The organism is Micromonospora sp. IBHARD003 (assembly GCF_056106285.1).
On record NZ_JBWBBX010000001.1, the window covers coordinates 6884593 to 7343801 of the forward strand.

The window sequence follows — 459209 nt, forward strand, 5'->3', positions numbered from 1 at the left end:
TCGAACGCGCCTGCGCACAGGCCGGGTTCCGGCCCCGTGTCACCTTCGAGGCGGCAGTACCCCAAGTGCTCGCGCAACTCGCCGCCCGGGGCCTGGGCGTCGCGGTGCTACCGGCGGGCGAGGACGGCTCGGCTCTCGACGGGCACCTGCGGTCACTGACCATCGTCCGTCCCGGTATCCGTGCCCGTATCGCCCTCGCCTGGCGGGCCACCGGCCCCGCGAGCCCCGCAGCCCGCGTGCTGCTCGACCGCCTGCGCGAGGCCCTGCCCACGATGCCCGCGAGCTAGGGCCCGATCCTCCGGACAGGCACCGCAGCGTACTCAGGTACCGGACGCGCCCGCCGCGTAGGCGACGAAGCCGGTCCAGGTGGTGGGGGAGAGGGCGAGCTGGGGGCCCTCGGCGCGCTTGGAGTCGCGGACGTGGACGGCGGAGGGGCAGGCGGCGACCTCGACGCAGTCGCCGGAGCCACTGCTGCTGTAGCTGGACTTGTGCCAGGAGAGGGCGACTTCGACGCAGTCGTCGCCCGAGCCGCTGCTGTAGCTGCTCTTGAACCAGGCCAGTTCTGTGGTGGTCATGCTGCTCCTCGCATCCGCTGCAGCAGGCTCAAGGAGTCGTCCAGCGAGAGAGCCTGCGAACGCATCCTGGCATACCGCATCTGGAGCGTGCTGACCACTTTCGAGTCGGTGATGAACTGCCCGTGCTCCTGGCCCTCGCAGTAGCCGTACCAACGGTTGTCGGGGGTCTCCAGCAACTGCATAGGGCCGTGCAGACCGGCGTGGCACTCCTGCGCGAGCGGGATGATCTGCACCTCCACATTGCGGAGTCCGGCGATGTCCAGGATGCTGTCGATCAGTTCGCCGGTCACCTCACGCCCACCCGTTCGCCTCAGGAAGAGATGCTCTTCGAGGATGAAGCTGTATGACGTGTTGGGGCGCTCATACAGAAGCCGCTGGCGCTTCATTCGCGCTGCGAACTGCGTCTCGATCTGCTGATCACTCAGCGGTGGCAGCTGGTTGACGAACAGCGTCCTGGCGTACGCCTCCGTCTGCAACAAGCCCGGAATCAGGCGGCATTCGTATGTGTAGAGCGTCAGCGCCTTCGCCTCCAGCTGCGCCCACTTGCGGAACCAACTCGCCAGGCCCGCCTGCCGCGACAGATGCTGAGCCGCGTTCCGCAGTGCCCCCGTGTTGCCGAGTACCTCCTCCGCGCGCTCCACGAACGCCTGGTCAGGCATCCGGCGGCCCTGTTCGATGGAGGCGACGGTGTGTTTGGAGAACCGTACGTGCGGCGCGAACTCCGCGCGGCTCAGCCCTGCGTGTTCGCGCAGGGCCTGGACGACCGCGCCGAACGTCCGCAAACTGTCCGACGCCTCCGGCTCCCGGCCGTCGCACGAATCCGAGTGCGATTCCGCTTCAGCTTCCGCGTCCGGTTCGGTGTCCGCGACTGCTTCCGCGTCCGCCCCGTACCGCTCGCCCGCCACATCCTCGATCATCCCCGGCCACCTCCAGCGTGCCCGCCCCGCTCCCGCACCTCCGAACCCGACCATGGTCACGGTCCGTGTGCGTACCGTCCACCGTTGGTGCGCGTACGCTGACGCAGCGTACGCGGCGTCGAGCTGGCCGTAAGGCGAAATCGCAGGCCAGATTTGGGTCATGACAGCAACCCCCACCCGCCGGGACGACGTGACCGTACGTGTGTTCACCCAGCGGTTCAGCTCCACACCGCTCGGTGCCCGCCTCTCCCGCCATCTCACGGTGCGTCAACTCCATGCCTGGGGTTACCCGTACGGCTGCGGATTCTCGGATACCGCCGCCGTGCTGGTCGCCGAGCTCACCACCAACGCCGTGACGCACGGCCGGGTGCCGGGGCGGGACTTCGAACTACGGCTCGCGCTCACCGGTCTGACGCTCCGGATGGACGTGTCCGATGCGCGAGGGGAACGCCGCCCGCCATGGCCCGGGGACCTGCCCGCACCCGGTGTGCTTGCCGACACGGGGCGGGGGCTGCTGCTCGTGGAGGCACTCGCCGACCGTTGGGAGGTGCTGGAGCGCCTACCGATCGGGAAAACGGTCAGGGTTGAACTCGACCTGCCGCGCAAAGTGTTGCCCTGACGTTGGCGGGTCCTGGGCCGAATCGAGGTCAGGGAGTCATGCCTGCGGCCGCCACCAGCTCGCGTACGCCCACGACATGGGCATGGTTGGAGCGCAAGTCTGTGACGATCCTTCGGATCGCGGGCCGGTCGCGTACCTCGCTCGGGGATACGCGCACGGCGGACAACAGTTCTGCGGCCGTCTGCTCTGGCTTGCCCCACTGCCACCATGCCCGGCCGAGGTCGGTATGCATGCGGCCCTTCCGCTCGGCCGTCTTGAACTGACCTGCCTGCAAACCACGGCCGGCCTCCAGGGCCGCGCCCGCGTCACCCAGCGCCCAGTGGACTCCGACGGCATACAGGTCGACGGCGGCCGGGGTGATGGGGAACAAGCGCCCCTCGCGTGCCTCATGCGGGAGATCGCGGGCTGCTCTCTTCGCCTCACGGATCATGGCGAGGGCTTGGTCCCGGTCGCCGCCGCGCGCCGCAGTGTAGGAGGTGGTGCACAGCATCTGTGCGTACGTGGACGCCTGGGCATGGTTCTTCAGGCCGGTGGCTTCGACCCGTGAGACCGCGTCAAGGATGTGGCGCTGGGCTGCGGCGGGCTGGTCCTGGTGGCGGAGCACGATGCTCAGCTCCCTGGCGGCCGCAGCTGCAACGAGCGGGGAGCCGGACAGGTCCGAATACACCGCTGCCCGGTCCGCGGTCAGTCGGGCCTGGTCGTAGCGTCCGACTTTGATCAGGACCTGGGTGGCGAGGCTGTAGGTCGCCGACAGTCGGCGAACGCGATCTCCTCCTGCCCTTGGGCGGCATGGTGGGCGTCGGCGAGCAGGCCGGGCAGCACCTTGTTCTGGCGCAACTCTAATGGCTTGCTGACTGGTTAACCCGAGCGACGCAGCCAAGACACTCGCTGGCACGCCCACCTCTTTGGCGGCGTTCCGGATCAAGTCCAGGTCGGCGCGTCTGCCGTGCTGCTCCAGTCGGGAGACAGTGGATGCGGAACAGCCGATGCGCGCGCCGAGGTCTGCCTGCCGCCACCCACGGCCCCGTCGCCCGACCCTGATCAGGCCGCCTGGATCGAGACTGGCGACGAGGGAACGGACCATGCCTGAGTTCCAGAGCTGATCGGCACTCATCTGGCCTCCCACTCGCCAGCGACCGGCAGGGCTGCCTACCCACGGTATGCGGTGATGAGCGGTGCGTATACGGCGTGTGCAGGATGTGCAAACGGCTTGCACGGTGCGACAACCGATCACCGGGGGAGTCCGCCGAGTTGTTCTCTGAAGGGGCGAGCTCCGCTGTGGGGCGGGGCCGAGAGATCCCGGAGGAGAGCATGGCGACAGCAGTCGAGACCAAGGTCCGTGACCCGCGCGACTTCGTGAAGCCCGAGGTCTGGGACCGCGAGATCCAGCTCCTCATGCGCGACTACCCGTTCGACGAGGTGATGGCGACCCGACTGTTCGGTGCGGCCATCTCCTACCTGATCACCGCCATGGAAAAGTGGGGCCAGGGCCTGGAGATGTGCTGCGGCCGTACCGTCGAGATCGCGGTTCACGTCATCCTGGACACCAAGAACTACCGGGAGTTCTGCCACCAGCACTTCGACGGGAAGTTCCTGGAGCACATCCCCGAGATCGAGTTCAAGTACGACGGCTCGGTGGAGCGCACCGCGCAGATCATCGCCGACAACGGCTTCGAGGTCGACTGGAAGCTGTGGGAGGCCGACTACGCCAAGTGCGGCCCGTGCCGGCCGGGCGAGAACTGCCACTGACGGATTCCAAAACGATCGGGTCTGGGGACGTCGCGGACGTCCCCAGGCCCTCGCTCGTGCAGGGCATGCCGACAATGTGGCATTCACCCGTACGCCTCGGGCAGCGCCGGTACGTTAGCCAGCTCCACTGGCCTCACCGTGCACCGGAGGATCTTCATGCCCCGCGAGCCCCAAACCCCCGCCGAGTACTGGGATACCTACATGCCCCACCGCGGCGAAGGTGAGCAGCCCGCTCCAGTGGTCGACCGGTTCGAATGGACGCAGTACCCCGGGCACGGACCCGGTGCCGAGCTACTGGGGCGCCCTGGTCGGGCCCTCGACCTCGGGCCGGCCGAGGGCAAGGAAGCCGTGTTCCTGGCCCGCCAGGGCACCGAGGTGACCGGGGTAGATCTCTCCCCAGTACAGGTGGCCCGCGCCCGCACCTGGTGGCACCACGAGTTGCGGCTCACGTTCATCCATGCGAACGTCTGCGACTACCTCGCCGAGGACCCCGAACCCTTTGACGCGATCTACTCCGTTTGGGGGGCAGTGTGGTTCACCGACCCCGAGCAGCTGCTGCCTCTCGTTGCCAAGCGCCTTTCGCGCGGCGGCATCTTCGCCTTCAGCCAGGCCGAGCCGACCCCCGGCGCGTACGGCCCGCAACCCATGCGCGGCAAGTGGCTCGAAGGGCGAGAACGCGAACTAACCGTACTCCGCTGGCAGTACACGCCCCATGCCTGGGCTGACCTGCTCAAGCGTCACGGCTTCAGCGAGGTCGACGCCACGGTTCTGGCCGCGCCGGAACCAGGAAAGCTGGGCACACTCATCGTGCAGGCCCGCACTGCCTAAGGGCTGGTGGATGCTCGCTCGCCACTCGCCGCACGCTGGGGTGATGGGATCGGCCGTGATGTCCGCGCCGCCCGGTCAGTCGCCGGACGACAACAGTGCGTCCGCCGGCCCGTTCACCGGTTGCGGTGTGCCCGTGAGGTCCATGACGAACAGCGGGATGCCCAGGTCGTCGGCGCGGGCGCGGGCGTCCGCCGCGTAGCCCGCGAGGGAGAAGAAGACGCTCAGCGACGACTCGCTCATCCCGTTCAGCCAGAGGCATTCGACGGCGCGCAGGGTGGCGGGGCGGGTCGTGGGGTCGACCTGGGCGACCAGACCGGGGCCGCGCAGATCGACGCCGGACCCGTCCTGGGAGGCGGCCCCGGACCCGGACCCCGAACGGTGTTCCGGCTGGACGACCTCCTGGAAGCCGAGCCAGCGCAGATACACCGCGGCCGCGGTCACCGCGTCGCGTGCCGTACGGATCGTGACGGGGCGGAAGGTGGGGCGCGGGGCCGGCACGGTGCGCGGCAGTGGGACGGGCGCCGGGCGTGCCGCGGCGGCGCCGCGTGCCTCCGCCGCGGTCGAGCCTGCGGCGGCCGACGAACCGACGGCGGGAGGCGGACCGGCGTGACGACCGCCCGGGCCGTCCGGCGGTCCGTCGCCGGCCGGTGTCAGGCCGGCCTTCGGCCCGCCCGCGGCCGAAGCCGGACGAAACGCCGGGGACGCGGAGGGCGCGGAGGACGTGGACGACGTCGACGGGGCGGAGGGGGCAGAAGAGGTCGAAGAGGCGGAGGAAGCCGAGGAAGCCGAGGAAGCCGAGGAAGCGGAAGAGGCGGATGAAGCGGAGGGTGTGGAGGACGCGGAGGGCAACGGCCATGACGTCGACGTCACCGGGCGGACCGCTATCCGCAGCACCGTTCCGCAGGGACAGCCGAGCTCCGGCTGCGGCCACTGGTCCTGCCGTCCGCACGCCTGGCAGCGGGCGGTGACCCAGTCCTCGGTCCAGGTGCGGTGGCGGATCGGTTCGGCGGGTGCCCCCCGCAGCAGGGGAGGGGCGACGGGGGCGCCGCATGCACACGGGTACACGGGCGCGGCGAAGGTGTGCGTACGGCGGCAGACCGGGCAGCGTACCGGTACCTGATCTCCCATCTCCGTCCCCCCCTCGGGCGCCTCGGATGCCTCCGGCGATGTCGGTCACGCGCCTCGGGGTCCATCGTCCACCACGCGTGAGCCCATGGGGAGGGACTTCGGCCATCCCCCGGACCCGCCCTGGCTGCCTTCCCTTGACGTTCCCGGCCATGCGTCCTAGATTGATTCCGGATAGCAGAAGATAACTTCCACATTATGGAAGTGCTCGGAATCGATGCTCTCAGGTGGCGCGACGGAGCCCGATCCGCCAGGCCGAAGCAGGAGTCCCCATGCCTCGTATGACCGCCGCCCGAGCGGCAGTTGAGATCCTCAAGCGCGAAGGCGTCACCCATGCGTTCGGTGTGCCGGGCGCCGCGATCAACCCCTTCTACAAGGCCCTCAAGGAGGGCGGCGGTATCGATCACACCCTCGCCCGCCATGTGGAGGGCGCCTCCCACATGGCCGAGGGGTACACGCGCACCGGCCCGGGCAACATCGGTGTCTGCATCGGCACTTCGGGCCCCGCGGGCACGGACATGATCACCGGGCTCTATTCGGCGATCGGTGACTCGATTCCGATCCTGTGCATCACCGGGCAGGCCCCCACCCACGTGATCCACAAGGAGGACTTCCAGGCCGTCGACATCGCGGCGATCGCGGGGCCGGTCACCAAGGCCGCGACGACCGTCCTGGAAGCGGCACAGGTCCCCGGCGTCTTCCAGCAGGCCTTCCATCTGATGCGCTCGGGCCGGCCCGGCCCGGTCCTCATCGACCTGCCCGTCGACGTGCAGCAGACCGAGATCGAGTTCGACCCGGAGACCTACGCACCACTGCCGGTCTACAAGCCCCGTGCGACGCGTGCCCAGATCGAGAAGGCGATCTCCCTCCTGCTGGAGTCCGAGCGCCCGCTGATCGTCGCCGGCGGCGGTGTCATCGGCGCCGACGCCAGTGATCTGCTGGTCGAGTTCGCCGAGCTCACCGGTACGCCCGTGATCCCGACCCTGATGGGCTGGGGCGCCATCCCCGACGATCACGAGCTCAACGCCGGGATGGTCGGACTGCAGACCGCGCACCGCTACGGCAACGCGAACTTCCTGGAGTCCGACTTCGTCCTCGGCATCGGCAACCGCTGGGCCAACCGGCACACCGGTTACAAACTCGACGTCTACACCCGGGGCCGCACCTTCGTCCATGTGGACATCGAGCCCACCCAGATCGGCAAGATCTTCGCGCCCGACTACGGCATCACCTCGGATGCCGGGGCGGCTCTCGAGCTCTTCGTCGATGTCGCCCGGGAGTTGAAGGAGGCGGGAAGGCTGCCCGACCGCTCTGCCTGGATCGCCTCCACCCAGGAACGCAAGTCCACACTGCAGCGCCGCACGCATTTCGACGACGTGCCGATGAAGCCGCAGCGCGTGTACGAGGAGATGAACAAGGCCTTCGGGCCCGAGACGCGCTACGTCACCACCATCGGCCTCTCCCAGATCGCCGGTGCGCAGATGCTGCACGTCTACAAGCCGCGTCACTGGATCAACTGCGGTCAGGCCGGGCCGCTCGGCTGGACCATCCCCGCGGCGCTCGGTGTCGCCAAGGCCGACCCCGGGGCGCAGGTCGTCGCGCTGTCGGGGGACTACGACTTCCAGTTCATGATCGAGGAGCTGGCGGTCGGCGCCCAGCACCGGATCCCGTACGTCCACGTCCTCGTCAACAACGCGTATCTGGGCCTGATCAGGCAGGCACAGCTCGGCCTGGACATCGACTTCCAGGTCAACCTCGAGTTCGAGAACATCAACGCGCCGGAAATCGGTGTGTACGGCGTCGACCATGTGAAGGTCGCCGAGGGGCTCGGCTGCAAGGCCATTCGCGTCACCGAGCCCGGGGATCTGCTGCCGGCGCTGGAAGAGGCGAAGAAGCTGGCCGCGGAGCACCGGGTGCCGGTCGTGGTGGAGGCGATCCTGGAGCGGGTCACCAACATCTCGATGAGCCGCACGGCGGACATCAGCGATGTGTCCGAGTTCGAGGAACTGGCAACCGAGGCCTGGCACACGCCCACCGCGATCAGGACGCTGAAGGTCTGAACCCGGCTGCCCCGCCCGCCCCTTGGCTCCTGACCGGAATCCCGGGCAGGAGCCGTCGGCGTCGGGGGACCCTCAGCGACGCGAAGAGGTCCGGGAGGGCGTCGCAGGCAAGGCGCCCACTGCACGGTGACCCCCGGCACATCGTCCTGGTCGTGCCGGGGCGGGTCCGCCGACCCGCCCCCCGCGTCATACAGAACCGGGAGCCGACAAGCCGAACAGCGCCTGCGCGTACAGTTCCCGGTTCCGTTCCGGCGCAAGCATCACATGGCGGCCGGCGACCTCCACATCGCGCCAGATCCGTTGCAGCGGGTGACCCGACAGGAAACTCCTGGTCCCGTTGGCGCTCAGCAGGCGCCCCACTGCCGAGCGCGCGGATCGTGCGGCAGTTCCGGCGTCCATACGGATGCGAGCACGCGCGAGCACGTCGAGTTGGTGGCCCGCGACGATACCTCGCGCCACGTCCTCAATCGCACGGTCGCTGTGCAGCCTGGCGGTGTCGATGAGCGATGCCGCCTCGGCCACCGCCGTCTGAGCGCTCGACGGCGTGGCGCCGGTCTGCCGTTCCCGGGTGTCGTCGAGCTGACCGCCGAGGGCGTCCATCGTGTGCTGCAGTGCGGCCTCCGCCATACCCAGCACGGGAGCGAGGGTGGTCAACCCGAGCATCGACAGCGCAGTGGAACGACACAGCGGTTCGTCGGGGTGGCTCTCGGCGTAATCTCCGGCTGCGATCTTCGGCATGGACAGGAAGCGGCGCTCCGGTACGAGGACGTCGTCCAGGACGACGGTGTCGCTGCCGGTTCCCTGCAGACCCGCGCTGTCCCAGGTGACCTCGACAGAGGCGTCGGCCATCGGTAGCAGAGCCATCCGCTTTCCACCGTCCGGCATCATCACGGCGACCATGGTCCACTGTGCCCAGTGGACCCCTGACACCGGCTGCCACCTCCCCGACACCAGCCAGCCGCCACGTGCCGGCCGAGCGCGGCCGGTTGCCAGCACATTGCTGCACACAACAGCGTCCTTCCCCGCACTCCAGACTTCGGCTCGGACGGAATCGTCGAAAAGCGAGGCGATGAAGGCGCTGCCGGAAAGGATCACCGAGACCCACGAACTGGCCCCACAGCCACGCGCCAACTGCCGGTACACGTCGAACGCGTCCCGGACTCCGGCCTCATGGCCGCCCCAGGCACTCGGGCACTGGAGGGTGAGGAAGCCGGCGGACCTCAGGGCTTGGGCACTGTCGTCCGCGAGCCGCCCCAGTTGCTCGCTCTCCGCGGCCTTCTCCCGAAGCAGGGGGGTCATGTCCCGGGCGGCCGTGAGAAGGTCTTCTCTGCCGGCGCGACCGGCCGGTGTCCGGATTGCCGATGGCCCGTCCAACGGTGCTCCGTGTTTCATGGAGTTTCTTTCCCGTCTTCGGAATCATGCGTCAGCGACGCGAGCAGTACGGGGTCGTAGATGTTCTCCCAGTGCTCGGTGATCTTTCCGTCCGCGAACCTCCACACACCGCAGAACGGCTGGGCGAACTCACGCCCGCTGAACGTGCTGCGAAGGACTCCGAGTACGGTGCCGAAGTGGTCGTTGGCGACAATGTGCTGGACGTCCATGTCCAGTTGACCGCCCGAGGACGCGATCAGTCCGCGCTCCCAGTCGACGACGGCTCGCTTCCCGATGACCCGGTCGATGCCGCCTGCGATGCCGCGGGTTGCCGGGTGCAGGACGACCGAGTCGGTCACGTAGTCACCTATGCAGGCGAGGTCGGCATAGATGGTGCGCAGCATATCGCTGTTGCTGTGCGAGTGTTCAGACATATCGGGGGACCTATTCCTCAGAAGGGGCGCCGGGGCGGAAGCTGGAGATTCTCGCCCGATCTACGGCCGCGCTGATCTCCTCGATCTCGTTCTCGCTGAGCAAGATGTCCGCGGCTTTCACGTTTTCCGCAAGGTGGGACAGATTCGTCGTGCCCGGTATGAGCAGGGCCGCCGGCGAGTGGTGCAGGACCCACGCCAGCGCCAGCTGTGCCACCGAGATCCCGAAGCCCTTGGCGACCGACGCCAGCGGACTTCCGGGTCGGACCAGATCGCCATGCCCCAGCGGAAACCAGGAGACAAACGCCAGCCCGTTGCGCTCTGCGTGCCGCAGCATGGCCTCCTCACGCCGGTCGGCGATGTTGTAGAGGCTTTCGACGGCCGCAATGTCGGCGTGCCCACTGGCCTGTTCGAGGTCCTCGAACGTCACCCCCGGCTGGCCGGACAGGCCGATGTGACGGATCTTTCCCTCACGCTGCATGTCGGTGAGCGCCCCGAGTTGGTCGGCCAACGGGACAGCCGGGTCGATCGCGTGGAGCTGGTAGAGGTCTATGCGTTCCACGCCGAGGTTGCGCAAGCTCAGTTCTACCTGCTGCCGAAGGTATTCCGGGCGGCCGAGCGGGACGATGTAGAGCGGGGTCTCGTGGTTCCAGTCGTCCGGGCCACTCCGCAGCAATCCCCCTTTGGTACTGATGACCAGGTCTTCCGGGTAGGGATGCAGCGCCCGTCGGATGATGCGTTCGTTCGTGGCGGGGCCGTAGGAGTCTGCCGTGTCGATGAAGTTCACGCCCATCTCGACGGCCGTACGCAGAACGGCGACCGCGTGATCGGGGTCGTCTGGCTCATCCCACATTCCCGGACCGGTCAGATGCATGGCCCCGTAGCCGATCCGGTTGACGGTCATGTCACCGCCGATCGTCAGCGTTTTCTGAGGTGGCGCGGTGGAATCTCGCATGGAGGCGGCCTTTCGTTTGCCGGATTCCAAGACCCCGGCGTTAGGGTACGTAGGTGCCGAGTGTCACTTCTGCGGTGATACCGGGGCCGAATCCGGCAAGGATGCCGCTTGCTCCAGCGGGGACGGTGTCGGAGTCAATGGTTCTCCGCAAAGCGTCCAGGACTACGGCGGACGCAATGTTGCCGTATTCGGCCAGCGTCGTCCGGCTGTGGTCGAACTTTGTGGGCTCGACGCCAAGGAAACGAGACAGATCGTCGAGGATACGGGGGCCGCCGGCGTGGATGACGTAGAAGTCCAGATCGGCGGCGTCCCACGAATGCTCGACGGCTATTTCACGGAGGGCGGGGGCGAGTTGCTCCATGGTGCCGGGTACTCGGCGGTCGAGTTGGAAGTGGAATCCGGTCGATTTGACCGCGTATGAGATCCATTCCTCGGTTCCGGGGACCAGACGGGCCGCGCTGCGTTCCAGCTGTATGCCCCGGCCGCCTTCGGAACGCACCACGGCAGCCGCCACCGCGTCCCCGAACAGGCCGTTCGACAGCAGATTTCCCACCGTCAGATCGTCTGGCTGATAGCACAGCGAACAGAACTCGCATGCCACGATGAGCACGTTCGAGCCCGGATGTGCGAGCGAGTAGTCGTGGGCCCGGTTGATGGCGGCCCCTCCTGCGGCACAGCCGAGTTGGGCGATGGGCAGCTGCACGGTGTCGGTGCGGAAATCCAGATTGTTGATCATCCAGGCGGTCATCGACGGCATGGTGAAGCCGGTACACGACACGTAGACGATGGCGTCGATCTGGTCCGCGGTCACTCCCGCATTCCGCAGGGCGTCGGCCACGACCGCTGGGACACGGGCCCGGGCTTCCCGCACATACATCTGGTTGCGGGCTTCGAGCCCAGGATGTCGAAGCGTCTGCTCGATAGGCTGGACGATGTGCCTCTTTTTCACCCCGGTGTTCGCTATGAGTCTGAGTGCGAGAGGCAGTTGGTCGTGATGCCGATGGATTCTCCTTGCCAGCTCCAGAGTTTCATCCATGGTGATGACATGCTCCGGCACGGAGACGGCGGGACGACACAACAGCGGCACAAGAACTCCCAGGGTCGGTGCCATCATTGGCGGGACGTGTTCCGGAAACGGGCCGCGTCGCCTCCGCGTCCCCCGACGCCTGTTCTGACTGTGTGGTGAACTCCTCGGCGTCCAGCATTGCTTATCGAGGCATGCGGCATTGGTGCCGCCCGGTCCGCCGGCATGGCCAACTCCCGCAACGAACCGTTCTGGCCCGACGTGCGCTCATCTCTTCGCCGCCGTCCACTCACACGCCCCGAGTGAACCACGGACAACGCGAATTGGCCAACGATTGCCGCGGGTGAGCATCCCTCCAAACGCACCCAGTGGACACTCATTGGGCGAAGGCGAACAGGGCAGCGGCTCCTCCCCTTCTTCGTCGAACGAGCAGGTCAGCTCGACGATGTCGGTGTCTCTGCTCAATCTGCATCCACCAGTCGGTCCGTACGGTGCACAGGGTGCTCAGGTGCCAGGGGAATTGGGTGTCTCGCGTGTCGTTGGACCGCCCGCGTGCCAGTCGACGCGGCGCAGTGCGCAGGCTTGCCGCGGCCGCGAAGCACAACGGCCACCCAGGCTTCCCGCGATCAGCCCGCCACCTCCCTTCAGTCCCGGTTCCGACGAGGTTTTCGGCGGAAATCGCCCTGTCAGACGGGCTCATGACGATCCGTCTGGAGCAGTGTTTGGCTGCGACGTTCGTCACAGCACACAATCAGGGCGCCCTTACTGCAGGTCCCTGGCGTTGCGTATCCGTGACGGGGGTCGGCATCGTGCAGGGCAGATCGTTCCGAGTCGGGTGTGAACCGTTTCCACGTTCTGACCGTTCCAGGGTGTGAGCACCACTTCCCGGCGTCGATATTGCCTCTGAGGCGACACGAGGCCACTCGAGCGAAAAGGGATCATTGTGGATACTCGCCGTATGGCTCGGATGGCGACGCGTAAGCGATCCGCTCCACCCGCCTCGAAGTGTGGAATCGTGCTGTGTACCACCGACGCCCCCTGGGCGCGTCCCGTACGTGCCGAAGTGGGCTGGAGCTGCGATTAGTTGCGTACTTCACAGGCATCCGCTCTGCCCCGCCGCGGAGCGTCGCGTCCGGGGCGGGGCCGAGCGGGAGCCGTGCACGGGGGAGTCGTCGACTCAGCCCTGGCAGACCCCGCGGGCGTAGTCGTACGTGGCCGTGGCCTGCGCGTACTTCCACTGCGGAGCGAGCAGCGCCGTATCGAGCTGGGCCGCGGCCTTCGGGCTCTCCACGATGTAGCCGAAGTCCTGGAGCCAGGCCGGGTACAGGTTCTTCGACCCGATGTAGAAGGCGGATCCGTCCACCGACACCAGCTTGTGGTGCTGCGCGTACGGCTTGCCGTCGGCCCAGGTGGCGCTGTCGGCGTTACGGGCGGTGGCGAGCTGGAGGTTGCCGCACATCGCCGCCGTCGCGCTCGTGCCGTCGCCGGTGATCCGGGTGAGGCGGCCTCGCAGCACATCGCTGATTTCGCCGAGCGACTTGATCTGCGAGTAGCCGCCGCTGCCGATGACGCCACGGTTGGCCGGATCGCTGACGACGATACGGACCTTCACCCCGGCTGCCAGCTTCGCGGCCAGTGCGTCGTAGAGCCGGATGTCGTAGCGGGGCAGCGGCGGGCAGGTGGCGTTCATGTCCTGCTGGGAGATCTCGACATGGCTGGTCGCGCTGCTGACGAGGGCCCGCAGGGCGCTCTCCTCCGGATTGACCGTGTCGTAGTCCCGGTCGGCGTTGGTGCGGTCGGACAGGCCGACGCCGCACTTGGTGTCCGACGCGGTCGGCAGCTCCGGACGGAACGCCGACGAGGGGTCGCGGTCCTTGATGCCGACGCCCAGGCCGCCGACGGCGATCACCGCGGTGTCACCGGTGGTCCGGCCGGAGCCGGTGGCCTGCTGCGTTGTGGACAGGGCGGACATACAGCCACCTCCGGACGAGGAGAACCACACCTTCGCGATGTTGTTCTTGTTGTCGCACGTCCAGGTCCACAGCTGGTCCAGATAGCGGCCGGCCGAGCCGGCGGCCGGGCCGGTGAGAGCGAGGTCGACATCGGACACCGGGTGAGCGGTGTCGATGTAGTCGCCCTTCCAGTTGTTGACGCCACCGGTGATCGCCGACCGGCCGTCGACCACGAGCAGCTTGGAGTGGTTCCAGGACAGACCGGTCTTGGACGTCGTCATCGACGCGACGTTCAGTGTGATGTCGTCCGCGGCGTCGCCGAGCTTGGAGAGCAGCTGGTCACGGTACTTCGACGGCAGCACGTTCAGGTGGTAGAGCGGCGCGGCGCCGACCAGGACCCGCACCTTGATCTTGTCACCCGAACCACGCTTCTGCGCGGCGCGCTTGAGACCGGAGACGATCGCGTCCTGGAAGTCCCCGTCGGGGAACGGCGCCAGGGTGGATAAGTCCACCGTGCGGGTGGCCTGCGCGATGTTCGCGGTCATCTTCGCCAGCAGCTGCCGGGTGCCGGAGCGCTCCGCACAAGCGGCGTCACCCCAGCAGCCCGGGGTCTGCAGCAGCCAGCCGGAGGGGTCATCGGACGGTGCGTCCAGGCGGTTGCCCGCCGTGCGCTCCCACACCTGGCCTTCGAGACCCGGAGACACCTCGCGGAGCGTCTGTTCAATGGCGTCGAGGTGCGGGGTGGACGATCCGGCCGCGAGTGCCGGAGCCGCGGGGAGCGGTGAAACGGCGGCGGCGAGGACCGCCGTGGTAGCTGCGAGACGGGTCGAGCGGCGGAGCCGGGCAGGAGCCAATGTCGCATCCTTGTCGAGTGGTTGGGGGTGTCGCTCGGGCCCTGACGGGCTCGGAGCTTGATCGACTCGACAGAAGTTACCAGCGGGGAACTATCGGTTACGAGTCCCGGAGCGCACAGGGCTAACGCGCACAACGATCGCGGGACGTCTCGTCATGGGGGAGCGGGTGCATGGCCGCTTATGCGGCGAATGCCCTGACGATTTCCTGACGTCCGCTCGTTATGGTCGGCGCCATGCAACGCACTTGCAGCGTTCCGACCCTCGTCCGTGGCATGTCCCGATTAGTGCCGGGACGATCTTCTCGGGACCCACCCCCAGGTCCGAGGATCTGGACCGGGCCTGCGCCGCACCGACCCAGTGGCCCCGTGCCGCGGCGTCCAGGCCCTGCCCAGGGACCCGCAACCCCACCCCCACCCCCACCCCCACCTTCGTGACCCGGGCCGCAGCCGCGCGCCTGACCCGCATTTGCGACGCCTCCACGGAAGGCAGTGCAGCGCGCCCGACTTCACGCACGCCGGCGGCAAGGACACCTGCGGCCGCTACGACTTCCAGGCGTACGGCGCGGATCACAACGACTGCAACACCCAGGGCTCAGACCCGATCCTGACCCGTGCGCGCCACTCGCCGGGGGCATGACCGCGATCGACGCGCGGGCACGGCCGGTGCCGTAGGCGCCTCACCCGGCTACGAGCCGACCAACTCACCTACCAAGAACATCCGTTGAGCAGACCACACTGCCATCGATCCAACCCGGAGAGACCACCCTTGAACCCGACCAGCATGCCCCACCACCATACCGCCGCCCCCCGCACGTTCCTGCGCCGCACGTCGTCACGCCTCCACAGCGCGACCGCGGTCTTCGGTCTGTGCGCCGCCCTCGTGGTCGCACCCGCCGCGTCGGCGGAATCCCGTGCGGACGGCACCCCGCCCGTCGTCACCGCGGGCCAGGTCATGCCGCACCTTGACGCCCTGCAGCAGATCGCGGACCGCAACGGAGGCAACCGCGCCCACGGCACCCCCGGATACCGCGGCTCCGTCGCCTATGTGAAAGCCGCACTGGACAAGGCCGGTTTCCAGACCAGCCTGCACACGTTCACGTACAACGGCGCCGAGGGGTACAACCTCATCGCGGACTGGCCCGGCGGCGACGCCGAGCACATCCTGTTCGCCGGGGCGCACCTCGACAGCGTGGAGGAGGGCCCCGGCATGAACGACAACGGCTCCGGCTCCGCCGCGCTGCTCGCCACCGCCCTCGAGGTGTCCAAGGCAGGCCTCAAGCCCGACCGCCATCTCCGCTTCGCCTGGTGGGGTGCCGAAGAGCAGGGATTGAAGGGATCCGAAGCCTATCTGCGGGACCTGCCCGCCGCCGATCGCAAGCGGATCGACCTCTACCTGAACGTGGACATGGCCGGCACGAAGGGCAACGAGGAGTGGTACGTCGTCGACGACAATCCCGAGGCGGCCAAGGCGTTCAAGGATTACTTCGCGGCCCGCAAACTGCCCACACAGGAGATCGGCGTCGGTGGCAGCGACCATGAGTCGTTCGGCAATGTGGGCATTTCCACGGGTGGTTTCGCCACGCAGATCGAAGACTGCCAGCACACGGCGTGCGACCGCATCGACACCATAGACCCCGAGGTCGAGACCACCAGCACCAACGCGTTCATCAGCACGGTCTGGCAGCTCGCTGCGCGCAGCTGAATCCCGGCGCGCCCTCTCCACACCTCCCGCCGGAACACCCGTGAAGGAGCACACGTATGTCCCCCCACTGGAAACTTCGCCATCGCACCACCACCCTGGCCGCTGCTGTGGCCGCCGGCATGCTGTTCACCGCCGTGCCTGCCTCTGCCGCCCCCGCCGCTCCCGGCGGCTCGGGCGTCGGCGACCCGTACTTCCCCGAGGACGGGAACTCCGGCTACGACGTCTCGGAGTACGACGTCCACGTGAACTACGACCCGGCCCGTCCCCGGTACCTGGAGGGCGACACCACGGTCAAGGCCGTCGCGACAGAGGACCTCGACCGGTTCAACCTCGACCTGGAGGGCTTCGAGGTCACTGCCGTCACCGTGGACGGCACACCAGCCCGCGCCGTCTCCAGGGAGGGCGCGCACGAACTCGTCATCACGCCCGCAACGCCCATCAAGAAGAACGCGAAGTTCGCGGTACGCGTCCAATACAAGGGCGAGACGGTCGGCAAGGGCTGGCACACCCTCGAGAACGGCGGAGTGACCGCGTCGGGTGAGCCGCACTCCGCCACGGCCTGGTACCCGGCCAACGACCACCCCTCGGACAAGGCGACCTTCCGGCTCACGGCCACGGTGCCCGACGGTTGGACGGTCATTGGCAACGGCCGGCCGGGCGACACCACCACCGCCAAGCAGGGCACCAAAACGTTCCGCTGGCACGAGGACCGGCCGATGGTCACGTACGCCAGCACCATGGCCATCGACAAGTTCACGGTGCGCAACTCGAAGCTCAACGACGGCACCCCGGTCATCAACGCCTACGGCCCCGGGGCCGACATAGACCCCAAGAACGAGGCGCTGCTGCCGGAGGTCATCGACTTCCTGGCGTCGAAGTTCGGCCCGTATCCGTTCTCCTCGGCCGGAGCGATCGTCATCACGGGCTCCCCCGATGAGGTCAACCCCGCTCTGGAGACGCAGAGCCGGCCGACGTACGCGGACGGGTTCTTCGACGCCTCCATGGTCCACGAGAACACCCACATGTGGTTCGGTAACAGCGTCTCGTTCTCCGACTGGCGCGACGGCTGCGCTGCCGAGTGCTTCGCCCAGTACGCCGTACAGCTGTGGTACGAGAAGAAGGACGGATCCGACCTGGACAAGGGCTTCTACGTCAGCATGCTGGAGAGCAGCAGGTCCGACCCCGGTTTCTGGAAGACCAAGCTGTACGACCCCGGCCAGGGCCGTGAGCTGGACGGCGCTCTGTACGACAAGGGTTCCATGATGCTGCATGCCCTGCGCCGTACGGTCGGCGACGATGCGTTCTTCGGCACCCTCAAGCGCTGGCAGAGTGACCACCGCGACGGCAATGCCTCCTGGCGGAAGTTCGAGGCGCTTGCCGCGGAAGTCTCCGGCAAGGATCTCACCGGCTTCTTCAAGGCCTGGGTGGACGGCACCACCGTCCCGGAGAAGCAGTACCTTCTGCCGGGCTCGCTGGGGTCGATCGACCCGGGCGTCGCCCCGGCACGCTCAACGCAGTCCCGGTGACAACCCGTGTGGCCGCACCCTCCCCTTCCTGAGGTGCGGCCACACGGCCGGGGCATGTCTCCCCAACGGCCCGATGCGGTTGAGGTAAGCGAGAGGGATGGCGCGCTGGGGACCGCGGCGGGGCGATGGGCTTTTCCGGTTCGCCTTCCTTCGGGTCAGGAAGGGGACGGGGCTGCCCGTACCACCGCACTGGCTCGCGCCCGCCGCGGTCCGTTCGCGCGGCGTCCGCCACAGGGGCCGACGCCGTGTCCTCGCCGTCGGCCACCCCTCACGGGGCCGGCGGTCCGGACGGCGTACGGGAGGTGGACCTCCCAGTCGACTCCCGTACGCGGTCTGGGTGTTGAAAGGGTGCTGAAGGCGACGCGACCGGGATCAGTCCTCGCGCAGGGCGCGGACCGCCTCCTCGACGCGCTTGCCGTAGTCCGGGTCTGCGGCGTGGAAGTGCGCCAGGTTCTTCTCGATCACATCGTCGCGGGACACCTGGGACAGCCCGCCCGCGATATTCGCGACGAGGCGCTTCTTCTCCTCCTCCGACATCAGCCGGTACAGCTCACCGGCCTGGAAGAAGTCGTCGTCCTTGGAGTGTGCCGGGGCGGCGTGGGTGCCGGTCCAGCCCTGGACGGCCAGCGGGGCCGACAGCGCGGTGTCCGTCTGCACCGGGCCGGAGTACGAGTTGGGCTCGTAGTTCTTGTCGTGGCGCGAGCCGTTGCGGGTGGCCATGGAGCCGTCCCGGCCGTAGTTGTCGGCCACTCCTCCGGGAAGACCCTGGGGAGCGTTCACCGCGAGCTGGGTGTGATTGACGCCGAGGCGGTAGCGGTGGGCGTCGGCGTAGGCGAAGAGGCGCCCCTGGAGCATCTTGTCCGGCGAAGGACCTATCCCCGGAACGAAGTTGTTCGGAGAGAACGCCGCCTGCTCGACCTCGGCGAAGATGTTCTCGGGGTTGCGGTCCAGCACCAGACGGCCCACACGCTGCAGCGGGTAGTCCGCATGAGGCCAGACCTTGGTGAGGTCGAACGGGTTGAAGCGGTAGTCCGCGGCCTCGGCCGCGGGCATGATCTGCACATACAGCGTCCAGGACGGGTTCACGCCCCGCTCGATGGCCTGGAGCAGATCCGTCTGGTGGCTCGCGGGGTCCTGCCCGGCGAGCTCGGCGGCCTGCTCGGAGGTCAGACTGCGGATGCCCTGGTTGGTCTTGAAGTGGTACTTGACGAAGAAGGCCTCGCCCTCGGCGTTGGTCCACTGGTAGGTGTGCGAGCCGTAGCCGTTCATATGGCGGTACGAGGCCGGGATTCCCCGGTCGCCCATCAGCCAGGTGATCTGGTGTGTGGCCTCGGGTGCGTGTGCCCAGAAGTCCCATACATTGTCGGGTTCCTGACGGCCCGTGAACGGGTCGCGCTTCTGGGAGTGGATGAAGTCGGGGAACTTGACGGGATCCTTGATGAAGAACACCGGGGTGTTGTTGCCGACGAGGTCGTAATTGCCCTCCTCGGTGTAGAACTTCAGGGCGAAGCCCCTCGGGTCGCGGACGGCGTCCGCGCCGCCGAGTGCGTCGGCGACGGTGGAGAAGCGGATGAACGTCTCGGTGCGCTTGCCCACCTCGGAGAGGAAGGCCGCCCGGGTGAAGCCGGTGATGTCGTCCGTCACTTCGAAGTAGCCGTAGGCGCCGGATCCGCGGGCGTGCACGACGCGCTCCGGGATGCGCTCGCGGTTGAAACGCGCGAGCTTTTCCAGCAGGTGCTGGTCCTGGAGGAGGAGCGGGCCCCCGGCACCTGCGGTGGCGGAGTTCTGGTTGTCGGCGACCGGAGCACCGGACTCGGTCGTCAGCACGCGCTTCGACATGGTGGCGGGGTGACCTTCCGTACGAGAGGTGCCGGGGCACCTCCCCGTGTCGTCTGGGGGAGTGGCAGGAGCGTAGGTTTGCCCCGGCCGCAGCGTCAACAGTTTGTTGAAATGATGGACAGGGTTCCGGGCCGGGGCCACACCTGGGCGCGACAGGACAGGTGTCGGTGCGGCCACGGCCCGGAAGCAGAGAGGGGCGCGACGCCTCGTGCCGCGGAAGCCTCGTGCCGCGGGCCCGAGACGGTCGCCCGGACACGACCTGGTGCTGTGGCCGGATAGGTTTGCCGGGAAGCTCGCGGCGTCCTGTGCGGTGTATCGCCAGGCGGAGAATCGGCCTTGTACTGGATGTACTCGGGTGATTCGACAACGCAGCGAGACGCCGTGCAGGACACCGCGAGCCGGTGAACCTATCCGGTCACAGCACTAGGCGACCGGCTGCCCCGAGAGCCGCTCGACGGCCCGCAGTAGGGCGGAGTGGTCCAGGCCCCCGTCGCCCTGGGCGCGCAGGGATGCGACGAGCTGGGCGACCACTGCACCGACCGGCAGCGCGGCGCCGACGGTGCGGGCGGCGTCGGTGACGATGCCCATGTCCTTGTGGTGGAGGTCGATCCGGAAGCCCGGCCTGAAGTCCCGGGCCAGGAAGTTGTCCTTCTTGCGGGTCAGCACCGTCGAGCCGGCCAGTCCGCCGTTCAGTACGTCCAGGGCCGCCCGCAGATCCACACCGGACTTCTCGAGGAAGACGACGGCCTCGGCGCAGGCCTGGATGTTGACCGCGACGATCAGTTGGTTCGCGGCCTTGACGGTCTGGCCCGAGCCGTGCGGACCGCACAGGACGATGGTCTTGCCCAGCGCCTCCAGGACGGGCAGGGCCTCGTCGAACACCTCCTGCTCGCCCCCGGCCATGATGGACAGCACGGCCTCGACGGCCCCGGCCTCACCGCCGGACACCGGGGCGTCAAGGACGCGAACGCCCTTGGTGGCGGCGGCTTTTGCCAGATTGATGGAGGTCTGCGGGGTGATCGAGGACATGTCGATCAGCAGCGTGCCCCGCCGGGCGTTCTCCAGGATGCCGTCGGGGCCGTAACAGACGGCTTCGACCTGCGGGGACGCCGGGACCATGGTGATGACGACATCGGCGTCCGCGACGGCCTCGGCGATCGAGGCCGCCGCCGTGCCGCCGGCCGCGGTCAGCCGGTCCAGTTTCTCCCGTTCCAGGGTGAAGCCGGTGACCGGGTAGCCGGCCTTCAGCAGGTTCTCGGACATGGGGGAGCCCATGATGCCGAGGCCTATCCAGGCCACCTTGGGCAGGGCCTGGCGGGTGGAGTCCGAGGGGGTGCTCATGAAGGTGCCTTCCTGACAGCTGGGACATGTCGGCGAGTGGGGTGACCGGCGGCGTCCGGGAGGGGCGGTGCGGGTCACAGCGCTAGGGGGTTTCTGATGGATCTCCGTGGAGGAAGGAGCGGCGTCCGGCGCGTGCTCTCGGCATTCCGGCTGGAAGCCCTCGTACTGGATGTACTTGGGCTTTCGGCCGGTGCGGCGAGAGTGAGTGCCGGGCGTCGCGACGCCGCGGAGATCCGTCAGAAGCCCCCTGGTGCTGTGACCGGATAGGTTCACCGGCTCGCGGTGTCCTGCACGGCGTCTCGCTGCGTTGTCGAATCACCCGAGTACATCCAGTACAAGGCCGATTCTCCGCCTTGCGATACACCGCACCGGACGCCGCGAGCTTCCCGGCAAACCTATCCGGCCACAGCACTAGCTCCGGTCGCGGCGCTGGATCAGTGGGCGGCGCGGGCCTCGGCCGGGAGCCAGTCGAAGGCCTCGGCGCTCGGGCGGTCGCCGGGCTTGTACTCGAGGCCGACCCAGCCGTCGTAACCGGCCTTCCTCAGCTCGTCGAGGAGCCGCCCCAGCGGGAGCGAGCCCGTGCCGGGCGCGCCGCGGCCCGGGTTGTCCGCGATCTGGACGTGGCCGGTCCTGTCGGCGTACGCCGCGATGACCTGGCTGACGTCCTCGCCGTTCATCGACAGGTGGTAGATGTCGAGCAGGAACTTCGCGTTGCCGAGGCCCGTCGCCGCGTTCACCGCGTCGACGACCTCGATCGCGGACGGGGCGCTGACCAGCGGGTAGCGCGGTGACTCCGGCTTGTTGAGGGTCTCGATCAGCAGCGCCGCCCCCACCCGGTCCGCCGCCCGGGCGGCCGTGACCAGGTTCTCGAGTGCCAACTCGTCCTGGACGGCGGGTTCGACGCCCTCGACGCGGTTGCCGTACAGGGCGTTGAGCGCCTTGCAGCCGACCGACGCGGCGAAGCCGGCCGCGACGTCGATGTTGGCGCGGAAGCGCTCCGACTCCTCACCCGGTACGGACAACGCGCCGCGGTCGGGCCCCGGCAGCCGCCCCGCGTAGAAGTTCAGGCCCACCAGCCGGGTGCCCGCCTCCGTCAGGGCCTTCCTCAGGGCGTCCAGCTCGCTCTGGGCCGGTGTGGGCGTCTCGGTCCAGGGCCACCACAGCTCGACCGCGGTGAAGCCGGCCGCGGCGGCTGCCGCGGGGCGCTCCAGGAGCGGGAGTTCCGTGAAGAGGATCGACAGATTCACATCGAAGCGCTGGTCCGTGACTGCGCCTTCTGGGAAGCGGGCCATGAGGGGCGATGCTCCTTCCGTATTGCGGAAGTTTGTTTCTGCTTAATGGAAAGCCTGCCTCTCGTGGGGAGGGCTGTCAAGACCGGCCCGCCGGGAGTGTGTGCGGAGGGCCGCTCGAGGAACCGGGCGTATGGACAGGAAAAGGGGCCTCCTGAGCGGGGACGGGAGCCGTGTCCTGCGTGCTCTCGTCCCGCCTCGGGAGGCCCCGGGGGGGGGCTTCCTGTCTTCTCGTCGCGCCGCTACAGCGCGTCGACGGCGCTCACCTTCCAGCCGTCGGGGGTCGACGTGAGTGTCATGCGCACCCGGTTCAGATCGACGCGGGGTGCCTCGACCCGGGTGCTCTGCGTCAGCTGGTTGACGAAGAGCAGCACCACGGCCCGGTCCGACGACGCCGACACCACCGAGGCGGCAGGGGTACCGCCCCCCGGCGGGCTCACCACGGTCGCCTTGACCACCCCCTGGTACTCCCTGGCGGTCGGTGCCACCACGGCCGTGGTCGTCCTGCGGTACTCCTCGCGGAAGGCCCCGGTGAGATGCCCGCGCGCCGCGGCGAAGTCACGGTCCAGATGCCTGTAGTCGTACGAGAACACCACGGGCGCGGCCCGCTGTGCGGCCACGACCGCGTCGTGACGCGCCCGGTCGGCCAGCCGGCCGTCCTCGTACGACCGGCCCAGGAATGTGGCCCCGAGCAGGCCCGCCACCGCCAGTGCGGCGAACAGACCGCTCAGCCGCCTGCGCCGGCGTATCCGCGACGACACGGCAGCGCCGCCGGGACCCCGGGGCTCCACCGAAGACGCCGCCCGCGAGGGTGCGCCGGCCTCCGCAACCGTCGCAACCGTCGCCGCCCCATGGCCCTCCGCCCCATCGTCCTGCGGGCCGCCGCCTTCCGGTCCGTCCCCCTCCGGTCCGTCCCCCTCCGGTTCGGGCCCCTCCCAGTCGGGTGCCTCCCAGTCCTGCTCGGCGGGGGCGTCCGCTTGCTCGTCGCTCTCGGCGCGCAGGGTGCGTCCGAAGACCGGTCCGCGGGACGGCAGCCGGCCGGAACCCCGCGCGACCGGCCCCGCAGCCCCTTGTGCCGCGGCTGCCTTCTGCGCCTCGGCCGGCTCGACCGCCTCCGGGGAGGGACCGCTCACACGTCCGGCGCGCTTGGCCGCCGCCCGGGCCGCCGCGGGCATCGAGCGGCGGGCGGGGGAGCCGGCGCCACGGCCTCGGATGATCGGGTTCGCCACGGGATTCTCCTCACTGGTGGTACGGGTGGGGGTCGGGGGCTCGGCCCGGATACCGGGCGCTCAGCCCACGAACTCGACGTCGGACGTCAGCCAGCGCCCGCCTTCGAGCAGGAGATCGAGCTGCAGCCGGTAGGTGCGCGTCTGGCCTTCCGGAGCCGCCGAGTTCGTCACCTTGCTGTCGGCGACCACGAGGACGCGCGCGGTGCGCTCGTCGGCCCGGACGATGCCCGCCTCGAGCACCTGCCCTTCGGAGACCGACTTGTTCGCGGCCACCAGCTTCGTCAGCTCCCGGGTCTGCGCCGCGAACTGCTTCTTGAAGTCGCCGGTGGCACCCTTCAGAACGTTCTCGCTGTCCCGCGCGTAGTGCCGGTGGTCCAGCGAGGTGAAGTTCAGCGCCGACTGACGGGCCGCGGCCAGGATGTCCTGCTGCCGCTGCTGCGCCGCACGCTGCTCGTACACCTCGGAGGCCAGCCACCCGGACAGTGCCGTCGTGACGACGGCCGCCACCGCCAGCGAAACGGACACCGCCCGGCGACGTCCGGCGGCCCCGACCAGCCGTGCCCACAGCCGGCGCGACGCCCGCAGGGCGCGGTTCCCTGTCATGTCATCGGTCATGCCATCGGTCCGACGAGCAGCCATCGCCACGAGTCCTTTCCGAACGCGCTCTGTTCGCCGCCCGTCGAGCCGATCTCGACGAGCGACCCGTCCGGCGCGGTGGCCGTGCCGGTCTCGGGGTCGTACGGGGTGAGCCGGGCGGCCGGGGACGCGTCCCCGGCGCCGGCACCGGCGCGCCCCGAGGGGCCCGGGGCGTTCTGAGCGCCGCGGACCGAGGTGGGCCCGCCGCGCGGGGCAGCGCAGTGGGCGCGGGTGTTGGCGGGCCGCTCGGACGTGTCCGACGGGTCGCGTCGCTGCGTCCCGTACCCCTGCCGGCACGGCGGCGGATCGCCGGCGTTCACGACCATCCCGAAGTGCGTGGTGCCGTCGCCCGGAATCACGGTGCTGCTGCCCGCCACCACCACCGGGAAGGTGACGAGGGCCTGCTCCACCCCGGGCAGCCGCGCCACGGTGATCTGGCCGCCGCTGATCAGATTGCCGAGCAGCACGGGCAGATGCGGGCGTGTCGACGTCAGCAGCGAGTTGACCTCCTGCGCGGCCGGAGCGCCCGCGCCGATCAGCCGCCGGATGTCGCCGTCACCCGCCTTCAACTCCCCTGTGAGCGCCGCCAGATCGCGCGAGAAGGACCTGATGGCCGAGCCCTGGTCGGCCTGGGTCTTCAGGACCTTTCTGGAGTCCTCGATCAGCGAGACCGTCTGCGGCAGCGAACGGGAGGCCGATTCGACCAGCGTGTTGCCCGAGTCCACCAGACGCCCCAGCGCGGGCCCCGTCCCGGCGAAGGCCTTGCCCAGCTCGTCGACCGTGACCCGCAGGTCCTTCCTGGGGACGGACGACACGAGCCGGTCCAGACCGAGGACGAGGTCCGCCGTCGGCAGGGGCACCCGGGTATCACGCCGGGCGATTGTGCCGCCGTCCCGCAGATACGGACCGGCCGCCGAGCGCGGCTGCAGATCGACGTACTGCTCGCCGATCGCCGAGCGATTGGCCACCACCGCCACCGTGTCCGCGGGGATCGGCGGTCCACTCTCGATGACCAGTCCCACCGAGACCCCGTCCGTGCCGGTCAGCCGCAGCTCCCCGACACGGCCCACCGGCACCCCGCGATAGGTGACTTCGGCACCGGGGAAGACGCCCCCGGAGTCGGCGAAATCGGCCCGCACGGTGTAGCCGCGGTCACCGACGAGGTCGCCGAGTCCCGTGTAGCGGGCGCCGACGTAGGACACGCCGACGGCGGTGACCGCGGCGAAGGCGAGCAGTTGGGCCCTGACCGTACGTGTGATCACGGCTGTATCCCCTTCAGCATCAGTTCCGCGAGGTCCTGGTCGACTCCGGCAGGGAAGCGGCTCCCGTCGCCGTCCGGACCGCTCTCGTACGCCACCCGGCTGCCGGAGCACACCGGCGGGCACAGCAGGCCGTCTCCGCCCGGTGGCGTCGCAGGCGTGCTCGGGGCCGCGGGACCGTCCGGTCCGCCCGGCGTGGGCAGCGCCGTCGGGCGCGGGATTCCGGGCAGTCCGGGAACCCGGGGCACGTCGGGCAGACCCGGCTTGTCCGGGACGCCGGGCTTCCCCGGCTCGCCGAGATTGCCGTAGACACCGGCCAGGTCGAGATCCGCGGTGATCGCCAGGTTCACGTAGTCGCCCTTGACGGCGTCCGCCGCGTTGCGCGGGAACGGATAAGTGGTCAGTAGCTCCAGTGAGTTGGGCAGATCACTGCCCGCCTTGTTCAGCTGCCCCAGGATCGGGCGCAGACTGCGCAGATTGGCGACGACGTCGTCGTGCGACGCGTTGACCACCTCGGTGCCGGTCCTGCCCAGCTTCGAGAGGGCGGTGAGCATGGAGGTCAGCTTCCGCCGCTGGTCGGCCAGGACCTTCAGGGCCGGCGGCAGGGTGTCGACGGCCTGGGCGATCGTCTTCTTCTCCCCACCGAGCCGCCTGGCCAGCCGGTCGATGCCGTCCAGCGCGCGGATGATCTCCTTGCGCTGCCCGTCCAGTCCGCCGACGAACGTGTCCAGTTCCGACAGCAGGGAGGCAACGCGGTTCTCCCGGCCCTCCAGCGCCTTGTTGAGTTCCGTGGTGATGGTCTTGAGCTGGGCCACACCGCCGCCGTTGAGCAGTGCCGACAGCGCGGACAGCACCTCCTCGATCTCCGGGTTGCGGCCGCTGCGGGACAGCGGGATCCTCGCGCCGTCGGTGAGCCGGCCGGAGGGCGCGGTGCCCACCGGCGCCGACAGGGCCACGTACTTCTCACCGAGCATGCTCGTCTGCCGCAGTTCGGCGACCGCGTTTCCGGGCAGTTTCACCGAGTCCTCGATGCGCAGCCGCACCCGGGCGTGCCAGCCGTTCAGCTCCACCGCCTCCACCGCGCCCACCGTGACGTCGTTGACCTTCACCGAGGACTGCGGCACCAGGTCCAGGACGTCCCTGAACTCGACGACGACCCGGTAGACATGCCCGTCGGTCGCCGCGCCACCGGGCAGCGGTACGTCGTACAGGCCCTCGAACTCGCATCCCGCCAGCAGCAGCGAACCCGCCGCCGCCCACACCGCCGTGGCCGTACGGACGAACCGCGTTGTGCTCGGCCGGTACGGCCTCGTGCTTCCGCGCTCCCCGCTCATGCGCCGGCCTCCAGGATCCCGCCCAGGGTGCGGTCGACCGGGCCGGACCCCGACACGGGAGCCGCGCCTGCCGGACCGAGCTCGGGCAGGGTGTCGAACAGCCGCCGCCACTCCCGGCAGTCGGCAGCGCTGCCCTCGCCGCTCGTCCTGAGCAGCGAACACAACAGCGCGGCAGGATCCTGGGCCTGCTCGGCGTTGTTGCGTGTGTCGAGGGTTCCGGAGCCCGGGTTGTAGGCGTTCTGCAGATTCGACAGACCCGTCGGTGCCACCTCCAGCAGCTCGGCCAGCGCGGCGCGCTGGGTGACCAGCACCTTGGTGACCTTGCTCAGCCCCTCCACGTCCGAGGCGAGCGACTTCCTGTTGTGCTTGACGAAGTCCGAGACGTCGGCGAGGGCAGCGCCCAGATGCCGCAGCGCCGCCGCGAGGTCCTTGCGCTCCCCGGCGAGCTGTCCCGCGACCGCGGCCAGACTGTCGTTGAAGGAGCGGACCTTCTTGTCGTCGGCGGCCAGGACCGCTGTGAACACCTGGAGGTTGCGGACGGTGCCGAACAGGTCCTCCCGGCCGTCGGACAGCGTGGTCACGGCCCGCGAGAGATCCTCCACGGTCCCGTGCAGATTCCCGCCCTGGCCCTCGAGGTTGTCCGCGCTCACCCCCAGCAGCCGCGACAGGGAACCGTCCTTGTTGGCACCGCGCGGGCCGAGCGCCTCGGCCGTCGTGTGGAGACTGTCGAAGACGCGGTCCAGTTCGACCGGCACCGCCGTACGGCGCTCCGGGATGACATCGCCGCTACGCATCACCGGGCCTTCGCGGTAGACCGGCAGCAGCTGGACGTAACGGTCACTGACCACCGAGGAGTTGATGATCGCCGCCTGAGCCCCGGCCGGCACCCTGCGCCCGGCCTCGTACTCCAGCACCACCTTCACCCGGCCGCCCTCGGGAGCGATCTCCCTCACCTCGCCGATCCGCACACCGAGGACCCGCACATCGGAGCCGGGATAGATGCCGACCGTCCGCGGGAAGTACGCGGTGACCCGTACCGGGTCGCGGTCCGGCCACAGCACGACGGCCCCAGCGGCGACGCACGCCAGCGCGGTGACCAGCGCCGCTCCGCGCAGCAGACGTCCGTTCCGGCCGCGCGGCACCCGCCACCGTGCCCTGAGGGACTTGCGGGCCTCGAGGATCCTCCCGGGCATCACGAACCTCCCTTGCGCGGGACCACCGGAGCGGCGACCACGTTCTGGATGTAGCTGTCGAACCAGCGGCCGTTGCCGAGGGTGTTGGTGAAGACCCGCACGTAGGGCGCGAGCAGCTTGACGCTCCGGTCGAGCGCGGACTGATTGCGCTCCAGCATCGTGACCACCCCGTTCAGGTTCTTCAGCGCAGGGCCGATCTCCGCTTCGTTGTCCCTGACGAGGCCGGACAGCTGGATCCCGAGCGCAGAGGAGCTCTTGAGCAGCGCGTGGATGGCCGCCCTCCGCCGGGAGATCTCCTGGAACAGCGCGTCGCCGTCCCTGACCAGTGCGGAGAACTCCCCGGAACGCTCCGCGAGCACACCGCTCACCCCGTGGGCGTGGTCGAGGAGTTCACGCAGGGCCTGATCGCGGGAGGCGACCGAATGGGAGATCCTGGAGAGGCCCCTGATGGAGGCGCGTACCTCTTCGGGAGAGTCCTCGAACGTGGTGGAGATGGTGTCCAGGGCCGTGGCGAGCCGCTGGGTGTCGACCTTCTCCGTGGTGGTCGTCAGATCGCTGAAGGCCGCCACGACGTCGTACGCGGGAGTCGTCCGGCTCAGCGGGATCTCACTGCCCGGACGCAGCCGGCCGGGCCCCTTCGGCTGCAGCGCCAGGTACTTCGCGCCCAGGATGGTCTTGACCCGGATGGCCGCGCCGGTGCTGGTTCCGAACTCCGGGTCGTCCTTCACCCGGAACACCACCCTGACGTGGTCCCCGTCCAGGTCCACCTCGTCCACCGCGCCGACCTTCACCCCGGCGATCCGCACCTCGTCACCTGGCCTGAGCCCGCCCGCCTCCGAGAACGCCGCGCTGTAGGTCTCCCCGTCGCCGATCAGCGGGAGGCTGTCCGCGTTGAACGCGGCGGCGGTCAGCAGCCCGAGCACGGTGAGGCCGACAGCGCCCGTCACCACGGGGTTCCTCTCCCGGCCACCGAGGGGACGCGCCCCCTTCCGGAACGGGAACCAGCGCGCCCTCATGCGCACCTCGCACGGGCGACATGGAGCTTGGGAGTGAGCACTTCCCTGGTCTTCGGGAGCACGACCCGACCGTCGAAGTCACAGAGGTAGAAGTTGAACCACGAGCCGTACGAGGCGGTCCCCGTCAGTCTGTCGAGCTTGTTCGGCAGCCGCTTCAGCACGCCCTCCACCGTCTTCTCGTTGTCGTTCAGCGTCCCGGTGAGATCCCTCAGACCGGCGATGTCGTCACGCAGCGGCGGGCGGGCGTCGGCGAGCAGGCCCGAGGTGGCCTCCGTGAGCTTCCCGATGTTCACCAGTGATTCACCGATCGGCCGCCGGTCCGCCGCGAGCCCGGAGACGACCCGCTGGAGCTGCTTGAGCAGCCCGGAGAACCGGGCACCGCGCGCGTCCAGCGTGCCCAGCACGGTGTTGAGGTTGTCGATCACCGAGCCGATGAGCTTGTCGCGGTCGGCGAGAGTGGTCGTGAGCGAAGCCGTGTGGGCCAGCAGGCTGTTCACGGTCCCGCCTTCGCCCTGCAGCGTTGTGATGATCTCGGTGGCGAGCCGGTTCACGTCCTGCGGGCTGAGCGCTGCGAACAGCGGCTTGAAACCGCCCAGCAGCGCGTTCAGATCCAGCGCCGGCTGTGTGCGGGAGAGCGGTATCCGGCCGCCCGGAGGCAGCCTGCGGCCGTCGCCCGCGCCCTCCGTCAGCGCGATGTAGCGCCGTCCGACGAGATTGCGGTAGCGGATGACGGCGCCGGTGCCGGTGAGCAACGGACGGTCGCTGCGGACGGTGAAGGTGACCTCGGCCAGCGTCCGGTCCTTGATCCGGATGTCCTCGACCTCACCGACTCTCACCCCGGCGACCCGGATGTCGTCGCCCTCCTCCAGGCTGGTGACATCGCTGAAGGTGGCCCGGTACGTCTCGTCGGGGGCGAAGGAGACATGGACGATCGTGGCGGCGAGCAGCGCGGTCGCCAGCACCGTCACCACCGCGAAGAGGACGAACTTCGCCAGGGGGGCTGTGGTCTTCATGCGACGCTCACCGCCGTTCCCCGGGCCATCGGACCGAACAGCAGCGTCGCCACGGCGGGCACCTCGTCGGCGGACACACCCATCACCGGTGCCACCAGCGAGTTCACGGCACGCTGTTCCGCACCGGTCGAGGAGACCCTCGACGTGCCGTCGTCGAGTCTGACGTCCGGTGCGGGGACCCGAGGACGGGGCAGCCCATGACAGCCGGGACCCGAACGCTCCCCGTAACGCGGTTCCTCGCCCGGCCGGTACCCGGGACGAGGGCGTACGGCTTCGAGGGTGATGCGCATCCGACCGCCTTTGAACGTCTGCTCGGCCGCCGCCTCCTGCCGCACCAGACCGTCCAGTAGACAGGGGTACTCGGGTGCGTAGCGTGCGAACAGTGCCAGAGTGGGACGGGAGACCCGCCCCAGAGTGATGAGCCGCCCACCGTTCTCGTCCAGGAACCCGTCGGCGGTGCCGGCCATGGTGGCCGTGGAGGTGAACAGCGCGGCCAGCTGCTCCCGCTTTTCCACGACCGTGCGACTGGTGGTGACGGTGTTGCGCAGCACCCTCAGCAGATCGGGCGCGGCGTCCCCGTACACCTCGGCCGTGTCGGCGAACCGGGCGATGTCCTCCTCGAGGGACGGCAGATGGGGGTTGAGCCGGCGCAGATAGTCCTCCGCGCGGACGAGGTTGGCGCCGATCCGGTCGCCGCGGCCTTCGAGCGCGGTCGCGAACGCCGTCAGCGTGGCGTTGAGCTGGGCGGGCCGTACCGCACGCAGCAGCGGCAGCAGATCGTTCATCAGCTGCTGCACTTCCATCCCGGCCCGGGTGCGGTCCTGGGTGATCACCTCGCCGGCCCGGATCGGCCGCCCGGACGGCTCGCGGGGGGCGACCAGGTCGACGTACTTCTCGCCGAACAGCGTCTTGGGCAGCAGCCGTGCCCGGACGTCCGACGGGATCCGGGAGACGTGCTCCGGTTTGAGCGCCAGCACGAGCGTCGCCTTCGCACCGTCGGAGCGCACCTCGCGCACCTCTCCGACGAGCAGCCCGCGCAGTTTGACGTCCGCCCGCGGCTCCAGCTGGTTGCCGAGCCGGTCGGCCTCCAGTGTGATCCGTACGGCGGGGACGAACACCTGCTGGTACACGGCGACGGCCAGCGACAGCAGCAGGCCGACGACGGCGACGAAGACGATGCCGTACAGCCTCAGTCGGACGATCCCTGTCTGTGCCACCGGCCCTACCCCGCAATCCGTACGGTCGTGTTGGCGCCCCAGATCGCCAGGCTGAGGAAGAAGTCCAGGACGTTGATCGCGACGATGGAGGTGCGCACCGCGCGGCCGACGGCGACACCGACACCGGCCGGGCCGCCGCTCGCGTGGTAGCCGTAGTAGCAGTGCACCAGGATGATCACGACGGCGAAGACGATCACCTTGCCGAAGGACCACAGCACGTCGACCGGCGGCAGATACTGCTGGAAGTAGTGGTCGTAGGTGCCCGTGGACTGCCCGTAGTAGCCGGTGGTGATGGTCCGGGCGGCGACGTACGAGGACAGCAGGCCGATCACGTACAGCGGGATCACGGCGACGAAACCGGCGATCATCCGCGTCGTCACCAGGAACGGCAGGGAGGGGACGCCCATCACCTCAAGCGCGTCGGTCTCCTCGCTGATCCGCATCGCGCCGAGCTGGGCGGTGAATCCGGCCCCGACCGTCGCGGACAGCGCCAGCCCCGCCACGAGCGGTGCGATCTCCCGGGTGTTGAAGTACGCGGACAGGAACGCCACGAAGTTGGAGGTGCCCAGCTGGTTGAGGGCCGAGTAGCCCTGCAGGCCCACCTCGGTGCCGGTGAAGAACGACAGGAAGGCGATCACCCCGACCGTGCCGCCGACGACGGCCAGTGCCCCCCGCCCGAAGCTCACCTCGGCCAGCAGCCGGAGCGTCTCCTTCTTGTAGCGGCGCAGTGCCCGGCCGGTCCAGGCCAGCGACCGTCCGTAGAAGACGAGTTGGGAGCCGAGATCCTCCAGCGAGCGGAGCGGGCGGCCCAGGAAGCGGTTGACGATCGCCATGGTCAGCCCCTCTGCGGAACGACTTGGAAGTACACGGCGGTCATCACGAAGTTCGTCACGAACAGCAACATGAAGGTGATCACAACCGACTGGTTCACCGCGTCACCGACGCCCTTCGGGCCCCCCTTGGCGGTCAGCCCCTTGTACGAGGCGACGATCGCCGCGATCGCCCCGAACACCAGGGCCTTGAACTCCGCGGCCCAGAGGTCGGACAGCTGGGCGAGAGTGGTGAAGGAGGCCAGATAGGCGCCGGGTGTGCCGTCCTGCAGGACGACGTTGAAGAAGTAGCCCCCGGCCACGCCCACCACCGACACCAGCCCGTTCAGCAGGACCGCCACCACCATCGACGCCAGTACCCGCGGGACGACCAGTCGGTGGACCGGATCGATGCCCAGCACCTGCATCGCGTCGATCTCGTCGCGGATCTTGCGCGCCCCGAGGTCCGCGCAGATCGCGGTGCCGCCCGCGCCGGCGATCAGCAGGGCGGTGACGATCGGCGAGGCCTCGCGCAGCACCGCGAGCACCGACGCCGCACCCGAGAAGGACTGTGCGCCCAGCTGGCGGGTCAGACTGCCGATCTGCAGCGCGATGACCGCGCCGAAGGGGATGGAGACCAGTGCGGTGGGCAGGATGGTGACACTGGCGACGAACCACGCCTGCTGAATGAACTCCTTTGCCTGGAAGGGGCGTTTGGGAACCGCCTTCAGCACGTCGAGGCCCATCGCGAACAGACTTCCCGTGTGCCGCAGCGCCGCGCTCGGTGACAGGCTCATGCGTCCGCCGACCTTTCCCGGAGCGCGGCACGCACCTGCCGCAGCGACTCCCGGCCGGCGATCGCCTCCCAGCGCGGCGGGCGGGTGATGCCCGGCGACGGCAGCAGACGGGGTGTCAGCTCGGTTATGCCCGGAGGTCCGTGATCCGGATCCGCCGTTCCCAGCTGTGCCAGCTCCTGTGCGACCTGGGCGGCGTCCTTCTCCTCCGCCATCCCGATCGGCCCCTGCATCCTGCCGCCCAGGAACTGGCGTACCACCGGCTCGTCGCTGGTCAGCAGCTTCTCCCGGGGGCCGAACATCACCAGTTCGCGCCGGAAGAGCAGCCCGATGTTGTCGGGGACCTGGCGGGCCGATGCAATGTCATGTGTGACGATCAGGAACGTGGCGTCGATCTGTGCGTTGAGATCGACGATCAGCTGGTTGAGATAGGCCACCCGGACCGGATCGAGCCCCGAGTCCGGCTCGTCGAAGAGGATGATCTCCGGATCGAGCACCAGGGCACGCGCGAGTCCGGCCCGCTTGCGCATCCCGCCGGAGATCTCGCCGGGCAGCTTCTCCTCGGCGCCGATCAGACCGACCATGTCCATCTTCTCGAGCACGATCCGCCGGATCTCGCCCTCCGGTTTGCGGGTGTGCTCACGCAGCGGGAAGGCGATGTTGTCGTAGAGGTTCATCGACCCGAACAGCGCGCCGTCCTGGAACAGCACACCGAACAGCTTCCGCACCTCGTAGAGATCGCGTTCGCGCAGGGTGGTGAGGTCCGTACCGGCGATCCGCACCGATCCGCGGTCCGGCCGCAGCAGCCCGACGAGCGTTTTGAGGAACACCGATTTGCCCGTTCCGGAGGGGCCGAGCAGCACCGAGATCTCCCCGGCGGGCAGGGTCAGGGACACGTCCTGCCAGATGACCTGGTGGCCGAAGGACTTGGTCAGCCCTTCCACACAGATCTCGACACCCATACCGGTTCACCCTTCGCCGTGGAGCGGTCCGACATCTGCTCTACGGGGAGGGCGGGCCCGTCCGTCGCTGCGGATCGGGAATTTTTTTCCGGACCGCAATCGGAGCGCCATCGGCGCGCAACGAGGGGGCGGTGGGGCCGTGCGCTGCCGGGGGAGCCGGGCTCAGCCGCCGGGGAACGCGGAGGGTGGGGCCTGTTCCGGGGCCGGGGGCGGTTGCGTACTCGGCAGCGGGCGTTCCCCTGTGGGCGAAGGGGGCAGGCTGACCCGTGCCGGGGGCGGCTCGGGCACTTCGGGGGCGGCGGTGTCCGGCGTGCCGGGCAGTTGCGGTGCCGGCGGGATGCGGGGCAGCGAGGGCAGAGCGGGGACCGGGACCTCGGGCACGGACGCCACTCGGGGGACGTCCGGTACGGCCGGTGTGGGCAGGGGCAGTCCGGGCAGGTCCGGCAGCCCTGGTACCGCGGGCTCCGGGCTTCCCGCGTGCCCGGCCGCCGAGCCGCCCGCGGTCCGGGCCTCGCTGCCGCGGCTGCCGGGGCCGAGGGACGCGCCGCCCGCCCCCGGTGCCGTATCCGCCGTCTCCGTGATCGCGGGCGACGATGGCTGTGTCGAGGAGGGCCCCTCCGCGTCGTGCGCGTACGGCAGCAGGATCAGCCCCGCCACGGCCAGCGTCGCCGCGGTCGAGGCCACCGCGGCGGCCTGGGTGTGACCGCCCTGAGGACGCCCCCGCCCGAGCACCCAGAGCGCCAGGCCGAGGGTCGCGGCCAGCGAGTTGCGCAGCGTCCGGCGAGCACGTGCCAGCAGCGACTCGACCGTCCGGTAGCTCAGCCCCATCTTCACGGCGACCTGGCCGACGTCCAGATCCTCGGACTTGAGCCACAGGGCCTCCGCCTGGCGTGCGGGAAGCTCCTCGCTCCGCACGGCCAGCCACCGCGCCTCCGCACGGTCGCAGACGGCTTCCTCCACCGGGACGGGAACGGGCGTGAGGAGGGTGGGGCTACTGCGTACCTCGGTCTCGCGGTGCACCTGCCGGTAGCGGTCGACGCACAGCCGCATCGTCACCGTCGTCAGCCAGGCGCCCAGCCGCTCGTCGTCCAGATGCGGGTTCTCGGCGGCGCGCAGCATCGCCTCGTGCACGGCGTCCTCGGCGTCCTCCAGGCTCATCGACCTGCGGCGAGCCACCTTGAGCAGCTGCTCCCGGTGGCTCCACGCACGTTGCCACCGCTCGTGGGCCGCATCCGCTTCCGTCGTCATTGGGCCCCTCGCTCTCACCCGGCCGGTCAGGTGCTTGGTCAGGCGCGGGGGAGATTACCGCCCGGTATCCGGGCTTGTGGAGAGGCGGGCGCGCATCGATTCCTTTCCGTTGCCCACTGCGGCACCGGCTGACGCCGGGCCGTCCACGGCCGGTCAACGCCACGGCGGCGCGCGGACAGCGGGCAGTTCGTGCCTGTGACGGGCACACCGCACGGCTCGGTGACGGGCATCTACGCGGGACGGGGTGCCGTCCGCCGCGGGACTCCGGAGCGGTTCCGGGCCGGGCGGAGGAGTCGGCACGGGCAGGAATAACGTGAGGGCATGCGATTGCGAGTGGAGTTCACGACCGAGCCCTTCGACCTGGACGAGGCGCCGGATCACGCCCTGGTGGCCCGCGAGGTCATCCAGGCGGCCGATCTGGACGCTGTGGACGTCGGGCCCTTCGGCAACACGGCGGAAGGCGGGACGGACGCGGTGCTCACCGCGGTCGACTCGCTCCTCCGGCAGACCCTGGGGGCGGGCGCCACCCGGGTGTCCCTCCAGGTCAGCGTTATCCCGGACGCCGTCGCCGGTGGCGCGGACGGCACAGGCGCGGGAGGGAGTGGGCGGTGACCGTGACCGAACCCGGAGACCACCCCCTCGTCGCCGCGGTGAAGCCACTCGTGGACGCGATGGGCGGGCGGATGCTCATGCCGGAGCAGGCGGAGCGGGACGACGTCGTGCTCACCTGGGAGGGCGTGGAGGTGCTGGCGGTGCGGCTGCCCCAGCTGTCGGACTCCCTGGACCACATCCTGGCCGCGATGGAACGCACCTACGGGATGCCGCTGTCGGCGCTCGACCGCAAGACGAAGCAGTCGGTGGTGCGAACCCTGGAGGCGCGCGGGGCCTTCTCCGTACGGCACGGCGTGGAGACCGTCGCCGGTGCGCTGGGCGTCAGCCGCTTCACCGTGTACAACTACCTCAACCGGGAGAACAGTGCCAAAAGTGAATAAGGCGTCACTCTCCGTGTAAGCCGTCCCTCCCGATCGTCCCGGATGCCGGGAAAGCAACGTTGTGCGTCAAGGGATTTCAACAAAGTGTTGACGGGGTGTCGGTGGAAGGCGTTAGCTGTCCACAGCCCTCCCCGGCCCTGGGCCGGGGGACCCCGGCGCACTGTGACCCCGACCGGCGCACCGCGCCCCGACCGACGCGCTGTGACACTGCGACGCACTGTGCCGAACAGCCGAAACAGCCACGGAGGCTCCCGTGTCCCCGACTCCCGCACCGGGCCTCGCCCGGTTCAACGCCTCGGCGGACAGTGCGGCCACGGCCGCACTGCACGAGGTGTGTGCCAGCTCGGCCTGGGGGAGGAGCGTGCTCACCCGGCGCCCCTACGCCACCACCGAGGAGCTGTTGGCGGCCGGCGACGACGCCACGGCGGCACTGACCACCGACGATCTGGCCGAAGCGATGGCGGGACACCCGCCGATCGGGCGCCCGAAGCCGGGGGATCCGACCTCCGCCCGCGAGCAGCGGGGGATGGCCGGGGCCTCCGAGGAGCTCAGGGCCGAGATGCTCGAACTGAACCTGGCCTACCAGGAGAAGTTCGGCCATGTCTTCCTGATCTGCGCCACCGGCCGTACCGGTGAGCAGATGCGCGATTCCGTCCGTGAGCGGATCGGCCACTCGCCCGAACAGGAGCGGGAGATCGTCCGCACCGAACTGGGCAAGATCAACCGCATCCGGCTGGCCCGTCTCGTGGCGGACGAGCAGGAGCGGCCGGGCGCCGTGACAGTGCGGTGAGGGCGCGGTAAAGCGCAGGTGAGCGACGGCAAGCGCAGGAAGGCGCGGAGGAAGAGAGACCGATGAGCACCGAGACCGCAGCAGCTCCTCATACGTCCGTGTCCACGCACATCCTGGACACCAGCGTCGGCCGCCCGGCGCAGGGCGTCGCCGTCTCCCTGTCGGCCCGTAACGGGTCCGGCGCCCCGTGGCTGGCGCTCGGCGCCTCCACGACCGACGCGGACGGGCGCTGCAAGGACCTCCCGGCGCTGCCGGAGGGCACCACCCATGTACGTCTCGACTTCGACACCGAGGCCTACTTCCTCGGATCCGCCGAAGCCGCCGAGAAGCAAGCCGATGCGCAGCAGGACGCCCCCGCGAATCGGGACAGCGGTGCGTTCTTCCCGGAGGTGGCGATCACCTTCGCCGTCCGGCCGGGCGAGCACTATCACGTACCGCTGCTGCTCAACCCGTTCGGCTACTCCGTTTACCGAGGGAGCTAGCAGACAATGACAGCCCAATCCCGACCCGCCCGCCCCGTGCTCCTGGGCCAGAACCAGTACGGCAAGGCCGAGAACCGCGTCGTGAAGATCACGCGCGACGGTGCCACCCACCACATCAAGGACCTGAACGTCTCGGTCTCCCTGTCGGGCGACATGGACGACGTGCACTACTCCGGTTCGAACGCCAGCGTGCTGCCGACGGACACCACCAAGAACACGGTGTACGCCTTCGCCAAGGAGCACGGCATCGAGTCGGCCGAGCAGTTCGGCATCCACCTCGCCCGCCACTTCGTGACCTCGCAGGAGCCGATCCACCGGGCGCGCATCCGTATCGAGGAGTACGCCTGGGAGCGCATCGCCTCCTCCGACGCCAACTCCAGGTTCATCGGCGCCGACGAGGTCAAGCACTCCTTCGCCCGCAAGGGCCAGGAGACCCGGCTCACCCAGATCACCTACGACGGTTCGCGGTGGGAGGTCGTCTCCGGCCTCAAGGACCTGGTCGTGCTGAACTCGACCAACTCGGAGTTCTGGGGCTATGTGAAGGACAAGTACACCACCCTCCCGGAGGCGTACGACCGCATCCTCGCCACCGAGGTCTCCAGTCGCTGGCGCTTCGGCTGGAGCGACGACGAGCAGCGCATGCCGAACTGGGAGAAGTCCTACGAGGCGACGAAGAAGCACATGCTCGAGGCGTTCGCCGAGACCTACTCCCTGTCGCTGCAGCAGACCCTGTACCAGATGGGAGCGCGGATCATCAATCATCGCTCCGAGATCGACGAGGTCCGCTTCTCGCTCCCGAACAAGCACCACTTCCTCGTCGACCTGGAACCCTTCGGGCTGAAGAACGACAATGAGGTCTACTTCGCCGCCGACCGGCCCTACGGGCTGATCGAGGCGACGATCCTGCGGGACGGCGCCGAGGCGCGTATCCCGGTGGACATGACCAATCTGTGAGCGCGCGGGAGCCTGCCCGAGAGCCCCTCGGCCCGAGAGCCCCTCGGCCCGACGGGCCCGGTGCACTCGGCCAGGTCAGGCCAGGCCCCGCCCGGTCCTGACCGGTGCCCCCGGCCAGGACCTCCGGAAACATCCTGAACTCGGCACCCGGAGCAGCACCCGGCCCCCGCAGTACCGTCAGCAGCAGGGGCCGGCTCCGGCACTCAAATCCCCTGGGCCCTGCCGTGCCCGCTCCGCCACCGAAACCACGAGGAAGAGTCCCATGGCAGCATCGGCAGCCCCTGACCCCACGGCCGCTCCCGACCCCACGGCCGAGCGGATCGTCATCGAGCACTGCGCGATCGCGACCGTCGACGCCGACGACACCGAGTACGCCTCAGGCCATGTGGTCGTCGCCGGCAACCGGATCGAGGCCGTCGGTGCGGGCACGGCCCCCGGGAACCTGGAGAACGTGGTCCGCCGCGTCGACGGGACCGGACACCTCGTCACCCCCGGCCTGGTCAACACCCACCACCACTTCTACCAGTGGATCACCCGCGGTCTCGCCACCGACCACAACCTGTTCAACTGGCTCGTCGCCCTCTACCCGACATGGGCGCGCATCGACGAGCAGATGGTCCACTCCGCCGCCCAGGGCTCGCTCGCGATGATGGCCCGCGGCGGTGTCACCACCGCCATGGATCACCACTACGTCTTCCCGAAGGACTCCGGCGACCTCTCCGGCGCCATCATCCGTGCCGCGTCCGACATGGGCGTACGCTTCACCCTCGCCCGCGGATCCATGGACCGCAGCGAGAAGGACGGCGGCCTCCCCCCGGACTTCGCCGTCGAGACCCTCGAGGGCGCGCTCGCCGCCACCGAGGAGACCATCGACAAGCACCACGACGCCTCCTTCGACGCGATGACGCAGATCGCCGTCGCCCCCTGCTCCCCCTTCTCGGTCTCCACCGAACTGCTCAGGCAGGGCGCCGAACTGGCCCGCCGCAAGGGCGTACGCCTCCACACCCACGGCAGCGAGACGGTGGAAGAGGAGAAGTTCTGCCACGAACTGTTCGGGATGGGCCCGACCGACTACTTCGAGTCGACCGGCTGGCTCGGTGACGACGTGTGGATGGCCCACTGCGTCCACATGAACGACTCCGACATCGAGGCTTTCGCCCGCACCCGTACCGGTGTCGCGCACTGCCCGTCGTCCAACGCCCGCCTCGCCGCCGGAATCGCCCGCGTACCGGACATGCTCGCCGCCGGAGTCCCGGTCGGTCTCGGTGTCGACGGCACCGCCTCCAACGAGTCGGGCGAACTGCACACCGAACTGCGCAACGCCCTGCTGATCAACCGCCTCAGCACGGTGCACCGCGAAGCCGCACTGAACGCCCGCCAGGCGCTGCGCCTCGGCACCTACGGCGGCGCCCAGGTCCTCGGCCGCGCCGCGCAGATCGGCTCGCTCGAGCCCGGCAAGCTGGCCGACCTCGTGCTGTGGCGGCTGGACACACTGGCCCACGCCTCCATCGCCGACCCGGTGACGGCCCTGGTCTTCGGCGCGGCGGCCCCGGTCACAGTGTCGCTCGTCGGCGGCAGGCCCGTCGTCGAGAACGGCCGGCTGCTGCACGCCGACGAGGACGCCATCGCGCGCTCCACACGGGAAGAGGCCCGAAGGCTCGCGCGGATCGCCGCGACGGCCTGACCCCCCTGGTCGTCCGGACGAGGGGGACGGCCCTCGTCCGGCGGTCGTGGACCCGAACGGGTTCACGGCAGCCGCCACCGGGCGGTGCGCACCCGGTGTGCGCACCCCCGGGGCGGTGACGCGCACCGCCCCGTCCGCACCGGGACGAGCCGCCGGCGTACCCGACCGAGGTGCGTTCACCCGCGCGGTCCGTGGCCGGGTGCCGGCCGTCGCGCCACACGGAACACTTGCGGCGATGGGCAACCTCGGCGAACTGACGCCACGCCAGCGAGCGGCCATGATCGCCACGGTGACCGCGAGCGCCTTGCTGTTCTCCAGCCTCACCAGCGTCGTCGTCGCGCTGCCGGTGATCCAGCGCGACCTCGGGATGGACAGCTCCGCACTGCACTGGGTGATCGTCGCGGCACTGCTGCCGCTGTGCGCCGTCGCCGTCGTGAGCGGCCGGTTGGGCGACATCACGGGCCGGCGCCGGATCTTCCTGCTGGGGATGCTCTGCTATGGGGCCGGCTCGCTGCTGTGCGCACTCGCCCCAGACGGGACGTTCCTGGTCGCGGCACGCGTCGTCCAGGGCCTGGGCATCGCCCTCGCCGTACCGCTCGCACTGGCGAACCTGACCGCCGCGCTGCCCGAACGCCGGCACGGATGGGCCATCGGTGTGCAGACCGCGGCGACCACTCTCCTCGGGATCGCCGTGCCGCTGCTCATCGCCCTCTTGGTCGATTACGTAAGCTGGCGGTGGGCCTTTGCCGCCGCCGTTCCCGTCACCGCCCTCATCGTGGTGCTCGCCGTCCGCTACCTGGAGGAGACCCGCGGTCCCGCAGGGAACTCGATGGACCTGGCGGGCTGCGCGCTCATCGCCTCCGGCCTCACCCTCGTCGTCTTCGCCTGCGAGCGGTCCTCGGACTGGGGCTTCGCCGACGTCCGTGTCCTGGCCCCGCTCGCCGTGGGCATCGGGCTCCTCGCCGTCTTCGCCCAGGTGGAACGGCGGGCCGCCGAGCCCCTCCTCGATCCACGCCCCCTGCGCAGCCCCGAGGTCTCCGTACCGATGACCGGGCTGGGGCTCGCCCAGTGCGCCTCACTCGCTCTGGTCGTCTATGTGACGTTGTACCTCCAGCACGTGCGCGATCTGAGAGCCCTGGAGGCGGGCATCCTGCTCGCCGCCTCCAGCGTGGGCACCGTCGTGCTCTCGCCACGGGTCGGACGGCTGACCGATCGCGGCTACGGCCGCCGGCTTGTCGTGGGCGGACTGGTCCTGCTGGGCGCGTGCCTGCTGTGGCTCACCTTCGGGGTCGGCCACCGCCACGACGCGTTGCTGGTCCCGGTGCTGCTGGTCGCCGGCCTGGCACCGCCACTGGTCTACCCGGCGGCCACCGCACTGATCATGAAGGCCGTGCCCCCGACCGCGCGCGGCGTGGGAGCGAGCCTGTCCGTTCAGAGCCGCCAGATCGGCGCGACCGTGGGGATCGCCCTGCTGAACCTGCTGTTTACGACGGTCGAATGGCGCGAGCGCAACAGACTGCTGCAGGGCGACGGCGCCGACTTCTCCGCACAGGAGCAGAACGCCCTCGACAACGTGCTGTCGCAGGAACAGGAAAAGAGCGAGCTGCTCGCCCGCCTGCCCGGGATCTCACAGGACCGGGTACGCGCGGCCGCGGACGGCGCCTTCACCGCGGCGATCGAGGTCAGCTTCCTGGTCCTCGGCGGGATCCTGCTGCTGGGCGCGCTGCTGGCCGCCGTGTCCCTCAGCCGGTCCGCCGACCGGGTGGGCGCAAGGACACCGGAGACCGACTCTTTCACGCGATGATGCCGGGGCTTCACGCGACGATGCCGGGGCGGGCCGACGGAGCCGGCAGTGACGCGCAGCCACAGACGGCACGTGACCGTGGGAGCACGCCCCTGCCCCGCCGCTCAGCCGGCCGCGAAAGCGGGCGTCCAGTCCGGACGGCGACCGCTCAGCCCGATGACCCGGTCCAGCAGCGGCGCGTCCGCGGAGACAGACACGACCGGGCCGAACAGTCCACCGCGGCTCGTGCCGTCCCCGGGAGTCAGGAGAGCGTACGAGACCCGCAGGCCTGCCTCGTCGGGCGCGTAGTCCTGGCCCGTGGCCCGGGCCAGGTCCCAGCCGTGGATCAGCAGTTCGTCGAGCGCCACCTCACCGGCGACCACGGCGGGCAGGGCCACTCCGCCTGCCCGGGTCTCGCCCTCCCAGGCCTCCGGCGCGCGCCACGCCTCCGCCAGCTCGTCCAGCAGCCCGAGGAGCACGGTGCGCCAGTCGTCGCCCAGCTCCAGCGCGACGGCATTCGGATCGGTGTCCGTCGTCGGCCCGAAGTCCTTGCGCGCGGCGTCCCGGAAGGCCAGGGAGAGCCCGACGAGATGGGCGAGCAGCTCCCGCACGGCATACGCGGGACAGGGCGTCGGATCCCCGAGCTGTGCCCCGTCGACCCCTCTCACCAGCCGCGCCACGCCGGCGGCGACCGGTCCGAGGTCGGGAGCGTTCGTACGGTGCGCATGGTTCGTGTTCATGTCCGGTAGACCTCCCGGGCAGCCGGAACTCATCGCCGTCCTGTCAGCTGTCCTGTCAGCCGTCCTGTCAGAGGGGTCTCCCGGGGCCGCTCCGGCGGATCCCGTGGGAGAAAGTGCGGCGCCGGGCCCCACCGCGGTGCCCCGGCGATCACCCGATCGGAGTATCCACCCGTGGCAGCGCGGGCGTGCCCGGGCGGGCGCCCCATACGCTCCCCGGGTGACGCGTACTCGTACCGCCCTGAACACCGGCCTCGACGACTTCCTCGACTGGGCGCAGTCCGCGAGCGGAGCCGCGCTGCCCGTACGCCCCGCGGACGCCGTGCTGACGCTGCTCGCCCTGCGCGGCGCCGACCGCAGAACGGGTGTGCCCGAGCCGACACCCGAGCTCCTGCGCCGTGTCCTGCTCGAGGACGTGCCGCTGCTCCTCCACGCCACCGCAGAGGAGATCGCGGCCGTGCCCGCCGTCCTCACCGCCCTCGTCGACCGCGTCCGCTCAGCCAACCGGCTGAACGCCAAACGCCACGAGCGTCTGCTCGCCGCCGCCGACGAGGTCATGCCGGAGTTCACACGGGCCATGAGCGACCCGTTCAACCTCACCTGGCCCCGCTGGTACGCCTCGCTGCTGCGCGAGGGCGGCACCGACCCCGACGACCCCGAGGCCGTACGCGCCTGGCTCGCCGCCCTGGAGGCGACCGCGCACGAGGGCCGCCCCGCACTGCCCGCCCCGCTGCAGCGCGCCGACGTCACGACCGCGACCTTCGCCGCACGCGTCCGGCTCACCGAGGCCCTGCTGGCCGCCTTCGCCCACGACATGGAAAAGCCCTCGCCGGCCGGCCCGCTGCTGCCCCCTTCGCCCGCTCTCTCCGCCGACCGCCCCGAGGAGGCCCTCGCGGACGAACTCGAAGCGCTCGCGGCGGACCTCAGCGACCGCTGGACCGCCACCGGTCTCACCGACGCCCTCACCGGCCCCCACGAGAGCCTCGCCCCCGGGCCGGAAGCGCTGCCCCACGCCGTACTCGCCGACCGTCTCCTCGACGAGCACCTCGACTACTACGGTGCCTCGGCCGTACCGCTCCCTCCGCCGGCGTCACTACCCGCCCCCGAGGAGATCAGGGGCCTGCTGCACGCAGCCCCGCTGCCCGCGTCGCTCGCCGCGGGGGACGACGACGTACACGAACTGGCCGAGCAGTGCGGCTTTCCCGACCCCGCCACCGCCGTGTGGACCGAGGGAAGTCCGACGGAACTCACCGAACTGGGCGCCGACGTCCTGGCGGCCGTCGTCGAACGCATCGCTGCCGAATCCGGCCCGGACGAGGAGTACGCCCTCGACGCCGCGCACGTCCTCTACGCGCTGTACGAGCGCGGCGCCACACCCGACTCGGTGGCGCGCAAAGCGGCCGACCACATCGGATGGTGGCTCGACCCGGAACTGGAGGACGCCCCCCTCCAGGTACCCGAAACCGCCCCCGCCGGCTACACCACGCCCCCGCCGGCGGAACTCTCCGAGCTGCTCGCACTGCCCGATCTGACCGAGAGCGACCGCGCCGAAATCGACGGGCACGGCAGGGCGCTCGCCGCGATCGTGGACCGTCTCGTCGCGACCGGCTGTGTCTTCCGCAACGGCGACGCCTACGGACTCACCCCGCTCGGCAGTGCTGTCGTACGCCATGTGCTGACGGTCGGTCATGTCGCGGCACCCGACCGCGAGAGCGTCTCCACATGGGACGCGGCCCAGACGGTGACAGCGGTCGAATACTGGCCGCCGCACATCGCCGCCCGCACCCTGGCCGACTGGGTGGACGAACGCGGCGGCACCGACGCGGCCTGGAGCGAGCTCATCGGCGCCGTGGCAGCGGAGTACCCCGCCGCCGGCTTCTCCGCACTGGTCACCCGCCTCGACCGTGCCGCCGTCCCCGCCGCACCACTGCGGGCGGCCCTCGGTGACCCGGTGATCGGCGCGCATGTACGCCGCGTCCTCCTCGCACGGGGCGAGCAGGCACCGGAGGACCAGGTCCCACTGACGGCACGGGCGGTGCTGGTGCTCGACGATCTCTCGGTCGGCGCCGCCGAGGACATGCGGGCCTCCGTGGACGCGGAGGCCGAGGAGCGTGGACCCGCATCGGCGTCGAGGGCCCTGATCGACGCCTTCGACCAGGCCGCCGCCGACTGGCCGGGCGGACCGCCCGCTCTGGTCGCGGCCCTCGCCGCCGCGGACCCGTCCCTTGCCTTCCGTATCCTCGAGGACCTGCGCGACCGGCACCCGGACAGCACGGTGGCGGACCGGGCGGCGCATGAGGCGAAGGCGGCGGGAGCGGCCTTGAAGCGCGCACGGCGGCACGGCTGAACTGTCATGAGGCGTGCGGGTGTTGCCTGCCAGCGGCCGGGAGGCCGTAGTCGCAGCCCGTGTCCTGTGCGCCTTGTGCCCTGAGTGCCTTGTGCCCTGCGTGCAAAGGAGTTCAGTCCCCAGGTCAAAGCCCCCCGGGGACTGAACTCGGCATCGCACTACCTCGCTATGCGTAAGCCACGACCTGACCGGTTGTGACCACAGGGGCGTTGGGGAGGAGCGAAGCGATGTTGTCCCGCACGAAGACCGCTGCCTTCTTGACCGATTCCTGGGCCGCCTCCTCGCTCTCGAAGACGCTGGTCGAGACCATCACTCCGTTCCCGGCGTCGATCCAGTAGTAGGCCCGGAGACCCGGGAGGTCACGCATGAGCGGCACGAAATCCTCGCTCACCCGACGTCCTGCCTCGGCAGAGTCGGTCACCCCTTCGTACCGTCGGACGGCTGCGTACACGGCTGATCTCCTTACCAATCCGGGCAATCTGCTGCGCAGACGCCGTACCCCTGCGACCGGTGCTCCGCTCGCGACGCGTCCGGCAATCACCGGAAGGGGCCTGCCGGTGGTCCGATTGGCGGACTCTGCCGGCACCACGCCACCGGAGCAGGAGCCACGACCACCGGCGGAGCAGTAGCGTCCATCGTTGTCCTTTCCACCTCAGGCCCAACGGACGCACCGATCCGCCAGGAACTTGGCGACCGGTCCGGTGAGCGCCAACGTTGCTCGTCGGCGGCCTGTGGACAGGGCGTCAAGGGGCCGGGAACACCGGTCAGCGTCTTCAGCACATCTTCACCCAGTGTGAACGGATGCCGTATGGATCCACCACGCCACACACCACTCTGCCCTGCGCAGCCCTGCCAACTCCATCCAAAGACGAACGGGCTTTGACGACACCTAAATTGATGTGCCATCAGGTCTATGTGTCGTGACTGGCCCGGGTCGGAGCGCTGTGAACACCCTGCTTGGACGACGACAGCCGGAGCGTTGTTGTGCGCCCTTCCTCTGGCTGTTCAATCGCTGTGTGACACATCGTCAATTAAGTGCGGGTATCTGACGTTCAGTCCGTTCTGCAAGGTGTCAACTTCTCGCCATCACTCGAACAAGTGCTTGTTTACTATTGCTTGATCCCTACGCGAACCCGTACATTCATCCGGCGATCTTCATAAATCGTTGTTTCTTGTGTGGGGTCTGGGGAGGCCCGGGGGAGTAGGGGAGCGAACCGTGCGTGTGTTTCCACCTGCCGTCAAACGTCGTGTTGCGACGCTGGCGGCATCTGTCCTGGCGGCCGGGCTGCTGACACCGACGGCATACGCCGTTGTGAACGCGGCTCCAGCGGAGGCGGGTGCACGCGCGGCGCAGGCCGAGCGTTCCGCCACGGCGCGTGCGACCGAGTCCGGAAAGCCGGTCGAGGTGGTGTCGGAGCGCACCCCCTACTCGCTGACGATGGCCAATCCGGACGGCACGCTCACCCTCACGCAGTCGACGACTCCGCAGCGCGCGAAGGCGGCGGACGGTTCGTGGCAGCCGATCGACACCACGCTCGAGCGGCGTGCGAACGGCACCATCGGGCCCAAGTCCGCCGTCGTCGACCTGTCGTTCTCCAACGGCGGAAGTGATGGCTCCCTGATCCGTCTCGCCAGCGGACGAGGAGCCGTCGAACTCGACTGGCTCAAGACGCTTCCCGCGCCGGTACTGAGCGGCTCGACCGCCACGTACCCCGAGGTCTACAAGGGTGTCGACCTCCAGCTGACGGCGACTGCCGAGGGCTACCGTGAGGTGCTGGTCGTCAAGTCTGCCGAAGCCGCAGCGAATCCCGAGCTCAATGAGATCAAGCTGTCGGTGAAGGGTGACGGCCTGACCGTCGGGCCGGGTGCCGGCGGTGGTCTGCGCGCCTTCGACGGTGACGGCAATGCCGTGTTCACCGGACCCGCCGGGCAGATGTGGGACTCGGCCGGTGACAACGATGGCACGAAGCCCCAGCTGATGCGCCGCACCGCTGCCGTCGTCGAGACCCAACCGGCCGGCAAGGACCCCGGCCGGCCGGACAAGGGGGATGCCAGCGCCGAGCTGCCCGTCAAGGTGGACGGTGGCGCCGTCACGATCAAGCCGGACGCCCAACTGCTCCGCGGAGACGCGACCGTCTACCCGGTCTACATCGATCCGCCGCTCGGGCTCGGAGCGTCGGAGCGCTCGGTGATCTCCTCCGACGGCGACCGGTTCTGGCAGTTCGACGGTGACTACGGCGTCGGCCGCTGCTACCGCGTCGGCCCGTACTACTGCGACGCCGACCACACCAACCGGATGCTCTTCGAGTTCGCGCCGACCAAGCTCGTCGGAAAGCACGTCGTCGGCGCCACGTTCCGGGCGCTCGAGACGTGGTCCTTCTCGTGCACCCCGCACTGGATCGATCTGTGGCGGACGGACAACATGTCCGAGGCGACGCGCTGGCCCGGCCCGTCGAAGCTCGACCTGATGGGAGACGTCAATGTCTCGGCCGGCCGCGGTGACAACTGCTCGCCGTCCCAGCCGGATAGATGGGTCGAGTTCGCCGACAACCCCTCGGAGAGCGACGAGAACCTGACCGCGACCGTGCGGAACTTCGCGGCAGGCAAGTTCTCCCGGCTGACCCTCATGCTCGCGGCCAAGGACGAGAGCGACGCCGACGCCTGGAAGCGCTTCGACGACAACGCCGAGCTCCAGGTCTCCTACGTGCCCCGGCCCGGTGTTCCGACCTACGTGGGGACCCTTCCGGGCGACGGTGTCACGTACTACTGCAAGTCGTCCGAGGCCGACCCGCTCACGGTGACGCGCCAGGACCCGATGATGCAGTCCGTGGTTCAGACGGAGGTGCAGCCGAAGTCCGGTGAGTTCACGGGGTCGCTGCGCACCTACATCACCGTCGACCGCTTCGTGAACGGAAAGTGGACGCAATCCTGGGCGGCCACGCTGCCGAACGTCGGCTACCACCCCGACGGCACCGCGGAGCGCATTCGGATGGCCAAGCAGGACGACAACACCCTGTACCGGATGCGAGCGCTCACCAACTCCTTCTGGACGACCGGTGGAGTGACCTCGAGCATCCCCTCAGCCTGGTCGCCCTACTGCTACTTCAAGATCGACGCGACCGCGCCCAAGGAACCGCAGATCAAGTCCACCGGTATCTACACCGAATGCACGTCCAAGGTGTGTGAGGGTGCGGGCGGCCCCGGCCAGGCCGGCGAGTTCACGCTCTCGCCGAACGTCTCGGACAAGGACATCACCGGCTATCGCTGGCGTCTGGGCGGCGAAACCTCGGCTCATGTGGAGTCCGGGGCCACGGCGACGATCAAACCGATTCCGCCCTTGTCCGGTGAGCAGAAGCTCACGGTGGAGGCCAGGGACGTGCTCAACCGCTGGGGGCCGCCGGCGGAATTCACCTTCAAGGTGTCCCCGGCCCAGGGCGCCGTCGGCCGCTGGCACTTCGCGGACGGCACCCCCGGCTCGTCGGTGACGACGGCGGCCGACAGCGCCACCGAGGGGATCCGGCATCCGGCCACGCTCCACCCCGTCGCGGGCAACAAGGCGACGACATGGTCGGCCATGGCCCGGCGGGGCCCCGGCGACTACTCACTCGCGCTGAACGACGATGTCACCGATCCCGCCCAGCAGATCGGATATGCCGCCACGCAGGCGCCGCCCCTCAACACCAAGGAGTCGTTCACGGTGTCCGCGTGGACGCTGCTGACGGACACATCCAAGAACCGTGTCGTTACCTCCGCCCCAGGCACTCATGGTTCGGCATTCCAGCTGTACTACTCGGCGTCACTGAAGAAGTGGGTCTTCGGCCGCGCGGCGGCGGACGTGACCAACCCCGTGTACGTCAATGCGCAAGCGATAACGGCGAATCCGCCCACCAAGGTGTGGACGCATCTGGCGGGTGTCTTCGACACCAAGGGCGACGAGGACAAGAAGAACGACACCATCCAGTTGTTCATCAACGGGCGCCCCCAAGGGAATCCCGTGGTGCTGCACGCGGCCAACGCCGCCTACGTCCCCGCGGCGTCGTCGGAGGGCATGATGTTCGGCCGGTCGAAGGCGGGCGAGTACTTCTCCGGACGTGTCGACGAGGTCGTTGTGTGGCAGCGGGCTCTCACCGCGGACGAGGTGCGTCAGGACAGTGCTCTGATTCAGGACAACGTGCCGATGACAGAGCTGGTTGGTCACTGGGACGCCGCCACTGTCGCGGGTGGCGTGGTGCACCAGAAGACCCCGTACGCAGCAGGTGACATGAAGGTCTCCGCCACGGGTGTGGTCGCCGATGCCGAACGGGGCGCCCTGGTCTTCGACGGCGAGTCCGGCGCCCTGACCACCCAGGGACCGGTGGTCGACGAGACAGGCTCGTTCACTGTGACGGTGGCCGTGCAGCTGGACAGCGCGAAACTCGCGTCCAAGCCGGTGGGCTACCAGGCCCAGGTCTTTGGTCAGCGTACGGCGGCCGGCGCCGAGTCGTCGTGGGCCATCTGGGTCAAAAAGGAGTCCGACGATGAGTACGAGTGGTACTTCGGCCGTGCTGCCACCGACGCCGACGGCACCGTGACCGGGTCGGCATATGTACGGGACCGCCAACCCGCTGAATTGGATACCCCGGTGCAGCTGACAGGCGTCTTCAATGCCACCAGGGCCAAAGGATCCGGATACGGAGACACACACCTCTTCGTGACCGAGTCGGAGCGTCCACAGTCGGACAACTCAGCGTTCAGTACACCAGTTCAGGGTAGTGGCGAGCTCGCGGTCGCTCGGGGTTCTGCGAATGGCATCACGGGCCACTACCTCCCCGGCGCTGTCAGCGAAGCGCGCATCTGGGTAGGCGCGATGACTTTGGATCAGGTCCGCGAGAAGGTCTTCGGCGGCAAACCGGGCGTGGATTAGCGCTCCGTCTCGGCTGGTGCGGCGGACTGCAGATACCGCTGCACCAGGACAGAACACCCCCATCACGTAAGCCGCTTTCGGAGCGGCGTCGATTCGAAAGCGGATGCCACGTGTACCGGAGATCGAGAGGCAGGACGGCTGCAGGCCGCGTCGCGGCGATCGTCGGCTTCAGCCTGCTGCCGGGTTTGCTGACCCCGGCGACGTTCGCGGCGGAACCGGACCCGCTGGGGAAGCCCGACCTGACAGCGCCTCGCGCGGACAAGGTTGTCCCGTTCAAGGGGAAGACCGACAAGAAGCAGGCCGCCGCCATACGGAAGGGCGCGGAGAACGGGCGTAAGGACACAGCTCGTGCACGCACCGACCAGAGTAGGGAGGTGACCTGGCCGAAGGCCGGAAGCACCACACTCACCTTGCCTTCCACCGGCAAGGCGAGCGCGACCCCTGGCACCCTCCCGGTCACGATCACCCGTCTCCCAGCGACCAAGGGCGCTGCCGCCCCCGAGGCTCCGGCCACCGTCAAGGTCGACGTCCTCGACCAGAAGCGAGCCGCGCAACTCGGTGTGAAGGGTGTGGTCCTCACCGCCACGGCTCCGGCGACCGGTGGTGCAGCACAACTCAGTGTCAACTATCGGTCCTTTGCGTCCGCCTACGGCGGCGACTGGGCGGGCCGGCTCCAGCTCGTGCAGCTGCCCGACTGCGCCCTGAGCACCCCGGCCGCGGCGAAGTGCCGTACACGGACGCCGCTGAAGTTCACCAACCGGCGCGACGCGGAAAGCCTCGATGCGCGCGTAGCGTTCAAGACGCCGTTGGCGTCCCGGGCCACCGCCTCTCCCAAGGCCACCGCCTCTCCCAGGGCTGCCGCCTCGGCAACCGGACAGAGGATGGTGCTGGCGCTCGCTGCCGGTGACAAGTCGGCCTCCGGTGACTACAAGGCGACCCCGCTCTCTCCCTCGTCGTCATGGGAGGCGGGAGGCTCCTCCGGCTCGTTCACCTGGTCGTATCCGCTGCGAGTGCCTCCGCCGGCAGCCGGCTCCACCCCCGATCTGGCGATCTCGTACGACTCCGGCTCGATCGACGGACGCACGTCGTCGACGAACAACCAGGGCAGCGTCATCGGCGAGGGGTTCGACATCACCTCGTCCTACATCGAGCGCAAGTACGGAACGTGCGACGACGACGGACAGGACGACAAGTTCGACCTGTGCTGGAAGTACGAGAACGCCTCGCTCGTGCTGAACGGCAAGGCCACCGAGCTCGTCAAGGACGACACCAGTGGCGTCTGGAGGCTGAAGAACGACGACGCCTCCACGGTCACCCGGTCCACCGGTGCCGAAAACGGCGACGACAACGGTGAGTACTGGACAGTGACCACCGGCGCCGGGACGAAGTACGTCTTCGGTCTGAACAAGCTCGACGGCGCGGGCGCCGACGACCGTACCCAGTCCGTGTGGACCGCTCCCGTCTTCGGCGACGACGAGGGCGAGCCCGGCTATGACGACGGCAGCAGCTTCGCCGGCCGCGCCAAGAAGCAGGCCTGGCGGTGGAACCTGGACTACGTCGTCGACACGCACGGCAACGCCATGTCGTACTGGTACCAGGCGGAGGGCAACAACTACGACCAACTCGGCGACGACACCACCGGAACCCCCTACACGCGTGGCGGCTATCTCAGGGAGATCCGCTACGGTCAGCGGGCGGGAGCCCTCTTCACCGGCTCGCCGGCAGCCTCGAACAAGGTCGTCTTCTCGCACGACGAGCGTTGCAAGGCCGCAGGCACCGGCTGTAAGGAACTGACCGAAGACACCCGGGACAACTGGCCGGACGTGCCGTTCGACGCGGTGTGCAAGAACGGCGACAAATGCACGGGCAACGTCGGCCCGACCTTCTTCACGCGCAAACGGATGACCGCCGTCACCACCTACGCGTGGAACGCGGCAGCAACCACTCCGGGTTTCGAGGCCGTGGACACCTGGGCCCTGGACCAGGACTACGTTGATCCCGGTGACACGGGCGACTCCTCGGACCAGTCGCTGTGGCTGAAGTCGATCCGTCACACCGGCAATCGCGGCACCGCCATCACGCTGGACCCGGTCACCTTCACCCATGAATTCCTGGCGAACAGGATCGACACCTCGACCGACGGCATCCTGCCGCTCTACAAACCCCGCCTCTACACGATCACGTCAGAGACCGGCGCGCAGACCATCGTCAACTATCTGTCGCCTGACTGCTCCGCAGGCGCGGCGATGCCGAAGGTCGACGAGAACACGAGGCGTTGCTACCCGGTGTACTGGCGTCCCAACGGGGCCACTGCAGCAACCCTGGACTGGTTCCTGAAGTACCCCGTCCACACGGTCAGCAGCACCGATCCCAAGGGCGGCTCCGAGGCCGTTCAGCACATCTACTCCTACTCCGGCGGCGGTGCCTGGCACTACAACGACGATCCGCTGGTCAAGGAGAAGGAACGGACCTGGTCCAGCTGGCGTGGATTCCAGCAGGTCACCCACCTGACCGGCGCCCCCGGCAACACCCAGTCCAAGTCGGTGACCGTCTATCTGCGCGGCATGCACGGCGACCGCGTACTCAAGGACGACGGTAAGACCCTGCACCCGACCGAGCGCAAGTCGGTCACCGTCACCGGCATCAAAGCCCCTGCCGTCACCGACGCCGACTACTACGCCGGCTTCACCCGCGAAACCGTCACCTACAACGGTGCGACGGGCCCGGAGATCGAGGGCACCGTCAACGACCCGTGGGCCAAGCGGACGGCGACCCAGCACAAGTCCTATGCGGACATCGAGGCCTACTTCGTCCGCACCAACGGCACCCACACCCGGACCAGCATCACCACCAGCCTTCCCGCACGCGACCGCGTCCGCTCCACCGTGACCACCTTCGACGGCTACGGCATGGCCGCCACGTTCGAAGACAAGGGCGACGACGGCATCGAAGGCGACGAGAAGTGCACTCGCACCTGGTACGCACGAAACGACGACCTGGGCATCAACAGCCTCGTCTCCCGCACGCGCACCGTCGCCAAGCTCTGCACCAAGGCGGACAGCCTGCTGGACCTGCCGCCGGACTACAGCCGACCCGGCGACGTCATCTCCGACACCGCCACCGCCTTTGACACCACCACATGGAGCGCGTCCCAGGTACCCACCAAGGGCGCGCCGCGCTGGACCGGCCGTGCCAAGGGCTACGGCATCGATGACCAGCCGCAGTGGCAGAAGGTCACCACCAGCGATTACGACACGCTCGGCCGGGTCACGGCCATCTACGACACCAACGGGTTGAAGACCGCGGCCACTGCCTACACTCCGGCTGGAACGGGCCCGCTCACAGCCACCACGGTGGAGAACGCCAAGGGGCACAAGACCACCACCACCGCCGACTTCGCCACCGGCGCAGTCCTGAAGATCAAGGACCCCAACAACAACATCACCGAGTCCGAGTACGACGCTCTCGGCCGCGTGAAAAAGGTGTGGCTCCCCGACCAGATGAGGGTGTTCGACGCGTGGCCCAGTCGCGTCTACGACTACAGCGTGACTGCATCCGGTCTGCCATGGGTGTCGACAGGCACGTTGAACTGGAACGCGGACGGCTACAACACCAGTTACCAGATCTACGACTCGCTGCTGCGCCCCCGTCAGGCCCAGTCCCCGAGCGCCGAGTCGGGCGGACGGATCATCGCGCAGACCCTGTACGACGGCCGGGGCCTGGCAGTCACGTCGCAGGCTGACATCTGGGACCACGAAAACGCGCCTTCCGGCAAACCCGCCGAGCCTGCCTCGGGTGCGGCGCCCACGCAGACCGACACCACCTATGATGGCGCCGGACGAGCTGTCAAGGCACAGACGAAGAACTACAACGTCGTCCGTTGGACCACCGAGACCAGCTATACCGGCGACACCGTCACCGCCAGTGCTCCCGCGGGTGGCCAGGCGACGGCCGTCGTCACGGACGCGCTCGGCCAGACCACCGAACGACGTGAGTACGCCGCGCCGCAGCCGACCGGCACCGACTTCACAACGACGAGTTTCACCTACGCCCCTGCCGGCCAGCAGGCCACCGTCACGGGCCCGGACAAGGCGAAGTGGACGTACGAGTACGACCTCTTCGGGCGCCCGACCAAGACCGGTGACCCGGACAAGGGCAGCAGCACGACCGAGTACAACGAGCTCGACCAGGTCGTCAGCACCACCGATGGTCGCGAGAAGAAGCTGATCTCCGAGTACGACGTCCTCGGCCGTAAGACCGGGCTGTGGGACGGAACCAAGACCGATGCCACGAAGCTCGCCGCCTGGACCTTCGACACCCTGAAGAAGGGCCAGCAGGACACCGCGGTCCGCTACGACGGCGGAGCAGCGGGTAAGGCCTACACCAGCAAGGTCACCAAGTACGACCCCCTGTACAGGGCGACTAACAGCTCGCTGACACTGCCCAGCACCGACCCGTTGGTTGTAGCAGGAGTCCCGCAGACGCTGGCATTCTCCGCCGGCTACAACCCGGACGGCACCGTCAGACACGCGGGGAGCCCTGCCGTGGGCGGACTGCCGGCCGAGATCGTCTCCTACGAGTACGGTTCCCTCGGCCAGCAGCGGTCTGCCTCGGGTGCTTCCGGCTACCTCCTGAACGCCATCTACTCGCCCGTCGGCGACCTGAGCCAGATGACCCTGGGCAAGGACTCCACCTCGTCGGCCAAGAAGGGCTACGTCAACTACGAGTACGAGGCCGGCACCCGGCGTCTCAAGCGCTCCTTCGTCACCGACGACGTGCACGCCTACATGCTCCAGGACCTGAAGTTCACTCAGGACGACGCCGGCAACGTCACGTCGATCTTCGACACCACCACCCAGGGTGGCACAACCAAGCCCGACCACCAGTGCTTCAGCTACGACGGCCACCGCCGCCTGACCGAAGCCTGGACACCGAAGACCGCGGACTGTGCCGCGTCCGGCCGCACGATGGCCGACATCGACGGCGCCGCCCCCTACTGGACCGGTTACAGCTACACGATCGCCGGCCAGCGCAAGACCGAGACCCAGCACACCACGTCGGGCGACAAGACCACGACGTACGAATACGGCACACCCCCACCCGACAACCAGCCGCATCCGCTCGTCCGCACCACCGGCGCCCGGGCTGCCACCTATACGTACGACAAGTCGGGCAACACCACCAGCCGCCCCGGCACCCAAGCAGCGATACAGACCCTCACCTGGAACTCCGAGGGCGAACTCGTCGGAACGTCCGAGCCCGCAGCGGACGGCAAGCCCGCCACCGGCACCAGCTACCTGTACGACGCGAGCGGCGAACTCCTGATCCGCCGCAACACCACGGGCGACGGCGACACCGTCCTCTACCTCGGCGGAAACGAGGTCCGACTCACCACCAAGGGAGCGGCCAAGACTCTCTCCGGCACCCGCTACTACACCGGAGCCGGCCAGACCATCGCGGTGCGCACCGCCACGGCGGGCGTCAGCGGTACACAGCTCAACTTCCTCGCCGCCGACCACCACGGCACATCGAGCCTCGCCCTCGACGCCGCCACCTGGGCCCCGTCCAAGCGCTACACCGCTCCCTTCGGCACCCCTCGCGGCAAGGAGCCGACCTCCTGGCCGGACGACAAGGGCTTCCTGGGCAAGCCAACTGACAAGGGAACGGGCCTCACCCACGTCGATGCCCGCGAATACGACCCGGCCATCGGCCAGTTCATCAGCGTCGATCCGATCATGGTCCTGGACCAGCATCAGTCGCTGAACGGCTACGCCTACGCCAGCAACACCCCGGTCACTTCCAGCGATTCCACGGGGCTCGCACCTGACGAGTGCGCCACAGGCGGCTTCAGTTGCGCGCCCAGTTCCAACGGTTGGAACGTGACCCCGAACAGTGATCACGGCAAGTATCACGGCGGTGGGACGAGCATCGGCCAGAACGATGCGGTGTCCATTATGAACCCCGTCAACGCGACGGAAAGATTCATCACAAATACCGCTAGGGAATTCCTCGGAACCGGTGAGGAATATGCAAACTGGCGAAAGGTCTACCAGAGAGACGCCGTCCCGGCGCCATGGCGGGAACTGGTACCCGAAGATCTCATGGCGGCAGCCGCCAACTCTTGCATAGGGCCGCGGTCAGCTAGCTGCCCAGAGGAAATGCGGACGACATTTTGGTACCTGGAAGTATTTCGCCTGACGACCTTCTCGGAAATGGGAAGCGACAGGGTTCCTGGCCTTCCTGTGGGGGGAGGAAGAGGGCGCGGGGCGTCGACGAAAATCGGCTGCATGAAGTGCTTCCTGGCTGGCACTGATGTCAAGATGGCTGACGGTTCAACGAAGGACATCGAGAAGATTGAGCTCGGCGACGAAGTTCTAGCCACGGATCCGGAGACAGGGGAGTCCGGGGCGCGAAAAGTAACCCGTCTTATCGTCACCGAGGACGACAAGCACTTCAACGAGCTCACCATCACGACCACCCAAGGCGCCGAGAAGCTCACCGCCACACACGAGCATCCTTTCTGGTCGCCCTCCGAAAAGCGGTGGGTCGAAGCACGTGACCTCGAGCCCGGGATGAACCTCCTCACGGACACGGGAACCACGGTCCTGGTGGCGGGAAACCGGGCGTACACTGCGCACGCACGTACGTACAACCTCACCGTGGACGACCTGCACACGTACTATGTGCTGGCGGGCGAGACTCCGGTACTGGTCCACAACAGCAACTGCCCAGATTTCAACTCGGACCTATCTGCGGCAGTTCATTATGCGAAGCACGTCAAGGGAGTGGACGTGCGACTCAAGAGGGGTAAGCAGCGTGAACCGCGTGCCGTCGATGCTGATATGCCGGAGTTCGATCACCCAAGCGGCAGAAAGGCATACAGGGCAGCCGCTCGTGACTTCATGAGTGGCGATGGGCCGGACTCGGCAATCAGTGTGAGTACGGCAAGTGGCGGCATGCATCGGTTCGATCCATCAACGGGTTACTACGGATACATGAACAGTAGCGGGAGCATCTCAACGTTCTTCCGGCCGGCGGAAGGTCTCTCCTATTTCCGTCGAACCGCGATGAGATATCGATAATGTTCATGTTCAGAGGAGAGGTGTGAATGCTGTTCCTCGATAGATTCAACGAATTGGTCGGAGATCTTGGGCGCCCCTCAGGGTTGACCCCTCATCGAGCCATCGAGGAGTGGTCAGACTTTGTAGACGACTGCATGGAGGGTTACGAGGGCACTCTCTTCGAATACTGGGACCAAATTTCAATTCGTAGCTTCCTTCAGCGGGTAATCGATGATCCAGAAGCTAGAGAAGCTCCTGAGTTGGTGTGGTTCAGGCTAGAGATCCACCGAGTGGATGAGAGGTTTGCCGACTTGCTAACGCAGGGGTTCGAGGTGACGGGTGGCCGTGGATGGTGGGAGCGAAAAATCCCCCGCATTGCTGGCCGTGAAATGGCCGAGAATGTCAAAGATCAGTACGGGCACGAAGTTGAGGTAGTTTGATCAACACTTCAGCCCTTTAGCTCGCTGATCGATGCGAGGAGCTCCACAGAAACACGCTTCGGTGGGGTTCCTCGGCAGTTTCCGTAGGCGGTGCGGCGTGGCAATGGCGACGGAAACCGGGGTGCACAGCAGGGAAATTGTGCGCACATGGATTGTCTGTTATTCGCTGACCAGCGGCGCTGCACCAACACGCGCTGAACGTCAGTCCGGATCAAGGCAGCTGGGCGGGGAGCCGTCTCCCAGTCGAGAGCGATGTCCCAGTTCTCCAGACCCTCACGGATCGGCTGGATCAACACGTCCATCCGGTCCCGGCGCAATTCTTCGGCGTACGGCTGTCCCAGCAGGTCGGCTGTGGAAACACCGAGCGCGCGGGCACAGGCAGCAACAAATGCTGGGGAGGCGGGCTTCTGCCCGCACTCGACCTTTGACAAAAGTGATTTCGACACATGCGCCCGCATCGCCAGTCCCTGCTGCGTCAGACCGCGCTGCTTCCGGATACGGGCGATCCGGGCGCCGGTGTGCTCCTCCATGCTCTGCGACATGGCGAACTCCGTTCTGCGGCAACACTTCAGACGGTACCCCCACCAGACCACCCTCGATCAGCCGAACTCGCCAGACCGAGGCTTGGGGCGCACCGCAGCCGTACGACCATCCGACAGGCACTGCGTACCGCCGAGTCGGGTTCCCGGATTCGCCACCGGCTTCTGAGGTGTTCACGCCCTGGGCAGTGAGCGGCCAGGCTGCTGTTGCGGCAGCCCAGCCGCCCCGCGTGCGGGCCCTTACAGCCCCGCCCCCTGCCGCTCACCCCTCCCCCTGCCCCGTCCCTCCTCCCCGCCCCCTCCGCCAACAAGCCAGCACCACCGGTTCCAGCCGGTACAGGCCCCGCGGCGTCAGGTCGAAGACCTGCATCGCGCGCAGGCTGCGCACCGCGGCGGACGCGGCCGTGGTGGTGCAGTCGCCCAGGGTGGTGACCGCGGTGGTGAGGTCGTCCGGTGTGAGGCCGGCCTCGGTCATGAACTCCGACACCGCGTGGAACGCCGTCCACACCAGGGTCCCGGTGCGCAGGCCCGCCTGGGCGAGGAACTCGGCCGCACCCGGCTCGGACGCAAGCCGGTCGCTCACGGCACGCAGGGCCGCTCGCTCGGTCAGGCCCTGTGCGAGGTCCTGCGCGAGCCGGTCGACCAGGCACGGCCAGCCGCCCGTGACCGCCCTGAGCCGTGCGTACCCCGACTCGGACGTGAACGCGCCGACGTCCAGCGCCCAGGCACGCAGACCGTTGGCGGTGAAGCGCCGTAGCGCCACGACCTCGGCCGTGACCTCCGGGTCGTCACCGAGCACCGCCGCCCAGAGCGCGTCCTGGTCCGGGCTCGCCACCAGCACGGCGGAGCGGGTGACACCGCGGCGTTCGGGCAACCGGGTCTGGGCGCTGTGCAGACTGTCGCGACAGGTCTCCTGGCTCGGGGACTTCGCCGTCAGATCCGACAGCACCAGTCGCTGGGTGCCGGGCTCCCCGCAGGCGAGTTCCCGTTCGAAGTCGGCGCGCTTCTTCACCACCGGCATGCTCCAGCCGGTCGCCTCGGCGACCTCGCGCAGGGCCGCGCTCACCCGGTCGACGCTCGTCGCAGCAGTGCCGATGACCACCCGGGCCTGGTTGCGCCGACCCGGCAGCACATCGGCGATCTGTGCCGCGGTCAGCGGGCACGGCGGCTGGTCCGGGCGGGAGCAGTGCCGGGCCTCCAGCGCGGTGAAGTGCTCGGTGACCTGCCGCCCCGAGGCGTTCTGCAGCTGCGCCTCGACCGCCTCGAGGCTGCCGATCATGCTCAGGGCGTTCGCGCTGCGCAGATGCCAGCTCCGGTGGTCCGTGTCCGGGGCCAGCACCCCGAGCCCCTCCATCTCGGTGAGATAGGTGCGGAACTGATCGGCGTCCAGGTCGTGGAAGCCCTCGCCCCACCAGTACGTGCACTCGTCCCACAGCTGCGCCTGGGTCATCCGGGCGTCGAGGCCGTGATGGTGGGCGTGGTGGGCCACGACGTTCGCGATCACGTTGTAGCGCGAGTCGAGCTTGAGGGTGTCGTGGAAGGCGGCGGTGATGCTCTGCTTCAACTCCTTGTCGGACTGCACGCGTTCCACGTCCGCTCGGGTGATCGTGTACGGCGGCGCGGAGACGTCGAGCCCGCGCCGCGCATGCATCGTCCGCACCAGCCGGTGGCCGAACATCTGCAGCAGGAACGGCTGGTAGGAGCAGTGCCCGAGGATCCGGTGCACCAGCGCCGGTTCGTCGAAGCGGTAACCGAGCGCGGTGAGCGGCTCGATGAGGAGGCCCGCCGCGTCCTGGGGCGCCAGCGGACGGATCACCGTCGGCTGCTGCGACAGATGGTTGAACGGATGGTTCTCGGCGATCGTCGCGTAGCGCTGCACCGAATGCAGCCCGGCGAAGACGACCTTGACCCGCTCCTCCGTCTCGGGGCCGAGGTCCCGCAGCCTGCGTGTCTCGGTGAACTGCGGGGCGTCGGCGTCGAAGAAGGCGTCCGCCTCGTCCAGCAGGACCAGCAGATGGCGCCGGCCGTCCTCCTTCAGCCACGCCTTGAGCCCGTCCAGTACCTGCTGATGGCCGAGCGGGGCGTCGGTCCTGACGCGGCGCTGGACCGGCAGGGCACCCAGCTCGATCAGCTTGCGCCCCACCACGTTCCACAGGGCCGATGCGCTCGCGTTCGTACCCTTGTACGTGGAGTCCAGACTCAGCGACAGGGCGAGCCGCGCCGTCGGGTCCGGCTTGCCGAACGCCCTGGCCGCCTCCTTGAGCAGGGCGGACTTGCCCAGCCCACGCCCGCCGAAGACCACCTGGCTGCCGTCCGGGTTCTGGACCGACGTCAGTTCCTCGCGGCGGCCGAAGAACATTTCCTCCGCCACCCGGCCGCGCTTCTCGCTCACATAGGGATTGACCGCGGAGAACGGCAGCAGCACGCGCATCGCCGAGGCCAGCAACTGCTCACCGCTCGCCGCCAGATGGGCGAGCGCGGCATCGTCCAGGACCACCAGCGGCCGCCTGCCCACGCACCGGCTCGCGAGTGTCGCCCGGTCCCGGACCTTCAGCGTGCCGAAGTACGCCACCAGCAAAGGCTCCTGCCCCGGGTCCTGCTGCACACGCGCCAGCAGGGCATCGGGGCTCGGCTGCCCCCAGACGAGCATGATGCGCAGCCTGCCGCGCAGGGCCGAGCCGAACGCGGGTACGAGCGCCTCCCCGGTGCAGGTCACCTCCGGCAGGTCGAGGAAGCGGTAGTCCCCGCCGCGATAGCGGTCGTCGCGCTGCGGCTTGCGCCGGCTGCGGTATCCGACGAGCCGCAGCGCGGGCATGAGCAGATCGCTCTCGCTCAGCCCGTCGGAGCGGCGGGCGCCCTGGCGGGACGACATCTCGCGCCACCCTTCCAGGCCCAGCGCCGCCAGCTCGGCGAACTCGGGTGACATGGCCGAGTAGTCGAGTGCGTCGAGTCCGAGGAAGCGCTCACGCCGGCGGACCGCCGCGATGAGCTCCCGGGTGATCCCCTCGGGCAGGGCATCGGGTACTGCGGGGAAGAAGTCGGACAGCGCACGGTCGGGACGCCCCGTGTCCGGGATGCTCTCTCCGTTCGCCAGGCCGGAGATCAGCACATCGGCGGCCAGCAGGTCCCCGTCCGCGAGCAGTGGTTCCACCCGGGCGAGATCGTCCTGCGTCACATCGGGGATCTCTTTCAGCCGTGCCCGGAGCCTGGCCCGGGACGTGGCGTGAGCACGGTCGAGCTCCTCCGACAGCTTCCCGAACCTCGCCCGCACCGGTCCGAGATCCGCGGTGGGGTCGATCACCGGTGCCTGGAGGCGCTGTTCGACACCGCGTTCCTCGTCCTCGCGGTAGACGCTGTTGATCCTGGCCCGGCGCAGTGTCTCCTCGAGTGTGCGGCGGGTGCGCTCCAGTTCGTCCGCGACCCGCTGCCCCGACTCGGACACCAACCGGTGCAGATCCTCGGACAGCGGAGCCATGTCATGGGCCGGCAGCGGCAGATGGCCCTGCAGAGCGAGCATGAGCACATGGGCGGCGGTCCTGAAGTGCTCGCGCCCGGCATGGATCCGTACCGCTTCGTCCCAGGTACGCCGCCCGGCGTCGACGAGCTCGCGTGCCGAGCTGTCGGGGCAGTGGATCCGGCCCGAGGCGTCGACGGTGGTTCCGCTGACCTTCAGCAGTTCGGCGGACAGGGCCAGTTCGGCCGGCAGTTCGCCGTCGCCGAGCCGTGCGTCGCCCGCCAGCAGCTCGAAGGTACGGTCCAGCGAACGCGCCGCCGCCCGAACCGCCGCAGTGGCGAACGGATCGTCGTGAGGCGCCTGTTCCAGCAGCTCGGCGAGTGCGTCGGCGCGCAGACGCAGCACCGTCGCCCGCATCTCCCGGACCTGGTCCGCGCTCCAGTCGGTGTCGCTCCCGCTGAGCGCACGCGCGCAGCCGACCCATCTGTCGACCATCCGCAGCCGCTCGGTCATCTGACGCATCACGTCCTGGCGGGTCGGCCCCTCGAGCCTGCTGCGGCTGGAGCCCATCAGCCGCTGGTCGATCTCGTCCAGCTCGGCCTGGAGCCGTGCCGGATCCGACAACTGCCGTACGCGTAAGGCAACGTCGTCGAGCGCGGCACGGTCGTCGTCCGCGGCGTGCTTCAGAAGAGCGCCGATCAGTCCCTCCGGTGCGAGCCAGCGGCGGGCGATCTCGCTCGCACGGCGGAAGCGCAGCCGGGGCACCTGCGCCAGACCCTGGCGGCACTCCTCCCGGGCGTCCTCCAGAGCCTTCTCCAAATCGCCCCGGTCCCGTGCCAGGGCCAGCGGAGGGGAGGACAGCAGTGTCGACTGAAGGGCCTGCTGGGCGACATCGCGGACGATCGCGGCCAGCTGCGGGGGAAGTCCGGGGGCGACCGCCCCGAGAGGCGCGCCGATCTCCGAGTCCCCGGTGACCAGCACACCGCGCAGCAGCGCCGATGCGGCGAGGCAGGCATCGGCACGATCGGTGGTGAGCGATTCCGTTCCGGTGCCGCTCAGTTCGGTACGCAGCCGGGCGGCACACGCGCCGTGCTCGCTGCGCATCGACTCGGCGAGAGCCGCAAGGCGCAGTGTGGCGACCCGGTGTGCGGGCTCACCCGCCGCTGCGGCGAGCGAGGCCGCGAGGCCGAAGCGGCCCTCGGACACCAGACCGGCGAGATACGCGGAGACCGTGGGGGCGCGGTCCTCGTCTGCCTCCGGAGACCGGTTGTGGTCCTGGCCATGGCAATGGTCCGGGTCGGGGCGATGACCGCTCTGCCGGTCGGGGTCGGGCTCGAGGTCGGGGCCGGAGCTGGGGAGGGACTCGGTGTCGGGGGAGGCGGGGGAGGCGGGAGGCGCGTCCGACGGGATCCCCGCGAAGAGGGCGGACCACTGGGTCTCGAGGGACGGGGACGAGGGCGGGGTCGGGGTCTCGGTGTCCGCAGCACGCCGCCGGACGGGCTCGGCGTCCGGATCTACGCCGGGATCGCCGGTGTCGTCGTCGGAGTCGCTCGAGGCGGTCCCGGGTGCTGCTTCCGCCGGTGTGTCCGCCTTTGTGTCCGCTTGTGTGTCCGCTTGTGATCCCGGGTTCGGCGCCGGCTCCGTGTCTGGCGCCGGCGCCGGCGCCGGCGCCGGTTCCTGTTCCGTGTCCGGCTTCAGTTCCGCTTCCTTCTCGGCGTCCGCCTCCGACGGGGCTTTCCGCTCCGGCAGCAGACCGGTGACCGGAACGGAACCCGCCCCGCCGTCGGTCCCGGACTCCGTGTCGGCGTCCTGCGCGCACGGTGGCTCCGGCGTGGCCCCGTTCCCGGTGCCGTCCGCCGCTGCCGCCCCGCCCGCGGCGTCCTGTTCCGCAGCAGGCCGCGGACCGTCCCAGGACTCGGACTCGGACTCGGACTCGGACTCGGATTCGGGTTTGGATTCGGGTTTGGGCGCGGAAGCCTGCGCCGGTACGACGGCGGTGTGCTCCTGCGGCTCCGGTGATACCGCCGTCACCGTGACCTGGTCTTCCGAGGCACCGCACGGCGTGTCCTCGGGGCCGTTTCCGGGCCTGTCGTCACCGACACGGTCCCCCAGGCCCTCCTTCACCAGGCTCGGGGGAGGGTAGGGCACCATGGCCGGAGGGGAGTTCGCCTCGGTAGCGGCGTCGGCGGGGAGCAGACGCAGCCGGCGGTACTGGATGGCCAGCGGAGCCAGCCACAGCGCCAGGGCGGCCACATCGGACAGGAGGTTCAGTACCTCGCCGGTCTGCTCGTTGTCGTGCGGAACCATGTCCACCAGCGCCAGCAGAATCCCCATGGCAGAGGCGTCGCGCTCGTCGGCCTCGGCCCACTTCTGCCTCGTCTGCAGGACTTCGGCCCGCCGCTGCGCCGCGGCGAGTGTCTCCTCGAGGCCCGGCGCATTCGCCTGGCCGGCCAGAGCCATGACCCGGCCCAGCTGTTCGCGTAACGGGGCGTGGGCCAGCCGGTCGAGGAGGGTGTCGGTCTCCCGGCGGACCGTGTCCAGGTCGAGTCGCTCGACGGTGACATCGTGCGCCCGCAGACCCCGGGTGGCTTCGTCGAACGATCGCGCGACGCGCCTGAGCACCGCGAGGTCCCCGTCCTCGGGACGTGCCTGTGCGTGTACCGCCTCCGCGATCCGGTGCACGGATTCCCGGGCCGTCGCCAGGACTTCCTCGATGCGGGCGACCGCCTCGATCAGGGAGGCGGAATCGGGGGGTTGGGGGGCGTCGGGCGCTGCCCCCGAGCGGGAACCGGACCCGTCGTCCGCGGTCTGTGCGGCCACGGGAGCCTCGTCCTGTTCGCCGCCCCGGGCCGCGGCGAGATCGGCGACGCGCCGGGCCGCGTCCCGCACGCCCCGTACCGCATCGCTCTGCGACGCATCCGTCATCCACGGCTGTCGCAGCGCCCACAACCAGAGTTGGGCGTCGTCCGCGCATGCACGCAGCAGGGACCAGGCGGCGAGCCGCAACAGGGCTGGGCTCCACTGGTGGGTGAGCGGCTTGGTGGGACGCTTGTCACCGCCGTCACGAACATGCTCACCGCCACCCTCGTCGGCCTCGTCACCCGTACGTCCGGCGTCGGTGCCGTCGTCCTGTGTGCGCCGCCCGGACAGCGCCGCACCGATGAGATCGGGCAGCAGCGGACTGGACAGATGACGTGCCGCGTGCCGGGTGCGCGCGGCATCCGGGTCCTTCTGCAGCCGGCCCAGTACGTCCCGGCACAGCGCCGGGCTCACACGGGTGCCGACCATGGGGATGCGCAGGGTGGCGAGGAGATGCCGGCGCCAGGGCACCGGGGTGGAGACGAGGGCGTGTTCGACGTCGTCCGCGGTGAGGTCGCGGACGGCGGGGGCCAGCGGGGAGGGCACCTTCGCGAGGGCGCCGGACAGCGCGCGGAGCGCCCGGCTCAGCTCGGAGTCGGGCTCTTGGCCGCGCGGACGGGGAACGACCGGATAGCTGGGTCCGGATTCCTCACACGGCTGCGGACTCGGGGACAACGATGCTCCTGTTCGACGGGACGAGAAAAGGGACGAGCGGCGGTCAGATGCGTCGCGTACGTGGACGCGCTCGGGCGGGAGTTCGGGGCTGCCGGTCACCACCGCGGGCGCGGACGCTCTCGTGGCGGCTCCGGCGCGCTGGGCCGTCGTTCGCGGTCGCCGATCGGTGTCCGAGACGACGGACCTGCGGAGGGACCACCCGGGTGCCTCGGCCGGCTCTGGGGGGATGCTCTCGTCATATGCCCCCATCTTCACTGGGTAGGTAACGCACGGAGAAGATGTGAATACAGTGTGAGAGGGGCGCTCGGGGGCGCGCGCCCAAATGCCGGGCGCTGTCGGCGTAGTGACGGTGCGCAGCCGGGGGTGAGTGGTCAGGGTCGGCCTGACGGCGTCGTGCGCACCACCAGGTCGCCACCCTTGCGGGGAGGGCCCAGCCGTGCCATAAAGGTCTGGACCATTGCCTCGGTGAACGGAGGCAGTACGGTGCAACGCTCATGGCAGGCAGTCGCGTTGGTGGGTGCGTTCGTGCTGCTGTCGGCGGGCGGCTGCGATGACGGCGCCGCTGACGGGGACGGCGTCGGTCCCACCGCGCCGAGCGGAGTCACCGCCCATGCGGGCAGCGCCCGCTCCGTGCACGTCATGTGGGATCCCGTCGGGGACGACCGGGGAATCGCTGTCTACGAGATCTACCGCGACCGTACGAGAGTGAAGTCCGTCCCCGCCGCGATCCGCATGTTCGATGTGAGCGGGCTGTCTCCGTCGACCGCGTATACCTTCACCGTCCGCGCTGTGGATGCTGCGGGTCGCGTCTCACGGCACAGCGCCCCTGTCACCGTCACCACCCCGGCGCCCGCCGCGGAGGACACTCGGCCGCCGAGCCGTCCCGGTGCTCCGAAGGGCCGGGCCGAGGGCCCGAGTTCGGTGACCTTGTCATGGGGCCCGTCGTACGACGGGACCGCCGTGACGGCCTACGACGTCTATCAGGCCGGCTCCCGTATCCATACCGTGCCGGGCATCGTGACCCGTGCGCGCATCCAAGGTCTGCGTCCCGGGACGGTCTACACCTTCACGGTCAGGGCCAGGGACGCGGCGGACAACTCGTCGCCCGGCAGCGTCCCGCTGGATCTCACCACCGGGTCCGCGCCGGGCCGGGGTCCGGGCACGGCGCCGACCGCGCTGAAAGTCACCGTCCGGGCCGTCGGTGCCGCGCACCACATCGATCTGAGCTGGATGCCGCCGATGACCGGCGCCCCGGTCAAGGAGCATCAGCTGTTCCTCAACGGCAGACTCGCCACCACCGTCGTGTGGGGCGCGCAGCCACCGCCGGGCCGGGTTGCCTACAGCCTCACCGTCGCCGACCGCCCCGGCACCCGCTACTCGGTGAAGCTGCGGGCGAAGCTCCCCGACGGCAACTGGGGCGACTTCTCGGCGCAACGCACGGTCGTGGTCGGCTGAGGCCCACTCCGGTGATACCGGGGAACACCTGGCGGACCACGCGTCGGTGCGTCGGGAAGCCGCGTGAACGGGCGTCTGTTCAGACGGCGAAGAGCAGCCCGGCGCTGATCAGGACGGCGACGGCGGTGGCGAAGTGGATGCCGAACGCGACCGCCTTGGTGCCGCCGTTGCGGAGCACTATCAGGGTGTCGCCGAGTGGTACCAGCGCGATGAACAGCATGAACCAGGCCTCGGCGCGGGCGCCCGCGAGGACGAGGAGGGCCAGGCCCAGAATGCCGCAGGCGGCATCCCGCAGTCCCTTGATCGCGAGGTAGGCGGGGTCGCCGTCCGGCTTGGCCGGTACGCCGTAACCGGCGGCGGCCGCGCGGGGCTGGAGCAGGAAGCGGGCCCCGACGAACAGCACGAGCAGGTCGAGGACGACGGCCAGGGTGTACGCGGTGACGGTCACGCCAATCTCCGTTCTAGCGCTGCTAGTTGTGAGAGCGAAGCTAGCATTGCACCGGTAGGAAATCTAGCGGTGCTAGAATCTCTCCATGTCGATCACGAAGCGCCGAGAGCGTGAACGGGCCGAGCGTGAGCAGTTGATCATCACGACCGCACGGGAACTGGCGGAGACCGAGGGCTGGGCCGCCGTGACGACCCGGCGGCTCGCTGCCGAGATCGAGTACAGCCAGCCTGTTCTCTACAGCCACTTCAAGGACAAGGGTGCGATCCAGGCCGCGGTCGCCGTGCAGGGGTTCGCCGAACTGGCCGCCGAGTTGCGTGCGGCGCGCACCGCGACCGGCGGGGCGCGCGAGACGCTCGCCATGGTGGGAGCGGCGTACTCGTCCTTCGCCCGGGAACACCCGGCGACGTACGGCGCGATGTTCACCCATCCCGTCGACCTGCCGTTCGCCACCCCCCAGGCCCCGGCCGCCTTGCGCGACGCCTTCGGTGAACTGCTGCAGGCCGTCGAGCCGCTCGCCGCCGCCGATGACGACCCGGGCATCCTCACGGAGACCTTCTGGGCCGGTCTCCACGGGCTGGTCACCCTCATGCGCAGCGGACGCCTTCCGGCCGACGCGCACGAGCGGCGACTGGCCCTGCTGATCGGGCACTTCGCCCCGCGGGAGAGCTGACCCGGGCGGTCCCGCGCCGCGCCGGGTTCCGTGCCGTATCGGGTCCCGCGCAGTATCGGGTTCCGTGTCGCCTTCCGCGCCGCACCGGGTTCCGGGTCCCGCGCCGCGCCGGGGCCGCGCGTCCGGACTTCGCGGCGTCAGCATTTCGTAAGACGCTCAAAGCCCCACGGCAGCGCTCGAGCGAGTGTCATGGTCACCATGAAACTGCGCCTGTCCCCACCGTCCTTCTCCGGGCGGCTGCACGATGCGCGGACGGCCACATCGGTCGGACGCTGGCTCGGAGCCGCCGTCCTGGTGTGCTTCGTCACCGGTCTGATCAGTCACGTGCTGCAGCATCCGCCCTCGTGGGCGGCCAACGCTCTGCCCAGTCGGCCCTCCTGGGGATACCGGCTGACCCAGGGGCTCCATGTGGCCGGCGGAATCGCCGCGATCCCGCTGCTGCTGGCGAAGCTCTGGACCGTCTACCCGAGGCTCTTCGCATGGCCGCCGCTGAGGTCGGTACGGCATGCGCTGGAGCGTCTGTCGGTGGCCGTCCTGGTGGCCGCGGGCGTCTTCGAGCTGTTCTCCGGGCTGCTCAACACCGTGCAGTGGTACCCGTGGCCGTTTTCGTTCGTCCCGGTTCACTATGCGCTGGCCTGGGTCTTCGTCGGCTCACTCGTCCTGCACGTGGCCGTCAAGGCGCCTGAGATCAAAGCGCATTGGCGTGCGGCGTCTTCCGGCACCCTCGCCCTGCCGGTCTCGGACGGGCCGGACCGGCGCTCGTTCCTGCGTGGCGTCACGGCGGCGGTCGGCGCGGTCACGCTCACCACCGTCGGCCAGTCCTTCACTTCGCTGGGCCGCTTCGATCTGTTCGCTCCCCGTCACCCGGACCACGGCGTCCAGGGGCTTCCGGTCAACCGCACGGCCGCTGCGGCGGGTGTGGAGAACGTGTCGGTGCGGGACTGGCGGCTGACGGTGACCGGGCCCCGGCCGTACCGGCTGACCCTCGACGAACTGCGCGCCATGGCGCAGCACGAGGCCGTCCTGCCCATCGCCTGTGTGGAGGGCTGGAGCAAGTCCGCGCACTGGCGCGGTGTACGGATCCGGGACCTGCTCGACCAGGCGGGCGCCCCGCCCCACGCGATGCTGCGCGTCGTGTCGATGCAGAAGAGCGGCGGATACCGGGTCACCGAGATGGCGCACACCTACGCCCGTGACGAGCTGACGCTGCTCGCCCTCGAGCTCAACGGCGAAGTCCTGTCGCCCGATCACGGGTTCCCCGTGCGCATCATCGCGCCCAACAGGCCCGGTGTGCTGCAGACCAAGTGGGTTCACCGGCTGGAGGTCCTGTGATGCGTGTGTTCTTCGGCGCCGTCGGTGTCGCGGCTCTGGGCTACGGCGGATGGCTGCTGTTCGACGACGGCCAGTACGTCGAGGTCGCGTTCTGGCTGGCCGGGGCCGTGGTGCTGCACGACGGGATCGTCGCACCGCTGGTGCTGGCCGCCGGGCTGCTGCTGGCGCGCGCGGCACTGCGCGGTCCTGCGTACGGGGCGTTGCGTGCCGCGGCGATCGTCGCCGGCTCGCTGACGGTGGTCGCCCTGCCTCTGTTGCTGCGGCCCGGCGCACCGGCCAATGAATCGGTGGTGCCCCTGGACTACGGCCGGAACCTGCTGATCGCCCTCGGGGTGGTGGCCGCGTACACCGCGGGACTGCTGCTCCTTCGGCGTTTGCGCGCTCTGATCGAGGAGCGGAGATCCGTCGAGGAGCGTTGACGTGGAACGGGGAGTCGGGCGGGCCGGGGCAGCATATGCCCTGGCCCGACTCGCTTTCCGGTAGTCAGCTCGGCCAACTCGCCCCCGGGTCACGGCTCGAAAACAAAGGCACCGACGTCTTGTCAGTGCAATTTCACATTACTATGTTACCCGTCACACATCGCGCGTGAAAGCTCTCACCGGAAGTGACCCACATGACCAGACGCACCCAACTCGCCGTCGCCACCGCCCTGCTGACCGCACTGGCGGCCGGGGCTTCGGGCTGTTCCCCAGCGGACTCCCCGCAGAAGGCGGGCGGCCATGGGAAGAACCCCGCCGCGGCGAACGCAGGCAAGATCCTCGGCGGCACTCCGGCCAAGGGCGGCACGCTGACGGTTCTGTCCAACCAGGACTTCGCCCATCTCGACCCGGCCCGCAACTGGGTCATGCCGACCATGGACTTCGGCACCCGGCTGCTCTACCGCACGCTCGTCACCTTCACGTCCCAGCCCGGCGCGGCCGGCAGCCGGATCGTCCCCGACCTCGCCACCGACCTCGGCACCCCCTCCAACGGCGGCAGGACATGGACCTTCAAGCTCAAGGACGGACTGAGATACGAGGACGGCTCACCCATCACCGCCCAGGACGTCAAGTACAACGTCGAGCGCTCCTTCTCCCCGGACCTCACCGGCGGCCCCGACTACGCGGCCCGCTACCTCGCCGGGACCAAGGGCTACACCGGTCCGCTCACCGGAAAGCACCTCGACTCGGTCAAGACCCCCGACGCGCGCACGATCGTCTTCGAACTGGCGCGCCCCGTCGCCGACTTCGCCTACACGGCCACCCTGCCCACCTTCGCCCCGGTGCCGAAGTCACAGGAGAGGGGCGCCCAGTACGACGCGCGACCGTTCTCCTCGGGCCCGTACAAGATCGAGTCGTACGACCGCGACAAGAAGCTCGTGCTGGTTCGCAACGAGCACTGGGACCCGAAGAGCGACCCGGTCCGCAAGGCCTACCCGGACCGGTTCGTGGTCCTCATGGGCCTCAAGGGCGGGCAGATCGACGACCGGATCATCGCGAGCAGCGGGGCCGACGCCTCCGCGGTGGCCTGGTCGGACATGCGGCCCGAGAGCGTCCCCAAGGTGCTCGGAAAGGCCGACATCGGACAGCGGTTGCTCGCGGAGTCGCAGGGCTGCACCGAGATGCTCCAACTCAACACCTCACGCCCACCGTTCAATGACGCCAGGGTCCGCGAGGCCATGCAGTACGCCGTCGACAAGGGGGCCGTGCTCACCGCGGGCGGCGGCCCCGCGCTGAACGACATCGCCACCGCCTATCTGCCGCCCGCACTGACCGGCGGAAAGCAGGCCGACCCCCTGGCCGTCAAACCCGAGGGCGACCCCGCCAAGGCGAAGGCCCTGCTGAAGGAAGCGGGCCTGGAGAAGGGCTTCAGCACCACCGTCACCGTCTCCACGGGAGACAAGACCAAGGCGGAGGCGCTCCAGCAGGGACTGTCCCGCGTCGGCGTGAAGGTCACGATCGACACCGTCGATCCGGGCGCCTACTACGACGTCATCGGTGACACCCGCAACGCACCCGACATGGTGCTGGCCGGCTGGTGCCCCGACTATCCCTCGGGCTCCACCTTCCTGCCCTTCGTCTTCGACGGCCGCACCATCAAGGAGAAGGGCAACTCCGGTAACTACGCGCAGTTCCGGGACGAGCCCACCATGCGGCGGATCGACGAGATCAACGCCATGACGGACGCGCAGGCGGCAGGCCGGGCCTGGACCGACCTCGACGCCCGCATCCTCGCCAAGTCCCCGGCCGTTCCCCTGCTTCTGGAGCGCAAGCCGCTGCTCGTCGGCACCAATGTCGCGGGCGCCTTCGGCCATCCCGTCTGGGCCGGCCAGGTCGACTACGCGACGATCGGCCTCAAGGACCCCTCGAAGAGCCAGGGCTGAGGCGCGACGGCCATGACCGCATCCGCGCCGCCATCCGCATCCGTCCCCGCCCCCGGGCCCGTCGCCGAGCAGGGCGCGGGAGACGCCCCTGTTCCTCCGGGCAGCAGTCCCTGGCGCCGCGCCCGCACGGAGCTGTGGCGCCGTCCTTCCGTCCGGATCAGCCTCGCCGTCGTCGCCCTCTTCGCCTTCATGGCCGTCACGGCCCCCTGGCTGAGCGCGCTCGGCGGCTGGGGCCCCGAGGCCTTCGACAAGAACGCCGTCGACCCCTACCTCGGCGGACTGCCGTTCGGCCCCTTCGGCGGGATCAGCGCCGACCACTGGCTCGGCGTCGAACCCGGCACCGGCCGCGACCTGTTCGCCCGGGTCGTGCACGGCGCCCGGGTCTCCCTCCTCATCGCGTTCACCGCCACCGCCGTCGTGGTGCTCGTGGGCACCGCGGCGGGCATCGTCGCCGGCTACTTCGGCGGACGCGTCGACGCCGTACTCAGCCGGCTGATGGACCTCACCATGTCCTTCCCCTCCCTCATCTTCATGATCGCTGTGATGTCGGTGGCGAAGGACGTCAACCGGATCGTGCTGATGACGGCGGTCATCGGGCTGTTCGGCTGGCCCGGCATCGCCCGTGTCGTACGCGGCCAGACGCTCTCCCTCAAGCACCGCGAATACGTCGACGCCGCACGCGTCGCAGGTGCCCGGCCCTGGCGGATCCTCACCCGCGACATCCTGCCGGGCGTCTCGGGCCCCGTCATCGCGTACACGACCCTGCTCGTCCCGGGCATGATCAGCACCGAGGCCGCTCTGAGCTATCTCGGCGTCGGCGTCCGGCCACCCACCCCGTCGTGGGGCCAGATGATCGCCGAGAGCGTCGCCTTCTACGAGACCGATCCGATGTACTTCCTCATCCCGAGCACCTTCCTCTTCCTCGCCGTCCTCGCCTTCACCCTGCTCGGGGACGCGCTGCGGGACGTCCTCGACCCGAGGGGCGGTCGCGTATGACCCTTTATCTGATACGCCGCCTCGCCGCGGTCGCGGGCGTCCTGCTCGCCATCACAGCCGCCACCTTCGTCATCTTCTACGTCCTCCCGGCCGATCCCGCGGCGGCCGCCTGCGGCAAGTCCTGCAGCCCGGAACGGCTGGCCGCGGTACGCCACCACCTCGGCCTCGACCAGCCGCTGTGGCGCCAGTTCACCGGTTTCCTCGGCGGACTGTTCACCGGCCGCACCCTGGGCACCGGCCAGTACGCGGTGCAATGTGACTTCCCGTGCCTCGGCTACTCGTACGAGAACTCCGTCCCCGTCTGGGACCTGCTCCTCGACCGTCTCCCGGTCTCCGTGTCCCTGGCCGTCGGCGCCGCGGCGCTGTGGCTGCTGCTCGGTCTCGGCACCGGTGTCGTCGCGGCCCTGCGCAAGGACACCCTGACCGACCGCACCCTGATGGTCGGCGCGGTCGCCGCCGCCTCCCTGCCCGTCTACTTCACCTCGGTCCTGCTGATCTACGGAGTGATCCGGGTGGCAGGACTGCTGCCCTACCCCACCTACCGGGATCTCACCGACGACCCGCTCGGCTGGGCGTCCAATCTGCTGCTGCCCTGGGTGGCCCTCGCGCTGCTCTACGCGGCCATGTACGCACGCCAGAGCCGTGGTTCGATGATCGAGGCGATGGCCGAGCCGTACATCCGCACCGCCCGCGCCAAAGGCCTCCCCGAACGGACGGTGGTCGTCAAACACGGACTGCGGTCCGGAATGACTCCCATCCTGACCCTCTTCGGCATGGACCTCGGAGGGCTGCTCGCCGGCGCGGTCATCACCGAGTCCATCTTCGGACTGCCAGGCGTCGGAAGGCTGTTCTACGGAGCACTCGTCAACGCCGACCAGCCCGTGGTCCTCGGCGTGACCCTGCTCGCCGCCTTCTTCATCGTCGTCGCCAATCTGGCCGTCGACCTCCTCTACGCCGTCGTCGACCCGAGGGTGAGGTACTGATGGCCGCCCTGCTCGAAGTGCGCGAACTGCAGGTCACGTTCACCACCGCCGCCGGTCCTGTACGCGCGGTCGACTCCCTCGGCTTCACCGTCGAGGCCGGCCGCACCCTCGGCATCGTCGGAGAGTCCGGTTCCGGGAAGTCGGTCACCTCGCTCGCCCTGATGGGACTGCACCGCGGCGCGGCACGGGTGTCCGGATCCATCGTCTTCGACGGCCGCGAACTGGCCGGACTGCCCGAGAAGGAACTGTCCGGGCTGCGCGGACGCCGAATGGCGATGATCTTCCAGGACCCGCTGTCCAGCCTCCACCCGTCCTATACGGTCGGCGAGCAGATTGCGGAGCACTTCCGCCTCCACTTCCGCTCCGGCCGTGCCGCCGCCCGCCGCCGCGCCGTCGACATGCTCGGCGAGGTCGGCATCCCCGAACCGGCCCGCAGGGCAGGCGAGTTCCCGCACCAGTTCTCCGGCGGCATGCGCCAGCGCGTCATGATCGCCATGGCGCTCGCCTGCGAACCGGACCTGCTGATCGCCGACGAACCGACGACCGCCCTCGACGTGACCGTCCAGGCGCAGATCCTCGAACTCATCGCCCGCGTCCAGGAGGAACGGGGCCTCGGCGTCATCATGATCACCCACGATCTGGGCGTGATCGCCCGCGTCGCCCACGACGTGCTGGTGATGTACGGCGGAAGGGCGGCCGAACAAGCCCCCGTCGAGGCGCTGTTCGCCCGGCCCGCCCACCCGTACACCCGCGGTCTGCTGGACTCGATGCCGCGCCTCGACGACGGGGACGAGGCGCCGCTGCGCTCGATCCCCGGCACCCCGCCCTCGCTCGTCGCCCCCGCCCCGGGCTGCGCCTTCGCCCCGCGCTGTGCGCTGTCGGCATCGGCCACGGGGGAGGAGCGGCAGCGCTGTGACGCCGAACGCCCCGCCTTCGTCCCACTCGACGACCGGCACCCAGGCCATCTGACGGCCTGCCATCTCACGGCCGCCGTGCCGGTGACGGAGGACGCCCGATGACAATGAAGGCGAACGCCCTCGCGCCAGAGCGCGCACCGACCACGCTGCTGTCCGTGCGCGACCTCGGCAAATCCTTCCCCGGCAGGCGCGGCCGTACGGGCAGGCGCGGCGCCCCGGTCAGGGCCGTGGACGGGGTGGGCTTCGACGTCGCGGCGGGGGAGAGCTTCGGGCTCGTCGGTGAGTCGGGCTGCGGGAAGTCCACGACGGGGCGCATGATCGTGCGCCTCCTCGAACCCACCTCCGGTTCCGTCGTCTTCGACGGCAGCGACATCAGCCATCTGTCCGCGGGCAGGATGCGCCCACTGCGGCGCCAACTGCAGATGGTCTTCCAGGATCCGCACTCCTCCCTCAATCCCCGTCAGACCGTGTCCCGGATCATCGCCGACCCCCTGCTGGTGCAAGGCTGGACGGCGGCCGACGCACGGCGGCGCGCGGTGGAACTGATGGATCTCGTCGGGCTGATCCCCGAGCATCTCGACCGATATCCGCACGAGTTCTCGGGCGGCCAGGCCCAGCGCATCGGCATCGCCCGTTCACTCGCCACCAGCCCCCGGCTGCTGGTCGCCGACGAGCCGGTCTCGGCCCTCGATGTGTCCGTCCAGGCCCAGATCGTCAATCTCATGGAACGACTGCGCCGCGACCTCGGCCTTGCCTACGTCTTCATCGCGCACGACCTCTCCGTGGTCAGACGGGTATGCGACCGCGTCGCGGTGATGTACCTCGGCCGGATCGTCGAGATCGGCGACAAGCACGAGGTGTACGGGCGCCCACTGCACCCGTACACCCGGGCGCTGCTGTCGGCCGTACCGCTTCCCGACCCGGTCGCCGAGCGGCGCCGGGAACGCATCACGCTCCATGGCGACCCGCCGAGCCCCGCGGCGCCGCCGCCCGGCTGCACCTTCCATCCCCGCTGTCCGAAGGCGCAGCCGGTCTGCCGCACGGAGCAGCCGCTGCTGCGGATCGGCGGCCCGGGCGACAAGAGGGAGGTCGCCTGTCACTTCCCCGGCGACTGATACATGGGTGCGCCCCCTGGTGCCGTGCGGTACCAGGGGGCGGCGGGTGGTCGCGGAGGGTCAGCCGACCAGCTGCTCGTACGCCGGGAGCGTCAGGAAATCCGCGTAGTCCGCGTCCAGGGACACATGCAGCAGCAGGTCGTGGGCCTGCTGCCACTTGCCCGCGGCGAAGGCATCCTCGCCGATCTCCTCGCGGATCGCGGTCAGTTCCTCCTCGGCGACCCGGCGGGCCAGTTCCGGAGTCGCCTTCACGAGCTTGCCGTCGTGCTCGAACTCCACACCGGCGTTGATCCACTGCCAGATCTGGGAGCGGGAGATCTCGGCGGTGGCGGCGTCCTCCATCAGATTGAAGATGGCGACGGCGCCGAGGCCGCGCAGCCAGGCCTCGATGTAGCGGATGCCGACCTGGACGGCGTTGCGGAGCCCTTCGTAGGTGGGCCTGGCGTCCAGGGAGTCGATGGCGATGAGGTCGCCCGGCGCCACCGAGACGTCCTCGCGCAGACGGTCCTTCTGGTTGGGCCGGTCGCCCAGCACCGCGTCGAAGGAGGCCATCGCGACCGGGACCAGGTCGGGGTGGGCGACCCAGGAGCCGTCGAAGCCGTCGGCGGCCTCACGGTCCTTGTCGGCCCTGACCTTCTCGAAGGCGACCTTGTTGACCTCGGGGTCCTTGCGGGAGGGGATGAAGGCGGCCATACCGCCGATGGCATGGGCGCCGCGCTTGTGACAGGTGCGGACGAGGAGTTCGGTGTACGCGCGCATGAACGGGGCCGTCATGGTCACGGCGTTGCGGTCCGGCAGGACGAACTTGGCGCCGCCGTCACGGAAGTTCTTGACGATGGAGAAGAGGTAGTCCCAGCGGCCGGCGTTGAGGCCCGCGGCGTGTTCGCGCAGCTCGTAGAGGATCTCGTCCATCTCGTACGCCGCCGTGATCGTCTCGATCAGGACGGTGGCGCGGACGGTGCCCTGAGGGATGCCGACGTAGTCCTGGGCGTAGACGAAGATGTCGTTCCAGAGACGGGCCTCGAGGTGCGACTCGGTCTTCGGCAGATAGAAGTACGGGCCCTTGCCGAGGCCGATGAGCCGCTTCGCGTTGTGGAAGAAGTACAGCCCGAAGTCCACGAGCGCACCGGGGACCGGGCGGCCGTCGACGCGCACATGGCGCTCCTCGAGATGCCAGCCGCGGGGGCGCATGACCACGGTGGCGAGCTCTTCGGCGGGCCGCAGGGCGTACGACTTGCCCGTGCGGGAGTCGGTGAAGTCGATCCTGCGTTCGTACGCGTCGATCAGATTGAGCTGGCCGAGGACCACGTTCTCCCAGGTCGGGGCCGAAGCGTCCTCGAAATCGGCGAGCCAGACCCGGGCGCCCGAGTTGAGGGCGTTGATGGTCATCTTCCGGTCGGTCGGACCGGTGATCTCGACCCGGCGGTCGTTCAGCGCGGGTGGTGCGGGCGCCACCCTCCAGCTCTCGTCCTCCCGGATCCGTGCCGTCTCCGGGAGGAAGTCCAGCGTGCTGGTGCGGGCGATCCCGTCGCGGCGCTCCGCACGGCGGGCGAGGAGCTCGTCACGCCGGGGCGTGAACCTGCGGTGCAGCTCGGCGACGAAGGCGAGTGCCGCGTCGGTCAGTACGTCCTCCTGCCGGGGCAGCGGCTCGGCGTCGACGATGGCCGGCGGGGAGGGCACTGATGCGGACATGAGCTGTCACTTCCTTCGGGAGCTTCACGGGCGGTGCCGGGCGGCCGTGGTCGTGGGTCGCAGGCCATGGCGTCGGATCGTGGCGTAGGGCGTGGCGTAGGGGCGTGGCATCGGCACTCCGTGCCAGGGCTACGGGCCGCGGTCTCCGGCCCCGTATGGGGTGGCAGATGCTTCTGATCAGTGGATAGTAGTTACCGCATGGTGGAAGTTCAATGGTTTGTTGATGTCGAGATTCTCCGGGTCGACACACCGTGGCGCTCGGTGCCACCCCGCTCACTCAAGGTGCGGCTGCGTCCGGGGGCTGTCGCGCCGAGCGGCCGCGGCAACGGCCGCGGTCGACCGCGCCGGGCGCGTCGCACGGCGCCCGACCGTGGCGCCGCCTCCTCCCGGTGTCGCGTCCGGCTGTGGTCCTCACTCGAGATGAGCCAGATCCTCCGGTGTGTCGATGTCGTACGCCTCAGCCACATCGCCGCACTCCACGAGCGTGATCCCGGCCTCGTGCTCGCGTAGATAGTCCCGGGCGCCGCGGTCCCCCGAGGCGCGCTCGGTCACTCCCTCCCAGTGGGCGGCGCCGAAGAGCACGGGATGACCCCGTCGCCCGTCGTATGCCGCCGAGACCAGCGCCGAAGGCGAGTCGTACGCGGCCACGACGCGGGCGATCGCGGCCGCGCCGATACCGGGCTGATCCACCAGCGAGACGAGGACCGCGTCCGGCCTGCTGTCCGCTGCGGCCACCGACGCGAGGCCGACGCGCAGCGAGGAGCCCATCCCCTCCTCCCAGTCCGCGTTGACGGACACGGCGCAGCCCGACAGATCGGCATCCCGCTGCACCTGGTCGGCTGCCGCGCCCAGGACCACATGGACGGAGCGGCAGCCGCCCGCGCGCAGTACGCGCACCGCGTTCTCGACCAGGGGGCGGCCCCGGTACTCCAGCAGGGCCTTGGGGTGTCCGCCGAGCCGCCGACCGCCACCGGCCGCCAGTACCAGGCCCGCGACCTGCGGTCTTTCTGACGTGTGAACCATGCTCCCTGCTTACCCCATCGGGCGGCGGTATGCCCCGACCCGCCCGGGCAGGGTGTCGCCGGGGCTGCCGGTGCTCCATGGTGGGAGCCCGGTCGCAGCCGCGGCCCGACGGGTCGCGGACGGGTGGCGCACTGGGGGTCGGAAGTAGCCACGTGGGGCTGAATCCCGGAAGGCGGAGTGGCGGACTCCGCTAACGATGGCGTTAACTTGCCCGCGACCCAAGACGTCTGACCATCGTTCGGCGGGTCGTACACCGGACGCCGGGACGTGCGAGGGGGAGTGCTGTGTTGCGAAGCATGGGGCATACGCGGGTGACAGGGAGCGGTGAGGATTCGAGGGTGGCGGAGCTGAGCTCCGCCGTTTCCCGTCTCCGCCGCGAACTGGCGGGCTATCCGGCCGAGTTCGCTGATCGCGCCGTCGCCGAGGACGAGCTTGCGGCGATGGCCGCGATGGCGGCCGGAGCGGTGCCGGAGATCCGGCGACTGCGGCGTTCGCTCCTTCTTGTCGTCGGCTCGATCGGTTCGGTGAGCGCGCTCGCTCCCGGGCTCGACGATGTGCGCAGGGCCGTGGAGTCATTCGGTGAAGCTGCCGACGAGCTCCAGGGCGGCCCGTACCGCGCCCCGGGCGGCGGGCTTCGCGGCGGCTCGGTCGGCGGTATGTGCGGTGGCATGGCGGGCGGGGCGTACGGCGGTGCGCTCGACGGCGGTACGAGCAGTGGTCCGCGCCGCGACCGGGGTGACGGTGTGCGCCGCGACCCGGACGGCGAGCCGAAGCGCTGATGCCGGGACAGGCCGGCGGACAGACCCGCGGACAGACCGGTGGAAAGGCATGCCGGCGAACTGGCGGGTAGCGGTGGTCCGCGGTCGTCGGCGCGCTCGCGCCGGATCCCGGACCCGGGTCTTCCTTCGCCGTTCACCACCCGGATGCGTTGGGTAGTGGAGCGAGCGCGAAGCGTAGTCAAAATGGCGTGAACCTTGCTTGAGTCGGCCGGTGAGCCGCAATTGACTTCTCCTGTGCCTGAGGTGGAGAGCATCCACACGGGGGTCGGGGCACACCCATCGCATTCGCAAGGCAAGGAGACTTCCGCATGCCCGACGGCATCGCTCGAGGCACCGGATACCCGATCACCCTGACCGACGGCACCACCACCCGCACCAGGGAACTGACCCCCGCCGACCTCGGACCGGTCCAGGCGCTCCACCGGCGCTGCTCGCCCGGTAGCCGGGCCCGGCGCTATCACACGGGCAAACCCGAACTGTCCCGCGCCGGCTGGCGCGTGCTGTGCGACCCGGAGCGGGGCACCACTTTGGTCACCACCCCCGCGCAGCGCTCGGACCACATCATCGCCATGACCAGCGTCATGCGCACCGACCGGCAAGGGGTGGGCGAACTGGCCGTGCTGATCGAGGACGCCTGGCAGTTCAAGGGACTCGGCACGGCACTGGCCGCGCACGCGGCCGATGTCGCCCGCGAGGCCGGCCACCACACCCTGACCGCGGCGGTCGCCGTGGACAACGCGCCGATGCTGCATGTGCTGGAGAGCCTGGACGCGCCGCCCGCCCGCGCCGTGAGCGGGCCCGTCGTCGACATCCGTATCCCGCTGTGGTCGGCGGCCGCCCCCTGATGGATGTGCGGGGCCCGGAAACCCCCTAACCCCTCGCCGCCGAGGGCGGGAGGGACTTCCCGGCCGAGCCGCGCAGAGCGATGAGGGACCACGCGGCCGCCACCGCCAGCGCGCCGACCGCGATCAGGCCGACCATCGGTGCCTCGGGCCGCCAGCCCAGCAACATCCTGGTGCCGAGCATGGTCGTGGCGATGGCGATCCCCTCCGGAGCGTAGACCGGCACCCGGGCGGCGGCGGCCCGCAGAACTGCCGCGGACAGCAGACCGATCACGGCCGAGGCGGCGACGTGGGGAAGGAGCGGTCCGGGGGCGATGCTGGGCAGGCCGTACTCCTCGGGCCCGATGCGGTACAGGCCCCCCACCCAGCCGAGCCCTACGCCGACCACCGTCACGGCCACCACCCACAGGGCATGGCGCCACAGTGGTCCGGGCCTGACCTCTTCTTCCTCCGAGTCGTCCGCGCCGTCGTATCCGGGAGAACCCAAGTCATCGATCACGCCCGAAAGGACGCCCCGGACCTGCACAGGGTTGTCTCCGGACGGCGGCGGTTCACGGGGCCGTTGCCGAAGGCACTGCCGCCCGTAGGCTGAGAAGCGATGTCCACCACTCACGAGCGCCCCACACTGCGCGAACTCGCCGTCCAGGCCCTGTCCTCCGTCGAGCGCGGCTATGACCTGCTCGCGCCGAAGTTCGACGCGACCCCCTTCCGCACCCCGGCGCGCATCCTCGACGAAGTCCTCCTCGAGCTGAAGCCGCTCGGACCGTTCCGGGCGGGGCTCGACGTCTGCTGCGGCACCGGAGCGGGAGCCGGAGTGCTCCAGGAGCTCTGCGGTGAGCGGGTCGTCGGAGTGGACTTCAGCGCGGGCATGCTGTCCGAGGCCCGCGCGGCGTTCCCCGGAGCGGACTGGGTGCGGGCCGATGTACGGGCCATGCCCTTCGCGCCGGCCTTCGATCTGGCCGTGAGCTTCGGGGCGTTCGGGCACTTCCTGCCCAGGGAGCGGCCTTCGCTGTTCGCGCAGGTGCACTCGGCGCTGCGGCCGGGCGGTGTGTTCGCCTTCCCCGTCGGCGCGCCGCCCCGGCCCGGCTCCTGGCCGTACTGGGCCATGTTCGGCTTCGACGTGGCCATGCGGGTGCGCAACACCGTGTGGTGGCCGCGCTTCGTGATGTACTACCGCACCTTCCCGCTCACCGAGGTGCGCCGTGAGCTGGAGCGGACCGGATTCGACGTGGAGCTGCGTCCGCTCGGCGGGCTCGGTCGGCGCGACGACGGCAGCCCGCGCGCCGTGCTGCTGGTGGCGCGCAAGGTCTGACGCGACTCCGCCGGCGCGGGTGCCCGGAAGTGCCCCCTAGCCCTGTGCCGGAGCCGAGGTGTTCGCGAGGGCTTCGGAGAGCTCCTTCGCGACCGTCTGGAGCACGGGAACGATCTTCTCGGTCGCCGCTTCGGTCACCCGGCCCGCCGGACCGGAGATCGAGATCGCGGCGGCCGTCGGTGAGTCGGGCACCGGCACGGCCAGACAGCGCACGCCGATCTCCTGCTCGTTGTCGTCCACCGCGTACCCGGCACTGCGTACGTGCTCCAAGGCGGCCAGGAAGGCGTCCGGCGTGGTGATCGTCTTCTCGGTGGCGGCCGGCATACCGGTGCGGGCGAGCAGCGCCCGCACCTCCTCCGGCGGCGTGTGGGCCAGCAGGGCCTTGCCGACACCCGTGGAGTGCGGCAGAACCCGCCGCCCGACCTCGGTGAACATCCGCATGGAGTGCTTCGAGGGGACCTGGGCCACGTAGACGATCTCGTCTCCGTCGAGCAGTGCCATGTTCGCCGTCTCGCCGGTCTCCTCGACCAGGCGGGCGAGATAGGGGCGGGCCCAGGTGCCCAGGAGCCGGGACGCCGACTCGCCGAGCCGGATCAGCCGGGGGCCCAGCGCGTAGCGCCGGTTCGGTTGCTGACGTACATAGCCGCAGACGACGAGGGTCCGCATGAGCCGGTGGATGGTGGGCAGCGGCAGTCCGCTGCTGGCGGAGAGTTCGCTCAGCCCGACCTCGCCCCCGGCGTCGGCCATCCGCTCGAGAAGGTCGAAGGCACGCTCGAGGGACTGGACGCCACCGCTGGTCGCGGCGGGCTTGGCTGCCTCGGCGGTCGCCGAAGTGCTGTTGGCGCTGGACGTCGGCACGTCAACGGTCCTTTCAGGCGGGTGGGCGAGTTGTCAGCCTACCGGGCGGCCCTGGTCGGTACGCCGGCCACGGCGGAGGGTCCTCGCCGGTCAGGGGCCCTCTCGCCGGCAACGGGGCCGGTGCCGCTGCCGGGGCTCGTCGGGTCCGGACCATCTCTCGTCTGAGTTTTGTCATGCGGAAGCATATTTCCATCTCGCGGAACCTTCAAGGGTGCACGATGCTGAAGGTGAGGTCTTGACGGGCCGTGGTCCTGGGTGAAGACTCCTTCAACAGTTCGTTGAATTTCGCTCCGTGGAGGGAGCTCTGTGGAGGGAAGGGAGGGCAGGGTGTCAGGCCTGGAAGGGAACGGCGGGAACGCCGCCGCGTACGCGTACGGCACGAACGGTGTGAGCGGCGGGGAGGCCGTCGGCGCGCCGCGCGTCGTGGACCTGGTGCTGCGATCGACACGCGTCATCACCCCCGAGGGAACACGGGCCGCTTCGGTCGCCGTCAGCGGCGAGACGATCGCCGCCGTGCTGCCGTACGAAGCCGAGGTGCCGGCCGGGGCCCGGCTCGAGGACTTCGGGGACGACGTCGTCCTCCCCGGCCTCGTCGACACCCATGTCCATGTGAACGACCCGGGTCGCACCGAGTGGGAGGGGTTCCGTACCGCCACTCGCGCCGCGGCCGCGGGCGGCATCACCACTCTGCTGGACATGCCGCTCAACTCCCTCCCGCCCACGACCACCGTCGCCCATCTGCGCACCAAACAGCGGACCGCCCGGCCGAAGGTCCATGTGGACACCGGCTTCTGGGGCGGTGCCGTCCCGGACAACGTCACCGATCTGCGGCCCCTGTACGACGCCGGGGTCTTCGGCTTCAAATGCTTCCTGTCGCCTTCCGGGGTCGAGGAGTTTCCCGAGCTCGACCAGGAGCAGCTCGCCCGCTCCCTGGCCGAGATCGCGGGCTTCGACGGGCTGCTGATCGTGCACGCCGAGGACCCGCACCGGCTCGCGGCGGCGCCCCAGCGCGGCGGCCCCGCCTACGCCGACTTCCTCGCCTCCCGCCCGCGCGAGGCCGAGAACACCGCGATCGGCAATCTGATCGCGCAGGCCGCACGGCTGGACGCACGCGTCCACGTGCTGCATCTGTCCTCCGCCGACGCGCTGCCGCTGATCGCCAAGGCCAGGGCGGAGGGCGTGCGGATCTCCGTCGAGTCCTGCCCCCACTTCCTCACCCTCACCGCCGAGGAAGTCCCCGACGGCGCCACCGAGTTCAAATGCTGCCCGCCGATCCGCGAGGCCGCGAACCAGGACGTCCTCTGGCAGGGCCTCGCCGACGGGACGATCGACTGCATCGTGTCCGACCACTCGCCCTGCACCACCGACCTCAAGACACCCGACTTCGCCTCCGCCTGGGGCGGAATCTCCTCGCTCCAGCTGGGCCTGCCGGCGATCTGGACCGAGGCCCGCAGACGCGGCCACACCCTGGAGGACGTCGTCCGCTGGATGTCGTCCGGCCCCGCACGACTGGCCGCACTGACCCGCAAGGGCGCCATCGAGCCCGGCCGCGACGCGGACTTCGCCGTCCTCGCGCCCGACGAGACCTTCACCGTCGACCCCGCCGGACTCCACCACCGCAACCAGGTCACCGCCTACGCGGGCAGGACCCTGCACGGCGTCGTGAAGTCGACATGGCTGCGCGGCACACGGATCGTGGAGAACGGAACCCTCGCCGAGCCCACCGGCCGGCTGATCGAAAGGACCTGCTGACACAGTGGCGATATCGTCCTACACCGGTGACGCGAACCCCTACGGCGGCGGCGACCCGTACGCCGACTACCGCACCCCCGGCCCCACGGGGTTCCCCTTCAGCCACCTCGCCGACCTCGCCGACCGCGGCCTCGGCGCGGGGGTCATCGCCGCCAACGACGAGTTCTTCGCCCACCGTGAGAACCTGCTGAAGCCCGGGGCCGCCGAGTTCGACCCCGAGCACTTCGGCCACAAGGGCAAGGTCATGGACGGCTGGGAGACCCGCCGCCGCCGTGGAGTCTCCGCCGGCCGGCCCCACCCTGCCGACGACGACCACGACTGGGCGCTGATACGTCTCGGCGCCCCCGGAGTCGTACGCGGCATCGTCGTCGACACCGCCCACTTCCGCGGCAACTACCCCCAGGCGGTGTCCGTCGAGGCCGCGTCGGTGCCCGGTTCCCCGTCCCCCGAGACGCTCCTCGGCGACGACGTCACCTGGACGACCCTCGTCCCGCGCACACCCATCGGCGGCCACGCGGCCAACGGCTTCGCCGTCGACGTCGAACAGCGCTTCACCCACCTCCGGCTCAACCAGCATCCCGACGGCGGCATCGCACGGCTCAGGGTGTACGGAGAGGTGGCCCCGGACCCCGAGTGGCTGCGCGTCCTCGGCACGTTCGACGTCGTCGCGCTGGAGAACGGCGGCAGGGTCGAGGACGCATCCGACCGCTTCTACTCACCGGCCACCAACACCATCCAGCCGGGGCGCTCCCGGAAGATGGACGACGGCTGGGAGACCCGGCGGCGCCGCGACCACGGCAACGACTGGATCCGCTACCAGCTGGTCGAGCAGTCCGAGATCCGTGCGGTCGAGATCGACACCGCGTACCTCAAGGGCAACAGTGCCGGCTGGGCGGAGCTCTCCGTCCGCGACGGCGAGGCGGGCGAGTGGACCCGGCTGCTCCCGCGCACACGGCTCCAGCCCGACACCAACCACCGTTTCGTGCTGGACACCCCGCTCGCCGGCACCCACGTCCGTATCGACATCTTTCCGGACGGCGGCATCTCGCGGCTGAGGCTCTTCGGCTCGCTCACGGAGGAAGGCGCGAAGCGCCTGGTCGCCCGCCATCAGGAGCTGGGGGGCTGACGGGCAGCCGCCAGGACACCGGGCCCGGCGTGGCGTTCACGGCCGCGCCGAGTCCGCCCCGCACGGTCCCCGGCTCGCCCGGGACGGCCGCCGCCGGAGATGCGGCCGGGCGCCGGGGGAGGTAAGGCTTGGAGGTAAGGGAAATTAGGTAAGGCTTACCAATCAAGCCGGCCGCCCCGCTGCCGTGCTCCGGAGGCACCCATGTCCGGTCCGCAGATCGCGCTGCTCGGCGCCATCGCAGGCTTCACGATCTTCCTGGGCCTGCCGATCGGCCGGCTGCGCCGCCCCGCGCCGCGATTGCGAACCGCGCTGAACGCCCTCGCGATCGGCATCCTGCTGTTCCTGTTCTGGGACATCCTGACCGCGGCCTGGGAGCCCATCGAACACGCACTGAGCGAGCATCACTGGGGCACGGTCGCGACGAACGGCGCGGTGCTCGCCGCGGGTCTGACCGTCGGACTCGTGGGGCTCGTGCACTACGACCGATGGGCGGCGCGCCGCAGCGCACCCTCTCCCATGCCACCCCGCGGCCCCGGGGCGGCAGCCACGACGGAACTGGCTCCCGGAACCCGGTCGAGGGCCGCGCGCCTCGCGCTGATGATCGCTGTGGGCATCGGCCTGCACAACTTCTCCGAAGGCCTGGCCATCGGCAACTCCGCGGCGAAGGGCGAAATCGCGCTCGCCGTCCTGCTGGTCATCGGCTTCGGCCTGCACAACGCGACCGAGGGCTTCGGCATCGTCGCCCCACTGGCGGCCGATGACGAACGGCCTTCCTGGGGCAGCCTGGCCGTACTCGGACTCATCGGTGGCGGCCCGACCTTCGTGGGCACACTCATCGGTCAGCAGGTGGTCAACGAAACCCTCGGCATCGCCTTCCTGGGCCTGGCCGCCGGGTCGATCCTCTACGTCGTCATCGAGTTGCTGGCCGTCACGCGGGCCGCGGCCATGAAGGAGCTGACCGCGTGGATGATCCTGGCCGGGCTGCTGCTCGGCTTCGCCACCGACGCCGTCATCGACGCGGCCGGTATCTGAGCGGCCGGTATCCGAGCGGCCGGTATCCGAGGGGTCTGCGCCCCCCTGTGGCGGCTGTCCGGACCGCTACGACTGTGGCTGTTCGATCAGCTGGGCGATGTAGAGAGGTTCACCGAGCTTCTCGACCAGCTCCAGCTGGGTGTCGAGATAGTCGATGTGGTGCTCCTCGTCCGCGAGGATCGACTCGAAGATGTTCGCCGACGTGATGTCGCCCTTGCTCCGCATGACGTCGACGCCGCGCGTGAGACGGTCGATGGCCTCGACCTCGATCTGCCGGTCGGCCTGGAACATCTCGGTGACCGTCTGCCCGACCCGGACATGGAAGAGCCGCTGGTAGTTCGGCAGGCCCTCCAGGAAGATGATCCGGTCCGTCAGGACCTCCGCGTGCCTCATCTCGTCGAACGACTCGGCACGGGTGTACGTGGCGAGCTTCGTCCAGCCATAGCTCTCCTGCATCTTCGCGTGCAGGAAGTACTGGTTGATCGCCGTCAGCTCCGCGGTCAGCTGCTCGTTCAGGAACTCGACGACCTCCGGATCGCCCTGCATGGCATCCTCGTTCCTTCCGCTCTTTCCGCGTGCGGCAGATTCCGACCGCGCCACCGGTCGTACCTTCACCGTACGCCGGGCCGCCCGGCCCCACCCTGTGAGCACGGGGACCCGCTCCACCGCCCGGGATGCGGCGGGCCGGCACGGAGCGGCCCACGCCAAAGCGACTCGCTGTGCCTCAGGGACGCTGTCCGCGGCGGCTCGCCATGCCCACCAGCGCGATGCCGAGCACCGAGAGCACGATGTGCGCGTACAGCTCCCTTCCCTCCAGGAAGCCGATCGGCTCGATGATCCACCGGGTGAAACCCATGAGCGCGAACCAGCCGCCGGTCAGCTCGCGCAGCACGCCGCAGACCCCGGCGACGAGCAGGGCCACACCGATGAACTCCAGAGGCTTCTTCATGCCGTGATCGTCGTCCGGCCCTGCCGCCGGGCGCGTCCGGCGTCGGGATACGTCCGTGCGTCGAAAGTCTGAGACGTGCCGACTTTGGTATCCGCCACAGGCCGGCGGGCGGTCCACGCCCGGGCACGTGCGTAGATTTGTCGATGTGATGCGTACGGAATACCCCTGGCTGCTGCCGTCGGCCCTGGCCGGCCCGCTGGATCAGGAGCTTCCCGGCGACCGGGGCCGGGAGCGGCCCCGGCGCACCGTCCGTGACTGGGCGGTCGACACCGTCGCCTTTCTGTTCGCCTCCCTGATCGGGCTGCTGGCGCTGGAGACGAGCACCCAGACGGGCAACGCCGAGATCATCGTCCTCGCCGACCAGATCGTGGGCGCCCTCGCCTGCTGCGCGGTGTGGCTGAGGCGGCGCCGGCCCGTCGGTCTCGCGGTGGCCCTCACCCTGATCTCGGTCGTGGTGCCGGCGGCGGCCGGGGCGATGCTGGTGAGCCTGTTCAGCCTGGCCCTGCACAGGCCGTTCCGCCCCGTCGCCCTGGTCGGCGCCCTGGCGCTGGCCGGCTCGGTGGTCTCGCCGTTCGTCCGGCCCGACCCGGAAGCCCCCACGCTGGTGTCGGTGGTCGCCGGAATCATCCTGGTGCTGCTGGTCATCGGGTGGGGCATGCTCGTACGCTCGCGCCGCCAACTGGTCATCGCCCTGAGGGAACGGGCCCGCCGTGCCGAGACCGAGGCCGAACTGCGAGCCCGGCAGGCACAGCAGCTCGCCCGGGAGGCCATCGCCCGGGAGATGCACGATGTGCTCGCCCACCGCCTCACCCTGCTCTCGGTCCACGCGGGCGCGCTGGAGTTCCGCCCCGACGCACCGACGGCGCAGATCGCCAGGGCCGCCGGGGTCATCCGGGACAGCGCACACGAGGCACTCCAGGACCTGCGCGAGATCATCGGAGTCCTGCGCGGACCGGGCAACGGGGAGGGCGACGACGGCCACCGGCCGCAGCCCACGCTCGCCGGACTCGGCACACTCGTCGCCGAGTCACGCGAGGCCGGGATGAACGTCGTCCTCCACGACCGGGTCGCCGACCCCGCCACGGCTCCCGCCTCCACCGGCCGGACCGTCTACCGCATCGCCCAGGAGGGCCTGACCAACGCCCGCAAGCACGCGCCCGGCACCGCGGTCACACTCAGCGTGGGCGGCGGGCCTGGGGAGGGGCTCACCGTGGAGGTGCGCAATCCGGCTCCGGCGGGACCGGTCAGCGAGGTGCCGGGATCGGGCCAGGGACTGATCGGGCTGACCGAACGCGCGACACTCGCGGGCGGCAGACTGGAACACGGAAGAACGGACGACGGAGGGTTCCTGGTCCGTTCCTGGCTACCGTGGCCCGCATGACCATCCGGCTTCTGATCGTCGACGACGATCCGCTCGTCCGCGCGGGACTCACCCTCATGCTCGGCGGGGCGGAGGACATCGAACTCGTCGGCGAAGCCGCCGACGGCTCCGAAGCGGCCGCCCAGGCCGAGCGTCTGCGGCCCGATGTCGTCCTGATGGACATCCGTATGCCGGTGATGGACGGACTGACCGCCACCGAGCGCCTGCGTGCCGGGGCCGACGCCCCCGAAGTCGTCGTCCTCACCACGTTCCACGCGGACGAGCAGGTGCTGCGGGCGCTGCGCGCCGGAGCGGCGGGCTTCGTCCTCAAGGACACCCCGCCCGCCGAGATCGTCACGGCCGTGCGCCGGGTGGCGGCCGGCGATCCCGTGCTGTCCCCGGCGGTCACCCGCAGGCTGATGGACAGGGTCGCGGACGCGGCGCCCGACGACCGGACCGGACGGGCCCGGGCCCGTATCGGCCCCCTCGCCGAACGCGAACGCGAGGTGGCCGTCGCCGTCGGCCGGGGCCAGTCCAACGCGGAGATCGCGGCAGGGCTGTACATGAGCGTGCCCACGGTGAAGACGCACGTCTCGCGGATCCTGGCCAAGCTGGACCTCAACAACCGTGTGCAGATAGCCCTGTTGGTCCATGACGCGGGACTGCTCGACGGGGACGCACCGTAGGCTGGCACGATGGCATTCATCGATCTGGGCGCGCTCGGAACGGAGTTCGTCGCCGACCCGTATCCCACCTACGCGGCTCTGCGTGCGGACGGTCCTGTACACGAGGTGCTCACGCCGAGCGGCGACCGGATGTGGCTGATCGTCGGCCACGAGGAGGCACGGGCCGCCCTCGCCGACCCACGCCTGTCCAAATCGCCCGCCACGCTGGGGCTGACGATGCTCGACGAGCAGATCATCGGCAGAAACATGCTGGTCGTCGATCCTCCGGACCACACCCGGCTGCGCAAGCTGGTCGCCCGTGAGTTCACGATGCGCCGGGTGGAGGCGCTTCGCCCGCGGATCCAGCGGATCACCGACGAGCTGATCGACGCGATGCTCCCGGCCGGACGGGCCGATCTCGTCGACGCGCTCGCCTTCCCGCTGCCCATCACCGTCATCTGTGAACTCCTGGGGATCCCGGTCGCCGACCGCGACCGGTTCCGCGCCTGGTCCACCGAGGTGGTCGCCCCGACCGGCGCCGAGGCCGAGCGGACCGCCGTCGAGGAACTCGCCGCGTATCTCGACGAGCTCATCGAGGACAAGCGGTGCGGCCGCCCCACCGACGATCTGCTCTCGGCCCTGCTGAGCAGCCTCCCGCGGGGCACGGGCGGCCCCGGCGACGGCGGCCGGGGCAATGAAGGCGACGACGGTGACCGGCTGTCCGTCGCGGAGCTGCGCGCCATGGCCTATCTGCTGCTCATCGCCGGCCATGAGACCACGGTGAACCTGATCTCCAACGGGGTACGGGCACTGCTGACCCACCCCGACCAGCTCAAGGAGCTGCGCGCGGACCTGGGGCTGATCGACGGCGCGGTCGAGGAGATGCTGCGCTACGACGGCCCGGTCGAGACCGGCACCATCCGCTTCACCCGCGAACCCGTCGCGTACGGCAGCACGGTCATCCCGGCGGGGGAGACAGTACTCGTCGGCCTTGCAGCCGCCGACCGCGACCCCGCCCGCTTTCCCGAGCCCGACCGCTTCGACATACGCCGCGCGGAGGGTTCCGGAAAGGGCCAGGGGCACCTCGCCTTCGGCCACGGGATCCACTACTGCCTGGGTGCGCCGCTGGCCCGGCTGGAGGCGAGGGTCGCGATCCGCACCCTACTGGAGCGCTGCCCCGGCCTCGCCCTCGATCCCGGGGGCGGGCCACTGGACTGGCTGCCCGGGATGCTGATGCGCGGGGTCCGCCGCCTGCCTGTCAGCTGGTGACCGCAGGCCGGTCGGCCGGGATGCACGTACGTTGTGGCCGACGTGCATCCCGGGCTGACGAACCTCCGGTCCGGCAAGGTCCCGGCGACAGTGCCTAGGGGGCTTCTGACGGATCTCCGCGGCGTCGCGACGCCCGGCCCTCACTCTCGCCGTTCCGGCCGAAAGCCCCAGTACGTCCAGTACGAGGGCTTCCAGCCGGAATGCCGAGAGCACGCACCGGACGCCGCTCCTTCCTCCACGGAGATCCGTCAGAAGCCCCCTAGTCGAGCCCCGGAATTTCCTCCATCCGTACCAGCCTGCGCTCGCTGCGCGACAGCTCACAGGCCTCGGCCACACGCAACGCCTCCAAGGCCTCGCGACCGTCGCAGGGGTTGTCGAGCTCACCGAAGGCGACCCGGATGAAGGCGTTCAGCTCGGCCTCGTAGGCAGGGGCGAAGCGCTCCAGGAAGCCCGGCCAGGGCTTGTCGGCGGGCGGCGGTCCCTGCGGTTCGGTGGAGGTGATCGGCGTACGGTCGTCCAGGCCGACCGCGACCGTGTCGGCGGTCCCGCACAGTTCCATGCGGACGTCGTAGCCGGCGCCGTTGCAGCGTGTCGCCGTGGTGGAGACGAGGGTGCCGTCGTCGAGGGTCAGCACCGCCGCCGCGGTGTCCACGTCGCCCGCCTGACGGAACATGGCGCCCTCGGCATCCGAGCCGGTGGCGTACACCTCCACCACCTCGTGTCCGGTGATCCAGCGCAGCACATCGAAGTCATGGACCAGACAGTCGCGGTACAGGCCCCCGGACAGCGGCAGATACTCGGCGGGCGGCGGCGCCGGGTCCGCGGTGATCGCACGGACGGTGTGCAGCCTGCCGAGGCGCCCCGAGCGCACCAGCTCACGGGCAGTGCCGTAGCCCGCGTCGAAGCGGCGCATGAAGCCCAGCTGGAGCACGGTGCCCGCGCTCTCCACCTCGCGCACGGCGCTCAGGGTCCCGGGCAGGTCCACCGCTATCGGTTTCTCGCAGAAGGCGGGCAGCCCGGCGCGGGCGGCCCTGCCGATCAGATCGGCGTGGGAAGCGGTGGCGGAGGCGATGACGACGGCGTCGACGCCCCAGGTGAAGATTTCGTCGACGGAGGGGGCCGCGGTGGCGTCGATGCGGGCGGCGACCTCACGCGCCCGCTGGGCGTCGGTGTCCGCGACCACCAGGGCGCCCACGTCACGATGACGGCTGAGCACGCCCGCATGGAACGTGCCGATACGTCCGGTTCCGATGAGTCCGATGCGCATGGCCCCAAGGTGGAGTCCGCCCCGGGGTCGTGTCAAGCATTTGTCCTGACAATCGAACTACACAACTTCCCGTCAACAGGCCCGGCGACTACGCTCGCAGCGTGCCCAATCAGCCCAGAGACACGACGGAAGCCACCGCTGCGCTCCAGCTCGGAGTGGACCGCACCAGTCCGGTCCCGCTGTACTTCCAGCTTTCCCAGCAGCTGGAGGCGGCCATCGAGCACGGCACGCTCACGCCGGGGAGCCTGCTCGGCAACGAGATCGAGCTGGCAGGACGGCTCGGGCTGTCCAGACCCACGGTCCGCCAGGCCATCCAGTCGCTCGTCGACAAGGGCCTGCTGGTGCGCCGCCGCGGTGTGGGCACCCAGGTCGTACACAGCCAGGTCAAGCGCCCGCTCGAGCTGAGCAGCCTCTACGACGACCTCGAGGCCGCGGGCCAGCGCCCGGCCACCCGGGTGCTCCACAACGCCATCGAGCCGGCGGCCGCGGAGGTCGCCGCCGCGCTCGGTGTGCCGGAGGGCAGCGAGGTCCACCTCGTGGAACGGCTGCGCTATGCGCACGGAGAGCCGATGGCGCATCTGCGCAACCATCTGCCCGCCGGGCTGCTGCCGCTCGACAACGAGCAGCTGGAGTCCACCGGGCTCTACCGGATGATGAGGGCCGCCGGAATCACCCTGCACAGTGCCCGCCAATCGGTCGGGGCGCGTGTCGCCACGGCCGACGAGGCCGACCAGCTCGGTGAGGAGCCGGGTGCGCCGCTGCTGACGATGCAGCGCACCACGTTCGACGACACCGGGCGCGCCGTCGAGTTCGGTTCGCATGTCTACCGGGCGTCGCGCTACGCCTTCGAGTTCCAGCTGCTCGTACGCCCCTGACGGGCCGGTCGGGGCGGGTGCCGCCGAGTTTCCTCGATCTCGTCTGCGTAAGAATGTTCGGACAAAGTATTGACGAGGTCCCGCCGTCCCCGTAAAAACTCACCCAGCCGCAATCGGGCGGCCGGGAGAGAGGCGGACCCACCATGCGCAGACCCCGCACGACAGCAGTCCTGCTCGCCGCGATCGCACTCGCCGCCGCCGGATGCAGCAGTTCCGGCGGCAAGGACTCCGGGAAGAAGGCCGAGAACGGGGGAGGCGGGGGCAAGCCGGCCGCGACCGAGCGGCTGAAGATCGCCATGGTGACCCACTCCGGCGAAGGCGACACCTTCTGGGACATCGTCCAGCACGGCGCCAAGGACGCAGCGGCCAAGGACAACGTCGAGTTCCTCTACGCGGCCAACAAGGAGGGGAAGGAGCAGGCGCAGCTCGTCGACTCCTACATCGACAAGAAGGTCGACGGCATCGTCGTCACCCTCGCCAAGCCCGAGGCGATGAAGGCCGTCGTCAAGAAGGCCGTGGCCGCCGGCATACCCGTCGTCACCATCAACTCCGGCGGTCAGTTCTCCACCGAGGTCGGCGCACTCAGCCACATCGGCCAGGACGAGTCGGTGGCCGGTGAGGCGGTCGGCGAGGAGCTCAACAAGCGCGGCAAGAAGAAGGCGGTCTGCGTCATCCACGAGCAAGGCAACGTCTCGCTCGAGGAGCGCTGCGCGGGCGTGAAGAAGACCTTCAAGGGCACCGTGGAGAACCTCAACGTCGACGGCACCAACATGCCCGCCTCCACCTCCTCCATCGAGGCCAAGCTGCAGAGCGGCAAGGACATCGACGCGGTCGTCACCCTCGGCGCACCGTTCGCCGCGGCATCGGTCCAGGCCAAGCAGGGCGCGGGCTCCCAGGCCGAGATCGACACCTTCGACCTCAACGCCGAGGTCGTCAAGCGGCTCAAGGCCAAGGAGGTCGGCTTCGCGGTCGACCAGCAGCCCTACCTCCAGGGCTATCTCGCCATCGACGAGCTGTGGCTCAACAAGACCAACGGCAATGTCATCGGCGGTGGCAAGCCGGTGCTCACGGGGCCCGCTCTCGTCACCGAGAAGGACGTGCCCGCCCTCGAGAAGCTGACCGCCGACGGCACCCGATGACCTGCACCATCACAGACCCGCCGCCGACCCGCGCCATGACGTACCCGCCGGTCCCCCTTGCCGTGGAGCTCAGGGATACTGACTCCGGAGTACCGCAAGCGGAGCAAGAGGGGCACGACGTCGTGGCAAGGGTTCGGACAGAGGTGCGCGCGCTCGGCGCGGTGCTGGCGGCGGTACTCGGAGCCTCCCTCGCGGGATGCAGCGCGACCGGTGGCAAGCGGGCCGAGGACGCCCGCAAGGCGGCGGCCGAGGGCCGCGCCACCGTCACCACCCCCCGCTGGACCTTCGCCATGGTCACCCACTCCGGCGCCGGTGACACCTTCTGGGACATCGTCCAGAACGGTGCGAAGGAGGCCGCCGCCAAGGACAACATCAACTTCCTGTACGCCAACAGCGACGAGGCGCAGCAGCAGGCGCAGCTCGTCGACTCCTACATCGACAAGAAGGTCGACGGCCTCATCGTCACCCTCGCCAAGCCCGAGGCGATGAAGGCCGTCGTCGCCAAGGCCACCAGGGCCGGCATCCCGGTGATCACCGTGAACTCCGGCTCGGAGCAGTCCAAGGCCTACGGCGCGCTCACCCACATCGGCCAGGACGAGACCATCGCCGGCGAGGCCGTCGGCGACGAGCTCGACAAGCGCGGGCGGAAGAAGGCCCTGTGCGTGCTGCACGAGCAGGGCAACGTCGGCCATGAGCAGCGCTGCGCCGGAGCGAAGAAGACCTTCGGCGGAACGATGGAGAACCTCTACGTCGACGGCACCAACATGCCCGACGTCCAGGCCTCCATCGTGGCCAAGCTCCAGACCGACAAGTCCATCGACGCGGTCGTCACCCTCGGCGCACCCTTCGCGGACGCCGCCGTCCAGGCCGGGCAGTCCGCGGGAAGCAAGGCCGAGGTCGACACCTTCGACCTGAACGCCAAGGTCGCCGCGGCGCTGAAGGCCGGGAAGCTCGGCTTCGCCGTCGACCAGCAGCCCTACCTCCAGGGCTACGAGGCCGTCGATCTGCTGTGGCTCAACCGCTACAACGCCAATGTGCTCGGCGGCGGACGGCCCGTCCTCACCGGGCCGCAGATCATCACCGAGAAGGACGCCGCCGAACTGCAGGACTACACGGAGCGGGGGACCCGATGACCGCGACCGCACCACCCGATCACGACCGGCCCGACAAGCCCGCGTCCTCCGACGAGCGTCTCCTGCGCACCTCGGCGCTGAAGAAGATCCTCGGCCGGCCGGAGCTCGGCGCCGTCGTCGGCGCCGCGGCCGTCTTCGTCTTCTTCGCGATCTTCGCCGACAGCTTCCTGCAGGCATCCAGCCTCGGCACGGTCCTCTACGCGGCCTCGACGATCGGCATCATGGCCGTCCCCGTCGCCCTGCTGATGATCGGCGGCGAGTTCGACCTCTCCGCCGGCGTGCTGGTGACCAGCTCCGCGTTGATCTCCTCGATGTTCAGCTACCAGATGACGGCGAACGTCTGGGTCGGCATCCTGGTCTCGCTGCTGGTCACCCTGGCCGTCGGGGTCTTCAACGGGGTCATGCTGACCCGCACCAAGCTGCCGAGCTTCATCATCACGCTCGGCACGTTCCTGATGCTCACCGGCCTCAATCTGGGCTTCACCAAGCTGATCAGCGGCACGGTGTCGACGAAGACGATCGCCGACATGGAGGGCTTCGAGTCCGCGAAGACGCTGTTCGCCTCCCAGCTCACCATCGGGGGAGTCGATCTCAAGGTCACCATCCTGTGGTGGATCGGCCTGGTGGCCGTGGCCACCTGGATCCTGCTGCGCACCCGGTTCGGCAACTGGATCTACGCCGTCGGCGGCGGCGCGGGCGCTGCCCGCGCGGTCGGTGTGCCGGTCGCCGGGACGAAGATCGGCCTGTACATGGGTGTGGCGTTCTGCGCCTGGATCTCCGGCCAGCACCTTCTCTTCTCGTTCGACGTGGTGCAGTCCGGCGAAGGCGTCGGCAACGAACTGATCTACATCATCGCGGCCGTGATCGGCGGCTGTCTGATCACGGGCGGCTACGGCTCCGCGATCGGTTCCGCGGTGGGTGCCTTCATCTTCGGTATGACGAGCAAGGGCATCGTGTACGCGGAGTGGAACCCGGACTGGTTCAAGTTCTTCCTCGGAGCGATGCTCCTCCTGGCGACCCTGCTCAACGCGTGGGTCCGCAAGCGCGCGGAGGCGACCACCTGATGACCGCTCTCGTCGAGCTCGACAACGTCAGCAAGCACTACGGAAACATCCGCGCCCTCGAAGGGGTCTCCCTCGAGGTCCACGCGGGTGAGATCTCCTGCGTCCTCGGGGACAACGGCGCGGGCAAGTCCACCCTGATCAAGATCATCGCGGGACTGCACCGGCACGACGCCGGCACCTTCGCCATCGAGGGGGAGCAGACCACTCTCGGCTCCCCGCGCGAGGCCCTCGACCGCGGTATCGCCACCGTCTACCAGGACCTCGCCGTCGTCCCCCTGATGCCGGTCTGGCGGAACTTCTTCCTGGGCTCCGAGCCGACCAGGGGCAGCGGCCCGTTCAAGCGGCTCGACGTCCGGCAGATGCGCGAGACCACCCGCTCCGAACTGCTGCGCATGGGCATCGACCTGCGCGATGTGGACCAGCCCATCGGGACGCTGTCGGGCGGTGAGCGGCAGTGCGTCGCGATCGCCCGGGCCGTCTACTTCGGTGCCAAGGTGCTGGTGCTGGACGAGCCCACGGCGGCGCTCGGCGTCAAGCAGTCCGGCGTCGTGCTCAAGTACGTGGCCGCGGCGCGGGACGCCGGTCTCGGGGTCGTGCTGATCACGCACAACCCGCATCATGCCTATCTCGTGGGCGACCGGTTCGTGCTGCTGAAGCGCGGCACGATGGTCGGCAGCCACACCAAGAAGGAGATCACGCTGGACGAGCTCACCCGCCAGATGGCGGGCGGGAGCGAACTCGAGGACCTGCGCCACGAGTTGGAACGTGCGCCCGCTCCCCGGCATCTGGGCGGTCACAGCCGCTGAGCCGCCTCGTCCGGACCGTGCGCGCGCCGGGCCTGGTCGCCAGGCGCGCGTGTCACGGCTCGGCTGCTCAGACCTGCGCCATGCCGCCGTCGGCGAAGAGCTCGATGCCGGTGATGAAGCTGGAGGCGTCGCCGGAGAGGAACGCCGCGGCCTTGCCCATCTCGCGCGGGTCGGCGATCCGCCCGGTCGGGTTGCCCTCGCCCATCCTGCGGACCGCGGCGGGGACGGCGTCGGCGCCCTGCGCCATGCCGAGGGCGCGCCGCAGGGACTCGGTGTCCACGGCGCCGGGGCTGAGGACGTTCATACGGATGCCGGAGCCCTTGATGTCCTGGATCCAGGACCGGATGAACGCGCGCACCGCGGCCTTGGCACCGCCGTACAGGCCCATGCCGGCCGGGGGCTGGATGGACGCCGTCGACCCGATGATGACGACCGTGCCGCCCGGCGGCAGCAGCGCGATCGCCGGCTGGACGGTGAACAGGACGCCCTTGGCGTTGACGTCGAAGGTCCGGTCGAACTGCTCCTCGGTGATCGCGCCGAGCGGGGCGTGTGCGCCGATGCCGGCGTTGGCCACGACCGCGTCGAGGTGCCCGTGCCGTGCGATGACCTCTCGGTACATCGCCTCCATGTCCGCGAGCTTGGTGACGTCGGCGACGATGCCCGAGGAGTTCGGGCCGATCGCGGCGACCGCCTCGTCCAACCGGTCCCGCCGCAGGTCGGTGATGACCACGCGGGCGCCCTGGTCCACGAATTCCTGGGCGATCCCCAGGCCGATGCCGGACGCGCCGCCGGTGACCACGGCGACCTTGCCTTCGAGCGGGAGGATCATCGATTTCTCCTTGGGGTTGGGCGTGCCCGCGCCATGCGGACGGCAGCGGACGTGCTCTACACTCGTAAGTGGAGGCGCCGCCGGTTATTCGACTGTAAGTGGAGACGTCTCCACTTAGCAACCTGGCAAGGAGGGGCCTCTCGTGACCACAGACACCGGCCGACCGCTGCGGGCCGACGCGCGGCGCAACCGGGAGAAGATCCTCGCCGCGGCCGTGCGCGTCTTCGCGGAAGACGGGCTGGAGGCGCATCTCGAGCGCATCGCCAAGGAAGCGGGCGTAGGCTCCGGCACCCTCTACCGGAACTTCCCCACTCGGGAGGCACTGATCGAGGCCGCCTACCGCAACGAACTGAGCCGACTGTGCGACGCCGCCCCCGACCTCCTGGCGGCCGTGCCACCCCGTGAGGCGCTTCGCGCCTGGATGGGGCGCTTCATCGACTACGCCACCGCGAAACTGGGGATGGCCGAGGCCCTGCGCGCCGTCGTCGACTCCGGCGTCAACCCCTACGCCCAGAGCCGCGAGCTGATCATGACCGCCCTCGCCTCGCTCCTGGACGCCGCGACCGCCGCCGGGACCATTCGGTCGGACATCAGCGCGACCGACATGTTCTCCGCCCTCACCGGCGTCGCCCTCGCCTCCGGAAAACCCCAGGAGCGAGAACAGGCGGAACGTCTCCTCGACCTCATCCTCGACGGACTCAGGTACGGCGCGGCCGACTGACGCCACCCCGGAAGCGCCGGCAAACGACTACGTCGGCGGGAGTACGCGAGGCCCTGTCTCCCGTAATCGACCTCCAGGACCCGGATCCTTCGCGATCGCGGTCAGTCCCTACGAGTGCGAAATCCGGTCGCGCAGCCAGGAATCGACGCCGCTGAGCGCCGTCCTGGCCAATGCCGTGGGGTGGCTCGTGAAGCCGTGCGGTGACTCGGGATAGACCCGGAGGTCGACGTCATTGCCGGCCGCTGACAACCGGCCTGCCATCGCGAGGTTGTCTTCCAGCAGCACGTCCGCGCTTCCGACGATCAGCAGTGTGGGGGGAAGCCCGCGAAGAACGCCGTAGAGGGGAGAGACGTCGGGAACGGTGCGGTCTTCCACATGGCCGGCGTACGCCTGGATGAAGTACTCGTCCGCGATGCGGCGACCGGCCGGGGTTCGTGCGCTCAAGTCGTAGGTCCCGAACTGGAGCGCTGCGCCGGTGAATCGGCCGACGGCACCTCGGTCTCTCAGCCGGAGCAGGGTAGCCATGGCGAGTGTGGCTCCCGCGGAGCTCCCGCCGATCGCAAGGCGGGACGTTCCGAAGCGGGCACCGGCTTCTTCGACGAGCCAGAGCGCCGCCGCTTCACAGTCGTCGGGTGCCGCCGGCCAGGGGTGCTCAGGGGCCAGCCGGTAGTCGACGCTGACAACGGCGAGGCGCAGGGCGTCCGCGAGCTCGCGGTTGCGTCTGTCTCCTCGTGCCGCGGAGTCCATGTAGAAACCGCCGCCGTGTATGTCCAGGTAGACGCCCCGCGGCGGACCGTCGACAGGAGTGAAGATCCTGACAGGGACGCGCACTCCCGCGGCTTCGATCGTCTCTTCGATGGCAGGCGGATCGGCGGCATGAGGAGCGGACCTCTTCGCTCGGGCCGCCGTAAGCTCCTCCAGTGTGCTGGGGCCACGGCCTGCCACCCTCGACTTGTAGAAGTCACGAGCTTCATCGACCTGCTCCGCGGGCACGTCGGCGAACAGTGCGTCCAGCGCGAATCGCACGCGCCCTCCTCATCACTCGGGCTCAACTCCACGCTATCGAAGGCGAGTGCGGCGTCTTCTACCGCTGGTGACACGGGTCTTACCGGCATGTCGGCCGTGAGTTCAGCGTGACTGAGGCGCTTTCACCGAGAACCCACGGTGCCTTCCGCAGGCAGGCTCGAAAGTGCGGTGGGTTCGTCGCCTCTGAATCGGCAGGATACTCATTCGCTATCGGCGGTCTGCCCGATCTGATGCCAGCTCCGTGTTGGGCTCAGTGAACGGAGAATCCGCCGTCCACGAAGAGCGCTTGGCCGGTGACGTAGCCGGAGGCGCGGCTGGCCAGGAACACCGCCGCTCCGGCGAAGTCCTCGGCCAGGCCGTTGCGCCCGACCATCGTGCGCGCGGCCAGCGCCGCCACCTTCTCCGGGTCGGAGGACAACCGCGCGTTGAGCGGGGTCATGACGAAGCCGGGCACCAGGGTGTTGCAGGTGACGCCGTGTGGCGACCACGCCTCGGCTTGAGAGCGGGCCAGCGACTCCAGCGCCCCCTTGGAGACTCCGTAGGCGCCGCTCTGGACGAACGCCCGGTGCGCCTGCTGGGAGGTGATGTGGATGATCCGTCCGAAGCCCCGCTCGGCCATGCCGGGCCCGAACCGCTGGCCCAGCAAGTAGGGCGCTTCCAGGTTCACCGCCATCGTGGCGTCCCACACCTCCTCGCCCAGCTCGTCCATCCGCGGCCGCAGGTTGATCCCGGCGCTGTTGACGAGAATGTCGGGCTCGCCGAACACCGCGGCTGCCTGCTCCGCAGCCGCGCGCACCCCGTCGCGGGTGCTCAGGTCCGCGCTCACCCAGGCCGCCCGGCAGCCCTCCGCTGCCAACTCGTTGACCGTGGCAGCCAGTTCCGGCTGCTTGCGCGCCACGGTCACCACGCTCGCCCCCGCTCGCGCGAGGGCCCCGGCGATGGCTCGGCCGATGCCGGAACTGCCGCCCGTCACCACGGCGACCCGGCCGTCCAGCGAGAACAGTTCGGAGAGGTATCCAGACGAGATCATGCCCGCACCCTAACTTGACTCTGTCGGGGATCTTGGTCTCGTCCGCTCAGTCTCTGGCGGACCGCCAAGACCTCGGCCGGGGGATCCCGTGCTGGTCCAGGAAGTTCTGGAAGGCGGTCGGCGGCCGGGACGAAGGTGCTTGTCCGGTCGGCGGCCGTCGGCTGAGGCGTTCGATGTTTGCGGCGATGGCTGTGAACACGTGCTGTAGGTGGGCTTTCTGCTGTCCCCGGTAGCGGCAGCGGCGCATGCCGTGTCCGTGAACGAGCTCGTTGATGGTGCCTTCCACTCCAGAGCGGACCGCGTAGCGGGCCTGCCATTCGGGTGTCTGTTGTTCGGCGCGGACTCGGAGTTGCAGGTCACGGAGTTCTCGCGGGGGAAAGCCCACGGTTCGGGCGCTGTCGGTGGTGGTCGTGCAGCGGGTGCGGACCGGGCAGGGGCGGCACTGGCTCTTGGTGAACCGTGCCACGATCAGAGGTGCCGCGGTGGGTGAGGAGGTCGGATAGGGGCCGTGCCATCCGGCGCTGGTCTCGCCCTGCGGGCAGGTGACCTGCTGGCGGTCGAAGTCAATGTGGAAGTCGTCGCGGCCGAAGCCGTCGTTCTTGCGGTGCTGGCGGGTGGAGTTGACCGGCAGTGGCCCGGTGACCGTGACCTCGTGTTCGCGGGCTGCCTGCTCCAGATGGACCAGGGAGGTGTAGCCGCCGTCGACCAGGTGCTCGGCGGGCAGCAGCCCGCGGCGCTTGAGCCGGGTATGGATGCCGGGCAGAGCCTTCGCGTCGTAGCCGGTGGCGTCGGTGGTGGCCACATCTGTGATCACGTTGACGCCGTCAGGATCACAGGTCTCGGTGAGATGTGCGACGAACCCCTTCCAACGGGTGACATGTCCGCGGCGCGCGTAGCGGGCCGTCGGGTCGTAGGGCGAGACGACGGTGACGGCCGAGGGCGGCAGCCCGCCGTCCTCGGCGGTGCGCCAGCGCAGGCGGCCGGTCCCGTCGCGGTAGTAGTTCTGCACCATGATCTGCCGCAGGGCCTGGACCTGGGGACCGGACAGACGATCCGCCCCATGCTCCCCGACGTGCTCCAGCAGCCGGACGGCGTCGCCGCCGGTGGCAAGGATCCTGGTCTTGGGGCGGGTGGGGTTCTTGCCGAGACGGACCGGACGGCCGTAGCGGCGCCCCCACTCCTCGTCGACCAGGCCTGCCAGCAGGTGCGGAGCTGTGCCGGCCAGCTCTTCCAGCGCGGCGCGGACGGACTCGGTGACCAGCTCCAGCCGGGTCAGGTCGCGCACCGCGGCCAGGACGTGGGTGGAGTCCGTGCGCTGGGTGGTGCGCTCGCGGACGAGACCGGCCTCCTTCAGGCGCGCGAGCGCGAGGTCGAGGAGACGGTCGGCTCGGCCGCCCTCGGTGAGACGCTCGCGGAAGTCGGCCAGCACGCTGTGGTGAAAGCCTGGATCGTCCAGTTCCATGGCCAGCGCGTACTTGAAATCGATGCGGCAGCGAACCGCCTCGGCCGCCTGCCGGTCGGACAGACGAGCAGGAACTGCAGCACACAGACGGTGGCCAGCTGGGCAGGCGAGAGCCCGGGGCGGCCGTCGCGCGGGTAGCCAGTCGGCGAAGTCTTCGTCACGCCACAGCCCGCCCAGGTGGTCTCTCACCCACATCGCCGTTGTACCGCCCGGGTTGCTCGCTCGCGCCATCTGTACGGTCAGAGAAGGGACTTGCTCACCAGAGCGGGCATGGAGCGACAACGGGCACCTCGACAACTGCATCGGTCCTTGAACAGAGCCGAGCATGCCCGTTGATCATGCTGCCCCGCCGGGGATCCTCAAGATCCCCGACAGAGTCAAGTTAGGCGGCGCGTCCACGGCGACAGCTCCCGGGGCCGAACGCAGGGAGCGTCATCAGACTGGTCGTCGAGCAGGTTCTGGGCGATGGCCGCCTGGGGGAGGAACGCGGAACTCGGGAACTATGGCTCACCCACTCCCTGTCGGCCGGTCAGCCTCCGCCCGGCTCCACGGTGCCGGGCTCCGGCGTGCCCAGGTGCCGCGCCAGCCAGTGCTCCCGTGCCAGAACCGCCCCCGCCGTGATGCCGAGCGCGATGGCGACGCAGAACACGATCAGCCAGGACAGGACCGTGAACACCGGTCCCAGGGATCCGTACTCCTCCAGACTGCGGTTGAGCGCCCGGGGCATGTAGTACGCGCTGCCGATCGACAGCGCGGTGGTGACGACGCCGGTGAGCACCGCGCCGGGCAGCAGCGGAAGCCAGCGGATGAGACCGCCGAGCAGCAGATGCTGGGACCACCACCACAGCAGTGTCTGGGTCAGCAGTGTGACGGGCACGGCCAGCCAGAGGCCGAGGCCGAAGCCTTCGCGCACCGGCCCCTGCACCACTAGCACACTCAGCCAGACCACGATCCACACCAGCCAGCGCCAAGCGGCGATCTTGGTCCCGGTCCTCGGGATCAGCCAGGCACGTTTGCACAGCCGCTGCATCGCCCGGCTGCAGGCCGTGGCGGACAGCAGCACGATGAGCACGCCGACGACGCCGGTGGCATGGCGCAGACCGTCGCCGCCTGTCGACCGGTACACATGCTCCAGCTGCTCCTGCACCGCCCCCGAGACCCCGAGGACCGACTGCAACGAGCTGGTCAGCTGTTTGCGTACGGCCTCGGGGGCGAAGGAGCCCACCACGAACAGCAGGGGGATCGCGGTGAGGAAACACTGAGCGGCGAGCCGTGTCGCGGAGTCGAAGATGTTCACCGCGATCATGCGCGCCGTCAGACGCGTCACCACGGGGAAGCGCTGCTGTGTCCGGGTGACCGTGCCACGCGCGGAGTCGCCGTAGGTACGGAACCGGGCCGTCCACCATGACGGGCGCAGGAAGCCCGCCCGGCCTCGAGGGGCTCCGCTGCCCGGGGGATCGGGTTCCGGGGGACCCGTTCCCGGCGGAGAGGGCGCCATCAGCGGACCGGTGCCGCACCCGGATCCCGTGCTGCACGGCCCACGGCCGACGGTGCCGGTCCACGATCGGTCATGGCGTCGGTCATGGCGTTGCTCCTTCCCTGGGTCCAGGGTGGGGGACGCGGTCCGCACCGGCATCTCGGAGAACGGCGGACGGCGGACGGAGAAAGGCGGACGGAGAACGGGGAGCGGGGAGCGGAGAACAGGAGCGGCGTGCCCTGCCGGGGGCCGTGCCGCTCTGATTGCGGGGTGACATCACGGGGGGTGACGATGAACGGGCGAGCGGGCCGGTCCCGCCGGCGCGCGTCATGACCCGGGGTCGCCCCTGTGTCGCGGCGCCCGGCCGGCCGTAGGCACGTACGTACGTGGGCAATGAACCCTGCGGGGGACCCTGAAGAGGGGAGCGCCATGGTCCTCGACCTGCTCCTCATCGCCGTCGCCATCACGCTCGACCCGCTGCCGATCATGGCGTTCGTGCTGGTGTTGTCGGCACGCAAAGGCGTCTGGAAGGGCCTGGCCTTCATCCTCGGCTGGCTGGCGAGCCTGGTGGCGGTGATCGCCATCGTGCTGGTGGTGACCGGGGGCAATCCGCCCCCGCCCCGGTCACCGCCCTCGACGGCGGGCCTCGCGGCCAAGCTGGCCATCGGTGTCGGCCTCGTCCTCTACGGCGCCCACCGGCAGCGCCGGCAAGGCACGCCGGTCCGCAGGGCAGGCACGGCAGGCAAGGCCGGAACGGCAGGCAAGGCAGGCAAGGCAGGTACGGCAGACAAGGCGCGCAAGGCCCGCAAGCCCTCGCTGTCGGCCCGGGTCGACCGCGCCTCCCCGTGGTCCGCGGCCGTACTCGCCGTGTTCCTGCAGCCCTGGGGCCTGGTCGCCGCGGCCGCCACGGTGGTCGTCGAGGCCGACCTGTCCCATGTCGGCTCGTATCTGGCCCTGTTCGGCTTCTGTCTGCTCGCCACCGCGAGCCTGCTGGCCGCGGAGCTCTACACGCTCTTCGCGCCGGAGGCCGCCGGGGCCCGGCTGAAACGGCTGCGGGCGTGGCTGCAGCGTCATCAGGAGCCGGCCATCGTCTTCGGCAGTCTGATGCTGGGACTGTGGCTGATGGGCAACAGCATCTACCAGCTGACGAGTTGACACCGCTCCGGCGGCGACCGTCCCCGGCCCGGCCGTCGCCCCGGCCACCGGGTACCTGCCCTGACCACGGTCGTCGCGTCCCCGGGAGGGATACGCCCCGCCGGAAATGCGAAGCACCCATCCGAGTGCTGCAATGGCAGACAGGGTGCCGTGCTCCCTGGACCGGCCGCGTCGTGGCCACCGAGCCGCCCCGGACCGCTGACGCGTTCGCAAGGAGTGGTCATGATCGATGACGTCGAAGAAATGGGACCCGTCGACTACCTGGTCGTGGAATTTCCCGGCAACCGTATGACGGGCGAAGGCTTCCCCCTGCTCGTCGATCTGGCCGACCGCCAGATCATCCGCATTCTCGATCTGCTCTTCGTCCGCAAGGACACCGACGGTTCCGTCATGGTCATGGAGCTCTCCGACATCGGCGGAGAGCTCGATCTGACCGTCTTCGAAGGCGCATCGTCGGGCCTGCTCGGCCAGGACGACATCGACGAGGCCGGCGCGGCCCTGGAGCCGGGCAACTCCGCCGCGGTCCTCGTGTACGAGAACACCTGGGCGGCTCCGCTCGCCCGTGCCCTGCGGCGCAGCGGCGCCCAGCTGGTGGCCGGAGGGCGCATTCCGGTGCAGGCGCTGCTCGCCTCGCTGGACGCGGTCGAGGGGCAGGGATCGTCGGTGGTCTGAACCCAGCCGCGCGGGGAGGACTCCTGCCCCTTCGCAGGACTCCCGCACTTCACAGGACTCCCGCATTTCGCATCCACTGGGAGAGGAACATGCCAGGACTCATCCGTGGTGTCGCCCGTACCGCCGTGATCGCGGGGACCGCCACAGCGGTGTCCAACAGAGTCTCGCGGCGCCAGGCGGGCCGCTGGGCGCAGCAGGGCGACCAGCAACAGGAGCAGGCGGCACCGGCCGCACCGCAGCAGGCCGCCCCACCGCCGCCCCCGCCCGCGCAGACCGCGCCGGACGACGAAATGAGCAGCAAGATCGACAAGCTCAAGGAGCTCGGAGAGCTGAAGGCCCAGGGCGTCCTCACCGAAGAGGAGTTCGCTGCCGAGAAGGCCAAGGTCCTCGCCTGATTCGGCCGTGGCGGCCAAGACCCTCGCCACCATCGCCTGGGTCAGGGCAGCGATTGGGCCGCGCGGCGCGGGGCCCGGGCCACATGCAACGGTCCGGAAGCCGCGGGCCTTCATGCAACGGTCCGGAAGCCCCAGGCCTCTGGCCACGGTGTGGACCGAATCAAGAGGTACGCGGGATCCCGGCTCGGTATGAGCCGGACCCCGGCGGTACGGGCACCGCGAGCGCCGCACCGCCGGACGGCAGGGCATCGCAAGGGGGGCCGGGGAAGGGACGACCCCCATGACACAGCCGGGGCCGAGGGCTGCCGCATCCGCCGGCGGAGCCCAGCCGGAGGAGGCGGACCGGCTGCGGGATCTGCTGCGCACGCCCAGCTATCTCAAGACACTCGCGTTCTGCGCCCTCATCGGCATCCCCGTGTCGCTCATCGCGTTCTGGTTCCTCGTCGTGCTCCACAAGCTGGAACACCTCATGTGGGCCGATCTGCCAGAGGCACTGGGATGGTCCGGGCCGCCGTGGTGGTGGCCACTGGTGCTGCTCCCGGTCGCCGGAGTCATCGTCGCCCTGGTCGTCACCCGGCTGCCCGGAGCAGGCGGCCATGTCCCCGCGTACGGGCTCCACGCCGGGGGAGGCACCTCGTCCAAGGCTCTCCCGGGCGTCGTCATCGCCGCCCTCGTGAGCCTGCCGCTCGGCGCGACCCTGGGTCCGGAAGCACCGCTGATCGCCCTCGGTGGCGGACTCGCCCTGCTCTTCCGCGATCTCGCGCGGGCCCCGGCGACGCCTCAGAGCATGGCGCTCCTCGGGGCCGCCGGCGCCGCGTCGGCCATCGCGGCGATCTTCGGCAACCCGCTGATCGGCGCGGTGCTGCTGATGGAGGTGGCCGGGGTCGGTGGCTCCCAGCTGTTCGCCGTCATGCTCCCCGCCCTGCTTTCGAGCGGGGTCGGTGCGCTGGTCTTCACGGGCTTCGGCCGCTGGACCGGGCTCGAGGTCAAGGGCCTGCGGCTCGAACTCTCGGGGCCCTTCCCCCACCTGGACATCGGCGATGTGGTCTGGACGCTGGTGATGGCCGTGGCGCTCGCCGTCGTGGTGCACCTGATCATGACGGTCGGCCGGCTCGCCGCAAGGGCCGTCCCCGCACGGCCCTTCCCGGTCACGGTCCTCTGCGCACTCGGCGCCGGGGTCTGCGCGGCCCTGTACACCGTGATCACCGACCGCACACCCGTCGACGTCGCCTCGTCCGGGCAGTCGACGATGGCCCAGCTGTCGGACAACCCGCAGGCCTGGGGTGTCGGGGCACTGGTGGCCGTCCTGGTCTTCAAGGGCCTCGCCTACGCCCTGTGTCTGGGCAGTCTGCGCGGCGGTCCCATCTTCCCCGCCTTGTTCCTCGGAGCCGCGACGGGCGTGCTGCTCGCTCCTCTGCCCGGCCTCGGGTACATCCCGGGCATGGCCGCGGGGATGGCCGCGGTCACCGCGGCGGCGTTGCGGCTGCCCGTCAGCAGTGTGATCCTCGTGGTCATGCTGCTCGGCTCCGACGCCATGATCCCCGTGATCATCCTCGGTGCCGTGGTCGCCTTCGTCACCACGGAGCTGCTGCCCGCCGGACCCGGTGTGCCCGAAGAGGCGACGCCGCCGAAACCCGACCCGGCCGGTGCGCGGGGGACGCCATGAGCACGCGGATGACCCGGGACGCCTTTCAGGCCCTGTACGAGCGGCTGCGCGAGGAGACCCGGCAGGACCCGGGCGACCGGCGGGGCGCACTGAACCACCTCACGCCGGACCGGGTGGTCGCCGCGGCCGGTGAGGTCACCTCGGGACGCACCGTGTCGCTGGCCGCGACCATCGAGACCAGGACCGGGCCCGACAGCCCGGAACCCGCCGTCCACCGGATGACGGGCCCTGATCCGGACGACATCGGCGCCCCGGGACTGCAGTTCGCACGGGACCACTTCGCCATGAACGTGCACGGGGACGCCGACAGCCATCTCGACGCACTGTGCCATGTCATGTATGACGGTGCGCTCTACAACGGCGTTCCCGCGGACAGCCTGACACCGGATGGTGCCACCGCCCTCTCCGTCGCCCTCGTCAGGAACGGCATCGTGGGCCGCGGGGTGCTCCTCGACATCCCGCGGACCAGAGGCGTGCCCTGGCTCGAGCCGGGCGACCAGGTGACGGCCGATGACCTGACCGCCGCCGAGACCGCCCAGGGCGTACGGGCCGAGGCGGGGGATCTGCTGCTCGTCCGGGTCGGCCACCGCCGCCGGCGCAGGGAGCTCGGAGCCTGGGACGCCGCCGCGGCCAGGGCCGGCCTCCACCCGCAAGCCATGGAGTTCCTCGCCCGGCGCCGCATCGCGGTCCTGGGCGGCGACGGCAACAACGACACCGCTCCGAGCGCGGTGGAAGGAGTCGACTTCCCCGTCCATGTGCTGGCCGTCCAGGCCATGGGAGTGCATCTGATGGACTATCTGCAGTTCGAGGAGCTCGCACCGGTCTGCGCACAGGAAGGCCGCTGGAGCTTCCTGTGTGTGGTGGCACCACTGCGGCTGCCCGCCGCCACCGGTTCCCCGGTGAACCCGATCGCCATTCTGTGAGGACGGTGACCGCCATGAACGACTTCCCCCACTACGACGTCATCATCATCGGCACCGGCGCCGGCGGGGGCACCCTCGCCCATCGCATCGCCCCCTCCGGAAAGCGGGTGCTGCTGCTCGAGCGCGGGGACTACCTGCCGCGGGAACGCGACAACTGGGACTCCACCGCCGTCTTCGTCAAGGGCAAGTACCGCGCCCCCGAGTTCTGGTACGACAAACACGGCAACACCTTTCCGCCGGAGGTCAACTACTACGTCGGCGGCAACACCAAGTTCTACGGAGCCGCCCTCTTCCGGCTTCGCCCCCAGGACTTCGGCGAACTGCGCCACCACGGCGGGATCTCCCCGGCCTGGCCGATCCGCTACGAGGACCTGGAGCCGTACTACACCCAGGCCGAGCACCTGTACCTCGTCCACGGCCGGCACGGAGAGGACCCCGGCGAGGGGCCGGTGAGCGCGCAGTACGCGTATCCGCCCGTCCAGCACGAGCCGCGCATCCAGCAGCTGAGCGACGACCTCGAAAAGCGCGGACTGCACCCCTTCCACCTGCCCATCGGGGTCAATCTGCAGCAGGATGACAACGGCAGGGCCGTCCACTCCAGCGTCTGCATCCGCTGCAACCGTGTCGACGGCTTCCCCTGTCTGGTGCGCGGCAAGTCGGACGCCCAGGTGATCTGCGTCGAACCCGCCCTGCAACACCCCAACGTGGAGATGATCACCAACGCCCATGTGGTGCGTCTGGAGACCGACCCCACCGGGCGCAGTGTGCGAACCGTGGTCGCCGAACTCGGCGACGGCTCGCAGGCCCGCTTCACCTCCGATGTCGTCGTCGTCTCCTGCGGCGCCGTCAACTCCGCTGTCCTGCTGCTGTCTTCGGCCGACGACCATCATCCGGACGGTCTCGCCAACAGATCGGGCGTGGTGGGCCGCCACTACATGCGGCACAACAACCTGGCGCTGATGGCCGTGTCGAAGGAACCCAACGACACCCAGTTCCAGAAGACCCTCGCCCTGCACGACTGGTATCTGGGGGCCGACGACTGGGACTACCCCCTCGGCGGCATCCAGATGCTCGGCAAGTCGGACGCCGAACAGATCCACGGCGAGGCCCCGCGCTGGGCCGGTGCCGTGTCACCCGACATGCCCTTCGAGGTGCTCGCCCACCACGCGGTCGACTTCTGGCTCTGCGGGGAGGACCTGCCCCAACCGGACAACCGCGTCACCCTGGACCGTGACGGTGGCGTCCACCTCGCACTCGACGAGAAGAACAACATCGAGGGACTGAACCGGCTGCGGCACAAACTGCAGGGCATGCTGGGCCATCTCGGTATGCACGAACACCATCTGCTGTCACACAGCATCTATCTGCACAAGGGCATGCCCATCGGCGCGACCGCGCACCAGGCCGGGACGGTGCGCTTCGGTGACGACCCGGCCGGCTCCGCCCTGGACGTCAACTGCAAGGCACACGACCTGGACAACCTCTACGTCGTCGACACGAGCTTCTTCCCGAGCATCGGCGCGGTCAACCCCTCGCTGACGGCCATCGCCAACGCCCTGCGGGTCGGCGACCATATCGTGGAGCGACTGAGCGGTTGAGCCGGCCGGGGGAAGATCGGCCATCCAACGGCGCAACGGGCCGTGTGCCCGAGCCCCCGGACGGGTGCCCCGGTGCTTCCGTGGTGCGACGCGTGCCCGTGATACAGCGGGCCGCGGCATCGGAGGGACGTACCAGGAGGCAGTGTGAGTTCCCATGCCAGTGCGGCACCGCGGGTGGTCCCACCGCTGCTGAAGGGGCAGAAAGCGCTGGTCACCGGCGCCAACTCGGGCATCGGCAAGGCCACGGCCATCGCACTCGGCCAGGCCGGCGCCGATGTGGTCGTGAACTATGTCGCGGGACGTGAGGCCGCCGAGGACGTCGTCCGGGAGATCACCGGCCATGGTGTGCGCGCCGCCGCTTACGAGGCGGACGTCTCCCAGGAGGACCAGGTCGTCGCCATGGTCGAGCGAATGGTCCAGGAGTTCGGCACGATCGACATCATGGTCGCCAACGCGGGCCTCCAACGGGACTCCCCGTTCCCGGAGATGACCCTCGCCCAGTGGCAGAAAGTGCTGGACGTCAATCTCACCGGCCAGTTCCTGTGCGCCAGGGAGGCGACCAAGGAGTTCCTCCGGCGCGGTGTGGTCCCCGAGGTGTCACGTTCCGCGGGGAAGATCATCTGCATGAGCTCCGTGCACCAGCTCATCCCCTGGGCGGGCCACGTCAACTACGCCTCCTCCAAGGGCGGTGTACAGATGATGATGGAGACCCTGGCCCAGGAGCTGGCGCCCAAGAAGATCAGGGTCAACGCCATCGGGCCCGGCGCCATCAAGACGCCGATCAACACCGACGCCTGGGACACCCCCGATGCCGAGAAGGCCCTGCTGCAGCTCATCCCGTACGCCCGGGTCGGTGAGCCGGAGGACATCGCCTTCGCCGCCGTCGCCCTCGCCTCCGACCTCATGGACTACGTGGTGGGCGTCACGCTCTTCGTCGACGGAGGAATGACCCTTTTCCCCGGATTCGCCACGGGCGGATGACGCGCGCCCTTGTCCAAGGGCCCGACCACCGAAGGCACCCATGCACACTGCGGTCCACCTGCTGGCGGCCCTGCCGTCGGCCGACGCACCCGCCCAACTGCTCCCGGCCAGAGAGCTGATGGCGTTCACGCTCGCCTCGCACATCATCCTGGTGCCGATGGGAGTGGCGTTTCCGCTGATCACCCTGATCATGCACTACCGGGGACTGCGGAAGAACGACGCCGTCGCGCTGCTGCTCGCCCGGCGCTGGTCGGCGGTCATGGCGATCCAGTTCGCCGTCGGCGTCGTCACCGGTACCGTGCTCTCCTTCGAGTTCGGTCTGCTCTGGCCGGGTCTGATGGGCCGCTGGGGAGATGTCTTCGGCATCGGATTCGGCGTCGAGGCCTGGGCGTTCTTCCTCGAGGCCGTCCTCATCGCGATCTACCTCTACGGCTGGCGCCGCCTCCCGCCGAGGACCCACTTCCTGCTCGGAGTGCCGCTGCCCTTGACCGCGCTGCTCGGTGCCTTCGGCATCATCGCGGCCAACTCGTGGATGAACACGCCCCAGGGATTCACGCTCGACGCCGAAGGTGACCCGGTCGACGTCAGCGTCTGGAAGGCGATCTTCACCCCGATGTTCGGGCCCCAGTACTGGCACTTCGTGGTGGCGATGCTCGTCACCGCCGGCTATGTCGTGGCGGGCGTCTACGCCGCCGGCTGGCTGCGCGGCCGCAGGGACCGCTACCACCGCCTCGGCTTCACCGTCCCGTTCACGGTCGCGGCGGTGTTCACCCCCGTGCAGTTCGTACTCGGCGACGCCATCGCCCGAGCGGTCTTCCACAAGCAGCCCGTGAAGTTCGCCGCGATGGAGATCGTCTGGGAGACCGACACCCATGTGCCGGAGTACCTGTTCGGCCGGCTGCATCCCGACGGCAGCATCTCCGGCGGCATCAAGATCCCCCAACTCGACTCCATCCTGGCCGGGTTCAGCCCCTCCACCAAGGTCACCGGACTCTCCTCCGTCCCGGCGTCCGACCGGCCCAACGCCACCCAGGCCACCATCGTCCACTGGGCGTTCGACATCATGGTCGGCATCGGCTCGCTGCTGGTGCTGCTCGCGCTCTGGTACGCCTGGATCTGGTACCGCAAACGCCGGCTGCCGGCCTCGCGCTGGTTCTTCCGCAGCGCTGCCTGCGCCGGGGTCGCCTCCGTCATCGCGGTCGAATGCGGCTGGATCACCACCGAGGTGGGCCGCCAGCCCTGGATCGTCTACCAGAACATGAGGGTCGCCGAAGCGGTCACCGCGACCAGGTCCACCACCCTCTGGACGATGTTCGCCCTGGTGATCGTCGTGTACGTGTTCATCTTCGGCTCGTTCCTGGCCCTGCTGCTCGCGATGCGCACCCGCTGGCGGCAGGCGGACGCCGCAGCCGGCGCCGCACTCGTCGCCGAGGGCCCGGAGACGCTCACCCCCTACGGCCCCCGGCCGAGGTCACCGCGGGACGACACCGCGGCGGCCGGCGCCGGCGGAACCGGTTCCGAACGGGACGGCACACCATGACCACCGCGAACCTCATCGCCGTCGTCCTGCTGCTCGCGGTGGCCGCCTATGCCTGTGCCGGCGGCACCGACTACGGCGCCGGGTTCTGGGATCTGTTCGCGGGCGGCGCGGAACGCGGCAAGCGGCCCCGCTGGCTGATCGACCATGCGATGGCGCCCGTCTGGGAGGTCAACAACGTCTGGCTGATCTTCGTCTTCGTCATCATGTGGACCGGGTTCCCGGTGCTGTTCCAGACGGTGTTCTCGGCGATGTGGCTGCCGCTCGCGCTCGCCGCCGTCGGACTGGTGCTGCGCGGCGCGGGGTTCGCCCTGCGCAAGCCCATGCGGCGACTGTCCCGGCGGCGGCTGTACGGCGCGGTGTTCGCGGTCTCCTCACTGCTCACCCCGTTCTTCCTGGGCGCCGCCGTCGGAGGGATCGCCTCGGGCCGGGTGGCGCCGGGAACCGAGCCGTCGGCTGAGGCCTGGTCCAATCCCACCTCCGTCTTCTTCGGGCTGCTCACCGTCGCGGCGACCGCCTTCCTCGGAGCGGTGTTCCTGATCTCGGACGCCAGGCGCTTCGACGCGCCCGATCTCGTCGGCTACTTCCGGCGCAGAGCGCTCGGCACCCTGGCGGTCGTGGTGCTGCTGGGCGCGGCCGCGTTCGCCGTGACCCGCAACGACGCCCCGCACGTCTGGCACGGCCTCACCCACGGTGCCGGGCTGGTCTTCGTCGTCGTGGCCGTGGTCTGCGTGGCCGCCACCGCCTGGCAGCTGGTGCGCGATCCCGCGCGATGGACCCGTACGACCTCCGTCGGTGTGGTCGCGGCGGGCGTCATCGCCTGGGGACTCGCCCAGCGCCCGTACCTCATCCCCACCTCCCTGACGGTGCAGGACGCCGCCGGCGATCCCACGACGCTGGTCTGGCTGGCCTTCGTCACCCTTGTCGCGGTGCTCCTCGTCTGCCCGGCAGTCGTCCTGCTGTACTGGCTCGACACCCACGGCGAACTCGAGTCCCTCAGCGATGCCGATCTCCGGCAGGGCGGCTCCGATACCCCGGCCGACGGCGGCTGACGGGGCCCAGGGTGCTGAGCGCCGACGAGTTCCTCCTGGGCATCGCGCTGACCGTCGTGCTGGCCGTGGGCTCCCAGATCCTGGCGAGCCGGCTGCGGGTGCCCGCGCTGATCCTGCTGCTGCCCGCCGGATTCACGGCGGGGGCCCTCACCGATGTCGTCCAGCCCGACCGGCTCGCACCGCAGAACTTCCCGTCCATCGTCTCGCTGTCCGTCGCGGTGATCCTCTACGACGCCGGGCTCGGCCTCGAGCTGCGGCATCTGAAGGGGCGCACCCGCTCGGTCGTGGTCCGGCTGCTGGTGCTCGGCGTGCTGATCACCTGGGCGGCGGTCCTGGGCGTGGGCCCGGCGCTGTTCGGGGTGCCGCTCGCCGTAGCCCTGATGCTCGGCGTCATCCTCGTCGTCTCGGGCCCGACCGTGGTCGGCCCGCTGCTGGAGTACGTCCGGCCGTCGGAGCGGGTGCGGCGCATCCTGGTCTGGGAGGGGTCGCTGATCGACCCCGTCGGCGGGATCCTCGGCGCGCTGGTGTTCCACTCGATCCTGGTGGGCGGCTTCCAGGTCGGGAAGGGCTTCCACGTCGGGGAGTTTCTGATCAGCGCGGTGGTGGGGCTCGCGGGCGGAGTGGTGGGGGCGGTGCTGCTGTGGCTGGCCCTGCACACCCTTCGGCTCGGTGAGACGCTCGGCACCCTGGCCCAACTGGCCGTCGTCGTCGCGGTGTCGGCGTGCTGCGATGTGCTGCGGGACGACACGGGCCTCATCGCCGCCATCGTCGCGGGACTCGCGGTCGCCAACCTCCGCGGCCTCGACATGCCGGCCCGGCGCCCGTTCTTCGAGACCCTCGTCCAGCTGATCATCGGGCTGCTGTTCGTCTCCATCTCGGCGTCCGTCACGCCCTCTTCCGTCCGGCCCGTGCTGCTGCCCTCGCTCGGTCTCCTCGCCCTGCTCGTCCTGGTGGTGCGCCCGCTCGTCGCCTTCCTGTCGACCTCGCGGTCCGGGCTCACGGGCGGGGAGCGGGCGTTCATCGGCTGGATGGCCCCGCGCGGGATCGTCGCCGCGTCCACCGCTTCGGCTTTCGCGGGCAGCCTGGACGAAGCGGGCCTGCCCGGCTCGGCCACCATCCTCCCGGTCACCTTCCTGGTGATCGTGGGCACGGTGCTGGTGTACGCGCTGACCGCGGTGCCGGTGGCGGGGTGGCTCGGGGTCTCCCGGCCGGCCCGTACCCGTCCGCTGCTGGTGGGAGGCGAACCGTGGACCGTCGGCCTCGGACGGTGCTTGAGGTCCGCCGGGCTCGACGTACTGATGTGGGCGGGGCCCGAGGAGCAGCGGAATCGGATCGAACAGGCCGGGCTGGCGCTGGCCCCCGGTGAACTGCTGGCGACGGCCACGGCGCCGAAGGCCCAACTCGAGGGCATCACCGCGGTCTTCCTGCTCACCGACGACGACGACTTCAACGACCTGCTCTCGATCGTGGTGCAGGACAGTGTCGAGGAGCCGGTCCACCGGGTCGGGCCACCGAACGACAGCGCAGGCGCCGTCGCCCGTTACAGCGACCGGGACATCCTCTTCGGACGGGGGCTGCTGCGGCGTGAGCTGACCGCCCGCTACGAGCGAGGGGCGCGTTTCGTCCTGGGCGCGCCCGGTGAGGACGTCCCCGCCGGGCACGACCTGCTGTTCGTGGTGCGGGCCGACGGCCGGCTGGAACCCGTCACCGCGTCGCGCGCCGTGCGTCCGGGGCCGGGGGACAGGGCCGTCCTGCTGGGCCCGGCGCCGCTGGAGGCGGCGGCGGCCGCGGGCGTCCGGCCGGGCGCCGAAAGGTGACGCGCGGCCGTCGGCGCACGCTCGTACGCCGACCGCCGCGGCCCACCTCCGTGAGGGGAGAGCGCCGAGCCGGATCAGAGGAAGGAACCGGTGCCCTTTCCCGACAGCGCGGTGCCGTCCGACTCGATCCGGTTGAGCTCCTTGTCCAGGGTCAGCGCCGTGTCGATGAACGCCAGATGGGTGAACGCCTGGGGGAAGTTTCCGAGTTGGCGGCCGGTCAGGTCGATCTCCTCGGAGTACAGGCCCAGATGGTTCGCGTACGTGAGCATCTTCTCCAGCACGAGCCGCGACTGGTTCAGTCTGCCGGCCCGCGCCAGCGCGTCGACATAGGTGAACGTGCAGAGCGAGAAGGTGCCTTCGGAGCCGCTCAGTCCGTCGGGCGAGGCCTCGGGGTTGTAGCGGTAGACCAGGCTGTCGTTGACGAGCTCGCGGTCCATGGCGTCGAGGGTGGAGATCCACATCGGGTCGTCGGGGGTGATGAAGCCGACGGTGGACATCCGCAGCAGTGAGGAGTCGAGCACTTCGCTGCCGTAGTGCTGGACGAACGCCTGCCGTTCGGGATCCCAGCCGCGGGTCATGATCTGCTCGTAGAGCTTGTCGCGCTCCGCGTTCCAGCGGGCCATCGAGGCCGGGCGGCCGCTCGCCGCGGCCAGCCGCAGCGCCCGGTCGAAGGCGACCCAGGACATGACCCTGCCGTAGGTGAAGTCCTGGCGCCCGCCCCGGGTCTCCCACAGCCCCTCCTCGGGCTGGTCCCAGTGGTCGGTCAGCCAGTCGACCAGCGTGCGCAGGGAGCCCCAGCCGCGGTGGTCCAGCTGGATGCCGCGCTCATGGGCGAAGAAGATGCTGTCCAGCGCCTCGCCGTAGATGTCGAGCTGCAGTTGGTTGGCCGCCCCGTTGCCGATGCGTACCGGGCTCGAGCCCGCGTAGCCCTCCCAGTGGTCGAGTGTCTCCTCGACCAGGTCGGAGGATCCGTCGACCCGGTACATGATGTTGAGCGGACCGGAGTCGCCGGGCCGGTCCGCCTGTTCGTGGACACGGTCGCGCAGCCAGCCGATGAACGCCGCCGCCTCCTCGGTGAATCCCAGCCCCAGCAGGGCGTAGACGGAGAAGGAGGCGTCACGGATCCAGGTGAAGCGGTAGTCCCAGTTGCGCTCGCCGCCCAGTTGTTCGGGCAGTCCCGCGGTCGGCGCCGCCACCAGTGCGCCGCTCGGCGCGTAGGTCATCAGCTTCAGCGTCACCGCCGAGCGCTCCACCGCTTCCCGCCAGCGGCCGGAGTAGCGCGACTGGCGGAGCCAGGAGCGCCAGAACTGGACGGTCTCCTCGAAGAGTTCCACGAACTCGTTGTGGCTGATGTGCCGCGGCGGCCCGTCGGCGAACGTCTCGATCACGACACCGCGCTCCTGGCCGGCCTGGAGCGTCAGTCTGAAGTGCAGATCCTGGTCGTCGCCCATGAAGAGGGGCACGAGCCGTACGTCCTCGGGTTCACGGACCGCGTGGACCGTCAGTTCCATGCCGTCCGCCTCGAACACGGCGCCCTTCTCGGTGAAGTGCAGCTTGTGCGGGATACGGCCGTAGTCGAACCGAGGGGCGATGTCCACGTCGAAGGTGAGGCTGCCGCGTACACAGCGCAGCAGCCGGACGAGCCGGTGCCGGTCGGTGGCGGCGGTCCCCGTCACCGGCATGAAGTCGATGACTTCGCCGGCTCCCCCCTCGGTCATGAAGCGGGTGACGAGAATCGCGGTGTCCGGCAGGTACAACTGCTTGGTGGCGTAGGTGGTGTCCGTGGGCGTGACCTTGAAGTGTCCGCCCTTCTCGCTGTCGAGGAGCGCCCCGAAGATGCTCGGTGAGTCGAACCGCGGGGTGCAGTACCAGTCGATGGTTCCGTTGGTGGTGACCAGTGCCGCTGTCTGCAGGTCACCGATCAGGCCATGGTCCTCGATCAGGGGGTAGTCGCCCATCCTGAGCCCCTTTCGCCCCGGCGGGAGGTACATGCCACCGCATGCATGCCACCATCAGCTTAGACACTCCGGGCATTTCAGGCTTTTCGTGGCAATTAGTGCTTCCTGGGTGGTGGCACTACCGTGGAACAACACATGCACACCAGGTGATCCCGGGGGCGCGATGCTCATGATGTCCTGGGCGCGGAGGTTCCAGCTGAGGCAGTACACCATGGCCAGCCTGTGGATCCTGCCGCTGTTCGGCGTCGTGATCGGCGCCGTTCTCGCCGACGCGGCGGTATGGCTCGACGACCAGGTCGATCTGCCCCCCGGCTGGGAGTACTCGGCGACGACCGCGAGCAGTGTGCTCAGCTCGATCGTCGGAGCGATGATCGCCCTCCTCGGGTTCGTCGTGACCATCGGCGTCCTCGTCGTCCAGCAGGCGACGGGCACGTTGTCGCCGCGCTATATGCGGCTCTGGTACCGCGACCGGCTGCAGAAGGCGGTGCTCGCGACCTTCACCGGCACCTTCGCCTTCTCCTTCTCCCTGCTGCGCAACGTCGAGGCGGACTTCGTGCCCGATATCGGAGTCACACTGGCGGGAGCCGCGGTCGCGGTGAGCCTGGTGCTGCTGCTCATCTATCTCAACCGTTTCATCCACAACCTCCGGCCCGTGGCCATCGCCTCCCTGGTGACGCGGTCGGGACAGGAGATGCTCGACCGCGGTGCGTCCCTCGCGGAGAGCGGGGTCCTGCGGGGCGCCGCGCCCACGGAAGAGCTCCGCACCGGACCGGTGACCAAGGTGACCACCGAACAGGGCGGGACGATCCAGGGCATCCAGCCCGTGCGGCTCAGGAGGGCCGCCGAGCGGTACGACTGCGTGCTCGTGCTGACCCACCCGGTCGGCGACTTCGTGCCGCCCGGTGCCACGCTGATCGAGATCCATGGGACGGCTCCGCCCGACCCCCAGGCCCTCTCCGGAGACATCGCCCTGGGAATCGAACGGACCATCGAGCAGGATCCCGGCTTCGCGCTGCGCATCCTGGTCGACGTCGCGATCAGAGCGCTCTCGCCGGCCGTCAACGACCCGACCACCGCCGTCCAGGTGCTGAACCACATCGAGGCCTATCTGCACGGCATCGGCAGCACGGACCTCCAGCCCCGCTATGTCCTTCACGACAGCCGCGGCGCGCCCCGCCTCGTGGTGCCCGGGCGGTCCTGGGAGGACTTCCTGCAAATGGCCGTGACCGAGATCCGCGAGTACGGCGCCACCTCCGTCCAGGTCTGCCGACGGCTGCGGGCACTGCTGGAAGGGCTGCTGGACGTCCTGCCGGAAAGCCGCGCCCGTGCGGTGCGTACCGAGCTCGCGCTGCTCGACGACTCGGTGGACCTGGTCTTCACCGACGCCGCCCGGCGGGCCATGGCCCTCACGCCCGACCGCCAGGGCATCGGGGGCAGATCCTCCGGCACTCCGGAGTGAGAAGCGACACGCGAGCGGCCCCCGCGGGCCCGGCATTGCGGGAAGGGCTCCCTCGGGCTCACCGGGCCCCGGGGGTGCCCGGATGGCACAATCGGGCACGGCGGTCGCCACCCGCCTCCGCCCGACCGGACCACATCCATCACTCACAGGGACGCCGTGAGCACGTACCGTGACTTCGCCCACAGGGGCTCCGCCCGGGCCGCCGTCCTGCGGACCGCCGGCACACGGGAGCGGCGCTCGCATCTGAGCGCACCCCGCGTCCCGACCGTGGGGATCGACATCGGCGGCACGAAGGTGATGGCCGGCGTCGTCGACGCCGACGGGGTCATCCTCGAGAAGATCCGCACCGAGACCCCCGACAAGTCCAAGAGCCCGAAGGTCGTCGAGGACGTCATCGTCGAACTCGTCCTCGACCTCTCCGACCGGCACGATGTGCACGCCGTCGGCATCGGGGCGGCGGGCTGGGTCGACGCCGACCGCTCCCGGGTCCTCTTCGCCCCACATCTGGCCTGGCGCAACGAGCCCCTGCGTGACGCGCTGGAGAAGCGGCTCGTCGTCCCCGTCATGGTGGACAACGACGCCAACACCGCCGCGTGGGCCGAGTGGCGCTTCGGTGCCGGCCGTGGCGAGGACCATCTGGTCATGATCACGCTCGGCACCGGCATCGGCGGCGCGATCCTGGAGGGCGGACAGGTCAAGCGGGGCAAGTACGGCGTCGCCGGAGAGTTCGGCCATATGCAGGTGGTCCCCGGCGGTCACCGCTGCCCCTGCGGCAACCGCGGCTGCTGGGAGCAGTACAGCTCGGGGAACGCCCTCGTCCGCGAGGCCCGGGAGCTGGCCGCAGCCGACTCCCCGGTGGCGTACAACATCATCGAGCGGGTCAAGGGGAACCTCTCCGACATCACCGGGCCGCTGATCACCGATCTGGCCCGGGAGGGCGACGCCATGTGCGTCGAGCTGTTCCAGGACATCGGCCAGTGGCTCGGCGTCGGCATCGCCAATCTCGCCGCGGCCCTCGACCCCTCCTGCTTCGTCATCGGCGGAGGCGTCAGCGCCGCTGACGATCTGCTGATCGGCCCTGCACGCGACGCCTTCCGCCGCCACCTCACCGGCCGCGGCTACCGGCCCGAGGCGCGGATCGCCAAAGCCCAGCTCGGCCCCGAAGCGGGTATGGTCGGCGCCGCCGACCTCGCGCGGCTGGTCGCCCGGCGCTTCCGCCGCGCCAACCGGCGCCGCGTAGAACGCCACGAGCGGTACGAGCGCTACGCCCAGGCACTGCGCAACGCCGGCGGGAACGGCGGCGGCAACGCCAAGACCGGCGGGACGGCCCGCACCACTCCCCAGGAACCCTCCTCATGACCGTGCCCCGACAGACCGCACATCCGGACGACACCCTGCGCCCCCCGGAGGACCGCAGGCACATGATCGTGCGCCGCGTCCTGACGCTGCTCGTCATCGTGCTGCTCATCGGCGTCCCGGCGGGCTATCTGGTCATCTCCGCGGAGCAGAGCCGGGAAAGCGGCCGCGACAAGGAGGCCGAGTCGTCGGCCACCGGCCTGCGGGAGCACTGGCCGTCCAAGATGAAGCGACGCGTCTTCGAGGTGCCCGTCCCGTCGAAGTCGACCGAGGTCGCCTACTACGAGACCTCCAACTGGAAGACCAGCCGGCTCTACGTCACCTTCCGGACCACCGCCACCGGCCTCGACCTCTTCCTCAACGAGATCGGCAGCACCCGTTCCGAGCTGAAGACCGGCGACATCACCATCGGCGAGCGCGACGCGGCCACCGCGGGCTGGACCTTCGGGCCCGAGGGCATGTGGTCGGGCACCACGCACCCGCAGTCCGACCCCCGGCCCAGCCAGGACATCACCGTCAATCTGACCGATCCGTCCTCACCCGAGGTCTTCGTCGTCTCGACCACGACCCCCTGATCCGGAACCGATGCCTCCGTTCACTACTGTGGAGCGGGTGAGTGAGACCCAGTTGCCGCTGCCATCGAAGACCCTGCAGTACCGGATCGACGGACCGGACGACGCACCCGTTCTGGTCCTGGGGCCGTCACTGGGTACCACCTGGCACATGTGGGACCGCCAGACGCCGGAGCTGTCCCAGCGGTGGCGGGTCCTGCGCTTCGATCTCCCCGGCCACGGCGGGGCGCCCGCCCACCCCGCGGCCTCGGTGACCGAGCTCGCCGAGCGGCTCGTCGCCACCCTCGACGAACTCGGCGTTCAGCGCTTCGGGTACGCGGGCTGCTCCATAGGCGGCGCCATCGGCATCGACCTCGCCCTGCGGCTGCCGCACCGGGTCGCGGCCCTGGCCCTGGTCGCCGCCTCGCCCCGGTTCGGCACAGCCGACGAGTTCCGCAGACGCGGAGTGATCGTCCGTACCAACGGCATGGACCCGGTCGCCCGTACCGCGCCCGAGAGCTGGTTCACCCCCGCCTTCGCCGCCGCGCAGCCCGCGATCGTCGAGTGGGCCGTCCAGATGGTGCGCACCACCCACCCCGACAGCTATGTCGCGGCCTGCGAGGCCCTCGCTGCCTTCGACGTGCGCGCAGGTCTCGGGAGCATCGGCGTCCCCACGCTCGTCGTGGTCGGCTCCGAGGACCAGCTGACCGGACCGGCCGAGGCCCGCACCCTCGTCGCCGGCATCCCCGACGCCCGTCTCGCCTTGGTCCCGGGAGCCTCTCACCTCGCGCCGGTGGAGCAGCCGGGGGCCGTCACCGACCTGCTGACCCGCCACTTCTCCGTGGCCTGGCAGGACACCCTGACCGCGATACCGGAACCGCCCATGGCGCCGGGATTCTCCGGCCCCACCCCCGCCGCGGAGCCCGTCCCGGCCGTAGGCCGGCACCATACGGGCGCGGCCGGCCGCCCCGATCCGTTCCAGGCAGGGATGAAGGTCCGCCGTGAGGTGCTCGGGGACGCCCACGTGGACGGGGTGCTGGCGGGAACCGACGTGTTCACCGCCGACTTCCAGGAGCTCGTCACCCGGTACGCCTGGGGCGAGGTCTGGACCCGCGACGGCCTGGACCGCCGCACCCGCAGTGCGGTCACGCTCACCGCCCTGGTCGCCGGCGGACACCAGGAGGAGCTGGCCGACCACATACGCGCCGCCCTCCGCAACGGCCTGACCCCGGCCGAGATACGCGAGGTCCTCATCCAGGCCGCGGTCTACTGCGGTATCCCCGCCGCGAACTCGGCCTTCCGGGTCGCCCAGGCGGTGATCTGGGAGGAGACGACCCCGCAGCCGTAGGCCACCGGCCGGCCACCGGGGGTAGGCTCATGATCACGCGCCGCGCCGGCCGCGGACCGGTCGGCCCGCCGGCGGCACGCGAGAGAGGAGTTCACCCCGGTGAGGCTCACGAAGAAGTCGCACGCCTGTATCCGTCTGGAGAAGGACGGATGCACGCTCGTCATCGACCCCGGCGCCTTCAGCGAGCAGGACGCGGCCGCGGGCGCGGACGCCGTCCTCGTCACCCATGAGCACCCCGACCACTTCGACGAGGCGAGGCTGCGGGTCGCCCTGGACGCCAACCCCGCCGCGGAGATCTGGACGCTGAGCAGCGTCGCCGAGCGGCTTGCCGCCGCGTTCCCCGGCCGGGTCCACACCGTCGGCGACGGCGACACCTTCAGCGCCGCCGGATTCGACGTCCAGGTGCACGGACAACTGCACGCGGTCATCCATCCCGACCTGCCGCGCATCACCAACGTCGGGTTCCTGGTGGACGGTTCGGTCTTCCATCCCGGAGACGCCCTCACCGTGCCCGGGCGGTCCGTGGACACGCTGATGCTCCCGGTGATGGCCCCGTGGAGCAAGGTCTCCGAGGTCATCGACTATGTGCGCGAGGTCCGTCCGCGCCGTGCGATCGACATCCACGACGCGCTGCTGACGGAACTGGCGCGCCCGATCTACGACACCCACATCGGCAATCTGGGCGGCGCGGAGCACACCAGGCTCGCGTCGGGAGCCTCGGCGGAGCTCTGACCACGGTCCGGAGCGAAGGCTCTGGGGCCGCGACCGGGATGGCCCGGTACTGCCGGATTCCGGTCGATCCCCCACCGTTCTTCGACGGACGCCCGGCTGTCACACCCCGCGGTTACGCTTGCGGCATGCGCATCGCCACGTTCAACGTCAATTCGATCACCGCCCGGCTGCCGCGGCTGCTCGCCTGGCTGGAGAGCAGCGGCACCGATGTGCTGTGCATCCAGGAGACCAAGTGCACGGCCGAGCAGTTCCCGTCCGACGCGCTGAAGGAGCTGGGCTACGAGTGCGCGGTCAACGCCGACGGCCGGTGGAACGGCGTGGCGGTGGTCTCCCGGGTGGGGCTCGACGACGTCGTCGCCGGGCTGCCCGGCGGCCCCGCGTACGGCGGAGTCCAGGAGCCGCGGGCGCTGAGCGCCACCTGCGGTCCGGTCCGGGTCTGGTCGGTGTACGTGCCCAACGGCCGGGAGGTCGCCCATGAGCACTATGTGTACAAGCTGGCCTGGCTGGAGGCGCTGAAGACGGCCGTCGCCGAGGACGCCGCGGGCGGCCGCCCCTTCGCGGTGCTGGGCGACTACAACATCGCCCCGACCGACGACGATGTGTGGGACCCCTCGTTCTTCGAGGGGATGACCCATGTGACACCGCCGGAGCGGGCCGCGCTCGCGGGGCTGCGCGAGGCCGGCCTCGCCGATGTGGTGCCGCGCCCGCTCAAGTACGACCACCCGTACACCTACTGGGACTACCGCCAGCTGTCCTTCCCCAAGAACAAGGGTATGCGCATCGACCTGGTGTACGGCAACGAGCCGTTCTCCAAGGCCGTCAAGGACAGCTATGTCGACCGTGAGGAGCGCAAGGGCAAGGGCGCGTCGGACCACGCCCCGGTCGTGGTCGATCTCGATCTCGACCGCTGAGGTTCCGCGTCCCCGGGGACCGCGGCCTCCGGGGACGCCCCGCGCGCCCTGTGGTGCGCCGTCCACGGGAATGCGAGGCTGATCCGTATGAACATCCCTTACTTGGACAACTGGCGTAAAAAGCATGGTGGTGAGCAAGGCGGGCGGTCACTGGCCTCCGTCGTCGGAGGCGATCCGGACGGCGTGGCCGAGCTGCTCGCCGAGTGCGAGCTGCTGCGTGTCCGGGCGGGGCGGCAGGGGCTCGAACTGGACGACACCCCCGGCTCGTTGGAGGCCCTCGACCAGCTGCCGCCGCGCTGGCGGGATGATCCCGAAGAGCTGCCCTGGGTGGGTAACGACGCGGGGCTGTATCTGGGCACGGTGATCGTCCGGACCGTCCCCGGTGCCTCCTGGCACATCTGGCCGGGTGGCCATCCGGTGGTCCGGCTGGCGTCGGGGCGCGAGATCAATGTGGTGGAGGCCGGCCTGGGCTGGGCCGTACACGGCTCACCCGAGCTGTCCCAGGTGTACGCCGAAGCGGCAGAGGCCTGAGATTCCTACCGCTTATGCCGTATTTATGCGTGTTGGGCGTGAAGCCCCCTGCCGCGGTGGATAGTTTGCGCTGACTTCGACCGACCACCTCGACCGCTGAGAATGGGGCAGGGCAGCGTATGGCCGTCGATCCTCTGATCGAGCTGTGTGACGTGAACAAGTGCTATGGGCAGGGCTCCCCCCACGCCCCAGGGGGCGTGGGGGGAGGGCGGTAGTCCGCACAGGCCGGGCCCGGTCCGGCGGTCAGCCGGAGATCACTTCTCACGCAGCGGCACCGACACAAAAGAGGGGTCGTCCGCGGGTGAGGAGAAGGTCAGCTGTGCGCCGGACGGGTTGTGCTCGATGTAGAGCGGATCGACGGTGTCGACGACCAGGGCGAGACGGTGCCCCGCCGGCACGTCATAGGCCGTGGAGTACAGCTCCAGGTCCACGGTGAACGGTCGGCCGGGCGTCCGCCCGTGGAAGGTGTAGGGGGCATTGCTGATCAGCTTGCCGAGGCCGAGCGGGCCCACGTCGTAGAGGTAGGCGACGAGGGTGCCGCTCTCCTTGGTGCCGGTCACCGTCGTGTGCAGCTTCACCGTCCCTCTGATGCGCTGCTCCGATGTGTATCGCTCGGTCTGCCAGACCGCGGCGAACCAGCGCGGCAGCAGCGGGATCGACGCCATCGGCGGCAGCTTCAGGAACTGGTCGAGCGCGCTGGAGAGCACGGTGATCCCGCCGTTCGCCCCCGAATCGATGTTCGCGCGGATGTTCTTGGTGCCGGCGAGGGAGAACTTCCGGGTGTCCGCGCCGACCGACTTCCAGTCCGGATAGGTCTCGTAGCCACCGCTCGAGCGGGACTTGATCCGGACGGGCGGCTCCCGGTCGACGCCGTTGTCCTCGCCCTTGAGGTAGTGGTCCAGCCACCGGCGGGCGCTCGTCCAGGTGTCGTTGGGCAGCCCCAGCAGGCCGGTGATCTCGGCCGTGGCGTGGTCGCCGGGGCGGAATTCCAGCCGCTTCGGCACGGTGAGGCGCTCGTAGAACTTCGCGTACTGGTTGGGCGGGAAGATCGTGTCGCCCCAGGCGTTGCCGAGCATGATGGCCGCGCCGTTCCGGTTGATCCGGTCGACGTAGGAGGCGGGGGAGCGCTTCTTCCCCCAGGCGATCATCTCCTCTTCCTTGTCCAGATTGGACCCGAGGAAGTCCTTCATGAACTGCTGGAGTTCGGGGCTGGGGCGACCGGTCGCGTAGCCGGCGCCACCGAGCAGCGCGGCGGCCTGGAGGTGTTCGGTGCGGCCGCTGTAGATGGAGTCGGGGATGTCGGCCCAGCCGCTGAGGGCGGCAACGGCCTTGACGCGGCTGTCGTGCGCGGCGGCGAGCAGGCTGATGCCGGCGCCGTAGGACATTCCGGCCATTCCGATGCGGGAGGGGTCGGCGGGGGTGTTCTCGAGCGTCCAGTCGATGACCCTGGAGGCGTCCGCGACATCGGGCGGTCCTGCCACCTCGATGTTCCCGCCGGACTGCCAGAAGCCGCGCACGTTGTAACTGACCACCACATAGCCCGAGTTCGCGAGCTTGGTGGCCTGGGCGAGATATTCGACCTGGGGGGTGGCCCAGCTGGTGGGAAGCACGACCACGGGAAATGTGCGGGAGCCGTCGGCGTCCGCCGGGGTGACGACGTTGGCCTTGAGCACGGTGCCGCCGTCGCCGTGGATGTCGACGAACCGCACACCTGGGTGGGCGGCGGCCGCGGCCGGTGTGGCAGGGGTTGCGGCGAAGACGGTTCCGGCGAGGAGAGCGGCCGAGGCGGCGCCGGTCGTGGCCGTCCGCAGGGCCTTGTGGGGGTGTCCCATCGGTCACTCCTGACTCGTGCAAGTACGAAAGTGACCCGACGGTAACCGGCAGCCCTTACCTGAGGTAACTGGTCGGTAAGTTACGCGACGGTAACGATTGTTCGACGTCATGTCAGCTGTATGTGAACTGAGGGACCGTCAAGCGGCGCTCCCCGCAGGCGATGTATGCGGCCCTGTCCGCACCGCCGGAAGCAGGGCGGAACTGAAGGGGAAGGCGCATCCGCCGGGGAGTGCCGCTGTTCCGGATGGGGGAAGTCCGACCGTGCGCCGGTTCTGCACCCTGGTGATTCCGCGCACCACGGTCCACCGTGGTGGCGTACACCCGCAGTGCCCACCCGGCTGCCCGCGAACGGAGAAGTCGTGACCTCTTTCGTGCTCCCGCACACGCTCATCGGCGAAGGAACGCACCATGTCATCGCCGTGCACGGCTGGTTGGCCGACCGCAACGCCTACGCGCCGCTGTTCGACGACCTCGACCGCGCGGCCTTCACCTACGCCTTCGTGGATCTGCGCGGCTACGGCGAGGCGATGGGCACCGCCGGCACCTACACCACCGGCGAAGGTGCGGCCGATGTGCTCGCGCTCGCCGCTTTGCTCGGCTGGGACCGCTTCTCGGTCATCGGCCACTCCATGGGCGCGTCCGTCGCGCAGCGGGTCGTGGCGCGCGCCCCGCAGCAGGTGCGGCGGCTCGTCGGGATCTCGCCGGTGCCCGCGGGCGGTCTGCCGATGCCTCCCGACCAGTGGAGGCTGTTCGCCGACGCCTCCGACTTCCCCGCGAACCGGCGCACCATCATGGACATCACCACCGGATCGGTACGTCCCCAGGCCTGGCTCGACCGGATGACGCAGCGTTCGCTGCGCTGCAGCGACCCCAAGGCGTTCAGGACCTGGCTCGACTCCTGGGCCGTCGAGGACTTCCACAGCGAGATCGAGGGCTCGACCATCCCCGCACTCGCCGTCGTCGGCGGCCTCGACCCGGCGCTCGGTGCCGGGCTGATGCGCGAGACCTGGCTCCACTGGTACGCGAGGGGCGAACTGGCCGAACTGCCCGCCGCCGGGCACTACGCCATGGACGAGACCCCGCTCCAGCTCATCCGCACCATGGAGGACTTCCTGCGGGCCGACGCATGAGTGCACCCCTCGGCGCTCCCCTCGGGCCGCACCGGGAGCCCGCCGCGGCCCGGGCGGGCGGCTCGCCCGTCGCGGCTCCGGCCGCGGTCCGGGCGGACGGCCCGTCACCCGTCCCCGATGTGTTCGACCCGAGGATCTACGCGACGGGCCTGCCGCACGACGCCTTCCGCACCCTGCGCACACACCATCCCGTGGCCTGGCAGGACGAGTACGAGGTGCTCGGGTGGCCGGCCGGGCCGGGCTTCTGGGCGGTCACCCGCCACGCCGATGTCGTCCGCGTGCTCAGGGACGCGGGCACCTTCTCGTCGTGGCTCGGCGCGACCCAGATCCGGGACCCCGATCCCGCCGATCTGCCGTTCATCCGCCGCATGATGCTCAACCAGGACCCGTCCCCACGCGCTGCCGGTCAGGGCTCCTCGGGCCACGGCCGGCTCCGGCGGCTGGTCAGCCGGGCCTTCACCCCCGGCCGGATCGACCGCTTCACCGCCGCGGCCCGCAGCCGCGCACGCGAACTGCTCGGCACCGCACGGGACTCCGGCCCGGTCGTCGATCTCGTGTCCACCGTCACCGACGACTACGCCCTGCTCAACCTCGCCGATCTGCTCGGCGTACCGGAGAGCGACCGCGAGCTGCTGCTCGGCTGGACCGAAAGGGTCATCGGCTACCAGGACCCGGACGAGCCGCCGGTGCTGGACGGCGACGGCCGCCCGGTCAACCCGCGTTCGCCCGCGATGCTGCGTGAGATGTTCGACTACGCCCAGGAACTCGCGGCATACAAACGCCGCTCGCCGGCCGACGACGTGATGACCTCGCTCGCCACATCGGATCTGACGGACGCGGAACTGGAGATGTTCTTCTTCCTGCTCACCGTCGCCGGCAACGACACCGTCCGCAGTGCCGCGCCGGGCGGACTGCTGGCACTCGCCGGACACCCGGACGAGCAACTGCGGCTGCGCGCCGGGGACGTGGATCCGGACACGGCAGTCGACGAGCTGCTGCGCTGGCACCCACCGGTGCTGTCCTTCCGCCGCACCGCCGTCCGTGACACGGTCCTCTGCGGCCGCCGGATCCGTGCGGGCGACAAAGTCGTCGTCTTCCACGCCTCGGCCAACTACGACGAACGCGTCTTCGCCGGCCCGTACCGACTGGACCTGTCCCGGCGCCCGAATCCCCATGTCGCGTTCGGCGACGGGCCGCATGTCTGCCTCGGGGCTCACTTCGCGCGGCTCCAGCTGCGCGTACTGCACGAAGAGGCGCGCGACATGCTTCCGTTCACGACGCTCGCGCAGCCGCCGAGGCGTCTCGTCTCCAACTTCGTCAACGGGATCAAGACCCTGTGGGTGAGCCTGGGCTGAGCGTGGCCCCGCGGCTTCCGCGGCGCCGGGAACCGCTCACGGCTTGTAGACCGTGCCCGGTTCGACCGCGGCGGGTGCGAGGAGCTGGGGCACGGTCACAAAGGTGTAGCCCTGCCCCTTCAGCTTCTTGATGATCCCGGGCACGGCAGGGACGGTCCCGTCGTAGATGTCGTGCAGCAGGATGATGCCGTCGCGGCCGGCGGCGTCCAGAATCCGGCGGGCGATGAGGTCCGAGTCCGTCGTGGAGTAGTCCTTCGCGGTGGCGCTCCACAGCACCTGCGCCAACCCCAGCTCCTTGCAGATCCGGGCCACTTCGCCGTTCGTACGCCCCTGCGGCGGACGCGTCAGGGTGGGCCGGCGTCCGGTGATCTTCTCGACCGCGTCCTGGGTCAGGGAGAGCTCGCGGCGTATGGCGTCGGGATCCTGGTCGGTGAGGACCTCATGGGACCAGGTGTGGTTGGCGACCTCATGGCCCTCGGCGGCGATGCGCCGCACCGTGTCCGGGTGCCGCAGCACGTGGTTCTTGCCGAGGAGGAAGAAGGTCGCCGGCACCTTCTCCTTCTTGAGGATGTCCAGCAGACGCGGGGTGTCCTTGCCGGGGCCGGCATCGAAGGTGAGGGCTATGCACTTGGCCTCGCGGCAATCGACGGCACCGGGGGGCAGTTCGTGGACCGAGGCATGGCCCCTCGCCTCCGCGGGCGAGATGCGGTCGGGCGAGAGGAGCATCGCGGTGAGGGCGATCACAGCGGCGAGGGCGCTCAGCAGGACACCCTTCCTGTTCCAGGGCATGACGAAGTTCCCGTTCCTTTCCGGGGGGTGCCGAACGCGGAGCGCCCGGGCGAAGGAGCGAGCGGACGGCGCGTACGGCGGGGGCCGGGCACTTCGGTGGTCCGGTCTGCTCACCGGCGGCGCCGGCCGCTCTCCAGGACCTCGACGCTAGGGACGCGAGCAGGCTCGAACATCGGCAAGAAGATCAGGAGCGGATCGCAGAAAGTAGGGCTGTCCGAAGGCCGGACCCCTACCAAAGTTCGAAACACAGCTCGAACGCGTTCGGTGGCTCGCAGGTCGCCTTACCTTGTGGGCATGCGCTTCCCCATTCCTGCGAGAGTCATCGACACGCTCACGGTCCTGCTGGCCGCAGTGGCCTCTGTCATCGCGGTTCAGGTGACCGTCCGCGGCTATGAGCTGATTCCGCAACTCACGTTCGGGCCGCTCGGTACCTCGCTCCACTGGCTGGGGCTCTCGCGGTTGCCCGTCCAGGAAGCCGTCGTGGTGCTCGCCTGTCTGTCCCTGCTGTGGCGGCACCGATGGCCGACCCCACTGGCCGTCGGGCTGATCGTGGCCGGTGCGTTCTTCCCGCTCGTCGCCCCGGCGATGGTGGCGCTGTTCTCGGTCGCCGTCCACCGGCCGCCGCAGACCACGGTCCGGGTGGCGTGTCTTGCTCTCGTCCCTGTGCCCCTCTTCTACGCCTGGGTCGTGTACTACGCATGGCCCTTCCTGAGCCCCGAGCCTCTGATCCCCGGGCTGGTGTCCGTGGCCCTGGTGGCGGTGGTGGTCGGGTGGGGGCTCTTCGTGCGGGCCCTGCACGAGCGAGCCGAGCGGGCGGAAGACGAGGCGGCTCTGCGTGGCGAACGGGCGCAGCGGGCTGCCCGCGAGGAGATCGCGCGCGAGATGCACGACGTACTGGCGCACCGGCTGTCGCTGCTGAGCGTGCACGCAGGGGCACTCGAATACCATCCGGGAGCTCCCGACCACGAGGTCGAGCACGCCGCCGGGGTGATTCGGGAGAGCGCGCACAAGGCACTGCAGGACCTGCGCACCGTCATCGGCGTACTACGGGCCCCCACGGCCGAGGAGACGGGCGCCCCCCGTCCGCAGCCCGCGCTGGCGGACCTTGCGAGACTGGCGCGGGAATCGGAGCAGGCGGGCATGTGCGTACGGCTCGAGCAGCGGATCGCACAGCCGGACGCGGTCCCGGAGCTCACCGGGAGAACCGTCTACCGCATCGTCCAGGAGGGACTGACGAACGCGCGGAAGCACGCCCCGGGTGTTCCGGTGGAGGTCGAGATCGGCGGTGGCCCGGGGGACGGTGTGACGGTGGGGGTCCGCAACCGTGCCCCGCTGACCGGGACACAGCCGTCCATCCCCGGCAGCGGTCAGGGCCTGATCGGTCTGGCCGAGCGCGCCGCTCTCGCCGGGGGCCGGCTGGAGCACGGCCGCAGCGGGGAGGACTTCCGGCTGCAGGCATGGCTACCGTGGGCGGCATGATCCGCATCCTGCTCGCCGACGACGATCCCCTGGTCCGCTCGGGCCTGCGCCTGCTCTTCGCCGGTGCCCCCGACATCGAGGTCGTCGCCGAAGCGGCCGACGGCCGTGAGGTGCTGCCGCTCGTCCGGCAGCACACTCCCGACCTGGTGCTCATGGACATCCGGATGCCCGAGATGGACGGGCTGGCCGCGACCGAGGCATTGCGTAGCGGCGGTTCGGCCTCGCCCGAGATCATGATGCTGACCACGTTCCACTCCGACGAATACGTCCTGCGGGCACTGCGGTCCGGTGCGGCCGGCTTCCTCCTCAAGGACACACCGCCACGGGAGATCGTCGAGGCGGTGCGCAGGGTCGTGGCGGGGGATCCGGTGCTCTCGCCCACGGTGATCCAGCAGTTGATCACCACGCTGACCTCGGACACCGGCGACAGACGCCGCGGGGCGCGGGCACGCCTCGGCATCCTCGGCGAACGGGAGCGGGAGGTGGCCATGGCCGTGGCGCGGGGCGGGACGAACGCCGAGATCGCGGCCGAGCTGTTCATCAGCGTCCCCACCGTGAAGACGCATGTCTCGAGCATCCTCACCAAGCTCGGCCTCGGCAATCGCGTCCAGATCGCCATACTCGTCCACGACGCGGAGCTCTGAGCCCGGTCCGTGTGGCCGTCGGTCCGGTTCGCGGGGCGGGACCACCGGGGCGACGGGCGGGAGTTCGGGTGGTGCCGTCCCGGATCCACCGCGAAGGCATGACGAGGCACGAGCGGGACAGCCCTCAGTCGGCCGCCCGGTGCGAGTTGCGGACCACCGGCAGTGCGGACTGTGCCGCGCGCGTCACATCGTCGACGAGTTCCACGACGTCGGGCCCGTACGCCTGGGTGTTGAGCACCTTGAGCAGCAGCACGAATGACTTTGCGCCGTACTTGCGGGACAGGCGCTCGTGATGGCGGGCGAGATAACGGGCGGCGGCCTGGTTGGTGATCGCGCGCTGCCCGCAGAACAGGAAGACCGGTCTGCCGCCCTCGCCCGCGGTGAGCCGCGCCAGCAGCACGTACTCGGTGGTGCCCGCCTCGAGGCGGTAGTGCTCCCCGCCGATCTGGAACGCGACGCGGTCCGGCCCCGGCTCCGCGTCGACGTTGATCTTCACTCCGGGCAGCAGCGAGGCCACGTGCGCGGCCATCCGCCGATTGCTTCCGGGGCCGCCCACACAGAACTCCGTACGCTCACCGAAGCCCTGCCGGGCGTTGTCGTGCTGGACGATCTGGGCGTTCGCCCCGCAGTCCTTGATCAGCGCGGACAGTTCGAGCAGCGCGAACACGTCGTAGCGGTGGACCGCGCCCTCGCTTCCGTGCTCACGGTTGACGACGAGCAGACATTCGGAGTTCCGGGGCAGGCCCAGGAAGGCCTGCTTGCGGCGGAGTTTGCGGCGCCAGAAGTAGGTGCGCGTCAGCCATCCGAGTGAGGCGCTGATGCCGGCGGCCACGACACCGAGCACAATGTTCCGCAGGTCTTCGCTCATGGCCGCGCATGGTAGCGGGCCCGTCGGAACGGTGTTCGATGCGGTCCTGACGAGACGCCCGAATGACGTTACGCTGCCGCCGACTCTCGTCGGCTGGAGGTACACATGCGTCGTACTACCACTCGTCTCGTCGCGATTCCCGCCCTCGTCACCGCCATCCTCTCGGCGGGGGCGGCGGCACCCCCGACGGCTCCCGCCGGGACGGAGAGCGCCGAGGCGATACGCCCGGCGAGTGCCAAGACACCGCTGGCCGTCGGCTCCGGGGGAGCGGTCGCGAGCGTCGACCGGGACGCATCGGCGGTCGGCATCGAGGTGCTCCGCAACGGCGGCAACGCGGTGGACGCCGCCGTGGCGACGGCCGCCGCGCTGGGGGTCACCGAGCCCTACTCCGCGGGGATCGGCGGAGGAGGCTTCTTCGTCTACTACGACGCCGGCACACGACGGGTGCACACCATCGACGGTCGCGAGACCGCACCCCGTTCGGCCGATACCTCCCTCTTCCTGGAGAACGGCAAGCCCGTCCCGTTCGAGGAAGGCGTGACCAGCGGACTCGGCGTCGGCACCCCCGGCACCCCGGCCACCTGGAAGACGGCGCTGGACACCTGGGGAAGCCGGTCACTGCGCACGCTGCTCAAGCCCGCCGAGAAGCTCGCCAGGGACGGCTTCACCGTCGACGCCACCTTCCGCGCGCAGACGCAGGCGAACGAGGCGCGTTTCCGGGACTTCCCGGCCACGTCCGGACTCTTCCTGCCGGGCGGACAACTGCCGGTGGTCGGATCCGTGTTCCGCAACCCGGATCTGGCGCGTACGTACGCGGAGCTCGGGCGCAGGGGCACGGGCGCGCTCTACCGCGGACCCATCGCCCGGGACATCGTGAACACCGTGCGGGATCCACAGGTCCGCGACGGAGCCACCCGCGTGGTGAGACCCGGGGACCTGACCCTGAACGACCTGGCCGCCTACCGGACCGAGTGGCGTCTGCCGACCCGAATGACCTACCGGGGCCTCAACGTGTACGGCATGGGGCCTGCGTCCTCCGGTGGTACGACCGTCGGCGAGGCACTCAACATCCTGGAGAGCACCGACCTCTCCGAGGCCTCGCAGGCCGGATATCTGCACCGGTTCATCGAGGCGAGCCGCATCGCCTTCGCCGACCGGGGCCGCTGGGTGGGCGATCCGGCGTTCGAGGACGTGCCGGTGCGTGAGCTGCTCTCCCAGCGCTACGCGAACACGCGCGAGTGCCTGATCCGCGACGACGCGGTGCTCAAGAGCCCTCTCGCGCCGGGGGATCCCCGAAAGCCCGTGGCCTGCGCGGCAGCCGGCAAGGCGGCGCCGACGACCTACGAAGGCGACAACACCACGCACCTCACCGTCGCCGACAAGTGGGGCAACGTCGTCGCCTACACGCTCACCATCGAGTCCACGGGCGGCAGCGCGATGACGGTGCCCGGTCGGGGCTTCCTGCTCAACAACGAGCTCACCGACTTCTCCTTCGCCCCCGCGAGCCCCGCGGTCCACGACCCCAACCTCCCCGGCCCGCGCAAGCGCCCCCGTTCCTCCATCTCTCCCACGGTCGTGCTCGACCACCAGAACCGCTTCATGCTGGCTCTCGGCTCGCCGGGCGGCGCCACGATCATCACCACGGTGCTGCAGACCCTGACGGGCCTCGTCGACCGTGGCCTCCCGCTGGTGGACGCCATCGCCGCGCCACGCGCCAGCCAGCGCAACCAGCCGACGACCGAACTGGAACCGGCGCTCTGGAACAGCCCGCTCCGGGCGGAGCTCGAGGCGATCGGCCACGCCTTCCGGCAGAACCCGGAGATCGGCGCCGCGACGGGAGTCCAGCGGCTGCCGGACGGGAGGTTGCTCGCCGCGGCGGAGAAGGTGCGGCGTGGCGGCGGCTCCGCCATGGTCGTACGGCCGAGCGGCAAGCCGTAGGCCGCCCTGAGCAGAGCGCACGCGTGCCCCGGGGTCACCCAGGAGGGTGACCCCGGTGGCGCGGGCCGCCGGGGGGACTGCTTGCTGGTAGAGGAGAGAAAGCGAGTGGTCCATGGAGCCGGACAGACAGCGGCTGCGGACCCCGCGGGCGGCGGGGCTGGCCGGGATCGTGTTTGCGGTGCTGCTGGCGGCGGCCATCGCGCTGATGCGGCTCGCCATTCCCGACGGCGCCGCAGCGACCGGCGCGATCAGCCCCGGCCACAAGCGTGCGGTGCGTGTGGCGCTCGAACTCGTGCCGTTCGCCGGGATCTTCTTCCTCTGGTTCATGGGCGCACTGCGGGCCCAGGTGGGGGAGGCGGAGGACAAGCTGGTCGCGACCGTCTTCATGGGGAGCGGACTGATCTTCGTGGCCACGCTGTTCGGTGCCGCGGCGGCCGCCGGCAGCATCCTGGACGACCAGCAGCCGTCGGAGTTCGGCCGCAGCTTCGCCTACACGCTGCTGACGACGTACTCGATGCGGATGGCCGCCGTCTTCATCTTCGCCACGTCGACCATCGGCCACCGGCTGGGGGTGTTCCCTCGCCCCTACGCGGTCATCGGGTATGCGGCCGGCCTGATGCTGCTCTTCGCCGGGCCGGGCTTCCCCTGGTCCGAAATGGTCTTCCCGGCATGGTCCGTGATCATCAGCATCCATCTGGTCAGGCTCCGACTGCGGCCCCGGCCGGCGCCCGCCGCCGGACCGGTGTGACAGCCCGGCCGGTGTGACGTCCCGGGGCGTCGTTCACTCCGTCGGCTCCCCCGACGAGCGGGCGCCCGCCTCCGAGCCCATGCTGGTAGCGGAGAGTGACTAGTCACGGGAAGGGCTGATCCGTGGTGAGAGTTGTCGTCGATCTCAACCGCTGCCAGGGCTACGCCCAGTGCGCGTTCCTCGCACCGGACGTCTTCCAAATGCACGGTGAGGAAGCGCTGCTGTACAACCCCCACGCCGACAAGGCGCAGCGGGACAGGGTTGCCCAAGCCGCGGCCGCCTGTCCGGTGCAGGCCATCATCGTGGACGGTCTGGACGAGGACGCCGCCGCGCAGGAGGCCTCCCATGACCGGTGACGGATACCTCGGCTGGCTCAAGCGCGAGGGGCGCATCGTCGTCGTCGGCGCTTCCCTGGCCGGTCTCCGGGCCGCGGAGACCCTGCGGGACGAAGGCTTCAACGGTTCGCTGACCATGATCGGTGACGAGCCCCACGAGCCGTACGACCGGCCCCCGCTGTCCAAGGGAGTGCTCCTCGGCAGGGCCACCGCGGACCACACCGCGCTGCCCCGGCGCCGGCACGTGGACGCCGAATGGCGGCTCGGCGTCCCGGCGAGCGGGCTGGACATGGCGGCCCGGCGGGTACGGCTGGCCGACGGTGACGAGGTGCCGTACGACCGGCTGCTGATCGCCACCGGCGTACGGGCACGTCCGTGGCCGCACGAGACCGAGGCCGAGCTCGACGGGGTCTTCGTGCTGCGCACCCGGGACGACGCCACCGCGCTGCAGAAGCACCTCGCGGCAGGCCCCCGCAGGGTCTTCGTCATCGGCGCGGGCTTCACCGGCTCGGAGATCGCCTCGGCCTGCCGTGAGCGGGAGATCGAGGTCACCGTCGCCGAGCGGGCCGATGCGCCCCTGGTCGGGGCGCTCGGCGGAGTGGTCGGCCGGGTGGCCGCCGAAATGCAGCGCGAGAACGGCGTCGACCTGCGCTGCGGTGTGATGGTCACCGGTCTCGAAGGCGACTCGGCGGGGCGCGTGCGCGCCGCCCATCTCTCCGACGGCTCCACCGTCGAGACGGACGTCGTGGTCGTCTGTCTCGGCGCGACGCGCAACACCGAATGGCTCGCCGGATCGGGCCTGGGGGCCGGCCCCCGGGGCATCGCCTGCGACGCCGGCTGCCGGGCCTTCGACTTCCGGGGCATCGTCACCGACGACATCTTCGTGGCGGGGGACGTGGCACGGTCCCCGCACGCGCTGTTCGGCTACCAGTTCCTGTCCCTGGAGCACTGGGGGAACGCGGTCACCCAGGCCGAGACCGCGGCACACAACATGGTCTGCGACGGCCCCGACCGCCGCCCCCACATGTGGGTCCCGGGCTTCTGGTCCTCCCAGTTCGGGGTGAACATCAAGTCGGTCGGCGTGCCGTCCATGGGTACGGAGATCCAGATCTCGCAAGGTTCGCTCGCCGAACGCAGATTCGTCGGCGTGTACGGATACCAGGGGCGCGTCATCGCCGCCGTCACCTTCGACCAGGCGCGCTGGCTGCAGTTCTACCAGCACCTGATCGAGACGACCGCGCCGTTCCCGCCGAAGTTCCCGACCGTGGACCGCCGTCCCGAGGGACTGCGGCCGATGCCGGCCGAATTCCCCGACCCGTCGGTGCCCTCGCACGGTCCGACCGTCACCCTCAGCGGGTACTCGCCGGCGGACCGGCGGATGACCTTCACCCCCGGCCGGCACTGACGCCGTGAGCGACCCCAAGGACTGGTCATGACCCAAGGCAGTCTGCTGCGGCAGATCCTCGACTACGACAACCGCCACAACCCGTATCCGCTCTACGCCGAACTCCGCAAGACCCCGGTCCACAGCGAGGGCGACGGCGCCTATGTCGTCAGCACCTACCACGAGATCCGGAACCTGCTGCACGATCCGCGGGTCAGCTCCGACCCGCGCAACATGACCGCGCCGGGCGGCCCCGATCTGGACGACCAGGAAGAGACCGCCCTGCCGCCCAGCTTCATCCGGCTCGACCCGCCGGAGCACGACCGGCTGCGCCGGATGACGAACACCTCGTTCGGGCCGCCCCACAAGCCGCGCCGGGTCGACGAGATGCGTGGCGAACTGGGGGAGATCGTCTCCGGCCTCATCGAGGGGATCGGGAACACGGAGCGGATCGACCTGGTCGAGCAGTTCTCGTACCCGTTCCCGGTGACGGTGATCTGCCGGCTGCTCGGCGTTCCGCGCGAGGACGAGTCGCGCTTCCACAGCTGGGCGGACACCCTGGCCGCCAGCCTGGACCCGATGCCCGGACAGGACCCGACCGAGCGGAACAAGATCGCACACCAGGCCCGGACCGAGCTCGGGATGTATCTGGCCGGACTCATCGAGGAGCGCCGCAAGAACCCCAAGGACGACATGCTCTCCGAACTGGCCACCCTCAAGGGGCCGGACGGATCCCTGACGACCATGGAGCTGCTGAGCACCTCGGCCCTGCTGCTGATCGCCGGCCATGAGACCACGGTCAACCTGATCACCAACGGGATGCTGACCCTGCTGCGCAACCCGGACCAGCTCCAGCGGCTGCGCGAGGACCCGCAGCTGGCGGTCCCCATCGTGGAGGAACTGCTGCGCTTCGAACCGCCGGTGCAACTGGTGCCGAACCGCACCACCCTCGCGGACATCGACGTCTGCGGAGTCACCATCCCCAAGGGCGCCTCGCTGTGGCTGGTCGTGGCCTCCGGCAATCGCGATCCCCAGCGGTTCGAGAACCCGGACCGGTTCGACCCGGACCGGGGGGACATCCAGCACCTGGGCTTCGGCAGCGGTATCCACGCGTGCTTCGGCGCCCCGCTCGCGAGGCTCGAGGCGCAGTGCGCGCTGAGCGAGCTCGCCCGCAGGCTGGTCAACCCCCGGCTGCTGGAGGACCCGCCCGAGTACCGGCAGAACGCCGTCCTGCGCGGTCCCCGTCATCTGCCCATCGCCTGCGACGACATCCGCCCCTGAGGGCCTCGGCATCCACCCTCCCCACCCTCTCCGAGCGGTCCACCCGGGGAGGGTGGCTGTTCAGGGCGGCCACGATCCGGTCTCGTCCCGGTTCCGGTCTTGCATACGATTCCGACACGGCGGTGAGAGGCGTAGTGTCGCGTCCGTGGATCTCCAGGACCTCGGTCGCGCCAGGTATCTCAGCCTCACCACCTTCCGCAAGGACGGCACGGGCGTCGCGACGCCCGTGTGGTTCGCCGTCGACGGCGGTGTGATCTACGTCTGGACACGCTCCGACTCCTGGAAGGTCAAGCGGCTGCGCAACGACGGCCGGGTCACCGTGGCCCCCTGTGACGTGCGCGGAAAAGTCGAGGAAGGTGCGCCCGTGGCCCAAGGGGCGGCGCGGCTGCTGGACGAGGCCGGTATGAAACAGATCCGGCGGCTGCTGGCGCGCAAGTACACCTGGCAGTTCTGGCTCGTCGACTGGCCGGCCGCCGTTGTGCGGCTCGGCAAGCGCCCGCACACCGGCATCGCGGTCACACTCCGGACGTGACGGCACCCGCGGGCACAGTGACGATCCCGACACGTTGAGCTATCCGCACGGTCGGCGAAAACTGGGCGTAGCCGTTCCGTAACACAAGTGGGGTCGAATGCCTGTCAACTGGTGACGGAGGGGCGAGCACGATGACGGTGCATCAACTGCCTGCGGACGTGGGGGCGTTCGCGCAGTACATGAGGGGATTGACCGAGCGGCTCGACCGGAGTGCGGGCTGGTACGGCGTCTTCTGGCAACGCGATCCGGACGGGCTGGTCGCCTGCCTCCGGGGCGCGGAGATCCCTCCCTGGGACGTGGTGGAGTCGCTGCTCCAGGACCTCGGAGCCGGGGACGCCGAGAGCGGGCGCGCCCGCGCGCTCCACTCCGCCGCGGCCGCCGCCCACGACCTCCGTCCCGGCGGCCGTGAGGCCCTGCGCGAACGGCTGGACACGATGCACCGCGAGCAGACCCACGCGGCGGGCCGCGGCCAGGAGCTGCTGAGCCGGCTCGCGGGACTGCCCGAAGGCTCCCCGGAGTACCAACGCCTCGCCCACGATCTGTCCTGGACCAACGACGACCACACCCGCGCGACGGCCCGTTGTGCCGAACTCTCGGCCAGGCTCGCCGCCTTGCCCCAGGAGGGTGCGGCGTGGACGGGCGCGGCGGACCCCGGTGCACGAGACAGGGGCGGCGAGGGGGCCGTGCCGGGGCGGGCCGGTACGACCCCACCGGATGGGACCGGCCGCGAGGCCGCGGGACCGGGCGCCGAACGCGCGGTCTCCTCGCCAGGGCCGGACGCGGCGTTCGACTCCTGGTTCCGGCGGGACGACGGCCCGAACGGGTCCGCCGCCCCGGCTCAGGAGCCCGGTGAAGGCCGGGGCGGATCCGGATCCGGCGCCCCGGTGTCCCACGAGGACGGGGGCGGACCCGCTTCAGTGGCCCCGGATTCCGGCGACGGCAGGAGCGAGCCCGCTTCCACGGAGCCGGCGCCCGGCGGTGAACGTCGCCGGCGCGGCTGGGCCCGTGACGGGTGGGGCAGACGCCGGCCGAAGGGGGCCCGCTATGCCGGGGCGGCCGATGAGTCGGACCCGGCCGACCCGGTGCCCGATACGGCGTCCCCGCCGTCCGCGACCGGAGCGCCGAGCGGGGCCCGGTTCGCCGGCATCCCCGGGGACCACGCGTCCACGGAGCCCGGCGAGGGTGCCTCATCGGCGGAGGCCCGGGCCGGTCGCGCCGCGGCCGAGACCGTGGCCACGCTCGGACGGCTGCGCGCGCAGGGACGCGGCGGCGAGGCGCATGCCGTGCTGTGCGAGGCGGCAGCGCGTCCCGCGTCCTGGCTGCCGGTGCTGGCCGCCGAACTGCACCGGGCCGAACTCGACGCCGACTGGGCCACCCTGCTCTGGGAGGTTGCCTCGCTGCCGCCCGCGCAACTGGCCGCGGCGGCAGAGGCGCTCGCAGCGGCGGGCCGGACCGAGGACTGCGGGCATCTGCTGCGCCAGGGCGTCGCGCGCCCGCCCTCCGAGATCGCCGACGCCGTGCTGGCGCTCGGCGACGCCGGTGGTCACGGGGAGGCGAACGCCCTGCTCATGGCGTTCCTGCGGACCCGTACCCCCGAGGAGGCCGCGCAGATCGCCGCACCGGATCCCCGGAGGCTGGTGCCGCAGCTGCGCTCCGCGGCGCGTGCCGTTTCCCCCGACCGGGAGCGCGATCTGGTGCACGCTCTGCGCGTCGCCGGACTCCTGAACGGTTGAAAAAGTACGGTATACGCTATTTGTCGACCGCTAAGGTGCGAAACGTGATCAACACTGCGGGTTGACGACGATGGTCTTGCCCCAGTGTGTGACGGGGCTTACGTTCTCCTCCTAAGTATCGCATCTACGTGCGTAGAGGCTCTCTGACGTCTTGTCGAAGGAGCAGCTCATGACCAATGTCGTACGCGCCGCACTCGTCCAGGCGACCTGGACGGGTGACACCGAGTCGATGATCGCCAAGCACGAGGAGCACGCCCGGGAGGCGGCCCGGCAAGGCGCGAAGGTCATCGGATTCCAGGAGGTCTTCAACGCGCCGTACTTCTGCCAGGTCCAGGAACCCGAGCACTACCGCTGGGCCGAGCCCGTCCCGGACGGCCCCACGGTCCTGCGGATGCGCGACCTCGCCCGCGAGACCGGCATGGTGATCGTCGTTCCCGTCTTCGAGGTGGAGGGCACGGGGTTCTACTACAACACCGCGGCGGTGATCGACGCCGACGGGACCTATCTCGGCAAGTACCGCAAGCACCACATCCCCCAGGTCAAGGGCTTCTGGGAGAAGTACTACTTCAAGCCCGGCAACCTCGGCTGGCCCGTCTTCGACACCGCCGTGGGCAAGGTCGGCGTCTACATCTGCTACGACCGCCACTTCCCCGAAGGCTGGCGCCAACTCGGACTCAACGGAGCCCAGTTGGTCTACAACCCGTCGGCGACCCACAGGGGCCTCTCGTCCTACCTCTGGCAGCTGGAACAGCCCGCCGCAGCCGTCGCCAACGAGTACTTCATCGCCGCCATCAACCGCGTCGGCCAAGAGGAGTACGGCGACAACGACTTCTACGGCACGAGCTACTTCGTCAACCCTCGCGGCCAGTTCGTCGGCGACGTCGCCAGTGACAAGACCGAGGAACTGGTGGTCAGGGACCTCGACTTCGACCTCATCGAAGAGGTCAGGCAGCAATGGGCGTTCTACCGGGACCGCAGGCCCGACGCCTACGACGGGCTGGTGCAGCCATGAAGGACCTGTACGAGCGTCACCGCGCCGTGATCCCCGACTGGGTCGCCCTCTACTACCAGAGCCCCCTCGAGATCACCCACGGCGAGGGACGACACGTCTGGGACACGGACGGCAACCGCTATCTGGACTTCTTCGGCGGCATCCTCACGACCATGACCGCCCATGCCCTCCCCGAGGTCACCAAGGCGGTGAGCGAGCAGGCCGGGCGGATCATCCACTCCTCCACGCTCTACCTCAACCGCCCGATGGTCGAGCTCGCCGAGCGCATCGCGGCCCTCTCCGGCATCCCCGACGCCCGTGTCTTCTTCACCACTTCCGGCACGGAGGCCAATGACACGGCGCTGCTGCTGGCCACCGCGTACCGCAGATCGGGCACCGTCCTCGCGATGCGCAACAGCTACCACGGGCGCTCCTTCTCGGCCGTCTCCATCACCGGTAACCGGTCCTGGTCACCCACCGGCCTCTCCCCGCTGCAGACGCTCTACGTCCACGGCGGCGTCCGCACCCGGGGACCGTACGCCCAGCTCTCCGACGGGCAGTTCATCGAGGCCTGCGTCGCCGACCTGGAGGACCTGCTCGGCCAGACCCGCGACGTCGCCGCGCTGATCGCCGAACCGATCCAGGGCGTCGGCGGCTTCACCTCCCCGCCCGACGGGCTGTACGCCGCGTTCCGCGAAGTCCTCGACCGGCACGGCATCCTCTGGATCGCCGATGAGGTGCAGACCGGCTGGGGCAGGACCGGCGACAACTTCTGGGGCTGGCAGGCCCACGGCGAGAACGGGCCGCCGGACATGCTCACGTTCGCCAAGGGCATCGGCAACGGCATGTCCGTCGGCGGTGTCGTCGCCCGTGCCGAGGTGATGAACTGCATCGACGCCAACTCCATCTCCACCTTCGGCGGTTCGCCCGTCACCATGGCGGCGGGCCTCGCGAACCTCTCGTACCTCCTGGAGCACGATCTGCAGGGCAACGCCCGGCGCGTCGGCGGGATGCTGCTCGAGCGGCTGCGGGCTGTTGGCGCCGCGGTGCCGGCGGTGCGCGAAGTACGCGGCCGGGGACTGATGGCCGGTGTGGAACTCGTCAAGCCCGGTACGGACGAGGCACATCCCGAGGCGGCCGCGGCCGTGCTCGAGGCTGCCCGTGAGAACGGTCTGCTCATCGGCAAGGGCGGTGCCCACAACACCAGTGTGCTGCGGATCGCACCACCACTGACCCTCACCGTCGCGGAAGCCGAGGAGGGTGCCGCAATCCTCGAACGGGCCCTGCGCAGCCTCTAGGGGGTGTCTGATGGATCTCCGTGGAGGAAGGAGCGGCGTCCGGTGCGTGCTCTCGGCATTCCGGATGGAAGCCCTCGTACTGGACGTACTTGGGCTTTCGGCCGGTGCGGTGAGAGTGAGGGCCGAGCGTCGCGACGCCGCGGAGATCCGTCAGAAGCCCCTTAGTCCATCCTTGCGAGCAGAGACCGGGTAACCCATGAGCAACCGCACCCTGATCCGTGGCGGACTCGTCATCACCGCCGCAGAAGAGACCCACGCCGACGTACTCGTCGAGGACGGCCGCGTCGCGGCCCTGGCCGCCCACGGCTCCGGCGCGGCCGACAGCTGGACCGCCGACCGCACCATCGACGCCACCGGGAAGTACGTCATCCCCGGCGGGGTGGACGCACACACGCACATGGAGCTGCCCTTCGGCGGCACCTTCGCCTCCGACACCTTCGAAACCGGCACCCGCGCGGCCGCCTGGGGCGGCACCACCACCATCGTGGACTTCGCCGTGCAGTCCGTCGGACAGGGGCTGCGTGAAGGACTCGACGCCTGGTACGCGAAAGCCGACGGCAACTGTGCCATCGACTACGCGTTCCATATGATTCTCGCCGACGTCAACGAGTCGTCACTGAAGGAGATGGACCTGCTCGTCGAGGAAGGAGTCACCTCCTTCAAGCTCTTCATGGCCTATCCGGGCGTCTTCTACAGCGACGACGGCCAGATCCTGCGGGCGATGCAGCGCGGTACCACCAACGGCGGGCTGATCATGATGCACGCCGAGAACGGCATCGCGATCGACGTCCTCGTTGAGCAGGCGCTCGCGCGCGGCGAGACCGACCCCCGCTACCACGGAGAGGTCCGCAAAGTGCTGCTGGAGGCCGAGGCCACGCACCGGGCCATCCAGCTCGCCCGGGTCGCCGGCGCGCCGCTCTACGTGGTTCACGTGTCCGCCCAGGAGGCCGTCGACGAGATCGCCGAAGCCCGGGGCAAGGGCCTCAATGTCTTCGGCGAGACCTGTCCGCAGTATCTGTTCCTGTCCACCGACAACCTGGCCGAGCCCGACTTCGAGGGCGCCAAGTACGTCTGCAGCACACCGCTTCGGCCCAAGGAGCACCAGGCGGCGCTCTGGCGGGGCCTGCGTACCAACGACCTCCAGGTCGTCTCCACCGACCACTGCCCCTTCTGCTTCTCCGGCCAGAAGGAGCTCGGACGGGGCGACTTCTCCAAGATTCCCAACGGCCTCCCGGGCGTCGAGAACCGGATGGACCTGCTCCATCAGGCAGTGGTCGACGGGCACATCAGCCGGCGGCGCTGGATCGAGATCGCCTGCGCGACCCCGGCCCGGATGTTCGGCCTCTACCCGAAGAAGGGCACCATCGCGCCCGGTGCCGACGCCGACATCGTCATCTACGATCCGGCCGCCACTCAGACCATGTCGGCCCAGACCCACCACATGAACGTCGACTACTCGGCCTACGAGGGGAAGAAGATCACCGGAAGGGTTGTGACAGTGCTGTCGCGCGGCGAAACTGTGATCAACCAGCGGGAGTTCACCGGCCGGGCAGGCCACGGTGTGTACGTCCCGCGGTCCACCTGTCAGTACCTGTACTAACCAGCACATGAACCTGGAGGTCCCCCTCGTGGACTTCGGACTCGTACTTCAGACCGACCCGCCGGCATCGGAGGTCGTCGGTCTGATGCGGCGCGCGGAACGCAACGGCTTCCGCTACGGCTGGACTTTCGACTCTGCCGTGCTTTGGCAGGAGCCGTTCGTCATCTACAGCCGCATCCTGGAACACACCGACACACTGCAGGTCGGCCCCATGGTGACCAACCCGGGCACCAGGACCTGGGAGGTCACCGCCTCCACCTTCGCCACTCTCAACGAGATGTACGGCAACCGCACGGTCTGCGGCATCGGTCGCGGTGACTCGGCCATGCGGGTCGCCGGCCGCAAACCCAACACACTGGCACGCCTGGGCGAAGCGATCGACGCCATCCGCGACCTCGCCGAGGGCCGTGAGGCCGTGGTCGACGGTCAGCCCCTGCAACTGCCCTGGGTACAGGGCGGAAAGCTCCCGGTGTGGATGGCGGCGTACGGCCCGAAGGCCCTGGAGCTCACCGGTCAGAAGGCCGACGGGTTCATCCTCCAGCTCGCCGATCCGTTCCTGACCGAGTGGATGGTGAAGGCGGTACGCGACGCCGCCGAGAAGGCCGGGCGTGACCCCGACTCGGTCACCATCTGCGTCGCCGCCCCCGCCTATGTCGGCGACGACCTGGACCACGCCCGCGACCAGTGCCGCTGGTTCGGCGGGATGGTCGGCAACCACGTCGCCGATCTCGTCGCCCGTTACGGCGAGCACTCGGGCATGGTGCCCGAGGAGCTGACGGCGTACATCAAGGAGCGGCACGGCTACGACTACAGCCACCACGGCCGCGCCGGGAACCCTTCGACGGACTTCGTCCCCGACGAGATCGTGGACCGCTTCTGTCTGCTCGGTCCCGCGTCCGCGCACATCGAGAAGCTCGAGGAACTGCGCGCGCTGGGCGTGCACCAGTTCGCGCTCTACAACATGCACGACGCCAAGGAAGTGACGATCGACGCCTACGGGGCGGAGATCATCCCCGCACTCAACCGCTGACCGGGTCCCACCCGGCCCCCGCTGAAGGGTCCAGGCCATGACCGCGACCGTCCCCCCGGCCCCGCAGTCCCGCGACTCAGACCAGCTGACCGACGCCCAGGGCCGGGTGGAACTCGCGCCCGGGGCAGTCCCCGACGAAGGCCGCTTCGTCAATGGGGACCTGCTCCCCGTCCCCGTGTCCAAACGGCACTGGACGACGTACAACTTCGCCGCGCTCTGGGTCGGGATGGCCCACAACATCCCGTCCTGGCTGCTCGCTTCCGGCCTTGTCGCCCTGGGCATGGACTGGAAGCAGGCCGTCTTCACCATCGCGCTCGCCAATGTGATCGTGCTGGCGCCGATGCTGCTCACGGGGCATGCCGGGCCCAAGTACGGCATCCCCTTCCCGGTGCTCGCGCGCGCCTCCTTCGGGCTGCGCGGCGCCAATCTCCCCGCCCTCATCAGGGCCGCCGTCGCCTGTGCCTGGTTCGGCATCCAGACCTGGATCGGCGGACAGGGCATCTTCCTCCTGCTCGGGAAGATCTTCGGCGGCTGGACCGAGGTGGCGGAGATCGCCGGCCAGCCCTGGACGCTCTGGCTCTGCTTCGTCGTCTTCTGGGTGATCGAACTGGCCATCATCTACCGGGGGATGGAGACCCTGCGCCGGTTCGAGAACTGGGCGGCGCCGTTCGTCATCATCGGCGCGCTGACGCTGCTGGTGTGGATCGCCATCAAGGCGGGCGGCTTCGGCCCCCTGCTCGACCAGCCCTCCGAGCTCGGCTGGGGACCGGAGTTCTGGACGGTCTTCTTCCCCTCCCTCATGGGGATGATCGCCTTCTGGTCCACACTGTCGCTGAACATCCCCGACTTCACCCGGTTCGGAGCGGGCCAGCGTGCCCAGATCTGGGGGCAGACCCTGGGACTGCCGACGACGATGACACTGTTCGCCCTGCTGTCGGTGTTCGTGACCTCCGGTTCCCAGGCGGTGTACGGGGCGCCGATCTGGGACCCCGTCGAGCTCGCCGCCAAGACCGACAACGTCTTCGGTCTGCTCTTCGCCCTGGTGACGGTCCTGATCGCGACGATCTCGGTGAACATCGCGGCGAACGTCGTCTCGCCCGCCTACGACCTGTCGAACCTCGCGCCCCGCTTCATCAACTTCCGCAGGGGCGCGCTGATCACCGGTGTCGTCGGCGTCCTGATCATGCCGTGGAAACTCACCGCGACCCCCGAGCTCTACATCTTCACCTGGCTGGGCCTGGTCGGCGGACTCCTCGGCACGGTCGCGGGCATCCTCATCGCCGACTACTGGATCATCCGCCGGACCCGTCTCCATCTGGCAGGCCTCTACCGGCCGGACGGAGAGTACTGGTACACCGGCGGCTGGAACTGGCGGGGTGTGCTCGCCTTCGTCGTGGGCGGCGTCCTCGCCGTGGGCGGCTCCCATTCGCAGCCGGGGAAGGGCCCCTTCCCCGAGGACGGTCTGATCCCCTTGCTACAACCGCTCGCCGACTACGGCTGGGCGGTGGGCCTCGGCGCGTCGATGCTGCTGTACACCCTGCTGATGCTGCCGTCACGGCCGCATGCCGCTCGCTCCGGCGGCGTGTCCCACTCCTGAGAAGCGCACCCGCACCCGGTGCAGGACCGGCAGCGGCCGGTCCTGCACCGTACGGCGGCGTGTTTCAGCGGCTGTCCCGCTGCGCCTCGACGACGCGGCGCAGTGTGCGGTCGGCGGACCCGCCGGCACGGCGCTGCACCCGCTCGGAGAAGCCCGGGAACTGCCCGCCGACCGCGGTGAGCACCTTCATCATCGCCGGGGCGACATTGACCTCCGCGCGGTTCTGCTCGACGGCGCGCACCACCCCGGCGACGACCTGACGCGGCGAGACCGTGCCCAGACCGGCCGGCGCCTCGGCCCCCGTGTCGGCGAACATGCCCGCGTCCCTGACGAATCCGGGCTGGACGACGGAGACCCCCACCCCGTGCTCGTACAGGTCCTGGCGCAGCCCGAGCGCGAAACCACGCAACCCGAACTTGGTCGCGTTGTACAGGGCGGAGTGCTTGGTCGCCGTCTTGCCGGACATCGAACCGACGAAGGCGAGATGGCCCCGGCCGGCCTCGACCATCGCGGGGGCGAGCAGCCGGGCGAGCATGGCGGGTGCGCGGAGATTGACGGCGAGGGCGCGGTCGAGCTGCTCCGGGCTGTAGTCGAGGAGCTCACCGCTCGACGGCAGGGCGGCGTTGGCGATCAGGATCTCGGTCCCGGCCGCCTCGCGCGCGAGGCGTTCGACGTCGTCCGGGTCGGCCAGATCGGCGACGATGCCATGTGCCCCGTACCGCTCCACCAGAGGCTCGAGTGCTTCGCGACGGCGCCCTGTCAGGATCAACTTGGTGCCGCGTGCGGCGAGTTCGGTGGCGAGAGCGGCGCCGATACCGCCGGTGACACCTGTGAGCAGAACGGTTGATCCGGTGATGCGCATCTGGTTACCCTCCAGTTCTGTTCGTTCGAACGAACGATAAGGAGCACAGGGTGGCCATGTCCACAGCAGATTTCACGGGACTCGTCGAGCAGGCGAGGAGGCTGAGAGAGGGAGAGGTCACCTCCGGCGAACTCGTCGCGGCGGCACTGGAGCGCATCGAGGCGTCCCAGCCCGCGCTCAACGCCTTCCGGCACGTACGGTCCGAGGCCGCGCTGTACGAGGCCGATGCCGCGGACCGCCGGCTCGCGGCGGGGGAGCGGCTGCCCCTGCTCGGTGTGCCCATGGCCGTCAAGGACGACACCGATGTGGCGGGACTGCCCACACTGTTCGGCTGCCAGGGCGAGCTCGCCCCGGTAACCGCCGACGGCGAGGCGGTGCGCCGGCTGCGCGCGGCCGGTGCCGTCATCGTGGGCAAGACCAACTCCTGCGAACTCGGACAGTGGGCGTTCACCGAGGGCCCCGCCTTCGGCGCCACCCGCAACCCCTGGTCGACCGGACACACCCCCGGTGGTTCGTCGGGCGGCTCGGCGGCCGCGGTCGCCGCCGGACTCGTCCCCGCGGCACTCGGATCCGACGGCGCGGGGTCCATCCGTATCCCCGCGGCCTGGACCCATCTCGTGGGCATCAAGCCGCAGCGCGGCAGGGTGTCGCTGCACCCCCACACCGACGCCTTCCACGGCCTCACCGTCAACGGCCCCCTCGCCCGCACCGTCGCCGACGCGGCCCTGCTGCTCGATGCCGTCCAGGGCCCGCACCCGGAGGATCTCCACCGGCCCGACGCCGTCGACGCGTCCGCCGCGGCCCGCCGCGACCCCGGCCGGCTGCGCATCGCCCTGGCCTGGCGCCCTCCGCTCACCCTCACCGGCGCCAAGCCCCACCCCGACGTCCGCCGCGCCGTGGCCGGGATCGCCGAGACCCTGAGCCGGCTGGGGCACGAGGTGGAGGAGGCCAGGCCGCGCTACGGGCTCATCGGCCTCGGCTTCGTGCCGCGCGGCACCGCCGGTGTCTCCGAGATCGCGGCGCTGCACCCCGAGCCCGCCCTGCTCGATCCGCGCACCCGTACCGCCATGCGCAACGGGAAGCTGCTCGGCGGCCGGATCGTGCGCGCCGCACGCGCCCGCGAGGCACGTCAGCACCAGCGCATCGGCGCCATCTTCGACACGTACGACGTCGTCCTCACCCCGACCACGGCCGCGCCCCCGCCCGAGATCGGCACCTTCGACGGGCTCGGCGCCTGGCGCACCAACGCGACGATGGCGGCCGCCTGCCCCTATGCCTGGCCCTGGAACGTCCTCGGCTGGCCCGGGGTCAACGTCCCCGCCGGATTCACCACCGAAGGCCTGCCCGTCGGGGCACAGCTGCTGGGCGCCGCGGGCAGCGAGGAGCGGCTCATCTCCCTCGCCGCCCAGCTGGAGGACGACCTCCGGTGGCACGAGCGGCACCCCGCCCCCCTGATCAGCGGGGGCGCACCGGTGGAACAATGACGCGTATGCCCAGCGAGCCCGCCCCACCCGTCCCACCGCCCATACGCGCGACGAAGCAGCGCATCATCGGTGCCGTTCTCCACGTCATCGGCCAGGACGGCATCGCCGCGGTCACCAACCGGCGGATCGCGAAGGAGGCGGGCGTCTCGCTCGGTTCCGTCACCTACCACTTCACCAGCCAGCACGAGATGCTGCGTGAGTCGATGCTGCATTTCGTCCACGAGGAGACCCGACGGCTCACCGAGCTCGCAGATGCGGGCGAGGCCGAAGGCCTCGGCATGGATGCCGCCGCCGCGCTGGCCGGACAGGTCGCGGACGGCACCGTCTTCGACAGCGAGCACATCGCCCCGTTCGAGCTGTACATCCAGGCGGGGCGCGACGAGCGGCTGCGCGAGGCGGCGGCCGAGTGTTTCGCCGCCTACGACCGTCTCGCGACGCAGATTCTCACCGCGCTCGGTGTCCCCGACGCGGAGCGTCTCGCCGCGACCACGGTCGCCCTGGTCGCCGGACTGCAGCTGCGCCGTCTCGCCACCGGGTCCCCGGCCGAAGACCTCGCGGACGCACTGCTGCTGCTGGTGCGCGGCGCGGTCTGAGCGCTGCGGGCGCCCGGCGGCGTCCGTCCAGGGCCGGAACCAGAGCTGGAGCCAGAGCCGGTGCCGGGTCCCGGCAGCGCGCTCCCGGACCTGCCGTCCGTATGGCAGGGCTCCCTGCCTGTCGTCCGTATGGCCGACGCGCCCCCCGCGGGCCCTGCCGCGTCCCCCTGCCGAACGGGTCAGTGCCGGGCCCGGTCTCACCGGTGTCCACGCGTCCGCGGCTTACGTTGTGCTCGGCACGCGTCCGCCCCCGCACCTCACCCCGGGGCCGAGTGCCGCCGCACCCACCGCACGGCCGAAAGGGGCGCCCGGGATGTCGCGCACGCAGAAGCGGACCCTGTCCACGGCCACGAGGTACGGCAGAGTCGCGGCGGCCGTACTCGCCGTCGCGGGACTGCTGTCGGCCGCGGCCTGCACCGGCCCCTCGGTCTCAGGACCGCCCGCCGCGGCCCGTACCCCTTCGCCCACGGCCTCTGCGCGCGAGCTGACTCCCGCCGTGTCGCAGCAGCTCGACAAGGCCGTCACCCAGGTGATGCGCCAGGCGGGGGTACCCGGTGTGATCGTGGGGCTGTGGATTCCCGGCCGGGGCGAGTACGTCCGTGCCTTCGGCGACGCCGACAAGAGCGACGGCACGGCCATGTCGGACGATCTGAGGATGCGGATCGGCAGCGAGACCAAGACCTTCACCGTGACCGCGCTGCTGCGGCTGGTGGACGAGGGCAAGGTCGGTCTCGACGACCCGGTGTCGGACTATGTGGACGGCGTGCCCGGCGGCGGCCGCATCCCACTGCGCCAACTCGCCGAGATGCGCAGCGGATTGTTCTCGTACACGGACGACCCCGACTTCGAGAAGGCTTTCCTCTCCGACCCCGACCGGGTCTTCACCCCACAACAGCTGCTCGACTACGCCTTCAAGCACCCCCCGGGCTTCCCGCCGGGACAGAAGTTCCAGTACTCCAACACCAATACGATCCTGCTCGGCCTGGTGGTGGAGAAGGCGAGCGGCCTGAGCCTGCGCGACTATCTGCAGCGCAGTGTGTTCGGCCCGGCCGGTCTGGACAACACGCTCTTCCCCGTCGGATCCGAGTTCCCGGAGCCGCACGCGCAGGGCTACACCAACCAGACGCTGGACGGCGAGGAGGCGAACGCCACCGACTGGAACCCGTCCTGGGCCTGGGCGGCCGGAGCGATCATCTCGGACCTGCAGGACCTGCGCGCCTGGGCGCGCATCGTGGCCACGGGCACCCTGCTCAAGCCCGCCACCCAGGCCCAGCGCCTGCGCACCCTGCCCACCGGCTATCCCGGGACGGGCTACGGCCTCGGCATCTTCGAGAACCACGGCTGGGTCGGACACAACGGCTCCCTGCCCGGCTACCAGAGCGTGGTGGTCTTCCTGCCATCGGTCAGAGCCACCCTGGTGGTGCTCAGCAACACCGACAACAACTACCAGGGCAACGAGAACAGCACGCTCTTCGCCAAGGCCATCACCGGCATTGTGACCCCCGGCAATGTCTACAGCCTGCCGGCCGGGCCCACGGAATCACCGTCTCCCAGGGGCTGACGGTCCGGCGGCCATGGCCGCTCGGAAGGGCGTCCTGGCCGACCACACCGTCACGACCTGGGGCCGCGACACGTTCGGGCAGTTGGGCGACCGCACCGACACCGACCCCGACACGTATGGGCTCGTCGTTGTGTCCCATCCGACCGGGGCCAAGGCGCTCGCCGCCAGAGGTTTCCACAGCGGCGGGCGGTTCCGCGCAGGCCGCCGGCCAGACACTTCCCGTTCATCCCGGTGTAGCCGGAATCACCCCGGGCTTCCATCCTCCCTTTGCCGTGAGTCGGCTGGGATGTCAGTACGGCGTGCTTTGCTGGACGCATGACCGAAGAGTTTCTGTCCGGGACGACTGGGAATCCCTGGGAGTCCGGCACCCTTGCCCTGGTCGAGGAGGCGGTCCGCAAGGCGGCCGCCGCCGAGATCATGCCGCGCTTCCGGCAGCTCGCCGTGCACGAGATCATCGAGAAGAACGGCCCCCATGACCTGGTGACCGTGGCCGACCGCAGTGCGGAGGAGCACCTCACGGCCTCCCTCACCGCGCTGCTTCCGGGTTCGGTCGTGGTGGGCGAGGAAGCGGTCCATGCGGACCCGGCGGTGTACGACGCACTGAAGCGCGACGCCCCCGTGTGGATCGTCGATCCGGTCGACGGCACCCGGCAGTTCGTCCACGGCGACCCAGGGTTCTGCACGCTGGTCGCGCTGGCGCTGCACGGCGACGTGCTGGCCTCCTGGACGTATGCGCCGGCGCTGGACGAGATGGCGGTCGCGGTGCGCGGGCACGGCGCCCGTGTGGACGGCGTGCCGATCCGTTCCGGCTCGCCCGAGCCCGGCGCGGACCTCGAAGTGGCCACGTCCCACCCGGACTTCACCACCGACGACCAGAAGCGGGCACTGCTCGCCCTGCGGACCGAAGGAGTCCACAGCCGCCCGTGCGGTTCCGCGGGACTGGAGTACCTCGCGGTGGCCCGCGGGGAGCTCGACGCGGTGGCGTTCTCGTGGGAGAACGCCTGGGACCACGCGGCGGGGCTGCTCCTGGTCGCCGAATCGGGCGGCACGGACCTCACCCTTACGGGCGAGCGCTTCCGGATCACCGGAGGGAACGCGCTGCCGTTCACCGCCGCCAGGGACGAGGCGACGGCCCGCCACCTCCACGGACTGCTGTCGGCGCCGACCCGCGCATAGGGCCGCGCCGGTACGGCGGCCGGGGGACGGGACCGTCGCCCCGCCGGGCCTGCGGGAGGGGCTCCGACGCGACCCCCGGCAGCGCTGTCCGTGCCGCCGAATATGCTGGGTTTCTTGGTCACCGGCTGACGAAGGAGTCCGAAGGTGCCGTCGATGCTCGATGCCGTCGTCGTGGGTGCGGGGCCCAACGGACTGACCGCTGCCGCCGAGTTGGCCCGCCGCGGCTTCTCCGTCGCCGTTTTCGAGGCCCTGGACACCGTGGGCGGCGGGGCCAGGACCGAGGAGCTCACGCTCCCCGGTTTCCGCCACGACCCATGCTCTGCCGTGCATCCGCTCGGCGCCGGTTCGCCGGCCTTCAAGGCCATGCCCCTGGCCCGCTACGGGCTCGAGTGGCTGCAGCCGCCCCTTCCCATGGCCCACCCCTTCGACGACGGCACGGCCGCGGTGCTGTCCCGCTCGGTCGCCGAGACCGCCGCCTCCTTCGGGCCCCGGGACGCCGGTGCGTACCGCCGTCTCGTCGCCCCGTACCTCGGGAAGTGGGACACCCTCGCGCGGGACTTCATGTCGCTGCCGCTCACCGCGCTGCCGCGGGACCCCGTCACCCTCGCGCGCTTCGGGATCGACGGGCTGCCACCGTCCACCTGGCTGATGCGCCGGTTCCGCGACGACCGCGCCCGTGCGCTGTTCGCCGGGCTTGTCGCGCATGTGATCGCCCCGCTCCACGGCATCGGCACGGGCGCCGTCGGTCTCGTCTTCGCGCTCGCCGCCCACGCCGGCGGCTGGCCGCTGCCGCGCGGCGGGTCGCAGTCCATCGCGGACGCCCTCGCCGCGTACGTACGGGACCTCGGAGGCTCCGTGCACACCGGTGCCGAGATCAAGCGGCTCGACGACCTGCCGCCCGCGCGCGCCTATGTCTTCGACACCTCCCCGACCGCGCTCGCCCGGATCGCGGGCCTCGGCCGCTTCTACGACGGCTACCGGTACGGCGCGGGCGTCTTCAAGATCGACTACGCCCTGGACGGTCCGGTGCCCTGGACCGCCGAGGCGCCCAGGCGGGCCGGCACCGTCCAGATCGGCGCCGGCAGCCGGGAGATCAGCACGGCACTCGACGAGGCATCGGGCGGCCGCGCGCCCCGCACCCCCTTCCTGATCACCGCCCAGCCGAGCCTCGTCGACGCATCCCGTGCCCCCGCCGGCAAGCACGTCTTCTGGGCGTACGGGCATGTCCCGCACCGTTGGGAGGGCGATCTCACCGACGCGATCGAGCGCCAGATCGAGCGCTTCGCTCCCGGTTTCCGTGACCGTGTGCTCGCCCGGGCCACCGCCGGCCCGCCGGAGCTGGCCGTGCGCAACGCCAACTACGTGGGCGGGGACATCGCCTGCGGCGCCGCGAGCGGGCTCCAGCTGCTGCTCCGCCCCAAGCTCTCGCTGTTCCCGTACTCGACGCCGCACCCGGCGGTCTTCCTGTGCTCCTCGGCGACCCCGCCGGGGCCGGGTGTCCACGGGATGTCGGGACACAACGCCGCCAAGGCCGTGTGGCGGCATCTGCGGCGATCCTGAGACGGGCCACCGGCGGCCGCGGAAAGATCCGCGCGCAGCGGGATCCGCGCGCGATGATGGGCGTATGAGCGCAGCACCTGCCATCAACCTCGTCCAGGGCGACATCACCGAGCAGGAGACGGATGTCATCGTCAACGCCGCCAACTCCTCACTCCTCGGCGGTGGCGGGGTCGACGGCGCGATCCACCGTCGCGGCGGTCCCGAGATCCTGGAGGAGTGCAGAAGGCTCCGGGCCTCGCACTACGGCAAGGGACTGCCCACCGGGCAGGCCGTCGCCACCACCGCCGGGAGGCTGCACGCCCGCTGGGTCGTCCACACCGTGGGCCCGGTGTACGCACGTGCCGCAGGTGACCCGTCCCTGCTGGCGTCCTGCTACCGGGAGTCCTTGCGTGTCGCCGACGAGCTCGGCGCACGGACGATCGCCTTTCCGGCCATTTCCACCGGTGCGTACGGGTGGCCCCTGGACGACGCCGCGCGGGTCGCCGTGGAAGCGGTGCGAGGGGCCGACACGGCCGTGGAGGAAGTGAGGTTCGTCCTCTTCGGCGGGGAGGCCTACGAGGCGTTCGCGGCGCAGGTCGGCTGATCCCCCGCACGCTGCGCCGGCCCGGAGAGGGCCCGGATTCCGTCCCGGACGCGCGGCGCCGTGGGCCGAATCACATGAACCGTGGGCCCGGCAGCCCCGTGGTGACCGTCGAACCGTGGCCGGGTGTTGCCCCTGCCGGCCGCGGGAGCGCCACCCTGAAAGGATGAACATGTCTTCCCAGCAAGCCCACCACACCCCCGCTGCGAGCCCGAGCGAGGATTTCGGGACCGTGCACATCGCCCCGCTGGCCCCCGCACGCGACGCGGTGCTGGTCCACCGGTGGGTGACCGAGGAGCGCGCGCGTTTCTGGGGCATGCAGGACCTGAGCGTCGACACGGTCCGCGAGATCTACGCCCATATGGACACCCTCAGCACCCACCACGCCTTTCTCGTCCACCGCGACGGCGAGCCGGTCGCACTGCTGCAGACGTACGAACCGTCGGAGGACCGGGTCAGCCTGTGCTACGAAGTGCGGCCCGGTGACATCGGCATGCACCTCCTGGTCGGCCCGGCCGACGGGCAGCCGGAACCCGGCTTCACCGGACGGCTCATGGCGGCACTCGTCGACCATCTCTTCGGCGACGCCTCCCACGAGCGCATCGTGGTCGAGCCCGACGCCCGCAACGAGAAGGCCATCGCACGTTTCGTCCGGTCCGGCTTCGAGCTCGGGCCGGAGATCACCCTGCCCGAGATCGACGAACCCGACGTGTACCTTCCGGAGAAGCCCGCACGTCTCGCCTTCCTGAACCGCTCGCGCGCCTGCGCGTGAGGTCCGGCGTCTGACGTCGTCCACCGGCCCCCGACCGGCACAGCCGGCCGGGGGCCGCTCGTCGTCCGGCGCACCCCGCCCGCACCGGGGAACAGCAGTCCGAGGACGTCCTGGCAGCAGAAGGCTGATGTCGATTTCCTGCCAGTCATGATCCGGCTCCGTAGCCGATGCTTGAGCCATGCACCCCGCCATGCACGCCGACACCGAGAGCTGCGTGCGGGCCGTCCAGTCGAAGGACGCCCGCTTCGACGGCTGGTTCTTCACCGCGGTACTGACCACCGGGATCTACTGCCGGCCCAGTTGCCCGGGCGTTCCGCCCAAGCCGGAGAACATGGTGTTCTACCCGAGCGCCGCCGCCTGCCAGCACGCCGGCTTCCGGGCGTGCAAACGCTGCCGGCCCGACACCAGCCCCGGCTCACCCGAGTGGAACGCCCGCGCCGACACCGTCGCCCGCGCCATGCGCCTCATCCAGGACGGCATCGTCGACCGCGAAGGCGTCCCCGGACTGGCGGCCCGGCTCGGCTACTCCACCCGGCAGATCGAGCGCCAGCTCCTCGCCGAGGTGGGCGCCGGCCCGCTCGCCCTGGCCCGGGCGCAGCGCGCCCAGACCGCGCGCCTGCTCATCGAGACGACGGCGCTCCCCATGTCCGATGTCGCCTTCTCCGCCGGCTTCTCCTCGATCCGCAGCTTCAACGACACCGTCCGTGACGTGTTCGCGCTGTCCCCGAGCGAGCTGCGCGCCCGTGCCGCCCGGCAGCAGACCAAGGCTCCGGCGACCGGCGTCATCGCCCTGCGGCTGCCGTTCCGCGCGCCCCTCAACCCCGACAACCTGTTCGGCCATCTCGCCGCGACCGCGGTGCCCGGAGTGGAGGAGTGGCGGGACGGCGCGTACCGCCGCACCCTCACCCTGCCGCACGGCCACGGCATCGTCTCGCTCTCGCCACGTCCCGACCACATCGCCTGCCGGCTGTCCCTGACCGACCCCCGCGACCTCACGCCCGCCATCAGCCGCTGCCGGCGGATGCTCGACCTCGACGCCGATCCCGTCGCCGTGGACGACCAGCTGCGCCGGGACGCGCAGCTCGCGCCGCTCGTCGACAAGGCTCCGGGCCGACGGGTGCCGCGTACCGTCGACGCGGCCGAATTCACCGTACGCGCCGTGCTCGGCCAGCAGATCTCCACGGCTGCCGCCCGTACCCATGCCGCACGGCTCGTCACGGCCCACGGCACGCCGGTCGAGGACCCCGAGGGAGGGCTCACTCACCTCTTCCCGAGCCCGGAAGCACTCGTCGGCCTCGACCCCGCCACCCTCGCCTTCCCGCGCAGCCGGCGCAGCAGCCTCACCACGCTGATCGGCGCGCTCGCCGACGGCAGCCTCGGCCTCGAACCCGACAGCGACTGGAACGAGGCCCGCGCCCGCCTCTGTGCGCTGCCCGGTTTCGGCCCCTGGACCGTAGAGGTCATCGCGATGCGCGCGCTCGGCGACCCCGACGCCTTCCTTCCCACCGACCTCGGTATCCGCCGTGCGGCCGCAGGTCTCGGCCTGCCCTCGTCCCCGGCGGCGCTCACGGCGCGCGCCGCGTCCTGGCGGCCCTGGCGTGCCTACGCCGTCCAGTACCTGTGGGCCACCGGCGACCACCCCATCAACCGACTGCCCGCCTCCTGACCCCGGAGCCCCGCATCATGACACGGAACACCACGACCCGAACCGGTATCCGTACCCACACCGTCGTCGACAGCCCGTACGGCCCGCTCACGCTCGTCGCCACGGACTCCGTGCTGAGCGGCCTCTATATGACCGGACAGCGCCACCGTCCCGCGGAGGAGACCTTCGGCGCCCCGGACGCCCGCCCCTTCGGCGAGGCGCTCCGCCAGCTCGAGGCCTACTTCGCGGGCGAGTTGAAGGAGTTCGACCTGCCGATGCGTCTGGACGGGACCCCGTTCCAGCAGAGCGTGTGGGCGCAGCTGCGGGCGATCCCGTACGGCGAGACGCGCACATACGGCGAGCTCGCCGACGCACTCGGCAACCCCGGTGCGTCCCGCGCGGTCGGCCTCGCCAACGGCAAGAACCCCATCGGGATCATCGTGCCCTGCCACCGGGTGATCGGTTCCGCGGGCACCCTCGTCGGCTACGGCGGCGGGCTCGACCGCAAGCAGCGACTGCTCGCGTTCGAAGGCGAGGTGCCGGACGGCGCGCTGTTCTGAGGCGGGCCACCGGGGTGTGGCCCCGGCAGCGGGAGCTCAGCCCAGGCGCCCCAGCAGTGCAGGCAGTGCCGTGCCGATGGGCTCGTGGACGACCTCGTCCGCGAGTTCGTCGTACGGGGTCGGCTCGGCGTTCACGACGATCAGCCGGGCGCCGTGCTCGGCCGCGATCCCGGCGAGTGAGGCGGCGGGCTGGACCTGCAGACTCGTCCCGACCGCCACGAAGACCTCGCAGGCCTTGGCGATCCCCATCGCCTCGCCCAGCACCACCGGATCGAGGCGCTGGCCGAACATCACCGTCGCCGACTTGAGGATGCCGCCGCAGGACGTGCACGGCGGATCGGCCTCGCCCGCCCGCACCCGTGCCAGCGCGTCCGTCATCGAGGAACGGGCATGGCAGCCCGTGCACACCACCGACCGCGCGGTGCCGTGCAGTTCGAGCACCTTGCGCGGCGAGACCCCGGCCACCTGGTGCAGTCCGTCGACGTTCTGGGTGATGACCCGGACCGGATTGCCACCGCGCTCGAACTCGGCGATGGCCAGATGCGCCGCGTTCGGCTCGGCGTGCAGCACCGGGCCGTCGAGACGCATACGCCAGGAGCGGCGCCGGATCTCCGGATCGGCCATGTAGTGGTCGTACGTGACCAGCTTCTCGGCTTCCGGGTCTCGCCGCCACAGCCCGTTCGGCCCGCGATAATCAGGGATTCCGGAGTCGGTGGAGATACCTGCGCCGGTGAGGAGGGCGACGAGGGGCCTGTTCATGCGCCGAGGGTAGGACGCCTGTCCGTCCAGGGCGAGTGGATATCGGCGCGCGTCCATCTCCGGGCGCCGCGCCGCCGTCCATGTGCATGCGGTCGTGCGCCTCGCGGTCCGTCTGTACCTGACGACGAACCGCGAACAACAGCGACGTCTTTGTCGACGCCGTGACGGGGCAGCAGGTCCAGCCCGGCAAGTAGAGGAGCGCTTCGTCGTAGACGTCATCTTTGGTCGCTGATGCCGTCGACTTACGGAGACTGATCCGGATCGGGTCGCGCGGTGAGGATGGATCCGCCGGACCAGGGCACCGGCGGCAAGATCACCGGCACGAGGAGCGGAACATCAGTGGACAGTGCGCGACGGCAGACGAACGAGCGCTTCACCATCCGGCAGAAGACCACTCTCATGATCAACCGGTACGTCGTGACCGAGATGCTGCCGGATGGCTCCGACGGCAGGATCGTCGCCTTCGCCGAGCAGAAGCGGATGGCGTTCAAGGAGCAGATGACGTTCTACACCGACGAGTCCAAGGACCGTGTTCTCTTCACCGCCAAGGCCCGTCAGGTCCTGGATGTCGGTGCCGCCTACGACGTGCGGGACGCGATGGGCAATCCCGTCGGCACGTTCGGCAAGAAGTTCGCCGCCTCCCTGCTGCGCTCGACGTGGGAACTGGACCAGCCGGACTCGGTCGCGGCCGTTGGGCGTGAGCGCAGCCGGCTCGTGGCCGTGCTGCGCCGGGTCTGGGAGCTGCTGCCGCTGGACTTCGTGCCGTTCGTGTGGCCGTACCACTTCGACTTCACCTCGGGCGACAAGCCGGTGATGAGCGTCGACAAGAAGTTGGGGCTGCGCGACCGCTATCTGCTCGATGTGGCCTCGCCCGATCTCGACCTTCGCCTGGCCATCGCCCAGACCGTGGCCCTGGACGCGTTCCAGTCCCGCTGACGAAACCGGCCCTGCGGGGCCCGGCGCCAGGCAGCGCGGGCCCGGTCGGTCGTGGATCCCGCATCCCGGACGCGCGGCGAGCAGCTTTCCGCTCGCCGCGAGGGCCGTCATTGACACATCGTGTGTTCGGCGCGGTGGCGCTCGATCTCCAGCGCGAGCTCACTGCGCTCCCTGCGGGCCGCGTCCGCCTCCTCGCGCACCATGTCGAGACGGTCCTCGAGCTGCCCGACCCGTTCGCGGTAGCGCTCGCGCTCGGCACGCATGAACTCGGCGCCGGCCGCCTGCCGCGCGGCTTCCTTGCGGATCTCCTCCGTCTCCTTTTCGAACCTCTGCCTGGCCGCATCCAGCTCGGCGATGGCGACCTCCGCGGCCTCTTCCGCCAGCGCGGTGCGCTGCTCGGCCGCCAGAGTCCGCCGGGCCGACGACCTGGTCACGGTCTCGATGCGGGCCTCGGCGGCCTCCGAGTCCGTGATGATGGCCAGCTCCTCGATGTAGACGGGCAGGTCCACGGCCAGCTGGTACATGACTGCTATGAGGTCGTCGCGGTCCGCGGATCCCTCCCGTGCACCCTGCGCCGCTGCCTCCCCAACGTGAGGAAGGCCCGAGTCGGGCGCCCCGGCCCTGGACGGTGGCGGCGTCGAAGGCCGAGCGGGGGACTGGCGCCTTTCCTCCCTGCGCTGCTGCCTCTTGGCGCGGAATCTACGGAAGGCTCCCAGCGCGTTGTGTTCGGGATGGGCGCAGTATCGAGGCGCCGGTTCCCCCGGCGTCGGCGCCGCGGGGGGATGGGTGCAGTCCGGATAAGCGCAGTGCGGAAACGTCTCGACGGTCATCTTCTCAGCCTCTACGTCGGTGTTCGGGACTCCCGAAGCCGGACCGCATCCGGCGCGGTTCGCGCCGGATGCCGTCCTACACGGGGGATTCACCGATCACGCTAGACGCGGAACGGACCGTGTGGGCGTCCCACTTGTCGCCCGTCAGCAATCGGTAAGATCCGCGCCGGCGTCCCGACGGGCGGTCACAGGGACGCCAACCGGGCCGTGCGGTTGGCCAGTTCGCCGATCCTCGCCCCGTCGAAGCCGAACACCGCACTGCGCACCCGGTCCTCCAGCGGGCGCGTCCACTGCGGAGGAATACCGGAGGCCCCGCACAACACCCCGGCCACGGAGCCCGCCGTCGCACCGTTGGAGTCGGTGTCGAGTCCGCCCCGTACGGTGAGGGCCAGGGTGCCGGTGAAGTCCCCGCCCCCGTACAGCAGTCCGGTGGTGATGACCGCGGCGTTGGGCACGGTGTGGATCCAGCCGAGCCCGGCCGTCTCCCCGTCCAGTGTGGCCAGCGCGTCGGACCACGGCAGGCCGCTCTCGTACAGCGCGATGGCGCGGCGGACCGTGCGCGCGAGACGACTGCTCGCGGGAATGCGGTCGAGTCCGGTCTCGATGGCCTCGCGCGCGTCAGACGCCGTGAACGCCGAGGCGATCGTGGCGGCGGCCCACATCGCCCCGTACACACCGTTGCCGGTGTGGGACAGCACTGCGTCGCGACGGGCCAGCGAGGCCGCGCGGACCGGATCGCCCGGGCTGGTCCAGCCGAAGATGTCGGCCCGGATGAGTGCGCCGATCCATTCCTGGTGGGGGTTGTCGCGCGTGGCGGTCAGCGGCGGCTTCAGACCGGCCGTGAGATTGCGGTACGCGGCCCGTTCGGCGGTGAACGTCTGCAGATACGGCAGCCGGAGCAGCCACAGCTCGCCCACCTGCTCGGTGGTGAACATGAAGCCGTGGGTCTCCAGGAGGTGGAGGCCGAGGATCGAGTAGTCCACGTCGTCGTCGCGGCAGCTGCCGTGGATCCGGCCGCGGACGCAATTGCGCCACTCCGGGCGCAGCTCGAAGCCGCCGTCGGCGTGATCGGTGCCGGCCGTGCCCGTCCCTGCCGCCGGAACGGCGGGCGGTTCGGGGAGATAGTCGGTGAGCGGCAGGGCGTCGGTGAGCCGGAGGTAGCGGTCGATGCGGTCCCGCGTCCAGTAGTCACCGCGCTCGATCGGCTTGCCGAGCATGTTCCCGGCGATCCGGCCGAGCCAGCCGCCGAGGATCCGGTCGGCCGTCCCGGTGGCGTGGCTCCGCGCGTGGCGGGTCCGCGTGCCTGAAGACGTCATGTCCGGGGTGTACCCCGTTCCGGCAGGGAACGGACCGGAACGTACCGGGAGGGGCGCCCATCGAGGTGTCCGTGCCGTGGATCGGCCGCGTTCTCCGGGGGTGGCCTCCGTCAGGGGGTGCGGATAGGGTCGGGGCGGCGCGACTGCCTGTTCGAAAGCAAGGGATGGCAAGTGACGAACGGAGCAGTTACCGCCGCGCGCGTTCTCGTCGCGGCGGACAAGTTCAAGGGCTCGCTGACAGCCGTGCAGGTCGCGGATCGGGTGACGGCGGGGCTGCGGAGGGTGTTTCCCGGGCTCGCGGTGGAGACCCTTCCCGTCGCCGACGGCGGTGACGGCACGGTCGCGGCAGCGGTGGCGGCGGGCTTCGAACGCCGCGAGGTGGCGGTGACCGGGCCCCTCGGTGAGCCGCTGACGGCGGCGTACGCCCTGCGGGGCACGACCGCGGTGGTCGAGATGGCGGAGGCGTCCGGGCTGCAGCACCTGCCCGACGGGGTTTTCGCGCCCCTCACCGCGACGACCTACGGATCCGGCGAGCTGCTGCGGGCGGCGCTCGACGCCGGGGCGAGGACGATCGTCTTCGGTGTCGGAGGGAGTGCGACGACCGACGGCGGGGCCGGGATGCTCACCGCGCTGGGTGCCCGTTTCCTGGACGCGGACGGCGAGCCGGTCGGGCCGGGCGGCGGTGCGCTGCGGGAGCTGGTGACCGCGGATCTGTCGGACCTGGACGCCCGGTTCGAGGATGTCGAGCTGGTCCTCGCGAGCGACGTGGACAATCCGCTGACCGGGCCCAAGGGGGCACCGGCCGTCTTCGGCCCGCAGAAGGGCGCCTCGCCCCGTGACGTCGCCGAACTGGACGAGGCGCTCGCCCACTACGCGTCCGTGCTCGGCCCCGAAGCGGCCACGGCCCCGGGAGCGGGCGCGGCGGGAGGCATCGGATACGGCGCGCTCGTCGCACTCGGGGCGGGCTTCCGGCCCGGAATCGAGGTGATGCTCGACATCCTGGGCTTCGGGCCTGCTCTGGAGCGGGCCACCCTGGTGATCACCGGTGAGGGTTCCCTGGACGAGCAGACCCTCCACGGCAAGGCCCCGGCGGGCGTCGCCGCGGCCGCTCGGGCCGCCGGGAAGGACGTCGTCGCGGTCTGCGGCCGGCTCGCGCTCACCTCTGAGGCACTCGCGGCCGCGGGCATCCGCCGCGCGTACCCCCTGCTGGACCTCGAACCGGACCCGGTGGTGTGCATGGCACAGGCGGGCCCGCTGCTCGAACGGGCCGCCGAGGACATCGCACGGGACTGCCTGCCGGGGGTGGCTCCGGCCGCACGGGAGCCCGGGGCGCCGCTCAGGCCCTGACACCGGACGGCCGGCGGCCGGAGCGCCGTTGCCCAGCCGGGCGGCACAACCCCGGGCCGGGGGTGTGGCCGGCGCGGGACCCGGCGGCGGCCCGTCCCCGGCCTCCCGGACGAGGCCCGCAATCCCGGGCCACCGGGGTCTCGTGTCACCGTGTGTCCCGGATGCGTGGCGGTACGTGCCCGAGTGGCCGAAAGTCATCCCTCGTTGCGCCGGGCCTTGTGAACGCGCTGTACCGCCTACCCGGCCCTCTCTAGCATGTGCGTCTCGCAGGTTCCGTTTCCCACCGACGTGAATGAGGACTGGATGCAGCGCGAGTCGTGGCGCCCGGACGCCATCGACACCAAAGTGCCCAGCGTGGCGCGGATGTACGACTACCTCCTGGGGGGCGACGACAACTACCAGTCCGATCGCGAGGCGTGTGCCCAGCTCCTCGAGCAGGTGCCCAGCACCAAGGTCCTGGCCGTCAACAACCGGCGCTTCCTGCAGCGTGTGGTGCGGACGCTGGCAACCGATTACGGCATACGGCAGTTCATCGACCACGGCTCCGGGCTGCCGACCCAGGACAACGTCCACCAGGTCGCCCAGGCCGTGGATCCCGGGTCGCGCGTCGTCTACGTGGACAACGATCCGATCGTGCTGGCGCACGGCCGTGCGCTGCTCGAGGAGAACGACCGCACCGCGGTCATCCAGGCCGACATGCGGGATACCGACGGCATCTTCGGTCACGAGGAGACGCGACGGCTCATAGACTTCAGCCAGCCGGTCGCGGCGCTGTTCGTCTCCGTGCTGCACTGCATCCCCGACGAGTCCGACCCGGCAGGGCTGGTGCGCGGTGTCGCCGAGCGGCTCGTGCCCGGGAGCTTCCTGGTCGTGTGCCAGCTCGTCAGCGAGCGCCCCGAGATCCGTAAGTTCGTCACCGACTTCATGGCGGAGGCGACGGGCGGGCACTGGGGCCGCGTCCGTGAGGAACACGAGGTGACCGAGTACTTCTCGGGCATGGAGATCCTCGAGCCGGGACTGAGGGAGGTCTCCACCTGGCGGCCGGACAACGATCTCGCCCCGGTGCAGCAGACCGACGAATGGATCGAATGGGGCGGCGTCGGCCGCCTCGTATGACGCCCGGCAAAGCCGGCGCCCGCGGCCCCATGTAGTCCGGCACCCGTGGTCCCCTGGCGGAATGCCCCACCGGCATCCGGCCAGGAGTTCACACGGTGGCGAGGCGCTCCTCGATCAGCGCACGTGACTCCTTGGGCGTCAGCGCGCATGCCCCGAGCCGGTCCATCATGTCCCGGTACTGCTCCACGACCTGGGGCTTCTGGCTGAACGTACTGTCCGTCAGATGCTCGATGTAGACGGCGTCCCTCAAGTCGCCCAGCGCGAAGCGTAGATACGTCACCCCGGTGCCCACGCCGACGGAGGCCGTCACGGTCAGCGGCGCGATCTGCAGCGTGATGCGCGAACGCTGTGTCAACTCGACGAGATATGCGAGCTGTTCACGCATCACCTGCGGGCCGCCGACCGTACGCATCAGCACGGACTCGTCGATCACCGCCCACAGGCGGGGACCGTCCGGCTGGGTGAGCTGCCGCTGGCGTTCCCGCCGGAGGTCGACCCGGCGCTGCACATCGTGTGCGTACAGCCGGGCCGGTCCGGACTGGAACACCGCCTGTGCATAGGCCGGGGTCTGCAGCAGTCCGGGTACGTAGAAGGGCTCGTACGTACGGATGGTCGAGGCGGCGCCCTCGAGGGCGACCAGCGGAGTGAAGAAGTCGGACAGCACATCGCTGAAGGAGCGCCACCAGTCCGTCCGCCGGGACTGCTCCACCAGCCGCATGAACTCGGCGACACGCTCCTCGTCGCTCACCCCGTACAGATTCAGCAGGGCGCGAGCGTCGGTCGGCTTGCATCCATGGCGGCCGAGCTCTATGCGGCTGGTCTTGGAGCGTGAGAAGCCGAGCCGGGTGTCGACCACGGACGGGTCGAGTCCGGCTGCCGTGCGCAGCTCGCGCAGCTTGCCGCCCAGAATCACCTTCAGGGCGGTCGGGTTGCCCTCGACCGCACCCAGCGGGCTCATGAACAACGGCGTGCTCGGTTCGGCTGCGGCCATCGCAAGCTCCTGCGGATGAGGGGAAGACGAAGACACTATCCCGCACAGCCGGATGCAAGCCATGGAGGAGTCGAGCGCTTCCCGTTGGGATTCAGACAATCATGGCGTCGAAGTCGCCATCCCGGGCTCCCGCGACGAAGGCCGCGACCTCGTCGCGCGTATAGACCAGCGCCGGCCCGTGAGGATCACGGGAGTTGCGCAGGGCAATGCGGCCACCTGGCAGCTCGGCCAACTCCACGCAGTTGCCGGTGGCGTTGCTGTGACTGCTCTTGATCCAGGTGGCCGGGCCCAGTGCGTCCGCCCGCATGCCGTTGGAGTAGTCCATGTCCGTACGCCCCTCTTCGTCGGTGTACCGGGTCGCCCCGGATCCAGCCAGTGCAATCCCAGATGCAATTGCATTTTCGCCGCGCACTCGACAATACTCGTTCCGCATCGGCTGCCGCAGCGTCGAACTCCCAAGCCTGCAGGGGGACATGACCAGTGACGATTTATATGTCAACCAGTTCGAACACCACCTCCGCGTACGCAGGTCGGCGCTCGTCCGTGGAATTCGGCCCGAATCCGACGCGCGTGGGAGCGCCGACGGAGCCGGACCCCGGTCTGGGCGGCGCCTTCGGCGGAGGCAGCTTCGCCGCCTGTGGGCTCGACGGACGGCCCCAGAACGCCCGACAGGCACGGCGGTTCGTCGATGTCACCCTGAACGGCTGGGCACTTCAGGCGCTTGCCCCCGATATGGCACTGGTGGCCGGCGAGCTGGTCACCAACGCTGTTCGGCACGCACTCACGTCCCAGGAACGCCAGCAGGACGGCTATCCCCTGTGGTTGGGCCTGTACCGGCAGCCCGGAAGCGTGGTCTGCACGGTGACCGACCCGAGCACGGATCCGCCGCGCCCGCAGTCCCCGCACCCCGCTGCGCCCGGCGGCCGGGGTCTCGCCCTGGTCGACGCGGTCAGCGAGAGCTGGTCCTGGTCCCTCACACCACCGCTGGGGAAGGCGGTGTGGGCGAGCCTGGCACTCCCCGCGCGTACCGCCTGAGGACAGCCGCTTCGGTCCCGCGTTCCCGTCCGCCCGGGCCACCGCACCGCACAGCGTCGGCATGCGCCGAGATGGGGTCGCAGGGCGTCGGCCGCGGGCGCTCCGGAGCCACGGAGACCTCCACCCTCGCCGCAGCCGTCACCGGCTTCGGCTGACGCCGGGACCACATAGGCGACCAGCTCCCCGCCGCTCCGCACCACCACCGCCGGATGACCGGCCGGAGCGGCCTCCACCCGGTAGGTGTCCACGGCCACCCACCTCGGCCCATTCGGCCGTACGTCCCCGGAACTCCAGCGGCCCCTCGCCGTCGCGCCGGGCGAGGTCTCCGGTCGCCACCGGCGCCGGCCCTCAGGCGGTATCAGCCGGATGTGGCTCCAGCCGGATGGGGCTCCTGCGCAGCTCCACCGCACACCCGGGAACGGGCCTGCCCGGATACGCCGCCCGCTCGGGATGCTCCACCGGCCCGGGGAGCCCCGGCCCGTCTCGAACCACGTCCCGTGCCGTGTACGCCGCCGTCAGCCGGTCGTGCGAGGCGGGCACGGGACGGCCCTCTCCCGTCGTGGTCGCCGCCATGCACGGCACGGCCGCCAGGTCCCCCGTCCCCGGAACCCCTGGGTGACGGCGATGGAACACGACGAAGGCCTGGGTGCGAGCACTCGCACCCAGGCCTTTCGGTCGATCGTCGGTGAGGCTACGGCAGCTGAGCCGAGGCCCGTGCCTCACGCCGGTTGTCCCGGAACGTGTTCACCCGCCGCGCCGTCGCGAACAGCGGAATCGTCGCCGCCAGCACGATCTGCAGCGCACAGCCGGTCTGCAGCAGCAGCTGCCCGCCCGGCGCGTCGAACGCCCACGCCGCGAGCAGGCCCATGGCTCCCACGATCCAGCTGAGCATCGCGACCGCCAGCTTGCCGCGCGGCTTCGGGTACTCGACCCGGCTCACCATCAGCCACGCCGCGCCGATGATCGCGAGCAGCGTCGGAATGAAGGGCAGCTCCAGCAGCACGATCGAGACGACCGTCAGCGCGCCGAAGGGGCTCGGCATGCCCTGGAACATGCCGTCCTTCATCGTCACGCAGGAGAATCTGGCCAGCCGCAGCACAACCGCCAGCAGCACCACGATCGCGGCGACCGCCGACACCTTCTGATGGGCGTCGTCGGCGACCATGCCGTAGACCAGCACGAAGTACGCCGGCGCCAGCCCGAAGCTGATCAGGTCGGACAGGTTGTCCAGCTCGGCGCCCATCGGCGAGCTGCGCAGCTTGCGTGCCACGATCCCGTCGAAGAGGTCGAAGACCGCGGCACACAGCATGAGGATCACGGCCGTCGCGGCGGAGTGCCTCGCCATGCCGCTCTCGCCGCTGCCGACGAGGTGCGGGATGAGGATTCCGGTGGTGGTGAAGTACACCGCCATGAATCCGCACGTCGCGTTACCGAGCGTGAGGGTGTCCGCTATCGAGAGCCGCAGCGAGAGAGGCATCTCCTCCGCTTCGTCCGCGGCCCCGGGGTCGGACTCGGTATCGAAGGCGTCCGCCTCGGGGACCCAGCCCGCTTGTGTGTCGGGATCAATCACGGTCAATGCGAGTCACCCCCGCGGTCGTGGCCTGGCCGACCTCGACGGCGACCTCGACACCTGCCGGGAGGTAGATGTCGACGCGCGAGCCGAAGCGGATCAGGCCGATGCGCTCGCCCTGCTCGACCTTGGTGCCCTGGGGGATGTAGGGAACGATGCGGCGCGCCACGGCGCCCGCGATCTGGACCATCTCGATGTCACCGAGCTCGGTGTCGAAGTGCCAGACCACGCGCTCGTTGTTCTCGCTCTCCTTGTTGAAGGCGGGAACGAATCCGCCGGGCACATGCTCGACGGACGTGACGGTGCCGGCGAGCGGGGCGCGGTTGACGTGGACGTTCAGCGGACTCATGAAGATGGCGACGCGAGTCCGTCCGTCCTTCCACGGCATGATGCTCTGCACCACGCCGTCGGCGGGGGAGATGACCCGGCCCTGGGCGATCTCGCGCTCGGGGTCGCGGAAGAACCACAGCATGCCCGCCGCGAGCGCGGTGGTGGGCACGGCGATGGCCGCGGCACGCTTCGACCGGCGCGCACGCACCAGGCTCAGGGCCGCGGTCGCGACGGTCGGGAGAAGCCACGGCGATGCTCCGCGCGCAATGCGTACGCCGAGGCGGCTGTCGCGAGGTGCAGAGGTTTGGCTGTGGGGCATGGATGACCTTCGTAGCGGATGATGCCGCGCTGGCAACAGGGGGACGGCGGCTTTACCGGTGATGGTAACGGTTGCGCACCGCAACTGGGCAAGCCGAAAGCCGAGTCGGCGGCCGGAAGAAGATGACTCGGTGTGATCTTCTTCGCGGCCGAACCGACTCAAAAGCAACATTCAGCCCTGGAGCCGGTACTCCTCGAGGAGTCGACGACCGATGATCATTTTCTGGATCTCGGCGGTACCTTCGCCGATCAGCAGCATCGGAGCCTCGCGGTAGAGGCGCTCGATCTCGTACTCCTTGGAGAAGCCGTAACCGCCGTGGATCCGGAAGGCGTCTTCGACGACTTCCTTGCAGTACTCGGACGCGAGGTACTTCGCCATCCCTGCCTCCAGGTCGTTTCGCTCCCCGGAGTCCTTTTTGCGTGCTGCGTTGACCATCATGGCATGGGCCGCCTCGACCTTGGTAGCCATCTCGGCCAGCTTGAACTGAATGGCCTGGTGCTGGGCGATCGCCTTGCCGAAAGTGTGACGCTGCTGCGCGTACGAGACGCCCAGCTCGAAAGCACGCTGGGCGACACCGCAGCCACGGGCCGCCACGTTCACCCGGCCGACCTCCACGCCGTCCATCATTTGGTAAAACCCTCGGCCCGTGGTGCCACCGAGCACCCGATTGGCCGGAATGCGCAGTCCGTCCATGATGAGCTCGGTCGTGTCGACGCCCTTGTAGCCCATCTTGTCGATCTTCCCGGGGATGGTGAGGCCCGGGCGGACCTCCCCGAAGCCGGGCTCCTTCTCGACCAGGAAGGTCGTCATCGACTTGTGCGGGGCGGTTCCCTCGGGGTGTCCTTCGTCACTCCGGACGAGAACGGCCACCAGCGTCGACGTCCCACCGTTGGTCAGCCACATCTTCTGGCCGTTCAGGACGTACTCGTCGCCGTCCTTCACCGCCTTCGACGTGATCGCCGACACGTCCGAGCCGAGGCCCGGCTCGGACATCGAGAACGCGCCGCGCACCTCGCCCGCCGCCATCCGGGGCAGGAAGTACTCCTTCTGCTCCTGGGTGCCGTGCTGCTTGAGCATGTACGCCACGATGAAGTGGGTGTTGATGATGCCCGAGACGGACATCCAGCCGCGGGCGATCTCCTCGACGCAGAGCGCGTACGTGAGCAGGGACTCGCCCAGGCCCCCGTACTCCTCCGGGATCATCAGGCCGAACAGCCCGAGCTCCTTGAGCCCGTCGACGATCTGCTGCGGGTACTCGTCCCGGTGCTCCAGCTCGGTCGCGACCGGAATGATCTCCTTGTCGACAAATTCCCTGACGGTGCTCAGGATCTCCTGCTGGACATCGGTCAGACCGGCGGTCTGGGCGAGTCGGGCCATGGCTACTTCTCCTGCTGCTTCGGTTCGGGACGGCCCGGCTGCTCGCCGCCGCGCTCCTTGATGTACGTCTCGGTGGGGACCATCACCTTGCGGCGGAACACGCACACGAGGGTGCCGTCCTGCTTGTAGCCCTTGGTCTCGACGTAGACGATGCCCCGGTCGTCCTTGGACTTCGAGGGCCACTTGTCCAGGACCGTGGTCTCGCCGTAGATCGTGTCACCGTGGAAGGTCGGCGCCACGTGCTTCAGCGACTCGATCTCCAGGTTGGCGATCGCCTTGCCGGAGACGTCCGGCACGGACATACCGAGCAGCAGCGAGTAGATGTAGTTGCCCACGACGACGTTCTTGCCGAAATCCGTCGTCTTCTCCGCATAGTTGACGTCCATGTGGAGCGGGTGGTGGTTCATGGTCAGCAGGCAGAAGAGGTGGTCGTCGTACTCCGTGACCGTCTTCCCGGGCCAGTGCTTGTAGACCGCACCGACCTCGAACTCCTCGTATGTGCGTCCGAACTGCATGCTGCTCAGGCCTCCGGGATCTCGAACTTGCTGGTGCGCTGCATGCCGGCGGCCCGGCCCTTGCCGGAGATCACCAGGGCCATCTTGCGGCTGGCCTCGTCGATCATCTCGTCACCGAGCATCGCGGAGCCCTTCTTACCGCCGGCCTCGGACGTGTAGTAGTCGTACGCGTCCAGGATCAGCTCGGCGTGGTCGTAGTCCTCCTGGGAGGGCGAGAAGATCTCGTTCGATGCCTCGACCTGGCCGGGGTGCAGCACCCACTTGCCGTCGAAGCCGAGCGCCGCGGCGCGCTGGGCGACCGCGCGGTAGCCGTCGATGTTGCGGATCTGGAGGTAGGGGCCGTCGATCGCCTGGAGGTTGTTGGCGCGGGCGGCCATCAGGATCTTCATCAGGATGTAGTGGTACGCGTCCGCCGGGTAGCCGGGCGGCTGCTCGCCGACGACCAGGGACTTCATGTTGATGGAGGCCATGAAGTCGGCCGGGCCGAAGATGATCGTCTCCACGCGCGGCGACGCCTGGGCGATCGCGTTGACGTTGTTGAGGCCCTGGGCGTTCTCGATCTGCGCCTCGATGCCGATCTTGCCGAGTTCAAAACCCATTGTTTTCTCGATCTGCGTCAGCAGCAGGTCGAGGGCGACGATCTGCTCGGCGCTCTGGACCTTCGGCAGCATGATGCAGTCGAGGTTCTGGCCCGCGCCCTCGACGACCGTGACGACGTCCCGGTACGTCCAGTGGGTGGTCCAGTCGTTGACCCGCACGACACGTGTCTTACCCGTCCAGTCACCCTCGTTCAGGAACTTCACGATGGTGTGCCGGGCCTCGGGCTTGGCCAGCGGCGCGCACGCGTCCTCCAGGTCCAGGAAGACCTGGTCGGCCGGCAGCCCCTGGGCCTTCTCCAGGAAGCGCGGGTTCGAACCGGGGACCGCGAGGCAGGAGCGGCGCGGCCGCAGGCGGTTCACGGGGCTGGTCATGCGGGGACCTCCAGGGGGTCGAGCTTGTTCGCTTTCCGGATCTCGTCGACGATACGTCCGATGATCTCGGTGATACCGAAGTCCTTCGGGGTGAAGACGGCGGCCACACCCGCACGCCTCAGATCCTCGGCGTCGCTGTTCGGGATGATCCCGCCCACGATCACCGGGATGTCGGACGCGCCGGCCTCTCGCAGTCGTGTCAGCACGTCCGGCACCAGCTCGGCGTGCGAGCCGGACAGGATCGACAGACCGACGCAGTGCACGTCCTCGGCGAGGGCGGCGCTGACGATCTGCTCCGGTGTGAGCCGGATGCCCTGGTAGACCACCTCGAAGCCCGCGTCACGCGCCCGCACGGCGATCTGCTCGGCCCCGTTGGAGTGGCCGTCCAGGCCCGGCTTGCCGACCAGCAGCCGCAGCCGTCCCGCGCCGAGCTCGTCGGCGGTACGGGACACCTTCTCGCGCACGACGGCCAGCGGGGTGCCGGCCTCGGCGGTCACCGCGACCGGCGCGGACGAGACGCCGGTCGGCGCGCGGAACTCCCCGAAGACGTCCCGCAGGGCCCAGGCCCACTCACCGGTGGTGACGCCCGCGCGGGCGCACTCCACGGTGGCGGCCATCAGATTGGTGTCACCGGCCGCCGCGGCCTTGAGCGCCGCCAGGGCTTCCTGGGCACGGCTCTCGTCGCGGTTGTCGCGCCACTCGTGGAGCTTCGCGACGACCCGTGCCTCGTTCGCCGGGTCGACCGTCATGATCGCGGTGTCGAGGTCCGAGGTCAGCGGGTTGGGCTCGGTGGTCTCGAAGATGTTGACGCCGACGATCTTCTCCTCGCCGCCCTCGATCCTGGCCCGCCGCTCGGCGTGCGAGGACACCAGCTGCGACTTGAGGTAGCCGGACTCGACGGCCGCCATCGCGCCGCCCATCTCCTGGATCCGGTCGATCTCGGCGAGCGACTCGGTGACGAGGGCGTCGACCTTGGCCTCGATGACATGCGAGCCCGCGAAGATGTCCTCGTACTCCAGCAGGTCGCTCTCGTGCGCGAGGACCTGCTGGATGCGCAGCGACCACTGCTGGTCCCAGGGCCTGGGCAGCCCCAGGGCCTCGTTCCACGCCGGGAGCTGCACGGCGCGGGCGCGTGCGTCCTTGGAGAGGGTCACGGCCAGCATCTCGAGCACGATGCGCTGGACGTTGTTCTCCGGCTGGGCCTCGGTCAGCCCGAGGGAGTTGACCTGGACGCCGTAGCGGAAGCGGCGCTGCTTGGGGTTCTCGATCCCGTAGCGCTCGCTGGTGACCTTCTCCCAGATGCGGCCGAAGGCGCGCATCTTGCACATCTCCTCGATGAAGCGGACACCCGCGTTCACGAAGAAGGAGATACGGGCGACGACATCGCCGAACTTCTCCTGCGGCACCTGTCCGGAGTCGCGCACCGCGTCCAGCACGGCTATCGCGGTGGACATCGCGTACGCGATCTCCTGGACGGGTGTGGCTCCCGCCTCCTGGAGGTGGTAGCTGCAGATGTTGATCGGGTTCCACTTGGGGATGTTCGCCACCGTGTAGGTGATCATGTCGGTGGTGAGACGCAGCGAGGGCCCGGGCGGGAAGACATGCGTCCCCCGCGACAGGTACTCCTTGACGATGTCGTTCTGCGTCGTCCCCTGGAGCCTGGTGATGTCCGCACCCTGCTCCTCCGCGACCACCTGGTAGAGCGCCAGCAGCCACATGGCGGTGGCGTTGATGGTCATCGAGGTGTTCATCTGCTCCAGGGGGATGTCCTGGAACAGCCGCCGCATGTCACCGAGGTGCGAGACCGGTACGCCGACCCGGCCGACCTCACCGCGGGCGAGGATGTGGTCCGGGTCGTAGCCGGTCTGCGTCGGCAGGTCGAACGCGACCGAGAGTCCGGTCTGGCCCTTGGCCAGGTTGCGCCGGTACAGCTCGTTGGACGCCTCGGCCGTGGAGTGGCCCGCGTACGTCCGCATGAGCCACGGCCGGTCCTTCTGCTGCCGCCCGTTGGTGATCTGACGCTCTGTCATCTGATGGACCTCTGGCTCGCTCAGATGTTCCGGAAGCGGTTGATGGCGTCGATGTGCTTGGCGCGCATCTCCTCGTCGCGCACGCCCAGGCCCTCCTCGGGGGCCAGGCACAGCACGCCGACCTTGCCCTGGTGCGCGTTGCGGTGCACGTCGTGGGCGGCCTGGCCGGTCTCCTCGAGGGAGTAGACCTTGGACAGGGTCGGGTGGATCTTGCCCTTGGCGATCAGGCGGTTGGCCTCCCACGCCTCGCGGTAGTTCGCGAAGTGCGAGCCGATGATGCGCTTCAGCGACATCCACAGGTAGCGGTTGTCGTACTCGTGCATGTAGCCCGAGGTCGAGGCACAGGTGGTGATGGTGCCGCCCTTGCGGGTGACGAAGACGCTCGCGCCGAAGGTCTCGCGGCCGGGGTGCTCGAAGACGATGTCGATGTCCTCGCCGCCGGTCAGCTCACGGATGCGCTTGCCGAAGCGCTTCCACTCCTTCGGGTCCTGGGTCTGCTCGTCCTTCCAGAACTTGTAGCCCTCGGCGTTGCGGTCGATGATCGCCTCGGCGCCCATGGACCGGCAGATGTCGGCCTTCTGGTCGCTGGAGACGACACAGATCGGGTTGGCGCCGCCGGCCAGTGCGAACTGGGTGGCGTACGAGCCGAGGCCGCCGCTGGCGCCCCAGATCAGCACGTTGTCGCCCTGCTTCATGCCCGCGCCGTTCCGCGAGACGAGCTGGCGGTACGCGGTGGAGTTCACCAGGCCGGGGGCCGCCGCCTCCTCCCAGCTGAGGTGCTTGGGCTTCGGCATCAGCTGGTTGGACTTCACCAGGGCGATCTCTGCCAGGCCGCCGAAGTTGGTCTCGAAGCCCCAGATGCGCTGCTCGGGGTCGAGCATCGTGTCGTTGTGGCCGTCGGAGGACTCCAGCTCGACGGAGAGGCAGTGTGCGACGACCTCGTCGCCGGGGGTCCAGGCGTTGACGCCGGGGCCTGTGCGCAGCACGACACCCGCGAGGTCGGAGCCGATGATGTGGTACGGCAGGTCATGGCGCTTGGTGAGCTCGGAGAGCCGTCCGTAGCGCTCGAGGAAGCCGAAGGTCGACAGCGGCTCGAAGATCGAGGTCCAGACGGAGTTGTAGTTGACGGAGCTCGCCATGACGGCCACCAGGGCCTCGCCGGGACCGAGCTCGGGGAGCGGGACCTCGTCGAGGTGGAGGGACTTGCGGGGGTCCTTCTCCCGGGTGGTGAGGCCCGCGAACATCTCGGTCTCGTCCTTGTGCACGGTCACCGCGCGGTACGACTCCGGCAGGGGGAGTGCGGCGAAGTCGGAGGACGTGGTGTCCGGCGACTGAATCGCGTCCAGGATTTCCTTCACGGTGATGCCTCCAGGGGGTCCCCCCGGGCGGAGTCCGGGGGAGAAGCGTCTATGGCAGACGCTGAGGGGAACGTCGGGATTGCTGCTGTGGAGGTGCCGTCGGTTCGGCGGGGGTGATGCTGTGGCGGCGCCTGGTGGGCGCGTGAGGTGCCTGTGACGCAGGCGTCCGGGCGCGCGAGCCGGGTGGCTTGCGGGGACAGCCGGCGTACGACAGTTGTCTGCACGCCGACCGCCCGGACAACATCAACGTATGGCACCCCGTGCCAGCCCGCAAGACACTCGGTGCCAACAATTTCACTCAGATGCAATCTGGGCGTTGCATATGAGCGATGATCGATCGAATCTGCCGCCTGAACAGCGAAAACGGCCGCCCGGAGGGGCGGCCGTCACGGTGTGCGATCGTAAAGATCAATGCGGTGACCGAGGATTTTCCCGGTCCTTCGAAGATCGTCCGGGCAAGGATCGGTCCTGTCCGGGCAAGGATCCAAACGCGACCTGAGCGGTCACCTCTTCTTGAGCGCCTGCTCGATGACGCGCATGACCTCGGGCAGCGGGGCGTCGGTACGTGCCACCGCCACCAGCACCTCGCCGCCCGTCTCCACGTGGGCCGCGGGGGCACGCTCGGTGCCGGTGCGCCCGGCGCCGATCCCCGAGCCGAAGGTGTCACGGACGATGTCGAAGGCGTGGTCCAGCTGGGCCTCCACATCGCCCTGGCCGCCCGCCCGCAGCCAGCGGCGCAGCACATGGTTGTGGGCCGTGACGACGGCGGACGCGGCCACCTCGGCCAGCAGCGGGTCGTCGTTGCCGGTGTGGTGGTCCCGCTCGTCGAAGTGGCCGAGCAGATACCGGGTGAACAGCCGCTCGTAGCGGGCCACGGAGGCGATCTCCCGCTCCCGCAGGGTGGGCACCTCACGGGTGAGGCGGTAGCGCTCGACGGACACGGCAGGCGACGACGCGTACATCTTCATGACTTCCTTGATGCCGCGGCACACGGTGTCGAGCGGGTGCTCGTGCGGCGGCGCGGCGTTCAGCACCGCCTCGGCGCGCACCAGGGTGTCGTCGTGGTCCGGGAAGATCGCCTCTTCCTTGGAGCGGAAGTGCCGGAAGAAGGTCCGCCGGGCCACCCCGGCCGCCGCGGCGATCTCGTCGACGGTCGTCGCCTCGTACCCCTTGGTCGCGAACAACTCCATGGCGGCCGCGGCCAGTTCTCGGCGCATCTTGAGCCGCTGGGCGGCGGCTCTGCTTCCTGCGGCACTTTCCGGGGTGTCGGGTGCGGCAGCGGACCTGGAGGGCCGTCGGGGAGCGTCAGCGGGCTGGGACATGACCCGAACGTACTGCATCTCCGCAGGGGGCCGCGCCTGCGGGGACGAGCTGCCCGTGCCGTCGAGCAGCCCGCCCCAGCCCGTCCCCTGGGTGCGGCCGGGATCAGCGCCGGGCATATTCGCGGAAGCCGCGGCCCGTCTTGCGGCCCAGGCAGCCGGCGGCCACCAGGTGCTCCAGCAGTGGAGCGGGCGCCAGACCGGGGTCGCGGAACTCGCGGTGGAGCACCTTCTCGATGGCGAGGGAGACATCGAGCCCGACCACGTCGAGCAGTTCGAACGGGCCCATCGGGTAGCCGCCGCCGAGCTTCATCGCGGCGTCGATGTCGTCCAGGGACGCGTAGTGCTCCTGCACCATCTTGATCGCGTTGTTGAGGTACGGGAACAGCAGCGCGTTGACGATGAAGCCGGCGCGGTCGCCGCAGTCCACCGGGTGCTTCTTGATCTTCGTGGTGACGTCCCGCACGGTGGCGTGGACATCGTCCGCGGTCAGTACGGTGCGGACCACCTCGACGAGCTTCATCGCCGGAGCCGGGTTGAAGAAGTGCATGCCGATCACGTCCTGGGGACGCGAAGTGGCCCGCGCACAGGCCACGACCGGCAGCGAGGACGTGGTGGTGGCGAGCACCGCTCCCGGCTTGCAGATCTTGTCGAGGGTCGCGAACAGCTGCTGCTTGATCTCCAGGTCCTCGGCGACGGCCTCCACCGCGAGGTCGACCTCGGAGAACGCGTCGAGCGAACCGGCCGGGGTGATCCGGGCCAGCGTCTCATCGCGCACCTCGGCCGTCATCCGGCCCTTGTCGACGGAGCGAGAAAGCGACTTGGCGATACGGGTCTTGGCGGTCTCGGCCTTCTCCAGGCTGCGGGCGGCGATGACGACGTCGTAGCCGGCCTTGGCGAAGACCTCCGCGATGCCGCTGGCCATCGTGCCGGAGCCGGCGACGCCGACGGAGTCGACCGGGCGGCCGGCGGAGCTCTGGGCGGCCTCGAGCGGGGTGAGGGCGTCCCGCACGACCGTGCCGCTGTCGGGCTCGTCGTACGTGTAGAAGCCGCGACCCGACTTGCGGCCGGTCAGACCCGCCTCGCTGAGCTGCTTCAGGATGGGCGCGGGGGCGTGCAGACGGTCGTGGGACTCGGCGTACATCGCGTCGAGGACGGTGCGCGCGGTGTCGATGCCGATGAGGTCGAGCAGCGCCAGCGGGCCCATCGGCAGGCCGCAGCCGAGCTTCATCGCCGCGTCGATGTCCTCACGGGAGGCGTACTTGGCCTCGTACATCGCGGCGGCCTGGTTGAGGTAGCCGAAGAGGAGTCCGTCCGCGACGAAACCGGGCCGGTCACCGACCCGGACCGGCTCCTTGCCCAGGTCACGGGCGAGGGCGGTGACCGCATCGACCGCCTGCGGGGCGGTCAGCACCGAGGAGACCACCTCGACGAGCTTCATCGCCGGGGCCGGGTTGAAGAAGTGCAGTCCGAGCACGCGCTCGGGACGGGCCGAGTCCGCGGCGAGCCGGGTGACGGACAGCGCGTTGGTGCCGGTGGCGAGGATCGTCCCGGGGCGGACGATGGCGTCGAGAGCACGGAAGACCTGCTGCTTGGTCTCGTAGTCCTCGTTGACGACCTCGATCACGAGGTCCGCGTCGGCCGCGGCCTGCAGGTCGGAGAAGGTGCGGAAACGCGCGAGGACGTTCCGGCGCTCCTCCTCGGTGATCCGCTCGCGCTCGACCGCGCGGGCCGTGGCGGCCTCGAGCGTGGTCACCGCGTGGCGGGCGGCCGTGTCGCTGATGTCGATACCGATGACTTCGCGGCCGGCGCGGGCCAGGATCTCGGCGATCCCGGTGCCCATGGTGCCGAGGCCGACGACGGCGATGGTCGTGAGAGGGGAGAGAGGGGTGTCCATCACGGGACTCCAGAAATGAGTGACGACTGAGGGAGAGCGCGCGTAGCGCAGATGCGAGGGGGCGCGCGGCGATGCGTGTCGTGGTGTCACCGCGGTGGACCGCGGTGAAGAAGCGACGGACCCTGTCCCGGAGTCACGTCGTACTGCCGAACCGACAACTCCCCCGTGCCATCAGGCACGGGAGGTACCTCACGGTGGCTGCGTCACCAGGCCACCGGGAGCCGAACGGGTGGTACCCGCTCACCTGAGCTTAACCGGCGGGTAACGAGCGCGCCAGCCCTCCGTGAAGGCCGGACGGTGTGATCTGTGCCGCTGGGGTGGCGGTGTGCGCAAGCCCCCCGAACCGGGCCTGTCCGTACGTATCCCCTCCCGGCGACCCGCCGCGGGCCTACGCTGCTCGGCATGGACGCCGATCTCGAGGACCTTGCGCTGCGCACCCGGGGCGAGCTCTCGGGCCCGGCCGACGAGGCACTGCACCGGCGGCTCACCTCCACCGGCGACCTGGACGCCCTGGCAGCGGTCCTCATCGAGGCCGAACGACCGTTATGGGCACGGGAGATCGCCGCCTTCCGGCTCGGCTGTGCCGGCGACCGCCGCGCCTTCGAGTCGCTCGTGCTGCTGCTCAACCATCGTGATCCGGAGCGCTGTGTCTGTGCCTCCCACGCCCTGACCCGGCTCGGCGATCCGCGCACGGCGCCGGCCGCCGCCGCGCTCGCGACCAATGAACTGCGCGTCGCCTACGCACTGGTGCCGGTGCGCCTCCTCACCGCGCTGCGGGCCCCCGAATCCGCTCCCGCCCTGATCACCACCCTGGGCCGGAGGCTGACCCCGGGTGATCCGCACTGGCGGGTGGCGCTCGCCTGTGTCGAGGGCCTCGGTGCGCTCGCGGACGATCGCGCCCGCCCGGTCCTGGAGTCGGCCCGCGCCCACCCGAGGCTGTCCGCCGCCGCCTCGGCCGCGCTCGGCCGTCTGTCCTGAGCCGACCCGTTCCCCGAGACTGTCGATGTCGCCGAGTATTTCGGGGGCCTGACGTAGCGAGCGCGGACCGGATTGTGCTGTCGCAGTTGAAGTACAGCACCCGGCACGCGGAGACTGCGTGGACGGCTGCCCGCCTGTGCCAGAAGCGGGTCAAGAAGGCGGAGGGGAAGGCGGACTCGGAACGGTCGGTGATCGCTGATCTCGCGGCCGCATACACGCGTCTTCGGGACGACCATGGTGACCAGGCACTGGGCAAGGCCCGGATTGCGCTGGTGAGCAACTGCCCCGGAGATCCCCTGCTGCTGGAGAGCGTTCGAGCAGCAGCGCAGTGGACGGCTGGGCAGACCGCCCCGACCAAGGTGGCTTTGAAGGCCGCCCATTCGTCCGACCAGGCCGCGGTGATCGGCACGCTGGCCGCCACCATCGGGCAGCGTCTGAAGAGCGCTGAGTTCTGCCGCTTCCTGCAGCTCCTGGACCTGTCGACGACCGGGACGATGGACCGGACCGCGCTCGCGCGGGCGGTGAAGTCGGGAGCGAGCGTGCTGACGCCCGGGCACGGCCTGGACTCGGCGACCGGCTCTTCGACCTGGTCCGTCAGCAGGCGTTGCCGGGTTCGAGCCGGCGCGGCGTCGGCGGATTCAACTGGTCGTCGCAACACTCTGTGAGCTGGAGGTTTGTGGATGGGTGTGGGGAATCGGCAGCGCGGCACCAACGAGAACACGAACGGCCTGCTACGGCAGTACTTTCCCAAAGGCACCGACCTGTCCCGCTGGGACGCCGAGGAACTCCAGGCCGTCGCCACCACCCTCAACAACAGACCCCGCATAACCCTCGGATGGAAGACACCCGCCGAAGCCCTCAACGAGCACCTACTATCTCTCCAGGTAGCTGGTGTTGCGACGACCGATTGAGTACAAGCAATACACCAGCCATGAACTCGCCGCTCTGGCAACGCAGTTCGAAATTCAGCTGTCCGTCGGCCGCACCGGCCAGTGCTGGGACAACGCCCTCGCGGAATCGTTCTTCTCCACCCTGAAGAACGAGCTGGGCGACACCCATCCCCGGCCCACACGGGCCCGCCACCCACACCGCCATATTCGAGTGGATCGAGAGCTGGTACAACTTGCACCGGCTCCACAGCAGCCTCGGCTACCGCAGTCCCGCCGAATACGAGACCGCCTTGGCGGCCTGACCACCACACCGAAGGTGTCCGCCAAAGCGGAACAAGCTCAATAGCGACTGTGCACCCGAGCAGAACCGTGACCGCACGCCGGACACGCCACCATCAACTCCCAGGTACGAGCCGCCACATGCACAGTGCCAGCCTCGGCCCACACCCGTTCCACCCGCACCGCATCCAGGTGCGGAGACACAACCCGTACGAGGTCATCACACTCACTGACAATGCCGCCACTAATGACGGAGCGTCACCGGCGCACGGTCGCACACCCCAGCGTCACGGAAATCCTGCCAGGGCCACGTTCACTTGTACGCCGACACCGCGACAATCGATGACGATCCGCCCCTCCTCATCACGCCCCGGTCGTGCCCGTAAAACCATCGTCCAGCACCCGCCCCCGAGCACCATCAACTACCCCGCCACCAGGACACATACCCAGTGAAAGAGGAACCCAGCAGTACTTGTTTCGTGGGTCGTTCGAGGAGAGACGGGTGCGAGCATCACGGTGGATCCGTGTCACGACGATGCGGTGACACCCGCTCAAGGGGAAGAGGCACGCTGCCCTTGCTGCCGGTATTGCGATGGCGCGCATCCAACGTGCTTACGGAACACGCGGGCGAAGTGCTCCGGGTTAGGGAAACCGCAGAGCCTACCGACTTGAGATACTGGGTCATTGTCTACTGCGAGCAGATAGCAGGCAGCTTCGATGCGCAACTCGGTGAGGTATTGCAGAGGTGTCTTTCCGGTGGCTGCGGAAAAACGACGCAGGAAGTGGTACCGGCTGAGTCCTGCTTCCTTGGCAAGCTGATCAAGCGTGATGCTCGAGAAGAAATTCGCGCTCATAAATGTTGTCACCGTTTGTAGCTGTTCCGGGCTAAGACCTCCGGTGCGCGGTGAGGCGTCGCGGCGTGGATGGAGTAGATATTCAGCCAGGTAGTGGGCTGCACTCAGGGCATAGCGCTCTCCTGCACCTGTCTTTCGGGCGTGAAGTAGAGTTTGCGCCATGGATGCGACATGTGGATCGAAGGCGCGCAGTGTCTGTAGTTCCGAAACATCACGGACAGGAGCGGTGGTGTGCGTGTCCAGTGCTCGCTGAAGGACTTCTACGGAAAGCTGGATATAAACGACTTCGAATGGGAGACGTCTGGGCGGTGTCCTGCCGAGCCGGATCAGGTTGTTGGGTGCGACCCGGCAGACCTCTCCAGGCCTGAGCGTGGTACGTAGCCAACCGTGATTCTCTCGACCTTCAATTTGACACACACCTCGTATTGGCGTGACGATGCCGAACCACTGATCCGGCAATTGGTATGTCCAGGTGCCGCTGTCGTGTCCAGCGGCTCGCTCTTCCACAACGAGTTTCCGACATGATTGGTCTCGCCACGTAATGATCACGTAGTTTTCCCTTGCATGGGGTCGGGGAAACGAGGAGTGACAGGAGCCAGGTCCGTCAGCCTCAGGGCTGCAAAAAAAGGGGGCCACTGACCGCACCGAATCCGACTGGCCGCTGCAAAGACGGATCGAAAATCCACCTCGTCACGGACCGGAACGGTCTACCTCTGTCGCTGGGCATCTCCGGCGCCAACTGCACGACAGCCTCGGCCTGAAGCCGCTCGTGCGCGGGATGCCACCGATCCGCTCACGCCGCGGCCCGCGCCGATGGCTCCGCAAGCGAGGCATCCGCCACCGCATCGCCCGCAAAGGCATCGAGTCCTTGCAGCGGCTGGACCGCCACCGTTGGGTCGTTGAGTGGACGGTGTCCTGGCTCTCCGGGCTGCCGACGCCTGCAGCGCCGCTACGAGCGCAAGGCCGAGCACTTTCTGGCCTTCGTCGGCATCGCCGCGGCCCTGGTCGTCGTCGGACGGCCTGCTGTCCGCGGTGAACATGTCGGCTCGCCGAGTCGTTGCCATGGCGGCATCATCGGTGGTCGCGCGCCGGCCGGCGACGCGATTACGGCATCTTGCGCGCCGAGCGGGTTCCTGTGAAGTACGCAACTAATCGCATCGAGCCCACTTCGGCACGTACGGGACGCGCCCAGGGGGCGTCGGTGGTACACAGCACGATTCCACGCTTCGAGGCGGGTGGGGCGGATCGCTTACGCGTCGCCATCCGAGCCATACGGCGAGTATCCACAATGATCCCTTCTCGCTCGAGTGGCCTCGTGTCGCCTCAGAGGCAGAAACGACGCCGGGAAGTGGTGCTCACACCCTGAAACGGTCAGAACGTGGAAACGGTTCACACCCGACTCGGAACGATCTGCTCTCCACTCGATGCCGACCCCCGTCACGGATACGCAACACCAGGGACCTGCAGTAGGGGCGCCCTGACTGTGTGCTGTGCCGAACCTCGCAGCCAAGCACTGCTCCAGACGGATCGTCATGAGCCCGTCTGACAGGGCGATTTCCGCCGAAGACCTCGTCGGAACCGGGGCTGAAGGGAGGTGGCGGGCTGATCGCGGGAACCTTGGATGGCCGTTGTGCTTCGCGGCTGCGGCAAGCCTGCGCACTGCGCCGCGTCGAGTGGCACGCGGGCGGTCCAACGACACGCGAGACACTCAATCTCCCTGGCAGCTGAGCACCTTGTGCACCGTGCGGACCGACTGGTCGATGCAGATTGAGCAGAGACACCGACATCGTCGAGCTGACCTGCTCGTTCGACGAAGAAGGGGAGGAGCCGCTGCCAGGGTCATTGCGTGATCGAGAAGTGTCCGGTTTCGTCAGGTGAGGCCGAGGGTTCGTAGAGGCCGGTGGTAGTCGCGGCCGGTGCGGCGGAGGGCGGCGGCGATGTTGGTCTCGCCGTCCTGGCGGAAGACGCTGATGGCGAGGTTGCGCAGGCTGGCCATGGTGCGGGGCAGGTGGCCGGTGCGGACCTTGGAGTCGTCCTCGCGGAAGGTTCTGTCACGGACGTGGTGCAGGAGGTTCTCGATGCCCCAGTGGCCTCGGACCCAGGCGGCGAGCTCGGCCGGGGTGGCGTCGAAGACGTCCAGGCTGGTGATCAGGTAGACGCGCTCGATGGTGAGTTTCCCGGTCGCAAGGTCGCGCCGCCAGCGTACGACCTCGATGGCCTGCCGGGCGCCGGGGTATTCGATGTGGGAGAACGCGGCGACCTTCAACCGGCGGATCTCGTCGCGGTGGTGGGCCTTGTCGCGCGTGCGGTGGTCGAGCAGGATGTCCCGCCAGGGCAAGTGCTTGACCTGGGCGTGCAGCCCGGGGTGGTTCCGCTTGACGACGGCCAGGTAGTGGGCACCGCGCCCGGTCAGGTAGGTCCCGTGGGTGTGCAGCGCGTCGGTGGTGATCACTACGTGCTCCAGGTCGAGGCCGTCCAGCAGGGGCCGGAAGGAGGGGATGATGTCGAACGACAGCGGGGTCAGCGCGAGGACCCGGTCGTCGGCCCGAGACCCGGACGTTCGGCCACACTCCGCAGGAACGAGTCCATCGCTGCGCGGGTTCTGTTCGGCAGACGGTCTTGACCGGTTCGTCCGGCGGTCACTCCCGGCCGGGCCGTAACACCGGGAGTGACCGCAGCGGATTCTCAGAAGGCGTTGCGTAGCCGTAGCCGCACGGGACGACCGTCCGGATCGACGATGACGCGGTACAGCGGTGTCGCGAGCAGTCGCTGCACCTCCGCCCGCACCTGACCTGCCCGGCCCGTGCACCGAAACCGTCCCGGCCGGGCCCCGGCCGCCCTCCCGGCTCCAAGAACCCTCACCCCGCCACCCACCACGACGTCGGCAAGACCGTCAAACGGCCCGAGAGCATCAAAGAACGCTCACGGGCCGGTGGATAAAGCACAAGCTCAGCCGCGTCCTCCGGTCTGCTCACCCTGACGGCACTGGGTGACAGGGCGTCCGACGGCTACAAGGCGACCTTGACAGTGGAGGTCAGCTCCGACTGAGCGTTCAGGGCGCGGAGTCGAGCAGGCGTTTCGCGCGGTAGGGGGAGGTGCCCAGCTTGGCGAGGACGCCGATGGTGGCGACGTTCGGCAGGATCAACTGGTAGAGCCGCGCTATCTCCTCGGACAGGCCCGGGCTCTCCGGCCGCGCCTCGGTCACCAGTTGCACTCCGGTCCAGGCACCCACGACCCGCTGTGCGATCTCCGCGGGGACCGCGTGCGGCAGCAGCTCGCCGCGCTCCTCGGCCTCCACGAGCAGGTCCTCGAACACGCTGATCCAGTCCGGCCAGCGCGTGCCGCACATGCTGCGTGCCTTGGGGTAGACGGACAGCTGGACGGCCGCACGCAGCATCGGTTCCTGGGGCATCCGGTGTGCGAGCAGGAGCCCGAGGTCGACCCATTCCTGGAGCTTGTGCGTCTGCGGAACGAGCCCCTCGCGGGTCACGGCCTGGTCGAGCACGCCGCGCGCCATCGCTTCCTTGGCCGGGAAGTGGAAGTACAGGGCGCCTCGGGTCAGCCCGGTCCGTTCGACGAGTGCGGCGATGGTGGCGGCTTCCTACCCGACCTCGATGAACAGGCGCGCCATGGCTTCCAGGATGGCCTCACGCGTACGGATCGCACGCTCCTGACGCGCCGCTCGGCCGCCCCCAGTCTCTCTCGCCCTGCCTGAACATCGAACCGTCGACCATGGGCCCATCGAAGTTTCGGTATGGTACCAAGCCCTTCCGGCCGTCCCGGGGGGTTGTACTGCGGGACGCGGAGCCGGGGACGGGGGATGATCCCGGCTCCGCGTCCCGGGCGGCACGTCAGTGGTTGACGTGGCGGCCGTCCATGGGGCGCCCCGCTGTCATCAGGTTCTTCAGGTCCCGGGCGTACTTGGCGACGAGGTCGCGCGTGAGGCTCGGGATGTCCCCGTGCCCGGCGATCGCGCCGGCCCGGACGGCGGCGCGGAACCGGTCGGAGGGGATGACGGATCCGGGTACCGGGTCCTCGGGCTCCTTGAAGCCGTGCCGGATGGGCAGCGCCGCGTACTGCCGCTGTGCCTCGGGCAGGGCGCGCATCGCCGCCTCGAACCGCAGGTACCACTCGGCGTAGTCGTCCACCCGCTCGATGGCGTGGCCGTCCTGGGCGAGCCAGTCGACGATGGCGTCGAGGGAGACGCCGTCGTCGTTGGGGTTCACGAGGCTGAACGTCCGGTATCCGCACGGGGCTTCAGAGGTGCCGCGGCCCCCCAGCGCCACCACGGCGGCGGCGGTGAAGTCGACCGGCAGGCCGTCGTAGTGGGCGTGTTCGCCGTCCGTACGGTAGAAGCTGCGCGGCGCGACCCCGGTGGCGAGCACGCTGAACAGGAGGCGGCTGAACACGTCGGAGACGTTGAGCTGTCCGCCGTACCGGTTGTGCGCGAGGATCATGCTGGACCGGAAGGTCGTGACCGGCAGTCCGCACAGGTCGTGCGCCTCCCGCAGCAGCACTTCGCCGGCCCATTTACTGGTCGCGTACCCGTCGGCGTAGCCACCGTCGACGTTCAGGGCCGGTATGGCGACGCGGACGTCGGTGTCCTCGTCGAGGGCCGGCCGGCGGGAGTCGGCGACCGCGACGCTGGAGATGTAGGTGATCGGCTTCGTCCGGCGGGTGAGGGCCAGCCGGACGAGTTCCGCGGTGCCGACGACGTTGGCCTCGAAGAGGTGCGGGTACGGCAGGAGGTGGTTCACCAGCGCACCGGCGTGGACGATCAGGTCGACCTCGTCGGCCAGCCGGTCCCAGGCCGCCTCGTCCAGGCCGAGCCGCGGTTCCGCCATGTCACCCGCCACGACCTCGAGATGGACCGCGGCCAGTTCCTCGTACATCCGCACCAGCTCCGGGTCGCCGCTGTCGAAGGCCGCGTCCAGCCGCTGCCGGGCCGCGGCGGCGTCCTCGCCGCGCACCAGGGCGATCAGCCGGCCGCCGGCCGGCGCCAGGGTGCGCAGCCATTCCAGGGCGAGGAAGCGGCCGAGGTAGCCGCTCGCGCCGGTCAGCAGCACGGTGCGCGGCTCCCGCTCGGCGCGGGGCAGCGCGGGGGCGTCGGCGAGGAGGTGTGCATCGAGGAACTTGTCGAGCGTGAGGTCCTTCGCGTGGACCTCGGTCACGCCCTCGCCGTGCACCGAGGCGAAGGTGGGCCGCCGCACGGCCGCAACTCGGCGAGCAGGGCGCCCGGCGCCCTCGCCGCCTTCCTTGATCTCCACGATGCGGATCGTCATCTCTTTGAGCGTGACCGGTTCCAGGAACAGCTGGATCGGTACGTCGATGTCCAGCTCGTCGCGGAGCCGTCCGGCCAGATGCACGGACGTCAGCGAGTCGCCGCCCGCCTCGCGGTACGTCTTCTCCAGACCGGCGGACCCGTCGAGATCCAGCGCCTCCATCACCAACTCGGCGACCCCGGCCTCCAGTTCGCTCCCCGGTGCGGGCGCCGCACTCTCGGCCGGCGCCTGAGCGGCCCGGCCGCGCAGTGTCAGGGCCCCGTAGCTCTCGCCCGCGAACGGGTATGACGGGAGCCGTACCCGGCGCACCTCGTCGTCGAGCGCCGGCCAGGTCACCTCCTCGCCGCGCAGCCACGCCTCCCCCGACGGGTCCCGTACCGGATCCGGGTGGCCCTCGGCCAGTACCATGAGCTTGTCCGACGCCTCCTGCACGCCGGCGGCGACCACGTAGGCACGCACGGGCATCCCGACCCGGCCGGTGCGCAAGGTGTGTGCGACATCGGCGAGGGCGGGGACGTCGGCCTCGCGCAGACGTGCCGCCAACCGCGACGCCACGAGAGCGAGTTGATGTTCGGTGCGGGCCGACAGCGGCAAGACCGTCGGGCGGGCGTCGGCCTTCGCGCGCGGCTCGCGTGCCGGTGCCTCCTGCACCACCACGTGCACGTTCGTGCCGCCCATGCCGACCGACGTCACGCCGGCCAGCCGGGGCAGGTCCGGCCTGCGCGGCCAGTGACGGGTCTCGGTCACCAGCCGCAGCGGCGAGTCCCGCAGGGCGGCCATCGGGCTCGTGACGTTCACCGTCGGGGCCAGGGTGGCGTGCTCCAGCATCAGGACCGTCTTGATCAGCGCCGCCACACCGGCCGCAGCGTCGGCGTGCCCGATGTTCGACTTCACCGAACCGAGCGCGATGCCGACGCCGCCGTCGAGGCCGGCTCGGGCGGTGAACGCCGCGCTCGCCGCCGCCAGTTCGATCCGGTCACCCAGCTCGGTCCCGGTCCCGTGCGCCTCCAGGTACTGCGCCGCCGACGGCTCCAGCCCCGCCGCCGTCCACGCCTCGGTGATCGCGGCCGTCTGCTGGTCCACGCCCGGAGCGGTGAAGCCGACCTTGCCGGCCCCGTCGTTGGTGACGGCCGTGCCCCGGATCACCGCGCGCACCGGATCGCCGTCGGCGAGCGCGTCCTCCAGCCGCCGCAGCACCAGCACGCCCACCCCGCTGCCCGACACTGTGCCGGCCGCCTTCTCGTCGAAGGGGCGGCAGCGGCCGTCGGGGGAGGAGGTCCCGCCCTGGTAGTAGACGTAGCCCTCCTTGCGCGGGGCGCCGATGGCGACGCCGCCCGCGAGCGCGGTGTCGCACTCGCCGAGCAGCAGGGCCTGGACGGCAACATGGACCGCCGTCAGCGAGGACGAGCAGGCCGTCTGGACCATCATGCTCGGCCCGTCCAGGCCCAGCCGGTAGGAGATCCAGGGCGCCAGGAACTCGCGGTCGGTGAGGAGACGCACCTGGAGCGCGCCGATCGACGCGGCGAGCGCCGGGTCCGTCTCGGCGGCCAGCGCGTGCTCCGTCGAGCTGCCGCCCATATAGACGCCGGTGCGGGACGGTGCGTTCAGCGGGGCGTACCCGGCGTCCTCCAGCGCCGACCAGGCGGTCTCCAGGAGCACCCGGTGTTGCGGGTCCAGGGCGGCCGCCTCGGTGCGGTTGAAGCCGAAGAGCTCGGCCTCGAAGCGGTCCGCGTCAGCGAGATGCCCCTGCACCGGGACGAACGCGGGATTGCGCAGCTCGGCCGGGTCCGCCCCATCGGCGAGCAGTTCCTTCTCGGTGAACGTGGACAGCGAGCAGACGCCGTCGCGCAGGTTGGCCCAGTAGGCGTCGAGGTCGGGGGCGCCGGGGAAGCGTCCGCTCATCCCCACGACGGCCACCGCTTGGTCAAGGTCGTGCTGTGCGGCTTCGTCGGTCGTCATCGTGTCGTGCCTTTCCTGGAACGGAGCTTGTGCAGGGCGGCCCGGCGGTCGCTGCCGCGCCGGGCCGCCTCCTGCTCGGCCGTCTGGTCGAGATGGGCAGCCACGGCGGCCGCCGTCGGGTGCCGGAACAGGTCGGTCAGGGTGATGAGGTCCTGGTACTCCGGGGGTTTCTGGAGCGCCGCGAGGACGGCCGGCAGCCGTATCGAATTGCCGCCCAAGCCGAAGAAGTTGTCGTGGACGCCGACCTGGTCCAGGGTCAGCACCTGCTGCCACACCCGGGCCACGCGCCGCTCGGCCGCGCTGCCCGGGGCGGTGTACGACTGGCTCAGCTCGGGGCGCGAGGAGGGGGGATCGGGCAGCGCGGTTTCGTCCACCTTCCCATTCGTCGTCATGGGCATGCGGTCGAGGACAACGATGGCCGACGGTATCAAGTGCGCGGGCACGGAATCAGAAATCGCCGATCGAACGCCTTCCTGCGTCACATCAGCCCCCGGCTCCCTCGCCGCGTACCCCACTACGGATTTTCCCGTGTCAGGGTTACATCCCTATTAGCCTGCATGAGACGAGTCCTTCCGGCTGGTTATCTTGACGTTGAGGGATTTCCTGATCAGAGCGTAAGGAGGTTCTGAATGAAGGTAGAAAATGACCTTCCCTCACCAGGTGCTCGAAGAACACCCCCGCGGTTAGCTCGTGCCAGGGTCGGCGGTCTGCATGCTGGTCTTCGTCGCCGACGATTGTGGAAACGGGGCAGTGCAACTGCGGCTCCATGCTGAAGTCATAGGTGTCCAGCATCAGGGCATCGCTGCGGACGTAGGGAAGAACCAGATCTCTGAAAGTCGGGTCGGCGGCCAACTCCGGGGCTGTGCCTCCCAACCCGGCCAGGGTGTCCATTAACAGGTCGTCGGCGTCGTTCTCGGCCTCGGCGGGCGGTGGGTAGCTGGCTGCGTTGCGGGTGCCCGAAGCGAATAGATGCGCCACACGGGTGCCGCGCGCCTGGAGGACTCGGGCAGTTCCAGGGCTACCAAGGCGCCCATACTGTGCCCGAATAATGCGATGGGACGCTCATCCGATGGATCGAGGGCGTCGGCGATCTCGAAGGCAAGATGATGCAGATCGGTTGGTGAGGGCTCATCGATCCGCTCAGCGTGTCCCGGATAGCGTACGGCCTGGGCTTCAATCCCGGGACTGCTGGCGCCGTGCTCGCAGCGCGCGAGCGCGCCTGGCCGGTGCCGCTCGCCCGACCACAGCCGAACCATCGTCCGAGGGCACGCCGTCACGGATCAGCGTTGCCTGCGCCGCCACCGTGGTATGCGAGAACAGATCAACAACCGAGAGCCGAACTCCCGTATGTCGCTCAAGGGCGTTCTGAAGCTCAAAGAGCTTGAACGAGTGGCCGCCCAGATCGAAGAAATTCACCTCGATCGGAACGTTTTTCCGCTTCAGTACCTCGGCCCACGCGGCGGACACCCGTCCAGTCGTGTCGTCCGTCGGGGCGGCGGCTACCTCCTCTGTCTGGGAGTCCGGATAGGTTTCTGCATGAGGAAGTGCCTCGCACCAGATCTCGCCCAGGACGTCCTGCGCCTGTGCCTCACCCGCCTCACCGGCCCGCGGTGCCGGCCGGTGGGCGTTCAACCGCTGCTCGGCGCGCTGCTGCAGCAGTTTGCGGTCCTGCTTGCCGCTGCTGGTGAGGGGCAGTTCCGTCGCAGCCAGGAAGTGGGTCGGCGCATATCCCGGCGGGACCAGGTCCGCCAGGTGCTCGCGCAGTCGTCGGACCGCCCCACCATGGGTCAGGGCCTGGGCGCTCCCTTCGGCGGGCTGGATCCAGGCCACCAACTCCCTGTCCTCGCCGACCCGGGCCGCGACCACGACCCCGGCGGCGACCTCGGGGTGGCTGGCCAGGTGGTGCTCGACCTCCTGCGGTTCGATGCGCTGGCCGCGGATCTTCACCTGGTCGTCGACGCGGCCCAGATACTCCAGGCCCGCGTCCAGCAGGCGCACGCGATCGCCGGTGCGGTACCACGTGCGCACGGACGCGTCGGCGTCGGCGGGGACGAAGGCCCGGTCGGTCAGGTCCTGGCGATTGAGGTAGCCGAGCGCCAGGGGCATGCCGCCGATGTACAGCTCACCCTCGTCTCCGTCGGGGACGGGACGGCCGTCCGGGTCGAAGACGCCGAGGACGCAGTTGTCGATAGGCTGTCCGATCAGGATCCGGTCGATGTCCTCGGCCCGCTCCGGGCAGGTCCAGTGGGTGACCTCGATGGCGGCCTCGGTGGGGCCGTAGAGGTTATGCAGCCGGGCCGGCAACAGCGCGGCGAAGCCGCGCGCCACGGCGACGGGAAGGGCCTCGCCGCTGCAGAAGACGTGCCGCAGCGAACCGCAGCGTCCGGCCTCGGGCCGACGCAGGAACTCACGGAGCATTGACGGGATGAAGTGGCACAACGTGATCCCGTGCTCCTGGATGGCACAGGCCACCAGGGCGGGATCCCGATGCTCCTCCGGGGGGAGGAACACGCACGTCGCGCCGGTGATCAGAGGAAGCCACAGCTCCCAGCCGGAGACGTCGAAGGTGACGGGGGTCTTCTGCAGGATCCTGTCCTCGGGCACCACGTCGTAGGCGTCGCGCATCCACAGCAGTCGGTTGCACAGGGCCATGCTGGGCAGGACGACGCCCTTGGGCGTGCCGGTGGAGCCGGAGGTGAACATCACGTACGCGGGCTGCTCGGCGGGTACGTCGGGCAGCGGGTCCAGCTCGACATCGGGGGCGTCCGGCGCGCCGCGCAGGGCCTCGACCTCGACGGGGCGCAGTCCCTGCCCGGCCAGGACCGGCAGAGTCCGGGCGTTGACCAGCGCTACGCGGCTGCCCGCGGTCTCCAGGACGCCGGCCAGCCGAGCGGGCGGGTCGTCGGGGTCGACCGGGAGGTACGGCAGTCCTGCCTTGAGGACACCCAGGAGGGCGGCGAGAAGGGCAGTGCTGCGGGGCACTGCGACCACCACAGGCAGGCCCTTCGGTGCGCAGTCGCGCAGGGTGCGCGCGACAGCGTCGGACCACACTTCCAACTGCCGGTAGCTGAGGCTGTCTGAACCGCAGCGAGCGGCCGTGCGGTTCGGTGTCCGACCTGAAACATCCCTGATCAGACCGGGTAGACCGGTTGGGCAGTGCCGGGCTGTCTGGCGGCCTGTCAGCCTGGCGGACTCGTTTCCGTGTGACCGTGGCATGCTGCTTTGACACCTCACAAAGTTCTGTTCTGGCAAGGTCATCAGGATTCCCACACTGGTTCTCGGCTGACGCTGCTCGGTTCATGGCGTGCCAATATCGCCCAAGCGGGGACCCGAACGCCGAGACGCTGGTCGAGCTGGCGGGTAAGGAATGTGATCAGCAGTGAATCTCCCCCCAACTAGAAGAAGTCGGAGTCGTCACGGAGATCGGTGTGTCCAAGCAGTTCAGTCCACAACCCGGCTAGCGTTGCCAACGGATCAGGTACTACCGGTATCAACTCCCGAAATCAGACTGCATTCCTACGGACAGGAGTGGCGGGCGAACATGAGCAGTACACGCTCATCGGACGGTCACTTAACTCCGCTCAGACCGGAGAGGATTCACTCTGGCACCCGTTCACCCCAGCGTCAATGCCGAAAGAAGGGCCGGCGAGGCGGCGCGCAATATGCGTCCAGAAGAGCGCAATAACTGTCAACCGTGCTTTGCTGGCGACACTTGACGTCAGCTCGCGGACATCGCTAGCCTGCTCGATATTCCATCACGGGCGCAGTGCTTAACTCCCGTATACTATTCATAATTCGGCGGACCGTAAAGGGAGGATCCGGTGCACGAGCAAGAAGGTCAAAAATATCTGGCCGCTTGATCAAGCCGTTCCGGCGGGCTGGAACAGAATCGGAGTCTCGGGGGAGAAGCAATGCTGTCTCAACCATATCGCGAAGATATGGACGGATATGCGGCCGCTGAGTTTGCGTAGATACCTGACGACGAAAACCGTGTCTGCGGTACCCCGATCCCCACCCGGAACTTGCATCCCTGGTCACCCGGCTTTGTTCGAGTGAGCGTGCAGTCGAAGTACGACTCAGCGCTGGTGAAGACGTACGGACGACGATCGCCCGCGACTTCATCCGACTCTTCCATCCTGAAACCCTGGGCGGAACGGAGTTGACCGTACCAATCGACCACGGCGCCAGTAGCATGCTGCCTTCGCTTTCCGGGCGGGCCAGGCTATGGCGGGTGGCCAGTCGGCCCCTGGCTCAACCACCGGTGTCCAGGCCGATGCTGGGATTCCGTTACAGCAATATTCGACGCGGAGTCAACAATGAAGGTCGGCTCCTATCGATCTATCCCCCGAAGCCTCGAGTTTCGACTTCTTCGATGCGGTGGACTGGAGGATCCTCCATGCGCACTCCCGAAACGACGAATCTATCTCACCTGCTCGATCCCGAACATGCGGCGGAGCCATACTCATTCTATGCCGAGTCACGTAAAAAATCACCGGTGCAGTGGGATGAATGGATGCAGACCTGGGCGGTGTTCGGCCATCCGGAAATCATCGATATCTCGAAGGACGGGAGTCTTTCAGCAGCCAGAATATCGGATTTCTATGAGAGCTTGCCCGAACAGGCCCGTGGCGATGTTGCACTGCTGGCTCGCACGCTGTCAGACATGATGCTGTTCAATGATCCGCCGCATCACACCCGGCTACGCCGACTGATCAGGCCGAGCCTTTCTCCCCGCCTCGTCCGGGAACTACGCTTTCATGTCCAGGAGTTGGCCGACGAGCTACTCGACAAGGTCTTGCCGAGCGGGCGCATGGACATCATTCACGACTTCTCGGAACCGCTCAGCCGTGGCGTGATCGCGAAACTGGCAGGCGTATCCGACGATGCCGCCCACCTCCTGGAGAGCTGGCAGGGGCTGTTGCATGAGTTCTTTACCCAGTCCGACTCCCAGAACGCACGGATACAGGCACTGAGGGAGTCCTTCGACCGCACTGCAACCGCTCGTCGAAACAGCAAGGCCGACGACTTCTTCAGCCGGATGATCAGTCCCCAACTCCGGGCAGCCGACTACACCGAGGACGAAGTCTTCGCCAACTTCCTGCTGCTCATCGACGCGGGGCAGGCGACTACCACACATATGATCGGGAACGCCGTCCTCGCCCTGTTGAACAACGACGAGCAAACTCAGCGGCTGCGCAGAGATCCTGAGCTGATTACACCCGCCACGCACGAACTGATGAGATACGACAGTTCGGTCCAGTTCACCACTCGGAAGGCGCTCGCCGACATCGACCTTGGTGAGCACCTGATCCGAGCCGGCGAGTCGGTGACCCTGGTTCTTGGTTCAGGGAATCGTGACCCCCGCCGCTACACCGACCCGGACACATTGGATGTCTCCCGACCGGCCGCTGATCACCTGTCGTTCGGGCACGGCATCCACTACTGCCTGGGCGCCTCACTAGCTCTCGCCGAGATCGATGTCGCACTGCGGGCGCTGCTGCGTCGGACCACCAACTGGAAGTGCGAGGTGGCGCAGCCTGAGTGGCTCGAAAGCATCAACTTCCGCTTCCTTGCATCCCTTCCGATCACTTTTGAGGCAATCGCCTGAATGGGGCATTCGCCTCTGCCGAAGGGGAGTTCCTTGGGGCATGATGTCGGCGCATTACCGCTGACGGAGCAGCAGCTCGCGTTGGTGCGGAGTCGTGAGCTGGGCGACGGCGGGCCGACCCGTAACGCCGTCGGACGGTTGACCTGCGGGCTGCCTCTGAGAAGAGAGCATCGTCTCCCCGCCCTCCTCCCGTCGTTCTTGCCGCGCATCCGGTGTTGCGCAGTTCGTTCGAGTTGTCGGCCGAGCTGGCCCCTAAGCAGGTGTTCCACCGTGAGGCGGTGTGCGAGCCCGGCATCGTCGACCTTCGCATGATCGCGGACGCCGACACCCGGAGACGCGTAAATGAGGACGCCGTGCAGCAACTGGCGCACCGTCCGTTCGAACTCGGCCGGGCACCGTTGCTGCACACAGCGGCTTTCCAACTGGACGACGACCGCTTCGAGATGGTGGTGGCGAGCCACCCTGCTCTCCTCGACCGCCGTGGCCGGCGCACGCTTTTCGCCGAAATCGTCCGTGAATACGTCGCCCTGCACGCGGACGCCGTTCGTGGCGGCGGACCGCGGTGGTGTAGGCGTGCGCGGTGCCGGCCGAGATGCCGAAACCGGCGGCGATCTGCACGAGGGGCTCGTGTTCGCGCAGGTACACCAGAGAGACCAGGGCACGTTGGTGCGGCGGGAGTTTGCAGCCGCGCTCACCTTCACGGGTGACGATGAGCATCGTCCCCCACTCGATGAGCGCATGGGGCAGGTCGAGTGCGGCAGGATGAGGGACCAACGAGGCTCCTGCGCCGATGAGTTGAGACTTCGAACATCTACCTCAACGGCACGGGAGCCTTGTGCGTTGTGGCCACAGCGTCTGTCACTCGATCGGTGGCCGCCCTGAAACACCTCACTCACCGACCTCACCGCCCGCCAAGCATCTTCCCAGCGGCTCGGGCAACTGGCCCGCTCGCAGTGGGTGATCGAGAACCGGCTGCACTCCGTCCGCGACGCCACGCTCACCGAGGATGCCTCCAAGATCCGCACCGGCCATGGCCCCGACAACATGGCCACCCTCCGCAGCTTCGCGATCAACCAGCTACGAGCGGCAGGCCACCCGAATATCGCTGCCGAGCTCCGCGAGATGTCCTACCAGCCCTTCCACTGCCCGCGGGAACTCCTCGGCCTGGCCTGGCCGGCAATGGTCCAAGACCGTCAGACTTTGCAACAGCCCTGCGGTGATGAGCAAGCCGAAACCGATCCAGTACTGGCCCTACATCGTCGAGGGGTGCCGCGCCGGAACCTGCCTCACACTCGAACCGCCCTGACCTGGCACCCGACTCATCGACGCATGGGCAGCAATGCAGATCCCACAGCGGGCAATATCTGTCAACTACCCATATCGGAGAGGACATACATTGCTCCACAGAAGACCTCACACCCTCGATCTGGGAGTTTGAGGAATCGACAGTCATTGGACCAGAAACGCGAGTTCAGCATCTCTGTCGAACTGATTGAGCACGCGAGAGTCAGACATCCCCGCGAGCCTTCGTTGTTCTCAGGTCGCGAGGATAAGGTTCTGGAGAACGATGAATTTTGATGGGGCATTGCTCGAAGACTGGATGCGCGACCACTATCATGACGCTGCGATAGACATAGGGTCGAGTGGGGTTCTTGACTACTCGCTCGGACAGGTGCGTCAACTCGCCGGCATCGAGCCTGGTGATTTGGACGAGATCGTTTTCCGGGACAGTCCTTGCCTGGGTCGGGACGACCTGCGCGAGGCCATCGCCTCGCGCTGGGGGGACGGTGACGCGCGCAGGGTGATGCTTACGCACGGCGGCAGCGAGGCTATTTACGTCGCGCTCCAGACCCTCCTTGAGCCAGGTGACCAAGTCGTCGCCCTGCACCCGGCCTACCACTCGCACGTATCCGTCGCAGAGTCCATGGGGTGCGAAGTTCTGCGCTGGCGGCTGCGCGCGGAGGACAAATTTCGGCCTGACGTGGAGGAACTTGCGAGGCTCGTCACTGCGCGCACAAAGGTTATTGTGGTCAACTTTCCGCACAACCCGACCGGCGCGACACTCGACCTTGCTGGTTTCCGTCGCCTGCTTGAGATTGCTGACAATGTTGGCGCCTATCTCCTGTGGGACGGCGCTTTCACGGACCTGGTCTACGACGACGCACCGCTGCCGGACCCCGGACTGACCTATCCGCGCGCTGTGTCGATCGGAACCTTTTCAAAAGCTTTTGGTCTACCCGGCATGCGTTTCGGTTGGTGCATGGCGGACCCGGAGATGCTGCGGGCGATGACCAACCTACGCGACCGCATCACCCTCAGCCTCTCTCCGCTGGTCGAGTTCATTGCGCTGCGCGTCGTACACCGTGCAGACGCCTTCATCGCTCCCAGGCTGAAGAACGCCAAGGCCAACCGACGCCTGTTGGCCGACTGGGCCGCGCGGCACGAGGATCATGTAGACCTCCCGCTGCCCCTCGGCGGAGTGACAGCGTTCCCGCAACTGCGCCCGTGGCGGGACACGACCGAACTTTGCCGTCGGCTGGGAGAGACCAGCAACATACTGCTCGTCCCCGGCCGGGCATTCGACCACCCTGGCCGCGTCCGGCTCGGTTTCGGCGGCGATCGCAGCCAACTAAGCAAAGGCCTGGACATTTTGGGCGCTGAGATCGCCGCGAGTCTGCAACCGTGAGGCGGAAAGGAACCCTGACGAACATGCAGAAAATTGAACTCTCGGACATTGAGATACAGACAGTCAACGAAGTACTCGCTTCGCTCACGGCGAAGTTCCACTCGATCAGTGACCCAGAATTCGTCAGGCAGTGCGCGGTGTACGCACACGAGCTGCCGCAGCGGCTGCGGGCCGAGTTGAACGCGTTCCGCCTGGAGGCTTCCGGCGGCGCGCTGTCCATCCGCGGCTTCCGGATCGACGACGTTGCCATCGGGCCCACTCCCGAGCACTGGCGTACCCACGTTGGCCGGGCGTCCACGCTCCCCGCGGAGGTGTACTTCATGCTCTGCGCATCCCTGCTGGGCGACCCCATCGCCTGGGCGACGCAGCAGGACGGCCGGATCATGCACGACATTTTTCCGATCAAGGGTCACGAACACGAGCAGCTTGGCTCGGGCAGCGAGGAACTGCTGACCTGGCACACCGAGGAGGCCTTCCACCCGCTGCGGGCCGACTACCTCGGCCTGGCCTGTCTACGCAACCACGACCGGGTGGCAACGACATTCGCCTCGGTCGACGACCTCGAGCTCACCGATGAGATCAGGGACCTGCTCGGTCAGGAGCGGTACCCGATCAAGCCCGACCGCTCGCATCTGCCGCACCACGACGAAGACGACCAGGAGATGTCGACGCGCGAACGCGAGCTGCTCTCGCGCAGCTATGAATGGATCATGGCCAAGGACAGCGAGCCCGACCGAGTCGCCATCCTCTCCGGCGACCGCGAAGCACCCTATCTACGCATCGATCCATTCTTCATGGAGGACGCGTACGCCGTCCCGGACAGCGCCCGCGCAATGAAGGCTGTCGCCGCGGAGGTCGATCGCAACATACGAGATTACGTGCTCGAACCGGGTGAACTGCTCTTCCTGGACAACTACAAGATCGTGCACGGCAGGGTGCCGTTCACTGCCCACTTCGACGGCACGGACCGCTGGCTCAAGAGGCTGAACGTCGCGCGCGACCTGCGGAAGTCGCGCGAACGCAGAATCAGCCACGACGCCCGAGTGATCTATTGACGACCTACAGCACCTCGGCCCTCGCGGCCGGACGGACCCTACCCGGAAACGACTGGGAGACGTCAGTGTCGACTACCCAAGACTCTGTGATGCAACCGAAAGACAGCCAGGACCGCCGCGCTGACAGGGGTTTCCCCCTTTCCCTGGCACAGGAGCGGATCTGGGTCTCCGAACAGCTCGCCGATGCAAGCTCGCACTACGGGACCCCGGTTGTGTTCGCCCTGCGCGGCGAGCTGGACCTCGGACTGCTTGAGGAGGCTCTGACCCATGTCGTTGAACGACACGAGGTGCTGCACTCCGTGGTGTCCATCGCGTCTGGCTCGCCCCGGTTCGTCGTCGTCCCCGCACGCCCCGTAAGACTCGATCCACAGGATGCGGCCTCCGAGCAGGAGATGACCGAGCGGGTGAGCGCCGCGACGGCAATTCCGTTCGACCTCTTGCATGGGCCGCTCGTGCGGTTCGGCTTGTACCGCCTTGGTCCCGCGGATCACCGCCTGCTGGTGGACATACATCACCTGATCTTCGACGGAGTCTCGGCCGGCGTGCTGGTCCAGGAGCTTGCCACACTTCTCGCCGCGGGGGCCGAGGGCCGCACACCCGAGCTCCCCGTGCTGCCTCTCGCCTACGGGCAGTACGCCGTCGCGCAACGTCGCTCGCTCGACGAGGGCCTGTTGGACAGTCAGGTCGAGCACTGGTGCACCCAGCTCGGGGACGCGTCCTTCGCACTTGAACTGCCCACCGATTACCAGCGTCCCTCACGCATGAGCTTCCATGGCGCCAGCCACTCCTTCACCTTGCCGGCTTCGCTGCGCGTCGAACTCACGGCGGCGGCCCGCCGCTGGAGCGTCACCCCCTACGTGGTCATGCTCGCCGGCTGGGCTGCCGTTCTCGGCCGTTACGCAGGCCAAGAGGACCTGCTGGTGGGCACCCCCATGGCCGGTCGGACCGAGCCGGGCACCGAGGACATGATCGGCATGTTCGTCAATACCCTGGCCCTCCGGGTACGCCCAGAGCGAGATCAGACCTTCCACGGCCTGGTCAACGAGACACGCCGGGCTTCCATCGAGGGTCTCGTCCATCAGGAAGCGCCGATCGAGAAGGTCATCGAGCGACTTCGTCCGCCACGCGACCCGAGCCGCAATCCGCTGTTCCAGACGGCGTTCGTCTACGACGAGGCGCTGGAGGAGTCCGTACACGTCGCGGGACTGACGATCGAGGGCGCCGCACCGCCGCCGCGCACCGCCAGCAAACTTGACCTGAGTATCGAGGTCGTCGAGCGGGACGGCCGACTCGAAGCGGAAATCGAGTACGCGACCGACCTGTTCGCGCCGGAGACGATCCGCCGCATCGCCACGCACTACACCACCTTCCTCGCCAACGCGGTCCGCTCGCCGAACCGACCGCTGTGCGAGATTCCACTGGCCTCGAAGGAGGAGCACGCTCTGCTGGTAACGCAGCAGAGCGGAGACGGCGCGTCATACGATCCCGCCGTCCTCCCCTCGCTCTTCGAGGCCCAGGTCGCGCGGCGCCCCGACGCCTGCGCGGTCTCCTGCGGCGCATTGCGGTGGAGCTACCGACAACTCAACGAGCGGGCCAACCGGCTTGCCAGAGCTCTGATCGCCCGCGGAATGGGACCCGAGAAGCTGGTGGGGGTCGCGCTGCCCAGCGGCCCGCTCCTCGTCCTGGCCATCCTCGCGATCAGCAAGGCGGGTGCCGCGTTCCTCCCGCTCGACCCGGCCTATCCGACCAAGCGCATCGACTACATCGTCGGCGACGCGCGTCCCGCCCTGCTGCTGACCGATGCCGCCGGCGCCACGGCCCAGCCCTGGACGATGCCGATCCTGGTCCTCGACGAACAGCAGACCGGGCGTGACGCGGACGCGGACGCATCGAACCTCTCCGACGCACAGCGGTCGCACCCACTCACCCTCGCGCACCCGGCATACGTCATCTACACCTCCGGTTCGACCGGGACACCGAAGGGCGTGGCGGTCACGCACGAGGGCCTCGCCGGGCTCTCCGGCGCGCAGATCGAGGCATTCGGCGTACGGTCCGACAGCAGGGTCCTGCAATTCGCCAGTCCGAGTTTCGATGCCTCCGTCTCGGAGCTCTGTATGGCCCTGCTCAGCGGCGCCACGGCGGTGTTTGTCCCGGGTCTTCACGACTTCGTCGGCGGTTCGTTCGAAGCAGTGCTTGTCCGAGAGGCCGTGACGCACGTAACGCTGCCGCCCTCGGTACTCGCCTCGCTTTCCCCCGACGAGGATCTGCCCGCGGATCTGACCATCGTGGTCGCCGGGGAAAGCCTGACCGCCGACCTCGCCGCACGCTGGTCCGGGCGTTGCAGTGTGTTCAACGCTTACGGGCCTACCGAGGCCACGGTGTGCGCAACGCTGATCGGCCCGCTGACGGGGAACGAGGGGAACGAACCGCCACCCATCGGCCGGCCGATCGCCGGCACCCAGGTCTTCGTCCTGGACGAGGGCCTGCGGCCGCTGCCGGTGGGCGTGGCGGGCGAGCTGTACCTTGGCGGCGCTGGGCTGGCCCGCGGATATCTCAGCCGACCCGACCTCACTGCGGCCGGCTTCGTTGCCTGTCCCTTCGGTCCGGCCGGGGGGCGGATGTATCGCACCGGAGATCGGGCCCGCTGGCGTGACGACGGGAATCTTGAGTTCGTCGGGCGCCGGGACGACCAGGTCAAGATGAACGGCTTCCGGATCGAGCTCGGCGAGATCGAGAACGTGATCGCAGCGCACCCAGGTGTGGAACAGACCGCCGTCGTGGTGCGCGAAGACAGGCCGGGGCTGCGGCAAGTCGTCGCCTACGTAGTGGCCCAGGCGCCCAACGAGGAGATCCTCGCCCACGCCGCGTCACAGTTGCCCGGTTACATGCTCCCGTCTGCCGTGGTGCGCTTGCAGAACCTGCCGTTGACCACGAACGGCAAGGTGGACCGGCGTAACCTGCCTGCTCCGGATGATCGTGCATCTGTCACCGATCGCAGCCCGGGCACCGCGCGCGAGCAGCAACTGTGCAAGCTCATCGGCGAGGTGCTGGACCTCGCTGAGGTCGGCGTGGCCGAGAGCTTCTTCGAGCTCGGCGGCCAGTCTCTGCACGCGGTGCGTCTGCTGAGCCGGATCCGCAGTGTCATGGGTGTGGAGATCGGTATCAAGACCCTGTTCCAGGCGCCTACCGCGGCGTTGCTCGCGGCGCAGATCGACTCTGGTCAGATCGCCGTCATCACCCGGCCGGCACTCCTCCCGACGGTCCGCTGACCCACGGCGGACGCCGGATGACTTCCGCGTGGTCGGATGGGCCCGCACAGAGCAGTAGGGATCTCAATGATTGAGTCAAGCCGTTTGCGTGACCGATCGGACCGAGGTGAGCAGCCTCTTGTCGGGCGGCATCGCGCGCAGCATGTCGACTCTTCAGAGGGTGAACGCGAGCATGGTCCGGGTGTGCAAGAGCCCTTCGGATCGCTTTTTGCGGTGGTAATTCCGCGAGGGGGCGAGTCACCTCATCGTGGCCGGCGCAGTCTCGTACGGGTCGGCGATGACCCCGATATCACGGGCGTCGGTCCCTGGCCCGAGGAACACCCCGCCGAGGCTTCTCCGACCAGTGCCCCGGCAGCCAACGTTTGCCCGTCACGTACCGGATGCCGCGACGGGGCAAACGCTGCCTGTCGGGTCACCAGCGATGCCCGTAGCGCTCAATCAGCCATCAGCCACATCCGATCCCCGCGTACCGCCAACATCATTGGGGACCAGTCATGATCCCTCTGTCGTTCGGGCAGCTCGGACTGTGGTTCATCCATCAGATGAATCCGGGCAGCTCGATCTACACCATGCAGCTCGCTTCGCGGCTGACGGGGCAGCTGGACAGAAAAGCCCTGGAGGAGGCATTGCGAGACGTCGTGCAGCGACATGAATCGCTTCGCACGGTAATCCGGGACGGTGAGGGCGAGCCGCACCAGGTTGTCCTGGATATCTCGGAATGCGCGGTGAGACTGGAGTACGAGGAGCTTGCCGAGGAAGAGGTGCATGAGGCGATACACGAGGCCTCGGAACGCCCGTTCGACCTTGTGCGCGACCTGCCCCTTCGGGCGTGGCTCTTCGCACTGGGGCCGCAGGAGCACGTGCTGCTTCTGTCGATGCACCACATCGTCAGCGATGGCTGGTCGTTGGGGCCGCTCACCCGAGACCTCGCCCGGGCCTACGCGGCGCGGCGCGGTGGTGCCGAGCCGAATATGCCGCCGCTGCCCGTCCAGTACGCCGACTACACACTCTGGCAGAGGCGGTTGCTGGGCCGCGAGGAGGACCCGGACAGCCTGGCGTCGAAACAGCTCGCGCACTGGCGTTCGGTGCTCGACGGCATACCCCAGGAACTGCGGTTGCCGGTGGATCACCCGCGCCCACCGATGTCCGACTTCGCCGGGGACACGATCGAGTTCACCCTCGACGCCGATCTGCACAGGGCACTGACCGAGGTCGCCCGCACCGAAAATGCGACCATGTTCATGGTATTGCAGGCCGGGTTTGCGGCGCTGCTGAGCAAGCTCGGTGCGGGCACCGACATTCCGATCGGGTCCCCCGTGGCCGGCCGCATGGATGATGCGCTGACCGATCTCGTCGGGTACTTCGTCAACATGCTGGTATTCCGCGTCGACGTCTCCGGCGACCCGGGACTGCGAGACCTGGTCAAGCGGGTCCAGACCGTCGCCCTTGATGCCTACGACAACCAGGACATCCCTTTCGATCGCCTGGTCACGGCGCTCAATCCTGGCCGCTCGCGGACCCGTCACCCGCTTTTCCAGGTCATGTTCACCCTGCATAACGACACCGACGCCGGGTTCAATTTCGACGGATTGACCGACGTGCCATTGGACATCGACGCCGGCAGCTCCATGTTCGACTTGTCGTTGAGCCTGCAGGAGAACTTCGGCCCGGACAAGGAGCCGGCTGGAATGGATGCGTTCCTGGAGTACCAGCTCGACATGTTCGAACGGGAGACCGCGCAGCGCGTGGTCGACGGTTACCGGCGGATGCTGGCCGCTCTTGCCGCGGACCCGGATGCTCCGACCAGCACAGTCGACGTGCTGGGGGAAGAGCATCAAGCGCTGATGTCCGATCGAGTCCTATGACCACACCGAGGTTCCGGTGGTCGCGGCGAACCAGCCCGAGCTGTGAGCGGCGCGAGGCGCAGTCGAGGGCGGGCCTGGGCGCCAACGCGACGCCGTGCTGCGGCTGCTCCGTATAGCGATGGAGGCCGACGCTACGTCTGACATCGGGTTCGAAGAAATGTGGATCTCGGCCCCCGGAAGATATCAATGGCGGGGTAAGTACGTTCCCTATTTCCCATGAATTCGGCACGCATATCGAGTTGAGCGGCCGCTGACGAATGATGACAACTTACCTAGGGGAGTGAAAGCAGTGGCGAATCCATTCGAGGACCAAGACGGCGTGTACCTGGTGCTGGTCAATGCTGAAGGACAACACTCGTTGTGGCCCGCCGCCATCACTGTGCCCAAGGGCTGGACCGTAGTACACGGCGAAGCCGGGCGAGAAGAGTGCCTGGAGTACGTGAAACGGAACTGGACGGACATGCGGCCCAGGTCCCTGGTCGAGGCCACAACCTCTTGAGGGCCCCTTGGTGTGGCACCGCCGCCCGACGGGACCCAAAGAAACCAACAGCTAGCCCTCGTGCCGGGACCTGAAACCAGCACGCGCGGAAAGAGGCGCAATGAGCGATGTAGAGGTCTCCGGCGAACAAGGACGCCAAGGCAAACGCAAAAGGCTGCTGACTGACCGAAACTTCGCCTGCATATTGGCCGCCCGGCTGGGCTCCAGCATGGCCAACGGCTTCCTGCCAGTCGCGGAGAGCTTCGGTGTCCTCCACACCACTGGTTCTGCGAGTGACCTCGGCCTTGTCCTCGGAGTTCAGGCGGCGGTCTCGCTCGCCTTGTCGCTGTTTGCCGGCGTCGCGGCGGACCGCTTTCCGCGTGCCGCGTTGCTCATCGTTTCGTCGATCGTACGCCTGGCCGCGGCGGCGACCTTGGCGATAGGACTACTCACGCATACGGCGACCCTCAGTTGGTTCTTCGCTCTGGCAGTCGTATACGGCGGCGCTGACGCGCTATTCGGTCCGGCCAGCATGGCGATCTTGCCGGACGTCGTTGCGAGAGACGACCTGGACGAGGCCAATGCGCTGATCGGCACTTTTTCCTCGCTGGCCTGGACGGTGGCCCCTGCGGCGGCAGGAGTGATCGTGGCGGCGTACGGTTCGGGAGCCGCTTTCCTGGTGGAAAGCGTGCTGATGCTGTTCATCACTCTTTGTCTCATATTCGCCAGGATCCCCACCAAGAGCGAAGCCGAGCCGGATCACAATGGCGGGACGCTCACGCAGCTGATGCAAGGCTGGCGGGAGTTCCGAATGCGCCGCTGGCTTTGGCTGCTCACCTTGCAGTGGACGTTGTTCTCGCTGGTCCTGCTGGCTCCCCTCGCGGTCCTCGGCCCGTTGGTGGCCGACACCTATATGGGCGGTGCCGCAGCTTGGGGTGTCATCGGCACCTGCATGACCGTCGGCGTGGTCTGCGCGCAGTTCACCGCCGGGCGGATCAAGCCGAAGCGACCGGTGGTCTTCATAGCGTGGCTGCCACCGCTGATCGTCTTCGAAGCGTTGGCCCTCGGCTCTGGCGTGCCGACGGTGGTGGTGGCGGGTGCCGCACTGCTCTCCGGCTGTGCGATCGGCCTGCAAGGAGTGTTCTTCCAGACCCTCATGCAGCGAGCCGTACCGAGCGCGGTACTCGGCCGGGTGGCCGCCTTCGATCTGATGGCCTCGGAGATCGCCCAGCCGGTCGGCTTCGCCGTGGCCGGCCCACTGGGCATCCTGTTCGGCCTGCGCCCGGTGCTGGTGGGCTGTGCTGTGGTCGCGGTGGTGGGCACGGCACTGTTCGCCCTTGCCCTGGCCAGGGTTGAGCAACCAGAGCTACAGGTGCAGAACGAGCCGGAGCCGTCGGTCAGCTGAGCGGTGATCGACTGCAGACGAGCCTTTGACGAAGCCGGACGACCGCGGCACGAAGGAATCAGGAAGATGATCTATAAGGACAGATTGGCCATCCCCGGTCCGACCCCGCTGCCGCCCGCGGTCATCGCGGCGGCGACGCATCCCATGGTCGACGAGCGCACCGCGGACTTCGCACGCATATTCACAGGAATCATCGACGGGCTCAGGCATGTGCTGGGTACTGCGGGCGACGTGCTGATCTTCTCGTCAAGCACCACCGGTGCGTTCGAGAGCGCGGTGCAAAACCTCTTCAGTCCAGGGGAAAAGGTACTCGTGGTGGACAACGGTGCCTTCGGAAGGCGCTGGGTGGAGCTGTGCCGCGCTTATGGCCTGGAGACCGTCGTGCTCGACGTCGAGTGGGGTTGCGAGCCGGACCCTGCAGTCGTCGAAGCCTGCCTGGCGGCCGACTCGCACATCGTCGCGGCGATCATCGTGCACTGCGAGACCTCCACAGGCGTCGTCACCGACCTTGAGGCCCTCGGGCACGCGACCCGCAGTGTGCTGACGATAGTGGACTCGGCCTCCGGGGCCGGCGGCTGTGAAATGCAGGCCGACGCGTGGGGGTTGGACGTTGTGGTCGGCGGGTCTCAGAAGGCACTGATGGCGCCGCCAGGGGTCTCTTTCGTCTCGGTCAGTGAGCGCGCCTGGCGCCGGCACGCCAAGGCCAGGCATTCGCGGTACTACTTCGACTGGACGATCACGCGTGACAGCCTGAACCACTCTGTCCCGCGTACCCCCTGGACGCCGGCGGTCGGCGTGCTGCTCCAGTTGTCCGCGGCGCTCGAAGAGGTACTCGCTGAAGGCATGGAGCGGCGCCACCGGCGGCATGCGGAGCTCGGCCGGATGGCCAGAGCGGGCTTGCGCGGCCTCGGACTCCGGCTGCTGACCCCGGAAGCGGCGCGCAACGGCATCGTGACGGCCGCGTTCACACCGCCCGGAGTAGGAGCGGGAGCTCTCGTCGATGCGGTGGTCGAGCACACAGGCGTCCAGTTGACTACCGGCAATGGAGAACTGGCCGACCGAGTGGTGCGGATCGGTCACTGCGGCCACGCCGACCCGCTCGACCTGGTCACCGCGCTGGCCGCGCTCGAGACCGGGCTCGCAGCCCTCGGCGCCCCGGTGCTGCCGGGCAGTGGCGTCACACCCGTCGTGAAGCTGATGGCAGAGCAGGTTGACGCCGGCGCAGGCCCCTCGACGTCGATGTCGCCCAACCCCGAGGAGTCTGCCGCGTGAACGCCGCCGTTCAATCAGCGCGTAACGACGCGCCGAAGCTCATCCTGCGCCTGCTTGAGCAGCACTCAAGGGTGACGCCGCACGCTTGCGCCACCGAGGATGCACAGCGGGCGCTGACCTACGCCGAACTCACCGCCGAGGCCGAGCACATGGCGGCGCGCCTGGCGGAGGCGGGAGTGCTGCCCGGCGATCGCGTCGGCGTGATGATGCGTCACTCCGTCGACCTGCTTGTCGCGATTCTCGGCGTGCTGCGTGCGGGAGCGGCCTACGTGCCCATCGACCCGGACTACCCCGACCAGCGCAAGAGTTTCCTCGCGGCAGACTCCGGTATCAAGATTCTCATCGTGGACGGAGGGCAGGTCGGGCCAACCAGCTTGCCCGTCACGACACTTGCGCCGGACCGGGGGCGCTTGCCTCCCGGTCCGGGCACCCCCGCAGCCGCGCCGGACGATCTGGCCTGCGTCATCTACACCTCAGGGTCCACCGGAGCGCCCAAAGGCGTCATGATCACCCATCTCGGCCTGGCGAATCTCGCGGCCGCCGCGAGTGCCGAGTTCGGCATGGGGCCGCGTGATCGCTTCCTGATGCTGGCCGCCGCCGCGTTCTCCGCCGCACTCGAGGAGTTGTTCCCCCCACTCGTGCAGGGCGGGACAAGCGTGTTCCCGCCCGACCGGGTCGCGCTCTCCCCGGTGGAGGCCCTGCTCGACTTCCTCGACGCGCACGACGTCACGCTGCTGGAGATGCAGACCGCGCACTGGCACCTGCTGGTTCACCACCTCGTGGCCACCGGCGGGGCACTGCCCCCGTCGCTGCGCCTGGTCGTCATGGGCGGAGACCGCGCCATGCCCGAAGCCGTCCAGCATTGGAACCGCTTCCGCCTTCCGCTGGTGCACGTCTACGGGCCGACCGAGACCACTGCGACCGCGTCATACTGGAGCGTGCCGCCCGGACAAGCACCCAAGGACGGGGTGTTGTCCATAGGCGATGCCATCGCCGGAACCCGGATGTTCGTCGTCGACGAGCGGCTCGAACTCGTTCCCGCAGATGCCGAGGGCGAGCTGCTCATCGGTGGTGACTCGCTGGCACGCGGTTACCTGGGCAGACCCGACGTCACCGCGGAGAGGTTCGTCGCCGACCGCTACTCGGGGATTCCGGGGGCCAGGTTGTACCGCACCGGCGATCGGGTACGCCGTCTTCCCGACGGTCGGCTGCAATTCCTTGGACGCGGCGACCAGCAGGTCAAGGTGCGTGGATATCGCGTCGAACCAGGCGAGATCGAGGCTGCGCTCGACCGGCACCCAGCGGTGCGTGAGGCCCTGGTCACGACCGGTCGAGACGCGTCGGGTGAGCAGCGTCTGATCGGCTACGTGACCGCTGACCGGGACACGGTGAGCGGCGGTGAGCTGCGTTCCTTCCTCGCCGGCGAACTGCCGGCCTATCTGATCCCTTCAGCGCTGATCCGGCTGGACGAGTTTCCGCTGACGATGCATCGGAAAATCGACCACGCGAAGCTTCCGCAGCCGCCGAAGCGTCGGCCCGACCTGCCCACCGAGTTCGTGCCGCCGTCAGGTGAAGTCGAGCGGCGCATCGGCGTCGCCGCGGCGGAGCTACTGGGACTCGACGAGATCGGTGTGCTTGACAACCTGCTTGACCTGGGTGGGGATTCGCTGTTCATGTTGCGGCTGATCAGCTGGATCCGCACACACTTGGGCGTCAGCCTCGGTTTCCGCGAGGTCTTCGACGCGTATTCGGTACGCGGAGTGGCAGCGCTGGCCGACGCGACGGCGGACGTCACGGAGGCGGGCAAGCCGGGCAGTGGCTGGTGACCATGCTTCCCGACCTACCCGTGGCAGTGCTTCCGGAACCGGCGCCCACCGATCTCATGGCAGCGCTGCATGCTTCAGGCGTTCGACTGGCTCCGCCAGCCCGGGCTCAGGGCTTGATCTGGATCGGCGAGCACCCCTCGGCGCTGGCAGCCGCACTGGAGTGCGCGCCGTCGGTGCGCTGGGTTCAACTGGCGAGCGCCGGCGTCGAAAGCTACCTGCCGCTCATGGATCAGCGGATCCGCTGGAGCCGGGCCGTGGGCGTCCAGTCCGAGCTGGTGGCGGAACACGCCCTCATGCTCGCGCTGACCGTGCTGCGTCAGGGCACTGCCTCGGTGAGGGCCGGCGCGTGGCTGCCGCGCCCCGCCATCGGGCTGACGAACGCCGAGGTTCTTGTGGTGGGCGGCGGCGGGGTCGCCCGGGCACTGCTCGCACTGCTGCGTCCGTTCAGGGTCCGCCCCAAGGTGGTGTGCCGCGGCGGCGCCCCGATCGCGGGCGCCGAGGTCGGCACGCCCGATCGCCTCGACGCATGGCTGCCCGAGGCCCGTGTGGTCTTCCTCGCGGCGCCGCTGACCGCGGACACGGCCGGGCTGATCGACGCGGTCAGACTCAGGTCCATGCGTCGGGACGCGTGCCTGGTGAACGTGGCGCGCGGCGGGCTCGTCATCACGGACGACCTCGTTCGTGCGCTGAGGTCCGGGTGGATCGCCGGCGCCGGCCTGGACGTCACCGACCCTGAGCCGCTTCCTCCGGAGCACCCGCTGTGGTCCCTTCCCACCTGTGTGATCACCGCGCACTGCGCGGGCGATCTGGATCACTCACTCGGACCCTTCGTCGACCTGGTCCGGCGCAACATTCGTCGACTGGAGAACGGCCTTGAGCCGATCGGCCTGGTCGACCGGGAACTCGGTTACTAGCCGACTGTCAGGAAGAGCGGGTCATGATGACCGAGCCAACCACTACTCCGAAGGCCACGCACCCGACCGGAGCACCCATGGGCAACCGACAGATCGAGAGGATCTCCCTCCCGCAGGAGCAGATCTGGATCGCTGAACAACTCGCCCCGAGCCGCAGCGTTTACGGAATACCCATGGTGATCCGACTGCGTGGCACGTTGGACACGGAGCTCGCCGCGCGCTGCGTGACCGAGATCGTGCGTCGGCATGAGGTGCTGCGCTCCCGGGTGGGCGAGGAAAACGGTGAACTGTACCTGATCACAGATCCGCCGCAGCCCTTCACGCTTCCTGTGTTCGACTTTCGCTCCCGGCCCGACGAGTGGCGTGTGTTCGTCGAGACCGCCGCGCGCGAGCCCTTCGACCTTGTGCACGGCCCGCTGCTGCGGGCTGCCGCGCTCCGTCTTGAGGATGACGCCTACGCGTTCTTCCTCAACATGCACCACATCATTGCGGACGGTTGGTCGCTGCGTCTGTTCTGGACCGAGTTCGTCGCGCTCTACGCCGCATGGCACGCGGGCGGTGAGCCCGATCTGCCTGACCTCACCATGCAGTACCGCGACTTCGCCGCCGAACAGCGGCGCATCACCGAGGACGGCGGGTACGGCAACGCGCTCGACGCGTGGGCTCGGGAATTGGCCGGTGCGACGACGATCCTCGCACTGCCGGTCGATCACAGTTCAGGAGCGTCCCGGGAGTACCGGGGGGATGAGTTCACGACAGTGGTGCCGGAGCAGCTTCGGGCCGACACCTACGCCTGCGCCAAGCGGCTCGGGGTCACGCCCTTCGCGATGCTCGGCGGTGTTTGGGGCGTGCTGCTGGCCCGCTGCACCCGTCAGGACGACCTGCTGATCGGAACGCCTCTGGCCGGCCGGACCCGGCCCGAGTACCAGTCGCTCATCGGGCTGTTCGTCAACACCATGCCGTTGCGACTGCGGCTGGACGCGGACGTGTCCTTCGCCTCCCTGGTCCGCGAACTCCAGCTGAGTACGTTCGACGCGCTCTCCTCACAGGACGTGCCTTTCACCGAGCTTGTCAAACGGGTCGACTCCACACGCACCTCGCGTGAGAGCCCGCTCTTCCAGACGATGTACTCCTTCGAGCAGTCCACGGAGTTCGAGGCCACGCTGCCGGGCTGCTCGGTGACGAAGCTGTACGAAGTGTCCAATGGCGGGGCCCGGTTCCGTCTCAGTCTCAGCGCTGTTGACGCGCTGGGGGAACTGAGCCTTCAGTTCGAGTACGACAGTGAGCTGTTCGACCCGGGCACCATCGAGGCAATGGCCGAGAGCTACCTGGCGCTGCTCGGCGAGGCCGTGTCCCACCCCGAGTTCCCACTGGGAGCGCTTCGCACGTCGACCGACGCCGCGCCCGATCGGGAGCTCACCGGCCGGCCCGTGCCGGGGGACGAACCGACCACCCTGCACGCGCTGTTCGAGCGACGGGTCCGACAGAGCCCGGATGCGCCGGCGATCGAGCGTGAAGACGGTACTCCCGTCAGTTACGCACAGCTCAACAGCCAGGCCAACCGGCTCGCTCGGCATCTGCGTCAGCTAGGTCTTCGCCCGGGCGAGCGGGTGGCGATCGCCTTGCCCCATGGCTCCTCCTGGCCGTCCGCCGTACTCGCCGTGCTGAAAGCGGGCGGGGCCTACATCCCGGTGGCTCCGGACGCGCCCGGCAGCCGCAAGGCCCACGTCCTCGCCGAGACCGCGCCCCGCTTGGTGCTCACGGTCGTGGACCTTGCCGAGGACTTTGCCGGGGCCCACCATGTGCTCGCCCTCGACGATCCGGCGGTTGCTTCCTCGATCGAGGCCCAGACCGGTGAGGATCTCGAGGACATCGCTGTGACAGGCCGTCAGGTCGCGTATGTCCCGTTCACCTCCGGCTCGACGGGAGTGCCCAAGGGCACCCTCGTCACCCATGTCAACCTGACCGCGTTCACCCGTGCCGCGGTGGACACGTTCGATCTGGGCCCGGAAGACAGGATGCTGCAGCTCGCCGCGATGACCTTCGACGTACATGTCGAGGAGCTCTTCCCCACCTGGCTGGCCGGCGGCTGCGTCGTCTTCTTCGATGGCGTGCTCGGCCGGACCAGCCCGGAGGAACTGCTGCACCTCCTCGGAGAGCGCAAGATCACCATATGTGAGCTCCCCACCGCCTACTGGATCGAAATAGTGCGCCTGATCGACCCGGCTGTCGTCCCCATTCCGCAAACCGTGCGGCGCGTGCTGATCGGCGGCGAACGCGCGCCGATCGAGGTCTACCAGCGCTGGTCGGACTTCGGGATTCCGCTCACCAATGTCTACGGGCTCACCGAAACGGCGGTGACCAGCACGACCTACCAGCCTGGTGCTGACTTCGACCGCGAGGCGCTGCCGATCGGACGACCAATGCCGCACGCCGCCGTCTACGTGCTCGACGCTTTGCTCGCACCGGTTGGACGCGGCGTGCCAGGGGAGATCTACCTGGCCGGCCCCGGCGTCTCCGACGGCTTCCTCAACCGGCCCGAGCAGACCGCCGAGCGCTTCTTGGCGGACCCCTTCGCGGCCGAGCCGGGCGCACGTATGTATCGCACCGGCGACCAAGGCCGATGGACTACCGAAGGTGACCTCGAATTTCTCGGCCGCGTGGACCGTCAGCTCAAACTGCGCGGCCATCGGGTCGAGCTCGCCGAGATCGAATCGGTACTCGACGGCCATCCGGACGTGGAGCGCAGCCTGGTCGTGCCTCGGCGCACCGAGGCTGATCCAGCGGCCGAGCTCGAGCTGATCGCGTTCCTGATCGGTGCGTACGCCGACGAGGCAACAGTCGCGGCGTACGTTCGTACCCAGCTTCCCCCACACCTGGTTCCGGCTCAAATCTCCGTAGTCGAACGGTTCCCGCTCACCTCGCACGGCAAGGTCGACCAAGCAGCCTTGCTCGCGCTGCAGAGTCGCGAGCGCGTCGTCCCCGCGGAAGCGCAGGGCAGCGAGCTCGAAGTCAAGGTCGCGGAGGTCTACTGCGAGGTACTCAAAGTACCGACGATCGACCTGCGGACGGACATCTTCGCGCTGGGCTTCCACTCTCTGGCCGCGCTGCGGCTCGTTTCCCGCCTCAAGAGTGTGTTCACGGTGCAAGTCCCGATTGCCGACTTCTTCGTGGACTCCTCGGTCACCAACGCCGCCCGACTGATCGTGGCGGCGGGGGCCGACCAACCAGTCGGCTGACTGCGCCATCGGCGCATACGACCGACGTTCTGCGCGGGATCATGCTGGTCGCCCTCAAAGAGCTCTCCCGCAAGTCCTGGAGCCGACCAACAGGGCGACCTCGCTAGAGGGACTTGTCTGCATCCGTCCCGACTCTCGACCGTGAGCGAGACTGTATGAGAGGGTGGTATGCGAGTTTTTGCCTTGTATCTGACTCTGCTCTGGCATTGGCGTGCAGATCAGGACTGTTAACGAGTACCGGTTGCATGGCGAGGACTAACAAATCGACTGGGATTCGGCCTGGCGGGCGTGTTGCCGCGGCCCGGTGCCCTGGCGTGGGACCGAGCAAGAGGGCCATCCCGGCCCGAGCTCGGCGACATACTGCGGTCATGAGTGGAGAGGATTCGACACGGCTGGCGAGAGCCCTCATCGAGTTCCGTGAGGCCGAAGGCATCTCGGAGCGTGAACTCGCGCGCCGCACCTGGCTGAGTGAGGCGACCATCAGGACCTTCGAGCGCGGCCGTGGGGACACAGTCCTGGCTCGGTTTCGGCCAGGATTCCGCGGCCGGCCAGCCGCTTGAGCTTGAGGCGGGGCCTTTCCCTCTGAGCGTGGACACCTTGGACACTGGACCTTGGGGGTCCAGAGGAAGAGATGTCACGCATGGTGATGAAGGTGTATTCGGCGGAGTTCAAGGCGGACGCTGTCGCGCTGTACCTGTCGGACCCGAAGAACACGTTCGAGGGCGTCGGCAAGGGCCTGGGGATCAGCCGGGAGACGCTGCGGAACTGGGTGCGGGCCGAGCGGGCCCGTAAGGGCCACGCTGCGGGCACCAGCGGCCCGCCACGGGCGGCACAGACTGCCGAGGTAACCTCCGACGATGTGCTGAAAGAAGAGAACAAGCAGCTCAGGGCCCGGATCAGGGGGCTGGAGACGGAACAGGAGATCCTGCGGAGGGCCGCGAAGTATTTCGCCGGCAAGACCAACTGGTGACCCGTTTCCAGTTTGTTGATGATCATCGAGGCGCCTTCGGCGTCAAGCGGCTGTGCCGGGTCCTGGAGGTCTCCAGGTCCGGGTTCTACCGGTGGCTGAAGGCCGCCCCGGCCCGCATGGCGCGAGCCCGGGAGGACGCCCGCCTCGCGCGGCGGATCCGGGAGATCCACAAGGAGTCCGATGGCACCTACGGCATCCCGCGCATCACCGCCGAGCTGAAGGCCGCCGGGATCGACGTCAACCACAAGCGCGTCGAGCGGGTGATGCGCCGCATCGGCCTCCAGGGCGTGCACCTGCGCAAGTAGGTCCGCACCACGATCCCCGAGCCGGAAGCGGCTCCGGTGCCGGACCTGCTGCGGCGCGACTTCACCGCGAGTGAGCCGAACACCAAGTACGTCGGCGACATCACTTATCTGCCCGTCGGAGATGGCCAATTCCTCTATCTGGCAACGGTGTTGGACCTGCATTCCAGGCGGCTCGCGGGCTGGTCGATCGCCGACCACATGCGCACCGAGCTGGTCACCGACGCGCTCGAAGCCGCCGCCCGCACCCGGGGCGGCAGCCTCGACGGGGCGATCTTCCACAGTGACAACGGGGCGCAATACGCGTCGAAGGAGTTCGCGAAGGTGTGCAGCCGGCTCGGCGTGATCCGCTCGCGCGGAGCGGTCGGCACCAGCGCGGACAACGCCGCCGCGGAGAGTTTCAACGCAACCCTGAAAAGAGAGACCCTCCAAGGAAGGAAACTCTGGTCAGGGGCGCGTGAGGCCCGCCTCGCAGTGTTCCGGTGGGTCACCCGCTACAACACGCGACGCAGGCACTCGGGGCTTGGCTACATCAGTCCGATCGCCTTCGAACAGCGATCGGTTACGCTGGCCTCTGCCGCATAGCAAATGGTGTCCACGCTTCGGGGGAAGCCCCCGTTCCTCAACTTCCCCCAAGTCCACCGCACCACCATGCCCGAACCAACACCACACCACCAAATCGACCTAACGAAGTACTACTAGCTGCCGGAGATGCTTCCCGGTTCCTGGGCAATCGAGCTGCCGGAGATGCTTCCCGGCTCTTGGGCAATCGAGCTGCCGGAGATGCTTCCCGGCTCTTGGGGAACCGAACCGCCGCTGCCTCCGGACGTACCGCCGCCCGGGGGCGTGGGTGCGGGCGCGTCGCGGCGCTGGCTGATGAACTCGTAGACGGCGCCGTACTTGACCTCCTTGGTAGGGGTCCTTCTGGGGTTGCAGGCTCCGGCCGGGGCGACACCGCCCTTGGTGTTCACGCGGAGGATCTTCACCACCTTGGACAGCTTGCCGGTCGCCCGGCCGCTCTGGGTGGCCTTCAGTTCCAGCTCCGGGATGTTGCCCGGGGCGCGCGGCGTCTTGGTGACCACGCTGCCCGTCACGGCGCTTCCGTCGCGGGCGATCCACTGCGGCGGTCCGGAGTTCGGGTTGACGAAGGAATGCTTGATGCCACCCTGGAGCGTGGCACGGACCCCGCGCTGGGTGAAGGCGAAGGTGCCGTCGGCCTGCTTGGTGCAGGCATAGATCTGCACGCCGGAGACTACGGACGCCCGGAAGCTGCGCTCGCCGGTCTCCCGGGAGGCGCCCGCCGCCGCCCCCTCCTGGGCCGCGAAGCCTGCACTCGTCGCCGCCGCAAAGCCACCGGTGACCAGGCCGGCGCCGACAATGATCCAGACGAGCTTCTTCTTGGTTGTAGCGGTCTTCCTACGGGACATTCTGATCCTTATCTCGATCATCATGAATGAAGAGAGGCCGACCGTTTGCCTTCTCCACCGTTGACGTGGATCTCCGTGCCGAGCTTGCTGTGCGAACCGCGAGCACACCACCCGGTTCCAGAAGTGCTCGCCACCCCCCATGCCCGGCCCCGGAGATCCGCTGGTACCCCTCTGTACGTACCGCGCTTTCCAGCCACTCAGCCCCCGACAGGATTTTTGCGCCAAGATCCGGAAAAGTTGGGGGCGTTGGCGTCCGGCTTCGGTGTGCAATTAGGGGAAAATACAGGTCACTGCATGCATGTGATGGGTGGCGAAGCACTTCGCTCCCGCACTGAATTTGTCGACTTTGACGAGCGGTCAGCTTGGGGAGGCGGGACAGTGCGGTCAACGCACCTGCGGGATCACGACATTCAGCCACACCGCGCCGGCCTGCGAGACCACCCCACGACACACCGCACGTCCCGATGGATCTCGGTGTGGACCGTGCCCGCGAGGGGGTTCCGGGGTGTGCTGGTCATGCCCCGTTAGCCTCGCCGTTTCGGTTGGGATGAGTCCGGGCGTGGGGCGGAAGTACGAAAGTGCCTTCTGAGCTGGAACGATGAACCTTGTCGAGGGGTTATGTCGGTCCAAGCGGAAGGCACTTTCTGCGTGAAGGGTATCGGTTCTCGTCCCAAGCTCCATGTCTCCGCTGACGGTTCGGGTGTGGTCGGGCATGCCGGGGCACGGATGCTGGCTGATCTTGCCGATGCCACCGGGCTGACCAGTGCGTACTCCACCGCGCTCAGGCCGCTTCGGCCGCGCGGGACCGGGCATGATCCGGGCCGGATCGCCACCGATCTCGCGGTGATGCTCGCCGATGGCGGCGAGGCCATCACGGATCTGGCCGTGCTGCGGGACCAGGCCGAGATGTTCGGCCCGGTGGCCTCCACGCCCACGGCCTGGCGGCTGCTCGCCGACATGGACGAGGCCGTACTCGCTTCGATGCGAGCGGCCCGCACTTCGGCTCGGGAGGTCGCCTGGCTGCAAGCCGCCGAGACCCGTGAGGGCATACCCGCAGTGACCGCCGCAGCGCGCGAACTGCCCGGCCTGGTCCTGGACCTCGACGCCACACTGGTCGCCTGCCACTCCGAGAAAGAAGCGGCCGCACCCACCTACAAAGGCGGCTTCGGGTTCCACCCGCTGGTGTGCTTCCTGGCCAACACCGGCGAGGCCATGTCGGCGCGACTGCGGCCTGGCAACGCCGGAGCCAACACCGCCGCCGATCACATCGCGGTCCTCGACCAGGCCCTCGCGCAGATCCCCGACGCTCACCGGCACGGAACCCAGATCCTGGTCCGCGCCGACAGCGCAGGATCCGCGAAAGCCTTCCTCGCCCACATCCGTCACCTGCGCGAGCACGGGCTGGACCTGCGGTTCTCCGCCGGATACGCGGTCACTGAGCCGGTCCGCCGCGCGATCCGCTCGGTGCCCGACCGCCTCTGGCATCCCGCCCTGGACCAGAACGGAACACTGCGAGAGGGAGCCGAGGTCGCCGAGCTGACCGGCATGGTCGACCTGGCTGGCTTTCCGCCCGGCACCCGCATCATCGTGCGCCGTGAACGACCGCACCCCGGAGCCCAGCTGTCCCTGTTCGACCAGGACGAGGGCCTGCGCCATCAGGTGTTCCTCACCGACACCCCCTACTGCGGCGGTGGCTCCGCCCAGTTCCTGGAGGTCCGCCACCGCGGGCATGCCACCGTCGAAGACCACATCCGGTGCGGCAAGACCACCGGCTTCGGCCGCTTCCCCTCCCGCCACTTCGCCATCAATGCCGTCTGGCTCGAACTCAGCCTCGCCGCGATCGACCTACTGGCCTGGACCCGCATCCTGCTCCTGGACGGGGAGCTGGCCACCGCCGAGCCGAAGAAGCTCCGCTACCGGCTGCTGCACGTCGCCGCCCGCCTCACCCGCGGCGGCCGACGCCTGCGCTTGCGGATATCGGCGACCTGGCCCTGGAGACACGAACTGGCCACGGCCTTCCACCGCCTCGCCGCACTGCCCCGTCCCGCCAGCTGATCAACAACCACCCAGACCGCCCACGACCCGAAAGACCCCGGAGAACCCGACCACCGCGCCGGGACTCAGCCATCCCCAAAAGGCGGAATCGCCCTCCCCGCCCGACAGCTGACGATCAGCAACGTCTCATCACCCCAACCGAAACGGCGAGGTTAGGGACCGAGGGGTTCCCGCTGTGCTCCCTGGCCAGGGTCGACGCCACCAGGCCCGCACTCCCGAACCGCCAGAACCGCCAGAACCGCCAGAACGGAGTGTCGGAAGATCCGAGGGGAACGAGTTCTGCGTCCTCGCGGAACGCCGCCCCTGATTTTGGAGGGCCGCACGGGAGGTGGTTGGCTGGTGCCCCCGGAAAAACCGAGTGCTGGAGGAAAAGGCATGGCGCAGGTCGAGGCCACGACGGAGCGGATCATCGCGGCGGACGCGGAGACCGTGTTCGATGCGCTGGCCGACTACAAGGACACCCGCGCGAAGCTCCTGCCCGGGCAGTTCAGCGAGTACCAGGTCCGTGAGGGCGGCGACGGCGAGGGCACCCTGGTCCACTGGAAGCTCCAGGCCACCAGCAAGCGCGTCCGCGACTGCCTGCTCGAGGTCACCGAGCCCGGGGGTACCTCCCAGGCCGGAGGTCATGGGGGAGGGCAGCTCGTCGAGAAGGACCGCAACTCCTCCATGGTGACCACCTGGACGGTCACCCCGGCCGGCGAGGGGCGCTCGAAGGCCGTGGTCACCACTGTCTGGAACGGCGCAGGCGGCATCGGCGGCTTCTTCGAGCGGACCTTCGCCCCGAAGGGTCTCGCACGGATCTACGACGAGGTGCTCGCCAAGCTGGCCGCCGAGGTCGAGAAGTAGACACGCCCGGCAGGCCCTGGGCGGAGCCGGCCGGAATCCCCGCACCACCGGCCGGTGCACCGCACGGCAAAGGTCACCGTTTCGAGTGGTTTCCACCGCCGGTTTCCCTGACATCCGGCGCTCCGGATGTCAGGGAAAAGCTCCTGATGAGCGCCCGAAGTGCGCCCGCGTGCGCCCGGTTTGACCACCCATCGGACCGCATCACCCCGCTCCATTCCCGCTTGCCCCGCCTTGGCGCGCAATGTGAAGAATGACGCCGCGCAGCGCGACGAGGGGAGCAGTAGTGGGCGGGATCACGCTGGTGAAGGACGGTCAGGCCGACGGGGCCGCGGACGGAACCCCGGGCCACCGGTTCCCCGGCGTGGAGCACCCGCACGGCGAGGCGACTCCCGCTTCCCCGGACGGCGGCGACGCTGCGGACGCCGCGCCGGTTCTGAGCCCCCGCCGTGTCCGGCTCGTCTTCTGCGGTCTCATGCTCGCGCTGCTTCTCGCCGCGCTCGAGCAGATGATCGTCGCCACCGCCCTCCCGAAGATCGTCGGTGAACTCCAGGGCCTGGACCGTATGCCCTGGGCGATCACCGCGTACCTCCTCACCGCCACCGTCGGACTTCCCGTCTACGGCAAGTTCGGCGACCTCTACGGACGCAAGGGCGTCTTCCAGTTCGCCATCGTCGTCTTCGTCATCGGCTCCGCGCTCGCCGGCTGGTCGCGCACCATGGACCAGCTCATCGCCTTCCGCGCGGTCCAGGGCGTCGGGGCCGGAGGACTGATGATCGGTGTGCAGGCGATCATGGCGGACATCGTCCCGGCCAGGGAACGCGGACGCTTCATGGGGCTGATCGGCGCCGCCTTCGGGCTCGCGTCCGTCGCGGGCCCGCTGCTCGGTGGTTTCTTCACCGACCATGTCTCCTGGCGCTGGTGCTTCTACATCAACGTCCCCTTCGGCATCGTCACGCTCGCCGTGGTCACCGTGGTGCTGAAGCTGCCGAAGCCGGCGGCCCGGGCCCGCTTCGACGTCCTCGGCGCCCTGCTGCTCGCCGCCGCTTCCACCTGCCTGGTCCTGCTGACCAGTTGGGGTGGTACGGGGTACGCCTGGGACTCACGCGTCATCGCCGCACTCGCAGCCGGTGCCGCCGGGGCCACCCTGCTCTTCCTCGTCGTCGAGCACTTCGCACCCGAACCCGTCATCCCGCTACGGCTGTTCCGTGACCCCGTCTTCGTCGTCACCAGCCTGGTCGGCGCCGTCATCGGCGTGGCGCTCTTCGGCGCGGCCAGCTATCTGCCCACGTTCCTGCAGATGGTCGACGGCGCGAGCGCCACCGAGTCAGGACTGCTGATGCTCCCGATGATGGGCGGCGTCGTCGGGGCGTCCGTGCTGTCCGGCCAGCTCATCAGCAGGACCGGCCGCTACAAGATCTATCCGGTGCTCGGCAGCGCCGTTTCGGCCGCGGGCATGTGGCTGCTGTCGCGGCTGGACACGGACACGCCCCGGCTCGAGTACTCCGTGTGGCAGGCCGTCCTGGGCATCGGCATCGGACTGGTGCTGCCCGTCCTGGTCCTCGCCGTGCAGAACGTCGTACCGCCGGCGGACCTCGGCACCGCGACCAGCGCCCACAACTACTTCCGGCAGATCGGCGGAAGCGTCGGCGCCGCGGTGTTCGGCACGCTGTTCGCCGACCGGCTCTCCGACGCACTGGCAGTGCGGCTCCCCTCCGGAGCCGGACTGCCGGATCCCGAATCGATCACGCCGCAGCTCGTCCACGCCATGCCTCCCGCCGTGCGCGACGGCTATGTCCAGGCATACGCGGACGCGATGCCGCGGATCTTCCTCTATCTCGTGCCGGTGCTCGTCCTCGGCCTCGTCCTCGCCTTCTTCCTCAAGGAGAAACCGCTGGTGTCCCACAACGCCCCCACCGTCGAGCCGACGTCCGTCCCCCACGCCCGCACCGCTCCCCGCCCCCCGGCACCCGCGCCGTACTGCCCCGCCGGAGTGCCGGTGTGCGGCACCGTCCAGCACCACGACGGCACCACCGTCCCGCGCGCCGCCCTCACCCTCATCGATGTGCAGGGGCGGCAGATCGGGCGCGGGGCCAGCGGTGAGGACGGGCGGTACGCCCTCAGTGTCCCCGGCTCCGGCGCGTATGTGCTGATCGCGGCCGCCGGGGGGCATCAGCCGCAGGCCGTCTCGGTCACCGTCGGCGAACGGCCCGTGGAACTCGATGTCGTCCTCGGCGGCGCGGGACGGCTCGCGGGCTCGGTCGTCACGGCCGACGGCAGCCCCGTGCGCGACGCCGCCGTGACCCTCACCGACGTACGCGGCGAGGTCGTCGCGAGCACCCGCTCCGGACGCGAAGGCGGCTATGTGATCGGTGACTTGGTCGCGGGGGAGTACACCCTGGCCGCCAGCGCCCCCGCCTTCCGTCCCGCGGCGCTCCCCGTCAGCGTCCCGGCTTCCCGGGAGACCCGGCAGGACATCGAACTGGCCGGTGGCGCGGTGCTGCGCGGGACGGTGCGGGCAGGTGGCGGCCGGTCCGTCGAGGACGCGCGGGTGACACTGCTGGACGCCGCGGGCAATGTCGTCGACACCCTCACCACGGGCCCCGACGGCACCTTCCGCTTCGTCGACCTGTCATCGGGCGAGTACACCGTGATCGCCGCGGGCTATCCGCCCGTCGCGACGGTGCTGCAGGTCGCGGGCGGCGGGCGCACCGAGCGGGACTTGCAGCTGGGGCACGAGGACTGAAGCCGCCCGGAGTCCGAGCGGCGCCGGCCCGGGTGCCGGCGCCGAGCGAGATCACGCGGCACGGGCCGTTGCGGTCCGGTTCGCCGGCCGGGGCAGCCCGTGGTGATCGCGCAGCGATGGACGGAAACCGAGGCGAACATCGTTTGCATACGAGCCACCCCGGCCTTCTGCCAGTGGCCGCCACGCCGTCGCCCCTTGGCATCCAGGCCCGGCGACGGTGCTCGTTCAGCGGTCGGCTACCCAGCCGGTTCCGGGGCGGGTGACCCGGGCGGCAGGACGAAGCGGGCGAGTGCATCGGCGGCGCCACGGGGCATACCGGCGACCGCGGTCGCCGGCAGATCCATGATCACCGTGCACAGCTGCGCGCCGAGGTCCGGGAATACGGACCAGGCCTCGGTCGGGGCCTCGACGGCCGCGAGCAGTAGGTCCCCGTCGTGGAAGTACGCGTCCAGCAGCGGATCTTCGAGTAGTAGGCGCACCGCGGGGGGAAGGACGTACGGGAGGGCCACCCGCTGCGAGATGAGCGCGCGCAGATCCGCCGGCCGCAGTTCGCTCAGCGGCACGCGCCGCAACTCGTGCACCTTGTGGACCAAGCGGGTCGCGTCGGCAGGCGAGGCCCCCCAACTGGGCGGGTCCAGCTCGTCGAGCGTGCGGTCGAGGTGGAGCAGTTGGTTCATGGGCCCGCGCCTGCCACCAGTAGGAATTCCACCATGGCTGCACGGTAGTAGAGCGTCCTGACAACCGCGCCGGAATAACGTTGCGGCCGGCGGGCCAGGGAGGGCCGTGGCGTCCCGTCCCGGTTCAGCCCCGCGTCATCGGGTCCTTGACCGGTTCCGGCGCGACCCCGTCCTGCCGCGGCAGTTCGCGCCGCCGGCGGACCGGGGAGAGGACGACGGGCAGGAAGGACAGCACGGCACAGCAGCCACCGGCCCACAACGCGGTGTGCGCTCCGGCGTATGGCAGGCTCATGCCGCATGATCGATGAATTCGCGAAAGACAACCTGCACGGGAGACTGCGGCGGGACCGCAAGGCGCTGCTCTGGAAACTCGACGGCTTGTCCGAATACGACGCCCGCCGACCTTTGACAGCGACCGGGACCAACCTCCTCGGCCTGGTCAAACACGTGGCCACCGTCGAGGCCAGGTACTTCGGCGAGGTCTTCGACCGCCCTTCCCCGGAACCGCTGCCCCGGTGGCAGGACTACAACGGCAGCGATCTGTGGGCGACCGAGGACGAGACCCGCGATCAGATCATCGGGTTCTACCGGCGCACGTGGGAACACTCGGACGCGACGATCAACGAGCTTCCCCTCGACGCCCCCGGCCACGTGCCGTGGTGGCCGGAGCCTTATCCCAACACGAACCTGTTCGCCATCATGGTCCATGTCCTCGGCGAGTCCATCCGGCATGCCGGGCACGCCGACATCCTGCGCGAGGGCCTCGACGGCCGGACCGGGTTGCGCGCCGAACACGAGAAGCAGATCGACGAGGAAGCCCGTGCAGCCTACTGCGCGAAGATCGAGCAGGCCGCCAGGTCGGCCGCACCAATCAAGGCTTAGAGGTCGTCTCACGTGACCTGATCTTCGTGCGGGATGATGCCGGTCGTGGTGCTGATCCATCGAAGCGTCTGATTCCTGGTGAACTCTGAGAGCCGGCCGCCCCGTTGCTGCCGTCGTTCGCTGCTCGTCCGCAAGGTTTTGGGACCGCTCCGTGTGACGGGCGGGCCGCGTTCACGGCAGTGGTGTACGCGCTGACCAGGGGCTGTGCCTGGCGGCATCTGCCGCCGACGTTCGGCACGTCATCCCACCAGCCGTTCGCACTCGCGAAACTTGCCATGTGGGACACCCTCTAAGTTCTGGATTCTGCAGTCGTGCCGGCTCCGCCTCGGGGTGCGGACGGTTCAGGCGCCGGTGGGCGGAGCGGGGCGCGCGTTGATGTCAGCTATCAGCTGCGGTTTGCCGGGTCGCCCAGGAGGCTATCTGGGTGCGGGAGGTGAAGCCGAGTTTGGTGAGGACGTGTTCGGTGTGGCCTTCGGCCGTGCGTACGGAGATGACGAGTTTGGCGGCGATCTCCTTGTTGCTCAGACCTTGGGCGACCAGGGCCGCCACCTCGCGCTCGCGCGGGGTCAGTATCTCTCCGAAGTCTTCGCATGCAACTCCGGTCTTGGACGAGGCCGGGAAGAGTGGCTCCGTTTCCAGGGCGAGGGCGCAGGCGTCATGGAACGAGAGCTCTTCCTCGTGCGACTCGATGGCCTTCTCGAACGCTTCCTCGCCGAGGGACTCGCGGGCCCGCGCCTCACACTCCTCGTGTGCGGTGAAGCTGGGCGATGAGAGAAGGTGCGGGGATATCCCGTCAATGTGCCGGAGGAGTCGGGCGGCACCGAGTAGTCGGGCCGCACGTTCCTGGTCGCCTGCCTGGCTCGCGGTCCATGCCAGTGCTTCGATACAGAAAGCGCAGATGAGCCGGTCCCCGAACACGCGGCCCAATCGCAAGCTCTCCTTCAGGAGGGCGGTTGCGCGGGTGGTGCTGCGCTGACGGACCATTTCGCGGCCGAGGACGAACAGGGCGAAGTACTTTTCCCTGCCGTTGCCATCTTCCTCGGACATGGCGAGGGCCTCCTCACCGGCCTCGACCGCGCGAGCGTCCCCGGCAAGCGACAAGGCCGCGGAGAGCAGGATAAGGGAGATGATGGTGCCGAGGCGGTCAATGAGTGCGCGTTGCCGCTGGACTGCATCGCTGGCCATGGCGATGCTGGCGGACAGGTCGCCCTGGCTCATGAGAGGGGCCGCTGTCCATTGGATCGCCCACGCCAGGGCGGACCGGTCGCCCAGGCGTTCAGCCACCTGACGAGCCTCTGCCAATCGCGCCAACGACTCGTCCTGGTTGCCTTGATGGTTGTGGAAGAGGCCCTTCACCCACAGCGCCTTTGCCCGGGCCGCGCTGTCCTCCGTGTCCAGCGCCAGCGCCCGGTCCAGCCAGTCATGGGCCTCGGGATACGCTCCCTCAGCCACCCAGAACGGCCACATCGCAGCCGTCATCACCATCGCGCTCCGGGCTCGGTCTTCTGCGGTCAGGCAGTACTCCAGAGCTACACGCAGATTGGCCTGCTCCACCCTCAGTCGTGACAGCCAGCGCAGTTGACGCGGCTGATACCAGTCGTTCTCGCCTTGCTCCACCAGGTGCTGGTACCAATCGCGGTGCCGACGCCGTACGGCCTGTTCACTGCCGTCGGCTGCCAGCTTCTCCAGCCCGTACTGCCGCACTGTCTCCAGCAGCCAGAACCGCATCCGCTCCTGGTGTTCCTCACTTTCCATCACTGACTTGTCCACGAGTCCCGCGACCAGATCCATCACCTGCCCCCGCTCGATCCCCTCACCCGAACACACCGCTTCCGCCGCCTCCAGGTCCAGACCTCCTGCGAATACCGACAACCGTGCCCAGAGCAGGCGCTCGCCCAGTGAGCACATGCCGTAGCTCCAGTCGAGCGTCGCTCGCAGAGCGCGCTGGTGAGGCATCGCCGTGCATGGCCCGCCCGTCAGCAGACCGAGCTGGTCATTCAAACGGTTCAAGATCTCCTCGATCGACAGCGTCCGCGTCCGCGCCGCCGCCAGCTCGATCGCCAGGGGTATCCCCTCCAGTCGCCGGCAGATCGCACCGATCACCCGCACCGCGTTCCCACTCGGGCTGAACCCCGGCCGCGCAAGCGCTGCCCGCTCACAAAACAGGCGCACCGCTTCACTTTGCGCAAGCGCCCGCGGTCCAACCCGCTCGCCAGGCAGAGCCAACCCCGGCACCGGCAAAACACTCTCACCCATGACCCTCAGCGTCTGCCGGCTCGTCGCCACCACCGTCAGACCCGGAGCCGCCTCCAGCAGCACCGACACCAGCAACGCGCACGGCTCGACCAGATGCTCGCAGTTGTCCAGAACAATCAGGGCCTGCCGCTTTGCCAGGAAGTCCCGCAGAACGTCCGATGGCGGCCGCGATGATCGCTCACGCAGCCCCAGGACGTCCACCACTGTCTGCTCCAGCAGCCCACCGTCAGCCAGGGGGGCCAGTTCCACCAGCCACATCCCGCCGGGAAACGCTCGCCTGACCTGCGCGGCTATGCGCAACGCCAGACGCGTCTTACCGATCCCACCCGGCCCTGTCAATGTCACCAGGCGGCTTCTGGCCAGTAGCTCTCTCGCTCGCGCCACCTCACGCTGCCGGCCCACAAAGGTCGTCAGCTCAACCGGCAGCAACCCCGCGCCATGCGGTCCACCACCTGACATACGCAAAGCGTATTCCTGCCGGGTGCGCATCGCATGGGGCGGACGGTGCTGTACGCGCGCACCCGTGTGGGGGAGGCACTGGTCAGGGCCGTGATCTGTGAGGCTCACCAGAGGGCCTGGTCCGTGCGGCGAACGGCTTCGTGCCTCCGCCCCGGCACTGCGCCCTGTGTGCGAACCGTGGCCGAGAGGGGGCTGGTGCGCCCCCGCACCGGGTAGGGAGTTGCCGGTACCGGTGGACGCGCCCCGTCGGGCCCGGCGGCACCGGAGCGTCGGCGCCGGGCCTCGAAGGGAAGGACGGAGACGGCTGTGAAGATCCTGATCAGCGCCGACATGGAGGGCGCCACGGGGGTCACCTGGCCGGGCGACGTACTGCCCGGCACCCCCCAGTGGGAGCGCTGCCGCCCCCTGTTCACCTCGGACGTGAACGCGGCGGTCCTCGGCTTCCTCGACGGCGGCGCCGATCGCGTGCTCATCAACGAGGCACACTGGAGCATGCGCAACCTGCTGCTGGAACAACTGGACGACCGGGCCGAGATGCTGACGGGGCGCCACAAGGCCCTGTCCATGGTGGAAGGCGTACAGCACGGCGATGTGGACGGCGTCGCCTTCGTCGGATACCACACGGGTGCCGGCGCCGAAGGCGTGCTGGCCCACACCTACCTCGCCAATTCCATCACCGGCGTCTGGCTGAACGGGCGGCGGGCAAGCGAGGGCCTGCTCAACGCGCAGGTGGTCGCCGAGTACGGAGTGCCGGTCATCCTGGTCACCGGCGACGATCTGACCTGCGAGGACGCCCTCGGTTACGCGCCCCGGGCACATAGGGTCGCCGTCAAGGACCATGTCTCGCGGTACGCGGCAGTGTGCCGCACCCCGGCCCGTACGGCAGAGGAGATCCGTGCCGCCGCCAAGGAGGCGACGGCGCTCGCGGTCCGCGGCGAGCCGGTGCGGGGCGGGCCGTTCACCGTGGAGGTCGAGTTCGACGCCGAGCACCTCGCCGCGGCCGCGACGGTGGTGCCGGGGGCGGCAGGGAGCGGGGAGCGGCGTATCGCGTACACCAGCGAGACGATGTATGAGGCCATTCGTACCTTCAAAGCCGTCACGACGATCGTCTCCGCGGCGGTGGAGGAGCAGTATGGCTGATGTGATTCTCCCCGACCCTGGAACCGCGCCCATGGACATCGACGACATCGCGCTCGACGAGGTGGTCACCTTCACCTCCGAGCTGATCCGTATCGACACCACCAACCGCGGAGGTGGGGACTGCCGTGAGCGGCCCGCCGCCGAGTACGTCGCCGAAAGGCTCGCCGCGGCGGGCGTGGACCCGGTGCTCCTGGAGCGGACCGAGGGCCGTACCAATGTGGTGGCGCGGATCGAGGGCACCGATCCGTCGGCGGACGCCCTCCTGGTGCACGGCCATCTCGACGTCGTCCCCGCCGAGCCCGCCGACTGGACCGTCCACCCCTTCTCCGGCGAAGTGCGGGACGGTGTCGTCTGGGGCCGCGGCGCCGTCGACATGAAGAACATGGACGCGATGGTGCTCGCGGTCGTACGCGCCTGGCAGCGCACCGGTGTCCGGCCGCGCCGCGACATCGTCCTCGCGTACACGGCGGACGAGGAGGCCAGTGCCGAGGACGGCTCGGGCTTCCTCGCCGACCGTCACCCCGAGCTCTTCGAGGGCTGCACCGAAGGAATCAGCGAGTCCGGGGCCTTCACCTTCCACGCCGGGCCCGGCATGGCGCTCTACCCCGTCGGAGCCGGGGAGCGCGGGACCGCCTGGCTGAAGCTCACCGCCCACGGCACCGCGGGCCACGGCTCCAAGGTCAACCGGTCCAACGCGGTGACACGGCTCGCCGGGGCCATCGCCAGGATCGGCGCCCACGAGTGGCCGGTGCGGCTCACGCCCACCGTGCGGGCCGCCCTGGCCGAGCTCGCCGCGCTGCACGGAGTCGCCGTCGACCTCGACGCACCCGGCCTGGATGTGGACGCCCTGATGGCCAAGCTCGGCCGGGCAGCCCTGCTGGTCGAGCCGGTCGTGCGCAACAGCACCAACCCGACCATGCTGGACGCCGGTTACAAGATCAATGTGATTCCGGGCCATGCCACCGCCCATGTCGACGGGCGCCTGCTGCCCGGCACCGAGGACGAGTTCCGCGACACGCTGGACCTGCTCACCGGCCCCGGCGTCGACTGGGAGTTCGAACACCGTGAGGTGCCCCTCGAGGCTCCCGTCGACTCCCCGACCTTCGCCCGGCTCCGCGCCGCCATCGAGGCCTTCGACCCCGGCGCCCACGTCGTGCCGTTCTGCATGTCGGGCGGCACCGACGCCAAGCAGTTCTCACAGCTGGGCATCACCGGATACGGCTTCTCCCCGCTGAAGCTGCCCGAGGGCTTCGACTACGGTGCGATGTTCCACGGTGTCGACGAGCGTGTCCCCGTCGAGGCACTGCACTTCGGCGTCCGTGTCCTCGACCACTATCTGAAGTCCGCTTAGGGGGATGGGGAATGGTACCCACGGGGTCCTACGGGACCTGGGCGTCGCCGATCGACGCCTCGCTCGCCGCCTCGCACGACGGGCGGCCCGAGTACGTCGGCATGGTCGGCGACGAGGTGTGGTGGTCGGAGCCCCGCCCCACCGAGGACGGCCGCCGCACCCTGATGAGACGGCTGCCCGACGGCACCGAGGAAACGGTCCTTCCGGTTCCGTGGAACGTCCGCAGCCGGGTCATCGAGTACGGCGGACTGCCCTGGGCCGGGGTGCCGCGCGACGACGGCGGCCCGCTCGTGGTGTTCGTCCACCACGACGACCAGCGGATGTACGCCTGTGAACCGGATGACGACGACCCACCCAGACCGCTCACGCCGGTGTCCCCGACCGGCGGCGGTCTGCGGTGGGCCGACCCCGTCGTCCACCCGGACCGGGGCGAAGTCTGGTGCGTCCTCGAGGAGTTCACCGGCCCCGCGCCCACCGACGTACGCCGGGTGATCGCCGCCGTGCCGCTGGACGGTTCGGCGGCCGACGACCGCGCCGCCGTACGCGAACTGACCGACGACCGGCACCGCTTCGTCACCGGCCCGCGGTTGTCGCCCGACGGGCGGCGCGCCGCCTGGATCGCCTGGGACCATCCACGGATGCCCTGGGACGGCACGCTGGTGATGCTCGGTGACGTCGTCGACGGCGGCCCCTTCGGCGCGGTGCGCCGGATCGCCGGCGGCACCGGCGAATCGGTCGCCCAGGTCGACTGGGCGCGGGACGGCTCGCTGCTGTACGTGTCGGACATGGGCGGCTGGTGGGAACCGTACGCCCTCCGGCCGGGGGATCTCGACGGTGGTGAGGTGACCGCGACGGCGCTGTGCCCGGGCCGGGGCGAGGAGTTCGGCGGGCCGCTGTGGAAGATCGGCCTCACTTGGTTCCAGCCCCTGGACAACGGCCTGGTCGCCGTCATCCACGGCAGGGGCGCGACCGCGCTCGGGATACTCGACCCGGAGACCGGGGAACTCGTGGACACCGCCGGCCCCTGGACCGAGTGGGCCCCGACGCTCGGCGCGCACGGCACCCGGGTCGTCGGCGTCGCCGCGAGTCCGCGCAGCGGTTACGAGGTCGTGGAGCTCGACATCGGTACCGGCAGGGCCCGGGTCATCGGCTCCGCCCACGACGACCCGGTGGATCCCGCGTACTACCCCGAGCCACAGATCCGCACCTTCGCCGGGCCGGACAGCCGCGAGATCCACGCCCACGTCTATCCGCCGCACAACCCCGACCGCGCGGCCCCCGACGACGAACTGCCCCCCTATGTGGTGTGGGCGCACGGCGGGCCCACCGGCCGCGCCCCCCTCGTCCTCGATCTGGAGATCGCCTACTTCACGTCACGGGGCATCGGGGTCGCCGAGGTCAACTACGGCGGTTCCACCGGCTACGGCCGCGAGTACCGCGAGCGGCTGCGGGAGCAGTGGGGCGTGGTCGACGTGGAGGACTGCGCCGCGGTCGCCGAGGCGCTGGCCGCCGAGGGCACGGCCGACCCGGACCGGCTCGCCATCCGGGGCGGCAGCGCGGGCGGCTGGACCGCGGCGGTGTCCCTCACCACGACCGGTGTGTACGCGTGCGGAGCGATCCGCTACCCCGTGCTCGATCTGCTCGGCTGGGCCGCCGACGGCACCCATGACTTCGAGTCCCGCTACCTCGACTCGCTGATCGGTCCGCTCGACGAGGTGCCGGGCCGCTACCGCGAACGGTCCCCGATCGAGCATGTGGACCGGATCACCGCTCCGCTGCTGCTGCTGCAGGGACTGGACGACCCGATCTGCCTGCCGGCGCAGAGCCGGCGGTTCCTCGCACAGCTCGCCGCACACGGCACACCCCACGCCTACCTGGCATTCGAGGGCGAGAGCCACGGCTTCCGCCGGGCCGGGACCCTGATCCGCGCTCTGGAGGCCGAACTCTCCCTGTACGTACAGGCCTTCGGCACCGCACGCACCGACGTGCCGGTCCTCGGCCTGGTGAAGTGACCGGCCGGGAAGGGAGCGTGGTGGCCGGGCCCCTGACCCGGCCCGCTCGGCTGCGGCCGGGCGACCGCATCGCCGTCGTGGCACCCAGCGGCCCCGTCCCGGCCGACCGGCTGGAGCAGGGCCTGGACTTCCTGCGCGGCTGGGAGCTCGAACCGGTCGTCATGCCGCATGTCCAGGGCGGCCATCCGCGGCTTGGCCATCTCGCGGGCGAGGACGTGGCACGGGCACGGGATCTCCAGGACGCGTGGTGCGATCCTTCGGTCTCCGCCGTGATCTGTGCCCGGGGCGGTTACGGCGCCCAGCGCATGGCCGATCTCGTCGACTGGGCCGCACTGCGCGCGGCGGGGCCGAAGGTCTTCGTCGGCTACAGCGACGTCACCGCGCTCCACGAGGCGTTCGCCGTGCGCGCGGGGATGTCGACCCTGCACGGACCGATGGTGGCCACGGCGGCCTTCCTCGGGGATCCGCTCACCCGGGAGTCACTGCGGGCCACCCTCTTCGAGCCCGAATCGGTGCGGGTGCTCGGCCTCGCCACGGCCGGGCCGCTGGTGCCGGGTCGTGCGAGCGGGATCACCCTGGGCGGGTGCGTGAGCCTGCTCGCCGCCGAGCTCGGCACCCCGTACGCCCGCCCGTCCGCCGCCGGTGGCCTCCTGCTGCTCGAGGACACCGACGAGGAGCCGTACCGGCTCGACAGGATCCTCACCCAGCTGCTGCGTTCCGGATGGCTGGACGTGGTGGCCGGGATCGCCCTCGGATCGTGGGTCGGTTGCGGGCCCTACGAGGAGGTGCGGACGCTGTTCCTGGACCGGCTGGGCGGTCTCGGGGTCCCTGTCGTCGAGGAGCTGGGCTTCGGGCACGGCGCCGCGGCACCCACGGTGCCGCTCGGGGTGCGGGCGGTGCTGGACGCGGACGCCGGCTCACTGACGCTGGAGCGGACCGCGCTGCTGTGACACCGGTCCGGGGGACGGGGCGCCGGTCCGGGTGGCGTGGCGCCTTCCGCCGGGCCGCACTCTGCGGGGGTGTCAAGGGCGCCTCACCCGTTCGGCCCGGTCCACCAGCCTCATGGGGCCGGGATCCGTCCATCCTGGTCCCATGAGTCCCAAAGGCGGAACGAGGAGCGGCAGCGGAACGGATCATGCGGGAGGTACGGCCGCACGCGGCCGGTTCACAGCTCGCAGGATCGTGTTCCTGGTGCTCGCGGTCCTCACGCTGATCTTCATCTTCGAGAACACCCAGCAGGTCAGGGTCAGGCTGCTGATCCCCGAAGTGTTCATGCCGCTGTATCTGGCCCTGCTGGCCGCCGCGATCCTGGGAGCCCTCTGCGCTGCGCTCTTCCTCGGCCGCCGCGCCAAGTGACGGCGGTCCAGCGGCAGTTGACGGCGGCCGGGGGCAGGGTGGCAGCGCCGGAACGGCAGATGACGGGAACCGTTGCGCCCGGCGGGTGCCGCGCGGCAGCCCGTAGCCTGGCCGCATGGCCGCCGATCCAGCACACAGCGCCGATCCAGCCCCCACCACCGACCTGCTCGGCCAGGGCTTCCTGAGCCGGGGAAAGCGTGTCGCCATCCGGCACGCCCGACTCGACGATGCCGAGGAGTTCTCCTCGCTCGCGCGGGAGAGCCGGCCGCTGCACCGGCCCTGGCTGTTCCCGCCCCAGACCCCACAGGCGTGCGCCGCCTATGCCCGGGGGCTCATGGACGACCCCACGAAGGCGGGTTTCCTGGTCTGTGAGCGGACCACGGGCGGGATCGCGGGATTCATCAACATCAGCAACATCGTCGAGGGCGCCTTCCTCAGTGGATCCGTGGGCTACGGCGCCTTCCTGCACGCCTCCGGCCGCGGGCTGATGAGCGAAGGGCTGCGTCTGGTCGTCCGCCATGCCTTCGGTCCGCTCGGTCTGCACCGGCTCGAAGCCAACATCCAGCCCCACAACGCCGCGTCGCTCGCCCTGGTGCGGGCGCTGGGCTTCCGGCTGGAGGGGTTCTCACCGGACTTCCTGTACATCGACGGGGCATGGCGCGACCACGAACGCTGGGCGATCACCTCCGGGATGACACTCCGTGAGCCGGGCACGGGACGTTGAGAACACAATCCGGAGGTCCACACGACCGGTGGCCTACACGATCGCCTTGCGGTCGACGTACTCGAAGACGGACCCGTCGGGATGTACGGCGATGAGATTGCGGCCCACCGGGGTCGGCACCGGCCCCGCGATAATCCTGGCGCCGACCGCGGTGAGAGCCGTATGGGCCTCGTCGACGTCGTCGACGGCGATCGTCGCCCCGACCTTGCGGAGCACATCGAGCTCCTCTTCGGGCCCGCTCATGAGCAGGAAGCAGCTCACCGCCGCGACGGAGACGCCACCGCGTTCGAACCGCAGCGCGGTGGCGCCGGTGAGACGCTCGTAGAAGTCGGAGGCGGCCTCCAGGTCGTCGACGCAGATGCGCAGCGTGGTTCCGAGGATCTCCATGTGCGCAAGGGTAGTTGGCGGCGTGCCGCGGTGTGATCGGTTCGGGCCCCACCGCCCCACCGCCCCACCGCCCCACCGCCGCACCATCGCACTGCCTGTGCCCCGTAACGCCTGCGCCCCCGTACGGCCGCGCCGTCGCACCGTTAGTGCTGTGACCGGATAGGTTCACCGGCTCGCGGCGCCCTGCACGGCGTCTCGCTGCGTTGTCGAATCACCCGAGTACATCCAGTACAAGGCCGACCTCCCCCAGCCTCCGGCCGGGGGTACCCCCACCGCCTTGCGATACACCGCACCGGACGCCGCGAGCTTCCCGGCAAACCTATCCGGCCACAGCACTAGACGCGGCAGAGCAGTTCGCCGTGCGGCACCGTGAACCACGCGTCGTCCTGACCGCCCCACTCGTGCCAGGCCCGGGCGATGTCCGCCAGATCGCCGGGGCGTGCATGACCGCCGTCGACGGCCAGTCGGGCGTAGTCCGACTGCGTCGTACGGTCGGCCCAGAGCCCGCTCCACCACTCGCGTTCGCCGGGTGTGCCGAAGCACCAGGCCGACGCCGTGGCGGTGATGTCGGTGAAGCCCGCGGTGCGCGCCCACGAGTACAGCCATCGGCCCGCGTCGGGCTCACCTCCGGACGCCCGGGCCACCCGCTGGTACAGCCCCAGCCAGTCGTCCAGCCCCGGCACCTGCGGATACCAGCTGAACGCGCCGTAGTCGCTTTCCCTGACGGCGACGAGCCCTCCGGGACGGCAGACCCGCCGCATCTCGGCGAGGGCCGCCGCCGGGTCGCCGACGTGCTGCAGCACCTGGTGGGCGTGCACGACGTCGAAGGAGTCGTCCGGGAAGTCCAGAGCGTGGACATCGGCGCCCGCGAAGCGGACGTTGTCCCGTCCGTGCTCCGCGGCCACCTCACGGGCCGATTCCAGGATTCCCGCGTCGGCGTCGACAGCCGTGACCGTACCGGGCGCCACCAGTGCGGCCAGATCGGCGGTGATCGTGCCCGGCCCGCAGCCCACGTCCAGGACGTCCAGACCGGGCCGGAGTTCGGGCACCAGGTACGCGGCGGAGTTCGCGGCCGTGCGACTGCGGTGCGAGCGCAGCACCGACTCGTGATGTCCGTGGGTGTAGACAGCGGTGTTCGTGGCCATGAGCGCCCTCCCTGATCGTCAAGTCCCTTGGGTGCGGGCCGTGTTGGTGTGGCCGTCATGGTGTGCGGCCGTCACACCACGGTACGCCGGAACCTCGAATAATGAGATCTGTGTCTTGCCATGCGGACTCACCGAAAGGGTCGCCGCGCCCGCTGCGTCGCGATCGTCGAACGCCCGCTCCGTCGCCCAAGGCTCGCGCGGGCTGCCACGCCGGAGCAGAGTGGACCGCATGGACAACCCACTCCTGGACCGGCACGCCGAATCGCTCGCGCTGTTCACCGACCGGGTGCACGCCGTGCGGCCCGACCAGTGGGGCGCTGCGACGCCCTGCACCGAGTGGACCGTCCGTGACCTGGTGAACCATCTGACCGTCGAGCAGCTGTGGGTGCCGCCGATGGTCGTCGAGGGCCGCACCATCGCAGAGATCGGCGACGCCTTCGACGCCGACATGCTCGGCGCGCACCCGGCCGTCGCCTGGGACCGGGCCGCGTCCGCGGCGAAGGCCGCGTTCAACTCGTCCGGCGTACTGGACCGCACGGTGGTGCTCTCGTACGGCGAGAGCACCGTCGCCACCTACTGCGCACAGATGGTGGCCGACGCGACCGTGCACGCCTGGGACCTGTCCCGGGCGATCGGCGCGGACGAGACCCTTCCGGACGCGCTCGTCGACTTCACCGTGTGCGAGGTCGCCCCCTATGCGGCCGAGCTGGTGCAGAGCGGGCTCTTCGCCCCGGCCGTTCGGCCCCCGTCCGGAGCAGACGCCAGGACGAAACTCCTGTGCCTCCTGGGCCGCGAGCCGTGACGGTGGCCGCCCCGCCCCGCCGGACCGTACGACCGCGCCGCACACCCCCGGGTCACGGGAATGGGCCGACCGGAGCGGCGGCCCGGGCGGAACCTCCGTATAAAGGGCACATGACCTTCGTTCACACGTGACCCGCGTATCCGGGCACGTGAACCGGGCGGCGTTCCCGGGCGCGAGCACGGGAGGTGGGCCCATGCCCCGGACGGTTCCGGAAGACCACGGCCCGGTTCGTTACGGCCCGCCCGCACCGGAACCGGGCCTGCCCGTGCTGCCCGAGCTGGCCGATGTGCTCGCGGAGGCGGCCGATCGCACGTCGACCCTCGAGCCACCGGGCGGGGGAGCGGTCCTGCGGGAGGCGGCGGTGGGCTACTGGTGGCGGCGCGGGCTGCGCAGCCACCCGGAGGACGTCGCGGCCGCGCCCGGGGCACAGCCCCTGCTGCTCGCCCTGCTGGCCGCTCACGGCGGCGATGTGCTGATGCCCAGGCCGTGCCCGGCCTGGTGGACACCGCAGGCCCGGTTGCTCGGCCGTCCGGCCTACCATGTGCCCACTCCGGCGGAATGCGGAGGCGTACCCGACCCGTACGCCCTGCTCGAGACGGTGCGCAGAGTACGGGCCGAGGGCGGCAGACCGCATCTGCTGCTGCTGTCCGTCGCCGACGATCCGACCGCCACCGTCGCCCCGCCGGAGCTGGTGCGCGAGGCGTGCGAGGCCGCGGTCGACCAGGGGCTGCACATCATCAGCGACGAGACCTGGCGGGACACACTGCACCGGCCCCACGAGCGCGTACTGCTCAGCCCCGCCGAGATGTGCCCCGACGATGTGACCGTGGTCAGCGATCTGGCGGGTGCGCTCGCCCCCGCGGCCTGGCCCGTTGCGGTGGCCCGCTTCCCCTCCACGGAGCCTGCCGCGGGCCACCGGGCCAGGGTCCTGGACATCCTCACCGCGCTCGGCGCGTTCGTCGCGGGTCCCGTCGCGGCCGCCGCCGCACACGCCCTCGACGAACCCGGGCCCGTCGCCACCAGAGCCGGACTCGCGGCCGCCCTGCACGCCCAGGTGGCTGCGGCCGCCCACCATGCCGTGCTCGCCGCCGGAGCACTGGCCCGCCCCCCGCAGGCGGGCCGCCATCTGTACGCCGACCTCGGCCCCCTGCGCGCCCGGCTCGCGGCGCGCGGGGTCACCGACTCGATGGAGCTCGAGGACTACCTCAGCGCCCGGCTCGGCACCCTGTCACCCGGCGGCCACCGCTTCGGCGACGAGCTCGGTGCCCTGCGCGTCCGACTGGGTACGGGCGCGCTGCTCGGCACCACCCCCGCGGAACGCCTCGGCGCGCTGAGCGCCGAGCGACCACTCGAACTGCCCCATGTGGCGCATGCGCTGACCCAGTTCGGATCGGTCTTCGACGAACTGCGCTGACCCCCGCCGCGAACGGCGAGCCCCCGCGTCGAACGGAGCCGCAGATGACGGACCACCCGGAGCCCCCGCCCCCGCCCGACGACCCCCAGGGCCTGCCGGCCGGACCGCCCGGCGCGCGGACCACGGCCATGCCCCCCGGGGCCCCGGACCGCGCCGGGACGGAGCTCTCCCGGCGCACCCCGCCGCACGCATCCGAGGCGGCCCGCTCCGGTCCGCGCAGCCCCGCGGACGCGTCGGAGGGCGGCTCCGGTCCGCGTCCACCTGCGGACGCGCCGGGCCGCCGTGGAGAGGACCGGCCCGCGTCCCCTGCCGGAGCCCGGCCCAGGAGCCGGCTGCGTCCGCTCGGTTTCACCCGCCGTCCGACCCGCTCCTTCGCGGGCCGGCTGACCGCGCCGCTGCCCGGCGTAAGAGCCCTCGCGAGGCTGGCCAGAGAGGGCGCGCTGCGGCCCGCCGCGGCGGGCCTCGCCGACATCCCGCAACTGCCCTTCGCGCCGGGGCCGCTGCCCGTGGCCGAGCCCGGGACCGTCGCCGTCACCTGGGCCGGACACGCCAGTTGGGTGGTCGCCATCGGCGGGCTGACCGTGCTCACGGACCCCGTGTGGTCGCGCCGGATCCTCGGCACGCCCGCCCGGCTCACCCCGGTCGGGGTGCGCTGGGAGGACCTGCCGTCCATCGACGCCGTGGTCATCAGCCACAACCACTACGACCATCTCGACGCCCCCACCGTCGCCCGCCTCCCCAGGCGCACCCCGGTGTTCGTCCCGGCCGGACTCGGCCGGTGGTTCCGGCGGCGCCGGTTCAGCCGGGTCACCGAGCTCGACTGGTGGGAGGCCGCCGAGCTGCCCTCGCCCGACGGGGGAGCGGTGCGCTTCGACTTCGTACCGGCACACCACTGGTCCAGGCGGACCCTCACGGACACCTGCCGCTCGCTGTGGGGCGGCTGGGTCATCGGCGACCGGCGGGGCCGGCAGATCTACTTCGCCGGGGACACGGGGTACGGCCACTGGTTCAAGGAGATCGGCGACCGCCACCGGGACATCGACTTGGCCCTGCTGCCGATCGGGGCCTACGCGCCGCGCTGGTGGCTCAGCACCGTGCACATCGACCCCGAGGAGGCCGTACAGGCCTTCGCCGACCTCGGCGCCCGGAACATGGCACCGATGCACTGGGCGACGTTCGTCCTCTCGGCCGAGCCCGTGCTGGAGCCGCTGACCCGGCTGCTTGCCGCCTGGGAGCACACCGGTCTTCCGCGCGACAGGCTCTGGGATCTGCCCATCGGAGGGTCGTGCCGCCTGGCCGCCGGCTGACGAGGCACCGGTCGCCGTGCGGCACACCGCCGACCGCCGGCGCGGAGTCTCACAGCCGGCGGCCGCCGGACGGCCGGGGCCGGCGCAGCCTGTGCCACAACGTGGGCGCCGCGCCGATCAGCAACGCCAGGCCCACCGCCGCGACAACCCCCTGCCACGGCTCGGGGAAGAGCGAGCCGCCGAGGATCCCGATGAGCCCGTACGCCGCCGCCCAGACGAGGCACGCCGGAACATCACTGCGTGCGAAGCGCCGCAGCGGCATCCCGGCCAGCAGACAGGCCAGCATCACCGGAATGCGTCCGGCCGGCACCAGCCGGGACAGCACCAGCACCGTCGCCCCGCGTTCGTCGAGCCCCCGCTGCGCCTGCGCGAGCCGCTCCGGTGCCGCCCGCTGCCGCAGGGCCCCCAGCCACCGTGAGCCGTTCCTGGAGCCGACCCCGCGCCGCCCCAGCCAGTACAGCGCGACGTCCCCGGTGAACGCCGCGAGCGCCGACACCAGGAACACCAGCAGCAGCGCGAACGGCAGGGTCTGATGGAACGCCACCACCGCGGCGGAGCTCACGATCGCGCCCGTCGGAATCACCGGCACCAGCGCACCCAGCGCCACCAGCAGGAACAGCGACGGATAGCCGACCGCCTGCTGGGTCGACTCCGGCGGCAGCGGGCCGAGGGCCGCCTGGAACGTCACCGTGAGACCTCCGGCCGGACGCTCTCGCCGTGCCCCAGCCGGTGCACGGCCACCCCCGGCGCCAGCCGTGCCGCCTTCCGCGCGAACTCGTCCCCCGGCGCATGGAACTCGTGCGGCCGGATCGCGTCCATGCCGATCGGCCAGTACGTGCCGTAGTGCACCGGCACCGCCGCCCGCGGGTCCAGCGCGGCCAGCGCACGGGCCGCCCGGTCCGGATCGAGGTGCCCGTGCCCCAGGAAGGGACCCCAGCCACCAACCGGCAGCAGGGCCACGTCGATGGGACCGACCGCCTCCGCCATGCCGGAGAACAGCCCGGTGTCCCCGGCGAAGTACGTCCGTGCCTCGCCCCGGATCACATAGCCGAGCGCGGGGGAGCGGTGCGGGCCGAACGGCAGCCGCCGCCCGTCGTGCAGTGCCGGCACGGCACGTACGCGCAACGCGTCGACGGTCACCTCCTCACCCGGCGCCATCTCCGTGACGCAGAGCCCCCGCAGCCGCCTCAGCCCCGGCACCGACCGCGGCGCCCCGCGCGGCACGATCAGCCGGGTACCGGGCGCCAGCCGGGCCAGCGACGGCAGATGCAGGTGGTCGGAGTGCAGATGCGAGACGAGTACGGCCTCGGCGACCGCGGCCTCGGGCGGGGGCACGGCCCCGCGCCGGCGCCGCAGATGAGCGAGCCGGCTTACGAACAGCGGATCGGTCAGCACCCGCACCCCGGAGTCCTCGACCGTGCAGGTGGCATGACCCCACCAGGTGACTTCCACCGGCACGCGACCGCCTCCTCGCTGCCCTCGCCCGTCCCGGGCGATGTCTCCGCTACGAGCGTAGGACCATTCGTTTGGATCTTGCCGGGATCGCACGCCCTGGTGCCGTGAGCGAAGGGCGCGGGGAGAGCGGACCGCGCCGGTCGAGCGCCGATGTGCGCCTCCCTTGCGCCCTCGTCACCGGAGTAGGGTCGCCTTCAACAACCGGCGTACCGCACCACGCGAGGGCACAGGGAGAAGGGTCCATGGAGGACGCACCGGACGGCGCACCGGACCCCGGGCGGCACCCGCTGCGTGTGGCATCGATAGCCAGCCTGACCCCGCTCGAGGAGCTGGACAGCGAGCCCTTCCTCGTCGACACGCGCAGCCAGCACGCGATGTGTGCACGCTGGGCCGCGGGCCGGGGCCATGTCGTCACCCGTGAGCTGCTGTTCTACGGACTGCGCCCCGAAAACGGGGTGTTGTGGGCCGATGTCGAGGCGGGGCAGGTGGATCTCTTCGTCGCCCCCAGCGAACGGGTGCTGGCGCGGGCTCTGACCTCCGTGCCGGAGTTCACGGCCGAGTGCGCACGCCGCGGTGTGCCGCTGGAGACCGCCGGCCTCGACGAACCGGTCTACAACGCGGCGATGAAGGCGAGTGTGCACCGCCGGCTGTCGATGCCGACCGCGGGCTACGACGGCTGCTGAGTCCCGCCGCCGATTTCCGCCGCTGATTTCTGTCGCTGTGTTCGTCCGTCCCACGGCGCGGGCCCGGATCCACCTCCTGGGGTCCTGTCCGGCAGGGTGAACCAGGGGACCGTGCCCGGCCTTGTGCCACGCTGGATCGCAGGCGAGTCGGAAGGCAGTGACGGCGCGTGGGCGAACGGCGCGTAATCGAGCGGCCCTGGCGGACCGCGGGCAGCGCCCTGCTGCGGGTGATCGTGGTGTGGTCGGTGTCCACCCTCACCCTGCTCGCCCTCGCAGGCATCCTCCCGGACTTCGAGCTCCAGTCCCCCGGCGGGGACAGCATCACCCGTACGGCGGTCACCGCCGCCTGGGGCGCGGGCGTCTTCGGACTGCTGAGCGCCCTGGTGTGGCCGCTGGCCGTGAGGGCCCTGCTGCTGGTGCCCGCGCTGGTGCTCGGACTGCTGGTGTTCTTCCTCAACGGTTCCCTGCTGCTCCTCGCGCTCTGGCTGATCCCCGACGGCCGCGGCGCCGCCGACCCGCGCACCGCTGTGGTGGTCGCCGCCGTCATGTCCGCCGTCGCCTCCGCCACCTCCACCGCCCTCACCGTGGGGGACGACAACGCCTACCGGCGACGGCTCTCCCGCCTCGCCGACCGAAGACGGCGGCGCCGCGGCGACCGTATCGGGGGCAGCACGCCGGCCGGCACCGTGTTCCTCCAGCTCGACGGCGTCGGGCACACCGTCCTGTGCCGGGCCGTCGACGACGGGCTGATGCCGACCGTGGCCCGCTGGCTCGGCACCAGCCACCGCCTCACCCGCTGGCGCACCGACTGGTCCAGCCAGACCGGTGCCAGTCAGCTTGGCATCCTGCACGGCTCGAACCACGACGTCCCCGGATTCCGCTGGTACGAGAAGGACACCGGCCGGACCATGGTCAGCAACCGCCCCGCGGCCGCCGCCGAACTCCAGCGCCGCGCCGTCGCCCGCACCCGCGACGCGGGACTGCTCGGCGCGGACGGAGCGAGCCGCGGCAATCTGTTCGGCGGTGGCGCCGACCAACTGGCACTGGTGCTGTCCGTGGCCGCCCGCCGGGGCCGCGCCAACCGTTCCCGGGCCGGTTACTTCGCCTACTTCTCCGACCCCGCCAACGCCGTCCGCACCGCCGTCTCCTTCATCGCGGAAGTCCTGCGCGAGTGCGGTCAGTCGATCCGCTCCCGGCTGCGCGGCGACCGGCCGCGCGTCGGACGCGGCGGCCTCTACCCCTTCATCCGGGCCTTCGCGACCGTCGTCGAACGAGACGTCGTGGTCGCCGCGGTGATCGGGGACATGCTGGCCGGCCGCACCGCCGTCTACGCGGACCTCGTCGCCTACGACGAGGTCGCCCACCACTCGGGGCCGCACAGCCGTGACGCCGCGAAGGTGCTGCAGCGGATCGACCGGGCGGTCGCGCTGATGGCCAAGGTCGCCGCACACGCACCCCGCCCCTACCGGATCGTGCTGCTCTCCGACCATGGCCAGAGCCCCGGCGAGACGTTCGCACAGGCATACGGACTCACCCTGAAAGACCTCGTCAGGGCCGGCTGCGGCCTGCCCGTGTCACGCCGGGCAGGACGCACCCCGAGCGGTGCGGAGGCCCGCGACGCCGCCCGGGACGCACTGCGCAGCGCCCTGCACCGCCCGGTCGGGAGTGAGGAGGCGCAGGAGCAGCCGGCCGGCCGATCCGGTCCCGTGGTCCTCGCCTCGGGCAATCTCGGGCTGATTTCCTTCCCGGACGCCGCAGGGCGGCTCAGCCGCGAACAGATCGACCGCCGTCACCCGGCCCTGCTGCGCACCCTCGCGAGCCATCCGGGCATCGGCTTCCTGCTGGTGCGCAGCGAGCGGCACGGCTCGTTGGTGCTCGGACCGGGCGGAGCCGAAATACCGGTGCCCACGCTGGACGGCACCGGCCCGCTCGCCGTGTTCGGGCCGGGTGCGGCCGATGCCGTCCGGCGTACCGACTCGTTCCCCCATGTCGCCGACATCATGGTCAACTCGCGCTATGACCCCGGGAGCGGACGTGTGCACGCCTTCGAGGAACAGATCGGCTCCCACGGCGGTCTCGGGGGTGAGCAGGCGTACCCGTTCCTGCTGTCGCCGTACGAACTGTCCGAGCCCGTACCGGCGGGCGCGACGCGTACGTCCGGCGCGGACGACACGCAGCTGGTGGGCGCCGAACAGGTGCACCTCGTGCTCAGGCGCTGGCTCGGGGAGGCCCGGACGCAGGCGCACAGTCCGCGGGTGCCGCTCACCGAAGGAGCGGAAGATCACCGGTCACCGGACCGCACCGGCGAAGCATTTCCGGTGCCGGAGCGGTCCGCGCAGGACGAACCCGACTGAATTTTGAGGAGCGCCCACCGTCCCCGACCATGGTCGGGTTTGCACGGAGAAAGGCGCATCACCCTCATGACCACGACTGTTCCCTCGCAGCGAACCACCACGGCCCCCGCCGGGGAACAGAGCAAAGAGCAAAGCAAACACGACCGGCGCTTCGGTCTCCCCGTCGCCACCGCTCTGGTCATGGGCAACATCATCGGCGGCGGTATCTTCCTGCTCCCCGCCTCCGTGGCCCCGTTCGGGACCGTCAGCCTCGTCGCCTTCGCCGTCCTGACCGTCGGCGCGATCGCGCTCGCCCTCGTCTTCGGACGGCTCGCGCAGCGGAATCCGACGACCGGCGGTCCGTACGTCTACGCCCGCGAGGCCTTCGGTGACTTCGCGGGCTTCCTCGCTGCCTGGTCGTACTGGATCACCGCGTGGGTGTCGAACGCCGCGCTCGCCGTCGCGGCCGTCGGCTACCTCGACGTCCTCGTACCGCTGCACGACTCCAAGCCCGCGACGATCGGCGCCGCGCTGCTTCTGCAGTGGCTGCCCGCCGTCGCCAACCTGGCCGGCACGCGCTACGTCGGAGCGGTCCAGCTGGTCGCCACGGTCCTGAAGTTCGTCCCCCTGCTGCTGGTCGCCGTGGGCGGTCTGTTCTTCTTCGACGCGGACAACCTCGGGCCGTTCGAGGCGAGCGGTTCCGGCACGGCCGGGGCGATCTCGGCGTCCGCGGCGATCCTGCTCTTCAGCTATCTGGGCATCGAGTCCGCGGCGGTGAGCGCCGGCGAGGTACGGGACCCGCAGCGCAATGTCGGACGCGCCACGATCCTCGGCACGGCCGGGGCGGCGGTGATCTATCTACTCGGCACGCTCGCGGTCTTCGGCACCGTGGCACACGACCGCCTCGTCGAGTCGAAAGCGCCCTTCTCGGACGCCGTCAACGCGATGTTCGGCGGGGCGTGGGGCGGTACGGCAGTGGCCTGCATGGCGCTGGTGTCGATGGCCGGTGCGCTGAACGGCTGGACCCTGCTGAGCGCCCAGACTCCCTACGCGGCCGCCCGGGACGGCCTCTTCCCCGCGGTCTTCGCCCGCAAGCGGCGCGGCGTCCCGACGGCGGGCGTGCTCGTGACCGTCGTCCTCGCCTCGCTGCTGACGGTCTACAACTACACCGCCGGCTCGGACGGGGTCTTCGAGATCCTCGTGCTCGTCACCACCTTCACGGCGACGGTGCCGTATCTGCTGTCCACAGCCGCGCAGATCCACCACCTGGCCTCGGGACGTGGCCACCTCGTCAGCCGAGCCCGTTTGGTGCGCGACGGCGTGCTCGCGGTGGTCGCCGCCGCCTTCTCGATGTGGCTGGTCGCCGGTTCGGGCTATGCCGCGGTCTACCAGGGCGTGCTGTTCCTGTTCGCCGGCGTGCTCGTCCACGCCTGGATGTCGGCGCGCCGCCGGCGGCCCGGCCCGGGGACCGAGCGCAGGGCGGAAGAGGCAGACAAGACAGGCGAGCTAGTGCTGTGACCGGATAGGTTTGCCGGGAAGCTCGCGGCGTCCGGTGCGGTGTATCGCAAGGCGGAGGATCGGCCTTGTACTGGATGTACTCGGGTGATTCGACAACGCAGCGAGACGCCGTGCAGGACACCGCGAGCCGGTGAACCTATCCGGTCACAGCACTAGACGAGCTGGACGAGGCGCATTCGGCGTAATGCGTTAACCCGCGGGGGCGGATCCCGCGCCGGGGCGCACGTCCGGAGCCTGCCGGTGGGCACGTGTGGCAGGTGCAGGAGGTTGTGCCCGTGAACCGTGCCAGGCGCTGTGCCGCCGTTCGTGCCGCGATCGTCGTCCTGACGGCGGTCGTCGCGCTGCTCGGTGCACCGGCGGGCGCGTCCGTCACCGCGCCGCACGGCCCCGCCCCGGCCTCCTCCGCACCCGCCGACTTCCAGGGCGAGGGCGCTCAGGACACCGCCGAAGTGGATCAGCCGCCGGCGCCCCGGCGTACGGAACGACGGGGCGGACAGCCCGGTGACGCCCTGTCGACCGCGGTGCCCGCGTCTTCGGCACCGGCCGGCGCGGCGGCTCCCGTGGTGTCACCGCCCGCCCCCGATGCGTCGAGGTCCCCGGTCCTGCGCTGCTGAGGGAAGGCCCGTGCGGGACGGAGGGCACCGGTGTGCCGCCCTTGCTCCCGGACGGCTCACCGCCCTCACACCACCCCTCGTCACGCGCAGGGAGCAGAGCCATGCCCATCGACGCCTTCGCAGCACTGAACGCCATGATCCGCGCCGAAGTAGCCCGTACCGACCCGCCGGAGACCGCCCGTACGGAACCGCCCAATGCGGTCCGAACGGACCTCCCGGAAGCCGAGCCGAATCCGCCGTCCAGGGCCGCTGCGCCCGAACCGGAACAGACAGCGGCCGCCACCGGGGAAGGACGGCCATCCAGGAGCGGCTCGTCCCGCTGACCCGCCCTCCCCGACCCACCGCGTCCGCCCGGCTCGCCCCGGGCGGACCCGGTCGGGCGCCCCCGGCCCCTCGGGTCCTCCCGCGCCGATGCTCCGGCAACGGCCGCCGAGCGGGCCGGGGGCCGACGGGCAGGACGCGGGGCGTCCGAGCGTCCGGGTGTCAGGACCTCGCGGCGGGACCCCCGGCCGACCCTGTGGGGCCACCCGTGCCCTCCGGCCGTGGCTCCACGGGGACCGTTGGCGGATCTACGCGGTGACCTGCGGTGATGGCGTGGACGACCAGGTCCGAGAGGCTCCAAGCCGTTGCGCGACCGGATCGGCAAGGAACATCAGCAGGAACGCGGTGCTGTCGGCGCCGATGACGGTTTCCACGCCGCCGGTCAGCAGATCGCATTCCCGGTACCAGTCGCGTAGCGCCTCCTGACCGACGACTGATCGGCACCGCACTCATGGGTCGCGCTCGTCGCGTCGCGTGTCACAGAAGTGAGCCGCCTCACAGTTTCTGCATCAGAGTCAACTGACCACCTCGGCGCGCTCTATGAGGGGTATGACCAAGTTCGAAGCAGGGATCCTTGCCGGGCTCCGCACCACCGAGTACGCCTGTCTCGACGCCAAGCACCATCATCTCCGCCTCGGCCAGGACGAGGTGTTCACATCCTCATGACGACGTCAGCGGTGGTCCTGCGTGCCGGTGAGGTGACGGCCATCGCCGGTGGCGGCGGAGCGGGAGAGACCACGCTGCTGGAGGCCTTCGCGGGGCGATTCGCGGGCGAAGTGACGGGGCTCGTGCCCCAGGACGACATCATCCGCCGCGAACTGCCGGTTGCCCGCATCCTGCGGTACGCGGCGCGGCTGCGCACGCCGGCCCCTTCCCAGCCCGCTCCAGGCGCTCCTGCCTCACCGCGCATGCCAAGGCAAGTCGCGAGCGTCGCCTGTGCCATGGCGATCGCCGGTCTGCTGGCCACCGGGTGCTCCGCCGGCGGCGCGAACGGCGCTGCGGACACGGGGGCGACGCCGCCTGCCATCGAGGCGTCGCCGACACCGCCCGCCACCGGATACGACGGACTGCTGGCGCTCCCGCTGTCCGCCTACGGCACCTCGGAGAAGGACGACGACCGGCTGTTCACGGCACGAAAAGCGCTGGTCGTGAAGTGCATGAAGAGCCGTGGGCACCGGAGCTACTCGGGCCAGGCCATGATCCAGGTCACCGGGCAGGACAGCGAAGCGATCCGCCCGGCCGGCGCCTGGGGCTACATCGGCCCGGCGACAGCAAAGCGCCAGGGCTTCCATCCAGGACAGGCAATTCCGCACACGCCCGGCCTGAGCGGCGCGGAAGGCAAAGACTTCCAGGCGTGTTGGGACGCAGCCGACAAGCAACTGCCCAGCCTGGCAGGCACCGACGGCTGGACGCTGACCCAGCGCCTGTTCGACCAGTCACTGCAGCAGACGGGTGCGGATGGGCGGGTGACCGCCGCGCGCACACGCTGGAGCACCTGCATGACACAAGCGGACCACCCAGCCCAGGACCCCGAGAAACTGGCCGCCGGCCCCTGGAAGACGCCGAAGGCGACAATCGACGAGATCGCCGCGGCCACCGCCGCCGAGGCCTGCACGAGGTCATCGGGCCTGGCCGCCGTCTACTTCGCGGTACTGACGGGATATCAGCGGCAACTCGTGTCAGGCAACACCGCTGCGCTGACCACCTATCGACAGCAGGTTCAGGCACAGAACGACCACGTCGCGCACCTCCTGACAACGCTGTCAACAACCTGAGCCGAGCGCCCACCACGAGCCCCGGACGGCACCATGCCCGACCACCCGTTCCACGCCGTCCGGCACAAGAAAACAACAACAAGAAGGGATCCGTATGCCTCGCACGCTCAAGCGAGCGGCCGCGACCGTAGCGGTGGCCGCCGCCCTGACCCTCGGCCTGCCCGCAACCCAGGCATCCGCCATCAATCAAGTCCCATGCGGCAACCGCACAGATTTCGTAAAGATCCAATTTATAATGCTTCCCCGAATTGGTCCCGTAAGCGCCTGCTTTGCGAACCGGGGGTGGATGTGGTCCCGCATGGACGATCCCCTCGCTCTTTCTTCGGGAAACAACGCAGGGGCCGTCCGGGTCAAGAAGAGGAGTACCCACAATGAAACATTCATTCAATTCCGCAAGTGGCAGTCCGTGAGCCTCGACGCCTACATGGACGTAGATAAAGTATTCATCAATTAACTCCGAGAGATCCGGGGAAAATCCCCCGATGTCCCGGAACCAGGCCTGACACCTGCCACACCTCGGCATGTGCCGCCAGCGGCCCCTCCTTGTCGGAACGGGCCATGGGCGGTTGACCGGTGTCCGCTGCAGAGAGGGGCTGTAACACCCCCGATGGTGTTATAGCCCCCTTGCCGCCGCACATCTGTCGGTCCGCAACGATCACCCGTTCCGTACCCGGAGCGGGCATTTGGCCCGCTTCAGGCCGCCCTCGGCTGCGGGGGTGGGTGCGCCTTCACGGCGGTCTGGCCGTATGTCCCGGCCGGGGTGGACGGAATCCACGAAAGGTTCACACCATGCGAGCTACTGAAACTACCCATTCGCGAGACGCGAGGGGTCTGATCGCGGCAGTCACCGCGCTTGCCGGAACGCTTCTGCTCGGGGCGTGCGCAGGAGGGGCTGAGCAGGCCAGAGAAGACGAGAGCACGGGCGTCGCGAGCGTGACAGGTCCCAAGAAGGGGAGCGAAGACAAGAAGAAGCCGCCGCCGGCGACGCAAGCGGAGCGACCTCTCATCAGGCCCGACACCTCAGACGAGGAGGAGAGCAGGATCTGGAACGTCTACTACGACTGCATGGCGAAGCAGGGAGTCAAGATGGCAGCTAACCCGGACGGCGGCTACTTGGGCATGGAGGAACCTGCCAAGGACCCGAAGTTCCCAGCAGGCCAGAAGAAGTGCGGGCACCTGGAGCCCGAAATGCTGTCCGGGCGGTCTGCCAGGATGGATCCGGATTTCCGGGACAAGGCGGATAAGTGGCTGAAGTGCCTCAGCTCACACGGCATCAAGGCGACGGTCGATAACGAGGGCGTGCTGGCGTATGCTGACGGACTGCCACCCGAGGAAAAGCACCAGTGGGTCGTGAAATGCGAGACTGAAGCGTTTACCGAAAAATAGCCGCTGCCCCGCACCGTCGGACAACAACTGCTGCCGCGTGCCCGACTCTCCTTGGACGCGGACGACCCGGTCGAAGCCGCCCGCAAGAGCCACGCTTGACAGTGATCCGGCGAGCAGCGTTCCTCAACGAACGTCCTGCGTAACTTCCGATCCCTGCTGAAGACAGCCGGATTCGAGAGCCCGAAGGACTGGACGACACTGGACGACCCGGGAGCTGCGGACAAGCTTCGTCTCCCTGCTGTCGGACCATGGCATCCCGATTGAGGTCATCGCCCGCGTGGTCGGCCACAGCGGTAGCCAGACCATGGAACAGGTCTACCGCAAGCAGCTGCGCCCTGTACTCACCGAGGGGGCTGAGGCGATGGACGACATCTTCGGACAGGGCCGTGCCACGGGCAGCGAGCGCGAATTGCTTCCGCGGTAAGCCAGGGGCTCAGTGACACTGCGGAGCGGGGACGCGTGATCCAGCAAGTCGTCATGGAGCCGTCCGTGTTCGTCCATGGGGAGCCGCCTCGTGTCGCCCCCGGTGGCTCCCCACGTGGCTCCCCGCGGCTCCCTCTAGTGGTAGCCCTTCGAGGGTTGACTTCGGATCCTTCTCGGTGCGCAGGGGCCGCCGCTCGTCAGATCACCCGACCATGTCGGTCTCGTCGAGCTTGCAGATCGCAGCGGTGGTTTCGACGCCGTCGTCGTGCAGCAGATGGCGCATGCGGGAGATATCGATGTAGGCGGCGTCGAGGGGATGCATGAGCAGGCGCGTGAGCGCGGTGCCGTACTTGGCCATCGAGCTCTTGCCCGGGATGAATATCGACAGTTCGTCCCGGGCCTCGAAGAGCTGCACCTCGACGTTGCCGGGCAGAGCTGCGACCGCTTTCTTGTCCGCCGTGACGGGGATCTTCACCAGCCAGTGGGGCCCCTCGGCGGTGATGCTCTGCCTCTTCTGCTCCGGGGTCTCGCTGGCCCAGGCTCGCCAAGGGGTCCCCGACACAACGGCTCCGCACGACTCCACAGTCTTGACCACGTCCTGAACGGTGGCGGTGACGGCGGCATCGGCTTCGTCCCAGTCGTACTGGTCACCTCCAGTCCAGGGGCCGGACACCAGCTTCGACACCACGGTCATCTCGGGTACATGGCGCAGGCGCGCCTCCGGCCACGAGTTGAAGAACTCGCGCGCGTCGCTGATCGTCTCGTCCTGGGCCTGCCGCTGGCGCTGCACCTCCGCACTGTGATGCTGCAACAGGGCGGGTGCCGTATCCGGCTCGTCGAGAGCACGCCGGACGAGCTTGACGCTCATCCCCGTGCCGCGCAGGACCATGATCAGCATGGCCTGTTCGACCTGCTCAAATGTGTACGAGCGGTAGCCGGTCTGCTCGTTGACGTCGGCCGGGACGAGCAAACCCTCGGAGTGGTAGAACCGCAGCGTCTGCGGCGACAGATAGCACATTTCACTGAATTCGCTGATGGACAACATGGCGCCATGTTCGCCCTTACAGCAACTACAAGGTCAAGCGCCGAGGAACTGGCGCAGCGCACACATCCTGCGTCCGGTGGGCACCGGACGCAGACACGCGTGGTCGTGTGATCTCCGAGGACTCCACACGGCCGCGCGCCTGAATCCGTCACCAGCACCGTCACTAGGGGATAGAGCAGCCGCTCCGGGATGGATTACGCCGATCCCCCTCAGAGTTTGCTTGTCCTGCGGCGGAGCCGGGCAAGGGTGCGTGGCGACCCGGAGCGCGCCGGTGCTGTGAGCCCCGAGCGAGCCTGTCTCTTTGGACCGCTGCCTGGCTGGGTGGAGGTTGGCTACTCTGCTGCGATGGCCAAGAAGACAGAGTCGGAACTCGTGGTTGACCTGCGAGGGCGGTCGATCGAGACGCTTGATGACTTCTGGGACGCCGTCGCCGGGCCTTGTGGACTGCCAGAGTGGTTCGGCCGGAATACGGATGCTGTGCCGCGCGGACGAACCGGCCCGCAGCGCCAGCTCCAGCTGGCTCACCCCGCGTCGCACGCGCCAGCCGCGCAGTAGTGGCCCCAATCCCGTGTCGGGCGCGACAGTTGTCATGGGTCAAAGTTAACGTCGCTCGCAGACACACCCGGAGGGAGTCGGTCTCATGCCCACAGAGCCGTTGTCGCAGAAGGAGATCGAGGACAGGCTGCGTGAACTGCCCGGCTGGTCCCAGGAAGGTGACCGGATCGCCCGCACGTACCGGCTGGGCAGCCATTTCGCGGCGACGGCGCTCGTCGTGCACGTGGCCCAGATCCAGGAGGAGCTCAACCACCACTCGGATCTCACGCTCGGATACAACACGGTCAGCCTTACGGTGAACACGCATGACGCGGGCGGCGCCATCACCGAGCGGGACTTCGCGCTGGCACAGCGTGTGGAGACCGCCGCCCCGAACCACGGAGCGAGCTGACCTGTGCTGCACGACGACGAGACCGCGCGTGAGACCGCGGGGGCTTCCGGAGCCGGACGGGACTCCCCGCTCGACTACGACATGGAGGCCGCCCTCTACGACGCGACGCGGGGCGGAGTGCCCCGCGCGGCCGCCGCGGCCATGGCCGTGCTCTCCCTGGTGCCTGCGGCTGCCCGCTCGCTCCTCGACATCGGGTGCGGCACCGGCCTCGTGACCGAGCGACTGGACCGGCCGGGGCTACGGGTGCTGGGTGCCGACTCCTCGGCCGGTATGGCGCGGATCGCCGCCCGGCGCGTGGGCGATGTCGTCCTCGCCGATGTGCGCCGACTGCCGCTGCCCACGGCCTCCGTGGACGCGGTCAGCGCGGTCTGGCTGCTCCACCTCGTCCGGGACGCGCGCGCGGTCGTCGCCGAGGCAGCCCGGGTGCTGCGTCCCGGCGGGGTGTTCATCGCCACCGTCGACAAGGACGCCGGGCATGACGTGGTGTGCGACATCGACGCCGTACTCGAGCCCTATCGGACGAGCGAGGTGTACGACAGCGCCGACCGCATCGAGGCGTTCGGCGCGGCACATGGACTCCTCCCGGCGGGAGACACGCACTTCATCGGCCATGGGCAGGGCCGCTCGCCGCGCAGCACGGCCCAGGCAGTGCTGCGCGGCGAGTACGCGTCGCGGCTGACGGCCCGCGGCACGGTCGCCGAGACTGTCGCCGCCCGGCTGCGGGCGCTGCCCGAGCCGGACGAGCCCCGCCCGGACCCCCGCTTCCGGGTCCTCGCCCTGCGCCGGACGGACGCCCGCGGCTGACCGGCGCCACGGCCCGGACCGTACCTGTCAGCGACGGGTACGGCCCGGGCCGCCGCCATGTCGGGAGCCCCATGCCCGTCCGCTCAGCCCCGCCACGCCCCCGATGCCGCCGCGTCCTTCGCCGCGTCGGCGAAGTCCCTCGGTTCACGGCCGAGGACACGGCGGACTCCGTCCGACAGATGGGAGTTGTGTCCGTCCAGGAGCATCGTGAAGAGCTCCGTCAGCCAGCTCGCGTCCGCCTCGGGAATGCCCAACTGCCGCAGGACGCCCACGTACTCCTCACCGGACACCGGGACATAGCGGACCGGACGGCCCGTCACGGCTGACAGCTCCGCCGCGACTTCGTCGAACGTCAGCAGCCGGGGGCCCGTCAGCTCCAGGGTCCGGGCCGCGTGACCCCCGTCCGTCAGCACCGTGACCACGACGTCCGCCAGGTCGTCCAGATCGAGGAAGGGCTCGGCCGTGCTGCCCGCGGGGAAGGGGATCTCCCCGGCGAGGACCCCGGGGACCAGAGCGCCTTCGCTGAAGTTCTGGGCGAAGAAGGCCGCCCGTACCACCGTCAGCGGGACCCCGGCCGCCCGCAGTGCGTCTTCCGCGCGCACGGCCTGCGGCTCGCCGCGGCCCGAGAGCAGCACGAGCCGGCGCACTCCCTGTTCGGCCGCGAGCCGCCCGAGGGTGCGCATCGCGTCCTCCGCGCCAGGCGCAGCGAGGTCCGGGTAGTAGGCCACATACGCCGCGTCGGCGCCACACAGCGCCGGGCCCCAGGTCGACGGGTCCTCCCAGTCGAAGGGCACGTCCCCGTGGCGCGAGCCGGCCCGCACGCTCACACCGTGCTCGGCGAGCCGCTTTGCCACCCGGCGGCCGGTCTTGCCGCTCGCCGACGTCACCAGCACGGTCAGCTGCTGTGCGTTCTCATCCAGGTTCTCGGTCATGGGTCCACCCTCGCGGTCACCGCCTGGACTCTCCATGCGCCAGAGGCTCGATCCCATACGCGTGCGTCCACGCTGCCGCGTACGCTCGAAACCATGGACGCACTCACCGGACTGCTCGACGGCCCCCGGGCGAAAGGAGCCTTCCTGCTTCGCATGGTGATGGAACCGCCCTGGTCCCTGCGCGTCGAGGACCGTGCTCCGCTCTGCCTGATGTGCGTCACCCGCGGCGAGGCCTGGATCGCGCCCGATGCGGGCGAGCCCGTCCTGCTGCGTCCGGGCGACATCGCCATCGCCCGGGGGCCCGAGCCGTATCTCGCCGCGGACGCGCCGTCCACCCCGCCCTACGCGGTGATCGGGCCGGGCGGCAGCTGCACCACGCTGCACGGCGAACCGCTCGAGGAGTGCATGCACCTCGGCGTACGCACCTGGGGCAATGCCCCCGACGGCAGCACCACGATGCTCATCGGCACCTACCAGATGGACAGCGAGGTCGGCAGGCGGCTGCTGGACGCTCTCCCGGGGCTGCTGCATCTGCCGGCCGACGCGTGGGACTGCCCGCTGATGCCCGTCCTCGACCAGGAAATCAGCCGGGACGAGCCAGGCCAGAGCGTGGTCCTGGACCGGTTGCTCGACCTGCTGCTGATCGCGGCGGTGCGGAGCTGGTTCTCCCGGCCGGATGCCGAGGCACCGGCCTGGTACCAGGCCATGGGGGACCCGGTCGTGGGCAGGGCGCTACGGCTGATGCAGAACGATCCGGCGTACCCCTGGACCGTCGCCTCACTGGCCGCCACATGCGGCGTTTCACGGGCCGGACTCGCCCGGCGGTTCACCGAACTGGTGGGCGAGCCGCCGATGACGTATCTGACGGACTGGCGGCACGCCCTCGCGGCCGACCTGCTGCGGCACACCGACGCGACCGTGGAGTCGGTGGCCCGGCGGGTCGGCTACAGCGGCGCGTTCGCCTTCAGCGCGGCGTTCAAACGCGTCCGGGGGCTCAGCCCGCAGGACCACCGCGCGGTCACGGCATCGGATCCGTCGTCCCGAACGGCGCCGGGTACCGCGAGGATTCCCGCGACGGGCTCCGTGACGGGCTCCGCGATGGGCTCCGCGACGACGGGTGCTGCCGTCACGGCCGTCGCCGCCGCGCCCGTCACGGTCTTGCCGCAACGGCAAAACGGTTCGCCGTGAAGCCGGGCACGGACGCACCCTGACGCCATGAGCACTCACCGCCACCACCAGGACCCCGCCCACCACCAGGACCGGGGCCACGGCCATGACCACGGGCACGATCACGGCGCCACCGACATCGACTGGGCCGCACTCGCCCCGGTCCTGGAGAGCGGTGCCGAAGCGCACCGGCCCCTCTACACGCAGGCCGCGGCGTGGATCGCCGACCGGATGCCCGTCGAAGGCGTGCGCCGCGTCCTCGACATCGGCAGCGGCCCCGGCGTCGTCAGCTGTCTGCTCGCCGAGGCGTTCCCGTACGCGGAGGTCGTCGCCGTGGACGCCGCCCCCGCGCTGCTCGAGCTCGCCCGCGCCCGGGCCGAGCGCGCCGGGCTCGGCGACCGTGTCCGCGTCCATGCCGCCGAAGTGCCCGACGGACTGGACGAGCTGGGCACGGCCGACCTCATCTGGGCCGGGAACTCCTTGCACCACGTGGGCGACCAGCACGCCGTCCTCGCGGCCTTCGCACGGCAGCTGCGCCCGGGCGGGTTGCTCGCCCTCGTCGAGGGCGGACTTCCGCCCCGGCACCTGCCGCGCGACATCGGCATCGGACGTCCCGGCGTCGAGGCGCGTGTCGACGCGGTGAGAAGCGTCTGGTTCGAGGAGATGCGTGCCGCGCTGCCCGGCGCCAGGAGAGTCGTGGAGCACTGGCCCGCGCTGCTGACGGACGTGGGGCTGTCGGAGGCCACCAGCCGTACCTTCCTCCTCGACATCCCGGCCCCGCTGGATTCCGCCGTACGCAGGCACCTCGTGTCCGAGTTCTCCTGGGGGCGCGCCATCCTGGACGGGCTGCTGGACGATGACGACAAAGCGGTTCTGGACCGTCTCCTGGACCCGGACGACAAGGAGGGCCTGATGCACCGCCCGGACTGCTTCGTGCTCGACGCCCGTACGGTGCACACGGCCCGGAGCGGTCACGAGGACGCGGCGCCGACCGCTCCCTGAGCCCGCGCCTCCGGCCCCCTCAAGCAGTCAGGAGCACGCCCGCGTAGGACGCCGCCGCGATGAGCACCCAGGCGGTCAGCCCCAGCCCGGCCACCCGCAGACCCGTTCTGGTCAGCGACGGCAGATGGACGGCGCTGCCGAGCCCGAACAGCGCCGCGGCCAGCAGCAGTTCCTGGGCGACGCCCGCCGCCGTCAGGGCGGTGGCGGGCACCAGACCCGTCGTGCGCAGAGCCACCATGGCGAGAAAGCCCACGACGAAGAGGGGGACGAGCGGGGGCCGCCCCGCACCACCGGTGGCGCGTCCGCGGCGGCGTGCGGCGACCGCGAGCGCCGCGACCAGGGGGGCCAGCAGTGCCACGCGCATCAGCTTGACCAGCACGGCCTCGCCCAGCGCGTCCGTCCCCGCGGTCTGGGCCGCCGCCACCACCTGGCCCACGTCATGGACGCCGGCACCCACCCAGCGGCCGAACTCGGCGTCGGTGAGCCCCAACGGGCCGTGCAGCAGCGGTAGTACGGCGATGGCCAGGGTGCCGCACAGGGTCACCAGGGCCACCGAGGTGACGACGTCCTCGTCGTCGCTGTCGTTCACCGCGCTCACCGCGCCGATCGCGGACGCACCGCAGATGGAGTACCCGGTGGCGATCAGCAGCGGCTGGTCGCCGGGCAGTCCGAGCCGGCGCCCCAGCCACCACGTGCCCCAGAACGTCGCGGCGACCACTGCGACCACCATGGCGACCGTCGCCCAGCCCAGGTCCACGACGTCCGCCATGCCCAGCCGGAGACCGAGCAGCACGATCCCGACGCGCATGAGTCTCTTCGCGGCCAGGGCGAGTCCGGGCCGGCAGCGGCCCCGGACACGGGTGCGCAGCCAGGGCGTGTGCGCGGCGGCGATGCCCAGCACGACCGTGGCGGTGAGCATCGGCACGGCGGGCAGCGCGAGATGCACCAGCCATGCCGCGCACACGCCGGCGGCGGCCAGCGCCAGCCCGGGGACGGGACCAGCCTTCGCGGGGCCGGCACCTGCGGTGTCCGCACCTGCGGTGTCCGCACCTGCGGTGTCCGCACCTGCGGTGTCCGCACCTGCGGTGTCCGCACCTGCGGGACCGGCATTCGCCGATCCCGTACCGGCAGGACCTGTCTTCGCCGATCCCGTCTTCGCCGATCCCGCACCGGCGGGGCCCGCAGCCCCGGCGGACTGGCTCCGTCGTGTGCTGCCCGGTGCGTCCGAACCCGTCAGCGCCTTCACCGGTCGGCCGGCAGGTCGTAGACGCGCCGGACGCTCGTGCCGAGTCGGGAGATGTCCGCCCCGTAGACATGGAGGGAAAGGGCCCTGCCCGTACCGGAGTTGCGGACGAGGTGGATATCGCCGGGCGGCGCGAAGGCCGCCACCGCGCCGCGCGGGTTCACCACGTCCTCGGTGGCGATCAGCCGGGCCGTCGTGCCGTGCGGGACCAGCCGGTAGCGGCGCTCGTACTCCTCGCCCTCGTGGACGCCGGTCACACACCAGGAGACGTGGTCGTGGATCGTGGTGGCCTGTCCGGGCAGCCAGACCAGGGCCACCACGGAGAAGCTGCCGTCCGGTTCGGCGTGCAGCACATGCTGGCGGTAGCGCTCGGGGTCACCCTCGCACTGTTCCGCGGTGAGCAGCCCGGGCATGCCCAGATACGGGGCGAGCCGTTGCCCCACGAGCTGCGCCGTGGGCTCGGGCGGCAGCCCGCGCAGCACGGTCTGGCGTATCTCCGCCACGAGGGTGCGCAGCGGAGCGGTCATCCGGGACGCTGTGGTGGTGGACGCGTTCGCAGGGGTCATGCATGAAGCGTCCGCCGGAAAGATCTCCCCCGTCCAAGGAGTGTTGTTTGCCGTGCCCCCAACGAATGCTTATGAGTTCGTGGCCCGATCAGCAGCCGGTCCTCGCCTCGGCCACCGCCTTCAGACGGTCCAGCACCAGGGCCGTGGCCGGGATCTGCAGATGGTCGCGGAGCGCGTACGCATAGATCCGCCGACGGGTGTGGGGCTCCACGATCCGCCCGGTGACCTTCTCGTGGCAGAGGAAGGACAGCACCAGCGAAGGGACCATGGCGATGCCGACCCCGGCCGCCACCAGGCTCTGAATCACCAGGTTGTCGTCCGTGGTGCATGCGATATCGGGGGTGAAGCCCGCCTCGGTGCAGGCGTGCAGGAAGTTGGCGCGGCAGCGAAGACAGCCGGCGATCCACCGTTCATGCGCCAGGTCGGCCAGTCGCAGGGAGCGCCGCCGGGCGAGCGGATGCCGGGTGGGCAGCAGTACCGTCAGCGGGTCTTCCAGCAGCCGGATCTCGGCGAGTTCGTCCGGGATCTCGGCGGGCTGGCCCGGATAGCTGAAGGCCAGGCTGATGTCACAGTCTCCCCCGGCCACGAGTCGCAGGGAGTCCGGCGGTTCGCTCTCCACCAACTCCACCCTGATTCCCGGATGCTCGGTGGCGAGCCAGGCCATGACCTCGGGGATGAGTGTCGCTCCGGCGCTGGGAAAGGCGCACACCTTGACCCGTCCGGACCGCAGCCGCGAGAGGGCGTCTATCTGATGCTGGGCCGCCGTGAGACTGCTGAGGATGGTTCCTGCGTGCCGCGCCAGCGCCTCCCCGGCCTCGGTGAGCCGGAGGCCCCGGCCGACCCGGGTGAACAGCGGGGTGCCGACATCCCGTTCGAGCGCCTTCATCTGCTGGCTGACAGCCGGCTGTGTATAGCCCAGCGCACGGGCAGCGGCTGAGTAGGAACCGGTCCTGACCACCTCATGGAAGGTCTTGATGTACCGGGAATCGAACACGGGGACAAGCATAAGCAGAATTTGGGGTGGCAAAAGAGCGGCTTCGCGCCCGAATCAGGCCCGCTTGCTGCCCGTTTCCTGGCCGGGCCCACCGGAATGGGCCGCATGGTGGCCGAATCGGCGCATGCCACTCGCGCCAGGGCGCGGGCAGTGGCGCTGGACAGAGGCGGACCTGTCCATGGGACCTCGCCCGGTGCGAAGCCCCATGAACCATCCCCGGCCGAGGTCCGGACGTGCGGTCAGGCCCCGAGGTTGAACGTGGCGGGATCCGGCCCCAGACGGCGGTCCTCATCGAGAGCCGCGAAGGCGGCCAGGTCGTCCTCGTCCAGCTCGAAGTCGAAGACGTCGATGTTCTCCCGGATCCGGGACGGAGTCACGGACTTGGGGATCACGATGTTGCCGACCTGAAGGTGCCAGCGCAACACCGCCTGGGCCGGAGTGCGTCCGTGCTTGCGCGCGATCGCGACGATCGTCGGCACTTCCAGAAGGCCGCGGCCGGAACCCAGCGGGGACCAGGCCTCGGTGGCGATGCCGTGCTTGGCATGCAGCTCACGGGACTCCGTCTGGTGAAGCTGGGGGTGGAGCTCGATCTGGTTGACCGCGGGCACGACCGAGGTCTCACCCATCAGCCGCTCCAGGTGCCCGGGAAGGAAGTTGGACACACCGATCGCCCTGGCGCGGCCGTCGGCCAGGATGGCCTCGAAGGCCTTGTACGTGTCCACATACGCGTCCTTGGCCGGTACCGGCCAGTGGATCAGATACAGATCGATGTAGTCGAGGCCGAGTCGCTCGAGGGAGGCGTCGAAGGCGCGGAGCGTCGCGTCGTAGCCCTGCTCGGTGTTCCAGAGCTTGGTCGTGACGAAGACCTCCTCGCGGGGAATTCCCGAGGCGGCCACCGCCTTGCCCGTGCCCTTCTCGTTCTTGTAGACAGCTGCCGTGTCGATGCTGCGGTAGCCGGCCTCCAGCGCCGTGGCGACGGCCTTCGCCGCCTCGTCGTCCGGTATCTGCCAGACACCGAAGCCGAGCTGCGGCATTGCTATACCGTTGTTGAGGGTGATGGAGGGGACCTTGCTGCTCACGAGCGGTCGATCCTTACGTCGTCGGTTGGTGCACCTGTGTCAACGAGCGCCCGGACGATGGCATTCCGCCGGGGAAGAGTGGACCCGTTCGGCTCCGCGCTGTGGGGGCCCCGAGCCGAGAACCGCGTCCCAGAAGACGCCACGCTGCGGCACCGGTGAACACCGTACAACCCTGGGCACCACGAAAGTGCCCTCCCGCCCTGTCTGCCCCGCCCGGGCATCACAGCGAGCCACCCCGTGCGCCGTTGTCAGTGGTAGAGGGCGTCCACCTCGGCCGCGTACGCCGTCTCGATCGCCTTCCGCTTCAGCTTCAGCGACGGGGTGAGCAGCCCGTGCTCCTCGCTGAACGGATGCGCCAGAATCCGGAACGTACGAATGGACTCGGCCTGCGACACCAGGGTGTTCGCGGCGACCACAGCCCGCCGGATCTCCATCTCCAGATCGGGGTCGCGCACCAGCTCCGCCGGTGGCATGGGCCCTCTGTTGCGCATGGCCAGCCAGTGCTCCACCGCTTCCTGGTCCACGGTGACCAGTGCCGCGATGTACGGCCGGTCGTTTCCGACGACGATGCACTGCGCCACCAGCGGATGCGCCCTGACCCGCTCCTCGAGACCCACCGGCGAGACACTCTTGCCACCGGAGGTCACCAGGATCTCCTTCTTGCGGCCCGTGAGGGTGAGATAGCCGTCCTCGTCCAGCGAGCCCAGGTCGCCGGTGGCCAGCCAGCCGTCGTTGAGCACGGCGTCGGACGCCTTCGGGTCATTGAGATACCCGGAGAACACCTGACCGCCGCGCACCCAAACCTCGCCGTCCTCGGCGAGGTGGATCGTCGTTCCCGGGATGGGCTGTCCGACCGTGCCGTATTTGGTCCGCTCCGGCGGGTTCGCCGTCGCGGCGGCGGTCGACTCGGTGAGTCCGTACCCCTCGAACACGGTCACGCCCGCACCCTCGAAGAAGAGACCCAGCCGCCGGTCCATGCCCGAGCCGCCGGACATCGCATGGCGCACCCGGCCGCCCATGGCCTCACGGACCTTGTGGTAGACGACCTTCTCGAAGAACTGGTGCTGCATCCGCAGGGTCGCCGAAGGCCCGGGGCCGAGCCCGAAGGAGCGGTGCTCCTGAGCCTCGGCGTACCGCACCGCCACGTCGACCGCCTTGTCGAACGGGCCGGTCTTCCCGCCCGCCTCGGCCTTGCGCCGCGCGGCGTTGAAGACCTTCTCGAAGATGTACGGCACGGCCAGGATGAACGTCGGCCGGAACGACGCGAGATCGGGAAGCAGCGCACTGGCCTGCAGCACCGGCTGGTGCCCCATCTTGACCCGGCCGCGGATCGCCGCGACCTCCACCATGCGGCCGAAGACATGGGCGAGCGGCAGGAACAGCAGGGTCGCCGGCTCGTCACCCGGCTTGGAATGGAAGACCGGCTCCCAGCGTCCGATGAGCGTGTCGGTCTCGTACATGAAGTTGGCATGGGTGATGACACAGCCCTTGGGCCGCCCCGTCGTCCCCGAGGTGTAAATGATCGTCGCGACGGACTCGGGGGTCACCGCCCGCCGGTGCCGGTGGACCACGTCCTCGTCGATGTGGGCGCCCGCCGCCATGAGCTCGGCCACGGCGGACTTGTCGAGCTGCCAGAGCCGTTTCAGCTGCGGAAGCCGGTCGATCACGGAGCCGATGGTCATCGCGTGGTCCTCGTGCTCGACCACGCAGGCGGACACTTCGGCGTCGTGCAGCATCCAGAAGACCTGCTCGGCGGACGAGGTGGGGTAGACCGGCACCGACTGGGCACCGACCGTCCACAAGGCGAAGTCGAAGAGTGTCCACTCGTAGCGCGTACGGCACATGATCGCGACCCGGTCGCCGAACCGCACCCCCTCCGCGAGCAGTCCCTTCGCGATGGCCAGCACCTCGTCACGGAACTCGGCGGAGGTCACATCGCGCCACTGGCCCGACTCGTCCTTGCGGCCGAGCGCGACCCGATCGGGGTCCGTGCGGGCGTGGTCGAACACGGCGTCCGCCAGCCCGCCGACAGGCGGTGCCATCGCCAAGGGTGGAACCGTGAACTCACGCAATGACCTGCTCCTTGTGGCGCTCCGCACAGCGCCGGTGACGGTACCCCACCGCACCGGCGAGGGGGAGTGGCTTCAGCAGGTCGCCACATATCGCATCGCTGCTGGTCAGCCGTTCATATCCGGCCACAGGACGAACCGTCGGGCAAGGCTCTGCTCAAAGAGCACGCGAGGTCGCCGGTAATCTGCACCGAATCTGTACGCCGCCAACACCACCGCTCTACGCAGGTCTGAGGATGATCTTCACCAGAGCGCGGCGGGGCGGTGCAGCCGGTCCCCGCCCGCGAGGATCGACGAGGCGAGCGCGTCCGCGGCCTCCCGGGTGCCGCGGGACGCGCCCGCCCGATGACCCTGGAGCAGGACGAATGCGACATCGCCCAGCTCGGGCAGGCCCGCACGGGCCGGGACGGGAGCGAGACCGGGCGGTACCAGCCCTCGCGTGTGGGCCATCACCCCGAGCCCTGCCCGGGCGGCCGCGATCAACGCACTGAGGCTGGTGCTCGTACAGACGACATGCCAGCCGCGCCCCTGGGACTGCAGGGCTTCCAGGGCCCGGGCGCGGGTGATACCCGGCGGGGGGAAGACGATCAGGGGCACCGGACGGTCCGGGTCGAGCCGCAGCCGGGGCGCGCCGATCCAGATCAGCCTGTCCTGCCAGACCAGCTCGCCCGGACCGTCCGGGGTGGCGCGTTTGGCGAGCACGAGATCGAGCCTGCCTGCATCGAGCTGCCGGTGGAGCGTGCCGGACAGTTCGACCGTCAGCTCGAGGCCGACCTCCGGATGCTCGCGGCGGAACGACTCCAGGATCTCCGGCAGCCGGGTGAGGACGAAGTCCTCGGAAGCGCCGAAACGCAGACGGCCCCGCAGCCGGCTGCCGGCGAAGAAGGCGGCCGCGCGTTCCTGTGAGTCCAGGATCGTCCGTGCGAAGCCGACCATCGCCTCGCCGTCCTCGGTGAGCCGCACAGTGTGGGTGTCCCGGGTGAACAGTTGCCGCCCCGTGGCGTCCTCCAGACGCCGGACGTGCTGGCTCACCGTCGACTGCCGCACGCCCAGTCGGCGGGCGGCCTGGGTGAAGCTCAGTGTCTGCGCGACGGCGAGAAAAGTACGCAGCTGGACGGGTTCGTACACGCTTGCCAGCGTACGCGTCCATCATGAAACGTGATGACAGTCAGTCCGGAGTACGGGATTCCCGATCGGCCTGGACGCGGTGAGGATGGAGGGAGACCGGGCACGAGGGCGGGAGGCGGGAGCGGACACGTGGAGCACAGGAGCAACCACTTCCGTCTGCGTCTGCCGCTCGATCCGTTTCTGGCGGCGCTGCTCGCCACGGTGGCGCTCGCGGCACTGCTTCCCGCCTCCGGCCGGGCGGCGTCCCTCGCCGGCACGGCCTCAACAGGTGCCGTCGCCCTGCTCTTCTTCCTCTACGGGGCGCGGCTGTCCGCTCGTGAGGTACTGGACGGGATGCGGCACTGGCGGCTGCATCTGACCATATTGGCCTCGACGTTCGTCCTCTTCCCCCTGCTCGGGCTCGCCGCGTGGGGGCTCGTCCCGTTCGTCCTGACCCCGCAGCTCTCGGCAGGACTGCTCTTCCTGTGTCTGGTGCCGTCGACGGTCCAGTCCTCCATCGCCTTCACCGCGATCGCGCGCGGCAATGTGCCCGCGGCGATCTGCGCCGGTTCCTTCTCCAGCTTCGCCGGAATGCTCCTCACACCACTGCTGGCCGCGCTCCTCCTCGGGAACGAGGGCGGCGGCTTCTCCGCGGACTCGCTGCTCGGGATCGTGCTGCAGTTGCCGGTGCCGTTCCTCGCCGGACAGCTGCTGCGCCGGTGGCTCGGGGGCTTCGTGGCCCGGCACAGGAAGCACCTCGGCCTGGTGGACCGTGGTTCGATCCTGCTCGTCGTCTACACCGCCTTCAGCGAAGGCGTGGTCGCGGGCGTCTGGCACCAGATCACTCCGGCACGCCTCGGTGCGCTGATGCTCGTCGAAGCGGTCCTGCTCACCGCGATGCTGACGCTGACCTGGTACGGCTCGAAGAGGCTCGGCTTCGGCCGTGCGGACCGGGTCGCGATCCAGTTCGCGGGCTCCAAGAAGAGCCTCGCGGCGGGGCTTCCGATGGCGAGTGTGCTCTTCGGCGCGCAGGCGGGCCTCGCCGTGCTGCCCCTGATGCTCTTTCACCACATACAGCTGATGGTGTGCGCGGTGATCGCGAAACGCCGGGCCGGGGAGCCTGCCCCGCCTGAACCGGTCTTGCAGGAGCCGGCCCCGCCCGAGCCGTTGTCGCCCGAGGTGCGATCCGCCCTGCCCGGGTCGGTCACGGAGCAGGCCGCACCGACGGCTCGCTGAACTGCGGTCCGTCCCACGGCTCCGGACCTGCCCCGGCCGCAGCAAGAGATCATGCGTGCGGATAGCGTGCCGCCATGTCCCCATTCGATCCCCGCCCCCGCGCCTCGGTGTTCACCGTCCTCGGCGCCGGGGCCAACACCCGTGCCCCGTACGACGGCAGGCGCTCCACGGCGGTGAAGCAGTCCGCTGCTTCGCGTGCCGCCCGTAGCCCGGCCGCTTGGCCGCGAGGGGCCGTCGCCGTTGCGTCCGTCGCCGTTGCGTCCGTCGCGGTCAGGTCCGGTGCCGTCGCCTCTCGCGCCGTCCGCCGGGGAGCGGCCCGGTGAACGGCACCTGGGTACGCCCCGGAGCATCGCGCCCCTGCACGCTCGTCGTCTGCCGGGGCTGCTGCTGCGGTGACGCAGGGAAGCATCCGGGCACCGACCACGCGGCGCAGGTCCGCCGGCTGCGTGAGGCCGCGGCCGCATCGGATGGCCGCTTCGCGGTCCGGACCAGTGAGTGCCTCGGACCGTGCGGGCAGGCCAATGTGATCGTGGTCCAGCCGTCGTCGGCGGCGAGGTCCAGGGGTGCCCGTGCCGCCTGGATCGGCTGGGCGCTCGACGACGAGGCAACGGACGATGTGCTCGCGTGGGCGCAGGAGGGGGGACCGGGTCTCGCCGAGCCCTCCGCCACCCTGTCGCTCCATGTGATCCCGCCGCCTGCGGTCCGTCCCCGCACCCTTCGCTGAACGGTCACGCCCACGCCCGTTCACCTGCACAGGGGCGGTCCTGCGGGGCCGCCCCTCACACCCGCGACGGCAGTGCGATGCGCTCCTCGCCCGCGTACACGTTCATATCCGAGCCGCGCAGGAAACCGACCAGAGTCAGTCCGGTCTCCAGGGCCAGGTCGACGGCCAGCGACGACGGTGCGGATACGGCCGCCAGCAGCGGAATGCCGGCCATGACCGCCTTCTGCGCCAGCTCGAACGACGCCCGCCCCGACACCAGCAGGATCGCCCGGGACAACGGCAGCAGGTCCTCGCGCAGTGCCCGGCCGATCAGCTTGTCCACGGCGTTGTGCCGCCCCACGTCCTCGCGGACGTCCAGCAAGTCGCCGTCCTCGGAGAACAGCGCGGCGGCATGCAGTCCGCCCGTCCGGTCGAAGACCCGCTGGGCCTTCCGCAGCCGGTCGGGGAGGCGGGACAGCAGAGCCGGCTCGACCCGGAGCGGGGGAGTGTCGGCGATCGGGAAGCGCGTCGTGGTGCGCACGGCGTCAAGGCTGGCCTTGCCGCACAGACCGCAGGACGACGTTGTGTACACATTGCGCTCGAGCGTGATGTCCGGGACCACAACGCCCGGCGCGAGCTGCACATCGACGACGTTGTAGGTGTTCGCGCCGCCACCAGGCGACTGGGGGGACGGGCCCGGCTCGGCGCCGGCGCAGTACACGATCGACCGGACGTCCGCGGCCGAGCCGATCACACCCTCGCTGACCAGGAATCCTGCGGCGAGCGCGAAGTCGTCACCCGGCGTGCGCATGGTGATGGCCAGCGGCCGGCCGTTCAGCCGGATCTCCATGGGCTCTTCGGCGACCAGGGTGTCCGGCCGGGCGGTCACGGCGCCGTCCCTGACCCGGATGATGCGGCGACGCTCGGTGACCCGTCCCATGATGATCAGTCCCGATTCTCTGCGTGAGGGGCCAGGGGGCCCGTCGTTCGTACGGCGAGGGCGGCCCGTCGCGCGTACGGCGAGGAGGGCTCGACCCGTCCCATTGTCGCGGAGCCGATGAGTCGTGGAGCCGCGGAGTCGTGGAGCAGCGAAGTCGTGGAGTTGCGGATCTCCGCCCCGCCGCACCCCACGGCCCCCCCCACTGCCTCGCCGACCGGCGGCGGGCCGCCGTGCCCGTGAGTGCCCGGCCTGAGGTGCGTGCCCGGACGGCTCTGACGCATCCTTGCTGTGTGACCTGGTACGGCGCGGCCAGGCATGGCCCGCGAAGCAGGGACGGCCGGCAACGCGAGACGAGCGCCGGTGCTGTGCCCAGCGCGGGCGAGCTCGGTCTCGTGCTCGCCGAGGCCGCCGTCAATGCGACCGGCGCGGTGGGTGCATACGCCGGTGGGGTATACCTGCGTTCGGAGAGCGAAGGTCTGCTGCGCCTGGCCGTCCTCGTAGGACTGCCGGGCGAGCTCATGCGTCCGTGGTGGCGCATGCATGTGAATCGTCCCTTCCCCGTGGCCGAGTGCTACCGCACGTCCCAGCCCATCCATCTCGCGGACGGCGAAGAGGCCATGCGGCGTTTCCCCCAGCTCATGGCCGGGCTGCCGTTCCCGTTCAGCTCGCTCTACGTGCCGGTGGAGAGCGATCACGAGACGTTCGGGGTACTCGTGGCCTTGCGTCCGGCGACTCCGGGGCATCCCGTCGACCAGGGAGACCGCCGCAGGCTGAACGAGTCGGGCCGGCGGCTCGGCGCCGTCCTCGACCAGCTGCAGCGCGAGGGCAACCCGGTGAGCTGGAGCGCGGAACCGCTCGTCGTACAGACCCCCGAGGTCGCGAGCCGTCCGCTGCGGATCGGCGCCTTCGACTGGGACCTGAGCACCGGCGACCTCATCGCCGACGAGGAGCTCTGCGCCATCCTCGACATCCCGCCCGAGGACTTTCCCGGCACCATCGAGGCACTGACCGCCAGGGTCGTGCCGGAGGACGTCTACCAGCTCTGGGTCGTCGCCCGCGAAGCCGCCCAGGACAGCAGACCGGTGGTGCGCAGAGTGCGGCTCCAGCGCGCCGACGGCCCGCCGTCCCTGCTGGAGCTCGCGGGCCGCCCGGTCCATCCGCCCGGCGGTATCGGAGAGCGCCGGCTGATCGGATCCCTCATCGATCTCGGAGCGGGAGCGATCGCCAGCGAGGCGGTCGCCGACCGCCTTCCCGACGGGCTCTTCTCGCTCGACCGCTCCGCGCGGATCACCTATGTCAACCGCACGGCGGAAGAGCTCCTCGGATCCCCCAGGGCCGAGCTGGTCGGCCGGATCCTGTGGGAAGCCGTGCCCTGGCTCGACCTGCCCGCGTACGAGGACTACTACCGTGCCGCGCTGCTCTCCCACGAGCCCGTCCGGTTCCAGGTGAGCCGGGGTCCGAAGGACTGGGTCTCGCTGTGGCTCTACCCCGGGCACCACGGCCTCACCGGGACCATCGCCGTCACCGACCGCCCCGACTACACGGCCGGGGCGATCGGCCGCTCCGGAGCGGGCCTGGGAATCCTCGCCTCACCCGCCGACCGCGCCACTGCCCTGTACCGGCCGGTCGCCCTCGCCATCGCCCTGACCGAGGCGGTCACGGCACGGCAGGTGTCCGCCGTCGTCACCGAGGAACTGCTGCCCGCATTCGGCGGGCGGCAGCTCGCCATCTACGTCCTCCACGAGCGGCATCTCTACCTCGCGTGGGAGACCGGCTTCCCGGCGGGATTCCTCCAACCCTTCGACGGGGTCGGCCTCGACGCCCTGCTGCCCGGTGTCGAGACCCTCACCACCGGGCGCCCGATCTTCTTCGAGTCCATGGAACAGATGGCCTCCGCCTATCCCGGCATCCCGCTCGACGCCTCGGTCGGCGCCCGTGCGTTCCTGCCCCTCATCGCCTCCGGACGTCCCGTGGGCTCCTGCATCCTCGGCTTCGACCAGCCACGCGGCTTCGCCCCCGAGGAACGCACGGTCCTCACCGCCCTCGCCGGCCTCATCGCGCAGGCCCTCGAACGCGCCCGCCGCTACGACACCGAAGCCGCCCTGGCGCGCGGCCTCCAGGACGCGCTGCTGCCGCACCGGCTGCCCGTGATCGAGAACGTGGAGACGGTCGGACGCTATCTGCCGGGCACCCAGGGCATGGACGTCGGGGGAGACTGGTACGACGTCATCGAGACCGAACGCGGACTGGTCCTGGTCATCGGCGACGTTCAGGGCCACGGCGTCTCCGCCGCCGCCATCATGGGTCAATTGCGCAGCGCGGTCCGGGCGTTCGCCCTCGCAGGGCTCGAGCCCGACGAGGTGGTGAGCGGTACCAACCGGCTGCTCAGCGACCTCGATCCCGCCCACTTCGCCACCTGCTGCTATATCCGGCTCGACCCCGCCACCGGGGCCGCACAGGCCGTGCGCGCCGGTCACCCCCAGCCGCTGGTGCGCCGGGCCGACGGCACCACCGAGGTGCTCGATCTGCCGGGCGGCCTCATCCTCGGCGTCGACTCGGCCGAGACCTACCCCGTCAGTGAACTGTCCGTCAAACCGGGGGATGTGCTCGCCCTGTTCACCGACGGGCTGATCGAACGCCCCGGCAGGGACATCGACGTCGGCATCGATCAGCTGCGCTCCTCCCTGTCGCGGGCAGGTCCGGCCACCGTCGCCGAGGTCGCCGACCGCCTCATCCGCGACGCGCGTCGGTCGACCGACCGGCCCGACGACATCGCGCTGCTGCTCACCGCCTGCTGGTCGGGACCCGACGACGAACGGACGCTGGGCGGACCGGTCGCAGGCTGACGGGTCGTCACCGAGTCGGCCCGGCCCCGCCGACGCCTGCAGAGCCCGAATCTGACGGGCGGCGGCAGTTGATCTGACGCAACCTCAATTCACGTCACGGGACCGGCAGGTGGCACGAAACGGCTGAATGCCGCCCTGACCGGCACCGTCGCCGAGGCCGGCACGTATAACCCCGGACCCGACCTTCTTCGCGGCGTCGGCGCCCGAATCGGTTGCTCCATCGGCCCTGTCTGCTGACAGACGGTCAACCGCCGCTGATTCTCTGCTCTTTCACGCTACTGACCAGTAGATGGAATGTTTCATTCCGTACATCATGGGACGCGAGCATGCCAGCGTGCGTTCGTGCGGCCGTGGCGAACGCGCAACCCTCCCGAGCAACCCTCGACCACCCAGGAGAGCCCCCCCATGCATGCACGCAGATGGAAAACCGGAGCGGCGGCGGTCCTCGCCGCTGCGGCCCTCACCGCGACCGCTCCGACGGCATCGGCCGCTCCCCAGGCCCAGCCCGCCGCGAAGTCCCGTGCCGCCACGACCGCCACGACCGCCGCACAGGCGGCAGGCGTCGACTATGCGACCTGGCAGCGTGATGTGGATGCGGTCATCGCCGTGGCCCGCCCCTACATCGAGCAGCGCACCTCGCAACCCTCGGACAAGAAGCAGGCGATCGTCCTCGACATCGACAACACCTCGCTGGAAACGGACTTCCACCCCTTCTGGGAGTGGCCGACCCCCGCGGTCAAGCCGGTCCGTGACCTCGTCCGCTTCGCCGACTCCCGTGGCGTGGACGTCTTCTTCGTCACCGCCCGTCCGGGCATCATCTACTCGATCACGGACTACAACCTGAGGAGGGCCGGCTACCCGGTGGACGGGCTGTACGTGCGTGATCTGCCCGATCTCTTCGACGAGGTCAGCACGTACAAGACGCGCAAGAGGGCGGAGATCGAGGCGAAGGGCTACACGATCATCGCCAACATCGGCAACAAGACGAGCGACCTCGTCGGCGGGCACGCCGAGAAGACGTTCAAGCTGCCGGACTACGGCCAGCTCTCCTGACGGTTGACGGCGGCGGGCTCGGTCATGCCCGCCGCCATGCCGGCTCCCGGCGCGACCGGCGCGACCCCCTGGGACGGACACACCGGGAGCCGGGTTCGGCGGCGACGGTTGATTCGAAGAGCGATCTCGGCTGTGATACGGCAGAGGTTCGGCGCGTCGCCTTGTGCGGCTGCGCACGGATGCGGCGTTCGGTTCGACCGGGGGCGCCGGGCCGGGGGGGGCATGTCTACATGAACTCCGACTGGCGGAAGTGATTCGGACTCCAGTTGCCGCCCTGGTCGATGTGGCCTTGGGGGCGTGGTGCCGTATGAGGGGTCATGGCTTGCACCATGTCCGCCAGATCACGGATGAGCTTGCGGATCTTACGCATGCGACCTCTTTCTCGGTCTTCCTGTTCGTGCCCGACGGTGCCGCGCCACTCAGCCGTGACCACTTCTCGGGACTCTCCGTCAACTGCGCTCCGCTCGTGGGAAGTTCGCACCGTGGAACGACTTGCGGACAGTTCTTGACATCGTTGTCCCTTCCATGTCGCGGGCCACGTCGGCATATGCGGTCGAGTAGGGGATGCCGGGTGGTGGTGGGGGACCCGCTGCCCGGCATCGACATCCGGTCTAACGCGGAGTAAGCCCAGACGGTTCATTCGCCCGTTACGGGTGCGTTGGCGCCGCTCCTGCCCCAACTGTGCGGCGCATCCCGGCTCGGGTGAGGATGGACGGTCATGCTCCCCCGTTCACCCGCTCGTCGACGGTGATGCAGCTCGTTCAGCCGTCGACCGAGCCCGAGCCGTAGAGCGCAGCGATGTTCCGGGACGTCGCCCAACGGCTGTACGTCGGCGACTGGGGCCAGCCCTCGGGGGAGTCCTGCCATTCCTCCTGTCGTCCGTACGGCAGGACGTCGATCAGCGCGAAGGCGTGACTGAGCTGCTCGGTTCCCCGGCCGTTGGTATGCCAGGTGCGATAGACGGTATCGCCGTGGCGCAGGAAGACGTTGACCGCGAATCCTCCGTCGGGCGGTGCGCCGACGTCGGTGCCGAACGGACTGTTGGCAGTCGAGTACCAGGTCATCCGGTTGCCGACCCGCTGCTTGTAGGCGAGCGCCTCCTTGATCGGGCCCTGGGTGACGACGACGAACCGCGCGTCGTAGTTGTCCAGGAACTCCAGGCGGGTGTACTGCGAGGTGAACCCCGTGCAGCCCGGACACTGCCATCCCTGGCCGGTGAACCACATGTGGTTGTAGACGATCAGCTGCCTCCTGCCCTCGAAGACGTCCGCCAGCCGAACGGGGCCGTCCTCGCCTTCCAGGATGTAGTCGGGCATCTCGACCATCGGCAGGCGGCGACGCTCGGCGGCGATGGCGTCGAGCTCGCGCGTCGCGGCCTTCTCCCGAGCACGCAGCGCCTCAAGCCGGCGCTCCCAGGTTGCGGCATCGACGACGGGTGGTAGTGCATGGGTGGTCATGGCCCCTCACAAAGCTTGTGCCCAGCTCGCGCATGTACTGGGTGAGACCCCACCGGGCCCCGGAAGTCATCGGTGACCGCAAGGGGGATGCTGGGCCGTCCGCTCCTGCGTGAAGGTCCTCGAGCTTGACCATCCCCCTCGTACTCACGGGACGGCCCTAAGAACCCCTAACAGATGATCTTCGATAGTTTGATTACTCCGGGACTGTCGATCCGGAGGTGTGGGGTGGCTCGGCCGAAGCCGTGGCTTGTCGAGGATGAACTATGGGCGGTGGTCGAACCGCTGTTGCCGAGAGTGGAGCGTCGGACCCGCTATCCCGGGCGGAAGCGGCATCCGGACCGGCTGGTGTTCCAGGGCATCCTGTTCGTCCTACATACCGGGATCGCCTGGGAACATTTGCCCCAGGAGCTCGGGTTCGGCTCGGGAATGACGTGCTGGCGCCGCCTGGCCGAGTGGACCGAGGCCGGCGTCTGGCCCCGGCTCCACGAGGCTCTCCTGGCCATACTCCGCAGGGCGAACTTGCTGGACTTCTCCCGGGCGGCGGTCGACGGCTCCCACATCCGGGCGTTAAAGGGGGCTCCAAGACAGGACGAAGCCCTGTCGACTGGGGCAGAGCGGGCAGCAAGCACCACTTGATCACCGACGCCACCGGCATCCCGCTCGCCGCCACCTTGACCGGCGGCAACCGCAACGACGTCACCCAGCTCGTACCCCTGCTCGAAGCCATTCCGCCCGTACGCGGCAAGCGCGGCCGACCCCGGCGCCGCCCCGACATCGTGCTCGGTGACCGAGGCTACGACCACGACAAGTACCGCCACCTCGTCTGGGCTCTCGATGTGAAACCGGTGATCGCCAGACGAGGTACGGAACATGGTTCCGGACTGGGTACCCAACGCTGGGTTGTCGAGCGTGCGTTCGCCCATCTGCACGGGTTCCGCCGCCTTCGGATTCGCTGGGAGATACGTGACGACATCCATGAAGCCTTTCTCACCCTTGGATGCGCCCTCATCTGCTGGCGGCGCCTGAAGTCATTGGATGAGGCGTGCTAGCCCCCGAGCTTGTCCAGGACGGACCGAGGGCGCGATCTTCGTAGCGGGGCAATCGGGCCTGAGGCGCAAAATGAATCTCAGGGAAGTCCGGGGCCGACCGGTGTTCGACGCCCGGACCATCACCCTGGTGAACCAACCGGCGAGCGGAGCAGGCACGTTGGCCCCGTTGAGGAGGTGCCGGACGGAGCCGCCGCGCTCCCTGGCGGCGGCAGGAGCCCTCACACCACAGCGGAGATTCTTCCTTTATTTCGCATTTGGGTACTTATGGAGTGCGTGACCGCGCGGTCCGGTGCGGCGGTTCCTGTCTGCGGCGTGATTAGGCGGAACCCTCGGGCCCGGGTCAGCATAAAGACATCCCCCTGCACCTCAGGCGGCCCCTGACCGGGTCTCATCAGGGGTGCCCTGTAGCCGCCCCGGAAGGACTCTGATGCGCGTACCCGCCCCCCGCGACCTGCCCGCCCTGCCCTATGTCCATCGCCTCGAACCGTTCACCGGGGACCTGGACCGGGAGGAGGTCTACGAGTGGCTCCACATCGACGACCGCGCCTTCGACGACGTCGACGGCGGCATGACGCGCTTCGGCGAGTCGGCCCTGTCCTCGGTGACCTTCACGGGCGGCCGGTTCCGGCGCGCGCGCTTCGACACCGTATGGATGCACAACATCCGCACCGTGGGCAGTGACCTCGCGGAAACCACCTGGCTGGACACCGAATGCCTCTCCAGCCTCCTGGCCGGCACCCAGCTCCACGGGACCCAGATGCGCCGTGCCGTCTTCCATCACTGCAAGTTCGACTCAGTCAACCTGCGCGCGGCTCAGCTGGCGAACGTCACCTTCGTCGACTGCCTGCTGCGCGACGTCGACTTCGCAGGAGCGGCCCTGACTGGCGTCTCCTTCCCAGGAACGACGCTCGACGGAGTCGACCTCACCAAAGCCACCCTCACCCGAGTCGATCTGAGCGAGGCGACCGCACTAGGCATCACCTCCGGCGTGGCGGCCCTCAAGGGTGCCACCATCAGCACTCCCCAGCTGCTCGACCTCGCCCCCGCCCTGGCCCAGCACATCGGCCTCACCGTCAAGAACGCCTGACCCCACAGCCTCATGCCTCCGAGCCCGTCGTGCCACTCATTCCGTTAGCCGTTCTTAGCCTCAAATGCCTCGACGAACCGTGGTTGCGCAGGGGGAAGCGGGTAGCCGTGTTCCGTGCGTGACCCAATCACTACGTTGTGTACTGGTAGGGCTCGTGGCCGGAGTGATCGGTGCCGGTGGGGGTGGTGGGCCTCGGAGCACCCCCACTGACCACGCGAAATGCGGTTCAGGGGCACCTCGAACCCCTGGTAGAGTTATCTCTGTCGCCGCGGGGAACACCCCGCAGCGCGGCAACACCTGGTCCGGGTGGCGGAATGGCAGACGCGCTAGCTTGAGGTGCTAGTGCCCTTTATCGGGCGTGGGGGTTCAAGTCCCCCCTCGGACACAACCACTGACGATACGGATTCGAGGGCCTCGACCTTACGGTCGCGGCCCTCGTTTCGTGTTCGTAGGTGATCGTGATGCCGAGGGCTTCGTAGAGCGGGCTCTTCTTGTCGGCGCTGGCTGCGTGAATGCGTTGTGCGATGTCTCCGAGGCCCTCCGTGATCTGTCGGATGCGCTGGGCGTCGAGAGGTGGCTCCTTCTGTCGGTCCGCGTGGGGGAGCGTGTCGAGCCGCTTCTGGGCGCCTTCCCTGTCTCGGTGTGCTTCGTTGACCCATCGGGTGACCTCGTTCGTCTGCGACTACCTCGCGGATGTCGAGATGCGGCGCGAGATCCACGAGGGGTTGCAGGTCGTGGAGAACTGGAACTCCGCGAACAAGGACCTCTTCTACGGCAAGGACGGCGACCTTGCCGGTTCGGACAAGGAGTCCCAGGAGGTCAGCATGCTCGCGCTGCACCTGCTCCAGTACGCGCTGGTGCACGTCAAGAAGGCTACTGATGCAGGAAGTCCTGGCCGATCCGAAGTGGGTGGTCAAGCTCGCCGACGCGGACCGTCGGGCCCTGTCGCCGCTGTTGTGGACCCATGTGAATCCGTACGGCAGGTTCGAACTGGACATGAATAGCCGCCTCGATCTGGACCTGTCCATTCGGGCAACGGTGCCCGGCCCGCGCACCCCGCGGGACGTGACGGCGGCAGCCCCGGCGTGACATCCGGGCTCCGGGACCTGGCTGCGGCCATGGCGCGGTGCGCAGTTCTTTCGGTCCGGGAGGCGGGTTCAGCGGGAGAGGGACACGGCGAAGGGCTTGAAGCCGTGTCGGCGCAGGATGTGGGGCACGACCAGGATCATGGCCTCGGTGGCTCGGGCTGTGCTGATGCCTCCAAGGTCTTCGATCCATGCGGGCTGCCAGCCCAGGTCGGCGAGCAGGCCGGTGACGGTCTTCTTCGCGTTCGCGTCGTCGCCCGAGAGGTAGGCGGTCGGTGGGGTGGCCAGGGTTTCGGGAGCGGTCATGACCATGAACAGCATCGTGTTGAGGGTCTTGACCACATGGGTGTCGGGGAGGGCGGCCTGGAGTTGCTCGGCGAGGCTGCTGCCCCGATAGCACAGGTCGCCGGGCAGGCCGTCGTCGGCGTCGCGGGTGGCGTTGGAGACATCGATGAGGATTTTTCCGGAGAGCTCGGTGCCCAGGCCGGCCAGGCGGTCAAGGGAGGTGTGGCCGGGTGTCGCGTTGATCACGATGTCCGCGGTGCGGGCGGTGGTGGGCTGGTCGGCGAAGGCGATCTGCGGGGCGATTCCGGCGGCACGGGTTGCGGTGTCTTCCGGGCCCCGGCTGCCGAGGGTGACGTGGTGTCCGGCTGCGGAGAGCTTGCCGGCGAGGTTGGCGCCGACGCGGCCGGCGCCCAGGATGCCGATGTTGGTCATGGGGTGATGCTCCTTGCGGTGTGAGGTGGGTGGAGCGGAGGTGTCCGTTCAGGCGATCGGCGACAGGACCTTGAGGGCGGCGGTGTGGAGGCCGGGGGCGGCGGCCAGGAAGTCGCGGCTGCCCGTGCTCCAGGGCTTGCCTGCCAGGTCGGTGACGGTTCCTCCGGCCTCGGAGACCAGCAGGGCGCCGGCGACCAGACCGGAGCGAACGTCGGAGAACTGCCAGAAGGCGTCCGTGCGTCCGGCGGCGACGTGGATGAGCTGCATGGTGGCGGGAACGGAGACGCGCACGACCAGGCCGTTGATGAGCATGGCGGTGACCGAGTCACCGATCCGCCGGAAGGTGCGCTCGTCCTCGCCGGGCCTGGCCTGGCCGGTGCCGATGAGCGCGGCGCCCAGATCGGTCTTGGCGGACACCTTCAGGGGCCGGTCGTTGAGGCGTGCACCGCCGCCGGCGACGGCGGTGTAGGTGTCGCCGGTCAGCGGCAGGTGGACGACGGTGAGTACCGGCCGGTTGTCGCGGACCAGGGTGGCGGTCACGGCCCAGTCATCCATGCCGTGAACGTGGTTGATGTTGCCCTCGGCGGGGTCGACGACCCACCACTCCCCGGGCGGGAGTGCGCCGCCGGCCAGCTCGTCCTCGGCCCACTGCGACCCCTGCCGGGCCCGCAGCAGCGGTTCGCGCAGCACGTCCAGCACCGCGTCGTCGTTGGCGTGGATCTCATCGACGACCTCCTCCAGACTCACGCCTCGGGCTTGCGGGGTGTATCGGTCGCGCAGCGTGACGCCGGCGGCCTTCACCGCGGCGGTCACCTCGGACAAGAGCGTCGTGCCGGTGGCGAAAGGCATGGCTGTGCTCATGAGGGGCTCCTTGGGTTCGATATGTGCGGGCGGTCTGTCTCGCGCCTGCACTTCGAAGGTAGGCCGCCCACCGATTAACAACAAGTGCATGCTTTTCACTTGTAGAGTTACTGTCATGCAACTGGATTTGAATCTGCTCACGGCCCTGGACGCACTGCTGGAAGAGGGCAGTGTCGCCGGTGCCGCAGCCCGCCTCCACGTCACCGCACCGGCGATGAGCCGCTCCCTGGGCCGTATCCGCAAGGCCACCGGTGACCAGATCCTGGTCCGCACCGGCCGCAGCATGCTCCCCACCACCCGCGCACTGGCCATGCGCGCCGAGGTCCACGCCCTCGTGCAGCAGGCACACCGCCTTCTGTCCGCGGAGCAGGAACTCGACCTGACAGCCCTGGACCGGGTGTTCACCCTGCGCTGGCACGACGCCCTGACCGCCGCCTGCGGCCCCGCCCTGACTACGGCCGTCCACCACCAGGCCCCCGGCGTCCGGCTGCGCCTGTCCGCCGAACCCGGCACGGACGGCCCCGAACTGCGCCGGGGTGAGATCGACCTCGAATCCAGCTCCAGCCAGCCGACACTCCCCGACATCCGCCACCGCCTCCTCGGCAGGGACCGGCTGGTCGTCGCCGTCCGCCCAGGCCACCCCCTCACCGAAACCCCGATGAGCCTCGAGAGCTACGCGGCCGCCGAACACCTCACCGTTTCGCGACGCGGAAGCCTGCGCGACCCGATCGACGAAGCCCTGACCACCCGCGGCCTCGATCGGCGCGTCGTCGCCGCCGGGCCCACGGCCGCCTTCGCGCTGCAACTCGCCCTCGACAGCGACCTGGTGGTGACCCTTCCCGACGCGGTCACCCGCGCGGCCCGGGACCAACTCGGCCTGACCACACTGGCGCTGCCACTGCCACTGCCCGACGTCCCGTTGTACCTGCTGTGGCACCAGCGCCACGACGACGACCGCGCCCACACCTGGCTACGAGACCTGGCCACCGAAACCGTCCAAGCACTGTTTGCACCACCAAACGCCTGACCGTCACAACAACCACCCCAGCCGAGGGCAGAGTCAGTCAGCAACGCCGGGTGTGGACCAGCTCGCCAGGCCGCTCGCGTTCGTAGCGGCGGATGACCTGTCCGGTGGGCCGGTCCAGCCAGGCCAGGCGGTTCAGACCGTGCCGGGCAAGGATCCGGTGGACGGTCGAGGCGGGCAGGCACGATCGGACCGATCCGGGCCGGGCCCAGCTTCCGTTCCTGCCGGAGGAGGCAGACCCGGTCCTCCATCGCTGCCGGAGTGCGGTGGGGCGTCCTGAGGGGACGGCTGGAACGGTCATACAGGCCAACCTCGCCCTCGGCCCGCCAGCGCCGCAGCCACTTGTGACCGGTGGGTCGCGAAATGCCCATCTCGGCTGCCACATGCGCGACGGGTCGGCCCGATGCGACACGTTCGACCAACAGCCGCCTGCCGTGCACAGGGCCACGGTAGCCGTATTGATGGGCCTGACGCGGACCTCCATGGTGTCCATGACCTCCTGCATCTTGACCTCGCCGCGGCCCAGGCGCCGGGCGGCGGTGGTGACGGCGATCTAGGTGTATTGATCACGAGCGTTGTTGACGCTTGGGGTCTTGATCATGGCGAAGACCTCCGGTGTGGTGGAGGTGTCTAGGCTCCACACCACGCACGGAGGTCTTCGTGTCCCACCGAAATGCCCGGCTGCGTTGTCGTGGTGATGCCGAGGGCCTCGTGGAGTGGGCCTCTCCGGCCGGCACGCGGCGGTGTCGTGGCACTCTCGCCGCGCTGTCGACCGGATGCTTTCCTGGTGCTTTGATCAATGCACGGATCTTGCCGGCGCGTTACTGGCTTACCGTGTCGAAGGGGTCGTCGTGCCAGCGCCAGCCGGCGGTGTCGTCGTCGTGGATGTGCAGCATGAACTCGGCGACCTGGCTGCCGTCGGGGAACGCCATGGTGAGCGCACCGCGGATCTGGGTGTAGCAGGCGTCGGCCCGCGCCCAGTCTTCCTCATCGATGGCCCGCTCTTGCTCCGTGAAGACGGGACGGAACTCTTCGAAGCCGGGAAGTGTCTCGACTTCGGCGTGGGTCCATGGCATGTCGGCGCCGGTCACGGTCAGCCGGGCAATCTCCTGGTTGCCGTGGTGGAGCCGCCAGATGCTGCCGGGGGTCAGGTTCGGGGTGGCCATAGCTCCATGATGGCGGTCACCACTGACAGGCAAAGCCCGGGTCGTGATACCCCTCCGCCAGCACGGTCCGGTCCGCGGCGCACGCCTGACCCCGAGCTGTACTGCCTGGCGCGGTCATCCTGGTTGCTCCGGTCCGCCTGGGGGAGTGGACTCGCGGCTTCGCATGCCGACCCCGCCTCGAGCCGCTAGTAGACTTCGAAGAGCAGGTGGGGGAGACCGCGACGGGATCACCGCATGTCAGCCAAACGCCGCACTGCCGTCGTCACGGAGTCGATAGCCGCACCGCCGGAGGCGGTGTGGCAGGCCGTTGCCGATGTGACCCGGATCGGTGAGTGGAGCCCGGAGTGCACGGCGTGCCACTGGGTGGGACCGGTCCAGGAGCCCCGTCCCGGGGCGCAGTTCGTGGGAAGCAACCACAAGGGGCTGGTGCACTGGAACACCCGGTGCACGGTCACTCACTCTGAGCCCGGGAAGGTCTTCGCCTGGCGGGTGCGCTTCGGCATTCCGGTCGCCGAGTGGTCGTACCGGCTTGTCGCCGTCGGCGACGGCACTCGGGTGGAGCAGTCGTGGCGGGACCTGCGGACGGGATTCCCCTGGCGGTACGTTGCCAGGGTCGGTGACAGGCTGCTGAGCAACGGTGCCCGCGCAGAGCACAACGAGGCGAACATGCGGGCGACTCTCTTCGCCCTCAAGCGGAGCCTCGAATCCCGCTGAGGGAGGGGGCGGGCTCTCGGCGTCACACGAGGGCGATGTCGTTGTCGTGGGTGATGACGCAGATGGTGGTGCCGGTTGCGTTCAGTTCGTGCAGCAGCTCCATCGATCGTGCCGGACGCCGTGTCCAGGGCGCCGGTCGGCTCGTCGGCCAGGAGCAGGTCAGGTTCGCCCACCAGGGCGCGGGCGATCGCGACGCGCTGCTTCTCGCCGCCGGACAATTCGTTGGGCCGGTGATCGAGCCGGTGGCCCAGACGCACGCGTTCGAGGACCGTGCGGGCCCGGATGCGGCGCTCTTTGAGCCCGATGCCCGTGTACAGCAGGCCGTCGGAGACGTTGTCGACCGCGTCCCGGCCGGGGGACAGGTGGAAGTGCTGGAAGACGAAGCCGATATGGCGGGCGCGCAGAGCGGAGAGCTGGGCGTCCGAGAGCGTGCTCACGTCGTAGCCGGCCACCCTGACCGTGCCGCTCGTCGGCTTGTCGAGGGTGCCGATGACGTTCAGCATCGTGGACTTGCCGGAGCCGGACGGGCCGACGATCGCGATGAGTTCACCCGGTCGCACGGTCAAGTCCACGCCGCGCAGGGCGTGGACACCGTCCGGGTACGTCTTGGTGACGTCGTGCAGTTCGATGACGGGAGCGGCGGCAGCCACGAGGCGTACCGGATCGGCCCCTGTCCCTGCAGTGGCTGTCATTGCGCGGCGACTCCGACCTTCGGGCCCTCCTTGATGGCAGAGCCGCTGACCTCGATCTTTCCGTCGGCGACCATGCCGGTCTCGACCCGCACCATCGTGGTGGTGGTGCCCTGGACCAGCTGCAGCCCGTATCCGCCGTTTTCGCCACGCGGCGCGACGATCGCCTCGACCGGTACGGCCAGGACCCCCTTGCGGCTCTCGTTGACGAACTTCACGCTCGCGGTCGCCTTGGTGTCCTCGCCCGAGGCCGCCGACTTGCCCGCGTCCAGGGTGACCTCGACCTTGGTGCCCTTCTCGGTGAGTGCCACATCGCCCTGGTCCAGCTGGGCCCGTACGACCGGCTTGGACGAGGCGACGGTGAGGACCGTCCTGTCCGGGCCCACCTGGTCGGCAAGGGCCGCGTCCGCCGAGACGACCTGCACCCGGTCCGGCTGGAAGACCACGTCGCCCTCCTCGGCCGCGACCGTGACGGTTCCCTCGGTCGCCGACTTCACGGCCCGCCGCTCGGCGAAGTCGAGCTTGCCGTCGACGACCTTGGACTGCACCAGGTCGGTGCGGACGATCTGTTCTCCCCTTGTCGCGGCCGCAGTTGGCGGAGGCGCGTTCGCGAGGCCGGTGAGGGACTGCACGGTCGGTGGTACGTCGAAGTCGGGGGCGATGCTGAAGTGGAGGACGACGAGTCGGGAGGGCAAGTGCGGTGTAGGCGGGGGGCGTGGGCGGGGTCGGCGGTGTCCTGACGTCTTACTCGGGCTAGTGACGAACTATGCGAGTGAGTCGGTGCCTGGGTGGGCACGGAATCCGTGGATGATCTGGCCGCTGTTCGTCATGCTGACTGTCGGTTGTGTGGGGCTCTTGCTGTGGGGCAGCGCCTGGGATGTCGGCAGCGGAGTCAGGACTACGGCGGTGCGCCGACTGGCCCGAGGCCGGGCACAGTTCACTGCGCCCGCCGCATCCCGGGCAGGTCCGTGGGCGCGAGAGGGAACTGGCAGAGCTTGAGCGGCTGCTGGGGCGGCCGCAGGGGCGATTAGCGGTGCTGTGTATAACCGGAGGCATGGGCACGACCACTGTGGCCGCTCAGCTCGCCGCCCAAGCGGAGCAGGTCGGTGTGCGGTGTTCTGGATCCGCTGGCGAGGCACCGCCCAGCTGGCGCAACAGCTGACACAGGGTCGCGCGGCATTTCTGCACGGCTCGATCAGCGAGTATCGAGCGTGCCGGGAACGGTAGTGCAGGGGCGGGTGTGTGGGTAGGACGGCGCCATTCGATTGGTGGGTTCCTGAAGACCGGCCGTGTCGTGATGACGGGCAGGAGTCAGTTCTCACGAGGAGACGGTGGGACCACCCGGAGGGATCGCAGCATTCCACTACGGCGACACCTTGCCGGGTGGTGTCACGAGGGCGAAGCTGCGCGACGACCTCCGCATGCCTGAGCAGGACCTGGCCGCAGCGTGTGCATACCTGGCGGGCGAGGGACTCATCACGGTCGACTGGGCACAGGGAAACACACCCGCAATGGTCACGCTGACGCATCAGGGAATCCGGCTCATGGAGGCCGCAGAGGTGGAGCGCGGCTGACACGGCGCTGAGCCCTTTCCGATCAAGGAACGGGCCCAAAAAGCCTCACATGCTGGATAAGCAAGACAGGCATAGCATGGTGAATGGGTCGGTGCGCTCTCACGTGCAACCGGCCCGGAAGGGCGGCCCCGGTGTGTATACGCCGGGGCCGTTGCGTACGGTCGGTGCGACGGCAGGGAACGAGCGGTGCGAGCATGCCTTCGCCCGCATGAAGCACTACAAGATCCTTAGGTACTTGCCGTTAAGGCGGGAGCGGTCTCCACCACGCGGTCCACGTCATCGCCCACATGCACAACCTCGCCCACGCCGGGTGATGGGAACGAGCTGGTCAGCCAGTATCCCGTAAATCATTTACGGGATAGCCCTATGGCATAGGTGGGAAAGTCTAGTTCCCGGCGAAGGGAGTAAAATTAGGATAAAAGGTGAATCGGCTACCTGGCGTGCCTTTGCGAAGCCGCAGCGGCCAGGAGGGCGCAATGGATCTATGGCTGATCTGGTTGATCGCCGCAGGGGTGCTTGTGGTAGCGGAGATCTCTACTCTCACTGCTGCGCTCGGGATGCTGGGTGCGGCTGCGTTGGTGACGGCAGGTTTCGCCGCGGCGGGGCTCCCGATGCCCTTGCAGTTCTTGGTGTTCACCGTCCTCGCTGCGGTCAGCTTGTTCTTCGTGCGTCCCATCGCGGTGCGCCACCTGCTCAAGCCTCAGGCTGAGCGGTTCGGCGTGGACGCACTGGTCGGCAAGGCTGCCTATGTCGTCTCGGAGGTCTCCGGCCTGGGCGGCAGGGTCCGCATCGGCGGCGAGGAATGGACGGCTCGGGCCTATGACGAGACGCTGGTAATCCCTACGGGAACGACCGTCGACGTCATAGAAATCAATGGCGCCACCGCCCTCGTCTACCCTCGGGAGTGAGCTATGGAGGTCTCGGCGCTGCTCGTAGCCGGCGTGATCGTCGCGCTTATCGCTGTATTTACTGTGGTGCGGGCGGTACGCATTGTGCCTCAAGCGCGCGCTCGCAATGTTGAACGGCTCGGCCGCTACCGCCGCACGCTGAAGCCAGGTCTCAATATCGTCATTCCTTACATTGATCGGGTCTATCCGGTGATCGACCTGCGGGAACAGGTCGTCTCGTTCAAGCCTCAACCGGTCATCACCGAGGACAATCTGGTCGTCGAAATCGACACCGTCCTGTACTTTCAGGTCACGGATCCACGAGCGGCCGCCTATGAGATCGCCGATTTCTTGCAGGGTGTCGAACAGCTCACCGTCACCACGCTTCGCAACGTCGTAGGTTCCATGGACTTGGAGAAGACTCTCACCTCGCGCGACACCATCAACAACCAGCTCCGTGGCGTGTTGGACGATGCCACCGGCAAGTGGGGGCTGAGGGTCAACCGAGTGGAGATCAAGGCCATCGACCCTCCGCAGTCCATCAAGGACGCGATGGAGAAGCAGATGCGTGCCGAGCGCGACAAGCGGGCGGCGATCCTGGGGGCTGAGGGGCAACGGCAGTCGCAGATTCTCACCGCCGAAGGCGACAAGCAGTCCGCTGTCCTGCGGGCGGAGGGCAACCGTACGGCTGAGATCCTCAAGGCCGAGGGCCAGTCCCGGGCCATCGACGAGGTGTTCCAGGCCGTGCACCGCAACGATCCCGACCCCAAGCTGCTCGCCTACCAGTACATGCAGATGTTGCCTCAACTCGCCCAAGGGGCGGGCAGTTCCTTCTGGGTGATCCCCGGCGAGGTCACTTCCGCTCTTCAGGGGGTGTCCCGCGCCTTCAGTGAGGTGCTGCCCAAGTCGCCGGCTACCCGTGAGACGTCCTCGGAGGATAGGGCGGCCGCTCAGGCCGCCGACGATGCGGCGCAGGCCGCGGAAGCCGCCGCCGAGGCCCTCGCCGACGCGGCCGAGGCCGACGCCGGCGCACGTCCCCTTGCCGACGGTCGTCAGGAAGCATGGGACACGGAGTAGCCGTCGGCCACCCGTCTCGCAGGTCTTGACGGCCGGCCGAGGACGACGACCAGACCGACGGGGACGTCGACGAGCCCAGGCTGCTTTTCGCGTCTCAACACCCCTGCTGACCGGGTGACCCCGCTGAAGGGCATGGATGGGGCACGTGCGCCGGCACTCACGTCCTCTTCCGTCGGAGCGCGCTCCCGGATGTGACGGGTGTTCCGAGACCAGGACGCTAAATGCGGGCGAACTTCTCCCTCTGGTCGGCGAACTCCTGGGCCATCGTGATGCCGACGGTGGGGTGGGTCTCGCGGATCGTTTCCAGGTAGGTGCCGGTGGTGGGGAGGGCCCGGGTGCCGGTGTCGAAGGTGCGCTCGAACTGAGCCTGCGAGACAGTACGGGCGACGTGGGCGATGTCGGCGGGTGTGAACCCCTCACTGGCGGATGCGAGCGCCACGCAGTCGGCCTCCGCGCCTGCCTGTGACAGGTAGCTCTCCCACAGTGCGGTCCTGGCGCTGTGGTCGGGAGGGCCGATGGGCAGTACGTAATCGAAGCGGCCGTGGCGCAGGAAGGCCGGGTCCAGTGTGGTCACGCTGTTGGTGGCGCAGACGAGCAGCCGTCCGTCCTGGCCTCGGAACCGGACGATCGCCTTGAGCAGCTCGTTGACGACGCCGACCGCGGTCGCGTCCGCGCCGCTTCGGGTGCCGGCGACTTCCTCGACCTCGTCGATGAACACCAGAACGTGGTCGAGCTGGGCGATCTCGTCGAAACGTCGGTTCAGCCCGGTCGCCAGCCCGTATTCGGCGGCGAGGCGTGCGGGGAACAGCTCGAGGAAGGGCCACGCAAGGCGGCTGGCGATCGCGTGGGCGAAGGTGCTCTTGCCCGTTCCGGGCGGCCCGAACAGCATGACCGCGCGGGGCAGTTCAACGCCGTGCTGGGCGGCCATTTCGGGGTGAGCCAGCGGTAGGACCAGGCGCCGCTCGATGAGCTGTTTCTCCCGTCGCATGCCCGCGACTTTCTGCCACAGGCCCCCGGGCGGCAGCTGCGCTCCGAGGGAGGACAGCATGCTGATCGCCTGGGGGGTCACCGGCCCGCGCTTTTGGAAGAAGACCAGGCCCGACCGGGCATCGAAGTCACAGTTCCGCAGAGCGTCGACGCCGGTCTCCCCTTCGGGCAGGACGGCGTGCACGGTGTGCACGCCCTCGGCGAACAGCCGGTGCTCGAGAGCCGTGATCAGGGCACTGCCCAGCCCCATGTGCCGCCAGGCCGGCACCATGCAGATGCGCAGGATCCATGCCCGGTCGCCGTCCAGTCTGCTCACCGCGGCCCCGATCACCACATCGCCCGCCACCGCCACCACGGCCGGATCAGCGGCTTGGAGGGCCGCCACAGCGTCGGAGAGCGGAAAGAGCGGAGGCTCTCCGGTCGTGCCGCTCTCCGTGTCGACGCGGATCACTGCCTCGAGATCGTCCTGTGAGTAGTCCCTGATAAGCCAACCCGTCATGATCAGCTCCGCACGCTCGACCGTACCTCCATCATCTGCTGCTGCCGGTGGTGCGACGACCGGACCATGGAGACCTGGTCGGCCACTTGGGCAAACTCCTCAACCACCAGGGTTGTCGGGTGATCGGTCGTGGCGCCGCGCACAGGCCGTGCCGGCACGTCCGGAGTGCCGTCAGCCTGATGGCGATGGTGGCTCCGGTGGCGGCGTTCAGGCCATGGCCCGTCGCGTTGTGGCTACGCCCGGTGACGGCAAGGAGGCGATGGCCTTTCCGCGGCCTCGTAAGGGCATCCATGACCGCTTCGCGGTACTTCTCCCGCCGGTGGAGTGCTGCCGCGCTTGCCGCCACTCGTGCCGGGGCACCGACGAGGGTCCTTGCCTCAGACCTCGTCCGTGTGTGTGCGGTCGTGCGCGGAGGCGCGACTGGCTACCAGCCAGGTCCGTGCCCGCTCTGCCGTGTGCGTGGTGTCCACCGTGAGGTGGAGGCGGGTTCCGCCGTCGCTGCCGGCGGGGTAGCTGCGCTGTTCGGTGGCGGCGAAGCATTGACGGAGTGCCTCTGCGACCCGACGGGCGGCCTCGGGGGATGCCGCGACGATACGCACTTCGGCCTGACCGTCCCAGGGCGGTGGGTCCGGTGACGTCGTGGTGGCGTCGTTCATCGGGACGACGTGCCGGTGGGCGGGGCGCTTGGTGACATGCCCACCACCTCGGTCATGAGAAGGTCGTGTGCCATCCACGGCACTGTCGCGGTGTTCACCGTGAGTGTCGGGCGGTGCCGTCCAGGCTCCGGCACGCTCTGCCGGCCGCCGACGCTTCCGGCTCCCCCGGCCGGTACCCGGCACTGCGTCGCCGTAGTGGAATGCTGCGATCCGTTCGTCCCGCTGGCCATTGAGCAGAAGAATCAGCAGCACTCCTGTGATGATCATGGCGATGATCGCGAACACGGTGATGGTGCTCTCCATGTCCTTATATCTCCCGGCCGCAGCTCATGGGACCGATCGGGTTCGGGTTCTCAGCTGCCGCTGGGGCGTGCCCGCCTTCGGTCTCCCACTCCTCTTCCCGATTCAGCGTCTCTTTCGCCTCACGGGAGGTTTCCTCGTTCGCCATCAGGGCGCTGGCGGTGAGGAGGCTGCCGGGGGTGGCTGCGGCGGCCATCAGTCGGGCGGCGGCAGCCGCGCCGGTCTCCGGCGGGATCACCAGCAGGTCCCAACGACCTGCGGTGTAGGAGAGCAGGATCGTCTTGTGCGGGTCCAGCTCATCCCTGAACCAGCCAATGTGCACTGTGTGCCCCGCCATGGGCACCTTATGCGGAATCGCGGGCCAGTGGGTCGGATTCACCACGACACGCGTGATTCGGCCCCACCGCGCGTCCAGCACGTCGATGAGGGCGGGGAGTTCACGGGAGAGATCGCGAGAGCGAGGCCACCAGGCGCCGTCCAGGAGACCCGGGGCGGACCCCGCCGGGTTCATAGATATGCGGGGCGGTGGTGAGGTCACGCGCTCGTTGAAAGCCGTACGGTCGATGGTCGCGGTCATGGCGCGGACCTGTCCCCGGGGCTCGTCTTCGACGTCCCGGTGCTTGTTGCTCCCCGAGAACGACACCAGCATGAGAGCCGGTATGCGAAGTACTCCCGGTCCCTTCATGGTACTCCGGCCACGGCCCGCTTGAACCGCGCCTGGCCAGGCGACCATCGATTGTCTGCGGCGCAGGGATGAGCCTGGACGCCGGCACACGGAGTACGGTGAAACCGGCAGCCGCCCGGACGTCATCCCAGGCGGTCAACGCATACCGAACCCGCAGACGGGTGAGCCCACCATGCCCGACGCCGACACCCCGCATGAAACGAAGCTTCTGCCGGACGCGATCAACAGAGCCGTGAAACCCGGAACAGCTCTCCTGCGGCTGGAGACAACACACGCCCGCGAGGGAGTTCTCGACGGCGCATGGTGGCCGCGCTCCCGCGACATCGGTGCCGAGCTGCCCAGCCTCATCACCGCGCTGACCGAGTACCTGGGCCCCGTGAACCGCGTCGGCCTGGACGCCGGTGCCTGGGAAGACCTACCGACACGCCTGATCATCGACGACCGCGTCGTGCACATCGACTCCTTTCCGGTCGGTGACGACACCGTCCTCATCACCCGAGGCGATCGCGACCACTTCTCCATGTTGGTGGTCCCACCGGACGCGACTCCGGACGAGGCACGCGTCGCGATGGCACGGGCCGTCAGCGCCGACAACGCCACGGCCGAGCAGATCCTCATCGACACCCGCACACGGACACGCCCGACCGCCACGGAAGATCCGTAGACGGGCCGAACAACGCGATGTGAGGCAATGCGGAACGCTCCTCTTCCTGGCCGCTGCGGGATCCCTCGAGCGCAGTCCGCTGGGCGTAGGTCGGCAACGAGCGTGAGGCTTCGGTCCAGGACGACTCACACCGGATCAACGACGAATTTCTGACTCAGATCGCCAATCAGTGTGCGCGGGTGCCGGTGTGGGTGGTGAGGCGGTATTCCACGGTGAGGGGGAGGGCGTTGAGGTCGAGTGCTTTACGGAGCCGGAGCAGTCCGTGGGTGGTGAGACGACGGTTGATGATGGTCAGATCACTGCCCTGGCTGGTGGTGATCACCATTGCGAGGGTGGGGTTCTGGCGGGTTCCGGCGAGCGTGGCGCGGGCGTGGTGGACGCCGGGGTAGGTGGCGACTTCGCTGAGGAAAGGGGCGGTGGCTGTGTTCGCGGCGAGTCGGGTGCTGCCCTGCGCGGGGTTCCGCTCGAGGTGCCAGGTATGGGTCTTCGGGCGTCGGGCCAACTGCGCGGCGAGCCAGCGCAGGGCGAGCAGTCCGAGAACGATGGCGATGGCAGCCGTTGCCCACAGCACCCAGGTGGGCGGGGCGGCGGCAGTGTCAGTGAGTGGGGCGCCTGCATCGAGGAAGGTGAGTTGGCTGAAGTGAGCCACCACGGCGAAGGAGCCTGAGGCGAGCAGGAGGACACCAAAGGCGGCGAGTAGGGTGCGGTTGAGATGCGCCGGGCGGTTGAGGCTGGTCATGGCATGTTCCTGGTGGCATGGAGCCGGATCCTCGTTGCCGGTCTGTTCAATGGGGCGATCTCGTCCAGGCGCTGATCGAGGGCGCCACGGACGGCATCGGTGAGCCCCTCGGTGTTGCTCCGGTCGGTGCGGATGAGGGCGACGATCGTGCGGCGGCCCAGCCTCAGTTTTGCTCTGGTAACCCCGTCGACACTCGCGGCCGTGCTCCGCAAGGCGTGGTGCAGGCTGCGCCTGGTGACGCCGGCGTCCACGTCACCGGTCAGCGGCAGGACCGTTGGTTTCCCCGGCAAGACTGCGGCGAGCAGCAGGAGGAGGCCGAGGAGTACTGCCGCGACGCCTGCTCCGAGGATGGCGGTGTCGTTCCAGTGAGTGCTGTGCAGGGCGCCGGTGACGTATCGGTAGCTGATGAGCGGGCTCTGTCCGAGGAGCAGCTGGATGGCGACGATGGCGGTCAGGACGCACGCGGCGAGCAGAACCAGCGCGGTGAGGGTGGCGGGGATGGTGCGGCGGGGCCGGCGTTTCATAGGACTCTCCTGGTTGGGGAGTCGGGAGTACGCAGTGCGGTGACGTCGATGTCGACGCGGCTCACGGTCAGCCCGGTGAGGTCCGCTATGCGGCGCACCAGGCATGCGCGGGCGTCCCCGGTGGCGCGGGCGACGGATTCCGGGTAGGCGACGGAGAGGCGAACGTCCAGCGCCGCGACTGAGTCGCCGGTGACTTGCGCGGTGACCCGGGCTGAGGAGCCGGACTGTTCTCCGCGGGCGGCTATGCCGAGTATCCGCCCCGCCGTTCCACCGATGTGCTCGACTTCGGTCAGCACCCGGGTGGCGATGCGTTCTATGGCACGGTCGGAAATCGTTGTCCTGCCACGCTGCGCTGCATCAGTGTCGGAGTCGGTGTCAGCCGACGTGATGGTCGCGGTGTCCATGGAAGTCGTCCCTGTCACGTCCGGTGAGTTGGGCAAGGTCGAGTTTGCCGTCGAGGTAGCGCCCCACCAGCAGTCCGACCGTCCCGAGGACAAGGAGGATGAGGAAGGCATCGAAACCGCCGAACGCGGCGGCGAAGCCGAGTACGAGACCGGTCAGCAGGCCGGTCTGGGTGGACGTCATGTCGATTCTCCTCGTGCTCTGCGTTGCTCTGACGGTGGTCGTGCCGCGATGGACCGCGGTCTGTGAGTCCGCCCGGAGGCCGGATGGATTTCATGACGCTCCGTGCGCTGTGGGACGGAGTCATGCAGCAGCCGGCGCCCGGGGCGCCGCTACTGGACGCGGTCGCCTGTGCCCTGGTCGTCGCCGTCACTGTCGTCGGCGGGGAGGTGAACGTCATTGACGTTGATGTTGACCTCGACGACTTCCAGGCCGGTCATCTGCTCGACGGAGTCGATGACGTTGTTGCGGACGTCCTTGGCCAGATCGGGTATGGCCACGCCGTATTCGACGAGCATCTGCAGGTCCACGGCCGCCTGCCTCTGACCGACCTCAACGGAGACGCCCTGTCCGGCGCTTGCCGAGGCTCCGGGAATCCGTCCCTTCACCGCGCCGAACGCGCGTGCCGCTCCGCCCCCCAGCTCGTGTACGCCAGGTACCTCGCGTGCCGCAATACCGGCGATCTTCTGGACGACGACGTCGGCGATGGTGGTCGAACCCTGCCCGGACGCTTGTGCGGAGGAAGCTTCCGGTGCGCTGGTGGCACTTTTGTCCGCGTTGCCTGCGGCAAACGTGGAGTGTTCGGCGGTATTCGTGGTGGCCGGGTTCGTCATGGTGCTCTCCTCGGTTTCATCTCGACGAGCGGGTTCGCGCCCGTCTCACCTGAAGGACCCGTACCAGGGGAGAACGTCATGGCCCTTTGGGCTACCGGCATCACTCGCGTGACCGGGAGGTGAGGGCACCGGCGTCCACGTCGGTGACGACCAGGCGCAGCCGGGCGTCATGCCACCGGGTCTCTTTGAGCGCCGTGTACAGTGCGGCCTCCGCCGCACGCAGGAGCGGAGGCAGGGGGAGAGCGAGGGCCACGACGCGGATCTCGATGACTTCATCATCGATGGCGAGGGCCAAGGCATCGAGATTCCACGGCATGCGTGACCCGACTTGGGTGGTGGCGGGGGCCGCTGGACGAAGGCCGGGGATCCCGTCCAAGACGGACAGGAGTGAGCGCGTCAGCTCTGATCTCGGGGTCATCATGCACCGTCCTGTACATGTCGATGTCCATGATCGACACCATGACGGCCTGCGGGGTGAGGCCGATGGCAGCGGCGAGCGCGCGCGTGACCTCGCGCTGAACGGACCGTCCCACGATTCCGGCTTGGTCGTACCCGGAGGCGGCCAGGTCGATGGAGACGCGCAACGTCGATGGGACGGCGGTGTGGTCGAGTGTGACTCTGACGCCCTCGGTCGGGGCCGGAGCAAGGCCGTTGATCTTCTGGCGTGCGATACGCGTCCACTGGGAGGCGAGCCCGGTCAGGCCGGGTTCGAGTCGCACGACGCCAGGGACGCCGGCAGCGGCCCGGGCGGCGACGGCGGCGATCACGGGCCCGGCGATGACCCACTGGGCGCGGGGAACCCCGGCCTTGTTGTCCGGCACGGTCGTTCTCATGGCGGGCACCGCGTCCTTGTGCTGCAGTCGCTTTCAACGGTCTGCTGCCCGATCCCGGGGGCTTCATACGTCGTAGAGGTCCTCCACGGTCAGGTTCAGGCGCACCAGGGCTACCCCGACCCGTGCTGCGGCGGCTGCCCGGACCCGCTCGCGTACTTCGACGACGGCCTCGGCGGAGAACCTGCGGTACGCCACAGCAAGGCTCATCTCCACCTCCACCTCCCCGGCCGCCTCCGTGGCGGCGATCCGGCAGCGCCGCGCGCGCACACCGTCGACGGAGTCGGCGGCGCTTCGCAGCACCGCGGCGACCGCTTGTTCGCTGACGCGCAGCCCGCCCGGCTCCGGGCTGGGTAGCGTGAGCATGCGGTGACGGCGGGCCTCTGCGCGGACGGCGGACATGATCCGTCCGGTCAGGCCCAGCGGAGGTGTTGCCTCCTCCGAGGCCAGCTCGCCCGTCACCTGGCGCAGCACCACCAGGCTTTCGCGCGTCTCGGAGCAGTACTCGCAGGTGGACTCGTGGGTACCGGCCAAGCCGACATCCGTCGGATCGAGTCGTTCCCACACCGTCTCGACGTCGCGGCCGCACGGCAGCATGCAGCCATGAGCATCGCTCATCTCCATGGAGCCATCGCCTCCGCCAACTGCGCTCGAGCGCGCGCTATGCGACCACGCACTGCTGTCTGAGTCGTGCCCGTGGCCCCGGCGATCTCCTTGTAGGAGCGCCCGTGCACCTCCCTCAGCAGCCAGCAGGCCCGCTGCTCCGGCGTCAGCCGTTTCAGCGCTTCCCCGAGCGCCGTCAACTGCTCGCCGACCTGCGCCGCCCGCTCAGGGGCCCCAGCCGCATCGACGGATTCGCGACTGTTCAGGTCGGCTTCCGCGACGGGTCTGCGGGCCCGGATGATGTTCAGGCACCGGTTCGTCGTCGCCCGGTAGAGCCAGCCCAGGAACGCTCTGTCGTCCCGCAACTGCCCCAGCCGCCGCCATGCGGTCAGGAAGACTTCCTGCACCACGTCCTCGGCGTCGCCGTGGCCGGCCAGCATGTGCAGGGCCAAGCGGTACAACGGCCCCTGGTAGCGGCGCACCAGCACCTCGAAGGCCCGTATGTCGCCGTCGCGCGCGCGGATCACCAAGGTGGCATCATCCATCGCCACCTCGGGGGCGGAGAAGGCAGGCTGTGAACCGACACCGGCAGGCGATGTCATCGGCACAGCCTTCCTGCGCCAGGCATGCTCTCGGGCCCTTCTTCCCGACCTGCTGGGACACCGGCCGCACCGCGGCGGGCAGTAGAAGGACACAACGGCCGCGCCATCGTCACGGCACATCAGGCATCTGCCCTGCGCAGGGCAGACGATGCGTCGCGGCATGACGTCCGTTGAGCGGAGGCGGTACCTCCTGCGCAGCGGACTGGCCTCCGCCGCAGGGGGCAGCGCTGCTCAAGATGCGACCGACACGATTCGGGTGAGACTGGTGAGTACAGGACCGGTCGGCATCGAGTCAGGGCCATTGTGCCGAGGCGACCGCCCGTCGGGGCGCCAGACGCCAGGTGGTAGATGGCCTGCCCCGTCCGAAGCGAGCGGGACTGGGGGTCCCCTCGTTGCGCTTCCAAATTCGGCTGCCGTGGCCGCCGTTGGCAGAGACCACTGGCAGGAACTGCGGCGCGGGCGAGTGCCCAGGGGAAGATGAAGGTGACGTGCGCATGGACGATCAGACCAAGATGGCGCTCGCCGCGGCCATCGCCGGTGGTTACGTGTTGGGCCGTACGAAGAAAGGCAAGCTGGCGCTGAGCGTGGGGACGTATTTGGCGGGCAGGCGGTTCGGTCTCGAGCCGCGCCAGCTCGCTGTCGAGGGAATGCGCAGACTGGGGGAGATACCGCAGGTCGCCGAACTGCAGGACCAGCTCAAAGGGGAGGTCCTCGATGCGGGCCGCAAAGCATTGACAGCCGCTGCCACTCGCGGCATGGGTACTCTTGCCGACACGCTCCGTGATCGCACGGCCGCCTTTGGTGAGAAGGATGAGGAAGAGGAAGAGCAGGAGTACGAGGAGGAAGAGGAATCGGAGGAAGGGGAAGAAGAGCCTGAACTCGAGCGCCCGCAACGCCGGAGAGGGTCCCGGAGCCCGGCTCGGCACGGCAGGGGTACCGCGTCCAGGCATCAGCGGCCCCCCTCTGCCCGGAGCTCTTCCGGGGCGGCCGCGAAGGAGCCGCACCGGAGGAAGGACACCTCCGCGACGAAGCCGGCCGTGAATAAAGCGGTCACCGCCGAGAAGCCCGCCACCAGGAAGCGGTCTCCCGCAAAGAAGACGGCGTCTCCAGGGCAGGCGGCGACATCCAAGCGCGCGGATCGCCGGAGGTAGCCCGCCATGGCCGGGAAGACGAAGGAGCCGGAGACGCTGGAGTCCGGGGCGAACGGACTGCGTGAGGCGCTGTCGGGTTTCGTCGGGTCACAGGTCGAACGGCTTGCGGAGAAAGCCGGTGACAAGCTCGCCGATGTCACCGATCAGCTCACCGATGTCGCCGACAACGGCGGGTCGCTACTCAAGATCGGCTCGCGCATCCTCGGGGGCGAGTCCCCTGTGAAGGCGTTCTTGTCCGAGAAGGCCAAAGGCCTCAAGGACAGCGTCGTGGACAAGGTCAAAGATGTGTTCGGCGGCGGAAAGGGCAAGTCCGGTAGCAGCGGCAAGAGCATGAACATCATCGAGGTCCTCGACGTCGGGGTGCCCCTTCGCACGGCCTACGACTACTGGACCCGGTACGAGGAGTTCAGCAGCTTCACCAAGGGCGTTCACAACGTCTCGAAGAGCGACGAGACGTCCAGTGACTGGAAGGTCAAGGTCGGTCCCTCCTCGCGTGGTTTCACGGCGACTGTTCAGGAACAGATCCCGGACGACCGGATCGTGTGGACCTCCGAAGGTGCCAAGGGGTCGACCAAGGGTGCGGTCAGTTTTCACGAACTCGCGCCGACACTGACGCGGATCGTCCTGGTCGTGGAGTACTACCCGTCCGGGTTCTTCGAGAAGACCGGCAATCTGTGGCGGGCTCAGGGCCGTCGGATACGGCTGGATTTCAAGCACTTCCAGCGGTACGTCACTCTCACCGACGAAGAGCCGGAAGGCTGGCGCGGCGAGATCCGGGACGGCGAAGTCGTCCTGTCACACGAAGAAGCCCTGGAAGAGGAGGAAGCGGAAGAGGCCGAGGGCTCGGAGTACGAAGCCGAGGACGACCAAGACGGCGAGTACGAAGCCGAGCAAGACGGCGAGTACGAAGCCGAGGACGACCAAGACGGCGAGTACGAAGCCGAGGACGACCAAGACGGCAATACCGAGGGCGAAGAAGAGTACGTCGAGGAAGACGATTGGGAGGACGAGGCCGCCGACGAAGACCGGGAGGCTGGAACGACATCCTCTACCCGGCGTCGGCGGACCGCCGGGATTCGGCGGGGACGAGGATCTGCCCGCTGACCAACGGGAGTCCGGCCGCCCGAAGTGGGATGCCCTCGCAGGCGCCGGTCTCCGCCGGTGGGAGACGTATGAGCAAGCCGGCTCAGGGGCGGTGGCGCGCGTCGCGAATCGGGGCCCCCGCTTGGTGGAGGCTCCTGAGGGCTTGCCGGTAGGAGGCGATGAGGCCGGTCTCGACGTAGGGGATGCCCAGTTCCTTGCAGTAGCGGCGGACGATGGGGCGGGCGTCGCGCAGTTGGGGGGTGGGCATGCTGGGGAACAAGTGGTGCTCGATCTGGTGGTTGAGACCGCCGAGGGTCATGTCCGCGAACCAACCGCCGCGCACGTTCCGTGAGGTGAGCACCTGGCGGCGGAGGAAGTCGGGACGGTCCTTGCCGGTCAGAATCGGCATGCCCTTGTGGTTGGGAGCGAAGATGGAGCCGAGGTACAGACCGAACAGGCACTGGTGAACGGCGAGGAAGGCGATCGCCATACCTGGCGGCAGAACCAGGAACAGTGCACCGGCATAGAGCCCGAAGTGGGCGAAGAGCAGGGTTCCTTCTTGGGGGCGGTGCTTGATCCCTGGGTTGGCCAGAGCCTTCACGCCCATTACATGCAGGTTGAAGCCCTCCAGCGCGAGAAGGGGGAAGAAGAGGAACGCCTGGGAGCGGCCGATGAGCCGGGGAAGTCCTTTTGCGGCGCGTGCCTGATGCTGCGACCAGACCAGCAGGTCGGGAACCAGGTCGGGGTCGAGCGTTTCGTGGTTGGGATTGGCATGGTGGCGTGTGTGCTTGTCCTGCCACCAGCCGTAGCCCATGCCTATGCCCGCGTTCCCGGCGATTCGGCCGAACCGTTCACTGGCTTTGCGAAGCCGGAACACCTGCCTGTGGGCCACATCGTGGGCGAGCAGGGCAACCTGGCCGAAGACAACGGCGAGGAAGGCAGCTATGGCCAGTGACCACCAGCTGGAGCCGACGAGCACGAACGCGATCCAGCCGCTGGCATAGAGCGCGCCCACCGCGGTGATGCGGGCCGCGTAATAGCCGGGTCGCCGGCGCATCAGCCCAGCCTCGGCGACTTCTCTCGCCAGCCTGGCGAAGTCACTACCGGACGGCTGCGAAGGTGGGGGACGAACAGGTGCATGCGTTGCCATCTTGGTCAGGCTTTCCGTCAGCTGGGAGTGTGGCTTCAGGGCGGTTCACCGCGTGACGGAGCATGGCCCGGCCGTGCTCAACGCTGTGGCGGGGAGGACGCGGTGTCGCCTACGGGCACAGTCGAATGCCCTGTCGCAGGCGTATTACCAGTAGTGCCGCCTGCCGCCGACCGCGTGCCCCACTGCCCCCAGAATCCACAGAAGAACCCCGATCGCGACCAGGACGATGCCGATGGTCCAGAGAATGCCAATGCCGGCCAAGAGGCCGATGACGAGCAGAACGATTCCGAGGATGATCATGGCAACCTCCGGTGACGGGACGTCCTCTGCGGTCGCTCCTTCTTCTCCTCGGCTCCCCGAATTGATGCGGGGTAAACGGTCTCACCCGGTCTTTGCGCCGCCGCCCGGGCAGCAGCATGGTGAACAGGTTCGACCGGCAATCTCCGAGTAGCTTTTCAGGTCTGCGCGATCTAGGGCGTGTCGGGGCTGTTGTCGTGGGCCGAACTCCTAAACCAGTGGAGTGACGCGGGCTGTTCGATGGACTGTTCGATGGGTTGTGTTTACGGAACCAATCGTGGGTAGGTGAAATCTGTCGATGGTTATCTATTGAGGTAGAGGAATTGGATGTGAGTGCCGTGGCCAAGGGACAGAAGGCAAAGGCGAAAGTGGAACAAGCCAAGGGTAAGGCGAAGGAGACCGCCGGCCGCGCTGTAGGCAACGAGGGACTGGCGGCCAAGGGGCATGCAGAGAGGGCGAAAGGTGACATTCGTCAGGCCAAGGAAAAGACGAAGGACGCCTTCAAGCACTGAATTTGCGCCTGGCGGGGTGGTGCGCGAAACGGTCCTTTGCAGCCCTCGGTTGCCGGCGACCGAGCGCGGGAGCCACGCGAATCCAGGCGCTGCTCGGAACCGGACATTGCCCGCCACGCCGAGGCGCGGAGCGGTTCGGTAGCGGGCCGGGACTCACGATGAGTCTGGCCTGCGCTCCCGGCCCGGGTCGGACCGCGCCCTGCCGAGATGACCAGCCGAGATGACCAGTCCGAGGGCCCGAGGCGGGTGCCGCCGTCAGTCGGGCGGATACGCAGCGCGATGCGCCGTGTGCAGGCACGGCGTGGCTGGAGGCGCGTTCCGGAGCTGGACCTGTGGCAACGCTCACTGGGGTTTGCCGCGCTCGGCTTCCTGACGCTGGTACCGCTGCTGGTCGTCGTATCCGCGGCAGACCCGGCCAGCGGGCAGGAGTTCGCACAATGGCTCGGCGACGGGCTCGGGGTGTCGGCGACCGCCCGGATGGAGATCGAGCGGCTCTTCGCCCTGCCCGGTCAGGCGTGGTGGACCACGACGGCGCTCGGCCTGGCGCTGCTCGCCGTTTTCGGGCTGTCCTTCGCAAGCATGCTGCAGTCGGCCGACGGCTTCACGACAAGCTGCAGTTCAGCGCGAACCAGGCGAACCGCGGCCGCTCAGGAGGGACCGGCGCATCCGAACCCGACAGGCTCTGGGACGCTGCAAGCTTCCTTCTCGGCAACCTATCCGGTCCAAGCACTGCCAGCCCGCCGCTGGGGCTGCGTCCTCAACGACGAGCGGACCCGCGGGCCACCGGTACTGCTGTATGAATGGCCGGCCCCTTCGCTGCCGGTGCGCCGAGCACACGACCGGGGGACCGGCACCTCACTGTTCTACTATGCCGTTGGGGGGAGGGGGGAGGCCTTGGGCGGCGGGAGCGGAGGGCGGATGGCAGAGCAGGGCCGGGAGCCCGAAACGGACTCAGGCGCCGGACGCCGTCGGGCACTGCGGCAGGCCGGACTGCTGGCGACCTGCGATACGGGTATGGACCGGTTCGCTCGGCTGGTATCACGAACACTCAGCGTGCCCGTTGCCTTGGTTTCACTGACGGAGGAGAACCGGCAGATCCTGCCCGGCATGATCGGTCTGTCCGAACCCTGGGCGGGCAGACGCGCGCTGCCACTGGCGCATGCGCCCTGCCGGTACGTGGTGGCATCCGGGCAGCCGCTGATCGTGTCCGATGCCCGAAGGGACGACAGGCTGTCCACCAGCCCGGCGATCGCGGATCTCGGGATGATCGCTTACGCCGGAATGCCGCTGTTCGACAGCGACGGCCTCGTCCTGGGGTCACTGTGCGCCATCGACCACAGGCCCCGGAGCTGGGCCGCCGGGGAACTCGCCGATCTGGAGGATCTGGCAGCGGCCTGCTCTTCCGAGCTGTGCCTGCGCATTCTGTCGGCGCAGCGCCGGTTCGCTCAGAAGGCGCTGGACGCCGCGCGGGCCGCTGCCGAGACGGCACGCAGCGACGCGGAGCGCCTGGGGCGCGAGGCCCAGGCTGGCCTCGACCACGCCGAGCTGCTGCTGAGGGCGTCTGAGGAGCTGGCCCAGACCTCCGGGCTGGACGATGTCCGGCGACGGCTGCGGGACCTGTTCGCCGGCGTCGGGAAGCCTTCGTACGTGGGCCTGCTGGTCGCCGACAGCGAGGAACTGCACCGGGTCCCCGACCCGGACATCTCTTTCTCGGTGGAGCGCGAGGCCTTGGCCCTGCCCGGCGACTCGGGGTTCCCGAGCGCCCGGGCCCTGCGCGACGGCCGGACGGTCTTCGTGCCGAACCGTGAGGCTCTCGCTGCCGGATACAGTCCCGAAGCGGTCGGCTTCTGCGACCGCATGGGCCTCAGCACAATCTTGTGCCTGCCGCTCTGGGGCAGCCGTACTCTGCTGGGTGTACTCGCGATCTGCTGGGCCAAGCCGCACGAGGTGAGCGTCACCGAGAGGGCCACGCTCACGGCCGCGTCCGGCTACATCGCGCAGGCGGTGGAGCGTGCCCTGTACCTGGACGAGCAGGTCTCGGTCGCCCGGCAGCTCCAGGAAGCCATGCTCACCGATCTGCCGTTGGCCGACCGCATCGAGCTCAGCGCGCTGTACGTACCGGCGGCGGACGGAAACATGGTCGGTGGAGACTGGTACGACGCCTATCGCCTGCCGTCAGCCGTGTCCGGCCGGACAGCGTCGCTCATGATCACGGTGGGTGACATCACCGGCCACGACATGCACGCCGCCACCGTGATGGGGCAGATCCGCAGCATGCTGCGACAAGCCACCCTCGACCACCCCCCGTACAGCCCCGCCACCGCCGTGACCGCCCTCAACACTGCGTGCTCGGTCCTGCCCATCGAGGCCAGCGGCACACTGGTTCACGCCCGCCTCGACCCCCTCGACGGCAGTCCTGGCTGGGCCCTGACCTGGTCCAACGCCGGCCACCCACCACCCCTCCTGCGCACACCGGAGGGCACGGTGACGACCCTTGTGGAGCACGACCTGCTCTTCCACGAGGACTTCGCGGCGTTCCACCGCACCGAGCACCGACGCGAACTTCCGCCTGGCTCGACCCTGTTGCTCTACACCGACGGGCTCATCGAGCGCCCGGGTCACGACATGGACGCGGCCGCCGCGCAACTCATGTCCCTGCTGGGCCGTCACGGGGACGGCACGCCTACCGAATTGGTCCGGCGGATCAGTCGGCGACTGGCAGATCCGCCTCCCGGAGACGACGTCGTCGTGCTGGCCCTGCGCGTGCGGTAGCGGGCCTTGCCCGGCCGGCGGACGTGTCCGGCGTGATCGACGTCTTCGCGTCGTCTTCTAGGAGCACCGCCGGTTCGCCGCCAGGTCCAGTGCGACGTCGGTGATCATGTCTTCCTGGCCGCCGACCATCGCCCGGCGCCCGACCTCGACAAGGATCGAACGGGTGTCGAGGCCGTGACGGGCGGCTGCGGCCTCGGCGTGGCGGAGGAAGCTCGAGTAGACGCCCGCGTATCCGAGGCTGAGGGTTTCGCGGTCGACGCGGACCGCACGGTCCTGGAGCGGTCGGACCAGGTCGTCGGCCGCGTCCATCAGGGGGAAGAGGTCGCAACCGTGCTCCCAGCCCATCAGGTCCGCGACGGCGACGAAGGCCTCCAGAGGGCAGTTGCCGGCGCCGGCGCCCTGGCCGGCGAGGGAGGCGTCGACGCGCACCGCACCGTTCTCCACGGCGACGACGGAGTTGGCGACGCCCAGGGTGAGGTTGTGGTGGGCGTGGATGCCCAGCTCGGTGGCGGCGTCGAGGACGTCCCGGTAGGCGCGGACGCGGTCCCGGACCCCGTCCATGGTGAGCCTGCCTCCGGAGTCGGTGACATAGACGCACCGGGCGCCGTAGGACTCCATCAGCTTGGCCTGGCGGGCGAGTTCGGCGGGTTCGGCCATGTGGGACATCATCAGGAACCCGGCGACGTCCATGCCCAGCTCACGTGCGGCGCCGATGTGCTGGGCGGAGATGTCCGCCTCGGTGCAGTGGGTGGCGACGCGAACCGAGCGGATGCCCAGTGCGTGGGCCTGCCGCAGATCGCGGACGGTTCCGATGCCGGGGAGCAGCAGTGTGGTGGGGACGGCGCGCCGGGCGCCGTCGGTGACCGCTTCGATCCACTCCCAGTCGGTGTGGGCTCCGATGCCGTAGTTGATGCTGGATCCGGAGAGTCCGTCGCCGTGGGCGATCTCGATGGCGCCGACCCCCGCGGCGTCCAGGGCGATCGCGATGGCGCGGGCCTGCCCGACGGTGTACCGGTGCCTGATGGCGTGCATCCCGTCTCGCAGGGTGACGTCCTGGACGAGGAGCCGGCGGGGGCGAGCGGTGCTGGCGTGGGTCATCGGGGGTCCCCCTGGGTGGTGCGGTGGGCGGCGATACGCTCGGCGGTACGCAGCGCGGCCGAGGTCATGATGTCGAGGTTGCCGGCGTAGGCCGGGAGGTAGTGGGCCGCGCCCTCGACTTCCAGGAACACGGAGACGCGCAGGGCCGGGCCGGTGGTGCCGGGTGGGAGCAGCCCGCGCAGCGGGTCGTCGTCGGCGACCTCGTCGAACTGCACCTGCTGCTTGAGCCGGTAGCCCGGGACGTACTTCTGCACCCGGGTGACCATCTCCGCGACGGAGGAGGCCACGTGCTCGGTGGCGCAGTCGGAGACCAGGCAGTGCACGGTGTCCCGCATGATCAGCGGGGGTTCCGCCGGGTTGAGGATGATGATCGCCTTGCCGCGGGCGGCGCCGCCGATCTGCTCGACGGCGCGCGAGGTGGTCTCGGTGAACTCGTCGATGTTGGCGCGGGTGCCGGGCCCGGCGGAACGGGAGGCGATGGAGGCGACGATCTCTCCGTAGTGCACCGGGGTGACGGCGCCGATCGCGGCGACCACGGGGATGGTTGCCTGGCCGCCGCAGGTGACCATGTTGACGTTGGGGGCGTCGAGGTGGGCGGTGCCGTTGACCGGGGGGACCACATACGGGCCGACGGCGGCCGGGGTGAGGTCGACGAGGGTCCGGCCCAGCGGCCGCAGCACCTGGTCGTGGCGGCGGTGCGCGCCGGCGGATGTGGCGTCGAAGACGATCTCCACGTCGGCGAACTCGTCCATCGCGACGAGGCCGTCGACCCCGCCGTGGGTGGTGGCGACCTTGAGCCGGCGGGCGCGGGCCAGTCCGTCGGAGTCGGGGTCGATGCCTGCCATGGCGGTGATCTCGAGCCGCTCCGAGAGCCGCAGTACCTTGATCATCAGGTCGGTGCCGATGTTGCCCGAGCCGATGACGGCGACCTTGGTGCGGGTGGAGGCAGCGCTGCTCATCGGTCCTCTCCTTCGGTGGCGAACCTGACCCGTACCGGGCCCAGATGGGAGATGCGGGCTTCGAACGTGTCGCCGGGTACGGCCGGCACCATCGGGCCGAGCGCCCCGGTCAGCAGCGTTTCCCCGGCGCGCAGCGGGTCCCCCCGTTCGGCGAGGGTCGAGGCCAACCAGGCCGCGGCCGCGAGCGGGCTGCCGAGGCAGTCGGCGCCGGTGCCCTCGGAGACGAGGGTGCCGGCGCGCTCCATGGTCATGGTGACCGTGCTCAGGTCGAGGCCGCCCAGCAGGACGGGGGTGTCGCCGAGGACGTAAAGACCGCAGGAGGCATTGTCGGCGACGGTGTCGACGATGGATATGTCCCAGTCCTTCACCCGGCTGTCGACGATCTCCAGGGCAGGGAGCGCGTAGTGGACCGCGTGCAGCACGTCCCCGGGGGTGCAGTCGCGCTGCGGCAGGTCACTGCGGAGGACAAGTGCGACTTCGGCCTCCACCTTGGGCTGGAGCAGCATCCCGGCCGGGACGACGCCGCCGGTGACCGCCATGTCGGCGAACAGGGCGCCGAAGTCGGGCTGGTCGACCCCGAGTTGGCGCTGAACGGCCGGGGACGTCAGCCCGATCTTCCGGCCGCTGACCTGGCGGCCGGCAGCCAGTGCACGGCGGACGTTGAGCCGCTGTACGGCGTAGGCGGAGGTGATGTCGCCCTCGTCGAAAAGGGTGCGCACCGGCGGGCAGGGCACCAAGGTGCGTACCGCCCGGTCGAGGGCGTCGGCGGCCTCGGTGACGGCGGCGGTGCCGGATGCGTTGCGGTCAGGGGGTGAGGTCATGGTGCGGCCTTCTGGGCAGGGGACGGCTGTGCGGGACGGCGAGGGTGTGCGGACGCCGGGACGTGCCCGGGACATGCCCGGGCGGGGTCGCGGCCGGCCGGTTCCGGTAAGGACACCGCTCAGGCTCGGGAGCAGGTCCGGGGTGGCCCGGGCGTTGCCCGGGCACGCGGCGGTACGCGCTCCCCGGCAACCGCGAGGTGCTCGGCGGGAACGCTTCCCGAGGATTCCGGTTACTGTCGTGGCGTGGAGATGCCCCGCCTGTTCGACGGCCGGCTCAAGGTGCGCCATCTGCTGCTGGTGGACGCCCTCTCGCGGCAGGGAACGGTCGTCAGTGCCGCCGCCGAACTGCACGTGACCCAGCCCGCCGCTACCCGCAGCCTGCACGAGGTGGAGGACATCCTCGGTGTCGAGCTGTACGAGCGCGGCCCGCGCGGGGTCACCCCCACGGTCTTCGGCGAGGCGTTCACCCAGCACGCGCGGGCGGTGCTGGCGCAGCTCATCCAGGCCGGGCGCCATGTGGTGGAGCTGGCCGATGCGGATCGCGGGACCGCCGTGGTCGGCACCCATCTCGCCGGGTCGAACATCCTGCTGCCCCGGGCCATCGCCGCCCTGAAGCGCGACCACCCCTATCTCACCGTGATCGTGCGTGAGTCCTCTCCCGAGGAGCTGCTCCTGGAGCTGGAGGCGGGACGCATCGACCTGGTGGTGGGCCGGCTGACCGCCCCGTCCGGAGACGGTTTGATACGGCGTCCGCTCTACGAGGAGTCGGTCGAAGTGACGGTACGGTCCGGCCACCCGCTGGTCGGTGAGGCCGGGATCCGGCTCGCCGACCTGGTGGAGTACCCATGGATCCTGCCCGGGCAGCAGACCGCGCTCCGGCGGGAGGTGGAGGGGCTGTTCGCCCGGTACGGGCTCGGTCTGCCGGAGAACCGGGTGGAGACCACCTCTTTCTTGACGGTACGTCAACTCCTCTTGGAGACCGATGTCGTGGCCGTACTGCCGTCCCTCCTGGTGCGTGACGACAGCAGGCTGGCCCAGTTGCCGGTCCCGCTGGAGGCCGTTGGGCACAGCGTGGGGGTGACCGCGTCGGCGACCCGCACGCTGAGCCCCTCGGCGCGGGCATTGATCCGGAGTCTGGAGAAGGCCGCAGCCGAGATGTCCGGCGCGGGCCGCGCGCCGGAGGAGGATTACGCCGCACCGGGCGGGGCGGGCGGGAGCGGGCCGGATGGACATCAGAGCCCCAGGTAGCGCTCGGCGTTGCCGCGCTCGATCTTGCGCCGGGTCCGCTCGCTGAGGAAGCCGCTCTTGCCCACCACCGCTCCCACCGGGCGCTCGCCCAGCGGGTACGGGTAGTCGCTGCCGACCATCACCCGGTCCTCTCCGACCGTGTCCACCAGCAGCCGCAGTGCCCGGTCGTCGAAGACCACCGAGTCGACGTAGAAACGGCCCAGGTAGTGCGAGGGCGGATGCTGCGACGTGCCCACCACGTCGTTCCGCCCGTACCAGGCGTTCTCCGTGCGGCCCAGCCAGAAGGCGAAGGAGCCGCCGCCGTGCGCGAAGCAGATCCGCAGCCGTTCGTCGACGTGGTCGAAGACCCCGCCCAGCACCATCGCCAGGATCGACAGATGGGTCTCGGCGGGCATCGCGGTCAGCCACCGTGCCATCCACCGCTCCAGCCGGGGTGAGCTGTCCATGTCCCACGGGTGCACGAAGACCGGCACATCCAGCGCGGCGCAGTGCTGGAGGAAGGTGACCACTCCGGCGCTGTCCAGGTCCTGGTCGCCGACGTGGTTGCCGATCTCGACACCACGGTGCCCGTTCGCCAGGCACCGCTCCAGTTCGCGACAGGCGGCGTCCGGGTCCTGCAGCGGCACCTGACAGAACGGCAGGAGCCGGTCGGGGGCCGGGGCGACGATCTCCAGCGCCAGGTCGTTGAATACCCGTGCGATCTTCGCCGCCTCGGTGCCGCTGCGCCCGTAGGAGAAGAACGCCGGGGTGGGGGAGACCACCTGGGTGGTCACCCCGTCGGCGTCCATGTCGCGCAGCCGCAGCTCGGCGTCCCAGCAGTTCGCCCGAATGCGGCGGAACTCCTTCGACCCCATCATGATCACGGCGTCGGCCTCGGACTCGATCCGCAGCCACGGAGCTTCGGGCCCGCCCACCCCGGAGAGGTCCGGCCAGCCCCGCGGAACACAGTGGGTGTGCACGTCGATCAGATCCCCCACCGCTCAGCCCTTCCCGGGATGCAGGGCGCCGCAGGCGGGGCAGGTGCGGGCCGCCTCGTCGGCGTAGAACCCCTCGAAGACCGGTGGCAGGTCGGCCACGATGTCCCGGACCTGCAGCTCCACCTCGTGCACCGGAGCGGAGCAGACGGTGCAGTACCAGAGGAACTTCTCCAGCGTGCCCTCCTCCCGGACCCGCTCGATGACCAGGCCCACGGATTCCGGGTCGGGCCGCTGCGGGGAGTGCGGGACGTCGCCCGGCAGCAGCCAGCACGAGCCCTCCGGGATGTGTACGGTGCGCGGGCCGTCCCCGGTCATCACGTTCACGTGCATATCGCCCTTGACCTGGTAGAACCACTCTTCGTACGGGTCGACATGGAAGTCGGTGCGCTGGTTCGGGCCGCCGACGATCTGCACGATGAAGTCGGTGCCGAGCGCCATCGTCCGGTTGTTGACCGGGGGCTTGAGCAGATGGGCGTGCTCGTTGATCCAGCCCTGGAAATCGATCACCTCGGGGAGGTCGGTCATGAGGACTCCTCTGTCGAACGGGTGGCGGGACCGGCGATCCCGGCGGTCTCCCGGCCGTCATACGGCACATGGGCCACGGCCTGGATCTCGATGAGCAGATGGGGGTGGGGCAGTTGGTGGACGGCGACGGTGGTCCGGGTGGGGCCGCTCTCGTCGAAGTACCGGCCGTACACCTCGTTGTAGCCGCCGAAGTCGTTCATGGAGACCAGATAGCTGGTGACCTGCACCAGTTGGGACAGGTCGGCCCCCACGTCGGCGAGGATGTCGCGGATGTTCTCGATGACCGCCCGGGTCTGCTCCCGGATGTCGAGGTCGGTGGTGCCCATCGCGTCGGCGCGGACTCCCGCGAACGTGTTGTCGGGGCGCCGCGAGCTGGTGCCGGAAACATAGACGAAGTCGCCGGCCCGCCGCAGGTGCGGGAAGCGGCCGCGGGGAGTGGCCTTCCCGGGGACGACGCGTGCCTGGTCCATGCGTGCCTGGTCCATGCGTGCCCGGTCCATGCGTGCTTCGTCCACCGGTGCCTGGTTCACGCCTGCCTGGTCCATCACACCCCCCGTACCGTGACGCTGCCGAGACCCATCACATCGGCACGGGCGGTGCCGGTCGCCAGCGGCGCCGCGGCGGTGGCCGCGCCGGCGAGGACCACGTCCCCGGCGCGCAGCGCTATCTGCCGACGCCGGCAGATGCTCTGCAGCGCGCGCAACGCCCGTGCAGGGTCGCCGAGTATCGCCGATGTGGAGCCGGTGGCATTCTGCGCGCCACTGGTCAGCAGGACCTCCCGGTCGCGCAGGTCCTTCGGCGGAATCCAAGGACCGAGGACGTACCCGGCAGCCGAGGTATTGTCGGCGATCACGTCCTCGTAGGTGAAGCGGAAGTCGCGGTAGCGGGAGTCGATGATCTCCAGCGCGGGAGCCATCGCGTCGACCGCCGCCACGAGCGAGGCCGACGGATCCGCAGGGTCCACGTCGCGGCCGAGCCGGTAGGCGACTTCGGGTTCCACCTTCGGATGGATCAGCCCGGCGAGAGCGAGCTCCCCGCCGTCGGCCACCCGCATGGCGTCGGTCAGCCGGCCGACGATGACCTCGCTCACGCCCATCTGCGCCATCTTGGCCTTGCTGGTGAAGCCCAGCTTGACGCCGGTGAGCCGCTCACCGCGCGCGAGGCGCCGGGCGACCAGTGCCCGCTGTACGGCGTACGCGTCGTCCACGTCCAAGGGATGACGCTCGGCGAGGCTCTCCGTGGGGGTGCGGGTGGTCTGCGCGGCGTCCAGCCGGTCGGCCAGCGCCGCGGTCGTCTCCTCGGTGATCACCGGGTACCTCCCCGGAGCAGGCTGGGGGACGGCCCGGTCCCGCCGGGCCCCTGTGCTGCCCTCATGTCCACAATCACTCCTTCTCGCGCCGCGCCCGCGCCGGGCGGCGGCCGGTCTTCGTCGGGGCGGATGCACCCGGTGCGGCGCCGGGCCCGTACCGGGGGATCACAGCTGGACGCACACATTGGTGGGCTCGGTGTAGAAGTGCAGTGACGAGGCGCCGCCCTCTCGGCCCAGGCCGGAAAGCCCCATCCCGCCGAACGGCGATCGCAGGTCCCGCAGGAACCAGGTGTTGACCCATGCCATGCCGACCTCCATCGCCTGGGCCACCCGGTGGCCGCGCCGCAGGTCCCGCGTCCACACCGAAGCGGCCAGGCCGTACTCGGTGTCGTTGGCGAGTGCCACGGCCTCCTCCTCGCTGTCGAACGGGATCAACGCGGCGACCGGCCCGAACACCTCCTCGCGAACCGGCCGTGCGGTGTTGTCCAGCCCGGTCCAGAGCGTCGGCTCGAACCAGGAGCCGCCGTCCAGCTCGTCGCCGAGGTCCGGGATGCCGCCGCCGATGAGGACATTGGCGCCCGCCTGCTCGGCCAGTGCGGCATAGCCGCGCACCTTCTCCCGGTGGGCCCGCGATATCAGCGGGCCGGTGGTGGTCGCCCCGTCGGACGGGCGCCCCAGCCGCAGTGCGCGGGCCCGTTCCACCAGCCCGTCGGCGATGCTGTCGAACACCGCCCGCTGGACGTACACGCGCTCGGTGCACAGGCACACCTGCCCGGTGTTGGCGAACACCGAGCGGGTCAGCCCGTCGAGGGTCTCGTCGAGGTCGGCGTCTGCGAACACCAGCGCCGCGTTCTTGCCGCCCAGCTCGAAGGAGACCGGCCGCACCCGGGGCGCCACGGTGCGCATGACGTGCGCGCCCGTCGCCGAGGATCCGGTGAAGGTGACACCGTCGATGCCGGGATGCGTGGTGAGGTGTTCGCCCGCCGAGCGGGCACCGAAGCCGTGCACCACGTTGTAGGCGCCGGCGGGCAGGCCCGCGTCGGTCAGCACCTCGGCGAGCAGCGAGGCGGTACCCGGTGTCTCCTCGCTCGGCTTCACCACCACCGCATTGCCGCAGGCCAGCGCCGGAGCCACTTTCCAGGTGAGCAGCAGCAGCGGCAGGTTCCACGGGACGATGACCGCGACCACGCCGAGCGGTTTGCGCACCGCGTAGTTGAGGGCCCGCCGCCCGCCGGACACATCGGTCATGAACGACTCCTGGCCGGCGGCGGCGACCACGTCCGCGAAGGTGCGGAAGTTGGCGACGGCGCGGGCCACATCCAGCTCACGTACCTGGGTGACGGGCTTGCCGGTGTCCGCGATCTCGGCCGCGACGAACTCCTCGAAGCGCTCCTCGATCAGCGCGGCCGCCCGCCGCAGCACCTCCGTGCGCTCCCGCACGGGCACGGCAGCCCAGCCGGGCAACGCGCGCCGGGCAGCCGTCACCGCGCGGTCCACCAGCGGCGCTCCCGCTTCATGCACGCGGGCGTGGACGAGACCGGTGGCCGGGTCGATGGCGTCGAAGCCCTGGCGATCGTCGGGATCGACGAACTGCCCGTCGACGAAGTTGCGAATCCAGGGCGGGGTGGATGCCGTCATGACTCCCACCCTGGAACCCGCGACCATGCCTGACAAATGACCATCCTGAGGCCCGCTATACCGGTTTCCGCATGGGACGGCACCCGGCCGGACCCGCACCGGCCTCTCGGAAGCCGCTATAGCGAAACCGCTATGGCAGGCCGCTGCTTCGGTATTTGCGCGCCATGTCCGGCGCCATCAGGATCCAGCGATACGCAGCACGTATGCCGCCATCAGCGAGAGGGTCTCCTCCATGAGCAACGCAGCCCAGCCCAAAGGGGGCGTCGCCAGCAGAACGGCGATCGCCACCCTCGTCGGCACCACTCTGGAGTGGTACGACTTCTTCCTCTACGGAACCGCCGCCGCCCTCATCTTCAACCAGCAGTTCTTCCCCTCCCTCAGCCCCACCGCCGGCACCCTCGCCTCCTTCGCCACGCTCGCCGTCGGATTCGTCGCGAGGCCGCTCGGCGGGCTCGTCTTCGGACACTTCGGCGACCGGGTCGGCCGCCGGGCAACCCTCGTGGTCTCCCTGTTGCTGATGGGCCTGGGTTCCACCCTCATCGGGCTCGTCCCCAACTACCACAGCATCGGCCTGTGGGCTCCCGTCCTCCTCGTCGTCCTGCGCGTCGTACAGGGCATCGGGCTCGGCGGCGAGGGGGCCGGCGCCACCCTGATGTCGATGGAGCACGCCCCCGCCGGCCGGCGCAACCTCTACGCCGGCTTCCCGCAGATGGGCACCCCAGCCGGACTGGTCGTCGCCAACCTCGCCTTCCTCGGCACCAACGCCCTGGCCGGCAACGCCGCGTTCACCGCCTGGGCGTGGCGTGTCCCGTTCCTGCTCAGCGTCGTGCTGGTGGCGGCCGGCCTGGTGATACGGCTGCGGATCGAGGAGTCCCCCTCCTTCGACCAGGTGCGTGAGCAGGGTGAGGTGGCCCGCTTCCCCCTGGCCGCCGCCTTCCAGGTGGGGCTGCCCCGTCTGGCACTGACCCTGCTCGCGGTCATCGCGAACTCCGCCGTCGCCTACGTGTTCATGGTGTTCACGCTCTCCTACGGCTCCCAGCACGCCGGCTACGACAAGCAGTTCCTCGTCCTCGGTGTGAGCGGGGCGGCCGTGTTGTGGTTCGCCACCATCCCGGTGTGGACCGCCTTCGCCGACAGGCACGGACGACGCACCATGTTCCTCGGCGGGTCCGCTGCCATCCTGGTCTGGTGCGCGGCCTTCTTCCCCCTGCTCGACACCGGAAAGCCGGCACTCGCCCTGGTCGCACTCGCCGGAATGGGGCTGATCATCCCGGTGACACACTGCGTGCAGGGCGCCATCATCGCGGACACCTTCCCTGCGCGGGTCCGCTACTCCGGCTCGTCCCTGATCCTGCAAGCGGGAGCCACACTCGGCGGCGGACTCGCCCCGTTGATCTCCACCGCACTGCTCGGCTCCAAGGCCTCCTCCGTGGGCGTCACCTGGTACCTCGTGACCATCTGTTCGGTGAGCCTGGTCGGAGCGATAGCCCTGTTCCGCACGGTCCCCGAGTCACGACCGGACACCGCGACCGGCCGGCTCCCGGAACTCGCGGGAGAAGTGTGAGCGACGCCCCGTTGTGTGCGTCAGTCGTGCCGCTCCGGACAGGACCCTAGGCGACGGCCATCCGCTCACCGTCCGGAACCGCACATCCCGCCCGCGCTGCGGCGCCCGCCGCCGAGCGGGCGGCGCGGCGTCTGGTCGAGCGTTCCGGTCAATGAAGCGTATATTACCCCTGGGGGTATGTCGCGAGGAGCGTTGATGGAGCTTGATCTGGCGGGCGCCGAACTGAAGTCGGTCCTGAACAGGCTGCGCCGGGCACAGGGCCAGATCTCCGGGGTGATCCGGATGATCGAGGAGGGTCGGGATTGCGAGGAGGTCGTCATCCAGCTCGCCGCCGCGTCACGAGCGCTTGACCGGGCCGGCTTCGCGATCATCGCGACCGGGCTGCAGCAGTGCCTGAGCGAGATGGAGGACGGCCGCCGCTCCGCCGGGGACCGCGATGAGATGCGGGCCCGTCTGGAGAAGCTGTTCCTCTCCCTGGCCTGATCCCATTCGGTCCTCATCCCCGATCCCGTAGGGTCCTCATCCCCGTACGGCCGCGTCGGCGAGCATGAAGGCCGCCAACCCCGCCAGAACACACGCGAAGATCCTCTGCAGGGTTGCGCCGGAGAGTTTCGCAGCGAGCCTCTTGCCGTCCCAGGCCCCCAGAACGGCCGCTCCGGCGAAGGGCCCGACGAGCTCCCATCGCAGGTCGCCGCCGGTACCCGTGCGTGTGGTCAGTGCGGCGAGCGAGTTCACGAGGACGACCAGCAGGCCGGCGCCGACCGCCTGTTTCATACGCAGGCCAAGGATGCCGACCAGAGCGGGGACGGCGAGGAAGCCGCCGCCCACGCCGAGGAATCCGGTCATGGCACCGAGCCCGGCGCCCGTACCCGCCACTTTCAGGGGGCGCACCCGCTCGAGCGGTTCGGCGTCCGAGGGCCGCAGCATGCGCAACGCCGCGAAGGCGGCCATGACCGCGAAGGCCCCGGTGAGCACCCACTGTGGAAGGTGTCCGGCGGCGGCGCCGGAAAGGGCCGAGGGCACGATGCCCGCCGCGGCGAACAGCATGCCAGCCTTCCACGCCACATTCCCGTCGCGCGCGTGGGCGTACAGGGCGGTGGCCGAGGTGGCGGTGACGATGATCAGGCTCGCCGTGGTGGCCGCCGCGGGCGTGAAGCCGAGCAGGTAGACCAATGCCGGGACGGCGAGAACACTGCCGCCGCCTCCGACGGCCCCGAGCGCCAGGCCGACGACGGCACCAGCGGCCAGGGCGAGTACCAGTGCGCTCACGCTATCGAGCCGCTGTTCCCGCGTTCGTCCACGACCGGGTATCCCGCGTCGGCCCATGCGTTCATGCCGCCCCTGACATCCACCGCGTCGGCTCCCCGCCCGGTGAGGAGCTTCGCCGCCTGCTGGGAACGGCGCCCGCTACGGCAGATCACCACCAGTGGGTGGCCCTGCGCGATGCCCGGCAGCGCGCCGCCCGCGAGCAGTCCTGTCAGCGGGGCGTGGACCGCGCCAGGAGCGTGGCCGGCCTTCCATTCCGGACTCTCCCTGACGTCCAGCAACACCGCTTCGGGCGCTTCGCCGCCGGTGCGGGCCCGGGCCTCGTCGACCGACAGGCGCCTTTCGTCCTTCCGGAACAGGAACATCGTGTTCTTCACCTTTCTCCAAGGGGCGTGGCGAGTCTCGGGAAGAGACGGCGGCAGGACCGAGCCGGGCTGTGCTCAGCCCGGCAGACGGCGCAGCCTCGGTGCCGAGCACTCAGGCGGTTGCCGCCCAGGCTCCGTATCCGCCCACGAGGTCGCGGACGTCCTGGAACCCGTGGTGCCTCAGCACACTCGCGGCCACCGAGGACCGCTGCCCGCCCGCGCAGTGCAGTACGACGGGACGGTCGGTCCCGAACTCACCGCGCCGGGAGGTGAGTTCACCGAAAGGAATGTGCAGGGCCCCGTCGATCTGTCCGGTCGCGCTCCGTTCGCCGCGGGAGCGCACGTCGATGATGAGCGGTGGGTTCTCTCCGCGCAGGGCGTGTCGCAGTTGGGCCGCGCTCAGGCGGCCTGCGGGGGTGACCTCGTCGCCGAGAGCGGCGAGTGCGCTGACCGGGCATCGTAGGTATCCGCCGACCCGGTCGAAGCCGACACGAGCCAGCCGGGTCACCATCTCTGCCTCCCGGCTCTGCGGTGCGACGACGAGGAGTTCGTCCGCCGGCGAGAGCACGGAGCCTGCCTGCTCGGCGAAGCGACCGTCGGCGGGCACATTGATCGAGCCGCGGACGTGCCCGGCGGCGAACTCCTCGGGGTCGCGGGCGTCGACGACGACCGCGCCCGCCGTACGGCGGGCGCGGAACTCCTCGACCGTCAGGGGCCGCGGGGACGCGGCCGGGTCGTGCAGGGCGCGACGGCGCCGGTTGAGGTCCGCGTCGTGGGCGAAGTACGCGGGTGCGACCGACTGGCCGACCGTTATGGAGGCCACGAACGCCTCGCGGCTCATCGGCGAGCAGGCATGGTTGGTGGCCCGTTGCTCCCCGATGGTCGACTGATTCTCGGACGAGAGGTTCCTGCCGCATGCGGAACCGGCACCGTGGGCGGGGAACACCCGCACCTCGTCGGGCAGTTTCATGAGCTTGTGCTGCACGCTGTCGTGCAGCATCGCGCCGAGTTCCTCGGCGGTCACACCCGACGAGGCGAGCAGGTCCGGGCGCCCCACGTCTCCGATCAGCAGGGCATCGCCGGTGAGCACGCCGTAGGGCACCTCGTCCCCGGCCCGCTCACGGACCAGGACGCTGAGGGACTCGGGTGTGTGCCCGGGGGTTTCCATGATCTCCAGCGTGACGTCACCGAGAGCGATCGTCTCCCCCTCCTGCAGATGACGCACCGGGTACTCGGTCTCGGCGCGGCGTCCGTAGCCGATCCAGGCTCCGGTGCGGGCCGCCAGCTCCAGGTGCCCGGCGACGAAGTCCGCATGGAAGTGGGTGTTGATCACGCCGACGACGGTGAAACCGCGGGCCCCGGCATCGGCCAGGTACTCGGTGACGTCGCGGCGGGGGTCCACGACGACGGCCTGCCCCGTGGTCTCGTCGGCGATCATGTACGACGCCTGGGACAGGCAGTCGAGGTAGTACTGGGCGAAGAACACCGAAACACCTCCGGACCACATCGCGGACCGCTCGCCGCCGGGTTCGCACACGGACCCGCCGTACCCGGCCATGCGAGCAATCGGCCGAGGCACCCTGCGTCGGCCGGGACGGTGTCACCGGCCGATCGACGCGCGAAATACCTGGGGGGGTATATGACAGGCACTGTAATGCCCTTCGCAAGTAGGCGTCAAATACCCCCCCAGGTATTCACCCGGACCCCGGGTCGGGGGTTGAGGGCCGGGCCCTGGTGCTACCTCGCAGTCCGGGCGGACTGCACCGACTGCCCGAGACGGGCGGGCCGGATGTGCGAGCTCTCCGCCGCGGCCGAGCGGTGACTCGAAGCCGTACCCACTTCCGTGAGACAACTCCTGTGTTCGCGACCGGATCCGAACGGACCGCGTACTCGATGTCGCGGGTACGACGCCTCATGGACAACCGGCTGTCCGGCTACGGTGCGCCGACGCGGACCCTCGGTTGCCGTGCGGCGTTACTTCCCGAGCCGGGGCGGGGTGGCCGTGCCGTACACCCGCTTGGCATGCGAGGCGTAGAGGCGGGGGCCCAGGACCGGCATGACGAGCCGGGGCACGAGCGGGGCGTTCGTGAGGACCTCCTTGATCACGTCGCTGTCTCCCTCGTACATGACCATGCCGAAGCCGATGGCGAGGGTCTTCTTGGGGATGGACGCGAAGGCGTGTTCGCCGAACAGTGCCCATTCCGCCGCCGTCATGTGCCTCTCGGCCAAGGGCAGGATCTCCCTCTCCTCCAGAGCCATGTGCTCGATCAGCCTCTCGGCCAGCACATCGGCGGCGGAGGCGAGTTCCCCGCCGCCTTGCGCGGTGGCACGCCAGGCCGGCAGGAGTGACGTCATGGTCGTGAGCGCCTCGTGAACACCTTCGTGCTGCTGCTCCATGATCGGCACGATGGCCGCGCTCTGCTCACCGCCGCGCGCGAGCAGAAGCGGCCAGATCGTCGCGTCCTCGCCCTCGTGGTGGGCGTCCAGGATCGTGCAGATCTTGTCGGTGTGGTCCGCGAGGATCGCGGACCGTTCGGTGTCGCCAGGCCTGACGTCACGGATGAGCTGGGGAAGAAGGCGGAATTCGCGACGGAACATGCGATGGGCCATGTGCATGTCGCGCACGTCGGCCATGGGTTCGCGGGGTGTGGTCTGTGTCACGGGTACCTCGACTGGCTGATGATCTCGCGATCGTTCGGATCTGATGGCGAAACGGTTGAACGTAGGCAACCGCTGGATGGTTCAGTCCCGTGGTGGCTCACACCGGACCGGCGACGGCGCTCCGGCCCGGAATACCGGTGCACTTCGTCACCAACTCGACCAGGACCACTTCGGGTGGCGTACCGTCGGGTCTCGGCACCTGAACGTGCGGACAAGCTGGCATGAGCCACCCATACCAAGCATCATCGACGAGTGAGGCATGTCTCAGTTTCGACGTCGAAGTCAACGGGCCGCGCCAGCGCGGGCCTATGCGGGGTGTGAACATGTTCGAAACACTGCCCCTTGCCGGGCTCCGCAGCACCGAGTACGCCTATCTCGACGAGAAGCACCACATCTATCTCGACCACACCGGCTCCGGGCTGCCTGCCAGAAGCCAGCTGATGGGACATGCAAGGCGGTTGACGACCGATGCCTATGGCAATCCCCACTCCCTCAATCCCACGTCCACCGCTTCCGGGGACCTCGTCGAGCGGGCTCGTGCCGCCGTGCTGCGGCACTTCAACGCCGATCCCACCGAGTACGCGGTCGTGTTCACACCGAACGCCACGGGCGCACTGCGTCTGGTCGGTGAGGCATATCCCTTCACCCGGCTGAGCCGTCTTGTGCTCCTGACGGACAATCACAACTCGGTCAACGGGCTGCGGCAGTTCGCACGGGCACGCGGCACGCGCACCACGTACGTCCCGTTGGACCTGCCGGAGTTGCGTACTTCCGAAAGTGCCGTGCGCGACGCCCTTTCCGGACGGCGACGCGGCCTGTTCGTGTACCCGGCGCAGAGCAACTTCAGCGGGGTCCGGCATCCGCTGAGCTGGGTGGACCTTGCCCAGGAGGCAGGTTACGACGTCCTGCTCGACGCGGCGGCGTACGTCCCCACCGGGCGCCTGGATCTCTCCGCCGTACACCCGGACTTCGTGGCTGTCAGCTGGTACAAGGTCTTCGGATACCCCACCGGTATCGGGTCGTTGATCGTACGGCGCGAGGCCATGGCCCGGCTGCGGCGGCCCTGGTTCTCGGGCGGCACCATCCACGTCGTCAGCGCCCAGGCGCAGTGGCACCGTATGGCCGACGACGAATCGGCCTTCGAGGACGGCACACTGAACTTCCTGCACATACCCGATGTCGAAGCAGGTCTGGACTTCATCGGCTCGGTCGGCATCGAGGCCGTACAGGACCACGTCGGCTCCCTGACCCGGATGCTGATCGAGGGAATGCGCGCGCTGACGCACCGTTCGGGCGCGCCGATGGTCCGGCTCTACGGGCCAGCGGACACGGCCATGCGTGGGGGCACGGTCTCGCTCAACCTCCTGGACGCGCAGGGCGCGGTCATCGACGAGCGGATCGTCAGCCGGGACAGCGCGGCGCGCGGCATCTCGCTGCGTACCGGCTGCTTCTGCAATCCGGGTGCGGGCGAGGCCGCATTCGGCATCGGCATGCCGGATCTGCGGCGCGCGGCACGGGGGACGACGGGGACGATCGACGACTATCTGGGACGGCTCGACCTTCCCTCGGGCGGTGCGGTACGGGTCTCGCTCGGCCTGTCCTCGAACCGCGCCGACGTCGAGGCATTCCTGCGCTTCGTCGAGGACACCTACGGTGACCGGGCACCACTCTCGGCGGGCCTCCCACCCCGGTTGCACTGCTGAGGCCGCCGGGGTGCGGTTCACCCGCCGGTGTGCTGCCGCCCCATGCAACGCAGGGGCGGGGGCGGCAGCACACCGGCGGGTGTGTTCGGTACCGCGCGTGATCATTGCGCGTTGTCGTACGTCCTGGCACTCGTCCGCTACGGCGAGCGGCGGCACCTTCGGGCCAGCACGATCCAGGTCGCGGCGAGGAAGACCAGGGTGAAGCCCGCCAGGAGGGCGTTGCCCAGGACGACCGGGTGGCCGAAAGAGTCCCCGTACGAGGCGAGCAGCGGCGGGCCCAGCGGTGAACGCCCGTTGGTCCACAGCGACTCCAGGTCGGCACCGCTGCCCAGCGACTCGTACGCCCAGCGGTTCGTCATCGCATAACTGAGCATCCGGCCGGGCAGTGCCATCTGCGGCACGGGCACGAACGCCCCCGAGAACAGCACCTGGGGGAAACAGAGCAGCGGGAGCAGGAGCGTGGCCTGCGAGGGCTGGGAGACGCACGCAGAGGCGAGCAGGCCCAGCGCGAGCGCCCCGGCCGAAGCCACCACAGTGGTGGTGAACAGTGGTCCGTACACCTCCCAGCCGGCGTCGGGCAGCCGGTCGAGCGCGCGCAGTACGGCGAGCAGCAGGACATCCGCCGCGACGAGCACGGGCAGCAGCACGGTCAGTTTGGCCAGGACGTAGGGGCCGAGCCGGAGCACGGTGCGGCGTTCCCGGCGGACGACCGGCAGTTCGGCGCAGATCTGGAGCAGACCGTAGGCCAGCCCGAAGAAGAAGGCACCGAAGGCGATCCAGAAGAGGATCATCGCCGAGGACGAGGGCATCGGGGCCGCGGGGTCGAAGGCGCCGGGTTTGAAGAGCACCGCGAACATCGCCACGATCATCACCGGCGACCCGCCCAGCACGGCCAGCGACAGCCGGTCGCGCCGGAGGATGTCGGCGTTGCGGCGGGTGAGCAGCGCCCACTGACGCAGCGCGCCGAGCCGTCTCACACCCGCCCGGGGACCCGGCGTGGCGTCGGCGGTTCGTGGCAGGTGAGCCGCTGCGCCAGGACCGGTGGACACCGGCGCGTGCGCCGGGGCGTGACGGGCGCCGGACGCGACCTTCCCGTAGACCTCCTCCACTGTCGGTGCCTCGAAGGCCGCACACAACTCCTGCGGCGGTCCGTCGTACACCACGTCACCGCCCTGCCCGAGGAAGAGCACGCGGTCCGCGCGCAGCAGATCCGCAGGGGTGTGGGTGGTGAGGGCGACGGCGGTTCCGTCTGCGGCCAACTGCCTCAGCAGGGAAACGAGTTCGGCGCCGGTGGCCGGGTCCAGGCCGGACGTCGGCTCGTCGAGGAAGAGCACCTCCGGCCGGGTCAGCAGTTCCACGCCGATGCTGACCCGCTTGCGTTCACCCCCGCTGAGCGTGGCCACCGGCTGCCGCTCGTGCCCGCTCAGCCCGAGGACCGCGATCACCCGTGCCACCGCCTCGTCCACCGCGGCCGCACTCGTCCCGGCCGGCATCCGCAACCGCGCCGCGTACCGCAGGGTGCGGGCCACGGGCAGTTCGCGGTGGATGATGTCGTCCTGGGGGACGAACCCCATCACATCGCCCGCGAATCGCCCCGCGAGAGCCTCCAGCAGCGTCGTCTTTCCCGCTCCGCTGCCACCGGCGATGGCAGTCACCTCACCGGCACGCAGGAGCGCCGTTGGCGTCGTCATGAGCATGTGACCACCTTGCCCTGGTCGGGGCGGAGATGGTGCTCGGCGTCGGGACAGGCGTACTCGGTGGTGCGAAGCCCGATGAGGTCCGGGGTCTTGAAATCGGTCACACCCCCCATAGGGCGCGCCGCGGTGGCCCGTTGACGTGGACGGCGGAACTGTGAGGCGCCTCACTGCCGCGATACGCGGCGCGAGGGCCTCACCCGCTCTCGGGCCGCAGCACCGGTCGCAGGGCGTCCAGGACGGACGCGTCCTCGATCGTGGACGGCACGGGCTCGTCGCGGCCCTCGGCGATGGACCGCATCGACTTCCGGAGGATCTTCCCGGAGCGGGTCTTGGGCAGTCCGGCGACGATGTCGACCTCCTTGAAGGAGGCGACCGGACCGATCTCGGACCTGACCGCCGCCACGAGTTCGGCACGCAGCTGCTCCGGGTCGGTGTCGGCTCCGGCCTTGAGCACGACGAAGCCGCGGGGCACCTGACCCTTGAGCCGGTCCGCCACCCCGATCACGGCGCACTCGGCGACGGCCGGGTGGGAGGCGAGTACGGCTTCCATGGAACCCGTCGACAGCCGGTGGCCCGCGACGTTGATCACGTCGTCCATGCGCCCCATGACGAACAGATAGCCGTCCTCGTCGACGAAGCCGCCGTCCCCGCTGAGGTAGTAGCCGTCAAAGCGTGAGAGGTAGGAGTCCACATAGCGCTCGTCGTCGCCCCAGAGGGTCAGCAGTGTGCCGGGCGGCAGCGGCAGCTTGATGCAGATGGCGCCCTCGCCGCCGCGCGGCACCTCCGCGCCCGCCTCGTCGAGGATCCGGACGTCGTAGCCCGGAACGGGAACCGTGGGGGAGCCGGGCTTGATCGGCATCGGTTCCAGACCGCGGAGGTTGGCGGCCACCGGCCAGCCGGTCTCGGTCTGCCACCAGTGGTCGACGACCGGGACGCCGAGGGCGTCCGTGGCCCACTGGTAGGTCTCGGGATCGAGGCGCTCGCCCGCCAGGAAGAGCGTGCGGAAGCCGCTCAGATAGTGCCCGGCCATGAGCTCGGCCCGGGGGTCCACCTTCTTCACCGCGCGCAGTGCGGTGGGGGCGGTGAAAAGTGCCTTCACCCCGTGCTCGGAGATGACCCGCCAGAGCGCCGCGGCGTCCGGGGTGCCGACGGGCTTGCCCTCGTACAGGACCGTGGTCGCGCCCACCAGCAGGGGCGCGTAGACGATGTAGGAGTGGCCGACGACCCACCCGACGTCCGAGGCCGTCCACCACACGTCACCGGGACCGATGTCGTAGATCGCGGACATCGACCACGCCAGGGCGACGGCGTGGCCTCCGTTGTCACGCACAACTCCCTTGGGGCGGCCGGTCGTTCCGGAGGTGTAGAGGACGTAGAGCGGGTCGGTCGCGGCCACCGGCACGCAGTCGGCGGGCTCCGCGCCGGCCGTCAGCGCGTCCCAGTCCAGCTCGCCCTCGCCGAGTTCCACGGGCGCCTGCTCACGCTGGAGGACCACGACGGACTCGGGCCGGTGAGCGGACAGCCGCAGCGCCTCGTCGACGATCGGCTTGTACTCCACGATGCGTCCCGGCTCGATCCCGCACGACGCCGAGAGGACCACCTTGGGACGGGCGTCGTCGATGCGGGCGGCCAGCTCCTTGGGGGCGAATCCCCCGAAGACCACGGAGTGGACGGCGCCGAGCCGCGCGCACGCGAGCATCGCGACGACGGCCTGGGGCACCATGGGGAGGTAGATCACGACGCGGTCGCCCGCAACGACGCCCAGACCGCGCAGCGCGCCGGCGAACCGGGCCACCTCGTCCCGCAGTTCCGTGTACGTGAACGAACGACGCTCCCCGGTGTACGCCGAGTCGTAGATCAACGCGGTGCGGTCGCCGTGGCCCGCGGCGATATGCCGGTCGAGGGCGTTGTGGCAGGTGTTGAGCCGTCCGTCGGCGAACCAGCGGTAGAAGGGCGGCCGCGAGTCGTCCAGCGCCTGCGTGGGCGGCCGCTCCCAGTCGATCGCCTCCGCGGCCCGCAGCCAGAACTCCTCGGGGTCGCTGAGACTGCTGCGATGGGCATCCTCGTAGCGTGGCACGTCACACTCCTGATCACTCGGCTTGCCGATCAGTGTGGCCCGCGACGGCGGTCCGGGAACCGCAACGCGCACCACTTGATCCTTTTTCTCTCACGCTCACACGGTCGCGGGGCGCCCGGGGTTCACGCCGGTCCGGCCGGCGCGGTCGACGACTACCAGTCCAGTTCGGCGGTGGTCTTTGCCGGGCCGAGCACCTTCACATGGCCGTGATCGCCGTATACGGAGCGCCGCCAGTGGGCGAACACCTGGGCGGCGCGATCCGCGTCCTTCTGTTCCATCACCCCGTAGTCGACCCGGACCACGGAGACACTGCGCTCGCTGCTCCCGGGCGTGCGGGTGTAGACACTCGTCACGTGGGCGGCGATGGGGGCATCGGCTTTCGGGGCGTTTTTCGTGAGGTACTCGCGGAATTCACGGAGCATCGGAAACCAGCGGTGCGGGCCGGCCGCCGGCACGCCCCCCTCGTCGTCCGTGGTGTCGTCCACGGGAGGACCGGGGTCGTCCGTCGTCTCGTCCGGCAGTGTCTGGTCGTCGGTTGTCTCGTCCGGGAGGTTCTGGTCGTCGGAGGTGGTGTCCGGCAGTGTCTGGTCGTCGGTCGTTTCGTCCGGGAGGTTCTGGTCGTCGGAGGTGGTGTCCGCCAGTGTCTGGTCGTCGGTCGTTTCGTCCGGCAACGTCTGGTCGTCGGTCGTCCGGTCCGCCGCGGACGGTGCCCGCCCGGATGCGGCGGCCCCTCGCACCCCTGCCTTTTCCGTACCGCAGGAAACCAGCGGCAAGGACAGGCAGACGAGTGCCGCGGCGACGGATATGTGCCGAATCGTGATCTTCATATGTGTCCCCCCTTTTCGGGAGGTGAGAGGGGTCCACGCGGCTCGGGGTTCCGTGTCGCACGGCCGGATCAGGGGCGCGCACGGTCGGCGGGCTGCCGGCGGGCCGTGTCCGTACCGGGGCTTCGCACGCCCTACTTGGCGCCGGGCCGCCGGGGCGGCAGCATCACGAGCGGGTAGTCCTGCGTCGGATGCGGGTGGGCGCCCAGCCACTCGGTGAAGGAGCTGCGGAAACCGTCGTCGTTGTGGCGCGCGTAGTCGTAGAAGGACCGCAGGAAGCCGGCGTGCGACGGGTCGGCCGCGAGGTCCGTTCCCGCGCCTCCCAGCAGGTACTGACGCCGCAGGACGTCGGCGAGGGGAACCCGCCGGGCGTTCTCGAGCATGTCGTACATCGCCATGAAGGTGGTGGTGCGGCCATGGCCCTCCCTGCAGTGCATGTGCAACCAGCCGTCTGCGGGCAGAGCACGGGCAAGGGCGACGAACTCGTCCGCGGTCCGCGGAGTGGGCATATGGCGGTCCGGCACGGGGAGATAGCGGTACGAGAACCCGTAGGCAGCCACGGTCTGCTGCTCGGTCCTGACCGTACGGGGCCCGTCGGTGGGCGGCAGTGCGGCGGCCGCCGACTTCTTCGGCAGATAGGTGAAGGGAATGACGGGCCACTTCCGCAGTTCCTCGAGGCGGGTGGTCTGCAGCCGCTGCAACTGCCGTGTCGACATACCGATGTTGGCGTCGTCGTCCCTGCCGTACCAGCTCACCACCGCGCCGTCGACATAGAGATGCGTCTCCTGGCGCAGGTCCACATCGAAGAGCCGGCCCTCGGGGACGGCGGGGAGAGCCTGCCGCACCGCCTGCCAGCCGTCCTGCGAGGGGGAGGCGCTGCCGGACACCCGGAGTTCCGTGAGACCGGTGAGGCTGGGCCGGGGACCGGGTTCGTGGGACAGCGGGCTCGTGGCGGTGCGGAAGTGGCGGGGCAGACCGGGCGTGTCGAGGAAGTCGATGATGAGATCGCCGCCGCCCGCCACGGGGCTCGGCACGGCCGGGCTGCCGTGGTCGGCCTGCTTGACGCCGGAGCATCCGGTGCCGGACACGGCGAGCACACACAGAACGGCGGCCAGATGTCTCGCGGCTCGACGGTTCACCACATCAACACCTCCACTGCGGGGCCGGGGACGCCACCGGCAGCGGTGACGGCGTGGTCCGTCGCGCCGACCGTGCTGTACTCACTCTCACTCTCACCGGATGTGCGCACGTTGTGCACGCCCACCCGGTCAAGCGGGTGACTCCGGCGCCGGCCGACGACGGGATGGCAACGGATCGGCGGCCCTGCCAGGACGGTGGCAGAGCGCGCGCCCGTTCCATGCGCTCAGCCGGGGATCAGGCCTCCGACGGCGTCCAGCGCGAGCATCCACATGGGCTGCGCTCCGAAGATCGTCAGCGCGGACCTGCCGCGTACTCGAAGAACTGCCGCCGCTGCCGACGACCCCGGTCGACCACGCCCTGCTCCGGGTCATCGCCGAGCGGCGCGCCTGGGGCTGAATAGGGAAAAGCGAGAAGGCAAGGTGATGCCCTGCAATTTCTCTTGTCATTTACTGGTGTCAGATTGCCCTTTGGGGCTGATGAGGAACCGTCGTGATGGTAACAGCGGTTTTTGCCTCGGGGATTTTCGGCTTTCGCTTCCTCGCCGACGGCGGGTCGTGGACGATGGTGAGTCCGACTTTTACGGGGAGGCATGACGTGACACGGAACGTACGGTGGCTGGTCGTGACGGCCGGGGCGCTCGTGGTCTTCGGCCTGTGCGTCTGGTTGGGCGACGTGCTGTTGCCGTGGGATCGGCCGGAGCGCATCGCGACCGGGGCGGGTGCGGGAGCGGTCATCGCCGGTTTGCTGGGCGCCTGGGCTGCCTCGGTGCTCGGTTCGGCCTCGGCTCCGCCCCAGAGGGCGTGGTCGGCACAGCGGCCGGCAAGGGTGGCGTCAGCGGAACGCGCGGTTGCCTCGGGCGACAACGCGGGCGTCATCGTGACCGGAGATAACAACAACATTGCGCAATGACGGTTTCACCGAAGCCATCAGCGACGGGGCAGGGATCCGTCTCGACGGGTGACAATTCCGGAGTGATCGTCACAGGTCATCAGAACCACGTCCACCAGCGGATTCTGAACCTGCTTCCCGGTTCCCTGCCCGCGGCTGTTGAGGGCGAGGCGGTGGCGCGTCTCAACAATCTGCCACCCCTTGACAGTGCGGTGTTCATCGGTCGGGACGACGCGCTTGCCTGTCTGCGGGCGCTCCCCTCGGAGGGCACGGGCATCGTGGCGCAGAGCGTGCTGGGGATGGGCGGCATCGGCAAGAGCACGCTCGCACTGCATCACGCCCGCGGATACCTGGGGACAGGACACGGACCGGTGTGGTGGATCGAGGCCACATCCCCGGCAGCGATCGCGGCCGGACTGGCGAGTCTGGCGACCTCGCTGAACCCCGTCCACGCCGCACGGCCCCTCGACGAGGCCGCCGAATGGGCGGTGGCGTGGCTGCAGGGCCGCAGCGGTTGGCTGCTGATCATGGACAATGCCGAAGATCCCGCCCATCTCCGCCCCTACCTCGGCCGGCTCACCAGCGGCCAAGTGCTGGTCACCACGCGCCGTGACCTCCCTTGGCAGGACCTCGGCACCCCTCTGCGCCTCGATGCCCTGACTCCCCGGTCGTCTCTCGCCGTCCTGCAGGAGATCACCGGACGCACCGGTGGCGCACACGCCGAAGCCCTGGCTGAACTGGCTGCCGAACTGGGGCACCTGCCTTTGGCGTTGCAGCAGGCAGGCGCGTATCTCGCGCAGACCCGCACTGCCGCCGACCGTTACCTTGCGCAGTTGCGCGCGGATCCTGCCGGTGTCCTGGCTGCCACAGCCCCCGGCGACCCGCATCAGCGGACCATCGCCCAGCTGTGGAGCGTGACCCTCGGCGCAGTGCACACCTCCGACGGTCACGCGGTGGACCTGCTGCGGATTCTGGCCCACTGCGCCCCTGACCCGCTGCCCCGTTCCGTCCTCACCCGCGCGCTGCCCACGCCCCAGGCCGTGGACCACGGCCTGGGCGTCCTGGCCGCGTACAGCATGGTCACCCTCGGCGATTCCACCGTTGCCACGCACCGACTCGTCCAAGCCGTGCTGCGCACCACCACACCGGCCCCCGTCCCCCCGTCGCGCTTTCGAGGCATCCGACGGTTCTGGAGTCCGGTCGCCCCACCAGCCCCAGCTCATCCCGGCGAGACGGCCGTGGCCCTGCTCCGGGACGCCATGCCGCAAGGCAGCCCCGCTGATGTGCGAGGCTGGCACGCCTGGCAAGCGCTGTTGCCCCACATCCGAGCCGCGATCGGGCACCAAGCCGGCGACTCTGCTTCCGGCTTGCCTCTTCTACTCAACGAGACCGCCTTCTATCTCCGAGCTCGTGGGCAGGCCGCGGAGGCATTGCCGTTGGCCGAGCGTGCGCTGGAGATGACGGAAACGGCGCTGGGGCCCGACGACCCCGAAACGGCTGTGCGTCTGGGGAATCTGGCTCGCACGTTCAGTGCGTTGGGGCGGTATGAGAAGGCGTTGCCTTTGGAGGAGCGTGCCCTACGGGTTACCGAGGCGGCTCTGGGGCCCGACGATCCCGATACCGCTGTGCGTCTGGGGAATCTGGCTCGCACGTTCAGTGCGTTGGGGCGGTATGAGAAGGCGTTGCCTTTGGAGGAGCGTGCCCTACGGGTTACCGAGGCCGCTCTGGGGCCCGACGATCCCGATACCGCGGTGTGCCTGGGGAATCTCACCAGCACGTTCAATGAACTCGGCCGGTATGGGGAGGCGTTGCCGTTGGCCGAGCGTGCGCTGGAGATCACTGAAGCGGCGCTGGGCCCTGATCACCCCGACACCGCGGTGCGTCTGGGGAGCCTGGCACGCACGTTCAGTGCGTTGGGCCGGTATGGGGAGGCGTTGCCGTTGGCCGAGCGTGCGCTGGAGATCACTGAAGCGGCGCTGGGCCCTGACCACCCCACCACCGCGGTGCGTTTGGGGAATGTGGCCCGCACGTGCAGTGCGTTGGGCCGGTATGAGAAGGCACTGCAGCTGGAGCAGCGTGCCCTACGAGTTGCCGAGACCGTTCTGGGCCCCGACCACCCCGATACGGCCGTCTGCCTGGGGAATCTCGCGCGCGCCTTCAGGTCGCTGAGGCGGCCGGAGCAGGCGTTGCAGCTGGAGGAGCGTGCGCTGAAGATCGCCGTGGACGCGCTGGGGCCTGACCACCCCATCACCGCTGGGCGTCTGGGCAATCTCGCCCGCACGTTCAGTGCCTTGCGTAGGCCGCAGGAGGCACTGCCACTGGCGGAGCGTGCGCTGCGGGTCACCGAGGCCGCGCTCGGGCCCGACCACCCCGACATTGCGGTGCGTCTGGGGAATCTGGCCCGCACGTTCTTTGCCTTGGGCCGCTACGACGAGGCGTTGCCGTTGGAAGAGCGTGCGCTGAAGATCACCGATGCCGTCCTGGGTCCGGATCATCCCGACAACGCCGTACGTCTGGGGAATCTCGCCAGCACGTTCAGCGCCCTGGGCCGGCCGGAGGAGGCACTCCCGCCGGCGGTGCGTGCGTTACGGGTCACTGAGGCCGCGCTGGGCTCCGACCACCCTCACACAGCCTTGCGTCTGGGGAACCTCGCCGCTGCATTCAGTGAATTGGGTCGGTACGGGGAGGCATTGCCCTTGGCGGAGCGTGCGTTGCGGGTCGCCGAGACCGCGTTGGGACCGGACCATCCCGACATCGCCGTGCGCCTGGCCTGTCTCACCGGCATTCGCCGGACAGCGACGAACACCGAGGAGACCCCGCCGCTCCGTCGGAGACCGCGCCCTCCCGAGGGCCCCGGGGTTCACTTGACCTGATGGCGCCTCAACGCCTCACCCAAAGCGTGTTGCAGAGGATGGCGGCCGATGCGCCGGCCTCATCGCACCGGAAAGCCGAAGACGTATCCCTGCTGCTTGAGCCACGGCAGGACCTCGCGCAGAGCCGTGACTGTCTGGCTGCGGTCTCCGCCCGCGTCGTGGAACAGAACCGTGGGACCGTTGGAGATCTGGTTCTTCACGGTCGCCACCATCGCGGCCGACCCTGGTTGCTTGTAGTCCTTGGAGTCCACGTTCCAGCCCAGCGGTCGCATTCCGTGCGAGGCGGCGACCTGACGGCTGTAGGGAGTGAAGGCGCCGCCCGGAGCACGGTAGTAGAGCGGCTTGACGCCCCCCGAGGCCTCGGTGATCATCCGCGCCGCGTCCAGGATCTCCCGGGACTGGCGGGCCCGTGACGCGGTGCCCATGGTCGTGTCGTGGGAGACGGAGTGGTCACACAGCCGGTGTCCGTCTGCGACCACGGCCTTGACCAGGTCGGGATGGGCCTTGGCTTGCGTTCCGACCATGCAGAAGGTCGCCTTGACGCCGTTGTCCTTGAGTACGGCGAGGACTTCAGGGGTCCACTTCGGGTCCGGACCGTCGTCGATCGTCACGTTGACGCCCTTGGCGCCCTTCTCGGAAGCGTGCGCGATGTCCATGCTGACGGTGGGATCGGCGAGTTCGGGATCCGGAACGGAGGTCTGGCTCACGACCGGCTTCGGCTTCGGCTTCGCGGGCACGGCCGACGCGGTTCCGGGAGGGGCGGCTTGGGTCGTCCACGCCGCTGCCAGGGCGGTCACCCCGGCCACGCCGATGGCCGCCGCCATTACCCGGCCGTTCATCCCCAGGCCTCGATGCCGTCCCATGTCCGTCTCCGCTCTCCCCGGCGCCCGACTTGCACTTGGTAGGACGATAGTGATGGCGAATCGGATCCGGTTATTACCGATCCCGAACATTTTCGTGGACAGGACTGTCCCCTCGGCTCCGACTGCCCCCGGCCGGCGGTCTCATGGCGATCGGCGTCACACGCCAGAGCGCCGAGATGGCCGAGATGGGAGGGGTTCTGCCTGACCGGGTCTGCTGCCGAGGCCGGCATAGGCGTGCACCCCAAGTGACATGCACCCCAAAGGGATGCATGTCATAGGGGTGCACTCGAACGGTGCAACACCACTGCGTCTGAAGGTTCCTTCACACGCACGGCCAACCTAAACTTCCTTTATGTTCCTTATCGCCTACATTGTGGTGCTCGTTGTCTTTCCGCTGATCCACACGTTCGCCGACCGCCGGCCCAATCGCCGTACGCGCTTTCGCGTCATCGAGATCTGGTTGCTCTGGTTCGTCGGCGCCAGCGGCCTGTTGTCCGTACTGACCGGCATCGGGCACATCGGCCCGAACGCGCCGAGCATCGCGGACGGCATCGGCTTCGCCCACAGCCCGTTCCAGTGGGAAGTCGGCTGGGCCGACATCGCGATCGGCACCATCGGCTTCATGTCCGTCTGGCGCCGTGACTCCTTCATGACGGCCGCGGTCATCGCGCTGGCCGTCTTGTACTGGGGCGACGCCATCGGCCACATCATGCAGCTCGTCGCTCACGACAACACCGCGCCGCAGAACGTGCAGCCGATCTACACCGACATTCTTCAGCCCCTGATCGCCGTTCTCCTGCTCATCGCCTACCGGCGCCATGGCGGCGGCAGAAGCACGGCGCCCATGCAGCCGGCCCCGTAGCCCGCCGATGTCCGGTTCGCCCCCTGCGACGGCGAGGACACCGCACCCGGCACCGTCACTGGCCGACGGCTTTCGCCCAGCCCCGGTCGACCGCCCTCGTCGCCTTCTCCAGTTGCGCGTCCGTGGGGAACTGGGGCTCGCCTTCGACCGTCGGCAGTTTCGCCGCGGCTGCCTCGTCGAGGGTGCCGTCCTTGCGCATGGTCTCCATCAGCACCGGACGGGCGTAGCCCTTGAGCCGGAGGTTCTGCCCGGCCACGCTGAACAGGTACTCCTGCCACAGCCGCGCCGCCGCCGGGTGCGGGGCGTTCTTGTTGACGGCCAGGGCGTAGTACTGGGCGAAACTCCCGTCGAAGGGGATCGCGACCTGCCAGTCGACACCCTTGCCGCGGAAGCGGTCCGCGTAGTCGAGGTTGACGTAGTCCCAGTCGATGCTGATGGGGGTCCTGCCGGTCGCGACCGCGGTCGAAGTGGACTCGACCGGATTGAAGTTGCCCCGGTCGTCGAGCTCGGCGAAGAAGTCGAGGCCGGGGCCGATGTCGTCGAAGGACCCTCCGTTCGCGAGGGCGGCCGCGTAGACGCCGGAGAAGGCGGTACTGGAACGGATGGGGTTGCCGTCGAGCGAGACCTTCCCCTTGTACCGGGGGTGCAGCAGATCGGCGAAGGTCCGGGGGCAGGGCTTGACGCGGTTGGCGTCGCAGCCGATGGAGATGTAGCCGCCGTAGTTGTTGGACCAGCGGCCCTCGCCGTCCTTCTGGTTGTCCGGGATCGAATCGTACGCGGCGACCCGGTACGGCGCGAGCATGCGCCGCCGGGCAGCGGTCCGGGCGTAGGTGTCTCCCACGTCGACGACGTCGGGGGCGCCGGCGCGCTTCCCGCTCCTCCTGATCGCGTCGATCTCGTCCTGACTGGAGGCCTCGGGGTCGGCGACCATGACCTTGATCCCGTACTTCTTCTCGAAACCGTCGATCAGACCGCCGTAGTTGGCCCAGTCGCGCGGGAGCGCGATCGCGTTGAGCGTGCCCTCGCGCTTCGCCGCGGCGATCAGCGCGCTCATGCCCCCCGCATCGGCCGCGGAGGTGGCGACCGACGGCTTCACGGGCGTGGCCTTCGGCTTCTCGTCACAGCCGCTCAGGAACAGGAGGGTGAGGCAGCCCGCGGCGGCGGCCGTCCGGACACGGAGTGCAGTCACGATTGCTCCAGGACACAGGGGTGGGCAACGAGCCGGGCCGGGAACGAGCGGTCGTGCGGCGACTTCACGATGCCTCTCACCGTGCCGTGCCGCCCTGATCCCGGCCTCCGCCGGAAAGCGGCTCCTCTTCGTCGAGCAGGATCTCGGCGAGTCCTTCCGCCGACGGGCCGGCACCGCTGTGCAGGGACAGCTCGGCCCAGATGACCTTGCCCGTGGGTGTGTAGCGGGTGCCCCAGCGTTCCGCGAACTGGGCCACCAGGAAGAGTCCGCGGCCGCCCTCGTCGGTCACCTTGGCCTTCCGCAGCCGTGGCGAGGTGCTGCTGCCGTCGGAGACCTCGCAGATCAGGGCCCGGTCACGGAGGAGCCGGACGGTGATGGGCTCGGCGCCGTAGTGGATGGCGTTGGTGATCAGCTCGCTGAGGACGAGCTCGGCGGCGAAGTCCAGCCGTTCGAGGTCCCATTCCCGGAGCCGCCGGACGCAGGCGGCGCGGACCGGACCGACCGCCGCCGGGTCGCGGGACACCTGCCATTCGGCGATCCGGCCGGGGTCGAGCCGGTGTGTACGGGCCACCAGCAGCGCGATGTCGTCCCGGGGCCGTTCGGGCCTCATGGCGTCGACGACCGCGGCGCAGGTGGCCTCCGGGGAACGGTCGGGCCCCGTCAGCGCGTCACGCAGGGCCGCGAGGCCGACGTCCAGGTCGCGGTTGCGTTCCTCGATCAGCCCATCGGTGTAGAGCACCAGCCGGGACTCCTCGGGCACGGTCAGCTCGGCGCTCTCACAGGGCAGTCCGGCCCCGAGGCCCAGCGGTGGGGATACCGGCAGCTGGGGGAAGTCCACGGTCCCGTCGGGTCGCACCACCGCCGGTCCGGGATGGCCGGCGGTGGCGACCGCCAGCTGCCCGGAGGCGGGATCGTAGACGGCGTACAGGCAGGTCGCGCCGGTGATCCCCTGGCCCTCCCCGTCATCGGCCGCTTCGTCGCTGTCGATCTGGGCCACCAGTTCGTCCACCCGGCCCAGCAGTTCCTCCGGCGGGATGTCGAGGACGGAGAAGTTGTGCACCGCGGTGCGCAGCCGGCCCATCGTGGCCGCCGCGTGCAGGCCGTGTCCCACGACGTCTCCGACGACCAGCGCGACCCGGGCGCCGGACAGCGGGATGACATCGAACCAGTCTCCGCCCACCCCGGCCCGGGCGGGCAGATAGCGGTAGGCCACCTCCAGCGCCGTCTGCTCGGGCACCCGGCTGGGCAGCAGACTGCGCTGCAGTGTGACCGCCATGGTGTGCTCACGGGTGTAGCGGCGGGCGTTGTCGATGGACACCGCCGCCCTGGCGGCCAGTTCCTCGGCGAAGGACACGTCCTCCTCCTCGAACGGCGGGGATGCATGGGACCGCCAGTAGTGGGCCGTTCCGAGCACCACCCCCCGCGCCCGCAGCGGGACCACGATCAGGGAGTGGATGCCGTGCTCCAGGATCAGCCGGGCACGATCGGGGTGCTGGGCCCGCCATCCGTCGGAGGTGCTCAGGTCCTCCACCCGGACGGCCCGTCCCTCGGCGGCGGCCGCCGCCGTGGGAGTGGTGGCGACGAAGCGGATCAGTGTGCCGGCGGGGTAGAGGAGGTGGCCCCCTTCCAGACCGACGATGGTGATGCGGCGCATTTCGGTGCCCGCAACTGAGGGCTCCTCGCCGTGCAGCACCGGGTCCAGGAGCTCGACGGTGACGACGTCGGCGAAGCGGGGGGCGGCGACCTCCGCGAGTTCCTGTGCGGTGCGCGTGACGTCCAGGGTAGTCCCGATCCGCACTCCGGCGTCGTAGAGCATCTGCAGCCGCTCGCGCGCGGTCTCGGCCCTCCCGGCGAGCGCCTGCAGTTCGGTGGTGTCCCGCAGCGTCACCACGCTGCTCGCCGGTCCCGGGGAGGCGGTGAACCGCTTGTTGACGGCGAGGAGCCGGTCGGCGGCCAGGTGTACCTCGTCGGTGGCCGGGAGATCGGATGTGAGCAGCTCGGCGAGATCGGCGTTCAGCCCCAGCGCGCGCACCGGGCGGCGTTCCGCGTCCTCCGGCAGATCGAGCAGGCGGCGGGCCTCGTCGTTGGCCAGCAGCAGCCGGCCGTCGCCCCCGATGATCAGTACTCCTTCGCGTACGGCGTGGAGGACCGCGTCGTGGTGCTCGTACATCCGGGTCATCTCGCCCGGGCCCAGGCCGTGGGTCTGCTTCTGCAGACGACGGCTCACCAGCGCCGACCCGCCCCCGGCGAGAGCGAGCGACCCGACGGCGATCCCGAAAAGGACCGGCAGCTGACGGTTCACCCGGTCCTGCACCTTCCCCACCGTGACGACGGAGGAGACGATGGCGACGACCGAACCGTCGGCGTCTTTGACGGGCACGGCCGAGATCACGGAAAGCCCGAGCGCCCCCTGGAAGGTCCTGGTGAACGACTTTCCCTCGGCCGCTTCCGCGTAGGGGCCGATGATGTGCTTGCCGATCTGCTTCGGATCGCTGTGGGTGAGGGCGATCCCGTCCCGCCGGTAGACGATGATCGCGTCGACGCCGGCGGCCTCGCGGACCGCCTCGGCGCTCGGCTGAAGCGTCGCCGTGGGGTCGGGGGAGTCCAAGGCGGTGAGCAGCCCTGGCGAGTTCGCGAAGGTCTGGGCCGCGGTGAGCGTCCGTTCCTGGGCGTCCGCCATGCTGTCGCGGCGCGCCTGTACGACGAGGGCCACCAGTGCGGCGACGACGACCAGCAGCACGACCGCCAGTTGCAGGAGGAACACCTGGCCGGCGAGGCTGTGCACGCTCATCGGGGAGCGCAGGCGCCGTAGCAACCGCCGCGCGCTCCACGAGCCGGGCGCCTGATCACTCCCGGGCGACGTCGGCGATCCATGCCTGATTCGCCCAAAAATTTCGCGCATAGCACATTTCTATCGTTTTCGACTACCGATCATGGAGTGATCAGGGGGATGGACATGCGCGGTGGACCCGCCAGGCGTTTCGGTACGTCGTGACGGGATGGGATTTGTCCAGGTCCGGGCGTGTGAGCCGGGGCGGAGGTGGTCTCCGGCCCGGTGTGAACCGGCCCGGAGCGGCGAGCGGCCCGCTTCGATCCGGTCCGATGTGATCCAGTTCGATCCGCAGTGCTCCGCGCCGATGCGATCCGGTTCGGCCGCGAAACGTACGCCGGTGGGAAAGCCGGTCCGCGTTGGCTCCGGCCGCGCCCGGGTAGACGTCATCGCCGGCGGTGCGCGCCACTCCGCCGTACGGGGTGCCGGTGGTCCGCTGCCGTCGGGGCGTGGGCCTGCGCGCTCATTGCCCGCTGCGGAGCCTGTCGATCTCCTTGCCCAAGGAGTTCACCTCCGCGACAAGCCGGTCGCGTGCGTGCTTCTGGGTCTTGTCGCCCTGATCCTCGAACGCCTTGCTGAAATGTGGCTGGAGCTGGGTCCACCAGCCGAAGTCGAGCATTGCCCATGCCTGCGGACACCAGATCGCGCGGGTCTTCGGCAGATAGCCCGCGCCGACGAGGGGGGCCTGGTACTTCTTCGGGTCGCTCCCCTCGAGGTAGCAAAGGAAGTTGAAGACGCGTTGCTGGGTGACGGGGTGGTCGCTGGAGAGCCCTTCCAGTGTCAGCTCGCCTTCCGCGCGCGCGATCTCGTCGAAAAGGAGTGCCGCTGCCAGCGACGGGCCCGGTCCCACCTCGTTGACGGTGTAGAACGACGCGAACCCGTCGGCGGCGTCCTCCTCGAGTCCGAGGTTCGCGAGCAGCAGCTGGCGCTGCAGGGCGTGCCCCATCTCGTGGCCGAAGACGAACTGGGTCGACAGCGCGGTCAGGTCGTCGGCGTTGTACTTCGCCTCGGGGAGCAGGGCCGGCCGCTTGACGGTCCTGACCACGTCGTCGAAGGCCTCCTCGATCTGGGTCAGAAAGGAGGGGGGCACGAAGACCGTCCTGCCGTCGGGCTGGGTGACCGCATCCGTAACCCCAGGCGGGACCCTGTCGGTGACCTTCACGACCAGATGGTGCGGGAGGGCGAGCGACGTGTTCACCCAGCCGGCGACCTGCTCGAGCACGCGGGACTTTCGGACCGCCGCAACGGCCCGCCGGTCCTTCGGCTTGATCGTGCTGTCCTCGTAGACGATCGTGACCTTGCCGCTCGCGTCGGCCTTGTCGGCGTCGGCGTCGGCGTCGCACGAGGTGACCGCACAGCAGGCGACGAGCAGCGCCCCTGCGAAAGCAGCCCTGAACGCGGCCGGATACCCACCACAGGTCAGCACGCTGGTCAGCTCTTTTCCCTGGTCGAGGCGTGGGTGCGGGCTGTCGCGCCGACGTGGTCGCCGGGCCCGCTTCCCACGCCGGATTATGAACGGCGAACCTTTTGTCCGCAATCATGCTGGATTGTCTATTCGTGTAGATCTTCGCGATTCCGGTTCGGGATGCTCGACGCCGGAGTTCCTCGGTGTTCCGCGTGCCGAGCCCACCGGGTGCGGACACCTGTTGGTCCTGAATGAGCGTCAGGGGGCGTGGGTGCAGTAGCAGTACGCATTGGGGAACCGAACTCTTGCTGCCTGAGCGGAAGTTCGTGAGCGCGGGTCCGTGAGCGCGGGTCCGTGAGCGGGAGTGCGTTGTTCCCCGTCCTCCCGACCGCTGTTCATGCTGCGTTCGGCTCGTGCTCCGAGACTCGGTGACCGCCCCCACCGGTCGAACGAGAGGCAGCACCGTGAAGGACAGCAATCTCGAGGACACCGAGAACGCGGCGATATCGCGGCGTCGTTTGGTCAAGTACGCCGGCGTCGGCGCGACGCTGGCGGCCGCCGGCCCGCTGGTGAGCGGTGGTCCGGCGTGGGCCGAGGGTGCCGAGGACGGCAGACACAGGAAGCACGGCGACTCCCGCAGACGGGTGTGGCGCGCCGGTGACCACCATGTGCACTCGGAGTACAGCGGTGAGTTCGACACGTCGACGAATCCGCCGACGTTCCGCAAGGGCGCCGACGCCGTGTACCCGATCGTCACCAACGCGATCATGGCCAAGCACTTCGGTCTCAGCTGGGTGATGTGCACCGACCACGGCGGTCCGACGCACTCGAAGGTGAACGTCGAACTCGCCTACCCGGATCTCCTGCGCTCACGTGTACTCGTGCCGGAGGTCCTCCAGTTCTGGGGCATGGAGTTCGATGCCCCCGCACTGGACCACCACACGCTGATGATTCCCCACCATCGCGACGAGGCGCAGCAACTCTTCGAGTTGGAGAGCCGTTTCGCCAAGCGCGACGCCTTCCCCGCCGATCCCGGCCGCGACACCGAGGCCAAGATGATCGAGTTCCTCAAGGCCGCGAAGGACATGAGACGCAAGCCGCTGGTGATCGCCCACCACACCTCCCGGTCGGCGACCGGTCTCGGTGTCTACGGACAGGACACACCCCGGGAGTTCCGCAACGGCAACAACGTCGCACCGGAGATCTACGTCGGCTTCGAGGGCTCTCCCGGCCACCAGGCGGGCCCGCTCAACGGAGAACCGCGTGGAGGATACGGCAACCACCCGACCCACGGTGGCTTCGACCAGATGACGGCACGGGTCGGCGGGTTGTGGGACGCGCTGCTCGGCGAAGGAAGGCGCTGGTGGATCACCGCGACCTCGGACTCGCATGTGCACTGGACACGCGGTGGCTCGGACTTCTGGCCCGGTGAGTACAGCAAGACGCATGTGCTGGCCAGGCAGGACTACGCCGACATCATGGACGGGCTCCGCAACGGGCGGGTCTGGGTCGGCACCGGGGACCTGATCACCGGTCTCGACCTCACGGCGAGCAGCCGCGGTGACGCCGCCGCCATGGGAGAGACACTGACCGTGAGCCGCCGCAACCGCACCGACGTCGGGATCGAGATCAGGTTCCGGCCGCTGGAAGGCACGAACGCCAACGGCGACCGCCCTCAGGTCCGGCGCGTCGACCTGATCGTGGGTCAGGTCACCGGCCCGAGCGGCCTCGACACCGACACCAACCCGACCACGAAGGTGGTGGCGCGGTTCGGCCCGGGCGACTGGCGCAGGCAGGGGAAGGACTACGTCATCCGGCACACCCTGCGAGGTGTGGAAACCGACCTCTACGCCCGGGTGCGCGGCACGAGCACCGATGAGGCCGAGCCGCTCGCCGACGGGCTGGAGAGCCCTTGGGACGATCTGTGGTTCTACTCGAACCCGGTCTTCGTCCAGCTTCACTGACCGGGCGAAGACCTCCCGTGCGTGGAGTCGTCAAGGACCGCACCGCACGGAGGTCTTCGTTCCCGCTCCGCCGACGGTCCCGGAGCGGAACGGTCGTCCACCGGCTGCGGGGTGTGTCAGCGCAGGTGGCTACGGTGGGAACATGATCGACGCCGAGGACATCCGCCGCATCGCGCTGGCCCTTCCCGAGACGGTGGAGAAGGAAGCATGGGCCATGCCCACCTTCCGCGTGGCCGGGAAGATGTACATCACGATCCCCGACGACCAGACGTCGTTCGCCGTGCGCTGCCCCAGACACGAGCGCACGGAGCTGATCGCCGCCGAGCCCGACAAGTTCTGGGTACCACCGCACGAGGCGAGTTCAGCCTGGGTCCGGGTGCGGCTCGCCGCGCTGGAGGACTTGGACGAACTGCGCGACATCCTCGTCGACTCCTGGAGGCAGGCGGCGCCGGACCGGCTGGCCGGGGAACACCCCGACCTGCGGCCGGGCACATAGGTCCGGTCCGGGCGATTTTCCGGACCCGGACAGCGCGGCTGCTGACAGCCGGCGATGTCAGTGGCCGTCGGTAGCATCCGGGCCGGAAGTGACCACCGCCATGTGCGGGGTGGGCCGTGACCGGTGAGGAGCGAGCGGATGGCGGCGAACGAGGGGCCCGCAGGGCCGACGAAGGGCCACGCCGATGCGGCCGACTCGGCACTGCTGCGTTCCCTGGCGTTCGCCGAGGGCGCGGGGCTTCCCCCCGAACTGTGGGCGGTCCTGGCACGGGCTCTGTCGGGGCACCCGTGGACGCTCCAGGAGATGAGCGCGTCCCGTGTCCGGCTGCGGAAACGACTGGTGGAGACGACGACGTCGACAGGCCCCGCATGTCGGCTCCGTGACCCGGCGCAGGCCCGGCGGCTGCGTACCGGAGGTGATCCGTCCGGCGAGCGGGAAGCACAACGGGCGATCGCTCGCGCGCTTCTGGCCGAGGTGCCGCTGGACGACGGCACCGGGCGCCGGGACTGGTCGGCGGCCGATCCGTACATCGTCGAGCATCTTGCCGCACACGCCGGAGCGGGCGGTCTTCTGGACGAGGTGCTGGAGGACGCCGAGTACCTGGTCCATGCCGAAGCCGCGGGACTCCTCAGAGCGCTCAACACGCCCGGCCCGGCCGGAGGCCGGGTGCGGCGGAGCATCTACCGGGCCTCCGCCGACGTACACGCCGGCGCGGGTCTGCCCGAGAGGAGGGACATCCTTGCCGTCGACGCGGCCCGACACGGCGAGAACGACCTCGCCCGGGAACTGTCCCGCGGGCACCGGTGGCGTCCGCGCTGGGCCACCGGGTCGATGGTCCACCCCGCGCTGCGCCTCACCAGGACGGGACGGGGCGTGGACACCGCCGCATGCACCGTCATCGACGGGCGCCCCCATGTGGTGACCGGCTGCTACGACGCGAGCGTCCGGGTGTGGGACCTGGTGGACGGTACCGAACGCCTCGTCATCACCGAGGACGACGGCGTCTACGCACTGGACTGCGTCGAGCTCGACGGCAGCCCCCATGTGGTGACCGGGACCAGCTCCGGAGGCATACGGGTGTGGGACCTTCGCACCGGATACGAGCGGATCACCCTCGGCGGCCACAAGGGCTGGGTACGGGCAGTGGGCTGTACGGAGATCGGCGGCCGGCCGCACGCCGTCACCGCCGGTGAGGACCGCGTCGTCCGCCTCTGGGATCTGACCGACGGTACGGAACGAGCGCGGATGGCCGGCCACACCGACGAGGTACGTGCGGTGGCGTTCGCCGAGGTCGCCGGCCGCCCCGTGGCGGTGACCGGGGGCTGCGACGACACCGTGCGGGTCTGGGACCTGGAGGACGGTGTCGAACAGGCGGTGCTCACCGGACACACGTCCGCCGTCTACTCGGTGGCCTGCACGGTGATCGACGGCATTCCCCACGCCGTCACCGGGAGCGGCGCGGAGTGCGCGGCGCGGGTGTGGTGCCTGACCGACGGCACGCAGCGGGCCGTGCTGACGGGGCACACCTCGTGGGTCTCCGCAGTGACCTGCGTCAGCCTCGACGGCCGTCCTCATGCCATGACCACCGGCGGCGACCGCACGGTCCGGATATGGGATCTGACGGACGATACGGAACGCGCGGCTCTGACCGGACACCACGGGGATGTGGACGTGCTCGTCTGTGCGGAGGTCGACGGCCGTGCCTACGCGGTGAGCGGCGGGCATTCCGCGCGCCCTCGCGTCTGGGACCTCGGGGACGCCTTCCTGCCCGCCGCGGGGAAGGGACGCTCCGGGCACTCCGGGACCGTCGGGGCTGTGCATGTGGTGACGATCGATAGCCGTCCCCACGCCGTCACCGGAGGGGACACCACGGTACGGGTCTGGGACCTGACCGACGGGACGCAACGGCACGTCCTTCCCCACGGCGACAGGGTGGAGGCGCTGGCGTGCACGACCGTGGACGACCGCCCTCACGCGGTCGTCGGGACCTGTTCCGACGCCGCGCAGGTGTGGGACCTGGGCCCGGGGGCCGGACTGCGCGGCCTTCCGGGGCACGAGTACGGGGTGGACACGGTGTCGTGGGCGTCCGTCGACGGCCGACCGCATGTGGTCACCTCCGACCACGACCGCACCGTGCGCGTATGGGACCTGGACGGCGGCGACACGGCCCCGCCCTTTCTCGCCGAGCGCACCCGGTCCGCGGTGCGGGTGATGAGGTCCGTCACGATCGGGGGCCGGCCCCATCTCGTCACGGGAGGCGATGACGCGGCGCTTCGGGTGTGGAGGTTCACCGGGAATGGGCGACGCGTCACCGCCACCGTGCACACCGGGCACTCCTCGATCCGGGCCCTTGCGCACACTGTCCTCGACGGCCGTCCGCACGCCCTGACGGCGGGATGGAACGACACCGCGGTGCAGGTCTGGGACCTCACGGACGGCACCCTGCGGGCCACACTCGCGGGGCATGCCTCGGGAGTGCTGGCGGTGGAATGCACCGGAGGGGAGGACCGGACGGATGCCATCACCATGGACGAAGGCGGCACGGTCTACGTCTGGGACCTCGCCGGAGTCCCGACCGGAGCCCGGCTCAGGGAAACGGTCGAACTACCCTCGCGGGCCCAGTGTGTGACCGCCTTCGGGCCGGACCTCGTCATAGGGATGGGCGACGATGTGCTCGTGCTCACCCGTGACGACGGCTGAACCCTCGTCAGCAGGTGTGGCAGCGTCTCCAGCCGGCCGGGAGTACCAGCGGCCCGGGAGGCGTTTGGTCAGCTCCTGCAGGAGCCGGCCGGTGCCCGCGATCACCTAACGTTCGAGCCAGTCCCGGTAGTACGTGGTGGCCAGATCGGCGCCCTCCGGCGCGATCAGGACATCACCCGGGGCCTCGGCGAACATGCCCGCCTGGTCGTCGGTTACCACGCGGCGGCCGTCGGCGCGGGCACCCAGGGTGATCCGGCCGAGCTCGTCGAGCGGGAAGACCTCTGGGCCGCCGATGTTGCGGATCCCCTGCAACGGGTCGCCGGAGGCGGTACCCACCACCGCCGCGGCGACGTCGGCGGCCGCGATCGGCTGGAGAGGGGTGGGAGGCAGCCGGACGATGTCGCCGTCGGTCGTCCAGGACATGATCGCTTCGACGAACTCGAAGAACTGCGTCGCCCGCACGATCGAGTACGGCACCGACCCGTTCACGAGGGCGTTCTCCTGGGCGAGCTTGGCCCGGTAGTAGTCGAGCCGGGGCATCTGGTCGACACCGACGATCGAGAGAATCACCAGATGGCGTACCCCGGCTTCCTCAGCCGCGGCTCCGATGTTGTTCATCGATGTTTCGAAGAAGTCGATGGAGGACGCGTCGAACGCGGGGGAGTTCGTCAGGTTGACCACCACGTCGGCGCCGGAGAAGGCCTCCTCCAAGCCCTTGCCGCTGACAACGTCGACCCCGGTCGACAGCGAAGCCGGCACCACTTCGTGCCCGGCGGCAATGAGCCGCTCGACCGTCTGGGCGCCGATCAGGCCGGTTGCCCCCAGGACTGTGAACTTCATGACGCACCCTTCGCCGAGTGTGCGGATTCCCGCAGGACATCGCCGCCACAAGGCCGCGACGACCAAGCTAGCGACAGACTCCAACGTCAACGACCCAACGACCCAACGACAACGACGTGAGTCGAACGGCCTGTTGTGAGTCGGACGAGCGGGGGACGCCGGTCGCCGTCTGCCCGGCGTTCGTGTTGGCGTACCGCGTCGTTTCGCGACGCGTCGCACACGGCCGACTTCCCGGTGGCTCCGGAACGAACACCCACACCACTGAACACGATACGCCCGCACGAAGGCCGCAGCGCGACGGCCATCGCGCGACGGCCGGTACGGAGGCGGAGTAGCGTTGCGTTCGACGCCTGTCCGCTCCGGTGCCCGGCGCCGGAACGCGGTCGGCGTTGCCCGAACCACGCGCCGAGACGACAAGCCGAGTCGACAACCCGGCCGCAGTGGCCGGTGTCGAAGCCGAGGCCGCTGTGCGACGCGAACCACGCGTGACACCACCGATCGGCTCTCCGTGTCGGCGCCCGGACGGAGGTGGCGCGATGGCGAACGACGAGCGGACGACCGGCCCTTCAGCGAACCGGCAGCATCGCTCCGAGGCATGGAAGAGCGCGGTCACCGTGATCCAGGAGGCGAAGCCGCCCTTCGTACCCGAGGGTGCGCACGCCATGACCGTGCTGGTCGAGTTTCCACCCGGAGACCCGGGCACTCCGCCCCACAGGCACTTCGGACCGGCGTTCGGCTATGTGCTGGAGGGAGAGATGCTGTTCGAGCTGGAGGGAGAGCCCGAGAGGGCGATCCGGGCGGGGGAGGCCTTCTGGGAGCCGGGCGGCGATGTGATCCACTACCAGGACGGCAACCATCGCACGGACGTACCGGTCCGGTTCCTCGTCACGATGTTGTGCCGGCCGGACAAGCCCATGCTCGTTCTCGTCGACGAGGAGGAGCTGGAGCAGCGCAAGGGGAGGCGCGCACCCCGGCCGTCCTGACACCTGACACCGGGTGAGGCACATCCGGCCGGTGTCCTGCGACCCACGGACGTTATCGCCCGGTGTCAGTCGTTGGGCGGCAGCAGGGTACCCAGAGGCCCGAGGTCGAGATTGAGGTCCTCCATCGTCAGCCCGTACTGGGAACACAACTCGCTCATACGGTCGTGCAGGACCATGAGCGTCGCGCCGAGACGCTCCTCCTGCTCCTCGGTGAGATCCCCTTGGTCGACGCGGTGGAGCGCCTGACGTTCCATGAGTTGCCGCAGCAGTTCGACCAGGGTGAGGACGAGTCTGATCAGGTCCCGTTCCACGGTGTCCGGATCGGCGCTGATCCGGCGCGCGGGCGAACGGGGGCGGTCGCCGGATGGCCCGAGGTCACGAGGTACGGCGGGAAGCAGCCGGAAGGCCCGGGCGGCGGCGTCCGCTACCTCGTCCAGTCGCCGTGCCTCCCTGCCGGCGTCCGCAGACTCAGACGACGTCATGGCCGTCTCGCGGCTCGGCAGGCGCCGCCCAGGGCGACGGGTTCTCGGCGCTGATCGAGACGATCAGGGCCCGCAGCGATATCCGTACGAGATCGATGTCGGCGATGGACAGCACCACATCACCGGTGAGCACCACACCGCCGCTGAGCAGCCGGTCGAGCAGATCGATGAGTGCGACCTGCCGGTCAGGAAGGGGCTCCACCGCCGAGTACGGGACCGGCTCGGGCGCGGTCATGGGCGAGTGCCTTCGACCGCTTCGCCGGAAGCCTCGGGGGGCGTGGCGAAGGAATAGGGTGCCCAGGGGCCGGTGACCTCGATCCGGACGCCGTCCAGCCCGTCCGCGGCGTGGGACACCGCACCGCGGAAGTCCTCGGCACGGTCCAGGGGGACGAGATACGCGTCATTGACGACGTTCTCACCACTCGGGTCCGCGAGGGCGCCCTGCTGGACACGGTGCCGTGCCCGGTCTGCGGCGTAGCGGTGTCCCGCCGCCTCGACCTGCTCCGCGGCCCGCTGCGCCGCGGTGTAGCGGCTGTCCCGGGCGCTTCGCTGTTCCCTGCGGCCCCGCAGGTAGGCGCGTCCGGGGGTGAGACCGGGGGCGGGGGCCGGGCTCGTCACCGGGCCGGTCTCCACGGAAGGGTCGACATAGATCTTGACCCCCCATTCCACATGCCCGGCGAGCCGGTCCACGCGCTCCGCGAAGCCGGCCCAGCCCTCGTCGAGTACGCCCCGTACCCGGCTGTCGTCCAGGTAGACCGTCGCAAGGCGCAGAGGCAGGACGGTGGTACGGCCGGCCAGTGTCTCGATGACGCGGTGATGGGCGCGGGCCACCGCCTCCAGCCACTCCAGGTCCTCGAAGTGCTGTTTCAGTGCGTCTTCCCGGAAGTCCCGGGCGGGCACCGGACTTGCCACGAGCACCAGTTCATCGCCTCGACTCCCGGCGACGAGACGCACGGGAGCGTCCGCCACCCCCCGGAGCGCGGCTACGGACTCCGCCAGTCCACCGGTGGTCTGCGCCACGGCGTACACGTACGAGACGTCGTCACTGCGGTCACTCATCGCGGCTGCTCCCTCGGCGGCGGGCCGTTCCCCGAGACCCCGCCCGGGGCTCCGTGTCGGGTTCCTCCAGGGATTCCTCCAGGGATTCGCGGGATTCCTTCTCACCTTCGGGAAGTTCGCCGCCCTGTCGCAGGGCCTGGATCTCGGCCCGCAGACGCCGGTTCTCCTCGGCCAGTGACCGCTCGCCCCTGCCGCGGGACGACAGCGAGGGATCGTGCTCCCACCAGTCGATGCCCATCTCCTTCGCCTTGTCGACCGAGGCGACGATGAGGCGCAGTTTGATGGTGAGCAGCTCGATGTCGAGCAGATTGATCTGGATGTCTCCCGCGATGACGATGCCCTTGTCGAGGACTCGCTCGAGGATGTCGGCGAGGTTGGCGGACGAACCCTGCCCGTACGGCGGCGCCGCGCGGGAAGGATAGGAGCCGAGCCTGTTGGCCAGCGGTTCAGTCACAGTCGTGGCCTCGTGTTCCCTCGTGCCTGGTCATGGCTGTTCGCCGCGCCAGAAGGCCTGGATCTCCTCCAGCCGGTCGAGCAGTTCGTCCTCGCGCCGGTCGAAGGTCTCCTCGTCGATCTCGCCCGCGAGCAGCTGCTCTTCGAGCTCGGCGAGGTCGCGTTGCACCGGTGCCGGGTCGTAGTACTCGTTCTCCGCCGCCTCGATGACCCGGTCCATCACCCAGGCGACGCCCCGCACGGGTGCCAGGGGGAGAGTGACGAGCTCGGTGAACAGGCCCATGGAAAGCACCTTCAGACGAAGCTGTACGGAGGCAGGGGACCGTTGAGCCGGAAGTCGAAGTCGTCCCCCAACTGGTTGGCGACGCTCAACTCCGTGGTGAGGAAGGGCTCGTCCTGGTCGTGATGGACCAGGAACGACACGCTGAGGAAGTCCGAGCCGGTCGGCTGGGACGACTCGTGGTCCCGGGAGAACGGACGGAGCGCCTCGATCACACCCGTGGCGAGGGCGTCCTGCCGCACCTGCACCTCGTGAACGATCAGTTCCCCGAGTGACACGGACACATTGGGGCCGGCGTGACCGCTGAGGATCTCGTCGTTGAGCTTTCGGGCGTCGTCGTTCTCCTCGAGGATCTGACGCAGCAGGGACTCCTCGTCCTGTGACGCCTTCAGGTGGTACTCGACGCATCCCTGCAGCGTCTGGAGCCGGTCCGTGTACTCCTCGGCGCGTTCCTCCAGCGCTTGCCGTACGGCATCGTCGTCGGCCGCCAGGAGGCCGAACCTCAGGGGCAGCACGGTGCCGTCCGCCATGAGCCGTTGCTGTACCTCCTGGTGCGCACCGAGGTCGCGCCGCTTGGGGCGCAGGTCCTCCGGCGCATCGCTGACCACTGCGCACAGCGGTCCTGCGCTCACGGTGCGCAGCTGCGCCGCCTCCTCGCCGACACCGTTGAGGTCGTCGAGTCGTGCCGGATGCCGGTTGCCGACGATCGAGTAGATGTATACGGCCATGGCCTTACCTCTCGCGGGACGAGCCCCTCACACGCCGTGACGAGGTCCGCCGAGCCGTCCGTCGTGGCCGCTCCACGGGTTCCTCCTCGGTCTCCTGTTCTGCCCCTTCGTCCTCGTCCTCGTCGGCATCCTCCTCGTCGTCACGGTCCGTGATGCCCTTGATGGTGTCGGTGACCGCCTCGGCCGCCCCGGTCAGGGCGCCCTTCGACTTGCCCTTCGCGCCGCTCTCGACCGAATCGCCGACGATGTCGGTCAGCTGCGCGGGCTGTTTGCTGCCGGCCTCGAGATCGAGCCGGTTGCACGCCTCGGCGAACCGCAGATAGGTGTCGACGCTGGCAACGACGATGCGTGCGTCGATCTTGAGGATCTCGATTCCCACCAGGGACACACGGACGAAGACGTCGATGACGAGTCCGCGATCGAGGATGAGCTCCAGGACGTCGTAGAGGCTGCTCGTACCACCCCCACCACCTCTGGAGACGCTGCCACTGCCTTGTGGCACCACAGTCATGGTGCCTCCCTTCACCGCCCGGGGCCGTCTCAGCCCCGCCGGTCGATCTGCCCGCGGGTGTAACGCCGCGTCCTTTCGTAAGCCACCAGATCGCCCTCCTTGTCGAGCGTTACCCGGTAGCTGGCCATCACGCTCGTGGTTTCGGGGATGCGTTCGAGCTCGACCACCTCCACATCGGCTACCCAGCCATCGTCCGTAGGCTTCAGCGCCGAGACCGATTCCGGAGACCGCCCGAGCAACTCCGTCAGCTGTTCGGCTGCGGAACGCATCGCCCAGGCCGCCTTCTCCCTGCCGGCACGCCGGGAAGAGTCGCCCGAGCGCTTGCTGCCCGTGCTGTGGCTGCCGGCGGTCCGCCGCCTGGCGGGTTCTGCTGCGGCCATGATCTCTCCGATGGTCGAAGCGGGCGCCACATCCCACTCATGAACATACAATTTCATCATATAGGGACATATGCCTTACTGATTTGGGCAGTTTCCTTGTGTCCGCCCGGACGAGCGGGGCGAGTGGGCCTGTGCGCCGACCGGCGCCGCCCCTGCTGAACGCTGTCTCCTCAACCGGGCCGCCGTGCCAAGGCATTGGATGTGGGCCGGCGTTGCCTGCCCTTTCCGAAGGGACCGTTCATGAATGACACGACCAAGATCGCCCTCGCGGCCGCTGTCGCGGGCGGATATCTGCTCGGGCGTGCGAAGAAGGGGCGGCTGGCTTTCGCCATGGCGACTTATCTCGCCGGCCGCCGGTTCGGGCTTGACCCGCAGCAGCTGGCTACGGAAGGGCTTCGACGGCTGGGGGAGGTCCCCCAGGTCGCCGATCTGAACGAGCAGATACGGGGCGAACTGCTCGACGCCGGCCGCAAGGCCCTCGCGGCCACGGCCGACCGCCGACTCGCCGATCTGGCCGAGTCGCTCCACGAACGCACGCTCCGACTGGGCGAGAAGCGGAGCGAGGAAGAGGAGGAACCCGAGGAAGAAGAGCCCCGGGACGAGGAAGAGGAAGAAGAGGAGGAGTACGAGGAGGAGCCGGAGGAAGAGCCGGAGGAAGGGCCGGAGTACGAAGAGGAGTACGAGGAAGAGCCGGAAGAAGAGGAAGCGGAAGAGCCTGAAGGCGAAGAGGAGGAGGCCGAGGAGGAGCAGCCGCGACGCCGCCGTCGGGAGCGCTCGGCTCCCCGGAAGCGGGCACCGGCGAAGAAGGCGGCACCCGTCCGTAGGTCCACTCCCCGGAAGGCCCCGGCCGAGAAGACGGCCACCGGCGGCAGGAGCGCGCAGAGGCGACCCACTGCCAAGTCCGCCAAGAAGGCCCCTCCGGCGAAGAAGGCCGCCGCCAAGAAGACCACCGCGAAGAAGTCGGCCGCGAAGAAGGCCCCGGCCAGGAAGGCCCCGGCGAAGAAGGCGGCCGCGAAGAAGACAGCTCCGGCAAGGAAGAAGACAGCTCCGGCAAGGAAGACGGCGGCTCCGGCAAGGAAGAAGGCGGCGAAGAAGTCGGCCGCGAAGAAGACCACGTCACGGCGGAGGTAGTCATGGCCGACGGGAAGGATCGTGGCTCAGACGGCGGTGGTTCCTCGGGGCTGGACCTGCTCCGCGATGAATTCGTCGACTACCTTGGCGCCCAGGTGGAGAATCTGGCCGACAAGGCCGGCGACAAACTGGCGGACATCACCGACCAGCTTCTCGACTCCGCCGAGAACGGGGGCCCACTCGCCGGAGCCGGACTTCGCATTCTCCAGGGCGACTCCCCGGTGAAGGCGTTCGTTGGCGAGAAGGCCAAGAGCGTCAAGGACAACGTGCTGGGCAAGGCAAAGGACCTGCTCGGCGGTCGGGGCGGCGGAAAACCCGGCACTACCAAGGTGACCAACATCGTCGAAGTGCTCGATGTGGGTGTTCCGATACGGACGGCGTACGACCACTGGACCCAGTACGAAGAGTTCAGCAGCTTCACCAAGGGCGTGCGCAGTGTGTCCAAGGGCGACGAAACGTCCAGCGACTGGAAGGTGAAGGTGGGGCCGTCGACTCGGGGATGGAAGGCAACCGTTCAGCAGCAGGTCCCCGACGAGCGGATCGTCTGGACCTCCGAGGGGGCCAAGGGGACCACCCGTGGTTGCGTCAGCTTCCACGAGGTCACACCCGATCTTACTCGTATCGTGCTGGTCGTCGAGTACTACCCCTCCGGCTTCTTCGAGAAGACGGGGAATCTCTGGCGTGCCCAAGGGCGGCGTCTGCGGCTGGACTTCAAGAACTTCCAGCGCTACGTCACCTTCACCGAAGATGAGCCCGAGGGCTGGCGCGGTGAGATCCGCGACGGTGAAGTGGTCCGCACCCACGAGGAGGCCGTGGAGGATGAAGAGGCCGGATACGAGGGTGACGACGCGAACGAGGACGGAGACGAGGAGTACGACGAGGACGAGGCCTACGAGGGCGAGGACGGCCAGGACGAGCGCAAGGACGCCGACGAGGCCGACGGGGACGAGGAGTACGGCGAGTACGACGATGACGAAGGCGAGGACGAGCGGTAACGCTCCACCGCACCGCGACGGACGGTCAGATGCCGACGTGCTGTACGTGCTTCCCGGTCAGTACGCCTGCTGCCGCGGCGTGCAGGTCGTCCACGATCTCCATCTGTTTCCTCGCCCGGTCCCCGAGCTCCCGGATCCGGCCGGCGTCGAGGCCGGGTTGTTCTTCCGCGACCGATGCCAGGGATTGCCACAACTGGTACTTGCCCTGGATGCCGAGGCGCAGGGTCTCCAGTTCGACGAGCGAGCTGAGCCCGGAGCGGCGATGCAGGCGGCCGTTGGGCTTCAGCCGTGCGATTTTCTCCGCTGCCCAGCCCGCACACACCTTGTAGCGGTGCGGGTCGATCCCGAGCGACCGCATCAGTGTCACGAGCGACGCGCGGTCCTCGGCGATCCCGTCGGCTACCCGCTCCATATCGGCGGCGTGCGGCGACGAGCGATGGGCTCGTGCGATCCGCCGGGACAGCTCGACCCCCGTCGTCGCTCCTGCCAGGTGATCGTTGAGGTAGATGGTGAGGGCTTCGTCGTGCCGGGGCTCTGCGTTCATGATTCCTGTCTACGACAGGAGGCGCCGGTCCGCGACTCGCGGGGCCGAACGGCGAGCCGGTGCGCGGTGGATGCGGTCCCGGTCCGGGCGGCGTGCGAAGGTGGCCGGAAGAGGTCGCTCGACGATGGGTACTGTCTGGGGCCTGTCTGGGGCCTGGTGTAAATCATGCATTACGGATGATTTGCTGGGGTATGATCGGCGCATGTCGAACCATCGACGCCGCCCGACTCTGAGCAACCCGCGGGTCCAGCGCACCCGTTCCCGCGTGCTGAAGGTCGCCCGCGACCTTCTGCCCCAGGTCGGCCCCGCCGGACTGACGTATGCCCTGCTGGCCGAACGTGCCGACGTGACCAGGCAGACGCTCTACCGGCACTGGCCCGCCCGGGCCAATCTGCTCTCCGACCTGCTGCTGGAGGGTCCCGAAGTGGGCTACCCGGAGCCCGGTTCGGATCTACGCACCGTCGCCACGGCATGGCTCATCAGCCTCCGCGCGGGCCTCGGTGACCCACCCACCCGCGCCGCCGTGCTCGCCGTGATCGCCCAGGCCGACTACGACCCCGACAGCGCCCAGGCGTTGACGCGCATCGGTGAAAACCGACACGCGGCCTTCAATGTGCTGGTCGAACCTTCCGGCCGCCAGGTCACCGCCGACGAGTACACGCTGCTGTGTGCACCCGTCCTCTTCCGGCTGCTGATCGAGGGGCTCGAGGTGACCGACGAGTTCATCGGTGCCGTCGCCACCCAGTGGCTCGCCGCGTTGAACCTGGACCTGCCGCACACCGGGGAACCGGTCAAGGACTGAGCGATTCGCACCCCCGGACGCACCGGCGGGCGCACTGGCGGGCCCGGGGGTGCGGGGCCGTGGCAGCGGTGCCCCGCCCGGTTCGTTTGCGCACCACAAGCGGGCTCTCGAGGGAACCCGCCCTCTCTTCGTGCTTTCGACCGGGGTGGACGGTGTCGGCGCCGCAGCGCGCAGAGGTGTAACCGGCCTGGGTGTCAGCGGTCCGTAGTGCGGTTCGCACATCCGGTGATCACGGCCTGGGGAGTGCTCGGCGTCTGGTCAGGACGGGCGCATCGAACCGGTGGTGGCTCCGGGCCGAGGTGTGGGGCCGGGACCCACGTGCCCTTCAAGCGCATACGCCCGGGCCTGTGAGCGGCCTTGAGGGCGCTCCTGCCCTCCAAGAATCGTACGCGCTGCGTGATACATGCCACCTTCGTCAGTGGTACTTGGTAAATCATACTTTCTGTGTGATACACAGGAAGGGAAATCACACGCACTGAGTGATTCAGGGTGGGTGCCTCTCCTGCCCGGGGCGACCGGAGGCTGCAGCCTCCGACCCGGCCTGGACGGCTCGCATCGAGGTGCGGGGCCCGTGGCGTCCCATGCCCGGTTGTCCAACCCGCGACTTCCACTCGGTCATCGATTCCTTGGAGGTGGAGGTGGTGATGACCCGACATCCGGACAGAACACCGGGTGGCCCCCGGCCCGAGCCACCCGCCCGCCCCCAAGTCCGAAACGGCACGCCGTCGTTGAGAGCAGTCGGCACCGGCCACCACGTCCCGTGGGTGGCTCGGCTCGTATCGGACCCACGGCCCGACGGACCCACCCGTACCAGCAGTGTCCCTGGGATGTGACACACGTCGTAGCGTTGCCGCGCGGCGCCTTTTCAGAGAGGAACGTCAGAAGTGAAGCGATTGCAGTACCGGCGCCGCGGAGGACCGGAAGTACTCGAATGGGGCGTGGCTGACGAGCCCACGCCGGGTCCGGACGAGATCGTCGTCGATGTCAAAGCCGCCTCGGTCAACCCGACCGACATCAAGATGCGCACCGGGGAACTGGGCGTGGCGAACATGTTCGGCGAGCCGTATCCGAAGGGGATGGGGCTCGACTTCGCCGGTGTCGTCCGCGGCATCGGGAAGGACGTCTCGACCGTCGCGCCGGGTGACGCGGTGACGGGCCTGTCCGCCGCACGGTTTCGGAGTTTCGCGGACTTCGTCCTCGTCAAGGCGGACAAGGTGCGGCGCATCCCCGACGGCCTGACGTTCGCCGAGGCGAGCACGCTGCCGATGGGCGCTGCGACCGCGGCGAAGGTGGCCTCGAAGTATCGACACCGCGTCCCGGACAAGCGGACCATCGCGTCGCCGTCCTCGGCGCCGGCGGTGGAATCGGCCTCTACGCCGTGCAGTTCGCGCGCGATGCGGGTGCTCGTGTGACGGCCGTTGCCGGCGGCCCGGCAGCCGAAACACTGCGCTCGTTCGGACTCGACCGCGTCCTCGACTACCGGACGCAGAGCCTTGCCGGAAGCGGTACGCGCTTCGACACCGTCATCGACCTGTCCGACCGTTACCGGTACCAGGACGTCGAAGCCGCTCTCGCACCGAACGGCCATTTCCGCACCATGACACCAGGGCTGCCGCATCTGTGGTCCCTCGCCACGAAGCGGCGCGCAAAAGCCGCGTTCGCGATAGCGGACACGAGCGGCCTCGACAAGGCCATCGCGGCCATCGGCGAGAAGCGGCTGATCACCAACGTCGGCGCGACCTTCGCGATGGAGGATGCCATCGACGTGCTCCGTGACTTCGAAGAAGGCCGGCTCAAGGTCGTCGGCAAGGTCGTCCTCACCCGTACCTAGAAGGGGTCGTCCTCACGCGTCCTGGAAGCAGGGGTCCTGGGCAGCTGGTTCAAGGGCGGGGTGAAGCTTCCCCTTGATCGTGGATACCGCGATGGCGAATACCGGCCGAGTCCCCCAGGACCGGCCGGTCCTTCGCAGTCAGGGCGACCTGCCCGGAGCCGGCGCACACCCCGCGGCGGGCCGGCTTCACAGGCTCGTCTCAGCGGCCGGCCTCCAGCCGGTCCACCGCGTCCTTCGCCTCCTTGAGGCCGGCGCCCGTCGCCTCTCGGTAGGCCTTGATCGCCTCGATCTTCTTGCCCTCGCGCACCAGTGCGTTCACCTGCTCCACCTGGGGCTCGTCCTCGCTGATACCCAGGTGGGTCAGGCTGAGGTCGATCTTGCGCTCGAGCCTTGCGATCCTGCGTTCCATACGGCTCAGTTTGAGGTCGACGGATCCCAGCAGGAGAAGGGCTGCGACGACCGCCAGAAGCACTGCGATATCCATGATCGGAAATCGTACGCCAAGTGGGTGCCGCCGAATAGGAGCGGCCGCTTCCGGGTCGGTGGAGTCAGGGGTGCAATCTTGGCGTCAGCTCCGGATCACCTGGGGGCCGAGCGCCGCGTAACGCTTGGCCTCGATCGCGGAGAGTGAGGTGTCGGTGATGATCGCTTCAAAGTCCTGCACCTCGGCGAACCGATGGAAGCTCGTCACACCGAACTTGGTGTGGATCCCCGAGAACACCTTGCGCCGGGACGACTTCATGGCCTGCGCCTTGACCTGGCCGACCGCGGAGTCCGGCGTGGTCAGCCCGTAATCGCGGGAGATCCCGTTGGCACCGACGTAAGCGAGGTCGATCACCAGCTCGGAGAGCATTCTCGTCGCCCAGTGGTCGACCGAGGCCATGGTGCCGCCCCGTACACGGCCGCCGAGCAGCAGCACCTGGGTCGGCGCGCGGTCGGCCAGTGCGTGGGCGGTGGCCAGGGAGGCGGTGATCACCGTCAGAGGCCGGTCCACCGGGAGAGCCTCGGCGATGAGCTGGGGGGTGAAGCCCTCGTCGATGAACACGGTCTCGGCCTCGCCCAGCAGCCCCACGGCGGCCGTCGCGATGCGTCGCTTCTGCGGCAGGTACCGGGTGGTGCGTTCGGCCAGTGTCGTCTCGAACCCCGCGCTCTCCACGGGGTAGGCGCCGCCTCTCGTGCGGCGGATCAGGCCGGTGTCCTCCAGCGTCCGCAGGTCGCGGCGCACGGTTTCCGGCGAAACCCCCAGGTCTGACGCGACTCCGGCCACATCGATCGAACCGTTGCGCCGGGCAACCGTGAGAATCGCACGTCGACGGCGATCGGCGTCCACGGTCTCTTTCTCCTTGTCGGTGATGCAGGAGTTTGTCAGGGCTTGGGAGGAAATTTGCCTCCACTGAAGGCCTGTCGGGATTCTTCACAGTCTCCACCGACCCTGACCAGCATAAATGTACGATGCATCAATTTGGGGCGGTGGGTGAACGGTCCGACTCCGATGCCGGGAGCCCGTTGTCCGGCGCTCGCGGACGAGGCCGCACACCGCTCCAACCTGGGTGTACCACGCCCAGTCTCCGCGCTGTCCGTTGTCCGGGCGGCCGCCGTAGTCTCGACGGCATGGACAGCGACAAGAACACCGCGGCACCGAACACCCTGGGGGCGTTCCTGCGCGCCCGCCGGGCTCTGCGGCGGCCCGAGGACGCGGGGCTGTCCGCCACCGGCCGCCGCAGGGTGCCCGGTCTGCGCCGCGAAGAGGTCGCCATGCTGGCCGGGGTCAGCGCCGACTACTACATGCGGCTGGAGCAGGGGCGGGAACGGCATCCGTCGCCGCAGGTCCTCGACGCCGTCGCCCGCGCCCTTTGCCTGGACGACGAAGCAGTGGCCCATCTGTACCGGATCGCCACGCCCGGCGCGCGCCGTGTCCACCGCGCATCCCGCGCCGAACACGTCAGCCCCCAGCTGCGCCGCCTGATCGACAACTGGACCGACACGCCCGCCTTCGTCCTCGGCCACGCCCTGGACATCCTGGCCCGCAACCGTCTCGCCGACGCCCTCTTCGCCGGATTCACCGAGCGAGGCGACATGCTCCGCATGGTGTTCCTGGACCCGGCCGCGCATGACTTCTACCGCGACTGGAACACCGCCGCCGCGTCGTCCGTCGCCGCACTGCGGCAGGCCGCCGGCACTGATCCGGACAATCCGCGGCTGGTAGCGCTCGTCGGTGAACTGTCACTGAAGAGCCCCGAGTTCCGCCAGCTCTGGGCCCGTCATGACGTACACGCCAAGGACCGCATGACCAAACGCCTCCGTCACCGCGACGTCGGCGACCTGGAGCTGCACGCCGAGGTGTTCGTCGTCGCGGGGGCACCGGCCCAGCAACTGGTCGTCTACCAGGCCGAGCCGGGTACGCCATCGGCCGACTCGCTGGCCCTCCTCGCTTCCCTGAACGCTTCCCGGCCCACGGCCCGCGAAGCGGACACGGCACACCGCCACGGCTGAGGCCCCCCTCCCGGCGGACCGTCGTGCTGACGGTGACCTGTGAGGACGGTTCGGCCTGTCCACATCGGCGAGGGCGTGGACGATTGGTTGGCCTTCACGGTGTCGTTCCCCGTCCGCGGCCGAGCTGTTCTGCAAGGAGCCTGGCGAGAACGGAAGAGGGCATTGCGTACGCTGACTCCCTTGTAGGGTGTCACCGGTCGGACTTGAGCGAGGTGCGTCACCCCCTGCAACGAGCGCGTAGGGTGCAGCAATGCAGCGCTTGGTGCTTTTCGACCTCGACGATACTTTGATCGACAGATCGAGCACCCTCGTCTCGGTACTTATGGCCTTCGCCGACCGTTATGGCCTGGGCAGTGACCAACGCGATGAGCTCGTGACTCGCCTCTCCGAGCGCGCCCTGCCCGCCGACTTCGCCGCGATCCGCGAACACTACGGGCTGGGCCCAGGCCCCCACCGGTTGTGGTGCGACTACGTCGCCGCGATGGCGTCCATGACCAGCTGCTCTGCTGACGTTCTTGATGGTCTACAACAGCTGCGGGCGAACGGCTGGCGCGTCGGAGTCGTCACGAATGGCGCAACAGACATTCAGCACGCAAAGGTGCGTGCCACCGGGATCGATCAGCGAGTCGACTCCGTGTGTGTCTCGGAGGAGGCCGGCGTGCGTAAGCCTGATCGGCGGTTCTTCGCCAGGGCGGCGGAACGATGCGGCGCTCGGCTCGGCGGCGGCTGGATGGTAGGCGACGACCCGGTCCACGACATCTCGGGCGGTCGCGCCGCGGGCCTCCGGACGATCTGGATCGGTGATGCGGAGCGGTGGCCTGAGGGTCTCGCGCCGCCTGACCAATGCGCTCCCTCTGCCCGCCACGCCATCGACGTGATCCTGGACCATGGAGGCAGGGAGCACCAATGACGACACCCGTATCGACTGTTGGACTTTTCCATCCCGGAAGCATGGGTGCGGCCTTCGGCGCCCGGCTGCTCGCGCGGGGGGCTGCCGTTCTCTGGTGCCCCGACGGGCGCAGCACAGCTACTCGACGCCGTGCGGAGGTGGGAGGACTGGAGTCCACATCGCTTCCCGAACTCCTGGACCGTGCCGACTTCATCCTGTCCCTGTGCCCACCTGCCGCGGCTGAGGAGGTCGCCGACCAGATCGCAACGTACGGCGTGGGATCAAAGATCTACATCGAGGCGAACGCGATCTCCCCTCGCCGCATGCATCGCATCGCATCGATCCTCCCCGGTTCGCAAGTCGTCGACGCTTCTGTCGTCGGCTCCCCACCCACCGGCTCGAAGCAGCCAACCCTCTACCTCTCCGGTCCTCGTACTCACACCAAGCGTGTGGAAGACCTCTTCATCGACACCGGGATCCGCACCCGCATCCTCGGAGAAGAGGTCGGAACGGCGTCGGCGCTCAAACTCTCGTACTCGAGTTACCAGAAGGTCTCCCGCGTTCTCGCCGCGCTCGCGTACGGCGTTGCGGAGTACCACGGCGTGGGGGACGAACTCCTGGACATCGCCCTCCGGCGTTCCGGCAGCTACCTGTCGGAGACCGACTACATCACCAAGACCGCGGCTCGAGCCTGGCGCTGGGCACCCGAACTCGCTGATGCCGGTGACCTTCTTGCCGATGCCGGCCTACCCGACGCACTCCTACGCAGTGCCGCCGAAACACTTGGCCGCTGGGAGGACGCACGGGACGAGCCACTTACGGTCGACGAAGCCCTCGCGCTGCTCCGCGGCCCAGACCCTGACTGATGTCAACGCACGAGCTTGCGAATGACGATGCCCACGGTGAGTGTCGTGAACAGCAGGCCACCGATCGCACAGCCCACCGCCAACGCCGTCCAGGCGTAGGTCTTCAACTCCGACGGCGCTCCCATGCCCACGTTCAGCCACAGCGCGCATGCCAGCACCAAGGACCTTCCCATGGCGACCGGATCGTCGAGATGATCCGTACCGGGGCCTCGCACAGCGCCGGTCAGATACAGCAGGACGCCGGTGGTGAGCACGGCCATCGCCAACGTACGGGCAGGATTGCGGGCACGGACGCCCCAACCCAGGACTCCACCCAACAGCCAGCGCAGAGCCAGCCGCCTTGCCCACCGGCTCTCACCGGCAGCCTCCCGCTGACGGGCGAAGTAGTAGAGCTGGTCCTCCTCCGCCGTACGCCGACGACGGGCGAGAGTGGACCGCACCGCCTCCAGTGCACCGGGGCTGATCCGTGTGAACACCCGGTCCAGGAATCCTGTGACGTGTGCGCCTCTCCGGAAGACCACATCGCCGAGGTCCACCTCGTGGACACTGCTCGTGCCCGCCAGACGGTAGCGGGCCGGTCCGCTGGGCACTGCGAGTGCTTCCGTCACGGAAGTGTCGAACAGTTCCACGACCACTGGCGAGTTGTTCTCCGCGCTTGCGGTCAGCGTGCAGATCGTGGACGACCGGAAGATCAGCTCCGCCGCACCGGATTCCGGTTCCGGCACCGCTGATCCCTGTCGCTGGGAGGGAACTGTGGCCACGTGTCGCAGCCCGCGTACGTCGACGGTGCCTTTGACCTGGCTGTCCACCAGGATGCTCGCCTCTCCGGGCACCACCATGCCGTTGATCCGCAACCCTTCGCGGCACCGGACCCCGGTGCCGCGGAACGGCGCGTCGACGCGCACTCGCCGTAACACCAAGGCGGCGGCATCGATCTCTTCCAATGCCAACGAGGACAGCCACAGATCATCGAGGCTCACGTTCTCCGTGACATGCACGTACTCCAGCGTGACCTGAGGCCGACGCTGCCGCCCGCCCGCTACCTGCCCTCGCAAGGTGACGGTCGCGGCGCGCAACCGCTTGAGGTGAACGTGCCCGCGGAGCGCCGCAACCTGTACCGAATCCGCCACCCGCACGCCCTCCAGCCGCACCGACCCACATGAATGCACGTCCAGTGTCTGAACGGTCGATTCGTTCACGGTGATCTCGCAGTTCAACGGCGCATTGCGCACGATGAGCCGACCGATCCGAGAATTCGTCACCAGAACCGCATCCGCCGTGCAGTGATCGATGACCAACTCCTCGATGACACATGACCGTATGGCGACGATCCCATCCGCGCTGACCCGCACCAGTGCGAGCCGGTCGGCTGACAGCCCGTCGAGCTGGAGTTGTTCGTCAATGTCCCGCTGCCGGATCGTAAGGTCGCGGCCCAGACCCTCGGAGCCAGCGAGCCCTACCGCCTGAGCCAAGGACTCGAGCGTTCTGATCGTCCTCAACCCGTCCCCTTGATGTGTGGTCCTCCCCCTGTACAACGAGCCTCATTGCGGGCCGGGTCCGTTCGAGTCGGTGAGCCCGGTGAGCGCTCCCTCCCGTACGTACTCCCACTCCGTTGCCGCATGTGTCTTCGCCACTACGTTGGCGGCCGCACTCACGTCGACGCGGTCTGTACGGAGCACAAGGTGGAATAGGGGCTCATTCTCTGGCACTGCGGCCAGGTCGGCCCGTGCTGCATCCCATGCAGCCAACCGGTCGACTGTGTCGCGGTCGCCCCGACCGGCCGACCGCGCCGCGCAAACATCGCGAGGCACCCAGAGGAGCACGTACAGCCATGGCTCCTGAACTGATGCCCTGAAGGCTCGCAGGTGCTCGACACTCCCCAGATGCACTAGGGGCACCTGCCCGGCTTCCCGCATGAGCTCCAGGTCGGCTCGGTCGATTGCATACGTATTGCCGTACCGCTTGGTCTCCAGCACCAACCGCCCGACCGAGCGCAGCTCGTCGAGCTCGTCACGGCTCGCGACGCGGTACCCAGCCGTGCGCCCCGAACCGACTTTGACCTTCACCAGCTGACTGAAGCGGGCGTCGAGTGCGGAAAGCGCTGCGCTGATGGTGTCCTTGCCGGCCGTGGGCGGTCCGAGCAGCACGACCCCGGTCATACCGCACTCCGTACGTAGCGGGCGGAAAGCGCCAGTGCCACGGACTCCACCTGCTCGGCGAGAGGCATCATGGTGGTGATGCGATTGTCGATGAGATGGAAGTCTCCTGTGGGGCGCTGCTCCAGGGAGATCGAAAGCAGGTAACTGCGCCAGTTGGCCAGCTTCCATGTGTCGCGCGAGGCATTGCGCGCGGTCAGACGCTCGCGCATGGACGATGCGTCGCTGTCAACCCAAAGCACTTCCATGCCCGCTCCCAGTCGCGCACAGTGACGTCGGGTGCGGGCGACCCACTGCCCGTCGACGACCTCAGCCAGAAACGGTGCCACTGCCACGACGGGAACTCCGCATTCCAGGTTCTCCCAGCACGCCTTCATCAGGCAGTCGTACTCCAGTGGTCGCACCGACTCGCCGTACACCCGGCTCTGCCGGTCGTCCGGGTCTCCATTGAGCTTCGTGAGCAGGGACTCGGTCAGGGGGCGTGTCAGCGTGTCCTTGTCCAGGAGTGTCCAACCGGTTGTCTGTGAGAGTAACTTTCCGGCCTCGGACTTGCCGGAACCTGCGTATCCGGCGACCAAGACAAGCGCGACCGAGTGCTCAGACGGCGCGGGTCCACTACTCACGATGCTCCCCCGTGGGTGACAGTTTCAGCATGACGCAGGGTATCGCCAACTCGCCTCTGGTGAACGAAGGTTCCCACGTGCGAGTTGGGTGATTCCTGTTCGTCGCTGAGACTGCGTCAGCCCTGACTACCAGCGCATACGGACGTCCTCAGCCCACCCCAGCAACCCGTCCACCGCGATCCGGTCCCCGTCGTCGGTGTGGATCGTGCCCGTCCAGTGGCCGAAGCACTGGTCGGTGCGGTTGGCGATGAGGCCGATGTCGGTGTGTCTGGATCGGTTGTGGAACGGGGTGAACTCCAGGTCCACTTGGCTGCCGGACTCGCCGCCGCGGACGGTCCACGGGGCCAGCGGGTCGGCGGGGGACCAGTGCCACTGCAGTTCCTGGCCGATCTTGGTGAGGCGGCCGTCGACGCACAGGGCGTTCTCGGTCGCTCCGGTGCCCCGTGTCCAGCGCCCGCCGAACTGCAGTCCCACGGTGCGGCCGTCCGTCCGGCCGGATGCGGCGCCCCAGTTCCAGGCCACCGACCGCGGCCAGCGTCCTCGCCCGTGGTCCAGAGTGCCCCAGGCGTCGTCGTCGAAGGCGAGTACGTCATCGCCGATGCGCACCGAGCCCTTGGCGGGACGGGCAGTGTGTTTGGAGGTGTACTGGAAGCGGCGTTCGCTCCAGGGGACGACGACGGACAGGGTCTCATGGCCGTCGGGCAGTGCCACGAGCAGATCCACCTCGACCGGCCGGCGCTCCGGGCTCAGACACCTCGCCCGGAGACGGGTCGATGTGCCCTCGTTGAGGATCTCCACGCGCACCCGGCCTCGTACGGGCCGCTGCGGCCCGACCCTGAGCGGGGGAGCGCCCGGTGTGCCGGCAACGCCGTCGGGCAGACGGACACCCGCTCGGCCCAGTGTGATCGAGGTCTTCTCGAACTCGCGCCCACCCGGGGCGAATTCCAGCAGATACACGGAGTTGAGCGCCAGATAGTCGAGATCGCTGACGGTGAGGGCGACCAGATGGGTCGGTGTGGTCACACACCAGTACTCCCACCGCTTCGTCCGGCCCCAGCCCGGAATCCGGGAGCGGTGCAGGGGTCGCCGTGACCAGCCGACGGCCGACGGGTCGATGCGTCCGTCGTCACGGCACAGATCGACGGGAGCGGTGATCTCGCGCTCATGCGTGGCCATGGCCGGACCCTACCGGCGCTGCCCGGCACCGTCGACGGTGATCGGACGGACCGTGCCATTGACATGCTGACGTTGCGTCAGGAATGTGAAACGCATGCCATCGATGCGGGTGCGTCTTATGGGTGTCCTGGTCCTCGTCGCCACGTCCCTGATCGGGGCGGGCAGTCCCGCCGCGGCTGGGCCCGTGCCCGACTCCCTCTGGTTCGACGAGGCCGCCGCCGCGTCCTTCGCGGTCCGGGGCGGCCGCTTCACCGACGGGCTGGGCCGCGAGGTCGTGCTGCGCGGCTACAACGTCTCCGGCGAGACCAAGCTCGAGGAGAACGGGGGGCTGCCTTTCGCCTCCGTCGCCGACGCCGAGAAGTCGGCGAACGCGCTGCGGGCGCTCGGGGGCGGAAACTCCGCGCGGTTCCTGCTGTCCTGGGCGCATGCCGAGCCCGTGCGCGGCCGGATCGACCGCACGTATCTGGCCGCGGCCACCGCGCAGATGCGCGCCTTCCTCAGGGCCGGAGTCCGCGTCTACCCGGACTTCCACCAGGACCTCTTCTCCCGGTATCTGTTCAACGAGGGCAGCTGGTACACAGGGGACGGAGCCCCCGAGTGGGTCGTCGCCGCCGGAGGCTACCCACGTGAGTTCTGCGGGATCTGTCTCTTCTGGGGGCAGAACATCACACAGAACCAGGCCGTGACGAAAGCGACGTACGACTTCTGGCACAACAGGGGTGGCATCCAGGACGCGTTCCTCGACACCGCGCAGTCGACGATGGAGTATCTCGCCGGGCAGCTGAGCGCCGCCGAGTTCGCCGGCGTCATCGGATTCGACCCGTACAACGAGCCGCACGCGGGTGCGTACGAAGCCGGCCAGAGCAGCAGGGCGTGGGAACGCGAACTGCTGTGGCCCTTCTACGAGAAGTTCCGTGGCCGGATGGACGCGGCCGGATGGCGGGACAAACCCGCGTTCGTCGAGCCGAACCTCTTCTGGAACGCCAATCTGGACTTCCAGCGGCAGGAAGGCGGCCTCCTCGACGCGGGCCGGCTCGGTCCCCGCTATGTCTTCAACACCCACTTCTACGACCAGAAGGCGATCTCCGGCGTCTTCATGTGGGGCAAGGCGAAGGACGGCCAGTACACGGGCGACTTCGGCACCGTCCGCGATCGTGCGGCCGCGGCCGAAACGGCAGCCGTGGTCAGCGAGTTCGGACATCCGCTCAGCGGAACCGTCTCGGACAAGGCGCCGACCGTGGTGAAGGCGATGTACCAGGCGCTTGACTCCCGGCTGCCCGGGGCCGCCTGGTGGTCACGGCCCCAGGACTCGGGACCCGTGCTTTCCGGCAGCCAATGGCAGTGGGACATCTACCACGGCCGCCACCACGAGCGGATGAACGGCAACCCGGGCAAGGTCCTGACCGCGGCGGACGCCTGGAACGACGAGGATCTGTCGGCGGTCCGGCTCGATGACTCCGGCATTCCCGGGCTGCGCCAGGACAGCCGTCTCCTGGACCGTCTCTACCCGAGCGCGACAGCGGGCCGCGTCGTCGCCTTCACCTACGAGGACCGCTCCCGCGACGGCTCCACCACACTCACCTGGAACCCGGTGCCGCCGTCCCTGCCGCGTGTCCGCGAGCTCGTCGGCACCGGCCAGTACGGGATGCTGCTGTGGCGCTCGGACGGCACCGCGGCACCCACCGAACTGCATCTGCCCGCTTCCTTCACTCCGGCGCGGACCACGGTCGTCTCCGACCTCGGCCGGGTGTACGCGCCCGGACCGTATGCCGCGGGCGTGCCGGTCGCCGTGGCCCCCGAACCGGGCGGCACGGGCAGCCGGCGCCTTCTGCTCACCGCGCCCGGCGGCGGCACGACGCACTTCGCACTGGTCACCAATGGGGCGACGGCCCCGTCCGACGACCTGCTGCGGGCCGCACATGACGAGCTCGCGGCCTGGGCGGCAGAACACTGACCACCCCCGGGGCGCCGCGCCCGGTCACCCCGTCACGGCGTCGACAAGTTCCGCGAGCGCCGAAGCGAGCCGCTGCAGCCCGGGACCCGCCGGGCCGCCCGGCTCGGTCATGTAGACGTCACGGCGGATCTCGATCATCAGGGCGCTCACCCGTGGCTCCTCGCCGTGGTACTCCAGCGGTACGTACGTGCCCGCGAAGGGGCTGTCGAGAGACGTACCGCCGAATCCCGCAAAGGCCCGCCGGGCGTGGGCGACGAGCTCCTCGGGGGTGTGGAAGGCGTCGGTGCCCAGGCAGATCGCCGGGCGCGGCCCGTCGCCGTGCAACTCGTACGGCAGCCGTCGTGACGGGTAGGAGTGCACATCGATGACGACGGCGCGTCCTGTGGCCTCCAGCCGGCCGGCGACCGCCCGCGCCATCGCCGTGGCGTACGGCCGGAAGTAGCGGTCGATCAGGGGCCCGGGATCCGCACCGGCCGGACGGAGCGTCTCGCGATGCGTGGTTCGTGTGTAGACCGCTCCCATACCCACCGCCAGCATCTCCTCACGCTCGTCGGGGAAGCGTTCCTGGTCGACGACCAGGCGAGAGACCTGGTTGACGAACTGCCAGGGGGTGACCGTCGCCGCCGCTGCCGCGCCCGCGGCGATCTCGGCGGTGTGTGCGTCCGTGATGTGGTCGAGTTCCCGCGCGAGGGCCCGGTCGTCCAGCAGGATGCCGTGACGGACATCGGCGGGGACGGTGCGTGCGGAGTGCGGGACATGGAGGACCACGGGGGAGCCGGCGGCGCCGGGGACGAGCCGGAAGGAGGCGGATGCCTGGTTCATGTCTCTCCTGGGTCCTGTCGTTCGGAGTGCGGCGGGTCGACGACCGGCCGTGAACGGCGCGTTGGAGGACGACCTCCGCGGGCTTCGGGCATGCTGGCGTGACCATGCGGATGCTCATTCTGGCCGTTGTGGTGCTCGCGGCCGCGAACGTGCTGATCAACCGGCTCGGGACCGCGATGTACGTGCCCGTCTGCGTCACCGCGGCCGCCGCGCTCGTGCTGATCGCCCTGCGGTCCGGGATCACCTGGGACGAGCTGGGGTTCGGCCGTGCCTCGGTGCGGCGGGGTCTGCGCTGCGGACTCGTACTGGTGGGGGCCGTGCTCGCGGTCTATCTGGTGGCGCTGCCTCTGGCCCGTGATGCGTTCCAGGACGAGCGCGCCGCGGGACTCTCGGCAGGGCAGCTGGCGTATCGCGTACTGGTGCGCGTGCCGTTCGGGACCGTGCTCCTGGAGGAGATCGCGTTCCGGGGAGTGCTGTGGGCCATGATGCGACGGCGGTGGGGCGCGACCTGGGCCACCGCCGTCTCCTCGGCGCTGTTCGGGCTGTGGCACATCCAGCCGTCCCAGGGGCTCACCCGTTCCAACGCCGCGGCCCAGGCCCTCTTCGGCACCGGCGGTACGGCAGTCACCCTGTCGGTGGCCGCGGCGGTCGTGGGCACCGGACTCGCGGGGGTGCTGTTCTGCGAGCTGCGCCGCAGGTCGGGGAGCCTGATCCCGCCACTGGCCCTGCACTGTGCCGTCAACGACGGAGGCTATGTGTTCGCCTGGGCGGTCGGGCACTCGGCCGCGGCCGGCTTGGGTTTGGGCGTCTAGTGCCGTGACCGGATAGGTTCACCGGCTCGAGGCGCCCTGCACGGCGCCTCGCTGCGTTGTCGAGTCACCCGAGTACATCCAGTACAAGGGCGACCTCCCCCAGCCTCCGGCCGGGGGTACCCCCACCGCCTTGCGATCCACCGCACCGGACGCCGCGAGCTTCCCGGCAAACCTATCCGGCCACAGCACTAGACTCTGCCCGGCCGATCCTCAAAGATCGCCCGGACAGGACCTGAGCGAGGGGTGCTCACGGTGCCGCCCGGCCTGCGGGAGGGCGGCACCGTGAGCGGCTCGGGGAGCCTGATGGCCCCGGAAGTGGGGTGCTCAGGCTCCCGGCGGTGCGTGCGCCGGGCGGCCGTTGCCGCGGGTGAGCCGGTAGCCCCAGATCCCGGCCAGCGCGGCGAGCACGGCACCGCCCGCGGTCCACAGCACGCGGGACGACCACCAGCCGGAGGCCCAGCCACCGTCCGGCTCGACCTTCGGGCCCGACGCGGGCACCAGCGGCGCGGCCAGGGAGCCGTCGACGGCTGCCGCGCCGCCGGCGTCCGCCGTGGTGACCTCGAGGGCCGTGTCGACGGACTCACCGAGATCCTCGGCGGGGGCGCCGACGACCGTCAGGCGCACGTAGTACGTGCCCGGCAGCGGGTCGTTCGCCGCAGGCTCCGCCCAGGCCCGTACCGTGCGCAGCGCACAGGACAGTTCCACCGATGTGGCGTCGGCCGGTGCTGCCTTGGCGTCGCTTCCGTAGCGGCATGCCTGCCGGCGCCGCAGCCCGTCGTACACGTCGAGGCGCCAGGTGTGGGCGCCGTGGCGTGCCTTCGCGTCCGGCAGTTTCACCGTGGCCCTGACCGTGGCGTGCTGCCCGGCGTCGGCGGGGAACTGCCAGTAGAGGTAGTCACCGGTCGCCCCCTGGGCGGTCGCCCGCTGTCCGGGACGTACGACGGTGGCGGTACGGAAGGAGGTGCCGGCCTCGGTCGGCGCGGGAGTCTCCTCCGACTTCTCGGACGCGGTGGGCGAGGGGGTGTCCGCCGCAGCGGTACCCGGCAGTGCGAACAGAGCCGCACAGGCGGCGAGAGCACCCGCGAAAGTGCGTACGGTACGCATCAGTTGGTCCTCCAGACGGCGATGCGCCAGCGCGAGATCCAGCCCCACAGCAGACCGGTCAGGAAACCTGCGAGCGTCAGCAGACCGAGCAGCCACCAGCCCCGGCCGAGTCCGAGGAAGGCGACATCGGCGGCGTCGTCGGGGCCGTCCACCACGTCGAGCGTCAGCTCGACCGGCAGACCCGGAGAGGTCTTCACGGAGGCCGGTGCGGAGAACGAGTTGCTCACCCGCAGACAGACGGTCTCCGCAGCGGGCTTGATGTCGGTGTCCGAATCCGCGTCCTCGGCTTCCGGCTTGGGGTAGCGCAGCCCGGTCGAGATGACGTCGGTGCGTCCGTCCCCGGCCGCCTCACCGCGTACGATCTCACGGCCGTGCACGGTCGAAGCGCGCAGCAGTACGCCGTAGTCGCGGTTGACGGCGCGGTCGGCGGCGATGCTCACCGATGCCCGGAGCTCCTGCCCGGGCAGCAGATCCACCCGGTACCAGCGGTGCTGACCGAAGGTCTCACGGTCGCTGTAGAGGCCGGCCTTGAGCTGGGGCGCGTCCTCGCAGCGGTCCGTGCCCCGCGTCGCCACGGGGGTGACGACCGGTTCGGCGGCACGGTCCACCAGTTGGCTCACCCGGCCCGACAGCTCCTCCTTGTGCTGGACGGAGGTGTACGTACCGCCGGTGGCCTCGGCGATGCACATCAGCTGGGCGCGCATCTTGGCGTTGGGGACCAGGCCGAGCGTGTCGATGGTGATGTTGATGCCCTTGGCCGCGATCTCTCGCGCCACTTCGCACGGGTCGAGCGGGGCACAGGTGTCCTCGCCGTCCGTGATGAGCACGATCCGGCGGGTGGTGTTGCCGCCCTTGAGATCGTCGGCGGCGCCCAGCAGCGCGGGCCCGATCGGCGTCCAGCCGGTCGGAGCGAGCGTCGCCACCGCCGTCTTCGCCTCGGTGCGGTCGACTTCGCCGACGGGGTAGAGCGGGCGGGTGTCCTTGCAGCCTTCCTTTCGGTCGTCGCCGCGGTAGTTGGCGCCGAGGGTACGTATGCCGAGCCGCACCTCTTCCGGCACGGCGTCCAGCACCTCGTTGAACGCCTGCTTGGCAGCCGACATCCGGGAATCGCCGTCGATGTCACGGGCCCGCATCGAACCACTGACGTCGAGGACGAGTTCGACCTTGGGCGGTTCCTTCGAGGCGGGCTCGCCGTCGGGTCCGCCGGAGTCGGCGAGGGCGGCGGCCGGGAGCAGGCCGCCGGTCAACGTGACCAGCAGCGCGCCACAGAGGGCGGCCGCCAGTCGCTTTCTTGTGATCATCGGCGGATCATAGTGAGGGCGGGGAGTACAGCCCAATTCGGCCGCCCGGTGCCCGGTGCCTGTGCGGCGGGAATGAATGCTGCGGCGCGTGGGACCGTATTCATCTGTATGCCGCAACCAGGTTCACCGGTGATGGAGTTCACCCAGCTGCTGAGCTCGACGCGGCGCGGTGCACGGCTCGCGCGGCTGCTCGCGGTCGAGCAGCTCGTGGAATGGGGGTGGGCCAGGGACGGTGAGCGGACCGAGACGGCCGCGCTCGTCGTCGCCGAGCTGACCGCGAACGCCGTCAGCCATGGGCGGCTCTCGGGCCGGGGGTTCCGGCTCAGCCTGACGCTGGAGCCGGGAAGGCTCAGGGTGGAGGTGACCGACGCCCGTGGTGAACGCCCCGTCGCCATCGCCGTCGACGAAGCGGCGGACGAGGACCGGATTCGCCGGGGTTACGGGCTGGTGATCGTCGCCGCGCTCGCCACCGGCTGGGGGGTGCGTCCGCACCCGCCTTCCGGGAAGACCGTGTGGGCGGACATCGACGTGGTCCGGCGGCGGGAGAGACCGACGGGTTCTCCGCGCGCGACGGAGCCGTCGGCGTCGACGGCCCCGGACGTGGCGACATCGCCCGGACCGAGGTCCCAGTAGACCGGGAACCTCGACGCACGGGACGCGCAAGGGGGCCGAACCTCCGAGCCGGGGCCGGTTCGTGACGGGGCCGTGAACCGCCCACCGCCTTCGGGCGAGCAGAATGTGCGGTGTCTGTCGAACCGGCCGATCACGCACGGCTGTTGGGGTATACGTGTGCTGTGACCGTGCCCAGAGACGTGAGCGAGACTCGTGACGAGCTACGAGACATCCTGAACCGCTGTGAAGCGTGGCTCGGGGCGGCGGCCACCGCACCCGACGCGTCCGGCAGCTGGCCGCAGAGGCTGCACGAGGATGCCGACGCGGTGCGCCGGCTGAGGACGCGCGCGGCCTCGACCCTCATCAACGTGGCTCTGCTCGGCTACTTCTCGTCGGGGAAGAGTTTCCTGCTCAGCGGATTGCAGGGCGGACTCGAACTCATCGAGGTGACCACGGAATCCGGCGAGAGCGGTGACAAGTACGTCGGGCTGCTGCCCTCTTCACCCGTGCCGACGACGTCCTGGCCTTTCAGCGTCGTTCCCGTCGACCCTCAGTCCGGTGTCGACGCCTCGGGTTCGGGATTCCTGCGCGTGCGATTCGCCGACGCACCCCCGGACGCCTGGGAGGACGTGGGGAACTCCCCGGCACCCGCGGTGGTCGCCGCGTACGCGATGAAGGAGGGCGACGTCGTCAACCGCCTCCGGCCGCACCGGGGGCGCGAGGTGGCCGAGGCGGAGTTGCTGCTCGCCGACACACTCCTGCCGGCGAAGTTCTACGATCTGCCCGGCGTCGGCTCGTCCGACACGACTCATGACCGCATCGTCCGGCGGGCCCTCCTCGACGCGGACTGCTACCTCTATGTGACACCGGCGGGCCGCACCCTCTCGGAGACGGACCTGGCACTCATCCGCGTCCTCTACGACCACTGTCTGCTGTCGGGCCGGAACAACCAGCGCAAGCGGGTCGTGTGGGTGGTCACCGCGATCGACACCGCCTCCCATCTCGACCTGCGCGACCAGCCGGAGTGGAAGGCGACGGTCGCCCGCAACAACCAGTATCTGAGGGACAACTTCACACTGCCCGACGGCCGGCCCGATCTCGAATTCATCGGGCAGGGCTTCATCGCCGTATCCCCGGCCTGGGAGGCGGCCGCGGCGAAGCTCGCCTCGGAGGGAGCGGAAGCCGCCGCCCACCACCGGCGCAACAAGAGCAACATGGACGAACTCCGCGGCGCCATCGAGGACCTCATCAGCACGGGCACCGGTGTCCGGCACATCGCCGCCGTGGCCGCCGAGGCGCGCTATCTGATCGGCCAGCGCCACCGTGTGCTCGAGCAGCAGCTGCAGACGGAACGCCTGGAGATCGACGAGCTTACGGAGCGGCTCGACCTCCAGCGCCGCCGGGTGGAACAGCTGGACACGTCCCTGCCCACGGTACGGGAGGAGCTCGGACGCAAGCTGCACGATCGCGTCGAACGCGCCACCCGGCCCTTCAACCGCCTCGCGGCCCATCTGCACTCCGCACTCGACGCGGCCATCCGCGAGACCGATGTCAACAAGCCGGCCAAGGCCAACCGGATCCAGGTGTCCAAGGCGCAGACCCTGCGCACCTGGCTGGAGTCGCCCACCGGTCCCGTCACCCTGTGGAACCAGGAGTACGAGGCGTTCAAGCAGGACGTCGTCCGCACGGTCGACCGGGTCTTCGGGGACCGCGAACTCGCCGGCCGGTTGCCCGCGTTCGCCTTCGACGTCGACGACGTCTCCGTCCCCCGGCAGACGCGCCGCCGGGCGACTCGGCACGACGTCGTGCAGCGGGCAGCCGCGCTGGTCGGGATCGTCACACCCGTGGTGGCGAGCGGGGGCTGGGTGTGGGGACTGGCGGCGGCGGGCACCCTGCTGCCGCCCGCGGGCCTGGTCGCCGGGGTCGCCGGGCTCGTCTACCTCGGCCTGCAGATCCGCAAGGGACGCGCCAGCTCGCTCGACGTACTGCGCGAGGAATGGGTCCAGGCCATCGACGTGGAAGCGGCGGCCGTCCGCGAGCAGTTCACTTTGGCGATCGGCGTGCAGGCGACCGAAGTCATCGATCACCTGACCGACAATCTGGACCGGTACCGGGAGCAGCTCGAAGAGTCGAGCGCGTTCATCAGGGAGCGCATCTCCCAGCCGGAGAACCGGGCGCGTCAGGAGGTGATCGACCACCTCGAACCGCTGTGTGCCGAAGGCGAGGAGTTGCTGACCGCGCTCCGCGCACTGGAAGCGCCTGCCGCGCGCCTGAGCGCACCAGGCGTACGCGACCTCAAGGACCGGCTGGGAGACCGGACGCCGTCCCGAACCCGGTTCGCGCGCCTGCGGCTCACACCTTCGGGCCCGCCTGCGGCTCACACCAGCTGCCGCCGCACCAGCTCGTGCAGCCGTCCGCCCGTGTCCGCCAGCAGAGCCGACGGAGGCCCTTCCTGCACCACACGCCCTTCCGACATCACGATCACCCGGTCCGCGTCCAGCACCGTCGACAGCCGGTGGGCGATCACCACACGGGTCGCCCGCAGGGCTTGGGTGCTCTCGGTGACGATCCGCTGGGTCGCGTTGTCCAGCGCGCTCGTCGCCTCGTCGAAGAAGAGGATGCGCGGTCGGCGGATCAGCGCCTGGGCGATCATCAGCCGCTGGCGCTGACCACCGGACACTGCACCCGAACCGGCGATCATGGTCTGCATGCCCATCGGCATCCGGCGGATGTCCTCGGCGAGGCCCGCCATCTCGGCGGCCGCCCAGGCCTCTTCCTGGGTGAACGGCTCCGCACCGCAGATGCAGTCCATGATCGAGCCGGTGAACGGCTGGGCGTTCTGCAGGACGACCCCGCACTGGCGGCGCACCGCGGCCTGGTCGAGGGCGGCGAGGTCCTGGCCGTCGTACAGGACGCTGCCCGAGTCCGGCCTGTCGAAGCCGATCAGCAGACGCAGCAGGGTGGACTTGCCGCAACCGCTGGGACCGACGATCGCGACGAACTCGCCCGGGCGCACCGTCAGGGACACACCGTCGAGCACGAGCGGGCCGTCGTCGCCGTAGCGGAAGGACAGCTCGCGGGCCTCGATCGCCCCGGACAGGGTCCCGGGCCGGGTACTGGCCCCGTGTACCTCGGGAGCCTCCTCCAGCACCGGCTTGATCTGCTCGAACATCGGAAGCACGGCAGCGGCCGAGACCAGGGCACCCGTCAGCTGGGTCACCGACGCGAGCATCATGGTCACGGCGGTGTGGAAGGTGAGGAAGTCGCCCGCGGACAGCGTTCCCCGCGCAGGGCCCGCCAGCAGCATGAACATGATGAGAGCGGACAGCGGCAGATAGACCGCGTCGAGCACCGTCGTCAGATTGCGGATCCGGCCCGCCCGGCGCTGCAGTTCACGGCTTCGCGCGAACTGCTCGGCCCAGGCCGCGTACGCGAAACTCTCGGCCGCCGCGACCCGTAGCTTGGGCAGCCCGCGCAGGGTCTGGAAGGCCTGGTTGTTGAGCTTGTTGCCGAGCTCCACCAGACGCCGCTGCCAGCGCAGCTGCCACAGTCCCAGCCCCAGGAACACCACGGCGATGACGAGCAACAGCCCCATGGCCGCCATCGCGAGCGGGAGGCTGTAGGCGAGCAGCAGCACCAAGTTCATCGTCCCGACCGTGCACGCCTGCACCACGACCGGGCCCACCCCGGACAGCAGCCGGCGGATCGCGCTGATGCCCAGCGCCGCACTGGCGAGCTCGCCGGTGGAGCGCTCCGTGAAGAACCTGGTCGGCAGCTTCAGCAGCCGGTCCCACACGGCGGGCTGCAGCGTGCTCTCGATCCGGCCCTCGAGGCGCAGGACGGTGAGGTTCTGCAGCAGCATGAACACGGCCGAGACCACGCCCGCGACCATGACGGCCACCGAGACCTGCACGATCAGGCCCGTCTCGGCATTCGGTACGTACTCGCCGAGCACCTTCCCGGTGGCGATCGGCACCAGCGCGCCCAGGGTGACCGTGACCAGCCCGGCGCCGGCCAGCCGCACCAGGTCGGGGCGCGTGCCGCGGAGACTGAAACGAACCAACCGCCAGAGGTTCACGGGCCGTTCGGGAAGCGGCCGGTAGAACATGACCGCGCGCTGCTCGAACTCCTCCGCATTGTCCTCGTCGACACGCAACCGGCTGCCCGTCACCGGATTGACCGCCCGGTAGCCGCCGCGCCGCCACAACAGGGCCACCGGCGCACCGGACTTGGCCCGGTGCCCCACGAGCGGTCCGCAGTTCTCCCGCCACCAGCGGCCGTCGAGCCGCACCGCGCGGGTGCGGACCCGGGACGCGAGCGCGATGCGTTCGACGGGGCCGGTACGGTCGGTGTCGGCGCCGCCGGCACCGCCCCACTGCGCGGGCTCGGCGAGGACGATGCCCGCTGCCGTCGCGACGAGCCGGCACACGGCGTACGCGGCGTCGTCGGACCCCCCCGCCGCGCCCGCCCGTGCCGAAGTCGCCCTGCGAGGGCGCCCGATGGAGGCCAGCAGGGCCTGGTCGGCGCCCTGGCGGACCGCCTCCCCGGCCCTGAGTCCCTGGGCCGTGCGGTCCTCGTGCGCGCGCTCCAGACGCTCGATCCAGCGGTCCAGCGTGGCCAGCAGCCGGTACTGCTGGTTGACCATCTGCTGCCACAGCGCGCCGTCGACCAGCAGGTCCGCCGCGGCTTCGGCGCTGTAGGCGGCCCCGTACTGCACGCTGCCGGGGAAGACCGGAAGCCACAGCACGTCCTCGTCGGCGGCCGACTCCGCGTCCGCCGACCGCCCGTCGAGCGGCGCCTCGAACAGCACGCGCTGGCCGCGCCCCACGCCGAGTGCGAAGGCGTGCTCCAGCAGGCTCAGGGTGCCGTCCTGGCTGTCGTACAGGCTGCGGTACTGCTGCTCGTACGCCCAGTGCGCCGACGAATCCGCGTACTCCTGCGGCCGGTACAGCTCCCGCAGCGGGATCCGGCGCACGACGCATCCCTGCGACGGCCGGGCGACCAGGGTGTGCTGGGGACCCTCTGCCGGGCCGAGGAGCAGCGTGCCCGGCTCCAGACGCCCCAGGAAGTGCCAGTGGCCCTGCTGGACGGCATCGACCGCGAAGAGGTCGAGCGCCCCGTCCAGGACGAGCCACACCACCTGCGGTCCCTCCAGGGGCAGGCTGCGCAGACCACCGCAGTCGACCGGTGTGCCGAGGGCGCCGAGCGCCGTGAGCACCATGTCGTCCGGTTGTGCCGAAGGGCCCTGCGGACCGGGCTGAACGGGGATCAAGTCAGTGCTCCTTGACCAGTCCGGCATAGGCGCCACCGTGCGCCATCAGCTCCTCGTGGCGCCCTCGCTCCAGTACCGAGCCGTGGTCGAGCACCACGATCTCGTCGCTGTCGCGCACCGTGCTCAGCCGGTGCGCGATGACCACACAGGCGCAGCCGCGTCGTCGCAGATTGTCCATGACGAGCTGTTCGGTCTCCGCGTCGAGAGCGCTGGTCACCTCGTCCAGGACCAGCACGCTCGGCCGGCGCACCAGTGCACGGGCGATCTCCAGTCGCTGGCGCTGCCCGCCGGAGAAGTTGCGGCCGTCCTGCTCCACCCGGCTGTGGATGCCGCCTGGCCGCCGTGCGACGACCTCGTACAGGGCGGCGTCCTTCAGCGCCTCGGCCACTGCCTCGTCCGGGATCGACGGGTCCCACAGCGCGACGTTGTCCCGGACGGTTCCCTCGAAGAGGAAGACGTCCTGGTCGACGAAGGACACCGAGGCCGCGAGTGCCCCGCGCGGGATCTCGTCCAAGCGGCGCCCGTCGATCCGGATCGTCCCCTCCCAGGGGCTGTAGAGCCCGGCGATCAGCCGCGAGACGGTGGACTTGCCGCTGCCGGAGCCGCCGACGAGGGCGACTTGCCGACCCGGCCCGACCGCCAGGGAGAAGCCGGTGAGGAGGGGTTTGTCGAGCGGGCTGTAGCCGAACGTGATGTCGTCGAGGGCGACGTGGCCCGTCAGTCTGCGGGTGCTCGCGGGCGGCTCGCGCCGGGTGTACAGGCTGTCCGCGGGGAAGTTCTCCACGTCCTTGAGCCGGGTCACGTCGGCGGCGAAATCCTGGATGCGGCCCGCCATCCCGTTGAGCCGGGTGATCGGCGCGGTGAATCGGGTCACCAGCGCCTGGAAGGCGACGAGCAGACCGATCGAGACATGGCCCTCCACGGCCCGCAGACCGCCGATCCACAGGATGAGCGCGCTGTTGAGGGTGGCGAGGGCCGGGGCCACGACGGCGAGCGCCGCACTCGGCACGCCGAGCCTCTGCTGCTCCTCCAGGGTGGTGGCGTGCTGCCCGGACCAGCGCCGGAAGAAGCCCGCCTCGCCGCCGGTGGCCTTCATGGTCTCGATCAGCTGGATACCGGTGTACGAGGTGTTCGTGAGCCGGGCGCTGTCGGCGCGGAGCTTCTGGGTGCGGGTCGCCCGCAGCCGTACCACCACCCGCATCGCGACCACGTTGAGCAGGGCGATCAGTACACCGACGACGGTGAGCTGCGGATCGTAGGTCCACAGCAGCAGCGCGTAGAGGACCACCACGATCCCGTCCACGCCGAAGGCGGTGAGGTCCCGGGCGAGCGTCTCGGCGACCGTGTCGTTGGACTGCAGGCGCTGCACCAGGTCGGCCGGGCTGCGCTGGGCGAAGAACGTGACCGGCAGCCGCAGCAGATGCCGCAGGAAGCGGGCACTGCCCAGCGTCGACGAGATGAGCCGTCCGCGCAGCAGATTGGCCTGCTGGAGACCGGTGAGCACCGCGGTCAGCGCCACCATCGTGCCCATCGAGGCGAAGAGGACACCGAGCAGGGAGGTCTGACGGCCCACCAGGAACAGATCGATGTACGTACGGCTCAGCGCGGGCAGCGCCGCGCCGACCGCGACCAGCAGCAGGCTGGCGAGCAGCGCGGCGAGCATGGTGCCGGTGGTGCCGCGCAGCCGAGCGGGGACGGTGCGCAGCGCTCCGGGCCGTCTGCCGCCCTTGCGGAAGCCCTCGGAGGGTTCGAGGACCAGGACCACGCCGGTGAAGCTGGTGTCGAACTCCTCCATCGGCACGAAACGGCGTCCCTTGTCGGGGTCGTTGATGTGCACGCCGCGGCGGCCGAGGCGGCGCCCCATGCCGTCGTAGACCACGTAGTGGTTGAACCCCCAGAACAGGATGGCCGGCGGGCGCACCCCGGCGAGCGCGGCTGGTTCCATCTGCATGCCCTTGGCCTGCAGACCGTAGCTGCGGGCCGCCTTGAGGATGTTGCTCGCCCTCGAGCCGTCCCGGGAGACTCCGCAGGCGATGCGCAGCTCTTCCAGCGGGACGTGCCGGCCGTAGTGGCCGAGCACCATGGCGAGTGTGGCGGCGCCGCACTCGACGGCCTCCATCTGGAGCACGGTCGGGGTGTGGACGGCCTTCCGGGGGCGCGGCGCGGGCGGGGCGGGGCGTGCCCGGCGGCGGCCGTGTCCACGCGGTCGGGGTGGTGAGCCGGTCACGGCAGCATCCAGTCGATCGGGCGCTGGTCGGCCAGGTGGACGGCGCCGGTGGTGAGGGTCATGGAGTCGACGGGGTACGGCGGGCCGTTCCGCGACGACCAGCGGTAGCCGGACTCGGCGGCGGATGACGGCTCGAGTCGCACCACGACCGGCACGGGACGGCCCTGCCGGGAGAACTGCTCGCCGAGTTGGGCGTCACCGAGGAAGGCGGCGATCTGCCGGCGGGTCTGGGTGGTCCGGCCGACGGCCTCGACCCGGCCGCGCAGCACTCCGTACCGCTGCGCCGGCACGGACTGCACGGTGAGGTCGACGCGGGCGCCGACGGGGATCGCCGCACCGCTGTCGCCGGGTACATAGAGCATCGCCCGCAGCGGGGCTCCGGACGTGCCGACGCGTTCGACGACCGCCACATCCGACCCGGTGGTGACGACGGCACCGATGCCGACGGAGAGGGCGGTGAGCCGCCCGGCGGCGAGGGTGCGGATCACGGTCTCGACCTTCGCGTCCGGTGTCCCGTCCGTCGCGGACGGATCGCCGGAGTCCGGGGAACCCTCGGGGTCCGACGAACCGCGGGAGTCCGACGAATCTTCGGGGTCCGACGGAGTCGTACGTACCTTCAGCAGCGGCGCACCCGCCGGCAGCCGCTTGCCCTCCTGGGCCAGCACTTCGGTGATCTGCCCACCGACCGGACTCTGCAGGACATAACTGCCCTGGGCGTGCGTAAGAATCCCCGGAGCGGTGAGAGTGGACGAAACGGAACCCTTTACCGCCCAGATACATGCGGCCGTCATCGCGACAAGCGTGACGCTCAGGACAAGCCATCCCTGCGGCCGGGCAAATCGCACCGGCAGATCGATTTCTTCGGGTGATTGCAGCTTGGAAAGGGCCTTTTGGCGGAACTGCACGTAACTCTTCCCTCGCCTGCACAGATCCGGTTCAGGATGTGAAAACTGCGGCAAGCCCCGGAACGGTGGTGGTTCCGGGGCTCACACGGACCGGCTCAGAGACCGGCGACCAGGCCCGTCACGGCACCGGTGTTGAGGCCGGTGGCGCCCTCGACGGTACCGACGACCGTGCCGACCAGGCCGGAAACCGGGGCGACGGAGTCGAGGGTGGAGGTTACGTTGCCCGCCACACCGCTGGCGACGGCGCTGTACAGACCGCCGGAGACGTTGTCGAGGTCGGCGTCGGAGATCTCCGCGGTCTCAACCTGGGGGGTGAAGTCCATGATCGAGGTTCCCTTCATGTGGATATTACTCAAAAGGCCGCGGCCGGCTCCGCCGGAATACGATCCGGCCGCGTCGGCGGTCGTGCGGATGCCCGAATTTTCGAGAACCCTTGGCGCAACTCCCGCAGTGCGCTGGATCAAAGCACGCCGACGCGCCACACATCCAATCGGGCAACTGCCCGCAGGCGTCGGATCGGTTATGGAATTAAGTTCACGTGCAGGCGCGTCCACGTATCGGTGCCGACTCCTTCACAAGCTTCACGGGCCGAATTCCTTTCACCCCGTCCGGAGGCGGCGCACGGAATCGGACACTCCGGTTCCAATGGTCAGTCAAGGTGCCAAGCGCGCCGGGGCCGCTGAGCGGCACTCAGCCCCCGTGCAGTGGTTGAGTGTTCAATGTGCAGGTTTGCGGAAGATGGCGTTCCGCTGTGTCCGCAGGTCAGCGGGCGCCTGTGTGGAGGCAAGCGCGACCCGGTTGGCCCCGCGCACGGCGCGCCTCGGCCGTATGGACCGCGGCCGGTGAAGGATCGACCGGGTCGGTCCGGCAACGGCCCGGACAGCCCTTAGGGGGCTTCTGACGGATCTCCGCGGCGTCGCGACGCCCGGTACGCACTCTCGCCGCACCGGCCGAAAGCCCAAGTACGTCCCGTACGAGAGCTTCTGGCCGGCGCGCCGAGAGCACGTACCGGACGCCGCTCCTTCCTCCACGGAGATCCATCGGAAACCCCCTAGGTGCCCGAGCGCCCCTGTGTCCGTCCGTCCCGCGATGAGGTTCCGCCATGCAGCTCTTCGACGACCCGCTGTTCCAGATGCACGCCGAGCGGGCTCTGATGCTGATCGGCCGCGGCGGCGCCGAGTACGGCGAATGCGAGGTCGCCGCCGGACACATCGGGCACGGCGACCGCGACGCCTGGCACCGTGCGTGGTCGGCTGTCGCATCCCGGGTCGCCGCGGCGGCCGTGAGCAGTGCCGCGCAGGGGCACCGGGTCAGCGCGGCCGACGGGTTCTGGCGGGCCACCACGTACAACCGCATGTCGTACCAGCCGCTGTTCGGCTTTCCCGTGGACCCGCGGCTGTCGGCGGCCTTCAAGCGGGAGCAGGAGTGCTTCCGGAAGTACGCGGCCCTGGCGTCCCGCCCCGTCGAGCTCGTCGAGGTCCCCTTCGAGGACACCACACTGCCGGGATGCCTCTGTCTGCCGGACGACGACAGGACCGTCGCACGCCCGACGGTGGTCGCCGTCAACGGCTATGACTCCAACATCCACGAGATGTACTGGGCCCACGCCCTGCCCGCGGTGCGCCGCGGCTACGCCTGCCTCCTCGTGGACGGCCCCGGCCAGGGTCGTGCGCTGGTGCAGCAGGGTCTGAGGATGCGCCCCGACTGGGAGACCGTGCTGCGCCCGGTCGTCGACTACGCCGTCGGCAGGCCCGAGGTCGACGCCGGACGCATCGCCGTCATGGGATGGAGTTTCGGGGGCTATCTCGCGCCGCGCGGGGTCTCGGGGGACGACCGGGTCGCCGCTCTGGTCGCCGACCCTGGGCTGTTCGACCCCCTCGACGCCATGCCCCTGCCGCGGGAACTGAGGGACATGCTGCCCGACGCCGACCCCAAGGAGCTCGACGCGCTCCTCGCACCGATCGCCGACGACCCCGTGGCCCGCTGGCGCCTGGTCCAGCGCGCCCTGTGGGTGCACGGGCTCGACTCACTGGGCGCGTACGTCCTCGAGATGGACCGCTACCGCCTGTCCGGCGTCGCCGCCGGCATCAGCTGCCCCACCCTCGTCGTGGCGAACGACTCCGACCCCCTCTCGGCGCAGGCGGAGTTGCTCCTCGACGCGCTGACATGCCCCAAGACGCTGGTGCGGTTCCGGGCAGAGGACGGCGCAGGAGGCCACTGCCAGGCGTGGAACCGCTCGCTGTTCGACCAGCGGGCCTTCGACTGGCTGGACATCACCCTGCGGACCCAGGAGCTCTCGTGAGTGCCGTCCCCGGTCCCGCCGAGCTGGAACGTATCTGGGACCTGCACACCAGCAGCGAGTTCATCACCCTCGACGTCGGGGCGACGATGGCGACGATGACGGACGCACCCGTCGTGCTGCATGTGCCCACGGCCATGGGGGCACGCGGGCGGGCAGCCGTGAGCGACTTCTACCGGCGCTGGTTCGTGGGGCGCAACCCTGACGACTTCACCATCGCGACGGTGAGCCGCACCACGGGGCACGACCGCATCGTCGACGAGATGCTCGTCTCCTTCACCCACGACGTCGAGGTGCCCTGGATCCTGCCCGGTACCGCCCCGACCGGACGGCCCGTGGTCATCGCCGTCATCGCCGTGGTCTCGTTCGACGGCCCCCTGATCGCGAGCGAGCACATCTACTGGGACCAGGCCTCCGTGTTCGGTCAGACCGGGCTGATCGATCCGGGCGTGCTGTCACGACTGCCGGTCGTGGTGGACCAGCGGGACACCCTCGCCGACGGGCCGCTCAACAGGCTGGCCGGCCACGGCCGGAACCACGGGGCCTGACGGCCCGTCCGCGACCGACCGGCCGGGACTCCGCGGGGGTGACGGGGCCGGACGCGGTCCGGCGGGGGCTTGGTGGGCGTGGCCCGCTCCGAGGCGAGGGCGTGACACGCTCCGAGGCGAGGGCGCGGCGCATCCGAACTGCCGCGCCCGCCGCTGGAGATCCAGCCCGGCCGCCGTCGGTCAGAGCTGCGAGCCGAACGCCTGCGTCCACCAGGGGCCGCCGGACCCGTTGTGGATGCCGACACCCAGCTCCTTGAAGGAGCAGTTGAGGATGTTGGCTTTGTGGCCGGGGCTGTTCATCCAGGAGTCCATCACGGAGGAGGGGCTCTGCTGGCCCCGTGCGATGTTCTCGCCGTAGGTGCTCCACCGGTAGCCGGCGTCGGTGATGCGGTCGCCGGGGTCCTCGCCGTCCGGGTTGGTGTGGTCGAAGAAACCGCGGGCGGCCATGTCGTCGGAGTGGTTCGTCGCGGCCGCGGCGAGCTTGCCGTTGTTGCTCACGGGGCCGCATCCCGCCTTGGCGCGCTCGCTGTTGACCAGCGCGATGACCTGCTCGGCGTCGCTGCCCGAAGCGGGCGGCTGCGGGTCCTGCGGCTGGGGCTTGGGATCCGGCTTCGGCGGGGTCTTGGGCTTGGCCTTGCTCGGGCTCGAGGACGGCTTGGCCGAGGACTTGCTGGGGCTCGGCTTGGCGCTGGGGGAGGGCGAGGCCGAAAGACTGGGGGACGCGGACGGACTCGGTGAGTCGCTGGGGAGCAACGGAGAAGCGGCCGGCGCGGCGGCGGTCGAGGGCTGCTCGGTCTTCTCGTCGGGGCCACTCAGCATGACGACCGTTCCACCACCGACGACCAGGACGGCGACGGTGGCCGCCACGGCCGTGGTACGGCGCCGGCGACCGGCACGCTCCAGCCGGGCCTGGGTCCGGGAAGGCGAAGACGCGTGGGCCGCGGAGGAGGAGGCGGAGTGGCCGCCGTGGGCAGAGCCCGGATAAGCGGCGTGGGCGGCCGTGGTCGTCAGAGCGGGGGACGCCAGCGTGTCGGCGAGCGCGGCCGCCACCGGGACGAGGCCGAGGCCCACCAGCAGGCCCTCGGCGGGCACCAGGTTCGACCAGTGGCCCGCGCAGACCGTGCAGTCGCGGGCGTGACGAGCCAGGCGCTTGCGCCAGAGGGCCGAGGGTATGCCGTCCCAGGAGGCGGCTATCGGCTCGAGGAGCACACAGCGGGGGTCGGCCTCGAGGGCGCGGACGACCACACGCGCCGTCTCCAGCTGCGCCTTCATGCGCTGCACCCGTACCGCGGTGTGCTGGGGAGTCAGCTCCATCGCCTCGGCGACTTCCGCACGCGACAGCTCGCCCGCGGCCTCCAGCCACCACAGCGACAGCAGCACGCGGTCGTCCTCGTCCAGCCAGCGGGTGGCCGCGGCGGTCTCCTTGCGCTGGCCGGAGAGCCCGAGGCGCATGATCGTCAGGTCCACGAAGTCCGCGCCGGGGTCGACGACGTCGTAGGTGGTGTCGCCCGTGCCGGCGCCGGTGGGTATCGCGTCCGAGCGGCGCTCCCGCCAGTGGCCGCGTATCTGGTTCATCGTGATGGCGACCAGCCAGCTGCGGAAGTTCTCGGGGCTGCGCAGTCCGTCGAGACCGCCGAGGACGCGGATCATGGTCTCCTGGACCACGTCGTCCACGTCCGCGTGGCCGTTCAGAGCCCGGCCCACGATGTTGTAGACCAGCGGAAGGTACTCGGCGACGAGCCGGTCCTGCGCCTGCTGGCTTCCGGCCTGGGCCGCCTCGACCAATTCGGCTTCGCGTTCGCTGCTCACGCTGTGTCCACTCTCTTCCTGGGCTCGGGCATGTCTCGTCCGTCAGAAGGGAGACGCCGTGCCTCCATCCCGATAACAGAAATCGGATAGGAGTACGTATGAACCTTCGGAAGTGTTAGATCGGATCGCCAAGCGCGGAGAACCGCTGCGGAGGGTTCGAATAGTTCGCCCGGAATGTCCTCCGATTGGTGCCACTGCCAGCGCACGATCTTGTCCGGTTCGGTGACCCGGGGCTCGCCCTCGACATTCAGCACCAGCCCCGCGGCCGAGATCCTGGGGATACCCCGCTCGCCGTCCAGGACCACGGCGATGACGGACACCTGCTCCTCGGGGACCCGCAGCGCCGTTTCCTCGGCCAGCTCGCGCGCTCCCGCCTGTTCGAAGCTCTCGCCGAGGTCGACCTTCCCGCCGGGGAGTTCCCAGCGGCCGTCGTGTCCGAGGCCGAGGAGGATCCGGCCGGCTGGGTCGACGACGATCATGCCGATGCCGGCCAGCGCGTTGGGAGTGGGAAAGGCGCGGGCAGGACGCTCGGCTCCACCGGGCCCTGCGGTCGGGGAACTGCTGGCGGTGTCGGTCACCTTCTGCCTTCCGGGCGGTCTCGCCGCACGCGGCGGGGCGCGGCGATGCCCGATCGTACGGGGGAGGCGGGGGAGGCCGCTGTGACGCAACCGGCACGCGGCGTGGTGCGGTTCGGGGCGCGGGTGTCTGGCTTGCCCGGGTTGCCCGGGTTACGCCGCGCGGTGCGGTGGTGCGGGTACCTCTGCGGGGTGGGCGGTGCCGGGTTGGCGCCCGGTGTGTCCGTCCTCAATCTCCCCCAGACTCCGTCCGGGGGGACCCCCAGACGGGCTTGGGTGTGTGGGCGTGCCCGGTGTTGTGTCGGTGGGGTTGGTGCCGTTCCGGGGCTCGCGTCCTGGACGGCATGATTTACGGCGCGCCTTGCCCCTGCCGTCATGGCACCGTTCGCGTTGCGCGCCACAAATCACGCTCTAGTGTCCCGGACACGACCCCTCCACGGCCCCTTGCCCGAAGGCGGGGGCCGGTTGCCCTCGGGGGGCGTCAAGCGCGGCCCGAGCCGATCTGCACCGCTTCGCCCCAGGGTGCCTGCCGTTGCGTGGGAAGGGGGGACTCGGAGGGGTCGTGTGCAGAGACACTAGAGCTCCCCCCCAGACTTCGTCCGGGGGGACCCCCATTGTGTCGCGCATCGGCAGCGGTGCCTTCTTGGTCCGGGTGGGCGCGACGTAAATCATGCCGTCGTCGCATACGAGCCCCGCAGAGTCCCCCAACCTCACCGACAACGCACCGGGCAACCCCCACACACTGAAGCCCGTCCGGCGATTGAGGACGGACACACCGGGCGCCAACCCGGGCAGCGGCAACCCACCCGGAACCGCCCAGCGCAGCGTCACCGCGTGCCGCGGGTGTCATGGCCAGAGTGCTTTGCCCACCGCCGCCCCGATGAACGCCGCTCCCAGGGCGGCCAGAACACTGGCGATGACGTTGATCGCGGCCAGGAGTTTCGCGCCGTCCTGGACCAGCCGCAGGGTCTCGTAGGAGAACGTCGAGTAGGTGGTCAGCGCTCCGCAGAATCCGGTGCCCAGGAGGAGTGCGACCTGGTGCGAGGCGGCGCCCGCGGTGGCGGCTTCGGCCACCAGCCCGAGTACGAAGCTGCCGAAGGCGTTGACGGCGAAGGTTCCCCAGGGGAAGACGGTGTCGTGTCTGGCCTGCACGACGCGGTCCGTGAGGTAGCGGAGCGGCGCCCCGACTGCCGCACCGGCGATCACGAGGGGCCAGTCCACTGCTATTCCTCCCTGCCGACGTAGCGGATTACCTCGCACTGATCGAGGACGACCAGGCCCTCGGTGACGAGGTCGTCGAGCTGAGGCAGGAACGTGCGGATGCGTTCCTCGCTGTCCACGATCACGATCGCGATGGGCAGGTGCTCGCTGAGCGACAGCAGCCGGCTGGTGTGGATCAGCGAGGAGGCACCGAATCCCTCGATCCCGCGGAAGACGGAGGCTCCGGCCAGTCCGTCCTCGTGGGCTCTGTGGACGATCTCGGTATAGAGGGGCTTGTGATGCCAGGCATCGTTCTCTCCGACGAAGATCGTCAACCGAAGGGCGTGGCCTGCCAGTCTGGTCATCTCGTCCTCCACATCAGGATGCGGTGTGTGGCCGATGCCGCGATCGCCACCGCTGAGAGTGCCGCCACAGGCGTCAGCACCAGATACACCAGCCCCGAGAGGGCATGGTCCGTATCCACCAGGCGCTGGATGTCCACGGCGTAGGTGGAGAAGGTGGTGTAGCCGCCCAGCACCCCGGTGCCGAAGAAGGGGCGCACGAGACGGTGCGCGGCCCAGGCTTCACTGATGATCACCATGAACGCGCCGATCACCGCACAACCGCTGGCGTTGACCCAGAACGTCGTCCAGGGAAAGCCGGAAGGCGCGGTGGGCCACAGCAGTGACGCCCCGTATCTGCCCGATGCCCCTATGGCCCCGCCCAGTGCCACGGCGGCCACCACGGAAGCCTGCACGCGCCATGCCTGCCACCGCTGTGCAGGTTCAGGTGCCTCGACGTCCTCGGCGCTGGAGTCGTACGGGTAGCGGCGGGCGGTCATGACGCGTATCTCCTACTCGCAGGGCGCCCGGACACGCGGGCGCTGTCGGCTGCAAGTAGGGACCGTTGGAGCGGCATCAGTGCCCGGTTGGGTACGGCGGGCCCCACCGCCGTGCGGCAGCCGCCTCAGGTGCCGCAAACACCACACTAGCCTCTCGCACCACACTGGCCTCTCGAGTCCCCGGCTCACTCGTGCCCCGACGTTCCGCCCTCTGGCGGCCTGCCCACGAATTCGCGCATCGTGGAGAAGGGGACGCTGCCGGAGGTGAGCGGTATGAACACCGACGTCGCAGGCCCTCGAGTCGTCGTGGGAATGGACGGCACTCCCTCATCACACGCGGCGCTGCGCTGGGCGATGCGCTATGCCGGTTTCATCGGGGCCACCGTGGACGTGGTGACGGTGTACGAACTGCCCGGGGTCAACGGAGGGCCGGCTCCCTCGCTGGACGAGTTCGACACCGTAACCGCGGAGAGCCGCCTCGACGACACGATCCGCGACGCACTCGGCAGGCCGGCACCTGCCGGGGTGCGGCAGTGCGTCCTGCGCGGCAATCCGGGCGAGGCACTGCTCGAGGCGGCCGACGGCGCTGATGCCCTCGTCGTCGGAAGCCGGGGTCGCAGCGGAATCGCGCGACTACTGCTTGGATCCGTCAGCCAGTACTGCGCACTCCACGCGACCTGTCCCGTGGTCATCGTCCGCCCGAAGGGCGGGCAGACGGGACTTTGAAGGCACCAGAACAGGCGGCCAGGGCGCGGCCGCCCACCCGAAGCGCCGGAGGCACGGTCAGGACAACACCCGCGTCGGCGCGGCCGGCCCCCCGCCCCGTGGTCGCCATTCGCGGGGGTAGCCCACCGACACCTCGTGGAAGGGCACCCCGTCGTGACGGGTCGTCCGGGGAATGTGCAGATGCCCGTACACCATCGCCCGTGCCCGGTACCGGATGTGCCAGTCGGCGGTGTGCTCCGTTCCGCACCACAGCGCGAATTCGGGGTACCTCAGCACCCGGGTCGGCTCGCGCACCAGCGGATAGTGGTTGACCAGCACCGTCGGCAACTCCGGGGGCACCGCCGCCAGCCGGGCGCGTGTCAGCTCCAGCCGGGCCCGGCACCAGGCGTCGCGGCCCGGGTAGGGGTCCGGGTGCAGCATGTACTCGTCGGTGCAGACGACATGCGCACTCCGTGCCTGGTCGAGGGCTTCCTCCTGGGTGGTGGTGCCGTCCGGGCGGAAGGTGTAGTCGTACAGCAGGAACAGCGGTGCGACGGCGACGGACTGTCCGTCCTGCCCGGTCCAGACCGGGTAGGGATCCTCGGGTGTGTGCACGCCGAGCCGGCGGCACAGCTCCACGAGCAGCTCATAGCGTTCGACTCCGCGGGCCTGGACCGGGTCGGCGGGGAGGGTCCACAGTTCGTGGTTCCCCGGTGCCCAGACGACCTTGGCGAACCGTTCGCGGAGCAGCCCGAGCGCCCACTCGACGTCCGCGAGCAGGTCGCCGACGTCGCCGGCGATGAGCAGCCAGTCGTCTTCGGACTCCGGGCGCAGACTGTCGACGTGCTTGCGGTTCTCCGGATGGTTGACATGCAGATCACTGATGGCGAGCAAGGACAACGCGACCCCCGTGGTGCGGACGGCAGGATGGACATCCCGGCGATCCTCCCATCGGCGGGGGCGGCTTTCCGCTCGCGCCGCCGATGAGATGAGGGCATGTCAGCCGGTAGGAGGGACACACCTGTTGGCCTGGGGCCGCCGCCCGGTTCAGGCCTCCTGTGTGCTTCTGTGGCCGTAGCGCGCCCACACCGGTGCGATCCCCGTGATCTGGCACACCAGCAGATAGAGCGGGATCGGTGGGCTGTACGGACTGGCGTCGACAGGCCAGTGGACCAGTCGCGCGGGCCTCGGTACGTGCGCGCCGCGTGAGTAATAGGACGGCAGCGGCCACTCGAGCTCCTGGTCGGAGCCCTCCGGCACGATCCACCACCACCAGTCCGTGTCAGAGAACACGCAGCCCGCGTGCCGCAGCCGTGTCAGAGTCCGCAGTCCGTAGCGCGCGGGCAGCCCCACCGCGTCGTAGCCGAGTGAGGCGGAAAGCCCCGCCGGGACGTCCAGGCGCGTTCCCTCGGCGGCCGTGCCTGCCGCCGCACGCTCGCGGGAAACCAGTGAGGTCATCGTCCTCAGCACGGGCGCCCCGCGTCGAGCGTCAGCTCCGCCCAGACGATCCTTCCGGGTCCCGGCCGGGCGTCGTGCGCTCCCCAGGCCGCGCTCATCGCGTCCACCAGCAGCAGTCCGCGGCCGTACTCCTCCGCGGCCGGGCGGTGCAGTCGTGGTCCGGGCGGGCAGCCCTGGTCCTGTACCTCGATACGCAACTGGCTGTCGGTGCTGTGGAGTTCGCACAGGACGCGCTCACTGCCCGTGTGCACCACGGCGTTGGTGAACAGTTCGGACGCGATCAGTGCGGCCGTGTCCCGGTGGTCCTCCACGATGCCCCAGCGCCTCATCCGCTCTCTGATCAGCCCGCGGGCCCGGGCAACGGAGTCGGTCCGGCCCGGCAGTTCGAACCCGAACCGGCGGCCGGCCGGCAGCGGGACGAAGGGATCGACGAGCTGCGGGCTGAGCGCGTTACCAGGTGCCACGACCAATCCTTCACGGTGGGGAAGCGGTGCCGGTCATGCCTCTCCCCGGGCAGACATGCGACAGCCTCGTGAACTGGTTCACCCGGTAACTCTCCTCCGGATAAGGACACTTGGCAAGAGGCACTCTGAAAATTGCAGAGTGTCGAGTGCTGGGGCATAACGGCATGGCACACTCGTCGTGGCATCGAGAACATGGCGTCGGGGAGGTCTGTAGTGAGCGAGCCGCGGTCCGCCCCCACGGTGGGACAGGTCGTGCTCGGCAAGCGACTGCAGGATCTGCGGGAGCGAGCCGGCCTGAGGCGCGAGGAGGCGGCGAAGGTCCTCCATGTCGCCCCAGCCACCGTGCGCCGTATGGAGACGGCCGAAGTCGCCCTGAAGATCCCGTACGTACAATTGCTGCTGCGGACCTACGGCGTCGACGACGACGAGACGGAGAAGTTCGTCCGGCTCGCCGAGGACGCCAACAAGCCCGGCTGGTGGCAGCGCTTCCACGACGTCCTGCCCGGCTGGTTCAGCATGTACGTCAGCCTGGAGGGGGCGGCGAGCCTGATCCGGGCCTATGAACCCCACTTCGTCCCCGGACTCCTCCAGACGCAGGAGTACGCCCGCGGCGTCATGAGCAGCGGAGCGCTCGGCGCCACCAGTACTGAGGACATCGAGCGCCATGTCGCGCTGCGCATGGAGAGACAGGGGCTGCTCGGCAGACCCGGCGCGCCCAGATTCTGGGTGATCATGGACGAGACGGTTCTGCGACGGCCCGTCGGCGGCGCCAGGGTGATGCGGGCTCAGATCGACCGGCTTCTCAAGGCCACCGAGCTGCCCAACGTCACCCTCCAGATAGCGGAGTTCGCCACCGGACCGCACCCCGGCACGTACGGACCGTTCGTGCTCTTCCGGTTCGCGGAGCCCGAACTGCCCGACATGGTCTACAGCGAGTACCTGACCGGCGCGGTCTATCTCGACGCGCGCCCCGAGGTGGCATCCCACCTGGAGGTCATGGACCGCATGGCGGCCCAGGCCGCCACCGCACAACGCACGAAGGACGTCCTCCGGGCTGTCCGCAAGGAGCTGTGAATGGATCGCATATACAACGGCATGCCTGCCCGGGAGCTCGGCTCGGAGGGCTGGCACAAGCCGTGGAGCGGCGGCAACGGCGGCAACTGCTTCGAGGCCATGAAGCTGGCCGACGGCAGGGTCGCCGTGCGCCAGTCCGCCGACCCTGAAGGCCCCGCGCTCATCTACACCCATGGCGAGATCGCCGCTTTCATCCAGGGAGCGAAGTCGGGTCAGGCAGACTTCCTTCTGACCTGACTTGACCTGACCTGACCTGACTGACCGGCCCATTGGGCCCCGGGCTGAACTGCCCGACTCTCACGTGCTGTTCCGCAGTCCGTTCGCTCACTCGTCGCACCCCCCGCTGACTTCAGGAGACGCCAGATGACCGGGCAAGACCCCGCCGCCATACGGATCGACACCAGCAAGCCGCACCCGGCCCGCATGTACGACTGGTTCCTCGGGGGCAAGGACAACTACCCGGTGGACGAGGAGATGGCACAGCAACTCCTCGCCCTGGAGCCGCGCGGGCGCGACATGGCGCGGGTCAACCGCGCCTTCATGCACCGCGCCACACGCTGGCTCGGCGAGAACGGCATCCGCCAGTACCTGGACATCGGCACCGGCATCCCCACCGAGCCCAATCTGCACCAGATAGCCCAGCAGGTCGCCCCGGAGTCCCGCGTCGTCTACTGCGACAACGACCCGATCGTGCTGGCGCACGCCGAGGCGTTGCTGCGCAGCAGTGCCGAGGGCGCCACCGAGTACATCCAGGCCGACGCCCGTGACCCCGAGACCATCCTGGAAGCAGCAGGCAAGATCCTCGACTTCTCCCGGCCGATCGCCCTTTCACTGGTCGCGCTGCTGCACTTCGTGGACGACGAGGACGGGGCGTTCGAGCTGGTCGACCGGCTGGTCAACCAGCTCGCGCCCGGCAGCTACCTGGTGCTGTCGCACACCACGGGGGACTTCGACCCGGAGAAGGCGGTCCAGGCCCGTGCGATGTACACGGCGCGCGGGCTCACTCTGCGCCTGCGCTCCCGCGCGGAGTTCGCCCGGTTCTTCGACGGACTCCAGCTCGTCGAGCCGGGAGTCTCGCTGACCGCCGACTGGCGCCCGGAGCTCGGTGAGGTCATCGACGTCATGGGCGACGCTCCCATTCCGGGCTACGCCGGCGTGGCGCGCGTCTGACGCCGCCTCATGGCGCGCGCAGCAGGGTGACGAGGAAGCTCGTGGCCCTGCTGACGTTCCCTGCCGCGTCGATCGTCCGGTGCTCGACGGTGTGGGTGCCGTAGTCGGGGGTGGCGTCGTCCCAGGGCACGGCCCGAGGGGTGCCGAGCTTGCCGTAGACGAGATCGTCGATGACCGTGCCTCCCGGGGTGAAACGGAACGGCGCGTCGGCGTCGGTGGGCCAGCCGTAGTACGTGTACCAGCCGTCACCGTCCACCCGGAACTGCGAGACGATCGCGCCCGGCCGGTCGTCCGCCGCGGTGAGCCGCATCGTGAACGGCCCGTCGTAGACGTACTCGGGCGGCCGACCCGGCCGGTGCACCGTCCGCAGGGGCTTCGACAGCTCGTAGCTGCCGGCGGCCGGGCTCGCGTCCACGGTCCAGCGCAGCACGGACGACGAGCCCGGGATCCACGCCGTGAGCGAGTGGGTGCCCTGGCCCAGCCGCAGCGCCCCGAGATCCAGGTCCCGGTCGTTGCCGGGGTTCGCGACCGGCCGGCCGTCGACCGACCAGCGCACCGCGTACGCCCGGTCCGTGGGGTGGGTGGTGTCCGCGTACACCACGGAGGAGGCGCCGACCGGGATTTCGGTGGCGGTGTGACCGGTGAACGCGGCCCTGGCCGGGGTGTGCACGGTCCGCACGGACGGGTCGATCGTCCAGGTCACCGTACGGGTCAGCGCATCCGATCCACGGACCGCGGGATCCCGCACGAACGGGGTCGGATCGGTGACGGTGGCCGTGAGGGTGTGCCTGCCGTGCCCCAGACCGAGCCGGCGCAGATCGAGGGTCCGCTCGCCCCGTACGTGGCGCAGCGGGCGGCCGTCGAGCCGCCAGACCACATCGAGTTCCCCGCCCAGCGGATGCATTGTCTCGACCCAGACGGTCCGATCGGCGCCCAGGACACCGGAGTTGGGGGTGTGCCCCTGGACGAGAGAGACCTTGGCCGAGATCGCCCGCACCATCACCTCGCGCTCGACCTGGTCGAAGGCATAGCCCAGCATCTTCATGATCGAGTGCTTGCTGGGCCGCCACACGCCCTTGGTGCTGTACATCCCGCCCTCGTGACGGCCGATGACACCGCCCGCTTCGCTCTTCTCGCCCAGCCAGCGCCACCATTTGGCCCGCTGGTCACGCATCTGCTGCTCCGTCAGAAGCGTGTGGTGGAGCGACGCGGGCTCTCCGCCTTGGTAGGTGCCGCCCGGGACGCCGCGCCCGTAGTAGTCGTACTCGTCCTGGAGCTTGCCCAGCGAATGGCCGATCTCGTGCGGGGTGATGAGTGAGGACAGGGCGTTGCCGCCGGACGCGGTGGCGTAGGTGCCGCCCGCGCCTCCGTATGTCTCGCTGTTGCCGAGCGCCACGATCTGGCGGTTGGCGCTCGACGTGCCGGTGACCAGATCGGCGAGCGTGGTCGCGGCGTCGCTGTCGACGGTGAGAAGGCGTTGCACACTGGCTGGATCACAGCCGTTCCAGAAGCCCATCCCCAGCGGGGTGTCACGGCGGGGTGAGTCGAGGGACGGATCGCAGTCGACGCCTGATTCGGGCGACGGCACCTCGACCGCCCAGACGTTGACGTACGAGCGGTACGAGGCGAACGGCTCGGTGCTCCACAGCACCTTGAGATGTCTGTCGACATCGGCGCGGAACTTGTCCATCCCGGCGGCGGTGTACCCGTCGCCGAGGAAGACGAGGTTGAACCGTTTGTCGGCGGGACCGGTGCTCTGGACGGGGACGACAGTGGCGCTCTCTGTCAGTCGTTGGGTCGCGCCGGTGCCCTGATCCGCCGCGGCCGCGGGTGGTGCCGCGCCGGTGAGACCGCTCAGGAGCAGTGCGCTCGCGGTGGCGAGGGCCAGTGCCGCGCTGCGAAGGCGTGTGCCGGAGATGTTCATGAGCCGGGAGCGTAAGGTGCGCCCAACGGGTCGTAAAGGATGCCGAGTTGGCCATGGTTGCCGGGGGATCGTCGGGGCTACCTCGGCAGCGGTGGGACGGGCTCCACCCACTCCTCCGGACGGTGTGGACGGTCCGCCTTCCTGGCCTGTGCCTGTGCTCGTGCGCGCAGGATCGCACAGGCGATCACCGCGCACGCCGCGATCCCGTAGGACGTGGCAGCGATGGCGAACGCGCCGCCGCCCGACTGGCCCGTGACGTATTTGACGGCTCCCGCCAGCGCCACCAGCAGCCACTCCGGGCGCCTGTCCAGGGCCACCAGTGCGACCAGCAGCAGCGCGTACCACGAGTACGAGGGCGTCAGGAGCAGGAACGCCGTGCCGGTGACGAGCAGGGCGCCGCTCCACGGCCGCCGGGGATCCCCGCGCAGCACGACATGGGCCACGACGCAGAGCATTCCCGCGACCATCGCCCAGGGCACCCAGGCACCCGGCAACACCAGTTGCAGCAGGGCGTAACGGCTGCCCGCCGAGGCGTCGTCGTAGCCCTCCTCCTCCACATAGCCGCTCAGATAGCCGAAGACCGATCCCCGGGAGAGCAGGACGTACGGAAGATAGACGAGCCCCACCACGGCTGCGGCGGGGACCAGCACCGCGGCGGCGTCGCGCGGCCGGCGCACTCCCGACAGAGCGCCCGGCAGCAGCACCGCGGGCATCAGCTTGGTCGCGGTCGCCAGGCCGAGCAGCGCACCGCCCCTGGCCCGGTGACGTACGGCGACGGCAAGACCGGCCACGCCGAGCAGCACGCCCAGGACGTCGGCATGGGCGTTGTTCACCGCTTCGAGCGGAACCGCGGGGCACCATGCCCAGTAGGCGGCCGCCCGCTGGTCGGCCCCGCGCCGGCGCAGGATCAGCAGCAGCGCGCCGGTCACACCGACCGCCACCAGCGCCCCACCTGTCTGCAGCGGCTTGTGCCGGGCCCCGTCCGGTGAGAGCGCGTGCACCAGCAGGAAGTAGCCCTCCGCGACGGGGGGATAGATGGTCGGTACCCCGGGCCGGTTGAGGCGGGTGCAGTGGACCTCGCCGTCCTTGCTCGGCCGGCCCTCCCCGGCTCCGGGTGCGGCGATCCGGGCCCGCTCCGGACCCTCGCACCCCGCGCCCGTCGGGAAGAGCCACCCGTCGCGCAGCCCGGCCAGAGCGGGATCGGCGGGCACATGGTCGTAGGGCGAGATCCCGGCGGCCTGGACCCGGCCGTCCCAGGCGTAGCGGTACATGTCGGAGCTGGTACGCGGCGGAGCGAGCAGTCCGGTCGCGGCGACGACCACACTGCCGCCGAGCACCAGTGCCGCCACCCGCCGGGCCGGGACCTTCCGCAGACACCACACCGCCGCGGCGAACAGCAGCCAGCAGGCTCCGTACCAGTACGCAAGGCCCACCGGGTCCGAGAAGTAGCCGTCCTTGAGCACGGTCAGGGCGAGTGCGGTCGTGAGGGCGGCGAGAACGAGGCCGGTGGCGAGGGTGCGCGGATTGATCACCCGTTCAGCGTCGCAGCCGGAGGGCACCGGATCCGCACTTCGTGCGCCGCCGTCAGGGATCCGTAAGGTCTGGGAGGCTTTCCCGGAGGGGGATTTGTACGGCTGGGGGAGTGTGGGGGAGGGTCAACGCCGAATCCGTGTGGAGATCGCTCAGGCGGCAGTCGCACGATCCCCCGACCGCGGTGCGGCCGAAGCCCGGTACCTCGCGGCCGTCGCCGCCGACGGCCGCCACCCGGAAATCGCCGAAGCGCTCACCGCCCCCGGGCGCCCCCTGACCCCCGAAGCCACTTCACCCGGTCCTCAACCGCCTGTTCAGCGGCCTCGACACCGACTGATCCGCCGCACACCCACCGCGTCCCGCCTGCCACACCCCCGAGGGAGCGGACGCCGAACTCCCGCGGCTCCTGCCGCGGGCTCGGCGGGAAGACGACAGCGGTGCCGCTCAGCGGCGCTCCAGCGCGCCCCGGACGAAGGCCGCCTGGCCGGCGTGCTGGAGATCGTCGGCGATGACACTCACCAGCCTGACCCCCAGGGTCACCGGCGGCGACCACGACTCGTCCACGACCCGGTTCAGCGCGGTGCCCTTCAGGCCGCCGACGAAGCTCACCGTCTCCGTGTGAACGGCGTCGAAGTAGCCGAGCAGCAGGTCACCCGACTCGACCCGGACCTGGGCGACCTGTCTGCTCGAATGGCCGTAGCCCGTCGCGTCGTCGTCGAACGGGAGCCCGAAGCGGTCCGCCCATCCCTGGGCCAGCCAGACCTGTTCGGTCCCGGCCGCGTCCGCCACATGGTCGTCCTGGATCCGGGTGAGGTGCCACACCAGCCAGGCGATGGTGTTCGCACCCGGATCGAGCCGGGCGTGGAGGCCGTCCACGGGCAGCCCCTCGACCGCATCGTGCACGACCTCCCGAATCCTCGCGAAGGCATCCGCCAGCACCTCTGCCGTGTTCATGCGATGAGTGAAGCGCGTGCCCGCACAAGGCCGGAGCCGACACCACGGGACAGGCACACGAACGTACGTCCTGCGGCCGTCCACGGCTCCGCCCGGCTCCACCCCGTGGCTGCCGCATGGCCGACCAGCGCGGACAGACCCACCCGCGCCCAGGGGAAGGGCGCGCCCAGCGCGCCGCCGCCGTCGACCATCCGGACGTCGACGCGTTCGTCGACCTCGACCGGCGCGGCCTCCGCCAGCAGCAGACCGCCGGGAGCGACGAGCTCCGCGATCCGGGACAGCAGCGCACGCGGGTCACCGCCGATGCCCGTGTTCCCGTCGATCAGCAGCGCCGTCCCCCAACTGCCCTCTCCCGGAAGGGGATCGAAGACCGAACGGCACAGCGCACTGCCGCCGGATCCCACCGTGCGGGCGACCGCCGCCGGACTGACGTCCACACCCAGCGTCGGCCTGCCCAGCTCCGCCAGCGCGGTGACCAGCCGGCCGGGCCCGCAGCCGATGTCCAGCACCGGGCCCCGGCAACGGTCGAGGACCGTGAGATCGGCCGCGTCCGGCGGAGCACACCAGCGCTCCACCTCCAGCGGCAGCAGCCAGCCGTCGGAGCGACGCAGGAACAGGGGGCCGCACCCGGTGCGCAGCGCGTCCGAGTACGGGTCGGCCCGCCACGCCGTCGTGACGCTCATCGCACCCCCGCCCGCCCCAGCCGCCGGAACTCCGCGGCGAACCGGCCGCCCGGAGTGCCGTCGGCCACCAGCTCCGCGTCCGAAGGAGTGTCCACATCCCTCAGCAAGGGAAGTTCACGCACCGTCAGGCCTGCTTCCGTCAGCCGCCGTCGCTGCACCGCTCCCGTCTCGGGCACCGACATCGGGACCCCGCGGACCAGCGCCGGATCCGGCTCGGCCAGCCCCAGCGCCCAGAACCCACCGTCCTCACTGGGGCCGAACACGGCTTCTCCCGAGGCGAGTTCGAGCCCTTGGGCGAGCAGTCCGGGGGTGACCTGAGGAGTGTCCATCCCGATCAGCAGGACCGGTCCCGAGCAGGCGGCGAACGCTGCGGCCAGCCGTTCGTCCAAGCCCCCGCCCACCTGCGGTACGACCTCGATCCCGGGCGGCAGCCAGCGGCCCGGTGCTCCGTCGAGCACCAGCACCCGGCGCCGTGCCGGTGTGGCGCCTACCGCCTCCAGCGTGTCGGCGAGGGCCGCCTCGGCCAGCGCCGCGGCCTCCCGCGCCGTGTAGAAGGGGGTGAGCCGGGTCTTCACCCGCCCCGGCACCGGCTCCTTGGCGATCACGAGCAGTGTGGTCACGAGGCGCTCCCCACCGCCGGCGCGACCGGCGTGTCCGCGAGCACCCGCCGCATGTCGTGCACCGCCTGCCAGGTACCCCGCCAGGTCCCGGTCACCTTCGACTTGCCCGCCCTGCGCAGATACGGGACGTCGACCTCGGCGACCCGCCGGCCCGCGTCCGAGGCGCGCACCACCATCTGCAGGGGGTAGCCGCTGCGCCGGTCGCTCAGTTCGAGACCGAGCAGGTCCGCGCGCCGTGCGGCACGCATCGGCCCGAGATCGTGCAGCCGCAGTCCGGTGCGGCGGTGCACCATCGTGGCCAGTGCCACGTTCCCCGCGCGGGCGTGCAGCGGCCACGCCCCGCGTTCCCGGGGCCGGCGGCGCCCCAGCACCAGATCCGCCTCACCGTCCGCGACGCGTCGTACGAGACCCGGCAGCAGACCCGGGTCCAGCGAGGCGTCACAGTCGCAGAAGCACACGAACTCCGCACGGGCGGCCAGCAGTCCGGCATGGCAGGCGGCGCCGAATCCGCGCCGCGGCTCATGGACGACCGTCGCACCGAAGTCACGGGCGATATCCGCGGAACCGTCTGTCGAACCGTTGTCGACGACGATGGGCCGCCAGCCGCTGGGGATCCGCGCCAGCACCCAGGGGAGAGCGTCCGCCTCGTTCAGACAGGGCAGCACCACATCCACCGTGGCGTTCATACGGCCGCACCCCGCAGACCCGCCGTCGCGAACTCCGCCATGCCCGCCGCGAATCCGACCGCCGGCCGCCACCCCAGATCGGCCGTCAGCCGCCGTGAGTCCGCGGTGATGTGCCGTACGTCGCCGAGCCGGAACTCCCCGGTCACGACCGGCGCGGGCCCGCCGTACGCGGCGGCCAGCTCGGCCGCCATCTCCCCGACCGTGTGCGGGGTGCCGCTGCCCGTGTTGTACGCGGTGAAGCCGCCCGGCGCACGGCTGCCGAGCGCCTCCAGCGCCATCACGTTGGCGCGGGCGACATCAGCCACATGAACGAAGTCGCGCCGCTGGCGGCCGTCCTCGAAGACCCGCGGTGCCTCGCCCCGCTCCAGAGCCGAGCGGAAGAACGCCGCCACCCCTGCGTACGGGGTGTCGCGGGGCATCCCCGGGCCGTAGACGTTGTGGTAGCGCAGCGCCAGAGCCCGGCCACCGGTCGTCCGGGCCCAGGCAGCCGCCACATGCTCCTGGGCGAGTTTGGTCGCGGCATAGACGCTGCGCGGATCGGCCGGGGCGTCCTCGCCGACCAGACCCGGCGTCAGCTCCCCGCCGCAGACGGGACAGCCGGGCTCGAACTGCCGCTGTTCCAGAGCCTCGACCGGCCGGGGCCCGGGGCGGACCGTTCCATGCACCGCACAGTCGTAACGTCCCTCGCCGTACACCACCATCGAACCGGCCAGCACCAGATCGCGGATCCCGGTCTCCGCCATCGCCGCGAGCAGCACGGCCGTGCCGTGGTCGTTGCAGGAGACGTACTCGGGGGCGTCGGCGAAGTCCTTGCCGAGGCCGACCATCGCCGCCTGGTGACAGACGGCGTCGACGCCGCGCAGCGCCCTGAGTACCGCCGGGCGGTCACGGACGTCGACGTGGAAGTCCCCCGGGAACGGGCCGGGGACCGAGGACGGGGGACGGGGGTGTGCCGCGGGCAGCAGGGCATCGAGGACCACCGGTTCGTGGCCGCGTTCGGCGAGGGCGGTCACGATGTGCGTGCCGATGAATCCCGCGCCTCCAGTAACAAGGACTCGCATGTCACCGACGCTACGGCGCAGATCGCGTTCTGCCCCCGTCGTAGGCCACCACGTCACAGGTCCGTAAGGACTGCCGGCTGCGGCCGTGTTGCCGGGGCTCGGCCTGATCCGAACGAAAGGCCCTAAGCCCGCCCCGACGGATTCTGGAACCTGGCCGGGCCCGCCTGGATCTCGATGCCGTAGTGCCCGCCGACACCGTCTGGGCTGATGACGCGGGGAACGGGGAGCCCAGGCCCGCGCGCCTCCGGCACATCCTGGCCGTTGCGCCCGCGCTCCGGTGCGCCGTCGCCGGGCCTGGCCTCGCCGGACCGGGACCGGGCGTCGCCGGGAACGCCCGCGTCGGCATCGCCGGGCACGGGCCGGCCCGGCCGCACGGACGGCGACATGGACGGGTCCGCCTCCCCGAAGTCGCTGCACAGCAGGGACGTCACGGCGAGGAGACCACCGACCGCCCCGGCACCACACATTCCCGCGAGGCGCACCCCCGGCTTCACGGCGAACCACGGTGACTCGCTGCCCCCGGCGTCGGCCGTCGCGCCCGGGGACGCCGACGACGCCGGTGAGGTCACGGGCCACTGGAAGCAGTGCGGCCCCTCCGAGAACGGGGAGGCAGCGTCCTCCTGCACGCTTTCCTGCGGAAGTTGCGGCGGGCCGGGGATGTCCCCGGGAGAGGTGCGGGGCTCCGGGAACGGGGAGTGCCCGGCGCCGGAGGTCGTCCAACCGTCCGAAACCGCTCCGACGGCCCATACGGGCTCGTCTGCCCATACGGACGCGTCCGTGCCGGCGTGTCCCGTGTCCGCCTCCGGGGCACGCGCCCACAGGGGTTCCACGACAACCTCGTGCTGGGCAACCGGAGTTGTGCTCTGTATCGCGCGCTGCGGCTTCCGCGGCCGGAACGCGTCCCAGTCGTCCTGGCCACTGCCGGTCTGCCACGACGGCACCGGGACGGACTCGGAAGAGGGCGAGCCGCTGAAGCCCGTACTCCGTTCCGCCGCGTCCCGACGGTGCTTGGGGGAAGCCGTGCCCCCGGGCCCGCGCAGCGCGTCGTCGGCCCCATACGCCGGAGGAAGACTCACACGAAGCTCGGCACGAGCGGCGTCCAGCTTGTCCAGCACCTGCTGGAAGGCGTCCATGATCGAGCGCTCGAGTTCAGGCCCCGGAACGAAGGCCTCCTCGGGCTCGCTGTTGTCAACCTGCACCGGCGGTCCTCCTCGGCGACATCCTCGGGACTGACCGAGCCGGACAGCCGGAGGACGTCCTGTAGCGTACTGGTAGAGCGTCGAAACGATGAGCCGCGCTCTCCGCGGCGTCCGGTGGAAGATCCGGGGCCGCAAGAGCGGGTTCGGCAACGAGCAATACGCATCCGAGGCGAACCTGTCTCATCCGGTTTCCGGACAAGCCGTGTTCGACCGCCTTGCCCTCTTGGTCCTGGATCGCCGTGGCGGTGTCCGGGCCGCCCTGCCCCGGTTGCCTCCCCGCCAGGACCTACGGGCCGTGCGCCCCCGCGGCCGTCATGTGGTGTCGCCGGGAGTCGTCGGGTCCTCGCGCAGAGGTTCGGCCGCGGCCAGCAGATCGGGCAGGAGCCCGTTCAGCCGGCTGACGAGCTCGGGCAGGTCCGGTACGTCGGGCATCGGGTGGTACAGGAAGAGGATCTCGTTGCCGGAGAGCGAGACCGCGGGTGCGGCGAGGTCCATGAGCCGTTCGGGCAGCCGCGCCGACTCCAGTGTCCCGGCAACAGCGCTGACGTCGGAGGCGACGGGCACGTACAAGGCGTTGCCGGGCACGGGCAGACCGAGAGCGGCCGCGCTCCAGTTCCGTTCCAGGCGCAGCATCGGGTACTCCCGGGGGAGTCGGAACGACACGGCGAGCCAGTGCAGCCCTCGCCGCTGCTCGAGTCTCTGCAGCCGGGCCACGGTGACCTCGTGGCCGTCGTACGAACCACGCAGCACGCCGGCCGGATGCGCGTCGACCCAGCCGAAGTGGGCCACGTACCCGGTCCATTGACGGGGTTCGTTCAACACCCATCCGGTTCCGGCCGCGAGTGCGCGCAGGGCCCGGTCCAGCTTCCTCACCCGCCGCAGATGGCCCGTCTCCCTCTTCAGGCCCAGCACGATCGGCAGGAGCAACAGACCGAACACCACCACCCAGCCCACGTAACCTTGCATGGGTCCCCCTCCGCGGACGCGCGGCTCCCCTCGGCGCCGACGTGATCTTCTTTCCCTCCGCAGCGGCCCACCACACGCGGTGCGGCCGGACACCGTGTTTCCCGGGAGTCGTTCTCCAGGTCCTGTCCGGGTCAGGTCCTGTCCGGGCGATCTTCTCGGGCCCGCGACGACAGCTGCGGCCCTCCCCCAGCTACCGCTGGGAGGTACCCCCACGCTGCGTTGTCGGAGTCGTCCGAGTACGCCCAGTACGAGGACGATCCTTCGCCTTGCGATGCACCGCATCTGACGCCGCGGGCCAATCCTCAAAGATCGCCCGGACAGGACCTAACGGCGCGCCAGCCGCAGCGTCATGATCTGGAACGGTCGCAGCCGCACCGTCACCGTGTCGTCCTCGACGGCGAGTTGAGGCCCTCCGGGCAGCGGACGCTCCAGCAGATCGGTGACCACCGCACTTGCCGCGGGGAACCCGGTGCGCAGTGTGGTCGTGGTCCGTCCGCCCAGCGACTCGTACAGGCGCACCACCACATCGCCCGAGCCGTCGTCGGCGAGCTTGACCGCCTCGACCACGGCCGACGGCCCGTCCGTTGTGACGACGGGCGGCACCGGAGCGCCGCCCGGTCCGATCCGCAGTGGCAGATTCAGGGCGTAGCCCTCGGCGATCGCGTCCTCGATCGTGGCACTCGGCAGCAGTGAGTAGGTGAAGTGGTGCAGGCCCTGGTCGGCGTCCGGGTCGGGGACCCGGGGTGCCCGGACCAGGCTGAGCCGCACCGTCGTGGTCGTACCGCCGTCCTCCTCGCGGGTCGTGCGCGAGACGTCGTGGCCGTAGGTCGCGTCGTTGAGGAGCGCGACGCCGTAGCCGGATTCGCCGACGTGCACCCAGCGGTGCCCGTAAACCTCGAAACGGGCCGCCTCCCAGCTGGTGTTGGTGTGCGTGGGCCGGTGCACATGGCCGAACTGGATCTCCGCCGTGGACCGGTCGGCGTGTACGTCCAGCGGGAACGCGGCCTTGAGGATCTTTTCCTTCTCATGCCAGTCGATCTCCGTGGCGATGTCGATCCGGCGGCTGCCTGCCCTGACGGTCACCGTCTGCACGATCCGCGAGCCCCGGCCGAACGACCGCTCCACACGCAGCGCGCCCAGCAGCGGATCGCTCTCGACGACGGTGATCACCGTGCCCTCGACCAGGTCGGTCCAGCGGCCCAGATAGTGCTTGTCGATGTCCCAGGCGTCCCAGTGGTTGGGGAGATCGGTGTGCAGCCGCAGCAGATTGCCCCGGCCGCCCGGCGCCAGGACCTCACGGCCGGCGACCAGATCCCGGACCGACGCGAAGGTGCCGTCGTCGGCCAGCTCGACCCGTACGAGACCGTTGTCGAGGATCTGGTGACCGACGACCGTGACCGGCCGAGGTGCGGGTGCGGCCGGCGTCACGGGCGCGCAGCCCGCTGCGGGTACGTCGGCGAGGACGGCGACCGCGCCGTCCGACAACCGCGGCAGCCCGGGGTCGAGCGCCCCGGCCAGGGCGGACGGCACCCGCACCACTTCCGACCGGGCCCGTGGACCGGCGTTGTACGCCCACACCTCGAGCGGCCCCGTCCCGCCGGCCGCCTCCAGCGCCTGCACCGTCAGGGCCTCGAGCTCCGCCGCGACCCTGGCGTACTCCTCCTCGGCCTCCCGGTGCACCCAGGCGATCGACGACCCCGGCAGGATGTCGTGGAACTGGTGCAGCAGCACCGTCTTCCACAACCGGTCCAGCGCCGTGTACGGATACATGTAGCCGGGCACCGCCAGCGCCGCGGCCGTCGCCCACAACTCGGTTTCACGCAGGGCGTGTTCACTGCGCCGGTTGCCCTGCTTGGTGCGTGCCTGAGTGGTGTAGGTGGCCCGGTGCAGCTCCAGATAGAGCTCGCCCGACCACACCGGCGCATCCGGGTATTCGGCCTGCGCGGCGGCGAAGAAGGCGTTGGGATGCTCGATCACCACCTTCGCCGAGCCCTCCAGACCGGCCAGCCGCCGGGCCCGCTCGAGCATCTCCCGGTTCGGGCCGCCCCCGCCGTCGCCGTGACCGAACGGGGCCAGCGAGCGCGTCCCGCGGCCCTTCTCCTGGTAGTTGCGCACCGCGTGCGCCAACTCGCGCCCGGAGAAAACGGCGTTGTAAGTGTCCACCGGCGGGAAGTGGGTGAAGATCCGCGAGCCGTCGATGCCCTCCCACCAGAAGGTGTGGTGGGGGAGCTTGTTGCTCTGGTTCCAGGAAAGCTTCTGGGTGAGGAACCACTTCATTCCGGCGAGCTTCGCCAGCTGCGGGAACGCGGCGGTGTAGCCGAAGGAGTCCGGCAGCCACACCCCTTCGGCCTCGATCCCGAACGCCTCGAGGAAGAACCGCTTGCCGTGGACGAACTGTCGGGCCAGCGCCTCACCGCCGGGGAGATTGCCGTCGGCCTCCACCCACATACCGCCGACCGGCGCCCACTGCCCGTTCTTCACCGCCTCCTGGATACGGGCCCACACCTGCGGGTGGTTGTCGCGCACCCATGCGTACTGCTGGGCCTGTGAGCAGGCGAACACGAATTCCGGGTACTCCTTCGCCAGGGCGGTGGCGTTGGCGAAGGTCCTGGCCGCCTTCCGCTTGGTCTCGCGGACCGGCCAGAGCCAGGCGCTGTCGATATGGGCGTGCCCGACGGCCGACAGTGTGTGCGCACCGGCGTGGGCGGGCCGTGTCAGCGCGGGCGCGAGGACGGTGCGGACCGCGGCCGCCGTGCCCGGGACGTCGTCCAGGTCGAGGGCGTCCAGCGCCCGGTCGAGGGTGTGCAGGATCTCGTGCCGGCGCGGATCGTGGTCGCCCAGTTCCAGCATCAGCTCCTGCAGCACCTGCATGTCCAGGGACAGCTGCCAGACCTCTTCGTCGAGTACGGCGAGATCGGCGCGGGTGAACGTGTACAACGGGGTGCGGCCCGCGGTGCGTTTGTCGCCCATCGGGGTCGGACGGCGGAAGTGGTCGGCGAGGATGTCCGGGTTGGAGGCGGCCTCGACGAGGTAGGCGACCCGTTCGCCGCCGGCCGCGGGCGAGGCGACGGGAACGTACTGGTTCTGCGGGTTGACCGCCTTGAGCGGTGTGCCGTCCGGAAGGTGCACCAGCGCCTCGGCCTGGTTGCCCGGCCAGCTGCTGACGAAACCCAGGTCGAACCAGGCCTCGACCCTGAGCCCCGCCCATTCGGCGGGCACCTCGCCCCGTACCCGGAACCAGGTCGTGCCCCACGGAGGCCCCCAGGGTGTGCCCATCGCGAACGGCTCGAAGACCGCGTCCCGCGCCTGCTCGAACGATACGGGCTCGTCCGGCACCTGCCAGGCCTCGACCGTCAGGGGCACGGAGGCGGAGTGGACCAGTGGCCGGATCCGCTGTTCCAGCACACGTTGCACGCGCTGCTCGATCCTCCGGCGTTCGTCGTGCATCTCACAGACACCTACTTCCGGTTGAGATAGGCGAGGCCGGGATGCCGCTGGGCATAACCGTCGACGAGGCGGCGGGCGACGGCGACGGAGTCGACCAGCGGATGCAGGGCGAAGGCCTTGACGGCGGTGGCGCGGGAGCGGCCGTCCGCGGCCGCGAGGACCTCGCGCTCGGCGGCCTTGACCGTGGTGACCAGCCCGACGGCGTGGCCGGGCAGCGGAGCGCATGCGTACGGATGGGCGCCGTTCGCGTCGACCAGGCACGGCACCTCGATCACGGCGTCCGCGTCCAGCACGGAAAGGGTGCCGCCATTACGGACGTTGAGGATGAGCGTGGCGCGCTCGTCGCGCGCGATGGCGCGCATCAGCGCCAGGGCCACCCGCTCGTAGCCGCCGGAACCGACGTCGTCGGCGCCGCGCTCGCCGGCGCCCGCCACCTCACGGCTGTCCGCCATGTACGTGGCCTCGCGCTCGGCCCGGGCGGCCTCCCAGCTCTTGAGGGACGGGTCCGCGTAGAAGCCGGACTGCTGGTCGAGCAGGAACGCGCCGCGGGTCCGCCCCGCCGACCGGTACGCCTGCACGGTCTCCCGGTTGAAGTAGTAGTAGTGCAGGTACTCGTTGGGGACGGCCCCCAGCGAGCGCAGCCACTCGGCACCGAAGAGCCGGCCCTCCTCGAAGGAGCCGAGGGCCTCGGCATCGGCCAGCAGTCCGGGGAGCCGGTCGTGGCCCGCGACCCGCAGCCCGCGCAGCCAGCCCAGGTGATTGAGGCCGACGTAGTCGGCCCACGCGGTGGCCGGGTCGGCGCCGACGGCCCGGGCGACACGCCGGCCGAGGCCGACGGGGGAGTCGCAGATACCGATGACGCGGTCTCCCAGCAGCCGGGACATGGCCTCGGTGACCAGCCCTGCCGGGTTGGTGAAGTTGATCACCCAGGCGTCCGGCGCGAGCGCCGCGATCCGCCGGGCGTAGTCCATCGCCACGGGCACGGTCCGCAGCCCGTACGCGATACCGCCCGCGCCCGCGGTCTCCTGGCCCAGCACCCCCTCGGCGAGCGCGACCTGCTCGTCCACCGCACGGCCCTCGAGGCCGCCCACCCTGATCGCGGAGAAGACGAAGTCGGCGCCGCGCAGGGCGTCGTCGGGGTCGGTGGTGGCCGTGACCGACGGCGCGTCCGGCACACCGGCGGCCTGCTCGGCGAGAACCGTGGTGATCGCGCCGAGCCGGGCGGCGTCCGGGTCGTGCAGGGTCACACGGGTGACGCGGCCCTCGGCATGGTCGCCGAGGAGCGCGCCGTACACCATCGGCACCCGGAAGCCTCCGCCGCCCAGAATCGTCAGCTTCATGCCTCGACCGCCTTCACGCTTCCGTGTGCCGTACGTGCCGTACGCCTCCGAGAGCCGCACGTCGGCCTGCTCCGGCTCGCGTCCGGCCGCGGCCCTCATGACTCTGCTGCCCGCGGGGACGCCGTCATCAACGCTGTCACTTCCACGACGCATGCGCGAGTCTCCCCGCCGAGGCGAGTCATCGGGACGCCACACCGGGGCAGGGCCACCCGGTCGGACGCCGTGCCGATGCGGCCACCGGGCGGGATTCGCCAGGTCAGCCCAGGTCGAAGACGTTCCGCAGGCCCAGTCGGTAGCGCGCGCGGTCGTGCCGCTTGAGGTGCTCGAGCTCGGGTGCGCGGAACAGCGGTGTGATCGTGCACCGCGCGGACGGGGAGCCGATGCGGTCGAGGAGCGCGTTGACGGCGGCGCGGGCTGACGCGTTGGCACCCTCCATCGTGGCGAGGTCGATGTCGACGGCGACATAGTCCCCGCACAGGAACAGGTTCGGCACCGCCGTCGCCGCCGAGGGGCGGTTGTGGAAGGTACCGACAGGGTGGATGAGCAACTCGTCGTCGTTCGTCGGATGCGGCGTGCCGAGACCGTCCACCCCCGGATCCAGGAACCAGGAGTGCAGGGCGCTGTCCTTGAGGACCGTACGGCCGGTGTCGTTCAGCGCCGCCTTCAGCTGGGCCCACACCTCGCGGGCGACCTGCTCACGGGTGCACTGTTTGGCCGTCTTCCCGTACAGGATGCCCGGCCTGTCCCACTCGGAGATGTCCACGGAGACGCAGTCGACCGCGACACCGTCGCCGTAGTCCCGTGGGAAGTCCCGGTCCGGCCAGTGCTCCGCCTGCTGAATGGCCGTCAGGGACCAGGGGGAGTCGATGCAGTTGAGATGGCCGTGCAGCAGGGGCGCCTTCTCCGTGAGATAGAACTGGATACCGGTCATCCAGTCCGTCTCCAGCAGGTCGCACCGCCCCAGTTGGGGATCCGCGGCCCGCAGCGCAGCGCTCCAGGTGCGCCGGGCGTGCTCGACCGGAATGGCCGAGAAGTAGTGGTCGGCGGTGACGGACCGGCGTACGCCGTCCGGATCCTCCATCACGGCCCCGGTGATCCGTCCCGGCGCGTACGCGAGCTCGCGCAGCGTCCAGCCGATCCTGAACTCCACGCCGAGCGAACGCAGATGAGCGACCCAGGGATCTATCCACGCCTCATTGGTGGGGGCGTTGAGGATGCGGTCGAGCGGCCCGTCCGCGCCGCGGCCCACGGCGTTGAAGAAGAAGGCCTCGAGGAGCGAGGCGACGGTGCGCGTGCTGGCCTCCTCGGCCTTGGTCGCCACGATGTTGCGGGTCAGTCCGACGGCGAGGATGCGCTGGTAGTCGTACGACATCTCCTCGGCCCGGATGAAGTCCCACCAGGGTGTGCGCTCCCAACTGCCGTTGCGTCGTTCGTCGCAGCTGGTGAGGAACACCAGACCGCGGTTGACGAAGTACGCCGCCTCGTGCAGCGGGATGCCGAACGCGGTGTCGAAGAAGGCGGTGAGAGCACGGCGGATCTCGTCGAGCGTGAGCTCGGCCGGACGGTGGCCGGGCCAGGGGAGGGGGATGCGGAGGTCCTCACGGCCCGTGCGGGCGAAGGACATCTCGGGCGGTGCGACGAGGTTGTCCCGGACGCCATGCGCGTTGCCGGGGAAGGGGATGCGCCGCATCGTGTCCGGCAGGTTGTGGTAGATGCCCGGGATGAAGCGGAAGCCGTGCTCGGCGGGCAGGGCACGGCGCCCGCCCTTCCCGCTGTCCGGGACGTCCATGCTCCTGGCCTTGCCTCCCAGCGCCCTGCGCTCGTACACCGTCACACGTAAGCCGCGTTCGGCCAGTTCGTGCGCGGCGGTGAGCCCGGCGACCCCGCCGCCCAAGACGGCGACGGAGGCGGGGGCCGAGGGCGTGCGGGGGGCGGCGGCCGCCGCACCGCCCCCCGAGACGAGAGCGGCGGCGGACCCGGCCGCCGCTGCTCCTGCGATGAAGGTGCGCCGTGTGCTTCCCGACCGATCCATGCCAGCCCCTACTCCGCGGTAACCGTCACGTCCGCCGCAGGAGCATACGGACGGCACCCGTGGCCCGGAAGCACGCTGCGGGCCCATTCACTCAGCGCGACCCGGCACACGACACAATGGGGCCATGCCCCGACGCACCACCCGCCCCGCAGACACCTCCCTCACCGCCGATGCGCCGTGCCCCTGCGGGCTGCCCGCCTCGTACGGCGCCTGCTGCGGACGGTTCCACAGCGGCCGGTCCGCCGCCCCGACCGCCGAACTGCTGATGCGCTCCCGCTACAGCGCCTTCGTCGTACGCGACGAGGGCTATCTGCTGCGCACCTGGCACCCCACCACCCGCCCGGCGTCCGTGGACTTCGACCCCGCGATGCGCTGGAGCGGTCTGGACGTCCTGGACACGGCCGACGGCAGCATGTTCCACACCACCGGATCGGTGACCTTCGCCGCCCGCTACACGCACGGCGGTGAGGCGGGAACACTGCGCGAACGCAGCCGGTTCGAGCGCTACGACGGCGACTGGGCGTATGTGGACGGCACCTTCGAGGACTAACTGTTCTGTCCCGCATGGTGCGCCGGGTCAGACGCTCGTCGTCGACCCCGGCCTCACGATCATCAGCACGGTGACCGTGGCCCACAGCAGATTGAACATTCCGGTGTACATGGCCAGCCGCCTGGTGTCCGCCGGCTGTGCCGGTCCCTCCAGGATCGTGCTCTGCCGTGGCAGCACCAGCGCCGCGAGCACGGCGGCGGCGACGGCGGTCAGCACCATCGAAACGATCAGCCAGGTGTCACCGAGCACACCGAGGCTGTTGGCCGTGGCGATGCCGAAGACGGGCACGACGACGCCGACGACCGCGTACACCCGGCAGATCCGGTGCAGATTGCGCAGTACGGCCTGACCGCGCTCGTCGTCCGGCTCGGCGAGGACATGGCGGGCCGCCACGGGGAACATGCTGGCGGCGACGGTGACCGGCCCGATCGCGATGATCGCGGCCAGCACATGCACGATGAGGAGGATCTTGGTCACGGGTTGACGCTAGCGACGGGCAGCCCGGACACGACAGTGGCGGGAATGCCAATCGTCAACGGATTCTCGCCAGGACTGCGCCCTGCGGGGTGTCCGGTCGTCGTGCCTGCTCACCACCGTTGGCGAGAATCCGGCGACCGCCTACGTTATGGCCATGCACACCGTGGCCGTACTCGCCCTCGACGGCGTCATCCCCTTCGACCTGTCCACTCCGGTCGAGGCGTTCGGCCGGGCCCGGCTGCCCGACGGCCGCGCCGCCTACCGGGTACGGGTCTGCGCCCCGGCCCCCGAGGTGGACGCCTGCGACTTCACGCTCCGTGCGCGCTGGGGACTGGAAGCGCTCGCAGACGCGGACACGATCATCCTGCCGGGCTGCGCCGACCCGGGAACCGCCGTCTCCGCGGAGGTGACGCATGCCCTGCGCACTGCCGCCGCGAACGGTACCCGCATCGCCTCGATCTGCGTCGGCGCCTTCGTCTTCGCGGCGACCGGACTCCTCGACGGGCTGCGGGCCACCACCCACTGGCTCGGAGCGGCCCAACTCGCCCGGATGTACCCGGGGATCGACGTGGACCCGGACGTGCTCTACGTCGACAACGGCCAGTTCCTGACCTCGGCCGGTGCCGCGGCCGGTCTCGACCTCTGTCTGCACATGATCCGCCGGGACCATGGCTCGGCGGTCGCCGCCGACTCCGCCCGCCTCGCCGTGATGCCCCTCGAACGCGAAGGCGGCCAGGCCCAGTTCATCGTCCACGAACAGCCCCCCGCCCCAGCCGGAGCGACGCTGGAGCCCCTGCTGCACTGGATGGAGGAGAACGCGGGGCGCGAACTCACACTCTCCGAGATCGCCGCCAGAGCCGGAACGAGCCCGCGCACGGTCAACCGCCGCTTCCGCGAACAGACGGGCACGACCCCGCTGCAGTGGCTCCACCGGGCCCGGATCAGGCAGGCCCAGCACCTTCTGGAGACCACCGGCCATCCGGTCGACCGCATCGCCGCCCGGGTCGGATTCGGTTCCCCGACCGCTTTCCGTGAACGGTTCAAGCGCCAGGTCGGCACCAGCCCACAGGCCTACCGCCGCGCCTTTCGCGGTGACGAGAACACGCCGCAGCGGCCTCAGAACCCGCGGCCGGGCCGCAGCACCAGCCCCGGGTTGTAGGCGGCCAGCACCTTGTTCGCCCTGGCCAGAGAGGCGAGGGCATGCTCACGGTCGGCCTGGTCCTCGGAGCAGAAAGGGGCGCGGAAACGGCGTGCCTCACGGGCCGCGCATTCGGCGTCGATCTCCGCCTGAAGGATGCCGAGCGGCATGCAGGACCCGATGAGGGCTGCGACTCCGTCGGGAATCGGGACGGGGACGAGGTTCGACGCGGTCACATGAGGTCCTTTGCTGAGTGGCGCCCGGGGTCGCCGGGCACGGGCATGGTCGCCCCTCTATACGTACCGGACGTGGTTAACCGTTCGTCCGCCGGGATGTCTTAGTGCTGCAACCGTTCGCGCCGTCCGTTGACTTCCCGACGCCGGATCAGAGGCCGATCGTGCCGCACCCCGGCTCGTTCCGGCTCATGAAGCCTGGTCAGCCGCGTCACGAGACCGCCTCGCGCGATCAGCCGGATCCGGACAGGACTTCCGCCAGGTCGTAGCGCACCGGCTCCTCCAGCTGGGCGTACGTACAGCCGTCCGGGGTGCGGTCGGGCCGCCAGCGCCGGAACTGGGCCGTATGGCGGAAGCGGTCGCCCTCCATATGGTCGTAGGCGACCTCCACGACCCGCTCCGGCCTGAGCGCGACCCACGACAGATCCTTCTTGCCCGACCAGCGGCTCGGTGCGCCCGGGAGCCTGGCCGACTCGTGTGCCGATTCGTCGGACCAGCGTGCCCAGGGATGCTCGGCCGCGTCCTCCAGCCGTAGCGGTTCCAGCTCCGCCACCAGCTCCTCACGCCGCTTCATCGAGAAGGCGGCGCAGACGCCGATGTGCTGCAGGACGCCGTTCGCGTCGTAGAGACCGAGCAGCAGCGAGCCGACGACCGGCCCGCTCTTGTGGTGGCGATAGCCGGCGACGACGACGTCCGCCGTGCGCTCGTGCTTGATCTTGTACATCAGCCGGGCGTCAGGACGGTAGGGAAGATCCAGCGGCTTGGCGATCACCCCGTCGAGCCCGGCGCCCTCGTACCGCTCGAACCACTCCTCCGCGACGTCCCTGTCCGTGGTGGCGGGCGCGAGGTGGACCGGGTCGCGCGCGTCGCGTAGCGCCTCCGCGAGCAGAGCACGGCGCTCCGCCAGCGGAGTGTCCAGCAGCGACCGGTCGCCTAGCGCCAGCAGATCGAACGCGACGAAACTCGCCGGCGTCGTCCCGGCGAGCATTCGCACCCGTGAGTCGGCCGGGTGGATGCGCTCGGTGAGCCGGTCGAAGTCCAGCCTGCCCCCGTACGCGATGACGATCTCGCCGTCCACGACGCACCGCTGCGGCAGATTGCCGCGCAGCGCGTCGACCAGCTCGGGGAAATAGCGGGTCAGAGGCTTCCCGGTGCGGCTGCCGATCACCACCTCGTCACCGTCCCGATGGACGATCGCGCGGAAGCCGTCCCACTTCGCCTCGTACTGCATCCCCGGCGGGATCCTGGCCACGGACTTGGCGAGCATCGGCTTCACGGGAGGCATCACCGGCAGATCCATGAGGAAATTGTCCGGTATGCGGCGATGGTCGGCACGACCTACGCTGGCGGGCATGGCCGGAGCGGTGGAACTGGAAGTGGGAGAGCGGACCGTCCGTGTGTCCAATCCGGACAAGGTGTATTTCCCCGAGCGCGGCTACACCAAGCTGGACATGGTCCGGTACTACCTGGCCGTGGGCGACGGCATCACCCGTGCGCTGCGGAACCGCCCGACCACCCTCGAGCGCTACCCGGAAGGGGTGAACGGGGAGTCCTTCTTCCAGAAGCGGGCTCCCAAGTACCTCCCCGACTGGATCCCCACGGCCCACATCACCTTCCCCAGCGGCCGCTCCGCCGACGAGATGTGTCCGACGGAGCCCGCGGCCGTGGTGTGGGCGGCGAACCTCGGGGCCGTCACCTTCCACCCGTGGCCGGTACGCCGTGACGACACCGACCACCCCGACGAACTGCGCATCGACCTCGACCCCCAGCCGGGCACCGACTACGCCGACGCCGTTCGTGCCGCCCATGAGCTGCGCGCCGTCCTGGACGAGCAGGGGCTGCGCGGCTGGCCCAAGACCTCCGGCGGCCGCGGACTGCACGTCTTCGTCCCGATCGAACCGCGCTGGACCTTCACCCAGGTGCGGCGGGCCGCGATCGCCTGCGGACGCGAGCTGGAACGCCGTATGCCGGACCGGGTGACCATCAAGTGGTGGAAGGAGGAGCGCGGTGAGCGGATCTTCGTCGACTACAACCAGACGGCCCGCGACCGCACCATCGCCTCCGCCTACTCCGTGCGTCCCCGCCCGAACGCGCCGGTCTCCGCGCCGCTGCGCTGGGAGGAGATCGACGACGCCGAACCGGCGGACTTCGACATCATGACCATGCCCGCCCGGTACGCCGAAGTCGGCGACGTCCACGACGACATGGACGACCACCGCTTCAGCCTGGAGAGCCTGCTGGAACTGGCACGCCGCGACGAGGCCGAGCACGGCCTGGGCGATCTCCCGTATCCGCCCGAGTATCCGAAGATGCCGGGCGAACCGAAGCGGGTGCAGCCGAGCAGAGCCAAGCGCGAGGACTGAACGGGCACTGCCCGGCAACGAAACGGGCACTGCCGGCATGAACGGGCCCTGCCCGGCTGCGGTCCCGCGGACGCGGCGTGCCGCTCAGCGCCCGTACGTCTGCCGGCACAGGGCCGTCAGCGAGGGGTCGGCGAGCCTGGCGGAGTCGTTGCACAGGCTCCGCATGTCGTAGCCGGACGGGGGCAACGGGCGGCCTCCGCGCTGCGGCGCGTTCGTCCGCGGCGACCGCCCCCTGACCGGAACCCGGCGTGGCGGTGCGGGCTGCCCCGCCCGCCGGACCGGGGCGCGCTCCTGCACCGCACGCCCCGATGCACCCGCGTCCGCCCCGTCCGGGCCCCGGCGCTGACGACCGACCTGGTCCGCCGTCTCCTGCTCGTCCGCGGTCTGTTCTCGCTCCGGCGCCGTGCTCGCGAGTTCCTCGTGCATCGACGGGCGAACCGGCGAAGGAGCCGTGGGCGCCGGAGGCGCCGGCACGCCTGCCGCCGGGGCGGTACTCGGCACGGGGGAGTGTGGCGGACCGGGCACGGAGACGCAGCCGGTCGCGGTGAGAAGGGCGGCAAAGGTGACGGGGATGATCCGCAGACGCATGGGGCCAGCGTGCCGCAGCCGACCCGGCCCCGGGCGACGGCTCCCGGGGGGACCACCATGACGGGTGACCGGACGGTCTTGTCCGCCGTGACGGACGACCGGACCGGCAGGCACGCCGTGACGGCATGTGCCGGGCGCGCTCCGCCCGGCACTGCGTGCGCCGGGGCGGAATCGGGAGCAGACTCGGGAGGGGGGAATCCCGGAAGGTGACGCACCATGATCACGACCCCCTTCGTCACCGGCTCTCCCAACTGGATCGATCTCGGAACCCCCGACCTCGAAGGTGCCACCGCCTTCTACGGAGGCGTCTTCGGCTGGCGGTTCCAGTCGGCGGGGCCCCAGGCCGGCGGTTACGGCATGTTCCAGCTCGTCGGCAGGACCACGGCAGGTGTCATGACCGTGCCGCCCGAGCAGGGCGCGCCGGGCTGGAACATCTACTTCCAGTCACCCGACGCCGATGCCACGGCCGAGCGGGTGCGGGCCGGCGGAGGGGCCGTGGCGGCCGAGCCGATGGACGTCTTCGACCTGGGCCGCATGGCGGTCTTCGCCGACCCGGCCGGTGTCGCCTTCTCCACCTGGCAACCCGGCACCAACACGGGCCTGGGCATGGTGAACGAACCCGGCTCGCTGCGCTGGGCGGAGCTGTACACACCGGACACCGAGAGCGCGATGGCCTTCTACCGCTCGGTCTTCGGATGGGAGGAGTACGGCGTGCCCATCCCGGCCGGTGACACCTACACGACGGTGAACCCGGCGGGCGCGGGCCCGGACGGCATGTTCGCCGGCCTCGTCCCCCTGGAGGCCGACCCGGCCGAGGCGGCCGACGGCCCTTACTGGCTCCCCTACTTCGAAGTCGACGACACGGACGCGACCGTCTCGCAAGCCGAACAGCTCGGCGGTAAGGTCCGGTTGGCACCGCTCGATCTGGAGGACGTCGGCCGCATCGCGAAACTCGCGGACCCCTACGGGGCGCGCTTCGCGGTGATGACGAGCCTGCTGCCCGACGCGGCGTAGGACAGTACCTCGTTGATGATTCATTGACGTGGTGTTTATCGCCGCCGGGCAACGTGTGCGGCATGCCGATCAACACCACGACGACCGCCACCATCACCAGCATCGACGACGAACTCGCCTGGCAGGAAACGGCCCTGTGCGCCCAAGTCGGTCCCGAGCTGTTCTTCCCCGCTCCGGGCTCCTCCACACACGAGGCCAAGCGACTCTGCCGCGCCTGCGAGGGACGGGTCGCGTGCCTGGAGTACGCACTCGCGAACGACGAGCGGTTCGGGGTGTGGGGCGGGCTGTCGGAGAAGGAGCGGGGGAGGCTGCGGCGCGGTCAGAACCAGTGACGCAGGTAACGCCCGTTCCTGGCGAGCTCGGCACGCTCGGCGACCTCGCCGGCGGACGGAAGCTCCACCCGGGCCGACGCGGGCCGAATGCCTTACGTCTTCCGGGTGGTGGGATAACCGGATGCTGACGGTCGGTGTGGCTCATTACGATCGACGAGCATGACCGACCGGATCACGGACGACGAGCTGGCGGCGTTCCGCCGCATCGTCGGGCGACTGCGCGAGCTGCCCCTGGACGACCCCCTGCGGATGCATGGCGAGGAACTCGCCGCGACGTTCGCGCGGGAGAGCCGCAACAAGCGGCGCAAGGCCCGTCGTCAGAAGCGCTCGGACGCCGATGCCGCGCTCACCGCGGCCACCGCGACGGGAGCCCTCGACCGCCGGGAGGACGCCGCGCTGGCCATGCGGACGGGGAGCCCGGGGGAGTTCCTGAAACCGAGGCACTGCTACGTCTGCAAAACGCTGTATCGACAAGCCGATGCCTTCTATCACCGCCTGTGCCCGCGCTGCGCCCGTGACAACGCGACCCGTCGCAGCCTGCGTACCGACCTGTGGGGCCGCCGGGTGCTGCTCACCGGTGGCCGGGTGAAGATCGGCTTCCAGCTGGCGCTGATGATGCTCCGCGACGGCGCCGAACTGATCGTGACCCAGCCGCTTCCCGCAGGACACGCTGCGCCGCTTCCATGCGGCCGAGGGCAGTGAGCAGTGGCGGGGGCGGCTGACCGTGGCCGCGGTCGATCTGCGCGACCCGCGCCAGGTGATCGGGCTGTGCGAGCTGCTGCGTACGGACGGCAGGCCCCTGGACATCCTCGTCAACAACGCGGCGCAGACGATACGCAGGCCCGCCGAGTCCTACGCCCTGCTCGCCGCGGGAGAAGGGGACACGGTGCCGGCGGGTGTGCTCGCCGCGCCCGGGTACGCGACGACGACCGCCGTCGGCGGATCGTCGTCCGGCTCCCTGGAGCTGGTGCTTCCGGCCGCCGACGAGGCCGGACTTCTGCCGGACACGTCCCCGGCCAACTCGTGGTCCGCGCGCATCGGCGAGCTCGACCCGGCGGAGCTCCTCGAGGCGCAGCTCGTCAACGCCGTGGCGCCGGCGTTGCTCTGCGACCGGTTGCTCCCGCTGCTCCTCGCCTCACCGCGCCCCCGCCGCTACATCGTCAACGTATCCGCGGTCGAGGGCCGGTTCGCCGTGCGGAACAAGACGGGCGGGCATCCGCACACCAACATGGCCAAGGCCGCCCTGAACATGCTGACCCGCACGAGTGCCCAGGAGCTCGCCGCGCAGGGGGTCCACATGTGCAGTGTGGACACCGGCTGGATCACGGACGAGAACCCCGCCCCGCGCAAGGCACGCATCGCGGCGGCCGGCACCCGCACGCCGCTCGACATCGTCGACGGTGCGGCGCGGGTGTACGACCCGATCGTGCGGGGCGAGGCGGGGGCCCCGGTGTCCGGGGTGTTCCTGAAGGACTACCGCGAGGCCGCCTGGTGACATCCGCACCGGGCGGCCCCGGAAGCCGCGCGGCGGGCGCGGCGGCGCGTCAGCCCGCGGCGCGCGCCGCCATCCGCGCCTTGCGCGCGGCGAGCTTCTCGTCGAACTTGGCGGCCTCGGCGTCCAGGCCGCCCATGTAGAGGCCCAGTTCCTCCTGGGCCTTCTGGCCCTCGGGGCCGAGGCCGTCGATCTCCATCACCTTCAGGAACCGCAGCACGGGCTGCAGTACGTCGTCGTGGTGGATGCGCATGTTGTAGATCTCGCCGATCGCCATCTGGGCGGCGGCCCGCTCGAAGCCCGGCATGCCGTGCCCGGGCATCCGGAAGTTGACCACGACGTCACGCACGGCCTGCATCGTCAGATCAGGAGCGAGCTCGAAGGAGGCGCCCAGCAGGTTCCGGTAGAAGACCATGTGCAGGTTCTCGTCGGTGGCGATACGCGCCAGCATCCGGTCACACACCGGGTCGCCCGACTGGTGGCCGGTGTTGCGGTGCGAGATGCGCGTGGCCAGCTCCTGGAAGGCGACGTACGCCACGGAGTGCAGCATCGAGTGGCGGTTGTCCGACTCGAAGCCCTCGGACATGTGGGACATCCGGAACTGCTCCAGCTTGTCCGGATCGACCGCGCGTGACGCGAGGAGATAGTCCCGCATCACGATGCCGTGCCGGCCCTCCTCGGCGGTCCAGCGGTGCACCCACGTGCCCCAGGCGCCGTCGCGGCCGAAGAGCGTGGCGATCTCGTGGTGGTAGCTCGGCAGGTTGTCCTCGGTGAGGAGGTTCACCACGAGCGCGATCTTGCCTATGTCGGTGACCTTCGACTGCGCGGGCTCCCAGGGCTCGCCGTCCTCGAAGAACCCGGGGAAGTTCCGCCCGTCCGTCCACGGGACGTACTCGTGCGGCATCCAGTCCTTGGCGATCTTGAGGTGCCGGTTGAGCTCCTTCTCCACCACCTCTTCCAGTGCGTACAGCAGCCGGGCGTCCGTCCACGCTTCCGAACTGCCGAGATGGGGAGAGGTGATCGTCACGGGTGCTCCTGGGGACGCGGAGAGTGCTCGGGGGTGTGAGCGTCGGCGAAGCCGCAGCCCGCCCCGTCCGGATGAGGGAACGGGAGGCTTACCTACGGCTTCGTAGGTTACGAAACCGTAGGTTAAGCACACGGTCGGCCACCGGCCAAGCCCGTGTCCGTTATGTTCTGATACAGCAGGTCAGGCGTGCAGGTCACGCAGCCGTACCGAGAGGCAGGTCACGCATCCCTCGAGCTTTTCGAACTCGCTGATGTCCACCAGAACCGGGTCGTAGCCAAGATCGGCGAACAATTCGGCGGTTTTGGGGGCACTCGCGGCCATCAGTAGTTTGTCACCGCCGAGCAGGACCACATGCGCTCCTGACTCCTCCGGCACCGGCATGAACCGCGGATAGAGGGAGCGCTGCTCCACCAGAGGTTCGTAACCGATCACGGTTCCGTCCGGCAGCGCCGTCACCGCCGACTTCAGATGGAGCACCTTCGTCACTGGCACGGCGACCACATGCGCCCCGAGGGGTTCGAAGGCCGCCCGAAGCTGCTGCACTCCCGCGGCGTTGGTCCGGCCGCCGCGCCCCACGTAGATCGTCTCGCCGATCTTGAGCACATCGCCGCCGTCGAGGGTGCCCGGCTCCCACACCCAGTTCACCGAGCAGCCGAGCCTGGCCAGAGTCTCCTCGACCGCCGTCGTCTCGGCCCTGCGTGACTCGGCCCCGGACCGGGCGACGAGGGCCACGTTCCGGAACATCACCACGGTGTCCTCGACGAACACCCCGTCGGGACAGTCGTCGGCGGCTTCGGTCTCGACGGTCTCCCAGCCATGCGTACGTAGCGCGTCCGCATAGGCCTCCCACTGGGCGAGCGCCGCCGCCGCGTCGACGGGGCGGCGCTCGACATGGGTGACCAGTCCCTCCGCCAGGCGCGGGCTCGGGCGTCGGATCATGGCTTTTCTGCTCGGCACGGACTCTCCTGCACGGGCTCGGGGGATGACTCGCCCATCATTAGCCGCACCTGACCGCTCCCGTAAAGACCCGCACGGGGTGCGGGCACCTCCGCCACAGCGCCCGGAGGACCTGCACAGGGCCGTTGCACCGGATGCCTCCCCACGCTCATGTCACATCAGTGGGCTTCCAGCGCCTCCCACGCCGCCTCCCCGGTCGTCGGGCGCAGCTCGCCGTCGAGCAGCAGCCAGCGGGTGATCCCCACGGACTGCAGGAACCGCAGATCGTGACTCGCCACGATCAGCGCCCCCTCGTACGCCTCCAGGGCCGCCGTCAGGCTTCTCACGCTCGCCATGTCCAGGTTGTTCGTCGGCTCGTCGAGCATGAGCAGCTGCGGGGCGGGCTCCGCGAGCAGCAGCGCCGCCAGTGCCGCCCGGAAGCGTTCGCCGCCCGACAGGGTTCCGGCGGCGCGGTCCGCCCGCGTCCCTTTGAACAGGAACCGCGCGAGCCGTGCCCGGATCGCGTTGTCGGTCGCCGCCGGGGCGTACCGGGCCGCGTTCCCGGCGACGCTCAGGCTGTCGTCGAGCACATCCAGCCGCTGCGGGAGGAAGCGCCAGGGCACCTGCGTCCCCACCTCGCCGGCGACGGGTGCGAGCTGTCCGGCGATCGTGCGCAGCAGGGTCGTCTTGCCGGCGCCGTTGCGCCCGACCAGGGCGATACGCTCCGGGCCGCGGATCTCGAACTCGCCCACGACCCGGGCTCCGCACGCCAGCTCCACATCGGACAGCCGCAGTACGTCCCGTCCCGGATGCACCTTGGTGTACGGCAGCTCGACGCGGATCTCCTCGTCGTCGCGCACCGCCTCCACCGCTTCGGCGAGCCGCTCCCTGGCCCCGTCGAGCTTCTCGGTGTGCATGATGCGGTGCTTGCCCGCCGACACCTGGGCCTCCCGTTTGCGCGCCCCCATCACGATCTTGGGTTCGCGTTTGTTCTCGTACATCTTCCGGCCGTAGCGCTTGCGGCGGGCCAGCTTGACCTGGGCGTCGGCCAGTTCGCGCTTCTGGCGCTGCACATCGGCCTCCGCGACGCGCACCATCCGCTCGGCGGCCTGCTGTTCCACGGCCAGGGCCTCCTCGTAGTCCGAGTAGGCCCCGCCGTACCAGGTGACCGCGCCGTCGCGCAGATCGGCGATCTGGTCGACCCGTTCGAGCAGTTCACGGTCATGGCTGACCACGACCATCACACCGGACCAGTTCTCCACCGCCTCGTAGAGCCGCCCGCGGGCGTACAGGTCCAGATTGTTGGTGGGCTCGTCGAGCAGCAGGACGTCGGGCCGCGCCAGCAGCAGGGCGGCCAGACGCAGCAGGACGCTCTCGCCGCCGGACAGCTCACCGATGGTGTGGTCGAGCTCTACGTGCCCGAGCCCCAGGTGATCGAGTGTGGCCCGCGTCCGTTCCTCCACGTCCCAGTCGTCGCCGACGGCCGTGAAGTGCTCCTCTCGGACATCGCCCGCCTCGATGGCGTGCAGGGCGGACCGGGTGGCGGCGATCCCCAGCGCCCTGTCGACGCTCAGCGCCGTGTCGAGCACCAGGTTCTGCGGGAGGTATCCGACCTCGCCCGCCACACGTACGGCGCCGTCGGTGGGCGTGAGTTCACCGGCGATCAGCCGGAGCAGCGTGGACTTGCCCGAGCCGTTGAGACCGATCAGACCGGTCCGGCCCGGACCGACCGCGAGCTGGAAGTCGTCGAGGACCGCGGTGCCGTCGGGCCAGGCGAAGGAGAGCGAGGTGCAGGTGACGGAAGTGGGAAAGGTAGACATACGGGTCTCCCTGTTGCGTGGGAATGGATGAGCAACGGGTGAGACACCGGTCGGGACAGCGGTCAGGCCCTGGTCCGGAGGAACGGGACGGCTCGTACGCCGAGGTCGCACACGGGCACGCGGGCTGGAGCCGCGTCGCACGGTGTCTCAAGACCTCAGACGAGCAATGTCCTTCTCCGATCGGCGACAACAAGGGCGTTCACGAACGTACGCCCGGGCCGGACGGCGGGGCAACCGAATTAACGGCGCAGGAAGGGAGGCTCAGCGGGCGTCACGCAGCAGCGCGGCGAGGTCACCGTCGAGATCGAGAAAGAGGTACTCATTGCCCCGGGGCACCAGCCTGTCGATCCGCTTCAGGAAGACCCGCAGTTCGGAGGTGCGGATGTGCAGCATCGCGGTGCCCTCCGGGGCGTGGAACTCCACCACGGTCCGGTCGTATCCGTACGGCCGCACGCGTACGTCGCCCACGCCGGCCGGCTCGTCCATGCCGACGGCGAGAAGCTCGCGCGAGAACGCCCAGGACACCTCGGTGCCCTCCAGGGTCGCCGGGGCGGGAAACTCCATGGTGACCGCGAACGGATCCGCGGGGTCGTAGCGGAGGGTTGTGGGCACGGACTCCATCTTCGGTGCCGACGCGACCAGACGGGCCTGCACGGCCTGCTCGATGATGGTGGACAAAGCCCTGATCCTCTCGTCGTTGACGTGCGGCGTCTCCTCGCGAGCTGGAAGACGGCATTCGGACGAATTCCGTGCATCGATCGGCCAAAGTGGGCCGCGTGAGCTGCGTCACCGGCGGTGGTGACCGCGGAACCGGCCCGTACGGAGCCGTCCCCGGCCGGCCCGTAACGCCGCCCTTCCCATTCGAGGCGGTCTGGACCGGGTGCCGGTGGTCGACTACGTTCGCGCGCCATGACGTCACAGGGGAAGACGAGACGAACGATTTCCGTGGGACTGGGCGCGTTGGCGCTGGCGGCCGCCCTTGTCTCTCCGGCGCGGGCGGCGGACGAACCCGGCGCCGTGCACCGGCCCGGCGTACCGCACTGGGAACTCAAACCGACAGGCACCGAGGCGAGGTTCCGCGGACTGGCCGCGGTCGACCGGAACACCGCGTGGGCCGCGGGCTCGAAGGGCACCGTGCTGCGCACCGCGGACGGCGGCCGCAGCTGGCGGAACGTCTCTCCGCCCGGAGCGGGCGAGTTGGAGTTCCGCGACATCGAGGCCTTCGACCGGCGGCGGGCGGTGGTGCTGGCCATCGGCGAGGGTGAGGCCTCCCGGGTACTGCGTACCGACGACGGAGGCGCCACCTGGACCGAGGCTTTCCGCAACGCCGACCCGAAGGCGTTCTACGACTGCATCACCTTCTTCGACAGCCGCCACGGGCTGGCGATGAGCGATCCGGTCGACGGCGCGTACCGCATCCTGTCCACCGGCGACGGTGGACGGTCGTGGAAGGTGCTGCCCACCGCCGGGATGCCCCCCGCCCAGCCCGGCGAGGCCGGGTTCGCGGCGAGCGGCCAGTGTCTGGTGAGCGCGGGCCCGAGGGACGTCTGGCTGGCGACCGGCGGCGGGGCGACCGCACGTGTGCTGCACTCGTCCGACCGCGGACTGCACTGGACCGCTTCGGAGTCGACGATCCCCGCCGGGGACCCCGCGCGCGGCGTCTTCGCGCTGGCGTTCCGCGACCGCAGGCACGGTCTCGCCGTCGGCGGCGACTACCGGACCGGTCAGGCATCGCCGCAGGCCGGCGCGGTGAGCGGGGACGGCGGCCGCACCTGGCGACAGGCCGACACGCCGCCGCCCGCCTACCGTTCGGGAGTCGCCTGGCTTCCGCACAGCAGGTCCGCGGCCCTCGCCGTCGGTCCCACCGGCACCGACCTGACGACCGATGGCGGCCGCAGCTGGCGGACCGTCGACACCGGTTCGTTCGACACCGTCGACTGCACGTCCGACTTCGGGTGCTGGGCGGCGGGTGAGAAGGGCAGGGTCGCCCGACTGGAAGCCGGTGGCACATACGCGCGATAGCCCGGCACGGAGGGACGGGCGGGCCCGGGCCCCGGCGGTGCCCGGACGGACACTCCCAGCGGGCCGGACGGCTTAGGGGGTTTCTGATGGGTCTCCGTGGAGGAAGGAGCGGCGTCCGGTGCGTGCTCTCGGAGTGCCGGTTGGAAGCCCTCGTACTGGATGTACTTGGGCTTTCGGCAGGTGCGGTGAGAGTGAGTGCCGGGCGTCGCGACGCCGCGGAGATCCGTCAGAAGCCCCCTAAGTCCCTTGCCGGGGCGGGACACGGCTGTTCGGCCCAGATGACCTTGCCCTCGGGGGTGTATCGGGTGCCCCAGCGGTCGGCGAACTGGGCGACGAGGAACAGGCCCCGCCCGCCTTCGTCCGTGGCGGCCGCGTAGCGTAGATGGGGGGCGGTGCTGCTGCCGTCGGACACCTCGCAGATCAGCGCTCGATCGAGGATCAGCCGCACGCCGATCGGACCGTTGGCGTAGCGGAGCGCATTGGTGATCAGCTCGCTGAGGATCAGCCCGGTGGTGAAGCCGGCTTCCTCCAGATCCCATGCGGCCAGCTGACCGGCGACGACGGCACGTATGTGTCCTACGGCCTCGGGGTCGCGCGGCACGTCCCAGCGGGCGACGTGATCCCGTGGCAGCGCGCGAGTCCGGGCGACGAGCAGGGCGATGTCGTCACTCGGGCGAGAGGGCATGAGGGCCTGCACCACCGCGTCGCACGTCTCTTCCGGCGCTCCCGCGAAGTTGCCCAGGGTCCCGCACAGGATGTCGAGACAGCTGCCTATGTCCCGCTCCCGGTTCCAGATGAGGCCGTCCGTGTAAAGGGCCAGCGTGCTGCCTTCCGGCAGATCCAGATCGGCCGCTTCGAAGGGCAGACCGCCCAGGCCGAACGGCGGACCGGCGGGCAGCTCGAGCAACTCGACGGTGCCGTCGGGGCGGACGAGCGCAGGCAGGGGATGGCCTGCGCGTGCCATGGTGCAGCGGCGCTCGATCGGGTCGTAGACGGCATACAGGCAGGTGGCGCCGACGATCTCGTCAGCGGTGTCCGCCGCCGGTTCGCGCCGGTCGATGAGGGAGGCGAGTTCGTCGAGACGTGCCAGAAGCTCCTCGGGTGGCAGGTCCAGAGCGGAGAAGTTGTGGACAGCGGTGCGCAGACGGCCCATGGTCGCGGCTGCGTGCAGTCCTTGGCCGACCACATCCCCCACCACCAGGGCAACTCGCGCACCTGGCAGGGGAATCACGTCGAACCAGTCACCGCCGACCCCGGCCTGTGCGGGCAGATAGCGGTAGGCGACTTCGAGGCCGCTCTGCTCGGGCAGGTCCCGTGGCAGCAGACTGCGCTGCAGTGTCACGGCCATGGCGTGTTCCCTGGTGTAGCGGCGGGCGTTGTCGATGCAGAGCGCGGCCCGGGCAACCAGTTCTTCGGCCAGGGACACATCGTCCACCTCGAAGGGTTCCGGCTTCTGGGAGCGCCAGAAGCTCGCGACCCCGAGGACCACACCTCTGGCGCACAGCGGGGCCGAGATGAGTGAGTGGATTCCGTATTCGACGATGCGCTGGGCGCGCTCGGGATCCTGGGCGTGCCACCCGGGGGCGTTGCGGAGTTCGGGCTCGACAACAGCTCGCCCGATGGTCAGGCCCTTCACCTGCGGTGTGGAGGAGGCGAACCTGATCAGTTCGTCCGTGGGGTAGAGCGGATGGTCGTCGCGGACGCCGGTGGTGGCGGTACGGCGCAGCTCCGGCTCCGTACCCGTCGGCTCCTCGCCGAGCAGTACGGACTCTGCCAGGTCCACCGTGACGAAGTCGGCGAACTCCGGCACCGCCGCCTCGGCCAGCTCCTCGGCAGTCCGGGTCACTTCGAGGGTGGTGCCGATGCTCACACTGGCGTCGTACAGCACTCTCAGGCGGCTCCGCGCTGCCTCCACCGTGCCGGACAGCAGCCGAAGCTCGGTCGAATCCCGCAGTGTGGCGACAGTGCCCGGGCCTCCGACGAAACGTTCGATTGGACGTTGATTGACCACCAGCAGTCGGCTTCCCACCGGGTGCACCTCGTCGACGGCCTCTCGGCCTGACGTGAGCAGCTCAGTGGTGAGCGGGGTGAGTCCGAGGTCGTCCACGCGCCGGCCCTCGGAATCCGGGTCGAGGCCGAGCAGGCGTTGTGCCTCGTCGTTGGCAAGCAGCAGCCGGCCCTGCTGGTCGACGATGAGGACGCCTTCCCTCACCGAGTGCAGGACTGCGTCATGGTGCTCGTACATGCGCGTGATCTCGGTGGGGCCGAGGCCGCGGGTCTGGCGCCACAGCCGTCTGCTGAGCAGCGCCGCTCCGCTTGTGGTGACCGCCACCGCGGCAGCCGCGGCGCCGAGCACGACCGGCACCTGCTGCGTCACCACGCCGCCGACCTTGTCCATCGTGATCCCGGCAGACACCAGGCCCTCCACCGAGCCGCCGGGCCCCTTCACCGGAACCACGGCACGAACGGAGGGCCCGAGCGTGCCTTCGTACTTCTCCAGGACCGTCCCGCCGGCCTGCGCAGGAGCAATGGTGCCGACGAAGTGTTTCCCGATACGGTCCGGCTTGGGATGGGAGTAGCGGATTCCGTCCCGGGTCATGACAACGACGAAGTCGACGCCAGAGCGCTTCCTGGCCGCTTCGGCCCGCGGCTGCAGCACTGCGGAAGGGTTGGGGGAATGCAGAGCCTCCACGATCCCCGGGGCCTCGGCAAAGCTCTCGGCGACAGCGAGTGAGCGGTCTTCGGCCTCCCGTCGGCTGTCTCGCTGGGCGTCCAGCACCAGCGCGATGACGGCGGCGGCGGACAGCAGCAGAATCAGCGCAACCTGCAGTACGAACATCTGGCCGACGACACTGCGCATGCCCAGCGTCGAACGCATCCCCCCGCTGCGGGCGCCCACGGATTCGTCGCCGGACGAGGAATCCGGCAAAGATCTTCTGCGGCGGAAAAATCCGCTCATAGATCCTTTGTACTACTGCGGCATGGCCGAGTCCCATGTTTCCGGGGCTTCCTCTCGACGGGCGAGCTCCGCGGGACCCCAGCGCTTGTCCACGGCGTTCGCCGAGAGTTTCGAGGCATCACACCTGCCTCGGCCATGGAGAGCGATGAGTGGAGCCTCAAGCTCCGGCAAGGCACGCTGAAGGCATGCGGCCGATACTTCGCTCGTCTCCTCGACCGGGGGCGGGTGGTCGTGGCCGGATCCTCTTCCTTCTTCTGAAGGGGTTGCCGTTCTCGATCGCCCTGGCCGTGCTGGTCATCGAGCTCACGCCGGCCCATTTCATCTACACGGGCCCCCTCCTCACCGCGATGCCGGCGCTGGCCGCGGTGACGATGGGCCCCAAAGGCACACTCTCGGCGACGGCTCTCGCGCTGGCGGTCAGCGTGACCACCGCGACCTACAACCATGCCTGGGGCACACTGCAGGTCTATACCAATTTCCTGGCTCTCGCCCTGGTGTCCGTGGCCGGCTTCGTCATGAGCAGTGCCGTGCAGACGCGCACGCGGAGCGAACTTGATCAGGTCCGCCGGATCGCCGTGGCGGCACAGGAAGTCGTGCTGCGCACCGTACCGGCGCAACTGGGCCCGGTGCGGGCGGCCAGCCTCTGCCTCGCCGCCGGGACGGGGGCGCTGGTCGGCGGTGACCTGTACGAGGCGGTGCAGACCCGGTACGGCGTCCGGATGATCGTGGGGGACGTCCGCGGCAAGGGGCTCACGGCCATGCGCGCGGTCGCCGTCGTGCTCGGCACGTTCCGGGTGGTCGCATACGACGAGGACGACCTGGCGGAGGTCATGAACCAATGCTCGGCAGCGCTGCGACGGGAGGTGGCCGTGCCGGGTGCGTACGACGAGGAAGTTCTGATGGAGGGGTTCATCACCGCCCTGCTGGCCCAGGTGCCGGACGAACCCGTGGTGCACGTCGTCAACCGTGGCCATCCGCCTCCGCTGGTGCTGCACCAGGGCAGCGTCCGGACGCTGGTCCCCGCCTCGCCACTGCCGCCTCTGGGCCTGGAGGACCTCGTCACCGGACCCCCCGCCGAGGCCGACGTCTATCCGTTCGTGGCAGGCGACCGTCTGCTGCTGTACACCGACGGCGTGATCGAGGCCCGCAACCGTGACAACGACTTCTTCGCCCTGCCCGAGACCGTCCAGGGGATCCGCGGCGACGTCACCCCGCCGAAGTTCCTGGAAGAACTCCACCAGGCGTTGATCCGCCACACCGATGGACACTTGACGGACGATGTGGCGATGATCCTCGCCGACCGGCACGACGGGGGGCCCGTGGCGCCGACCGGGTGGGACCAGGGGGACAGGCCCCTTCCGGAGCACCCGTGACCGAACCGCTGCGACAAACGCCATTGCCGTACCGGCTCTCGAACGCGGCCTATCCGGGCAGCTGTTGGCGGTACGGCTCGAGCCCCGGTGCCGTCTTCGTCGCGTAGAACTCCGTGATGCGGTACTCGCCCACGCCGCCGGTGATGAAGGGATCGGTCCGCGTCATCTCCTCGATGTGCGCGCGGTCGTCTCCGACGGCCAGCAGCACGCCGCCGTCACGAGGGTTCTTGCGTCCGGACGCGATGACGACACCCTGCTGGTACAGGTCGTCCAGCCAGGCCACGTGTGCGGCGAGGAGTGCGTCGACCCGCTCGATCGGGGAGGTGTAGGTCAATTCCAGTACGAACATGATCGGCAGGGTAGCGGGCGAGGGCGTCCTCCGGATCGGGCGAGCTCCACACGGTCCAGACGAAGACCCTAGGCTGGACTCCATCATGACCACCCTCAGGACACCCGCCGACGAGACCGAAGCCCGTGCCGTCCAGGACGAACTGCGTGCGCGGGTCGTCCTCGACGAGCCCGGGCCACCACCCGGCACCGGCCTCGTCACCGGAGTCGACGTGGCCTACGACGACGACCGCGACATCGTCGTGGCGGCAGCGGTGGTGCTCGACGCCCGCACGCTCGACGTGGTCGAGGAGGTCACCGCGCAGGGACGGGTGGACTTCCCCTACGTACCCGGGTTGCTCGCCTTCCGGGAGATCCCGACCGTGCTCGCCGCGCTCGAGTCGCTGCGCAGCGCCCCAGGGCTGGTCGTGTGCGACGGCTACGGCCGCGCCCACCCCCGCCGCTTCGGGCTGGCCAGCCATCTCGGCGTGCTGACGGACCTCCCGGTGATCGGGGTCGCCAAGAACCCGTTCACCTTCACGTACGAGCCCCCGGGCGATCGGCGCCGCGACGCCTCACCGCTGCTCGCGGACGACGGCGAGGAGGTCGGCCGGGCGCTGCGCACCCAGGACGGCGTCAAGCCGGTCTACGTCTCGGTCGGCCACCGCGTGTCCCTCGACAACGCCTGCGCCCATACGCTCGCCCTGGCGCCGGACTTCCGCCTCCCGGAGTCGACACGACGGGCGGACGCGCTGTGCCGCCGTGCCTTGCGTGAGGCGACGGCCTGAACGATCCGCAGACCGCAGACCGCAGCCTCGCCGCCCCCGAAGCCCGGATCCGCCCGCGGTGCACGGGACGGCCCGGGGGAGCGTTTCCTACCCGGCGTGTGCGACGCGGAAGGCGATTCCCGCCGCACGCAGTCGCTCCGTCAGTGCGTCGCCCATCGCGACGGCCGTGGTGACCTGGCCGGCGCTCGGCGGCAGTGTGTCGAACGCAAGGCTGAGCGCCGACTCGGCGAGCATCTTCGCCGTCTCGCCATAGCCCGGATCCCCGCCCGAGACCTCGGTGAAGACGCGGCGCCCGCCTCCCTCGCCCACGAAGCGGACCCGGAACCAGCTCTGCTCACGCTGCTCAGCGCTCGGCCCCCGGCCCGGTTCGTAGCGGTCCATCAGCCAGGAGCGAGCGGGCGGCAGCTGGGCGAGCACGGCGAGGGTGCCGAGTGCGGCCGTTCCGCCGATCGCCATGGGCAGCGTCTTGACCGAGGCGTAGTGCCGGTACCGGAAGTCGGGGCCGTACCGTGCCAGCTGCCGCGCCGACCGCGCCACGATCTGCGGGTCCAGTGTGGGCAGCGGAAGCGCCCAGGCGCCGGTCTCCTTGCTGAACCGGGGTGTGGCGAACGGCGCCACCGCCCGGCGAGCCACCATCCGGGGTTCGTGCAGCCGCCGCTCCCGTGCGGCCCGCAGGGCTTGTCGCTGCCGCCCCATCGCGGTGACGGCGGAGGCGAACGTGCCGCCGGAGATCAGTCCGCCCGCGCGGACGAAGCCGTCGACCCGCAGCGGTACGTCCTCGGGCAACTGCCGGACCGTGAAGTACGCGCCCAGATCATGCGGAACGGAGTCGAAGCCGCAGGCGTGCACGATCCGGGCACCCGTCTCACGGGCCCGGGCGTCGTGCCGTACGAACACCGTGTCCACGAACTCGGGCTCGCCCGTGAGGTCGGCGTAGTCCGTCCCCGCCTCGGCACAGGCGGCCACCAGGGGTTCGCCGTACCAGACGTACGGGCCCACCGTCGTGGCCACCACATGGGTGGACTCGGCCAGCTCACGCAGCGCGTCCGGGTCCGAGGCGTCGGCGACGATCAGCGGCAGGTCCGCGCAGGCGGGATCGACCGCTGTGAGCCGCTCGCGCAGCTGCTCCAGCCTGGGGCGGCTGCGCCCGGCGACGGCCCAGCGGCAGTTCTGCGGCGCACACGCGGCGAGATACTCCGCCGTCAGCGCGCCGACGAAGCCGGTGGCTCCGTAGAGCACGACGTCGTACGGCCGCTCCGGTCCGTTCTGCCTGTTCACCCTGACCCCTTCAGCTGCTCCAGGCCTCGTCCGGCCGGTCCGGCCAGGACGGTCGGCCGGACACGGGGTCGTGCCCCGAGCCGGTGCCGATGGGCGAGGCTAGCGTGAGTCGTGCACATCCGTGCGACCGGGAGGACGAGATGGCGGCAGCGTCGAAGGCGACCCTGGCGAAATGGGAGAGGGTGCGGTTTTTTGCCCGGGCCGTGACCGCTGAACCGCACGGGCAGCGGTATCGGAGCGGCTCCCGTGCGGGCGCTGCGGATCCCGGTGGCTTCGGCGCCGCTTGCTCCCGCCGCGGGTCCTCCGGTCGCCGTCGCCCCGGACGGTCCCCTCGCTGCCCGAGCACGACACCACCAGTGCCGCCGTCGGTGCGATGAGCGCTGCGACAGCCGCGCGACGGGGTATACGAACGACGATTCCGTCCTCCCCGCGGCGTCGGCGGACTCGTACCGCGACGGAGCGACAACCAAGCGCTTGCTCGCCTCAAGGGCTTGTGCGGAGTGGAACACGTTCTTAACATCATTGATGTTACATCAGTTGTGTCACATCGCTGGGGGCTTGATGACAGCCACAGGGAACGGCCCGGCGGGCGGTCCGCTGGCAGGGGTGCGCGTGGTCGAACTGGCAGGTATCGGGCCTGGTCCGTTCGCCGCGATGCTGCTCGCCGACCTCGGCGCGGATGTCGTGCGGGTCGACCGCCCCGGCGGTGCCGGACTCTCCATCGACCCGGCCTACGACCTCACCAACCGGAACAAAAGGTCCGTGCTGATCGACCTCAAGGCCGACGGCGGGTCCGAGCGGGTGCTCGATCTGGTCGAGCGCGCGGACGTACTGATCGAGGGCTACCGTCCAGGGGTCGCCGAGCGGCTCGGTGTCGGCCCCGAGGACTGCCACGCCCGCAACCCCCGGCTGGTCTACGGCCGGATGACCGGCTGGGGCCAGCAAGGCCCGCTCGCCCAGCGCGCCGGCCATGACATCGCGTACATCGCCGTCACCGGCACACTCGGCATGATCGGCAAACCGGACGAGGCGCCCGCCGTGCCGGCCAACCTCGTCGGCGACTACGCGGGTGGTTCGCTCTACCTCGTCATCGGCGTGCTCGCCGCACTGCAGCACGCCCGCACCCCCGGCGGCACCGGACAAGTGGTGGACGCGGCGATCGTCGACGGTGCCGCCCATCTCGCGACCATGATCCACGGGATGATGGCGGCGGGCGGCTGGCAGGACCGCCGGGGGAGCAACCTCCTCGACGGCGGCTGCCCCTTCTACGGGAACTACGAGACGGCGGACGGCGAGTACATGGCCGTCGGCGCGCTGGAGCAGCAGTTCTACGACGAGTTCATCGCCCTGCTCGGCCTCACGGGCCAGGTACCGGCCCGCAAGGACTTCGCCCGCTGGGACGAGCTGCGTACCGCCGTCGCCGACCGCTTCCGCACCAGGACGCGTGACGAGTGGACCAAGGTCTTCGAGGGCTCCGACGCCTGTGTCGCGCCCGTGCTCTCCCTGCGCGAGGCGCCGGCCCATCCGCATCTGGCGGCCCGCGGCACCTTCACCGAGCACGGCGGCATCACCCAGCCCGCGCCCGCGCCCCGGTTCTCCGCCACCCCGGGGGCCGTACACCGCCCGCCCGCCCAGCCGGGCGCGGACGCCGAGGAGGTCGCACGCGACTGGGACGTCCCAAGCGTCCTGCGACGGGACGGGGACCACTGATGGAACAGAGCATTCCGAACATTCCGGGAGTGCCGGCGGACCGCGCCGGCCGTGAGGGGGCACAGCGATGAAGCGGCAGATCTTCGGCGCCGAGCACGAGGCGTTCCGCGAGACGGTCCGCACCTTCCTCGCCAAGGAGGTGCTGCCGCACTACGACCAGTGGGAGCAGGACGGCATCGTCTCGCGCGAGGCCTGGCTGGCCGCGGGCAGGCAGGGACTGCTCGGTCCGGCCGTGCCCGAGGAGTACGGGGGCGGCGGGACCCCGGACTTCCGCTACAGCGCCGTACTCGCGGAGGAGTTCACCCGGGCCGGCGCCGCCGGGCTCGCACTCGGCCTCCACAACGACATCATCGGCCCCTACCTCACCTCGCTCGGCACCGAGGAGCAGAAGCGGCGCTGGCTGCCCGGCTTCTGCAGCGGCGAGATCATCACGGCCATCGCCATGACCGAGCCGGGCGCGGGCTCCGATCTGCAGGGGATCCGCACCACCGCCGAGGACCGCGGTGACCACTGGCTGCTCAACGGCTCGAAGACGTTCATCTCCAACGGGATCCTCGCCGACCTGGTGATCGTCGTGGCGAAGACGACCCCGGAAGGCGGGGCGAAGGGGCTGTCGCTGCTCGTCGTCGAGCGCGATACGGAAGGCTTCGAACGGGGCCGCAACCTCGACAAGATCGGGCAGAAGGCACAGGACACGGCGGAGCTGTTCTTCACCGACGTACGCGTGCCGAAGGAGAACCTGCTCGGAGAGCTCAACGGCGCCTTCGTCCATCTGATGACCAACCTCGCCCAGGAGCGGCTGAACATCGCCGTCGCAGGGATCGCCGCCGCCGAGCATCTGCTGGAGATCACCACGCAGTATGTGAAGGAGCGCGAGGCCTTCGGCCGTCCGCTGGCCAAGCTCCAGCACATCCGCTTCGAGATCGCGGAGATGGCCACCGAATGCGCCGTGACCCGCACGTTCATCGACCGTTGCATCGTCGACCACACGAACGGTGAGCTCGACGCCGTACACGCGTCGATGGCCAAGTGGTGGGCCACCGAGCTGCAGAAGCGGGTCGCCGACCGCTGCCTCCAGTTGCACGGCGGATACGGCTATATGACCGAGTACCGCGTCGCGAAGGCGTTCACGGACGGCCGCATCCAGACCATCTACGGTGGCACCACCGAGATCATGAAGGAGATCATCGGCCGCTCCCTGCTGGCCTGAGGGCTGTCCCGTGATCCCGATCCCGATCGCGCTCCCCGCCCCCGACCCACACCACCCCCGACCGCTCCTCCCTCATCCGTGATGCGAAAGGCCCTGTCTTGAGTACCGAAGCGTTTGTGTACGACGCGATCCGCACCCCGCGCGGCCGCGGCAAGGCCAACGGAGCCCTGCACGGCACCAAGCCGATCGATCTCGTCGTCGGTCTGATCCACGAGATCCGGGCCCGCTACCCCCAGCTCGACCCCGCGGCGATCGACGACATCGTCCTCGGTGTCGTCGGCCCCGTCGGCGACCAGGGCTCCGACATCGCCCGGATCGCCGCCATCGCGTCCGGACTGCCCGACACGGTCGCCGGCGTCCAGGAGAACCGCTTCTGCGCCTCGGGCCTGGAAGCCGTCAACATGGCGGCGATGAAGGTCCGCTCCGGCTGGGAGGACCTGGTGCTCGCGGGCGGTGTCGAGTCGATGTCGCGGGTGCCGATGGCGTCGGACGGCGGCGCCTGGTTCGCCGACCCGATGACCAACTTCGACACCGGCTTCGTACCGCAGGGCATCAGCGCGGACCTGATCGCCACCGTCGAGGGCTTCTCGCGGCGTGACGTGGACGAGTACGCCGCCCTGTCGCAGGAGCGGGCCGCGGCGGCCTGGAAGGACGGACGCTTCGAGCGCTCCGTCGTCCCGGTCAAGGACCGCAACGGTCTCGTCGTGCTCGACCACGACGAGCACATGCGCCCGGGGACGACCGCGGACTCCCTGGCCTCGCTCAAGCCGTCGTTCGCGGGCATCGGCGAGATGGGCGGCTTCGACGCCGTAGCGCTGCAGAAGTACCACTGGGTCGAGAAGATCGACCACGTGCACCACGCGGGCAACTCCTCCGGCATCGTCGACGGCGCCTCACTGGTCGCGATCGGCTCCAAGGCGGTCGGCGAGCGCTACGGGCTCACGCCCCGGGCGCGGATCGTCTCCGCCGCGGTCTCCGGCTCCGAGCCCACGATCATGCTCACCGGCCCGGCGCCCGCCACCCACAAGGCCCTGGCCAAGGCCGGACTGACCATCGACGACATCGACCTGGTCGAGATCAACGAGGCGTTCGCGGGGGTCGTGCTGCGCTTCGTGCGCGACATGGGGCTCTCCCTGGACAAGGTCAACGTCAACGGCGGCGCGATCGCGCTCGGCCACCCGCTCGGCGCCACCGGCGCGATGATCCTCGGCACGCTCGTCGACGAACTCGAGCGCCAGGACAAGCGGTACGGCCTCGCCACGCTCTGCGTCGGCGGCGGCATGGGTGTCGCCACCGTCGTCGAGCGCCTCTGACCGTCCTGTTCCCCTCACCGCCTCGCGCCACTTTCGCCGTACGGAGAAGCAGCAATGACCTCAACGCCGACGAGTTCCACCATCCGCTGGGAGCAGGACGAGACCGGGATCGTCACCCTCGTCCTCGATGATCCCAACCAGTCCGCCAACACCATGAACCAGGCCTTCCGGGAGTCGATCCAGGCGATCGCCGACCGCGTCGAGGCCGAGCAGGACGGTATCCGGGGCATCGTCTTCACGTCCGCCAAGAAGACCTTCTTCGCGGGCGGCGACCTGAAGGACATGATCCAGGTCGGCCCCGAGCACGCCCAGCAGGCGTTCGACATGGGCATGGGCATCAAGCGGGCCCTGCGCCGTATCGAGACCCTCGGCAAGCCCGTCGTCGCCGCGATCAACGGCGCCGCGCTCGGCGGCGGTTACGAGATCGCCCTGGCCTGCCACCACCGCATCGCGCTCGACGCTCCCGGCTCCAAGATCGGTCTGCCCGAGGTGACGCTGGGCCTGCTGCCGGCCGGCGGCGGTGTCACCCGCACCGTACGGCTCATGGGCATCGCCGACGCCCTGCTCAAGGTGCTCCTCCAGGGCACCCAGTACTCGCCGCAGCGGGCGCTCGAGAACGGCCTCGTCCACGACGTGGCCGCCACGCCCGAGGAGATGCTGGCCAAGGCGCGTGCCTTCATCGACGCGCACCCCGAGTCGCAGCAGCCGTGGGACGTCAAGGGCTACAAGATCCCCGGCGGTACGCCCTCGAACCCGAAGTTCGCCGCCAATCTGCCCGCCTTCCCGGCCAATCTGAAGAAGCAGCTGAACGGCGCCCCCTACCCGGCGCCGCGCAACATCCTCGCCGCAGCCGTCGAAGGCTCACAGGTCGACTTCGAGTCCGCCCAGGTCATCGAGGCGCGCTACTTCACCGAGCTGCTCACCGGTCAGACCGCGAAGAACATGATCCAGGCGTTCTTCTTCGATCTGCAGGCCGTCAACTCCGGTGCGAGCAGGCCCAAGGGCGTCGAGCCCCGCAAGGTCCGCAAGGTCGCCGTCCTCGGTGCGGGCATGATGGGCGCGGGCATCGCGTACTCCTGCGCCAAGGCGGGGATCGAGGTCGTCCTCAAGGACGTCGCCATCGACGCCGCACAGCGCGGCAAGGACTACTCGGTGAAGCTGCTCGACAAGGCGCTCAGCCGCGGTCGCACCACCGAGGCCAAGCGCGACGAGCTGCTCGCGCGGATCACGCCGAGCGCCGACCCGGCCGACCTCGCGGGGTGTGACGCGGTGATCGAGGCGGTCTTCGAGGACCCGGCGCTCAAGCACAAGGTGTTCCAGGAGATCCAGGGCGTCGTGGAGCCCGACGCCCTGCTCTGCTCCAACACCTCCACCCTGCCGATCACCCTGCTCGCGGAGGGTGTGGACCGCCCGGCCGACTTCATCGGGCTGCACTTCTTCTCGCCCGTCGACAAGATGCCGCTGGTCGAGATCATCAAGGGCGAGCGGTCCGGCGACGAGGCACTGGCCCGCGCCTTCGACCTGGTGCGCCAGATCAACAAGACCCCGATCGTCGTCAACGACTCCCGTGGCTTCTTCACCTCGCGCGTCATCGGCCAGTTCATCAACGAGGGCGTGGCCATGGTCGGCGAGGGCATCGAGCCCGCGTCGGTCGAGCAGGCCGCGGCCCAGGCCGGCTACCCGGCGAAGGTGCTCTCCCTGATGGACGAGCTGACGCTGACCCTTCCGCGCAAGATCCGGAACGAGTCGCGGCGGGCCGCCGAGGAGGCAGGCGGCACCTGGACGGGACACCCCGCGGACGCGGTGATCGACCGCCTCGTCGACGACTTCGGCCGCACCGGCCGCAGCGGCGGAGCCGGCTTCTACGACTACGTCGACGGCAAGCGGGCCGGTCTGTGGCCGGGGCTGCGGGAGCACTTCGGCAAGCCGGACGTGGACGTGCCCTTCGAGGACATGAAGGAGCGGATGCTCTTCTCCGAGGCCCTGGACACCGTCCGCTGCCTGGAGGAAGGCGTGCTGACGACGGTCGCCGACGCCAACATCGGCTCCATCATGGGCATCGGCTTCCCGGCCTGGACCGGTGGCGTGCTCCAGTACATCAACGGGTACGAGGGAGGCCTGCCCGGCTTCGTCGCCCGCGCGCGCGAGCTGGCGGCGGCCTACGGCGACCGCTTCGAGCCGCCCGCGCTGCTGGTGGAGAAGGCGGAGAAGGGCGAGGTCTTCGCCGACGCCTGATCCGGCTCGTCGACGACTTCCGCGACGTTCCTCGCAGGTTCCGCGACGTTCCGCGACGTTCCGCGAAGGACGGGTCCCCGCCGCACCACGGGGCCCGTCCTTCGCCGTGCAGATGAACACCCGTCAGGGTGCGCTCTTCCCTTCCGGGCCGGACCCGGAGCCGGGATCGGGGACGCGGTCGAGGAGCTCCGCGAGGACGTCCAGCCGCAGTGCCGCGCGAGGGACATCGGTGGGCGTGATGCTGTCCGGAAGCAACGGCTGGAACTCCGGTCCCGGCTCCACGCCGAGCGCCGCGATCCGGTCGCGTATGCGCTGCTGGAAGTCCTCAGGCGGGGTATACGGGCAGACGATGTCCCGCGGCTCGAAGATCGTCCAGAACATCTCCTCCTCGTGGGTCGGCAGCGCGTGCCAGGCCACGCGGCTCACCGAAGGGTCCGGCAGCGGGAACCGGAGCGCGGTCAGCGGCCTCGCCCAGCGCTGGATGCCCCGCCGCAGCATTCCGCCGGTACCGTCGCTCTCCGGCCATGCCGCAGGGAACCCCACGGCGAGGTAGCCGACGCGCTTTTTGAGATCGGCCCGGCGGGCGCCCTCGGCCACCTCGTAGGACCACGCCTTCTCGTTCCACCGCCACAGACGCGGGGACGAGCTGACCCGGACCACGGTCAGTTCCCAGTCCGGTCTGTATGTCCGCTTGACGTAGAGCCCGCCGGGCTCGAGCTGCGCGAATCGCATGGTCTTCCCCCCTCGGCCGGACAGACACCGGCCGTTGCCCCCTCACCGTAGGCCGCAGGGTACTGAACACGAGCTCCTGCCGCCTGCGGGTGGCCCGGCGTAGCACACTCGTGGCGGCCGCCGCCGTGGTGTTCGCGCTCGCGGTGCTGCTGGCGCCGGGCGAGGCCGTCGCCCCGGGGGAGAGGGGTCGCCGCGCCCGCCTCCTCCGGGGCCTCAGGGCTGTTCTTCGCGGTCCCGGTCGCTGCTGTCACCGTCGCCGTCGCGGTCGCCGGCCTGCGGGGAGCCGGTGGCGTCGGCGCCGAACGCCTCCCGCAGCTGTTCCCGCAGCGAGCGCTGGAACGCCGTCACCAGGGCCTGGATCACCATCGGCTGCATATGGGCCGAGAGCGATTTCATCGCGGCGATGTGATCCGGATCCGACTCGCGCTCCCGGTAGGGACTCCACACCTCGTCCCGGAACAGCCGGCTCAGCTCGTGCGCGGCCGCCCGGGCGTGCTCCAGCAGGACCGTACGGGAGGCGAGGATCGTCTCATGGGCGATGGGGACGTCCAGCAGCTCGATCCCCAGCCGCAGCAGACCGCCGTCGAGCCGGTACACCTCCGGGTCCCCGGTACGGTCCAGGACGCCCATCGCCGCGAGCCGGGCGACGTCCTGCGCCGAAAGGGGCCGGCCGGCGCGCCCCTCCAGCTCGGTGCGCGACACCTCCTCCGCGGACTCGGGGGCCCACGAGGCCACCAGGGCGCGGTGGATCGCCAGGTCGTGCGCGCTCAGATCGGCCGGCAGCTGCTCCAGATAGCGCTCGATCGCCGCCAGCGTCATGCCCTGGTGCTGCAGCTCCTCGATCAGGGCCAGCCGGGAGAGGTGGCCGGGGCCGTAGTGCCCGACGCGGCGAGGTCCGATCACCGGGGGAGGGAGCAGACCGCGGGTGCTGTAGAAGCGGATCGTACGAACGGTGACACCGGCGCGGGCGGCCAGCTCGTCGACGGTCAGTGTCGGCTCCTCGGTCTCGGTCGCCATGGTCTCCCTCGCTCCGTGCACGTGCCGCTCCGGTGCAACAGTATTGCTGTCTCACCAGTGTTGTGAAAGCGGCGGGGAATTCCCGGGTGACTGCTGAGACTGCGCTTCGGCCGGCACCTGAGCGCCTGAATCGGGCCGCCTTGAGCGTGCGGGCGGCCGGGGGAGTCCTGGCCGCAGGCTTCCCGGGGACACCACGCGTGCCGCGGCGTACGCTCGTCGGCAGGGGACGCGCGGCCGATCTGGTTGAGGTGGGCGGCGGGCCCATCGGGGACGGTCCGGCGCGCGGCGTCCACCGTCACCCCTCACTCATCGGACACCTCGTGCTCGTCGCTCGCCTCTCACGGCTCCGCGGTGAGCCGCTACCCGGACGAGACCGCGGGAGGATCCATGACCGCGCTCGGCGATCTGATCGAGATCGACGACCGGACCGTCCTGGTCCTCGGGCAGGAACTGCACCTCGAGCACGACCAGCCGGACGTCGCCAACGCCCTCGTACACCGGGTCGGCGACACCCTGGTGATGGTCGACACCGGCGTCACGGAGGCCTTCCGCGCGGCACTGCGGGCGGCGACCGAACGGGTCGGGCCCTGGTCCCGGGCACTGGTGCTGACCACGCACGGCCATCCTGACCACGTGGGCAACAACGATCTGGCCGACGAACTGGGTGTGCCGGCCGAGCACTACGTCCCCGCCCCTGACTTCGACCAGATGCGGGATCCGGCGGCGTACTGGGAGTGGTCCTTGGAGCGCATCGCCGGGTTGGCGCCGCTGCCCGCGCCCGCTCTGGCAGCCCGCAAGGTGATGTCGCTCTTCCAGCCCATGCGGCCCTTCGGCGCGACGACCCGGACGTATGAGGAGCGACCGCTGGAGCGGATTCGGATCGGCTCGCTGCGATTCATCGGATGGACCTTCGCCGACGGCGCGGTCCGTGTGCTGCGCAGCCATGGCCACTGCGCCGGGCATGTGATCGTGCACCTGAGCGACTGCGGCGTCCTCCATCTGTCCGACGAAGGCAACGGACCCTTCGGTCCGATGGCCGACGCCGACCAGCTCAAGATCCAGACCGTGCTCGGCGCCGTCTCCCTCCTCTTCGAGGAAGAAGAAGCCACACTCCTCACCGACGGGCACACCTTCGCCGTGCGCCGTGGAGCTGAGGTGGTGTCCCACCTGGACGGGCTGCTGGAGCAGGCCACCGTCCTCCAGAGGGCCGCTCTCGGACTGATCGGGGAGAGCGGGCGGGTTCGGCCGAGCGCGTTCGTCACCCGCTACGCGGAAGCCATCGTTGATCTGGGTGTCGCGGGGGTCAACCCGAACGCGATGTTCACCGCCATGATGGCGGTCAACCAACTCCGCGAGCTCGGGCTACGGCCGGAGTCCGACGGGGTCGACGCGCCCTGGTCCCGGCCCACCCCGCAGAATCCCGCGCCGACGCCCCCGTCGGTCCGACCCGGTGTGCGTGGCGGTCGTGGCAACCGTCCCCCCGGTGACGGTTGAACAACCGCACACGCGCACCAGGACAAGACCGTCTGTCAGATTGACGGGGGTGTCTTTGCTCAGGCCGTTGGTGACGTCGGATCCGGGATGCGGCCTCGGCCCGGCCCGGCAGCCCGGCTCCGGGGCCGCCGGAATGCCGGGATCACCAGGAGTCCGAAGCCGAGGGCCGCCGCGATGAGATGGCCGACGGTGGTGAAGTCCGGCAGCGGCCCGGGCCATTCGGCGCCACCGAGGGGCCAGGCGAGCACGAAGGCCACCCAGGGGATACGGCCCCAGAGAGGCAGGGCGATGGTGCCGAGCGCCATGACGGTCTGGGCGCCGTAACTGATTCCGTAGTCCAATTCCTGCCGTACGGATTCCGGATACCAGTCCTGCTGCAGTGCGACGGTGATGACGACAGCCGTGAGCAGGGTGGCCACGACATGCCCGCCGAGGAACACGGCTATGGCGCGTAGCGTGCCCAAACGGTGTTCGGCCCAGGCCAGGAAGCAGCAGACACCGAGGCCCAGGGTGATCAACGTGCCGATGAACTCGGGCGTGCCGAATTCCGTGAGCGTACCGTCGAAGAACAGCACACTGCCGAGCAGCGCGGTCACCGGATGGTCCTGCAGGTTGTCCAGGTTGGTGCTGACGTAACCCAACAGGCTGTCCGCCTTCTCGGCGGACAGACCGTAGACGACCCAGGCATGGCCGGCCAGCAGCAGGCAGACATAGGCGAGGGTCAGCGGTGCGCGGCGCGGGTACGCCAGGATGGGGCGGAGTAGTCCGCCCGAGTGGTTCTGTGGGGGTTTTGAGCTCATGACGTGACATTGTGCACATCGAACGGAAGGTGAGGACCGGTGGGGTGCCGGCAGTCGAGCGGCCCCGGCAGGATGGGTTTCACAATGCCAGGTTCCGGCCACGATGCGGTGCACAATCCACGGTTGGAGGGGCGTCGAAGGCACATTGCCCGCCGCCGCGGGAGAGTTCGACTTCGAGATATGACCGGCGAGCCAGCGGGTAAGTCGGCGATGCCGAGGTTCAGTTCCGGTGAACCGGCTAGAAGGGTCCTCAGGCGTCCCGGTATTGATCCCGGACCTCGGGGCATCGCCGGAAGCCGGCTGACGTGTAGGTGGCGACGGCGCCGGCATTGGAGCTCGGGGTACAGACGAGCGCGCTCGACGAGCCCAGCTCCCGGAGCGCGGCAGCTGCGGCGACGGTGATCGCCCTGCCGTGGCCGTGACGGCGATGCTCCCGGTGCACGCCCATCGGTTCGAGCAACCCGGGCTTCCCCGGACCGGCCGACCACACCGTCACCGCCGCCACCGCGTCGCCCTGGTCGTCGTACGCGACCAGGCACCGGGCGTCTGCGTACGGCAATCCGGCCGCCATCGCGAGCCAGTGCTCGTCCGTGAACCTCGACCCGTCCCACGCCGCCCGATGTACGCCGACAAAGACATGTGCCTGCTCCGGTCCGACCACCTCGATCCGCACACCTGGGTCCTCCACCGGCTCCGTCAGGTCACGGCGCAGCGGCGTCCACGGCTCGTCGGCGTTCCACCCGTACTCGACCAGCAGATCTCGGACCAGTGCGCCCAACGGCGCCTCGACACTCACCTTCTTCTCGGGCAGTACGCCGCGCTCCGGCTCGGTCACGTCTTCGACCACCCGCTGAGCCAGTTCCTCGTCCCGCTGGGAGTCGGGCGCGATCGTCAGCCGCAACAACCCGGGGCCGTCCAGCAGCCCGACGGCGAGAACCTGTCCGTCCCGGCTCCACGTCCTGACCGCCGCGGCGGTCGCCTCCGCACCCAGCCGCCAGAACCAGCCCAGGTCCCCTGGGTGCAGTTGCATCGGCGACCCGTCGTTCTGCCACTCCCGCAGCACGCCCACCGCTTCGCCCAGCCCGTCGACTCCCGGCTTGCCCAACGTCGTCGCCATACCCCCGATCACACACCACGGGACCGACGGACCGCACCCGGTTTCCGACCGGCCGTCATGGTGCTGTCAGAGGCGCCTCGTACGGTGTTCGCATGACGGGGATCACGTATGTGCGGGGCGATGCCACCACACCGCAGGGCAAGGGCGTCAAGCTCATCGCTCATGTCTGCAACGATCTGGGCGGCTGGGGCAAGGGGTTCGTCCTGGCGCTGTCGCGCCGCTGGCCGGAGCCGGAGAAGGCCTACCGGCGCTGGCACCGCGAGCGGGCGGATAACGACTTCGGCCTGGGAGCCGCCCAGTTCGTCCGTGTGGGCCCCTACACCTGGGTGGCCAACCTGGTCGGACAGCGGGGGATACGCACGGGCAGCAAGGGCGTGCCCGTGCGCTACGAGGCCATGGACACCGCTCTCGGGGCGCTCGGGGACAAGGCCGTGGAGCTCGGGGCGTCCGTCCATATGCCCCGGATCGGCTGCGGGCTGGCAGGTGGCACTTGGTCGCGGGTGGAGCCGCTGATAGCGCGGCGTCTCGTCGCGCGGGGCATCGCCGTGACGGTCTACGACCACGATGTCTAGTGCTGTGACCGGATAGGTTCACCGGCTCGCGGCGCCCTGCACGGCGTCTCGCTGCGTTGTCGAATCACCCGAGTACATCCAGTACAAGGCCGATCCTCCGCCTTGCGATACACCGCACCGGACGCCGCGAGCTTCCCGGCAAACCTATCCGGCCACAGCACTAGGCGCCCCGAGGCGCCTGGCGGTTTGGTGTGTACCTGACGCTAGAGTGCGGTGCTTGTCCGGTGTGGCGCATGGCGAACGGGGTGGGGCATGAGTGGGCAACTGAGGGAAAGAGCAACCGAGTTGGCTGACGTCCTATGGCGTGAGCACACCATGTACCGGGACCGCGCGGGTGGTGTGGTCATTCGTGGGGAGCACGTCCAGCGCTGGATAAGCCTCGCGCCGAGCGGCGGCCGGGACGAGATACTGCTTCGCGCGGGCCGCATCCTGGACGGCGGCACCACCGCGCCTGCCCGCTCGGAGGCGGTCGCGAGCCTCACCGCGGGCACGGGTCAACTGGCAGCGATATGTCGCCGGTTGCTGGCCGAGGCCGCAGTCGACGCCGGGCCGGCAGTCCCACGGGGCGGCAACCCCGCACGGCCCCGGAGGGCCGGACGGCCGACGCGTGCCGCACAGCCGAGGAGGACCAGGCGGCCGAAGAGGACCAGGCGGCCGGGCGGGACGGGTCGGCACACCAGTCTGGGGTCCTGGGTGGTCATCGTCTGCGTGGTCGGTGTCGTGGGTCTGTATGTCTACAACGCGGTCCGGGCGAACGGTTAGGTCCTGTCCGGGTGCTCGCACGGCGGCTTCCACCTCGAGGGACACGCGACACCTCGGTCATCCGTGCACCAGGCTCGAGGATCAGCTCAGGCCCGGGTGAAATGGTGAGCGAGGGCCGCATGGGGATCCTGGCCGCTCGGGTGCTCGTGATCGATGTGCACGGTCGCTCCCGAGAGCCGCGGCACCGCGTGCAGCAGTGCGTGCTCGGCGGCCACGGCGACGGTGTGGGCCTGGACGACGGTCAACTCCGGGTCGACCTGGACCGATGTCTCCGCGCGCAGGGCGTGACCGAGCCAGCGCATCCGTACGGTGCCCACGGCCCGGACGCCCTCGACGTGGGAGAGGGCGTGTTCGGCGCTGTCCACCAGGCCGGGATCCACGGCGTCCATCAGCCGGTGCCAGATCTCCCGGGCCGCACCGCGCAGCACCAGCAGGATCGCGACCGTGATCACCAGACCGATCAGCGGGTCCGCATAGCGCCAGCCCAGCGCCGATCCGCCCGCGCCCAGGAGCACGGCGAGCGAGGTGAACCCGTCGGTGCGGGCATGCAGCCCATCGGCGACGAGCGCGGCCGAGCCGATGCGTCGGCCGGTGCGGATACGTGACTGGGCCACCCATTCGTTGCCGGCGAAGCCCACGAGTGCCGCGGCGGCGACCGCAGGGAGATGCGTGACCTCCCGCGGCTCGAGCAGTCGCAGGACCGCCTCGTATCCGGCGAAGGCCGCGGACGCGGCGATGACCAGGACCACGAAGACCCCGGCCAGGTCCTCCGCCCGTCCGAAGCCGTAGGTGTAGCGGCGGGTGGCGGCCCGGCGGCCCAGCACGAACGCAAGGGCGAGCGGCAGAGCCGTGAGGGCGTCTGTCGCGTTGTGCACGGTGTCGCCCAGCAGTGCGACCGACCCGGACAGGGCCGCGATCACCGCCTGGACGACCGTCGTCACGGCGAGGACCCCGAACGAGAACCACAGTGTCCGCAGCCCTTCCGCCGAACCTTCCAGGGCGGCGTCGATGCGTTCACCGTGATGGTGATGGTGGTGAGGCGGATGGCCGTGCGGATGGCGCCTGAGGCGTCCGGACACGTGCTGCTGCTCATCTCCATGACCCGTCATGGACACCACCATGGCAGCCCGATCCCCTTGCAGCCACTGCCGAAAAGCGGCCTCCGACCAGCTGCGCAACGCTTGCGACTACTGCCTCGGGGCGGGAGACCCCGAGGAAGCGGTCGGACGGCCGGACCCGGTCCTGGCTGTCGCGACGGGACCACGACGGCGGCTGCGCCGTGGTCCCGTCCGCGATCGCCCGGACCGGACCTACTGCCCGGACGCCGTGACCGGGTAGTGGTCGGACAGGTTGCCGTACGTGTAGTCCTTGCCCCAGCTGGTGACGGTCCAGGGCGCGGTCTGCTCCTTGACCACCTCGTTCTTCCAGCCGGCCGGCTTCGCGTGCCCCGCGCGGTGCAGGACGTAGTCCAGGTCCTCACGCGGGTCGTCCGGGTAGCGGTCGGCGGCGATCGAGTTGTCCCGGGTGTCGAAGGAGTAGGGGTGCCCGGTGCGTGCGTCGGCACCCACCAGCCCGGCGTCGGACAGCATGGTGCCGTACTCGGAGGTACGGGAGTCCACGTTGAAGTCACCGGCGACGACGACCTGCTCGGACGCCGGGATGTTCTTGGAGTCGAGGAACGCGTCCATCGCCCTGAACTGGCGGCTTCGCATCCGCGCCGCCTCGCCGGAGCCGCAGCCCGGATCGGTGGACTGCGCATGTGTTCCGACGACGTGCACCTTCGTGCCGTTGACGTCCAGGACGACGTACACGAAGCCCTTGTTCGACCACCAGTCCGCCCCACAGGCGTCCTTGTAGACGTACTGCTCCTTGCGGACGATCGGCCATTTGCTCAGAACCGTGACACCGCCGTCCTCGGGGGTGGTGGCCGAGTACGATCCGCCGGTCGCGTCCCAGCCGCTCTTGGAACGGCCCATCACCGGGGTCTGGTACGGGTACTGCGCTGACGCGTTCTGCTTCAGCGCGTCGGAGGAGGAGTTGTCGAACGCCTCCTGCAGCACGACGACATCGTGGCCCTGAAAGAACGGGGCCGCGGGAATCGCCTTGGCACGGTGGTCCTGGCCCCAGTTCGGGTACAGGGTCTTGCTGAACAGGAAGGCGTTGTAGGTCAGCACCTTCAGGGACGGTGTCGCGGCGGAGCCGGCGGCCTCGGCCGACGACGTTGCCGCGGCCAGGGTGACGGCCGTGAGGGCCGTGGAGAGGGCTGCGCCGCAGACACGGCGGAGCGCGAAATGCGCCACTTGAACTCCCTATGGGGGGTGGGGAATTGGCCAGCGCGCACATCAAAGCAGCGGCAGTTACCTTCAGGTAACCGTCAGGTGCCCACTTTCTTGCCGCAGTCTCGCGATCCCGCGAACTTGTCCGGACAACTCGCCGGGTCACCCGCACACGGACCGGACCGCCGTGGAGGCGGCAGTCGGTGCCTCGTCGCCCCGTGCCTCGTCGCCCGCCGTACCTCCTCGCCCGCCGTGCTGAGCTCCCACCCCGGTGGCGGGCCTCCCACGGCACGGGCTGCCCGGCGGGGCCGCGCCGCGCCACCCGGAGCTCATGCGGAGAACCCATGACCCTGGCGGACGTGTGTACGAGGCTGTGATCGCATACTGGAAGCACAAGGGTGTGAGCCGATCCGCCCTCCAACCCCGGGAGGACCCGAGATGCGAAGGCCGGAGCCGGTGCCACCGCCCGTCGGAGGGGTGCTGTGGAGCCTCGCCGGTGACGTCCGCGCTCTGCTGATGCTGCCCGCGGCGCTGACCATGCAGGTCGCACACCCCGCCGTGGGGGCCGGAGTCGACGAGTACTCCGTCTTCCGCACCGACCCCTGGGGCCGGGGCGAGCGCTCCCTGCGCTCGCTCCAGCTGTGGGTCTACGGCGGCGAGGCGGCGGCCGAGGAAGGCCGGCGGCTGCGCGCCCTGCACCGGACCATCCAGGGCACCGACAGCCACGGCCGCAGCTACCACGCGCTCAGCCCGGAGTACTACTCGTGGGTTCATGCCACCGGCTTCCCCATCTACCAGTACGCCGGCCGCTATCTGTACCGCCCGTTCACCGAGGCCCAGGAGCGGCAGCTCTACGCGGAGTGGCTCCAGGTCGGCAGGATCCTGGGCATCCACGACCGGGACATGCCGGGCACCATCGAGGAGTTCTGGCCGTACTACCGCAAGGTCCTCGCCGATGAGCTCGAAGCCACGGCAGTCGTCCAGGACCTCGTCGCGACCGACCGCCCCATCCCGCCGCCGGACCGCGGCCCGTTCCCGCTGCGGCTGCTTCTGAGGCTCGGCTGGCCGGTGCTCATGCCGTTGTTCGTCCGCTTCCGGCGCTTCGTCACCATCGGGCTGATGCCGCCCGAGGCCCGTGACGCGATCGGTCTGCCCTGGACGGACCGCCAGGAGCGCACGCTTCGGCGCTTCTGCCGTGTCGTGCGGGCCGTGGTGCCCGTGCTCCCCGAACGGCTCCGGTATCTGCCGCTGGCGCGCGAGGCGCGCAGGGCCGCCCGGCGGGAGGCCGCACCGGATCTGTCCCGCAGCTGATCCGGTGCCCGCGGGCCGGTCGCACCCCGCCGTACTCCGCGACACTGCCGGTCCTGTCCTGCACACCACAGGAATCCGCACACCGCAGGAATCCTGCACACCACAGGAATTGGGCACATCACAGGAATCGGGCACACCACGGAAGGGAGCCGTGGGATTCATGCCGACGCGCGCCGCACCAGCGTCGTCGGGGTGATCACGGCGGTCGGGGCGACGGACGACTGTCCTTCGGCCAGCAGGCGCATCAGCAGCCGTACCATCAGCCGGCCGTTGCCCTCGATGTCCTGACGGACCGTCGTCAGCGGGGGGTCCATCGCCTGCGCGATCGCCGTCATGTCGTCGAATCCGACGAGGGCGACGTCCTCGGGCACCCGCAGGCCCCGCTCGTGCAGCACACCGAGCGCGCCCGACGCCATCAGATCGTTCGCGGCGAACACCGCGTCCAGGTCCGGGCGCCGGTCGAGCAGTTGCCCCATCGCACGCGCCCCGCTCTCCACCGTGAACGCCCCCTGCGCGACGAGGATCGGATCCACCTCACCCAGCACATCACGGAAACCGGCCACCCGGTCCAGCGCCGAGGTCTGGTCCCGCGGGCCGGCGATATGGGCGATCCGGCGGCGCCCGAGGGCCACCAGATGACGCACGGCGGCCGCGGCGCCCGCGCGATTGTCGCAGTCGACGTACGGCACCGGCGGCCCGGAACCGGCGCCCGGGCGGCCCCCGAAGACGACAGGCACTCCCGACTGACGGACGATCGCCGGGAGTTCCCCGTCGTCGTGCAGCGAGAAGGCGAGCGCGCCGTCGACATGTCCTCCGCGCAGATAGTGGGCGATCCGCTCGTGGTCGTCCGCCCCCTCCACCCACAACAGCACCAACTGCGAGTCGTGTGCCGCCAGTTCGCGGCTGATGCCGCGCACCTGCCGCTCGAAGAACGGATCCGAGAAGATCCTGAACTCGGGCTCGGCGATGATCACCGCCACCGCGCCGTTGCGCCGGGTGACGAGGGAACGCGCCGCACGGTTCGGCACATAGCCGAGTTCGGCGACCGCCTCACGCACCCGGTCCGCCAGTGGCGCACGTACTCCGGCGCCACCGTTGACCACGCGGGAGACTGTCGCCCTGGACACTCCGGCGCGGGCGGCGACGGCTTCCAGAGTGGGCCTGGCCCCGGTGGTCGGATCGGGCAACGGTGACTCCTCGTCTCCTCGTCGGCGTACCGGACCGTGTCAGTCGAGGGTATCCGCGGACGCCGTCGGCCGGTCAGGCCGACGGCGTCCGCGGTGTCCCGCTCAGCCCTGCTCAGTCCTGGTCGGTCCCCCTCAGCGGCTGTGCCGGTGCCCGTGGTCGTGGAGCCCGTTGGTGCGGGCGATCTGCTTCCACGACTTGGGCTGGGCCGCACGGGCGCCCGTGCGCGCGGCGTCCGGGGTCCGTGCGCCGCCGGGCGTCCCGGTGGCTTTGGCGCCACCGGCCGGTGCGGCCGGCTTGGACGGTTCGTACAGCCAGGTGTCGACGAGTGCGGCGAGCGGCTTCCCGGACCCCTTCTCGGCGTACTTCACGAAGTCGCCGACACTGGCGTTGCCGTTCGCGTTGGCGGTCGGCCAGCCCTTGAGGACGGCGAAGAAGGACTCGTCGCCGATCTCGCGGCGCAGGGCCTGCAGGGCGAGTGCGCCGCGGTCGTACACCGCGAGGTCGAACTGCTTGTCAGGGCCCGGGTCGCCGGGCTTCACCGTCCAGAACGGGTCCTCGGCAGGGTGCTGTGCGTAGACGTAGTCCGCGAGCTCCTGTGCGGTGCCCTCGCCCTCCTTCTCCGACCACAGCCACTGGCTGTAGCGGGCGAAGCCCTCGTTGACCCAGATGTCCTTCCAGCCCTTGACGGAGACGCTGTCCCCGTACCACTGGTGGGCGAGCTCGTGCACCACCACCGAGACGTTCGCGCCGTTCGCGAACTGCCGCGGGCTGTAGAACGGCCGGGTCTGGGTCTCGAGCGCGAAGCCGGTGGGGACGTTGGGCACATAGCCGCCGAGAGCGTTGAAGGGGTAGGGGCCGAAGACCTCCTCGAGCCACTCCGCGACCTCGATCGTGCGCTCGACGCTCGCCCGCGCGGCGCCCGCGTTGTCGCCGAGGTCCACGCTGTAGGCGTTGAGGACCGGCAGGCCCTTCGCGGTCTTGTCGGTCGTGATGTCGAACTTGCCGACGGCGAGTGTGGCCAGATACGACGCCTGCGGCTTGTTCGACCGCCAGTTGAAGCGGGTCCAGCCCAGACGCGAGGACTGCGACACCAGGATCCCGTTGCTGATCGCCTGCGTACCGTCCGGGACGGAGACCGAGATGTCGTAGGTCGCCTTGTCCAGCGGGTGGTCGTTGGACGGGAACCACCAGACGGCCGAGTCCGGCTCGTCCGCGGCGATGCCACCGTCAGGGGTGCGGTGCCATGCGGTGTAGCCGTCGACCTTCAGCTCCGAGGGCTTGCCCGCGTACTTCACCACCACCGAGACCGCCTTGCCCTTCTCCAGGGGCGCGGCAGGGGTGATCTCCAGTTCGTGGGCGCCGGTACGCGCGAACGACGCCTTCTTCCCGTTGACGCGGACTTCGCCGACCTGGAGCCCGAAGTCGAGGTTGAACCGGGACAGGTTCTGCTTCGCGGTGGCGAGCAGGGTCGCCGTGCCCTCCAGCAGGTCCGTCTTCGGCTGGTACTTCAGCCGCAGGTCGTAGTGCGACACGTCGTAGCCGCCGTTGCCGCTGGCCGGGTAGTAGGGATCTCCCATGCCCGGCGCCCCGGGTACGGAGTCGGCGGCCGATGCCGGGATCGCCAGCATGAGGGAGGCCGCGAGCGCGCTAGGGAGGAGGATTCTGCGATGCACGAGTGCTCCAAGTCGTCGGGGCTGATGATCTCTTCGGACCCTATTCATGCCTTCCGGCTCAGTCATGTCCATGGCCTCCGGTGTCACACGAATGGCATTCGGCCGACATGGTGCGGGCCGGTGTCCGCGCCGTCGGCGGCCCGCACTCGCGGGTACGGAGCGCCTGTGAGACGGAGATGCCGCGGGTACGGGGATGCCACCACCGCCCTGCACCGGCCGCCGTACCGCACCCTGTCGCACGGGAGTTGACCCCGGTACCGTGCGCCCATGCCGATACCCGCCCGGTACAGCCGCCTGCCTGCCGCCCTGGCTCTGTGTGCCACGCTCGCCGCGCCGGTGGTGAGCCCGCCCGCCCACGCGGCGTCCGCGCTGCAGGAGGCCGCGCATGCCCACGACCCGCAGCTGCCGCGCACCGGATTCGAGCAGTCCGGGGGAGCGCGCTGGACCAGCGAGCCCGAGGAAGCGGCGTTTCTCTCCGCCGTCGACCGTGCGAGCCGCCGGGTGTCGCTGAGCACCATCGGTGCCACCGCCCAGGGGCGCCCGCTGAGGCTCGTACGCATCGGGAACGGCCAACCCACCGCCGCGACCATGCTGCTGATCTGCAGTCAGCACGGTGACGAACCCTCCGGCCGCGAGGCGTGCCTCACCACCGTCCGTGATCTCGCCGGGGCACGCGACCCGTGGACCCGGCGCTTCCTGGACCGTACGACCGTGCTGGTCGTGCCCACCGCCAACCCGGACGGTCGCGCCGCCGACACCCGCACCAACGCGGACGGCGTCGACGTCAACCGCGACCACATCGCCCTCAGGACCGCCGAAGGCCGGGCCATGGCCGCCGTCCTGCGCGACGAACGTCCGAATATCGTCTATGACCTGCACGAGTACGGGGCGACCGCGCGCTACTACGACAAGGACCTCCTCTCCCTGTGGCCGCGCAACCTCAACACCGACGCGAAGGTGTACCGGGAGGCGCACACACTCTCCGAGTCGTACGTCCGGCCCGCCGCCCAGGACGCCGGATTCAGCACCGGCATCTACGGGATCTGGACCGACCCGGTCACCGGCGAACCGGTGAAGCAGGTCGCGGGTGACGGCCAGGAGCGCATCCTGCGCAACACCGCGGGCCTCAAGCACTCCGTGGGGATCCTCGTGGAGACCCGGGTCGACGCCCTCACCGAGGCCGAGAAGCAGGACCCGGCCCTGAACCACAGACGCCGTGTGTCGACCCAACTCGCCGCGCTGGAAGGAGCCTTCCGTTTCGCCGACGAGCGGCGCGCAAGGACGGTGGCAGTCACGGCACGCGCCAGGGCCGCGGGCTTCACCGACCGGGGGCCCGTCTATCTGGGCGGCGCCGACAACGACCCTGCGACCCCCGACGAGACCCTGGCCGACCCGCCGTGCGGCTACCGGCTCTCCGCCGCCCAGTACACGGACGTGCGGGACGAGCTGGCCCTGCACGGGGTCGTGTCCCTGCCCGTGGGGCCCGGCGGCCGCGACGGGGCATACGTACCCCTGCGGCAGTCCCAACGGGCTCTGGTGCCCTTGCTGCTCGACGGCCGGGCGGAGTACCACCTCGCTTCCGGGCAGCCGGTCACCGTCTGCTGACGGTCCGGCGGTCCGGCCGACGGCCTTTCACCATGCGCCAGGAGAGCGTCCGGCCGGGCGCCGCGCTCACCCGGCCAGTGCGGCGGCCTCGTACGCGCATCCCCACGCCACCGTCACTCCGGCGCCCCCGTGCCCGTAGTTGTGGATCAGCCGGGAGCCGGCGGGGGACGAGCCGGTGGGCTCCACCTCCAGCCGGACTCCCTTCGCCCGCACCGGACGCAGCCCCACACGATGGCCGATGACCCGGGCACCGGCGATCTCGGGGCGGACCCCCGCACAGCGCTCCACGATCGCCGCAGCCGTCGCCGGGTCCGGCTCGAGCGACCGTGCGCCGGGCTCGGCCGTGCCCCCCAGGACCAGCCTGCCGGGCTGCGGGAAGAAGTACGTGGTCGCGGGCGACTGCTCGTCCGCCGCGGTGAACCAGGAGTCGATGCCGGGATTCTCCACGAGCACCAACTGCCCGCGGACCGGGGTCATGCCGGGATCCGGCACCACTTCCCGGGCTGCGAGACCGGTGCAGTTGACCACCACGGGAGCCTCGGCCACGGCCTCGTCCAGCGATGCCACCGCCCGCCGCTCCACCACCCCGCCGGCCGTCTCGAGCCGGGTCCGCAGCCACTCCAGGTGCACCGGCATGTCGATCAGCGGCAGACGCGCCCAGAGCGCGGATCCGTACCCCTCCGGGACCTCCGCGGGCGGCAGTTGCCGCAGATCCGCCAACTGCCGCGCCCAGGGACCGAGCCCTTGGAGCTCCACCCTGGTGTGGATGCCCGGCACCAGCCGCACCCCGGTCTCACGCGGTCGCGCGGCCAGCTCCTCGTACACCCGCAGTGAGGTCAGCGACCAGGCACCCACCAACTCCTGCGGCTCGATCCGGTACGGCCACCACAGCGCACCGGCCAGCGCGGACGTCGTCGAACCCACCGGATCGCGGGTCCACACCCGCACCCGGCGGCCCTCACCGGCCAGCACGACCGCCGTGGTCAGCCCGATGATCCCGCCGCCCACCACGATCACATCGTCCGTACCGCGCCCGCCGCGCACACCGCCGCTCATGACCGGACCGTAACCCAATCCGTGAGGGGATGGTCACCTCTCGTCACGGCTGGGGATACTCCAGACATGTCTGCCGAGTACGCGACCTTCGAGCTGGCGCCGGCGACGAGGGCCGGGGGAGTCCTCGCCGACGGTGGCTATCAGGTCCACCGGGACTTCATGGACTTCATCGTCGACGGCCGGCCGCTGCTCTTCCAGCTCTCCGGCCTCGACGCCGTCTCACCGCTCGCCTCCGACATCCCTCCCGCGATACTGGCCCACCAGGTGCGCAGCCTCCTGCTCGAGGCCGAACCGCCGCTGCCCGGCGGGCGCTACGTCATCTACGGCTGTCCCGAGTGCCGCAGGGTCGGCTGCGGCGCCGTCACCGCGGTCATCGAGCGCGAAGGCGACGACTTCGTCTGGCGCGACTTCGCCTGGCAGACGGACGATGCCGCCGACCTCGCGCGCAACGGGTACCACGCGATAGGCCCTTTCCGCTTCCGGGCGGGCGAGTACCGCACGGCGCTGGAACGGCTGCTCGCGGACGAGGCGTCCCGTGCACCCCGCCGCGTCCTGCTCATCGGCGCCCGGGTGGCCCTCCTCGCCAGGCTCGCCGCCGCACTGCGCACCATCGGCATCGGGACGGAGATCACCGAGGACGCGGCGCAGGTGCCCGCCGAGGAACTGCGCACCTATGGGGCCGTGGCCTTCGGGCCCGCCGCCGGCGCGGACCGGCGTTCGGCGGTGCGTACGGTGTTCGAGGAGGCGGGCGTGGACATCGCGTGCGTCGACGGGCTCGCGCCGGTCGTTCCGCTGCTGGTCGCCCAGATCGAGCAGGCGCTCGACCGCAGCCCGCGGGAGCTCCGCCGGCTCACCGGGCTGACGGCACGGTCCGGCACCGCGGAGATCACCGTCACCTGGCGGTGCCGTGTGCGGCTCGTCGTCTACCGCCTGGACCGGTTCCACCGCACCCACACCCACGAGGTCTTCGACGGGACGCTGGAGCCGGGCACCCACCGCCTCGCTCTGGAGGACAGGGCGGTGAAGGGACGGTCCTTCGCGGTGGCGCGCACCCAGGGAGGTGTGCTCGTCGCGCCGGTGGAGCGCCGACCCGGCTGAGGCCGCCGTCACGGCCGCGGGGGGCCTGCTGCACCGCACCCCGGCCGGACCCCCGGGACTCGGCACCGCCATCCCCGTGCCACCGGGGGCCGCTCTGGCCGCCGGCGGGGCGGGGACAGGGGCTGGGGCCGTGCGGTCCCGGATAGGATCGGCACCCTCATGACTGCAACCCTCGTCGCCAAGGATCTCGCCGCCGGGCACGGCGAACGCTCGCTGTTCTCCGGTCTCGACCTGGTCGTCGCGCCCGGCGACGTCATCGGCCTGGTCGGCGTCAACGGCGCCGGCAAGTCCTCCCTGCTCCGGCTGCTCGCCGGCATCGACACCCCGGAACGGGGCGAGCTGCGGCTCTCACCCCCCGCAGCCGCCGTCGGACACCTCCCCCAGGAACCGGAGCGGCGCCCGGCGGAGACGGTCCGGCAGTTCCTCGCCCGGCGCACCGGCGTCGCCGCGGCCCAGGCCGCGATGGACGAGGCGACACAGGCCCTCGTGGACGGCGCGGCCGGCGCCGATGACGCCTACGCCGCGAGCCTGGAGCGCTGGCTGGCTCTGGGCGGCGCCGACCTCGAGGAACGTGCCGAAGACGTGGCCGACTCGCTCGGCCTGACCATCGGACTCGACCAGCCGATGACCTCTCTGTCCGGCGGCCAGGCCGCCCGCGCGGGGCTCGCCTCGCTCCTCCTCTCCCGCTACGACGTCTTCCTCCTCGACGAGCCGACCAACGACCTGGACCTCGAGGGTCTGGAGCGGCTGGAGAAGTTCGTCCTCGGTCTGCGCGCGGGGACGGTGGTCGTCAGCCACGACCGGGAGTTCCTGGCCCGCACGGTCACCAAGGTCCTCGAGCTCGACCTCGCCCAGCAGCAGATCACCCTCTACGGCGGCGGCTACGAGGCCTATCTCGAGGAACGGGATACGGCACGCCGTCACGCACGCGAGGAGTTCGAGGAGTACGCCGGCAAGAAGTCCGCCCTCGAGGACCGCGCCCAGATGCAGCGCGGCTGGATGGACAAGGGCGTGAAGAACGCACGGCGCAAGGCCGGCGACAACGACAAGATCGGCCGTAAGTTCCGCAGCGAGGCCAGCGAGAAGCAGGCGGCCAAGGCCCGCCAGACCCAGCGGATGATCGAGCGCCTCGACGTCGTCGAGGAACCCCGCAAGGAGTGGGAGCTGCGCATGGAGATCGCGGCCGCGCCCCGCTCCGGTGCGGTGGTCGCCACACTGCGGGACGCCGAGCTGCTGCGGGGCGACTTCCGCTTCGGACCGGTGTCGCTGCAGATCGACTGGGCCGACCGGGTCGCCATCACCGGCGCCAACGGCGCGGGCAAGTCCACCCTGCTCGGGGCCCTCCTCGGCCGTCTCGCACTGGACTCCGGGCATGCGGCGCTGGGCTCCGGCGTCGTCGTCGGCGAGGTCGACCAGGCACGAAAGCTCTTCCACGGCACGGAGACCATGCTGGACGCCTTCTGCGCGGCCGTTCCCGACACCGAGCCCGCGGACGTGCGCACGCTGCTGGCCAAGTTCGGCCTCAAGGCCGCCCATGTGCTGCGCCCGGCGGTGACCCTGTCCCCGGGCGAACGGACCCGCGCCGCGCTCGCCCTGCTCCAGGGCCGCGGCGTGAACCTCCTCGTCCTCGACGAGCCGACGAACCACCTGGATCTGCCGGCCATCGAGCAGCTGGAGTCCGCACTCGGCTCGTACGACGGCACTCTGCTGCTGGTCACGCACGACCGGCGGATGCTGGAGGCGGTCCACACGACCCGCCGCATCGAGGTGGCGGACGGCACGGTGACGGAGTACTGATGCACGACCCACTGACCCGACTGCTCGCGCTCATCGGCGATCCGGACGCCGATGTCGACGAGACGATCGACCTGGCCGACGAGATCGCGGCGTCCGGCGAAACGGCACTGCTGCCCCGCCTGGAAGCGGAACTCGACCGCAGCGTCGGCGAAGGCGACGCCTACGCCCGTGAGCTGCTCGGCGGGGTGATCGCGGCACTCGGCGGTGTCCAGGTGCTGCCGGTGCTGCTGCGTGCCTCCGCCGTGGATCTCGGCGACGGCGAGGACGGGCTGGCGGCGGAGATCGTCGACCTGGTCCACGCGGACCCGCCGACGGCGCGCGCCCTGCTCGCGCCGCTGAGCGGGGACGAGGACCCCGCCGTACGCGATCGCGCGGAATGGGCGCTGAGGTTCGCCCCCTGATGCTGCGCACCGGGGTGCGGCATGGTCCGCCGCACCCCGGGATGGCTCAGCCGCTACCGCTTGCCGCCGCCCTGGTTCGGCCCCAGCAGACCTGCCTTGCGCAGGGCGTCCGCCATCGCGCTGTTCGACGGCGCGGGGGCCGTACGGTCACCTGAGCCGCCGCGGCCCGCTCCGCCCTGGCGCTGCTGGGGCGGACGGCCGCCCTGGCCCCGTTCACGGCGCTGGCCGCCGCCACCGCCGCCCGGAGTCCGCTGCGCCGCCTCGTCGTCCAGACGCAGCGTCAGCGAGATCCGCTTGCGCGGGATGTCGATGTCCAGGACCTTCACCTTCACCACGTCACCCGGCTTGACCACGTCCCGGGGGTCCTTGACGAACGTGCGGGACATCGCCGACACATGGACCAGACCGTCCTGGTGGACGCCGACGTCGACGAACGCGCCGAACGCGGCCACGTTGGTGACGACACCCTCGAGCACCATGCCCGGCGCGAGGTCCGAGATCTTCTCGACGCCTTCCTTGAAGGTCGCCGTCCTGAACGCGGGCCGGGGGTCGCGCCCCGGCTTCTCGAGCTCGCGCAGGATGTCGCCGACCGTCGGCAGACCGAAGGTCTCGTCCACGAAGTCGTCCGCGCGCAGTGAGCGCAGCACGGCCGTGTTGCCGATCAGCGCGGCCACCTCACTGCCCGTGGTCTTCACCATCCGCCGCACCACCGGATACGCCTCGGGGTGCACGCTGGAGGAGTCCAGCGGGTCGTCGCCGCCGCGGATCCGGAGGAAGCCCGCGCACTGCTCATAAGCCTTCGGGCCGAGCCGCGCGACGTTCTTGAGCTCCTTGCGCGAACGGAACGGGCCGTTGGCGTCGCGGTGCGACACGATGTTCTCCGCGAGCCCCGACCCGATGCCCGACACACGCGAAAGCAGCGGCGCGGAGGCCGTGTTGACGTCGACGCCGACGCCGTTCACACAGTCCTCGACGACCGCGTCCAGGGAGCGGGAAAGCTTCACCTCGGACAGGTCGTGCTGGTACTGGCCCACGCCGATCGACTTGGGGTCGATCTTCACCAGTTCGGCGAGCGGGTCCTGCAGCCGGCGGGCGATCGACACCGCGCCGCGCAGCGAGACATCGAGCTCCGGCAGCTCCTGCGAGGCGAACGCGGACGCCGAGTACACGGAGGCGCCTGCCTCGGACACCATCACCTTGGTCAGCTTCAGTTCGGGGTGCTTGGCGATCAGTTCACCTGCGAGCTTGTCCGTCTCGCGGGATGCGGTGCCGTTGCCGATCGCGACCAGCTCGACCGCGTGCTCCTTCGCGAGCCGCGCCAGCTTCGCGAGCGACTCGTCCCACTTGTTCGCGGGGACGTGCGGATAGATCACGTCCGTGGCCACGACCTTGCCGGTCGCGTCGACGACGGCGACCTTCACGCCCGTACGGAAGCCGGGGTCGAGTCCCAGCGTCGCCCGGGTGCCGGCCGGTGCGGCGAGCAGCAGGTCCCGCAGGTTCGCCGCGAAGACGCGCACCGCCTCGTCCTCGGCCGCGGTCCGCAGCCTCAGCCGCAGATCGATGCCCAGGTGGACGAGGATGCGGGTCCGCCAGGCCCAGCGCACCGTGTCCGCGAGCCACTTGTCGGCCGGCCGGCCGAGGCCGGACACGCCGAAGCGGCGGGCCACCATGCCCTCGTACGTCGAGGGGCCCGGCTCGTCCGACGGCTCCTCGGGCTCCAGCACCAGATCGAGGACCTCTTCCTTCTCGCCGCGCAGCATCGCGAGCACCCGGTGCGAGGGCAGCTCGGTGAACGGCTCGGCGAAATCGAAGTAGTCGGCGAACTTGGCGCCCGGCCCCTCTTTGGCGTCGCCCTTGCCGTCCCGTACCTTCGCCACCAGCCGCCCGTGCGTCCACATCCGCTCGCGCAGCTCGCCGATCAGATCGGCGTCCTCCGAGAAACGCTCCGTCAGGATCGCCCGGGCGCCGTCCAGCGCGGCTGCCGGATCGGCGACCCCCTTGTCCGCGTCGACGAACGCCGCGGCGGCGGCGAGCGGTTCGATGGACGGATCGCCGAGCAGCCCTTCGGCGAGCGGCTCCAGACCGGCCTCGCGGGCGATCTGCGCCTTGGTGCGCCGCTTGGGCTTGAACGGCAGATAGACGTCCTCGAGGCGTGCCTTGGTGTCGGCGGCCCGGATCTGGGCCTCGAGCTCGTCCGTGAGCTTGCCCTGTTCGCGTACGGACTCGAGGATCGCGGTGCGCCGCTCCTCGAGCTCCCGCAGATACCGCAGTCGCTCCTCGAGCGTGCGCAGCTGTGCGTCGTCGAGCATCTCGGTCGCTTCCTTGCGGTAGCGCGCGATGAACGGCACGGTCGACCCGCCGTCGAGCAGCTCGACGGCCGCCTTCACCTGCCGCTCGCGTACGCCGAGCTCCTCGGCGATCCTGCCTTCGATGGACGTCGTCACGGTTCCCCGACTCGCCTTCTGATGCTGGCTGTGCCTGGAGGCCCCGCGCTCCTGCCCGCGCGGCCTCTTCGCCTGCATTCTGCCGGGTGGCCGGGGGCCGTGTCGCGTGCGCCCCCTTCGGCGCGTGGCGGCGGTCAGCCCTTGCCGCGCAGATCGGCCGGGAAGGCACCGGCCGCGACCGCTGTCCCCAGGAAGCCGTATGCGAGTTCGGTGAGGCGTTCGACGGACGCAAGACCGAGGTGTTCGTAGGGGGCGGCGTCCAGGCGGTCGGTGTGGTCCTCCAGTTCCTCCCGCAGTGCCACGCCGTCGGCGGTCAGTTCGCCCTCGGCGTCGAGCAGTCCGCGCTCGCGCAGCCGGTCGCACGCCGCGTTCCAGTCGTCGCGCCGCCAGCCCCGGGTGGCCAGGGCCCAGCGGGGTGACATGCCCTTGCCCGTCGCGGTGTGGCTGGCCATCGACTCCAGCGGGTCGAGCCCGGCGGAGAGCAGCGCGGCGACATGGCCGTCGCCGCGGTGTTCGCGCAGCAGTGTCGTCGCGTGCCAGTAGGCGAGGTGCGGCTCCTCGGGTACGGGAAGGTCCGCGTGCGCCGAGTAGAGCGGGCGGGCGTGACGGGTGCACGCCTCGGCGGCACGCAGCGCCAGCGTTGCCGCCTCCGCCATCTCCTTGGACGCGACGGCCTCGTCGCCGAGCAGCCTGCGCAGGGTGGCGTCGACCGCGCGCAGCCTGGCCGTCAGCACGGCATCGGGGGACGCCGTCTCCCACACCGCCGGGAAGTGCCGGGTCAGCAGCTCGTGGTTGTAGTTGTAGAACGCCGCGGCGACCGTGCCGGCCCCGACGGCGCCCATCGCGGCGGCCCGGCTGGAGAGCGCGGCGGCCGAGAAGTCCTCGATGCCCACCCCGGCGAACTGGGCGGTCAGATCGGGCGAGAAGTACACACCGGCGTGTGTCGAGTTGAGGGCGCTGGCGCAGCGGCGGCCCGCGCGCGGGGGGAGAGAGGTCATGGCTGCACGTTACCGACTGGTCGGTACGACAGGAAGGGCGGGATGCCGTAGAGCCCTGATGGCAGAAAGGGTGGGGATCTTGTCATTGCGGTCACGCGCCGCTGCGCCAACGATGGACGCATGCCCGAGCAAACCGTGCTGATCGTGCTCTTCGACGGAGTACAGAGCCTTGATGTCACCGGCCCGCTGGAGGTCTTCGCGGGGGCGAACCAGATCCCCGGTGCGCCGGTCACCTACCGTATCCGGACGGCTTCGCCCGGCGGCGGGCCGGTCCGCACCTCCAGCGGACTCACCCTGGTGCCGGACGGCGCTCTCGGTGACGACTGCCCGCCGCCGCACACGCTGATCGTCCCGGGAGGGGAGGGCACCCGCCGGCCCGATCCGGGACTGGTCGACTGGCTCAGGGCGCACGCCGGAGGTGCCGTGCGTCTGGTCTCGGTGTGCACCGGCGCCCTGCTGCTGGCCGAGGCCGGACTGCTCGACGGACACCGTGCGACCACGCACTGGTCCGTCTGCGACCATCTCGCACGCACGCATCCGCGGATCGAGGTCGACCCGGATCCGATCTTCGTCAGGGACGGCCGGATCGCCACGTCGGCCGGGGTCACGACCGGGATCGATCTGGCGCTGGCGCTGGTCGAGGAGGACCTGGGGCGCGACGCCGCGCTGACCATCGCCCGCCATCTCGTGGTCTTCCTGCGCCGTCCGGGCAGTCAGGCGCAGTTCAGCGCCCAGCTCGCGGCCCAGACCGCCCGGCGTGAACCGCTGCGCGACGTGCAGCAGTGGATCAGCGAGCACCCGGCCGGCGATCTGTCGGTCGAGGCTCTGGCCGCCCGTGCCCGGCTCTCACCGCGTCAGTTCGCCCGTGCCTTCCGTTCGGAGACCGGGATCACTCCGGGCCGGTTCGTCGACCGGGTCCGCCTCGAGCACGCCCGACGGCTGCTGGAGGACACGGGCGACGGCATCGAGGAGATCTCCCGCGCCTGCGGCTACGGCACTCCGGAGGCCATGCGGCGGGCGTTCGTGAAATCCCTCGGGACCGCGCCTGCCGAATACCGCCGCCGATTCCGTACGTCACAGCCGTCCGCCCGCTGACAGCCCGCGTCACCGGCGCCTCACGTCACCGACACCTGACATCGACATCTCAAGAGACCGACATCTCAAGAGACCGACATCTCAAGACATCGACACCGCAAGTCGTCGAACCCGTAAATCGACCCCGCAAGGAGAGCCATGCAGATCGCCGTCCTCCTCTACGAAGGCTTCACCAGCCTCGACGCCATCGGCCCCTTCGAACTGCTCAGCAGGCTGCCGGACGCGGAGACCGTCTTCGTCGCCCAGCACGCGGGCCCCGTGCGAAACGACCAGGGCAACCTCGCCCTCGTCGCCGACCGGAGCCTCGCCGAGGTGACCGCCCCGGACATCGTCCTCGTACCGGGCGGCCCGGGCCCGCGGGAGGCGGTGAAGAACGTCGCGGTCCTCGAGTGGCTGCGGGCCGTGGACGCCACCAGTACCTGGACCACCTCCGTCTGCACCGGCTCGCTCCTCCTGGGCGCCGCGGGCCTGCTCCGGGGCCGCCGGGCCACCAGCCACTGGCTGGCCCTGGAGGACCTCCGGGCCATGGGCGCGGAACCGACGAGCGACCGCGTCGTCTTCGACGGCAAATACGTCACCGCCGCCGGGGTCTCGTCCGGCATCGACATGGCGCTCCACCTGCTCGGCCGGATCGGCGGCGACCGGCTCGCCCAGACCATGCAGCTGCTCACCGAGTACGACCCGCAGCCGCCGTACGACGCGGGCTCGCCGGACAAGGCGCCGGCCGATGTCGTCGCCTTCTGGCGCGAGGAGAATTTGCTGGGCCGCGCGGAGGCGGGCTGACGGTCGCCGGCGCAGGCCGCCGGCCCCGCCGTGCCGTCACACCGTCCAGGTGAAGCGCGGCGGCCTCCGCTCGAGGAAGGCGGCGACTCCTTCGGCGGCGTCGGCGCTGCCGCGTGCCTGCGCGGTCCAGTAGGCGTCCCGGTCGGTGCGCCCCGCCGCGAATTCCTTCGCCGCCGCCTGGGTGAGCTGGGACCGGCCCACCAGGACGCGTGTGAACTCGGCGACCCGCTTGCCCAGCTCGCCCTCCGGAAGCACCTCGTCCACCAGACCCGTGCGCAGCGCCCGCTCCGTACCGATCAACTCACCGGAGAACAGAAGGTACTTCGCCGCCGCGGGGCCGACGAGTGCCACCAGCCGCCGGGTCGACGACGCCGGATAGACGATGCCGAGCTTGGCCGGGGTGACCCCGAAGGCGGCACCCTCCTCCGTGAACCTCATGTCACAGGCAGCGGCCAGCTGACAGCCGCCGCCGACGCAGTAGCCGCGCACGGCCGCGAGGGTCGGCTTGGGGAAGGCGGCGAGGGCCTCTTCCGCACGTACGGCCAGACTTTGCGGGTCCTCGTCCGCGCCGGGGGTGTGGGCACGCAGGGAGGAGATGTCGGCACCGGCGCAGAAGGTGTTCCCGGCGCCGGTCAGGACCAGCGCCCTCACTCCGGGATCCCGCGCGAAGCCGTCGAGCACGGCCGGCAGCGCCCTCCACATCGCTGCGGTCATCGCGTTGCGCTTGCCGGGATTGCCGATGACGACGGTGGCGACGCCGTCGGCCACCTCCGTGGAGAGCTGTCCCTGCTGCGGATCCGTTCCGTCCATGGGCCGGGATGCTATCGGGCGGCCCCGGATAGCCGATGAAGAAGGGGCGGCGAGGAGGGTGGGCCGGGTGTCAGGGAAGCCCGACGGAAAAGATCGGAACCAGTCGCGGAACCAACGTGATCAGACGTATCCGGTCGGAATCCGTCGATCGTGGCTCACTTGCGGTCAGCGGCCCGGTACGGACCAATCCGTTCCCACACTCGTGAGTTACCTGGTCAACGGGTTTCCTGGCCACGATTCACGAGGGTGGGTGCGGGACTATGGAGAGCCCCGGGAGCGTTCCGGCGCGGCCACTGTCGTACGAAGGCGTCTGGCGGTTCACCGCACCCGCACACGAGGTCTCCGTGCCCCAGGCCCGGCACGCCGTCCGTGACCTGATCCGCCGTCAGGGTGTGCCGCTGGACGACGAACTGCTCCAGGGGCTGCTGCTGATCCTGTCCGAACTGGTCACCAACGCCGTACGGCACGCGGCGCTTCTCTCGCCCGAGCTGGCCGTCGAGCTGGCGATCGGCCCCGACTGGATCCGGGTGGCCGTCGAGGACAACCATCCGTACCGGCCCAAGGCGCTGGAAACCGACTACGCGCAGACCGGCGGCCGCGGTCTGCTGCTGGTCAGGGAGATCACCCGGGAAGCCGGCGGGACCTGCGACGTGGAGCACACCGCGACCGGAGGGAAGATCATCTGGGCGGCGCTGCCGCTCGTCCTGCCGGGTCTCGCGGGTCCGGTGCCGTGGTAGACGGCCGCTGAATCGCCCCGGAGGGGTTCCCGTGCCGAAGGCCGGAGAGGCTTCTGCGACCGAGGGCGATGCGGCTACCAGCCCTTGGCGGGGCCGGTGAGTTCCTTGATCGCGGGGCGCGCGGCGTCCAGTACCGTCATGAACCACGCGGAGAAGGTGTCCCGGGCATGCCGCTCGGCCAGCTCGGCAGCCGTCACGAACGCCGTCTCCCCGACCTCTGAAGGGTCCGGCCGCAATGATGCCTGCACCATCCCGACGAAGAGGTGGTTGTACTCCTGCTCGACCAGGCCCGACGCCGGATCCGGGTGGTTGTAACGCACCGTGCCTGCCTCGGCCATCAGCGAAGGAGACACGCCCAGCTCCTCGTATGTACGACGGGCGGCGGCGGCGAACGGTGCCTCACCCGGGTACGGGTGCCCGCAGCAGGTGTTCGACCAGACACCCGGGGAGTGGTATTTCCCGAGGGCGCGGCGCTGGATCAGCAGCTGCCCGTGCTCGTCGAAGAGGAAGACCGAGAAGGCCCGGTGCAGTCGGCCGGGTGCCTGGTGGGCGGAGAGCTTCTCCGCGGTGCCGATGGTATGGCCGTTCTCGTCGACGAGTTCGAGCAAGATCGGCTGCATCGTGCCGCTCGGCGAGCTGTTCGCCGTGGTGGCGGGTGTGGTCGGCATGGCCATCCTTCGCTTCGGTCCTCGGCCCTGCGGGGCCAACCCAGTCTGCCGTAAAAAAGCGGCTTGTCCGCACTTCACCGCTCATGGGGCATGTCCGCGCCCGCCGCGCGGGTGCGTGGCGGGCGCGGACGACGGATCGACCCGTGGGCTCCCGAGGAGGTGATCATGCCCTGCGGCTGCTCCGCGAACCGTCCGGGACCAGCGCCGTCATGGTTTCCCCGTGCCTGTCGAAGCATCCGCCGGTGACAGGAGTCCGTCCTGGTGGCGGGAGCCCGTCCTCGCTGACGGAGCCCGGCCTCAGTGACAGAGCCTGGCCTCGTGCTCGGCATGACCGCTGGGCTCCAACTGGAACGTGCAGTGCTCGACGTCGAAGTGGGACCCGAGGCAGCCCTGCAGTTCGTGCAGCAGCTTCTCGTGACCGATCGCGTCCAGCGCCTCCTGTGCGACCACCACGTGGGCCGACAGCACGGGCATCCCCGAAGTGATCGTCCAGGCGTGCAGATCGTGGACGTCCTCCACCCCCGGCAGGGCCTTGATGTGCTCACGTACCTCCGCCATGTCGACGCCCTTCGGCGCGGCCTCGAGAAGCACGTTCAGGGTCTCCCGCAGCAGCTTGAGCGTCCGCGGCACGATCATCAGGCCGATCACCAGTGAGGCGATCGGGTCGGCCGCCTGCCAGCCGGTGGCCAGGATGATGCCCGCCGAGATCAGCACCGTCACCGAGCCGAGCGCGTCCGCGAGGACCTCCAGATACGCCCCGCGCACATTGAGGCTTTCCTTCTGGCCGCGCACCAGCAGGGACAGCGACACCATGTTGGCGATCAGGCCGACGAGGGCGAACGCGATGGTGAGGCCGCCCTTGGTCTCGGCCGGGGTGATGAAGCGCTGCACCGCCTCGTACAGCAGGAAGCCGCCGACGCCGAGCAGCAGCAGGCAGTTGGCGAGCGCGGCGAGGATCTCGGCGCGTGCGAAACCGTAGGTGCGCCGCGCGTCGGCCGGGCGGTCGGCGAAATGGATCGCCAGCAGAGCCATGGCCAGGCCGAGAGCGTCCGTGGCCATGTGTGCGGCGTCCGCGATGAGCGCCAGCGAGTCGGCCAGGATCCCGCCCACGATCTCCGTGACCATCACGCTCAGGGTGATCATGAGCGCGACCCGCAGACGCCCCTTGTAGGCGGCGGTCGCGGTGCCCGGCGGGGGAGCGCCGTGCGTGTGCCCGTGGTCGTGCCCAGCCCCCATGTGGATGCCTCCCGGGTCGTCGGACGGAGTCCGAGTGATCTGTCCGATTGGCCAGTGAACTACGGGTGGGGGGTATCGGGCAACACGAAGCTGAACACCGTTGTCATATGCTCTGACCTGCGGTTACGTTCGCAGGTCAGAGCGTGGTGAGCGTCAGCGGGCAGCCGCTTCGGGATGGCGCAGCAGCCAGCCCTCCCAGGCCGAGGCGACCATCTCGCGGACCCCGTGCCGGGCGGTCCAGCCCAGCTCCTTCCCGATCCGCTCGACCGAGGCGACGGCCCGTGCGGCGTCACCCGGCCTGCGCGCCGTGACGGCCGCGGGTGTGCCGTGGCCCGTCACCTCCGCCACCAGCCGGGCGAGCTCGCGGACCGACACGCCCTCCCCGCGTCCGACGTTCACGGTGAGGTCACCGGCGCCGCTCTGCTCGGCCAGCCGCCGGGCCACGGCGAGATGCGCGTCGGCCAGATCGGAGACATGGATGTAGTCGCGGACGCAGGTGCCGTCCGGGGTCGGATAGTCGTCGCCGAAGATCTGCGGGGCCTCACCGCGGCTGATCCGGTCGAAGAACATCGGGATGATGTTGAACACCCCGGTGTCGGCGAGCTCGGGCCTGGCGGCGCCGGCCACATTGAAATAGCGCAGGCACGCCGTGGCGATGCCGTACGCCTGTCCCGCGGCCCGCACCAGCCACTCGCCGGCGAGCTTGGTCTCCCCGTACGGGTTGATCGGCACGGCGGGGGTGTCCTCCGTGATGAGCTCCACGTCGGGCACTCCGTACACCGCGGCGGACGAGGAGAAGAGGAAGCGCCGGACGTCCGCGGCGACGACGGCCTCGAGGAGGACCGTCAGACCGTGCACATTGTCGCGGTAGTAGCGCAGCGGCTGCTCCACGGACTCCCCGACCTGCTTCTTCGCCGCGAGATGCACCACACCCGTGACGGCGTGGTCGGCGAGCGTACGGTCCAGCGCCTCCCGGTCGAGCACGGACGCACGCACCAGGGGCACACCCGCCGGCAGCCGCTCCTCGACCCCCGTCGAGACGTCGTCGAGGACGACGACCCGCTCCCCGGCCTCGGCCATGGCTCGCGCCACATGGGCTCCGATGTACCCCGCTCCACCTGTGATCAGCCACGTCATGGCCGCAACCCTAAGGGCTCGCGGCGTGGTCCGGGGTCGGCGGTCGCGGAGCCGGGTACCGGCCGCCCAGGGGGCACGGTTTGTGGGGCGGGGTGGAGATCGACGATGATGATCCAGGCCGGACCCGGCGGGGCCGGCCGGCACAGAGCATGCCCCGTACGGAGTACGGGGCCGCCGGGGGGACCAGGGGTGACCCCACCGGTAAACCTCGGTGAACTCGGTATTCCGAACATCCGATAGCCTCAGCCGACGTGCCGCTGCCCGGGTCCCGGGCCCCGCCGCCGTGCACAGCCACCCGTCAGCGCCAAGGAGTGAGTCCGTCTGTCGACCGCCATCCTCACCGGTCCGCCGGTACCCGGATCGTCGCTCGAAGGCGATCTCCGGTCGCTGGGCTTCGAGGTCCGCGCCGCGTCCGGCGCCGACGAGACCGCCGCGCTGATCGCCGGGGTCCCGGCGGGCGAGCGCGTCGCCGTCGTGGACACCCGCTTCATCGGTCATGTACACGCCCTGCGTCTCGGGCTGACGGACCCCCGCTTCCCCGTGTCGGCCGTCCCGGGTGCGGTGACGGCCCAGCCGGAGGCGCGCGCCGCGCTGCTGAGCGCACTGAGCGCGGCGGCCGGGTCCGGTGCGGCCATGACACCGCCCGCCGCGGACGGTGACAGCGGCCCCGGCTCCTCGGACGGCGCGCTCACCGCGCGTGGCAGTGCGCCGGGCGCCGGGGACCCCCGCGAGGCCGGCTCCGTGCTCGCCGACCGGATCGCCGACGCCCTCGACGCCGAAGGCGTCCCCGCACACCGCCCCGAGCTCGGATCCCTCGTGGCCGCCGTGCCGGGCGACCCTCGGGCCCGCAACGAGGCCCGGCAGGCCGTCGCCGCCGTGGACGACGAGGCCGTACGGCTGCGCTCCGCCGTGAAGTCGCGTGACGGCTTCTTCACCACCTTCTGCATCAGCCCGTACTCGCGCTACATCGCCCGCTGGTGCGCCCGCCGCGGACTGACCCCCAACCAGGTCACCACCGCCTCGCTCATCACCGCGCTGGTGGCGGCGGGCGCGGCCGCCACCGGCACCAGGGGCGGCTATGTCGCCGCCGGCCTGCTGCTGATCTTCTCCTTCGTCCTGGACTGCACCGACGGGCAGCTGGCCCGCTACTCCCTGCAGTACTCGACGATGGGCGCCTGGCTCGACGCCACCTTCGACCGGGCCAAGGAGTACGCCTACTACGCGGGCCTCGCCCTCGGCGCTGCCCGGGGCGGCGACGACGTCTGGGCGCTGGCCCTCGGCGCGATGGTGCTGCAGACCTGCAGGCACGTCGTGGACTTCTCGTTCAACGAGGCGAATCACGACGCGACCGCCAACACCAGCCCCACCGCCGCGCTCTCCGACCGCCTGGACAGCGTCGGCTGGACCGTCTGGGTCCGGCGCATGATCGTGCTGCCCATCGGCGAGCGCTGGGCCATGATCGCCGTACTGACGGCGCTGACGACGCCCCGGATCGTCTTCTACGCCCTGATCGTCGGCTGCTCCTTCGCCGCGCTGTACACCACCGCGGGCCGGGTCCTGCGTTCGGTGACCCGCAAGGCGCACCGGACCGACCGCGCCGCCCAGGCCCTCGCGGACCTCGCGGACTCGGGGCTGCCGGCCGAGAGCTTCGCGGCAGCGTTCCGCGGAGTGGCCCGGAGGCTGCCCGGGATCGCGACCCTGCCGGTCGCCGTGGCCGGTGGCGCGGCCGTCGTGGCCGCGGCCGCCTTCACGGCCCCCGGCAGCTGGTGGCCGGTCGCCGCCGCCGCGCTCTACGTCGCGACCTCGGGTTTCGCGGTCGCCCGCCCCCTCAAGGGCGCACTCGACTGGCTCGTACCGCCCGTCTTCCGGGCCACCGAGTACGGAGTGGTCCTGCTGCTCGCCGCCAGGTCCGGGGTGGACGGAGCCCTGCCCGCGGCTTTCGGGCTGGTCGCGGCAGTCGCCTACCATCACTACGACACGGTGTACCGCATCCGCGGTGGCACCGGCGCGCCGCCCGCCTGGCTGGTGCGGACGACCGGCGGGCACGAGGGCCGCACGCTGGCGGTGACGGTCCTGGCGGCCGTCCTCGTACCGCAGGGCGGCTCGGGCTTCGCCGTCGCGCTCACCGTGCTCGCGGTGGCCGTGGCCCTGGTGGTGCTCGTGGAGTCGATCCGCTTCTGGGTCTCCGCCGGAGCACCCGCCGTACATGACGAAGGAGAACCCGCATGATCGGCCTTGTACTGGCAGCCGGTGCCGGACGGCGTCTGCGTCCTTACACCGACACGCTTCCGAAGGCCCTCGTGCCCGTGAACGGGGACCTGTCGGTCCTCGACCTCACGCTGAAGAACTTCAGCGAGATCGGCCTCACCGAGGTCGCCGTCGTCGTCGGCTACCGCAAGGAGGCCGTGTACGCGCGCAAGGAAGAGCTCGAGGCCACGTACGGCCTCAAGCTCACCCTGATCGACAACGACAAGGCCGAGGAGTGGAACAACGCCTACTCCCTGTGGTGCGCCCGTGACGTCCTGGCGCGGGGCGTGATCCTCGCCAACGGCGACACCGTGCACCCGGTCTCCGTCGAGAAGACCCTGCTGGCCGCCCGCGGCAACGGACAGAAGATCATCCTCGCCCTCGACACGGTGAAGCAGCTCGCCGACGAGGAGATGAAGGTGATCACCGCCGAGGGCAAGGGTGTGCGGAGGATCACCAAGCTGATGGACCCGGCGCAGGCCACCGGCGAGTACATCGGCGTCACCCTCATCGAGCCCGAGGCCGCCGAAGAGCTCGCCGACGCGCTGAAGGCCACCTTCGAGCGCGACCCCGACCTCTACTACGAGGACGGCTACCAGGAGCTGGTGAACCGGGGCTTCCAGATCGACGTGGCGCCGATCGGCGACGTCCGGTGGGTCGAGATCGACAACCACGACGACCTCACGAAGGGCCGTGAGATCGCGTGCCAGTACTGACCCGGCTCATCCCTTCGCCGGTCGTCGTCGACATCGGCTGCGGCGCTCTGGACGATCTGGCCGGCCTGCTGGCCGACCAGCGCATCTCCGCGTCCGGCGAGCTGGCGTTCGCGATCAGCGGCGGCTCGGGCCAGGCGCTGCGCGAGCGGCTGGCCCCGGTGCTGCCTGGCGCCGACTGGTACGAGGTCCAGGACGGCACCATCGACTCCGCGGTCAAGCTGGCCGACGACGTCAAAGGCAAGCGCCGTTACGACGCGGTCGTCGGCCTCGGCGGCGGCAAGATCATCGACGTGGCGAAGTACGCCGCGGCGCGGGTGGGCCTGCCCATGGTCGCCGTCGCCACCAACCTGGCGCACGACGGTCTGTGCTCGCCCATCTCGATCCTGGACAACGACAACGGCCGGGGCTCGTACGGCGTCCCCTCGCCGATCGCGATGGTGATCGACCTGGACGTGGTGCGCGAGGCGCCGGTCCGTTTCGTCAGGTCCGGGATCGGTGACGCGATCTCCAACATCTCGGCGATCGCCGACTGGGAGCTGTCCCACAAGATCACCGGTGAGTCCGTCGACGGCCTGGCAGCCGCCATGGCCAGGACCGCAGGCGAGGCCGTGCTCCGCCACCCCGGGGGCGTCGGCGACGACGAGTTCCTCACGGTGCTCGCCGAGGCGCTGGTGCTCTCCGGTATCGCCATGTCGATCAGCGGCGACTCCCGTCCCTCCTCCGGCGCCTGCCACGAGATCAGCCACGCCTTCGACCTGCTGTACCCCAAGCGGGCCGCCAGCCACGGCGAGCAGGTCGGGCTGGGCGCCGCCTTCGCGATGCATCTGCGCGGTGCGGGCGAGGAGGCCGCCCTGTTCGCCGAGGTCCTGCGCAAGCACGGGCTGCCGGTCCTCCCCGAGGACATCGGCTTCTCCACGGACGAGTTCGTCAGAGCCGTGGAGTACGCACCGCAGACCCGGCCCGGCCGGTTCACCATCCTCGAGCACCTCGACCTGTCCACCGACCAGATCAGGGACGCGTACGCCGACTATGCCAAGACCATCCGTAGCTGAGCTCCGTCCGGTCGTTCACCCGGCGGGTGTCAAGGACCGGCGCAGCGGCGAGCACTGGGGCGGCCGCCTGTACATGCGGGAGATCTCCCTGCGGATCACCCGCGTCCTGGTCGGCACCAAGGTCACGCCGAACCAGCTGACGTATCTGATGACGCTGGCCGGTGTCCTGGCCCTGCCGGCCCTGCTGGTGCCGGGCATCTGGGGCGCCGTCCTCGGTGTGGTGATGGTCCAGCTCTATCTGCTGCTGGACTGCGTGGACGGCGAGGTCGCCCGCTGGAAGAAGCAGTACTCCCTTTCCGGCGTGTACCTGGACCGCGTCGGCGCCTACCTCTGTGACGCCGCGGTCCTGGTCGGCTTCGGCCTGCGCGCCGCGGACCTGTGGGGCGGCGGACCGGTCGACTGGCTGTGGGCCTTCCTCGGTACCCTCGCCGCGCTCGGCGCGATCCTGATCAAGGCCGAGACCGACCTGGTCGGCGTCGCCCGGCACCAGGCGGGGATGGAGCCGGTCAAGGACGCGGCCGCCGAGCCGCGCTCGTCCGGTATGGCGCTCGCCCGCCGGGCCGCCGCCGCGCTGAAGTTCCACCGGCTGGTCCTCGGCATCGAGGCGTCGCTGCTGATCCTGGCGCTTGCGGTCCTCGACCAGGCCCGGGGCGATCTGTTCTTCTCCCGCCTCGGCGTGGCGGTGCTGGCCGGTATCGCGATGCTGCAGACGGTGCTGCACCTGGTGTCCATCCTCGTCTCCAGCAGGCTGAGGTGAGCTCCGTGCAGCAGTCCTCCGGGGAGCGACCCCCGTACCCCCGCAAACTCGGTGCCGTCGTCATCACCATGGGCAACCGGCCCGACGATCTGCGCGCCCTCATCGACTCGGTCGCCAAGCAGGACGGCGACCCGGTCGAGGTGGTCGTCGTCGGGAACGGCGCCGCGGTCACGGGTGTGCCCGACGGCGTACGAACGATCGACCTGCCCGAGAACCTCGGTATCCCCGGCGGCCGCAACGTCGGCATCGAGGCCTTCGGACCGGGCGGCCGCGACGCCGACGTGCTGCTCTTCCTCGACGACGACGGGCTGCTGCCGAACACCGACACCGCCGAGCTGGTGCGCCGGGCCTTCGAGGAGGACCCCGCCCTCGGGATCGTCAGCTTCCGGATCGCCGACCCGGACACCGGCCTCACCCAGCGCCGGCACGTCCCGCGGCTGCGCGCGTCCGACCCGATGCGCTCCTCGCGCGTCACGACCTTCCTCGGCGGTGCCAACGCCGTCCGCACGAAGGTCCTGGAACAGGTCGGCGGGCTGCCGGACGAGTTCTTCTACGCACACGAGGAGACGGACCTCGCCTGGCGGGCGCTGGACGCCGGCTGGATGATCGACTACCGCTCCGACATGGTGCTGCACCACCCGACGACCCCGCCGTCGCGCCATGCGGTCTACCACCGCATGGTGGCCCGTAACCGGGTGTGGCTGGCCCGTCGCAATCTGCCGGTACCCCTGGTGCCGCTGTATCTGGGGGTGTGGATTCTTCTCACACTCGCCAGGCGCCCCTCCCTGCCCGCGCTCAAGGCGTGGTTCGGTGGATTCAAGGAAGGGTGGAGGACTCCGTGCGGGCCCCGCAAGCCCATGAAGTGGCGTACGGTATGGCGGCTGACCAGACTGGGCCGACCACCCGTCGTCTGACCGGCACAGGTCAGGGAGCATCGGGCGTGGCCCCGCCTCCCGGCCGCCATCTGAGCGTCCAACCGACACGCATCTTGAACACGAAAGTTTCAACTTGTGAGTGACACAACCCATGACGGTGCGATCGTGACGACCGCCCCGCCCTCTCCGGACGCCGGACTGAAGCCGGCGGAGCTGGCCGCCAAGTACGGCCTGTCGGTGAGCGGTGCCCGTCCGGGGCTCTTGGAGTACGTCCGGCAGCTCTGGGGCCGGCGCCACTTCATCCTCGCCTTCTCGTCGGCGAAGCTGACGGCGCAGTACAGCCAGGCCAAGCTCGGTCAGCTCTGGCAGGTGGTGACGCCACTGCTGAACGCGCTGGTCTACTACCTGATCTTCGGGCTCATCCTCGGCGCGGACCGCGGGATGCCGAAGGAGGTCTACGTCCCGTTCCTGGTGACGGGCGTGTTCGTCTTCATGTTCACGCAGACGTCGGTGATGGCGGGCGTACGGGCGATCTCCGGCAATCTCGGCCTGGTGCGCGCCCTGCACTTCCCGCGCGCCTCGCTGCCCGTCTCGTTTGCCCTGCAGCAGCTCCAGCAGCTGCTGTTCTCCATGATCGTGCTCGTGCTCATCGCGATCGCGTTCGGCAGCTACCCGTCGTTCAGCTGGCTCCTGGTCGTCCCGGCGCTCGCCCTGCAGTTCGTGTTCAACGTCGGCCTCGCGCTGATCATGGCGCGCTGGGGCAGCCACACCCCCGACCTGGCCCAGCTGATGCCGTTCATCATGCGTACGTGGATGTACGGATCCGGCGTCATGTTCTCGCTCAAGGTGATGCTCGCGGACAAGCCGGCGTGGATCGGCGACGTCCTGATGTACAACCCCGCGGCCGTCTACATGGACCTGATGCGCTTCGCCCTGATCGACGGCTACGGCTCGGCGAACCTTCCGTCGCACGTCTGGCTGGCGGCCCTGATCTGGGCGGTCCTGGTGGGTGCCGGCGGGTTCGTGTACTTCTGGAAGGCGGAGGAGCGATATGGCCGTGGCTGACGACATCAAGACTCCGGAAGGTGCGCGCGTTCCCACCGTCATTGCCGACGACGTCCACATCGTGTACCGCGTCAACGGCGCGGGCGGCGGCAAGGGCAGCGCCACCGCCGCACTGAGCCGCATCATCAAGCGAGACCGCGGCGAGGTGCGCGGCGTCCGCAAGGTGCACGCCGTACGCGGTGTCTCGTTCACCGCCTACCGCGGTGAGGCCATCGGTCTGATCGGCACCAACGGCTCGGGCAAGTCGACCCTGCTGCGGGCGATCGCCGGGCTGCTGCCCACCGAGAGCGGAAAGGTCTACACCGACGGTCAGCCGTCCCTGCTGGGTGTCAACGCCGCCCTCATGGGCGACCTCACCGGTGAGCGCAACGTCATCCTCGGCGGCCTGGCCATGGGCATGTCGCGCGAGGACATCCGCTCGCGCTACCAGGGCATCGTCGACTTCTCCGGCATCAACGAGAAGGGCGACTTCATCACGCTGCCGATGCGGACGTACTCGTCCGGCATGGGCGCCCGGCTCCGCTTCGCGATCGCCGCGGCCAAGGATCACGATGTGCTCATGATCGACGAGGCGCTGGCGACCGGCGACCGCAGGTTCCAGATCCGCTCCGAGCAGCGCATCCGCGAGCTCCGCAAGCAGGCGGGCACGGTCTTCCTGGTCAGCCACGGCCTGTCCACGATCAGGGACACCTGCGACCGGGTCCTGTGGCTGGAGAAGGGCGAGCTGCTGATGGACGGCCCGACGGACGAGGTCCTCAAGGCGTACGAGAAGGAGACCGGGAAGTAGTCCCGTACGGCGACGTACGGCAGGGCCCCGCCGGTACGCCCGGCGGGGCCCTGCCGTACGTCGGGGGCGACCCCTGCGTGCGGCCCGCCCGGGGTGCGGTCAACCCCCGTCGACCACGCGTCGATTCACCGTCAAGTCCTGTGCTCCGTGGGGTGGTTGATCACGGATCGCAGTGCTCTTGTAACGCTCACAGCGCCCCGCCGCGGCCTCAGGCGCTGTACAACGTAAGCTGTACCGGTGCTGATTCATGGCAAGTGGGGCGATACCTCCTGGGTTTCCCGCCCGCCGGGGGCAGCCCCCGTCGGACGGACCGGCGGCGTGTCCGAAATAGGATGTATTGGGTAGGCAGTGTAGAACGGGAGATGTGACGGCTATGACGGAAGATCTCCAGCTCCGCGTGGGCAGTGCCGTCCCCGCACCGGGCAGCCCGCAGTGACGGGAACCCGGCAGGTGCGCCCCGACGCCTCCTCGCGCACCACACTGGACAAGGCCGCTGACGAGAACTTCCCGGTGGCCCCCTTCTTCCTGCCGCGCGCCTGGCGCGACGACCTGATGGGCTTGTACGGCTACGCGCGCCTCGTCGACGACATCGGCGACGGCGATCTCGCCCCCGACGGCGCCGACGCCCGCCATCTCGGACTCGACCCCGCGCAGGCCGGCGACCGGCTGACGATGCTCGACGCCCTCGAGGTCGATCTGCGCGGTGTCTTCCCCCATGCCGCCGCAGGGGGCGACGGCTCCGGAGGAGAGGGCACCCCGGCCGCACAGCCTCCGCGCCATCCGCTGCTGCGCGCCCTGGTCCCGACCGTGCGCCGCTGCTCGCTCACCCCCGAACCGTTCCTCGCCCTGATCGAGGCCAACCGCAGGGACCAGCTCGTCGACCGCTACGAGACGTACGACGAGCTCGTCGCCTACTGCGAACTGTCCGCCAACCCCGTGGGCCGGCTCGTCCTCGCCATCACCGGCACCACCAGCCCCGAGCGGGTCCGCCTCTCGGACGGGATCTGCACCGCGCTCCAGATCGTCGAGCACCTCCAGGACATCGCGGAAGACCTGGCCGCCGACCGCATCTACCTGCCCACCGAGGACATGGAGCGTTTCCAGGTCACCGAGGCCGACCTGGCAGCGCCGGCCTCGAGCACCCAGGTGCGCGCCCTCGTCGCCTTCGAGGCCGCGCGCGCCCGGCGGCTGCTCGACGAAGGCACCCCGCTCGTCGCCGGCGTCCACGGCAGGCTCAGGCTGCTGCTCGCCGGCTTCGTCGCCGGAGGGCGCGCCGCGCTCGAGGCGATCGCGGCGGCCGGTTACGACGTACTCGCCGGACCGCCCACCCCCACCAAGCCGAGACTGATGCGCGAAGTGGGCGCTGTCCTGCGCAGAGCCCGTAGAGAGGGGTGAGCCGGAGTCATGGAGGGACACACATCCGCTTCCGCGCCGGTGCAGGCCGCGTACGGCTACTGCGAGGCCGTCACGGGACAGCAGGCACGCAACTTCGCCTACGGGATCAGGCTGTTGCCCACGGACAAGCGGCAGGCCATGTCCGCGCTGTACGCCTTCTCCCGCCGGGTCGACGACATCGGTGACG

General features: G+C 69.8%; 405 protein-coding genes, 1 tRNA gene and 11 pseudogenes (2 of these 417 only partly in view). 217 read left to right on the plus strand and 200 right to left on the minus strand.

Annotated elements, in window-relative coordinates; genetic code table 11:
• Positions 1-287, plus strand: partial view of a LysR family transcriptional regulator gene (locus ACTWOL_RS30135; protein ID WP_474300001.1) — the 3' portion only. Its footprint begins 631 nt before the window's first position; 287 of the gene's 918 nt are visible here — the last part of the coding sequence; its start codon lies beyond the left edge, outside the window; it ends in the stop codon at positions 285-287.
• 33 nt (positions 288-320) lie between these two features.
• On the opposite strand, the gene ACTWOL_RS30140 is transcribed toward ACTWOL_RS30135, so the two are convergent.
• A complete protein-coding gene (locus tag ACTWOL_RS30140; protein WP_474300002.1) occupies positions 321-575 on the minus strand; it encodes a DUF397 domain-containing protein in 255 nt (84 codons plus the stop codon).
• Positions 572-1492, minus strand: coding sequence for a helix-turn-helix domain-containing protein (locus ACTWOL_RS30145; protein WP_474300003.1), 921 nt, complete (start codon positions 1490-1492; stop codon positions 572-574). Before ACTWOL_RS30145 ends, ACTWOL_RS30140 begins: the two co-directional genes overlap by 4 nt.
• Positions 1493-1652: 160 nt before the next feature.
• Here ACTWOL_RS30145 and ACTWOL_RS30150 point away from each other — a divergent pair, with 160 nt between their 5' ends.
• Positions 1653-2111 (plus strand): ATP-binding protein, encoded by a 459-nt coding sequence (locus tag ACTWOL_RS30150; RefSeq protein ID WP_474300004.1) that lies wholly within the window; start codon positions 1653-1655, stop codon positions 2109-2111.
• Positions 2112-2139: 28 nt separating this feature from the next.
• Here the strand turns inward: ACTWOL_RS30150 and ACTWOL_RS30155 are convergent, their stop codons facing one another.
• Both ACTWOL_RS30155 and ACTWOL_RS30160 read right to left on the minus strand, forming a co-directional pair.
• Complete coding sequence (locus ACTWOL_RS30155) at positions 2140-2715, minus strand: hypothetical protein (RefSeq protein WP_474301336.1); 576 nt, start codon at positions 2713-2715, stop codon at positions 2140-2142.
• A gap of 291 nt (positions 2716-3006) precedes the next feature.
• Positions 3007-3225, minus strand: a pseudogene (locus tag ACTWOL_RS30160) (helix-turn-helix domain-containing protein); the annotation flags it as partial.
• A gap of 197 nt (positions 3226-3422) precedes the next feature.
• Here ACTWOL_RS30160 and ACTWOL_RS30165 point away from each other — a divergent pair.
• Both ACTWOL_RS30165 and ACTWOL_RS30170 read left to right on the plus strand, forming a co-directional pair.
• Entirely contained in the window at positions 3423-3860 is a 438-nt protein-coding gene (locus tag ACTWOL_RS30165) for a hypothetical protein (protein WP_474300005.1), read from the plus strand.
• A 156-nt stretch (positions 3861-4016) separates the two neighbouring features.
• Positions 4017-4688 (plus strand): class I SAM-dependent methyltransferase, encoded by a 672-nt coding sequence (locus tag ACTWOL_RS30170; RefSeq protein ID WP_474300006.1) that lies wholly within the window; start codon positions 4017-4019, stop codon positions 4686-4688.
• 75 nt (positions 4689-4763) lie between these two features.
• Here the strand turns inward: ACTWOL_RS30170 and ACTWOL_RS30175 are convergent, their stop codons facing one another.
• Complete coding sequence (locus ACTWOL_RS30175; protein ID WP_474300007.1) at positions 4764-5186, minus strand: hypothetical protein; 423 nt, start codon at positions 5184-5186, stop codon at positions 4764-4766.
• A gap of 223 nt (positions 5187-5409) precedes the next feature.
• On the opposite strand from ACTWOL_RS30175, the gene ACTWOL_RS30180 reads away from it, so the two are divergent.
• A complete protein-coding gene (locus ACTWOL_RS30180; protein WP_474300008.1) occupies positions 5410-5808 on the plus strand; it encodes a hypothetical protein in 399 nt (132 codons plus the stop codon).
• Between the two features lie 277 nt (positions 5809-6085).
• Positions 6086-7873 (plus strand): glyoxylate carboligase, encoded by a 1788-nt coding sequence (gene gcl / locus ACTWOL_RS30185; protein ID WP_474300009.1) that lies wholly within the window; start codon positions 6086-6088, stop codon positions 7871-7873.
• 186 nt (positions 7874-8059) lie between these two features.
• Here the strand turns inward: gcl and ACTWOL_RS30190 are convergent, their stop codons facing one another.
• The 5 genes from ACTWOL_RS30190 to ACTWOL_RS30210 all read right to left on the minus strand — a co-directional run bounded on the left by ACTWOL_RS30190 (position 8060) and on the right by ACTWOL_RS30210 (position 14460).
• Positions 8060-9172 (minus strand): acyl-CoA dehydrogenase family protein, encoded by a 1113-nt coding sequence (locus ACTWOL_RS30190; protein ID WP_474300010.1) that lies wholly within the window; start codon positions 9170-9172, stop codon positions 8060-8062.
• Positions 9173-9261: 89 nt separating this feature from the next.
• Positions 9262-9678 (minus strand): nuclear transport factor 2 family protein, encoded by a 417-nt coding sequence (locus tag ACTWOL_RS30195; RefSeq protein WP_474300011.1) that lies wholly within the window; start codon positions 9676-9678, stop codon positions 9262-9264.
• Between the two features lie 10 nt (positions 9679-9688).
• Positions 9689-10630, minus strand: a complete 942-nt coding sequence (locus ACTWOL_RS30200) for an aldo/keto reductase (RefSeq protein ID WP_474301287.1) — start codon at positions 10628-10630, stop codon at positions 9689-9691.
• A gap of 40 nt (positions 10631-10670) precedes the next feature.
• Positions 10671-11744 carry a type III polyketide synthase gene (locus tag ACTWOL_RS30205; protein WP_474300012.1) on the minus strand — a complete coding sequence of 358 codons (1074 nt, stop codon included), beginning with the start codon at positions 11742-11744 and terminating at the stop codon, positions 10671-10673.
• Positions 11745-12831: 1087 nt separating this feature from the next.
• Positions 12832-14460, minus strand: coding sequence for a hypothetical protein (locus ACTWOL_RS30210; protein ID WP_474300013.1), 1629 nt, complete (start codon positions 14458-14460; stop codon positions 12832-12834).
• A gap of 780 nt (positions 14461-15240) precedes the next feature.
• Here ACTWOL_RS30210 and ACTWOL_RS30215 point away from each other — a divergent pair.
• Both ACTWOL_RS30215 and ACTWOL_RS30220 read left to right on the plus strand, forming a co-directional pair.
• Positions 15241-16161: a M28 family peptidase gene (locus tag ACTWOL_RS30215; protein ID WP_474300014.1), complete on the plus strand. Its 921-nt coding sequence runs from the start codon at positions 15241-15243 to the stop codon at positions 16159-16161.
• 56 nt (positions 16162-16217) lie between these two features.
• Complete coding sequence (locus tag ACTWOL_RS30220; protein ID WP_474300015.1) at positions 16218-17687, plus strand: M1 family metallopeptidase; 1470 nt, start codon at positions 16218-16220, stop codon at positions 17685-17687.
• Between the two features lie 372 nt (positions 17688-18059).
• On the opposite strand, the gene ACTWOL_RS30225 is transcribed toward ACTWOL_RS30220, so the two are convergent.
• The 15 genes from ACTWOL_RS30225 to ACTWOL_RS30295 form a co-directional block, all read right to left on the minus strand.
• Complete coding sequence (locus ACTWOL_RS30225; protein WP_474300016.1) at positions 18060-19526, minus strand: catalase; 1467 nt, start codon at positions 19524-19526, stop codon at positions 18060-18062.
• A gap of 423 nt (positions 19527-19949) precedes the next feature.
• Complete coding sequence (locus ACTWOL_RS30230) at positions 19950-20867, minus strand: 2-hydroxy-3-oxopropionate reductase (protein WP_474300017.1); 918 nt, start codon at positions 20865-20867, stop codon at positions 19950-19952.
• Between the two features lie 434 nt (positions 20868-21301).
• On the minus strand, positions 21302-22159 hold the full coding sequence (locus tag ACTWOL_RS30235; protein ID WP_474300018.1) for a TIM barrel protein: 858 nt from the start codon (positions 22157-22159) through the stop codon (positions 21302-21304).
• Between the two features lie 239 nt (positions 22160-22398).
• Positions 22399-23385: a hypothetical protein gene (locus ACTWOL_RS30240; protein ID WP_474300019.1), complete on the minus strand. Its 987-nt coding sequence runs from the start codon at positions 23383-23385 to the stop codon at positions 22399-22401.
• A 60-nt stretch (positions 23386-23445) separates the two neighbouring features.
• On the minus strand, positions 23446-24000 hold the full coding sequence (locus ACTWOL_RS30245) for a hypothetical protein (protein WP_474300020.1): 555 nt from the start codon (positions 23998-24000) through the stop codon (positions 23446-23448).
• Complete coding sequence (locus ACTWOL_RS30250; RefSeq protein WP_474300021.1) at positions 23997-25283, minus strand: MCE family protein; 1287 nt, start codon at positions 25281-25283, stop codon at positions 23997-23999. Before ACTWOL_RS30250 ends, ACTWOL_RS30245 begins: the two co-directional genes overlap by 4 nt.
• Positions 25280-26614: an MCE family protein gene (locus ACTWOL_RS30255; protein ID WP_474300022.1), complete on the minus strand. Its 1335-nt coding sequence runs from the start codon at positions 26612-26614 to the stop codon at positions 25280-25282. Before ACTWOL_RS30255 ends, ACTWOL_RS30250 begins: the two co-directional genes overlap by 4 nt.
• Positions 26611-27807 (minus strand): MCE family protein, encoded by a 1197-nt coding sequence (locus ACTWOL_RS30260; RefSeq protein ID WP_474300023.1) that lies wholly within the window; start codon positions 27805-27807, stop codon positions 26611-26613. The genes ACTWOL_RS30255 and ACTWOL_RS30260 overlap by 4 nt, the downstream gene beginning before the upstream one ends.
• The gene (locus tag ACTWOL_RS30265) at positions 27807-28754 is read right to left on the minus strand and encodes an MCE family protein (RefSeq protein ID WP_474300024.1); all 948 of its coding nucleotides are present in this window, start codon (positions 28752-28754) and stop codon (positions 27807-27809) included. Before ACTWOL_RS30265 ends, ACTWOL_RS30260 begins: the two co-directional genes overlap by 1 nt.
• A gap of 65 nt (positions 28755-28819) precedes the next feature.
• On the minus strand, positions 28820-29836 hold the full coding sequence (locus ACTWOL_RS30270) for an MCE family protein (RefSeq protein WP_474300025.1): 1017 nt from the start codon (positions 29834-29836) through the stop codon (positions 28820-28822).
• Entirely contained in the window at positions 29833-31053 is a 1221-nt protein-coding gene (locus ACTWOL_RS30275) for an MCE family protein (protein WP_474300026.1), read from the minus strand. The genes ACTWOL_RS30270 and ACTWOL_RS30275 overlap by 4 nt, the downstream gene beginning before the upstream one ends.
• Positions 31054-31058: 5 nt before the next feature.
• Positions 31059-31886: an MlaE family ABC transporter permease gene (locus tag ACTWOL_RS30280; RefSeq protein ID WP_474300027.1), complete on the minus strand. Its 828-nt coding sequence runs from the start codon at positions 31884-31886 to the stop codon at positions 31059-31061.
• A gap of 2 nt (positions 31887-31888) precedes the next feature.
• Positions 31889-32659: an MlaE family ABC transporter permease gene (locus ACTWOL_RS30285; RefSeq protein WP_474300028.1), complete on the minus strand. Its 771-nt coding sequence runs from the start codon at positions 32657-32659 to the stop codon at positions 31889-31891.
• The gene (locus tag ACTWOL_RS30290; protein WP_474300029.1) at positions 32656-33618 is read right to left on the minus strand and encodes an ABC transporter ATP-binding protein; all 963 of its coding nucleotides are present in this window, start codon (positions 33616-33618) and stop codon (positions 32656-32658) included. Before ACTWOL_RS30290 ends, ACTWOL_RS30285 begins: the two co-directional genes overlap by 4 nt.
• A 162-nt stretch (positions 33619-33780) precedes the next feature.
• Positions 33781-34866, minus strand: coding sequence for an RNA polymerase sigma factor (locus tag ACTWOL_RS30295; RefSeq protein ID WP_474300030.1), 1086 nt, complete (start codon positions 34864-34866; stop codon positions 33781-33783).
• A 321-nt stretch (positions 34867-35187) separates the two neighbouring features.
• On the opposite strand from ACTWOL_RS30295, the gene ACTWOL_RS30300 reads away from it, so the two are divergent.
• The 7 genes from ACTWOL_RS30300 (at position 35188) to ACTWOL_RS30330 (ending at position 41572) form a co-directional block, all read left to right on the plus strand.
• Positions 35188-35478 carry a YkoF family thiamine-binding protein gene (locus ACTWOL_RS30300; RefSeq protein WP_474300031.1) on the plus strand — a complete coding sequence of 97 codons (291 nt, stop codon included), beginning with the start codon at positions 35188-35190 and terminating at the stop codon, positions 35476-35478.
• On the plus strand, positions 35475-35858 hold the full coding sequence (locus tag ACTWOL_RS30305; RefSeq protein ID WP_474300032.1) for a helix-turn-helix domain-containing protein: 384 nt from the start codon (positions 35475-35477) through the stop codon (positions 35856-35858). The genes ACTWOL_RS30300 and ACTWOL_RS30305 overlap by 4 nt, the downstream gene beginning before the upstream one ends.
• Before the next feature lie 253 nt (positions 35859-36111).
• Complete coding sequence (gene uraD, locus ACTWOL_RS30310) at positions 36112-36648, plus strand: 2-oxo-4-hydroxy-4-carboxy-5-ureidoimidazoline decarboxylase (RefSeq protein ID WP_474300033.1); 537 nt, start codon at positions 36112-36114, stop codon at positions 36646-36648.
• A 62-nt stretch (positions 36649-36710) separates the two neighbouring features.
• Complete coding sequence (uraH, locus tag ACTWOL_RS30315) at positions 36711-37130, plus strand: hydroxyisourate hydrolase (RefSeq protein ID WP_474300034.1); 420 nt, start codon at positions 36711-36713, stop codon at positions 37128-37130.
• A 6-nt stretch (positions 37131-37136) separates the two neighbouring features.
• Positions 37137-38084, plus strand: a complete 948-nt coding sequence (pucL, locus tag ACTWOL_RS30320) for a factor-independent urate hydroxylase (RefSeq protein ID WP_474300035.1) — start codon at positions 37137-37139, stop codon at positions 38082-38084.
• 262 nt (positions 38085-38346) lie between these two features.
• A complete protein-coding gene (locus ACTWOL_RS30325; RefSeq protein ID WP_474300036.1) occupies positions 38347-39768 on the plus strand; it encodes an 8-oxoguanine deaminase in 1422 nt (473 codons plus the stop codon).
• 235 nt (positions 39769-40003) lie between these two features.
• A complete protein-coding gene (locus ACTWOL_RS30330; RefSeq protein ID WP_474300037.1) occupies positions 40004-41572 on the plus strand; it encodes an MFS transporter in 1569 nt (522 codons plus the stop codon).
• Between the two features lie 104 nt (positions 41573-41676).
• Here ACTWOL_RS30330 and ACTWOL_RS30335 read toward each other — a convergent pair whose 3' ends face one another.
• On the minus strand, positions 41677-42291 hold the full coding sequence (locus tag ACTWOL_RS30335; protein WP_474300038.1) for a TIGR03086 family metal-binding protein: 615 nt from the start codon (positions 42289-42291) through the stop codon (positions 41677-41679).
• A gap of 217 nt (positions 42292-42508) precedes the next feature.
• On the opposite strand from ACTWOL_RS30335, the gene ACTWOL_RS30340 reads away from it, so the two are divergent.
• Positions 42509-44635 (plus strand): hypothetical protein, encoded by a 2127-nt coding sequence (locus tag ACTWOL_RS30340; RefSeq protein WP_474300039.1) that lies wholly within the window; start codon positions 42509-42511, stop codon positions 44633-44635.
• A gap of 166 nt (positions 44636-44801) precedes the next feature.
• On the opposite strand, the gene ACTWOL_RS30345 is transcribed toward ACTWOL_RS30340, so the two are convergent.
• A complete protein-coding gene (locus tag ACTWOL_RS30345) occupies positions 44802-45026 on the minus strand; it encodes a hypothetical protein (protein WP_474300040.1) in 225 nt (74 codons plus the stop codon).
• 825 nt (positions 45027-45851) lie between these two features.
• On the opposite strand from ACTWOL_RS30345, the gene ACTWOL_RS30350 reads away from it, so the two are divergent.
• The 3 genes from ACTWOL_RS30350 (at position 45852) to ACTWOL_RS30360 (ending at position 57039) form a co-directional block, all read left to right on the plus strand.
• Positions 45852-49538, plus strand: a complete 3687-nt coding sequence (locus ACTWOL_RS30350; protein WP_474300041.1) for a laminin G domain-containing protein — start codon at positions 45852-45854, stop codon at positions 49536-49538.
• A 110-nt stretch (positions 49539-49648) separates the two neighbouring features.
• Positions 49649-56620, plus strand: coding sequence for a polymorphic toxin-type HINT domain-containing protein (locus tag ACTWOL_RS30355; RefSeq protein WP_474300042.1), 6972 nt, complete (start codon positions 49649-49651; stop codon positions 56618-56620).
• A 26-nt stretch (positions 56621-56646) separates the two neighbouring features.
• Positions 56647-57039, plus strand: a complete 393-nt coding sequence (locus ACTWOL_RS30360; RefSeq protein WP_474300043.1) for a hypothetical protein — start codon at positions 56647-56649, stop codon at positions 57037-57039.
• Between the two features lie 8 nt (positions 57040-57047).
• On the opposite strand, the gene ACTWOL_RS30365 is transcribed toward ACTWOL_RS30360, so the two are convergent.
• A complete protein-coding gene (locus ACTWOL_RS30365; RefSeq protein WP_474300044.1) occupies positions 57048-57581 on the minus strand; it encodes a helix-turn-helix domain-containing protein in 534 nt (177 codons plus the stop codon).
• 259 nt (positions 57582-57840) lie between these two features.
• A complete protein-coding gene (locus ACTWOL_RS30370) occupies positions 57841-64566 on the minus strand; it encodes a hypothetical protein (protein WP_474300045.1) in 6726 nt (2241 codons plus the stop codon).
• A gap of 465 nt (positions 64567-65031) precedes the next feature.
• Here ACTWOL_RS30370 and ACTWOL_RS30375 point away from each other — a divergent pair, with 465 nt between their 5' ends.
• Positions 65032-66021 carry a fibronectin type III domain-containing protein gene (locus ACTWOL_RS30375; protein ID WP_474300046.1) on the plus strand — a complete coding sequence of 330 codons (990 nt, stop codon included), beginning with the start codon at positions 65032-65034 and terminating at the stop codon, positions 66019-66021.
• 79 nt (positions 66022-66100) lie between these two features.
• Here ACTWOL_RS30375 and ACTWOL_RS30380 read toward each other — a convergent pair whose 3' ends face one another.
• Positions 66101-66469 carry a DUF4267 domain-containing protein gene (locus ACTWOL_RS30380; protein ID WP_474300047.1) on the minus strand — a complete coding sequence of 123 codons (369 nt, stop codon included), beginning with the start codon at positions 66467-66469 and terminating at the stop codon, positions 66101-66103.
• Positions 66470-66554: 85 nt separating this feature from the next.
• On the opposite strand from ACTWOL_RS30380, the gene ACTWOL_RS30385 reads away from it, so the two are divergent.
• The 8 genes from ACTWOL_RS30385 (at position 66555) to ACTWOL_RS30420 (ending at position 74844) form a co-directional block, all read left to right on the plus strand.
• Entirely contained in the window at positions 66555-67139 is a 585-nt protein-coding gene (locus ACTWOL_RS30385) for a TetR/AcrR family transcriptional regulator (RefSeq protein WP_474300048.1), read from the plus strand.
• Between the two features lie 198 nt (positions 67140-67337).
• A complete protein-coding gene (locus ACTWOL_RS30390) occupies positions 67338-68471 on the plus strand; it encodes a molybdopterin-dependent oxidoreductase (protein ID WP_474300049.1) in 1134 nt (377 codons plus the stop codon).
• Positions 68471-68890 carry a hypothetical protein gene (locus ACTWOL_RS30395; RefSeq protein ID WP_474300050.1) on the plus strand — a complete coding sequence of 140 codons (420 nt, stop codon included), beginning with the start codon at positions 68471-68473 and terminating at the stop codon, positions 68888-68890. The genes ACTWOL_RS30390 and ACTWOL_RS30395 overlap by 1 nt, the downstream gene beginning before the upstream one ends.
• Before the next feature lie 194 nt (positions 68891-69084).
• Positions 69085-70833: an ABC transporter substrate-binding protein gene (locus ACTWOL_RS30400; RefSeq protein ID WP_474300051.1), complete on the plus strand. Its 1749-nt coding sequence runs from the start codon at positions 69085-69087 to the stop codon at positions 70831-70833.
• Between the two features lie 12 nt (positions 70834-70845).
• Entirely contained in the window at positions 70846-71829 is a 984-nt protein-coding gene (locus tag ACTWOL_RS30405) for an ABC transporter permease (RefSeq protein ID WP_474300052.1), read from the plus strand.
• Complete coding sequence (locus ACTWOL_RS30410; RefSeq protein WP_474300053.1) at positions 71826-72812, plus strand: ABC transporter permease; 987 nt, start codon at positions 71826-71828, stop codon at positions 72810-72812. Before ACTWOL_RS30405 ends, ACTWOL_RS30410 begins: the two co-directional genes overlap by 4 nt.
• Positions 72812-73831 (plus strand): ABC transporter ATP-binding protein, encoded by a 1020-nt coding sequence (locus ACTWOL_RS30415; RefSeq protein ID WP_474300054.1) that lies wholly within the window; start codon positions 72812-72814, stop codon positions 73829-73831. Before ACTWOL_RS30410 ends, ACTWOL_RS30415 begins: the two co-directional genes overlap by 1 nt.
• Positions 73828-74844: an ABC transporter ATP-binding protein gene (locus ACTWOL_RS30420; protein ID WP_474300055.1), complete on the plus strand. Its 1017-nt coding sequence runs from the start codon at positions 73828-73830 to the stop codon at positions 74842-74844. The genes ACTWOL_RS30415 and ACTWOL_RS30420 overlap by 4 nt, the downstream gene beginning before the upstream one ends.
• A gap of 60 nt (positions 74845-74904) precedes the next feature.
• On the opposite strand, the gene aceB is transcribed toward ACTWOL_RS30420, so the two are convergent.
• Positions 74905-76536: a malate synthase A gene (aceB, locus tag ACTWOL_RS30425; protein ID WP_474300056.1), complete on the minus strand. Its 1632-nt coding sequence runs from the start codon at positions 76534-76536 to the stop codon at positions 74905-74907.
• A 411-nt stretch (positions 76537-76947) separates the two neighbouring features.
• A complete protein-coding gene (locus ACTWOL_RS30430; protein WP_474300057.1) occupies positions 76948-77559 on the minus strand; it encodes a nucleotidyltransferase family protein in 612 nt (203 codons plus the stop codon).
• A 296-nt stretch (positions 77560-77855) separates the two neighbouring features.
• Here ACTWOL_RS30430 and ACTWOL_RS30435 point away from each other — a divergent pair, with 296 nt between their 5' ends.
• Positions 77856-78338 (plus strand): DUF5955 family protein, encoded by a 483-nt coding sequence (locus ACTWOL_RS30435; RefSeq protein ID WP_474300058.1) that lies wholly within the window; start codon positions 77856-77858, stop codon positions 78336-78338.
• A 308-nt stretch (positions 78339-78646) separates the two neighbouring features.
• On the plus strand, positions 78647-79183 hold the full coding sequence (locus tag ACTWOL_RS30440) for an N-acetyltransferase family protein (RefSeq protein WP_474300059.1): 537 nt from the start codon (positions 78647-78649) through the stop codon (positions 79181-79183).
• 25 nt (positions 79184-79208) lie between these two features.
• Here the strand turns inward: ACTWOL_RS30440 and ACTWOL_RS30445 are convergent, their stop codons facing one another.
• Positions 79209-79679 carry a hypothetical protein gene (locus tag ACTWOL_RS30445; protein WP_474300060.1) on the minus strand — a complete coding sequence of 157 codons (471 nt, stop codon included), beginning with the start codon at positions 79677-79679 and terminating at the stop codon, positions 79209-79211.
• A gap of 99 nt (positions 79680-79778) precedes the next feature.
• Between ACTWOL_RS30445 and ACTWOL_RS30450 the strand changes: the two genes are divergently transcribed.
• Positions 79779-80492 carry a class I SAM-dependent DNA methyltransferase gene (locus tag ACTWOL_RS30450; protein ID WP_474300061.1) on the plus strand — a complete coding sequence of 238 codons (714 nt, stop codon included), beginning with the start codon at positions 79779-79781 and terminating at the stop codon, positions 80490-80492.
• A 36-nt stretch (positions 80493-80528) separates the two neighbouring features.
• Here ACTWOL_RS30450 and ACTWOL_RS30455 read toward each other — a convergent pair whose 3' ends face one another.
• Positions 80529-81350, minus strand: coding sequence for an IclR family transcriptional regulator (locus ACTWOL_RS30455; protein WP_474300062.1), 822 nt, complete (start codon positions 81348-81350; stop codon positions 80529-80531).
• Positions 81351-81677: 327 nt separating this feature from the next.
• On the opposite strand from ACTWOL_RS30455, the gene allB reads away from it, so the two are divergent.
• The 3 genes from allB to ACTWOL_RS30470 all read left to right on the plus strand — a co-directional run bounded on the left by allB (position 81678) and on the right by ACTWOL_RS30470 (position 85260).
• Positions 81678-83102 carry an allantoinase AllB gene (gene allB, locus ACTWOL_RS30460; RefSeq protein WP_474300063.1) on the plus strand — a complete coding sequence of 475 codons (1425 nt, stop codon included), beginning with the start codon at positions 81678-81680 and terminating at the stop codon, positions 83100-83102.
• A 4-nt stretch (positions 83103-83106) separates the two neighbouring features.
• The gene (gene alc / locus ACTWOL_RS30465) at positions 83107-84228 is read left to right on the plus strand and encodes an allantoicase (RefSeq protein WP_474300064.1); all 1122 of its coding nucleotides are present in this window, start codon (positions 83107-83109) and stop codon (positions 84226-84228) included.
• Positions 84229-84429: 201 nt separating this feature from the next.
• Entirely contained in the window at positions 84430-85260 is an 831-nt protein-coding gene (locus tag ACTWOL_RS30470; RefSeq protein WP_474300065.1) for a ZIP family metal transporter, read from the plus strand.
• Between the two features lie 66 nt (positions 85261-85326).
• On the opposite strand, the gene bfr is transcribed toward ACTWOL_RS30470, so the two are convergent.
• Both bfr and ACTWOL_RS30480 read right to left on the minus strand, forming a co-directional pair.
• Positions 85327-85806 (minus strand): bacterioferritin, encoded by a 480-nt coding sequence (bfr, locus tag ACTWOL_RS30475; protein WP_474300066.1) that lies wholly within the window; start codon positions 85804-85806, stop codon positions 85327-85329.
• A gap of 178 nt (positions 85807-85984) precedes the next feature.
• Positions 85985-86209, minus strand: a complete 225-nt coding sequence (locus ACTWOL_RS30480; RefSeq protein WP_474300067.1) for a hypothetical protein — start codon at positions 86207-86209, stop codon at positions 85985-85987.
• A gap of 148 nt (positions 86210-86357) precedes the next feature.
• Here ACTWOL_RS30480 and ACTWOL_RS30485 point away from each other — a divergent pair, with 148 nt between their 5' ends.
• From ACTWOL_RS30485 to ACTWOL_RS30495, 3 genes are read left to right on the plus strand one after another with little or no spacing between them, the layout of a single operon-like run.
• Entirely contained in the window at positions 86358-87590 is a 1233-nt protein-coding gene (locus ACTWOL_RS30485; protein WP_474301288.1) for a sensor histidine kinase, read from the plus strand.
• Complete coding sequence (locus ACTWOL_RS30490) at positions 87587-88255, plus strand: response regulator transcription factor (protein WP_474300068.1); 669 nt, start codon at positions 87587-87589, stop codon at positions 88253-88255. Before ACTWOL_RS30485 ends, ACTWOL_RS30490 begins: the two co-directional genes overlap by 4 nt.
• Positions 88256-88264: 9 nt before the next feature.
• Positions 88265-89503 carry a cytochrome P450 family protein gene (locus ACTWOL_RS30495; protein ID WP_474300069.1) on the plus strand — a complete coding sequence of 413 codons (1239 nt, stop codon included), beginning with the start codon at positions 88265-88267 and terminating at the stop codon, positions 89501-89503.
• 259 nt (positions 89504-89762) lie between these two features.
• Here ACTWOL_RS30495 and ACTWOL_RS30500 read toward each other — a convergent pair whose 3' ends face one another.
• Complete coding sequence (locus tag ACTWOL_RS30500; protein ID WP_474300070.1) at positions 89763-90770, minus strand: Gfo/Idh/MocA family protein; 1008 nt, start codon at positions 90768-90770, stop codon at positions 89763-89765.
• Positions 90771-90871: 101 nt separating this feature from the next.
• Here ACTWOL_RS30500 and ACTWOL_RS30505 point away from each other — a divergent pair, with 101 nt between their 5' ends.
• The 5 genes from ACTWOL_RS30505 (at position 90872) to ACTWOL_RS30525 (ending at position 95787) form a co-directional block, all read left to right on the plus strand.
• Positions 90872-91645, plus strand: a complete 774-nt coding sequence (locus ACTWOL_RS30505) for a GntR family transcriptional regulator (RefSeq protein ID WP_474300071.1) — start codon at positions 90872-90874, stop codon at positions 91643-91645.
• A 143-nt stretch (positions 91646-91788) separates the two neighbouring features.
• Positions 91789-92784: a sugar ABC transporter substrate-binding protein gene (locus tag ACTWOL_RS30510; protein ID WP_474300072.1), complete on the plus strand. Its 996-nt coding sequence runs from the start codon at positions 91789-91791 to the stop codon at positions 92782-92784.
• Between the two features lie 122 nt (positions 92785-92906).
• Positions 92907-93917, plus strand: coding sequence for a sugar ABC transporter substrate-binding protein (locus tag ACTWOL_RS30515; RefSeq protein WP_474300073.1), 1011 nt, complete (start codon positions 92907-92909; stop codon positions 93915-93917).
• The gene (locus tag ACTWOL_RS30520) at positions 93914-94981 is read left to right on the plus strand and encodes an ABC transporter permease (protein WP_474300074.1); all 1068 of its coding nucleotides are present in this window, start codon (positions 93914-93916) and stop codon (positions 94979-94981) included. The genes ACTWOL_RS30515 and ACTWOL_RS30520 overlap by 4 nt, the downstream gene beginning before the upstream one ends.
• Positions 94981-95787, plus strand: a complete 807-nt coding sequence (locus ACTWOL_RS30525) for an ATP-binding cassette domain-containing protein (RefSeq protein WP_474300075.1) — start codon at positions 94981-94983, stop codon at positions 95785-95787. The genes ACTWOL_RS30520 and ACTWOL_RS30525 overlap by 1 nt, the downstream gene beginning before the upstream one ends.
• A 67-nt stretch (positions 95788-95854) precedes the next feature.
• On the opposite strand, the gene ACTWOL_RS30530 is transcribed toward ACTWOL_RS30525, so the two are convergent.
• The gene (locus ACTWOL_RS30530) at positions 95855-96616 is read right to left on the minus strand and encodes an SDR family NAD(P)-dependent oxidoreductase (RefSeq protein ID WP_474300076.1); all 762 of its coding nucleotides are present in this window, start codon (positions 96614-96616) and stop codon (positions 95855-95857) included.
• Between the two features lie 142 nt (positions 96617-96758).
• Between ACTWOL_RS30530 and ACTWOL_RS30535 the strand changes: the two genes are divergently transcribed.
• Positions 96759-97337, plus strand: coding sequence for a TetR/AcrR family transcriptional regulator (locus tag ACTWOL_RS30535; protein WP_474300077.1), 579 nt, complete (start codon positions 96759-96761; stop codon positions 97335-97337).
• 108 nt (positions 97338-97445) lie between these two features.
• Here ACTWOL_RS30535 and ACTWOL_RS30540 read toward each other — a convergent pair whose 3' ends face one another.
• From ACTWOL_RS30540 to ACTWOL_RS30555, 4 genes are all read right to left on the minus strand, one after another.
• Complete coding sequence (locus tag ACTWOL_RS30540) at positions 97446-98363, minus strand: alpha/beta hydrolase (protein ID WP_474300078.1); 918 nt, start codon at positions 98361-98363, stop codon at positions 97446-97448.
• A gap of 250 nt (positions 98364-98613) precedes the next feature.
• Positions 98614-99393, minus strand: coding sequence for an SDR family NAD(P)-dependent oxidoreductase (locus ACTWOL_RS30545; protein ID WP_474300079.1), 780 nt, complete (start codon positions 99391-99393; stop codon positions 98614-98616).
• 46 nt (positions 99394-99439) lie between these two features.
• The gene (locus tag ACTWOL_RS30550; RefSeq protein ID WP_474294634.1) at positions 99440-101182 is read right to left on the minus strand and encodes an IS1182 family transposase; all 1743 of its coding nucleotides are present in this window, start codon (positions 101180-101182) and stop codon (positions 99440-99442) included.
• Positions 101183-101384: 202 nt separating this feature from the next.
• On the minus strand, positions 101385-102185 hold the full coding sequence (locus ACTWOL_RS30555) for a YhjD/YihY/BrkB family envelope integrity protein (RefSeq protein WP_474300080.1): 801 nt from the start codon (positions 102183-102185) through the stop codon (positions 101385-101387).
• Between the two features lie 576 nt (positions 102186-102761).
• Here ACTWOL_RS30555 and ACTWOL_RS30560 point away from each other — a divergent pair.
• The 10 genes from ACTWOL_RS30560 to ACTWOL_RS30605 all read left to right on the plus strand — a co-directional run bounded on the left by ACTWOL_RS30560 (position 102762) and on the right by ACTWOL_RS30605 (position 114128).
• On the plus strand, positions 102762-103487 hold the full coding sequence (locus ACTWOL_RS30560) for a GAP family protein (protein ID WP_474300081.1): 726 nt from the start codon (positions 102762-102764) through the stop codon (positions 103485-103487).
• 222 nt (positions 103488-103709) lie between these two features.
• Positions 103710-104159 (plus strand): DUF6325 family protein, encoded by a 450-nt coding sequence (locus ACTWOL_RS30565; protein WP_474300082.1) that lies wholly within the window; start codon positions 103710-103712, stop codon positions 104157-104159.
• Positions 104160-104248: 89 nt separating this feature from the next.
• Positions 104249-104554, plus strand: a complete 306-nt coding sequence (locus ACTWOL_RS30570; RefSeq protein ID WP_474300083.1) for an SHOCT domain-containing protein — start codon at positions 104249-104251, stop codon at positions 104552-104554.
• Positions 104555-104834: 280 nt separating this feature from the next.
• A complete protein-coding gene (locus tag ACTWOL_RS30575) occupies positions 104835-106220 on the plus strand; it encodes a chloride channel protein (protein WP_474300084.1) in 1386 nt (461 codons plus the stop codon).
• Positions 106217-107143 (plus strand): cyclase family protein, encoded by a 927-nt coding sequence (locus ACTWOL_RS30580; RefSeq protein ID WP_474300085.1) that lies wholly within the window; start codon positions 106217-106219, stop codon positions 107141-107143. The genes ACTWOL_RS30575 and ACTWOL_RS30580 overlap by 4 nt, the downstream gene beginning before the upstream one ends.
• 14 nt (positions 107144-107157) lie before the next feature.
• Positions 107158-108741: a GMC oxidoreductase gene (locus ACTWOL_RS30585; protein WP_474300086.1), complete on the plus strand. Its 1584-nt coding sequence runs from the start codon at positions 107158-107160 to the stop codon at positions 108739-108741.
• Between the two features lie 144 nt (positions 108742-108885).
• Complete coding sequence (locus ACTWOL_RS30590; RefSeq protein WP_474300087.1) at positions 108886-109722, plus strand: SDR family oxidoreductase; 837 nt, start codon at positions 108886-108888, stop codon at positions 109720-109722.
• Positions 109723-109762: 40 nt separating this feature from the next.
• The gene (locus ACTWOL_RS30595) at positions 109763-111262 is read left to right on the plus strand and encodes a cytochrome ubiquinol oxidase subunit I (RefSeq protein WP_474300088.1); all 1500 of its coding nucleotides are present in this window, start codon (positions 109763-109765) and stop codon (positions 111260-111262) included.
• Positions 111259-112311, plus strand: coding sequence for a cytochrome d ubiquinol oxidase subunit II (locus ACTWOL_RS30600; RefSeq protein ID WP_474300089.1), 1053 nt, complete (start codon positions 111259-111261; stop codon positions 112309-112311). The genes ACTWOL_RS30595 and ACTWOL_RS30600 overlap by 4 nt, the downstream gene beginning before the upstream one ends.
• 11 nt (positions 112312-112322) lie before the next feature.
• The gene (locus ACTWOL_RS30605; RefSeq protein ID WP_474300090.1) at positions 112323-114128 is read left to right on the plus strand and encodes a cation:proton antiporter; all 1806 of its coding nucleotides are present in this window, start codon (positions 112323-112325) and stop codon (positions 114126-114128) included.
• Positions 114129-114202: 74 nt separating this feature from the next.
• Here ACTWOL_RS30605 and ACTWOL_RS30610 read toward each other — a convergent pair whose 3' ends face one another.
• A complete protein-coding gene (locus ACTWOL_RS30610) occupies positions 114203-116086 on the minus strand; it encodes a glycoside hydrolase family 15 protein (RefSeq protein WP_474300091.1) in 1884 nt (627 codons plus the stop codon).
• Between the two features lie 211 nt (positions 116087-116297).
• Here ACTWOL_RS30610 and ACTWOL_RS30615 point away from each other — a divergent pair, with 211 nt between their 5' ends.
• The 7 genes from ACTWOL_RS30615 (at position 116298) to ACTWOL_RS30645 (ending at position 122974) form a co-directional block, all read left to right on the plus strand.
• Positions 116298-117545 carry a DUF2254 domain-containing protein gene (locus ACTWOL_RS30615; protein WP_474300092.1) on the plus strand — a complete coding sequence of 416 codons (1248 nt, stop codon included), beginning with the start codon at positions 116298-116300 and terminating at the stop codon, positions 117543-117545.
• A gap of 156 nt (positions 117546-117701) precedes the next feature.
• Positions 117702-118904: an ROK family glucokinase gene (locus ACTWOL_RS30620; RefSeq protein ID WP_474300093.1), complete on the plus strand. Its 1203-nt coding sequence runs from the start codon at positions 117702-117704 to the stop codon at positions 118902-118904.
• Positions 118901-119476 carry a hypothetical protein gene (locus ACTWOL_RS30625; protein WP_474300094.1) on the plus strand — a complete coding sequence of 192 codons (576 nt, stop codon included), beginning with the start codon at positions 118901-118903 and terminating at the stop codon, positions 119474-119476. The genes ACTWOL_RS30620 and ACTWOL_RS30625 overlap by 4 nt, the downstream gene beginning before the upstream one ends.
• Positions 119477-119513: 37 nt before the next feature.
• Positions 119514-120800 (plus strand): bifunctional 3-oxoadipate enol-lactonase/4-carboxymuconolactone decarboxylase PcaDC, encoded by a 1287-nt coding sequence (gene pcaDC, locus ACTWOL_RS30630; RefSeq protein WP_474300095.1) that lies wholly within the window; start codon positions 119514-119516, stop codon positions 120798-120800.
• 99 nt (positions 120801-120899) lie between these two features.
• A complete protein-coding gene (locus ACTWOL_RS30635; RefSeq protein WP_474300096.1) occupies positions 120900-121532 on the plus strand; it encodes an MBL fold metallo-hydrolase in 633 nt (210 codons plus the stop codon).
• Positions 121533-121657: 125 nt separating this feature from the next.
• Entirely contained in the window at positions 121658-122443 is a 786-nt protein-coding gene (locus tag ACTWOL_RS30640; protein WP_474300097.1) for an exodeoxyribonuclease III, read from the plus strand.
• 87 nt (positions 122444-122530) lie between these two features.
• Complete coding sequence (locus tag ACTWOL_RS30645; RefSeq protein WP_474300098.1) at positions 122531-122974, plus strand: DUF6278 family protein; 444 nt, start codon at positions 122531-122533, stop codon at positions 122972-122974.
• A 254-nt stretch (positions 122975-123228) separates the two neighbouring features.
• Here the strand turns inward: ACTWOL_RS30645 and ACTWOL_RS30650 are convergent, their stop codons facing one another.
• On the minus strand, positions 123229-124806 hold the full coding sequence (locus tag ACTWOL_RS30650) for a CocE/NonD family hydrolase (protein WP_474300099.1): 1578 nt from the start codon (positions 124804-124806) through the stop codon (positions 123229-123231).
• A gap of 360 nt (positions 124807-125166) precedes the next feature.
• On the opposite strand from ACTWOL_RS30650, the gene ACTWOL_RS30655 reads away from it, so the two are divergent.
• Both ACTWOL_RS30655 and ACTWOL_RS30660 read left to right on the plus strand, forming a co-directional pair.
• Complete coding sequence (locus tag ACTWOL_RS30655) at positions 125167-125937, plus strand: alpha/beta fold hydrolase (protein ID WP_474300100.1); 771 nt, start codon at positions 125167-125169, stop codon at positions 125935-125937.
• The gene (locus ACTWOL_RS30660; RefSeq protein ID WP_474300101.1) at positions 125934-127292 is read left to right on the plus strand and encodes a cytochrome P450; all 1359 of its coding nucleotides are present in this window, start codon (positions 125934-125936) and stop codon (positions 127290-127292) included. The genes ACTWOL_RS30655 and ACTWOL_RS30660 overlap by 4 nt, the downstream gene beginning before the upstream one ends.
• 36 nt (positions 127293-127328) lie before the next feature.
• On the opposite strand, the gene ACTWOL_RS30665 is transcribed toward ACTWOL_RS30660, so the two are convergent.
• Complete coding sequence (locus ACTWOL_RS30665; protein ID WP_474300102.1) at positions 127329-128081, minus strand: polysaccharide deacetylase family protein; 753 nt, start codon at positions 128079-128081, stop codon at positions 127329-127331.
• Positions 128082-128375: 294 nt separating this feature from the next.
• Here ACTWOL_RS30665 and ACTWOL_RS30670 point away from each other — a divergent pair, with 294 nt between their 5' ends.
• The gene (locus ACTWOL_RS30670) at positions 128376-129560 is read left to right on the plus strand and encodes a sensor histidine kinase (protein ID WP_474300103.1); all 1185 of its coding nucleotides are present in this window, start codon (positions 128376-128378) and stop codon (positions 129558-129560) included.
• Positions 129539-130204 (plus strand): response regulator, encoded by a 666-nt coding sequence (locus ACTWOL_RS30675; protein ID WP_474300104.1) that lies wholly within the window; start codon positions 129539-129541, stop codon positions 130202-130204. Before ACTWOL_RS30670 ends, ACTWOL_RS30675 begins: the two co-directional genes overlap by 22 nt.
• A 124-nt stretch (positions 130205-130328) precedes the next feature.
• On the opposite strand, the gene ACTWOL_RS30680 is transcribed toward ACTWOL_RS30675, so the two are convergent.
• Positions 130329-131072: a hypothetical protein gene (locus ACTWOL_RS30680; RefSeq protein ID WP_474300105.1), complete on the minus strand. Its 744-nt coding sequence runs from the start codon at positions 131070-131072 to the stop codon at positions 130329-130331.
• Between the two features lie 105 nt (positions 131073-131177).
• On the opposite strand from ACTWOL_RS30680, the gene ggt reads away from it, so the two are divergent.
• The 12 genes from ggt (at position 131178) to ACTWOL_RS30740 (ending at position 145539) form a co-directional block, all read left to right on the plus strand.
• Positions 131178-133010, plus strand: a complete 1833-nt coding sequence (ggt, locus tag ACTWOL_RS30685; RefSeq protein WP_474300106.1) for a gamma-glutamyltransferase — start codon at positions 131178-131180, stop codon at positions 133008-133010.
• A 112-nt stretch (positions 133011-133122) separates the two neighbouring features.
• Positions 133123-133758, plus strand: a complete 636-nt coding sequence (locus ACTWOL_RS30690; protein WP_474300107.1) for a hypothetical protein — start codon at positions 133123-133125, stop codon at positions 133756-133758.
• A gap of 122 nt (positions 133759-133880) precedes the next feature.
• Complete coding sequence (locus ACTWOL_RS30695) at positions 133881-134114, plus strand: ferredoxin (RefSeq protein WP_474300108.1); 234 nt, start codon at positions 133881-133883, stop codon at positions 134112-134114.
• A complete protein-coding gene (locus tag ACTWOL_RS30700; protein WP_474300109.1) occupies positions 134104-135498 on the plus strand; it encodes an NAD(P)/FAD-dependent oxidoreductase in 1395 nt (464 codons plus the stop codon). The genes ACTWOL_RS30695 and ACTWOL_RS30700 overlap by 11 nt, the downstream gene beginning before the upstream one ends.
• A 27-nt stretch (positions 135499-135525) precedes the next feature.
• Positions 135526-136758: a cytochrome P450 gene (locus tag ACTWOL_RS30705; protein WP_474300110.1), complete on the plus strand. Its 1233-nt coding sequence runs from the start codon at positions 135526-135528 to the stop codon at positions 136756-136758.
• Between the two features lie 145 nt (positions 136759-136903).
• Complete coding sequence (locus tag ACTWOL_RS30710) at positions 136904-137290, plus strand: PPOX class F420-dependent oxidoreductase (protein ID WP_474300111.1); 387 nt, start codon at positions 136904-136906, stop codon at positions 137288-137290.
• A gap of 131 nt (positions 137291-137421) precedes the next feature.
• Positions 137422-139023: a hypothetical protein gene (locus ACTWOL_RS30715; protein WP_474300112.1), complete on the plus strand. Its 1602-nt coding sequence runs from the start codon at positions 137422-137424 to the stop codon at positions 139021-139023.
• A 169-nt stretch (positions 139024-139192) separates the two neighbouring features.
• A complete protein-coding gene (locus tag ACTWOL_RS30720) occupies positions 139193-140035 on the plus strand; it encodes a nitrilase-related carbon-nitrogen hydrolase (protein ID WP_474300113.1) in 843 nt (280 codons plus the stop codon).
• A complete protein-coding gene (locus ACTWOL_RS30725; protein ID WP_474300114.1) occupies positions 140032-141312 on the plus strand; it encodes an aspartate aminotransferase family protein in 1281 nt (426 codons plus the stop codon). The genes ACTWOL_RS30720 and ACTWOL_RS30725 overlap by 4 nt, the downstream gene beginning before the upstream one ends.
• 196 nt (positions 141313-141508) lie before the next feature.
• Complete coding sequence (gene hydA / locus ACTWOL_RS30730) at positions 141509-142912, plus strand: dihydropyrimidinase (RefSeq protein WP_474300115.1); 1404 nt, start codon at positions 141509-141511, stop codon at positions 142910-142912.
• A 7-nt stretch (positions 142913-142919) separates the two neighbouring features.
• Positions 142920-143942, plus strand: a complete 1023-nt coding sequence (locus ACTWOL_RS30735; protein ID WP_474300116.1) for a TIGR03842 family LLM class F420-dependent oxidoreductase — start codon at positions 142920-142922, stop codon at positions 143940-143942.
• Positions 143943-143979: 37 nt separating this feature from the next.
• The gene (locus tag ACTWOL_RS30740; protein WP_474300117.1) at positions 143980-145539 is read left to right on the plus strand and encodes an NCS1 family nucleobase:cation symporter-1; all 1560 of its coding nucleotides are present in this window, start codon (positions 143980-143982) and stop codon (positions 145537-145539) included.
• A 64-nt stretch (positions 145540-145603) separates the two neighbouring features.
• On the opposite strand, the gene ACTWOL_RS30745 is transcribed toward ACTWOL_RS30740, so the two are convergent.
• On the minus strand, positions 145604-146401 hold the full coding sequence (locus tag ACTWOL_RS30745; RefSeq protein WP_474300118.1) for an SDR family NAD(P)-dependent oxidoreductase: 798 nt from the start codon (positions 146399-146401) through the stop codon (positions 145604-145606).
• Positions 146402-146451: 50 nt separating this feature from the next.
• Between ACTWOL_RS30745 and ACTWOL_RS30750 the strand changes: the two genes are divergently transcribed.
• The 9 genes from ACTWOL_RS30750 to ACTWOL_RS30790 all read left to right on the plus strand — a co-directional run bounded on the left by ACTWOL_RS30750 (position 146452) and on the right by ACTWOL_RS30790 (position 156332).
• Positions 146452-147885 (plus strand): amidase, encoded by a 1434-nt coding sequence (locus tag ACTWOL_RS30750; protein WP_474300119.1) that lies wholly within the window; start codon positions 146452-146454, stop codon positions 147883-147885.
• Positions 147886-147890: 5 nt separating this feature from the next.
• Positions 147891-148478 (plus strand): TetR/AcrR family transcriptional regulator, encoded by a 588-nt coding sequence (locus ACTWOL_RS30755; RefSeq protein ID WP_474300120.1) that lies wholly within the window; start codon positions 147891-147893, stop codon positions 148476-148478.
• Between the two features lie 313 nt (positions 148479-148791).
• Positions 148792-150039, plus strand: a complete 1248-nt coding sequence (locus ACTWOL_RS30760; protein WP_474300121.1) for a serine hydrolase domain-containing protein — start codon at positions 148792-148794, stop codon at positions 150037-150039.
• Positions 150040-150354: 315 nt separating this feature from the next.
• Positions 150355-151215: an inositol monophosphatase family protein gene (locus ACTWOL_RS30765; RefSeq protein WP_474300122.1), complete on the plus strand. Its 861-nt coding sequence runs from the start codon at positions 150355-150357 to the stop codon at positions 151213-151215.
• Positions 151216-151368: 153 nt separating this feature from the next.
• Entirely contained in the window at positions 151369-152775 is a 1407-nt protein-coding gene (locus tag ACTWOL_RS30770) for a phytoene desaturase family protein (protein WP_474301289.1), read from the plus strand.
• Positions 152776-152839: 64 nt separating this feature from the next.
• Positions 152840-153358, plus strand: a complete 519-nt coding sequence (locus ACTWOL_RS30775; protein ID WP_474300123.1) for an O-acetyl-ADP-ribose deacetylase — start codon at positions 152840-152842, stop codon at positions 153356-153358.
• Between the two features lie 169 nt (positions 153359-153527).
• A complete protein-coding gene (locus ACTWOL_RS30780; RefSeq protein WP_474300124.1) occupies positions 153528-154127 on the plus strand; it encodes a GNAT family N-acetyltransferase in 600 nt (199 codons plus the stop codon).
• Between the two features lie 190 nt (positions 154128-154317).
• Positions 154318-155793, plus strand: coding sequence for an AlkA N-terminal domain-containing protein (locus ACTWOL_RS30785; RefSeq protein WP_474301290.1), 1476 nt, complete (start codon positions 154318-154320; stop codon positions 155791-155793).
• 17 nt (positions 155794-155810) lie between these two features.
• Entirely contained in the window at positions 155811-156332 is a 522-nt protein-coding gene (locus ACTWOL_RS30790) for a methylated-DNA--[protein]-cysteine S-methyltransferase (RefSeq protein WP_474300125.1), read from the plus strand.
• A 36-nt stretch (positions 156333-156368) separates the two neighbouring features.
• Here ACTWOL_RS30790 and ACTWOL_RS30795 read toward each other — a convergent pair whose 3' ends face one another.
• On the minus strand, positions 156369-157091 hold the full coding sequence (locus tag ACTWOL_RS30795; protein ID WP_474300126.1) for an SIR2 family NAD-dependent protein deacylase: 723 nt from the start codon (positions 157089-157091) through the stop codon (positions 156369-156371).
• 399 nt (positions 157092-157490) lie between these two features.
• Here ACTWOL_RS30795 and ACTWOL_RS30800 point away from each other — a divergent pair, with 399 nt between their 5' ends.
• The gene (locus ACTWOL_RS30800; protein WP_474301291.1) at positions 157491-158027 is read left to right on the plus strand and encodes an LURP-one-related family protein; all 537 of its coding nucleotides are present in this window, start codon (positions 157491-157493) and stop codon (positions 158025-158027) included.
• Between the two features lie 107 nt (positions 158028-158134).
• Here the strand turns inward: ACTWOL_RS30800 and ACTWOL_RS30805 are convergent, their stop codons facing one another.
• A complete protein-coding gene (locus tag ACTWOL_RS30805) occupies positions 158135-158551 on the minus strand; it encodes a hypothetical protein (RefSeq protein WP_474300127.1) in 417 nt (138 codons plus the stop codon).
• A 491-nt stretch (positions 158552-159042) separates the two neighbouring features.
• Positions 159043-160173, minus strand: coding sequence for an ADP-ribosylglycohydrolase family protein (locus tag ACTWOL_RS30810; RefSeq protein WP_474300128.1), 1131 nt, complete (start codon positions 160171-160173; stop codon positions 159043-159045).
• 171 nt (positions 160174-160344) lie between these two features.
• On the opposite strand from ACTWOL_RS30810, the gene ACTWOL_RS30815 reads away from it, so the two are divergent.
• Both ACTWOL_RS30815 and ACTWOL_RS30820 read left to right on the plus strand, forming a co-directional pair.
• Positions 160345-161520 (plus strand): glycerate kinase, encoded by a 1176-nt coding sequence (locus ACTWOL_RS30815; RefSeq protein ID WP_474300129.1) that lies wholly within the window; start codon positions 160345-160347, stop codon positions 161518-161520.
• 303 nt (positions 161521-161823) lie between these two features.
• The gene (locus tag ACTWOL_RS30820) at positions 161824-162636 is read left to right on the plus strand and encodes an SAM-dependent methyltransferase (protein ID WP_474300130.1); all 813 of its coding nucleotides are present in this window, start codon (positions 161824-161826) and stop codon (positions 162634-162636) included.
• Between the two features lie 88 nt (positions 162637-162724).
• On the opposite strand, the gene ACTWOL_RS30825 is transcribed toward ACTWOL_RS30820, so the two are convergent.
• Together ACTWOL_RS30825 and ACTWOL_RS30830 are read right to left on the minus strand one after the other, a co-directional pair.
• Positions 162725-163627: a helix-turn-helix domain-containing protein gene (locus tag ACTWOL_RS30825; RefSeq protein WP_474300131.1), complete on the minus strand. Its 903-nt coding sequence runs from the start codon at positions 163625-163627 to the stop codon at positions 162725-162727.
• Positions 163628-163718: 91 nt separating this feature from the next.
• Positions 163719-163952: a DUF397 domain-containing protein gene (locus ACTWOL_RS30830; RefSeq protein WP_474300132.1), complete on the minus strand. Its 234-nt coding sequence runs from the start codon at positions 163950-163952 to the stop codon at positions 163719-163721.
• 167 nt (positions 163953-164119) lie between these two features.
• On the opposite strand from ACTWOL_RS30830, the gene ACTWOL_RS30835 reads away from it, so the two are divergent.
• A complete protein-coding gene (locus ACTWOL_RS30835; protein WP_474300133.1) occupies positions 164120-164662 on the plus strand; it encodes an ATP-binding protein in 543 nt (180 codons plus the stop codon).
• A 691-nt stretch (positions 164663-165353) separates the two neighbouring features.
• Here ACTWOL_RS30835 and pssA read toward each other — a convergent pair.
• The 9 genes from pssA to ACTWOL_RS30880 form a co-directional block, all read right to left on the minus strand.
• Positions 165354-166232 (minus strand): CDP-diacylglycerol--serine O-phosphatidyltransferase, encoded by an 879-nt coding sequence (gene pssA / locus ACTWOL_RS30840; RefSeq protein ID WP_474301292.1) that lies wholly within the window; start codon positions 166230-166232, stop codon positions 165354-165356.
• Complete coding sequence (locus ACTWOL_RS30845; RefSeq protein ID WP_474300134.1) at positions 166225-166881, minus strand: phosphatidylserine decarboxylase; 657 nt, start codon at positions 166879-166881, stop codon at positions 166225-166227. The genes pssA and ACTWOL_RS30845 overlap by 8 nt, the downstream gene beginning before the upstream one ends.
• A 171-nt stretch (positions 166882-167052) precedes the next feature.
• On the minus strand, positions 167053-168258 hold the full coding sequence (locus ACTWOL_RS30850) for an acyl-CoA dehydrogenase family protein (protein ID WP_474300135.1): 1206 nt from the start codon (positions 168256-168258) through the stop codon (positions 167053-167055).
• Between the two features lie 2 nt (positions 168259-168260).
• Positions 168261-168773, minus strand: a complete 513-nt coding sequence (locus ACTWOL_RS30855) for a MaoC family dehydratase (RefSeq protein WP_474300136.1) — start codon at positions 168771-168773, stop codon at positions 168261-168263.
• A gap of 5 nt (positions 168774-168778) precedes the next feature.
• The gene (locus ACTWOL_RS30860) at positions 168779-169744 is read right to left on the minus strand and encodes an HpcH/HpaI aldolase/citrate lyase family protein (RefSeq protein WP_474300137.1); all 966 of its coding nucleotides are present in this window, start codon (positions 169742-169744) and stop codon (positions 168779-168781) included.
• Positions 169741-171774, minus strand: a complete 2034-nt coding sequence (locus ACTWOL_RS30865) for a protein meaA (protein WP_474300138.1) — start codon at positions 171772-171774, stop codon at positions 169741-169743. The genes ACTWOL_RS30860 and ACTWOL_RS30865 overlap by 4 nt, the downstream gene beginning before the upstream one ends.
• A 20-nt stretch (positions 171775-171794) precedes the next feature.
• Entirely contained in the window at positions 171795-173132 is a 1338-nt protein-coding gene (gene ccrA, locus ACTWOL_RS30870; protein ID WP_474300139.1) for a crotonyl-CoA carboxylase/reductase, read from the minus strand.
• Between the two features lie 503 nt (positions 173133-173635).
• Positions 173636-174454 carry a TetR family transcriptional regulator gene (locus ACTWOL_RS30875; protein ID WP_474300140.1) on the minus strand — a complete coding sequence of 273 codons (819 nt, stop codon included), beginning with the start codon at positions 174452-174454 and terminating at the stop codon, positions 173636-173638.
• A 103-nt stretch (positions 174455-174557) separates the two neighbouring features.
• Positions 174558-176348, minus strand: a complete 1791-nt coding sequence (locus ACTWOL_RS30880; RefSeq protein ID WP_474300141.1) for a 3-hydroxyacyl-CoA dehydrogenase family protein — start codon at positions 176346-176348, stop codon at positions 174558-174560.
• Between the two features lie 402 nt (positions 176349-176750).
• Here ACTWOL_RS30880 and ACTWOL_RS30885 point away from each other — a divergent pair, with 402 nt between their 5' ends.
• The 4 genes and pseudogenes from ACTWOL_RS30885 (at position 176751) to ACTWOL_RS30900 (ending at position 178562) form a co-directional block, all read left to right on the plus strand.
• Positions 176751-177326 carry a HEAT repeat domain-containing protein gene (locus ACTWOL_RS30885; RefSeq protein WP_474300142.1) on the plus strand — a complete coding sequence of 192 codons (576 nt, stop codon included), beginning with the start codon at positions 176751-176753 and terminating at the stop codon, positions 177324-177326.
• Between the two features lie 86 nt (positions 177327-177412).
• Complete coding sequence (locus ACTWOL_RS30890) at positions 177413-177991, plus strand: hypothetical protein (RefSeq protein WP_474300143.1); 579 nt, start codon at positions 177413-177415, stop codon at positions 177989-177991.
• Between the two features lie 33 nt (positions 177992-178024).
• Positions 178025-178237 (plus strand): annotated as a pseudogene (locus ACTWOL_RS30895) (transposase); the annotation flags it as partial.
• Complete coding sequence (locus ACTWOL_RS30900) at positions 178218-178562, plus strand: integrase core domain-containing protein (RefSeq protein WP_474300144.1); 345 nt, start codon at positions 178218-178220, stop codon at positions 178560-178562. The pseudogene ACTWOL_RS30895 and the gene ACTWOL_RS30900, both read left to right, overlap by 20 nt.
• 484 nt (positions 178563-179046) lie before the next feature.
• On the opposite strand, the gene ACTWOL_RS30905 is transcribed toward ACTWOL_RS30900, so the two are convergent.
• A complete protein-coding gene (locus ACTWOL_RS30905) occupies positions 179047-179898 on the minus strand; it encodes a helix-turn-helix domain-containing protein (protein WP_474300145.1) in 852 nt (283 codons plus the stop codon).
• A gap of 77 nt (positions 179899-179975) precedes the next feature.
• Here ACTWOL_RS30905 and ACTWOL_RS30910 point away from each other — a divergent pair.
• Positions 179976-180356 (plus strand): annotated as a pseudogene (locus tag ACTWOL_RS30910) (transposase family protein); the annotation flags it as partial.
• An 863-nt stretch (positions 180357-181219) separates the two neighbouring features.
• On the opposite strand, the gene ACTWOL_RS30915 reads toward ACTWOL_RS30910, so the two are convergent.
• From ACTWOL_RS30915 to ACTWOL_RS30950, 8 genes and pseudogenes are all read right to left on the minus strand, one after another.
• Positions 181220-182038 carry an ISAs1 family transposase gene (locus ACTWOL_RS30915; protein ID WP_474301293.1) on the minus strand — a complete coding sequence of 273 codons (819 nt, stop codon included), beginning with the start codon at positions 182036-182038 and terminating at the stop codon, positions 181220-181222.
• Between the two features lie 363 nt (positions 182039-182401).
• Positions 182402-182866, minus strand: coding sequence for a hypothetical protein (locus ACTWOL_RS30920; protein WP_474300146.1), 465 nt, complete (start codon positions 182864-182866; stop codon positions 182402-182404).
• A 6-nt stretch (positions 182867-182872) separates the two neighbouring features.
• Positions 182873-182938 (minus strand): annotated as a pseudogene (locus tag ACTWOL_RS30925) (TetR family transcriptional regulator); the annotation flags it as partial.
• 262 nt (positions 182939-183200) lie between these two features.
• On the minus strand, positions 183201-186590 hold the full coding sequence (locus ACTWOL_RS30930; protein WP_474300147.1) for a thioester reductase domain-containing protein: 3390 nt from the start codon (positions 186588-186590) through the stop codon (positions 183201-183203).
• Complete coding sequence (locus ACTWOL_RS30935; protein WP_474300148.1) at positions 186587-186988, minus strand: phosphopantetheine-binding protein; 402 nt, start codon at positions 186986-186988, stop codon at positions 186587-186589. Before ACTWOL_RS30935 ends, ACTWOL_RS30930 begins: the two co-directional genes overlap by 4 nt.
• A 139-nt stretch (positions 186989-187127) precedes the next feature.
• Positions 187128-187568, minus strand: coding sequence for a thioesterase II family protein (locus ACTWOL_RS30940; protein ID WP_474301337.1), 441 nt, complete (start codon positions 187566-187568; stop codon positions 187128-187130).
• A complete protein-coding gene (locus ACTWOL_RS30945) occupies positions 187481-187846 on the minus strand; it encodes a thioesterase II family protein (RefSeq protein WP_474300149.1) in 366 nt (121 codons plus the stop codon). Before ACTWOL_RS30945 ends, ACTWOL_RS30940 begins: the two co-directional genes overlap by 88 nt.
• The gene (locus ACTWOL_RS30950) at positions 187764-189848 is read right to left on the minus strand and encodes a non-ribosomal peptide synthetase (RefSeq protein WP_474300150.1); all 2085 of its coding nucleotides are present in this window, start codon (positions 189846-189848) and stop codon (positions 187764-187766) included. Before ACTWOL_RS30950 ends, ACTWOL_RS30945 begins: the two co-directional genes overlap by 83 nt.
• A 588-nt stretch (positions 189849-190436) precedes the next feature.
• On the opposite strand from ACTWOL_RS30950, the gene ACTWOL_RS30955 reads away from it, so the two are divergent.
• The 3 genes and pseudogenes from ACTWOL_RS30955 to ACTWOL_RS30965 all read left to right on the plus strand — a co-directional run.
• Complete coding sequence (locus tag ACTWOL_RS30955; RefSeq protein WP_474301294.1) at positions 190437-190646, plus strand: MbtH family NRPS accessory protein; 210 nt, start codon at positions 190437-190439, stop codon at positions 190644-190646.
• Positions 190647-190986: 340 nt separating this feature from the next.
• Positions 190987-192198: a cytochrome P450 gene (locus ACTWOL_RS30960; protein ID WP_474300151.1), complete on the plus strand. Its 1212-nt coding sequence runs from the start codon at positions 190987-190989 to the stop codon at positions 192196-192198.
• Between the two features lie 143 nt (positions 192199-192341).
• Positions 192342-192716, plus strand: a pseudogene (locus ACTWOL_RS30965) (condensation domain-containing protein); the annotation flags it as partial.
• A 37-nt stretch (positions 192717-192753) separates the two neighbouring features.
• Here the strand turns inward: ACTWOL_RS30965 and ACTWOL_RS30970 are convergent.
• Positions 192754-192972: pseudogene (locus tag ACTWOL_RS30970) on the minus strand (helix-turn-helix domain-containing protein); the annotation flags it as partial.
• Between the two features lie 183 nt (positions 192973-193155).
• Between ACTWOL_RS30970 and ACTWOL_RS30975 the strand changes: the two are divergent.
• The 12 genes and pseudogenes from ACTWOL_RS30975 (at position 193156) to ACTWOL_RS31030 (ending at position 212064) form a co-directional block, all read left to right on the plus strand.
• On the plus strand, positions 193156-193776 hold the full coding sequence (locus ACTWOL_RS30975) for a hypothetical protein (protein ID WP_474300152.1): 621 nt from the start codon (positions 193156-193158) through the stop codon (positions 193774-193776).
• Positions 193766-194884 (plus strand): capreomycidine synthase, encoded by a 1119-nt coding sequence (vioD, locus tag ACTWOL_RS30980; RefSeq protein WP_474300153.1) that lies wholly within the window; start codon positions 193766-193768, stop codon positions 194882-194884. The genes ACTWOL_RS30975 and vioD overlap by 11 nt, the downstream gene beginning before the upstream one ends.
• Positions 194885-194907: 23 nt before the next feature.
• Entirely contained in the window at positions 194908-195939 is a 1032-nt protein-coding gene (gene gntD / locus ACTWOL_RS30985) for a guanitoxin biosynthesis L-enduracididine beta-hydroxylase GntD (protein WP_474300154.1), read from the plus strand.
• A gap of 89 nt (positions 195940-196028) precedes the next feature.
• Positions 196029-199208 carry a non-ribosomal peptide synthetase gene (locus tag ACTWOL_RS30990; protein WP_474301295.1) on the plus strand — a complete coding sequence of 1060 codons (3180 nt, stop codon included), beginning with the start codon at positions 196029-196031 and terminating at the stop codon, positions 199206-199208.
• Positions 199209-199702: 494 nt separating this feature from the next.
• Positions 199703-201073 (plus strand): condensation domain-containing protein, encoded by a 1371-nt coding sequence (locus ACTWOL_RS30995; RefSeq protein WP_474300155.1) that lies wholly within the window; start codon positions 199703-199705, stop codon positions 201071-201073.
• 289 nt (positions 201074-201362) lie between these two features.
• A complete protein-coding gene (locus ACTWOL_RS31000) occupies positions 201363-201572 on the plus strand; it encodes an MbtH family protein (protein WP_474300156.1) in 210 nt (69 codons plus the stop codon).
• A gap of 100 nt (positions 201573-201672) precedes the next feature.
• Positions 201673-202956: an MFS transporter gene (locus ACTWOL_RS31005; RefSeq protein WP_474300157.1), complete on the plus strand. Its 1284-nt coding sequence runs from the start codon at positions 201673-201675 to the stop codon at positions 202954-202956.
• A 66-nt stretch (positions 202957-203022) separates the two neighbouring features.
• Positions 203023-204228, plus strand: coding sequence for a pyridoxal-phosphate-dependent aminotransferase family protein (locus ACTWOL_RS31010; RefSeq protein WP_474300158.1), 1206 nt, complete (start codon positions 203023-203025; stop codon positions 204226-204228).
• A complete protein-coding gene (locus ACTWOL_RS31015) occupies positions 204225-206054 on the plus strand; it encodes a non-ribosomal peptide synthetase (RefSeq protein ID WP_474300159.1) in 1830 nt (609 codons plus the stop codon). The genes ACTWOL_RS31010 and ACTWOL_RS31015 overlap by 4 nt, the downstream gene beginning before the upstream one ends.
• 113 nt (positions 206055-206167) lie before the next feature.
• On the plus strand, positions 206168-206968 hold the full coding sequence (locus tag ACTWOL_RS31020; RefSeq protein ID WP_474300160.1) for an NAD(P)-dependent oxidoreductase: 801 nt from the start codon (positions 206168-206170) through the stop codon (positions 206966-206968).
• 77 nt (positions 206969-207045) lie between these two features.
• Positions 207046-210207: a non-ribosomal peptide synthetase gene (locus tag ACTWOL_RS31025; protein WP_474300161.1), complete on the plus strand. Its 3162-nt coding sequence runs from the start codon at positions 207046-207048 to the stop codon at positions 210205-210207.
• Between the two features lie 640 nt (positions 210208-210847).
• Positions 210848-212064 (plus strand): annotated as a pseudogene (locus ACTWOL_RS31030) (IS3 family transposase).
• A 113-nt stretch (positions 212065-212177) separates the two neighbouring features.
• Here the strand turns inward: ACTWOL_RS31030 and ACTWOL_RS31035 are convergent.
• Positions 212178-212906, minus strand: coding sequence for a DUF3455 domain-containing protein (locus ACTWOL_RS31035; RefSeq protein ID WP_474300162.1), 729 nt, complete (start codon positions 212904-212906; stop codon positions 212178-212180).
• Between the two features lie 618 nt (positions 212907-213524).
• Here ACTWOL_RS31035 and ACTWOL_RS31040 point away from each other — a divergent pair.
• The 3 genes from ACTWOL_RS31040 (at position 213525) to ACTWOL_RS31050 (ending at position 218550) form a co-directional block, all read left to right on the plus strand.
• Entirely contained in the window at positions 213525-214961 is a 1437-nt protein-coding gene (locus tag ACTWOL_RS31040; RefSeq protein ID WP_474294504.1) for an IS1380 family transposase, read from the plus strand.
• 375 nt (positions 214962-215336) lie between these two features.
• Positions 215337-215807: an SRPBCC family protein gene (locus ACTWOL_RS31045; protein WP_474300163.1), complete on the plus strand. Its 471-nt coding sequence runs from the start codon at positions 215337-215339 to the stop codon at positions 215805-215807.
• Positions 215808-216057: 250 nt separating this feature from the next.
• The gene (locus ACTWOL_RS31050) at positions 216058-218550 is read left to right on the plus strand and encodes an MFS transporter (RefSeq protein ID WP_474300164.1); all 2493 of its coding nucleotides are present in this window, start codon (positions 216058-216060) and stop codon (positions 218548-218550) included.
• A 236-nt stretch (positions 218551-218786) separates the two neighbouring features.
• Here the strand turns inward: ACTWOL_RS31050 and ACTWOL_RS31055 are convergent, their stop codons facing one another.
• Both ACTWOL_RS31055 and ACTWOL_RS31060 read right to left on the minus strand, forming a co-directional pair.
• A complete protein-coding gene (locus ACTWOL_RS31055) occupies positions 218787-219227 on the minus strand; it encodes a contact-dependent growth inhibition system immunity protein (protein ID WP_474300165.1) in 441 nt (146 codons plus the stop codon).
• 124 nt (positions 219228-219351) lie between these two features.
• Positions 219352-219519 carry a hypothetical protein gene (locus ACTWOL_RS31060; protein ID WP_474300166.1) on the minus strand — a complete coding sequence of 56 codons (168 nt, stop codon included), beginning with the start codon at positions 219517-219519 and terminating at the stop codon, positions 219352-219354.
• Positions 219520-219524: 5 nt separating this feature from the next.
• On the opposite strand from ACTWOL_RS31060, the gene ACTWOL_RS31065 reads away from it, so the two are divergent.
• Complete coding sequence (locus ACTWOL_RS31065) at positions 219525-220109, plus strand: DinB family protein (RefSeq protein WP_468131870.1); 585 nt, start codon at positions 219525-219527, stop codon at positions 220107-220109.
• 104 nt (positions 220110-220213) lie between these two features.
• On the plus strand, positions 220214-220402 hold the full coding sequence (locus ACTWOL_RS31070) for a hypothetical protein (protein WP_474300167.1): 189 nt from the start codon (positions 220214-220216) through the stop codon (positions 220400-220402).
• Positions 220403-220487: 85 nt separating this feature from the next.
• Here ACTWOL_RS31070 and ACTWOL_RS31075 read toward each other — a convergent pair whose 3' ends face one another.
• Positions 220488-222854: a LuxR C-terminal-related transcriptional regulator gene (locus tag ACTWOL_RS31075; RefSeq protein ID WP_474300168.1), complete on the minus strand. Its 2367-nt coding sequence runs from the start codon at positions 222852-222854 to the stop codon at positions 220488-220490.
• 276 nt (positions 222855-223130) lie between these two features.
• Here ACTWOL_RS31075 and ACTWOL_RS31080 point away from each other — a divergent pair, with 276 nt between their 5' ends.
• The 6 genes from ACTWOL_RS31080 to ACTWOL_RS31105 all read left to right on the plus strand — a co-directional run bounded on the left by ACTWOL_RS31080 (position 223131) and on the right by ACTWOL_RS31105 (position 229407).
• Positions 223131-223964 (plus strand): M55 family metallopeptidase, encoded by an 834-nt coding sequence (locus ACTWOL_RS31080; RefSeq protein ID WP_474300169.1) that lies wholly within the window; start codon positions 223131-223133, stop codon positions 223962-223964.
• A gap of 31 nt (positions 223965-223995) precedes the next feature.
• Positions 223996-225315, plus strand: coding sequence for a M20/M25/M40 family metallo-hydrolase (locus ACTWOL_RS31085; protein WP_474301296.1), 1320 nt, complete (start codon positions 223996-223998; stop codon positions 225313-225315).
• Between the two features lie 11 nt (positions 225316-225326).
• Positions 225327-227327: an LpqB family beta-propeller domain-containing protein gene (locus ACTWOL_RS31090; protein ID WP_474300170.1), complete on the plus strand. Its 2001-nt coding sequence runs from the start codon at positions 225327-225329 to the stop codon at positions 227325-227327.
• A gap of 20 nt (positions 227328-227347) precedes the next feature.
• Entirely contained in the window at positions 227348-228277 is a 930-nt protein-coding gene (locus tag ACTWOL_RS31095) for a S66 peptidase family protein (RefSeq protein WP_474300171.1), read from the plus strand.
• Positions 228278-228419: 142 nt separating this feature from the next.
• A complete protein-coding gene (locus ACTWOL_RS31100; RefSeq protein ID WP_474300172.1) occupies positions 228420-228683 on the plus strand; it encodes a lipopolysaccharide assembly protein LapA domain-containing protein in 264 nt (87 codons plus the stop codon).
• Positions 228684-228798: 115 nt separating this feature from the next.
• The gene (locus ACTWOL_RS31105) at positions 228799-229407 is read left to right on the plus strand and encodes a GNAT family N-acetyltransferase (protein WP_474300173.1); all 609 of its coding nucleotides are present in this window, start codon (positions 228799-228801) and stop codon (positions 229405-229407) included.
• 33 nt (positions 229408-229440) lie between these two features.
• Here ACTWOL_RS31105 and ACTWOL_RS31110 read toward each other — a convergent pair whose 3' ends face one another.
• Positions 229441-229794, minus strand: a complete 354-nt coding sequence (locus tag ACTWOL_RS31110) for a VOC family protein (RefSeq protein ID WP_474300174.1) — start codon at positions 229792-229794, stop codon at positions 229441-229443.
• Between the two features lie 335 nt (positions 229795-230129).
• The gene (locus ACTWOL_RS31115; protein WP_474300175.1) at positions 230130-230939 is read right to left on the minus strand and encodes a methyltransferase domain-containing protein; all 810 of its coding nucleotides are present in this window, start codon (positions 230937-230939) and stop codon (positions 230130-230132) included.
• A gap of 229 nt (positions 230940-231168) precedes the next feature.
• On the opposite strand from ACTWOL_RS31115, the gene ACTWOL_RS31120 reads away from it, so the two are divergent.
• The 3 genes from ACTWOL_RS31120 to ACTWOL_RS31130 all read left to right on the plus strand — a co-directional run bounded on the left by ACTWOL_RS31120 (position 231169) and on the right by ACTWOL_RS31130 (position 234462).
• Complete coding sequence (locus tag ACTWOL_RS31120; RefSeq protein ID WP_474300176.1) at positions 231169-231741, plus strand: TIGR03086 family metal-binding protein; 573 nt, start codon at positions 231169-231171, stop codon at positions 231739-231741.
• Positions 231742-231934: 193 nt separating this feature from the next.
• Positions 231935-233155, plus strand: a complete 1221-nt coding sequence (locus ACTWOL_RS31125) for an aminotransferase class I/II-fold pyridoxal phosphate-dependent enzyme (RefSeq protein WP_474300177.1) — start codon at positions 231935-231937, stop codon at positions 233153-233155.
• Positions 233156-233199: 44 nt separating this feature from the next.
• On the plus strand, positions 233200-234462 hold the full coding sequence (locus tag ACTWOL_RS31130; protein ID WP_474300178.1) for an MBL fold metallo-hydrolase: 1263 nt from the start codon (positions 233200-233202) through the stop codon (positions 234460-234462).
• A 49-nt stretch (positions 234463-234511) separates the two neighbouring features.
• Here ACTWOL_RS31130 and ACTWOL_RS31135 read toward each other — a convergent pair whose 3' ends face one another.
• Both ACTWOL_RS31135 and ACTWOL_RS31140 read right to left on the minus strand, forming a co-directional pair.
• Positions 234512-235150 carry a DedA family protein gene (locus tag ACTWOL_RS31135; RefSeq protein WP_474300179.1) on the minus strand — a complete coding sequence of 213 codons (639 nt, stop codon included), beginning with the start codon at positions 235148-235150 and terminating at the stop codon, positions 234512-234514.
• Positions 235147-235920, minus strand: coding sequence for an MBL fold metallo-hydrolase (locus ACTWOL_RS31140; RefSeq protein WP_474300180.1), 774 nt, complete (start codon positions 235918-235920; stop codon positions 235147-235149). The genes ACTWOL_RS31135 and ACTWOL_RS31140 overlap by 4 nt, the downstream gene beginning before the upstream one ends.
• Before the next feature lie 239 nt (positions 235921-236159).
• Here ACTWOL_RS31140 and ACTWOL_RS31145 point away from each other — a divergent pair, with 239 nt between their 5' ends.
• The 5 genes from ACTWOL_RS31145 to ACTWOL_RS31165 all read left to right on the plus strand — a co-directional run bounded on the left by ACTWOL_RS31145 (position 236160) and on the right by ACTWOL_RS31165 (position 241388).
• A complete protein-coding gene (locus tag ACTWOL_RS31145) occupies positions 236160-236600 on the plus strand; it encodes a hypothetical protein (protein WP_474300181.1) in 441 nt (146 codons plus the stop codon).
• Positions 236601-236767: 167 nt separating this feature from the next.
• Positions 236768-238954 carry a phage holin family protein gene (locus ACTWOL_RS31150; protein WP_474300182.1) on the plus strand — a complete coding sequence of 729 codons (2187 nt, stop codon included), beginning with the start codon at positions 236768-236770 and terminating at the stop codon, positions 238952-238954.
• Between the two features lie 66 nt (positions 238955-239020).
• Positions 239021-240451: an amino acid permease gene (locus ACTWOL_RS31155; protein WP_474300183.1), complete on the plus strand. Its 1431-nt coding sequence runs from the start codon at positions 239021-239023 to the stop codon at positions 240449-240451.
• 275 nt (positions 240452-240726) lie between these two features.
• The gene (locus ACTWOL_RS31160) at positions 240727-241065 is read left to right on the plus strand and encodes a hypothetical protein (RefSeq protein WP_474300184.1); all 339 of its coding nucleotides are present in this window, start codon (positions 240727-240729) and stop codon (positions 241063-241065) included.
• Between the two features lie 101 nt (positions 241066-241166).
• Positions 241167-241388, plus strand: a complete 222-nt coding sequence (locus ACTWOL_RS31165; RefSeq protein WP_474300185.1) for a hypothetical protein — start codon at positions 241167-241169, stop codon at positions 241386-241388.
• A gap of 246 nt (positions 241389-241634) precedes the next feature.
• On the opposite strand, the gene ACTWOL_RS31170 is transcribed toward ACTWOL_RS31165, so the two are convergent.
• Entirely contained in the window at positions 241635-241835 is a 201-nt protein-coding gene (locus ACTWOL_RS31170; RefSeq protein ID WP_474300186.1) for a hypothetical protein, read from the minus strand.
• A gap of 228 nt (positions 241836-242063) precedes the next feature.
• On the opposite strand from ACTWOL_RS31170, the gene ACTWOL_RS31175 reads away from it, so the two are divergent.
• Together ACTWOL_RS31175 and ACTWOL_RS31180 are read left to right on the plus strand one after the other, a co-directional pair.
• Complete coding sequence (locus ACTWOL_RS31175; protein WP_474300187.1) at positions 242064-243161, plus strand: P-loop NTPase family protein; 1098 nt, start codon at positions 242064-242066, stop codon at positions 243159-243161.
• Between the two features lie 789 nt (positions 243162-243950).
• Positions 243951-244547, plus strand: coding sequence for a hypothetical protein (locus ACTWOL_RS31180; RefSeq protein ID WP_474300188.1), 597 nt, complete (start codon positions 243951-243953; stop codon positions 244545-244547).
• A 625-nt stretch (positions 244548-245172) separates the two neighbouring features.
• Here the strand turns inward: ACTWOL_RS31180 and ACTWOL_RS31185 are convergent.
• The gene (locus ACTWOL_RS31185; protein WP_474300189.1) at positions 245173-246015 is read right to left on the minus strand and encodes a MerR family transcriptional regulator; all 843 of its coding nucleotides are present in this window, start codon (positions 246013-246015) and stop codon (positions 245173-245175) included.
• A 345-nt stretch (positions 246016-246360) separates the two neighbouring features.
• Between ACTWOL_RS31185 and ACTWOL_RS31190 the strand changes: the two genes are divergently transcribed.
• The 3 genes from ACTWOL_RS31190 (at position 246361) to ACTWOL_RS31200 (ending at position 247765) form a co-directional block, all read left to right on the plus strand.
• Complete coding sequence (locus tag ACTWOL_RS31190) at positions 246361-246570, plus strand: barstar family protein (RefSeq protein ID WP_474300190.1); 210 nt, start codon at positions 246361-246363, stop codon at positions 246568-246570.
• Between the two features lie 85 nt (positions 246571-246655).
• Positions 246656-246961 carry a 4a-hydroxytetrahydrobiopterin dehydratase gene (locus ACTWOL_RS31195; protein ID WP_474300191.1) on the plus strand — a complete coding sequence of 102 codons (306 nt, stop codon included), beginning with the start codon at positions 246656-246658 and terminating at the stop codon, positions 246959-246961.
• A gap of 3 nt (positions 246962-246964) precedes the next feature.
• A complete protein-coding gene (locus ACTWOL_RS31200) occupies positions 246965-247765 on the plus strand; it encodes a class I SAM-dependent methyltransferase (protein ID WP_474300192.1) in 801 nt (266 codons plus the stop codon).
• Positions 247766-247848: 83 nt separating this feature from the next.
• On the opposite strand, the gene ACTWOL_RS31205 is transcribed toward ACTWOL_RS31200, so the two are convergent.
• Positions 247849-248697: an NmrA family NAD(P)-binding protein gene (locus ACTWOL_RS31205; RefSeq protein WP_474300193.1), complete on the minus strand. Its 849-nt coding sequence runs from the start codon at positions 248695-248697 to the stop codon at positions 247849-247851.
• Between the two features lie 93 nt (positions 248698-248790).
• On the opposite strand from ACTWOL_RS31205, the pseudogene ACTWOL_RS31210 reads away from it, so the two are divergent.
• Positions 248791-249714 (plus strand): annotated as a pseudogene (locus tag ACTWOL_RS31210) (AraC family transcriptional regulator); the annotation flags it as partial.
• A gap of 198 nt (positions 249715-249912) precedes the next feature.
• Positions 249913-250866, plus strand: a complete 954-nt coding sequence (locus tag ACTWOL_RS31215) for a class I SAM-dependent methyltransferase (RefSeq protein WP_474300194.1) — start codon at positions 249913-249915, stop codon at positions 250864-250866.
• Between the two features lie 19 nt (positions 250867-250885).
• On the opposite strand, the gene ACTWOL_RS31220 is transcribed toward ACTWOL_RS31215, so the two are convergent.
• The 6 genes from ACTWOL_RS31220 to ACTWOL_RS31245 form a co-directional block, all read right to left on the minus strand.
• Positions 250886-252112, minus strand: a complete 1227-nt coding sequence (locus ACTWOL_RS31220; RefSeq protein ID WP_474300195.1) for a YeiH family protein — start codon at positions 252110-252112, stop codon at positions 250886-250888.
• The gene (locus ACTWOL_RS31225; RefSeq protein WP_474300196.1) at positions 252109-252675 is read right to left on the minus strand and encodes a cysteine dioxygenase family protein; all 567 of its coding nucleotides are present in this window, start codon (positions 252673-252675) and stop codon (positions 252109-252111) included. Before ACTWOL_RS31225 ends, ACTWOL_RS31220 begins: the two co-directional genes overlap by 4 nt.
• An 88-nt stretch (positions 252676-252763) precedes the next feature.
• The gene (locus tag ACTWOL_RS31230; RefSeq protein ID WP_474300197.1) at positions 252764-253669 is read right to left on the minus strand and encodes a LysR family transcriptional regulator; all 906 of its coding nucleotides are present in this window, start codon (positions 253667-253669) and stop codon (positions 252764-252766) included.
• 239 nt (positions 253670-253908) lie between these two features.
• Positions 253909-254748: an aldo/keto reductase gene (locus ACTWOL_RS31235; RefSeq protein WP_474300198.1), complete on the minus strand. Its 840-nt coding sequence runs from the start codon at positions 254746-254748 to the stop codon at positions 253909-253911.
• Positions 254749-254996: 248 nt separating this feature from the next.
• Positions 254997-256790: an AMP-dependent synthetase/ligase gene (locus ACTWOL_RS31240; protein WP_474300199.1), complete on the minus strand. Its 1794-nt coding sequence runs from the start codon at positions 256788-256790 to the stop codon at positions 254997-254999.
• 270 nt (positions 256791-257060) lie between these two features.
• Entirely contained in the window at positions 257061-257945 is an 885-nt protein-coding gene (locus ACTWOL_RS31245) for a LysR substrate-binding domain-containing protein (protein ID WP_474300200.1), read from the minus strand.
• Between the two features lie 129 nt (positions 257946-258074).
• On the opposite strand from ACTWOL_RS31245, the gene ACTWOL_RS31250 reads away from it, so the two are divergent.
• The 3 genes from ACTWOL_RS31250 to ACTWOL_RS31260 all read left to right on the plus strand — a co-directional run bounded on the left by ACTWOL_RS31250 (position 258075) and on the right by ACTWOL_RS31260 (position 259884).
• Positions 258075-259160: a bile acid:sodium symporter family protein gene (locus ACTWOL_RS31250; RefSeq protein WP_474300201.1), complete on the plus strand. Its 1086-nt coding sequence runs from the start codon at positions 258075-258077 to the stop codon at positions 259158-259160.
• 74 nt (positions 259161-259234) lie between these two features.
• Positions 259235-259483, plus strand: coding sequence for a hypothetical protein (locus ACTWOL_RS31255; protein ID WP_474300202.1), 249 nt, complete (start codon positions 259235-259237; stop codon positions 259481-259483).
• The gene (locus tag ACTWOL_RS31260) at positions 259480-259884 is read left to right on the plus strand and encodes a (2Fe-2S) ferredoxin domain-containing protein (RefSeq protein ID WP_474300203.1); all 405 of its coding nucleotides are present in this window, start codon (positions 259480-259482) and stop codon (positions 259882-259884) included. Before ACTWOL_RS31255 ends, ACTWOL_RS31260 begins: the two co-directional genes overlap by 4 nt.
• A gap of 55 nt (positions 259885-259939) precedes the next feature.
• Here the strand turns inward: ACTWOL_RS31260 and fdhD are convergent, their stop codons facing one another.
• Positions 259940-260803, minus strand: coding sequence for a formate dehydrogenase accessory sulfurtransferase FdhD (gene fdhD, locus ACTWOL_RS31265; RefSeq protein WP_474300204.1), 864 nt, complete (start codon positions 260801-260803; stop codon positions 259940-259942).
• A 290-nt stretch (positions 260804-261093) separates the two neighbouring features.
• Here fdhD and ACTWOL_RS31270 point away from each other — a divergent pair, with 290 nt between their 5' ends.
• Both ACTWOL_RS31270 and ACTWOL_RS31275 read left to right on the plus strand, forming a co-directional pair.
• The gene (locus ACTWOL_RS31270; protein ID WP_474300205.1) at positions 261094-263649 is read left to right on the plus strand and encodes a SpoIIE family protein phosphatase; all 2556 of its coding nucleotides are present in this window, start codon (positions 261094-261096) and stop codon (positions 263647-263649) included.
• A 405-nt stretch (positions 263650-264054) separates the two neighbouring features.
• Positions 264055-264702 carry an HAD family acid phosphatase gene (locus tag ACTWOL_RS31275; protein ID WP_474300206.1) on the plus strand — a complete coding sequence of 216 codons (648 nt, stop codon included), beginning with the start codon at positions 264055-264057 and terminating at the stop codon, positions 264700-264702.
• A 226-nt stretch (positions 264703-264928) separates the two neighbouring features.
• On the opposite strand, the gene ACTWOL_RS31280 is transcribed toward ACTWOL_RS31275, so the two are convergent.
• Positions 264929-265072, minus strand: a complete 144-nt coding sequence (locus ACTWOL_RS31280) for a hypothetical protein (protein WP_474300207.1) — start codon at positions 265070-265072, stop codon at positions 264929-264931.
• Between the two features lie 391 nt (positions 265073-265463).
• On the minus strand, positions 265464-266159 hold the full coding sequence (locus ACTWOL_RS31285; RefSeq protein ID WP_474300208.1) for a DUF899 domain-containing protein: 696 nt from the start codon (positions 266157-266159) through the stop codon (positions 265464-265466).
• Between the two features lie 225 nt (positions 266160-266384).
• Here ACTWOL_RS31285 and ACTWOL_RS31290 point away from each other — a divergent pair.
• The 5 genes and pseudogenes from ACTWOL_RS31290 to ACTWOL_RS31310 all read left to right on the plus strand — a co-directional run bounded on the left by ACTWOL_RS31290 (position 266385) and on the right by ACTWOL_RS31310 (position 269384).
• Positions 266385-267208 (plus strand): IS5 family transposase gene (locus tag ACTWOL_RS31290; protein WP_474301297.1). Its coding sequence is split into 2 segments (ribosomal slippage): positions 266385-266730 and positions 266730-267208, totalling 825 coding nucleotides; the frame shifts between segments, so codons are not numbered across the junction.
• A 427-nt stretch (positions 267209-267635) separates the two neighbouring features.
• Entirely contained in the window at positions 267636-268295 is a 660-nt protein-coding gene (locus ACTWOL_RS31295) for a pentapeptide repeat-containing protein (RefSeq protein ID WP_474300209.1), read from the plus strand.
• A 300-nt stretch (positions 268296-268595) separates the two neighbouring features.
• Positions 268596-268680 (plus strand) — tRNA-Leu (locus tag ACTWOL_RS31300).
• Between the two features lie 169 nt (positions 268681-268849).
• A pseudogene (locus tag ACTWOL_RS31305) lies at positions 268850-269149 on the plus strand (Tn3 family transposase); the annotation flags it as partial.
• A gap of 25 nt (positions 269150-269174) precedes the next feature.
• Positions 269175-269384 carry a hypothetical protein gene (locus ACTWOL_RS31310; protein WP_474301338.1) on the plus strand — a complete coding sequence of 70 codons (210 nt, stop codon included), beginning with the start codon at positions 269175-269177 and terminating at the stop codon, positions 269382-269384.
• A gap of 68 nt (positions 269385-269452) precedes the next feature.
• Here the strand turns inward: ACTWOL_RS31310 and ACTWOL_RS31315 are convergent, their stop codons facing one another.
• Both ACTWOL_RS31315 and ACTWOL_RS31320 read right to left on the minus strand, forming a co-directional pair.
• Positions 269453-270097: an NADPH-dependent F420 reductase gene (locus ACTWOL_RS31315; protein WP_474300210.1), complete on the minus strand. Its 645-nt coding sequence runs from the start codon at positions 270095-270097 to the stop codon at positions 269453-269455.
• 48 nt (positions 270098-270145) lie between these two features.
• Positions 270146-270958, minus strand: a complete 813-nt coding sequence (locus ACTWOL_RS31320; protein ID WP_474300211.1) for an inositol monophosphatase family protein — start codon at positions 270956-270958, stop codon at positions 270146-270148.
• 115 nt (positions 270959-271073) lie between these two features.
• Here ACTWOL_RS31320 and ACTWOL_RS31325 point away from each other — a divergent pair, with 115 nt between their 5' ends.
• The gene (locus tag ACTWOL_RS31325; protein WP_474300212.1) at positions 271074-271985 is read left to right on the plus strand and encodes a LysR family transcriptional regulator; all 912 of its coding nucleotides are present in this window, start codon (positions 271074-271076) and stop codon (positions 271983-271985) included.
• Between the two features lie 55 nt (positions 271986-272040).
• Here the strand turns inward: ACTWOL_RS31325 and ACTWOL_RS31330 are convergent.
• Both ACTWOL_RS31330 and ACTWOL_RS31335 read right to left on the minus strand, forming a co-directional pair.
• Positions 272041-272422: pseudogene (locus ACTWOL_RS31330) on the minus strand (helix-turn-helix domain-containing protein); the annotation flags it as partial.
• A gap of 381 nt (positions 272423-272803) precedes the next feature.
• Positions 272804-273148 carry a hypothetical protein gene (locus tag ACTWOL_RS31335; RefSeq protein ID WP_474300213.1) on the minus strand — a complete coding sequence of 115 codons (345 nt, stop codon included), beginning with the start codon at positions 273146-273148 and terminating at the stop codon, positions 272804-272806.
• Between the two features lie 234 nt (positions 273149-273382).
• On the opposite strand from ACTWOL_RS31335, the gene ACTWOL_RS31340 reads away from it, so the two are divergent.
• Positions 273383-273862, plus strand: coding sequence for an SRPBCC family protein (locus ACTWOL_RS31340; RefSeq protein WP_474300214.1), 480 nt, complete (start codon positions 273383-273385; stop codon positions 273860-273862).
• A 22-nt stretch (positions 273863-273884) separates the two neighbouring features.
• Here ACTWOL_RS31340 and ACTWOL_RS31345 read toward each other — a convergent pair.
• A pseudogene (locus ACTWOL_RS31345) lies at positions 273885-274554 on the minus strand (ABC transporter ATP-binding protein).
• Positions 274551-275246 (minus strand): efflux RND transporter periplasmic adaptor subunit, encoded by a 696-nt coding sequence (locus ACTWOL_RS31350; protein ID WP_474300215.1) that lies wholly within the window; start codon positions 275244-275246, stop codon positions 274551-274553. Before ACTWOL_RS31350 ends, ACTWOL_RS31345 begins: the two are co-directional and overlap by 4 nt.
• A gap of 726 nt (positions 275247-275972) precedes the next feature.
• On the opposite strand from ACTWOL_RS31350, the gene ACTWOL_RS31355 reads away from it, so the two are divergent.
• From ACTWOL_RS31355 to ACTWOL_RS31365, 3 genes are all read left to right on the plus strand, one after another.
• Positions 275973-276125 (plus strand): hypothetical protein, encoded by a 153-nt coding sequence (locus tag ACTWOL_RS31355; protein WP_474300216.1) that lies wholly within the window; start codon positions 275973-275975, stop codon positions 276123-276125.
• Positions 276126-276601: 476 nt separating this feature from the next.
• Positions 276602-277033 carry an NfeD family protein gene (locus ACTWOL_RS31360; protein ID WP_474300217.1) on the plus strand — a complete coding sequence of 144 codons (432 nt, stop codon included), beginning with the start codon at positions 276602-276604 and terminating at the stop codon, positions 277031-277033.
• A gap of 3 nt (positions 277034-277036) precedes the next feature.
• Entirely contained in the window at positions 277037-278089 is a 1053-nt protein-coding gene (locus ACTWOL_RS31365; protein ID WP_474300218.1) for an SPFH domain-containing protein, read from the plus strand.
• A gap of 217 nt (positions 278090-278306) precedes the next feature.
• Here the strand turns inward: ACTWOL_RS31365 and ACTWOL_RS31370 are convergent, their stop codons facing one another.
• From ACTWOL_RS31370 to ACTWOL_RS31380, 3 genes are all read right to left on the minus strand, one after another.
• Positions 278307-279575: an ATP-binding protein gene (locus tag ACTWOL_RS31370; RefSeq protein ID WP_474300219.1), complete on the minus strand. Its 1269-nt coding sequence runs from the start codon at positions 279573-279575 to the stop codon at positions 278307-278309.
• A gap of 377 nt (positions 279576-279952) precedes the next feature.
• A complete protein-coding gene (locus ACTWOL_RS31375; RefSeq protein WP_474300220.1) occupies positions 279953-280534 on the minus strand; it encodes a hypothetical protein in 582 nt (193 codons plus the stop codon).
• Between the two features lie 4 nt (positions 280535-280538).
• Positions 280539-281180: a DUF5994 family protein gene (locus tag ACTWOL_RS31380; RefSeq protein ID WP_474300221.1), complete on the minus strand. Its 642-nt coding sequence runs from the start codon at positions 281178-281180 to the stop codon at positions 280539-280541.
• A gap of 208 nt (positions 281181-281388) precedes the next feature.
• Between ACTWOL_RS31380 and ACTWOL_RS31385 the strand changes: the two genes are divergently transcribed.
• Positions 281389-281880 (plus strand): DUF5994 family protein, encoded by a 492-nt coding sequence (locus ACTWOL_RS31385; RefSeq protein WP_474300222.1) that lies wholly within the window; start codon positions 281389-281391, stop codon positions 281878-281880.
• 166 nt (positions 281881-282046) lie between these two features.
• Here the strand turns inward: ACTWOL_RS31385 and ACTWOL_RS31390 are convergent, their stop codons facing one another.
• The 9 genes from ACTWOL_RS31390 to ACTWOL_RS31430 all read right to left on the minus strand — a co-directional run bounded on the left by ACTWOL_RS31390 (position 282047) and on the right by ACTWOL_RS31430 (position 286413).
• Entirely contained in the window at positions 282047-282619 is a 573-nt protein-coding gene (locus tag ACTWOL_RS31390) for an Asp23/Gls24 family envelope stress response protein (protein ID WP_474300223.1), read from the minus strand.
• The gene (locus ACTWOL_RS31395) at positions 282616-283143 is read right to left on the minus strand and encodes a DUF6286 domain-containing protein (protein WP_474300224.1); all 528 of its coding nucleotides are present in this window, start codon (positions 283141-283143) and stop codon (positions 282616-282618) included. The genes ACTWOL_RS31390 and ACTWOL_RS31395 overlap by 4 nt, the downstream gene beginning before the upstream one ends.
• Positions 283140-283547 (minus strand): Asp23/Gls24 family envelope stress response protein, encoded by a 408-nt coding sequence (locus ACTWOL_RS31400; RefSeq protein ID WP_474300225.1) that lies wholly within the window; start codon positions 283545-283547, stop codon positions 283140-283142. The genes ACTWOL_RS31395 and ACTWOL_RS31400 overlap by 4 nt, the downstream gene beginning before the upstream one ends.
• Positions 283519-283728, minus strand: a complete 210-nt coding sequence (locus ACTWOL_RS31405; protein ID WP_474300226.1) for a hypothetical protein — start codon at positions 283726-283728, stop codon at positions 283519-283521. Before ACTWOL_RS31405 ends, ACTWOL_RS31400 begins: the two co-directional genes overlap by 29 nt.
• 149 nt (positions 283729-283877) lie before the next feature.
• Positions 283878-284378, minus strand: a complete 501-nt coding sequence (locus tag ACTWOL_RS31410) for an Asp23/Gls24 family envelope stress response protein (protein ID WP_474300227.1) — start codon at positions 284376-284378, stop codon at positions 283878-283880.
• Between the two features lie 100 nt (positions 284379-284478).
• Positions 284479-284673 carry a hypothetical protein gene (locus ACTWOL_RS31415; RefSeq protein ID WP_474300228.1) on the minus strand — a complete coding sequence of 65 codons (195 nt, stop codon included), beginning with the start codon at positions 284671-284673 and terminating at the stop codon, positions 284479-284481.
• Positions 284654-285211 (minus strand): Asp23/Gls24 family envelope stress response protein, encoded by a 558-nt coding sequence (locus ACTWOL_RS31420; protein ID WP_474300229.1) that lies wholly within the window; start codon positions 285209-285211, stop codon positions 284654-284656. Before ACTWOL_RS31420 ends, ACTWOL_RS31415 begins: the two co-directional genes overlap by 20 nt.
• A 63-nt stretch (positions 285212-285274) precedes the next feature.
• Complete coding sequence (locus ACTWOL_RS31425) at positions 285275-285826, minus strand: hypothetical protein (RefSeq protein ID WP_474300230.1); 552 nt, start codon at positions 285824-285826, stop codon at positions 285275-285277.
• Complete coding sequence (locus ACTWOL_RS31430) at positions 285823-286413, minus strand: RNA polymerase sigma factor (protein WP_474300231.1); 591 nt, start codon at positions 286411-286413, stop codon at positions 285823-285825. The genes ACTWOL_RS31425 and ACTWOL_RS31430 overlap by 4 nt, the downstream gene beginning before the upstream one ends.
• 494 nt (positions 286414-286907) lie before the next feature.
• On the opposite strand from ACTWOL_RS31430, the gene ACTWOL_RS31435 reads away from it, so the two are divergent.
• Complete coding sequence (locus ACTWOL_RS31435; protein WP_474300232.1) at positions 286908-287564, plus strand: hypothetical protein; 657 nt, start codon at positions 286908-286910, stop codon at positions 287562-287564.
• Positions 287565-287570: 6 nt separating this feature from the next.
• Complete coding sequence (locus ACTWOL_RS31440; RefSeq protein ID WP_474300233.1) at positions 287571-288668, plus strand: SRPBCC family protein; 1098 nt, start codon at positions 287571-287573, stop codon at positions 288666-288668.
• A gap of 82 nt (positions 288669-288750) precedes the next feature.
• Here ACTWOL_RS31440 and ACTWOL_RS31445 read toward each other — a convergent pair whose 3' ends face one another.
• On the minus strand, positions 288751-289704 hold the full coding sequence (locus ACTWOL_RS31445) for a fatty acid desaturase family protein (protein WP_474300234.1): 954 nt from the start codon (positions 289702-289704) through the stop codon (positions 288751-288753).
• Between the two features lie 237 nt (positions 289705-289941).
• Positions 289942-290097 (minus strand): DUF6131 family protein, encoded by a 156-nt coding sequence (locus ACTWOL_RS31450; protein ID WP_474300235.1) that lies wholly within the window; start codon positions 290095-290097, stop codon positions 289942-289944.
• A gap of 335 nt (positions 290098-290432) precedes the next feature.
• Here ACTWOL_RS31450 and ACTWOL_RS31455 point away from each other — a divergent pair, with 335 nt between their 5' ends.
• Together ACTWOL_RS31455 and ACTWOL_RS31460 are read left to right on the plus strand one after the other, a co-directional pair.
• On the plus strand, positions 290433-290606 hold the full coding sequence (locus tag ACTWOL_RS31455; protein ID WP_474300236.1) for a CsbD family protein: 174 nt from the start codon (positions 290433-290435) through the stop codon (positions 290604-290606).
• Between the two features lie 207 nt (positions 290607-290813).
• On the plus strand, positions 290814-293378 hold the full coding sequence (locus ACTWOL_RS31460; protein ID WP_474300237.1) for a SpoIIE family protein phosphatase: 2565 nt from the start codon (positions 290814-290816) through the stop codon (positions 293376-293378).
• A gap of 57 nt (positions 293379-293435) precedes the next feature.
• On the opposite strand, the gene dmpG is transcribed toward ACTWOL_RS31460, so the two are convergent.
• The 3 genes from dmpG to ACTWOL_RS31475 are packed head-to-tail and all read right to left on the minus strand — an operon-like array spanning position 293436 to position 296256.
• The gene (gene dmpG / locus ACTWOL_RS31465; RefSeq protein WP_474300238.1) at positions 293436-294476 is read right to left on the minus strand and encodes a 4-hydroxy-2-oxovalerate aldolase; all 1041 of its coding nucleotides are present in this window, start codon (positions 294474-294476) and stop codon (positions 293436-293438) included.
• On the minus strand, positions 294473-295435 hold the full coding sequence (locus ACTWOL_RS31470; RefSeq protein WP_474300239.1) for an acetaldehyde dehydrogenase (acetylating): 963 nt from the start codon (positions 295433-295435) through the stop codon (positions 294473-294475). Before ACTWOL_RS31470 ends, dmpG begins: the two co-directional genes overlap by 4 nt.
• Positions 295432-296256 carry a 2-keto-4-pentenoate hydratase gene (locus ACTWOL_RS31475; protein WP_474300240.1) on the minus strand — a complete coding sequence of 275 codons (825 nt, stop codon included), beginning with the start codon at positions 296254-296256 and terminating at the stop codon, positions 295432-295434. The genes ACTWOL_RS31470 and ACTWOL_RS31475 overlap by 4 nt, the downstream gene beginning before the upstream one ends.
• Positions 296257-296505: 249 nt before the next feature.
• Here ACTWOL_RS31475 and ACTWOL_RS31480 point away from each other — a divergent pair, with 249 nt between their 5' ends.
• Complete coding sequence (locus ACTWOL_RS31480; RefSeq protein ID WP_474301298.1) at positions 296506-297504, plus strand: LysR substrate-binding domain-containing protein; 999 nt, start codon at positions 296506-296508, stop codon at positions 297502-297504.
• Here ACTWOL_RS31480 and ACTWOL_RS31485 read toward each other — a convergent pair.
• From ACTWOL_RS31485 to ACTWOL_RS31505, 5 genes are all read right to left on the minus strand, one after another.
• Positions 297489-298481: an amidohydrolase family protein gene (locus ACTWOL_RS31485; protein WP_474300241.1), complete on the minus strand. Its 993-nt coding sequence runs from the start codon at positions 298479-298481 to the stop codon at positions 297489-297491. The two genes, ACTWOL_RS31480 and ACTWOL_RS31485, sit on opposite strands and share 16 nt — an antisense overlap.
• A gap of 3 nt (positions 298482-298484) precedes the next feature.
• The gene (locus tag ACTWOL_RS31490) at positions 298485-299006 is read right to left on the minus strand and encodes a 3-hydroxyanthranilate 3,4-dioxygenase (RefSeq protein ID WP_474300243.1); all 522 of its coding nucleotides are present in this window, start codon (positions 299004-299006) and stop codon (positions 298485-298487) included.
• Positions 299003-299476 carry a RidA family protein gene (locus ACTWOL_RS31495; RefSeq protein ID WP_474301299.1) on the minus strand — a complete coding sequence of 158 codons (474 nt, stop codon included), beginning with the start codon at positions 299474-299476 and terminating at the stop codon, positions 299003-299005. Before ACTWOL_RS31495 ends, ACTWOL_RS31490 begins: the two co-directional genes overlap by 4 nt.
• A 74-nt stretch (positions 299477-299550) precedes the next feature.
• Positions 299551-300312, minus strand: a complete 762-nt coding sequence (locus ACTWOL_RS31500; protein WP_474301300.1) for a 2-keto-4-pentenoate hydratase — start codon at positions 300310-300312, stop codon at positions 299551-299553.
• Positions 300313-300480: 168 nt separating this feature from the next.
• Positions 300481-301953, minus strand: a complete 1473-nt coding sequence (locus tag ACTWOL_RS31505; protein WP_474300244.1) for a 2-hydroxymuconic semialdehyde dehydrogenase — start codon at positions 301951-301953, stop codon at positions 300481-300483.
• Between the two features lie 232 nt (positions 301954-302185).
• On the opposite strand from ACTWOL_RS31505, the gene ACTWOL_RS31510 reads away from it, so the two are divergent.
• Both ACTWOL_RS31510 and ACTWOL_RS31515 read left to right on the plus strand, forming a co-directional pair.
• Positions 302186-303517, plus strand: coding sequence for an MFS transporter (locus tag ACTWOL_RS31510; protein WP_474300245.1), 1332 nt, complete (start codon positions 302186-302188; stop codon positions 303515-303517).
• Positions 303518-303712: 195 nt separating this feature from the next.
• Positions 303713-304000, plus strand: coding sequence for a metal-sensitive transcriptional regulator (locus tag ACTWOL_RS31515; protein ID WP_474300246.1), 288 nt, complete (start codon positions 303713-303715; stop codon positions 303998-304000).
• Between the two features lie 36 nt (positions 304001-304036).
• On the opposite strand, the gene ACTWOL_RS31520 is transcribed toward ACTWOL_RS31515, so the two are convergent.
• From ACTWOL_RS31520 to ACTWOL_RS31535, 4 genes are all read right to left on the minus strand, one after another.
• Positions 304037-304786 carry a sulfite exporter TauE/SafE family protein gene (locus tag ACTWOL_RS31520; protein WP_474300248.1) on the minus strand — a complete coding sequence of 250 codons (750 nt, stop codon included), beginning with the start codon at positions 304784-304786 and terminating at the stop codon, positions 304037-304039.
• Entirely contained in the window at positions 304783-305148 is a 366-nt protein-coding gene (locus tag ACTWOL_RS31525; RefSeq protein WP_474300249.1) for a rhodanese-like domain-containing protein, read from the minus strand. The genes ACTWOL_RS31520 and ACTWOL_RS31525 overlap by 4 nt, the downstream gene beginning before the upstream one ends.
• Positions 305149-305260: 112 nt before the next feature.
• The gene (locus tag ACTWOL_RS31530) at positions 305261-306634 is read right to left on the minus strand and encodes an MBL fold metallo-hydrolase (RefSeq protein WP_474300250.1); all 1374 of its coding nucleotides are present in this window, start codon (positions 306632-306634) and stop codon (positions 305261-305263) included.
• Between the two features lie 488 nt (positions 306635-307122).
• The gene (locus ACTWOL_RS31535; protein ID WP_474300251.1) at positions 307123-307809 is read right to left on the minus strand and encodes a hemerythrin domain-containing protein; all 687 of its coding nucleotides are present in this window, start codon (positions 307807-307809) and stop codon (positions 307123-307125) included.
• 323 nt (positions 307810-308132) lie between these two features.
• Here ACTWOL_RS31535 and ACTWOL_RS31540 point away from each other — a divergent pair, with 323 nt between their 5' ends.
• Positions 308133-309512 carry an aminotransferase class V-fold PLP-dependent enzyme gene (locus ACTWOL_RS31540; protein ID WP_474300252.1) on the plus strand — a complete coding sequence of 460 codons (1380 nt, stop codon included), beginning with the start codon at positions 308133-308135 and terminating at the stop codon, positions 309510-309512.
• 137 nt (positions 309513-309649) lie between these two features.
• On the opposite strand, the gene ACTWOL_RS31545 is transcribed toward ACTWOL_RS31540, so the two are convergent.
• The 4 genes from ACTWOL_RS31545 to ACTWOL_RS31560 all read right to left on the minus strand — a co-directional run bounded on the left by ACTWOL_RS31545 (position 309650) and on the right by ACTWOL_RS31560 (position 315249).
• On the minus strand, positions 309650-311203 hold the full coding sequence (locus ACTWOL_RS31545) for an ATP-binding cassette domain-containing protein (protein ID WP_474300253.1): 1554 nt from the start codon (positions 311201-311203) through the stop codon (positions 309650-309652).
• 199 nt (positions 311204-311402) lie between these two features.
• On the minus strand, positions 311403-313286 hold the full coding sequence (locus ACTWOL_RS31550) for a propionyl-CoA synthetase (protein WP_474300254.1): 1884 nt from the start codon (positions 313284-313286) through the stop codon (positions 311403-311405).
• Positions 313287-313438: 152 nt separating this feature from the next.
• Positions 313439-314113 (minus strand): hypothetical protein, encoded by a 675-nt coding sequence (locus tag ACTWOL_RS31555; protein ID WP_474300255.1) that lies wholly within the window; start codon positions 314111-314113, stop codon positions 313439-313441.
• Positions 314114-314244: 131 nt separating this feature from the next.
• On the minus strand, positions 314245-315249 hold the full coding sequence (locus ACTWOL_RS31560) for a phosphatase domain-containing putative toxin (protein WP_474300256.1): 1005 nt from the start codon (positions 315247-315249) through the stop codon (positions 314245-314247).
• Positions 315250-315739: 490 nt separating this feature from the next.
• On the opposite strand from ACTWOL_RS31560, the gene ACTWOL_RS31565 reads away from it, so the two are divergent.
• Together ACTWOL_RS31565 and fxsT are read left to right on the plus strand one after the other, a co-directional pair.
• Complete coding sequence (locus ACTWOL_RS31565; protein ID WP_474300257.1) at positions 315740-316159, plus strand: hypothetical protein; 420 nt, start codon at positions 315740-315742, stop codon at positions 316157-316159.
• 62 nt (positions 316160-316221) lie between these two features.
• Complete coding sequence (fxsT, locus tag ACTWOL_RS31570) at positions 316222-319011, plus strand: FxSxx-COOH system tetratricopeptide repeat protein (RefSeq protein ID WP_474300258.1); 2790 nt, start codon at positions 316222-316224, stop codon at positions 319009-319011.
• A gap of 59 nt (positions 319012-319070) precedes the next feature.
• Here the strand turns inward: fxsT and ACTWOL_RS31575 are convergent, their stop codons facing one another.
• Entirely contained in the window at positions 319071-319874 is an 804-nt protein-coding gene (locus ACTWOL_RS31575; protein ID WP_474300259.1) for a polysaccharide deacetylase family protein, read from the minus strand.
• A gap of 352 nt (positions 319875-320226) precedes the next feature.
• Here ACTWOL_RS31575 and ACTWOL_RS31580 point away from each other — a divergent pair, with 352 nt between their 5' ends.
• Positions 320227-320736 carry a DUF6790 family protein gene (locus ACTWOL_RS31580; protein ID WP_474300260.1) on the plus strand — a complete coding sequence of 170 codons (510 nt, stop codon included), beginning with the start codon at positions 320227-320229 and terminating at the stop codon, positions 320734-320736.
• A gap of 55 nt (positions 320737-320791) precedes the next feature.
• Here ACTWOL_RS31580 and ACTWOL_RS31585 read toward each other — a convergent pair whose 3' ends face one another.
• From ACTWOL_RS31585 to ACTWOL_RS31595, 3 genes are all read right to left on the minus strand, one after another.
• A complete protein-coding gene (locus ACTWOL_RS31585) occupies positions 320792-321925 on the minus strand; it encodes an ABC transporter substrate-binding protein (RefSeq protein ID WP_474300261.1) in 1134 nt (377 codons plus the stop codon).
• Positions 321926-322001: 76 nt separating this feature from the next.
• Positions 322002-324716: a SpoIIE family protein phosphatase gene (locus tag ACTWOL_RS31590; RefSeq protein WP_474300262.1), complete on the minus strand. Its 2715-nt coding sequence runs from the start codon at positions 324714-324716 to the stop codon at positions 322002-322004.
• Positions 324717-325218: 502 nt separating this feature from the next.
• Positions 325219-326181, minus strand: a complete 963-nt coding sequence (locus ACTWOL_RS31595) for a DUF4344 domain-containing metallopeptidase (RefSeq protein WP_474300263.1) — start codon at positions 326179-326181, stop codon at positions 325219-325221.
• Positions 326182-326624: 443 nt separating this feature from the next.
• Here ACTWOL_RS31595 and ACTWOL_RS31600 point away from each other — a divergent pair, with 443 nt between their 5' ends.
• From ACTWOL_RS31600 to ACTWOL_RS31610, 3 genes are all read left to right on the plus strand, one after another.
• Positions 326625-328124 (plus strand): phosphoesterase, encoded by a 1500-nt coding sequence (locus ACTWOL_RS31600; RefSeq protein WP_474300264.1) that lies wholly within the window; start codon positions 326625-326627, stop codon positions 328122-328124.
• A gap of 142 nt (positions 328125-328266) precedes the next feature.
• Positions 328267-328620 (plus strand): MmcQ/YjbR family DNA-binding protein, encoded by a 354-nt coding sequence (locus ACTWOL_RS31605; protein ID WP_474300265.1) that lies wholly within the window; start codon positions 328267-328269, stop codon positions 328618-328620.
• A 138-nt stretch (positions 328621-328758) separates the two neighbouring features.
• Positions 328759-331320 (plus strand): hypothetical protein, encoded by a 2562-nt coding sequence (locus ACTWOL_RS31610; RefSeq protein ID WP_474300266.1) that lies wholly within the window; start codon positions 328759-328761, stop codon positions 331318-331320.
• Between the two features lie 105 nt (positions 331321-331425).
• Here the strand turns inward: ACTWOL_RS31610 and ACTWOL_RS31615 are convergent, their stop codons facing one another.
• Positions 331426-332160 (minus strand): SDR family oxidoreductase, encoded by a 735-nt coding sequence (locus ACTWOL_RS31615; RefSeq protein ID WP_474300267.1) that lies wholly within the window; start codon positions 332158-332160, stop codon positions 331426-331428.
• Positions 332161-332696: 536 nt separating this feature from the next.
• Here ACTWOL_RS31615 and ACTWOL_RS31620 point away from each other — a divergent pair.
• The gene (locus ACTWOL_RS31620; RefSeq protein ID WP_474300268.1) at positions 332697-333143 is read left to right on the plus strand and encodes a cupin domain-containing protein; all 447 of its coding nucleotides are present in this window, start codon (positions 332697-332699) and stop codon (positions 333141-333143) included.
• A 65-nt stretch (positions 333144-333208) separates the two neighbouring features.
• Here the strand turns inward: ACTWOL_RS31620 and ACTWOL_RS31625 are convergent, their stop codons facing one another.
• The 8 genes from ACTWOL_RS31625 to ACTWOL_RS31660 are packed head-to-tail and all read right to left on the minus strand — an operon-like array spanning position 333209 to position 337036.
• Entirely contained in the window at positions 333209-333625 is a 417-nt protein-coding gene (locus tag ACTWOL_RS31625; protein ID WP_474300269.1) for a gas vesicle protein K, read from the minus strand.
• Positions 333612-333860 carry a gas vesicle protein gene (locus ACTWOL_RS31630; protein ID WP_474300270.1) on the minus strand — a complete coding sequence of 83 codons (249 nt, stop codon included), beginning with the start codon at positions 333858-333860 and terminating at the stop codon, positions 333612-333614. The genes ACTWOL_RS31625 and ACTWOL_RS31630 overlap by 14 nt, the downstream gene beginning before the upstream one ends.
• Entirely contained in the window at positions 333857-334684 is an 828-nt protein-coding gene (locus ACTWOL_RS31635; RefSeq protein ID WP_474300271.1) for a GvpL/GvpF family gas vesicle protein, read from the minus strand. Before ACTWOL_RS31635 ends, ACTWOL_RS31630 begins: the two co-directional genes overlap by 4 nt.
• The gene (gene gvpJ / locus ACTWOL_RS31640) at positions 334677-335138 is read right to left on the minus strand and encodes a gas vesicle protein GvpJ (RefSeq protein WP_474300272.1); all 462 of its coding nucleotides are present in this window, start codon (positions 335136-335138) and stop codon (positions 334677-334679) included. The genes ACTWOL_RS31635 and gvpJ overlap by 8 nt, the downstream gene beginning before the upstream one ends.
• A gap of 30 nt (positions 335139-335168) precedes the next feature.
• Entirely contained in the window at positions 335169-335420 is a 252-nt protein-coding gene (locus tag ACTWOL_RS31645; protein WP_474300273.1) for a gas vesicle protein GvpG, read from the minus strand.
• A gap of 11 nt (positions 335421-335431) precedes the next feature.
• Positions 335432-336145, minus strand: a complete 714-nt coding sequence (locus tag ACTWOL_RS31650; protein ID WP_474300274.1) for a GvpL/GvpF family gas vesicle protein — start codon at positions 336143-336145, stop codon at positions 335432-335434.
• A gap of 4 nt (positions 336146-336149) precedes the next feature.
• Entirely contained in the window at positions 336150-336656 is a 507-nt protein-coding gene (locus ACTWOL_RS31655; RefSeq protein WP_474300275.1) for a gas vesicle structural protein GvpA, read from the minus strand.
• Positions 336657-336685: 29 nt separating this feature from the next.
• Positions 336686-337036 (minus strand): gas vesicle protein GvpO, encoded by a 351-nt coding sequence (locus ACTWOL_RS31660; protein ID WP_474300276.1) that lies wholly within the window; start codon positions 337034-337036, stop codon positions 336686-336688.
• A 240-nt stretch (positions 337037-337276) separates the two neighbouring features.
• On the opposite strand from ACTWOL_RS31660, the gene ACTWOL_RS31665 reads away from it, so the two are divergent.
• Positions 337277-338167 carry a hypothetical protein gene (locus ACTWOL_RS31665; protein WP_474300277.1) on the plus strand — a complete coding sequence of 297 codons (891 nt, stop codon included), beginning with the start codon at positions 337277-337279 and terminating at the stop codon, positions 338165-338167.
• Between the two features lie 2 nt (positions 338168-338169).
• On the plus strand, positions 338170-339162 hold the full coding sequence (locus tag ACTWOL_RS31670) for an SRPBCC family protein (RefSeq protein ID WP_474300278.1): 993 nt from the start codon (positions 338170-338172) through the stop codon (positions 339160-339162).
• A gap of 25 nt (positions 339163-339187) precedes the next feature.
• Here ACTWOL_RS31670 and ACTWOL_RS31675 read toward each other — a convergent pair whose 3' ends face one another.
• Entirely contained in the window at positions 339188-339706 is a 519-nt protein-coding gene (locus ACTWOL_RS31675; RefSeq protein WP_474300279.1) for a hypothetical protein, read from the minus strand.
• A 202-nt stretch (positions 339707-339908) separates the two neighbouring features.
• On the opposite strand from ACTWOL_RS31675, the gene ACTWOL_RS31680 reads away from it, so the two are divergent.
• The 3 genes from ACTWOL_RS31680 (at position 339909) to ACTWOL_RS31690 (ending at position 342339) form a co-directional block, all read left to right on the plus strand.
• Positions 339909-340508: a TetR/AcrR family transcriptional regulator gene (locus tag ACTWOL_RS31680; protein WP_474300280.1), complete on the plus strand. Its 600-nt coding sequence runs from the start codon at positions 339909-339911 to the stop codon at positions 340506-340508.
• Positions 340509-341392: 884 nt separating this feature from the next.
• Positions 341393-341920 (plus strand): quinone oxidoreductase family protein, encoded by a 528-nt coding sequence (locus tag ACTWOL_RS31685; RefSeq protein WP_474300281.1) that lies wholly within the window; start codon positions 341393-341395, stop codon positions 341918-341920.
• Complete coding sequence (locus ACTWOL_RS31690) at positions 341917-342339, plus strand: zinc-binding dehydrogenase (protein ID WP_474300282.1); 423 nt, start codon at positions 341917-341919, stop codon at positions 342337-342339. Before ACTWOL_RS31685 ends, ACTWOL_RS31690 begins: the two co-directional genes overlap by 4 nt.
• A 199-nt stretch (positions 342340-342538) precedes the next feature.
• Here ACTWOL_RS31690 and ACTWOL_RS31695 read toward each other — a convergent pair whose 3' ends face one another.
• On the minus strand, positions 342539-342823 hold the full coding sequence (locus ACTWOL_RS31695; protein WP_474300283.1) for a ribosomal protein L7/L12: 285 nt from the start codon (positions 342821-342823) through the stop codon (positions 342539-342541).
• Between the two features lie 84 nt (positions 342824-342907).
• A complete protein-coding gene (locus ACTWOL_RS31700; protein ID WP_474300284.1) occupies positions 342908-343669 on the minus strand; it encodes a DeoR/GlpR family DNA-binding transcription regulator in 762 nt (253 codons plus the stop codon).
• Between the two features lie 281 nt (positions 343670-343950).
• Between ACTWOL_RS31700 and ACTWOL_RS31705 the strand changes: the two genes are divergently transcribed.
• From ACTWOL_RS31705 to ACTWOL_RS31715, 3 genes are all read left to right on the plus strand, one after another.
• Complete coding sequence (locus tag ACTWOL_RS31705) at positions 343951-344832, plus strand: helix-turn-helix transcriptional regulator (protein ID WP_474300285.1); 882 nt, start codon at positions 343951-343953, stop codon at positions 344830-344832.
• A 250-nt stretch (positions 344833-345082) separates the two neighbouring features.
• Positions 345083-345742 carry an HAD family hydrolase gene (locus ACTWOL_RS31710; RefSeq protein WP_474300286.1) on the plus strand — a complete coding sequence of 220 codons (660 nt, stop codon included), beginning with the start codon at positions 345083-345085 and terminating at the stop codon, positions 345740-345742.
• Between the two features lie 41 nt (positions 345743-345783).
• Positions 345784-346587, plus strand: coding sequence for an NAD(P)-dependent oxidoreductase (locus ACTWOL_RS31715; RefSeq protein WP_474301301.1), 804 nt, complete (start codon positions 345784-345786; stop codon positions 346585-346587).
• 2 nt (positions 346588-346589) lie between these two features.
• Here the strand turns inward: ACTWOL_RS31715 and ACTWOL_RS31720 are convergent, their stop codons facing one another.
• The 4 genes from ACTWOL_RS31720 to ACTWOL_RS31735 form a co-directional block, all read right to left on the minus strand.
• The gene (locus ACTWOL_RS31720; protein ID WP_474300287.1) at positions 346590-348059 is read right to left on the minus strand and encodes a hypothetical protein; all 1470 of its coding nucleotides are present in this window, start codon (positions 348057-348059) and stop codon (positions 346590-346592) included.
• Between the two features lie 69 nt (positions 348060-348128).
• Complete coding sequence (locus tag ACTWOL_RS31725; protein WP_474300288.1) at positions 348129-348746, minus strand: kinase; 618 nt, start codon at positions 348744-348746, stop codon at positions 348129-348131.
• A complete protein-coding gene (locus ACTWOL_RS31730) occupies positions 348743-349366 on the minus strand; it encodes a P-loop nucleotide/nucleoside kinase family protein (protein ID WP_474300289.1) in 624 nt (207 codons plus the stop codon). Before ACTWOL_RS31730 ends, ACTWOL_RS31725 begins: the two co-directional genes overlap by 4 nt.
• A gap of 126 nt (positions 349367-349492) precedes the next feature.
• The gene (locus ACTWOL_RS31735) at positions 349493-350542 is read right to left on the minus strand and encodes a DUF2804 domain-containing protein (RefSeq protein ID WP_474300290.1); all 1050 of its coding nucleotides are present in this window, start codon (positions 350540-350542) and stop codon (positions 349493-349495) included.
• A 94-nt stretch (positions 350543-350636) separates the two neighbouring features.
• Here ACTWOL_RS31735 and ACTWOL_RS31740 point away from each other — a divergent pair, with 94 nt between their 5' ends.
• On the plus strand, positions 350637-352496 hold the full coding sequence (locus tag ACTWOL_RS31740) for a glycoside hydrolase family 5 protein (RefSeq protein ID WP_474300291.1): 1860 nt from the start codon (positions 350637-350639) through the stop codon (positions 352494-352496).
• A 24-nt stretch (positions 352497-352520) separates the two neighbouring features.
• Here ACTWOL_RS31740 and ACTWOL_RS31745 read toward each other — a convergent pair whose 3' ends face one another.
• Positions 352521-353318 (minus strand): N-formylglutamate amidohydrolase, encoded by a 798-nt coding sequence (locus ACTWOL_RS31745; RefSeq protein WP_474300292.1) that lies wholly within the window; start codon positions 353316-353318, stop codon positions 352521-352523.
• Positions 353319-353422: 104 nt separating this feature from the next.
• On the opposite strand from ACTWOL_RS31745, the gene ACTWOL_RS31750 reads away from it, so the two are divergent.
• Complete coding sequence (locus tag ACTWOL_RS31750; RefSeq protein WP_474300293.1) at positions 353423-354130, plus strand: lysostaphin resistance A-like protein; 708 nt, start codon at positions 353423-353425, stop codon at positions 354128-354130.
• 324 nt (positions 354131-354454) lie between these two features.
• On the opposite strand, the gene ACTWOL_RS31755 is transcribed toward ACTWOL_RS31750, so the two are convergent.
• Positions 354455-355234, minus strand: a complete 780-nt coding sequence (locus tag ACTWOL_RS31755) for a peptidase (protein ID WP_474300294.1) — start codon at positions 355232-355234, stop codon at positions 354455-354457.
• Entirely contained in the window at positions 355234-356535 is a 1302-nt protein-coding gene (locus ACTWOL_RS31760; protein ID WP_474300295.1) for a VWA domain-containing protein, read from the minus strand. The genes ACTWOL_RS31755 and ACTWOL_RS31760 overlap by 1 nt, the downstream gene beginning before the upstream one ends.
• A gap of 132 nt (positions 356536-356667) precedes the next feature.
• On the opposite strand from ACTWOL_RS31760, the gene ACTWOL_RS31765 reads away from it, so the two are divergent.
• Positions 356668-357168, plus strand: a complete 501-nt coding sequence (locus ACTWOL_RS31765; RefSeq protein ID WP_474300296.1) for an ATP-binding protein — start codon at positions 356668-356670, stop codon at positions 357166-357168.
• Positions 357169-359524: 2356 nt separating this feature from the next.
• On the opposite strand, the gene ACTWOL_RS31770 is transcribed toward ACTWOL_RS31765, so the two are convergent.
• The 4 genes from ACTWOL_RS31770 to ACTWOL_RS31785 form a co-directional block, all read right to left on the minus strand.
• A complete protein-coding gene (locus tag ACTWOL_RS31770; RefSeq protein ID WP_474300297.1) occupies positions 359525-362419 on the minus strand; it encodes an NHLP bacteriocin export ABC transporter permease/ATPase subunit in 2895 nt (964 codons plus the stop codon).
• 1 nt (position 362420) lies between these two features.
• Positions 362421-364547 (minus strand): NHLP family bacteriocin export ABC transporter peptidase/permease/ATPase subunit, encoded by a 2127-nt coding sequence (locus ACTWOL_RS31775; protein WP_474300298.1) that lies wholly within the window; start codon positions 364545-364547, stop codon positions 362421-362423.
• Between the two features lie 95 nt (positions 364548-364642).
• The gene (locus ACTWOL_RS31780) at positions 364643-365437 is read right to left on the minus strand and encodes a hypothetical protein (RefSeq protein ID WP_474300299.1); all 795 of its coding nucleotides are present in this window, start codon (positions 365435-365437) and stop codon (positions 364643-364645) included.
• A gap of 209 nt (positions 365438-365646) precedes the next feature.
• Positions 365647-365874 carry a hypothetical protein gene (locus tag ACTWOL_RS31785; RefSeq protein ID WP_474300300.1) on the minus strand — a complete coding sequence of 76 codons (228 nt, stop codon included), beginning with the start codon at positions 365872-365874 and terminating at the stop codon, positions 365647-365649.
• Between the two features lie 779 nt (positions 365875-366653).
• Between ACTWOL_RS31785 and ACTWOL_RS31790 the strand changes: the two genes are divergently transcribed.
• The gene (locus ACTWOL_RS31790) at positions 366654-367853 is read left to right on the plus strand and encodes an alpha/beta hydrolase family protein (RefSeq protein ID WP_474300302.1); all 1200 of its coding nucleotides are present in this window, start codon (positions 366654-366656) and stop codon (positions 367851-367853) included.
• Positions 367850-368398: a nuclear transport factor 2 family protein gene (locus ACTWOL_RS31795; protein ID WP_474300303.1), complete on the plus strand. Its 549-nt coding sequence runs from the start codon at positions 367850-367852 to the stop codon at positions 368396-368398. Before ACTWOL_RS31790 ends, ACTWOL_RS31795 begins: the two co-directional genes overlap by 4 nt.
• A gap of 180 nt (positions 368399-368578) precedes the next feature.
• On the opposite strand, the gene ACTWOL_RS31800 is transcribed toward ACTWOL_RS31795, so the two are convergent.
• The 5 genes from ACTWOL_RS31800 to ACTWOL_RS31820 all read right to left on the minus strand — a co-directional run bounded on the left by ACTWOL_RS31800 (position 368579) and on the right by ACTWOL_RS31820 (position 372823).
• On the minus strand, positions 368579-370207 hold the full coding sequence (locus ACTWOL_RS31800) for a sigma-70 family RNA polymerase sigma factor (protein ID WP_474300304.1): 1629 nt from the start codon (positions 370205-370207) through the stop codon (positions 368579-368581).
• The gene (locus ACTWOL_RS31805; RefSeq protein ID WP_474300305.1) at positions 370204-370785 is read right to left on the minus strand and encodes a nucleotide triphosphate diphosphatase NUDT15; all 582 of its coding nucleotides are present in this window, start codon (positions 370783-370785) and stop codon (positions 370204-370206) included. Before ACTWOL_RS31805 ends, ACTWOL_RS31800 begins: the two co-directional genes overlap by 4 nt.
• Before the next feature lie 843 nt (positions 370786-371628).
• Positions 371629-372003, minus strand: coding sequence for a fluoride efflux transporter CrcB (gene crcB, locus ACTWOL_RS31810; RefSeq protein WP_474300306.1), 375 nt, complete (start codon positions 372001-372003; stop codon positions 371629-371631).
• A gap of 2 nt (positions 372004-372005) precedes the next feature.
• Positions 372006-372347: a DUF190 domain-containing protein gene (locus ACTWOL_RS31815; protein WP_474300307.1), complete on the minus strand. Its 342-nt coding sequence runs from the start codon at positions 372345-372347 to the stop codon at positions 372006-372008.
• Complete coding sequence (locus ACTWOL_RS31820) at positions 372344-372823, minus strand: FluC/FEX family fluoride channel (protein ID WP_474300308.1); 480 nt, start codon at positions 372821-372823, stop codon at positions 372344-372346. Before ACTWOL_RS31820 ends, ACTWOL_RS31815 begins: the two co-directional genes overlap by 4 nt.
• A gap of 273 nt (positions 372824-373096) precedes the next feature.
• Between ACTWOL_RS31820 and ACTWOL_RS31825 the strand changes: the two genes are divergently transcribed.
• Positions 373097-373549 carry a universal stress protein gene (locus ACTWOL_RS31825; protein WP_474300309.1) on the plus strand — a complete coding sequence of 151 codons (453 nt, stop codon included), beginning with the start codon at positions 373097-373099 and terminating at the stop codon, positions 373547-373549.
• Positions 373550-373606: 57 nt separating this feature from the next.
• On the opposite strand, the gene ACTWOL_RS31830 is transcribed toward ACTWOL_RS31825, so the two are convergent.
• The 3 genes from ACTWOL_RS31830 to ACTWOL_RS31840 all read right to left on the minus strand — a co-directional run bounded on the left by ACTWOL_RS31830 (position 373607) and on the right by ACTWOL_RS31840 (position 375450).
• Positions 373607-374428: a metallophosphoesterase family protein gene (locus ACTWOL_RS31830; RefSeq protein ID WP_474300310.1), complete on the minus strand. Its 822-nt coding sequence runs from the start codon at positions 374426-374428 to the stop codon at positions 373607-373609.
• A 147-nt stretch (positions 374429-374575) separates the two neighbouring features.
• Positions 374576-374986: a hypothetical protein gene (locus ACTWOL_RS31835; RefSeq protein WP_474300311.1), complete on the minus strand. Its 411-nt coding sequence runs from the start codon at positions 374984-374986 to the stop codon at positions 374576-374578.
• A 5-nt stretch (positions 374987-374991) separates the two neighbouring features.
• Positions 374992-375450 carry an ATP-binding protein gene (locus ACTWOL_RS31840; protein ID WP_474300312.1) on the minus strand — a complete coding sequence of 153 codons (459 nt, stop codon included), beginning with the start codon at positions 375448-375450 and terminating at the stop codon, positions 374992-374994.
• Positions 375451-375663: 213 nt separating this feature from the next.
• On the opposite strand from ACTWOL_RS31840, the gene ACTWOL_RS31845 reads away from it, so the two are divergent.
• The 3 genes from ACTWOL_RS31845 (at position 375664) to ACTWOL_RS31855 (ending at position 377694) form a co-directional block, all read left to right on the plus strand.
• Entirely contained in the window at positions 375664-376524 is an 861-nt protein-coding gene (locus tag ACTWOL_RS31845; RefSeq protein ID WP_474300313.1) for a helix-turn-helix domain-containing protein, read from the plus strand.
• On the plus strand, positions 376525-376761 hold the full coding sequence (locus ACTWOL_RS31850; RefSeq protein WP_474300314.1) for a DUF397 domain-containing protein: 237 nt from the start codon (positions 376525-376527) through the stop codon (positions 376759-376761). It abuts the gene before it with no gap.
• 126 nt (positions 376762-376887) lie between these two features.
• Positions 376888-377694, plus strand: coding sequence for an SAM-dependent methyltransferase (locus ACTWOL_RS31855; protein ID WP_474300315.1), 807 nt, complete (start codon positions 376888-376890; stop codon positions 377692-377694).
• A gap of 7 nt (positions 377695-377701) precedes the next feature.
• Here ACTWOL_RS31855 and ACTWOL_RS31860 read toward each other — a convergent pair whose 3' ends face one another.
• The 12 genes from ACTWOL_RS31860 to ACTWOL_RS31915 form a co-directional block, all read right to left on the minus strand.
• On the minus strand, positions 377702-379618 hold the full coding sequence (locus tag ACTWOL_RS31860; protein WP_474300316.1) for a M64 family metallopeptidase: 1917 nt from the start codon (positions 379616-379618) through the stop codon (positions 377702-377704).
• A 77-nt stretch (positions 379619-379695) separates the two neighbouring features.
• Entirely contained in the window at positions 379696-381150 is a 1455-nt protein-coding gene (locus tag ACTWOL_RS31865; protein WP_474300317.1) for a glycosyltransferase 87 family protein, read from the minus strand.
• Positions 381151-381592: 442 nt separating this feature from the next.
• Positions 381593-382102, minus strand: coding sequence for a mycothiol transferase (locus ACTWOL_RS31870; RefSeq protein WP_474300318.1), 510 nt, complete (start codon positions 382100-382102; stop codon positions 381593-381595).
• Positions 382099-382785, minus strand: coding sequence for a class I SAM-dependent methyltransferase (locus ACTWOL_RS31875; RefSeq protein WP_474300319.1), 687 nt, complete (start codon positions 382783-382785; stop codon positions 382099-382101). The genes ACTWOL_RS31870 and ACTWOL_RS31875 overlap by 4 nt, the downstream gene beginning before the upstream one ends.
• Positions 382782-383405: a TIGR04282 family arsenosugar biosynthesis glycosyltransferase gene (locus ACTWOL_RS31880; RefSeq protein WP_474300320.1), complete on the minus strand. Its 624-nt coding sequence runs from the start codon at positions 383403-383405 to the stop codon at positions 382782-382784. The genes ACTWOL_RS31875 and ACTWOL_RS31880 overlap by 4 nt, the downstream gene beginning before the upstream one ends.
• Entirely contained in the window at positions 383402-384091 is a 690-nt protein-coding gene (locus tag ACTWOL_RS31885; protein WP_474300321.1) for a glycosyltransferase family 2 protein, read from the minus strand. The genes ACTWOL_RS31880 and ACTWOL_RS31885 overlap by 4 nt, the downstream gene beginning before the upstream one ends.
• Entirely contained in the window at positions 384088-385152 is a 1065-nt protein-coding gene (locus tag ACTWOL_RS31890; protein ID WP_474300322.1) for an NAD-dependent epimerase/dehydratase family protein, read from the minus strand. The genes ACTWOL_RS31885 and ACTWOL_RS31890 overlap by 4 nt, the downstream gene beginning before the upstream one ends.
• Before the next feature lie 122 nt (positions 385153-385274).
• Positions 385275-386351, minus strand: coding sequence for a hypothetical protein (locus tag ACTWOL_RS31895; RefSeq protein WP_474300323.1), 1077 nt, complete (start codon positions 386349-386351; stop codon positions 385275-385277).
• Between the two features lie 312 nt (positions 386352-386663).
• Entirely contained in the window at positions 386664-387317 is a 654-nt protein-coding gene (locus tag ACTWOL_RS31900; protein WP_474300324.1) for a hypothetical protein, read from the minus strand.
• Between the two features lie 324 nt (positions 387318-387641).
• Complete coding sequence (locus tag ACTWOL_RS31905; protein WP_474300325.1) at positions 387642-390764, minus strand: alpha-mannosidase; 3123 nt, start codon at positions 390762-390764, stop codon at positions 387642-387644.
• A gap of 11 nt (positions 390765-390775) precedes the next feature.
• Positions 390776-392104, minus strand: coding sequence for a 6-phospho-beta-glucosidase (locus tag ACTWOL_RS31910; RefSeq protein ID WP_474300326.1), 1329 nt, complete (start codon positions 392102-392104; stop codon positions 390776-390778).
• A gap of 256 nt (positions 392105-392360) precedes the next feature.
• Positions 392361-394136: a hydroxysqualene dehydroxylase gene (locus ACTWOL_RS31915; protein ID WP_474300327.1), complete on the minus strand. Its 1776-nt coding sequence runs from the start codon at positions 394134-394136 to the stop codon at positions 392361-392363.
• Between the two features lie 124 nt (positions 394137-394260).
• Here ACTWOL_RS31915 and ACTWOL_RS31920 point away from each other — a divergent pair, with 124 nt between their 5' ends.
• Positions 394261-394686: a YchJ family protein gene (locus ACTWOL_RS31920; protein WP_474300328.1), complete on the plus strand. Its 426-nt coding sequence runs from the start codon at positions 394261-394263 to the stop codon at positions 394684-394686.
• Positions 394687-394713: 27 nt separating this feature from the next.
• Here the strand turns inward: ACTWOL_RS31920 and ACTWOL_RS31925 are convergent, their stop codons facing one another.
• Entirely contained in the window at positions 394714-395163 is a 450-nt protein-coding gene (locus ACTWOL_RS31925; protein ID WP_474300329.1) for a hypothetical protein, read from the minus strand.
• A gap of 154 nt (positions 395164-395317) precedes the next feature.
• Between ACTWOL_RS31925 and ACTWOL_RS31930 the strand changes: the two genes are divergently transcribed.
• On the plus strand, positions 395318-396322 hold the full coding sequence (locus ACTWOL_RS31930; protein ID WP_474300330.1) for a GlxA family transcriptional regulator: 1005 nt from the start codon (positions 395318-395320) through the stop codon (positions 396320-396322).
• On the opposite strand, the gene ACTWOL_RS31935 is transcribed toward ACTWOL_RS31930, so the two are convergent.
• Positions 396280-396537, minus strand: a complete 258-nt coding sequence (locus ACTWOL_RS31935; protein ID WP_474300331.1) for a hypothetical protein — start codon at positions 396535-396537, stop codon at positions 396280-396282. The two genes, ACTWOL_RS31930 and ACTWOL_RS31935, sit on opposite strands and share 43 nt — an antisense overlap.
• Positions 396538-396766: 229 nt before the next feature.
• Entirely contained in the window at positions 396767-397834 is a 1068-nt protein-coding gene (locus ACTWOL_RS31940) for an ATP-dependent DNA ligase (protein ID WP_474300332.1), read from the minus strand.
• Positions 397835-397886: 52 nt separating this feature from the next.
• On the opposite strand from ACTWOL_RS31940, the gene ligD reads away from it, so the two are divergent.
• On the plus strand, positions 397887-398897 hold the full coding sequence (gene ligD / locus ACTWOL_RS31945) for a non-homologous end-joining DNA ligase (RefSeq protein ID WP_474300333.1): 1011 nt from the start codon (positions 397887-397889) through the stop codon (positions 398895-398897).
• Positions 398898-398981: 84 nt separating this feature from the next.
• Here ligD and ACTWOL_RS31950 read toward each other — a convergent pair whose 3' ends face one another.
• Entirely contained in the window at positions 398982-399485 is a 504-nt protein-coding gene (locus tag ACTWOL_RS31950) for a hypothetical protein (protein ID WP_474300334.1), read from the minus strand.
• 216 nt (positions 399486-399701) lie between these two features.
• Here ACTWOL_RS31950 and ACTWOL_RS31955 point away from each other — a divergent pair, with 216 nt between their 5' ends.
• From ACTWOL_RS31955 to ACTWOL_RS31970, 4 genes are all read left to right on the plus strand, one after another.
• Positions 399702-400499 (plus strand): VOC family protein, encoded by a 798-nt coding sequence (locus ACTWOL_RS31955; protein ID WP_474300335.1) that lies wholly within the window; start codon positions 399702-399704, stop codon positions 400497-400499.
• Between the two features lie 62 nt (positions 400500-400561).
• The gene (locus ACTWOL_RS31960; RefSeq protein WP_474300336.1) at positions 400562-400831 is read left to right on the plus strand and encodes a WhiB family transcriptional regulator; all 270 of its coding nucleotides are present in this window, start codon (positions 400562-400564) and stop codon (positions 400829-400831) included.
• 159 nt (positions 400832-400990) lie between these two features.
• A complete protein-coding gene (locus tag ACTWOL_RS31965; RefSeq protein ID WP_474300337.1) occupies positions 400991-401533 on the plus strand; it encodes a hypothetical protein in 543 nt (180 codons plus the stop codon).
• Positions 401534-401555: 22 nt separating this feature from the next.
• Positions 401556-402326, plus strand: coding sequence for an SDR family oxidoreductase (locus tag ACTWOL_RS31970; protein WP_474300338.1), 771 nt, complete (start codon positions 401556-401558; stop codon positions 402324-402326).
• Positions 402327-402375: 49 nt separating this feature from the next.
• On the opposite strand, the gene ACTWOL_RS31975 is transcribed toward ACTWOL_RS31970, so the two are convergent.
• From ACTWOL_RS31975 to ssgD, 4 genes are all read right to left on the minus strand, one after another.
• Positions 402376-403350 (minus strand): acyl-ACP desaturase, encoded by a 975-nt coding sequence (locus ACTWOL_RS31975; RefSeq protein ID WP_474300339.1) that lies wholly within the window; start codon positions 403348-403350, stop codon positions 402376-402378.
• 180 nt (positions 403351-403530) lie between these two features.
• Positions 403531-404289 (minus strand): dimethylargininase, encoded by a 759-nt coding sequence (gene ddaH / locus ACTWOL_RS31980; RefSeq protein ID WP_474300340.1) that lies wholly within the window; start codon positions 404287-404289, stop codon positions 403531-403533.
• A gap of 176 nt (positions 404290-404465) precedes the next feature.
• Positions 404466-406106: an ABC-F family ATP-binding cassette domain-containing protein gene (locus ACTWOL_RS31985; RefSeq protein ID WP_474300341.1), complete on the minus strand. Its 1641-nt coding sequence runs from the start codon at positions 406104-406106 to the stop codon at positions 404466-404468.
• 261 nt (positions 406107-406367) lie between these two features.
• On the minus strand, positions 406368-406784 hold the full coding sequence (gene ssgD / locus ACTWOL_RS31990) for a spore wall synthesis regulator SsgD (RefSeq protein ID WP_474300342.1): 417 nt from the start codon (positions 406782-406784) through the stop codon (positions 406368-406370).
• 231 nt (positions 406785-407015) lie between these two features.
• Between ssgD and ACTWOL_RS31995 the strand changes: the two genes are divergently transcribed.
• Positions 407016-408128 carry a WD40/YVTN/BNR-like repeat-containing protein gene (locus ACTWOL_RS31995; protein WP_474300343.1) on the plus strand — a complete coding sequence of 371 codons (1113 nt, stop codon included), beginning with the start codon at positions 407016-407018 and terminating at the stop codon, positions 408126-408128.
• 226 nt (positions 408129-408354) lie between these two features.
• Here the strand turns inward: ACTWOL_RS31995 and ACTWOL_RS32000 are convergent, their stop codons facing one another.
• On the minus strand, positions 408355-411087 hold the full coding sequence (locus ACTWOL_RS32000; protein ID WP_474300344.1) for a SpoIIE family protein phosphatase: 2733 nt from the start codon (positions 411085-411087) through the stop codon (positions 408355-408357).
• A 185-nt stretch (positions 411088-411272) separates the two neighbouring features.
• On the opposite strand from ACTWOL_RS32000, the gene ACTWOL_RS32005 reads away from it, so the two are divergent.
• The gene (locus ACTWOL_RS32005; RefSeq protein WP_474300345.1) at positions 411273-412460 is read left to right on the plus strand and encodes a PP2C family protein-serine/threonine phosphatase; all 1188 of its coding nucleotides are present in this window, start codon (positions 411273-411275) and stop codon (positions 412458-412460) included.
• 49 nt (positions 412461-412509) lie between these two features.
• Here ACTWOL_RS32005 and ACTWOL_RS32010 read toward each other — a convergent pair whose 3' ends face one another.
• Complete coding sequence (locus ACTWOL_RS32010) at positions 412510-412809, minus strand: YciI family protein (RefSeq protein ID WP_474300346.1); 300 nt, start codon at positions 412807-412809, stop codon at positions 412510-412512.
• 85 nt (positions 412810-412894) lie between these two features.
• Between ACTWOL_RS32010 and ACTWOL_RS32015 the strand changes: the two genes are divergently transcribed.
• A complete protein-coding gene (locus ACTWOL_RS32015) occupies positions 412895-413575 on the plus strand; it encodes an endonuclease V (RefSeq protein WP_474300347.1) in 681 nt (226 codons plus the stop codon).
• 87 nt (positions 413576-413662) lie between these two features.
• Here the strand turns inward: ACTWOL_RS32015 and ACTWOL_RS32020 are convergent, their stop codons facing one another.
• Positions 413663-414853, minus strand: coding sequence for a saccharopine dehydrogenase family protein (locus ACTWOL_RS32020; protein WP_474300348.1), 1191 nt, complete (start codon positions 414851-414853; stop codon positions 413663-413665).
• Positions 414854-415414: 561 nt separating this feature from the next.
• Between ACTWOL_RS32020 and ACTWOL_RS32025 the strand changes: the two genes are divergently transcribed.
• The 4 genes from ACTWOL_RS32025 (at position 415415) to ACTWOL_RS32040 (ending at position 421321) form a co-directional block, all read left to right on the plus strand.
• Complete coding sequence (locus tag ACTWOL_RS32025) at positions 415415-416563, plus strand: CaiB/BaiF CoA transferase family protein (RefSeq protein WP_474300349.1); 1149 nt, start codon at positions 415415-415417, stop codon at positions 416561-416563.
• Between the two features lie 67 nt (positions 416564-416630).
• Entirely contained in the window at positions 416631-417773 is a 1143-nt protein-coding gene (locus tag ACTWOL_RS32030) for an acyl-CoA dehydrogenase family protein (RefSeq protein ID WP_474300350.1), read from the plus strand.
• 98 nt (positions 417774-417871) lie between these two features.
• A complete protein-coding gene (locus ACTWOL_RS32035) occupies positions 417872-419086 on the plus strand; it encodes an acetyl-CoA C-acetyltransferase (protein WP_474300351.1) in 1215 nt (404 codons plus the stop codon).
• A gap of 54 nt (positions 419087-419140) precedes the next feature.
• Positions 419141-421321 carry a 3-hydroxyacyl-CoA dehydrogenase NAD-binding domain-containing protein gene (locus ACTWOL_RS32040; RefSeq protein ID WP_474300352.1) on the plus strand — a complete coding sequence of 727 codons (2181 nt, stop codon included), beginning with the start codon at positions 419141-419143 and terminating at the stop codon, positions 421319-421321.
• Between the two features lie 123 nt (positions 421322-421444).
• Here ACTWOL_RS32040 and ACTWOL_RS32045 read toward each other — a convergent pair whose 3' ends face one another.
• Both ACTWOL_RS32045 and ACTWOL_RS32050 read right to left on the minus strand, forming a co-directional pair.
• On the minus strand, positions 421445-422053 hold the full coding sequence (locus tag ACTWOL_RS32045) for a hypothetical protein (RefSeq protein WP_474300353.1): 609 nt from the start codon (positions 422051-422053) through the stop codon (positions 421445-421447).
• 213 nt (positions 422054-422266) lie between these two features.
• Positions 422267-423070, minus strand: coding sequence for a MerR family transcriptional regulator (locus tag ACTWOL_RS32050; protein ID WP_474300354.1), 804 nt, complete (start codon positions 423068-423070; stop codon positions 422267-422269).
• A gap of 351 nt (positions 423071-423421) precedes the next feature.
• On the opposite strand from ACTWOL_RS32050, the gene ACTWOL_RS32055 reads away from it, so the two are divergent.
• Positions 423422-424564, plus strand: coding sequence for an MBL fold metallo-hydrolase (locus ACTWOL_RS32055; protein ID WP_474300355.1), 1143 nt, complete (start codon positions 423422-423424; stop codon positions 424562-424564).
• 59 nt (positions 424565-424623) lie between these two features.
• Here ACTWOL_RS32055 and ACTWOL_RS32060 read toward each other — a convergent pair whose 3' ends face one another.
• Positions 424624-425364 carry a rhomboid-like protein gene (locus tag ACTWOL_RS32060; RefSeq protein WP_474300356.1) on the minus strand — a complete coding sequence of 247 codons (741 nt, stop codon included), beginning with the start codon at positions 425362-425364 and terminating at the stop codon, positions 424624-424626.
• Positions 425365-425614: 250 nt separating this feature from the next.
• The gene (locus ACTWOL_RS32065) at positions 425615-426481 is read right to left on the minus strand and encodes a GNAT family N-acetyltransferase (protein WP_474300357.1); all 867 of its coding nucleotides are present in this window, start codon (positions 426479-426481) and stop codon (positions 425615-425617) included.
• Between the two features lie 92 nt (positions 426482-426573).
• On the opposite strand from ACTWOL_RS32065, the gene ACTWOL_RS32070 reads away from it, so the two are divergent.
• A complete protein-coding gene (locus ACTWOL_RS32070; RefSeq protein WP_474300358.1) occupies positions 426574-427053 on the plus strand; it encodes a macro domain-containing protein in 480 nt (159 codons plus the stop codon).
• A 285-nt stretch (positions 427054-427338) separates the two neighbouring features.
• Positions 427339-427815, plus strand: a complete 477-nt coding sequence (locus ACTWOL_RS32075) for a hypothetical protein (RefSeq protein WP_474300359.1) — start codon at positions 427339-427341, stop codon at positions 427813-427815.
• Between the two features lie 86 nt (positions 427816-427901).
• Here ACTWOL_RS32075 and ACTWOL_RS32080 read toward each other — a convergent pair whose 3' ends face one another.
• Positions 427902-428924: a cation diffusion facilitator family transporter gene (locus ACTWOL_RS32080; protein ID WP_474300360.1), complete on the minus strand. Its 1023-nt coding sequence runs from the start codon at positions 428922-428924 to the stop codon at positions 427902-427904.
• Positions 428925-429125: 201 nt separating this feature from the next.
• Positions 429126-430115: a sphingomyelin phosphodiesterase gene (gene sph, locus ACTWOL_RS32085; RefSeq protein WP_474300361.1), complete on the minus strand. Its 990-nt coding sequence runs from the start codon at positions 430113-430115 to the stop codon at positions 429126-429128.
• A 414-nt stretch (positions 430116-430529) separates the two neighbouring features.
• Between sph and ACTWOL_RS32090 the strand changes: the two genes are divergently transcribed.
• Positions 430530-431402 carry an oxygenase MpaB family protein gene (locus ACTWOL_RS32090; protein ID WP_474300362.1) on the plus strand — a complete coding sequence of 291 codons (873 nt, stop codon included), beginning with the start codon at positions 430530-430532 and terminating at the stop codon, positions 431400-431402.
• A 158-nt stretch (positions 431403-431560) separates the two neighbouring features.
• Here ACTWOL_RS32090 and ACTWOL_RS32095 read toward each other — a convergent pair whose 3' ends face one another.
• Both ACTWOL_RS32095 and ACTWOL_RS32100 read right to left on the minus strand, forming a co-directional pair.
• The gene (locus tag ACTWOL_RS32095) at positions 431561-432589 is read right to left on the minus strand and encodes a LacI family DNA-binding transcriptional regulator (RefSeq protein WP_474300363.1); all 1029 of its coding nucleotides are present in this window, start codon (positions 432587-432589) and stop codon (positions 431561-431563) included.
• A 132-nt stretch (positions 432590-432721) separates the two neighbouring features.
• Complete coding sequence (locus tag ACTWOL_RS32100; protein WP_474300364.1) at positions 432722-434263, minus strand: M1 family metallopeptidase; 1542 nt, start codon at positions 434261-434263, stop codon at positions 432722-432724.
• 267 nt (positions 434264-434530) lie between these two features.
• Here ACTWOL_RS32100 and ACTWOL_RS32105 point away from each other — a divergent pair, with 267 nt between their 5' ends.
• On the plus strand, positions 434531-435868 hold the full coding sequence (locus tag ACTWOL_RS32105; RefSeq protein ID WP_474300365.1) for a M14 family metallopeptidase: 1338 nt from the start codon (positions 434531-434533) through the stop codon (positions 435866-435868).
• A 66-nt stretch (positions 435869-435934) separates the two neighbouring features.
• On the opposite strand, the gene ACTWOL_RS32110 is transcribed toward ACTWOL_RS32105, so the two are convergent.
• Positions 435935-436924 (minus strand): NAD(P)/FAD-dependent oxidoreductase, encoded by a 990-nt coding sequence (locus ACTWOL_RS32110; RefSeq protein WP_474300366.1) that lies wholly within the window; start codon positions 436922-436924, stop codon positions 435935-435937.
• Positions 436925-436990: 66 nt separating this feature from the next.
• On the opposite strand from ACTWOL_RS32110, the gene ACTWOL_RS32115 reads away from it, so the two are divergent.
• The 3 genes from ACTWOL_RS32115 (at position 436991) to ACTWOL_RS32125 (ending at position 440220) form a co-directional block, all read left to right on the plus strand.
• Positions 436991-438022 carry a hypothetical protein gene (locus tag ACTWOL_RS32115; protein ID WP_474300367.1) on the plus strand — a complete coding sequence of 344 codons (1032 nt, stop codon included), beginning with the start codon at positions 436991-436993 and terminating at the stop codon, positions 438020-438022.
• Between the two features lie 159 nt (positions 438023-438181).
• On the plus strand, positions 438182-439819 hold the full coding sequence (locus ACTWOL_RS32120; protein WP_474300368.1) for an ABC-F family ATP-binding cassette domain-containing protein: 1638 nt from the start codon (positions 438182-438184) through the stop codon (positions 439817-439819).
• On the plus strand, positions 439819-440220 hold the full coding sequence (locus ACTWOL_RS32125; protein WP_474300369.1) for a hypothetical protein: 402 nt from the start codon (positions 439819-439821) through the stop codon (positions 440218-440220). Before ACTWOL_RS32120 ends, ACTWOL_RS32125 begins: the two co-directional genes overlap by 1 nt.
• 53 nt (positions 440221-440273) lie before the next feature.
• On the opposite strand, the gene ACTWOL_RS32130 is transcribed toward ACTWOL_RS32125, so the two are convergent.
• Both ACTWOL_RS32130 and ACTWOL_RS32135 read right to left on the minus strand, forming a co-directional pair.
• Positions 440274-442664 carry a Tex family protein gene (locus tag ACTWOL_RS32130; RefSeq protein WP_474300370.1) on the minus strand — a complete coding sequence of 797 codons (2391 nt, stop codon included), beginning with the start codon at positions 442662-442664 and terminating at the stop codon, positions 440274-440276.
• Between the two features lie 134 nt (positions 442665-442798).
• Complete coding sequence (locus ACTWOL_RS32135) at positions 442799-443662, minus strand: SCO6745 family protein (protein ID WP_474300371.1); 864 nt, start codon at positions 443660-443662, stop codon at positions 442799-442801.
• 120 nt (positions 443663-443782) lie between these two features.
• Here ACTWOL_RS32135 and ACTWOL_RS32140 point away from each other — a divergent pair, with 120 nt between their 5' ends.
• Both ACTWOL_RS32140 and ACTWOL_RS32145 read left to right on the plus strand, forming a co-directional pair.
• Positions 443783-444757 (plus strand): GlxA family transcriptional regulator, encoded by a 975-nt coding sequence (locus tag ACTWOL_RS32140; RefSeq protein ID WP_474300372.1) that lies wholly within the window; start codon positions 443783-443785, stop codon positions 444755-444757.
• A gap of 138 nt (positions 444758-444895) precedes the next feature.
• Positions 444896-445540, plus strand: coding sequence for a DJ-1/PfpI family protein (locus ACTWOL_RS32145; RefSeq protein ID WP_474300373.1), 645 nt, complete (start codon positions 444896-444898; stop codon positions 445538-445540).
• A 36-nt stretch (positions 445541-445576) separates the two neighbouring features.
• Here ACTWOL_RS32145 and ACTWOL_RS32150 read toward each other — a convergent pair whose 3' ends face one another.
• Positions 445577-446350, minus strand: coding sequence for an enoyl-CoA hydratase/isomerase family protein (locus ACTWOL_RS32150; RefSeq protein WP_474300374.1), 774 nt, complete (start codon positions 446348-446350; stop codon positions 445577-445579).
• A gap of 260 nt (positions 446351-446610) precedes the next feature.
• Between ACTWOL_RS32150 and ACTWOL_RS32155 the strand changes: the two genes are divergently transcribed.
• On the plus strand, positions 446611-447087 hold the full coding sequence (locus ACTWOL_RS32155; RefSeq protein WP_474300375.1) for an ATP-binding protein: 477 nt from the start codon (positions 446611-446613) through the stop codon (positions 447085-447087).
• A 74-nt stretch (positions 447088-447161) separates the two neighbouring features.
• Here the strand turns inward: ACTWOL_RS32155 and idi are convergent, their stop codons facing one another.
• The 3 genes from idi to galE all read right to left on the minus strand — a co-directional run bounded on the left by idi (position 447162) and on the right by galE (position 450128).
• Positions 447162-447755, minus strand: coding sequence for an isopentenyl-diphosphate Delta-isomerase (idi, locus tag ACTWOL_RS32160; RefSeq protein WP_474300376.1), 594 nt, complete (start codon positions 447753-447755; stop codon positions 447162-447164).
• Positions 447756-448052: 297 nt separating this feature from the next.
• Positions 448053-448991, minus strand: coding sequence for a cation diffusion facilitator family transporter (locus ACTWOL_RS32165; protein WP_474300377.1), 939 nt, complete (start codon positions 448989-448991; stop codon positions 448053-448055).
• A gap of 153 nt (positions 448992-449144) precedes the next feature.
• Positions 449145-450128, minus strand: coding sequence for a UDP-glucose 4-epimerase GalE (gene galE, locus ACTWOL_RS32170; RefSeq protein WP_474300378.1), 984 nt, complete (start codon positions 450126-450128; stop codon positions 449145-449147).
• Between the two features lie 474 nt (positions 450129-450602).
• Between galE and ACTWOL_RS32175 the strand changes: the two genes are divergently transcribed.
• The 9 genes from ACTWOL_RS32175 to hpnD all read left to right on the plus strand — a co-directional run.
• Positions 450603-452357: a DUF5941 domain-containing protein gene (locus ACTWOL_RS32175; RefSeq protein WP_474300379.1), complete on the plus strand. Its 1755-nt coding sequence runs from the start codon at positions 450603-450605 to the stop codon at positions 452355-452357.
• Positions 452354-453091 carry a phosphocholine cytidylyltransferase family protein gene (locus ACTWOL_RS32180; RefSeq protein ID WP_474300380.1) on the plus strand — a complete coding sequence of 246 codons (738 nt, stop codon included), beginning with the start codon at positions 452354-452356 and terminating at the stop codon, positions 453089-453091. Before ACTWOL_RS32175 ends, ACTWOL_RS32180 begins: the two co-directional genes overlap by 4 nt.
• A complete protein-coding gene (locus tag ACTWOL_RS32185; RefSeq protein ID WP_474300381.1) occupies positions 453079-454143 on the plus strand; it encodes an iron-containing alcohol dehydrogenase family protein in 1065 nt (354 codons plus the stop codon). Before ACTWOL_RS32180 ends, ACTWOL_RS32185 begins: the two co-directional genes overlap by 13 nt.
• A complete protein-coding gene (locus ACTWOL_RS32190) occupies positions 454121-454900 on the plus strand; it encodes a CDP-alcohol phosphatidyltransferase family protein (RefSeq protein ID WP_474300382.1) in 780 nt (259 codons plus the stop codon). Before ACTWOL_RS32185 ends, ACTWOL_RS32190 begins: the two co-directional genes overlap by 23 nt.
• A 5-nt stretch (positions 454901-454905) precedes the next feature.
• On the plus strand, positions 454906-455814 hold the full coding sequence (locus ACTWOL_RS32195) for a glycosyltransferase family 2 protein (protein ID WP_474300383.1): 909 nt from the start codon (positions 454906-454908) through the stop codon (positions 455812-455814).
• A gap of 123 nt (positions 455815-455937) precedes the next feature.
• Positions 455938-456840, plus strand: coding sequence for an ABC transporter permease (locus tag ACTWOL_RS32200; RefSeq protein WP_474301302.1), 903 nt, complete (start codon positions 455938-455940; stop codon positions 456838-456840).
• Positions 456827-457627, plus strand: coding sequence for an ABC transporter ATP-binding protein (locus ACTWOL_RS32205; RefSeq protein WP_474300384.1), 801 nt, complete (start codon positions 456827-456829; stop codon positions 457625-457627). Before ACTWOL_RS32200 ends, ACTWOL_RS32205 begins: the two co-directional genes overlap by 14 nt.
• 432 nt (positions 457628-458059) lie before the next feature.
• Positions 458060-459022: a squalene synthase HpnC gene (gene hpnC / locus ACTWOL_RS32210; RefSeq protein WP_474300385.1), complete on the plus strand. Its 963-nt coding sequence runs from the start codon at positions 458060-458062 to the stop codon at positions 459020-459022.
• A gap of 9 nt (positions 459023-459031) precedes the next feature.
• Positions 459032-459209, plus strand: partial view of a presqualene diphosphate synthase HpnD gene (gene hpnD, locus ACTWOL_RS32215; protein WP_474300386.1) — the 5' portion only. Its footprint extends 773 nt past the window's final position; only the first 178 of its 951 coding nucleotides appear in the window; it begins with the start codon at positions 459032-459034; its stop codon lies beyond the right edge, outside the window.

Bases quoted from the DNA above. Each gene is read 5' to 3' on its own strand.
- ACTWOL_RS31960 (WP_474300336.1), top strand. From the start codon at position 400,562: ATGCCGATCAACACCACGACGACCGCCACCATCACCAGCATCGACGAC.
- ACTWOL_RS31675 (WP_474300279.1), bottom strand. From the start codon at position 339,706: ATGAACGCAGAGCCCCGGCACGACGAAGCCCTCACCATCTACCTCAAC.
- ACTWOL_RS31205 (WP_474300193.1), bottom strand. From the start codon at position 248,697: ATGACCGAGAACCTGGATGAGAACGCACAGCAGCTGACCGTGCTGGTG.
- ACTWOL_RS32110 (WP_474300366.1), bottom strand. From the start codon at position 436,924: ATGAGCGGCGGTGTGCGCGGCGGGCGCGGTACGGACGATGTGATCGTG.
- ACTWOL_RS30385 (WP_474300048.1), top strand. From the start codon at position 66,555: ATGTCGATCACGAAGCGCCGAGAGCGTGAACGGGCCGAGCGTGAGCAG.
- ACTWOL_RS30190 (WP_474300010.1), bottom strand. From the start codon at position 9,172: ATGACCCCCCTGCTTCGGGAGAAGGCCGCGGAGAGCGAGCAACTGGGG.
- ACTWOL_RS30280 (WP_474300027.1), bottom strand. From the start codon at position 31,886: ATGGCGATCGTCAACCGCTTCCTGGGCCGCCCGCTCCGCTCGCTGGAG.
- ACTWOL_RS30800 (WP_474301291.1), top strand. From the start codon at position 157,491: ATGATCAACCGGTACGTCGTGACCGAGATGCTGCCGGATGGCTCCGAC.
- ACTWOL_RS30875 (WP_474300140.1), bottom strand. From the start codon at position 174,454: ATGTCCCAGCCCGCTGACGCTCCCCGACGGCCCTCCAGGTCCGCTGCC.
- ACTWOL_RS30545 (WP_474300079.1), bottom strand. From the start codon at position 99,393: ATGATCTCGTCTGGATACCTCTCCGAACTGTTCTCGCTGGACGGCCGG.
- ACTWOL_RS30595 (WP_474300088.1), top strand. From the start codon at position 109,763: ATGCACACTGCGGTCCACCTGCTGGCGGCCCTGCCGTCGGCCGACGCA.
- gntD (WP_474300154.1), top strand. From the start codon at position 194,908: ATGCAGAAAATTGAACTCTCGGACATTGAGATACAGACAGTCAACGAA.
- ACTWOL_RS31445 (WP_474300234.1), bottom strand. From the start codon at position 289,704: ATGCGCCGGCGACCCGGCTATTACGCGGCCCGCATCACCGCGGTGGGC.
- ACTWOL_RS31215 (WP_474300194.1), top strand. From the start codon at position 249,913: ATGAGCACTCACCGCCACCACCAGGACCCCGCCCACCACCAGGACCGG.
- ACTWOL_RS31860 (WP_474300316.1), bottom strand. From the start codon at position 379,618: ATGAACATCTCCGGCACACGCCTTCGCAGCGCGGCACTGGCCCTCGCC.
- ligD (WP_474300333.1), top strand. From the start codon at position 397,887: ATGGCCGGAGCGGTGGAACTGGAAGTGGGAGAGCGGACCGTCCGTGTG.
- ACTWOL_RS31325 (WP_474300212.1), top strand. From the start codon at position 271,074: ATGCAACTGGATTTGAATCTGCTCACGGCCCTGGACGCACTGCTGGAA.
- ACTWOL_RS31890 (WP_474300322.1), bottom strand. From the start codon at position 385,152: ATGCGAGTCCTTGTTACTGGAGGCGCGGGATTCATCGGCACGCACATC.
- ACTWOL_RS31255 (WP_474300202.1), top strand. From the start codon at position 259,235: ATGTCCCCATTCGATCCCCGCCCCCGCGCCTCGGTGTTCACCGTCCTC.
- ACTWOL_RS30610 (WP_474300091.1), bottom strand. From the start codon at position 116,086: ATGGGCGACTACCCCCTGATCGAGGACCATGGCCTGATCGGTGACCTG.
- ACTWOL_RS32025 (WP_474300349.1), top strand. From the start codon at position 415,415: ATGACAGCCACAGGGAACGGCCCGGCGGGCGGTCCGCTGGCAGGGGTG.
- uraH (WP_474300034.1), top strand. From the start codon at position 36,711: ATGAGCACCGAGACCGCAGCAGCTCCTCATACGTCCGTGTCCACGCAC.
- ACTWOL_RS31010 (WP_474300158.1), top strand. From the start codon at position 203,023: ATGATCTATAAGGACAGATTGGCCATCCCCGGTCCGACCCCGCTGCCG.
- ACTWOL_RS30490 (WP_474300068.1), top strand. From the start codon at position 87,587: ATGACCATCCGGCTTCTGATCGTCGACGACGATCCGCTCGTCCGCGCG.
- ACTWOL_RS30990 (WP_474301295.1), top strand. From the start codon at position 196,029: ATGCAACCGAAAGACAGCCAGGACCGCCGCGCTGACAGGGGTTTCCCC.
- ACTWOL_RS31460 (WP_474300237.1), top strand. From the start codon at position 290,814: ATGACCAGCCGAGATGACCAGTCCGAGGGCCCGAGGCGGGTGCCGCCG.
- ACTWOL_RS31430 (WP_474300231.1), bottom strand. From the start codon at position 286,413: ATGACATCGCCTGCCGGTGTCGGTTCACAGCCTGCCTTCTCCGCCCCC.
- ACTWOL_RS31615 (WP_474300267.1), bottom strand. From the start codon at position 332,160: ATGAAGTTCACAGTCCTGGGGGCAACCGGCCTGATCGGCGCCCAGACG.
- ACTWOL_RS30860 (WP_474300137.1), bottom strand. From the start codon at position 169,744: ATGACCAGCCCCGTGAACCGCCTGCGGCCGCGCCGCTCCTGCCTCGCG.
- ACTWOL_RS30850 (WP_474300135.1), bottom strand. From the start codon at position 168,258: ATGGCCCGACTCGCCCAGACCGCCGGTCTGACCGATGTCCAGCAGGAG.
- ACTWOL_RS30930 (WP_474300147.1), bottom strand. From the start codon at position 186,590: ATGACGACCGACGAAGCCGCACAGCACGACCTTGACCAAGCGGTGGCC.
- ACTWOL_RS30580 (WP_474300085.1), top strand. From the start codon at position 106,217: ATGAGCACGCGGATGACCCGGGACGCCTTTCAGGCCCTGTACGAGCGG.
- ACTWOL_RS32205 (WP_474300384.1), top strand. From the start codon at position 456,827: ATGGCCGTGGCTGACGACATCAAGACTCCGGAAGGTGCGCGCGTTCCC.
- ACTWOL_RS31750 (WP_474300293.1), top strand. From the start codon at position 353,423: ATGCGGATGCTCATTCTGGCCGTTGTGGTGCTCGCGGCCGCGAACGTG.
- ACTWOL_RS30640 (WP_474300097.1), top strand. From the start codon at position 121,658: ATGCGCATCGCCACGTTCAACGTCAATTCGATCACCGCCCGGCTGCCG.
- ACTWOL_RS30410 (WP_474300053.1), top strand. From the start codon at position 71,826: ATGACCCTTTATCTGATACGCCGCCTCGCCGCGGTCGCGGGCGTCCTG.
- ACTWOL_RS32090 (WP_474300362.1), top strand. From the start codon at position 430,530: ATGCGAAGGCCGGAGCCGGTGCCACCGCCCGTCGGAGGGGTGCTGTGG.
- ACTWOL_RS31045 (WP_474300163.1), top strand. From the start codon at position 215,337: ATGGCGCAGGTCGAGGCCACGACGGAGCGGATCATCGCGGCGGACGCG.
- ACTWOL_RS30780 (WP_474300124.1), top strand. From the start codon at position 153,528: ATGTCTTCCCAGCAAGCCCACCACACCCCCGCTGCGAGCCCGAGCGAG.
- ACTWOL_RS30470 (WP_474300065.1), top strand. From the start codon at position 84,430: ATGTCCGGTCCGCAGATCGCGCTGCTCGGCGCCATCGCAGGCTTCACG.
- ACTWOL_RS31780 (WP_474300299.1), bottom strand. From the start codon at position 365,437: ATGACGGCCGCATGTATCTGGGCGGTAAAGGGTTCCGTTTCGTCCACT.
- ACTWOL_RS30960 (WP_474300151.1), top strand. From the start codon at position 190,987: ATGCGCACTCCCGAAACGACGAATCTATCTCACCTGCTCGATCCCGAA.
- ACTWOL_RS30805 (WP_474300127.1), bottom strand. From the start codon at position 158,551: ATGTACCAGCTGGCCGTGGACCTGCCCGTCTACATCGAGGAGCTGGCC.
- ACTWOL_RS31165 (WP_474300185.1), top strand. From the start codon at position 241,167: ATGCCCATCGACGCCTTCGCAGCACTGAACGCCATGATCCGCGCCGAA.
- ACTWOL_RS31680 (WP_474300280.1), top strand. From the start codon at position 339,909: ATGTCGAACCATCGACGCCGCCCGACTCTGAGCAACCCGCGGGTCCAG.
- ACTWOL_RS30645 (WP_474300098.1), top strand. From the start codon at position 122,531: ATGAACATCCCTTACTTGGACAACTGGCGTAAAAAGCATGGTGGTGAG.
- ACTWOL_RS31715 (WP_474301301.1), top strand. From the start codon at position 345,784: ATGGGTGCGGCCTTCGGCGCCCGGCTGCTCGCGCGGGGGGCTGCCGTT.
- ACTWOL_RS30795 (WP_474300126.1), bottom strand. From the start codon at position 157,091: ATGAACAGGCCCCTCGTCGCCCTCCTCACCGGCGCAGGTATCTCCACC.
- gcl (WP_474300009.1), top strand. From the start codon at position 6,086: ATGCCTCGTATGACCGCCGCCCGAGCGGCAGTTGAGATCCTCAAGCGC.
- ACTWOL_RS31420 (WP_474300229.1), bottom strand. From the start codon at position 285,211: ATGAGAACGACCGTGCCGGACAACAAGGCCGGGGTTCCCCGCGCCCAG.
- ACTWOL_RS30255 (WP_474300022.1), bottom strand. From the start codon at position 26,614: ATGAGCGGGGAGCGCGGAAGCACGAGGCCGTACCGGCCGAGCACAACG.
- ACTWOL_RS32155 (WP_474300375.1), top strand. From the start codon at position 446,611: ATGGAGAGCCCCGGGAGCGTTCCGGCGCGGCCACTGTCGTACGAAGGC.
- ACTWOL_RS31315 (WP_474300210.1), bottom strand. From the start codon at position 270,097: ATGACCAACATCGGCATCCTGGGCGCCGGCCGCGTCGGCGCCAACCTC.
- ACTWOL_RS31285 (WP_474300208.1), bottom strand. From the start codon at position 266,159: ATGACCACCCATGCACTACCACCCGTCGTCGATGCCGCAACCTGGGAG.
- ACTWOL_RS32080 (WP_474300360.1), bottom strand. From the start codon at position 428,924: ATGACGGGTCATGGAGATGAGCAGCAGCACGTGTCCGGACGCCTCAGG.
- ACTWOL_RS31130 (WP_474300178.1), top strand. From the start codon at position 233,200: ATGACGGACCACCCGGAGCCCCCGCCCCCGCCCGACGACCCCCAGGGC.
- ACTWOL_RS31365 (WP_474300218.1), top strand. From the start codon at position 277,037: ATGGAGGTCTCGGCGCTGCTCGTAGCCGGCGTGATCGTCGCGCTTATC.
- ACTWOL_RS30950 (WP_474300150.1), bottom strand. From the start codon at position 189,848: ATGACCTTGCCAGAACAGAACTTTGTGAGGTGTCAAAGCAGCATGCCA.
- ACTWOL_RS31145 (WP_474300181.1), top strand. From the start codon at position 236,160: ATGGAGGACGCACCGGACGGCGCACCGGACCCCGGGCGGCACCCGCTG.
- ACTWOL_RS32000 (WP_474300344.1), bottom strand. From the start codon at position 411,087: ATGAGCGGATTTTTCCGCCGCAGAAGATCTTTGCCGGATTCCTCGTCC.
- ACTWOL_RS30740 (WP_474300117.1), top strand. From the start codon at position 143,980: ATGACCGCGACCGTCCCCCCGGCCCCGCAGTCCCGCGACTCAGACCAG.
- ACTWOL_RS30550 (WP_474294634.1), bottom strand. From the start codon at position 101,182: ATGCTCGGCTCTGTTCAAGGACCGATGCAGTTGTCGAGGTGCCCGTTG.
- ACTWOL_RS30430 (WP_474300057.1), bottom strand. From the start codon at position 77,559: ATGGTTCACACGTCAGAAAGACCGCAGGTCGCGGGCCTGGTACTGGCG.
- ACTWOL_RS31055 (WP_474300165.1), bottom strand. From the start codon at position 219,227: ATGAACCAACTGCTCCACCTCGACCGCACGCTCGACGAGCTGGACCCG.
- ACTWOL_RS31410 (WP_474300227.1), bottom strand. From the start codon at position 284,378: ATGACGAACCCGGCCACCACGAATACCGCCGAACACTCCACGTTTGCC.
- ACTWOL_RS31735 (WP_474300290.1), bottom strand. From the start codon at position 350,542: ATGGCCACGCATGAGCGCGAGATCACCGCTCCCGTCGATCTGTGCCGT.
- ACTWOL_RS32105 (WP_474300365.1), top strand. From the start codon at position 434,531: ATGCCGATACCCGCCCGGTACAGCCGCCTGCCTGCCGCCCTGGCTCTG.
- ACTWOL_RS30500 (WP_474300070.1), bottom strand. From the start codon at position 90,770: ATGCGCATCGGACTCATCGGAACCGGACGTATCGGCACGTTCCATGCG.
- ACTWOL_RS32135 (WP_474300371.1), bottom strand. From the start codon at position 443,662: ATGACCTCTCTCCCCCCGCGCGCGGGCCGCCGCTGCGCCAGCGCCCTC.
- ACTWOL_RS30775 (WP_474300123.1), top strand. From the start codon at position 152,840: ATGAGCGCAGCACCTGCCATCAACCTCGTCCAGGGCGACATCACCGAG.
- ACTWOL_RS31660 (WP_474300276.1), bottom strand. From the start codon at position 337,036: ATGGCCGCAGCAGAACCCGCCAGGCGGCGGACCGCCGGCAGCCACAGC.
- fdhD (WP_474300204.1), bottom strand. From the start codon at position 260,803: ATGGGACGGGTCACCGAGCGTCGCCGCATCATCCGGGTCAGGGACGGC.
- ACTWOL_RS30675 (WP_474300104.1), top strand. From the start codon at position 129,539: ATGGCTACCGTGGGCGGCATGATCCGCATCCTGCTCGCCGACGACGAT.
- ACTWOL_RS31280 (WP_474300207.1), bottom strand. From the start codon at position 265,072: ATGCGTAAGATCCGCAAGCTCATCCGTGATCTGGCGGACATGGTGCAA.
- ACTWOL_RS30725 (WP_474300114.1), top strand. From the start codon at position 140,032: ATGAAGGACCTGTACGAGCGTCACCGCGCCGTGATCCCCGACTGGGTC.
- ACTWOL_RS30830 (WP_474300132.1), bottom strand. From the start codon at position 163,952: ATGGACTACTCCAACGGCATGCGGGCGGACGCACTGGGCCCGGCCACC.
- ACTWOL_RS31380 (WP_474300221.1), bottom strand. From the start codon at position 281,180: ATGCTGGTGTCGTTCTCGGGGAGCAACAAGCACCGGGACGTCGAAGAC.
- ACTWOL_RS31625 (WP_474300269.1), bottom strand. From the start codon at position 333,625: ATGACGTCGTCTGAGTCTGCGGACGCCGGCAGGGAGGCACGGCGACTG.
- ACTWOL_RS32150 (WP_474300374.1), bottom strand. From the start codon at position 446,350: ATGGACGGAACGGATCCGCAGCAGGGACAGCTCTCCACGGAGGTGGCC.
- ACTWOL_RS31930 (WP_474300330.1), top strand. From the start codon at position 395,318: ATGCACACCGTGGCCGTACTCGCCCTCGACGGCGTCATCCCCTTCGAC.
- ACTWOL_RS30225 (WP_474300016.1), bottom strand. From the start codon at position 19,526: ATGTCGAAGCGCGTGCTGACGACCGAGTCCGGTGCTCCGGTCGCCGAC.
- ACTWOL_RS31385 (WP_474300222.1), top strand. From the start codon at position 281,389: ATGCCCGACGCCGACACCCCGCATGAAACGAAGCTTCTGCCGGACGCG.
- ACTWOL_RS30415 (WP_474300054.1), top strand. From the start codon at position 72,812: ATGGCCGCCCTGCTCGAAGTGCGCGAACTGCAGGTCACGTTCACCACC.
- ACTWOL_RS32180 (WP_474300380.1), top strand. From the start codon at position 452,354: ATGATCGGCCTTGTACTGGCAGCCGGTGCCGGACGGCGTCTGCGTCCT.
- ACTWOL_RS31405 (WP_474300226.1), bottom strand. From the start codon at position 283,728: ATGACGTCCACCCAGACCGGCCTGCTGACCGGTCTCGTACTCGGCTTC.
- ACTWOL_RS30665 (WP_474300102.1), bottom strand. From the start codon at position 128,081: ATGCCCTGGAACAGGAAGGGTGTCCTGCTGAGCGCCCTCGCCGCTGTG.
- ACTWOL_RS31050 (WP_474300164.1), top strand. From the start codon at position 216,058: ATGACGCCGCGCAGCGCGACGAGGGGAGCAGTAGTGGGCGGGATCACG.
- ACTWOL_RS32010 (WP_474300346.1), bottom strand. From the start codon at position 412,809: ATGTTCGTACTGGAATTGACCTACACCTCCCCGATCGAGCGGGTCGAC.
- ACTWOL_RS31785 (WP_474300300.1), bottom strand. From the start codon at position 365,874: ATGGACTTCACCCCCCAGGTTGAGACCGCGGAGATCTCCGACGCCGAC.
- ACTWOL_RS31695 (WP_474300283.1), bottom strand. From the start codon at position 342,823: ATGGATATCGCAGTGCTTCTGGCGGTCGTCGCAGCCCTTCTCCTGCTG.
- ACTWOL_RS30205 (WP_474300012.1), bottom strand. From the start codon at position 11,744: ATGATGGCACCGACCCTGGGAGTTCTTGTGCCGCTGTTGTGTCGTCCC.
- vioD (WP_474300153.1), top strand. From the start codon at position 193,766: ATGAATTTTGATGGGGCATTGCTCGAAGACTGGATGCGCGACCACTAT.
- ACTWOL_RS30435 (WP_474300058.1), top strand. From the start codon at position 77,856: ATGGGGCATACGCGGGTGACAGGGAGCGGTGAGGATTCGAGGGTGGCG.
- ACTWOL_RS31155 (WP_474300183.1), top strand. From the start codon at position 239,021: ATGACCACGACTGTTCCCTCGCAGCGAACCACCACGGCCCCCGCCGGG.
- ACTWOL_RS31525 (WP_474300249.1), bottom strand. From the start codon at position 305,148: ATGTTCCTGTTCCGGAAGGACGAAAGGCGCCTGTCGGTCGACGAGGCC.
- ACTWOL_RS30650 (WP_474300099.1), bottom strand. From the start codon at position 124,806: ATGGGACACCCCCACAAGGCCCTGCGGACGGCCACGACCGGCGCCGCC.
- ACTWOL_RS32070 (WP_474300358.1), top strand. From the start codon at position 426,574: ATGACGGGGATCACGTATGTGCGGGGCGATGCCACCACACCGCAGGGC.
- ACTWOL_RS31085 (WP_474301296.1), top strand. From the start codon at position 223,996: ATGGACATCGACGACATCGCGCTCGACGAGGTGGTCACCTTCACCTCC.
- ACTWOL_RS31470 (WP_474300239.1), bottom strand. From the start codon at position 295,435: ATGAGCAGCGCTGCCTCCACCCGCACCAAGGTCGCCGTCATCGGCTCG.
- ACTWOL_RS30855 (WP_474300136.1), bottom strand. From the start codon at position 168,773: ATGCAGTTCGGACGCACATACGAGGAGTTCGAGGTCGGTGCGGTCTAC.
- ACTWOL_RS31610 (WP_474300266.1), top strand. From the start codon at position 328,759: ATGGCGGCGAACGAGGGGCCCGCAGGGCCGACGAAGGGCCACGCCGAT.
- ACTWOL_RS31645 (WP_474300273.1), bottom strand. From the start codon at position 335,420: ATGGGCCTGTTCACCGAGCTCGTCACTCTCCCCCTGGCACCCGTGCGG.
- ACTWOL_RS31060 (WP_474300166.1), bottom strand. From the start codon at position 219,519: ATGAGCCTGCCATACGCCGGAGCGCACACCGCGTTGTGGGCCGGTGGC.
- ACTWOL_RS30765 (WP_474300122.1), top strand. From the start codon at position 150,355: ATGACCGAAGAGTTTCTGTCCGGGACGACTGGGAATCCCTGGGAGTCC.
- ACTWOL_RS32115 (WP_474300367.1), top strand. From the start codon at position 436,991: ATGTCTGCCGAGTACGCGACCTTCGAGCTGGCGCCGGCGACGAGGGCC.
- ACTWOL_RS30565 (WP_474300082.1), top strand. From the start codon at position 103,710: ATGATCGATGACGTCGAAGAAATGGGACCCGTCGACTACCTGGTCGTG.
- dmpG (WP_474300238.1), bottom strand. From the start codon at position 294,476: ATGACCCACGCCAGCACCGCTCGCCCCCGCCGGCTCCTCGTCCAGGAC.
- ACTWOL_RS30585 (WP_474300086.1), top strand. From the start codon at position 107,158: ATGAACGACTTCCCCCACTACGACGTCATCATCATCGGCACCGGCGCC.
- ACTWOL_RS30200 (WP_474301287.1), bottom strand. From the start codon at position 10,630: ATGCGAGATTCCACCGCGCCACCTCAGAAAACGCTGACGATCGGCGGT.
- ACTWOL_RS30165 (WP_474300005.1), top strand. From the start codon at position 3,423: ATGGCGACAGCAGTCGAGACCAAGGTCCGTGACCCGCGCGACTTCGTG.
- ACTWOL_RS30755 (WP_474300120.1), top strand. From the start codon at position 147,891: ATGCCCAGCGAGCCCGCCCCACCCGTCCCACCGCCCATACGCGCGACG.
- ddaH (WP_474300340.1), bottom strand. From the start codon at position 404,289: ATGATCCGACGCCCGAGCCCGCGCCTGGCGGAGGGACTGGTCACCCAT.
- ACTWOL_RS31725 (WP_474300288.1), bottom strand. From the start codon at position 348,746: ATGACCGGGGTCGTGCTGCTCGGACCGCCCACGGCCGGCAAGGACACC.
- ACTWOL_RS30140 (WP_474300002.1), bottom strand. From the start codon at position 575: ATGACCACCACAGAACTGGCCTGGTTCAAGAGCAGCTACAGCAGCGGC.
- ACTWOL_RS31340 (WP_474300214.1), top strand. From the start codon at position 273,383: ATGTCAGCCAAACGCCGCACTGCCGTCGTCACGGAGTCGATAGCCGCA.
- ACTWOL_RS30880 (WP_474300141.1), bottom strand. From the start codon at position 176,348: ATGGACACCCCTCTCTCCCCTCTCACGACCATCGCCGTCGTCGGCCTC.
- ACTWOL_RS30625 (WP_474300094.1), top strand. From the start codon at position 118,901: ATGACCGTGCCCCGACAGACCGCACATCCGGACGACACCCTGCGCCCC.
- ACTWOL_RS31435 (WP_474300232.1), top strand. From the start codon at position 286,908: ATGGACGATCAGACCAAGATGGCGCTCGCCGCGGCCATCGCCGGTGGT.
- ACTWOL_RS31635 (WP_474300271.1), bottom strand. From the start codon at position 334,684: ATGAGTGACCGCAGTGACGACGTCTCGTACGTGTACGCCGTGGCGCAG.
- ACTWOL_RS31710 (WP_474300286.1), top strand. From the start codon at position 345,083: ATGCAGCGCTTGGTGCTTTTCGACCTCGACGATACTTTGATCGACAGA.
- ACTWOL_RS31320 (WP_474300211.1), bottom strand. From the start codon at position 270,958: ATGAGCACAGCCATGCCTTTCGCCACCGGCACGACGCTCTTGTCCGAG.
- ACTWOL_RS32145 (WP_474300373.1), top strand. From the start codon at position 444,896: ATGCAGATCGCCGTCCTCCTCTACGAAGGCTTCACCAGCCTCGACGCC.
- ACTWOL_RS30440 (WP_474300059.1), top strand. From the start codon at position 78,647: ATGCCCGACGGCATCGCTCGAGGCACCGGATACCCGATCACCCTGACC.
- ACTWOL_RS30285 (WP_474300028.1), bottom strand. From the start codon at position 32,659: ATGAGCCTGTCACCGAGCGCGGCGCTGCGGCACACGGGAAGTCTGTTC.
- ACTWOL_RS32005 (WP_474300345.1), top strand. From the start codon at position 411,273: ATGCGGCCGATACTTCGCTCGTCTCCTCGACCGGGGGCGGGTGGTCGT.
- ACTWOL_RS32045 (WP_474300353.1), bottom strand. From the start codon at position 422,053: ATGCGATTCGCGCAGCTCGAGCCCGGCGGGCTCTACGTCAAGCGGACA.
- ACTWOL_RS30330 (WP_474300037.1), top strand. From the start codon at position 40,004: ATGGGCAACCTCGGCGAACTGACGCCACGCCAGCGAGCGGCCATGATC.
- ACTWOL_RS31920 (WP_474300328.1), top strand. From the start codon at position 394,261: ATGCCCCGACGCACCACCCGCCCCGCAGACACCTCCCTCACCGCCGAT.
- ACTWOL_RS31505 (WP_474300244.1), bottom strand. From the start codon at position 301,953: ATGACGGCATCCACCCCGCCCTGGATTCGCAACTTCGTCGACGGGCAG.
- ACTWOL_RS30745 (WP_474300118.1), bottom strand. From the start codon at position 146,401: ATGCGCATCACCGGATCAACCGTTCTGCTCACAGGTGTCACCGGCGGT.
- ACTWOL_RS31790 (WP_474300302.1), top strand. From the start codon at position 366,654: ATGCAGCTCTTCGACGACCCGCTGTTCCAGATGCACGCCGAGCGGGCT.
- ACTWOL_RS31740 (WP_474300291.1), top strand. From the start codon at position 350,637: ATGCCATCGATGCGGGTGCGTCTTATGGGTGTCCTGGTCCTCGTCGCC.
- ACTWOL_RS31590 (WP_474300262.1), bottom strand. From the start codon at position 324,716: ATGAGCGTGCACAGCCTCGCCGGCCAGGTGTTCCTCCTGCAACTGGCG.
- ACTWOL_RS31005 (WP_474300157.1), top strand. From the start codon at position 201,673: ATGAGCGATGTAGAGGTCTCCGGCGAACAAGGACGCCAAGGCAAACGC.
- ACTWOL_RS31755 (WP_474300294.1), bottom strand. From the start codon at position 355,234: ATGCGTACCGTACGCACTTTCGCGGGTGCTCTCGCCGCCTGTGCGGCT.
- ACTWOL_RS32015 (WP_474300347.1), top strand. From the start codon at position 412,895: ATGACCACCCTCAGGACACCCGCCGACGAGACCGAAGCCCGTGCCGTC.
- ACTWOL_RS30360 (WP_474300043.1), top strand. From the start codon at position 56,647: ATGCTGTTCCTCGATAGATTCAACGAATTGGTCGGAGATCTTGGGCGC.
- ACTWOL_RS31035 (WP_474300162.1), bottom strand. From the start codon at position 212,906: ATGTCCCGTAGGAAGACCGCTACAACCAAGAAGAAGCTCGTCTGGATC.
- ACTWOL_RS31480 (WP_474301298.1), top strand. From the start codon at position 296,506: ATGCCCCGCCTGTTCGACGGCCGGCTCAAGGTGCGCCATCTGCTGCTG.
- ACTWOL_RS31475 (WP_474300240.1), bottom strand. From the start codon at position 296,256: ATGACCTCACCCCCTGACCGCAACGCATCCGGCACCGCCGCCGTCACC.
- ACTWOL_RS30790 (WP_474300125.1), top strand. From the start codon at position 155,811: ATGACACGGAACACCACGACCCGAACCGGTATCCGTACCCACACCGTC.
- ACTWOL_RS30150 (WP_474300004.1), top strand. From the start codon at position 1,653: ATGACAGCAACCCCCACCCGCCGGGACGACGTGACCGTACGTGTGTTC.
- ACTWOL_RS31180 (WP_474300188.1), top strand. From the start codon at position 243,951: ATGCGAGCTACTGAAACTACCCATTCGCGAGACGCGAGGGGTCTGATC.
- ACTWOL_RS30810 (WP_474300128.1), bottom strand. From the start codon at position 160,173: ATGACGTCTTCAGGCACGCGGACCCGCCACGCGCGGAGCCACGCCACC.
- ACTWOL_RS31355 (WP_474300216.1), top strand. From the start codon at position 275,973: ATGCCTGAGCAGGACCTGGCCGCAGCGTGTGCATACCTGGCGGGCGAG.
- ACTWOL_RS32040 (WP_474300352.1), top strand. From the start codon at position 419,141: ATGACCTCAACGCCGACGAGTTCCACCATCCGCTGGGAGCAGGACGAG.
- ACTWOL_RS31370 (WP_474300219.1), bottom strand. From the start codon at position 279,575: ATGACGGGTTGGCTTATCAGGGACTACTCACAGGACGATCTCGAGGCA.
- ACTWOL_RS30690 (WP_474300107.1), top strand. From the start codon at position 133,123: ATGGAGCCGGACAGACAGCGGCTGCGGACCCCGCGGGCGGCGGGGCTG.
- ACTWOL_RS30335 (WP_474300038.1), bottom strand. From the start codon at position 42,291: ATGAACACGAACCATGCGCACCGTACGAACGCTCCCGACCTCGGACCG.
- ACTWOL_RS30720 (WP_474300113.1), top strand. From the start codon at position 139,193: ATGACCAATGTCGTACGCGCCGCACTCGTCCAGGCGACCTGGACGGGT.
- ACTWOL_RS30405 (WP_474300052.1), top strand. From the start codon at position 70,846: ATGACCGCATCCGCGCCGCCATCCGCATCCGTCCCCGCCCCCGGGCCC.
- ACTWOL_RS31510 (WP_474300245.1), top strand. From the start codon at position 302,186: ATGAGCAACGCAGCCCAGCCCAAAGGGGGCGTCGCCAGCAGAACGGCG.
- ACTWOL_RS30530 (WP_474300076.1), bottom strand. From the start codon at position 96,616: ATGATCCTCCCGCTCGAAGGCAAGGTCGCCGTGGTCACCGGCGGCGCG.
- ACTWOL_RS30660 (WP_474300101.1), top strand. From the start codon at position 125,934: ATGAGTGCACCCCTCGGCGCTCCCCTCGGGCCGCACCGGGAGCCCGCC.
- ACTWOL_RS30480 (WP_474300067.1), bottom strand. From the start codon at position 86,209: ATGAAGAAGCCTCTGGAGTTCATCGGTGTGGCCCTGCTCGTCGCCGGG.
- ACTWOL_RS30770 (WP_474301289.1), top strand. From the start codon at position 151,369: ATGCTCGATGCCGTCGTCGTGGGTGCGGGGCCCAACGGACTGACCGCT.
- ACTWOL_RS30230 (WP_474300017.1), bottom strand. From the start codon at position 20,867: ATGAGCACCCCCTCGGACTCCACCCGCCAGGCCCTGCCCAAGGTGGCC.
- ACTWOL_RS30680 (WP_474300105.1), bottom strand. From the start codon at position 131,072: ATGAGCGAAGACCTGCGGAACATTGTGCTCGGTGTCGTGGCCGCCGGC.
- ggt (WP_474300106.1), top strand. From the start codon at position 131,178: ATGCGTCGTACTACCACTCGTCTCGTCGCGATTCCCGCCCTCGTCACC.
- ACTWOL_RS30300 (WP_474300031.1), top strand. From the start codon at position 35,188: ATGCGATTGCGAGTGGAGTTCACGACCGAGCCCTTCGACCTGGACGAG.
- ACTWOL_RS31620 (WP_474300268.1), top strand. From the start codon at position 332,697: ATGGCGAACGACGAGCGGACGACCGGCCCTTCAGCGAACCGGCAGCAT.
- ACTWOL_RS32065 (WP_474300357.1), bottom strand. From the start codon at position 426,481: ATGGCGACGACGTTGGGCAAGCCGGGAGTCGACGGGCTGGGCGAAGCG.
- ACTWOL_RS30920 (WP_474300146.1), bottom strand. From the start codon at position 182,866: ATGGCGCGCGGCGTGCTCGACCAGGCCGTGACCCGCGAGGGGCTCGTT.
- ACTWOL_RS30705 (WP_474300110.1), top strand. From the start codon at position 135,526: ATGACCCAAGGCAGTCTGCTGCGGCAGATCCTCGACTACGACAACCGC.
- ACTWOL_RS32125 (WP_474300369.1), top strand. From the start codon at position 439,819: ATGCACGACCCACTGACCCGACTGCTCGCGCTCATCGGCGATCCGGAC.
- ACTWOL_RS31090 (WP_474300170.1), top strand. From the start codon at position 225,327: ATGGTACCCACGGGGTCCTACGGGACCTGGGCGTCGCCGATCGACGCC.
- ACTWOL_RS30270 (WP_474300025.1), bottom strand. From the start codon at position 29,836: ATGAAGACCACAGCCCCCCTGGCGAAGTTCGTCCTCTTCGCGGTGGTG.
- ACTWOL_RS30835 (WP_474300133.1), top strand. From the start codon at position 164,120: ATGTCAACCAGTTCGAACACCACCTCCGCGTACGCAGGTCGGCGCTCG.
- ACTWOL_RS31835 (WP_474300311.1), bottom strand. From the start codon at position 374,986: ATGACCTCACTGGTTTCCCGCGAGCGTGCGGCGGCAGGCACGGCCGCC.
- ACTWOL_RS30575 (WP_474300084.1), top strand. From the start codon at position 104,835: ATGACACAGCCGGGGCCGAGGGCTGCCGCATCCGCCGGCGGAGCCCAG.
- ACTWOL_RS31110 (WP_474300174.1), bottom strand. From the start codon at position 229,794: ATGGAGATCCTCGGAACCACGCTGCGCATCTGCGTCGACGACCTGGAG.
- ACTWOL_RS31555 (WP_474300255.1), bottom strand. From the start codon at position 314,113: ATGAAGATCACGATTCGGCACATATCCGTCGCCGCGGCACTCGTCTGC.
- ACTWOL_RS32050 (WP_474300354.1), bottom strand. From the start codon at position 423,070: ATGGCGACCGAGACCGAGGAGCCGACACTGACCGTCGACGAGCTGGCC.
- ACTWOL_RS30195 (WP_474300011.1), bottom strand. From the start codon at position 9,678: ATGTCTGAACACTCGCACAGCAACAGCGATATGCTGCGCACCATCTAT.
- ACTWOL_RS30670 (WP_474300103.1), top strand. From the start codon at position 128,376: ATGCGCTTCCCCATTCCTGCGAGAGTCATCGACACGCTCACGGTCCTG.
- ACTWOL_RS31425 (WP_474300230.1), bottom strand. From the start codon at position 285,826: ATGAGCGATGCTCATGGCTGCATGCTGCCGTGCGGCCGCGACGTCGAG.
- ACTWOL_RS30260 (WP_474300023.1), bottom strand. From the start codon at position 27,807: ATGCCCGGGAGGATCCTCGAGGCCCGCAAGTCCCTCAGGGCACGGTGG.
- ACTWOL_RS31955 (WP_474300335.1), top strand. From the start codon at position 399,702: ATGATCACGACCCCCTTCGTCACCGGCTCTCCCAACTGGATCGATCTC.
- ACTWOL_RS31765 (WP_474300296.1), top strand. From the start codon at position 356,668: ATGGAGTTCACCCAGCTGCTGAGCTCGACGCGGCGCGGTGCACGGCTC.
- ACTWOL_RS31040 (WP_474294504.1), top strand. From the start codon at position 213,525: ATGTCGGTCCAAGCGGAAGGCACTTTCTGCGTGAAGGGTATCGGTTCT.
- ACTWOL_RS30145 (WP_474300003.1), bottom strand. From the start codon at position 1,492: ATGATCGAGGATGTGGCGGGCGAGCGGTACGGGGCGGACGCGGAAGCA.
- galE (WP_474300378.1), bottom strand. From the start codon at position 450,128: ATGACGTGGCTGATCACAGGTGGAGCGGGGTACATCGGAGCCCATGTG.
- ACTWOL_RS31665 (WP_474300277.1), top strand. From the start codon at position 337,277: ATGAATGACACGACCAAGATCGCCCTCGCGGCCGCTGTCGCGGGCGGA.
- ACTWOL_RS31705 (WP_474300285.1), top strand. From the start codon at position 343,951: ATGGACAGCGACAAGAACACCGCGGCACCGAACACCCTGGGGGCGTTC.
- ACTWOL_RS31855 (WP_474300315.1), top strand. From the start codon at position 376,888: ATGACCGGGCAAGACCCCGCCGCCATACGGATCGACACCAGCAAGCCG.
- ACTWOL_RS30885 (WP_474300142.1), top strand. From the start codon at position 176,751: ATGGACGCCGATCTCGAGGACCTTGCGCTGCGCACCCGGGGCGAGCTC.
- ACTWOL_RS30245 (WP_474300020.1), bottom strand. From the start codon at position 24,000: ATGACCGATGACATGACAGGGAACCGCGCCCTGCGGGCGTCGCGCCGG.
- ACTWOL_RS31375 (WP_474300220.1), bottom strand. From the start codon at position 280,534: ATGGAGAGCACCATCACCGTGTTCGCGATCATCGCCATGATCATCACA.
- ACTWOL_RS31605 (WP_474300265.1), top strand. From the start codon at position 328,267: ATGATCGACGCCGAGGACATCCGCCGCATCGCGCTGGCCCTTCCCGAG.
- ACTWOL_RS30570 (WP_474300083.1), top strand. From the start codon at position 104,249: ATGCCAGGACTCATCCGTGGTGTCGCCCGTACCGCCGTGATCGCGGGG.
- ACTWOL_RS31400 (WP_474300225.1), bottom strand. From the start codon at position 283,547: ATGGACACCGCGACCATCACGTCGGCTGACACCGACTCCGACACTGAT.
- ACTWOL_RS30865 (WP_474300138.1), bottom strand. From the start codon at position 171,774: ATGACAGAGCGTCAGATCACCAACGGGCGGCAGCAGAAGGACCGGCCG.
- ACTWOL_RS30845 (WP_474300134.1), bottom strand. From the start codon at position 166,881: ATGCCCCACAGCCAAACCTCTGCACCTCGCGACAGCCGCCTCGGCGTA.
- ACTWOL_RS31545 (WP_474300253.1), bottom strand. From the start codon at position 311,203: ATGACGACGCCAACGGCGCTCCTGCGTGCCGGTGAGGTGACTGCCATC.
- ACTWOL_RS30390 (WP_474300049.1), top strand. From the start codon at position 67,338: ATGAAACTGCGCCTGTCCCCACCGTCCTTCTCCGGGCGGCTGCACGAT.
- ACTWOL_RS31125 (WP_474300177.1), top strand. From the start codon at position 231,935: ATGCCCCGGACGGTTCCGGAAGACCACGGCCCGGTTCGTTACGGCCCG.
- ACTWOL_RS31655 (WP_474300275.1), bottom strand. From the start codon at position 336,656: ATGACTGTGGTGCCACAAGGCAGTGGCAGCGTCTCCAGAGGTGGTGGG.
- hydA (WP_474300115.1), top strand. From the start codon at position 141,509: ATGAGCAACCGCACCCTGATCCGTGGCGGACTCGTCATCACCGCCGCA.
- ACTWOL_RS31190 (WP_474300190.1), top strand. From the start codon at position 246,361: ATGGCCAAGAAGACAGAGTCGGAACTCGTGGTTGACCTGCGAGGGCGG.
- ACTWOL_RS32060 (WP_474300356.1), bottom strand. From the start codon at position 425,364: ATGAGCTCAAAACCCCCACAGAACCACTCGGGCGGACTACTCCGCCCC.
- ACTWOL_RS30325 (WP_474300036.1), top strand. From the start codon at position 38,347: ATGGCAGCATCGGCAGCCCCTGACCCCACGGCCGCTCCCGACCCCACG.
- ACTWOL_RS31630 (WP_474300270.1), bottom strand. From the start codon at position 333,860: ATGACCGCGCCCGAGCCGGTCCCGTACTCGGCGGTGGAGCCCCTTCCT.
- ACTWOL_RS31310 (WP_474301338.1), top strand. From the start codon at position 269,175: ATGCAGGAAGTCCTGGCCGATCCGAAGTGGGTGGTCAAGCTCGCCGAC.
- ACTWOL_RS31495 (WP_474301299.1), bottom strand. From the start codon at position 299,476: ATGGACCAGGCACGCGTCGTCCCCGGGAAGGCCACTCCCCGCGGCCGC.
- ACTWOL_RS30700 (WP_474300109.1), top strand. From the start codon at position 134,104: ATGACCGGTGACGGATACCTCGGCTGGCTCAAGCGCGAGGGGCGCATC.
- ACTWOL_RS31745 (WP_474300292.1), bottom strand. From the start codon at position 353,318: ATGAACCAGGCATCCGCCTCCTTCCGGCTCGTCCCCGGCGCCGCCGGC.
- ACTWOL_RS31915 (WP_474300327.1), bottom strand. From the start codon at position 394,136: ATGGATCGGTCGGGAAGCACACGGCGCACCTTCATCGCAGGAGCAGCG.
- ACTWOL_RS32165 (WP_474300377.1), bottom strand. From the start codon at position 448,991: ATGGGGGCTGGGCACGACCACGGGCACACGCACGGCGCTCCCCCGCCG.
- ACTWOL_RS31440 (WP_474300233.1), top strand. From the start codon at position 287,571: ATGGCCGGGAAGACGAAGGAGCCGGAGACGCTGGAGTCCGGGGCGAAC.
- idi (WP_474300376.1), bottom strand. From the start codon at position 447,755: ATGCCGACCACACCCGCCACCACGGCGAACAGCTCGCCGAGCGGCACG.
- ACTWOL_RS30935 (WP_474300148.1), bottom strand. From the start codon at position 186,988: ATGCCCATGACGACGAATGGGAAGGTGGACGAAACCGCGCTGCCCGAT.
- ACTWOL_RS31275 (WP_474300206.1), top strand. From the start codon at position 264,055: ATGCATGCACGCAGATGGAAAACCGGAGCGGCGGCGGTCCTCGCCGCT.
- ACTWOL_RS30520 (WP_474300074.1), top strand. From the start codon at position 93,914: ATGACCGCGACCGCACCACCCGATCACGACCGGCCCGACAAGCCCGCG.
- ACTWOL_RS32190 (WP_474300382.1), top strand. From the start codon at position 454,121: ATGCCAAGACCATCCGTAGCTGAGCTCCGTCCGGTCGTTCACCCGGCG.
- ACTWOL_RS30400 (WP_474300051.1), top strand. From the start codon at position 69,085: ATGACCAGACGCACCCAACTCGCCGTCGCCACCGCCCTGCTGACCGCA.
- ACTWOL_RS30510 (WP_474300072.1), top strand. From the start codon at position 91,789: ATGCGCAGACCCCGCACGACAGCAGTCCTGCTCGCCGCGATCGCACTC.
- ACTWOL_RS31985 (WP_474300341.1), bottom strand. From the start codon at position 406,106: ATGTCTACCTTTCCCACTTCCGTCACCTGCACCTCGCTCTCCTTCGCC.
- ACTWOL_RS30615 (WP_474300092.1), top strand. From the start codon at position 116,298: ATGGCCAGCCTGTGGATCCTGCCGCTGTTCGGCGTCGTGATCGGCGCC.
- ACTWOL_RS30290 (WP_474300029.1), bottom strand. From the start codon at position 33,618: ATGGGTGTCGAGATCTGTGTGGAAGGGCTGACCAAGTCCTTCGGCCAC.
- ACTWOL_RS31395 (WP_474300224.1), bottom strand. From the start codon at position 283,143: ATGAAACGCCGGCCCCGCCGCACCATCCCCGCCACCCTCACCGCGCTG.
- ACTWOL_RS30420 (WP_474300055.1), top strand. From the start codon at position 73,828: ATGACAATGAAGGCGAACGCCCTCGCGCCAGAGCGCGCACCGACCACG.
- ACTWOL_RS31850 (WP_474300314.1), top strand. From the start codon at position 376,525: ATGGATCGCATATACAACGGCATGCCTGCCCGGGAGCTCGGCTCGGAG.
- ACTWOL_RS30215 (WP_474300014.1), top strand. From the start codon at position 15,241: ATGCCCCACCACCATACCGCCGCCCCCCGCACGTTCCTGCGCCGCACG.
- ACTWOL_RS30395 (WP_474300050.1), top strand. From the start codon at position 68,471: ATGCGTGTGTTCTTCGGCGCCGTCGGTGTCGCGGCTCTGGGCTACGGC.
- ACTWOL_RS31650 (WP_474300274.1), bottom strand. From the start codon at position 336,145: ATGGCCGTATACATCTACTCGATCGTCGGCAACCGGCATCCGGCACGA.
- ACTWOL_RS31100 (WP_474300172.1), top strand. From the start codon at position 228,420: ATGAGTCCCAAAGGCGGAACGAGGAGCGGCAGCGGAACGGATCATGCG.
- ACTWOL_RS31875 (WP_474300319.1), bottom strand. From the start codon at position 382,785: ATGAGCGTCACGACGGCGTGGCGGGCCGACCCGTACTCGGACGCGCTG.
- ACTWOL_RS30735 (WP_474300116.1), top strand. From the start codon at position 142,920: ATGAACCTGGAGGTCCCCCTCGTGGACTTCGGACTCGTACTTCAGACC.
- ACTWOL_RS30235 (WP_474300018.1), bottom strand. From the start codon at position 22,159: ATGGCCCGCTTCCCAGAAGGCGCAGTCACGGACCAGCGCTTCGATGTG.
- ACTWOL_RS31025 (WP_474300161.1), top strand. From the start codon at position 207,046: ATGGGCAACCGACAGATCGAGAGGATCTCCCTCCCGCAGGAGCAGATC.
- pucL (WP_474300035.1), top strand. From the start codon at position 37,137: ATGACAGCCCAATCCCGACCCGCCCGCCCCGTGCTCCTGGGCCAGAAC.
- ACTWOL_RS31670 (WP_474300278.1), top strand. From the start codon at position 338,170: ATGGCCGACGGGAAGGATCGTGGCTCAGACGGCGGTGGTTCCTCGGGG.
- ACTWOL_RS31760 (WP_474300295.1), bottom strand. From the start codon at position 356,535: ATGATCACAAGAAAGCGACTGGCGGCCGCCCTCTGTGGCGCGCTGCTG.
- ACTWOL_RS30820 (WP_474300130.1), top strand. From the start codon at position 161,824: ATGCAGCGCGAGTCGTGGCGCCCGGACGCCATCGACACCAAAGTGCCC.
- ACTWOL_RS32140 (WP_474300372.1), top strand. From the start codon at position 443,783: ATGCCCGAGCAAACCGTGCTGATCGTGCTCTTCGACGGAGTACAGAGC.
- ACTWOL_RS30995 (WP_474300155.1), top strand. From the start codon at position 199,703: ATGATCCCTCTGTCGTTCGGGCAGCTCGGACTGTGGTTCATCCATCAG.
- ACTWOL_RS30760 (WP_474300121.1), top strand. From the start codon at position 148,792: ATGTCGCGCACGCAGAAGCGGACCCTGTCCACGGCCACGAGGTACGGC.
- ACTWOL_RS30295 (WP_474300030.1), bottom strand. From the start codon at position 34,866: ATGACGACGGAAGCGGATGCGGCCCACGAGCGGTGGCAACGTGCGTGG.
- bfr (WP_474300066.1), bottom strand. From the start codon at position 85,806: ATGCAGGGCGATCCGGAGGTCGTCGAGTTCCTGAACGAGCAGCTGACC.
- ACTWOL_RS31105 (WP_474300173.1), top strand. From the start codon at position 228,799: ATGGCCGCCGATCCAGCACACAGCGCCGATCCAGCCCCCACCACCGAC.
- ACTWOL_RS30170 (WP_474300006.1), top strand. From the start codon at position 4,017: ATGCCCCGCGAGCCCCAAACCCCCGCCGAGTACTGGGATACCTACATG.
- ACTWOL_RS31195 (WP_474300191.1), top strand. From the start codon at position 246,656: ATGCCCACAGAGCCGTTGTCGCAGAAGGAGATCGAGGACAGGCTGCGT.
- ACTWOL_RS31580 (WP_474300260.1), top strand. From the start codon at position 320,227: ATGTTCCTTATCGCCTACATTGTGGTGCTCGTTGTCTTTCCGCTGATC.
- ACTWOL_RS31905 (WP_474300325.1), bottom strand. From the start codon at position 390,764: ATGCACGACGAACGCCGGAGGATCGAGCAGCGCGTGCAACGTGTGCTG.
- ACTWOL_RS30495 (WP_474300069.1), top strand. From the start codon at position 88,265: ATGGCATTCATCGATCTGGGCGCGCTCGGAACGGAGTTCGTCGCCGAC.
- ACTWOL_RS30715 (WP_474300112.1), top strand. From the start codon at position 137,422: ATGACGGTGCATCAACTGCCTGCGGACGTGGGGGCGTTCGCGCAGTAC.
- ACTWOL_RS31240 (WP_474300199.1), bottom strand. From the start codon at position 256,790: ATGGCACCGCCTGTCGGCGGGCTGGCGGACGCCGTGTTCGACCACGCC.
- ACTWOL_RS31515 (WP_474300246.1), top strand. From the start codon at position 303,713: ATGGAGCTTGATCTGGCGGGCGCCGAACTGAAGTCGGTCCTGAACAGG.
- ACTWOL_RS31115 (WP_474300175.1), bottom strand. From the start codon at position 230,939: ATGGCCACGAACACCGCTGTCTACACCCACGGACATCACGAGTCGGTG.
- ACTWOL_RS30450 (WP_474300061.1), top strand. From the start codon at position 79,779: ATGTCCACCACTCACGAGCGCCCCACACTGCGCGAACTCGCCGTCCAG.
- ACTWOL_RS32030 (WP_474300350.1), top strand. From the start codon at position 416,631: ATGAAGCGGCAGATCTTCGGCGCCGAGCACGAGGCGTTCCGCGAGACG.
- aceB (WP_474300056.1), bottom strand. From the start codon at position 76,536: ATGTCCGCATCAGTGCCCTCCCCGCCGGCCATCGTCGACGCCGAGCCG.
- ACTWOL_RS31965 (WP_474300337.1), top strand. From the start codon at position 400,991: ATGACCGACCGGATCACGGACGACGAGCTGGCGGCGTTCCGCCGCATC.
- ACTWOL_RS31815 (WP_474300307.1), bottom strand. From the start codon at position 372,347: ATGACCAGACTGGCAGGCCACGCCCTTCGGTTGACGATCTTCGTCGGA.
- ACTWOL_RS31825 (WP_474300309.1), top strand. From the start codon at position 373,097: ATGAACACCGACGTCGCAGGCCCTCGAGTCGTCGTGGGAATGGACGGC.
- ACTWOL_RS31540 (WP_474300252.1), top strand. From the start codon at position 308,133: ATGTTCGAAACACTGCCCCTTGCCGGGCTCCGCAGCACCGAGTACGCC.
- ACTWOL_RS31995 (WP_474300343.1), top strand. From the start codon at position 407,016: ATGACGTCACAGGGGAAGACGAGACGAACGATTTCCGTGGGACTGGGC.
- ACTWOL_RS30945 (WP_474300149.1), bottom strand. From the start codon at position 187,846: ATGGTTCGGCTGTGGTCGGGCGAGCGGCACCGGCCAGGCGCGCTCGCG.
- ACTWOL_RS30560 (WP_474300081.1), top strand. From the start codon at position 102,762: ATGGTCCTCGACCTGCTCCTCATCGCCGTCGCCATCACGCTCGACCCG.
- ACTWOL_RS30220 (WP_474300015.1), top strand. From the start codon at position 16,218: ATGTCCCCCCACTGGAAACTTCGCCATCGCACCACCACCCTGGCCGCT.
- ACTWOL_RS31490 (WP_474300243.1), bottom strand. From the start codon at position 299,006: ATGACCGACCTCCCCGAGGTGATCGATTTCCAGGGCTGGATCAACGAG.
- ACTWOL_RS31870 (WP_474300318.1), bottom strand. From the start codon at position 382,102: ATGAACACGGCAGAGGTGCTGGCGGATGCCTTCGCGAGGATTCGGGAG.
- ACTWOL_RS31885 (WP_474300321.1), bottom strand. From the start codon at position 384,091: ATGAACGCCACGGTGGATGTGGTGCTGCCCTGTCTGAACGAGGCGGAC.
- ACTWOL_RS30485 (WP_474301288.1), top strand. From the start codon at position 86,358: ATGCGTACGGAATACCCCTGGCTGCTGCCGTCGGCCCTGGCCGGCCCG.
- ACTWOL_RS31295 (WP_474300209.1), top strand. From the start codon at position 267,636: ATGCGCGTACCCGCCCCCCGCGACCTGCCCGCCCTGCCCTATGTCCAT.
- ACTWOL_RS31910 (WP_474300326.1), bottom strand. From the start codon at position 392,104: ATGAAGCTGACGATTCTGGGCGGCGGAGGCTTCCGGGTGCCGATGGTG.
- ACTWOL_RS31390 (WP_474300223.1), bottom strand. From the start codon at position 282,619: ATGACCAGCCTCAACCGCCCGGCGCATCTCAACCGCACCCTACTCGCC.
- ACTWOL_RS31075 (WP_474300168.1), bottom strand. From the start codon at position 222,854: ATGCGCACCCGGCAGGAATACGCTTTGCGTATGTCAGGTGGTGGACCG.
- ACTWOL_RS31225 (WP_474300196.1), bottom strand. From the start codon at position 252,675: ATGACCCCTGCGAACGCGTCCACCACCACAGCGTCCCGGATGACCGCT.
- ACTWOL_RS30600 (WP_474300089.1), top strand. From the start codon at position 111,259: ATGACCACCGCGAACCTCATCGCCGTCGTCCTGCTGCTCGCGGTGGCC.
- ACTWOL_RS31575 (WP_474300259.1), bottom strand. From the start codon at position 319,874: ATGGGACGGCATCGAGGCCTGGGGATGAACGGCCGGGTAATGGCGGCG.
- ACTWOL_RS31820 (WP_474300308.1), bottom strand. From the start codon at position 372,823: ATGACCGCCCGCCGCTACCCGTACGACTCCAGCGCCGAGGACGTCGAG.
- ACTWOL_RS30525 (WP_474300075.1), top strand. From the start codon at position 94,981: ATGACCGCTCTCGTCGAGCTCGACAACGTCAGCAAGCACTACGGAAAC.
- ACTWOL_RS30825 (WP_474300131.1), bottom strand. From the start codon at position 163,627: ATGGCCGCAGCCGAACCGAGCACGCCGTTGTTCATGAGCCCGCTGGGT.
- ACTWOL_RS30785 (WP_474301290.1), top strand. From the start codon at position 154,318: ATGCACGCCGACACCGAGAGCTGCGTGCGGGCCGTCCAGTCGAAGGAC.
- ACTWOL_RS31335 (WP_474300213.1), bottom strand. From the start codon at position 273,148: ATGGCCACCCCGAACCTGACCCCCGGCAGCATCTGGCGGCTCCACCAC.
- ACTWOL_RS31120 (WP_474300176.1), top strand. From the start codon at position 231,169: ATGGACAACCCACTCCTGGACCGGCACGCCGAATCGCTCGCGCTGTTC.
- ACTWOL_RS31185 (WP_474300189.1), bottom strand. From the start codon at position 246,015: ATGTTGTCCATCAGCGAATTCAGTGAAATGTGCTATCTGTCGCCGCAG.
- ACTWOL_RS31900 (WP_474300324.1), bottom strand. From the start codon at position 387,317: ATGCAAGGTTACGTGGGCTGGGTGGTGGTGTTCGGTCTGTTGCTCCTG.
- ACTWOL_RS31360 (WP_474300217.1), top strand. From the start codon at position 276,602: ATGGATCTATGGCTGATCTGGTTGATCGCCGCAGGGGTGCTTGTGGTA.
- ACTWOL_RS30365 (WP_474300044.1), bottom strand. From the start codon at position 57,581: ATGTCGCAGAGCATGGAGGAGCACACCGGCGCCCGGATCGCCCGTATC.
- ACTWOL_RS31950 (WP_474300334.1), bottom strand. From the start codon at position 399,485: ATGCGTCTGCGGATCATCCCCGTCACCTTTGCCGCCCTTCTCACCGCG.
- ACTWOL_RS31450 (WP_474300235.1), bottom strand. From the start codon at position 290,097: ATGATCATCCTCGGAATCGTTCTGCTCGTCATCGGCCTCTTGGCCGGC.
- ACTWOL_RS31940 (WP_474300332.1), bottom strand. From the start codon at position 397,834: ATGGATCTGCCGGTGATGCCTCCCGTGAAGCCGATGCTCGCCAAGTCC.
- ACTWOL_RS31065 (WP_468131870.1), top strand. From the start codon at position 219,525: ATGATCGATGAATTCGCGAAAGACAACCTGCACGGGAGACTGCGGCGG.
- ACTWOL_RS32120 (WP_474300368.1), top strand. From the start codon at position 438,182: ATGACTGCAACCCTCGTCGCCAAGGATCTCGCCGCCGGGCACGGCGAA.